The sequence below is a fragment of the Microbacterium soli genome (assembly GCF_039539005.1).
GTDB classification, from domain to species: domain Bacteria; phylum Actinomycetota; class Actinomycetes; order Actinomycetales; family Microbacteriaceae; genus Microbacterium; species Microbacterium soli.
The window spans coordinates 1880090-2330237 of the sequence record NZ_BAABCP010000001.1; the positions used below are offsets into that span (position 1 = coordinate 1880090).

443 protein-coding genes, 9 tRNA genes, 3 rRNA genes, 1 other RNA gene and 3 pseudogenes (2 of these 459 cut by a window edge) are annotated in these 450148 nt (G+C 68.9%); 285 read left to right on the plus strand and 174 right to left on the minus strand.

The annotated features are described in order from the left end of the window. The 4 genes in view from ABD770_RS08700 to ABD770_RS08715 are tightly spaced (at most 1 nt apart) and all read right to left on the minus strand, a layout consistent with a single transcriptional unit that may run on beyond the window. Positions 1 to 544: the 5' portion of a PaaX family transcriptional regulator gene (locus ABD770_RS08700; protein ID WP_344819153.1), read on the minus strand. It extends 329 nt beyond the left edge of the window; the window shows 544 of its 873 coding nt (coding positions 1-544); the start codon lies at positions 542 to 544; the stop codon falls past the left edge of the window. Then, entirely contained in the window at positions 541 to 1761 is a 1221-nt protein-coding gene (locus ABD770_RS08705; RefSeq protein ID WP_344819154.1) for a kynureninase, read from the minus strand. Before ABD770_RS08705 ends, ABD770_RS08700 begins: the two co-directional genes overlap by 4 nt. A gap of 1 nt (position 1762) precedes the next feature. Then, complete coding sequence (locus ABD770_RS08710) at positions 1763 to 2608, minus strand: hydrolase (RefSeq protein WP_344819155.1); 846 nt, start codon at positions 2606 to 2608, stop codon at positions 1763 to 1765. After that, positions 2605 to 3459 (minus strand): tryptophan 2,3-dioxygenase, encoded by an 855-nt coding sequence (locus tag ABD770_RS08715; RefSeq protein WP_344819156.1) that lies wholly within the window; start codon positions 3457 to 3459, stop codon positions 2605 to 2607. Before ABD770_RS08715 ends, ABD770_RS08710 begins: the two co-directional genes overlap by 4 nt. A 198-nt stretch (positions 3460 to 3657) precedes the next feature. Here ABD770_RS08715 and ABD770_RS08720 point away from each other — a divergent pair, with 198 nt between their 5' ends. The 6 genes from ABD770_RS08720 (at position 3658) to ABD770_RS08745 (ending at position 10072) form a co-directional block, all read left to right on the plus strand. Beyond that, a complete protein-coding gene (locus ABD770_RS08720) occupies positions 3658 to 5934 on the plus strand; it encodes a carbon starvation CstA family protein (RefSeq protein ID WP_344819157.1) in 2277 nt (758 codons plus the stop codon). Beyond that, positions 5934 to 6179, plus strand: coding sequence for a YbdD/YjiX family protein (locus ABD770_RS08725; protein ID WP_344819158.1), 246 nt, complete (start codon positions 5934 to 5936; stop codon positions 6177 to 6179). Before ABD770_RS08720 ends, ABD770_RS08725 begins: the two co-directional genes overlap by 1 nt. 68 nt (positions 6180 to 6247) lie before the next feature. Next, entirely contained in the window at positions 6248 to 7444 is a 1197-nt protein-coding gene (locus ABD770_RS08730; protein WP_344819159.1) for a sensor histidine kinase, read from the plus strand. Next, positions 7444 to 8169, plus strand: a complete 726-nt coding sequence (locus tag ABD770_RS08735) for a LytR/AlgR family response regulator transcription factor (protein WP_344819897.1) — start codon at positions 7444 to 7446, stop codon at positions 8167 to 8169. The genes ABD770_RS08730 and ABD770_RS08735 overlap by 1 nt, the downstream gene beginning before the upstream one ends. Further along, positions 8166 to 8591 (plus strand): heavy metal transporter, encoded by a 426-nt coding sequence (locus tag ABD770_RS08740; RefSeq protein WP_344819160.1) that lies wholly within the window; start codon positions 8166 to 8168, stop codon positions 8589 to 8591. The genes ABD770_RS08735 and ABD770_RS08740 overlap by 4 nt, the downstream gene beginning before the upstream one ends. Beyond that, positions 8588 to 10072: a sodium/solute symporter gene (locus ABD770_RS08745; protein WP_344819161.1), complete on the plus strand. Its 1485-nt coding sequence runs from the start codon at positions 8588 to 8590 to the stop codon at positions 10070 to 10072. Before ABD770_RS08740 ends, ABD770_RS08745 begins: the two co-directional genes overlap by 4 nt. 34 nt (positions 10073 to 10106) lie before the next feature. On the opposite strand, the gene ABD770_RS08750 is transcribed toward ABD770_RS08745, so the two are convergent. From ABD770_RS08750 to ABD770_RS08770, 5 genes are all read right to left on the minus strand, one after another. Next, on the minus strand, positions 10107 to 10676 hold the full coding sequence (locus ABD770_RS08750; RefSeq protein ID WP_344819162.1) for a cysteine hydrolase family protein: 570 nt from the start codon (positions 10674 to 10676) through the stop codon (positions 10107 to 10109). Further along, the gene (locus ABD770_RS08755; RefSeq protein ID WP_344819163.1) at positions 10673 to 12133 is read right to left on the minus strand and encodes a purine-cytosine permease family protein; all 1461 of its coding nucleotides are present in this window, start codon (positions 12131 to 12133) and stop codon (positions 10673 to 10675) included. The genes ABD770_RS08750 and ABD770_RS08755 overlap by 4 nt, the downstream gene beginning before the upstream one ends. 162 nt (positions 12134 to 12295) lie before the next feature. Further along, positions 12296 to 12700, minus strand: coding sequence for an arsenate reductase ArsC (locus ABD770_RS08760; RefSeq protein ID WP_344819164.1), 405 nt, complete (start codon positions 12698 to 12700; stop codon positions 12296 to 12298). Between the two features lie 61 nt (positions 12701 to 12761). Continuing rightward, positions 12762 to 14048, minus strand: coding sequence for a M18 family aminopeptidase (locus tag ABD770_RS08765; RefSeq protein WP_344819165.1), 1287 nt, complete (start codon positions 14046 to 14048; stop codon positions 12762 to 12764). A gap of 46 nt (positions 14049 to 14094) precedes the next feature. Continuing rightward, the gene (locus ABD770_RS08770) at positions 14095 to 14751 is read right to left on the minus strand and encodes a response regulator (RefSeq protein WP_344819166.1); all 657 of its coding nucleotides are present in this window, start codon (positions 14749 to 14751) and stop codon (positions 14095 to 14097) included. A gap of 233 nt (positions 14752 to 14984) precedes the next feature. Between ABD770_RS08770 and ABD770_RS08775 the strand changes: the two genes are divergently transcribed. Further along, positions 14985 to 16127, plus strand: coding sequence for a sensor histidine kinase (locus tag ABD770_RS08775; RefSeq protein ID WP_344819167.1), 1143 nt, complete (start codon positions 14985 to 14987; stop codon positions 16125 to 16127). A 233-nt stretch (positions 16128 to 16360) separates the two neighbouring features. Here ABD770_RS08775 and ABD770_RS08780 read toward each other — a convergent pair whose 3' ends face one another. After that, entirely contained in the window at positions 16361 to 16834 is a 474-nt protein-coding gene (locus ABD770_RS08780) for an FHA domain-containing protein (protein ID WP_344819168.1), read from the minus strand. 155 nt (positions 16835 to 16989) lie between these two features. Between ABD770_RS08780 and ABD770_RS08785 the strand changes: the two genes are divergently transcribed. Next, positions 16990 to 18060 (plus strand): NAD(P)H-dependent flavin oxidoreductase, encoded by a 1071-nt coding sequence (locus tag ABD770_RS08785; RefSeq protein WP_344819169.1) that lies wholly within the window; start codon positions 16990 to 16992, stop codon positions 18058 to 18060. Here the strand turns inward: ABD770_RS08785 and purU are convergent. Continuing rightward, positions 18050 to 18913 carry a formyltetrahydrofolate deformylase gene (gene purU, locus ABD770_RS08790; RefSeq protein WP_344819170.1) on the minus strand — a complete coding sequence of 288 codons (864 nt, stop codon included), beginning with the start codon at positions 18911 to 18913 and terminating at the stop codon, positions 18050 to 18052. The genes ABD770_RS08785 and purU overlap by 11 nt on opposite strands. Before the next feature lie 92 nt (positions 18914 to 19005). Here purU and ABD770_RS08795 point away from each other — a divergent pair, with 92 nt between their 5' ends. Then, the gene (locus ABD770_RS08795) at positions 19006 to 19467 is read left to right on the plus strand and encodes a glutaminase (RefSeq protein ID WP_344819171.1); all 462 of its coding nucleotides are present in this window, start codon (positions 19006 to 19008) and stop codon (positions 19465 to 19467) included. 287 nt (positions 19468 to 19754) lie between these two features. Next, a complete protein-coding gene (locus tag ABD770_RS08800; protein ID WP_344819172.1) occupies positions 19755 to 22289 on the plus strand; it encodes an ATP-dependent Clp protease ATP-binding subunit in 2535 nt (844 codons plus the stop codon). 178 nt (positions 22290 to 22467) lie between these two features. On the opposite strand, the gene ABD770_RS08805 is transcribed toward ABD770_RS08800, so the two are convergent. Then, positions 22468 to 23184 carry a LysR family substrate-binding domain-containing protein gene (locus ABD770_RS08805; protein ID WP_344819173.1) on the minus strand — a complete coding sequence of 239 codons (717 nt, stop codon included), beginning with the start codon at positions 23182 to 23184 and terminating at the stop codon, positions 22468 to 22470. Positions 23185 to 23340: 156 nt separating this feature from the next. Then, positions 23341 to 24021, minus strand: a complete 681-nt coding sequence (locus ABD770_RS08810; protein ID WP_344819174.1) for a helix-turn-helix transcriptional regulator — start codon at positions 24019 to 24021, stop codon at positions 23341 to 23343. An 85-nt stretch (positions 24022 to 24106) separates the two neighbouring features. Between ABD770_RS08810 and ABD770_RS08815 the strand changes: the two genes are divergently transcribed. Continuing rightward, positions 24107 to 24538: a hypothetical protein gene (locus ABD770_RS08815; protein WP_344819175.1), complete on the plus strand. Its 432-nt coding sequence runs from the start codon at positions 24107 to 24109 to the stop codon at positions 24536 to 24538. A 91-nt stretch (positions 24539 to 24629) separates the two neighbouring features. Here the strand turns inward: ABD770_RS08815 and ABD770_RS08820 are convergent, their stop codons facing one another. Continuing rightward, complete coding sequence (locus ABD770_RS08820; protein WP_344819177.1) at positions 24630 to 24980, minus strand: hypothetical protein; 351 nt, start codon at positions 24978 to 24980, stop codon at positions 24630 to 24632. After that, positions 24977 to 26566: a PspC domain-containing protein gene (locus ABD770_RS08825; RefSeq protein WP_344819179.1), complete on the minus strand. Its 1590-nt coding sequence runs from the start codon at positions 26564 to 26566 to the stop codon at positions 24977 to 24979. The genes ABD770_RS08820 and ABD770_RS08825 overlap by 4 nt, the downstream gene beginning before the upstream one ends. 114 nt (positions 26567 to 26680) lie before the next feature. On the opposite strand from ABD770_RS08825, the gene ABD770_RS08830 reads away from it, so the two are divergent. Together ABD770_RS08830 and ABD770_RS08835 are read left to right on the plus strand one after the other, a co-directional pair. Then, positions 26681 to 27922, plus strand: coding sequence for an ATP-binding protein (locus ABD770_RS08830; RefSeq protein ID WP_344819180.1), 1242 nt, complete (start codon positions 26681 to 26683; stop codon positions 27920 to 27922). Beyond that, positions 27919 to 28575, plus strand: a complete 657-nt coding sequence (locus tag ABD770_RS08835) for a LuxR C-terminal-related transcriptional regulator (RefSeq protein WP_344819181.1) — start codon at positions 27919 to 27921, stop codon at positions 28573 to 28575. Before ABD770_RS08830 ends, ABD770_RS08835 begins: the two co-directional genes overlap by 4 nt. A 118-nt stretch (positions 28576 to 28693) precedes the next feature. Here ABD770_RS08835 and ABD770_RS08840 read toward each other — a convergent pair whose 3' ends face one another. The 3 genes from ABD770_RS08840 to ABD770_RS08850 form a co-directional block, all read right to left on the minus strand. Then, a complete protein-coding gene (locus ABD770_RS08840) occupies positions 28694 to 29101 on the minus strand; it encodes a transferase (protein ID WP_344819182.1) in 408 nt (135 codons plus the stop codon). 107 nt (positions 29102 to 29208) lie between these two features. Continuing rightward, positions 29209 to 29979, minus strand: a complete 771-nt coding sequence (locus tag ABD770_RS08845; RefSeq protein WP_344819183.1) for an EI24 domain-containing protein — start codon at positions 29977 to 29979, stop codon at positions 29209 to 29211. Between the two features lie 38 nt (positions 29980 to 30017). Beyond that, the gene (locus ABD770_RS08850; RefSeq protein ID WP_344819898.1) at positions 30018 to 34640 is read right to left on the minus strand and encodes an ATP-dependent helicase; all 4623 of its coding nucleotides are present in this window, start codon (positions 34638 to 34640) and stop codon (positions 30018 to 30020) included. 199 nt (positions 34641 to 34839) lie between these two features. Here ABD770_RS08850 and ABD770_RS08855 point away from each other — a divergent pair, with 199 nt between their 5' ends. The 3 genes from ABD770_RS08855 to ABD770_RS08865 are packed head-to-tail and all read left to right on the plus strand — an operon-like array spanning position 34840 to position 36629. Further along, positions 34840 to 35250 (plus strand): DUF6157 family protein, encoded by a 411-nt coding sequence (locus ABD770_RS08855; protein WP_344819184.1) that lies wholly within the window; start codon positions 34840 to 34842, stop codon positions 35248 to 35250. 30 nt (positions 35251 to 35280) lie between these two features. After that, positions 35281 to 35874, plus strand: a complete 594-nt coding sequence (locus tag ABD770_RS08860; protein WP_344819185.1) for an RNA polymerase sigma factor — start codon at positions 35281 to 35283, stop codon at positions 35872 to 35874. After that, positions 35871 to 36629 carry a hypothetical protein gene (locus ABD770_RS08865; RefSeq protein ID WP_344819186.1) on the plus strand — a complete coding sequence of 253 codons (759 nt, stop codon included), beginning with the start codon at positions 35871 to 35873 and terminating at the stop codon, positions 36627 to 36629. Before ABD770_RS08860 ends, ABD770_RS08865 begins: the two co-directional genes overlap by 4 nt. Positions 36630 to 36682: 53 nt before the next feature. Here ABD770_RS08865 and ABD770_RS08870 read toward each other — a convergent pair whose 3' ends face one another. After that, positions 36683 to 38419, minus strand: a complete 1737-nt coding sequence (locus tag ABD770_RS08870; RefSeq protein ID WP_344819187.1) for an ABC-F family ATP-binding cassette domain-containing protein — start codon at positions 38417 to 38419, stop codon at positions 36683 to 36685. Positions 38420 to 38769: 350 nt separating this feature from the next. Between ABD770_RS08870 and ABD770_RS08875 the strand changes: the two genes are divergently transcribed. Continuing rightward, positions 38770 to 39042 (plus strand): hypothetical protein, encoded by a 273-nt coding sequence (locus ABD770_RS08875; protein WP_344819188.1) that lies wholly within the window; start codon positions 38770 to 38772, stop codon positions 39040 to 39042. A gap of 3 nt (positions 39043 to 39045) precedes the next feature. Here ABD770_RS08875 and ABD770_RS08880 read toward each other — a convergent pair whose 3' ends face one another. Beyond that, positions 39046 to 39699: an alpha/beta hydrolase gene (locus ABD770_RS08880; protein ID WP_344819189.1), complete on the minus strand. Its 654-nt coding sequence runs from the start codon at positions 39697 to 39699 to the stop codon at positions 39046 to 39048. 51 nt (positions 39700 to 39750) lie between these two features. On the opposite strand from ABD770_RS08880, the gene ABD770_RS08885 reads away from it, so the two are divergent. The 8 genes from ABD770_RS08885 (at position 39751) to ABD770_RS08920 (ending at position 47927) form a co-directional block, all read left to right on the plus strand. Continuing rightward, a complete protein-coding gene (locus ABD770_RS08885) occupies positions 39751 to 40338 on the plus strand; it encodes an NUDIX hydrolase family protein (RefSeq protein WP_344819190.1) in 588 nt (195 codons plus the stop codon). 239 nt (positions 40339 to 40577) lie between these two features. Continuing rightward, positions 40578 to 42299: a dihydroxyacetone kinase family protein gene (locus tag ABD770_RS08890; RefSeq protein ID WP_344819191.1), complete on the plus strand. Its 1722-nt coding sequence runs from the start codon at positions 40578 to 40580 to the stop codon at positions 42297 to 42299. A 1-nt stretch (position 42300) separates the two neighbouring features. Continuing rightward, the gene (locus ABD770_RS08895) at positions 42301 to 42756 is read left to right on the plus strand and encodes a ribose-5-phosphate isomerase (protein ID WP_344819192.1); all 456 of its coding nucleotides are present in this window, start codon (positions 42301 to 42303) and stop codon (positions 42754 to 42756) included. Beyond that, positions 42743 to 43528: a triose-phosphate isomerase family protein gene (locus tag ABD770_RS08900; RefSeq protein WP_344819193.1), complete on the plus strand. Its 786-nt coding sequence runs from the start codon at positions 42743 to 42745 to the stop codon at positions 43526 to 43528. The genes ABD770_RS08895 and ABD770_RS08900 overlap by 14 nt, the downstream gene beginning before the upstream one ends. Before the next feature lie 39 nt (positions 43529 to 43567). Continuing rightward, complete coding sequence (locus tag ABD770_RS08905; protein ID WP_344819194.1) at positions 43568 to 44287, plus strand: GntR family transcriptional regulator; 720 nt, start codon at positions 43568 to 43570, stop codon at positions 44285 to 44287. Between the two features lie 215 nt (positions 44288 to 44502). Beyond that, positions 44503 to 45504, plus strand: a complete 1002-nt coding sequence (locus ABD770_RS08910) for a sugar phosphate isomerase/epimerase family protein (RefSeq protein WP_344819196.1) — start codon at positions 44503 to 44505, stop codon at positions 45502 to 45504. A 23-nt stretch (positions 45505 to 45527) separates the two neighbouring features. Further along, positions 45528 to 46499 (plus strand): 3-hydroxyacyl-CoA dehydrogenase family protein, encoded by a 972-nt coding sequence (locus tag ABD770_RS08915; RefSeq protein WP_344819197.1) that lies wholly within the window; start codon positions 45528 to 45530, stop codon positions 46497 to 46499. 174 nt (positions 46500 to 46673) lie between these two features. Beyond that, a complete protein-coding gene (locus ABD770_RS08920; protein ID WP_344819198.1) occupies positions 46674 to 47927 on the plus strand; it encodes a M24 family metallopeptidase in 1254 nt (417 codons plus the stop codon). On the opposite strand, the gene ABD770_RS08925 is transcribed toward ABD770_RS08920, so the two are convergent. The 3 genes from ABD770_RS08925 to ABD770_RS08935 form a co-directional block, all read right to left on the minus strand. Continuing rightward, a complete protein-coding gene (locus tag ABD770_RS08925; RefSeq protein ID WP_344819199.1) occupies positions 47914 to 48981 on the minus strand; it encodes a threonine aldolase family protein in 1068 nt (355 codons plus the stop codon). The two genes, ABD770_RS08920 and ABD770_RS08925, sit on opposite strands and share 14 nt — an antisense overlap. A gap of 53 nt (positions 48982 to 49034) precedes the next feature. Next, the gene (locus ABD770_RS08930) at positions 49035 to 49676 is read right to left on the minus strand and encodes an SDR family NAD(P)-dependent oxidoreductase (protein ID WP_344819200.1); all 642 of its coding nucleotides are present in this window, start codon (positions 49674 to 49676) and stop codon (positions 49035 to 49037) included. Positions 49677 to 49819: 143 nt separating this feature from the next. After that, positions 49820 to 51238, minus strand: coding sequence for a DUF6421 family protein (locus ABD770_RS08935; RefSeq protein ID WP_344819201.1), 1419 nt, complete (start codon positions 51236 to 51238; stop codon positions 49820 to 49822). Positions 51239 to 51310: 72 nt separating this feature from the next. On the opposite strand from ABD770_RS08935, the gene ABD770_RS08940 reads away from it, so the two are divergent. Then, a complete protein-coding gene (locus ABD770_RS08940) occupies positions 51311 to 51766 on the plus strand; it encodes an Lrp/AsnC family transcriptional regulator (protein ID WP_344819202.1) in 456 nt (151 codons plus the stop codon). Positions 51767 to 51799: 33 nt separating this feature from the next. Here the strand turns inward: ABD770_RS08940 and ABD770_RS08945 are convergent, their stop codons facing one another. Both ABD770_RS08945 and ABD770_RS08950 read right to left on the minus strand, forming a co-directional pair. Beyond that, positions 51800 to 52609, minus strand: a complete 810-nt coding sequence (locus tag ABD770_RS08945) for a PfkB family carbohydrate kinase (RefSeq protein WP_344819203.1) — start codon at positions 52607 to 52609, stop codon at positions 51800 to 51802. After that, on the minus strand, positions 52606 to 53373 hold the full coding sequence (locus ABD770_RS08950) for a YggS family pyridoxal phosphate-dependent enzyme (protein WP_344819204.1): 768 nt from the start codon (positions 53371 to 53373) through the stop codon (positions 52606 to 52608). The genes ABD770_RS08945 and ABD770_RS08950 overlap by 4 nt, the downstream gene beginning before the upstream one ends. 83 nt (positions 53374 to 53456) lie before the next feature. On the opposite strand from ABD770_RS08950, the gene ABD770_RS08955 reads away from it, so the two are divergent. Further along, positions 53457 to 54431 carry a 1,4-dihydroxy-2-naphthoate polyprenyltransferase gene (locus ABD770_RS08955; protein WP_425562747.1) on the plus strand — a complete coding sequence of 325 codons (975 nt, stop codon included), beginning with the start codon at positions 53457 to 53459 and terminating at the stop codon, positions 54429 to 54431. 54 nt (positions 54432 to 54485) lie between these two features. On the opposite strand, the gene ABD770_RS08960 is transcribed toward ABD770_RS08955, so the two are convergent. Then, a complete protein-coding gene (locus ABD770_RS08960; protein ID WP_344819206.1) occupies positions 54486 to 54746 on the minus strand; it encodes a DUF4229 domain-containing protein in 261 nt (86 codons plus the stop codon). Positions 54747 to 54838: 92 nt separating this feature from the next. On the opposite strand from ABD770_RS08960, the gene ABD770_RS08965 reads away from it, so the two are divergent. Together ABD770_RS08965 and menD are read left to right on the plus strand one after the other, a co-directional pair. After that, positions 54839 to 55180, plus strand: a complete 342-nt coding sequence (locus ABD770_RS08965; protein ID WP_344819207.1) for a PLD nuclease N-terminal domain-containing protein — start codon at positions 54839 to 54841, stop codon at positions 55178 to 55180. Further along, entirely contained in the window at positions 55177 to 56862 is a 1686-nt protein-coding gene (menD, locus tag ABD770_RS08970; RefSeq protein WP_344819208.1) for a 2-succinyl-5-enolpyruvyl-6-hydroxy-3-cyclohexene-1-carboxylic-acid synthase, read from the plus strand. The genes ABD770_RS08965 and menD overlap by 4 nt, the downstream gene beginning before the upstream one ends. Positions 56863 to 56878: 16 nt before the next feature. Here the strand turns inward: menD and ABD770_RS08975 are convergent, their stop codons facing one another. Further along, on the minus strand, positions 56879 to 58411 hold the full coding sequence (locus ABD770_RS08975) for a DNA recombination protein RmuC (RefSeq protein WP_344819209.1): 1533 nt from the start codon (positions 58409 to 58411) through the stop codon (positions 56879 to 56881). 87 nt (positions 58412 to 58498) lie between these two features. Here ABD770_RS08975 and ABD770_RS08980 point away from each other — a divergent pair, with 87 nt between their 5' ends. Next, positions 58499 to 59353 (plus strand): polyphosphate kinase 2 family protein, encoded by an 855-nt coding sequence (locus ABD770_RS08980; protein WP_344819210.1) that lies wholly within the window; start codon positions 58499 to 58501, stop codon positions 59351 to 59353. Positions 59354 to 59392: 39 nt separating this feature from the next. Here ABD770_RS08980 and ABD770_RS08985 read toward each other — a convergent pair whose 3' ends face one another. Continuing rightward, complete coding sequence (locus tag ABD770_RS08985; protein WP_344819211.1) at positions 59393 to 60106, minus strand: demethylmenaquinone methyltransferase; 714 nt, start codon at positions 60104 to 60106, stop codon at positions 59393 to 59395. A gap of 43 nt (positions 60107 to 60149) precedes the next feature. On the opposite strand from ABD770_RS08985, the gene ABD770_RS08990 reads away from it, so the two are divergent. The 5 genes from ABD770_RS08990 to ABD770_RS09010 all read left to right on the plus strand — a co-directional run bounded on the left by ABD770_RS08990 (position 60150) and on the right by ABD770_RS09010 (position 65762). Beyond that, positions 60150 to 60740, plus strand: a complete 591-nt coding sequence (locus ABD770_RS08990) for a DUF402 domain-containing protein (protein WP_344819212.1) — start codon at positions 60150 to 60152, stop codon at positions 60738 to 60740. A 142-nt stretch (positions 60741 to 60882) separates the two neighbouring features. Beyond that, on the plus strand, positions 60883 to 62151 hold the full coding sequence (locus ABD770_RS08995; protein WP_344819213.1) for an isochorismate synthase: 1269 nt from the start codon (positions 60883 to 60885) through the stop codon (positions 62149 to 62151). Between the two features lie 83 nt (positions 62152 to 62234). After that, positions 62235 to 63296 (plus strand): polyprenyl synthetase family protein, encoded by a 1062-nt coding sequence (locus ABD770_RS09000; RefSeq protein WP_344819214.1) that lies wholly within the window; start codon positions 62235 to 62237, stop codon positions 63294 to 63296. A 14-nt stretch (positions 63297 to 63310) separates the two neighbouring features. Further along, positions 63311 to 64690, plus strand: coding sequence for an FAD-dependent oxidoreductase (locus ABD770_RS09005; protein ID WP_344819215.1), 1380 nt, complete (start codon positions 63311 to 63313; stop codon positions 64688 to 64690). Positions 64691 to 64718: 28 nt separating this feature from the next. Continuing rightward, on the plus strand, positions 64719 to 65762 hold the full coding sequence (locus ABD770_RS09010) for an alpha/beta hydrolase (RefSeq protein WP_344819216.1): 1044 nt from the start codon (positions 64719 to 64721) through the stop codon (positions 65760 to 65762). Here the strand turns inward: ABD770_RS09010 and ABD770_RS09015 are convergent. Continuing rightward, on the minus strand, positions 65747 to 66421 hold the full coding sequence (locus ABD770_RS09015) for a GntR family transcriptional regulator (protein WP_344819217.1): 675 nt from the start codon (positions 66419 to 66421) through the stop codon (positions 65747 to 65749). The two genes, ABD770_RS09010 and ABD770_RS09015, sit on opposite strands and share 16 nt — an antisense overlap. Before the next feature lie 93 nt (positions 66422 to 66514). Then, positions 66515 to 67003 carry a YajQ family cyclic di-GMP-binding protein gene (locus tag ABD770_RS09020; RefSeq protein WP_344819218.1) on the minus strand — a complete coding sequence of 163 codons (489 nt, stop codon included), beginning with the start codon at positions 67001 to 67003 and terminating at the stop codon, positions 66515 to 66517. A 69-nt stretch (positions 67004 to 67072) separates the two neighbouring features. Between ABD770_RS09020 and ABD770_RS09025 the strand changes: the two genes are divergently transcribed. The 41 genes from ABD770_RS09025 to rplQ all read left to right on the plus strand — a co-directional run bounded on the left by ABD770_RS09025 (position 67073) and on the right by rplQ (position 92732). After that, entirely contained in the window at positions 67073 to 67405 is a 333-nt protein-coding gene (locus ABD770_RS09025) for a PadR family transcriptional regulator (protein ID WP_344819219.1), read from the plus strand. Further along, positions 67402 to 68046, plus strand: coding sequence for an HAAS signaling domain-containing protein (locus ABD770_RS09030; protein ID WP_344819220.1), 645 nt, complete (start codon positions 67402 to 67404; stop codon positions 68044 to 68046). The genes ABD770_RS09025 and ABD770_RS09030 overlap by 4 nt, the downstream gene beginning before the upstream one ends. A gap of 84 nt (positions 68047 to 68130) precedes the next feature. Next, positions 68131 to 68289 (plus strand): hypothetical protein, encoded by a 159-nt coding sequence (locus tag ABD770_RS09035; protein WP_344819221.1) that lies wholly within the window; start codon positions 68131 to 68133, stop codon positions 68287 to 68289. 121 nt (positions 68290 to 68410) lie between these two features. Continuing rightward, positions 68411 to 69412: an ABC transporter gene (locus ABD770_RS09040; protein ID WP_344819222.1), complete on the plus strand. Its 1002-nt coding sequence runs from the start codon at positions 68411 to 68413 to the stop codon at positions 69410 to 69412. 22 nt (positions 69413 to 69434) lie between these two features. Further along, entirely contained in the window at positions 69435 to 69929 is a 495-nt protein-coding gene (locus ABD770_RS09045; RefSeq protein ID WP_344819223.1) for a hypothetical protein, read from the plus strand. 49 nt (positions 69930 to 69978) lie between these two features. Then, on the plus strand, positions 69979 to 70626 hold the full coding sequence (locus tag ABD770_RS09050; RefSeq protein ID WP_344819224.1) for a spermidine/putrescine ABC transporter substrate-binding protein: 648 nt from the start codon (positions 69979 to 69981) through the stop codon (positions 70624 to 70626). A gap of 274 nt (positions 70627 to 70900) precedes the next feature. Then, positions 70901 to 71269, plus strand: a complete 369-nt coding sequence (gene rpsL / locus ABD770_RS09055; protein WP_071044913.1) for a 30S ribosomal protein S12 — start codon at positions 70901 to 70903, stop codon at positions 71267 to 71269. 5 nt (positions 71270 to 71274) lie between these two features. Then, complete coding sequence (rpsG, locus tag ABD770_RS09060) at positions 71275 to 71745, plus strand: 30S ribosomal protein S7 (RefSeq protein ID WP_017201608.1); 471 nt, start codon at positions 71275 to 71277, stop codon at positions 71743 to 71745. Between the two features lie 78 nt (positions 71746 to 71823). Further along, positions 71824 to 73938 carry an elongation factor G gene (fusA, locus tag ABD770_RS09065; RefSeq protein ID WP_344819225.1) on the plus strand — a complete coding sequence of 705 codons (2115 nt, stop codon included), beginning with the start codon at positions 71824 to 71826 and terminating at the stop codon, positions 73936 to 73938. A 163-nt stretch (positions 73939 to 74101) separates the two neighbouring features. Further along, positions 74102 to 75295 carry an elongation factor Tu gene (gene tuf / locus ABD770_RS09070; protein WP_344819226.1) on the plus strand — a complete coding sequence of 398 codons (1194 nt, stop codon included), beginning with the start codon at positions 74102 to 74104 and terminating at the stop codon, positions 75293 to 75295. Positions 75296 to 75450: 155 nt separating this feature from the next. After that, the gene (locus tag ABD770_RS09075) at positions 75451 to 75663 is read left to right on the plus strand and encodes a hypothetical protein (RefSeq protein ID WP_344819227.1); all 213 of its coding nucleotides are present in this window, start codon (positions 75451 to 75453) and stop codon (positions 75661 to 75663) included. A 521-nt stretch (positions 75664 to 76184) separates the two neighbouring features. After that, a complete protein-coding gene (rpsJ, locus tag ABD770_RS09080; protein ID WP_092547990.1) occupies positions 76185 to 76493 on the plus strand; it encodes a 30S ribosomal protein S10 in 309 nt (102 codons plus the stop codon). Between the two features lie 8 nt (positions 76494 to 76501). Then, complete coding sequence (gene rplC, locus ABD770_RS09085) at positions 76502 to 77161, plus strand: 50S ribosomal protein L3 (RefSeq protein ID WP_344819228.1); 660 nt, start codon at positions 76502 to 76504, stop codon at positions 77159 to 77161. Between the two features lie 2 nt (positions 77162 to 77163). Then, positions 77164 to 77826 (plus strand): 50S ribosomal protein L4, encoded by a 663-nt coding sequence (gene rplD / locus ABD770_RS09090; protein ID WP_344819229.1) that lies wholly within the window; start codon positions 77164 to 77166, stop codon positions 77824 to 77826. After that, positions 77823 to 78143, plus strand: a complete 321-nt coding sequence (rplW, locus tag ABD770_RS09095) for a 50S ribosomal protein L23 (protein ID WP_344819230.1) — start codon at positions 77823 to 77825, stop codon at positions 78141 to 78143. Before rplD ends, rplW begins: the two co-directional genes overlap by 4 nt. A 20-nt stretch (positions 78144 to 78163) precedes the next feature. Beyond that, on the plus strand, positions 78164 to 79003 hold the full coding sequence (gene rplB, locus ABD770_RS09100) for a 50S ribosomal protein L2 (RefSeq protein ID WP_344819231.1): 840 nt from the start codon (positions 78164 to 78166) through the stop codon (positions 79001 to 79003). Positions 79004 to 79015: 12 nt separating this feature from the next. Continuing rightward, positions 79016 to 79297, plus strand: coding sequence for a 30S ribosomal protein S19 (gene rpsS / locus ABD770_RS09105; protein WP_344819232.1), 282 nt, complete (start codon positions 79016 to 79018; stop codon positions 79295 to 79297). Between the two features lie 38 nt (positions 79298 to 79335). Continuing rightward, positions 79336 to 79734, plus strand: a complete 399-nt coding sequence (gene rplV / locus ABD770_RS09110; RefSeq protein WP_344819234.1) for a 50S ribosomal protein L22 — start codon at positions 79336 to 79338, stop codon at positions 79732 to 79734. After that, positions 79734 to 80480 (plus strand): 30S ribosomal protein S3, encoded by a 747-nt coding sequence (rpsC, locus tag ABD770_RS09115; protein WP_344819235.1) that lies wholly within the window; start codon positions 79734 to 79736, stop codon positions 80478 to 80480. The genes rplV and rpsC overlap by 1 nt, the downstream gene beginning before the upstream one ends. Beyond that, the gene (rplP, locus tag ABD770_RS09120; RefSeq protein WP_344819236.1) at positions 80480 to 80899 is read left to right on the plus strand and encodes a 50S ribosomal protein L16; all 420 of its coding nucleotides are present in this window, start codon (positions 80480 to 80482) and stop codon (positions 80897 to 80899) included. Before rpsC ends, rplP begins: the two co-directional genes overlap by 1 nt. Next, positions 80899 to 81213, plus strand: a complete 315-nt coding sequence (rpmC, locus tag ABD770_RS09125; protein WP_344819238.1) for a 50S ribosomal protein L29 — start codon at positions 80899 to 80901, stop codon at positions 81211 to 81213. Before rplP ends, rpmC begins: the two co-directional genes overlap by 1 nt. Then, positions 81213 to 81527, plus strand: a complete 315-nt coding sequence (rpsQ, locus tag ABD770_RS09130) for a 30S ribosomal protein S17 (protein WP_344819239.1) — start codon at positions 81213 to 81215, stop codon at positions 81525 to 81527. The genes rpmC and rpsQ overlap by 1 nt, the downstream gene beginning before the upstream one ends. Beyond that, positions 81524 to 81892 (plus strand): 50S ribosomal protein L14, encoded by a 369-nt coding sequence (gene rplN, locus ABD770_RS09135; RefSeq protein ID WP_344819240.1) that lies wholly within the window; start codon positions 81524 to 81526, stop codon positions 81890 to 81892. Before rpsQ ends, rplN begins: the two co-directional genes overlap by 4 nt. Positions 81893 to 81894: 2 nt before the next feature. Beyond that, positions 81895 to 82254 (plus strand): 50S ribosomal protein L24, encoded by a 360-nt coding sequence (gene rplX / locus ABD770_RS09140; protein WP_344819241.1) that lies wholly within the window; start codon positions 81895 to 81897, stop codon positions 82252 to 82254. Further along, positions 82254 to 82844: a 50S ribosomal protein L5 gene (gene rplE, locus ABD770_RS09145; protein ID WP_344819242.1), complete on the plus strand. Its 591-nt coding sequence runs from the start codon at positions 82254 to 82256 to the stop codon at positions 82842 to 82844. Before rplX ends, rplE begins: the two co-directional genes overlap by 1 nt. 154 nt (positions 82845 to 82998) lie before the next feature. Then, positions 82999 to 83397: a 30S ribosomal protein S8 gene (gene rpsH / locus ABD770_RS09150; RefSeq protein ID WP_344819243.1), complete on the plus strand. Its 399-nt coding sequence runs from the start codon at positions 82999 to 83001 to the stop codon at positions 83395 to 83397. Positions 83398 to 83403: 6 nt separating this feature from the next. Then, on the plus strand, positions 83404 to 83940 hold the full coding sequence (gene rplF / locus ABD770_RS09155) for a 50S ribosomal protein L6 (protein WP_344819244.1): 537 nt from the start codon (positions 83404 to 83406) through the stop codon (positions 83938 to 83940). 3 nt (positions 83941 to 83943) lie between these two features. Beyond that, complete coding sequence (rplR, locus tag ABD770_RS09160; protein ID WP_344819245.1) at positions 83944 to 84303, plus strand: 50S ribosomal protein L18; 360 nt, start codon at positions 83944 to 83946, stop codon at positions 84301 to 84303. Continuing rightward, entirely contained in the window at positions 84300 to 84986 is a 687-nt protein-coding gene (gene rpsE / locus ABD770_RS09165; protein WP_344819246.1) for a 30S ribosomal protein S5, read from the plus strand. The genes rplR and rpsE overlap by 4 nt, the downstream gene beginning before the upstream one ends. Continuing rightward, positions 84986 to 85171: a 50S ribosomal protein L30 gene (rpmD, locus tag ABD770_RS09170; protein WP_071640253.1), complete on the plus strand. Its 186-nt coding sequence runs from the start codon at positions 84986 to 84988 to the stop codon at positions 85169 to 85171. The genes rpsE and rpmD overlap by 1 nt, the downstream gene beginning before the upstream one ends. Next, entirely contained in the window at positions 85171 to 85797 is a 627-nt protein-coding gene (gene rplO / locus ABD770_RS09175; protein WP_344819247.1) for a 50S ribosomal protein L15, read from the plus strand. The genes rpmD and rplO overlap by 1 nt, the downstream gene beginning before the upstream one ends. Positions 85798 to 85910: 113 nt before the next feature. Next, positions 85911 to 87233: a preprotein translocase subunit SecY gene (gene secY / locus ABD770_RS09180; protein ID WP_344819248.1), complete on the plus strand. Its 1323-nt coding sequence runs from the start codon at positions 85911 to 85913 to the stop codon at positions 87231 to 87233. Continuing rightward, positions 87230 to 87826 carry an adenylate kinase gene (locus ABD770_RS09185; protein WP_344819249.1) on the plus strand — a complete coding sequence of 199 codons (597 nt, stop codon included), beginning with the start codon at positions 87230 to 87232 and terminating at the stop codon, positions 87824 to 87826. Before secY ends, ABD770_RS09185 begins: the two co-directional genes overlap by 4 nt. A gap of 13 nt (positions 87827 to 87839) precedes the next feature. Further along, on the plus strand, positions 87840 to 88688 hold the full coding sequence (map, locus tag ABD770_RS09190) for a type I methionyl aminopeptidase (protein ID WP_344819250.1): 849 nt from the start codon (positions 87840 to 87842) through the stop codon (positions 88686 to 88688). Positions 88689 to 88804: 116 nt separating this feature from the next. Continuing rightward, positions 88805 to 89473 carry a DsbA family protein gene (locus ABD770_RS09195; protein ID WP_344819251.1) on the plus strand — a complete coding sequence of 223 codons (669 nt, stop codon included), beginning with the start codon at positions 88805 to 88807 and terminating at the stop codon, positions 89471 to 89473. 141 nt (positions 89474 to 89614) lie between these two features. Further along, positions 89615 to 89836 carry a translation initiation factor IF-1 gene (gene infA, locus ABD770_RS09200; protein ID WP_017201569.1) on the plus strand — a complete coding sequence of 74 codons (222 nt, stop codon included), beginning with the start codon at positions 89615 to 89617 and terminating at the stop codon, positions 89834 to 89836. Positions 89837 to 89918: 82 nt separating this feature from the next. Further along, complete coding sequence (gene rpmJ / locus ABD770_RS09205; protein ID WP_071644008.1) at positions 89919 to 90035, plus strand: 50S ribosomal protein L36; 117 nt, start codon at positions 89919 to 89921, stop codon at positions 90033 to 90035. 198 nt (positions 90036 to 90233) lie between these two features. After that, a complete protein-coding gene (gene rpsM, locus ABD770_RS09210; protein ID WP_344819252.1) occupies positions 90234 to 90608 on the plus strand; it encodes a 30S ribosomal protein S13 in 375 nt (124 codons plus the stop codon). 27 nt (positions 90609 to 90635) lie between these two features. Beyond that, entirely contained in the window at positions 90636 to 91034 is a 399-nt protein-coding gene (gene rpsK, locus ABD770_RS09215; RefSeq protein WP_344819253.1) for a 30S ribosomal protein S11, read from the plus strand. A 133-nt stretch (positions 91035 to 91167) separates the two neighbouring features. Next, a complete protein-coding gene (locus ABD770_RS09220; RefSeq protein ID WP_344819255.1) occupies positions 91168 to 92157 on the plus strand; it encodes a DNA-directed RNA polymerase subunit alpha in 990 nt (329 codons plus the stop codon). A 32-nt stretch (positions 92158 to 92189) separates the two neighbouring features. Continuing rightward, positions 92190 to 92732, plus strand: coding sequence for a 50S ribosomal protein L17 (gene rplQ, locus ABD770_RS09225; RefSeq protein ID WP_344819256.1), 543 nt, complete (start codon positions 92190 to 92192; stop codon positions 92730 to 92732). 102 nt (positions 92733 to 92834) lie between these two features. On the opposite strand, the gene ABD770_RS09230 is transcribed toward rplQ, so the two are convergent. Together ABD770_RS09230 and ABD770_RS09235 are read right to left on the minus strand one after the other, a co-directional pair. Continuing rightward, a complete protein-coding gene (locus ABD770_RS09230) occupies positions 92835 to 94418 on the minus strand; it encodes an AMP-binding protein (protein ID WP_344819257.1) in 1584 nt (527 codons plus the stop codon). A 51-nt stretch (positions 94419 to 94469) separates the two neighbouring features. Next, entirely contained in the window at positions 94470 to 95777 is a 1308-nt protein-coding gene (locus tag ABD770_RS09235) for a PAS domain-containing protein (RefSeq protein WP_344819258.1), read from the minus strand. A 156-nt stretch (positions 95778 to 95933) separates the two neighbouring features. Here ABD770_RS09235 and ABD770_RS09240 point away from each other — a divergent pair, with 156 nt between their 5' ends. The 7 genes from ABD770_RS09240 (at position 95934) to ABD770_RS09270 (ending at position 101955) form a co-directional block, all read left to right on the plus strand. Then, entirely contained in the window at positions 95934 to 96950 is a 1017-nt protein-coding gene (locus tag ABD770_RS09240; protein ID WP_344819259.1) for a Bug family tripartite tricarboxylate transporter substrate binding protein, read from the plus strand. Between the two features lies 1 nt (position 96951). Next, positions 96952 to 97497 carry a tripartite tricarboxylate transporter TctB family protein gene (locus tag ABD770_RS09245; RefSeq protein WP_344819260.1) on the plus strand — a complete coding sequence of 182 codons (546 nt, stop codon included), beginning with the start codon at positions 96952 to 96954 and terminating at the stop codon, positions 97495 to 97497. Continuing rightward, positions 97497 to 99044 (plus strand): tripartite tricarboxylate transporter permease, encoded by a 1548-nt coding sequence (locus ABD770_RS09250; RefSeq protein ID WP_344819261.1) that lies wholly within the window; start codon positions 97497 to 97499, stop codon positions 99042 to 99044. Before ABD770_RS09245 ends, ABD770_RS09250 begins: the two co-directional genes overlap by 1 nt. 43 nt (positions 99045 to 99087) lie before the next feature. Continuing rightward, complete coding sequence (locus ABD770_RS09255; protein WP_344819262.1) at positions 99088 to 99882, plus strand: sulfite exporter TauE/SafE family protein; 795 nt, start codon at positions 99088 to 99090, stop codon at positions 99880 to 99882. A 66-nt stretch (positions 99883 to 99948) separates the two neighbouring features. Further along, positions 99949 to 100410, plus strand: coding sequence for an FAS1-like dehydratase domain-containing protein (locus ABD770_RS09260; RefSeq protein ID WP_344819264.1), 462 nt, complete (start codon positions 99949 to 99951; stop codon positions 100408 to 100410). After that, the gene (locus ABD770_RS09265) at positions 100410 to 100811 is read left to right on the plus strand and encodes a MaoC/PaaZ C-terminal domain-containing protein (protein WP_344819265.1); all 402 of its coding nucleotides are present in this window, start codon (positions 100410 to 100412) and stop codon (positions 100809 to 100811) included. The genes ABD770_RS09260 and ABD770_RS09265 overlap by 1 nt, the downstream gene beginning before the upstream one ends. A 1-nt stretch (position 100812) precedes the next feature. Continuing rightward, positions 100813 to 101955: a UDP-N-acetylmuramate dehydrogenase gene (locus tag ABD770_RS09270; RefSeq protein WP_344819266.1), complete on the plus strand. Its 1143-nt coding sequence runs from the start codon at positions 100813 to 100815 to the stop codon at positions 101953 to 101955. Positions 101956 to 101970: 15 nt separating this feature from the next. Here ABD770_RS09270 and ABD770_RS09275 read toward each other — a convergent pair whose 3' ends face one another. The 5 genes from ABD770_RS09275 to ABD770_RS09295 all read right to left on the minus strand — a co-directional run bounded on the left by ABD770_RS09275 (position 101971) and on the right by ABD770_RS09295 (position 107136). Further along, positions 101971 to 103173, minus strand: coding sequence for a pyridoxal phosphate-dependent aminotransferase (locus ABD770_RS09275; protein ID WP_344819267.1), 1203 nt, complete (start codon positions 103171 to 103173; stop codon positions 101971 to 101973). Positions 103174 to 103244: 71 nt separating this feature from the next. Next, complete coding sequence (locus ABD770_RS09280) at positions 103245 to 103685, minus strand: hypothetical protein (RefSeq protein WP_344819268.1); 441 nt, start codon at positions 103683 to 103685, stop codon at positions 103245 to 103247. 18 nt (positions 103686 to 103703) lie between these two features. Further along, positions 103704 to 105032 (minus strand): dihydrolipoamide acetyltransferase family protein, encoded by a 1329-nt coding sequence (locus ABD770_RS09285; protein ID WP_344819269.1) that lies wholly within the window; start codon positions 105030 to 105032, stop codon positions 103704 to 103706. Further along, positions 105029 to 106036: an alpha-ketoacid dehydrogenase subunit beta gene (locus ABD770_RS09290; RefSeq protein WP_344819270.1), complete on the minus strand. Its 1008-nt coding sequence runs from the start codon at positions 106034 to 106036 to the stop codon at positions 105029 to 105031. Before ABD770_RS09290 ends, ABD770_RS09285 begins: the two co-directional genes overlap by 4 nt. Next, complete coding sequence (locus ABD770_RS09295) at positions 106033 to 107136, minus strand: thiamine pyrophosphate-dependent dehydrogenase E1 component subunit alpha (protein ID WP_344819271.1); 1104 nt, start codon at positions 107134 to 107136, stop codon at positions 106033 to 106035. Before ABD770_RS09295 ends, ABD770_RS09290 begins: the two co-directional genes overlap by 4 nt. 422 nt (positions 107137 to 107558) lie before the next feature. Here ABD770_RS09295 and ABD770_RS09300 point away from each other — a divergent pair, with 422 nt between their 5' ends. The 5 genes from ABD770_RS09300 (at position 107559) to ABD770_RS09320 (ending at position 112120) form a co-directional block, all read left to right on the plus strand. Then, on the plus strand, positions 107559 to 108494 hold the full coding sequence (locus tag ABD770_RS09300) for a dihydrodipicolinate synthase family protein (protein WP_344819272.1): 936 nt from the start codon (positions 107559 to 107561) through the stop codon (positions 108492 to 108494). Positions 108495 to 108590: 96 nt separating this feature from the next. Next, the gene (locus ABD770_RS09305; protein WP_344819273.1) at positions 108591 to 109616 is read left to right on the plus strand and encodes a TRAP transporter substrate-binding protein; all 1026 of its coding nucleotides are present in this window, start codon (positions 108591 to 108593) and stop codon (positions 109614 to 109616) included. Positions 109617 to 109621: 5 nt separating this feature from the next. Next, positions 109622 to 110200 carry a TRAP transporter small permease gene (locus ABD770_RS09310; RefSeq protein WP_344819275.1) on the plus strand — a complete coding sequence of 193 codons (579 nt, stop codon included), beginning with the start codon at positions 109622 to 109624 and terminating at the stop codon, positions 110198 to 110200. Next, positions 110197 to 111477, plus strand: coding sequence for a TRAP transporter large permease (locus tag ABD770_RS09315; RefSeq protein ID WP_344819276.1), 1281 nt, complete (start codon positions 110197 to 110199; stop codon positions 111475 to 111477). Before ABD770_RS09310 ends, ABD770_RS09315 begins: the two co-directional genes overlap by 4 nt. Positions 111478 to 111514: 37 nt before the next feature. Beyond that, positions 111515 to 112120 carry an Lrp/AsnC family transcriptional regulator gene (locus tag ABD770_RS09320; RefSeq protein ID WP_344819277.1) on the plus strand — a complete coding sequence of 202 codons (606 nt, stop codon included), beginning with the start codon at positions 111515 to 111517 and terminating at the stop codon, positions 112118 to 112120. Here the strand turns inward: ABD770_RS09320 and ABD770_RS09325 are convergent. After that, positions 112069 to 113094: a LacI family DNA-binding transcriptional regulator gene (locus ABD770_RS09325; RefSeq protein WP_344819278.1), complete on the minus strand. Its 1026-nt coding sequence runs from the start codon at positions 113092 to 113094 to the stop codon at positions 112069 to 112071. The two genes, ABD770_RS09320 and ABD770_RS09325, sit on opposite strands and share 52 nt — an antisense overlap. Before the next feature lie 132 nt (positions 113095 to 113226). Here ABD770_RS09325 and ABD770_RS09330 point away from each other — a divergent pair, with 132 nt between their 5' ends. Genes ABD770_RS09330 through ABD770_RS09345 form a run of 4 tightly spaced genes read left to right on the plus strand, consistent with a single transcriptional unit; the run spans position 113227 to position 118995 of the window. Beyond that, positions 113227 to 115320: a hydantoinase/oxoprolinase family protein gene (locus tag ABD770_RS09330; protein ID WP_344819279.1), complete on the plus strand. Its 2094-nt coding sequence runs from the start codon at positions 113227 to 113229 to the stop codon at positions 115318 to 115320. Between the two features lie 3 nt (positions 115321 to 115323). Then, positions 115324 to 117534 carry a hydantoinase B/oxoprolinase family protein gene (locus ABD770_RS09335; RefSeq protein ID WP_344819280.1) on the plus strand — a complete coding sequence of 737 codons (2211 nt, stop codon included), beginning with the start codon at positions 115324 to 115326 and terminating at the stop codon, positions 117532 to 117534. Then, complete coding sequence (locus ABD770_RS09340) at positions 117527 to 118135, plus strand: RraA family protein (protein ID WP_344819281.1); 609 nt, start codon at positions 117527 to 117529, stop codon at positions 118133 to 118135. Before ABD770_RS09335 ends, ABD770_RS09340 begins: the two co-directional genes overlap by 8 nt. Then, entirely contained in the window at positions 118135 to 118995 is an 861-nt protein-coding gene (locus ABD770_RS09345; RefSeq protein WP_344819282.1) for a fumarylacetoacetate hydrolase family protein, read from the plus strand. Before ABD770_RS09340 ends, ABD770_RS09345 begins: the two co-directional genes overlap by 1 nt. Positions 118996 to 119093: 98 nt before the next feature. Here the strand turns inward: ABD770_RS09345 and rraA are convergent, their stop codons facing one another. The 3 genes from rraA to aceB all read right to left on the minus strand — a co-directional run bounded on the left by rraA (position 119094) and on the right by aceB (position 122872). After that, positions 119094 to 119558: a ribonuclease E activity regulator RraA gene (gene rraA / locus ABD770_RS09350; protein ID WP_344819283.1), complete on the minus strand. Its 465-nt coding sequence runs from the start codon at positions 119556 to 119558 to the stop codon at positions 119094 to 119096. 88 nt (positions 119559 to 119646) lie between these two features. After that, positions 119647 to 121242 (minus strand): isocitrate lyase, encoded by a 1596-nt coding sequence (locus ABD770_RS09355; RefSeq protein WP_344819285.1) that lies wholly within the window; start codon positions 121240 to 121242, stop codon positions 119647 to 119649. 28 nt (positions 121243 to 121270) lie between these two features. After that, positions 121271 to 122872, minus strand: coding sequence for a malate synthase A (gene aceB, locus ABD770_RS09360; RefSeq protein ID WP_344819899.1), 1602 nt, complete (start codon positions 122870 to 122872; stop codon positions 121271 to 121273). Positions 122873 to 123089: 217 nt separating this feature from the next. Here aceB and ABD770_RS09365 point away from each other — a divergent pair, with 217 nt between their 5' ends. Next, a complete protein-coding gene (locus tag ABD770_RS09365) occupies positions 123090 to 124541 on the plus strand; it encodes a helix-turn-helix domain-containing protein (protein ID WP_344819286.1) in 1452 nt (483 codons plus the stop codon). 28 nt (positions 124542 to 124569) lie between these two features. On the opposite strand, the gene ABD770_RS09370 is transcribed toward ABD770_RS09365, so the two are convergent. Further along, on the minus strand, positions 124570 to 126072 hold the full coding sequence (locus ABD770_RS09370) for a PucR family transcriptional regulator (RefSeq protein WP_344819287.1): 1503 nt from the start codon (positions 126070 to 126072) through the stop codon (positions 124570 to 124572). A gap of 99 nt (positions 126073 to 126171) precedes the next feature. Between ABD770_RS09370 and gabT the strand changes: the two genes are divergently transcribed. The 13 genes from gabT (at position 126172) to ABD770_RS09435 (ending at position 139494) form a co-directional block, all read left to right on the plus strand. Beyond that, positions 126172 to 127539, plus strand: coding sequence for a 4-aminobutyrate--2-oxoglutarate transaminase (gene gabT / locus ABD770_RS09375; protein WP_344819288.1), 1368 nt, complete (start codon positions 126172 to 126174; stop codon positions 127537 to 127539). Between the two features lie 82 nt (positions 127540 to 127621). Continuing rightward, positions 127622 to 129001, plus strand: coding sequence for a flavin monoamine oxidase family protein (locus ABD770_RS09380; RefSeq protein WP_344819289.1), 1380 nt, complete (start codon positions 127622 to 127624; stop codon positions 128999 to 129001). 72 nt (positions 129002 to 129073) lie between these two features. After that, the gene (locus ABD770_RS09385) at positions 129074 to 130546 is read left to right on the plus strand and encodes an NAD-dependent succinate-semialdehyde dehydrogenase (protein WP_344819290.1); all 1473 of its coding nucleotides are present in this window, start codon (positions 129074 to 129076) and stop codon (positions 130544 to 130546) included. Positions 130547 to 130566: 20 nt separating this feature from the next. Then, on the plus strand, positions 130567 to 131928 hold the full coding sequence (locus tag ABD770_RS09390) for an NAD-dependent succinate-semialdehyde dehydrogenase (RefSeq protein ID WP_344819291.1): 1362 nt from the start codon (positions 130567 to 130569) through the stop codon (positions 131926 to 131928). Between the two features lie 201 nt (positions 131929 to 132129). After that, on the plus strand, positions 132130 to 133854 hold the full coding sequence (gene poxB / locus ABD770_RS09395) for a ubiquinone-dependent pyruvate dehydrogenase (RefSeq protein WP_344819292.1): 1725 nt from the start codon (positions 132130 to 132132) through the stop codon (positions 133852 to 133854). 291 nt (positions 133855 to 134145) lie between these two features. Next, positions 134146 to 134218 (plus strand) — tRNA-Trp (locus ABD770_RS09400). A 41-nt stretch (positions 134219 to 134259) separates the two neighbouring features. Then, positions 134260 to 134529 carry a preprotein translocase subunit SecE gene (secE, locus tag ABD770_RS09405; protein ID WP_344819294.1) on the plus strand — a complete coding sequence of 90 codons (270 nt, stop codon included), beginning with the start codon at positions 134260 to 134262 and terminating at the stop codon, positions 134527 to 134529. Between the two features lie 62 nt (positions 134530 to 134591). Beyond that, positions 134592 to 135644, plus strand: a complete 1053-nt coding sequence (gene nusG, locus ABD770_RS09410) for a transcription termination/antitermination protein NusG (RefSeq protein WP_344819295.1) — start codon at positions 134592 to 134594, stop codon at positions 135642 to 135644. Between the two features lie 251 nt (positions 135645 to 135895). Beyond that, the gene (gene rplK / locus ABD770_RS09415) at positions 135896 to 136327 is read left to right on the plus strand and encodes a 50S ribosomal protein L11 (RefSeq protein ID WP_344819296.1); all 432 of its coding nucleotides are present in this window, start codon (positions 135896 to 135898) and stop codon (positions 136325 to 136327) included. An 11-nt stretch (positions 136328 to 136338) separates the two neighbouring features. Next, positions 136339 to 137028 (plus strand): 50S ribosomal protein L1, encoded by a 690-nt coding sequence (gene rplA, locus ABD770_RS09420; protein ID WP_344819297.1) that lies wholly within the window; start codon positions 136339 to 136341, stop codon positions 137026 to 137028. Positions 137029 to 137234: 206 nt separating this feature from the next. Beyond that, positions 137235 to 138053: an amino acid ABC transporter substrate-binding protein gene (locus ABD770_RS09425; RefSeq protein ID WP_344819298.1), complete on the plus strand. Its 819-nt coding sequence runs from the start codon at positions 137235 to 137237 to the stop codon at positions 138051 to 138053. A gap of 12 nt (positions 138054 to 138065) precedes the next feature. Beyond that, positions 138066 to 138728, plus strand: a complete 663-nt coding sequence (locus ABD770_RS09430; protein WP_344819299.1) for an amino acid ABC transporter permease — start codon at positions 138066 to 138068, stop codon at positions 138726 to 138728. Next, positions 138715 to 139494: an amino acid ABC transporter ATP-binding protein gene (locus ABD770_RS09435; RefSeq protein WP_344819301.1), complete on the plus strand. Its 780-nt coding sequence runs from the start codon at positions 138715 to 138717 to the stop codon at positions 139492 to 139494. The genes ABD770_RS09430 and ABD770_RS09435 overlap by 14 nt, the downstream gene beginning before the upstream one ends. 7 nt (positions 139495 to 139501) lie before the next feature. On the opposite strand, the gene ABD770_RS09440 is transcribed toward ABD770_RS09435, so the two are convergent. After that, the gene (locus tag ABD770_RS09440; RefSeq protein ID WP_344819302.1) at positions 139502 to 140200 is read right to left on the minus strand and encodes a LysE/ArgO family amino acid transporter; all 699 of its coding nucleotides are present in this window, start codon (positions 140198 to 140200) and stop codon (positions 139502 to 139504) included. 70 nt (positions 140201 to 140270) lie between these two features. Between ABD770_RS09440 and ABD770_RS09445 the strand changes: the two genes are divergently transcribed. Continuing rightward, on the plus strand, positions 140271 to 141155 hold the full coding sequence (locus tag ABD770_RS09445) for a LysR family transcriptional regulator ArgP (RefSeq protein ID WP_425562762.1): 885 nt from the start codon (positions 140271 to 140273) through the stop codon (positions 141153 to 141155). Between the two features lie 18 nt (positions 141156 to 141173). Here ABD770_RS09445 and ABD770_RS09450 read toward each other — a convergent pair whose 3' ends face one another. Next, positions 141174 to 141854, minus strand: coding sequence for a YqaJ viral recombinase family protein (locus tag ABD770_RS09450; RefSeq protein ID WP_344819304.1), 681 nt, complete (start codon positions 141852 to 141854; stop codon positions 141174 to 141176). Between the two features lie 341 nt (positions 141855 to 142195). Between ABD770_RS09450 and rplJ the strand changes: the two genes are divergently transcribed. Both rplJ and rplL read left to right on the plus strand, forming a co-directional pair. Next, positions 142196 to 142684: a 50S ribosomal protein L10 gene (rplJ, locus tag ABD770_RS09455; RefSeq protein WP_344819305.1), complete on the plus strand. Its 489-nt coding sequence runs from the start codon at positions 142196 to 142198 to the stop codon at positions 142682 to 142684. Between the two features lie 48 nt (positions 142685 to 142732). Then, a complete protein-coding gene (gene rplL, locus ABD770_RS09460) occupies positions 142733 to 143116 on the plus strand; it encodes a 50S ribosomal protein L7/L12 (protein ID WP_344819306.1) in 384 nt (127 codons plus the stop codon). Between the two features lie 98 nt (positions 143117 to 143214). On the opposite strand, the gene ABD770_RS09465 is transcribed toward rplL, so the two are convergent. Continuing rightward, the gene (locus tag ABD770_RS09465) at positions 143215 to 144222 is read right to left on the minus strand and encodes a LacI family DNA-binding transcriptional regulator (protein WP_344819307.1); all 1008 of its coding nucleotides are present in this window, start codon (positions 144220 to 144222) and stop codon (positions 143215 to 143217) included. A 246-nt stretch (positions 144223 to 144468) separates the two neighbouring features. Between ABD770_RS09465 and ABD770_RS09470 the strand changes: the two genes are divergently transcribed. The 5 genes from ABD770_RS09470 (at position 144469) to ABD770_RS09490 (ending at position 151085) form a co-directional block, all read left to right on the plus strand. Continuing rightward, on the plus strand, positions 144469 to 145800 hold the full coding sequence (locus ABD770_RS09470) for an ABC transporter substrate-binding protein (RefSeq protein ID WP_344819308.1): 1332 nt from the start codon (positions 144469 to 144471) through the stop codon (positions 145798 to 145800). Between the two features lie 148 nt (positions 145801 to 145948). Further along, positions 145949 to 147289 (plus strand): ABC transporter permease subunit, encoded by a 1341-nt coding sequence (locus ABD770_RS09475; protein ID WP_344819309.1) that lies wholly within the window; start codon positions 145949 to 145951, stop codon positions 147287 to 147289. Continuing rightward, a complete protein-coding gene (locus ABD770_RS09480; RefSeq protein WP_344819310.1) occupies positions 147289 to 148257 on the plus strand; it encodes a carbohydrate ABC transporter permease in 969 nt (322 codons plus the stop codon). Before ABD770_RS09475 ends, ABD770_RS09480 begins: the two co-directional genes overlap by 1 nt. Positions 148258 to 148381: 124 nt before the next feature. Further along, positions 148382 to 149776 carry a cystathionine beta-synthase gene (locus tag ABD770_RS09485; protein ID WP_344819311.1) on the plus strand — a complete coding sequence of 465 codons (1395 nt, stop codon included), beginning with the start codon at positions 148382 to 148384 and terminating at the stop codon, positions 149774 to 149776. A gap of 151 nt (positions 149777 to 149927) precedes the next feature. Then, positions 149928 to 151085 (plus strand): cystathionine gamma-synthase, encoded by a 1158-nt coding sequence (locus tag ABD770_RS09490; RefSeq protein ID WP_344819312.1) that lies wholly within the window; start codon positions 149928 to 149930, stop codon positions 151083 to 151085. 51 nt (positions 151086 to 151136) lie between these two features. Here the strand turns inward: ABD770_RS09490 and ABD770_RS09495 are convergent, their stop codons facing one another. Next, positions 151137 to 151472, minus strand: coding sequence for a cupin domain-containing protein (locus ABD770_RS09495; RefSeq protein ID WP_344819313.1), 336 nt, complete (start codon positions 151470 to 151472; stop codon positions 151137 to 151139). Positions 151473 to 151543: 71 nt separating this feature from the next. Here ABD770_RS09495 and ABD770_RS09500 point away from each other — a divergent pair, with 71 nt between their 5' ends. Then, positions 151544 to 152797 carry a GNAT family N-acetyltransferase gene (locus ABD770_RS09500; protein ID WP_344819314.1) on the plus strand — a complete coding sequence of 418 codons (1254 nt, stop codon included), beginning with the start codon at positions 151544 to 151546 and terminating at the stop codon, positions 152795 to 152797. Positions 152798 to 152869: 72 nt separating this feature from the next. On the opposite strand, the gene ABD770_RS09505 is transcribed toward ABD770_RS09500, so the two are convergent. Continuing rightward, positions 152870 to 152957, minus strand: a tRNA-Ser gene (locus ABD770_RS09505). Between the two features lie 119 nt (positions 152958 to 153076). Here ABD770_RS09505 and trhO point away from each other — a divergent pair. After that, positions 153077 to 153976 carry an oxygen-dependent tRNA uridine(34) hydroxylase TrhO gene (gene trhO, locus ABD770_RS09510; RefSeq protein ID WP_344819315.1) on the plus strand — a complete coding sequence of 300 codons (900 nt, stop codon included), beginning with the start codon at positions 153077 to 153079 and terminating at the stop codon, positions 153974 to 153976. Positions 153977 to 154008: 32 nt separating this feature from the next. Here trhO and ABD770_RS09515 read toward each other — a convergent pair whose 3' ends face one another. The 4 genes from ABD770_RS09515 to ABD770_RS09530 form a co-directional block, all read right to left on the minus strand. Beyond that, positions 154009 to 156201, minus strand: a complete 2193-nt coding sequence (locus ABD770_RS09515; RefSeq protein ID WP_344819316.1) for a transglutaminase TgpA family protein — start codon at positions 156199 to 156201, stop codon at positions 154009 to 154011. Beyond that, entirely contained in the window at positions 156194 to 157375 is a 1182-nt protein-coding gene (locus ABD770_RS09520; protein ID WP_344819317.1) for a DUF58 domain-containing protein, read from the minus strand. The genes ABD770_RS09515 and ABD770_RS09520 overlap by 8 nt, the downstream gene beginning before the upstream one ends. Before the next feature lie 7 nt (positions 157376 to 157382). Next, the gene (locus tag ABD770_RS09525) at positions 157383 to 158378 is read right to left on the minus strand and encodes an AAA family ATPase (protein WP_344819318.1); all 996 of its coding nucleotides are present in this window, start codon (positions 158376 to 158378) and stop codon (positions 157383 to 157385) included. Between the two features lie 69 nt (positions 158379 to 158447). Further along, positions 158448 to 161327, minus strand: a complete 2880-nt coding sequence (locus ABD770_RS09530; protein ID WP_344819319.1) for a DEAD/DEAH box helicase — start codon at positions 161325 to 161327, stop codon at positions 158448 to 158450. Positions 161328 to 161412: 85 nt separating this feature from the next. Between ABD770_RS09530 and ffs the strand changes: the two genes are divergently transcribed. From ffs to ABD770_RS09610, 16 genes are all read left to right on the plus strand, one after another. Beyond that, an RNA gene (gene ffs, locus ABD770_RS09535) (signal recognition particle sRNA small type) lies at positions 161413 to 161509 on the plus strand. A gap of 65 nt (positions 161510 to 161574) precedes the next feature. Next, positions 161575 to 162174: a rhomboid family intramembrane serine protease gene (locus ABD770_RS09540; RefSeq protein WP_344819320.1), complete on the plus strand. Its 600-nt coding sequence runs from the start codon at positions 161575 to 161577 to the stop codon at positions 162172 to 162174. Continuing rightward, positions 162171 to 162803 (plus strand): hypothetical protein, encoded by a 633-nt coding sequence (locus ABD770_RS09545; RefSeq protein WP_344819321.1) that lies wholly within the window; start codon positions 162171 to 162173, stop codon positions 162801 to 162803. Before ABD770_RS09540 ends, ABD770_RS09545 begins: the two co-directional genes overlap by 4 nt. Positions 162804 to 162843: 40 nt before the next feature. Further along, on the plus strand, positions 162844 to 164958 hold the full coding sequence (pta, locus tag ABD770_RS09550) for a phosphate acetyltransferase (RefSeq protein ID WP_344819322.1): 2115 nt from the start codon (positions 162844 to 162846) through the stop codon (positions 164956 to 164958). Next, on the plus strand, positions 164955 to 166178 hold the full coding sequence (locus ABD770_RS09555; RefSeq protein WP_344819324.1) for an acetate/propionate family kinase: 1224 nt from the start codon (positions 164955 to 164957) through the stop codon (positions 166176 to 166178). Before pta ends, ABD770_RS09555 begins: the two co-directional genes overlap by 4 nt. Before the next feature lie 87 nt (positions 166179 to 166265). After that, positions 166266 to 167006: an HAD family hydrolase gene (locus ABD770_RS09560; RefSeq protein ID WP_344819325.1), complete on the plus strand. Its 741-nt coding sequence runs from the start codon at positions 166266 to 166268 to the stop codon at positions 167004 to 167006. A 33-nt stretch (positions 167007 to 167039) separates the two neighbouring features. Next, the gene (locus ABD770_RS09565; RefSeq protein WP_344819326.1) at positions 167040 to 169532 is read left to right on the plus strand and encodes a glycoside hydrolase family 65 protein; all 2493 of its coding nucleotides are present in this window, start codon (positions 167040 to 167042) and stop codon (positions 169530 to 169532) included. Between the two features lie 43 nt (positions 169533 to 169575). Continuing rightward, a complete protein-coding gene (locus ABD770_RS09570) occupies positions 169576 to 171843 on the plus strand; it encodes a DNA polymerase III subunit gamma and tau (protein ID WP_344819327.1) in 2268 nt (755 codons plus the stop codon). Continuing rightward, positions 171843 to 172436, plus strand: coding sequence for a recombination mediator RecR (gene recR / locus ABD770_RS09575; RefSeq protein WP_344819328.1), 594 nt, complete (start codon positions 171843 to 171845; stop codon positions 172434 to 172436). The genes ABD770_RS09570 and recR overlap by 1 nt, the downstream gene beginning before the upstream one ends. Next, the gene (locus ABD770_RS09580) at positions 172433 to 173362 is read left to right on the plus strand and encodes a DMT family transporter (RefSeq protein WP_344819329.1); all 930 of its coding nucleotides are present in this window, start codon (positions 172433 to 172435) and stop codon (positions 173360 to 173362) included. The genes recR and ABD770_RS09580 overlap by 4 nt, the downstream gene beginning before the upstream one ends. Before the next feature lie 105 nt (positions 173363 to 173467). Continuing rightward, positions 173468 to 174754, plus strand: a complete 1287-nt coding sequence (locus ABD770_RS09585; RefSeq protein WP_344819330.1) for an aspartate kinase — start codon at positions 173468 to 173470, stop codon at positions 174752 to 174754. 256 nt (positions 174755 to 175010) lie between these two features. Continuing rightward, a complete protein-coding gene (locus ABD770_RS09590) occupies positions 175011 to 176084 on the plus strand; it encodes an aspartate-semialdehyde dehydrogenase (protein WP_344819331.1) in 1074 nt (357 codons plus the stop codon). A 140-nt stretch (positions 176085 to 176224) separates the two neighbouring features. After that, positions 176225 to 177643: a malate dehydrogenase (quinone) gene (gene mqo / locus ABD770_RS09595; RefSeq protein ID WP_344819900.1), complete on the plus strand. Its 1419-nt coding sequence runs from the start codon at positions 176225 to 176227 to the stop codon at positions 177641 to 177643. 10 nt (positions 177644 to 177653) lie between these two features. Next, on the plus strand, positions 177654 to 178283 hold the full coding sequence (locus ABD770_RS09600) for a thymidine kinase (protein ID WP_344819332.1): 630 nt from the start codon (positions 177654 to 177656) through the stop codon (positions 178281 to 178283). A 99-nt stretch (positions 178284 to 178382) separates the two neighbouring features. Beyond that, positions 178383 to 179117 (plus strand): FadR/GntR family transcriptional regulator, encoded by a 735-nt coding sequence (locus tag ABD770_RS09605; RefSeq protein WP_344819333.1) that lies wholly within the window; start codon positions 178383 to 178385, stop codon positions 179115 to 179117. Between the two features lie 31 nt (positions 179118 to 179148). Further along, positions 179149 to 180408 carry an alpha-hydroxy acid oxidase gene (locus ABD770_RS09610; RefSeq protein WP_344819334.1) on the plus strand — a complete coding sequence of 420 codons (1260 nt, stop codon included), beginning with the start codon at positions 179149 to 179151 and terminating at the stop codon, positions 180406 to 180408. Between the two features lie 105 nt (positions 180409 to 180513). Here ABD770_RS09610 and ABD770_RS09615 read toward each other — a convergent pair whose 3' ends face one another. The 4 genes from ABD770_RS09615 to ABD770_RS09630 form a co-directional block, all read right to left on the minus strand. After that, on the minus strand, positions 180514 to 181284 hold the full coding sequence (locus tag ABD770_RS09615) for an HAD-IIB family hydrolase (RefSeq protein WP_344819335.1): 771 nt from the start codon (positions 181282 to 181284) through the stop codon (positions 180514 to 180516). A 190-nt stretch (positions 181285 to 181474) separates the two neighbouring features. Beyond that, a tRNA-Pro gene (locus ABD770_RS09620) sits at positions 181475 to 181551 on the minus strand. Between the two features lie 55 nt (positions 181552 to 181606). Beyond that, positions 181607 to 182545 (minus strand): metallophosphoesterase, encoded by a 939-nt coding sequence (locus ABD770_RS09625; RefSeq protein WP_344819336.1) that lies wholly within the window; start codon positions 182543 to 182545, stop codon positions 181607 to 181609. Then, entirely contained in the window at positions 182542 to 185133 is a 2592-nt protein-coding gene (locus ABD770_RS09630) for a transglycosylase domain-containing protein (protein ID WP_344819337.1), read from the minus strand. Before ABD770_RS09630 ends, ABD770_RS09625 begins: the two co-directional genes overlap by 4 nt. A gap of 81 nt (positions 185134 to 185214) precedes the next feature. Between ABD770_RS09630 and sp36 the strand changes: the two genes are divergently transcribed. After that, positions 185215 to 185439: a Sp36 family protein gene (sp36, locus tag ABD770_RS09635; protein WP_344819338.1), complete on the plus strand. Its 225-nt coding sequence runs from the start codon at positions 185215 to 185217 to the stop codon at positions 185437 to 185439. Continuing rightward, positions 185436 to 185894 (plus strand): RidA family protein, encoded by a 459-nt coding sequence (locus ABD770_RS09640; RefSeq protein ID WP_344819339.1) that lies wholly within the window; start codon positions 185436 to 185438, stop codon positions 185892 to 185894. The genes sp36 and ABD770_RS09640 overlap by 4 nt, the downstream gene beginning before the upstream one ends. Positions 185895 to 185959: 65 nt before the next feature. Here ABD770_RS09640 and acs read toward each other — a convergent pair whose 3' ends face one another. Further along, on the minus strand, positions 185960 to 187930 hold the full coding sequence (gene acs, locus ABD770_RS09645; RefSeq protein ID WP_344819341.1) for an acetate--CoA ligase: 1971 nt from the start codon (positions 187928 to 187930) through the stop codon (positions 185960 to 185962). Between the two features lie 391 nt (positions 187931 to 188321). Between acs and ABD770_RS09650 the strand changes: the two genes are divergently transcribed. From ABD770_RS09650 to ABD770_RS09715, 14 genes are all read left to right on the plus strand, one after another. Continuing rightward, complete coding sequence (locus ABD770_RS09650; protein WP_344819342.1) at positions 188322 to 189320, plus strand: TadA family conjugal transfer-associated ATPase; 999 nt, start codon at positions 188322 to 188324, stop codon at positions 189318 to 189320. Continuing rightward, positions 189317 to 190213 carry a type II secretion system F family protein gene (locus ABD770_RS09655; protein ID WP_344819343.1) on the plus strand — a complete coding sequence of 299 codons (897 nt, stop codon included), beginning with the start codon at positions 189317 to 189319 and terminating at the stop codon, positions 190211 to 190213. Before ABD770_RS09650 ends, ABD770_RS09655 begins: the two co-directional genes overlap by 4 nt. 52 nt (positions 190214 to 190265) lie before the next feature. Then, positions 190266 to 190469, plus strand: a complete 204-nt coding sequence (locus ABD770_RS09660; RefSeq protein WP_344819344.1) for a DUF4244 domain-containing protein — start codon at positions 190266 to 190268, stop codon at positions 190467 to 190469. Then, entirely contained in the window at positions 190466 to 190840 is a 375-nt protein-coding gene (locus ABD770_RS09665) for a TadE family type IV pilus minor pilin (protein WP_344819345.1), read from the plus strand. The genes ABD770_RS09660 and ABD770_RS09665 overlap by 4 nt, the downstream gene beginning before the upstream one ends. A 52-nt stretch (positions 190841 to 190892) precedes the next feature. Next, positions 190893 to 191219: a helicase gene (locus ABD770_RS09670; protein ID WP_344819346.1), complete on the plus strand. Its 327-nt coding sequence runs from the start codon at positions 190893 to 190895 to the stop codon at positions 191217 to 191219. Positions 191220 to 191428: 209 nt separating this feature from the next. Then, positions 191429 to 194254 (plus strand): type I DNA topoisomerase, encoded by a 2826-nt coding sequence (topA, locus tag ABD770_RS09675; protein WP_344819347.1) that lies wholly within the window; start codon positions 191429 to 191431, stop codon positions 194252 to 194254. Further along, a complete protein-coding gene (gene tmk, locus ABD770_RS09680) occupies positions 194251 to 194877 on the plus strand; it encodes a dTMP kinase (RefSeq protein WP_344819348.1) in 627 nt (208 codons plus the stop codon). The genes topA and tmk overlap by 4 nt, the downstream gene beginning before the upstream one ends. 63 nt (positions 194878 to 194940) lie before the next feature. Further along, the gene (locus ABD770_RS09685; RefSeq protein ID WP_344819349.1) at positions 194941 to 196098 is read left to right on the plus strand and encodes a DNA polymerase III subunit delta'; all 1158 of its coding nucleotides are present in this window, start codon (positions 194941 to 194943) and stop codon (positions 196096 to 196098) included. Positions 196099 to 196130: 32 nt separating this feature from the next. Then, positions 196131 to 197645 (plus strand): alpha/beta hydrolase, encoded by a 1515-nt coding sequence (locus tag ABD770_RS09690; RefSeq protein WP_344819901.1) that lies wholly within the window; start codon positions 196131 to 196133, stop codon positions 197643 to 197645. Positions 197646 to 197727: 82 nt separating this feature from the next. Beyond that, a tRNA-Thr gene (locus ABD770_RS09695) sits at positions 197728 to 197799 on the plus strand. A gap of 74 nt (positions 197800 to 197873) precedes the next feature. Beyond that, positions 197874 to 198488, plus strand: a complete 615-nt coding sequence (locus ABD770_RS09700; protein ID WP_344819350.1) for an isochorismatase family protein — start codon at positions 197874 to 197876, stop codon at positions 198486 to 198488. 2 nt (positions 198489 to 198490) lie between these two features. Beyond that, entirely contained in the window at positions 198491 to 199027 is a 537-nt protein-coding gene (locus tag ABD770_RS09705; protein ID WP_344819903.1) for a DUF1697 domain-containing protein, read from the plus strand. 28 nt (positions 199028 to 199055) lie between these two features. Further along, positions 199056 to 199709, plus strand: a complete 654-nt coding sequence (locus ABD770_RS09710; protein WP_344819351.1) for an IMPACT family protein — start codon at positions 199056 to 199058, stop codon at positions 199707 to 199709. 53 nt (positions 199710 to 199762) lie between these two features. Further along, the gene (locus ABD770_RS09715) at positions 199763 to 200542 is read left to right on the plus strand and encodes an SDR family oxidoreductase (RefSeq protein ID WP_344819352.1); all 780 of its coding nucleotides are present in this window, start codon (positions 199763 to 199765) and stop codon (positions 200540 to 200542) included. A 37-nt stretch (positions 200543 to 200579) separates the two neighbouring features. On the opposite strand, the gene ABD770_RS09720 is transcribed toward ABD770_RS09715, so the two are convergent. Then, positions 200580 to 201407 carry a serine hydrolase domain-containing protein gene (locus tag ABD770_RS09720; RefSeq protein WP_344819353.1) on the minus strand — a complete coding sequence of 276 codons (828 nt, stop codon included), beginning with the start codon at positions 201405 to 201407 and terminating at the stop codon, positions 200580 to 200582. Between the two features lie 120 nt (positions 201408 to 201527). After that, positions 201528 to 201600 (minus strand) — tRNA-Lys (locus ABD770_RS09725). Between the two features lie 65 nt (positions 201601 to 201665). Between ABD770_RS09725 and ABD770_RS09730 the strand changes: the two genes are divergently transcribed. Both ABD770_RS09730 and ABD770_RS09735 read left to right on the plus strand, forming a co-directional pair. Continuing rightward, positions 201666 to 202295: a DNA-directed RNA polymerase subunit beta gene (locus ABD770_RS09730; RefSeq protein ID WP_344819354.1), complete on the plus strand. Its 630-nt coding sequence runs from the start codon at positions 201666 to 201668 to the stop codon at positions 202293 to 202295. Positions 202296 to 202451: 156 nt separating this feature from the next. After that, positions 202452 to 203333 carry an aminodeoxychorismate lyase gene (locus ABD770_RS09735; RefSeq protein WP_344819355.1) on the plus strand — a complete coding sequence of 294 codons (882 nt, stop codon included), beginning with the start codon at positions 202452 to 202454 and terminating at the stop codon, positions 203331 to 203333. A 154-nt stretch (positions 203334 to 203487) separates the two neighbouring features. Here ABD770_RS09735 and ABD770_RS09740 read toward each other — a convergent pair whose 3' ends face one another. The 8 genes from ABD770_RS09740 to ABD770_RS09775 all read right to left on the minus strand — a co-directional run bounded on the left by ABD770_RS09740 (position 203488) and on the right by ABD770_RS09775 (position 212581). Next, positions 203488 to 204315 carry a type IV toxin-antitoxin system AbiEi family antitoxin domain-containing protein gene (locus ABD770_RS09740; RefSeq protein WP_344819356.1) on the minus strand — a complete coding sequence of 276 codons (828 nt, stop codon included), beginning with the start codon at positions 204313 to 204315 and terminating at the stop codon, positions 203488 to 203490. A gap of 236 nt (positions 204316 to 204551) precedes the next feature. Beyond that, positions 204552 to 205331 carry a phosphate ABC transporter ATP-binding protein PstB gene (gene pstB / locus ABD770_RS09745; RefSeq protein WP_344819357.1) on the minus strand — a complete coding sequence of 260 codons (780 nt, stop codon included), beginning with the start codon at positions 205329 to 205331 and terminating at the stop codon, positions 204552 to 204554. A 32-nt stretch (positions 205332 to 205363) separates the two neighbouring features. Beyond that, complete coding sequence (pstA, locus tag ABD770_RS09750; RefSeq protein WP_344819358.1) at positions 205364 to 206449, minus strand: phosphate ABC transporter permease PstA; 1086 nt, start codon at positions 206447 to 206449, stop codon at positions 205364 to 205366. Between the two features lies 1 nt (position 206450). Continuing rightward, entirely contained in the window at positions 206451 to 207407 is a 957-nt protein-coding gene (gene pstC, locus ABD770_RS09755; protein WP_344819359.1) for a phosphate ABC transporter permease subunit PstC, read from the minus strand. A 119-nt stretch (positions 207408 to 207526) separates the two neighbouring features. Then, positions 207527 to 208633, minus strand: a complete 1107-nt coding sequence (locus ABD770_RS09760) for a phosphate ABC transporter substrate-binding protein PstS (RefSeq protein WP_344819360.1) — start codon at positions 208631 to 208633, stop codon at positions 207527 to 207529. A gap of 132 nt (positions 208634 to 208765) precedes the next feature. Further along, positions 208766 to 209704, minus strand: a complete 939-nt coding sequence (locus ABD770_RS09765; protein ID WP_344819361.1) for an NUDIX hydrolase — start codon at positions 209702 to 209704, stop codon at positions 208766 to 208768. Beyond that, positions 209701 to 211863: an RNA degradosome polyphosphate kinase gene (locus ABD770_RS09770; RefSeq protein ID WP_344819362.1), complete on the minus strand. Its 2163-nt coding sequence runs from the start codon at positions 211861 to 211863 to the stop codon at positions 209701 to 209703. Before ABD770_RS09770 ends, ABD770_RS09765 begins: the two co-directional genes overlap by 4 nt. 40 nt (positions 211864 to 211903) lie before the next feature. Continuing rightward, a complete protein-coding gene (locus ABD770_RS09775) occupies positions 211904 to 212581 on the minus strand; it encodes a response regulator transcription factor (RefSeq protein ID WP_344819363.1) in 678 nt (225 codons plus the stop codon). Positions 212582 to 212652: 71 nt separating this feature from the next. Between ABD770_RS09775 and ABD770_RS09780 the strand changes: the two genes are divergently transcribed. The 3 genes from ABD770_RS09780 to ygfZ all read left to right on the plus strand — a co-directional run bounded on the left by ABD770_RS09780 (position 212653) and on the right by ygfZ (position 214847). Then, positions 212653 to 212946, plus strand: a complete 294-nt coding sequence (locus tag ABD770_RS09780; protein ID WP_344819364.1) for a hypothetical protein — start codon at positions 212653 to 212655, stop codon at positions 212944 to 212946. A gap of 186 nt (positions 212947 to 213132) precedes the next feature. Beyond that, positions 213133 to 213735 (plus strand): nitrobindin family protein, encoded by a 603-nt coding sequence (locus ABD770_RS09785; protein ID WP_344819365.1) that lies wholly within the window; start codon positions 213133 to 213135, stop codon positions 213733 to 213735. Positions 213736 to 213737: 2 nt separating this feature from the next. Next, entirely contained in the window at positions 213738 to 214847 is a 1110-nt protein-coding gene (gene ygfZ, locus ABD770_RS09790) for a CAF17-like 4Fe-4S cluster assembly/insertion protein YgfZ (protein WP_344819366.1), read from the plus strand. Positions 214848 to 214878: 31 nt separating this feature from the next. Here the strand turns inward: ygfZ and ABD770_RS09795 are convergent, their stop codons facing one another. Continuing rightward, positions 214879 to 215700, minus strand: a complete 822-nt coding sequence (locus tag ABD770_RS09795; protein WP_344819367.1) for a class I SAM-dependent methyltransferase — start codon at positions 215698 to 215700, stop codon at positions 214879 to 214881. A 70-nt stretch (positions 215701 to 215770) separates the two neighbouring features. Between ABD770_RS09795 and ABD770_RS09800 the strand changes: the two genes are divergently transcribed. After that, complete coding sequence (locus ABD770_RS09800; RefSeq protein WP_344819368.1) at positions 215771 to 216514, plus strand: phosphoglyceromutase; 744 nt, start codon at positions 215771 to 215773, stop codon at positions 216512 to 216514. Between the two features lie 61 nt (positions 216515 to 216575). Here the strand turns inward: ABD770_RS09800 and phoU are convergent, their stop codons facing one another. Further along, complete coding sequence (gene phoU, locus ABD770_RS09805; protein ID WP_344819904.1) at positions 216576 to 217298, minus strand: phosphate signaling complex protein PhoU; 723 nt, start codon at positions 217296 to 217298, stop codon at positions 216576 to 216578. Positions 217299 to 217484: 186 nt separating this feature from the next. Between phoU and ABD770_RS09810 the strand changes: the two genes are divergently transcribed. Both ABD770_RS09810 and ABD770_RS09815 read left to right on the plus strand, forming a co-directional pair. Next, positions 217485 to 218753 carry a sensor histidine kinase gene (locus tag ABD770_RS09810; RefSeq protein WP_344819369.1) on the plus strand — a complete coding sequence of 423 codons (1269 nt, stop codon included), beginning with the start codon at positions 217485 to 217487 and terminating at the stop codon, positions 218751 to 218753. Further along, entirely contained in the window at positions 218750 to 219433 is a 684-nt protein-coding gene (locus ABD770_RS09815; protein ID WP_344819371.1) for a response regulator, read from the plus strand. Before ABD770_RS09810 ends, ABD770_RS09815 begins: the two co-directional genes overlap by 4 nt. Before the next feature lie 57 nt (positions 219434 to 219490). Here the strand turns inward: ABD770_RS09815 and ABD770_RS09820 are convergent, their stop codons facing one another. Beyond that, the gene (locus tag ABD770_RS09820) at positions 219491 to 219985 is read right to left on the minus strand and encodes a DNA modification methylase (protein WP_344819372.1); all 495 of its coding nucleotides are present in this window, start codon (positions 219983 to 219985) and stop codon (positions 219491 to 219493) included. 154 nt (positions 219986 to 220139) lie between these two features. On the opposite strand from ABD770_RS09820, the gene ABD770_RS09825 reads away from it, so the two are divergent. The 4 genes from ABD770_RS09825 (at position 220140) to rlmB (ending at position 224472) form a co-directional block, all read left to right on the plus strand. Further along, the gene (locus tag ABD770_RS09825) at positions 220140 to 220622 is read left to right on the plus strand and encodes a CarD family transcriptional regulator (RefSeq protein ID WP_298865585.1); all 483 of its coding nucleotides are present in this window, start codon (positions 220140 to 220142) and stop codon (positions 220620 to 220622) included. 82 nt (positions 220623 to 220704) lie between these two features. Next, positions 220705 to 221889 carry a 2-C-methyl-D-erythritol 4-phosphate cytidylyltransferase gene (gene ispD, locus ABD770_RS09830; protein WP_344819373.1) on the plus strand — a complete coding sequence of 395 codons (1185 nt, stop codon included), beginning with the start codon at positions 220705 to 220707 and terminating at the stop codon, positions 221887 to 221889. A 128-nt stretch (positions 221890 to 222017) separates the two neighbouring features. Next, complete coding sequence (gene cysS, locus ABD770_RS09835) at positions 222018 to 223457, plus strand: cysteine--tRNA ligase (protein WP_344819374.1); 1440 nt, start codon at positions 222018 to 222020, stop codon at positions 223455 to 223457. After that, positions 223450 to 224472 (plus strand): 23S rRNA (guanosine(2251)-2'-O)-methyltransferase RlmB, encoded by a 1023-nt coding sequence (rlmB, locus tag ABD770_RS09840; RefSeq protein WP_344819375.1) that lies wholly within the window; start codon positions 223450 to 223452, stop codon positions 224470 to 224472. Before cysS ends, rlmB begins: the two co-directional genes overlap by 8 nt. 225 nt (positions 224473 to 224697) lie before the next feature. On the opposite strand, the gene ABD770_RS09845 is transcribed toward rlmB, so the two are convergent. After that, positions 224698 to 226005, minus strand: a complete 1308-nt coding sequence (locus tag ABD770_RS09845) for a DUF4032 domain-containing protein (protein ID WP_344819376.1) — start codon at positions 226003 to 226005, stop codon at positions 224698 to 224700. A 72-nt stretch (positions 226006 to 226077) separates the two neighbouring features. Next, a complete protein-coding gene (locus ABD770_RS09850) occupies positions 226078 to 227181 on the minus strand; it encodes an ABC transporter ATP-binding protein (RefSeq protein ID WP_344819377.1) in 1104 nt (367 codons plus the stop codon). A 212-nt stretch (positions 227182 to 227393) separates the two neighbouring features. On the opposite strand from ABD770_RS09850, the gene ABD770_RS09855 reads away from it, so the two are divergent. Further along, complete coding sequence (locus tag ABD770_RS09855; protein WP_344819378.1) at positions 227394 to 228365, plus strand: DsbA family protein; 972 nt, start codon at positions 227394 to 227396, stop codon at positions 228363 to 228365. 489 nt (positions 228366 to 228854) lie between these two features. Further along, on the plus strand, positions 228855 to 229400 hold the full coding sequence (locus ABD770_RS09860; protein WP_344819379.1) for a hypothetical protein: 546 nt from the start codon (positions 228855 to 228857) through the stop codon (positions 229398 to 229400). A 72-nt stretch (positions 229401 to 229472) separates the two neighbouring features. Here the strand turns inward: ABD770_RS09860 and ABD770_RS09865 are convergent, their stop codons facing one another. The 14 genes from ABD770_RS09865 to ABD770_RS09930 all read right to left on the minus strand — a co-directional run bounded on the left by ABD770_RS09865 (position 229473) and on the right by ABD770_RS09930 (position 235768). Beyond that, complete coding sequence (locus tag ABD770_RS09865) at positions 229473 to 229646, minus strand: hypothetical protein (RefSeq protein WP_344819380.1); 174 nt, start codon at positions 229644 to 229646, stop codon at positions 229473 to 229475. A 44-nt stretch (positions 229647 to 229690) separates the two neighbouring features. Next, positions 229691 to 230023: a hypothetical protein gene (locus tag ABD770_RS09870; RefSeq protein WP_344819382.1), complete on the minus strand. Its 333-nt coding sequence runs from the start codon at positions 230021 to 230023 to the stop codon at positions 229691 to 229693. 4 nt (positions 230024 to 230027) lie between these two features. Further along, on the minus strand, positions 230028 to 230618 hold the full coding sequence (locus ABD770_RS09875) for a hypothetical protein (protein WP_344819383.1): 591 nt from the start codon (positions 230616 to 230618) through the stop codon (positions 230028 to 230030). Positions 230619 to 230883: 265 nt separating this feature from the next. Continuing rightward, positions 230884 to 231663, minus strand: a complete 780-nt coding sequence (locus ABD770_RS09880; protein ID WP_344819384.1) for a hypothetical protein — start codon at positions 231661 to 231663, stop codon at positions 230884 to 230886. Between the two features lie 11 nt (positions 231664 to 231674). Continuing rightward, positions 231675 to 231833 carry a hypothetical protein gene (locus tag ABD770_RS09885; RefSeq protein ID WP_344819385.1) on the minus strand — a complete coding sequence of 53 codons (159 nt, stop codon included), beginning with the start codon at positions 231831 to 231833 and terminating at the stop codon, positions 231675 to 231677. Between the two features lie 11 nt (positions 231834 to 231844). Next, positions 231845 to 232081: a hypothetical protein gene (locus ABD770_RS09890; protein WP_344819386.1), complete on the minus strand. Its 237-nt coding sequence runs from the start codon at positions 232079 to 232081 to the stop codon at positions 231845 to 231847. A 1-nt stretch (position 232082) separates the two neighbouring features. After that, positions 232083 to 232253: a hypothetical protein gene (locus tag ABD770_RS09895; protein WP_344819387.1), complete on the minus strand. Its 171-nt coding sequence runs from the start codon at positions 232251 to 232253 to the stop codon at positions 232083 to 232085. Beyond that, the gene (locus ABD770_RS09900; RefSeq protein WP_344819388.1) at positions 232250 to 232399 is read right to left on the minus strand and encodes a hypothetical protein; all 150 of its coding nucleotides are present in this window, start codon (positions 232397 to 232399) and stop codon (positions 232250 to 232252) included. The genes ABD770_RS09895 and ABD770_RS09900 overlap by 4 nt, the downstream gene beginning before the upstream one ends. Beyond that, complete coding sequence (locus tag ABD770_RS09905; RefSeq protein WP_344819389.1) at positions 232396 to 233715, minus strand: AAA family ATPase; 1320 nt, start codon at positions 233713 to 233715, stop codon at positions 232396 to 232398. The genes ABD770_RS09900 and ABD770_RS09905 overlap by 4 nt, the downstream gene beginning before the upstream one ends. Continuing rightward, the gene (locus ABD770_RS09910; protein WP_344819390.1) at positions 233715 to 234041 is read right to left on the minus strand and encodes a hypothetical protein; all 327 of its coding nucleotides are present in this window, start codon (positions 234039 to 234041) and stop codon (positions 233715 to 233717) included. Before ABD770_RS09910 ends, ABD770_RS09905 begins: the two co-directional genes overlap by 1 nt. A gap of 92 nt (positions 234042 to 234133) precedes the next feature. Further along, positions 234134 to 234643, minus strand: a complete 510-nt coding sequence (locus ABD770_RS09915; RefSeq protein WP_344819391.1) for a hypothetical protein — start codon at positions 234641 to 234643, stop codon at positions 234134 to 234136. Then, positions 234640 to 234900: a hypothetical protein gene (locus tag ABD770_RS09920; protein ID WP_344819392.1), complete on the minus strand. Its 261-nt coding sequence runs from the start codon at positions 234898 to 234900 to the stop codon at positions 234640 to 234642. The genes ABD770_RS09915 and ABD770_RS09920 overlap by 4 nt, the downstream gene beginning before the upstream one ends. Further along, positions 234897 to 235448 carry a hypothetical protein gene (locus ABD770_RS09925; protein ID WP_344819393.1) on the minus strand — a complete coding sequence of 184 codons (552 nt, stop codon included), beginning with the start codon at positions 235446 to 235448 and terminating at the stop codon, positions 234897 to 234899. Before ABD770_RS09925 ends, ABD770_RS09920 begins: the two co-directional genes overlap by 4 nt. A gap of 116 nt (positions 235449 to 235564) precedes the next feature. Then, positions 235565 to 235768, minus strand: coding sequence for a helix-turn-helix transcriptional regulator (locus ABD770_RS09930; RefSeq protein ID WP_344819394.1), 204 nt, complete (start codon positions 235766 to 235768; stop codon positions 235565 to 235567). Positions 235769 to 235877: 109 nt separating this feature from the next. Between ABD770_RS09930 and ABD770_RS09935 the strand changes: the two genes are divergently transcribed. From ABD770_RS09935 to ABD770_RS09945, 3 genes are all read left to right on the plus strand, one after another. Then, a complete protein-coding gene (locus tag ABD770_RS09935; protein ID WP_344819395.1) occupies positions 235878 to 236447 on the plus strand; it encodes a helix-turn-helix domain-containing protein in 570 nt (189 codons plus the stop codon). Then, positions 236419 to 237525 carry a site-specific integrase gene (locus ABD770_RS09940; RefSeq protein ID WP_344819396.1) on the plus strand — a complete coding sequence of 369 codons (1107 nt, stop codon included), beginning with the start codon at positions 236419 to 236421 and terminating at the stop codon, positions 237523 to 237525. Before ABD770_RS09935 ends, ABD770_RS09940 begins: the two co-directional genes overlap by 29 nt. Positions 237526 to 237601: 76 nt before the next feature. Beyond that, a tRNA-Thr gene (locus ABD770_RS09945) sits at positions 237602 to 237674 on the plus strand. 144 nt (positions 237675 to 237818) lie between these two features. Here ABD770_RS09945 and ABD770_RS09950 read toward each other — a convergent pair. Both ABD770_RS09950 and msrB read right to left on the minus strand, forming a co-directional pair. Beyond that, a complete protein-coding gene (locus ABD770_RS09950) occupies positions 237819 to 238337 on the minus strand; it encodes a nitroreductase family protein (RefSeq protein WP_344819905.1) in 519 nt (172 codons plus the stop codon). Between the two features lie 14 nt (positions 238338 to 238351). Beyond that, positions 238352 to 238756, minus strand: coding sequence for a peptide-methionine (R)-S-oxide reductase MsrB (gene msrB / locus ABD770_RS09955; RefSeq protein WP_344819397.1), 405 nt, complete (start codon positions 238754 to 238756; stop codon positions 238352 to 238354). A gap of 50 nt (positions 238757 to 238806) precedes the next feature. Between msrB and ABD770_RS09960 the strand changes: the two genes are divergently transcribed. Both ABD770_RS09960 and ABD770_RS09965 read left to right on the plus strand, forming a co-directional pair. After that, positions 238807 to 239787, plus strand: coding sequence for a DUF2332 family protein (locus ABD770_RS09960; RefSeq protein ID WP_344819398.1), 981 nt, complete (start codon positions 238807 to 238809; stop codon positions 239785 to 239787). A 9-nt stretch (positions 239788 to 239796) separates the two neighbouring features. Then, positions 239797 to 240054 carry a DUF3263 domain-containing protein gene (locus ABD770_RS09965; RefSeq protein ID WP_344819399.1) on the plus strand — a complete coding sequence of 86 codons (258 nt, stop codon included), beginning with the start codon at positions 239797 to 239799 and terminating at the stop codon, positions 240052 to 240054. A gap of 95 nt (positions 240055 to 240149) precedes the next feature. Here the strand turns inward: ABD770_RS09965 and ABD770_RS09970 are convergent, their stop codons facing one another. Continuing rightward, complete coding sequence (locus tag ABD770_RS09970; RefSeq protein ID WP_344819400.1) at positions 240150 to 240755, minus strand: TetR/AcrR family transcriptional regulator; 606 nt, start codon at positions 240753 to 240755, stop codon at positions 240150 to 240152. 86 nt (positions 240756 to 240841) lie between these two features. Between ABD770_RS09970 and ABD770_RS09975 the strand changes: the two genes are divergently transcribed. The 3 genes from ABD770_RS09975 (at position 240842) to groL (ending at position 244760) form a co-directional block, all read left to right on the plus strand. Continuing rightward, positions 240842 to 242356 (plus strand): FAD-dependent oxidoreductase, encoded by a 1515-nt coding sequence (locus tag ABD770_RS09975; RefSeq protein ID WP_344819401.1) that lies wholly within the window; start codon positions 240842 to 240844, stop codon positions 242354 to 242356. A 65-nt stretch (positions 242357 to 242421) separates the two neighbouring features. Further along, the gene (locus ABD770_RS09980) at positions 242422 to 243012 is read left to right on the plus strand and encodes a LytR C-terminal domain-containing protein (protein ID WP_344819403.1); all 591 of its coding nucleotides are present in this window, start codon (positions 242422 to 242424) and stop codon (positions 243010 to 243012) included. A 128-nt stretch (positions 243013 to 243140) separates the two neighbouring features. Further along, positions 243141 to 244760, plus strand: coding sequence for a chaperonin GroEL (gene groL, locus ABD770_RS09985; RefSeq protein ID WP_344819404.1), 1620 nt, complete (start codon positions 243141 to 243143; stop codon positions 244758 to 244760). Between the two features lie 82 nt (positions 244761 to 244842). Here groL and ABD770_RS09990 read toward each other — a convergent pair whose 3' ends face one another. The 3 genes from ABD770_RS09990 to ABD770_RS10000 all read right to left on the minus strand — a co-directional run bounded on the left by ABD770_RS09990 (position 244843) and on the right by ABD770_RS10000 (position 247668). Beyond that, positions 244843 to 245130: a WXG100 family type VII secretion target gene (locus ABD770_RS09990; RefSeq protein WP_344819405.1), complete on the minus strand. Its 288-nt coding sequence runs from the start codon at positions 245128 to 245130 to the stop codon at positions 244843 to 244845. 115 nt (positions 245131 to 245245) lie between these two features. Further along, on the minus strand, positions 245246 to 246961 hold the full coding sequence (locus ABD770_RS09995) for a sensor histidine kinase (RefSeq protein ID WP_344819406.1): 1716 nt from the start codon (positions 246959 to 246961) through the stop codon (positions 245246 to 245248). 14 nt (positions 246962 to 246975) lie between these two features. Then, the gene (locus ABD770_RS10000) at positions 246976 to 247668 is read right to left on the minus strand and encodes a response regulator transcription factor (protein ID WP_344819408.1); all 693 of its coding nucleotides are present in this window, start codon (positions 247666 to 247668) and stop codon (positions 246976 to 246978) included. 114 nt (positions 247669 to 247782) lie between these two features. Here ABD770_RS10000 and ABD770_RS10005 point away from each other — a divergent pair, with 114 nt between their 5' ends. Beyond that, positions 247783 to 247938: a hypothetical protein gene (locus tag ABD770_RS10005; protein WP_344819409.1), complete on the plus strand. Its 156-nt coding sequence runs from the start codon at positions 247783 to 247785 to the stop codon at positions 247936 to 247938. A gap of 8 nt (positions 247939 to 247946) precedes the next feature. Here the strand turns inward: ABD770_RS10005 and ABD770_RS10010 are convergent, their stop codons facing one another. The 4 genes from ABD770_RS10010 to ABD770_RS10025 all read right to left on the minus strand — a co-directional run bounded on the left by ABD770_RS10010 (position 247947) and on the right by ABD770_RS10025 (position 252598). Continuing rightward, positions 247947 to 248822, minus strand: coding sequence for a hypothetical protein (locus ABD770_RS10010; protein ID WP_344819411.1), 876 nt, complete (start codon positions 248820 to 248822; stop codon positions 247947 to 247949). 108 nt (positions 248823 to 248930) lie between these two features. Further along, positions 248931 to 250571 (minus strand): DNA repair helicase XPB, encoded by a 1641-nt coding sequence (locus ABD770_RS10015; RefSeq protein WP_344819412.1) that lies wholly within the window; start codon positions 250569 to 250571, stop codon positions 248931 to 248933. A gap of 61 nt (positions 250572 to 250632) precedes the next feature. Then, complete coding sequence (locus tag ABD770_RS10020; protein WP_344819413.1) at positions 250633 to 252318, minus strand: helicase-associated domain-containing protein; 1686 nt, start codon at positions 252316 to 252318, stop codon at positions 250633 to 250635. 4 nt (positions 252319 to 252322) lie between these two features. Further along, a complete protein-coding gene (locus tag ABD770_RS10025; protein ID WP_344819415.1) occupies positions 252323 to 252598 on the minus strand; it encodes a multidrug ABC transporter ATPase in 276 nt (91 codons plus the stop codon). Between the two features lie 125 nt (positions 252599 to 252723). Between ABD770_RS10025 and ABD770_RS10030 the strand changes: the two genes are divergently transcribed. Together ABD770_RS10030 and ABD770_RS10035 are read left to right on the plus strand one after the other, a co-directional pair. Continuing rightward, entirely contained in the window at positions 252724 to 253104 is a 381-nt protein-coding gene (locus ABD770_RS10030; protein WP_344819416.1) for a cold-shock protein, read from the plus strand. After that, positions 253088 to 253621 carry a DUF3027 domain-containing protein gene (locus ABD770_RS10035; protein WP_344819417.1) on the plus strand — a complete coding sequence of 178 codons (534 nt, stop codon included), beginning with the start codon at positions 253088 to 253090 and terminating at the stop codon, positions 253619 to 253621. Before ABD770_RS10030 ends, ABD770_RS10035 begins: the two co-directional genes overlap by 17 nt. 43 nt (positions 253622 to 253664) lie before the next feature. On the opposite strand, the gene serC is transcribed toward ABD770_RS10035, so the two are convergent. Next, positions 253665 to 254771: a phosphoserine transaminase gene (gene serC, locus ABD770_RS10040; RefSeq protein WP_344819418.1), complete on the minus strand. Its 1107-nt coding sequence runs from the start codon at positions 254769 to 254771 to the stop codon at positions 253665 to 253667. 110 nt (positions 254772 to 254881) lie between these two features. Between serC and ABD770_RS10045 the strand changes: the two genes are divergently transcribed. From ABD770_RS10045 to ABD770_RS10060, 4 genes are all read left to right on the plus strand, one after another. Continuing rightward, positions 254882 to 255583 (plus strand): iron-dependent transcriptional repressor DtxR, encoded by a 702-nt coding sequence (locus tag ABD770_RS10045; protein WP_344819419.1) that lies wholly within the window; start codon positions 254882 to 254884, stop codon positions 255581 to 255583. A 345-nt stretch (positions 255584 to 255928) separates the two neighbouring features. Next, positions 255929 to 256645, plus strand: a complete 717-nt coding sequence (locus ABD770_RS10050) for a M23 family metallopeptidase (protein ID WP_344819420.1) — start codon at positions 255929 to 255931, stop codon at positions 256643 to 256645. A gap of 301 nt (positions 256646 to 256946) precedes the next feature. Then, a complete protein-coding gene (locus ABD770_RS10055; protein WP_344819421.1) occupies positions 256947 to 257444 on the plus strand; it encodes an HNH endonuclease in 498 nt (165 codons plus the stop codon). Positions 257445 to 257477: 33 nt separating this feature from the next. After that, positions 257478 to 257551 (plus strand) — tRNA-Arg (locus ABD770_RS10060). Between the two features lie 136 nt (positions 257552 to 257687). On the opposite strand, the gene ABD770_RS10065 is transcribed toward ABD770_RS10060, so the two are convergent. Together ABD770_RS10065 and ABD770_RS10070 are read right to left on the minus strand one after the other, a co-directional pair. Next, positions 257688 to 258029, minus strand: coding sequence for a histone-like nucleoid-structuring protein Lsr2 (locus ABD770_RS10065; protein ID WP_344819422.1), 342 nt, complete (start codon positions 258027 to 258029; stop codon positions 257688 to 257690). Between the two features lie 84 nt (positions 258030 to 258113). Beyond that, positions 258114 to 258965: a LuxR C-terminal-related transcriptional regulator gene (locus ABD770_RS10070; RefSeq protein ID WP_344819423.1), complete on the minus strand. Its 852-nt coding sequence runs from the start codon at positions 258963 to 258965 to the stop codon at positions 258114 to 258116. A 332-nt stretch (positions 258966 to 259297) separates the two neighbouring features. Between ABD770_RS10070 and ABD770_RS10075 the strand changes: the two genes are divergently transcribed. Both ABD770_RS10075 and ABD770_RS10080 read left to right on the plus strand, forming a co-directional pair. Continuing rightward, complete coding sequence (locus tag ABD770_RS10075; protein ID WP_425562763.1) at positions 259298 to 259399, plus strand: DUF485 domain-containing protein; 102 nt, start codon at positions 259298 to 259300, stop codon at positions 259397 to 259399. 207 nt (positions 259400 to 259606) lie between these two features. Then, a complete protein-coding gene (locus tag ABD770_RS10080; protein WP_344819925.1) occupies positions 259607 to 259783 on the plus strand; it encodes a hypothetical protein in 177 nt (58 codons plus the stop codon). Between the two features lie 121 nt (positions 259784 to 259904). Here ABD770_RS10080 and ABD770_RS10085 read toward each other — a convergent pair whose 3' ends face one another. Further along, the gene (locus ABD770_RS10085) at positions 259905 to 260444 is read right to left on the minus strand and encodes a methylated-DNA--[protein]-cysteine S-methyltransferase (RefSeq protein ID WP_344819424.1); all 540 of its coding nucleotides are present in this window, start codon (positions 260442 to 260444) and stop codon (positions 259905 to 259907) included. Positions 260445 to 260683: 239 nt separating this feature from the next. On the opposite strand from ABD770_RS10085, the gene ABD770_RS10090 reads away from it, so the two are divergent. Together ABD770_RS10090 and ABD770_RS10095 are read left to right on the plus strand one after the other, a co-directional pair. Further along, positions 260684 to 264340, plus strand: a complete 3657-nt coding sequence (locus ABD770_RS10090; protein ID WP_344819425.1) for an AAA family ATPase — start codon at positions 260684 to 260686, stop codon at positions 264338 to 264340. Beyond that, complete coding sequence (locus ABD770_RS10095; RefSeq protein WP_344819426.1) at positions 264333 to 264521, plus strand: hypothetical protein; 189 nt, start codon at positions 264333 to 264335, stop codon at positions 264519 to 264521. The genes ABD770_RS10090 and ABD770_RS10095 overlap by 8 nt, the downstream gene beginning before the upstream one ends. A 67-nt stretch (positions 264522 to 264588) precedes the next feature. Here ABD770_RS10095 and mscL read toward each other — a convergent pair whose 3' ends face one another. Genes mscL through ABD770_RS10110 form a run of 3 tightly spaced genes read right to left on the minus strand, consistent with a single transcriptional unit; the run spans position 264589 to position 265896 of the window. Continuing rightward, on the minus strand, positions 264589 to 264981 hold the full coding sequence (mscL, locus tag ABD770_RS10100) for a large conductance mechanosensitive channel protein MscL (protein ID WP_344819427.1): 393 nt from the start codon (positions 264979 to 264981) through the stop codon (positions 264589 to 264591). 26 nt (positions 264982 to 265007) lie between these two features. Continuing rightward, positions 265008 to 265280: an FmdB family zinc ribbon protein gene (locus ABD770_RS10105; RefSeq protein ID WP_344819428.1), complete on the minus strand. Its 273-nt coding sequence runs from the start codon at positions 265278 to 265280 to the stop codon at positions 265008 to 265010. Positions 265281 to 265296: 16 nt separating this feature from the next. Next, the gene (locus tag ABD770_RS10110; protein ID WP_344819429.1) at positions 265297 to 265896 is read right to left on the minus strand and encodes a 5-formyltetrahydrofolate cyclo-ligase; all 600 of its coding nucleotides are present in this window, start codon (positions 265894 to 265896) and stop codon (positions 265297 to 265299) included. Between the two features lie 62 nt (positions 265897 to 265958). Here ABD770_RS10110 and galU point away from each other — a divergent pair, with 62 nt between their 5' ends. The 12 genes from galU to ABD770_RS10170 all read left to right on the plus strand — a co-directional run bounded on the left by galU (position 265959) and on the right by ABD770_RS10170 (position 279383). Next, positions 265959 to 266840 carry a UTP--glucose-1-phosphate uridylyltransferase GalU gene (gene galU, locus ABD770_RS10115; protein WP_344819430.1) on the plus strand — a complete coding sequence of 294 codons (882 nt, stop codon included), beginning with the start codon at positions 265959 to 265961 and terminating at the stop codon, positions 266838 to 266840. A 36-nt stretch (positions 266841 to 266876) separates the two neighbouring features. Continuing rightward, complete coding sequence (locus ABD770_RS10120) at positions 266877 to 267482, plus strand: GNAT family N-acetyltransferase (protein ID WP_344819907.1); 606 nt, start codon at positions 266877 to 266879, stop codon at positions 267480 to 267482. 72 nt (positions 267483 to 267554) lie between these two features. Beyond that, positions 267555 to 268424 carry a hypothetical protein gene (locus ABD770_RS10125; protein ID WP_344819431.1) on the plus strand — a complete coding sequence of 290 codons (870 nt, stop codon included), beginning with the start codon at positions 267555 to 267557 and terminating at the stop codon, positions 268422 to 268424. Between the two features lie 28 nt (positions 268425 to 268452). Next, positions 268453 to 268528 (plus strand) — tRNA-Ala (locus tag ABD770_RS10130). A 170-nt stretch (positions 268529 to 268698) separates the two neighbouring features. Further along, positions 268699 to 269142, plus strand: a complete 444-nt coding sequence (locus ABD770_RS10135; RefSeq protein WP_344819432.1) for a hypothetical protein — start codon at positions 268699 to 268701, stop codon at positions 269140 to 269142. Further along, complete coding sequence (locus ABD770_RS10140; protein ID WP_344819433.1) at positions 269135 to 269437, plus strand: transcriptional regulator; 303 nt, start codon at positions 269135 to 269137, stop codon at positions 269435 to 269437. The genes ABD770_RS10135 and ABD770_RS10140 overlap by 8 nt, the downstream gene beginning before the upstream one ends. A gap of 91 nt (positions 269438 to 269528) precedes the next feature. Continuing rightward, a complete protein-coding gene (locus ABD770_RS10145) occupies positions 269529 to 269684 on the plus strand; it encodes a hypothetical protein (RefSeq protein ID WP_344819434.1) in 156 nt (51 codons plus the stop codon). A 147-nt stretch (positions 269685 to 269831) separates the two neighbouring features. After that, complete coding sequence (locus tag ABD770_RS10150) at positions 269832 to 273314, plus strand: choice-of-anchor I family protein (protein ID WP_344819435.1); 3483 nt, start codon at positions 269832 to 269834, stop codon at positions 273312 to 273314. 588 nt (positions 273315 to 273902) lie between these two features. Next, positions 273903 to 275429 (plus strand): 16S ribosomal RNA (locus ABD770_RS10155). A 357-nt stretch (positions 275430 to 275786) separates the two neighbouring features. Continuing rightward, positions 275787 to 278893: ribosomal RNA gene (locus tag ABD770_RS10160) — 23S ribosomal RNA — on the plus strand. Positions 278894 to 279002: 109 nt separating this feature from the next. Then, positions 279003 to 279119, plus strand: a 5S ribosomal RNA gene (rrf, locus tag ABD770_RS10165). The 16S, 23S and 5S rRNA genes sit together here, the layout of an rRNA operon. 129 nt (positions 279120 to 279248) lie before the next feature. Next, positions 279249 to 279383, plus strand: coding sequence for a hypothetical protein (locus ABD770_RS10170; protein WP_344819436.1), 135 nt, complete (start codon positions 279249 to 279251; stop codon positions 279381 to 279383). Positions 279384 to 279468: 85 nt separating this feature from the next. Here the strand turns inward: ABD770_RS10170 and ABD770_RS10175 are convergent, their stop codons facing one another. Then, positions 279469 to 280263 (minus strand): IclR family transcriptional regulator, encoded by a 795-nt coding sequence (locus ABD770_RS10175; protein WP_344819437.1) that lies wholly within the window; start codon positions 280261 to 280263, stop codon positions 279469 to 279471. Positions 280264 to 280315: 52 nt separating this feature from the next. On the opposite strand from ABD770_RS10175, the gene hutH reads away from it, so the two are divergent. From hutH to ABD770_RS10200, 5 genes are read left to right on the plus strand one after another with little or no spacing between them, the layout of a single operon-like run. Then, entirely contained in the window at positions 280316 to 281854 is a 1539-nt protein-coding gene (hutH, locus tag ABD770_RS10180) for a histidine ammonia-lyase (RefSeq protein ID WP_344819438.1), read from the plus strand. Next, entirely contained in the window at positions 281847 to 283526 is a 1680-nt protein-coding gene (hutU, locus tag ABD770_RS10185) for a urocanate hydratase (RefSeq protein WP_344819439.1), read from the plus strand. Before hutH ends, hutU begins: the two co-directional genes overlap by 8 nt. Then, a complete protein-coding gene (gene hutI, locus ABD770_RS10190; protein WP_344819440.1) occupies positions 283523 to 284698 on the plus strand; it encodes an imidazolonepropionase in 1176 nt (391 codons plus the stop codon). Before hutU ends, hutI begins: the two co-directional genes overlap by 4 nt. A gap of 19 nt (positions 284699 to 284717) precedes the next feature. Further along, positions 284718 to 285617 carry an agmatinase family protein gene (locus ABD770_RS10195; RefSeq protein ID WP_344819441.1) on the plus strand — a complete coding sequence of 300 codons (900 nt, stop codon included), beginning with the start codon at positions 284718 to 284720 and terminating at the stop codon, positions 285615 to 285617. Positions 285618 to 285674: 57 nt separating this feature from the next. Beyond that, positions 285675 to 286319, plus strand: coding sequence for an SDR family oxidoreductase (locus ABD770_RS10200; protein WP_344819442.1), 645 nt, complete (start codon positions 285675 to 285677; stop codon positions 286317 to 286319). A gap of 33 nt (positions 286320 to 286352) precedes the next feature. Here ABD770_RS10200 and ABD770_RS10205 read toward each other — a convergent pair whose 3' ends face one another. Beyond that, positions 286353 to 287636 (minus strand): DUF445 domain-containing protein, encoded by a 1284-nt coding sequence (locus tag ABD770_RS10205; protein WP_344819443.1) that lies wholly within the window; start codon positions 287634 to 287636, stop codon positions 286353 to 286355. A gap of 113 nt (positions 287637 to 287749) precedes the next feature. Between ABD770_RS10205 and ABD770_RS10210 the strand changes: the two genes are divergently transcribed. After that, complete coding sequence (locus ABD770_RS10210) at positions 287750 to 288022, plus strand: metal-sensitive transcriptional regulator (protein ID WP_344819444.1); 273 nt, start codon at positions 287750 to 287752, stop codon at positions 288020 to 288022. Here the strand turns inward: ABD770_RS10210 and ABD770_RS10215 are convergent, their stop codons facing one another. Together ABD770_RS10215 and ABD770_RS10220 are read right to left on the minus strand one after the other, a co-directional pair. Continuing rightward, positions 288023 to 289192: an acyl-CoA dehydrogenase family protein gene (locus ABD770_RS10215; protein WP_344819445.1), complete on the minus strand. Its 1170-nt coding sequence runs from the start codon at positions 289190 to 289192 to the stop codon at positions 288023 to 288025. 186 nt (positions 289193 to 289378) lie between these two features. Beyond that, positions 289379 to 289570, minus strand: a pseudogene (locus ABD770_RS10220) (MFS transporter); the annotation flags it as partial. Between the two features lie 376 nt (positions 289571 to 289946). Here ABD770_RS10220 and nrdH point away from each other — a divergent pair. The 6 genes from nrdH to ABD770_RS10250 all read left to right on the plus strand — a co-directional run bounded on the left by nrdH (position 289947) and on the right by ABD770_RS10250 (position 295070). Then, on the plus strand, positions 289947 to 290180 hold the full coding sequence (gene nrdH / locus ABD770_RS10225; protein WP_344819447.1) for a glutaredoxin-like protein NrdH: 234 nt from the start codon (positions 289947 to 289949) through the stop codon (positions 290178 to 290180). A gap of 11 nt (positions 290181 to 290191) precedes the next feature. Beyond that, the gene (nrdI, locus tag ABD770_RS10230) at positions 290192 to 290641 is read left to right on the plus strand and encodes a class Ib ribonucleoside-diphosphate reductase assembly flavoprotein NrdI (protein WP_344819448.1); all 450 of its coding nucleotides are present in this window, start codon (positions 290192 to 290194) and stop codon (positions 290639 to 290641) included. Beyond that, complete coding sequence (gene nrdE / locus ABD770_RS10235) at positions 290608 to 292782, plus strand: class 1b ribonucleoside-diphosphate reductase subunit alpha (protein ID WP_344819449.1); 2175 nt, start codon at positions 290608 to 290610, stop codon at positions 292780 to 292782. The genes nrdI and nrdE overlap by 34 nt, the downstream gene beginning before the upstream one ends. Before the next feature lie 40 nt (positions 292783 to 292822). After that, positions 292823 to 293803: a class 1b ribonucleoside-diphosphate reductase subunit beta gene (gene nrdF / locus ABD770_RS10240; protein WP_344819450.1), complete on the plus strand. Its 981-nt coding sequence runs from the start codon at positions 292823 to 292825 to the stop codon at positions 293801 to 293803. A 488-nt stretch (positions 293804 to 294291) separates the two neighbouring features. Then, complete coding sequence (locus ABD770_RS10245) at positions 294292 to 294627, plus strand: ArsR/SmtB family transcription factor (protein WP_344819451.1); 336 nt, start codon at positions 294292 to 294294, stop codon at positions 294625 to 294627. Further along, positions 294624 to 295070, plus strand: a complete 447-nt coding sequence (locus tag ABD770_RS10250) for an SRPBCC family protein (protein ID WP_344819452.1) — start codon at positions 294624 to 294626, stop codon at positions 295068 to 295070. Before ABD770_RS10245 ends, ABD770_RS10250 begins: the two co-directional genes overlap by 4 nt. 239 nt (positions 295071 to 295309) lie before the next feature. Here the strand turns inward: ABD770_RS10250 and sigJ are convergent, their stop codons facing one another. Continuing rightward, positions 295310 to 296236 (minus strand): RNA polymerase sigma factor SigJ, encoded by a 927-nt coding sequence (gene sigJ / locus ABD770_RS10255; protein WP_344819453.1) that lies wholly within the window; start codon positions 296234 to 296236, stop codon positions 295310 to 295312. Between the two features lie 122 nt (positions 296237 to 296358). Continuing rightward, positions 296359 to 297960 carry a cytochrome bc1 complex cytochrome b subunit gene (gene qcrB, locus ABD770_RS10260; RefSeq protein ID WP_425562748.1) on the minus strand — a complete coding sequence of 534 codons (1602 nt, stop codon included), beginning with the start codon at positions 297958 to 297960 and terminating at the stop codon, positions 296359 to 296361. A gap of 254 nt (positions 297961 to 298214) precedes the next feature. Between qcrB and ABD770_RS10265 the strand changes: the two genes are divergently transcribed. From ABD770_RS10265 to ABD770_RS10275, 3 genes are all read left to right on the plus strand, one after another. Further along, a complete protein-coding gene (locus ABD770_RS10265) occupies positions 298215 to 298517 on the plus strand; it encodes an antibiotic biosynthesis monooxygenase family protein (RefSeq protein ID WP_344819455.1) in 303 nt (100 codons plus the stop codon). Between the two features lie 77 nt (positions 298518 to 298594). Beyond that, entirely contained in the window at positions 298595 to 299536 is a 942-nt protein-coding gene (locus ABD770_RS10270) for an RNA polymerase subunit sigma-70 (RefSeq protein ID WP_344819456.1), read from the plus strand. Positions 299537 to 299593: 57 nt separating this feature from the next. Further along, positions 299594 to 300205: a dihydrofolate reductase family protein gene (locus ABD770_RS10275; protein WP_344819457.1), complete on the plus strand. Its 612-nt coding sequence runs from the start codon at positions 299594 to 299596 to the stop codon at positions 300203 to 300205. 132 nt (positions 300206 to 300337) lie between these two features. Here the strand turns inward: ABD770_RS10275 and ABD770_RS10280 are convergent, their stop codons facing one another. The 3 genes from ABD770_RS10280 to ABD770_RS10290 all read right to left on the minus strand — a co-directional run bounded on the left by ABD770_RS10280 (position 300338) and on the right by ABD770_RS10290 (position 304194). After that, a complete protein-coding gene (locus ABD770_RS10280; protein WP_344819458.1) occupies positions 300338 to 301153 on the minus strand; it encodes a VOC family protein in 816 nt (271 codons plus the stop codon). 269 nt (positions 301154 to 301422) lie between these two features. Continuing rightward, positions 301423 to 302382: a cyclase family protein gene (locus tag ABD770_RS10285; protein WP_344819459.1), complete on the minus strand. Its 960-nt coding sequence runs from the start codon at positions 302380 to 302382 to the stop codon at positions 301423 to 301425. Positions 302383 to 302391: 9 nt separating this feature from the next. Continuing rightward, positions 302392 to 304194 carry a 2-isopropylmalate synthase gene (locus ABD770_RS10290; protein ID WP_344819460.1) on the minus strand — a complete coding sequence of 601 codons (1803 nt, stop codon included), beginning with the start codon at positions 304192 to 304194 and terminating at the stop codon, positions 302392 to 302394. Positions 304195 to 304370: 176 nt separating this feature from the next. Between ABD770_RS10290 and ABD770_RS10295 the strand changes: the two genes are divergently transcribed. Then, positions 304371 to 305039: a FadR/GntR family transcriptional regulator gene (locus ABD770_RS10295; RefSeq protein WP_344819461.1), complete on the plus strand. Its 669-nt coding sequence runs from the start codon at positions 304371 to 304373 to the stop codon at positions 305037 to 305039. Between the two features lie 36 nt (positions 305040 to 305075). On the opposite strand, the gene ABD770_RS10300 is transcribed toward ABD770_RS10295, so the two are convergent. Beyond that, on the minus strand, positions 305076 to 305702 hold the full coding sequence (locus tag ABD770_RS10300) for a transposase (protein WP_344819462.1): 627 nt from the start codon (positions 305700 to 305702) through the stop codon (positions 305076 to 305078). Positions 305703 to 305768: 66 nt separating this feature from the next. Here ABD770_RS10300 and ABD770_RS10305 point away from each other — a divergent pair. The 9 genes and pseudogenes from ABD770_RS10305 to ABD770_RS10345 form a co-directional block, all read left to right on the plus strand. Further along, positions 305769 to 305876, plus strand: a pseudogene (locus tag ABD770_RS10305) (IS481 family transposase); the annotation flags it as partial. A 367-nt stretch (positions 305877 to 306243) separates the two neighbouring features. Further along, positions 306244 to 307275 (plus strand): ABC transporter substrate-binding protein, encoded by a 1032-nt coding sequence (locus tag ABD770_RS10310; RefSeq protein WP_344819463.1) that lies wholly within the window; start codon positions 306244 to 306246, stop codon positions 307273 to 307275. Positions 307276 to 307317: 42 nt separating this feature from the next. Further along, positions 307318 to 308109: an ABC transporter permease gene (locus ABD770_RS10315; RefSeq protein ID WP_344819464.1), complete on the plus strand. Its 792-nt coding sequence runs from the start codon at positions 307318 to 307320 to the stop codon at positions 308107 to 308109. A gap of 5 nt (positions 308110 to 308114) precedes the next feature. Continuing rightward, entirely contained in the window at positions 308115 to 308867 is a 753-nt protein-coding gene (locus ABD770_RS10320; RefSeq protein WP_344819465.1) for an ABC transporter ATP-binding protein, read from the plus strand. Continuing rightward, positions 308860 to 311025 (plus strand): arylsulfatase, encoded by a 2166-nt coding sequence (locus ABD770_RS10325; protein ID WP_344819466.1) that lies wholly within the window; start codon positions 308860 to 308862, stop codon positions 311023 to 311025. The genes ABD770_RS10320 and ABD770_RS10325 overlap by 8 nt, the downstream gene beginning before the upstream one ends. 180 nt (positions 311026 to 311205) lie before the next feature. Next, positions 311206 to 312597, plus strand: a complete 1392-nt coding sequence (locus tag ABD770_RS10330; RefSeq protein WP_344819467.1) for an amidase — start codon at positions 311206 to 311208, stop codon at positions 312595 to 312597. 42 nt (positions 312598 to 312639) lie between these two features. Beyond that, complete coding sequence (locus ABD770_RS10335) at positions 312640 to 313395, plus strand: SDR family NAD(P)-dependent oxidoreductase (protein WP_344819468.1); 756 nt, start codon at positions 312640 to 312642, stop codon at positions 313393 to 313395. Further along, positions 313367 to 314653 (plus strand): four-carbon acid sugar kinase family protein, encoded by a 1287-nt coding sequence (locus ABD770_RS10340; protein WP_344819469.1) that lies wholly within the window; start codon positions 313367 to 313369, stop codon positions 314651 to 314653. Before ABD770_RS10335 ends, ABD770_RS10340 begins: the two co-directional genes overlap by 29 nt. A gap of 58 nt (positions 314654 to 314711) precedes the next feature. After that, positions 314712 to 315707, plus strand: a complete 996-nt coding sequence (locus ABD770_RS10345) for a LacI family DNA-binding transcriptional regulator (RefSeq protein ID WP_344819470.1) — start codon at positions 314712 to 314714, stop codon at positions 315705 to 315707. 166 nt (positions 315708 to 315873) lie between these two features. Here ABD770_RS10345 and ABD770_RS10350 read toward each other — a convergent pair whose 3' ends face one another. After that, positions 315874 to 316896 (minus strand): LacI family DNA-binding transcriptional regulator, encoded by a 1023-nt coding sequence (locus ABD770_RS10350; protein WP_344819472.1) that lies wholly within the window; start codon positions 316894 to 316896, stop codon positions 315874 to 315876. Between the two features lie 78 nt (positions 316897 to 316974). Here ABD770_RS10350 and hisD point away from each other — a divergent pair, with 78 nt between their 5' ends. The 3 genes from hisD to ABD770_RS10365 all read left to right on the plus strand — a co-directional run bounded on the left by hisD (position 316975) and on the right by ABD770_RS10365 (position 319816). Next, complete coding sequence (gene hisD / locus ABD770_RS10355) at positions 316975 to 318294, plus strand: histidinol dehydrogenase (RefSeq protein ID WP_344819474.1); 1320 nt, start codon at positions 316975 to 316977, stop codon at positions 318292 to 318294. Next, positions 318278 to 319051 (plus strand): SDR family NAD(P)-dependent oxidoreductase, encoded by a 774-nt coding sequence (locus ABD770_RS10360; protein WP_344819475.1) that lies wholly within the window; start codon positions 318278 to 318280, stop codon positions 319049 to 319051. The genes hisD and ABD770_RS10360 overlap by 17 nt, the downstream gene beginning before the upstream one ends. Before the next feature lie 300 nt (positions 319052 to 319351). Continuing rightward, positions 319352 to 319816: a molybdopterin-dependent oxidoreductase gene (locus tag ABD770_RS10365; protein ID WP_344819476.1), complete on the plus strand. Its 465-nt coding sequence runs from the start codon at positions 319352 to 319354 to the stop codon at positions 319814 to 319816. On the opposite strand, the gene ABD770_RS10370 is transcribed toward ABD770_RS10365, so the two are convergent. Together ABD770_RS10370 and ABD770_RS10375 are read right to left on the minus strand one after the other, a co-directional pair. Then, the gene (locus tag ABD770_RS10370) at positions 319773 to 321143 is read right to left on the minus strand and encodes an aspartate aminotransferase family protein (RefSeq protein WP_344819477.1); all 1371 of its coding nucleotides are present in this window, start codon (positions 321141 to 321143) and stop codon (positions 319773 to 319775) included. The two genes, ABD770_RS10365 and ABD770_RS10370, sit on opposite strands and share 44 nt — an antisense overlap. A gap of 16 nt (positions 321144 to 321159) precedes the next feature. Then, on the minus strand, positions 321160 to 322710 hold the full coding sequence (locus ABD770_RS10375) for a CoA-acylating methylmalonate-semialdehyde dehydrogenase (protein ID WP_344819479.1): 1551 nt from the start codon (positions 322708 to 322710) through the stop codon (positions 321160 to 321162). Positions 322711 to 322901: 191 nt separating this feature from the next. On the opposite strand from ABD770_RS10375, the gene ABD770_RS10380 reads away from it, so the two are divergent. Beyond that, on the plus strand, positions 322902 to 324536 hold the full coding sequence (locus ABD770_RS10380) for a PucR family transcriptional regulator (RefSeq protein WP_344819480.1): 1635 nt from the start codon (positions 322902 to 322904) through the stop codon (positions 324534 to 324536). An 86-nt stretch (positions 324537 to 324622) separates the two neighbouring features. Here the strand turns inward: ABD770_RS10380 and ABD770_RS10385 are convergent, their stop codons facing one another. After that, positions 324623 to 325609, minus strand: coding sequence for an NADPH:quinone reductase (locus tag ABD770_RS10385; RefSeq protein WP_344819481.1), 987 nt, complete (start codon positions 325607 to 325609; stop codon positions 324623 to 324625). A gap of 28 nt (positions 325610 to 325637) precedes the next feature. Next, positions 325638 to 327320: a glucose-6-phosphate isomerase gene (gene pgi / locus ABD770_RS10390; protein WP_344819482.1), complete on the minus strand. Its 1683-nt coding sequence runs from the start codon at positions 327318 to 327320 to the stop codon at positions 325638 to 325640. A 253-nt stretch (positions 327321 to 327573) separates the two neighbouring features. Between pgi and ABD770_RS10395 the strand changes: the two genes are divergently transcribed. Genes ABD770_RS10395 through ABD770_RS10405 form a run of 3 tightly spaced genes read left to right on the plus strand, consistent with a single transcriptional unit; the run spans position 327574 to position 329716 of the window. Further along, positions 327574 to 328452 carry an aldo/keto reductase gene (locus ABD770_RS10395; RefSeq protein ID WP_344819908.1) on the plus strand — a complete coding sequence of 293 codons (879 nt, stop codon included), beginning with the start codon at positions 327574 to 327576 and terminating at the stop codon, positions 328450 to 328452. Positions 328453 to 328466: 14 nt separating this feature from the next. After that, entirely contained in the window at positions 328467 to 329303 is an 837-nt protein-coding gene (locus ABD770_RS10400; RefSeq protein ID WP_344819484.1) for a sulfurtransferase, read from the plus strand. 41 nt (positions 329304 to 329344) lie between these two features. Further along, positions 329345 to 329716, plus strand: coding sequence for a PLD nuclease N-terminal domain-containing protein (locus ABD770_RS10405; RefSeq protein ID WP_344819485.1), 372 nt, complete (start codon positions 329345 to 329347; stop codon positions 329714 to 329716). Here the strand turns inward: ABD770_RS10405 and ABD770_RS10410 are convergent. From ABD770_RS10410 to hrpA, 6 genes are read right to left on the minus strand one after another with little or no spacing between them, the layout of a single operon-like run. Beyond that, on the minus strand, positions 329699 to 330679 hold the full coding sequence (locus ABD770_RS10410; RefSeq protein WP_344819486.1) for an epimerase: 981 nt from the start codon (positions 330677 to 330679) through the stop codon (positions 329699 to 329701). The two genes, ABD770_RS10405 and ABD770_RS10410, sit on opposite strands and share 18 nt — an antisense overlap. Continuing rightward, positions 330676 to 331296, minus strand: coding sequence for a DUF4166 domain-containing protein (locus ABD770_RS10415; protein WP_344819487.1), 621 nt, complete (start codon positions 331294 to 331296; stop codon positions 330676 to 330678). Before ABD770_RS10415 ends, ABD770_RS10410 begins: the two co-directional genes overlap by 4 nt. Before the next feature lie 29 nt (positions 331297 to 331325). Then, positions 331326 to 332228, minus strand: a complete 903-nt coding sequence (locus tag ABD770_RS10420) for an NYN domain-containing protein (RefSeq protein ID WP_344819489.1) — start codon at positions 332226 to 332228, stop codon at positions 331326 to 331328. Positions 332229 to 332230: 2 nt separating this feature from the next. After that, entirely contained in the window at positions 332231 to 333220 is a 990-nt protein-coding gene (locus tag ABD770_RS10425; protein WP_344819490.1) for a Gfo/Idh/MocA family protein, read from the minus strand. 43 nt (positions 333221 to 333263) lie between these two features. Beyond that, on the minus strand, positions 333264 to 334208 hold the full coding sequence (locus ABD770_RS10430) for a quinone oxidoreductase family protein (protein WP_344819491.1): 945 nt from the start codon (positions 334206 to 334208) through the stop codon (positions 333264 to 333266). Between the two features lie 17 nt (positions 334209 to 334225). Continuing rightward, complete coding sequence (hrpA, locus tag ABD770_RS10435; protein ID WP_425562749.1) at positions 334226 to 338176, minus strand: ATP-dependent RNA helicase HrpA; 3951 nt, start codon at positions 338174 to 338176, stop codon at positions 334226 to 334228. Between the two features lie 106 nt (positions 338177 to 338282). Between hrpA and ABD770_RS10440 the strand changes: the two genes are divergently transcribed. The 6 genes from ABD770_RS10440 to ABD770_RS10465 all read left to right on the plus strand — a co-directional run bounded on the left by ABD770_RS10440 (position 338283) and on the right by ABD770_RS10465 (position 343465). Continuing rightward, positions 338283 to 339065: a CPBP family intramembrane glutamic endopeptidase gene (locus tag ABD770_RS10440; protein ID WP_344819492.1), complete on the plus strand. Its 783-nt coding sequence runs from the start codon at positions 338283 to 338285 to the stop codon at positions 339063 to 339065. Continuing rightward, on the plus strand, positions 339062 to 339802 hold the full coding sequence (locus ABD770_RS10445; RefSeq protein WP_344819493.1) for a hypothetical protein: 741 nt from the start codon (positions 339062 to 339064) through the stop codon (positions 339800 to 339802). The genes ABD770_RS10440 and ABD770_RS10445 overlap by 4 nt, the downstream gene beginning before the upstream one ends. Then, positions 339799 to 340113, plus strand: a complete 315-nt coding sequence (locus tag ABD770_RS10450; RefSeq protein ID WP_344819494.1) for a transcriptional regulator — start codon at positions 339799 to 339801, stop codon at positions 340111 to 340113. Before ABD770_RS10445 ends, ABD770_RS10450 begins: the two co-directional genes overlap by 4 nt. Before the next feature lie 4 nt (positions 340114 to 340117). Beyond that, the gene (locus tag ABD770_RS10455; RefSeq protein ID WP_344819495.1) at positions 340118 to 340954 is read left to right on the plus strand and encodes an aldo/keto reductase; all 837 of its coding nucleotides are present in this window, start codon (positions 340118 to 340120) and stop codon (positions 340952 to 340954) included. 98 nt (positions 340955 to 341052) lie between these two features. Further along, positions 341053 to 341625 carry an FMN reductase gene (msuE, locus tag ABD770_RS10460; protein ID WP_344819496.1) on the plus strand — a complete coding sequence of 191 codons (573 nt, stop codon included), beginning with the start codon at positions 341053 to 341055 and terminating at the stop codon, positions 341623 to 341625. A gap of 64 nt (positions 341626 to 341689) precedes the next feature. After that, positions 341690 to 343465 (plus strand): thioredoxin domain-containing protein, encoded by a 1776-nt coding sequence (locus tag ABD770_RS10465; RefSeq protein WP_344819497.1) that lies wholly within the window; start codon positions 341690 to 341692, stop codon positions 343463 to 343465. Between the two features lie 93 nt (positions 343466 to 343558). Here the strand turns inward: ABD770_RS10465 and ABD770_RS10470 are convergent, their stop codons facing one another. Further along, positions 343559 to 345139 carry a dolichyl-phosphate-mannose--protein mannosyltransferase gene (locus ABD770_RS10470; RefSeq protein WP_344819498.1) on the minus strand — a complete coding sequence of 527 codons (1581 nt, stop codon included), beginning with the start codon at positions 345137 to 345139 and terminating at the stop codon, positions 343559 to 343561. Between the two features lie 48 nt (positions 345140 to 345187). Here ABD770_RS10470 and rsmI point away from each other — a divergent pair, with 48 nt between their 5' ends. The 3 genes from rsmI (at position 345188) to ABD770_RS10485 (ending at position 348575) form a co-directional block, all read left to right on the plus strand. Further along, entirely contained in the window at positions 345188 to 346003 is an 816-nt protein-coding gene (gene rsmI, locus ABD770_RS10475; protein ID WP_344819499.1) for a 16S rRNA (cytidine(1402)-2'-O)-methyltransferase, read from the plus strand. 84 nt (positions 346004 to 346087) lie between these two features. After that, positions 346088 to 347680 (plus strand): methionine--tRNA ligase, encoded by a 1593-nt coding sequence (metG, locus tag ABD770_RS10480; RefSeq protein WP_344819500.1) that lies wholly within the window; start codon positions 346088 to 346090, stop codon positions 347678 to 347680. Between the two features lie 19 nt (positions 347681 to 347699). After that, entirely contained in the window at positions 347700 to 348575 is an 876-nt protein-coding gene (locus ABD770_RS10485) for a TatD family hydrolase (protein ID WP_344819501.1), read from the plus strand. On the opposite strand, the gene ABD770_RS10490 is transcribed toward ABD770_RS10485, so the two are convergent. Next, on the minus strand, positions 348557 to 349840 hold the full coding sequence (locus ABD770_RS10490) for an MFS transporter (protein WP_344819502.1): 1284 nt from the start codon (positions 349838 to 349840) through the stop codon (positions 348557 to 348559). The two genes, ABD770_RS10485 and ABD770_RS10490, sit on opposite strands and share 19 nt — an antisense overlap. 46 nt (positions 349841 to 349886) lie before the next feature. Between ABD770_RS10490 and rsmA the strand changes: the two genes are divergently transcribed. The 5 genes from rsmA to ABD770_RS10515 all read left to right on the plus strand — a co-directional run bounded on the left by rsmA (position 349887) and on the right by ABD770_RS10515 (position 353760). Next, positions 349887 to 350741 carry a 16S rRNA (adenine(1518)-N(6)/adenine(1519)-N(6))-dimethyltransferase RsmA gene (gene rsmA, locus ABD770_RS10495; RefSeq protein WP_344819503.1) on the plus strand — a complete coding sequence of 285 codons (855 nt, stop codon included), beginning with the start codon at positions 349887 to 349889 and terminating at the stop codon, positions 350739 to 350741. Positions 350742 to 350771: 30 nt separating this feature from the next. After that, the gene (locus ABD770_RS10500) at positions 350772 to 350900 is read left to right on the plus strand and encodes a hypothetical protein (protein WP_344819504.1); all 129 of its coding nucleotides are present in this window, start codon (positions 350772 to 350774) and stop codon (positions 350898 to 350900) included. A gap of 19 nt (positions 350901 to 350919) precedes the next feature. Next, positions 350920 to 351852, plus strand: a complete 933-nt coding sequence (locus ABD770_RS10505; protein WP_344819505.1) for a 4-(cytidine 5'-diphospho)-2-C-methyl-D-erythritol kinase — start codon at positions 350920 to 350922, stop codon at positions 351850 to 351852. Between the two features lie 115 nt (positions 351853 to 351967). Then, positions 351968 to 352966 (plus strand): acetamidase/formamidase family protein, encoded by a 999-nt coding sequence (locus ABD770_RS10510; RefSeq protein WP_344819506.1) that lies wholly within the window; start codon positions 351968 to 351970, stop codon positions 352964 to 352966. A 32-nt stretch (positions 352967 to 352998) separates the two neighbouring features. Continuing rightward, positions 352999 to 353760, plus strand: a complete 762-nt coding sequence (locus ABD770_RS10515; protein ID WP_344819507.1) for an SDR family NAD(P)-dependent oxidoreductase — start codon at positions 352999 to 353001, stop codon at positions 353758 to 353760. Between the two features lie 19 nt (positions 353761 to 353779). Here the strand turns inward: ABD770_RS10515 and ABD770_RS10520 are convergent, their stop codons facing one another. From ABD770_RS10520 to ABD770_RS10530, 3 genes are all read right to left on the minus strand, one after another. Beyond that, positions 353780 to 355195, minus strand: coding sequence for a dihydrolipoyl dehydrogenase family protein (locus tag ABD770_RS10520; RefSeq protein ID WP_344819508.1), 1416 nt, complete (start codon positions 355193 to 355195; stop codon positions 353780 to 353782). Between the two features lie 32 nt (positions 355196 to 355227). Then, the gene (locus ABD770_RS10525; protein WP_344819509.1) at positions 355228 to 355671 is read right to left on the minus strand and encodes a VOC family protein; all 444 of its coding nucleotides are present in this window, start codon (positions 355669 to 355671) and stop codon (positions 355228 to 355230) included. Positions 355672 to 355788: 117 nt separating this feature from the next. Continuing rightward, positions 355789 to 356331 (minus strand): CGNR zinc finger domain-containing protein, encoded by a 543-nt coding sequence (locus ABD770_RS10530; protein ID WP_344819510.1) that lies wholly within the window; start codon positions 356329 to 356331, stop codon positions 355789 to 355791. 59 nt (positions 356332 to 356390) lie between these two features. On the opposite strand from ABD770_RS10530, the gene ABD770_RS10535 reads away from it, so the two are divergent. The 12 genes from ABD770_RS10535 (at position 356391) to ABD770_RS10590 (ending at position 370235) form a co-directional block, all read left to right on the plus strand. Continuing rightward, positions 356391 to 358199, plus strand: a complete 1809-nt coding sequence (locus ABD770_RS10535; RefSeq protein WP_344819511.1) for an ABC-F family ATP-binding cassette domain-containing protein — start codon at positions 356391 to 356393, stop codon at positions 358197 to 358199. Positions 358200 to 358415: 216 nt separating this feature from the next. Continuing rightward, a complete protein-coding gene (locus ABD770_RS10540; protein WP_344819512.1) occupies positions 358416 to 360104 on the plus strand; it encodes a thiamine pyrophosphate-binding protein in 1689 nt (562 codons plus the stop codon). 107 nt (positions 360105 to 360211) lie between these two features. Then, positions 360212 to 361285, plus strand: a complete 1074-nt coding sequence (locus ABD770_RS10545) for a ketopantoate reductase family protein (protein ID WP_344819513.1) — start codon at positions 360212 to 360214, stop codon at positions 361283 to 361285. Between the two features lie 342 nt (positions 361286 to 361627). Next, positions 361628 to 362626 carry a Bug family tripartite tricarboxylate transporter substrate binding protein gene (locus ABD770_RS10550; protein ID WP_344819514.1) on the plus strand — a complete coding sequence of 333 codons (999 nt, stop codon included), beginning with the start codon at positions 361628 to 361630 and terminating at the stop codon, positions 362624 to 362626. A gap of 214 nt (positions 362627 to 362840) precedes the next feature. Next, positions 362841 to 363836 (plus strand): NAD-dependent epimerase/dehydratase family protein, encoded by a 996-nt coding sequence (locus tag ABD770_RS10555; RefSeq protein WP_344819515.1) that lies wholly within the window; start codon positions 362841 to 362843, stop codon positions 363834 to 363836. 30 nt (positions 363837 to 363866) lie between these two features. Then, positions 363867 to 364235, plus strand: coding sequence for a carboxymuconolactone decarboxylase family protein (locus tag ABD770_RS10560; protein WP_344819516.1), 369 nt, complete (start codon positions 363867 to 363869; stop codon positions 364233 to 364235). Between the two features lie 45 nt (positions 364236 to 364280). After that, the gene (locus ABD770_RS10565) at positions 364281 to 365279 is read left to right on the plus strand and encodes an NAD-dependent epimerase/dehydratase family protein (RefSeq protein WP_344819517.1); all 999 of its coding nucleotides are present in this window, start codon (positions 364281 to 364283) and stop codon (positions 365277 to 365279) included. A gap of 39 nt (positions 365280 to 365318) precedes the next feature. Then, the gene (locus ABD770_RS10570) at positions 365319 to 365996 is read left to right on the plus strand and encodes a cyclase family protein (protein ID WP_344819518.1); all 678 of its coding nucleotides are present in this window, start codon (positions 365319 to 365321) and stop codon (positions 365994 to 365996) included. A 148-nt stretch (positions 365997 to 366144) separates the two neighbouring features. After that, positions 366145 to 367122 (plus strand): fumarylacetoacetate hydrolase family protein, encoded by a 978-nt coding sequence (locus ABD770_RS10575; protein WP_344819519.1) that lies wholly within the window; start codon positions 366145 to 366147, stop codon positions 367120 to 367122. Beyond that, complete coding sequence (locus ABD770_RS10580) at positions 367119 to 367778, plus strand: cyclase family protein (RefSeq protein WP_344819520.1); 660 nt, start codon at positions 367119 to 367121, stop codon at positions 367776 to 367778. Before ABD770_RS10575 ends, ABD770_RS10580 begins: the two co-directional genes overlap by 4 nt. Positions 367779 to 367812: 34 nt before the next feature. After that, positions 367813 to 368751: an alpha/beta hydrolase gene (locus tag ABD770_RS10585; RefSeq protein WP_344819521.1), complete on the plus strand. Its 939-nt coding sequence runs from the start codon at positions 367813 to 367815 to the stop codon at positions 368749 to 368751. After that, on the plus strand, positions 368748 to 370235 hold the full coding sequence (locus ABD770_RS10590; RefSeq protein WP_344819522.1) for an aldehyde dehydrogenase family protein: 1488 nt from the start codon (positions 368748 to 368750) through the stop codon (positions 370233 to 370235). The genes ABD770_RS10585 and ABD770_RS10590 overlap by 4 nt, the downstream gene beginning before the upstream one ends. Positions 370236 to 370295: 60 nt before the next feature. Here ABD770_RS10590 and ABD770_RS10595 read toward each other — a convergent pair whose 3' ends face one another. The 3 genes from ABD770_RS10595 to ABD770_RS10605 form a co-directional block, all read right to left on the minus strand. Further along, positions 370296 to 371048: an IclR family transcriptional regulator gene (locus ABD770_RS10595; protein WP_344819523.1), complete on the minus strand. Its 753-nt coding sequence runs from the start codon at positions 371046 to 371048 to the stop codon at positions 370296 to 370298. A gap of 77 nt (positions 371049 to 371125) precedes the next feature. Beyond that, on the minus strand, positions 371126 to 372631 hold the full coding sequence (locus ABD770_RS10600) for a tripartite tricarboxylate transporter permease (RefSeq protein ID WP_344819524.1): 1506 nt from the start codon (positions 372629 to 372631) through the stop codon (positions 371126 to 371128). 55 nt (positions 372632 to 372686) lie between these two features. Then, positions 372687 to 373226, minus strand: coding sequence for a tripartite tricarboxylate transporter TctB family protein (locus tag ABD770_RS10605; RefSeq protein WP_344819525.1), 540 nt, complete (start codon positions 373224 to 373226; stop codon positions 372687 to 372689). 352 nt (positions 373227 to 373578) lie between these two features. On the opposite strand from ABD770_RS10605, the gene ABD770_RS10610 reads away from it, so the two are divergent. From ABD770_RS10610 to ABD770_RS10620, 3 genes are read left to right on the plus strand one after another with little or no spacing between them, the layout of a single operon-like run. After that, on the plus strand, positions 373579 to 374487 hold the full coding sequence (locus ABD770_RS10610) for a MetQ/NlpA family ABC transporter substrate-binding protein (RefSeq protein ID WP_344819526.1): 909 nt from the start codon (positions 373579 to 373581) through the stop codon (positions 374485 to 374487). Positions 374488 to 374513: 26 nt separating this feature from the next. Next, positions 374514 to 375554, plus strand: a complete 1041-nt coding sequence (locus ABD770_RS10615; protein ID WP_344819527.1) for a methionine ABC transporter ATP-binding protein — start codon at positions 374514 to 374516, stop codon at positions 375552 to 375554. Then, positions 375554 to 376213, plus strand: coding sequence for a methionine ABC transporter permease (locus tag ABD770_RS10620; protein ID WP_344819528.1), 660 nt, complete (start codon positions 375554 to 375556; stop codon positions 376211 to 376213). Before ABD770_RS10615 ends, ABD770_RS10620 begins: the two co-directional genes overlap by 1 nt. A gap of 8 nt (positions 376214 to 376221) precedes the next feature. Here the strand turns inward: ABD770_RS10620 and ABD770_RS10625 are convergent, their stop codons facing one another. Both ABD770_RS10625 and ABD770_RS10630 read right to left on the minus strand, forming a co-directional pair. Further along, the gene (locus tag ABD770_RS10625) at positions 376222 to 377163 is read right to left on the minus strand and encodes a pseudouridine synthase (protein WP_344819909.1); all 942 of its coding nucleotides are present in this window, start codon (positions 377161 to 377163) and stop codon (positions 376222 to 376224) included. Between the two features lie 40 nt (positions 377164 to 377203). Beyond that, positions 377204 to 377698, minus strand: a complete 495-nt coding sequence (locus ABD770_RS10630; protein WP_344819529.1) for a MarR family winged helix-turn-helix transcriptional regulator — start codon at positions 377696 to 377698, stop codon at positions 377204 to 377206. A 57-nt stretch (positions 377699 to 377755) separates the two neighbouring features. Between ABD770_RS10630 and ABD770_RS10635 the strand changes: the two genes are divergently transcribed. The 4 genes from ABD770_RS10635 to ABD770_RS10650 all read left to right on the plus strand — a co-directional run bounded on the left by ABD770_RS10635 (position 377756) and on the right by ABD770_RS10650 (position 381873). Continuing rightward, positions 377756 to 377827: transfer RNA gene (locus ABD770_RS10635), tRNA-Gln, on the plus strand. Between the two features lies 1 nt (position 377828). Further along, a complete protein-coding gene (glmU, locus tag ABD770_RS10640; protein WP_344819530.1) occupies positions 377829 to 379259 on the plus strand; it encodes a bifunctional UDP-N-acetylglucosamine diphosphorylase/glucosamine-1-phosphate N-acetyltransferase GlmU in 1431 nt (476 codons plus the stop codon). Between the two features lie 9 nt (positions 379260 to 379268). Beyond that, complete coding sequence (locus ABD770_RS10645; RefSeq protein WP_344819531.1) at positions 379269 to 380303, plus strand: ribose-phosphate diphosphokinase; 1035 nt, start codon at positions 379269 to 379271, stop codon at positions 380301 to 380303. A gap of 19 nt (positions 380304 to 380322) precedes the next feature. Then, entirely contained in the window at positions 380323 to 381873 is a 1551-nt protein-coding gene (locus ABD770_RS10650) for an FAD-dependent oxidoreductase (RefSeq protein ID WP_344819532.1), read from the plus strand. Here the strand turns inward: ABD770_RS10650 and ABD770_RS10655 are convergent. From ABD770_RS10655 to ABD770_RS10665, 3 genes are all read right to left on the minus strand, one after another. After that, positions 381867 to 383318, minus strand: coding sequence for a sensor histidine kinase (locus ABD770_RS10655; RefSeq protein ID WP_425562764.1), 1452 nt, complete (start codon positions 383316 to 383318; stop codon positions 381867 to 381869). The two genes, ABD770_RS10650 and ABD770_RS10655, sit on opposite strands and share 7 nt — an antisense overlap. A 46-nt stretch (positions 383319 to 383364) precedes the next feature. Next, complete coding sequence (locus tag ABD770_RS10660; protein ID WP_344819534.1) at positions 383365 to 384093, minus strand: response regulator transcription factor; 729 nt, start codon at positions 384091 to 384093, stop codon at positions 383365 to 383367. Between the two features lie 64 nt (positions 384094 to 384157). Continuing rightward, positions 384158 to 384886 carry a FadR/GntR family transcriptional regulator gene (locus ABD770_RS10665; RefSeq protein WP_344819535.1) on the minus strand — a complete coding sequence of 243 codons (729 nt, stop codon included), beginning with the start codon at positions 384884 to 384886 and terminating at the stop codon, positions 384158 to 384160. A 135-nt stretch (positions 384887 to 385021) separates the two neighbouring features. Between ABD770_RS10665 and ABD770_RS10670 the strand changes: the two genes are divergently transcribed. From ABD770_RS10670 to manD, 5 genes are all read left to right on the plus strand, one after another. Further along, positions 385022 to 386329, plus strand: coding sequence for an ABC transporter substrate-binding protein (locus ABD770_RS10670; protein ID WP_344819536.1), 1308 nt, complete (start codon positions 385022 to 385024; stop codon positions 386327 to 386329). Between the two features lie 68 nt (positions 386330 to 386397). Next, positions 386398 to 387324 carry a carbohydrate ABC transporter permease gene (locus ABD770_RS10675; protein WP_344819537.1) on the plus strand — a complete coding sequence of 309 codons (927 nt, stop codon included), beginning with the start codon at positions 386398 to 386400 and terminating at the stop codon, positions 387322 to 387324. Next, positions 387321 to 388202 (plus strand): carbohydrate ABC transporter permease, encoded by an 882-nt coding sequence (locus tag ABD770_RS10680; protein WP_344819538.1) that lies wholly within the window; start codon positions 387321 to 387323, stop codon positions 388200 to 388202. The genes ABD770_RS10675 and ABD770_RS10680 overlap by 4 nt, the downstream gene beginning before the upstream one ends. A 45-nt stretch (positions 388203 to 388247) precedes the next feature. Then, positions 388248 to 389399, plus strand: coding sequence for a galactonate dehydratase (gene dgoD, locus ABD770_RS10685; protein WP_344819539.1), 1152 nt, complete (start codon positions 388248 to 388250; stop codon positions 389397 to 389399). A gap of 64 nt (positions 389400 to 389463) precedes the next feature. Continuing rightward, positions 389464 to 390702 carry a D-mannonate dehydratase ManD gene (gene manD, locus ABD770_RS10690; protein WP_344819540.1) on the plus strand — a complete coding sequence of 413 codons (1239 nt, stop codon included), beginning with the start codon at positions 389464 to 389466 and terminating at the stop codon, positions 390700 to 390702. Between the two features lie 77 nt (positions 390703 to 390779). Here manD and gndA read toward each other — a convergent pair whose 3' ends face one another. Further along, positions 390780 to 392234: an NADP-dependent phosphogluconate dehydrogenase gene (gndA, locus tag ABD770_RS10695; RefSeq protein ID WP_344819541.1), complete on the minus strand. Its 1455-nt coding sequence runs from the start codon at positions 392232 to 392234 to the stop codon at positions 390780 to 390782. A 102-nt stretch (positions 392235 to 392336) separates the two neighbouring features. Further along, on the minus strand, positions 392337 to 392462 hold the full coding sequence (locus tag ABD770_RS10700) for a hypothetical protein (protein WP_344819542.1): 126 nt from the start codon (positions 392460 to 392462) through the stop codon (positions 392337 to 392339). Positions 392463 to 392652: 190 nt separating this feature from the next. Between ABD770_RS10700 and ABD770_RS10705 the strand changes: the two genes are divergently transcribed. Further along, positions 392653 to 393264 (plus strand): 50S ribosomal protein L25/general stress protein Ctc, encoded by a 612-nt coding sequence (locus ABD770_RS10705; RefSeq protein WP_344819543.1) that lies wholly within the window; start codon positions 392653 to 392655, stop codon positions 393262 to 393264. An 85-nt stretch (positions 393265 to 393349) separates the two neighbouring features. After that, on the plus strand, positions 393350 to 393931 hold the full coding sequence (gene pth / locus ABD770_RS10710; RefSeq protein ID WP_344819544.1) for an aminoacyl-tRNA hydrolase: 582 nt from the start codon (positions 393350 to 393352) through the stop codon (positions 393929 to 393931). A 30-nt stretch (positions 393932 to 393961) separates the two neighbouring features. On the opposite strand, the gene ABD770_RS10715 is transcribed toward pth, so the two are convergent. The 8 genes from ABD770_RS10715 to sdhC are packed head-to-tail and all read right to left on the minus strand — an operon-like array spanning position 393962 to position 400836. After that, positions 393962 to 394459, minus strand: a complete 498-nt coding sequence (locus tag ABD770_RS10715; RefSeq protein ID WP_344819545.1) for a hypothetical protein — start codon at positions 394457 to 394459, stop codon at positions 393962 to 393964. Positions 394460 to 394490: 31 nt separating this feature from the next. Continuing rightward, entirely contained in the window at positions 394491 to 395495 is a 1005-nt protein-coding gene (gene trpS, locus ABD770_RS10720; RefSeq protein WP_344819547.1) for a tryptophan--tRNA ligase, read from the minus strand. Positions 395496 to 395504: 9 nt separating this feature from the next. Further along, entirely contained in the window at positions 395505 to 396419 is a 915-nt protein-coding gene (locus tag ABD770_RS10725) for an exodeoxyribonuclease III (RefSeq protein ID WP_344819548.1), read from the minus strand. A gap of 9 nt (positions 396420 to 396428) precedes the next feature. Further along, positions 396429 to 397367 (minus strand): YihY/virulence factor BrkB family protein, encoded by a 939-nt coding sequence (locus ABD770_RS10730; protein WP_344819549.1) that lies wholly within the window; start codon positions 397365 to 397367, stop codon positions 396429 to 396431. 12 nt (positions 397368 to 397379) lie between these two features. Then, on the minus strand, positions 397380 to 398138 hold the full coding sequence (locus ABD770_RS10735) for a succinate dehydrogenase iron-sulfur subunit (protein WP_344819550.1): 759 nt from the start codon (positions 398136 to 398138) through the stop codon (positions 397380 to 397382). A 2-nt stretch (positions 398139 to 398140) separates the two neighbouring features. Beyond that, positions 398141 to 399946, minus strand: a complete 1806-nt coding sequence (gene sdhA / locus ABD770_RS10740) for a succinate dehydrogenase flavoprotein subunit (RefSeq protein ID WP_344819552.1) — start codon at positions 399944 to 399946, stop codon at positions 398141 to 398143. Between the two features lie 21 nt (positions 399947 to 399967). Continuing rightward, positions 399968 to 400411, minus strand: coding sequence for a succinate dehydrogenase hydrophobic membrane anchor subunit (locus tag ABD770_RS10745; protein ID WP_344819553.1), 444 nt, complete (start codon positions 400409 to 400411; stop codon positions 399968 to 399970). After that, a complete protein-coding gene (sdhC, locus tag ABD770_RS10750; protein WP_344819554.1) occupies positions 400411 to 400836 on the minus strand; it encodes a succinate dehydrogenase, cytochrome b556 subunit in 426 nt (141 codons plus the stop codon). Before sdhC ends, ABD770_RS10745 begins: the two co-directional genes overlap by 1 nt. Before the next feature lie 154 nt (positions 400837 to 400990). Here sdhC and ABD770_RS10755 point away from each other — a divergent pair, with 154 nt between their 5' ends. From ABD770_RS10755 to ABD770_RS10790, 8 genes are all read left to right on the plus strand, one after another. Further along, positions 400991 to 402103, plus strand: a complete 1113-nt coding sequence (locus tag ABD770_RS10755) for a mannose-1-phosphate guanylyltransferase (protein ID WP_344819555.1) — start codon at positions 400991 to 400993, stop codon at positions 402101 to 402103. A gap of 163 nt (positions 402104 to 402266) precedes the next feature. Then, positions 402267 to 403388, plus strand: coding sequence for a BMP family lipoprotein (locus tag ABD770_RS10760; RefSeq protein ID WP_344819556.1), 1122 nt, complete (start codon positions 402267 to 402269; stop codon positions 403386 to 403388). A 73-nt stretch (positions 403389 to 403461) separates the two neighbouring features. Further along, entirely contained in the window at positions 403462 to 404976 is a 1515-nt protein-coding gene (locus ABD770_RS10765; protein WP_344819557.1) for an ABC transporter ATP-binding protein, read from the plus strand. Then, positions 404973 to 406250, plus strand: coding sequence for an ABC transporter permease (locus ABD770_RS10770; RefSeq protein ID WP_344819559.1), 1278 nt, complete (start codon positions 404973 to 404975; stop codon positions 406248 to 406250). The genes ABD770_RS10765 and ABD770_RS10770 overlap by 4 nt, the downstream gene beginning before the upstream one ends. Continuing rightward, a complete protein-coding gene (locus ABD770_RS10775; protein WP_344819560.1) occupies positions 406247 to 407521 on the plus strand; it encodes an ABC transporter permease in 1275 nt (424 codons plus the stop codon). The genes ABD770_RS10770 and ABD770_RS10775 overlap by 4 nt, the downstream gene beginning before the upstream one ends. Before the next feature lie 15 nt (positions 407522 to 407536). Further along, a complete protein-coding gene (locus ABD770_RS10780) occupies positions 407537 to 407935 on the plus strand; it encodes a cytidine deaminase (protein ID WP_344819561.1) in 399 nt (132 codons plus the stop codon). Further along, positions 407932 to 409224 (plus strand): thymidine phosphorylase, encoded by a 1293-nt coding sequence (locus ABD770_RS10785; RefSeq protein WP_344819562.1) that lies wholly within the window; start codon positions 407932 to 407934, stop codon positions 409222 to 409224. Before ABD770_RS10780 ends, ABD770_RS10785 begins: the two co-directional genes overlap by 4 nt. Positions 409225 to 409256: 32 nt before the next feature. Further along, positions 409257 to 410372 carry an adenosine deaminase gene (locus tag ABD770_RS10790; protein WP_344819563.1) on the plus strand — a complete coding sequence of 372 codons (1116 nt, stop codon included), beginning with the start codon at positions 409257 to 409259 and terminating at the stop codon, positions 410370 to 410372. Between the two features lie 20 nt (positions 410373 to 410392). Here the strand turns inward: ABD770_RS10790 and ABD770_RS10795 are convergent, their stop codons facing one another. Genes ABD770_RS10795 through ABD770_RS10820 form a run of 6 tightly spaced genes read right to left on the minus strand, consistent with a single transcriptional unit; the run spans position 410393 to position 415863 of the window. Beyond that, positions 410393 to 411550, minus strand: a complete 1158-nt coding sequence (locus ABD770_RS10795; protein ID WP_344819564.1) for a mannitol-1-phosphate 5-dehydrogenase — start codon at positions 411548 to 411550, stop codon at positions 410393 to 410395. After that, on the minus strand, positions 411547 to 411981 hold the full coding sequence (locus ABD770_RS10800; RefSeq protein ID WP_344819565.1) for a PTS mannitol transporter subunit IIA: 435 nt from the start codon (positions 411979 to 411981) through the stop codon (positions 411547 to 411549). Before ABD770_RS10800 ends, ABD770_RS10795 begins: the two co-directional genes overlap by 4 nt. A 56-nt stretch (positions 411982 to 412037) precedes the next feature. Next, positions 412038 to 413576 carry a PTS mannitol transporter subunit IIBC gene (locus ABD770_RS10805; RefSeq protein WP_344819566.1) on the minus strand — a complete coding sequence of 513 codons (1539 nt, stop codon included), beginning with the start codon at positions 413574 to 413576 and terminating at the stop codon, positions 412038 to 412040. A gap of 36 nt (positions 413577 to 413612) precedes the next feature. Further along, positions 413613 to 415268 (minus strand): phosphoenolpyruvate--protein phosphotransferase, encoded by a 1656-nt coding sequence (ptsP, locus tag ABD770_RS10810; RefSeq protein WP_344819567.1) that lies wholly within the window; start codon positions 415266 to 415268, stop codon positions 413613 to 413615. Continuing rightward, a complete protein-coding gene (locus tag ABD770_RS10815; RefSeq protein WP_344819568.1) occupies positions 415265 to 415543 on the minus strand; it encodes an HPr family phosphocarrier protein in 279 nt (92 codons plus the stop codon). The genes ptsP and ABD770_RS10815 overlap by 4 nt, the downstream gene beginning before the upstream one ends. Continuing rightward, on the minus strand, positions 415540 to 415863 hold the full coding sequence (locus tag ABD770_RS10820; RefSeq protein ID WP_344819569.1) for a PTS sugar transporter subunit IIB: 324 nt from the start codon (positions 415861 to 415863) through the stop codon (positions 415540 to 415542). The genes ABD770_RS10815 and ABD770_RS10820 overlap by 4 nt, the downstream gene beginning before the upstream one ends. A gap of 152 nt (positions 415864 to 416015) precedes the next feature. Here ABD770_RS10820 and ABD770_RS10825 point away from each other — a divergent pair, with 152 nt between their 5' ends. Next, positions 416016 to 417932, plus strand: coding sequence for a BglG family transcription antiterminator (locus tag ABD770_RS10825; protein ID WP_344819570.1), 1917 nt, complete (start codon positions 416016 to 416018; stop codon positions 417930 to 417932). Positions 417933 to 417936: 4 nt separating this feature from the next. On the opposite strand, the gene ABD770_RS10830 is transcribed toward ABD770_RS10825, so the two are convergent. The 3 genes from ABD770_RS10830 to ABD770_RS10840 are packed head-to-tail and all read right to left on the minus strand — an operon-like array spanning position 417937 to position 420709. Beyond that, positions 417937 to 418200 carry an HPr family phosphocarrier protein gene (locus ABD770_RS10830; RefSeq protein WP_344819571.1) on the minus strand — a complete coding sequence of 88 codons (264 nt, stop codon included), beginning with the start codon at positions 418198 to 418200 and terminating at the stop codon, positions 417937 to 417939. 2 nt (positions 418201 to 418202) lie between these two features. Further along, positions 418203 to 419879 carry a phospho-sugar mutase gene (locus ABD770_RS10835; protein WP_344819572.1) on the minus strand — a complete coding sequence of 559 codons (1677 nt, stop codon included), beginning with the start codon at positions 419877 to 419879 and terminating at the stop codon, positions 418203 to 418205. Continuing rightward, the gene (locus tag ABD770_RS10840) at positions 419876 to 420709 is read right to left on the minus strand and encodes a purine-nucleoside phosphorylase (RefSeq protein WP_344819573.1); all 834 of its coding nucleotides are present in this window, start codon (positions 420707 to 420709) and stop codon (positions 419876 to 419878) included. The genes ABD770_RS10835 and ABD770_RS10840 overlap by 4 nt, the downstream gene beginning before the upstream one ends. Positions 420710 to 420754: 45 nt before the next feature. Between ABD770_RS10840 and ABD770_RS10845 the strand changes: the two genes are divergently transcribed. Beyond that, a complete protein-coding gene (locus ABD770_RS10845; protein WP_344819574.1) occupies positions 420755 to 422203 on the plus strand; it encodes an NAD(P)H-quinone dehydrogenase in 1449 nt (482 codons plus the stop codon). Positions 422204 to 422231: 28 nt separating this feature from the next. Here ABD770_RS10845 and ABD770_RS10850 read toward each other — a convergent pair whose 3' ends face one another. Together ABD770_RS10850 and ABD770_RS10855 are read right to left on the minus strand one after the other, a co-directional pair. Then, positions 422232 to 424001, minus strand: coding sequence for an acetyl/propionyl/methylcrotonyl-CoA carboxylase subunit alpha (locus tag ABD770_RS10850; protein WP_344819575.1), 1770 nt, complete (start codon positions 423999 to 424001; stop codon positions 422232 to 422234). Positions 424002 to 424108: 107 nt separating this feature from the next. Further along, positions 424109 to 424759: a Maf family protein gene (locus tag ABD770_RS10855; RefSeq protein WP_344819576.1), complete on the minus strand. Its 651-nt coding sequence runs from the start codon at positions 424757 to 424759 to the stop codon at positions 424109 to 424111. Between the two features lie 34 nt (positions 424760 to 424793). On the opposite strand from ABD770_RS10855, the gene ABD770_RS10860 reads away from it, so the two are divergent. Genes ABD770_RS10860 through ABD770_RS10875 form a run of 4 tightly spaced genes read left to right on the plus strand, consistent with a single transcriptional unit; the run spans position 424794 to position 428954 of the window. After that, positions 424794 to 426038, plus strand: coding sequence for a class I SAM-dependent RNA methyltransferase (locus tag ABD770_RS10860; RefSeq protein WP_344819577.1), 1245 nt, complete (start codon positions 424794 to 424796; stop codon positions 426036 to 426038). A gap of 30 nt (positions 426039 to 426068) precedes the next feature. Further along, positions 426069 to 426731: a response regulator gene (locus ABD770_RS10865; protein ID WP_344819578.1), complete on the plus strand. Its 663-nt coding sequence runs from the start codon at positions 426069 to 426071 to the stop codon at positions 426729 to 426731. Continuing rightward, positions 426721 to 427956, plus strand: coding sequence for a sensor histidine kinase (locus ABD770_RS10870; protein ID WP_344819579.1), 1236 nt, complete (start codon positions 426721 to 426723; stop codon positions 427954 to 427956). The genes ABD770_RS10865 and ABD770_RS10870 overlap by 11 nt, the downstream gene beginning before the upstream one ends. Then, entirely contained in the window at positions 427953 to 428954 is a 1002-nt protein-coding gene (locus ABD770_RS10875) for a hypothetical protein (RefSeq protein WP_344819580.1), read from the plus strand. The genes ABD770_RS10870 and ABD770_RS10875 overlap by 4 nt, the downstream gene beginning before the upstream one ends. Positions 428955 to 429197: 243 nt before the next feature. Here ABD770_RS10875 and ABD770_RS10880 read toward each other — a convergent pair whose 3' ends face one another. The 12 genes and pseudogenes from ABD770_RS10880 to ABD770_RS10935 form a co-directional block, all read right to left on the minus strand. Next, on the minus strand, positions 429198 to 429416 hold the full coding sequence (locus ABD770_RS10880) for an acyl-CoA carboxylase subunit epsilon (protein WP_344819581.1): 219 nt from the start codon (positions 429414 to 429416) through the stop codon (positions 429198 to 429200). A 13-nt stretch (positions 429417 to 429429) separates the two neighbouring features. Continuing rightward, positions 429430 to 431019, minus strand: a complete 1590-nt coding sequence (locus tag ABD770_RS10885; RefSeq protein ID WP_425562750.1) for an acyl-CoA carboxylase subunit beta — start codon at positions 431017 to 431019, stop codon at positions 429430 to 429432. Positions 431020 to 431132: 113 nt separating this feature from the next. Further along, entirely contained in the window at positions 431133 to 431975 is an 843-nt protein-coding gene (locus ABD770_RS10890) for a hypothetical protein (RefSeq protein ID WP_344819582.1), read from the minus strand. Next, the gene (locus tag ABD770_RS10895; RefSeq protein WP_344819583.1) at positions 431969 to 432514 is read right to left on the minus strand and encodes a hypothetical protein; all 546 of its coding nucleotides are present in this window, start codon (positions 432512 to 432514) and stop codon (positions 431969 to 431971) included. The genes ABD770_RS10890 and ABD770_RS10895 overlap by 7 nt, the downstream gene beginning before the upstream one ends. A gap of 113 nt (positions 432515 to 432627) precedes the next feature. Continuing rightward, positions 432628 to 433644, minus strand: coding sequence for an SDR family NAD(P)-dependent oxidoreductase (locus ABD770_RS10900; protein ID WP_344819584.1), 1017 nt, complete (start codon positions 433642 to 433644; stop codon positions 432628 to 432630). Continuing rightward, on the minus strand, positions 433641 to 434072 hold the full coding sequence (locus ABD770_RS10905; RefSeq protein ID WP_344819585.1) for a PaaI family thioesterase: 432 nt from the start codon (positions 434070 to 434072) through the stop codon (positions 433641 to 433643). Before ABD770_RS10905 ends, ABD770_RS10900 begins: the two co-directional genes overlap by 4 nt. Next, positions 434073 to 435605 (minus strand): class I adenylate-forming enzyme family protein, encoded by a 1533-nt coding sequence (locus ABD770_RS10910; RefSeq protein WP_344819586.1) that lies wholly within the window; start codon positions 435603 to 435605, stop codon positions 434073 to 434075. It lies immediately after the preceding gene. Positions 435606 to 435631: 26 nt separating this feature from the next. Then, entirely contained in the window at positions 435632 to 436432 is an 801-nt protein-coding gene (locus tag ABD770_RS10915; protein WP_344819587.1) for an ABC transporter ATP-binding protein, read from the minus strand. Beyond that, on the minus strand, positions 436425 to 437210 hold the full coding sequence (locus ABD770_RS10920) for an ABC transporter ATP-binding protein (protein WP_344819588.1): 786 nt from the start codon (positions 437208 to 437210) through the stop codon (positions 436425 to 436427). Before ABD770_RS10920 ends, ABD770_RS10915 begins: the two co-directional genes overlap by 8 nt. After that, the gene (locus tag ABD770_RS10925; protein WP_425562751.1) at positions 437203 to 437595 is read right to left on the minus strand and encodes an ABC transporter permease subunit; all 393 of its coding nucleotides are present in this window, start codon (positions 437593 to 437595) and stop codon (positions 437203 to 437205) included. The genes ABD770_RS10920 and ABD770_RS10925 overlap by 8 nt, the downstream gene beginning before the upstream one ends. Beyond that, positions 437585 to 438148, minus strand: a pseudogene (locus tag ABD770_RS14955) (branched-chain amino acid ABC transporter permease); the annotation flags it as partial. The gene ABD770_RS10925 and the pseudogene ABD770_RS14955, both read right to left, overlap by 11 nt. Next, a complete protein-coding gene (locus ABD770_RS10935; RefSeq protein ID WP_344819591.1) occupies positions 438145 to 439086 on the minus strand; it encodes a branched-chain amino acid ABC transporter permease in 942 nt (313 codons plus the stop codon). The pseudogene ABD770_RS14955 and the gene ABD770_RS10935, both read right to left, overlap by 4 nt. A gap of 270 nt (positions 439087 to 439356) precedes the next feature. Between ABD770_RS10935 and ABD770_RS10940 the strand changes: the two genes are divergently transcribed. Then, a complete protein-coding gene (locus tag ABD770_RS10940; RefSeq protein ID WP_344819592.1) occupies positions 439357 to 440055 on the plus strand; it encodes a GntR family transcriptional regulator in 699 nt (232 codons plus the stop codon). Here ABD770_RS10940 and ABD770_RS10945 read toward each other — a convergent pair. Next, the gene (locus ABD770_RS10945) at positions 440052 to 441338 is read right to left on the minus strand and encodes an amidohydrolase family protein (RefSeq protein ID WP_344819593.1); all 1287 of its coding nucleotides are present in this window, start codon (positions 441336 to 441338) and stop codon (positions 440052 to 440054) included. The genes ABD770_RS10940 and ABD770_RS10945 overlap by 4 nt on opposite strands. 4 nt (positions 441339 to 441342) lie before the next feature. Then, a complete protein-coding gene (locus ABD770_RS10950; protein WP_344819594.1) occupies positions 441343 to 442581 on the minus strand; it encodes an ABC transporter substrate-binding protein in 1239 nt (412 codons plus the stop codon). Positions 442582 to 442759: 178 nt separating this feature from the next. On the opposite strand from ABD770_RS10950, the gene ABD770_RS10955 reads away from it, so the two are divergent. Next, positions 442760 to 443902 (plus strand): M24 family metallopeptidase, encoded by a 1143-nt coding sequence (locus ABD770_RS10955; protein ID WP_344819595.1) that lies wholly within the window; start codon positions 442760 to 442762, stop codon positions 443900 to 443902. 212 nt (positions 443903 to 444114) lie between these two features. Here the strand turns inward: ABD770_RS10955 and ABD770_RS10960 are convergent, their stop codons facing one another. Further along, the gene (locus tag ABD770_RS10960) at positions 444115 to 444807 is read right to left on the minus strand and encodes a phosphocholine cytidylyltransferase family protein (protein ID WP_344819596.1); all 693 of its coding nucleotides are present in this window, start codon (positions 444805 to 444807) and stop codon (positions 444115 to 444117) included. Positions 444808 to 444831: 24 nt separating this feature from the next. Then, complete coding sequence (locus ABD770_RS10965; protein ID WP_344819597.1) at positions 444832 to 445806, minus strand: hypothetical protein; 975 nt, start codon at positions 445804 to 445806, stop codon at positions 444832 to 444834. Here ABD770_RS10965 and ABD770_RS10970 point away from each other — a divergent pair. Genes ABD770_RS10970 through ABD770_RS10980 form a run of 3 tightly spaced genes read left to right on the plus strand, consistent with a single transcriptional unit; the run spans position 445745 to position 448656 of the window. Further along, positions 445745 to 446812 carry an ABC transporter ATP-binding protein gene (locus tag ABD770_RS10970; RefSeq protein WP_344819598.1) on the plus strand — a complete coding sequence of 356 codons (1068 nt, stop codon included), beginning with the start codon at positions 445745 to 445747 and terminating at the stop codon, positions 446810 to 446812. The two genes, ABD770_RS10965 and ABD770_RS10970, sit on opposite strands and share 62 nt — an antisense overlap. Next, positions 446788 to 448356 (plus strand): hypothetical protein, encoded by a 1569-nt coding sequence (locus tag ABD770_RS10975; protein ID WP_344819599.1) that lies wholly within the window; start codon positions 446788 to 446790, stop codon positions 448354 to 448356. The genes ABD770_RS10970 and ABD770_RS10975 overlap by 25 nt, the downstream gene beginning before the upstream one ends. Before the next feature lie 33 nt (positions 448357 to 448389). After that, on the plus strand, positions 448390 to 448656 hold the full coding sequence (locus tag ABD770_RS10980) for a DUF3039 domain-containing protein (protein WP_344819600.1): 267 nt from the start codon (positions 448390 to 448392) through the stop codon (positions 448654 to 448656). A gap of 14 nt (positions 448657 to 448670) precedes the next feature. Here the strand turns inward: ABD770_RS10980 and ABD770_RS10985 are convergent, their stop codons facing one another. Next, entirely contained in the window at positions 448671 to 449990 is a 1320-nt protein-coding gene (locus ABD770_RS10985) for a nicotinate phosphoribosyltransferase (RefSeq protein WP_425562752.1), read from the minus strand. An 82-nt stretch (positions 449991 to 450072) separates the two neighbouring features. Here ABD770_RS10985 and ABD770_RS10990 point away from each other — a divergent pair, with 82 nt between their 5' ends. Then, positions 450073 to 450148: the beginning of a glycoside hydrolase family 3 protein gene (locus ABD770_RS10990; protein WP_344819602.1), read on the plus strand. 1427 nt of this gene lie beyond the right edge of the window; only the first 76 of its 1503 coding nucleotides appear in the window; it begins with the start codon at positions 450073 to 450075; its stop codon lies beyond the right edge, outside the window.

The following is a 450148-nucleotide window of genomic DNA, read 5'->3' on the forward strand; positions in this document are numbered from 1 at the left end:
GGAAGAGTGTGGCGAACGCCCGTGCACCGATCTCGTCGAGCAGCTCCTCGACCTCCGCGTCGAGGTGCCCGGGCAGGATCCACAGCCCGGGGGAGACCGCGCCCGCGCCGATGAACTGCAGTCTGCGCCGCAGCCGGTGCCGCAGGTCGCGCCGCGTCTCGGGGATGGTCGCCGACACGAGCAGCCATTCGTCGCCTGCGCGCATCGTGCGCACCGTGAAGATGCGCTTGTCTCCGCGCTCGAGCATCCCGACGGCCGCCGGGTTCAGCGCGAGCGATCCGGGGCCCGCGCCGTGCAGCAGGCCGTGCTGCTTGAGCCGGGTGATGGCGGTGCGGGCGCGGGCGGCGGGGATGCCGAGGTCGCCCGCGAGGGCGACCAGCGCGGCCGAGGTGATCGACCCGCCCAGTCTGCGCAGGTACAGGCCGATGACCGTGCGCAGCAGGGACGTGGTGCTGCCGGGCCGGGCGTCGATGTCGTCGAGCACTGGGCCGGTCGGGTCCGGTCGGGCGGGCCCCGGTGCTGCGGGGCGTTCGGGGCCGGTCATGCCAGCGCGTCGCGCACGGCGAGGACGCCGCGCAGCGTCTCCTCGTGGGAGGTGCTCAGCGGCGACAGCCCGAGCCGGATGCCGTCGGGGAAGCGGAAGTCGGGGATGACGCCGCCCGCCCACAGCGTCTTGGTGATCTCCTGGAACGTGTCGTGCCCGATCGTGATGTGCCCACCGCGGTGCGCGGCGTCCCTGGGGCTCAGCAGCCGCACCCCGTGCGGCGCGAGGAGCTCGTCGTACGCCTGCACGGCGAAGTCCGTCAGCGAGACCGACTTGGCGCGCACGGCGTCGATCCCGGCATCCGCGATGCGATCGAGCATGGGCTGCATGGCCAGCATCGACATCACCGGCGGCGTTCCGCTGAGCAGCTGACGGATGCCGCCCACGGGCGCGTACTCCGGCCCCATCGCGAAGATGTCCGCCGCGCCCCACCAGCCGTGGATGGGCTGGGTGAGCCGGCCCTGGTGCTCGGCGCGCAGGTACGCGAAGGCGGGCGAGCCCGGCCCGCCGTTGAGGTACTTGTACGTGCAGCCCACCGCGATGTCCACGCCCCACTCGTCGAGCCGCATCGGCACGACGCCCACGGAGTGGCACAGGTCCCACAGCATCAGGGCCCCGGCGTCGTGGACGAGCTCCGTGATGGCGGGCATGTCCGCGAGGGCGCCGGAGCGGTAGTCGACGTGACTGAGCACGACCAGCGCGGTGCGCTCGGAGACGACGGCCGCCACGTCCGCGCCCGTCACGCCCGTGACGGCGTCCGGCTCCACCCAGCGCAGCGTCGCACCGGTCTCCTGCGCGACGCCCGCGGCGATGAACCTGTCGGTGGGGAAGTTCCCGGCCTCGATCACGATCTCGTCCCGCCCCGGACGCGCGGCGACGGCGGCGCGCATGAGCTTGTACAGCAGCACGCTCGTGGAGTCGGCGACGACGGTCTGGCCGGCGGCGGCGCCGAGTGCGACCTCGGCGATGCGGTCGCCGAGCACCATCGGCAGCTCCATCCACTGCTCGTCCCAGGAGCGGATCAGCCGGGTCCCCCAGTCGTCGCGGATGAACGCGCCGACGGTCTCCGGAAGCTCCCGCAGCGGCCGGCCCAGCGAGTTGCCGTCGAGGTAGGCGATGACGCCGGGCGCGTCGGCGAAGGCCGGCAGGTGGTGGGCGAGGGGGTCGGCCTCGTCGAGCAGGCGGGCGCGGTCCATCAGGTCGGCGGTCGCGGTCATGTCATGTCTCCAGGTCGGCGCCGGTCAGCAGCCGGGCGCGTGCGGGGTCCCCTCCGGGCAGGAGGAGTCGGGTGTCATCATGGGGGAGCGGGGTCAGCGCGCGCAGCAGACGGTCGCCGTCGACGCCGGCCTCGCGGAGGGCGTCGAGCTCGCGGGCGCTGAGGTCGACGGGGGTGTCGCCGTTGCCCATGTCGGTGCCGTACAGCACGGTGCCGCCGGCGTCGGCGAAGCGGCGGACGTTGTCGACGGCGATCGCCCGCTGCGTAGGGTCGTGCACGGCGAGCGTGGAGATCCACTGCACGGATGCCGCCTGCACGGCGATCTCGTCGTCGGTAAGCCGCTCGGTGAACGGGGCATGCGCGAGGCGTGCGGCGCCCAGGCGCGCTGCGCGCTGCGCCTGGCCCGTGCCCTCGGCGTGCGCGATGACGGGGAGCCCGTGCGCGGCGGCGGCCGAGACGACGGCGCGCACGGCGTCGTCGTCGAGCACGGGACCCGCCTCACTGTGCAGGGCGACTTTGATCCACGAGGCCCCGGCTGCGGCGAGGCCGTCCACCGCGGCGGCCGCGGCCTCGGCATCCGCGATCTCCTGCACCGCCCCGGGCGGCGCCCACGCGCGGTCGGACGGGTACCCGCCGGGCGCCGTGAGGAATGCCCCCGCGTACTCGACTCGCACGCCCGCCGTGCCGCCGGCGAGGGCGGCGAGCACCGCGGGGTCGCCGCCGAGATCGATCACCCGTCCGAGCAGCGAGCCCGCCGGCAGCGTGTGGTCGACGAGCTGCAGGTGCACGTGATGGTCGGTGAAGCGGCCGGTGACGATTCCGCCGTCTTCGCGACGGATGCCGGTCATCGCCCGATCTCGGTGCGGACGCTGTACAGCTCGGGGAAGAAGGTCAGGCTCAGCGCGCGCTGCAGGAAGTCCACGCCCGTGGATCCGCCGGTGCCCTTCTTCATGCCGATCGTGCGCGACACGGTGCGCAGGTGGCGGAACCGCCAGAACTGGAAGTTGTCCTCCACGTCGACGAGCTCCTCGCAGGCCTCGTACAGCTCCCAGTGCTCGTGGGGGTTCTCGTACACCTCGCGGATGACTGGGATCAGCTCGGGCGTCTCGCGGTACGGCAGGCGCACGTCCCGCTCCAGGACGGATGCCGGCACCGGCAGCCCCCGGCGGGCGACCAGCCGCAGGAACTCGTCGTACAGCGTCGGGCGCTCCCATTCCGCGGTCAGCAGCGCGAGGTTCTCGGGATGGCTGCGGAACAGGCTCAGCATCTTCTCGTTCTTGTTGCCCAGTGCGAACTCGACGCCGCGGTACTGCACGGACTGGAACCCGGAGGCGTTGCCGAGGAACCCGCGGAACTGCGCGTACTCGGTGGGGGTGAGGGTCGCCAGCACCGACCACTGCCGGGTGATGACGTCCTGGATGTGCTTGACGCGGGCGATGGGCTTGAGCGCCTCGCGCAGGTCGTCGGCGGCCAGCAGGTCGCGGGCCCTGCCCAGCTCGTGCAGCATGAGCTTGAGCCACAGCTCCGTGGTCTGGTGCTGGATGATGAACAGCATCTCGTCGTGGTGCTCGGGGACGGAGACCGGATGCTGTGCGCCGAGCAGCCGGTCCAGATCGAGGTAGGACCCGTAGGTCATCCTGCCCCGCAGGTCGGTGACGATGCCCTCTTCGAGTGCGCGCTCGTTCGCTTCGTTGCTCATGATCGCGACGATATCACTCTCGTGTCGAGCGTCACAATAATGAAATTGAACGGTGTCGTACCGTCCGTCCGACACCGTTCGTCGCCGATCCGCCGCCGTTCGTCGCACAGTCGGACCGGTCGTCTCCGCCCGCCACCCGAGTCTGCGACGGATTCCTATCCTGACCACACGCAATGTCGCGCGTCGAAGGAGATACCCATGACAGCTCTCTCCCCGAGAGGAAGGGGTGCCGACAGCATCCCCGCGCAGGATCCCGCCCTGCCACCCGTCGCCCTATCCGAGGCCGAGCGCACCCGCGAATCCCGCTGGAGCCTGCCGAAGATCCTGCTGTGGACGGCCATCGCCCTGCTGGGGGCGGTCGCCTGGACCATGCTGGCCATCGTGCGCGGCGAGACCGTCAACGCGATCTGGTTCGTGTTCGCCGCCGTGTGCACCTACCTGATCGGCTACCGGTTCTACGCCGAGGTCATCGAGAAGCACCTGCTGCGCCCGAATGACAGGCGGGCCACGCCCGCCGAGGTCCTCGAGGACGGCAAGGACTTCGTCCCCACCGACCGTCGCGTGCTGTACGGACACCACTTCGCCGCGATCGCCGGCGCCGGTCCGCTCGTGGGCCCGGTGCTGGCCGCCCAGATGGGGTTCCTGCCCGGCACCATCTGGATCATCGTCGGCGTCGTGCTGGCCGGGGCCGTGCAGGACTACACCGTGCTGTTCTTCTCCATGCGCCGCAGCGGGCGCTCCATCGGCCAGATGGCCCGCGACGTGCTGGGCAGGTTCGGCGGCACCGCCGCCATCATCGCCTCGCTGCTGATCATGGTCATCATCATCGCGATCCTCGCGCTGGTCGTCGTCAACGCGCTGGGGGAGAGCCCCTGGGGCGTGTTCAGCGTCGGCATGACGCTGCCGATCGCCCTGTTCATGGGCGTGTACCTGCGCTACCTGCGGCCCGGGCGGGTCACCGAGGTCTCCCTCATCGGCTTCGTGCTGCTGATCGCCGCCATCATCGGCGGCGGCGCCGTCGCCGGCACCGAGTGGGGCCAGGCCGTCTTCACCCTGGACCGCACGACCATCGCCTGGGCCATCATCGTGTACGGCTTCGTCGCCGCGATCCTGCCCGTCTGGCTGCTGCTGGCCCCGCGCGACTACCTGTCCACGTTCATGAAGGTCGGCGTGATCGTCATGCTCGCCGGCGCCATCGTCCTCGTGCGCCCGGAGATCTCCGTCCCCGCGTTCACGGAGTTCGCCGAGACCGGGCTCGGCCCGGTGTTCTCCGGAGCGCTGTTCCCGTTCCTGTTCGTGACGATCGCCTGCGGGGCGCTCTCCGGCTTCCACGCGCTGATCTCCTCCGGCACCACGCCCAAGCTCATCGAGAAGGAGCGGCAGACCAAGTTCATCGGCTACGGCGGCATGCTCATGGAGTCGTTCGTCGCCATCATGGCGCTGGTCGCCGCGATCTCCATCGACCAGGGCATCTACTTCGCCATGAACGCGCCGGCGGCGCTGACCGGCGGCACGGTGGAGAACGCCGCGGCGTTCGTGAACTCGCTCGGGCTCATGGGTGTCGACGTCACGCCGGACATGCTCAGCTCCACGGCCGCCGCCGTCGGCGAGGAGAGCATCGTCTCGCGCACCGGCGGCGCGCCCACGCTGGCACTGGGCCTCGCGCACATCATGCACCAGCTCATCGGCGGTCCGGCCATCATGGGCTTCTGGTACCACTTCGCCATCATGTTCGAGGCGCTGTTCATCCTCACCGCCGTCGACGCAGGCACCCGCGTGGCGCGCTTCATGCTGCAGGACTCCATCGGCGCCTTCCTGCCGCGCTTCCGTGACGTCAGCTGGCGTCCGGGCGTGTGGATCTGCACGGCCATCATGGTCGCGGGATGGGGATACATCCTCATTCTCGGGGTGACGGACCCGCTGGGCGGGATCAACACCTTCTTCCCGCTGTTCGGCATCGCCAACCAGCTGCTGGCCGGCATCGCCCTGGCGGTGGTGTTCGCCATCGTCGCCAAGCGCGGGCGCTCGTACGTGCGCTGGCTGTGGATCATCGGCCTGCCGCTGGCGTTCACGGCCGTGATCACCATCACCGCGTCGCTGTACAAGATCTTCTCGCCGGTCCCTGGCATCGGCTACTGGGCCAACAACGCCAAGTACCGTGCCGCGCAGGCCGCCGGCGACGGGAGCCTCGGCAGCCCGGAGGTGGTGGATGCGGTCATCCGCAACACGGCCGTGCAGGGCACGCTGTCGATCGTGTTCGTGGCGCTCACCATCATCGTCATGGCGATCGCCGTCGGCGTCGCGATCAAGGCCATCCGCACGGGAGCCGTCGACGACGCGGGCGAGGACCCGGCGTCGCCGTCGCGGCGCTTCGCCCCCGCCGGGCTCGTCACCACGCGCGCCGAGCGCGAGCTGGAGAAGCGGTGGCGCGACCACGACCTCGCGCAGGACGCCCCGAAGGCGGCGAGGCGCTGATGGTCCTCGCCGCCGCGAGCACGGCATCCGCCGTCCGCCCCGCACGCGCTGTCTGGCAGCGCGTGCGGGGCGCCGCCGCAGCCGTGCGCTGGTACGTCACGACGCTCATGGGCGATCGGGACTACGAGGTGTTCGTCGCCCACCAGCGCGCGCATCATCCGGATGCCGAGATCCCCACCGAACGCCAGTTCTGGCGCGACCGGATGGCCGACCAGGACCGCAATCCCGGTGCGCGGTGCTGCTGACCCCGCCGCGGATCTGATCCCGTCGTGCGGGCGGAGGCGGGTCCCGTGTGCCGCCGTATCATGAGCGCATGACGGAGCAGACGGTGCTCGCCGGTGCGATCGGCGTTGTGGCGGGAGTGCTGCTGGCCCTCACCCTCGTCCTCGTGCGCAGCCTGGCCAAGGGTTCGCGGGATCTCGGCGGGGAGGTGGAGCGGGCCACCTCGCGCACGCTGCACATCGCCGGTCTCGCCGCCGCCGAGCTGCGCGGCGGCGAGACCCCCGACTCCGCCCGCGCCGCCCGCCACCTGCGGACCCTGCTGGGCGCGCAGGCCGTGGCCGTCCTGCTCGGCGGGGACGGTGATGCGGAGGTCGCCACCGACGGCACCATCGCAGGGCTGGAGACCTCGGCCCGGCGGATCGCGGAGCAGGTGCGCAGCACCGGCCGCAGGCAGGTGTTCCCCCGCCGCGGCTCCCGCGACGGCACGCCGGGCGAGGCGGTCGGTGCGCCCATGATCGTCGACGGCGAGGTGCGCGGCGTGCTCGTCGCCTTCGCCGAGACTGTGCGCGGGCCCCTGGTGCGCGCGACGGGGGAGGTCGCGGAGTGGTGCGCCACGCAGATCGTGCTGACCGAGCTGGAGGCATCCCGCGCGGGCCTCGCCGAGGCGGAGCTGCGCGCGCTGCGCGCGCAGATCAGCCCGCATTTCATCTACAACTCGCTCGCGGCCATCGCCTCCTTCATCACCACGGACCCCGAGCGGGCCCGCACGCTCGTGCTGGACTTCGCGGACTTCACCCGGTACTCGTTCCGGCAAGAGGGCGAGTTCACCACCCTCGCGCAGGAGCTCGTCGGCATCCGGCACTACCTCGAGCTGGAGCGCGCCCGCTTCGGCGACCGTCTCGACGTGCGGCTGCGGATCGCACCGGAGACGCTGTCGACGGTGATCCCGTTCCTGTCCGTGCAGCCGCTCGTCGAGAACGCCGTGCGGCACGGGCTGGAGCCGCTCGCCGAGGGCGGGCGGATCGTCATCGCCGCGGACGACGAGGTCACCCACACCGAGATCTCGGTGGAGGACGACGGAGCGGGCATGGACCCGGAGCAGGTGCGTCAGGCGCTCTCCGGCCCTCTCCTCACGACGCACGTGGGCCTGCGCAACGTCGACACCCGGCTGCGCCGCGTGTACGGCCCGGGCGGGGGACTGACCGTGGAGACGAACATCGGCGCGGGTACCATGATCCGGATGCGGATACCGAAGTCGCAGCCGCTGCATGAGACGGACGCGCCGTGATCCTGGACGTGCTGGTCGCCGACGACGAGCCGCCCGCCCTGGCGGAGCTGGCCGCGTTCCTGGAGGCGGATGCGAGGATCGGGGCGATCCACCGGGCATCCGGCGGCGCCGACGCCCTGCGGACGCTGTCGACGACGGCCGTCGACGCCGTGTTCCTCGACATCCACATGCCGGGCCTGAGCGGCTTCGACCTCGCCCGCGCACTGGACAGGTTCGCGCAGCGGCCCGTGATCGTGTTCGTCACCGCCGACGATGCCGGTGCGCTGGAGGCGTTCGACGTGCGCGCTGTCGACTACGTGCTCAAGCCCATCCGCCCCGAGCGGCTGCGCCGCGCCGTCGACCGGGTGCTCGCCGTGCGTCAGGGCGCGGAGGCGGGCGAGACCGAGGACGCCGAGACCGTGCCGGTCACGGTCGGTCAGAGCGTGCGGCTGATCCGGCGCGGAGACGTGCGCTGGGTGAAGGCCGAGGGCGACTACTCCCGGCTGTGGACGGCAGCAGGGCACAGCCATCTCGTTCGGATGCCGATCTCCGAGCTCGAGGAGCGCTGGGAGCACGCGGGGTTCGTGCGCGTGCACCGCTCATACCTCGTGCACGTGGACGCGGTCACCGAGGTGCGCCTGGCTGGATCCTCGCCGGCGGTGATCCTGGCGGAGGTCGAGCTGCCGGTGAGCAGGCGGCTCATCCCCGCCGTGCGCAGCCGGCTGGTGCGGACGGAGCGACGGTGAGCCCCGACGACGGCAGCACCCGGCTGTCGGCCGCGGATCGGGCGCGGCGCGTGCGGGTGACCGCCGAGCAGCAGGCCGCACCGGCCGACGACGTCGTCACATCGGGGATCGCCCTGCCGGGGTCGCCGGTGAGCGAGGCCGGCACGGTGTTCCTGAACGGACTGATCCGGGCGCAGCTGCGCCTGGCGGCCGGATGCCTGGCGGGGTTCCTGCTGGTGGGCGTCGTGCTGACGCTCATGGTGATGATCATCGCGCGCACGGCCGACCCCGTCCTGTTCGGGGTTCCGCTGTCGTGGCTGCTGCAGGCGTACGCGTTCTACCCTGTCATCCTCGTCTTCGCCGTCATCTACGCGCGCGGCGCGGCCCGCAACGAGCGCCGCTACCGCGCACTCGCCGACGACGGACGGGGGACGACGCCATGAACGCCGCCTGGGATCTCGCCGCCGTCGTGCTCGTGGTGGTCATGACGGTCGTGCTGGGCGTCATGGGCGTGCGCCTGAGCCGCACGACGAGCGACTTCTTCGTGGCCTCCCGCAGCGTGCGGTCGGTGTGGAACGCCTCCGCGATCAGCGGCGAGTACCTCTCCGCCGGCACGTTCCTGGGGCTGTCCGGCCTGGTGCTGCTGGTGGGGGCGGACGGGTTCTGGTTCCCGATCGGGTACGCGGCGGGCTACCTGCTGCTCCTGCTGTTCGTCGCCGCGCCGCTGCGGCGCAGCGGCGCGTACACGCTGCCGGACTTCATCGAGGCGCGACTGGAGTCGCGCGGCGCCCGTCGGCTGTCCAGCCTGCTCGTGCTGGTGATCGGCTGGCTGTACATCGTGCCGCAGCTGCACGGCGCCTCGCTGACGCTGCGGGTCGTCGCCGACCTGCCGCCGTGGGTGGGGGCGGTCATCGTGGCGGCCGTGGTCAGCGGCATCGTCGCCGCCGGCGGCATGCGGGCCATCACCGTGGTGCAGGCCATGCAGTACTGGCTGAAGCTCACGGCGCTGCTGGTGCCGGCAGTGGTGCTGCTGATCGTGCTCTCGGGCCGCGAGCCCTCCCTGGAGCCGGTGCTCGCCTTCCCGATCGAGGTGGGGCCGTCGGCAACGGATGCGTACTCCACGACCTCGCTCATGATCGCGCTGCTGCTGGGGACGATCGGGCTGCCGCACGTGCTGGTGCGCTTCTACACGAGCCCCGACGGCGGTTCGGCCCGCCGCACGACCGTGCTCGTGGTGGGCATGATCGGCGCGTTCTACGCGGTCTCGGGGACCCTGGGCCTGATCGCCCGGGTGGCGGCACCGGATCTGGCGCAGCCGGGCCTCGCGGACACGGTCGTGCTCGCGCTGCCCTCCCGCATCCTCCCCGGCCCGGTCGGGATGGTGCTGACGGCCCTCGTCGTGGCGGGGGCGTTCGCGGCGTTCCTGTCGACCTCGTCGGGGCTGGTGGTCTCGCTCGCGGGCGTGATCAGCCAGGACGTCTTCGACGGCTCGGTGCGCTCGTTCCGCCTCTCGGCGGTGCTGTGCGCGGCGGTGCCGCTGGGGGTCGCGCTGCTGACGGGGCCCGAGGCACTGGTCTCCAGCGTCGGGACGGTGTTCCTCGTCGCGGCGACCAGCCTCACACCGGTGATCCTGCTGGGCGTGTGGTGGCGAGGGCTCACGGCGCGCGGCGCGGCGACGGGGATGGCGGTGGGCGCGCTGACCTGCGGGCTGTCCCTGCTGGGCTCCAGCATGCTCGGCGCGGATGCGGGGTTCGTCTCCGCCGCCCTCGCCCAGCCCGCCGCCTGGGCGATCCCGCTGACCACCGCCGTGGTGATCCTCGTGTCGCGTCTGGACCGGCGACGCGCCCCGGCCCGGGCGGACCGCTACCTGGCGCGCCTGCACCTGCCCGAGCGGCACGTGCCCGAGCCTCCCGCCGCACGCTGACTGCGGCGCCTCTGCGGAGCGCCGACGGCGCCTCTCAGCGCGCCTCCGCGAGGACGCCCGCCGTGTCGGCCAGCGCGATCTGCGGCGGGTACAGGCCCATCACGTGCAGCGCCGCCGCATGGTTCTCCGCCGTCGATCCCGCGCACGCGTCGGTCGCGACGGTCAGGCGCGCCCCGGCATCCGCTGCGGCCAGAGCCGTGGAGAGCACGCAGCAGTCGGTGGACACCCCGGTGAGCACGACGTGCGCACCCCGTCCGACGACGGCCTCGAGCTCGGGGCCCCACTTGCCGAAGGTCGGCAGGTCCAGGGTCGGATGCGGGGACAGCCCCTCGGCATCCGGGACCAGGTCGTACAGGGCGTCGGATGCCGGCCTGTCGGCGAACGGCCACGCGGCGAAGTACTCGCCCCAGGACGTGGTGCGGTCGGCGGTGGGCAGCCAGCGCGTGACCAGCACGCGCTCGCCGTGCGCGTCGGCGAGCCGCCGGATGTTCACCATGGCGCCCGCGAAGAACGGCGATCCCCATTCCGAGTCGGGGGAGGCGAAGATGTGCTGCGGGTCGATGACGACCAGCCAACCGCCGGGTCCGGCCGCCGCATCCGTCATGCGTCGGCCTCCTGCCTGCGGATCCGCCCGGCGCGGGCGAACCAGGTCACGACGAACGACAGCACCAGCGCGAACAGCACGCCGAGGTTCGCGTAGCCCCAGTCGTCGCGCCACCCGAACAGGTCGAGGAAGTAGCCCTGCCAGTCGTTCCACGGCGTGTCCGGGATCTGGTTCATCACGAATCCCCAGCCGATCACCGTCGCGACGACCATGGTGATGATCGAGGTCCAGTCGACCGCGCCGTAGCGGCCGCGCGAATCGAAGAGCGCCTCCTCGTCGTAGTCGCGGCGGCGGCGCAGGATGTCGGCGATGAGGATGCCCGCCCATGACGCCATCGGCACGCCGAGCGTGATGAGGAAGGACTGGAACGGCCCGATGAAGCTCGTCGCGAAGAACACCACGAAGATCGTCCCGGCCGTGAGGATCACGCCGTCGATGCCGGCGGCGGCCGGGCGCGGGATGCGGATGCCGAGGCTCAGCAGCGTGAGACCCGAGGAGTAGATGCCCAGCACGGCGCCGGAGACGAGGGTGAGGATCGCGACGATGAGGAAGGGCACGAGCACCCACGCCGGCAGCAGTGTGGCCAGAGCCCCGATGGGGTCGTTGCCCACGGCATCCGACAGCTCCTGATCGGAGCCCGCCAGCAGCAGGCCGAAGAAGACGAGGATGACGGGCGCGACCGCACCGCCGATGGTGTTCCAGGCGACGATCTGCCCGTCCGAGGCCGTGCGCTTCTGGTACCGGGACCAGTCCGCGGCGATGTTGATCCAGCCCAGACCGAACCCGGTCATCACCATCACCAGGGCGCCGATGGTCTGCGCGAAGGTGCCGTCGGGGCGCGAGAACGCCGCCGCCCAGTCGATGCTCCCGAAGGTGAGCACGAGGAACAGCACCGTCATCGCACCGGTGAGCCAGGTGAGCACCGACTGCAGCCTCATGATCGTGTGATAGCCGAGCACGGATGCCGCGACGATGAGGGCGGCGACGGCGACGGTCGCCACGATCTTCAGCCCCACCGCCTCGTCGTCCTCGCTGAGCCAGCCCAGGCTGCGGAACACCGTGGTCGTGGCGAGCACGGCGGTGATCGCCAGCGACGTCTCCCAGCCGATCGAGGTGAGCCAGGAGACGATGCCGGGCAGCTTCTGACCCTGCACGCCGAACGCCGTGCGGGAGAGGATCATGGTCGGCGTCGACCCGCGCTTGCCGGCGATCGCGATGAGACCGCACAGCAGGAACGACACGATGATCCCGATGACCGAGACGACCGTCGCCTGCCACAGCGAGATGCCGAAGCCCAGCACGAACGACCCGTAGCTCATCCCGAACACCGAGACGTTGGCCGCGAACCACGGCCAGAACAGGTCCCGGGGCCGGGCGGTGCGCTCGGACTCGGGGATGATCTCGATGCCGGTGCGCTCGATCAGCGCCGAACTCGTGGTCTCGGATGCCGTGGACATGGCCGCCTCCGTGTTGTCGGGATGGTGCTCATCCTGGCACCGACGGCCGCCGCGCGCGAGAGGGGCGCGCGGGTCGCGCGGGCGGGTCGTGCGCGCTCCTGTCGCGCCTGCTGCCGCGTCATCGTGCGAGAAGCGGCGGTCTGCGCCACCTGAGCAGCGGGATCACGGCAGGAGCTCGGCGATGAGGGCCTCCACGCGCGCGCGGATCTCGTCGCGGATCGGGCGCACGTGCTCGATGTCGAGGCCCGCCGGGTCATCGAGCCGCCAGTCCTCGTAGCGCTTGCCGGGGAAGATCGGGCAGGCATCCCCGCATCCCATCGTGATGACGACATCCGCCTGCTCGACGGCGTCCACGGTGAGCAGCTTCGGCTCGCCCGCGGTGATGTCGATCCCGACCTCCGCCATCGCCCGGATCGCGACCGGATTGATCGCGTCCTTCGGCTCGGAGCCCGCCGAGCGCACGTCGACGCGGTCGCCGACGAGCTCCTGCAGGAAGCCGGCGGCCATCCGGGAGCGTCCGGCGTTGTGCACGCAGACGAACAGCACGGTGAGGGCGGATGCGGTCATGGCGTCTCCTGGATGACGGGCGGGCGGGAGAGGAGGACGGGGACCAGCTCACGAGGATGCTTCAGCCGGCGAAGAATGCGCGGGCGACGCGGGACAGGTCGTGCAGATCGCTCACCCCCGCCAGTTCGCGCGCGGAGTGCATCGACAGGATGGGGATGCCGATGTCGACCGTGCGGATGCCCAGACGCGTCGCGGTGATCGGACCGATCGTCGACCCGCACGGCACGGCGTTGTTCGAGACGAACTCCTGCGAGGAGACTCCGGCCTGCTCGCACCAGCCGGCCCAGGCCGCCGCGCCCACGGCATCCGTCGCATAGCGCTGGTTGGCATTCATCTTCAGGATCGGGCCGGAGCCCAGCAGCGGCTGCACGACGGGGTCGTGCCTGTGCGCGAAGTTCGGATGCACGGAGTGCCCCACGTCGCTGGACAGGTGCCAGGATGCCGCGAACGCGCGGCGCTGATCGACGGCATCCGCTCCGAGGGAGGCGTACAGCCGCACCAGCACGTCCTCCAGGAAGGGGCCCGCGGCGCCCGAGCGGGAGGCGGATCCGAGCTCCTCGTGGTCGAACGCGGCGAGCATCGGGATCGCCCCTGTCCGCTCCCGCGAGGCGGCGTCGAGCAGGGCGACCACGCCGGCGTGCACGGAAGCGAGGTCGTCGAGCCTGCCGGAGGCGAAGAAGGCATCGTCCCTGCCGAAGACCGCACCGCGGGCGGCATCGGTCACGACGACGTCGTAGCCGCGGATCTCGGCCGGATCCACGGCGGCATCCGCCGCCAGTTCGGCGAGGATGTCGGCGGATGCCGCGTCGCCGAGCCCCCACACCGGCTGCGTGCCGGTCTGCCTGTCCAGCGTCAGCCCGTCGTTGACCCCGCGATCCAGGTGGATCGCCAGCTGCGGCAGGCGCAGCAGCGGGCCGGTCGCGGCGAGCACCACACGTCCGTCGGCCAGCGCGAGGCGGCCGGCCAGGCGCAGCTCGCGGTCGAGCCACGAGTTCAGCAGCGGCCCGCCGTAGACCTCCACGGCCGCCTGCAGCCAGCCGTGCGAGGCCGTGGTGGGCTCGGGCTTGAGCTTGAAGCCCGGGGAGTCGGTGTGCGCGCCCAGCACGTGCACGGGCGTCGTCGACGTGGCGCCCTCGGGGACGGCCCAGGCGATCACGGCCCCGTCTCGCACTACCACGAACCGCCCGCCGGGCTGCGTGGGCCAGGCGTCGGCCTCGTCGAGCCGTGTGAATCCGGCATCCTGCAGCCGTCGCGCGACCTCCGCCGCCGCGTGGTAGCTGGAGGGCGAGGCGCTGACGAAGTCGGCGAGATCGACGGCGTGGGCCAGGGCGGCAGGGCTGACGGACATGCCTACGATGGTAGCCGTGGCGCCCGACACCGCGCCGAGCGCCGGGTCAGTGGAAGTCGACGAGACCCGCGTGAGCGGCGGTCACGAGGATCTGCACGCGGTCGCGCACGTGCCACTTCGACATGATGCGTCCCAGATGGGCTTTGACGGTGCCCTCCGAGACGATGAGGGACTGGGCGATCTCGGCGTTGGACATGCCCTCGGCGAGGCGCTGGAGGACCTGGGACTCGCGCTCGGTCAGTTCCTCGAGGGCATCCGCCGGGCCGGTGGTGGGCTCCGTGCTGCGCACGTGCTTGACCAGCAGCGAGGCGATGCGGGGCGACAGCGAGCTCGCTCCGCTGTAGACCTCTCGCACTCCCTGGAGGATGCTCTCCGCACTGGAGTCCTTGAGAAGGTATCCCGACGCCCCCGCACTGAGCATGGGCAGCACCGTGTCACTTCCATCCAGCGTGGTCACGGCGAGGATGCGGATCTCCGGCCAGCGCTCGGCGATGACGGCGGTGGCCTCGATGCCGTTCATCTGCGGCATCTGCACGTCCATCATGACGACGTCGGGGCGGTGCTGCTCCACGAAGGCGATCGCCTCGACACCGTTGTCGGCCTGGCCGATCACCTCGACATCGGGGCCGCGGGAGACGAAGTGCGCGAGTGCGGAGCGAACCAGAGGGTCGTCATCGACGATGAGCACACGGATTTCCGGCATGAGCACAGCCTATCGGCGGTCCGTCAGAGGAACTTTCACAAACACTAGACGAAAGTCTATGCAGGTCTGAACTTAAGACAGATGTGCGCATCGTCCGTAACCGAGAAGATCAATATGTACCTGGACAAATGACCAATCAGCGGGGGTGAACACGATGCCTTTCTGGGAGCAGCTTGCACGTCTCTTCGGCGCTATCCGCTGATTCTACTCGGCAAATAGGACATACTGGGCCTATGCCGTTCGGCCGATCGATTCCGGATGACGCCGGCATTCTCCGCCTCGGTCGTGGGCAGCGGTTGAATGCCGTCGAGCGCATCGTCATGCTCGCCTTCCTCGCGGTCGTCCTGACCGTCGATGTCGTGAGCCTCATCACGACGGGCGGCATCACCCTCGTCGGGTCCCTCTTCAGCATCTCGTCCACCGCCATCTTCGTGCTCTACCTGTGGTGGCCATCGGTGGCCACGGGCCTGCTCGCGCTGGCGTTCACCCTGTCGTTCTTCGCGGGGCAGGACTCCTCCGTGCTCTTCGCCGCCGCGCTGGCGGCGGGCATGGTGATGCGGCTGGGCTCGAGCGCCCTGGTGCTCATCTACGCGGGGTTCTTCCTCGTCGCCACGGCCGTCGTCGCCTATGGCGACGACACGGTCCCCGTCAACGTCGGCATCTACCTCGTCGTCGCGACCGTCGCCGGGGCGGTCGGATACGCACTCCGCCTGGCCGCTGCACGGGGTCGAAGCCTGGAGCGGCGCCTCGCCGAGAGTGCGGAGCAGGAGCGACAGGCGGTCCTCGCCGAGCGCCGCTGGATCGCCGGCGAACTGCACGACAGCATCGCGCACCATCTCACCGTGGTGGCGCTGCACGTGCAGATGCTCGACGACCCCGGCGTCAGCGCAGACGCACAGGAGGCCATTCGCGTGGCGGCGCGCAAGGCCATGGCCGACCTCCGCTTCGTCATCGAACTCGCCGACGACGGGCCGCGCTCGGAGGGTCCGCAGACCGGGAACCTCGCCGAGGCCGTCGTCGAGGCCAGATCCGAGATCGAGGCGGCGGGGCACGAGGTGCAGGTGGGCGGCGACCCGCACGACGAGCGGATCCCCCGCATCGCGGACATCGTGTTCGCCCGCATCCTCCGCGAGTCGGCGACCAACATCCTCAAGCACGCCGGGCCCGGTACGGTCGCGGTGCGGCTCGAGGTCGATGACGAGCACGCGACGCTTACCATCCGCAGTCCACTCCCCGCGACACCGCGCAGGGACCTCCCCTCCAGCGGCACCGGACTGAACCGGATGGCCGAGCGGGTCATCGGGGCGAGCGGCGAGTTCACCGCGGGCGAGGACGCGGGCGACTGGCAGGTGCAGGCGCGCCTGCCGATGTCCTGATCATCCCCGACCGCGTCCGAAACTGGACGAAAGTGCACACAGGTGTCGCCTTTCGTCGCTGGATGTCGTCTCCTCGGCGGTTCTAAACTGGGATTTCCCCCGATAGGCGTCCCCAGCGCCTATACATAGCGTCCCCAGCGCTGTGATCGCGAGCGCGATCTTCAAGGCTTCTGTACCCCGCGCTCGCGATCACTCATGTTCGGGCCGGCCTGCGCCTCCGTCATCTCGACACCTCAGCCGAGCCGGGTCGGTATCGCGCCCGTGGCGGGGTAGTCCGGCCGCTCGGGCTGCCTGCTCTGGTGACCGCCCTCGCCGCCCTGCCTCCCGCCGTAGGGGCGGCCGTGGTCGGCGAACTCGGCGCGACTGAACACCAGCATCCACTCGCCGACGGTGAACCGGGCCCCCGTGCGCAGCGTCTCCGTGCGTGCGCCGTGCTGGTCCACAGGGCAGTACGCGTTCATCAGCCCCGGCCCGTGCATGGTCAGCACGTACTCATCGCGGTCGTCGTGCACGACCGTCGCGTGCAACGGCGCCGCGCCCTCCAGACACACCGTGCAGCCCCCGTCGGAGCCGATCGTGACCGTGTCCCGGGTGAGATGCACCACAGTGCGGTCCTGGTCGTCGCGCGAGATCAGCAGGCGAGGATCACCCGCGCCCCACTCGGCATGCGTCGTCGTCGGCGCATATCCCTGCATCCGCTCAGACATTTCCCTTCCTCCTATCCGTAGAAGTCCATCGGGACGGCGGGAGGAAGCTCTCGTCGCCCATCCAGAAGTCAGAGGGTCGCGCAAGCCTTGCCTCAGACCATACTCACACGGAGCCGCCCGCGGTAGGGGATGGGCGGCGGGCGTAGCCTCGGAGGATGCATGATCTGACCGCGCTGCTCGGCATCCGGCACCCGATCGTCCTCGCCCCGTTCGGCGGGCTCTCCTCCGTCGCCCTGACCGCCGCGGTCAGCGCCGGCGGCGGGCTGGGATCCTACGGTCTGTACGGGTACGACGGGGAGCGGATCCGGGCGACGGCCGCCGCCCTGCGCCGGGCGACGTCGGCGCCGTTCTCGCTGAACATCTGGCTGCCCACCGGAGACGAGGTGCGCCCGGGGCCGGAGCACGACGGCTACGCCCGGGGGCTCGCGGCGCTGTTCGCCGAAGTCGGCATCCAGCCGCCGCCCGCGCCCGAGCAGTACCTGCCGACGGTCGAGGAGCAGCTCGACGCCATCTGGGAGGCCGCTCCCGCCGTGCTCAGCGTGGTGTTCGGCGTCCCGCCGGTGTCCGCGGTGGACGAGGCGCACCGGCGCGGCATCCGCGTGCTGGGCACGGCGACGACGGTCGCGGAGGCCGTCGCGCTGGCGGACGGCGGGGTGGATGCGATCGTCGCGACCGGTGCGGAGGCCGCCGGCCACCGGGCGTCGTTCCTGCGCTCCGCGGAGGAGTCGCTGGTGGGGCTGGTCTCGCTGGTGCCGCAGGTGGTGGATGCCGTGGATGTGCCCGTGATCGCCGCCGGCGGCATCGGTGATCGGCGCGGCGTCGCGGCGGCGTTCGCATTGGGGGCATCCGGTGTGCAGGTGGGCACCTCGTTCCTCGTCACGCGCGAATCGGCGGCGAACGACGCGCATCGTGCGGCGATCCGCTCCACGGCTGCGGACGGGAGCGTGCTGACCCGGGCGATGAGCGGCAGGCCGGCCCGCGGCGTGCCCAATCGCGCCGTGCGCGAGATCGAGGCATCCGGGGCGATCGCGCCGTTCCCCGCGCAGAACTGGTTGACCGGGCGCTTCCGTTCCATCGCCGGGCAACGGGGTCTGGGCGAGCTGCAGTCGCTGTGGCTGGGCCAGTCCGCACCGCTGGCCCGGTGGGATGCCGCCGCCGAGGTGCTCGCGGAGCTGCGCGCCGGCATCCCCGGCTCCGGGCCTCGCGACGTCCGGGTCAGAGGATGACGGTGGAGCGGCCGTGCACGATCACGCGGTCCTCCGCGTGCCACCTCACGGCGCGCGCCAGCACGGAGCGCTCGACATCCGCGCCACGACGCTGCAGCTCGGCGGCCGACTCGGCGTGCGTGACGCGCGTGACGTCCTGCTCGATGATCGGGCCCTCGTCGAGGTCGGCCGTGGCATAGTGCGCCGTCGCCCCGATCAGTTTGACGCCGCGCTCCTTCGCCCGCGCGTACGGGTTCGCGCCGATGAAGGCGGGCAGGAAGGAGTGGTGGATGTTGATGACCGGTGCGCCGATGCGCGCGATGAAGTCGTCGCTGAGGATCTGCATGTAGCGCGCGAGGACGACGAGGTCGACGTTGCCCTGCAGCAGCTCCAGCTGCCGCCGCTCCATCTCGGCCTTGGCATCCGGACCCTCGCCGCGCGGGATGTGCACGAACGGCACGCCGAATGAGCGCACGGACTCCGCCAGATCGGGATGGTTGGACACCACCATGGTGACGTCGATGTCGAGCTGGCCGCGCTGCGTGCGCCACAGCAGCTCCAGCAGACAGTGGTCGTACTTCGACACGAAGATCGCCACGCGCTTGCGCTTGGCGGCGTCGTGCAGCGACCACTCCATGCCGAACCGTGCGGCGATCTCGGAGATCGACGCCTCCAGCGCGGGGCGCTTGGCGGCGAGGCCGTCGAGGTGGATGACCGTCCGCTGGAAGAACCTGCCGCCCACCTCGTCGGTCGAGTGCTGGTCGAGCGAGATGATGTTGGCTCCGTGCGACGCCAGCACTCCGGCGACGGCCGCCACGATGCCTGGCTGGTCGTCGCAGGCGATGAGAAGACGTGCGGTGTCGGTCTGCGGCATGGATGCTCCTGAACTGGTGTCCCCGGTCGAGGCGGGCGTGTCTCGATTCTGCCCGCATGAGCGGCGTGCCCGCGAATCGTTACCCTGTCAGGGTGAGCGTCACGACCGTCGAACTGCTGGATGACGCCAGGCGGCGTCTCGCCGATGCGCCGCGAGAGGGCCTCGGCGTGCTGCGCTCGTCCCGCTGGCGGAAGGACCGCATCGTCCGGGCCGGCAGCGCCTGGCATCTGGGCGTGCTGCTGCTCACGGACGACGCCGTGCTGGCGACGGGGGAGATCCTGCGCGCGGCCGAGGAGGTGCGGCGCGGGTACACGGCGCAGTCGGCCCGGGCGAGGGCGGAGCGGCGGGCGCAGGCGCGGCGCGGCGGCTTCGCGGAGGGCGAGGTGGTGCACCTGGGATGGCGCGTGCTGGATCCTGCCGCGGTGGATGCCGGCACGGCATCCGGCCCGCTCGCGCTGCGCGACGGCGAACCGGGCGTGCGCTGGTCCCCGGCGGGCGAGCTGGTGCCGCTGGCGGGCTACCTGGAGGAGAAGATCGCCCTGCTGCGGGTCTGACCGCCGCAGCACGGGGCTTGACCCGGGGCGGTCGCGTCAGACCGTTTCCGCCGGACCTGCAGAGCGGCGAACCCGTCGCAGGAGGCTCGCGCCATCGACGGATGCCGAGACCGCGCGCGAACGAGCGGTGCTCGGCATCCGTCGTGCTGTGCTTCGGGCGCACGCGCACGTGGCGCACGGACGAGGTGCGGCGCGCTCGAGCACAGGATTTGCTGTTCTCGGGGAATAACGGGCATCATGTGTCGTTGAAGTTGATATAGGTACGCTCAAGTTTGAGAGGAAGCGACATGCCCAACGACTTCAACCAGGCGGGCTCCGGCTCTTTCGACGAGTTCCTGGCCCGTTACCTCGCCGGTGAGCAGGCACGGCAGGGCCGTTCGATCGACCTCAGCCGCTTCCTCACCGCGCGCACCCAGCAGATCCTGCAGGCAGCAGGGCGCTTCGCGCTCGAACGCGGTCAGACCGAGCTCGACGCGCTGCACATCCTGCGCGCGATCGTCGAGGATGACAGCGTGTCCGCGGCCATCGAGCGCATCGGCGTCTCGCCCGCCGCGATCACGGCCGCCGTCGAGGCACGGCTCCCGCAGAGCCGCGGCATGGCGGATGCGGATGCCACCACGCTGACGCCCAGCGCATCGCGGGCGCTGTTCCACTCCTACCAGGTCGCCCGCTCCTCGGGGTCGACCTATATCGACCCCGACCATCTGTTCTTCGCGCTCGTGCTCGGGCAGGATGTGCCGGCCGGACAGATCCTCGCCCGGGAGGGCGTCACCGCGGAGGCGCTCACCCAGGGGATGCGCGAGCCCGTGCGCACCGGTGCGCCGTCGCGGCAGGATGCCGCCCGGCAGTCCTCCAAGACCCCCATGCTGGACCAGTACGGACTGGACCTCACCGCCCGCGCCCGTGCCGGCGAGCTCGATCCGGTGATCGGGCGCGCCGTGGAGATCGAGCAGACGATCGAGATCCTCAGCCGCCGCACCAAGAACAACCCGGTGCTCATCGGCGAGGCCGGGGTCGGCAAGACCGCCATCGTCGAAGGCCTCGCGCAGGCGATCGTCGACGGCTCCGTGCCCGCGCAGCTGAAGGACCGCCGCGTGGTCGCGCTCGACCTGCCCGCCATGCTCTCCGGTGCCCGTTACCGCGGCGACTTCGAGGAGCGCCTGACCAAGACCATGGATGAGATCGCCGCCCACAAGGGCGAGATCATCGTCTTCATCGACGAGGTGCACACCGTCGTCGGGGCCGGCGGATCCGGTGAGAGCGGTGGCATGGACGCCGGGAACATCCTCAAGCCGCGGCTCTCCCGCGGTGAGCTGCACATGGTGGGGGCCACGACGCTCAGCGAGTACCGTCGCATCGAGAAGGACCCGGCGCTGGAGCGTCGCTTCCAGCCCGTGAAGGTGTCCGAGCCCTCGATCGAGGATGCCGTCCGCATCCTCGACGGACTCAAGCCCGCGTACCAGGAGCATCACGCCGTCGCCTACACGGATGACGCCATCCGCGCAGCCGTGGAGCTGAGCGCCCGCTACCTGCCCGACCGTGTGCTGCCGGACAAGGCCATCGATCTGATCGATCAGGCCGGCGCACGGCTCCGCCTGCAGCTGGGACTGACCGCTGACGTCGACGCGCTCGGCGAGCAGCTCGCAGACCTGGAGACGAAGAAGGACGCGGCTGTGAGCGCCGAGCGCTACGAGGAGGCCTCGCGCATCCGCGATGAGATCGCCGCCGTGCAGGCGCGGATCGACGAGGCCGCCACGGCATCCGGGGCCGAGGCCGTGGTCGATGAGGCGCAGATCGCCGCGGTGATCTCGCGCGCGACCGGCATCCCCGTCAGCCGCCTCACCGAGACGGAGCGGGAACGGCTGGGCGACCTCGAGGCCGACCTGCATGCGCGTGTCATCGGGCAGGACGACGCCGTGGCCGCAGTGGCACGGGCCGTGCGGCGCAGCCGGACGGGCATGGGCGACGCGAATCGCCCGGTCGGGTCGTTCCTGTTCCTCGGGCCGACCGGCGTGGGCAAGACCGAGCTGGCCAAGGCCCTCGCCGAGCGGCTGTTCGACGACGAGACGGCGGTGATCCGCTTCGACATGAGCGAGTTCGGCGAGCGGCACACCGCATCGCGCCTGGTCGGCGCCCCTCCGGGATACGTCGGCTACGACGAGGCCGGGCAGTTGACGGAGCGCGTGCGTCGCAACCCCTACTCGATCGTGCTGTTCGACGAGATCGAGAAGGCGCACCCCGACATCTTCAACCTGCTGCTGCAGGTGCTCGATGACGGTCGCCTCACCGACGGGCAGGGCCGCACGGTCGACTTCCGCAACACGGTGATCGTGATGACCTCGAACATCGGGTCGGAGTTCCTCGCCTCGCGGTCGGGTGCGATGGGCTTCGTGGCATCTCAGGATGCCTCGGGCTTCGCCTCCCGGGAGGACCTGAGGGCGCGCGTCATGGGCAGGCTGCGCGAGGTCATGCGGCCGGAGTTCCTCAACCGGATCGATGAGATCGTGATCTTCCAGAAGCTCTCGCGCGAGGAGCTCGACCGGATCGTGCGGCTCATGCTGCAGGCGACGACGAAGCGGCTGGCGGGCCGCGAGATCGACGTCGAGGTGACGGATGCCGCGGTCGCATGGCTCGGCGAGCACGGCTACGAGCCGGAGTACGGCGCCCGGCCGTTGCGGCGCCTCATCCAGCGGGAGGTCGACGACCGCATCGCCGATCTGCTCGTCTCCGGCGACCTGGGCGACGGCGGATCGGTGCGGGTGGACGCCGACGGCGACGGCATCCGGGTCGAAGCCCGCATGATCCGGCCCTCCGCGGCCTGAGGGTGAGGGGCGCCCGCGGACGCCCCTCACCCTCGTCATGGCCGTGGCCGGTCCGACCGCTCCTGCAGACCCACCAGACCCTGTCCGCTCCCGCCCGGGCGGCGAACCCCGCCGACCATGCTGTTCGACACCGTCAGCGCGACGTGCCGGTCGGCTCCGACGCCTCACCTCGATCCGCTCAGCGCGAGGAGTTCGCGGTCCTGCCGCGGACGACGCCGACGAACGTCTCGACGTCGGGCGTGGTGGCATCGCGCGGCCACGCCAGCGCGACGGTGGATGTCGGGCCGCCGCGGAGGATGCGGTGGTCGGCGTCCTTGCGCTGGTGCAGGCGCGCGAGGGACATCGGGATGACGAGGATGCCGACGCCCGTGGCGACGGTCGCCACGGCATCCGCCGTCGTCGTGATCGTCGGGAATCGCGGCGCCACGGTCGCCAGGCCCAACGGCCCCAGCACATCATCGGCCGGGGTGATCAGCACTTCGCCGGCGAGGTCGTCGGCGGAGAGCTCGTCCGCCGCCATCAGGTGCGAGTCGGCGGATGCCACGACCACCGGCAGCTCGTCGTAGAGCGGGATCACATGCAGGTCCTCCGTGCGCCGCAGCGGAAGCCGCACGAACGCGAGGTCGACGTCGGCGAGCTGTTCGCGCTGCTCGGCGAAGGACATCGGCACGAGCTCGAGCTCGACGTGCGGCATCCGCTCCTTCCAGGTGTCGATCCACCGCCCCGGGTTCGTTCCCGGGATCAGGCCGAGCCGCAGCGTCCGCGGCTCTTCGGGAGCCGTGCGCGGCGGAGACGTCTTCGCCGCGGCCTTGTGCGGTGCGCGCTTCTGCCGTGCCTTCTTCGGCGCCGACCTGCCGGGGCGCGGTCGTGCGTGGCGGCGCCGGTCGTTCCTCATCGCATCAGCGTAGCGGCGCCGGCGGGTGCGGTCGTCGAGAACAGGAGATTCGCCGAGAACAGGACCGGATGCGCGGTGATCGTCCTGTTCCGGGAGAATCTCCTGTCCTCGGTCACTGTGCGACGCGCGGTGCGTGACGGGTGCGTCTCGGACGCCTCAGTCGGCGGGGCGCACCGCCACGCAGCACTGGCCGGCGTGCGGTTCGCCATGCGCGCGCAGATGCGGGCATCCCATGCCCTCGAGGATGCCGCCGACGAGCGCGAGGTTCGCCGAGCACACCAGATCGGTGTGCTCGCGGGCCAGCGAGTCGAACGGGCAGTTGGCCAGCGTGAGGGCGCCGTCGTCCTCCCGGGGCTCGAAGCCCTGCCCCGCGAGCACATCGGAGACGCGCTCCAGATCGTCGGCGGGATCATCCCCGGCGGGAGCGGATGCCGCGATCGCGCGTCCCTCGTCGCGGGCGACCTCTGCGACGGCGTCCTCGAGGCTCGTGCCGTTCGCCGCGCGTTCGATGGCACTGGCCAGCAGATGCCCGACGAGGTCGTAGCGACGCTCGGGGAGCGACACGGCGATGGTCTCGCTCGCGCGCCGATACAGCTTGGACGGGCGTCCGGCACCCGGGCCGCTGCGTCCGGAGAGTCTGCGGAACTCCGTCTCCAGCAGCCCCGCCTCGACGAGCTTGTCGAGATGGAACCGCGCCGTGGTGGGGGAGATGCCGATGGCTGCGGCCGCGGCCTCGCGGCTGACGGGTTCGGGCTGTGCGCGGACGTGCTCGTAGAGCGCGCGGCGGGTGTCGTCGGCGAGCGTGCCGATGCTCGAGGCTCGAGCGGTGATGTCCATGATGACCTCTAAAAGAAGTTGTTCTTGCAGTTAGAACGGATTGCTTCTATGTTCGATAGTAACCTCTTTTAGAAAGGACGGCCCGATGATGAGCGGTCGAAGCGAGGCGCGATCCTCGGTGATGCAGAACGGCGACCATCTCGCGTTCCTGCTGTTGCGCACGGTGTTCGTCGTGGCGCCGATCCTGTTCGGACTGGACAAGTTCGCCAGGATCCTCACCGCGGATTGGGAACGGTATCTCGCTCCGTGGATGGATGCCATCATCCCGGGCGACGCCTACACGGCGATGGCCATCGTCGGTGTCGTCGAGATCGTGGCCGGGGTCCTCGTCGCCTTCCTGCCCCGTCTGGGCGGGCTGGTCGTGGCGGTGTGGCTGCTGGGGATCATCGTCAGTCTGGTGAGCGTCGGCGGGTATCTCGACATCGCGCTGCGCGATTTCGGTCTGCTCGTCGCGGCCCTCGCCCTGTCGCTGCTGGCGGCCGGGCAGGGCTACGGGATGCTGCGGCGCCGCAGCTGACCGGACCGCGTGGGGACGCGGGCTCCGCGTGGGGACGCGGAGGCAGGAGGGCGGCAGGCCGGTTCGAACGATCGGCCGCCCTCCCGCGCGTTCAGAGGCGCGAGCGCTGAGCGCGCCGGATCAGGCCGACCGCGCCGCTGACGAGGACCAGGGCGCCGACGGTCAGGAGTGCCAAGGCCGTCACGGTCCCCGGGGTCAGGGAGGCGAACCAGTCGGAGACGTCGTCCCGGCGGTCGCCGCTGCCGAGCATCCAGATCGCGTACCCTGCCAGCACGGCGAAGCACACGCCCCAGACGATGGCGGCCCAGCGGGTTCGGGGCTGCGCAGCGGACACCGGCGCGGGGCCCTCGGGCTCAATCGGCTCGTTCTGCTCCACCCGACCCGTGCAATCTGCGAGCACGGCGTCCGGCTCGGGAAGGGGAACGGTCGGGTCGGTGCTCATCTCGCGGCCTCCTTCTCGGCGTGGGTCGAGTACACGACGACGATGCGTCCGGACTGCTGGTCGATCGTCACGGGAGCGATGGTGGTGCTCGGCGGTGCGCCGGGGTCATCGGGATTCGGCGACGACGCGATGGTCTCGCTGTACAGGGTGCGTCCGTCGGAGAGACGGGTGCCGGTGAAGAGGCCCGCCGTGCTCGTGCTGTCGCCGTTCTGCGGGTACTCGATCCGATGCCATTCGACGGTGGCGTCGCCGACGGTGGCCGTGAGCCGCAGCTCGACGCCCTCGTCCACGAAGATCTCCGTGTACCCGGTTCCCTTGTGCAGCACCACCGGATGGGGAACCGGGTCGTCGAGGGCCACCAGGATGATCCCCGTGTTGCCGAACGGCTGCCGGGACTCGGTGACGCCGGCGCTCCGATTGGACAGCCCCGCGTCCCCGAAGCGCACGTTCCCGATCGTGGCCGCGCCCGCGGTGATCAGCCCCGCCACCAGCGTGCTCGCGGTCAGGAACGCCAGGAAGCCGCTGCGGCGCCTGGCGACCCCGGCGACGATCATGCTGAGGGCCAGCACCAGCGCAGCGGTGAGCACGGCCAGGGCGGCCGTCGTCAGCCCCGGGTCGGAGGACAGCAGCCGCACCGCGGCGGCGCTCACCAGTGCCACGCCCGCCGTCGTGGCGACGTATGCGACGCTCGCCCGCGGGTTCGAGGCGCGGCGGATGCGGCGGCGCTCCGCGGCCTCGGCGGCGAAGGCCGCAGCGGTCGCCTGCCGCTCCGCACGAGCGCGATCTCGGGCCGCCCTCTCCGCATCCTGCTGCTGCGCACGCCACGCCTGGTCCTGCTGCTGCCAGGCGGCGTGCTGCGCCCGCCAGATCGCCAGAGCCTCGGCATCCGCATCCCCATCCGCCGACGGGGTGGGCGACTCGGGGGGGAGAGGGGATGCCGACGACGCGCCCTCCGGCCCGGCACCCCCCTCCCGGAACTCCACATCGACGGCCGCGTCCGAGAAACCGGCCGGAGCGGAGGGGAAAGGGGGAGTCGCCGTCGCGGAAGCCGTTCGCGGATGCGGCGCGTCACCCCCGGGTGTGCGGCGCGCGGCGCGCACGATCAGGGCGAGCAGGATGCCGACCAGCACCAGCCCGACGATGAAGAGGAAGACGCCGAACGGGCTGGGCCCGGACATCTGCTGCGAGTACGGGTTGAGGATGCGTTCGACGAGCAGCAGACCGGCCGCGGGGGTGATCGAGGCCATCCCGAGCAGGATTCCGGCGAGGATTCCCAGCTGGGCGGGCTCGAACCGTCCCCGGGTCAGCTCTCGCAGGTGGATGCGCCCCTCGGGGTCGGGGAGCAGGGCCCAGGCGACGGCGTAGAGGAAGATCATCGGTAGGCCGGACAGCGCCGCCACGACGAACACGCCGCGGACGATGAGCGGATCGATGCGCAGCCGTGAGGCGATGCCGGCGCAGACGCCACCGATCCAGCCGTCGGAGCGCGCGACGCCGAACCCGGAGACCCAGGAGAAGAACCGGTCGGATCGAGGGGGCGGCGCAGGTCGCTCCGGGGCAGGAGGCGGGGCAGTCGGAAAGGTCATGCTCCGATCCTTGCGGTGCGCGGTCGGATGCCGCCATGGGGGGATCCCCTGACCGGCCCCTGATCCTGGCCTCCGGGCTCCAGTCCGTGGCCCGTCGAGTGGTTGGATGGCGTCATGTCCTCTTCCGCGCAGCATCCGTCGTCGACGCCCCTGGTGCGGCCGCCGCGTGCCGCAGCGCCGCCGCGCCCGGAGTTGACACGCGTGCGCGAGTGCCTGATCTCGGGCACGACGGCGGGGCTCGCACGGCACCTGGGCGTGTCGGTCCTCCTCGTGCGGGGCCTGTTCGTCGCGCTCACGATGCTCGCCGGCGCCGGGATCCTGCTCTACATCTGGTGCTGGGCGTTCACACCGTGGGAGCACGGCGCGTCGGCGCCGTCGCGGAGGGCGCCGGTCGCGTGGGTGCTGCTGGTCGTCGCGGCGGCTCTCGAGCTGATCGTGCTGCTGACTCTGCGCGGTGGAGGCATGTTCAGCGTGTCGCCGGTGGACATGGGGGTCCATTCCCCCGTATACGCGGATCTGGGCGCCCTCTTCGGTCTGGTGCTGCTGCTGGTCGTGTCGGCACTGTGGGCCGATCTGATCGACAGGCATGACCCCGCCCGTGGGCCGCGGCATGCGGCGATCGTGCGCGGTATTGCGATCGTCCTGATGATGCTTCTGCTGATCGGAACATTGACGAACCCGGTCGACCCGGCCTACCTGCTCGCACCGTTCGCCGGACTGCTGGCGATGTTCGCCTCGTCGCTCATGCACCGCTGGCGCGAGCTGTCGGGGGAGCGCATCCGGCGCATCCGCGAGGAGCAGCGCAGCGAGATGGCTGCCCACCTGCATGACTCGGTGCTGCAGACCCTGGCGCTCATCCAGAACCGTGCGGGGGCCTCCAGCGAGGCGGCCCGTCTCGCGCGAGCCCAGGAGCGCGAGCTGCGGGCGTGGCTGTACGACGGGGACGCTCCCGCCGACAGTGATCTGGCCACCGACCTGCGCGACTACGCGGGCGCCCTGGAGCTGGACTTCCCCGTGCGCATCGACGTCGTCTCCGCCGGGCTCTCCGCCGAGCGCGCCAGTGGGGAGGTGGCGGCCGCCGCACGGGAGGCCATGCTCAACGCGGCGCGGCATGCCGGCGGCGAGGTGTCGGTGTACATCGAGGGCTCCGCGAGCGGTGTGGACGTGTTCATCCGCGACCGCGGGACGGGGTTCGCGCTCGATGAGGTTCCCGGCGACCGGCTCGGGGTCCGGCAGTCGATCATCGGCCGCATGAGGCGGAACGGGGGCTCGGCGACGGTGCGCAGCGACGAGGGCGGCACGGAGGTGCACCTGCGGACCGCGGGGGCGCAGACGAGGGCCGGGGAGGACGCATGAGCGGCATCCGCGTGGTGATCGTCGACGATCACTCGATCTTCCGCTCCGGTCTGCGCGCCGACCTCGACGACACCGTGGAGGTGGTCGGCGAGGCCGCGGACGTGCCTTCGGCGATCGCCGTGATCGCCGAGACGGCGCCCGACGTCGTGCTGCTGGACGTGCATCTGCCCGGCGGAGCGGGAGCGGATGCCGCCGGCGGCGAGTCCGTGATCCGCGGTTCGGCGCCGACGACGGCGCGCTTCCTCGCGCTGAGCGTGTCGGATGCCGCGGAGGATGTCGTGCGGGTGATCCGCGCCGGCGCGCGCGGGTACATCACCAAGGGGTCGTCCGGGGTGGAGGTCTCGCGCGCCGTGCACGCGGTGGCCGACGGCGACGCGGTGTTCTCGCCGCGGCTGGCGGGCTTCGTGCTGGATGCGTTCGGTGCGGTGGCCGGGGAGACGGCGTCGGTGGACGACGAGCTGGACCGCCTCTCGGCCCGCGAGCAGGAGGTGATGCGTCTCATCGCCCGCGGCTATGCGTACAAGGAGGTCGCGGCCGAACTCTTCATCTCGATCAAAACCGTCGAGACCCATGTGTCTGCGGTGCTGCGCAAACTCCAGCTGTCGTCCCGGCATGAGCTGACCGTCTGGGCCTCGGCGCGCCGACTGTTGTAGCGGCGGCCTGTCTCGGCCGACGACGGCTGGTCCCGGAACAGCCCGAGCGAGCGCGACGGCCGCGCATGGGGTGGCGGCATCCGCCGCAGGGGGCGGCGACGGATGCCGGGAGCGGGCGTCAGGCGGCGAGCCAGAGACCCTTCTGGTCCGTGGCGATGTGCATGCCGGCGGCGACGGTCTCATCGTCGCCGATGCGCGCGCCCCGCGCGATGCGGGCCCCCGCGCCGATGTCGGTGCGCACGCCGACATGGGCGCCTGCGCCGATCACCGCGCCCTGTCCGATGTATGCGTGCGCGTCGATGTACGCGTTCTCGCCGATCACGGCATCCGCGTCAACCCACGCCCCGCGGACGATCGTCGCACCTGCGCCGATCCGCGCACCGGGTTCGACATAGGCCCCGGCCTCGATGAGCGCCAGACGGTTGACCTTCGCGCCGTGCGCGACGAGCCCACGACCGTTGACGTGCTTGCGATACCGCAGCGTCGCGCCCTGGTCGTCTTCGATGTCGATGTAGTTCTTGCCCACGATTCCTCCCGTGTCCGGAGACCTCCGGATATACCTACAACCACGGCCGGGGAAAAATCATTCCCCGGTGCGGGAGGCGGTTGCGACGCAGGGGCGGCACCGCGGTCTCAGCGCGGTGAAGCGCTTCCGGGCGCAGTGCGGGCCGGCCCGGGCGAGGAGAGGAGGTCGCGGGCGAGGAGGGTCGCCCCCGCGACGGCGGTCGGCATGATGAGGACGGCTCCGAGCGGGATCGTGAAGCACAGCTGCGTGGCCACGCCGAAGCCCAGCAGCCGCGAGCGCCGGGATGCGAACAGTCGGGAGCGCTCGGAGCCGGGCACGTCACGGGCGTTCAACGCCCGCCCGGTGAGCTCACGGGCGATCAGCCGACCGGTCAGCAGCATGCCGGCCACGGCGGCGGCCGGCGCGCCGACCGCCGGGATCAGCCCCAGCGCCAGTGCGAGGACGGCGACGAGGACGCCCAGCAGGACCAGGCGGATGCTCTCGCCGATCGCCACCCGCATCCCGCCGTCACCCTCCGGGACCTCGCCGCCGAGATCGTTCTCGACGGCCCGCCAGATGCGCTGATAGAACGGATCGCCGATCAGCAGCGCCAGCGCCGTGAACACCACGCCGGCCAGCACGAGCGAGCCGATCACGACCACGGCGCCGATCGCCACGCGCAGAGCGGTCGTCCACCCAGGACTCCAGGAATCGGCGAACGGCGTGAACCAACGGGTGATCGCCCCCAGCGACGCCCACAGCGGGATGATCGCCGCAGCCAGCACGAGCAGTGCGATGAGTCCGGGGACCAGCCCGAGCAGCATGAGGGCGGGCATCCGTCTCCAATACCCGAACCCGCGACCCAGGAACCGGACCCCGGTGAGCAGCTCGCTGATCATGACAGCAACACTAGGGCAGCCCGTCGGCCGCGCATCGGCTACACCACCCTGCGAAGCGCGCAGCCGCGCGGCGTCACGACGAACCCGGCCTCCTGCAGGAGCAGCGCGAACGACGTGCCGTGAACCGCCGAGCCGTTGATCTTCTCGACCGTGAGCGTCTCCAGTCGACGCGCACGGGACGTCGCGACGAGGTCGGTCACCGCGCGGCGAAGCACCTCGGGGTCGTCGTCGAAGGCCAGCACGGTGCGGCCGCCACGCTCCAGGTACAGCACGAGAGCGCCGTCGACGAGCACGACCAGACCGCCGGCCTTGCGGCCGGGGCGGTGGGAGACCGCATCCAGACGCGGCCAGGCCAGGGCGGCGCCGTAGGGGTTGGCGGGGTCGGTCGCCGCGAGGGTCACGGCATTGCGCGGTGGAGGGTCGGCGAGGGTCGAGAAGGTGCGCAGCCGGTCGACGGTGGCGGATGCCGCGAACTGCGCCGCCCCGAGCTTCTCGATCAGGTAGCCGCGGCGGCAGTGCCCCGCCTCCTCGAACCCCGCCAGCACCCGGTACGCCTGGGCGAAGCCGCCCGGGACGTCCTCCGCCTGCACGGCGCCGCGGGTGACGACGCCGTAGCGATCGAGAAGCAGCCCCGCGGTCACCGTCGCGCGTCGAGCGGCATCCGGGTCGGTGTCCGGGAGATGCGCCCAGCGCCCTCCGACGCCGACCGAGGGCGGGCGGGGAGTCGGCCGCGCCGGCGAGATGCCCCGGTATGTGCGGGTGCGCGGTGCACGCCGGGCGGTCCGGTGCGCCTGCGTGCCGCCGGCGAGCAGGGCCCGCACGGGAGCGAACGTGTCGTTCGTGACATGCCCCTGCCAGGTGAGCGCCCACAGTGCGTCGAGGACGCTCTGCTCGTTCTCCGCGCTGATCATCGCGCGCAGCGCACCCGTGAACGAGGCGCCGCTGAGGCGCAGTGCGTCGAGGATCTTCTCCTCCAACGACCCGGCTGCCGGAGCCTCCTCGGGGATCGGCAGCGTGAACGGCATGAGATCGGCGGGATGCAGCGACACCCAGCCGTCGCGTCCGGGCAGCGCGCCATGGCCGGCCCACACGACCTCGCCCGCGGTGGTGAGCTCGTCCAGCAGGGCGGGCGCATAATCGCGCACGCGACCGGGCAGCACGAGCGACTCCCAGGCGCTGGCGGGGATGGGTACGCCGGCGAACTGCTCGATCACGGTCAAGACGCCGTCGACACCCTCGAGCGGACGGGTCAGGTGCTGCCAGTCCGGCAGGAACCGCGCATAGGCCTGCGGGTCGACCGGCTCCACACTGCCGCGGATCGCGGCGAGCGAGCGCATCCGCAGTCGGCGCAGCACCTCGGCATCGCACCACTCCTTCGCACCGCTCGGATCCGCGTCGACGGCAGGCAGGAAGTAGCCGCTGCTCAGCCGTCCCGCCGATCCCAGCCGCTGGAGGGCGTGCCGGGCGACAGCCGTTCCGATCCCGAACCGCCCGGCGACGGCATCCGTCGTGAACGGACCGTGGGTACGGGCGTACCGCGACACGAGATCGCCGAGCGGGTCTGCGACGGGCTCCAGGAATGCGACGGGGATGCCGGTGGGCAGCGCCGCGCCGAGCGCATCCCGCAGCCTTCCGGCATCCTCGATCACGGCGAAACGGGCATGCCCGGCGATCGTGACGGGGATCGCGCGTCGGGCGGCCACGAGCTCACCGAGGAGAGCGGATGCGTGTTCCGGCGTCGTAGGGCCGGCGGCATGCACCTCGGCCGTGTCGTCGGTGTCCCCACGGGGCGCCGCGCCCGTCATGGCGTCGCCCTCCAGCCGTGCCGCCACCTCCTCGGCATCCAGCGGGCCCAGCATTCGCAGCAGGTCGGCGACGCCCTCTCGTCCTCGGGCCCGGCGCCGTGGATCCAGCCGCTGCGCCTCGAGCTCGAACTGCGCGATCACGTCGGGATCGAGCAGCTCGCGCATCTCCACCGTGCCCAGCAGCTCGCCCAGCAGGGCGGGATCGACCGAGAGAGCGGCCGCCCTCCGCTCGGCCAGGGGCGAGTCGCCCTCGTACATGAACGCGCCGACGTACCCGAACAGCAGATCGCGCGCATACGGAGACGGCTGGGCGGGCGCGGTCTCGACGAGGCGGATGCGGCGCTCGGCGATGTCGGTGACGAGCCGGCGCAGCGAGGGCAGATCGTAGACATCCTGCAGCACCTCGCGCAGGGTCTCCAGGATCACGGGGAAGGTCGGATGCCTCCTCGCGACCTCCAGCAGCTGCGCCGACCGCTGGCGCTGCTGCCACAGCGGCGTGCGCCTGCCGGGATTCCTGCGCGGCAAGAGCAGCGCGCGGGCTGCGCACTCCCGGAACCGCGAGGCGAACAGGGCCGACCCGCCGACCTCGGCGGTGACGATCTGCTCGAGCTCGTCCGCGTCGAACACGAACAGCTCGGCGCCGGGCGGTTCGGCATCGGCATCCGGGATGCGCACGATGATGCCGTCGTCGCTCGCGACGGCGGATCCCTCCACGCCGAGCCGCTCGCGCACGCGCGCGTTGATCGCGAGCGCCCAGGGCGCGTGCACCTTCATGCCGTACGGGGAATGCAGGATCACCCGCCAGTCGCCGACCTCGTCGTGCCCGCGCTCGACGGTGAGGGCGCGGTCGGTCGGCAGGGTGCCGGTGGTCTCCCGCTGCTCGGCGAGATAGCTCATCAGGTTGGCGCGCGCCCGTTCGTCCAGACCCGCGTCGATCAGGCGCTGCTGCGCTACGGCGGGTTCGGCGGTGGACACCTCGCGGGAGAAGCGGCCGAGGGCCTCGCCGAGCTCGAAGGGGCGGCCGATGCCGTCGCCGTGCCAGAACGGCACTTTGCCCGGCTGACCGTACGCGGGGATGACGTTGACGCGGTCGTGCGTGATCTCGGCGATCCGCCAGCTGGTGGTGCCGAGCGTGAACACATCCCCCACGCGCGACTCGTAGACCATCTCCTCGTCGAGCTCGCCCACCCGGGCGCCCGTCGTCTCACCCGCGACGAAGACCCCGAACAGGCCGCGGTCGGGGATCGTGCCGCCGCTGGTCACGGCGATGCGCTGTGCACCGGGGCGCCCGGTCAACGTCCCGGCATCCCGATCCCACACCAGTCGCGGACGCAGCTCGGCGAACTCGTCGGACGGATACCTGCCCGCGAGCAGGTCGAGCGTGGCCTCGTAGGCGGATCGGGGGAGCGTCTGGAACGGAGCGCTGCGCCGCACGGTCTCGAACCACTCCTCGACCGAGACCGTGTCGAGCGCGCAGGCCGCCACGGTCTGCTGCGCGAGGATGTCGAGCGGATTGCGCGGCACGGCGATCGCCTCGATCTGGCCCTTCAGCATCCGCTCGGTGACGACCGCCGTGTGCAGCACGTCGCCGCGATGCTTGGGGAAGAGGGACGCCCGGCTGATCTCGCCGACCTGATGCCCGGCCCGGCCGACGCGCTGCAGTCCGGACGCCGCGGACGGCGGCGCCTCCACCTGGATCACCAGGTCGACGGCGCCCATGTCGATGCCGAGCTCCAGGCTGCTCGTCGCGACGACGCAGCGCAGCGCGCCGGACTTCAACTCCTCCTCGACGATCGCGCGCTGCTCCTTCGACACCGAACCATGATGGGCCTTCGCGAGCACGTGCTCGGCGCCTGCCGCGGAACCGGTCGAATCGGGGACGGCGCCGCCCATCCGCTCCGCGTGGATCTCGTTGAGTCGCCCGGTGAGCCGCTCGGCCAGCCGGCGCGAGTTCGCGAACACGATCGTCGACCGGTTCTCCAGCACCCTGTCGACGATCGCCTCCTCGACGTGCGGCCAGACCGAGCCCGTGACCTCCGTGTACTCGGCATCCGCGGCATCCGCAGGCGACGGCGCACCGGGCGGCGGGGGAGGGTTGCGCATGTCCTCCATCGGGACGACCACGCCCAGTTCGAAGGTCTTCACGGCGCGAGGCGCCACGATGTCGACGGGAGCGGAACCGCCGAGGAACCGTGCGACCTCGTCGATGGGGCGGACGGTGGCGGACAGCCCGATGCGCTGCGCGGGCCGCCCGGCGCCGCGCGCCCCGCGCAGGGCGTCCAGCCTCTCCAGGCTCACCGCGAGATGCGCGCCGCGTTTGGTGGCCGCCACCGCGTGCACCTCGTCGATGATCACCGTGTGCACGCCGCGCAGCGTCTCCCCGGCACGGCTGGTGAGCATGAGGTACAGCGACTCGGGCGTCGTGATGAGGATGTCGGGCGGGGCGCTGACCAGCTTGCGCCGATCGCTCGAGGTCGTGTCGCCCGAGCGCACCCCGACCGTGACCTCCGGCACCGGCAGGCCGAGCCGACGGGCCGACTGCCCGATGCCGATGAGGGGCGAGCGCAGGTTGCGCTCGACGTCGACGCCCAGCGCCTTCAGCGGGGAGATGTAGAGGATGCGCGTGCGCGGCCCGCCCTCGGCATCCGTCCCTCCCGCTCTCTCGCGGAAGACACTGTCTATCGCCCAGAGGAACGCGGACAGCGTCTTGCCCGACCCGGTCGGGGCGACGATGAGGGCGTTGCGCCCGGCTGAGATGGCCTTCCATGCCCCCGCCTGCGCGGGTGTGGGTGCGTCGAACGCCCCGCGGAACCAGTCCTGGGTGGCGGGGGCGAAGCGGTCGAGCACATCGCTCATCCCTCCATCATGCGGCAGGCCGCCGACACCGGGCTCCTCGGCCTTGGACACCGCAGCACTATTCCGCAGATCGGCATGGTCTCGCCCGCTTTCGGGCGCAGCGCTGCGAAGTTGTGCTTTTCTGCGGAGTTGTGACATCGCCCGGGATCACCGACACCCGGCCCTCGACAATGTCGGCGGGGTGGGGGATGCTGGCGGCATGGCGCACACGACGAACTACACGAGCACGTTCATCGAGGTCTCGGAGGACTGCCGTGCCGAGCACGGCGAGGAGCCGCCGATCGCGGAGAACGTGTCGATCGCCGCGCTGCACTACCGGCTGATCTCCGAGCACCCCTACGAGCTCACCTCGGACGACGTGCTGTTCCGGACGCATGCGCTGCGCAAGGGCATCGACCCGGACGATGCCGCGGCCAGGGCCGAGTTCTTCTCGAAGGGCCAGGCATGCCTGCGCTCCTCACCACTGGGCAAGCGATACGGCTGGGGGACGCACCACGACGCGAAGGGGCGCGTGGCGCTGGTGTCCCGTGATTCGGAGGAGTACGCGGCTCTGGCCGCCGATCCGGCGCTCGCGCACACCAGGGCCATGAGGTCCAGTCGGGCGGTGTGACACTTCCGCGCCTGCCGGACATGACAGGGCATGAGCGAGAAGAACGACGAGACCGAGATCTGGGCACGAGCCCGTTCGGACAGCGGTGAGGCGTTCGCCGAGCTCTTCCGTCGGCACCGTGACGCCGTGTTCCGCCGTGCGCTGGCACTGGTGGATCGGGCGCACGATGCCGAGGACGCCACGGCCGTCGCCTTCTTCGAGCTCTGGCGCAGGCGGCGATCGGTCGTGCTCGTCGACGGCACGGTGCTGCCGTGGCTGCTGGTGACCGTCGGCAACACGGCACGGAATCAGCGTCGCGGAGGCGTGCGGTACCGACGACTGCTGGCAGCGCTGCCGCGCTCCGAGCCCCGCGACGCCGAGCAGGAGGCGGTGGACTCACTGGAGGCCGAGGTGCTCGGCATCCGGCTGCGCGACGCGCTGTCCGAACTGGATCCGAAGGACGCCGCACTCCTGACCCTCACCGTGCTGGACGGACTCACCGTGGCGGACGCCGCACCCCTGGTCGGATTGAAAGCAGGAGCCGCGCGCACCCGCCTGATGCGGGTCAGACGTCGCCTCCAGAACGATCTGGCGCCGAACCCGCCGCATGTCACCTGGTTCCTCTCGGAAGGAGAACGCGCATGAACAGCACACTGGACCCCGTCTTCGCGGCGGGCATCGAACGCGAGCTGAGGGCCATCGGCACGTCTCGCAGCGGGTTGCGTCGCCGGCAGCGCAGGGCGCGCGTCGCGGTCATCGTCGGCGGATCGCTTGCAGTGGCGGGGGCGCTCACGGGCGCCGCCCTCCTCAGCGGGCTCCCCGGACAGACCACGGTCGCCCCGTTCGGCGACACCGTGAGCGGCTCCTACACGGGAACCGCGGTCGTGGACCTCGGACCGGTGCCGGCGGGCGCCGACCGGGTGATCCTCGACATCACGTGCACCGAGGGCGGAGGCATCGAGGTGCAGACCCTGCCCGGGGCGGGGGCCACCGCCGCCGGAGCGAGCTGGAACTGCTCCGACCCGATCCGTGAGAACAAGACGATCCACATCGACGACGGCCTCCTCCCGGCCAACGGGAGCACGGAGGTCACCGTCACCGCGGACCCAGGCACCTCGTGGACCGTGGTCGCCCGCTACGGCTCGTCGACCACTCGGCCCTGGGGCGTCAACGCGCGGGGCGAGACGTACGGCGTTCCCAACGGCAACGGCACTCCCGACCTCGTCGCATCCCGGACCACCGACGGCGAGGTCGGCTACATTCGGATGACCGAGCAGTTCGCGTTCGAGGGCGAGGGGTACATCAAGGTGTACGAGTCCGACGGCGTGACGCAGATCGGATGGTTCCCGATCGGCGACCCGGCGACGCTCGGCGATCCGCCCGCCGTCGAGAAGCAGTAGGCGCGAGCCGAGGGCCGTCCGGGATCGCCCGGGCGGCCCTCGTCGTGCGAGGGTCACCCCGCCTGCGCCAGTGACCCTTCGGCATCCAGTTCCAGCATCAGATCGAGGCCGAGCCGTTGCAGGAACACGTCGTCGTGGCTGACGACGAGCACCGCGCCGCGGTAGGCGTGCAGCGCCTCGACCAGCTGATCAACCGTGTCGATGTCGAGGTTGTTGGTCGGCTCGTCGAGCACCACGAGGTGCGGTGGGGGATCGGCCAGCAGCAGCTTCGCCAGCGCCGCCCGGAACCTCTCACCGCCCGACAGGGCGCGGACCGGGCGGTCCATCGCCGCCCCGCGGATGAGGAATCTCGCGAGCCGGTTCCGCAGCTCCTTCTCCGGGACGTGCGGAGCCGCCGCCGCGATGTTCTCCACCACGGACGCCGACTCGTCGAGCCCGTCCACACGCTGGGACAGGTAGCCGATGCGGTCGGTGTGCGCCTCCGCGACCAGCTCCGAGTCGATCGGGGACTCGGATGCCGCGGCATCCGCACCCTCGACGCGGGAATGTGCGCCAGCAGCGGATGCATCCTCCGGATCCGTCCGCGCGAGGTGCGCATTCCCGCTCGAAGCGCTCGCGTCTCCGCCGATGAGAGCGGCATCCGCCACCAACCTCCGCAGCAGTGTGGTCTTCCCGACCCCGTTGCGGCCGATCAGCGCCGCACGCTCCGGCCCCTGCAGCACCCACGATCGCGTCCCGTCGCTGAGCGTCGCGATGCGCCGCGAGCTCGAGATCCCCGGATCGGGCAGCTCGATCTTCATGGTCGCGTCGTCGCGGATGCGGCGCCCGGCCTCGTCCCGCGCCCGCCGGGCCTCCTCCTCCCGCGCCTGCTTCTCGCCGCGCAGCTTCCCGGCCGACACCTGCGCCTCCGCCTTGCGCCCGTTCATGATGATCTTCGGCTGCCGCTTCTCCGCGAACGCCTTCTTCGCGAAACTCGCCCGATGCGCGAGCTTGGTCTCCGTCTCGATGCGCTGCCGCTTCTCCTTCCGCAGCGCCTGCGCGGCGTCGCGTTCGGCCTGCTTCGCGGCCTCCTGCTCGGCATCCAGCCAGGTCCGCCACTCGGAGTACGGCCCGCCGAACACGCTCAGCTGATTGCCGTACAGCTCGGCCGTGTCGTCCATGAGCTCCAGCAGCGCGATGTCGTGACTCACCACGATCAGCGTGCCCTTCCAGCCGCGGACCATGTCCGCGAGCCGTCCCCGCGCCTCGCGGTCGAGGTTGTTGGTCGGCTCGTCGAGCAGGGTGATCGGCGCGCGCCGCAGACGGATGCCGGCGATCGCGACGAGCACCGCCTCGCCGCCCGAGAGCTCTCCGACCGTGCGATCGAGGAACGACGGGTCGAGCCCGGCTTCGGCGAGGGATGCCTCGGCCCGCGCCTCGATGTCCCAGTCGTCGCCGACGGCGTCGAAGCGCGCCGGGTCGACGTCACCCGCGGCGATGGCCCGCACGGCATCGAACGGCACGGCGATGCCGAGCAGATCGGCGACGCGACGGTCGGTGTCGAGAGTGAGGCGCTGCGGCAGGTGGGCGACCGCGGCGGTGCGGACGATCTGCCCCGAGGTGGGATGGAGGTCGCCCGCGATGAGGCGGAGCAGGGTGGACTTGCCTGCGCCGTTGCGCCCGACCAGGCCGGTCCGGCCAGCGCCGAACGAGCCCGACACGGCGTCGAGGGCGACGGATCCGTCCGCCCAGGTGAAGGTCAGCCGGTCGAGGGTGACGGCGGCTGCGGTGGATGAGATCGGTGCTGACATGAGCGACTCCCGGGATGTGGGGTGCGCGGATGCCGACGGTCGCGGTGACGCGAGGAGCGCGGTGCCTCGGAGGGCGGGTCTGCGGTCGGAAGGATCGTCGGATCGGCGCGTGGATAATTCACGCGGAGAGGCGACGATTCAGATCAATGGACTTCCAGACACGGCGGACAGGACTCTGTGACGATACCCAGTCCCGGGCCGACCCGCAACCCGGGCGTGTCGCGGTGTCGGGTGTCCGTCGTGGCGGTGCGCCACACGCGGGGATGCGCACCACGAGCGGGGAGAGATTGCGGCATCCGTCCGTGCGGAGCGCACCATCCCGCTCGAAGCGCACGGGTACCGTGGACGGCATGGACGACAGACAGCCGAGTTCGCACGAGATGCGGGCCCGGATGGGCTTCGCGGGGAGCACCATCATCGGCCTCGGCGTCGCCGCTGCGCTCGCCGCCGCCACCGACAGCATGCCGGTCTCGCTCGGTATCGGCCTCGCCGTCACGCTCGCCCTCATGGTCGCGTTCACCCGCGGAGGATCGCGGACACGGCATCCGGATGCCGATGATCCCGCCGACCCGGATGCCGACGGCGATCCGGATGAGGACGACGGGACCTCGCCGACGATCTGACGATCAGGACCTGATCGCGTCCTTCCACTGCGAGAGGAACACGCACACGTCGGCGAGCTCCTGCTCGGAGATGGAGTGCGTGAGCCCGGGGTAGATCCGTCCGGACAGCTCGGAATGCCCGGGAAGCCACTGGGCGGTGTGGTCGACGAGGTTCTGCGGGATCACCTCGTCGCGACTGCCCCGGCCCCAGAAGACGGGCGGCTTCCGCTCTCGCAGCACGGCATCCCCGGGCAGGTCGCCGGGTGCCGCGTAGCCGCTGAGCGCCACCACGGCGGCGATGCGGTCGTGCGCCAGCCGGAGTGCCTGCAGCGCCACGGCCGCGCCCTGCGAGAAGCCCAGCAGGGCGACGGAGGACGAATCGCCTGTCTCGGCGTCCAGCCAGCGCAGCAGCGCCTCCGCGGCCGCGGTGATGCCCGCCGAGTCCCGCGAGTTCAGCGAGTCGATCCGGTACCAGGCCCTCCCGGGCATCGGCCATGGCGGCGTGAGGGGAGCGGCGACGGATGCCACCGCCACTCCGTCCGGAAGGTGGGGGACGAGACCGAACAGGTCGTTCTCGTCAGCGCCGTAGCCGTGCAGCAGCACGAGCAGCGGCGTCCCCGCACGCGGGGTCGGTGACCAGCGCGTCAGGTCGTCGTCGATCCTCAGCTCCTCGATCATGACTCCATCTTGCCTGCTTCGCGCCCTGCATTCGGCTGGTAGAAAGGACTCATGGCGGTGCGCACACCTGACCCTGACCCGGACGGCGGCTTCGGGTTCGACGACGTGCCCTCGGCGAACGACAACCCGGGCTGGCTGAGCGACATCGAACTCGAGGAGGCGCGCCGCCGACTGCCGATGCTGTACGTCGAGGCCGTACCCGTGGTCACCGACGGCGCTGGCCAGGTCACCTCCATCGGCGTGCTGCTGCGCTCCACCCCGCTCGGCGAGATCACCCGCACACTGGTCTCGGGGCGGGTGCGATACGGGGAGACCGTGCGGGACGCCCTCTTCCGGCACATCGAGAACGACCTCGGCCCGATGGCGTTCCCGCTGCTGCCCGTGTCACCGACGCCCTTCACGGTGGCGGAGTACTTCCCGATCCCCGGAGTCAGCGCGTTCCACGATGATCGTCAGCACGCCGTCTCGCTCGTGTTCATCGTGCCGGTCACCGGCACGTGCGAGCCCCGCCAGGATGCCCTCGAGGTCACCTGGTTCTCCCCGGAGGAGGCGGCCACCGATGCCGTGTCCGCGGAGATGGAGGGCGGCCGGGGATCGCTGATCCGCCAGGCGCTCGCCCACCTCGGCCTCCTGCGCTGACGCGGCGGCGCCGCGTCCTGCGTCCGTCCCGGCGCCCGCTCTCGCGTCACCCTGTCGCGCCCCGGTGCGCCTTCGCGGGGGAGTGATCGCGGATCCGGAGTCCGACCACCCGTGTTCGGCTCCCACGCGCGGTGTTCAGCCACCTCACAGTGAGGCTATCTGGCATCCTTTATCCAATTTCCTATAGGATAGGTCGTTACAGGATTGAGCCGCGCCGGGAGCGCATGAAGGAGACCGCGATGACGCGCTTGTTCAATGACCCAGACGACTTCGCTGAGGAGGCCGCCGCGGGCCTCGCCCTGGCCTCCGCGAGGTGGGTGCGCCCGGTGTCCGGCGGTGTGGTCCGCTCGACCCGTGGCCCGGAGCCCACCGTCGCCGTCGTGATCGGCGGCGGCAGCGGACACTACCCGACCTTCGCGGGGCTGGTGGGGCCGGGGCTCGCCCACGGCGCCGCGATGGGCAATCTCTTCGCCTCGCCGTCCGCGCACCAGGTGCACTCGGTCGCCACCGCCGCGAACGAGGGCCGCGGTGTGCTGCTGAGCTACGGCAACTACGCGGGTGACGTGCTGCACTTCACGCAGGCGCAGGAGCGGATGCGCGCGGCCGGCATCGACTGCCGCACCGTGACCGTCACCGACGACATCTCCAGCGCGCCCAGAAGCGAGATCGAGAAGCGCCGCGGCATCGCGGGCGACCTCGTGGTGTTCAAGATCGCCGGTGCCGCATCCGAGGCGGGCGCCGATCTCGACGAGGTCGAGCGGCTGGCCCGACGAGCCAACGACCGCACGCGCAGCCTGGGCGTGGCCTTCAGCGGCTGCACGCTACCCGGCGCGGACGAGCCGCTGTTCACCGTTCCCGAGGGCCGCATGGCCGTGGGACTCGGCATCCACGGGGAGCCCGGCATCGACGAGGTCGACGTGCCCTCGGCGGAGGGCCTCGCCGACCTGTTGGTCTCCTCGCTTCTGGATGAGATCCCCGATGGCGCATCTCTCGACGGCGCGCGCGTCGTTCCAATCCTCAACGGCCTGGGCGGCGTCAAGTACGAGGAGCTGTACGTCGTGTACGCGAGCGTCCATCGGCTGCTCGAGCAGGCAGGCGTCACGATCGTCTCGCCCGAGGTCGGGGAGTTCTGCACGAGCTTCGACATGGCGGGTGCGTCGCTGACGCTGCTGTGGCTCGACGACGAGCTCGAGCGGCTCTGGCTCGCGCCAAGCGACACTCCTGCGTTCCGCAGGGGATCGATCGAGGGGCGCGTCGAGGTGGGGGTCACCGAGTCCGCCGAGGAACAGCGCGTGGTCGGCGAGGCGACGGCGCCGTCGCGGGAGGCGGCGGCCACGGTCACCAGGTCGTTCCGGGCCATCGCCGAGATGCTCGACGCCGAGGCGGACGAGCTCGGCCGCATCGACAGGATCGCCGGCGACGGCGATCACGGCATCGGCATGCATCGCGGAAGCCGGGCGGCAGCGGATGCCGCGCAGCGGGCGGCCGATCGCGGTGCCGGCGCGCGCACCGTGCTGCAGTGGGCCGCCGACGCCTGGTCGGATGCCGGCGGCGGCACCTCCGGAGCCATCTGGGGCGAGATGCTCGTCGCGCTGGGCGACTCGCTCGGAGACGACAGGGCCGTCGACGCCGGGACCGTGGCGGACGGCGTGCTGCGCATGAAGGACGCCGTGATGTCGTTCGGCAAGGCGCAGCGGGGGGACAAGACGATGGTCGACGCGATCGTCCCGTTCGCGGATCGTCTGGCCCAGCGCGTGCAGGCCGGCGATCGTCTGCTGGACGCCTGGACGGATGCCGCGGAGGAGGCGACCCGTGCCGCTGAGGCGACGGCGTCGATGACCGCGCGGCTCGGCCGCGCCCGATCGCACGGGGACAGGAGCCTCGGCACCCCGGACCCGGGCGCGGTCTCCTTCGCGCTCGTCACTCGGACCGTGCTGGACATCCTGAAAGGGGATCACTGATATGGCACTTCGACTCGTCATCGGCTCGGACGACGCGGGCTTCGACTACAAGGAGCGCATCAAGGCCGACCTGCTGAGGAACCCGCTCGTCGCGGACGTCGTCGACGTCGGCGTCGATGCCGACGGCCACACCAACTACCCGACCGTGGCGACCACGGCCGCGGAGAAGGTGGCGGCAGGGGAGGCCGACCGCGCCATCCTCGTCTGCGGCACGGGACTCGGGGTCGCGATCTCCGCGAACAAGGTCGCCGGGATCCGCGCGGTCACCGCGCACGACTCGTACAGCGTGGAGCGCTCCGTGCTCTCCAACAACGCACAGGTGCTGTGCATGGGGCAGCGCGTGGTCGGTATCGAGCTCGCGCGGCGGCTGGCCGCCGAATGGCTCACGTACACGTTCGACCCGGGCAGCGCATCCGCGGAGAAGGTGCGCGAGATCTGCGCGTATGAAGGGGTCTGAGGAGGGCGCCCGCCCCGTGCGCCGGCGGATGCTGATCGGGGCGAGCCTGAAGATGTACTTCTCGCACGCCAGGACCGTCGCGTGGACCGCGGCCGTCGCGGAGGTGCTGGCGGAGCATCCGGCGCGCGGGCGCACCGAGATGTTCGTCATCCCGCAGTACCCGTCGATACCGGCTTGCCTGGAAGTCGCCGCGGGCGCCCTCGCCGTCGGTGCGCAGGACGTCGCCGAGCACGATGCGGGTGCGTTCACCGGTGAGGTGTCCGGGTCGGTGCTCGCCGAGCTCGGCTGTCGCTTCGTCGAGGTGGGGCACGCCGAGCGGCGCGGGATGTTCGGCGACACCGACGAGGTCGTCGCGGCGAAGACCGCCGCGGCGATGCGCAGCGGACTCGTCCCGATCCTGTGCGTGGGAGAGGCCGAGAGCACGGATGCCGAGCAGGCCGCGCACGCGTGCATCGCGCAGGTGGACTCCGCGTTGACGACGGCCCGTGCCGCGGGGCGGCTGGGCGAGATCGTGATCGCGTACGAGCCGCTGTGGGCGATCGGTGCGCCGGAGCCCGCCCCCGCCGCCCACATCCGCGGGGTGTGCGACCGGCTGCGCGACGGACTCGATCGGCGCGGTCTGGACGCCCGCGTGATCTACGGTGGAAGTGCGGGTCCGGGGATGCTGATCGAGGTCTCGGACAGTGTCGACGGGCTGTTCCTGGGGCGCTTCGTGCATGACCCGGAAGCAGTGCGGATGATTCTCGACGAGGTCGCCGCGATCACCGGATGACCGGCGGCAGGACGCACGAACGACGAAGGAGAGCAGGGCATGGCGACTGAACGGCGCGGAGCACGGGAGTGGGACTCGACGATAGAGCGTCGGGGTCTGCGCGATCGTGTCTACGAGCGCATCCTGCAGCTGCTCCTGAGCGGCGAGGTCGAGCCCGGGGCCCGGCTCTCCATCGACACGATCGCGCGGCAGCTGGACGTCTCGCCGACACCGGTGCGCGAGGCCATGGTGCATCTGGAGCGCACGGGCCTGGTCACCAGAGAGGCGCTGAAGGGCTATCGCATGGCGCCACCGCTGGGCGCCGCGCAGCTGCGTGAACTGTTCGACGCACGCCTCATGCTCGAGGTCGAGGCCGTTCGCCTCGCGGCGGCGGCGGGAGACGACATGCTCACCGAGCTCCGCGAGGCGGAGGAGCATCACCGCAGCGCCGGCGAGCGGGTGATCGAAGCGTTCCACGCCGGCCGCAACGACGTGGATCTGGCCACCGCCTACTATGCGGCGGATGCGGCGTTCCACGAGGTGCTGTTCCGGTACTGCGGGAACAGGTACCTGCGTCAGATGTCGGAGTCGCTCGGCGCGCAGCTGCACCGGATGCGGCAGATCATGCGGCACGGTGCGACCGACGTCCGAGAGGCGATCGCCGAGCACGAGGCGATCTGCGACGCCTTCGCGAGCGAGGACCCGGATGCCCCTGCGCGCATGATGCGGCTGCACATCGAGCATGTGCGCGCCAGGTCCCTGGATCTCGCACGGGACTGATCCGCGTCGCCGCTCCGGGTACATCGACGACGCTGTGTCCCACTGCGGACGTCGTGCGGCGACGCATCCGTCCCGCACGACGCGGGAGAGCGCAGCCTGTCGCGGTGCGGGAGCGCGTCCTGTCCTGACATCATTTTTTTGCATTAATCTATATTTCCTATAGGATCTAGGAATAGCCGAGATCTCCCGGAGTCCTTCCCGTCGATGGAGCCGCAATGAGCACTACGCCGCACACCCTCACCGCCGACAACTGGCCTATCGCCATCTGCATGCACGGGTTCTCCCCGGTCGCGTCGGACGGCACGCGCATGCACGATGCGGCATCGGAGCGGTGGGACGGCGTCTTCCGGCAGGTCGCCCGCCTCGGCTTCACCGCCATCGAGATCGCCGACAGTCACATCCGTCCGTCCGATCTCACGCCCGCGCGCCGCGCGGAGCTGAAATCGATCGCGGACAGCCACGGCGTCAGCCTGACCTCCGTGCACGTGCAGCGCCAGAGCATCATCGAGCCGGGCAGGGGCGAGCAGAACCTCGCCTACGCACACCAGGCGATCGATGCTGCCGCCGAGCTGGGTATGCAGGTGTTCTCCACGGGGCTGCACCAGCCCTTCAACGAGGCGCAGCGCAAGGCCCTCTGGTTCTGGACCGTGCAGGGGCCCGTCGACCCCGACGACGCCGAGACCCGCGCACTCGCCGTCCGCCGTCTGCGCGAGCTCGGCGAGCACGCGGCATCCGTGGGCCTGCCGATGGCGCTGGAGATGTACGAGGACACCTACCTCGGCACCGCGGACAGCGCCGTGCGACTGATCGAGGAGATCGGGCTCGACAACGTCGGACTCAACCCCGACATCGCCAACCTCATCCGCCTGCACCGTCCCGTCGAGGACTGGCGCGAGCTGCACGAGAAGACCCTGCCGTACGCCAACTACTGGCACGTCAAGAACTACACGCGCGACGAGGCCGGCGACGGCAGCTGGTGGACATCCGTCCCCACCTCGCTCGAACTGGGGATCATCGACTACCGCGCGATGGTCGCCAGGGCCGTCGAGGTCGGCTTCCGCGGCCCGTTCCTCATGGAGCAGTATGGCGGCGACAGCCTCGGCATCTGCGCCACCAACCGTGACTACCTGCGCACGCTGCTGCCGGAGGGCGGCGTATCCGCCACCGACGGCAATCGCAGCGCCATCCCCGCAGCATCCGAGACCGTCAGCGCCTGAGCGCGCAGAATCAGGAGAACACCATGACAGATCAGGAACGCCCCGTCTACGCTGTCGTGGGCAGCGGGTACATGGGTGGCGGCATCGCGCAGTCCCTGGCGCTCTCGGGTGCCGCCGTGCGCATCGCCGACGTCGACATCGAGGTTGCTCGGCGCAACCGAGACCGCCTCATCGCCGAAGCCGAGCAGTTCGCCGCCGAGGGCCTGTTCCCTCAGGAGGCCGCGACGATCATCGCCGAGCGGCTCACCGCGGCGACCATCGAGGACGCGGTGGCGGGAGCGGAGTTCATCGAGGAGGCCGTCCCCGAGAAGATCGAGATCAAGCACGCGACGCTGAATCGCATCAGCGTCGCGGCATCGCCGGAGGCGGTCATCGGCAGCAACACCTCCACGATCCTCATCGCCCGACTCGCCGAGGCCGTCACCGGCCCCAGCCGGTTCCTCGGCGTGCACTTCTCCAACCCGGCGCCGTTCATCCCCGGTGTCGAGCTCATCCCGCACGCGGGCACCGGCGAGGCCGCGCTGAAGACCGTCGAGGGCATCGTCGCGGCCGCCGGGAAGGAGACCGCGCGCGTCAAGGACACCACCGGCTTCGTCCTCAACCGTCTGCAGTACGCGCTGTTCCACGAGGCCACTCAGCTGGTGGAGGACGGCATCGCGACCGCCGAGGACATCGACACGATCGTTCGTACCACCTTCGGATTCCGACTGCCGTTCTTCGGCCCGTTCGCCATCGCCGACATGGCGGGGCTCGATGTGTACGCCTTCTGCTACGCGTCCCTGCAGACGGAGTTCCCCGAGCGCTTCGCGACCCCGAGGGTCCTCGACGAACTCGTCTCCGCCGGCAAGCTCGGCACCAAGACCGGTGCGGGCTTCCTCGACGTCCCCTCCGACCGGACCCCCGAGCTGGTCGCCTACCGCAACAAGGCCTATGTCGAGATGAAGAAGCTCATCGACGAGCTCGGGCCCGCACCCATCCATCCCGCCGAGAGCTGACGGGTCGGCCACCGGGCTCCCGGCGGGCGGACCGCCGTCCCGAGAGCCCGGCAGCGAGACTCCCGGTGCGCAGACGCACACGAGACCGAACAAGGAGGATCCCCGTGACGGAGATTCCGAGCACTGCACAGCGGCAGACACTCCGCACCGTCGACCGGACGGGGCGCTGATCGGATGCCCATCTCGGATGAGCGCACCGCGCGCGTGGCGGGCATGGTCGCGGAGCAGAACGCGCACGCAGCCCTGCTGACCGGATACGACTCGATCGCGTACGCCGCGGGCCTGCGGGTCTCGCAGGAGCTCGGCGCGCCCTTCGTCGCCGGCGGACCGGATGCGCTCGTCGTCAGCCCCGCCGGCGAGATGTGGCTGCTCGTCCCGCGGATGCGGGGGAGCTCGGCGCGGGAGAGTCGTGCCGATCATGTGATCGAGTACGGCACCGACTCCCTCATCGACGTTCCGCTGTGGCAGCACTACCGCGAGGGTCTGGGTCGCCTGCTGGACGCGGCGGGTCTGCGGGCGGGAACGCTGCTGGTCGAGCCCGACACCCTCTCCGCCACCGCGGCGGAGCTCATCGCGCTGCGGGACCTGGAGCGTCTCGACGCGACGGCCGCGCTGCAGCAGGTGCGCAAGACCAAGACCGCGGTGGAGCTCGAGGTCATCCGTCGAGGCGCGGCGCTCACCTCGACCGCGCAGCGGCGGGCCGCGGAGGCCGTCCGCCCCGGACGCACGGAGCTGGAGTGCTTCGCCGAGGTCCGTGCCGTCTGGGACGACGCGATCGGCGGTCGGTGCGAGGTCACCGGCGACTTCATCTCCGGCATCGATCGCACTGCGGGCGTCGTGGGCTGGGCGAGTGACCGTGTCATCCGCGAAGGCGATCCAGTGATCGTGGATCTGGCGCCTCGGATGGACCTCTACTGGGGCGACAGCGCGAACACGCTGTTCGTCGGTGAACCCGGCGCGGAGTTCCTCCGCATGCATCGCGCGGTCTCCTCCGCGCTGCAGGCCGGTGTCGACGCGACCCGGCCCGGACTCAGCGTCGGTGAGCTCGATCGCATCGTCCGCAGCACCGTCGAACGCGCGGGCTACACGTATCCGCACCACACCGGCCACAGCGTCGGCACCGCCAGCCACGAGTTCCCCTCCATCGTGCCGGGGGCCGGCGAGCCTCTGGAGCCCGACATGGTCATCCTGCTGGAGCCCGGGGCGTATGTCCCCGGCATCGGAGGGGTGCGGCTGGAGTGGATGCTCGCCGTCACCGGCACCGGTGCCGAGGTGCTGAGCGCCTTCCCCCTCGACCCCACCCTCGGCCTTCATCACGGCGCTCATGATGTGGGCCAGGCGGTTCTTCAGCCCCGAGGCCGACGCCCGCCGTCGGCATCCGTCGAGGCGGGCGCGGTCCGCGTCGGGCGGGATATCAGCCCCGAGTGAGCCTGCCCAGCTCGGCGACGAAGGCGTCGACATCCGACTCCTGCGTGTCGAAGCTGCACATCCAGCGCACCTCGTTGCGGGAGGCGTCCCAGTCGTAGAACCGGAAACTCTCCCGCAGCCGGTCGGCGACGCCGTCGGGGAGGGTCGCGAAGACGCCGTTGGCCTGCGTGGGCTGCGTGAATCCGACGCCGCGGATGCTGCCGTCGGCCAGCCCCTGCTCGATGGCGGACCGCAGCCGGGCAGCCATGGCGTTGGAGTGGCGCGCGTTGCGCAGCCACAGATCGCCCTCCAGCAGGGCGATCAGCTGCGCGGAGACGAACCGCATCTTCGAGGCCAGCTGCATGTTGAACTTGCGCGCGTAGACCAGGCCATCGGCCGCCGCGGGGTCGAGCACGACGACGGCCTCGCCCAGCATGGCGCCGTTCTTCGTGCCGCCGAAGCTGAGCACATCCACGCCGGCGTCGCGGGTGAAGGCGCGCAGGGGAAGGTCGAGGGCGGCCGCGGCATTGGCGAGTCGGGCACCGTCGACGTGCAGCCGCATGCCGCGCTCGTGGGCGTGGTCGGCGAGGGCTCTGATCTCCTCCGCCGTGTACAGGGTCCCCAGCTCGGTGGACTGTGTGATCGAGACCACCAGCGGTTGGGCGCGGTGCTGGTCCCCCCAGCCCCATGCCTCGCGATCGACGAGCTCGGGGGTGAGCTTGCCGTCCTCGGTGGGCACGGTCAGCAGCTTGATGCCGCCGATGCGCTCGGGCGCACCGCCCTCGTCGACGTTGATGTGCGCCGTGGATGCCGAGATCACAGCACCCCAGCGCGGCAGCATCGATTGCAGAGCGGTGACGTTCGCGCCCGTGCCGTTGAAGACCGGGAAGGCCACGACGCCGTCACCGAAGTGCGTCGCGAACACCTCCTGCAGACGGGCCGTGTACGCGTCCGCGCCGTAGGCGCCCTGGTGGCCGTCGTTGGCCGCGGCGATGGCGGAGAGCACCTCAGGGTGGATGCCGGAGTAGTTGTCGGACGCGAAGCCGCGCACAGCGGTATCATGCAGAACGCTCACAGGACAAGCCTACGGCCTTCGCATTCGTCGTGAGCCGTGCCCCGGCCACCGGCTCACAGCAGGCGGATCGTGCCGTTCGACTCCGTCGCATCCGCATCCCACAGCCCGATGACCGCACGGGCGAGAGCGTCAGGATCGAGGGCGCCCTCCGCGCGGAGGATGACGGATGCCGCGCGCAGCGGCCGGTCGGAATCCCGTGCCGCCTTGGCGTACCCCTGTGCGACGGCGAGCGTCCACGCCTCGCCGGCGGCCTTGATGCTCGTGTAGTTCGCCCCTCCCGCCAGCGGACGCTCCACGGCGGTGGAGGACACCATGGCGAAGCGACCGGCATCCGACGCCCTGATGGACGCGTCGAAGGCGCGGCTGGTCGCCCGCACGGCCTGGAAAGACGGCAGCAGGGCGTCGAGGTCCTCGTCGCTCTGCCCGGCCAGCCCGCCGCCGCCGCGCCAGCCTCCCACGAGCGGCAGTACGAGGTCGACGGCGCCGATGCGCCGGGCGAGGGCGGACATGTCGGTGAAGGAGGTCGCGTCGGCGACCTCGATCCGCGCGCCGACGTCGGCGAGGGGCTTCAGTCGCTCGGCCGACCTGCCGGTCGTGATGACCCGTGCGCCGGCATCGACGAGTGCTGCCGCCGCAGCCAGACCTGCGGCGCTGGTCGCGCCGGCGAGAAGCGCCGTCCGTCCTGACATGCTCATGTCTCCACTCTCTCATCCCTCGCCCGCTCGAGGTTCCGCCCGCCCCGTGCAGCGCCCGCCTCCCCCTCGTTCCGGTCGCAGAAGACGTCGGCTCAGAACCCTTCGGAGCGACAGCCCCTGCGACGGGAACGGAAGGGACGGCGTCAGTCGTCGGTGCCTCGGATGCCCACGGTCGACTCGATGACGGGCCTCATCTTCTTGCTCAGGGCCTCGAAGAACATCGACAGCGGGAACTCGTCGTCCAGCACCTGGTCGGTGTACCCCTTGGGCGCGCCGGCGAGGATCTCGTCCGACAGCCCACGCGCCCAGACGGATGCCGGGTTCGGGGTCAGCACACTGCGGACGAGGTCGTAGGCGGCCAGCCAGTGCGCGGTCTTGGGGCGGTCGATGGAACGCCAGTACAGCTCGTCGATCGCGTCGCCGAGCGCCACGACGGCATCCGGGACGCCCTCCCAGTCGAAGGTCAGCCGCGTGTCGGTCCAGTGCAGCACACCCCGCTGATGCAGCCAGGCGAACAGCAGCTGCCCGCCCAGACCGTCGTAGTTGCGCACCCGGGAGCCGGTGATCGCGAACCGGAAGATCCGGTCGAAGATCACCGCGTACTGCACGAGCCCGGCGTGCTCGAGCATCTCCTGCTCGGCATCCGAGAGCTCGTCGGCGGCGGTGAGGCGCTTCTGGATCCTCACCGACTCGCGGAACGCGGTCAGGTCGCACCGCAGCTCCTCCAGCGAGTAGAGGAAGAACGGCATCCGCTGCTTGATCATGAACGGGTCGAACGGCAGGTCGCCGCGCATGTGGGTGCGGTCGTGGATGATGTCCCACATCACGAAGGTCTTCTCGGCGAGGGACTGGTCGTCGAGCATCCGTGCGGCCGCCTCGGGCAGGTCGAGCTTGGTGATCTCGGAGGCCGCGCGCACCACCCGGCGGTAGCGGGCGGCCTCGCGGTCCTGGAAGATCGCCCCCCACGTGAACGAGGGGATCTCCCGCATCGCGACGGTCTCGGGGAACAGCACGGCCGAGTTCGTGTCATAGCCCGGGGTGAAGTCGATCAGGCGCAGCGAGACGAACAGTTCGTTGCCGTAGTCGCCGGCCTCGAGCTCGGCGATGAAATCCGGCCAGATGGTCTCGACGATGAGGGCCTCGACGAGCCGGTCCGTCGACCCGTTCTGGGTGTACATCGGGAAGATGACGAGGTGGCGGATGCCGTCGACGCGATGCTGCTGGGGCTGGAACGCCACGAGCGAGTCGAGGAAGTCCGGCACGCCGAACCCGCCGTCCGCCCACCGTCGGAAGTCGGCGACGGCGGCGTCGAGGTACTCGGCGTCGTGCGGGAAGGCGGGGGAGAGGGCGCGGATGCCGGCGATGATCGCGGACACGTGCTCGGATGCCGCGGCGTGATCGGCGGCATCCGGAATGGAACCGTCCTTGATCTGCAGCGGACGGATGGCGATCGCCGCCTCCTTGAGCAGGTGCCAGGCGGTGCTGTGCTCGGCGGTCGCGGCGTCCTCGACGACCTCGGGCTCGCCGATGATGGCGTTGATGCGGGGGGTGAGAGTGGACATCGGGACCTCCGATCGCGTGAATCGCCGGAAATTTTCCGGTCTATGTCGAATGTGGGTACTATTCTTCCATGTATGGATGACCCTGTCGACCATGCGATCCTCGCCGCCCTCTCCCGGGACGGGCGGGCGACCCTGGCGCAGCTCTCGGAGACCGTCGGCCTGTCGACCTCCGCCGTGCAGTCGCGGCTGAAACGGCTGGAGAGCCGTGGCGTGATCGCCGGCTACCAGGCCGTCCTCGATCCCGAGGCGGTCGGCGTGCCGCTGTCGGCGTTCATCGAGATCACGCCCATCGACCCCGGCCAGCCCGACAACGCCCCCGAGCTGCTGGAGCCGCTGACCGAGATCGAGGCGTGCCACTCCATCGCCGGCGACGCCAGCTACATGCTGTTCGTCCGCGTGACGGGACCGCGCGCCCTGGAGAAGCTCGTCAACGACATCCGCGCCATCGCGAACGTCCGCACCAGGGCCACGATCGTGCTGCAGACCTACTACGAGCGCCGTCCGGTCCTCGCCGCCGCGGCCGACTGAGCAGTCGTCGGCTCGGCTCGAACGGCCGTCGGTTCAGCCCAGGAGCGCCCGAACCGCGGCGGCGGCGTCGGAGACAGCGGCCGTGATCCCGCTGCCGCGACGCAGAGCCGCCAGCAGCGCGCCGGCGAACGCGTCGCCCGTGCCCTTGACCGTGGTGGGGATGAGCGGATGCTCGAGCCGCTGCGCGTCGTCGCGGGTGACGACGAGATCCGTGAGCGTCCGGCCGCCTGCGGCGGATCCGCCGCTGACCACCGCCCACTGCGCCCGGGGTCCGAGCAGCGCACGCGCGGCGGACTCGGCATCCGTCTGCGTGGCGTCCTGCGCACCCAGCAGGCCGAGTTCGAACCCGTTGGGGATGATGCCGGTGGCGATCGGGAGCATCCGGTCGCGCAGCGCCGGGGCGACCGCAGGATCCGTGTACAGCCCCACATCCGAGTCGCCCAGCGTCGGGTCCACGAGCACGCGCAGGTCCGCACGCCGCTCCAGCAGCGGCGCGAGCGCGTCCGCCACGGCCGTCACCTGATCCGGTGAGGCGAAATACCCGGTGCACACGCTGTCGATCTCGTCCAGCAGACCCAGCGCATCGAGATCGCGGATGCTGTCGGCCAGCCACTGCGCGGGCATCGGGGCCGCGTGAACGCTCGGGTAGTGCGGCAGATTGCTCAGCACGATGGTCGGCAGCGGCACGACCCTCGCCGTCCCCAGCTGGGGGAGCACGCCGTTCATGCCCACCGAGCCGAAGGCGACCTGCGATCCGATCAGCAGCACCTCCGCAGGGCGCCGATCCAGCTCCCAGCGCTCCCGCCCCTGCGCCCAGGCGGACGGATCGGCGTGCGCGGTCACTTCGCGAAGCCCGGCCAGTACTCGGAATCGGGGGTCTTCCGGGCGCCGAAGATGGCCTGGCCGATGCGCACGACCGTCGCACCCTCCTCGATGGCGGCCTGGTAGTCGCCGGACATGCCCATGGACAGCCCGCCCGGCCCGACCAGGTCGCGCTCGCGGGCCCGATCACGCAGATCGCGCAGGATGCGGAAGCACTCCCGCACGCGCTCGGTGTCGCTCGTGAACAGCGCGAGGGTCATCAGCCCCTGCACGCGCAGGCTGTCGCGGTGGCGCAACTCCTCGAGGAACGCGAGCGCATCGCCGGGCTCGAGGCCGAACTTGGACTCCTCCGCGGAGGTGTTCACCTGCACGTAGACGTCGAGGCCGCGGCCCGCCGCCTGCAGGCGCCTGTCGAGCGCATCGGCGAGGCGGATGCTGTCCAGCGCCTGGAACTCGTCGGCGAAGGCCACGACGTCCTTGGCCTTGTTGGTCTGCAGGTGCCCGATGACCGACCAGCGCACGTGCTGGTCGGCGAGGTTCCCGGCCTTGCGCTTGGCCTCCTGGACCTTGTTCTCGCCCAGATCCACGGCACCGGCCTCGATCGCCAGCAGCAGCCGCTCCTCGGGCACCGTCTTGCTCACCGACAGCAACCGGATCTCGGACGCGTCGCGTCCTGCGCGCTCGGCGGCGGCGGCGATGTTCGCTCGCACGTCGGCGAGGTTGTGGGCGAAGTCCTCCACGGAGTTCGCCTGCGGATACAGCGGGCGTGCGGGCAGATCTGTCACGCCTCCGAGGGTACCGTCTCCCGTGCTCACGCCGTGGGCCCCGCGCAACGCGCGGAGGCGGGGGCGCGCCGTGGGCCAGTAGGATGCCGACCGTGGCGTCCTCGACCAAGAAGAAGCGCTCCGGCACGAAGCCGCGGCGCACCAGCGGCAATCCGGCGAAGCGTCCTGTCATCGAGGCAGGACCGGTCACGTTCGGCGAGTGGGTCGGCGCGGCGCGCCTGCGGACCCTGCCGCTCGCCGTCGCACCCGTCGTGCTCGGCACGGCGGCCGCGCAGGTGACCGATCACGCGCTGCACTGGGTCCTCGCCCTGGCGTGCCTGGCGGTGGCGGTGCTGCTGCAGATCGGCGTGAACTTCGCCAACGACTACAGCGACGGCGTCCGCGGCACGGACGCCCGGAGGGTGGGGCCGGCCCGGCTCACGGCATCCGGTCGGGTTCCGGCGAAGCACGTCCTGATCACGGCTCTGGTCTTCTTCGCGCTCGCCGCCGTCGCAGGACTCGCGATCGTGGTTCGCACGCAGCAGTGGTGGATGCTGCTGGTCGGCGCCGCCTGCATCGTCGCCGCCTGGTTCTACACCGGGGGCAGACGCCCGTACGGCTACAACGCGATGGGCGAGCTGTTCGTCTTCGTGTTCTTCGGGCTGGTCGCCGTGCTGGGCACCACGTGGGTGCAGTCCTTCGCACTGCCGCTGGAGGCCTGGCTGGCGGCGGTGGCTGCGGGACTGTTCGCCTGCGCGGTGCTGCTGGCCAACAACCTGCGCGACATCAACCAGGATCGCGAGGCGGGCAAGCGCACGCTCACGGTGCTGATCGGCAGGCGGGCGACGCAGTCGCTGTACACGGTGCTCGTGATCGTGCCGTTCCTGATCGCGGCGGTCTTCGCGCTGCTGCTGTACCCGGTGGCCTGGATGTCGCTGCTGGTGCTGCTGGCGATCATCCCGGCGATCCTCATCGTCTGGACCTACCGCGCACCCGGGGAGCTCGTCATCGTGCTGAGCCTGACCTCGCTGTCATCGGTCGGGTATGCGGCGCTGATCTACTGGGCGCTCGTCGCCTGAGACCATCCATGAGGCACCTTCCGGTGCGGTCGGGCGCGTCCTGGCGAAGCGGGATCATTCCTCGGTCGCGCTGTCCTCCACGTCCTCATCGGTGCCCTGCCGATTGCGCTTGGCGTAGATGGCGCGGGAGGCGTCCGACAGCGGCGTGCGCAGGAACATCAGCGAGATGCTCATGCCGATCAGCGCCGCGAACAGCGCCGCCAGCCACCAGAACTCGCGGAAGATGGGGAAGAAGAGCCACATGATCGCGAGCGGCACGAGGAAGGCCAGCAGCCGCAGCACGGTGTAGACGAGGAGGGGTGGCAGCTTCTTCACGGGGCAAGTCTAGGAGCGCTCGCTAGGCGGAGGCTGTGCGCCGCCGATGACACGTCGGGTCCCGCCGTTGCGGCCATGCCTACACTGGAGGCATGGCACGTCTCCTGATCATCGGCGGGTTTCTCGCCGTGGTGTTCTGGGTGTTCAGCATCGTGGACTGCACTGTGCAGCCGGCGGAGCGGCACCGCGGCGTCTCCAAGGCCGCGTGGGTGCTGATCGTTCTGCTGCTCCCGGTGATCGGCGGCATCCTGTGGTTCACGCTCGGTCGGCTGGCCGCCGGCGAGGTCGACACCGGCTACGTGGTTCCTCCGGATGATGACCCGCAGGTGCTGCGGCGGATGGGCAACGCCGAGCAGGACGCCCGCATCCGCGAGCTGGAGGCGGAGCTGTCCCGCTTGGACGACGAAGCAGACGGCGCGGATCCGCGCTCGTGACGGCGTCTCCTGCCGCCGAGGCGGCGGCCGGGCTCCTCGCCGAGCTCGTCGGGAGCGGACTGCGCGATCTCGTGCTCTCTCCCGGATCGCGGTCCCAGGCGCTCGCCCTGGCGGCGATGGACCTGTCCCGGCGGGGGGTGCTGCGCGTGCACGTCCGAGTGGACGAGCGGGTGGCCGCGTTCACGGCCCTGGGTCTGGCTCGTGAGTCCGGTCTGCCCGTCGCGGTGCTGTGCACGTCGGGCACCGCCGCGGGCAACCTGCTTCCGGCGGCCATGGAGGCCTTCCACGCCGGGGTGCCGCTGCTGCTGCTGACAGCCGATCGCCCGCCGGAGCTGCGCGGCGTCGGAGCGAACCAGGCCACCATTCAGCCCGGCCTGTTCGGGTCGTTCGTGCGGCTGGCGGTGGACGCACCCGTACCCGGTCCCGCCGCTCCCGGCGCGGCGGCAGCCGTGTGGTCGGGGCTCGCCGCGCAGGTGGTCGCCGCGGCGACGGGGGTCGAGGGCTCCGGACTGCCGGGCATCGCGGGGCCGGTGCAGCTGAACCTCCCCACCCGCGAGCCGCTGTCGGGCGATCCCGGCGCCGATGTCGCGGTGGAGCCCGGTGCCGCGCCCGTCGTGCCCGTGCCGGAGCCCGTCGCATTGGAACGCGGTCCGCGTACGATCGTGATCGCGGGCGCGGATGCCGGGCCGGATGCCGAGGAGCTGTCCCACCGGGGCGGCTGGCCGATGATCGCGGAGATCGTCAGCGGTGCGCGCTATGGCCGACTCGTGGTGCACGGTTACCGTCGTCTGCTGGGCGACGATGCGCTGGGCGGCCGCATCGAGCGGGTGGTCGTGTTCGGACATCCCACGCTCAGCCGCGAGGTGGCGGCTCTGCTGGCTCGCAGCGACCTCGAGGTCGTCGCGGTGCGTCGTGGTGGCCAGGACCTGAATCTCAACGGACGCACGCGGGCGGTCGGCTCTGTGACGGTCGCCGCGGGGCCTGTGGACCGGCAGTGGCTCGGCGCCTGGATGAACGCGTCGGCGGCGGCCGTGGTCGATCTCAGCGCGCCGGCGCCCGATCACGACGGACTGTCCTCGGAGGACAAGGCGGCCCGGCTGAGCGCTGTGCGCGCCGAGCTGGACGCGGTGCGGCGGCGGGTGGACCGGGAGATCCTCGTGGATGCCGTGTGGCGGGCTACCTGGCCGCATGACCGCCTCGTGTTCGGGTCCTCCCGGCTCGTGCGCGTCGCCGACGAGGTGCTCGGGGGGAAGAAGGTGCCCGTGCACGCCAACCGCGGTCTGGCCGGAATCGACGGCACTGTGGCGACGGCGATCGGCGTCGCCCTGGCCAGTCAGGCGGCGGGCGCCGCCGGTGTGACCCGGGCGCTTCTCGGCGACCTCGCCCTCCTGCATGACGTGGGGGCTCTGCTGCTGCCGGCCGACGAGCCGCCGCCGCGCATCCAGGTCGTCGTGGGCAACGACGGTGGCGGGACGATCTTCGACGGGCTCGAGGTCGCGGCATCCGCTCCGACGGCGGATCTGGACCGCGCGTTCTACACGCCGCAGGCGGTGGACCTCGCGCAGGTGGCCGCGGCCTACGGCTGGGAGTTCACCCGGGTCACCACCCGGTCCGCGCTCGAGCAGGCACTGACGTCGCCGCCGGCGAAGCCGCAGATCATCGAGGTGCCGCTGGAGCGCTGACCGCGGCCCCGGCGACTCAGTCCAGGCGCTGCGTGATCTCGCCGAGGTCGGCACCCGCATACCGTCCGCCCTCGATGGCGTCGTGGCTCTCGATGGCGTCCCGGCCCTCGGAGTCATCCGCGTCCTCGTACAGGTCGGACTTCTGCGGGGGCACGGCTTGCGCCTCGACGGGGGAGGTGTCGGTGAGCACGTCCTCGAGCCCCTGCAGGGCGCTGAACCTGCGTGCCTGCGTGACGACATTGCGGTCCAGGGACCCGGCGAAGCGGTTGTAGGCGTCGACCGTCGAGTTCAAGCTCCTGCCGAGCTTGGCCAGATGCGCCCCGAGGGTGCCCAGACGCTTGTGCAGCTCCTTGCCCACCGTGAAGATCTGCTGCGCCTCGTGTGCGAGCTGATCCTGCCGCCACGCGTGCCCCACGGTGCGCAGCAGGGCGATGAGGGTCGAGGGGGTGGCGATCACGACGTTCCGCTCGAAGGCGTACTCGTACAGCGTCGAGTCCTGGTCGAGCGCCGCGGCGAGGAAGGGCTCGGCGGGCACGAACATCACCACGAACTCGGGGGAGCCCGCCACGGCGTCCCAGTACTCCTTGGCGCTCAGGTCGTCGATGTGCTTGCGCAGGTGGCGCGCGTGCGCCTGCAACCGCTGCGCCCGCACGGTGTCGTCGGTGGCCTCCATGGCCTCCAGGTAGCCGTTGAACGCCACCTTGGAGTCCACCACGACGCGCTTGTCGCCCGCCAGGTGCACGACCATGTCCGGACGCAGCGCGCCGTCGTCGGTCACGTGATGCAGCTGCTCGTCGAAGTCGACGTGGTTGACCATGCCCGCGGCCTCCACGACGCGCCGCAGCTGCAGCTCGCCCCAGCGACCGCGCACCTGCGGCGCGCGTAGGGCGTTCACGAGGTTTCGAGTCTCCGCGCCCAGCGTCTCGGATGTCCGGCGCATGGACAGCAGCTGCTCGGTGAGCGCCGCGTTGGCCTCCAGGCGCGTTTTCTCCGCCGTCGTCATCTCGGTCTTCACCGTCTCGAGGGTCTTCTGCAGCGGCTCGATGAGCTGCCGCACGGCGTCCTGCCGCTTCTGCAACTCGGCCGCGCCCTCGCTCTGGCTGCGCTTGAGGCGCTCCTCCGCCTGCTGCAGGAACGCCTTCGAATTGGCCTCGAGTGCACGTCTGCTCAGCGCGTCGAACTCGTCGGCGAGCCGCTTCTGATCTGCTCGGAGCTCCTCCAGCCGCTCGGCGTGCTGCGCGCGCTCCTGCTCCAACCGCGCCTGCGCCTGTGCGCGGGCGTCCGCGACGGCGGCCTCGCCGAGTCTGCGGGCCTCTGCGATCCGCTCGTCCCCGAGCATCCGCTCCTCCTGAACGCGCGCGGCGGTCTCCGCGCGCGCCGCCGCCACGTCCTGCTCCAGCGCCGTGACGCGCAGCCGCGCCGCCGTCGTCTCCGCACGGACCTCGGCATCCGCCCCACGGCCGCGCTGCACGCCGAGCACGAAGCCGAGCGCGCCGGCGAGAGCCGCGACGAGAGCCGCGACGACGATCACGAGAAGCGAGGTGTCCATGCTCCGATTGTGCACGGGGCCTCCGACACTCCGAACCGCCGATTCGCCCGGGCGCGCCCTGTCGGCCCCGGACGGCATGATGTGTGCATGGGAAAGCACGCATGGACGACCGACCCCGGTGAGACGCTGCGAGTGGGCGACGGCTTCCGCCTGAGCGGCGTGGATCCGGACGCCACTCCCGGCTTCGACGGCGGGAAGAAGGCCGGAGAGCGGCTTCTGGCCGCACGGCGGGAGGAGCTCGGCGACCTGCAGGAGCGACTGTTCGCCGGCTCCCGTGCGGGTGAAGCCGAGGGGTCCGTGCTGCTGGTGCTGCAGGCCATGGACTCCGCGGGCAAGGGCGGCATCGTCCGCCACGTCGTCGGCGGCGTCGATCCGCAGGGCGTGGAGCTCGCGTCCTTCGGCGCGCCGACGACGGAGGAGCTCGAGCACGACTTCCTCTGGCGCGTCCGCAAGAGGCTCCCGCGGCCCGGTTTCATCGGCGTGTTCGACCGGTCGCACTACGAGGACGTGCTCATCGGCCGTGTGCGCGAACTGGCTCCGGAGGACGAGATCGAGCGCCGCTACGGCGCCATCAACGACTTCGAGCGCGGCATCGCCGCATCCGGCACCCGCATCGTCAAGGTCATGCTGCACATCTCGCGCGACGAGCAGAAGCAGCGGCTGATGGAGCGGCTGGACCGCCCCGACAAGCGCTGGAAGTACAACCCCGGGGACGTCGACGAGCGGAGGCTGTGGGATCAGTACATGGCCGCGTACCAGACGGTGTTCGACCGGACCTCCGTGCCGGACGCGCCGTGGCACGTCGTGCCGGCGGACCGCAAGTGGTACGCGCGGCTGGCCGTGCAGGAGTTGCTGATCGACGCGCTCGAGAACCTCGATCCGCGGTGGCCGGCCGCCGATTTCGACGTCGAGGAGGAGAAGCGGCGCCTCGCTGACAGCTGACGGCGACGCACCGGACAGGCCTGACAGCGACCGGCGCCCTCAGGACAGCGGCTTGCGCCCTCGGTGCAGTGCGACGATGCCGAATGTGAGGTTGCGGTGCGCGACCTCGGTCCACCCCGCTTCGCGGATCCAGCCCGCGAGCGTCCTCTGGTCCGGCCAGTCCCGAATCGACTCGTTGAGGTAGTCGTAGGCGTCGCCGTTGGTCCCGGCCAGGCGCGCCACCCGCGGCAGCACCTGCGCGTTGTAGAACCTGTACACCCTGCGGAACAGGCGGTTCGGGGGTGTGGAGAACTCGTTGATCACCAGACGCCCACCCGGCCTGGTCACCCGGAGAAGCTCGGTGAGGGCCTTCTTCGGCTGCTGCACGTTGCGAAGACCGTACGACATCGTGACGGCGTCGAACTCGTCATCGCCGAAGGGCAGCGCCGTGGCATCCGCCTCCACGAACGAGATGTTGGGCAGGTGCCCGTGCCGCCGCCTGCCCTCGGCCAGCATTCCGGGGGAGAAGTCGGCGGCCACGACCTGCGCGCCCGAGGCCGCCAGGGACGCCGAGGAGGACGCCGTGCCCGCCGCGAGGTCGAGGATGCGCTCGCCGCGCCGCGGCGCCACGGCGCGCGTCGTCGCCGCACGCCACAGCGCGTCGTTGCCGAAGGTCATGACGGTGTTGGTGCGGTCGTAGCCGGCGGCGACCTGGTCGAACATGCTGCTGACGTGCGAGGGGTCTCTGTCGAGGTCGGCGCGGTTCGGCTCCATCCCTCGATCCTAGAGCGGAGCCGTGCGGTCGTAGACTCGGCGCGTGAGCGCGAAGCGTCCCGAGCCGGGAACCCTGATGATCTTCCGATGGCGCAAATGGGACGGATCACCGCACTGGGCCAACGAGGAGGTGTACCTCGGCTCCGACCGGTGGGGCGACTGGCTGGGCCAGCCGAGCGGGTGGCGCAGTGTCCGTCCGGGGCGGGAGTTCATCGCCGTCTCCCCGGATGTCACGCTCATCCCGCATGCGGATGCCGCGCACGGCGCCGACCATGCCGTGACCGTGCACCGCGACCACCCGAAGGGCATGCGCGTCTACATCGACCTCGCCTGGAACGTGCGCTGGACGGACGGCGGCACGGATGCGGCGACGGGCTGGCCGGTCCTGGCCACCGGGATCGACATGGACCTCGACGTCGTTCGCGTGGCGGGGGAGCGCGGAACCTGGGTCGACGATCGGGACGAGTGGGCCGAGCACAGCATCCGCTACGGCTACCCGCCCGAGACGGTCGCCCATCTGGAGTCCCTCGCCGTGGACCTGGAGCGGCGCGTGCGCGCACAGGTGCCGCCCTTCGACGACGTGACGGCGGATGCCTGGCTGGACCGGCTCGAGGCACTGCGCCCGGCTCGCTGAGAGTCTCCGTTCGGAGCCCTGAGCGCGCCCGCGGCCTGTCTCATGCGGAAGGCGCCGCGACACGCCGCAGGCCGGACGGATGCTCCGAACGGCGGCACACGCGTCCACCTCACACCTCCGCACCGAACAGTAGGCTGGAGGCGTGAGCAGCATCCGCCTGGTCGCGCAGACCCGCGAGATCCCACCCGTCGATGATCTGCTGGCACACACCTCCGCCTCCGCACCGATCGCCTGGCTGCGTCGTGGCGAGGGCATCGTGGCGGCCGGCGACGGGACCGCCGCGACCCTTCGCGTGGAAGCGGGCGACGGCGGGCCGCGCTCGGGCGTCGTCGCGGCAGCCTGGCGTGAGGCCATGGCGGCGTCCGAGATCGACGACCCCCTGGCTCTGCCCGGCACGGGGCCGGTGGGTTTCGGGGCGCTCCCCTTCGACGAGGACTCGGTTTCCGCCGGGGTCCTCATCGTGCCGCGCACCGTGATCGGATGGCGGGACGGACGCAGCTGGATCACCCGCATCCGCCGGGCCGAGGAGGACGACTTCGCGCCCGTGCCCGAGCCTGCGGGCTTCGCCCCGCACTGGGCCGGCCGCGTCGGCCCCGGTGCGCAGACCCCGCAGGCGTATCAGGACGCCGTGCGCGCGGCGTTGGACGAGATCGCCGCAGGCGCGTACAGCAAGGTCGTGCTCGCGCGCGACGTGACCGGCACCGTTCCCGGCGATGCGGATCTGCGCCGTCTCGTGCGCGCACTGTCCACCGACTACCCCGACACATGGACGTTCGCCGTCGACGGGCTCATCGGCGCGAGTCCGGAGACGCTCGTCACCACGCACACCCGCACGGTCACAGCGCGGGTGCTGGCGGGCACCACCGGACGCGGCGCGGATCCGGATGCCGACGCCGCGGCGTCCTCGGCGCTGGCCGTCAGCGCCAAGGACCTCGACGAGCACAGCTACGCCGTCCGCAGCGTGCTCGCCGCCCTGCGCCCGCACACCCGCACGCTCACGGCCAGTGATGAGCCGTTCGTGCTGGAGCTCCCCAACCTCTTCCATCTCGCCACGGACGTGCGCGGCGAGCTCCTCGACGGGGAGTCCTCCCTCGACCTCGTCGGCGCCATGCATCCGACCGCGGCCGTCGCGGGGTCGCCCACGGACGCCGCCGTCGCGGCGATCCGGCGACTGGAGCCCTTCGACCGGGGTCGCTACGCGGGGCCGGTCGGCTGGATCGATGCGTCCGGCGACGGCGAGTGGGCGATCGCGCTGCGGTGCGCGCAGTTCGGCGACGTCCCCGACGACGAGTCCGGCGTGCGCCGGGTGACGGCGTACGCGGGAGCCGGCATCGTGGCGGGCAGCGACCCCGAGTCCGAGCTGCTGGAGACCCGAGTGAAGTTCCGCCCGCTCATCGACGCGCTCGCCTGAGGCATCCGCCTCGTCTGTGCACGACACCGGGCACCCCGTGGTGACGGGCGTGGACTCCGCGCTGCGCAGGTAGGCTGGAGGGCGTGACTTCGAGCCCAGAATCCCCGGGCCCGCGACTGGCGAGCCGTCTCGGCTTCAGCGACCGCGTCTTCCTCGGCACCGCAGGACGCCGCATCGCCGCACATGTCGAAGAGGGCCTCGACCTCGTGGAGACGGGCCTCGCGGAGGAGCTGAGGATCGCGGATCCTGTGGCGGACGCCGCCGCCCGCTACCTGTACGAGGCCGGTGGAAAGCGCATCCGGCCCGTCCTCACGCTGCTGACCGCGCAGCTGGGGCAGGGCAATGTGCCCGCCGTCATAGACGTCGCCAAGGCGCTGGAGTTGACCCACCTCGGCTCCCTGTACCACGACGATGTCATGGACGGCGCCGACACCCGTCGGGGCGTGCCGGCCGCGCACGGCGTGTGGGGCAACAACGTCGCCATCCTCACCGGCGACATCCTGTTCTCGCGGGCCAGTCAGATCATGTCCCGTTATGGCGAGCGCGCCATGCGTCTGCAGGCCGACACGTTCGAGCGCCTGGTGCTCGGGCAGATGCACGAGACCGTGGGCGTCCAGGCGGGAGACGACCCCATCGAGTTCTACATCCAGGTGCTCGCGGACAAGACCGGCTCGCTCATCGCCGCCGCGACGCAGGGCGGCGTGATCTTCTCCGACGCTCCGGCCGAGTACGAAGAGCCGCTGCGCGACTACGGTGAGAAGGTCGGGGTGGCGTTCCAGCTGCTCGACGACGTCATCGACCTCTCCGCGGACGCCGCCGAGACCGGGAAGGTCCCCGGCACCGACCTGCGCGCAGGCGTGCCGACGATGCCATCCCTGCTGCTGAACACCGGCACGGAGCCCGCCGACATCGACCTGTCCGTGCGCATCGACGAGGGCGTCGCGCGCATCGCGGAGGGAGCCGATCCCGCGGTCCTCGACGGCCCGCTCGCCGAGCTCCGCGACCACGACGCCACCCGCCGCACCATGGAGCTGGCCCGTGCCTGGACGGCCGACGCCGTCGCCGCACTGGCGCCGCTGCCCCGCGGCCCGGTGCGCGAATCGCTCACGCGGTTCGCGCAGACTCTCGCTGACCGCAGCAGCTGACGGAAGGAACCCCATTGACGAAGCTCAAGCTGGCCATCGTCGGGGCGGGACCGGCGGGCATCTACGCCGCCGACATCCTGCTCAAGGCGGAGCGCAAGTTCGATGTCGCCATCGACCTGTTCGAACAGCTCCCCGCACCCTACGGGCTGGTCCGCTACGGGGTGGCTCCCGATCACCCGCGCATCAAGGGCATCATCAATGCACTGCGCAACGTGATCGACCACGGCGACATGCGTCTGTTCGGCAACGTGCGCTTCGGCACCGACATCACTCTCGACGACCTCAAGCGGCATTACAACGCGGTGATCTTCGCCACCGGAGCCGCGCGCGACTCCAGCCTGGACATCCCCGGCATCGACGCCGACCACTCCTTCGGCGCCGCGGAGTACGTCAGCTGGTTCGACGGGCATCCCGACGTGCCGACGGAATGGAATCTTGACGCGGAGTCCGTGGGCGTGATCGGCAACGGGAATGTCGCGCTGGACGTGTCGCGCATGCTGGCCAAGCATGCCGACGACCTGCTGGAGACCGAGATCCCCGACAACGTCTACCAGGGGCTGAAGGCGAGCAGGATCACGGATGTGCACGTGTTCGGCCGACGCGGGCCCGCGCAGGTGAAGTTCACCCCGCTCGAACTGCGCGAGCTCGGTGAGCTGCGCGACGTCGACATGGTGGTCTACGACGAGGACTTCGACTACGACGAGGCGTCGAAGCAGGCCGTGGCCAGCAACAAGCAGGTGATGGTCATCGACCGGATCATGCAGTCGTGGCGGAAGCTCGATTCGGTCAACAACACCGGCGGCACGGCATCCCGTCGACTGCACCTGCACTTCTGGGCTCGCCCTGTCGAGGTGAAGAAGGACGGGAACGGCCGTGTCGCGGCCCTCGTGTACGAGCGCACGAAATCCGACGGCGCGGGCGGCGCGGTCGGGACGGGAGAGCTGCGGGAAGTCCCCATCCAGGGTCTCTACCGCGCGATCGGCTACTTCGGATCCCCCCTGCCCGGCGTCCCCTTCGACAAGAAGCACGGCGTCATCCCCAACCGTGAGGGCCAGGTGCTGGAGGCGAAGTCGAACCAGCGCGTGCCGGGCATCTACACGACCGGCTGGATCAAACGGGGTCCGGTGGGACTGATCGGCCACACCAAGTCGGATGCCATGGAGACCGTGCAGCATCTCATCAATGACCAGGGCTCCTGGTGGCAGCCCGAGGACCCCTCCGACGACGCGATCCTCACGCTGCTGACCGAGCGCGGCGTGAAGTGGACGGACCTGGAGGGCTGGCACCGGCTGGATGCGCACGAGATCGCGCTGGGTACGGTGCACGAGCATGAGCGCGAGCGCGTGAAGCTCGTGCCGCGCGACGAGATGGTGCGCGTCTCGCGCGGGGAGTGAACGGCACCGCGCAGGCGGGACCGAGGGCATGGACGCAGCAGGCGGGTGGATTCCGGACGTCCTGGGCGAGGAGTTCGAGCGGCTGACGCTTCCGCTGGGATCGGACGCCGAGGGCGAGGTCGTGGCGACGCTCGTGCGTGCGCTCCCGGATGCCGTGCCCTGGTGGCGCATTCGTCGTCGGGCCGCTTCGTTGGCGGACGTCGACGTGCTGTACGTGCATGGGTGGTCGGACTACTTCTTCCAGAAGCGTCTCGCCCGGTTCTGGACCTCGCGCGGTGCCCGGTTCTTCGCGCTGGACCTGCGCAAGTACGGTCGAAGTCTGCGGCCGGGCCAGACGCCCGGCTTCATCACGGACCTCGCCGAGTACGACACGGACATCGCCGCGGCGCTGGATGCCAGGGGAGCGGCCGACGGGCGTCGGCTCGTGCTGCTGGGGCATTCGACGGGCGGTCTGGTGCTCAGCCTGTGGGCGGCACGGCACCCGGGCCGGGCGGCCGCTGTGATCCTCAATTCGCCGTGGCTGGAGTTCCAGCTCGGCGCCGCACGCCCGGCGATCGCGCCGGTGGTCGAGCTGCAGGCGAGATGGTGGCCGATGGACGCGGCACCGCAGGTCGATCTGGGCTTCTACACGCGCGCGCAGAACGAAGTCGCCGATCCGTTGGATCCGATGGAGATCGACCTGGCCTGGCGGCCCGTGCAGTCCATGACCGTGCACGCGGCGTGGCTGCACGCCGTGCTGCAGGGCCATCGTGCGGTCGCGGCGGGGCTGGACATCGAGGCGCCGGTGTGCGTGCTCCTCTCCGCCCGGACGGCCGTGCCCCGGCGCTGGTCCGATGAGCTGACGCGCGCGGACAGCGTGCTGGTCGTCGACGAGATCGCCCGCGCGGCGCTGAAGCTCGGCTCGTCGGTGACGATCGAGCGCATCGACGGAGCGCTGCACGACGTGTTCCTCTCCCGGCATGAGGCGAGGGAGGAGGCCTACGCACGGCTGGACCGCTGGGTCGCCGGATGGGCGCTCTCGCGCCGACGCCCTGGGACCTCCCGCGGCGGGCGGAGTCAGGCGACGTCGTAGACCGCTCGGAAAGCGCGCTCCGCGGCATCCGCGTTCCGGCCGCGCAGGGCGTCCTCGAGTCGTCCGTACGCGGTCAGCACCCGCGGCCGCTGCTCCGGCGTGAGGGGGAGAGCGCGCAGGGCTCTGGCCAGGGCGGGGGTCGCGTCGTCGATCAGGGTCTGCTGCAGCGGGTTGCCCGCGTGCGCGGCGAGGTGGTCGATGACCCGATGCCGCGCCTGCGAGCACGCCACAGGGTCGTCGATGTGCTGTGAGACCTCGGAGATCAGCTCCGACAGCGTCTCCAGATCATCCTCGGTCAGCCGGGGGCAGGCAAGGCGTGCGATGATGCCCGCCTGGTACCCGGCGAACTCCCTCGCGGCGTGCACCGAGTCGTCTGTGACGCTGCTGACCTCGGTGTACCGACTGGGATACATCACGACCAGTCCGATGCGCTCGAGCCGCTGCAGCGCCTCGCGCACGGGTGTGCGCGAGACGGAGAGCTCCGCGGCCAGGTCGGCGTCCCTGATCCGGGCGCCCGGGGCGAGGTCGCCGTCGATGATGCGCTCGGCGATGAGCTGGAACACTCCTTCGGCCAGCAGATGCTTCTTGACCTCGTTGTCGCGGATCCCCGTCCGCGGTCGCTCGACACCCGCCATCATCCCCACTCCCCAGACAGCCATATCTGGGACGCCCCACACGCCCCGTACCGTGCACTCTAGCGCGTCACGCGACAGCGGACACCCGGCGGCTCGGCGAGGCGAGAGGCGGCGATGCTACCGGTAGTTGATGAACTGCAGGTCGATGTCGAGGTCGCTGCCCTTCAGCAGCGCGATCACGGACTGCAGGGCGTCGCGGCTCTTGGACTGCACGCGAAGCTCGTCGCCCTGGATCTGGCTCTTCACGCCCTTGGGACCCTCATCGCGGATGATCCGGCTGATCTTCTTGGCGTTCTCGCTGGAGATCCCGTTCTTGAGGGAGGAGACGATGCGGTACTCCTTGCCGCTCGCGAAGGGCTCGCCGGAGTCGAGGCTCTTCAGCGAGATGCCGCGCTTGATGAGCTTGGACTGCAGGACATCCAGCACAGCCCTGGCGCGCTCCTCGGTGTTGGCCTTGATGAGGATCTGCTCGCCGCTCCACGCCACGGAGGCGTCGGTGCCCTTGAAGTCGTAGCGCTGCTCGACCTCTTTGCGAGCCTGGTTCACTGCGTTTTCCGCCTCCTGATGGTCGACCTTGGAGACGATGTCGAACGATGAGTCAGCCATGTCGGCAGTCTAGCGAGCGGGTGGGACGGGTGATTGTGGTGACTTGCCATGCATGCTAGCTTGTGATGCATGACAGTGGACGTGGGGGCGCAGATGCGCAAGGGGGTGGTCGAGTACTGCGTGCTGGGCCTGCTCTCCCGCGAGCCGATGTACGGCTGGCAGCTGGCCGACGCGCTCACCGCACCGGGGCTCATCGCCAGCATCGGCACCCTGTATCCGCTGCTGGGCCGCCTGCGCGACAACGGCTGGGTGACGACCTTCGAGCGCCCTTCCGGCACCGGGCCCGTGCGCAGGTACTACCGGCTCACGGATGCCGGCGTCGGCCAGCTCGCGCTGTTCCGCACGCAGTGGCGTCCCTTCGCGCAGACCGTTTCGCACCTCGTGGGAGAGGAAACCTCATGATGACAGCCGTCTCCGACTACCTCGCCCGGCTCGACGTCGCGCTGCGGGATGTGCCGCACGGCGTCGCCGCGGAGATCCGCGCGGGCATCGCCGAAGAACTCTCCAGCCTGGATGCGGAGGCCGCCGAGGCCCGCATCGCGCAACTGGGTGATCCCGGCGTGATCGCCCGGGAGGCGATGGATGCAGGCGCGTACGCGGCTTCGATGGCACCGCCGCCCGCGGCATCCGCACCGCCGTCCTCAGCCGGCCGAGGCCCTGCGAGCCGCACGCGCGGCTTCGCGATCGTCGCCGCGCTGGTGCTGAGCTTCGGCGGCTACATCGTGCCGCTGGTGGGTTGGTTCGTGGGTGTGGCGCTCGTGCTCATGAGCACCATGTGGCGTGCGTGGGAGAAGACGGTGGCGATCCTCGCCCCCGTGGTGTTCTTCGCGATCCTCCTGCTCTTCTCGCTGCCGGCATCCGTGACCGTCAGTTCGGGAGAGGTGCACGAGGTGTCGGGGGACGGCGCGGCGGAGGTGGCGACTCCGCTGATCCCGACCGCCTATGACTTCTCCTGGTCATCCCTCGTCCTGCTGCTGGTGCTGGTCATCCCGGCATCCGGCCTGTGGCTGCTGTGGCGGATGCGGGGGCGCACGGCGTCCTGAGCATCCGCCGCCCGTGCCCGGTCGCGGAGGCGACACGGGTCATGGATGCCGCCGGAGGGCCGCCGCCGGGCGTACGGTGTCGTCATGACGGCACGAGTGGGAGGGCGCAGTACGGCGGCGAGCTGGATCGTCGGCATCCTGTGCGCGGCCGTGATCGCCGGTCTCATCTGGCTGTCCCTGCCCGCCGGCCCGGGCATGCTCGCGATCCTCGGCGACCTCCTCGACGGCGGCGCACGAGGCTGAGCACCGGGCGCCGATCGGAGCCCGGCGTCGGGCAGACCACCGACACGTCGGCACGCCTCCGACCCCGGGGAATCCGCGGGCGTTACCCTCACTGTGCACCATCTTCAGGAGAGGCGAGGCCATGAGCGACCCCGAGGTCCCCCAGAACGACAAGCCGAACGAGATCGACGACGTCATCGGCAGCGCCAACGAGGGTCTCGACGCCGCCGCGGCGGCGCGCGGGGACGAACCCACCGGCACCGCTCCCGCCGTCGATCCCGACGAGGCGGCCTTCGCGGCGGCCGAGCGCGACTTCCCCGGCACCTTCAGCGCACCCGCCGCGGCGCAGACGGATGCCGAGCAGGCCGGGGCCCCGGCACCGGCCACAGCCGATCAGAGCGGCTCCGCCGTCACTCCCACCGCATCAGAGCCGGTCGCCACCGCATCGGCATCCGAGGCTCCTGTCCCGGTGATCGTCGAGGAGGCCTCCGCGACCGGTGCCGGAGCTGCGTCCGCTGCGGCCGCTGCGGCGGAGACGCAGGTCGTGCCCGCCGAGCCGATCGCCCCGCCGGCGGCCCCTCAGCCGATCTTCGTGCAGGCGCCCGAACCGCCGCGGGAACTGGGCAACCGCGGCGCCGCAGGCGGGATCGGACTCGTCGCCGCCGTGGCGTTCGGGATCCTGTACCTCGGGGCCGTCCTCGGCCTCGGTGCCCTGGCGGGAGACGTCACGGGTGCGAACGTCGGCACAGCGGCCGTCGTGGCGCTGGGCACCTGGTCGTTCTGGGTTCCCGTCGTCGTGTTCTTCCTGGCCTTCTGGCTGCTGGGCGCCTTCGTGAACCGCGCCCGCTGGGGCGTGTGGGTGATCCTCGGCATCCTCGTCGCTGCGGCCTCCTACGGCGGCCACATCCTGGGGCAGCTCTTCCAGGCGCCGTTCTGGAGCCTGACCCCCAGCGCGGCAGCCGAGCTGATGAACGAGCAGATGCTCGCCCCCCTCGCCGTCGCCGCGTTCGTGTTCGCCCGCGAACTGACCATCTGGTTCGGCGCCTGGGTGGCGCGCAGCGGCGCGCACAAGAAGGAGCTGAACGCCGAGGCGCAGGCCGAGTACGAGCGCACCCTCGAGGCCGGCCCCGCGGCTCTGCGCTGACCGTGCGGCGTAGGGTGGCGCCATGACCACCACGGACGATCCCCACGGCACGGCGCCGGCGGGGGTCTCCGCGCTCCTGGCGCTGGTCATCGGCTTCGTGCTGTTCGCGGCGCTGGACATCCTCGGCCTCGGGATGCTGAGCTACTTCGCCGAGATGGACATCCTGGCCGTCCCCGGGCTGGACTGGTGGCCGGGCATCGTCGGCATGATCGCGGCCGTCGCGGTCTTCGCCTGGATGCTGTGGCCGTCGCTGGTCCGTGAGCGCGCGTCGTTCCTGTCCGCCGTGCCGGTCGGCCTCGTCGCTGCCGTCGCGCATCTGGTCGTGGTATGGCTGGCGGCGCTCGTGAGCGGAGCGGGCACGGCGGCCGCGTTCGCGGCCTTCGCCCAGCTGGTGACCCGCGGGCCGAGCCTGGTGATCGCGGCGGCCGCGCTCGTGGCGGCATGGTCCGCCATCGCCCTGCGCCGTACGAGGGCGAGTGCGCCGCACTGGCCCTGGGAGGGCGACGAGGAGGAGTGACACGCGCGGGCACCGCCCGGTTGCGCGCCACGGGCCGTACCCTGTAACCGTGGAGCGGTCATTGGAAACCCAGGTGAGCCAGGCAGTCGATGCCTGGCTGCGCTGGGTGCCGCGCTGGGCGCCCGCCACGCATCGGGGGCGGGTCGCACCGTGCCGCCGCTGCCTGGGATCGCCGATCCTCTCCGCTGCGGGAATCGGGTCGAACGTGCCGCACGGGGTGCAGCACGGTCTGTCGATCCGCATCAAGGCCATCGTCGACCACGCGGTGGCCGAGTACACCGCCCGGAATCTCCCGATGCTGCAGGCGGAGCTGGATGATCAGGCCGCCCGGAACCGTGCGCGCAGCTACCGCCCCTCGGAGGGGCTCGACCCGGAGTACGAGGGGCTGCCGCTGGACCCGGATCCGGTGCCGGGTGCGCCGTTCCTGTTCACCGTCGCGGGCCTCGCCGACGAGGCGTCCGCCGAGCTGCCGCCGCTGCCGCCGCTGAGCGAGGAGGCCAAGGCTGCGCTGCGCCAGGAGGTCGGCCTGGCCGACGAGTACGCGAACATGGTCGGTCGGGAGATCTGCGGGATACTGCTGCGGCACCGGCTGAGCGTGCAGGCCGCGATCTCGCAGTACGTGGAGCCGCAGATCGAGGCGATGCTGGCAGAGCTCAGCGAGGCACTGGATTCGCCGTTCGACCCCGACACGCCGTAGCCCGCGGTGGCCGACGAGCGCCGAGAGAGGGCCGAACGAGAAGTGGTGGCGTGCGTGCGGAACCTGTGATGACGGGCATTTGACCGGTGCGGCCGTGCAGGATTAGACTTGACCGGGTGTGCGCACGGCTGTGCGCGCACGCAGGGCGCAGGCAGACGCCGATTCGCCCCCACGGCATACCCATCACACCAAAAGCTGCGCGGCTCCGCGCTGCCGGTGGGTCATGATGTGAAACCCATCACGCTGTCACCGTGCAGCACTACGAGGAGAGAACGTGCCAACCATTCAGCAGTTGGTTCGCAAGGGCCGCTCGCCCAAGGTCGCGAAGACCAAGGCGCCCGCCCTGAAGGCGAATCCGCAGCAGGCCGGCGTGTGCACCCGCGTGTACACCACCACCCCGAAGAAGCCGAACTCGGCGATGCGCAAGGTCGCTCGTGTGAAGCTCCGCAACGGCACCGAGGTGACCGCCTACATCCCCGGCGAGGGGCACAACCTGCAGGAGCACTCGCTGGTACTCGTCCGCGGCGGTCGTGTCAAGGACCTCCCCGGCGTCCGCTACAAGATCGTCCGTGGTGCGCTCGACACCCAGGCCGTCAAGAACCGCAAGCAGGCTCGGTCCCGCTACGGCGCGAAGAAGGGTTGAGACAGATGCCTCGTAAGGGCCCCGCTCCCAAGCGCCCGGTCGTCAACGACCCGGTATACGGCGCTCCGATCGTCACCTCGCTGGTGAACAAGATCCTCGTTGACGGCAAGAAGTCCCTCGCCGAGTCGATCGTCTACGGCGCTCTCCGCGGCGTCGAGGCGAAGAACGGCCAGGACGCCGTCGCCACGCTCAAGAAGGCGCTCGACAACGTGCGCCCCACCCTCGAGGTCCGCAGCCGCCGCGTCGGCGGCTCGACCTACCAGGTCCCCGTCGAGGTCAAGCCGCACCGCGCGAACACGCTCGCGCTGCGCTGGCTGGTCAGCTACGCGAAGGGTCGTCGTGAGAAGACGATGACCGAGCGCCTGCAGAACGAGATCCTCGACGCGTCGAACGGCCTGGGTGCCGCGGTCAAGCGCCGTGAGGACACCCACAAGATGGCCGAGTCGAACCGCGCCTTCGCTCACTACCGCTGGTAATGGGCCGAGCGGATGCCGCGACAGGCGGCATCCGCTCCCATTCTCTGATCGTTCCTGAACCATCCCGGAGGAACCCCCGTGGCACAAGAAGTGCTCACCGACCTGAGCAAGGTCCGCAACATCGGCATCATGGCGCACATCGATGCCGGCAAGACCACCACCACCGAGCGCATCCTGTTCTACACGGGTGTCAACCACAAGCTCGGCGAGACCCACGACGGCGCGTCGACGACGGACTGGATGGAGCAGGAGAAGGAGCGCGGCATCACGATCACGTCGGCCGCCGTGACCTGCTTCTGGAACAAGAACCAGATCAACATCATCGACACCCCCGGTCACGTGGACTTCACCGTCGAGGTGGAGCGCTCGCTGCGCGTGCTCGACGGCGCGGTCGCCGTCTTCGACGGCAAGGAGGGCGTCGAGCCCCAGTCCGAGACCGTGTGGCGTCAGGCCGACAAGTACAGCGTCCCCCGCATCTGCTTCGTCAACAAGATGGACAAGCTGGGCGCCGACTTCTACTACACCGTCGACACCATCGTGAACCGCCTCGGCGCCAAGCCCCTCGTGCTGCAGCTGCCGATCGGCGCGGAGAACGACTTCATCGGCGTCGTCGACCTCATCGAGATGCGCGCACTGGTGTGGCCCGGCGACTCCAAGGGCGACGTGACCATGGGCGCCCACTACGAGGTGGAGGAGATCCCCGCTGACCTCAAGGCCAAGGCCGAGGAGTACCGTCAGCAGCTGCTGGAGACCGTCGCCGAGACCGACGACGCGCTGCTCGAGAAGTTCTTCGGCGGCGAGGAGCTCACGGTCGCCGAGATCAAGGGCGCGATCCGCAAGCTCGTGGTCGCCAACGAGATCTATCCGGTGCTGTGCGGCTCGGCGTTCAAGAACCGCGGCGTGCAGCCGATGCTGGACGCCGTCGTCGACTACCTGCCGAACCCGCTGGACGTGGGCGCCATCGAGGCGCACGACCCGAAGGACGAGGAGAAGGTCGTCGAGCGCCACCCGGATGCCAACGACCCGTTCTCGGCCCTCGCGTTCAAGGTCGCCGTGCACCCGTTCTTCGGTCGTCTGACCTACGTGCGCGTGTACTCGGGTCACCTCGACTCCGGCTCCGCGGTCATCAACTCGACCAAGGGCAAGAAGGAGCGCATCGGGAAGATCTTCCAGATGCACGCCAACAAGGAGAACCCCGTCGACGCGCTGACCGCGGGCAACATCTACGCGGTCATCGGCCTCAAGGACACCACCACCGGCGACACCCTCGCCGACCCGGCCGCGCCCGTCGTGCTCGAGTCGATGACGTTCCCGGAGCCGGTGATCGAGGTCGCCATCGAGCCGAAGACCAAGGCCGACCAGGAGAAGCTGGGCATGGCGATCCAGAAGCTCGCCGAGGAGGACCCGACCTTCCGCACCGAGCTGAACCCCGAGACCGGTCAGACGACCATCAAGGGCATGGGCGAGCTGCACCTGGACATCCTCGTGGACCGCATGAAGCGCGAGTTCAAGGTCGAGGCCAACGTCGGAAAGCCGCAGGTCGCGTACCGCGAGACGATCAAGAAGACCGTCGAGAAGCACGACTACACGCACAAGAAGCAGACCGGTGGCTCGGGCCAGTTCGCGAAGATCCAGTTCACGATCGAGCCGCTCGAGGTCACGGGAGACCAGACCTACGAGTTCGTCAACGCCGTCACCGGCGGTCGCGTCCCGCGCGAGTACATCCCGTCGGTGGACCACGGCTTCCAGGACGCGATGAACGTCGGCGTGCTGGCCGGCTACCCGATGGTGGGCGTGAAGGCGACCCTCGTCGACGGCGCCGCGCACGACGTGGACTCCTCGGAGATGGCGTTCAAGATCGCCGGTTCCATGGGCTTCAAGGAGGCGGCACGCCGCGCCAACCCCGTGCTCCTCGAACCGCTGATGGCCGTCGAGGTCCGCACCCCGGAGGAGTACATGGGCGACGTCATCGGCGACCTGAACTCGCGTCGCGGGTCCATCCAGTCGATGGAGGATGCACAGGGCGTGAAGGTCGTCCGTGCTCAGGTGCCGCTGTCCGAGATGTTCGGCTACATCGGCGACCTGCGTTCGAAGACCTCGGGCCGTGCCGTGTACTCGATGGAGTTCGACAGCTACGCGGAGGTTCCGCGTGCCGTCGCCGACGAGATCATCCAGAAGACCAAGGGCGAGTGAGCCCTGCCGCTCCTCCCGGTGCCTGAACGTGTGAGAAGGCCCGGGAGGAGCACCCCACAACTTCACATTCACTCTCCACTAAACTGAGAAACCGAAATCAGTAGGGAGCCGGCCGCAATCCAGTGCCCGGCCATCTCTACACGAACGTCCTGAGGAGGACCAAGTGGCCAAGGCCAAGTTCGAGCGGACCAAGCCGCACGTCAACATCGGAACGATCGGTCACGTCGACCACGGCAAGACCACGCTGTCTGCCGCGATCTCGAAGGTGCTTGCCGACAAGTACCCGTCGGACGTCAACGTTCAGCGCGACTTCAACACCATCGACTCCGCTCCCGAGGAGCGTCAGCGCGGTATCACGATCAACATCTCGCACATCGAGTACGAGACCCCGAAGCGCCACTACGCGCACGTCGACGCCCCCGGCCACGCCGACTACGTCAAGAACATGATCACCGGCGCCGCTCAGATGGACGGTGCGATCCTCGTGGTCGCCGCCACCGACGGCCCGATGGCCCAGACCCGCGAGCACGTGCTGCTGGCCAAGCAGGTCGGCGTGCCGTACCTGCTCGTCGCGCTGAACAAGGCCGACATGGTCGACGACGAGGAGATCCTGGAGCTCGTCGAGCTCGAGGTCCGCGAGCTGCTCTCGTCGCAGGGCTTCCCCGGCGACGACGCTCCCGTCATCAAGGTGTCCGCTCTGGGCGCCCTCAACGGCGAGCAGAAGTGGGTCGACTCGATCCTCGAGCTCATGCAGGCCGTCGACGACAACGTTCCCGACCCGGAGCGCGACCGCGACAAGCCGTTCCTGATGCCCATCGAGGATGTCTTCACCATCACCGGTCGCGGCACCGTCGTCACCGGCCGTGCCGAGCGCGGCACGCTGAAGCTCAACTCCGAGGTCGAGATCGTCGGCATTCGCCCGACCCAGAAGACCACCGTCACCGGTATCGAGATGTTCCACAAGCAGCTCGACGAGGCCTGGGCCGGCGAGAACTGCGGTCTGCTGCTTCGCGGCACCAAGCGTGAGGACGTCGAGCGCGGGCAGGTCGTCGTCCAGCCGGGCTCGATCACCCCGCACACCAACTTCGAGGGCACGGCCTACATCCTCTCGAAGGACGAGGGCGGTCGTCACAACCCCTTCTACACGAACTACCGTCCGCAGTTCTACTTCCGCACCACGGACGTCACCGGCGTCATCACGCTGCCCGAGGGCACCGAGATGGTCATGCCCGGCGACACCACCGACATGGCCGTCGAGCTGATCCAGCCCATCGCCATGGAGGAGGGCCTCGGCTTCGCCATCCGCGAGGGCGGTCGCACCGTCGGCGCCGGAACGGTGACCAAGGTCGTCAAGTAAGCATCTGCTTCTCGAGGAGGGGCCGGGCCCGCGGGCGCGGCCCCTTCGTCGTGTCCGGGGATGGTGTTCCTGCGCGAACCCGTTGCGTCCGACGGCGGTCGCGTAGGAACATGAAGAGCGCGGACAACGGCGCGAATCGACAGGGGAGGACAACCATGGGCATCGAAGATCTCGTGAACCGGGGCAAGGAAGTGTTCGAGCAGAACAAGGACAAGATCGGCGAGGCACTGGGGAGCGAGCAGGCCGAGAGCATCAGCGACAAGATCCTCGACGGCGTCGCCGACTTCGCCAAGAAGGTCGCTCCGGGCGCCGCCGATCAGATCGACGACATCCGCGACAACGTGGACAAGTCGATCGGCAACGAGTAAGCACACCGCGTGCAGCGGAGGAGGGCGGCGGGCCACGGGCTCGTCGCCCTCCGTCGTGGCGGTGGCGGGGGATGCTCCGCAGGGCGCGGGGCGGCGTGCGGAGCAGCGCCGCGAAGAGTGCCGGGACACGCCGGACGAGCCGCGACACGCCCGGGTTTGCAGTACCTGAATCCGGCATGGCAGAATAGACAGGTTCCACATTCCCGTGCTCTTGGCAGCACTGGATCACTGTCACGAGAGTGCATAGACGGCGAGCCCCTCCCGGGCGTCCGCAGGGTTCTAGGCCGCGGGCAGCAGAACGACACAATCCGACACCTCCTCACGGAGGTCCTGGTGCGCCTGCATGGCAGGAGGTCGGGACCCGCACGCTCCGGCGCGTGGGATGACAGCAGAACAGTGGTGCGCAGAGAGGCTCTTCGGAGCCGATCGAGTGCCGAGGCGCGAGCAGCGCCGAGGTGCGTCCAATGCCCCGGGGCCGCCCGGCCCCGGACGGTACGACGCTTATAGAGAGAGAGCAGACAATGGCGGGACAGAAGATCCGCATTCGCCTGAAGTCGTATGACCATGAGGTCATCGACACGTCGGCGCGCAAGATCGTCGACACCGTGACCCGTGCAGGCGCGACTGTCGTCGGCCCGGTGCCGCTTCCGACGGAGAAGAACGTGATCGCCGTGATCCGTTCTCCCCACAAGTACAAGGACAGCCGCGAGCACTTCGAGATGCGCACCCACAAGCGCCTGATCGACATCATCGACCCGACGCCCAAGGCCGTCGACTCGCTGATGCGCCTCGACCTCCCGGCCGATGTCAACATCGAGATCAAGCTGTAAGGATCGACATGACTGACATCAACGCGAAGATCTCCAAGGGCATGCTCGGCACCAAGCTCGGCATGACCCAGGTCTGGGACGAGAACGGCAAGGTCGTCCCCGTCACCGTCATCGAGCTGGCTCCCAACGTGGTCACCCAGATCCGCACCCCCGAGAAGGACGGCTACAGCGCCGTTCAGATCGCCTACGGCCAGATCGACCCCCGCAAGGTCAACAAGCCGCTCACCGCTCACTTCGAGGCCGCCGGCGTCACACCGCGTCGTCACGTCACTGAGATCCGCACGGCGGATGCCGGTGAGTACTCTCTCGGCCAGGAGCTGACCGCCGAGGGCACCTTCGAGGCCGGCCAGCTGGTCGACGTCGTCGGCACCAGCAAGGGCAAGGGCACCGCGGGTGTCATGAAGCGCCACAACTTCAAGGGCGTCTCGGCTTCGCACGGTGCGCACCGCAACCATCGCAAGCCCGGTTCGATCGGCGCCTCGTCGACCCCGAGCCGTGTCTTCAAGGGCATGCGCATGGCCGGCCGCATGGGCGGCGAGCGCGTGACCGTCCTCAACCTCACGGTGCACGCCGTCGACGCCGAGAAGGGCCTGCTGCTCGTCAAGGGCGCCGTCCCCGGCGCACGTGGTCGCATCGTCTTCGTCCGCAACGCAGTGAAGGGTGCCTGACCATGGCTGACTCGACTCTCGCGCTCGACGTCATCGCGGTCGACGGCAAGAAGGCCGGCTCCATCGAGCTGCCCGCCGCGATCTTCGACGTCAAGACCAACGTCCCTCTGATCCACCAGGTCGTCGTCGCGCAGCTCGCCGCGGCCCGCCAGGGCACGCACTCGACCAAGCGTCGTGGCGAAGTCTCCGGCGCCGGCCGCAAGCCCTTCAAGCAGAAGGGCACGGGCAACGCCCGCCAGGGCTCGATCCGCGCGCCGCATATGACCGGCGGTGGCATCGTCCACGGCCCCAAGCCCCGCGACTACTCGCAGCGCACCCCCAAGAAGATGATCGCCGCCGCCCTGCTGGGCGCGCTCAGCGACCGCTTCCGCGGTGAGCGCCTGCACGCCGTCGAGGCCTTCGTGGCCGGCACCGTTCCTTCGACCAAGACCGCTGCGGGTCTGCTCGCCGCCGTCGCCGGTCCGAAGAACGTGCTGGTCGTCATCGAGCGCAGCGACGAGCTGACCGTGAAGAGCGTCCGCAACCTGCCGAACGTGCACGTGCTCAGCTTCGATCAGCTCAACGCCTACGACGTGGTCGTCTCCGACGACATCGTCTTCACCAAGGCCGCCCTCGAGGCCTTCATCGCCTCGAAGACCGGCGCAACCGAGGAGGTCTCGGCATGACTGAGCAGAACATTCTCGCCACGGCCCTGAACAAGGACCCGCGCGACATCATCCTGGGCCCGGTCGTCTCCGAGAAGAGCTACGGGCTGATCGACGAGGGCAAGTACACCTTCCTCGTGGACCCCCGCGCCTCCAAGACCGAGATCAAGCTCGCCATCGAGAAGATCTTCGGCGTCAAGGTGGCCTCGGTCAACACGATCAACCGCGTCGGCAAGGCCCGTCGCACCCGCTTCGGCACAGGCAAGCGCAAGGACACCAAGCGCGCCATCGTCGCGCTGAAGTCGGGCTCCATCGACATCTTCACGGCAGTCAGCTGACCGGGGGACAAGGACAGACTATGGCTATTCGCAAGTACAAGCCCACGACCCCGGGTCGCCGCGGTTCGTCGGTGGCCGACTTCGCCGAGATCACCCGATCGACGCCGGAGAAGTCGCTGCTGCGTCCGCTGGCGAAGACCGGCGGCCGCAACAACCAGGGCCGCATCACGACCCGTCACATCGGCGGTGGACACAAGCGCCAGTACCGCGTCGTCGACTTCCGTCGCAACGACAAGGACGGCATCGACGCCAAGGTCGCTCACATCGAGTACGACCCCAACCGCACCGCGCGCATCGCGCTGCTGCACTACGTCGACGGCGAGAAGCGCTACATCCTCGCGCCGGACGGGCTCAAGCAGGGCGCCGTCGTCGAGTCGGGCGCGAGCGCCGACATCAAGCCGGGCAACAACCTGCCGCTGAAGAACATCCCCACCGGCACCGTGGTCCACGCGATCGAGCTGCGTCCCGGCGGCGGGGCGAAGCTGGCTCGGTCGGCCGGCGCCTCCGTGCGCCTGGTCGCGAAGGACGGCCCCTACGCCCAGTTGCGTCTGCCCTCCGGCGAGATCCGCAACGTCGATGCGCGCTGCCGCGCGACCATCGGCGAGGTCGGCAACGCCGAGCAGTCGAACATCAGCTGGGGCAAGGCGGGCCGCAACCGCTGGAAGGGCGTCCGCCCGACCGTCCGCGGTGTCGTCATGAACCCGGTCGACCACCCGCACGGTGGTGGTGAGGGCAAGACCTCCGGTGGTCGCCATCCGGTCTCCCCGTGGGGTCAGGCCGAGGGCCGTACCCGCCACGCCAACAAGGAAAGCGACAAGTACATCGTGCGTCGCCGCAGCACCGGCAAGAAGCGCAAGTAGGAGTAGAGGACGATGCCACGCAGTCTTAAGAAGGGCCCCTTCGTCGACGAGCACCTGCTTCGCAAGGTGGTCGTGCAGAACGAGGCCGGCTCCAAGAACGTCATCAAGACCTGGTCCCGCCGTTCGATGATCGTCCCGGCCATGCTGGGCCACACGATCGCGGTGCACGATGGGCGCAAGCACATCCCGGTGTTCGTGACGGAGTCCATGGTCGGCCACAAGCTGGGCGAGTTCGCGCCCACCCGCACCTTCCGCGGCCATGAGAAGGACGACAAGAAGGGCCGTCGCCGCTGACGCGGCGACGCTCCGGAGAGAAGCAGAGGAGGAGAGAAATGGTGGATTCCATCGCACGCGTCAAGCACATCCGCGTGACCCCTCAGAAGGCTCGTCGTGTCGTCGCGCTCATCAAGGGCAAGCAGGCGCAGGAAGCACTGGCCATTCTGAAGTTCGCCCCGCAGGGCGCCAGCGAGCCGATCTACAAGCTCGTGCACGCCGCCATGGCGAACGCACAGGTCAAGGCCGATCGCGACGGCGAGTTCCTGGACGAGCAGGATCTGTACGTGAAGAACGCGTACGTCGACGAGGGCACCACGCTCAAGCGGTTCCAGCCCCGTGCTCAGGGACGCGCGTCCCAGATCAAGAAGCGCACGAGCCACATCACGGTCGTGCTGGCCACGCCCGAGGTCGCTGACAGCGACTCGGCGGCCACGACGAAGAAGGCGAGCAAGTAATGGGCCAGAAGGTCAACCCGTACGGCTTCCGCCTCGGCATCACCACGGATCACGTGTCTCGCTGGTTCTCGGACTCGACCAAGCCCGGGCAGCGTTACGCCGACTACGTCGCCGAGGACATCAAGATCCGTCGCCTGCTGCAGACGCAGCTCGACCGCGCCGGCGTCTCGAACATCGAGATCGAGCGCACCCGCGACCGCGTGCGCGTGGACATCCACACCGCGCGCCCGGGCATCGTCATCGGTCGCCGCGGCGCCGAGGCCGAGCGCATCCGCGGCGACCTCGAGAAGCTCACCGGCAAGCAGATCCAGCTGAACATCCTCGAGGTCAAGAACCCCGAGGCCGACGCTCAGCTGGTCGCCCAGGGCATCGCCGAGCAGCTGAGCGCCCGTGTGGCGTTCCGTCGCGCGATGCGTAAGGGTCTGCAGGGCGCGCAGCGCGCCGGCGCCAAGGGCGTCCGCATCCAGGTCTCCGGCCGCCTCGGCGGCGCCGAGATGAGCCGCTCGGAGTTCTACCGCGAGGGTCGGGTGCCGCTGCACACGCTGCGCGCGAACATCGATTACGGTTTCTACGAGGCTCGGACCACGTTCGGCCGCATCGGCGTGAAGGTGTGGATCTACAAGGGCGACCTCACCAACAAGGAGCTCGCCCGCGAGCAGGCCAACATGAAGCCGCAGCGCGAGCGCGGCGATCGTCGTCGCGCGCCCCGCAACGAGGCGCCTGTCGCAGAAGGAGCGTCGGCATAATGCTCATCCCTCGCAAGGTCAAGTTCCGTAAGCAGCACCACCCGGGACGCACCGGCCAGGCATCCGGCGGCACGAAGGTCTCCTTCGGCGACTACGGCATCCAGGCCCTCACCCCCGCGTACGTGACCAACCGTCAGATCGAGTCCGCTCGTATCGCGATGACCCGTCACATCAAGCGCGGCGGCAAGGTGTGGATCAACATCTACCCCGACCGTCCCCTCACCAAGAAGCCCGCCGAGACCCGCATGGGCTCCGGTAAGGGCTCCCCCGAGTGGTGGGTCGCCAACGTCAAGCCGGGCCGTGTCCTCTTCGAGGTCGCGGGAGTGAACGAGGAGCTCGCTCGCGAGGCCCTCACCCGGGCCATTCACAAGCTGCCTCTCAAGGCACGCATCATCAAGCGCGAGGAGGGCGACGCGTAATGGCGATCGGCACCAAGGAGCTCGCACCCGCAGAGCTCGACACGTTCGAAGACCAGCGCCTCGTCGAGGAGCTGCGCAAGGCCAAGGAGGAGCTGTTCAACCTCCGCTTCCAGTCGGCCACCGGCCAGCTGGAGAGCCATGGCCGCATTCGCGCCGTCAAGCGCGACATCGCGCGCCTCTACACCGTGATCCGCGAGCGCGAGCTGGGCATCCGTGCGACGCCCGCTCCCGCCGAGGCTCCGGTCAAGAAGGCGTCCAAGGCGAAGGCGAAGAAGGCCGCGGAGGCCGACGCGCCGAAGGAGGAGGCCGAGTAATGGCTGAGAAGAAGGCAGCTGAGGCCGCCGAGCACTCCGCGCACGACGTGCGCGAGGAACGGGCCCGCGGTTACCGCAAGGCCCGCCGCGGCTACGTCGTCAGCGACAAGATGGACAAGACCATCGTCGTCGAGGTCGAGGACCGCGTGAAGCACCCGCTGTACGGCAAGGTCATCCGCCGGACCTCGAAGGTCAAGGCGCACGATGAGGGCAACACCGCCGGCATCGGCGACCTCGTCCTCATCAACGAGACCCGCCCGCTGAGCGCCACCAAGCGCTGGCGTCTGGTGGAGATCCTGGAGAAGGCAAAGTGATCCAGAACGAGTCCCGCCTCAAGGTCGCCGACAACACCGGCGCGAAGGAGCTGCTCACGATCCGCATCCTCGGCGGCTCCAGCCGCCGCTACGCGGGTCTGGGCGACACCGTGGTCGCGACGGTCAAGGACGCGATCCCCGGTGGCAACGTCAAGAAGGGCGATGTCGTCAAGGCCGTCATCGTCCGCACAGTGAAGTCCACGCGCCGTGCAGACGGCTCGTACATCAAGTTCGACGAGAACGCCGCCGTGATCCTGAAGAACGACGGGGAGCCCCGCGGCACCCGCATCTTCGGACCGGTCGGTCGTGAGCTCCGTGACAAGAAGTTCATGAAGATCGTCTCGCTCGCCCCGGAGGTCATCTGATCATGGCGAAGATCAAGAAGGGCGACCTGGTTCAGGTCATCACCGGTCGCAGGCAGTCCAAGGGCGGCGACCGCGGCAAGCAGGGCAAGGTCCTCGACGTCCTCGTCGAGCAGAACCGCGTCGTGGTGGAGGGCGTGAACTACGTCACCAAGCACACGCGCGTCGGACAGTCCCAGCGCGGCACCAAGACGGGTGGGATCGAGACCGTCGAGGCCCCGATCCACATCTCCAATGTCGCCGTCGTGGACCCCTCGACGAAGAAGCCGACCCGTGTCGGCCACCGCGTCGAGGAGCAGGTCAAGGACGGCGTGAAGCGCACGGTCCGCGTGCGCTACGCGAAGAAGTCAGGTAAGGACCTCTGATGGCAGCTGCTGAGGCTGCGGAGGCTGTCAAGGTGCAGCCCCGCCTGAAGGCCAAGTACAACACTGAGATCAAGAAGGCTCTGCAGGAGCAGTTCGGCTACGCCAACGTCATGCAGATCCCGGGTGTGGTGAAGGTCGTCGTCAACACCGGCGTCGGCGAAGCCGCTCGCGACAGCAAGGTGATCGAGGGCGCCATCGACGACCTGTCCAGGATCACCGGTCAGAAGCCGGTCGTCACGAGGGCCCGCAAATCCATCGCGCAGTTCAAGCTGCGCGAGGGTCAGGCCATCGGCGCGCACGTCACCCTCCGCGGCGATCGTGCGTGGGAGTTCCTGGACCGGCTCGTGAACCTCGCGCTGCCCCGCATCCGGGACTTCCGCGGCCTGTCCGGCGATCAGTTCGACGGCAACGGCAATTACACCTTCGGTCTCCAGGAGCAGAGCGTGTTCCACGAGATCGATCAGGACAAGATCGACCGCGTGCGCGGCTTCGACATCACCGTCGTCACCACGGCCAAGACGGATGACGAGGGTCGCGCGCTCCTGCGCGCGCTCGGCTTCCCGTTCAAGGCCGCCGACGCGGCGGCATGACCGGCTCGACGGGCTCGGCGATCCACGCGGTCGACGAGCCCGTCGGACGGCCCGTACAATTGAAGATCGTGCGTCCACTCGGACGCGTCCCATTCATTGCAGGCCGTCTGTCGTGTAACGGCAGCCGGAACCTCATGATCGAAGGAATCACACTATGACGATGACAGACCCGGTCGCAGACATGCTGACCCGTCTGCGCAACGCGAACTCGGCGCACCACGATTCCGTGTCGATGCCGTCGAGCAAGCTCAAGAAGAACATCGCGGAGATCCTCCAGCAGGAGGGCTACATCGCCGGCTTCGAGGTCACCGACGCGCGCGTCGGCAGCAGCCTCACCCTGTCGCTCAAGTACGGTCCCAACCGCGAGCGCTCCATCGCCGGCATCAAGCGCGTGTCGAAGCCCGGTCTCCGCGTCTACGCGAAGTCGACCGAGCTGCCCAAGGTCCTCGGCGGTCTGGGCGTCGCCATCCTGTCCACCTCCTCCGGTCTCCTCACCGACCGCCAGGCCGAGCAGAAGGGCGTGGGCGGAGAAGTTCTCGCCTACGTGTGGTGATCTGACATGTCGCGCATCGGACGACTTCCCATCGAGATCCCCGCGGGTGTGACCGTCTCGGTCGACGGCCGCGAGGTCGCGGTGAAGGGCCCCAAGGGCGAGCTCACCCTGACGGTCGCATCCCCCATCCAGGTCGAGGTCCAGGAGGGCCAGGTCCTGGTCACCCGCCCCGACGACGAGCGCGAGTCCCGGTCGCTCCACGGTCTGACCCGTACGCTCATCCAGAACGACATCATCGGCGTGACCCAGGGCTACTCCAAGGGCCTCGAGGTCGTCGGCACCGGTTACCGTGTGCAGCAGAAGGGCAGCTCGGTCGAGTTCGCCCTCGGCTTCTCGCACCCGGTCCTCGTCGACCCGCCGGCCGGCATCACGCTGACGGTCGAGGGCACGAACAAGCTCACCGTCAGCGGCATCAGCAAGCAGGCTGTCGGTGAGGCGGCCGCCAACATCCGCAAGATCCGCAAGCCCGAGCCGTACAAGGGCAAGGGTGTGCGCTACGCCGGCGAGGTCGTGCGTCGCAAGGCCGGAAAGGCTGGTAAGTAACCAATGGCTCTCAAGTCCAAGTCCGCCGCCCGCGCTCGTCGCCACGCCCGTCTTCGCAAGAAGATCATCGGCAGCGAGGCGCGTCCGCGCCTGGTCGTCACCCGCTCCGCACGCCACGTGTTCGTGCAGCTGGTGGATGACAGCAGGGGCCACACCGTGGCATCCGCTTCCACGCTCGAGACCGACCTGCGCTCCTTCGACGGTGACAAGACCGCCAAGGCCCGCAAGGTGGGCGAGCTTCTCGCCGCGCGCGCCAAGGCCGCCGGCTTTTCCGAGGCCGTCTTCGACCGCGGCGGCAACCGCTACGCCGGTCGTGTCGCGGCGATCGCCGAGGGCGCCCGTGAAGGGGGTCTGGCACTGTGAGTGACAACAAGGAGAACGAAGTGACCGAAACCGCTCCTGCCGAGGCTGCGGCTCAGGCCGAGCCGCAGCGCGAGCAGCGTGACGGCCGTCGCGGTGGCCGCGACCGCGGTCAGGGCCGCGACCGCAACTCGCGCGACCGTGGCGACAACCAGTTCCTGGAGCGCGTGGTCACCATCAACCGCGTCTCGAAGGTCGTCAAGGGCGGCCGTCGGTTCAGCTTCACCGCCCTCGTGGTCGTCGGCGACGGCAACGGGCTGGTCGGCGTCGGCTATGGCAAGGCGCGCGAGGTCCCGCTCGCCATCTCGAAGGGCGTCGAAGAGGCCAAGCGCAACTTCTTCCGCGTGCCGCGCGTCGGCTCGACCATCCCGCACCCCGTGCAGGGCGAGTCCGCCGCGGGTGTCGTGCTGCTGCGTCCGGCCGCCGCCGGTACCGGTGTCATCGCGGGTGGTCCGGTCCGTGCTGTGCTGGAGTGCGCGGGCATCCACGACGTGCTCTCGAAGTCGCTGGGCTCGTCGAACACGATCAACATCGTGCACGCCACCGTCGAGGCGCTGCAGGGTCTCGAGGAGCCGCGCGCCGTCGCGGCCCGCCGTGGCCTGGACTACGACGCCGTCGTGCCGGAGATCATCATCCGCAACGAGGCGAAGGCCGCTGCCGCCGCCGCGCAGAAGGTAGGTGCCTGATGGCCGAGCGCCTCAAGGTCACGCAGATCAAGTCCAAGGTGAGTGAGAAGCAGAACCAGCGTGACACGCTGCGTTCGCTCGGGCTCAAGCGGATCGGCGACTCGGTCGTCCGTCCGGACGACGCGCAGACGCGCGGCTACGTCCGCGCCGTCGCTCACCTCGTCAAGGTTGAGGAGATCGACTAATGGCTGAGAAGAACGAGGCCGAGAAGGCCGAGAAGGCCGAGGCTCCCAAGGCGGCCGAGAAGAAGGCCGCGGCTCCCAAGGCCGCCGCCAAGAAGCCGGCATCCGCCGCCAAGAGCACGGCCAAGGCCACGCCGGCGAAGGCCGCGGGCAAGAAGTCGGCGGCCGAGAAGGAAGCCGTCGCCGACCGCCCCGCCGTGCTGAAGGTGCACCACCTGCGTCCGGTCCCCGGCGCCAATACCGCGAAGACCCGTGTCGGTCGCGGTGAGGCCTCGAAGGGCAAGACCGCCGGCCGCGGCACCAAGGGCACCAAGGCCCGCAACACCGTGCGGCTGGGCTTCGAGGGCGGGCAGATGCCGCTGCACATGCGCGCCCCGAAGCTGCGCGGGTTCAAGAACCCGTTCCGCGTCGAGTACCAGGTCGTGAACCTGGCCAAGCTCGCCGAGCTGTACCCGGAGGGCGGAGACGTCACCGTGGGCGACCTGGTCGCCAAGGGCGCCGTGCGCAAGAACGAGAAGGTCAAGGTCCTGGGCGACGGCGACATCTCGGTCAAGCTCTCCGTGTCCGTGGACAAGGTGTCCGGCAGCGCCGAGCAGAAGATCCTGGCGGCCGGTGGCTCGGTCGACTGATCGCACAGCCGTGAGCGTACGAAGGGGTCGGAGATTCTCCGGCCCCTTCCGTGCGCTACGCTGGACTTTCGGCCGTCCTTCGATGTTCGGCAAGCCCTTCAGGAGGAACGCCCTTGTTTAGCGCCATCGCGCGAATCTTCCGCACCCCCGACCTTCGTGCGAAGATCCTTTTCACCATCGGAATCATCGCCGTGTACCGCCTCGGCTCGAACGTGCCGTCGCCGTTCGTGCACTTCCCGAACGTCGAGGAGTGCCTTGCCGCGAACTCCGGCACCGATGGTCTGCTCGGCCTCGTGAACCTCTTCTCCGGTGGAGCGCTGCTGCAGCTGTCCATCTTCGCGCTGGGTGTGATGCCCTACATCACCGCGACGATCATCGTGCAGCTGCTGCGCGTCGTCATCCCGCACTTCGAGGCCCTCCACCAGGAAGGGCAGTCGGGCCAGACCAAGCTCACGCAGTACACCCGTTACCTCACCATCGCTCTCGCCCTGCTGCAGTCCAGCACCCTGGTGACCGTGGCACGAAGCGGTCAGCTGTTCGGTCAGACGAGCGTCTCCGCCTGCCAGAATCTGCTCACCAACGACGTGTGGTGGGCGCAGCTGCTGGTCATCATGGCGATGACCGCCGGCACGGGCCTCATCATGTGGATGGCCGAGCTGGTGACCGAGCGGGGCATCGGCAACGGCATGTCGCTGCTGATCTTCGTCTCCATCGCCGCGACCTTCCCGTCGGCCATGTGGGGGATCGAGGAGGCCAGGGGCTTCGACGTCTTCCTGCTCGTGCTCATCATCGGTCTGATCGTGATGACGCTGATCGTGTACGTGGAGCAGTCCCAGCGCCGGGTGCCCGTGCAGTACGCCAAGCGCATGGTGGGGCGCCGCACCTACGGCGGCACGAACACGTACATTCCGATCAAGGTCAACATGGCCGGTGTGATCCCGATCATCTTCGCCTCGTCGCTGCTGTACCTGCCCATGCTCGTGGCGCAGTTCAACACGCCCACCGACGGCTCCGAGCCCCCGGCCTGGGTGGCCTGGGTGTCGACCTACCTCGTCTCCGGCGACCAGCCGCTGTACATGCTGGTGTACTTCCTGCTGAACATCGGCTTCACGTTCTTCTACGTCGCGATCACCTTCAACCCGGTCGAGATCGCCGACAACATGAAGAAGTACGGCGGGTTCATCCCCGGCATCCGTGCGGGACGTCCGACGGCGGAGTACCTCGACTACGTGATCACCCGCATCACGTTCCCCGGCTCGCTGTACCTCGGCATCGTCGCGCTGATCCCGCTGATCGCGCTGGCGACGGTGCAGGCCAACCAGAACTTCCCGTTCGGCGGCGCCTCCATCCTCATCATCGTGGGTGTCGGGCTCGAGACCGTCAAGCAGATCGACGCGCAGCTCCAGCAGCGCCATTACGAAGGGCTCCTCCGATGACCGCATCCGCTCGTCTGCTGATCGTCGGTCCGCAGGGCTCGGGCAAGGGCACGCAGGGCGTGCGCGTGGCAGGGGCGCTGGACATCCCCGTCGTCTCCACCGGCGACATCTTCCGCGCCAACATCAAGGAGGGCACCCAGCTCGGCCGACGGGTGACCGCCATCCTCGATGCGGGTGACCTCGTGCCGGACGAGCTGACCAGTGAGATCGTGCGTGACCGGCTCTCCCAGGCCGATGCGGCGGCGGGCTTCCTCCTCGATGGATACCCCCGCAACACCGCGCAGGTCGATCATCTCGACGAGTTCCTCGCCGGTGCGGGTGCGGCGCTGGACGCGGTGATCCTGCTCGATGTGCCGCGCGAGGAGAGCATCGCCAGGCTTCGCCTGCGCGCGGTCGAGCAGGGGCGCTCGGACGACACCGACGACGCCATCGCGCGTCGTCTGGACATCTATCAGAACGAGACGGCGCCCATCATCTCGGTGTACGAGCCGCGGGGCGTCGTCGACCGCATCGATGGGGTCGGCACGCTCGACGAGATCACCGCGCGCATCTCTGCGGCGCTGGGCGCTCGCGGTATCGTGATGTCGGCCTGAGCGCACGCACCCGATGTTCCGCAAGTCGATCTACAAGACCCCCGCACAGCTGCGCTCGATGGTCGAGCCCGGACTGATCACGGCCGCCGCCCTGGACGCGGTGCGTCCGCTGATGCGCGCCGGCGTGACCACGGCGGAGCTGGACGCCGCCGCGGAGCGCGTGATCCTCCAGCGCGGCGCGGAGTCGAACTTCAAACTCGTGCGCGGGTATCGCCACACCACCTGCGTGTCGGTCAACGAGCAGGTGGTGCACGGCATCCCCGGCGAGCTGATGCTGCAGCCCGGCGACATCGTGTCCGTCGACTGCGGTGCGCAGTATCAGGGCTGGAACGGCGACAGCGCGCGTACCTTCGTCGTACCCGATCCCGCGCGCCCGGAGCTCGTCGCCCGCAGGCAGGAGCTCTCCCGTGTGACGGAGGGGTCGATGTGGGCGGGGATCGCCGCGATGGCATCCGCGACGCACGTCGGTCAGGTCGGCGCGGCCATCCAGGACCACATCGAGGCACAGGGCCCCTCCGCGGTCTCGGGGGCGACCTACGGCATCCTGCGCGAGTACGTCGGGCACGGCATCGGACGGAAGATGCATGAAGCGCCGAGCGTGTTCAACTACCGGACGCCGGACGCGGGCGCCGAGATCCGCGACGGACTGGTCCTGGCCATCGAACCGATGGTCACCGCCGGCGGAGAGGCGACGCTCGTCGAGGACGACGACTGGACGGTCTCGACCGTCGACGGGACCGACGGGGCGCACTGGGAGCACAGCGTCGCCCGGCACGCCGGCGGCATCTGGGTGCTGACCGCGGCGGACGGCGGAGCTGCGGGCCTCGCCCCCTTCGGCGTGACGCCCGTGCCGATCCCGTAGCCCGGTCGCCGTCGGACCGTGCGCGCAGCCATCCGGGTACGGGAGAGGGTCACAGGGGAGGCATAGCGTGCCCACGGCAGAATGGGGGGACCATTTCTGCAGAGGATCGGACTGTCATGGCTCAGGCCCAGAGCAAGCGCAATTGGTTCGCCATCGTGATCTCCATCGTCGTCGTCGTCGCACTCATCGCGCTCGGCGCCGTCGTGGTGTGGATGAACAACATGGCCACGGATGCCGGCCCTGCACCCGTCAGCAGCCAGGAGTTCGACGCCGAGAGCGGCGCGATCACCTTCGGCGAGGGCAAGGACGTCATCGACGTGTTCGTGGACTTCCAGTGCCCGATCTGCCGGGATTTCGAGGAGCAGTTCGGCGCGCAGCTGATGGAGGCCGCCGAAGGCGACAGGATCACGCTGGCGTATCACCCCGTCGCGATCCTCGACCGGTACTCCCAGGGCACCGATTACTCGTCGCGTTCCGCCGGCGCGGCGGTGTGCGTCGCCGAGACCCACCCGGATGCGTACCTCGACTTCGCCCAGCTGCTCTTCGACAACCAGCCGGCCGAGAACACCCCGGGACTGGAGACCAGCCGACTGGCCGACTACGCCGCGCAGGTCGGCGCTGACGACGCGGTGTCCTGCATCACGGACGAGACCTACCGGAAGTTCGGCGCCGCGCAGGCGAAGAAGCACGAAGTCGCGGGAACCCCCACCGTGGACATCAACGGCACGCGACTGAACATGCAGGACAGCGCCGACTTCCAGAAGTTCGTCGACCTCATCAGCTGACCCGAGTTGCCCGACAGGCGTGGACGGTCTATTATGGACCCTTGGTGCTGTGCGCCTTTTCTCGGCGTGTCCGCGTGAGGTGGCACCGATCATCACCCATCCACCGCAGATCGGCCGATCTGCAGAAGCGTCAGCGAGGCTATGGCTAAGAAAGACGGTGTCATCGAGATCGAGGGCGTGATCTCCGAGGCTCTTCCCAACGCGATGTTCCGCGTCGAGCTCAGCAACGGTCACAAGGTCCTGGCGACGATCTCCGGAAAGATGCGGCAGAACTACATCCGCATCATCCCCGAGGACCGCGTGGTCGTGGAGCTCTCCCCCTACGATCTCACCCGCGGCCGCATCGTCTACCGCTACCGCTGATCGGCCGAGAAGTAACGGCGATCCCGGCCGCTCCGTTCGTCGGAGGGTCAGGAGCGCACGAAGACAGCGAACAGGAAACAACATGAAGGTCAACCCCAGCGTCAAGCCCATCTGCGACCACTGCCGCGTGATCCGTCGTCACGGTCGCGTCATGGTGATCTGCAAGAGCAACCCGCGCCACAAGCAGCGCCAGGGTTGATGTGAGTGGTGTCGAGGCGGCGAAGCCGCGCCGGCACGCGAACGTCAAGGTCGAGCGAGCGCAAGCGAGTCGAAACCCACCCACAACTCAATATCGAACACAGGCAGCATCGGATGCCGCGCACGCGGCGGACACCCCGGGGCGGAGGCCCGGGAACGGATGCTGCTCCACACCTCCACAACATTCCAGGAGAACCGCATGGCACGTCTTGCCGGCGTCGACATCCCGCGCGACAAGCGCGTGGTGATCGCCCTCACCTACATCTACGGCATCGGCCGCACCCGCTCCGCCGAGATCCTCAAGGCCACCGGGATCGACGAGTCGATCCGCGTCAAGGACCTCACCGACGAGCAGCTCGTGGCCCTCCGCGACCACATCGAAGGCAACTACAAGGTGGAGGGCGACCTGCGCCGCGAGGTCGCTGCAGACATCCGCCGCAAGGTGGAGATCGGCTCGTACGAGGGCATCCGCCACCGTCGCGGTCTTCCCGTCCGCGGACAGCGCACCAAGACCAACGCCCGCACCCGCAAGGGCCCGAAGCGCACCGTCGCCGGCAAGAAGAAGGCCCGCTAAGCGGCCAGGGAATAGGAGAACACTTTCATGGCTGCACCCAAGACCGCCGCGCGCAAGCCGCGCCGCAAGGAGAAGAAGAACATCGCACTGGGCCAGGCCCACATCAAGTCGACGTTCAACAACACCATCGTCTCGATCACCGACCCCTCAGGCGCCGTCGTCAGCTGGGCGTCGTCGGGCGGCGTGGGCTTCAAGGGCTCGCGCAAGTCGACCCCGTACGCCGCCGGCATGGCGGCGGAATCCGCCGCCCGTCAGGCGGCCGAGCACGGCGTCAAGAAGGTCGATGTGTTCGTGAAGGGTCCGGGTTCGGGCCGCGAGACCGCGATCCGCTCGCTGCAGGCCGCCGGCCTCGAGGTGGGGTCCATCCAGGACGTCACCCCGCAGGCGCACAACGGCTGCCGCCCGCCGAAGCGCCGCCGCGTCTGATCGCGCGACGTCAGCCCTGCAGGGCCCTCGACCAGTCGGGGCCCGCAGGGCTCAGTCGCCCGCAGATCCCCACAACTCAAGACCTCACCAAACACATGTCATATAGCGGGCATGTGATCGAAAGGAACACATAGTGCTCATCGCACAGCGTCCCACTCTCACCGAGGAAAAGATCTCCGAGAACCGCAGTCGGTTCGTCATCGAGCCGCTGGAGCCCGGCTTCGGATACACGATCGGCAATGCGCTGCGTCGCAGCCTGCTCTCCTCGATCCCCGGTGCGTCCGTCACCACCATTCGCATCGACGGCGTGCTGCACGAGTTCAGCACGATCCCCGGTGTGAAGGAGGACGTGACCGAGATCATCCTCAACATCAAGCAGCTGGTCGTCTCCAGCGAGCGCGACGAGCCCATCACCGCCTACCTGCGCAAGACGGGCGCCGGCGAGGTCACCGCAGCCGACATCTCCGCTCCGGCGGGCGTCGAGGTGCACAACCCCGACCTGGTCATCGCGACGCTCAACGACACCGCCCGCTTCGAGCTCGAGCTCACGATCGAGCGCGGCCGCGGCTACGTGTCCGCCTCGCAGAACCGCAACGAGTACGCCGAGGCCGGTCAGATCCCCGTCGACTCGATCTACTCCCCGGTTCTCAAGGTCGCCTACCGCGTCGACGCGACCCGCGCCGGTGAGCGGACGGACTTCGACAAGCTCGTCCTCGATGTGGAGACGAAGTCGTCCATCAGCCCGCGCGACGCCGTCGCCTCGGCGGCCAAGACCCTCACCGAGCTGTTCGGCCTCGCCCGCGAGCTGAATGTCGAGGCCGAGGGCATCGAGATCGGCCCCGCGCCTGTCGAGGCCGTGCTCTCCAGCGAGCTGTCCATGCCGATCGAAGACCTCGATCTGTCGGTGCGCTCCTACAACTGCCTCAAGCGCGAGGGCATCAACACCGTCTCGGAGCTGGTCGCCCTTTCCGAGACGCAGCTGATGAACATCCGCAATTTCGGTCAGAAGTCGGTCGACGAGGTGCGCGACAAGCTCGTCTCGCTCGGTCTGTCGCTGAAGGATTCGGTGCCCGGTTTCGACGGCGCCCACTTCTACAGCGGCACCGAGGACGAGTCCTTCTGATACCCGACATCTTTCCGACCAGGAGTTAGATTATGCCCAAGCCCACCAAGGGTCCCCGCCTCGGAGGCGGTCCTGCCCACGAGCGCCTTCTTCTCGCGAACCTCGCAGGAGCGCTCTTCATCCACAAGTCGATCAAGACCACGGAGACCAAGGCGAAGCGGCTCCGTCCGCTGGCGGAGCGTCTCATCACGCTCGGCAAGCGCGGCGACCTGCACGCCCGCCGTCGCGCACTGACCGTGCTGCGCTCCAACAAGGAGGCCGCGCACGTCCTGTTCAGCGAGATCGCACCGCTGGTCGCCGAGCGCGAGGGCGGATACACCCGGATCACCAAGATCGGCAACCGCAAGGGCGACAACGCCCCCATGGCCGTCATCGAGCTGGTGCTCGATCCCGTCACCCCGAAGGTGAAGAAGGCCGCGAAGCCCGCTGCCAAGGCTGAGAAGACCGAGGACGCCCCCGCCGAGGAGACCGTCGAGGAGACCACGGCCGATGCTCCCGCCGAGGAGACCACGGCCGATGCCCCCGTCGAGGAGACCACGGCCGAGGACGCTCCCGCCGAGGAGAAGGCCGAGTAGGACTGCAGACTGCTCGACACGGAGCCCGCCGCCCCGCAGGGGACGGCGGGCTCCGTCGTCCGGTCCGCCTGCTGAGGCTCGCACTCCGCAGACGGACGGCGCTCAGGCCTGCTGCCTGGCGCGCAGGTCCTTGCGGAGGATCTTGCCGGAGCTGGACTTCGGGATGACGTCGATGAACTCGACGATGCGCACCTTCTCGTGCGGGGCGACATGCGCCGCGACGAACTCCATCACATCGTCCGCCGACAGATCGGCACCGGTCTGCCGCACCACGAAGGCCTTCGGAACCTCCTGGCCGTCGGCGTCGTTCGCGCCGATCACCGCGGCATCCGCGATCCCCGGATGCTCGAGCAGCACGGCCTCGAGGATCGCCGGAGCGACCTGGTAGCCCTTGTACTTGATGAGCTCCTTGAGGCGGTCCACGATCCGGAAGATGCCGTCGGCGGTGACGGTGGCCATGTCGCCGGTGCGCAGCCAGCCGTCGGCATCCAGCATCTCGGCCGTGGCATCCGGGCGCTTCAGGTACCCGACCATCACCTGCGGGCCGCGCACCCACAGCTCGCCGGGAGTGCTCGCTCCGGACTCGGGCACCTCCACGTCGTTCCCCGTGTCCGGGTCCACCAGTCGCGCCTGGGTGTTGGGCACCAGCGGCCCGATCGAGGATTTGTCGATGTCGGGCCGCTCGGCGGGGATGAGGTTGACGGCCGGGCTCGTCTCGGTCATCCCATAGCCCTGGACCACCTCGCAGCCCAGGCGCTTCTGCACGGCGGACGCCAGGGCTCCATCCAGCGGAGCGGCGCCGGAGAAGACGACCCTCACGGCGGAGAGGTCGTACTCGTCCACGATGGGGTGCTTCGCGAGCGCCACGGCGATCGGCGGGGCGACGAACACCCAGCTCGTGCGATGCTCCTGGATGATGCGCAGGAACTCGACCAGATCGAACTTCGGCATCGTCACCAGGCCCGCGCGCTGGATGAGGGCGAAGTTCAGCAGCACCGTCATCCCGTAGATGTGGAAGAACGGCAGCACGGCCAGGATCCTGTCCTCGGCGCCGACGCTCAGCAGCGCCCGTGCCTGGGCGACGTTGGCGACGAGGTTGCGATGCGTGAGCATCACGCCCTTGGGGCGGCCGGTGGTGCCCGACGAGTACGGCAGCACGGCGAGGTGCGTCGCCGGGTCGAAGGAGACCTCCGGGGCGGAGTGCCCCTCGCCGAGCAGGCCGCGCAGGTTCGGGTGGCCCTCGGCGCCGTCCAGCACGATCAGGTGGTCGTCGGGCATCCCCGCTCGGGCGGCGGCGGCCTTCGCCCCGGGCAGCAGCGGGGAGACGGTGATGAGCCATTCGGCCTCAGCATCCTGCAGCTGGTTCAGGATCTCGTCGGGCGTGTACAGCGAGTTGATCGTGGTGGCCGTCGCCCCCGCCCGGAGGATGCCGTGGAAGACCGTGGCGAACGCGGGCACGTTGGGGCACAGTACGGCGATCGTGTCCCCGGTTCCGATGCCGCGGGCGGCCAGGGCTCCGGCGAACAGGTCGATCTGGGCGACGAGCTGACGGTAGGTCGTCTCGGCGCCCGTCGACCCGTCGATGATCGCCACGCGCTCGAGGGTCTGATCGTCGAGCCCGCCGAAGAGGAAGTCGTGGATCGAGGCGTTCGGGATCTCGACGTCAGGGTAGGTGCTGTGCAGCATGTGATCTCCTTCGATCGTTCGTCCCGCTTCTGCCGTGTGGGGCGGTGGCAGTCAGTCTCGCACAGCGGGAGATGACGCGGCTCCCGGTATCGCCAAGGACTCGGTGACGAGAGACTCCGTGACGCGATACCGCGTGCCGGGCCGCCCCCTGGTCGAGTAGTCCAGCGAGCGCAGCGCACGGCCAGTGCTGGCCAGGTGCTCCAGGTATCTTCGGGCGCTCACCCGCGAGATGGACAGCACAGTGCCGAGCTCGGAGGCGGAGGAATCCGGATGCGCGGCCAGCGCCGTCGACACCCTTTCCAGCGTCTCCGCGCTCAGCCCCTTCGGAAGTCCCGCGCGACGACGGAACGCGATGATCGCATCCGCCTCCTCGACCCGTCGCACCACATCGTGCAGTTCGGTGTGATCGCGCAGCAGCAGGGTCGCCTCGACGGATGCCGTGCCGTCGTGGGCACCGGTGCTGCGGGCGACCAGCACCCGGTCGCCGACGATCACCGGACGTCCGGCGTCCTCGCCGTCCCGCAGCACCGCCAGGAGCTCCGGTCCGAGCACGTCCTCCGCCGCCGCGTCGGCGATCTCGTCCCGCTCCCGGCCCAGGAGCCGTGCGGCGGCATCGTTGACGAGCGTGATCCGGCCGTGCGCATCCACGCTGATGACGCCCTCGCTGAGCCCGTGCAAGGTGGTTTCCTGGTTGCGCACGAGCGCCGTGATCTCATGGGGTTCCAGTCTGTGGATCCGGCGCCGGATCACCGACGTCGCCCAGGCCGAGCCCAGCATCCCCAGCACGGCGGCGGCGAGCATCGCGCCGATGATCCAGGCGAGATTCGCGGCGAACTCGCCGTCACCCTGAGACTCGAGGATGCCGACCGACACGGTGCCGATCACGTCGGCGCCGTCGAAGATGGGCACCTTCACGCGCCACGAGGTGCCCAGTGTCCCCGTCTCGGTGCCCATGAAGATCCGGCCGGACAACGGCACCGATGGGTCCGTGGACACCGGCTCCCCGATGCGCTCGGGGTGCGGGTGCGAGTAGCGGATGCCGTCGGCGTTGGCGACGACGACGTAGGTGAGGTCGGATGCCTTGCGGATCGTCTCCGCGAGGGGCTGGATGGTCGATGACGGGTCCGCGTCGTCGAACGCGTCGTGGATCACCGGCATGGAGGCGATCGACTGCGCGACCGCGAGCATCCGATCCTCATAGGCGTCGCGCACCGTGTGCGCCTGGATGATCCCGGCCGTCAGACCGGCGATGAGAGTGACCACGGCGACGATGAGCGCCTGCAGCAGGATCAGCTGCACCCGCAGCGTCATCCGGCCGTCACCGGGCTGCGGCGAGATGTGCTTCGTCGTCGAGGTCACACCTCATTGTCTCCCCGGACGCCGCCGCACGGAACGAGCAGAGCACGGCATCCGCGACCAATACTTTCCTAACCCCGACCAATGATTTCGTAACCGGAGCGATCGGCGCGTGCGTGGCTAACGTGGCGTCATCCCACACCGCTCGAGGAGGAGCGCATGAAGAGATCACGCACTGCACTGATGGCGATCGCGGCGGCAGCCGCTCTCGCCCTGACCGGATGCTCCACGGCGGCGGACGGCGGTGACGGCTCCGCCTCCGCAGGCGACGCGGAGCCGACCTTCACCGATGTCTCCGTCATCGTCCCCGCCGACCCCGGCGGGGGATGGGATCAGACCGGCCGGACCATCGCGAAGGTGCTCACCGAGCAGGACATCGTCGGCAGCGCCCCCGTCACCAACGTGGGCGGCGCGGGCGGCACGATCGGCCTGGCGCAACTCGCCAACGTGAAGGACCCGGCGACGCTCATGGTCGACGGACTGGTCATGGTGGGTGCCATCGAGACCAACGGCTCCCAGGTGCGCCTGGAGGACACCACGCCCATCGCCCGTCTCACCGACGAGGCGCTCGTGGTGGTCGTCCCCGCCGACTCCCCGTACAAAGACCTGAAGGGCCTCGTCGAGGACATCGTCGAGCGGGGCCAGGAGGTCACGGTCACGGGAGGGTCGGCGGGCGGCGCCGACCACATCCTCGCCGGACTCATGCTCGAGGCCGCCGGTCTGAAGGGCGCGGAGATCCCCGCGAAGCTGAACTACACGCCCAACGCCGGCGGTGGCGAGGCCGTGTCGCTGATCCTGGGCGGCAAGGTCGCCGCCGGCATCTCCGGAGTCGCCGAGTTCCAGCAGCACATCGAGGCCGGCACCATGCGCGCCCTGGCCGTGTCCGGCGAGGAGGAGGTCCCGCAGCTGCCGGGCGTGCCCACCATCACCGAGGCGGGCTACGACGTGGTGCTCACCAACTGGCGCGGGGTGATCGCCCCCGGCGACATCACCGACGCCGACCGTGCCGAGCTCGAGCGCATCATGACCGAGATGCACGACACGGACGCCTGGACGCAGGAGTTGAAGACGAAGGGGTGGGCGGACGCCTTCCTCATCGGCCCCGAGCTGGATGCGTTCGTCACGCAGAACATCTCCGATGTGACCGGCACGCTCAAGAACATCGGGCTGATCTGACATGACCGCCCCGATCACAGGGGCGAACGGGCGGGCCGAGGACTCTCGGCCCGCCCTGCGGGTTCCGCTCGGAGAGCTCGCCTTCGCCCTGCTCATGCTCGTCCTCGGCGTGCTCGCGCTGATCGGCGCCTTCCGGATCCACGTGCCGGTGGGCATCCAGGTCGGTCCGCGGGTGTTCCCCATCGCCGTCTCGGCGCTGCTGATCGCCACAGCCGGGGCCGTCGTCATCGGCGCACTGCGCGGTCAGCGCGCGGAACCGGAGGACGGCGAGGACGTCGACCCGGACGCGAGCACCGACTGGCTCACGCTCGCGAAGATCGTCGGCGCGCTCATCGCGCACCTGCTGCTGATCGATCCCCTCGGCTGGGCGCCCGCGGCGGCCGTGCTGTTCGGCGCCGTGGCCTGGACTCTCGGTGCCAGGCGCTGGTGGCTCGGCTTCGTGATCGGACTGGTCGTGGCGCTCGCCGTGCAGGTGGTGTTCGGCGGACTGCTCGGGCTGTCGCTGCCCTGGGGACCCGTCTTCGGATGGCTGGGAGGGATGTTCTGATGGACAGCTGGAGTCTGCTCCTGGAGGGGTTCGCGACCGCATTGCAGCCGCAGTACCTCCTGTGGGCGTTCGTCGGGGTCTTCATCGGCACCGCCGTCGGCGTGCTGCCGGGCATCGGGCCCGCCATGACCGTCGCACTTCTGCTGCCGCTGACCTACACGCTGGATGCCACGGCGGCCATCATCACCTTCGCGGGCATCTACTACGGCGGCATGTACGGCGGATCCACCACCAGCATCCTGCTGAACACCCCCGGCGAATCGGCATCGATCGTCACGGCCATAGAGGGGAACAGGATGGCCAAGCTCGGCCGTGGCGCCGCGGCGCTCGCGACGGCCGCCATCGGCTCGTTCGTCGCGGGCACCATCGCCACGGTCGGGCTCACGCTCCTGGCGCCCGTCCTGGCGGACTTCGCGGTGTCGCTCGGCCCCGCCGACAAGCTCGCGCTCATCGTCGTCGCCTTCATCACCGTCGGCGCGCTGATGGGCAGATCGGTCTCGCGCGGGGTGCTGTCGCTCGCGATCGGGCTGTTCATCGGGCTCATCGGCACCGATGTTCTCTCGGGTCAGCAGCGGTACACCCTCGGCATGCCGGTGCTGGGCGAGGGGATCAGCGTCGTGCTCGTGGCCGTCGGCCTCTTCGCGGTCGGCGAGACGCTGTACGTCGCGGCGAGGCTCCGACACGGCGGCGTGGACGTCATCCCCGTGACGAAGGGGTGGCGCAGCTGGATGACGAAGGACGACTGGAAGCGCTCATGGAAGCCGTGGCTGCGCGGCACCGCGATCGGGTTCCCGATCGGCACGATCCCCGCGGGCGGCGCGGACGTGGCCACCTTCCTCTCCTACGCCGCCGAGCGCAGGCTCTCCAAGCGCAAGGACGAGTTCGGCCGTGGCGCGATCGAGGGCGTGGCCGGCCCGGAGGCCGCGAACAACGCGGCGGCCGCGGGGGTGCTCGTCCCGCTGCTGACCCTGGGGCTGCCGACGACGGCGACCGCGGCGATCATCCTGTTCGCGTTCCAGTCCTACGGCATCCAGCCCGGCCCCCAGCTGTTCGCCAACCAGCCGGCGCTGGTGTGGGCGCTGGTGGCGAGCCTGTACCTGGGCAACCTCATCCTCATCGTGCTGAACCTGCCGCTGGTGGGCATGTGGGTCAAGCTGCTGCAGATCCCGCGTCCGTACCTGTACGCCGGCATCCTCATGTTCGCCGCGTTCGGGGCGTACGCGATCCGGTTCGCCGTGGCGGACGTGGTCATCCTGCTCATCATCGGCGTGCTCGGGTACTTCATGCGCCGCTTCGCGGTCCCCGTCGCCCCTCTGGTGGTCGGCATGATCCTCGGGCCGATGGGCGAGGCGGAGATGCGCAAGGCGCTGCAGCTGAGCCAGGGCGATCCCAGCACACTGGTCATGCAGCCGTTCGCCGCGGCGGCGTACGGAGTGCTCGTGGTGCTCATCCTCGGCGCGCTGTGGCTGCGGCGGCGGCAGACCCGTTACGAGCAGCGCCTGACCGAGACCATCGCCGTCCCGATCACGGCTGATCAGGAGGTGTGACCGTCGGCGAAGGGCGCGGGGCTTCCGGGATAGTCTGGTTCCCGTGCATGAGGACCAGGCGATCACCCGGGGGCCTCGCGCCTATGTCGCGTTCGTCGTCATCGGCCTGACCGCAGGTCTGCTGTCAGGGTTGTTCGGCGTCGGCGGGGGAACGGTCATCGTCCCGCTGCTGGTGCTGATGCTGCGCTTCGATCAGCGCAGGGCGGCCGGCACGTCCCTGGCGGCCATCGTGCCGACGGCGAGCGTCGGAGTGGTCTCCTACGCCCTGTCCGGGTCGGTGGCCTGGATCGCGGCCCTCGTCCTCGCCGCCGCGTCCGTCATCGGCGCGCAGATCGGAACCCGCCTGCTGCCGAGGATCTCGCAGGCGGCGCTGCGATGGGGATTCGTCGCCTTCCTCGTGGTCGTCATCGTGAACCTGTTCATCGTCATCCCCTCCAGGGACGCCGAGTTCGTCCTCGGCTGGGGCAGCGGGGCGGGGCTTGTGACGCTCGGTCTGATCACCGGGATCATCGCGGGGCTCATCGGCGTCGGCGGCGGGGCGGTCATCGTCCCCGCGCTCATGATCGTCTTCGGCACCAGCGACCTCGTCGCCAAGGGGACCTCGCTCATGATGATGATCCCCACGGCGATCTCCGGCACGGTGGGCAACATCCGGCACCGCAACGTCGAGATCGCCGGGGCGCTGATCATCGGGGTCGCGGCGTGCACGATGACCGCGTTCGGAGCCTGGCTCGCCACGCTCATCGACCCCTTCACCGGCAACGTCCTGTTCGCCGCCTACCTGTTGGCGGTCGCCGTGCAGATGGGGCTGAGGGCCCTCCGACTGCGCGGTCGGTGAGCGGTTCGACCCGCGCGGGCACGGATCACCGACGGTCCCTCGTCCGAGCCCGGATAGGATCGAGGGGTGCCCGTGAACAACGATCTGGTCGGCCGGGAGTTCCCGCCGACGGCCCCCTACCTCGTCGGCCGCGAGAAGGTGCGCGAGTTCGCCCGCGCGGTCTTCGCCGACGCCCCGCAGCACACCGATGTCGCGGCCGCGCAGAGAGCCGGTTACGCCGACGTGGTCGCGCCGCCGACCTTCGCGATGGTCATCCAGGACCTCACCCTGCAGCAGCTGCTGGCCGAGCCGGACTCCGGCATCGTGCTGGCGCGCACCATCCACGCCGAGCAGCGCTTCACCTACTCGCGCCCCATCGTCGCGGGCGATGAGCTCACCGCGCAGCTGGCCGTCACCGGCATCCGCGCCCTCGGCGGCAATGCGATGATCACGAGTGACGCGACCATCACCGACGCATCGGGCGAGCACGTCGTGACCGCGACGAGCGTGCTGCTGGTCGGCTCGGATGACGAGGGGGAGGACGCCTGATGTCCGAGCTCGTCGTGGGCGACGTGATCGCCGAGCGCACCGTGCACCTGACCCGCGAGTCGCTCGTGCGCTACGCCGGCGCATCCGGTGACTTCAACCCCATCCACTACCGCGACGACGTCGCGGTCTCGGTCGGTCTGCCCGGAGTGCTCGCGCACGGGATGCTGACGATGGGCCTGGCCTCCTCGGTCGCGCTGGCGGCGCTCCCCGCCGATGTGCGGCTGATCGACTACGGCGTGCGCTTCACCAAGCCCGTCCTCGTCGATGCGGAGTCCGGTGCGGACGTGCACGTCCTCGCGAAGGTCGGCGCCGTGGACGAGACCTCGGCCCGCATCGACCTGACCGTGAAGGCCGCGGAGACGACCGTGCTCGTCAAGGCGCAGCTTCGGATCGCCCGCTGAGATGACATCGCTCGAGGTGCCCGCGATCCCGCTGCGCGAACTGACCACCCTGCGGACGGGGGCGGCACCGGCACGGATGCTGGACGCGACCACCTCCGCTGAGCTGGTCGCCGCACTGCAGGAGGTGTGGGCTCGAGGCGAGGACTGGTTCGTGCTGGGCGGCGGTTCGAACCTGTTCGTCGGCGATGAGCCGTTCGACGGTGCCGTGGTCCGGATCCTCAGCACCGGCGTGGAGGAGCTCCCCTCGCCGCACGAGGGACGCATCCGGCTGCGGGTGCAGGCGGGGCACGGCTGGGACGACCTGGTCGCTTACACGGTGGCCCGGGGCTATGCCGGCATCGAGGCGATGAGCGGCATCCCCGGCACCGTCGGCGCCGCCCCCGTGCAGAACGTCGGCGCCTACGGGCAGGAGATCCAGGAGACCCTCGTCGAGGTCGAGCTCGTCGACGAGGAATCCGACGGGCCGGTCGTCGTGCCGGCCGCCGAGTTGGGCCTGGGCTTTCGCACCTCAGTGCTCAAGCATCACTACGGCGCGTCCCCGCAGCGGCGGGCGGTCATCGTGTCGGTCACCCTCGATCTCGCCGTCACGGGCGATGCCGGACGGGTCATCCACGGGGACCAGCTGCGGCGCGCACTGGGACTGGAGGGCTTCGAGCCGGTGCCGCTGGAGTGGGTGCGTTCGCGCATCCTGCAGACGCGGGCGGCGAAGGGCATGCTGCTGGACGAGGACGACGCCGACACGCACAGCGCCGGGTCGTTCTTCCAGAACGCGATCGTCTCCGAGCACTTCGCACGGACTCTGCCGCCGGAGTGCCCGCGGTGGCCGGTCGAGCCCGACCTCGACACCGTCACCGTCATCCCGCTGGACTCGTACGTCGGGCTGGCCCCTCGCGCCGAGCGCCCGGACGGGATGGTCAAGGTCAGCTCCGCATGGCTGATCGAGAACTCCGGCATCCGCAAGGGATTCCGGCTGCCCCGGTCGCGTGCCGCCATCTCCACCAAGCACGCCCTGGCACTGACCAACCGCGGCGGGGCGAGCGCGGCCGAACTGAGCGAACTGGCACGGTTCATCCAGGGTCGTGTACACGCCGAGTTCGGGCTGCTGCTGCAGCCCGAGCCCGTGCTGGTGGGCGTGGAGCTGTAACCCGAACTCGGGGGCTCAGGACGCGAACAGCCTCTGCAGTCGCTGCACGCCCTCCAGCAGCTGGTCATCGCCCAGGGCGTACGCCATGCGGATGTAACCGGACGGGCCGAAGGCCTCACCGGGGACGACCGCGACCTCCGCCTGGTCCAGGATCAGGTCCGCCAGCTCCAGCGAGGTGGTGGGTGTCACACCGCCCCAGCTGCGGCCCAGCAGGCCCTGCACGTCGGGGTACACGTAGAACGCGCCGGTCGAATTCGGGACCACGAGGCCCTCGATCTTCGAGAGTTCGGAGACGATCAGGCGGCGACGGCGGTCGAAGGCCTCGCGCATCGCCTCGGCCTCGTCCTGCGGGCCGTTGAGGGCGGCGATCGCACCGCGCTGCGCGACGTTGTTGACGTTGCTGCTCAAGTGCGACTGCAGGTTGCCGGCGATCTTGATGGCATCCGCGGGTCCCACCATCCAGCCCACCCGCCAGCCGGTCATCGCGTACGTCTTGGCGACGCCGTTGACGAGGATGGTCTGGTTCGCGATCTCCGGCAGTGCCTGCACGATCGAGGTGGCCTGCACACCGTCGTACGTGAGGTTCTGGTAGATCTCGTCCGAGACGATCCAGATGCCGTGTTCCAGCGCCCACTCCGCGATGGCCCGCGTCTCCTCGGCGGTGTACACCGAACCGGTGGGGTTCGAGGGCGAGACGAACACCAGCACGGTCGTGCGGTCGGTACGGGCGGCCTCCAACTGCTCCACGGTGACCTTGTAATCCTGGTCGGCACCGGCGAACACCTCGACCGGGGTGCCGTCCGCCAGGCGGATCGCCTCCGGATAGGTGGTCCAGTAGGGGGTGGGCAGCAGCACCTCGTCGCCCGGGTTGATGACGGCCTGGAACGCCTGGTAGACCGACTGCTTGCCGCCGTTGGTGACGATGATCTGGCCGGGGGAGACCGCAAGACCCGAATCGCGCAGCGTCTTCGCGGCGATGGCCTCGCGCAGTGCGGGAAGGCCGGTGGCGGGGGTGTAGCGATAATTCGCGGGGTCGGTGAGGGCTTCGGCCGCGGCGTCCACGATGAACTGCGGAGTGGGGAAGTCGGGTTCACCGGCCGCATAGGAGATGACGGGCCTGCCGTCGGCCTTGAGCGCCTTCGCCTTGGCATCCACCTTCAAGGTGGCGGACTCGGCGATGGCGGAGAGCTTGCGGGAGAGGGGTGCGCGTTCAGTCACGTCTTGAATGGTACCCGGACGCGTGCGTCCTCACGCGGCGACCGGTACCCTGTGCCCGCCGCCGGAGCCCGTCAGCTGCGGAAGGCGGACGGCACGGCGCAGTAGTCGGCGAACCGGCGGGACGGATGCTCCGGGTCGGTCACCTCGACCAGGGCGGTGGCGGCGGTGTGCGGCGCCTCGTCGCCGACCATCAGCCACACGCTGAAGTGCCACATGCCGCGACGGGCGGAGTCCAGCAGGTCGGCATCACCGGCGACCACGAGCACGGCGTCCTCACGCGTGCTGCGGAAGGGGGTGATGAGCTCGGCTCGCAGCACGTCGGCATCCACGGCATCCGGCGTCCGCGCCCGCGCGGCGATCCCCCTGGCCGTCAACGCGTCGGCCAGCCGCGCGGCGAACGCGGTGGAGCGGTCGCGATCCGGACTGGAGACGGCGATCATCCGCGAACCCCGAGGGTAGGAGCGCAGGAACTCGTCGATGACGCTGTCGAGCAGGGGAACCGTGTCGGCCATGGGCCCCAGGGTACGCCTCTACGGGGTGCGCGGGGCCGGTGGTTGCGATCCGCCTGCTCGGGCGGCCTGGAGCACGGATCGTGCCGGATCGGTGAGCAGGGCACCGATATCCGTGAGGAACCGGGCGGCATCCGCGCCGTCGATGAGTCGATGATCGAACGAGAGACTCAGCGTGAGCACATCGCGCAGGGCGATCTCATCCCTGTGATTCCATGGCAGGCGACGGACCGCGCCCACTCCGAGGATCGCCGCTTCTCCGGGGTTGATGATCGGGGTTCCCGCGTCGATGCCGAGGCTTCCGATATTCGTGATGGTGATGGTACCCGCCCGCAGATCGTCCGTACTCGCTCTGCCCTCGCGTGCGACGCCGACCAGTTCCCGGATCCGCTCTGCCAGGGGGAGCAGGCCGAGTTCCTGCGCATTCTTGATGTTCGGCACGATGAGGCCGCGATCCGTCGCCGTGGCGATGCCCAGGTTGACGGCCGCGAATTGGACGATGTGACCGGATTCCTCGTCCCAGCGCGAGTTCATCATCGGGTGGGCGTCGATGACCAGGAGCAGTGCCTGCGAGACCATCGCCAGCATGTTCACTCGTGCGCCCTCGGAACGGAGTCTGGACAGCAGCGCCTCGGACTCGGTCACGTCGACGGTGAGGAACTCGGTCACATGCGGGGCGGTGAATGCGCTCTCGACCATCGCGCGCGCTGTTGCTCGGCGCACGCCGGTGATCGGAATCCGGGTTCTGACGGGGAGGGGATCCTGTGGCGCGGACGAGACGTGCGACGGCGCCGGGCTCACATCGCGCGCCCCCGCGATCGCCGTCATCACATCGACGCGCTCGACACGGCCGTGGGGGCCGGTGCCGACGATGGCGGCGATGTCCACCCCGGCATCCGCGGCGAGTTTGCGCACGGGGGGAGTGGAGCGCGGCCTCCGAGGCGATGCCGACGTGGGTGACAGCGGACCACTCGCATCCGACGACCGCTCTGCGCTGGCGGATCGTCGTCGCCGGCGCACCGGCTGCTCCCGGGCCGCGCCATAGCCGACGAGAAGGCCCGGATCGGATGAGAGTGTGGTCTCGGGCCGAGGTTGGGAGACATCGGTCGACGTCGTCTGTACCGACAGCAGGGGTGCGCCCACTTCCACCGTTGACCCGACCGGGGCGTGCAGGGCGCTGACGGTGCCGTCGAACGGAGAGGGCAACTCGACCACGGCCTTGGCCGTCTCGACGTCGGCGATGATCTGATTGAGCGCCACGTGATCGCCCACGTCCACGTGCCAGGCGAGAACCTCAGCGTCGGTGAGTCCCTCGCCGAGGTCCGGAAGGTGGAAGTCACGGGTGCTCATGGCTTCTCCACGCCTGCATGGGGGCGCCCGAGCACGCGGTCGACGCCGTCGAGGATGCGGTCGAGGTCCGGGACGTAATGCCGTTCGAGCTTCGCAGGCGGATACGGCGTGTCGAATCCGGCGATTATGGTGGGTGGCGCTTCCAGGAACTCGAAGCAGCGGTCGGTGACGGCGGCGACGATGCTCGCGCCCACACCGCCCTGGAGCGGAGCTTCATGCGCCACGACGAGGCGTCCGGTGCGCACGACCGAGTCCTCGATCAGTCGGTCATCCACGGGTGAGAGCGATCGCAGGTCGATGACCTCGAGTGAGACGCCTTCCGCGGCGGCTGCCTCGGCGGCGTCCAGCGCGGTCTGGACGAGTGCTCCGTACACGACGAGAGTGACGTCCGACCCGGCTCGGAGAACTCTGCCCTCGTGCAAGGGGTGAAGCACCCGACCGGAGACGGACTCGTCGAGCTCCCCCCTGGTGTGGTAGCGCCGTTTCGGTTCCAGGAAGATGACGGGGTCGTCGTCGGAGATCGACTGCCTCAGCATGTCGTAGGCGTCCTGCGGTGTCGCGCACGTGACGACTCGGAGTCCTGGGGTGTGGGCGAAGTACGCCTCCGGCGACTCCGAATGATGCTCGACCGCTCCCACTCCGCCACCGAACGGCATGCGGATCGTGACGGGGAACCGCACCTGACCGCGCGTCCGATAGTGGAGCTTGGCGAGCTGCGTGACGATCTGGTCCATGGCGGGGTAGATGAACCCGTCGAACTGTATCTCCACGACGGGGCGGAAACCTCGATAGGCGAGTCCGATCGCCGTGCCGACGATCGCGCCCTCTGCGAGTGGGGCATCGACGACTCGTCGGGGGCCGAACTCGTCCTGGAGTCCGTCGGTGACGCGGAAGACACCGCCGAGCCGGCCGATGTCCTCGCCGATCAGCACGACGTCGCCGTCCTCGGAGAGCGCGCGTCGCAGGCCCGCGTTCAGCGCGGACCTCATCGTGGCGACGGTCATGATCCCTCCTCCTCGAACATTCCGAGGTAGGCGGAGAGGAAAGATCTCTGACGGTCGATCACGCGGTGCTCGGTGGAGTACACATGCGCGAAGATCTCCTCGGGGTCGGGGTCTGACAGCGCGAGACACTCTTCTCTCAGCACCCGTGCGATCTCGTCCGACTCCGAGTCGGCGAGATCCCGCAGCCCGGTGGACTCGTCTGCGGCGGCCAGCAGCCTCTCGAGCCGCAGCAGAGGGTCTCGTGTGCGCCAGTCCTCCAGCTCCTGCTCCGGCCGGTACCTGGAAGGGTCGTCCGAGGTGGTGTGCGGGCCCATCCGATAGGTGATGGCCTCGATGAACACCGGGGCGCCATGCTCACGGATGTGCGCCAGCGCGAAGCGTGTGGCGGCGAGTGCCGCGAGCACGTCGTTGCCGTCGATACGGATGGCGGGGATTCCGAAGCCCAGTGCTCTCTGCGCCAGCGGTGCTCGTGACTGCAGGCCGACGGGCTCGGAGATCGCGTACTGGTTGTTCTGGCAGAAGAACAGCACGGGGAGATTGAAGCTGGCGGCGAACACCATCGCCTCGCTCACACTGCCCTGACTCGTCGCGCCGTCGCCGAAGTACGTCACAGCGACGTCATCCGACTCCTGGTTGCGGATTCCCATGCCGTAACCGACGGCGTGCAGGGTCTGCGCTCCGATGATGATCTGCATCGGAGCCATGCGGATCTCGAGGGGGTCCCAACCGGAATGAGCGGTGCCGCGGCACATTCTGAGCAGCTCGACCGGCTTCGCGCCGCGAAGATGGGCGACGGCGTGCTCTCGGTAGCTGGAGAAGACGAAGTCGTCAGTCCGCAACGCCCGGGCAGAGCCGACCTGAGCCGCTTCCTGTCCCAGCAGCGGCGCCCACAGTCCGAGTTCCCCCTGGCGCTGCAGTGCCGTCGCCTCGGTGTCGATGCGTCGTACGACGGCCATGTCCCTGTAGAGGCCGCGCAGATCGTCGATGGTGAGGTCGGTGATCATCGTGTCGAGCTCGGGATGCGGGATGCGCTCGCCGTCTTCGCTCACGAGTGCTATCGTCTCGTCACCATCTGTCCACCACGGTGATGTCCGCGTCATCGAGAACTCCTCCCGTCCAGAGCATGAGGCCGTGCTCCCGCCGCAGGTGAGATGGGCGGGGTGTCATGGGGGATTATGACCGTGGCTGACAGGATGTTCAACTGTCCGTCATCGAACTGCTCCGGATGTCCGGCAGAGCGCTCCGCAATCTCGCTCGACTGAGCGTTCCGATCAGCAGGGCACGGAACCCCTCGCACGGATCCTCCGCAGATCGCCGTGGGTGGACGGACATCGGACCCACGAACCGGGGCGGAGAAAGCCGGCGCCTCCAGAGCGGCATGCAGGCGGGTCGTGCGACCGCTGGCCGGGGCCGATGACCGGCTTGGCGCATTGCTTGACAAGCCGATTACGGCCGATTACGGTAAGCGGACAATCGATTGTATTCAGAGCTAGTGCATCCAATGAGGGGTGGGCGAGTGGACATGACAGAACTGCGACTCGGTGGGGTTGTCGTCGCGATGGTGACGCCGTTCCAGGAGGACGAGTCTCTCGACATCGGCGCGATCGAGGCGTACGCCGACCGACTCGCCTCTGAGGACGGTGTGACCGGACTGCTCGCGTGCGGGTACTCGGGTGAGCTGCAGAGCCTCTCTGAAGAAGAGCACGTCGCGGTGGTGCGTGCGGTGGCTGAGGGGAATGCGGGCAGACTCCCCATCATCGCGGGACTGTTTCCGACCTCCACCCGGCACACGATCGCCGTCGGTGAGCGTCTGCGGGATGCCGGTGCCGACGTGCTTCAGATCAACTCGCCGTTCTATAACCAGTTGAGGCGGGGCTATTTCGCGGAGGAGAGCATCGGAGTCCAGTTCTTCACCGATCTCGCCGATGCGCTCGACATGCCGATGTCCGTGTTCCAGTACTCGGATGGGTCGGGCCTCAGATGGCCGGTCTCGACGATCGCCCGCCTGGCGGAGATCCCGCAGGTGATCGCGATCAAGGAGGCGGGACAGATGGAGACCTACGCCGCCGATTATGAGGCCGTTCAGGGCCGAGTCGGGCTCTTCGCGGACAACAACACGTACTCGTTGCTGGGAATGCTCCAGTACGGCACCGCCGGGACGATGATCGGTCTCGGGCAGGTGTGCCTGCCGCTGTGGCTCGAACTCTATGAGCTCACCAGCACTGGTCGGTTCACGGAGGCGGTGGCGCACACCAACGAGAAACTCGTCCCGCTGATCAACATCTTCACGGCCGAGCTCGGGACATCGACATACTCGGCACTCGGGCGGATCAAGGAAGCGCTCGTGCAGCTTCAGCGGATTCCGGGCAACACGGTTCGACGGCCTGAGCCTGCGGTGACCGAAGCGGAGAAGGCACTCATCGCACGGGTCCTGCGCTCCGTCGGCGCACTCGACTGACCCGTCCAGCACTTCGGGGGGAGAAGATCGGGCGTCCTGGCGTCCGAGGCATTGCAAGCAGAGGAACCACTGAAGGATTGAAATGGGAGGCCGACCATGGCGACCAAGAAGAGATGGCTGATCGTGGCGGCTGCCGCCGCCGTTCTCGTCACGATGACGGGATGCACGCGAGGAGCGGCGCCTGCGCCGGCCGCAGACGACGGAGAACTCGCCGAACGGACGATCATCTTCGCGCACATCGCGCCGGAGAACCACCCGTATCACGCAGCTGCGGAGAAGTTCAAGGAACTCGTCGAGGAGCAGAGCGAGGGCGCGATCACCGTCGAGCTCTATCCGGGGGCGCAGCTGGGGGGTGAGCGCGATATCAACGAGTCGATCCTCGAGGGCTCCGTCCACGTCGGCATCGGCGCCGGGGCGCTGTCATCGCTGTCTCCGATCGTGAATCTCTTCGAACTCCCGTTCCTAATCAATGGACAGGAGCATCTTGCCGACATCATCGGCAGTGACGCGCTGGACCCCGTGGAGGACAAGCTGGGGGAGACCGGCTTCCAGGTGCTCGACTGGCTGAGTACCGGTGACAGCGCTATTCAGACGGTCGACAGAGCGGTGACCACTCCCGAAGATCTGCAGGGGCTGAAGCTGCGAGTGATCGAGAACCCGGCGCTGATCGACGCGATGCAGGCATTGGGTGCGAGCCCGACTCCGCTCCCGCTCACGGAGGTCTTCACGTCGATCCAGACGGGTGTCGTCGACGGGACGACCATGGATTGGACATCCATCGTGTCGTTGAGCCTGCACGAGCTGTTCACCCACTCGACGTCACCGGACATCCCGTTCCTCGCGGAGCCCCGCCCGGTCATCGTGTCCGCGGACTTCTGGGAAGGTCTCAATGACTCTGAACGCGACGTGATCTCGTCGGCGATGGAGGAGGCCGCGGCGGCGGAGCGGGCGGAGTTCGTGGCCGCGCAGGAGAAGGCCGTCACCGCCACTCGCGACTCCGGCGTGACGTTCGCGGACATCGACGAGGCGGCGTTCATGGCCGCGCTGGAGCCGGTCTGGCAGAAGTGGGCCGACGAGCTCGACGCCCAGGACGTCCTCAACAGGATCAACGAACTCCGGTAAGAGTCATGGAGACCCGAGTGACGCACCGGCCCGCCGATCGGCGGAGCGTGTGGACGATCCTCGTCGACGGGCTGGTGCGTGCGACGGGTGTCATCGACCGCGTGCAGGTGGCGCTGTGCGCTGTACTGCTGTTCGCGCTCTTCGTCGTGATCATCAACGGAGTCATGTTCCGTTATGTGCTCAACAGCTCGCTGGTCTGGTCGGACGAACTGGCGCGCATCGTCGGGATCTGGGTGGTGTTCCTCGGTATCGCGTGCGCACATCGCCGGAATGAGCACGTCTCGGTCTCGTCCGTGCTGCGATTCATCCCGGGTATTCGTGCGCGCAACGCGTCGCGCATCGGCGAGATGATCACTCTGGGGCTGTGCGTCGTGATCACGATCGTCGGCACGATGGCGACCGTCAACAACTTCACGGTCGGCCAGATCACACCGGCACTGCAGCTCCCGATCGGTATCGCCTATGCAGCGATACCCGTCGGGTTCGGCACGATGGCGCTGCAGAGCGTCGTGCGTCTGCTCGCACCGGGAGTGCTCGGCATGGCGTCCGATTCCATCGGACCGGACGCAGAAGGAGGTGCATGATGCCCACGCTCCTCATCGGGAGCTTCGCCGGGTTGATGGTGGTCGGGGTGCCGCTGGCGCTCGTGCTGGCCGGCGCAGGCATCATCTACATCTGGTTCGTCACGGAATTGCCGATGACGATCATCGCGCAGCGCCTGTACAGCGGCATGGACGAGACCACGATGCTCGCCATCCCGCTGTTCATCGTCGCGGGCTTCCTGATGAACGAGACCGGGCTGACCAGGCGGATGGTGATCGTCGCCCGGATCCTTCTGCGGCGCGTCTACGCAGGCCTGGCCCAGGTGGCGGTGCTCGTGTCGATGGTCTTCGGGGGAGTGACCGGTGCGGCGGCGGCGGACATCGCCGCGGTGGGCATCACGATGATCCCCGAGATGGAGAAGCAGGGTTACAAGCGGGAGTTCAGCACCGCGACGATCACCGCGGCATCGCTGATGGGCGCGGTGCTCCCACCCAGCATCCCCTTCATCATCTACGGCGTCCAGAGCGGAACGTCGATCAGTGATCTGTTCCTGGCCGGGATCATCCCCGGGGTGCTGATCGGGGTCTCGGTGATGATCGCGAATGCTGTCGTCCTCAAGCGAGCGGGGTTCGTGGAGCCAGGGCGCACCGTCGCAGAGATCCTCGGTGAGGAGAAACTGCTGCCCGCGCTGCGGGACGCCCTGGTCGCATTGATGATGCCGGTCGTGATCATCGGAGGCATCCTGATCGGGGTGTTCACCCCCACGGAGGCCGCTGCGGTCGCCGTCCTGTACGCCCTGGTCGTGGGCCTGTTCGTGATCCGCACGCTGTCGGTGAAGTCCCTCACACAGGTGCTCGTACGATCGGTGACGATGACTGCTTCGATCATGCTGATCGTGATCTGCTCGTTCGTGCTGAACTGGGCGCTCTCGTACTCGCAGCTGCCGCAGCTGATCGCTCGTGCGCTGCTCGAGGTCACGGACAGCAGAGTGATGTTCCTGCTCATCGTGCTGGCACTGCTGCTGGTGGTCGGCATGCCTCTCGATCCGGTTCCGGCATTGATCATCGTCACGCCGATCCTGTTCCCCGCGGCGCTCAGCTTCGGCGTCGATCCTGTACATTTCGGCGTCGTGTGCGTGCTCTCGCTGACCCTTGGGCTTGCGACACCACCCGTGGGGGCCAGCCTGTTCGTGGGCATGTCGATCGCCAAGCTGTCGTTGCATCGGCTTTCCGTCGCGATCATCCCGTTCCTCGTGGCATTGGGCGTTCTGACCGTCTTCATCACTTTCGTGCCGCAGGTGTACTCGTGGCTGTTGTGATGTCCGCAGGAGGCCGGACGCGGCAGGGAGAGCATCGATGAGCGCGATCGACGGCCTCGATGCCCGCATCATCGCGCTGCTCACGCAGGATGCGCGTGTCGGCGTCGTGGAGTTGGCGCGGAGATTGGGCGTGTCCAGGAACACCGTCCAGAGCCGCATGAGGTGGCTGGAGGAGCATCAGGTGATCCGCGGGTACCGACCGTGGGTGGATCTGGAGTCCGTCGGCCTGCACGTGCAGGCCTTCATCGCACTCAAGCTCGTGCAGGGTCGACTCCGTACGGTCGCCGCGGAGCTGGCGCGATTGCCCGAAGTGCTGGAGATGCACGTCACGACCGGGGAGAAGGATCTGCTGCTGCGGGTCGCGACCACGAACCACGCCATGCTGCAGCAGCTTCTCGAGCGCGTGTACAGCGTGCCGGGTGTCTCGGACAGCAGCACTTCGCTGTCGATGACCACTCCGCTCCATTTCCGGCTGAGTCCGCTGCTGGACACCATCACGGAGGGGGCGGGGTTCGGGCGTGCGAAGCCCTCGGCCGCCGAAGGCGGCTCCGTGCGGCCGGATTCCGGTCCCCCGGTGGCAGGGTTCGCGGGTCACGCCCGCCAGGAATCGCTGGACGCCCGGACGACGAGTCGGGGTTCGTAGACGTCGGAGCGCGGAGCCTCACCCTCGATCTGACCGATCACGGCCCTGATGGCCTCTTCCCCCATGCGACGCAGCGGGACGGACACCGAGGACAGGGGTATGGGCAGCGCGGCCCCTGCTTCGGTGTCGTTGTATCCGACCAGGGCGAGGTCGTCGGGGACCCGCCTCCCGAGGTCACGTGCCGCCGACATCACTCCGAGCGCGACGAAGTCATTCGCAGCGAAGATCGCCGTCGGCGGCTCGTCGAGCTGGAGCAGTCGTCGGCCGAGCTCGATTCCGCTCCCGATCCCCAGACCCGACCACTGGATCAGCTGTGGATCGAGACTGATCGTGGCTTCACGGAAGGCGCGGGTGAACCCGTCGCGTCTCAGCTCCGCGCTCGAAGCCCCTGCCACACCGGAGAGCAGGGCGACGCGCCGGTGGCCGCGTTCGATGAGGTGCGAAGCGGCGAGGTACGCACCGAGCTCATCGTCGGCTCGGATGCAGGGGTCGTCCCGGTGCACGCGGTTGAGGAGCATATAGGGGATGCCCTGATCCCTCAGCTCATCCAGGGCCGGGTCCTCGAGGTGCGCACTGGCGATGACGAGCCCGTCGACGCGCCTTCTCACGAGCGCTCTGATCGCCTGACTGCTGCGACCGGGGTCGTCCCCGGTGCTTACCGTGATCGACTGGTAGCCGGAGTCGAATGCGGTTCGCGTCGCCGCCTCGAACACCTCTCCCATCGTGAAGTCCTCGAAATGCGGCAAGACGAGGCCGATCGTCTGGGTCCGCTGCGTTCGCAGACTCTGCGCCCATGGGTTGGCCTCATAGCCGAGCTCATCTGCGATGCTCTTGATCTTCGCGACCGTCTCCGCCGTGACCCGACGCGTGGGGGTGGTCGACAGCGCCCGCGAGACCGTCGAGGGATGCACGCCTGCGAGAGCCGCGATGTCGTAGATGGTCACCCGATCGCGGCTTCGTGACTGGTCGGCCATGGGGCTGCTCCTCTCCAGCGCAGTCTATGGTGCCGGGACGGTCACCACCACAAGGGTTGCCGAGACCGGGAACCAACTGTATTGTATGTGCAATCGATTGGTGACCAATCGATTGCACATAGGAGGAAACCAGTGAGCTACATCGTTGGGGTTGACATCGGCGGAACCTTCACCGACGTGTGTGCGGTCGATGTCGAGTCGGGAGAGGTCTTCGCCTCCAAAGCACGATCCACACCGTGGGACCTCATCGAGGGTCTCATCGAGGCGCTGACTCTGACAGCGGGCGATGCAGGCCTGTCGATCGAGGAACTGCTCGCGCAGACCGAGAAGTTCGCACACGGAACGACGCAGACGTCGAACGTCATGCTGACCTGGGTCGGTGCGAAGACCGGATTGATCACGACCAGAGGTTTCGCCGACGAGCTGCTCATCATGCGCGCTCGCGGTCGTGTGGCCGGGCTCGGGCTGTCCGACAGGCGGCACCTGCGGACCACGCAGAAGCCCACGCAGATCGTGCCGCGGGACCTCATCGTCGAGGTATCCGAACGCATCGACTACCGCGGGCGCGCGATCGTCGAGCTCACTCGGGAGGAGGCCGAGCACGCGGTGCGTCGGCTTCTCGATCAGGGTGTCGAATCGATCGCCGTGTCACTGCTCTGGGCCCATGAGAACCCTCAGCACGAGCTTCTCATCGCCGACGTCGCGCGTGAACTCGCCCCTGACGTCCACGTCAGCCTCGGACACCGCCTCTCGAACAGCATCGGAGAGTACGAGCGGACGTCCACAGCGGTGGTGAACGCCTTCGTGGCCCCGACCCTGGAGGACTATCTCGCACGGCTCAGCCAGCGTGTACGCGATCACGATCTCGACGTCCCCGTTCTCGTGCAGCAGGCCAGCGGCGGCGTCGCGAGCATCGAGCAGACCGTGCCGATCCGAACGATCGAGAGCGGGCCGGCGGCGGGAATGGTTGCGGTGAGGTCCCTCATGGAATCGACCGGCCACCATAACGTGATCGCAACAGACGTCGGCGGGACGACGTTCAAGGTCGGGCTCCTCGTCGACGACCAGTGGTCCGTGGCCAACGAGACGATCATCAATCAATACAGTCTGTCGATGCCGATGATCGACATCGTGTCGATCGGTGCCGGTGGTGGCAGCATCGCGTGGGTCGACGACACCCGACTGCGGATCGGCCCGCTCAGCGCGGGGGGAGACCCCGGGCCCGCGTGCTACGGCTGGGGCGGCACGCTGCCCACCGTGACCGATGCGGATGCCGTTCTCGGCTTCCTGAACCCCCAGCGCTTCCTCGGTGGACGGCTGGAACTGCGTCGGGAGCTTGCGGAGGAGGCGATCAGGGAGCACATCGCCGAACCGCTGTTCGGTGGCGATGTCGTGCTCGCGGCAGCCGGAATCCGGAAGATCATCGACTCTCAGATGGGGGATCTCGTCCGGAAGGCGACGATCGAACGCGGACACGACCCGCGCGACTTCATGATGGTGTCCTACGGCGGTGCGGGGCCCCTGCATGCATCGGGATACTCCCGCGGGATCGGGGTCCGGGGTGTGCTGGTGCCTCGTGCGGCGACGGGATACTCGGCCTACGGAGCGGCTTCCAGCCACCTGCGTCACTCCGTCCAGAGGTCGGTGAGCGGAAACCTGCTCGAGGACGATTCCGAGCTACGCCGACGGTACGGGAGTCTCGAGGACGAGGCCACGGCTTTCGTCCTCGACCAGCGGATCCGTGTGGAAGCGGTTCGGGTGACCAGATGGGCGGAGATGCGGTACGCGCAGCAGCTCCACGCGGTCAGGGTGGAGATTCCCGCGGCATCCGCGCGCGTCGGCAGGGACCTGACGGAGGCGTTCGCCGAGCGCTACGTCTCCCTGTACGGTGCGGCCGCGGTGCTCGATGGGGCGACGCCGGTGCTGCTGCGGATCGGGGTCGATGTCGTGGGAGAGATCGCGGAACCCGCAATGCAGGAGATGCCCGATGACGGACCGTCCGCCGAGGCCGCGCTGGAGGGCACACGGGACGTGTTCTGGCCGGAGCTGATGGCCTGGCATCCGACTCCCATCTACGACGGAGTCAAACTTCGCAGGGGGAACAGGATCCCGGGCTGCGCAGTGATCGAGCAGCCCGGCACGACCATCGCCGTTCCCCCGGGAGCGGAATGCGTGATCGACCGATTCGGGAACTGCGTCATCGAGTTCCTGACCGAGGAGGGATAGGAAATGATCGTGGATCCGGTGACCTTCGAGGTCGTCTGGCACCGTCTACTCGACACCACCGAGGAGATGGGCATCAAGTACATGCGCACGTCGGGGTCCCCCGTGCTGGTGGGGGCATATGACGCGAGCACGGGCATCTGCCTTCCTGATGGGCAGCTCGTGGCGATGGGACCCTACATCACCACCCAGGCGCATGTGCTCGCATTGATCGTACAGGCCACGTTGCAGAAGAGATCTCATCGGCGAGGCATTCGCAAGGGCGACATGTTCATCTGCAACGATCCGTATCTCGGGGCCACCCATCAGCCCGATGTCGCGACCGTCGCACCGTTCCACCATGGCGACCGGCTGCATGCCTGGGTGGGGTCGTCCGGGCACTGGCTCGACATCGGAGGCAGCGAACCCGGCGGATTCAACATGAACGCCACGAGCGTGTTCGACGAGGGCCTCCGGCTTCCGCCGACACTTCTCGTCGAGGACGGCGTCCTCCGCGACGACATCGCCGACCTGATCATGAGCCAGGTGCGGGAGCCGTTGGTGGAGCTGGACCTGCGGGGTCAGGTCACCTCGAATCAGGCGGGTCTGCTTCGTCTTGCCGAACTCTACGACGCCTACGGCGCAGACACCGTCGACGCCGTTATGCGCGAGGGGCTGGATCACGTGGAACGACGCTTCCGGCAACGGCTGCGGACTCTGCCGGACGGCGTGTGGAGAGAGGTGCAGTACCTCGATCATGACGGACATCAGCGCAACCTCCGCAGGATCGTGTGCACGGTGACCAAGAGCGGTGAACAGCTGACGATCGACTTCGACGGCAGCGATCCGCAGGTCGCCGGATTCGCCAACTCCGCGTATGGGGGGTTGAGAGCCTCCACGCTCAGTGCCGTGTGCATCATGCTCGGCTACGACCTGACCTGGAATGACGGGATGGCGCGCTGCGTGACGATCAATGCGCCGCGTCGGACGATCGTCACGGCCGAGTACCCCATGCCCGTATCGATGGCGACGATCTCCGCCATCGTCGTGAACCTCAACCTGGTGTTCAGCGCGCTGTCCAAGATGCTCCTGTCCAGCCCGGCGCATCATGAGGAGGCGATGGCCACCTGGTGCGGCACCTCACTCGGCGTCTCCATCCTCGGGCAGAATGCGGACGGGCAAATGACCGTAGCTCCCGAGGGCAGTCACTTCGCGGCCGGCGGCGGTGCGCGGACATACGCAGACGGCGTCGACACCGGCGGGATCATCATCAACACCACGGCGAACATCCCCTCGATCGAGCAGACGGAGGCCGACTACCCGCTGATGTACATGTTCCGCGAGCAGCTCACGGACTCGGGCGGTCCGGGGAAGTTCCGCGGTGGTATGTCCGGTGGTGTCGCGCTCGTGCCCTACGATCACTCCGGTCCGGTGCAGACGACGTTCGCCGGGGTGGGGGCCGACACGCCCAACGGATTCGGGCTCGGAGGCGGTCTTCCCGGTGCGGCTGTCCGCTTCGTCCGTTACAGGAACGCGGGCCTGCCGGCGGCGCTGGAAGCCGCTCAGGGGCTGCCGGGGACGGAAGCGGAGATACTCGGTGACCGCGAGATGACCATGATCAACCGGTCTCTCGCTCCCTTCGAGGATGACACCGTCGAATATCACAACTGGCAAGGTGGCGGTGGATTCGGCGACCCGATCGAACGGGCGACGTCTGCAGTCGAGGACGATGTGCGACGACGAGCCGTCTCGCGAGCCGTCGCGCATGACGTCTACGGCGTCGTCGTCGACGAGAGCGGGCACGTCGATGAGGACGCGACGGCCCGACGACGCGACGACATCCGTCGCCGTCGTCTGGCCGATGGTGTGCCGGCGGAACGGCCTTCCGATCTGCCGCTCCCGACAGCGGCGGAGGGGACGGTGACAGGCACGACATCATACGGAGACATCGTCAGGTTCGACTTCGACGAGGACACTGCCACGTGCATGGCGTGCGGACATCGTCTCTCCGCGGCGCGGGAGGACTTCCGCGCCGGATGCCTGGTCGAGACGGTGAGTGTGGCGGCCGCCGGACCGAATCGGGGGCAGGACTACGGAGCGGATGCCGTCAGGCTGCAGACCTACTGCTGTCCCGGGTGCGCCCGGCAGCTGGAGGTCTCCGTGGTGGCGCGTTCCGGACCGCAGCCCGGGTTCGTGCTGTCTGCACCGGGGCAGGGGACGAGGACCGCCGGTGATTGAACGGTGGGATCAGGTGCCGTCGTCCGCTGCGTCGGACTGTCAGGCGCGCTTCGGGGCGATGCGCGCGGAGATCCGGAATCTGACGGGCTTCTCCGTGACCGGTCCTGCGCACACCATCCGGATACAGCCGGGGGACAGCCTGTCGCTGCACCGTGAGCTGGAGCACGTCGGGGCGGGGTCCGTTCTGATCATCGACGCGGGAGGGGTGGAGTCGCGCGCCGTGTGGGGTGAGCTGCTCACTGAGGCGGCGATCGCGCAGGGAATCGCCGGAGTGGTGATCGATGGGGCGGTGCGCGACATCGCACGGATTCAGGAGCGGGGCTTCCCACTGTTCGCGCGGGCCGTCACGCCGTCGGGGCCGGTGAAGAGCGGGGGTGGCAACGCCCGCGTTCCCATCAGCTGCGGCGGAGTGACGGTTGCGCAGGGGGATCGCGTGGTCGGTGACCGGGACGGTGTCACGGTCGTGCCCGCAGCGCAGGAGTCCCAGGTGTTCGAATGCGTTAAGCGCGTCGTCGAACAGGAGCGGCAGTGGGCCGAGGCGATCCGGCAGGGTCGCCGGACAACGGACCTTCTGGGTCTCGATGATGGAAGGAGTAAATGATGCATCTGGCGCTGGTGCGTGTCGATGACGGCGAGCAGTTCGCTGTGCGCGAGGACGGAGAGGCTGGGTGGTGCCTGCTCCGGTCACTCGGCGCGGAGCCGCGGGATCTGCCGGAGGCGGTCCGAGCCGCCGCGGAGGTATCGGCGACGGCGCTGGCTTCGGCGCCGCGCGAGCGGTCGGTGACGCTGGGAGCGGTGGCGCGAAGTGCGCGGAAGATCCTCGCAGTCGGTCTGAACTACCGTTCGCATGTCGAGGAGACCGGGATGGTGAGACCCGATGCTCCCATCATCTTCGTGAAGTACTCCAGCTCCGTGATCGGCCCCACCGATGCCATCCGCGTCGATCCTTCGATCACCACTCAGGTGGATTACGAAGCCGAACTCGCGGTCGTCATCGGCAGGAGCGCCCGACGGGTGAGCGAGGCGGACGCGCTGGCGCACGTCTTCGGGTACGCCGTCGCGAACGACGTGTCCGCGCGAGACCTCCAGGCGGCCGACTCTCAGATCTCCCGGTCCAAGAGTCTGGACACCTTCGGGCCGATCGGTCCGTGGATCACGACCGCGGATGCGGTGCCGGACCCGCAGTCGCTCACGATCCGCTCCTTCGTCGACGACGAGCCGCGTCAGGACTCCACGACTTCGCTCATGCTGTACTCGGTGGCGGAGTTGATCTCGTACCTCAGCCGGACGACGACCCTGGAGCCCGGTGACGTGATTCTGACGGGAACGCCGAAGGGTGTCGGGCTCGGATTCACCCCACCACGGTTCCTCTCGCCGGGTTCGACGGTTCGCTGCGAGGTGTCCTCGTTGGGGGAGATCTCGAACCCGGTGCTGCTGGACCCCTCGGACGAACTGTCCTGATCTGACGAACGCGGCAAGGAGACCGACGGCACCGAACAGTGCGGGCCCTGCCGGTCGGATAACGGAAATCCGGGTTCTGCTCCGGTGCACTGACGGGCTCAGCGTTCGACGAGCACGCCGTCCTCGTCGGCGTGCAGGCGCGCGCCGGGGCGGAAGGAGACACCGCCGAATTCCACGACGACGTCGATCTCACCCGTGCCCTCCTTCGCGCTCTTGCGCGGATTGGTGCCGAGCGCCTTGACGCCCAGGGGCATCCTGGCCAGAGCGACGCTGTCGCGCACGCATCCGTGGATCACGACGCCGGCCCAGCCGGCGTCCACGGCGCTCTGCGCGATCATGTCGCCCATCAGAGCGGTCTGGAGGGATCCCGATCCGTCGACGACGAGCACCGCGCCGTCGCCCGGTGTCTGCAGGATCCGCTTGACGAGGGCGTTGTCCTGGAAGCATCGCACGGTGCGGATCGGGCCCTCGAACCGCGGAACACCGCCGAAGGAGCGCAGTTGCAGCGGGAGGGACTGCAGGGCCTCGCCGTGCAGGTCGTAGAGGTCGGCGGTGGACATCATGGGGTCTCCTTCGGAGAGCGGGGTGCTTCGACGGGCTCAGCGGCCCACTGCTGGGCCCCTGAGCCCGTCGAAGGGATCGAGGAGTCGATCAGCTGAACTGGTTCATGGTGTTGTGCTTTCCGCCGGCCTTCAGCGCGGCCTCGCCGGCGAAGTACTCCTTGTGGTTGTCGCCGATGTCGCTGCCCGCCATGTTCTGGTGCTTGACGGTGGCGATGCCCTGGCGGATCTCCTGGCGCTGCACGTCACGGACGTAGGTCAGCATGCCCTCGTCGCCGAAGTAGCCCTTGGCGAGGCTGTCGGTCGACAGGGCCGCCGTGTGGTAGGTCGGCAGGGTGATGAGGTGGTGGAAGATGCCGGCGCGGGCGGACCCGTCGCGCTGGAACGTGCGGATCTTCTCGTCGGCGATCCGGGCGAGCTCGGTGTCGTCGTAGTCCACGCTCATGAGCTTGTCGCGGTCGTAGGCGGAGACGTCCCGGCCCTGCTCGACCAGCTGGTCGTAGGCCTGCTGGCGGAAGTTGAGCGTCCAGTTGAACGACGGGCTGTTGTTGTACACCAGCTTGGCGTCGGGCATGACCTCGCGGATGCGGTCGACCATGCCGGCGATCTGCTCGACGTGCGGCTTCTCGGTCTCGATCCACAGCAGGTCGGCGCCGTGCTGCAGGGCCGTGATGCAGTCCAGCACCACGCGGTCCTCTCCGGTTCCCGGACGGAACTGGTACAGGTTGCTGGCCAGGCGCTTCGGCCGCAGCAGCCTCCCCTCGCGCTGGATGACCACATCGCCGTCGCGCAGTTCGGCCTCGCTGATCTCCTCCACGTCGAGGAAGGAGTTGTACTGGTCGCCGAGGTCGCCCGGCTCCCGGCTGACGGCGAGTTTCTGGGTGAGGCCGGCGCCCAGCGAGTCGGTGCGGGCGACGATGACGCCGTTGTCGACGCCGAGTTCGAGGAACGCGTAGCGGACCGCATTGAGCTTCGCGATGAAGTCCTCGTGCGGCACCGTGACCTTGCCGTCCTGGTGTCCGCACTGCTTCTCGTCGGAGACCTGGTTCTCGATCTGGATGGCGCAGGCGCCCGCCTCGATCATCTTCTTGGCGAGCAGGTACGTCGCCTCCGGGTTCCCGAACCCGGCGTCGATGTCGGCGATGATGGGGACGATGTGCGTCTGGAACCCGTCGATCTGGGACTGGATGAACTCGGCGGCGGTCTCGTCGCCGGCCGCGCGGGCGGCGTCCAGCCGGGTGAACAGCAGGTCCAGCTCACGGGCATCCGCCTGACGCAGGAACGAGTACAGCTCCCGGATGAGCGCGGGGACCACGGTCTTCTCGTGCATGGACTGGTCGGGCAGCGGCCCGAACTCGGAGCGGAGGGCGGCGACCATCCACCCGGACAGGTACAGGTAGCGCTTGTTCGTCGACTTCAGGTGCTTCTTGATGGAGATGAGCTTCTGCTGCCCGATGAAGCCGTGCCAGACACCGAGCGACTGGGTGTAGGCCGACGAGTCGGCGTCGTACTCGGCCATGTCGCGGCGCATGATGTCGGCGGTGTGGCGGGCGATGTCCAGTCCCGTGCGGAACCGGTTCTGCGCCCGCATGCGGGCGGCCGACTCGGGGTCGATGGCGTTCCAGCCCGAGCCGTTGGCGTCCTTCAGCTCCTGGATGGCGGCGATGTCGTCCTGATAGTGGGTCATGTCAAGTCCTTCGTGAGCGGGCGGGTCGTCAGGCGGTCTCGGTCAGGAAGCGAGACGCCGTCAGTGTCAGGAATGCGGGGAACTCGGGCTGGAGAGCGACTTCGCGGAACACGTCGGCGGCGTCGTCGAAGCGATCGCCCTCGGTGCGCGCGGTCTGCGCGATCACCTCTCCGATGTGGCGTTCGACGTACTCGGCGGTGATGAGGTCGCCTTCCTCCGTGCGGCGGTCCTGGTTGATCCACTGCCAGATCTGCGACCGGCTGATCTCGGCGGTGGCGGCGTCCTCCATGAGCCCGTCGATGGCCACCGCGCCCTGACCGCGCAGCCAGGCCTCGATGTAGCGGATGGCGACGGACACGTTCTCCCGCACGCCGGCGCGGGTGATCGCGCGGCCGATGCGCAGGTCGAGGAGATGGGATGCCGTCACCTCGACGTCGTCGCGCAGACGGTCCAGCTGGTGCGGACGGGCGCCGAGGACGGCGTCGAACTCGGCCAGCGCGGCGGGGATGAGGTCGGGATGCGCGACCCACGTCCCGTCGAAGCCGTCTCCGGCCTCGCGCCTCTTGTCGGCCGATACCTTCTCCAGCGCGCGTGCGGTGGCCTCGGCGTCGCGACGGTCGGGGATGAACGCGCTCATGCCGCCGATCGCGTGCGCCCCGCGCCGGTGGCAGGTCTGCACCAGCAGCTCGGTGTACGCCCGCATGAACGGCACGGTCATCGTCACCTCGCTGCGGTCGGGGAGGACGAAGCGCGCACCGCGGCCACGGTAGTTCTTGATGATCGAGAAGATGTAGTCCCAGCGGCCGGCGTTGAGCCCCGCGCAGTGCTCGCGCAGCTCGTACAGGATCTCGTCCATCTCGAACGCGGCCGGCAGGGTCTCGATCAGCACGGTCGCGCGGATCGTGCCGTGCGGGATGCCGAGGTACTCCTCGCTGAAGGAGAACACGTCGTCCCACAGCCGCGCCTCCTCGCTGGACTCCAGCTTGGCGAGGTAGAAGTAGGGGCCGCGGCCCGCATCGATGAGCGCTCGCGCGTTGTGGAAGAAGTACAGCCCGAAGTCGATCAGGGATCCGGATGCCGACAGGGTGCGGCCCGTGCGGTCCGTGAAGTCGATGTGCCTGTCTCCGAGGTGCCAGCCGCGCGGGCGCATCACGATCGTCGGAGTCCGCTCGGTCGTGACGCGGTATTCCCTGCCGTCGGCGCTGGTGTGCGCGAGCTCGCCGCGGATCGCATCCCGCAGCGTCAGCTGACCGCCGATGAGGTTGCGCCAGGTCGGGCTGGTGGCATCCTCCAGGTCCGCCAGCCACACGCGAGCACCGGAGTTGAGCGCGTTGACGGTCATCTTCGGGTCGGTCGGGCCGGTGATCTCCACCCGGCGGTCCTCCAGCCCGGGGCCGGCGCCGGCGACGCGCCAGTCGGGGTCGTCGCGGATGTGCGCGGTGTCATCGCGGAAGCGCGGGTCGTGGCCGTTCCCGATCTCGAAGCGGCGACGCATCCGGTCGGCGAGACGGTCGTGACGGCGGCCCGCGAACCGGTGGTGCAGCTCCGTGAGGAAGGCCAGCGCCGCGGGCGTGAGGATCTCCTCGAACCTCTCGTGCAGGGGGCCGGTGATGCGCAGCTCAGGACCCATGCTGCCGACGACGGCGGTGCCGACGGTCCGGATCGGGGCGGCCTGAGACGCAGTGGGGATGCTCATGATCTTCTCCTCCGTGAGATGTCGGTCGGCACGGGATGTGTCGGGGGCCCGGTTGGCTTGACATCCACAATGCGTGAAGAACCAGACGATCCGTGGCCAGGATCGAGGTGAAGATTGCTTGAAATTCTGTTCCTGTGACACAATCACGGACATGACCACCGCAGAAGTCGCAGAAGACTCCGATGCCCTGACCATCGGCCGCCGCATCCGTCAGCTGCGCACGGCCCGGGGGATGACGCTCGACGACCTCGCCGGACTCGTCGGCCGCGCGCCCAGCCAGCTGTCGATGTTCGAGACGGGCAAGCGCGAGCCCAAGCTCACCCTGCTGCAGAGCATCGCGCGCGCGCTGGGCACCACGATCGACGCTCTGCTGGAGGGCGAGCCGCTCGATGAGCGCAGCACCATGGAGATCGCTCTGGAGCGCGCCATGAAGGGGCAGACGTTCCAGGCGCTGGGGATCTCGCCCTTCCGCATCGGCAAGTCCGTGCCCTCCGAGGTCCTGGGCGCGATGCTCGCCCTGCACGGCGAGATCGAGCGGCTCCGCGATGAGCGCGCGGCCACGCCGGAGGAGGCGCGCCGCGCCAACGTCGAGCTGCGTCACCTCATGCGGGCGCAGGACAACTACTTCGCCGATCTCGAGTCCGAGGCCGCCGACATCCTCGCCGCTGTGGGGCACTCCGGCGGCCCTGTCACGCAGCGCACGGCCTCCGAGATCGCCGCGCATCTCGGCTTCACCCTGCACTACGCCGCCGATCTGCCGCAGAGCACCCGCAGCGTCGCCGACCTCGCCAACGGCAGGCTGTACCTCTCCAGCAGCATCCCCGCCAAGGGCGACGCGCGCACGGCGGTGCTGCAGGCGCTGTCCAGTCGCATCCTCGGGCACAGCGAACCCCGCAGCTATGCCGAGTTCCTGCGACAGCGGGTGGAGACCAACTACCTCACGGGCGCCATCCTCGTGCCGGAGGCGCATGTCGTCCCGGTGCTGCAGGAGGCGAAGTCGCGACGCGCCCTGTCCATCGAGGATCTCCGCGACGCCTACGCGGTCTCGTACGAGACCGCCGCGCACCGGTTCACGAACCTCGCCACCCGGCATCTGGGGATCGCCGTGCACTTCCTCAAGGTGCACGAGTCGGGCACGATCACCAAGGCGTACGAGAACGACGACGTGAACTTCCCCACCGACAGGCTGGGCTCCATCGAGGGGCAGATGTGCTGTCGTCGTTGGACGAGCCGCGAGGTGTTCGAGGTCGAGGACCGCTTCAACCCCTACTACCAGTACACCGACACCGGAAACGGCACCTACTGGTGCACGGCCCGCGTGGAGCCCTCCAGTGAGGGCCTGCACTCGGTGAGCGTGGGGGTGCGCTTCGACGACACGAAGTGGTTCGTGGGGCGCGACACCCCGAATCGCGGCGTCTCCAAGCACTCCGTCGAGGTGTGCTGCCGTCGCGCGCCGGCCGAGCTCGAGGAGCGCTGGCGCGAGCGGTCCTGGCCGAACGTGCGCACCCCGCGCACGCTGCTCGCGACGCTGCCCACCGGCGCCTTCCCGGGCGTGGACACCACGGACGTGTACGAGTTCCTGGAGGCGCACGCCCCGACGTGAGGTGGGAAGGACACGAGGGCGGATGCGGTCACGCGGCGCGCAGCGCCGCCCACACCTCCGCACGGGCGGGGAACCCGGACAGGTCGGTGCCCAGGAGCTTCGCGGCCCGGGCGATGCGCGTGCGCAGGGTGTGCCGGTGGATGCCGAGAGCCGTCGCGCTGCGCTCGCTGTGCGCGTCGTGCTCCAGCCACACTCGCAGGGTGCGCTCGAGCTCGGACCCGGTTTCCGCGTCGTGGCGGCGCAGCGGCGCCAGCAGGGTGCGGGCGACGAGCCGTGCTTCCTCGCCGCCGAGCGCATCCAGCACGCCCCCGGTCAGCGTGCTCCGGTAGCGCACGACACCGTCGGCATCGCCGTGGCGCAGCGCCGCGAGGGCCTGGGCGTGCGCCTGCGAGAAGGCGGTGTAGTCGGCCGGTTCGGAGACGCCGATCCGGAGGTCGAAGGCGCGGGCGGGTCCGTCGAGGACGTCGGCGTCCTCCGCGGCCACGCACATCGTGACGCCGTCGGCGTCGTCCGCGATGAACGACGCGGTGCCGGCATCCGTTCGTCTGCGGTCCCACCAGTCCATGATCATCTCGACGCGGGAGGTCGCGGCGACCGCCACCACGACCGGCGCCGTCGGGAGCGAGCCCAGCACGCGCCGGGCCAGGCCCGGGTCGTCCGCCCGCAGCGACGCCAGCAGCTGGCCGTGCAGTCGGCGCCGCTCCCTGGCCATGCGGCGGTTCTGCTCCAGCGCCAGCGCCGCCATCGCGATGACCGAGGTGATGACCGCCCGGGTTTCGGGGTCCAGCCCCGCAGCCGCCAGCGCGATCACGCCGCGCAGCCTGCCCGAGCGCCCCAGCGTGAACAGCGTGAACGCCGCAGCGCCGTCCTCGATCGTCCTGCTGGCCGCGCCGCCGCGGGACAGCAGATCGGCGGCACCGGCGGCCACCGCCGGCATCCCCGCCACGGCTTCGGACGGATGCGCGTGCACCAGCGCCCCCGTCGCGTCGAACATCCCCACCCAGCATCCCAGGCGCCGGGACAGCTCGGAGAGCGTGGAGTCCAGCCCGTGCGGCCGGAGGGCGGCGACGGCCAGTGCCCGCTGCGCGTCGAGGGCCCACGTGCGGCGTGCGTACGCCTCCGCGGCGATGACCTCGGCATGCGCGCGGGCGATGGCGAGGAACGGGATGTCGTAGGGGACCTCGAACAGCGCCAGGCCCGCCCGCGCGCAGGCGGACACCAGCTCGTCCGGCACGCGGCTGCGGTGCACGCCCGAACCGAAGCCGAGGCCCAGCACGCCGCGATGCACGAGGCGCGAGACGTACTCCTCGGTCCCGTGCGGATCCTGCTCGGCGAGTTGCACGCCGGTGGTGAGCAGCACGAGATCCTCCGTGAGGAACGGTGTGGGGTCGAGGAGGTCGGAGCTGTGCACCCAGCGCACCCGCTGCTCCAGCGCATCGGCCCCGAGGGCGCTCTCCTCGGAGAGCAGGCGCAGCCGCAGGTCCGGGCGGCCGAGCAGCGCACGCAGTGTCGACGCGGCGGTCAGCTCCATGGCATCCGACTCCTCGGCTTGTACAAACGGGCGAAAATATGCTTCCGATTGTACGACGCGGCGGATGCGGAGTGTGCGGCGGCGACATAGCCTCGCCTCATGACCCTCATCGACGAGACCATCACAATCCCCGCCGGCGGACCCACCCTCGAGCAGGTCCGTCGCGTCGTCACCGAGCTGCCCGGGCCGCGCTCGGCCGCCATCCTCTCCCGCAAGACGGATGCCGTCGCCGCGGGCATCGCGCATTCCGTGCCCGTCGCGGTCGTCGCCGCCGGCGGCGGAGTCGTCCTCGACGCCGACGGCAACTCGCTCATCGACCTCGGCAGCGGCATCGCCGTGACCAGCGTCGGCAACGCCCACCCCGCGGTCGCCGCCGCCATCGCCGCGCAGGCGGCGCAGTTCACCCACACCTGCTTCATGGTCTCGCCGTACGAGTCGTACGTCGAGGTCGCCGAGGCGCTGAACCGCCTCACCCCCGGCGCTCACGCCAAGAAGACCGCCCTGTTCAACTCCGGCGCCGAAGCCGTCGAGAACGCGATCAAGATCGCCCGCAAGCACACCGGCCGCCAGGCCGTCGTCGCCTTCGACCACGGGTACCACGGGCGCACCAACCTGACCATGGCGCTCACCGCCAAGGCCATGCCCTACAAGGCCGGTTTCGGACCGTTCGCCCCCGAGGTCTACCGCGTGCCCGGGTCCTATCCGTACCGCGACGGGCTCACCGGGCCCGAGGCCGCGCAGCGCGCCATCACGCTCATCGAGAAGCAGATCGGCGCCGACGGCCTCGCCGCCGTCATCATCGAGCCGATCCAGGGGGAGGGCGGCTTCATCGTCCCCGCCGACGGCTTCCTCGACGCCATCGTCGCCTGGTGCCGAGCCCACGGCGTGGTCTTCATCGCCGACGAGGTGCAGACCGGCTTCGCCCGCACCGGCGCCATGTTCGCGAGCGAGATCTTCGGCATCGAACCGGACCTCGTCACCACCGCCAAGGGCATCGCCGCAGGGCTCCCGCTGGCCGGAGTCACCGGTCGCGCGGAGATCATGGATGCCGCGCACCCGGGCGGTCTGGGCGGCACCTACGGCGGCAACCCGGTCGCCTGCGCGGCCGCCATCGCCGCCATCTCCGCCTTCGAGAACGAGGGCCTCGTCGAGCGCGCGCAGCAGATCGGCACCATCCTGCAGGAGAGGCTGCGGGCCATCGCCGCCGCCGATCCCCGCATCGGCGACGTCCGCGGGCACGGGGCGATGGTCGCCGCCGAGTTCGTCGACCCGGCCACCGGGGAGCCGGACGCCGCGCTCACCGGCGCCGTCGCGAAGGCCTGCATCGCCCAGGGCGTGATCGTCCTCACCTGCGGCACCTTCGGCAACGTCATCCGCTTCCTGCCGCCGCTGTCCATCGGTGACGACCTGCTCCGCGACGGCCTCGACGTCGTCGCCGCCGCGCTCGCCGGCATCCGGCAGGACTGAGACCGTCGGTCGCGATCCCGGTCGGGGGATCACGGATCGCGACCGACGCAGCACATTCCGCATCGAATCGAAGGAGACCAGCATGACTGACCAGGAGATCAGCCGCGACGTCGTCGTCGTCGGCGCCGGGGCCGCCGGACTGACCGCGGCCAACGAGCTGCGCAGGGCGGGGCTGTCCGTCGCCGTCCTCGAGGCCCGCGACCGCGTGGGCGGCCGGCTGTGGACCGACGTCATCGACGGCGCCATGCTCGAGCTGGGCGGTCAGTGGATCTCGCCCGACCAGCACGCGCTGCAGGAGACCGTCGAGGACCTCGGTCTGGAGACCTTCAGCCGCCACCGCGACGGCGACAGCGTCTACATCGGCCCGGACGGCGCCGTGCACCGCTTCACGGGGGAGATGTTCCCCGTGTCGCCCGCGACGGAGAAGGTCATCGCGGAGGTCACCGAGCGCCTCGACGCGATGGCCGCCGAGGTCGACCCCGACCGCCCCTGGGCGCACCCGAAGGCCGCCGAATGGGATCGGATCACGTGGGACGCCTGGTTGCACGAGCAGACCGATGACGACGAGGCGATCCGCAACCTCGCCTTCGCGACAGGGACCGCCATGCTCACCAAGCCCACGCACGCCTTCTCCCTGCTGCAGTCGCTGCTGATGGCGGCATCCGCCGGCTCCTACTCGAACCTCGTCGACGCCGATTTCATCCTCGACAAGCGCGTCGTGGGCGGACTGCAGCAGGTTCCGCTCCTGCTGGCCGAGCGCCTGGGCGACGACGTGCTGCTCGGGCAGCCGGTGCGCAGCCTGGAGTGGTCCGAGGCGGGAGTCGTCGCCACGACGGACCGCACCGTGATCAAGGCCCGCTACGCGATCCTCGCGCACGCTCCCGTGCTCTACAGCCGCATCTCGTTCACGCCGCCGCTGCCGCGCCGTCAGCATCAGCTGCACCAGCACCTGTCGATGGGCTTCGTCATCAAGGTGCACGCCGTGTACGACCGGCCGTTCTGGCGCGAGCAGGGCCTGAGCGGCACGGCGTTCAGCCCGTACGAGCTCTCCCACGAGGCGTACGACAACACCAACCACGGCGACGAGCGGGGAACCCTCGTCGGGTTCGTCAGCGATCGCAACGCCGACGACCTGTTCGAGCTCTCCGCCGACGAGCGCAGGGAGCGCATCCTCGAATCGCTGTCGCACTACTACGGTCCCGAGGCGAAGAACCCCCTCGTCTACTACGAGAGCGACTGGGGTTCCGAGGAGTGGACCCGCGGCGCCTATGCGGCCAGCTTCGACATGGGCGGCCTGCACCGCTACGGCGCCGATCTGCGCACCGCCGTCGGGCCCATCCACTTCGCCTGCAGCGACCTCGCCGGCGCCGGCTACCAGCACGTCGACGGCGCGATCCGGATGGGCAGGCTGGTCGCTTCGCAGATCGTCGACAAGGCGCGCACCGCAGCATCCCAGGAGTGAGACGCTGGGCGGGAACAGCCCGCCCAGCCGCCGATCCGCAATCCTCGCACTCGCAAAGAATTGAGACGAACCATGAGCACACTCGCACCCGCCGAGCAGGACCTCCTCGCCCGCGTCCCGCACGGCCTCTTCATCGGCGGACAGTGGACGGATGCCGAGGAGGGGCGCACCTTCGACGTGCGCGACCCCTCCACCGACCAGGTGATCGCGTCCATCGCCGACGCGACGCCGGCCGACGGCATCCTGGCGCTGGATGCGGCCGTCGCCGCGCAGGATGCGTGGGCCGCCACCGCCCCACGCACCCGCAGCGACATTCTGCGCCGGGCATGGGAGCTCGTGCAGGAGCACAAGGAGGATCTCGCGCTGCTGATGACGCTCGAGATGGGCAAGCCGCTCGCGGAGTCGCGCGGCGAGGTCGTCTACGGCGGCGAGTTCCTGCGCTGGTTCAGCGAGGAGGCCGTGCGCATCAGCGGTCGCTACGGCTCCAACCCGGAGGGCACCGGCCGCATGATCGTGTCGCAGCGCCCGGTCGGCCCGTCGTTCTTCATCACGCCGTGGAACTTCCCGTTCGCGATGGCCACACGCAAGATCGCTCCCGCGCTGGCGGCCGGCTGCACCGTCGTCGTCAAGCCCGCGGCGCTCACGCCGCTGACCACGATCTTCTTCGCGAAGCTGCTGGAGGAGGCCGGGCTGCCCGCCGGTGTCGTCAACATCGTGCAGACCTCGCGGTCCGGTGCGCTGTCGGCGCCGATCATCGCCGACCCCCGGCTGCGGAAGCTCTCGTTCACGGGCTCGACGCCGGTGGGCCAGAAGCTCATCGCGCAGGCGGCCCAGGGCGTGCTGCGGGTGTCGATGGAGCTGGGCGGCAACGCGCCGTTCGTCGTGTTCGAGGACGCGGACCTGGACAAGGCCGTGGACGGCGCGATCGCGGCGAAGTTCCGCAACATCGGCCAGGCCTGCACGGCCGCCAACCGCTTCATCGTGCACGAGTCCGTCGCGGAGGAGTTCGCGCGCCGGGTGGCCGAGCGCGTGCGGGCGATGAAGATCGGTCGCGGCACCGAGGACGGCGTCGTGATCGGCCCGCTGATCGACGCGGATGCCGTCGCCAAGGCGACGGAGCTGGTGGGGGATGCCGTGCAGCGCGGCGCCCGCGTGCTGGTCGGCGGCGGCGCGATCGAGGGGGAGGGCACGTTCTACGAGCCGACCGTCCTCGCCGACGTGGTCGCGGGCAGCGACATCCTGCGCGAGGAGATCTTCGGGCCGGTGCTCGCGATCGCGCGGTTCTCGGACGAGGCCGAAGCCGTGCGCCTGGCCAACGACACCGAGTACGGGCTGGTCGGCTACGTGTTCACCGAGGACCTCGCCCGCGGTCACCGGATGATCGATGCGCTCGAGACCGGCATGATGGGCCTGAACGTGGGAGTGATCTCCAACGCCGCAGCCCCCTTCGGCGGTGTCAAGCAGTCGGGCATCGGCCGCGAGGGCGGTGCCGAGGGCATCCACGAGTACCTGTCCACCAAGTACACCCTCCTCCCCAACAGCTGACCCCGACGAGAGGAACCGACATGACCGACTACGCCGTCGTCAATCCGGCCACGGGTGAGACCGTCGCCACGTACGACACTTTCACGGACGCGCAGATCGACGACGCCGTCGGGCGTGCGGCATCCGCCGCCACGACCTGGGCGGCGGTCCCGCCCGCCGAGCGCGCGACCGTCATCCGTCACATCGCCGAGCTGCACCGCGAGCGCAAGGACGAGCTCGGCGCGATCATCGTGCGCGAGATGGGCAAGCCCATCGCCGCCGCGGTCGGCGAGGTGGAGTTCGCCGCGGACATCATCGAGTTCTACGCCGACAACATCGAGAAGATCACCGCCGACCGTCCGCTCGACATCCTCGGCGACGGGACGGCGGTGGTGCGCCGTGCCCCACTGGGGGCGCTGCTGGGCATCATGCCGTGGAACTTCCCGGCGTATCAGGTGGCGCGCTTCGCGGCCCCCAACCTCGCGATCGGCAACACCATCATCCTCAAGCACGCCCCGCAGTGCCCGGAGTCGGCGGCCGCCCTCGAGGCGATCTACGGGGACGCGGGTCTGCCCGACGGCGGCTACGTGAACGTGTACGCCACCAACGAGCAGGCGGCGGACATCATCGCCGACCCGCGCGTGCACGGCGTCTCGGTGACGGGCTCCGAGCGCGCCGGCGCCGCCGTGGCCGAGGTGGCCGGACGCAACCTCAAGAAGGTCGCGCTGGAGCTGGGCGGGTCCGACCCGTTCATCGTGCTGTCCACGTCCGACCTGGACGCGGTCGTGCAGAACGCCGTCGACGCGCGACTGGACAACAACGGCCAGTCCTGCAACGGCGCCAAGCGCTTCATCGTCGTGGACGGCTTGTACGAGGAGTTCACGGAGAAGTTCGTGGCCGCGCTCGCCGCCGTCTCGGCGGAGGACCCCACGCAGGAGGACACCGTGCTCGGGCCGCTGTCGTCGGAGGCGGCGGCCGAGCGGCTGCAGGAGCAGATCGACACCGCGGTGGCGCAGGGCGCGACGCTGCTGACCGGCGGCACGAGAGAGGGCACGTTCTTCGCACCGACCGTGCTGGCCGATGTGACGCCGGAGATGGACGTGTACCGCGAGGAGTTGTTCGGGCCCGCGGCGGTCGTGTACCGCGTCGCCGACGAGGACGCCGCCGTGGCGCTCGCCAACGACACCTCCTTCGGGCTGGGATCGTACGTCTTCACGACCGACGCCGAGCAGGCCGAGCGCGTGGCCGATCGCATCGAGGCGGGGATGGTGTACGTCAATCTTGTGCTCGCCGACAGCCCCGAGCTGCCCTTCGGCGGCGTCAAGCGCAGCGGCACCTCCCGCGAGTTGGGCCTGCTGGCCGCCGACGAGTTCGTCAACAGGAAGCTCATCCGCAAGGCCTGACGGCTGCCGCGGCCGTGCGGTCGGCGGACCGCCCGCTGCTCTGCCGAGCCACCACCCTGTTCGCGAGCCACCATCGAGATCACCGCGATCCGCATGGTGGCTCGCGGGTCGGATGGTGGTTCGGTGACCGTGCGGGGCGGACGGGGGAGAGAGAGGATGGATCTGGCCCGCGGGGGCCTCGGCGCGGCATAGGCTCGGACCATGACCACCGTCGCAGAGAATATGGTCCGCACACTCCGCGCCAATGGCATCGACCGGGTCTACGGCATCCCGGGCGATTCGCTCAACGGATTCACGGACGCCCTCCGCAAGGACGGCACGATCCGCTGGGTGCACGTGCGCCATGAGGAGTCCGCGGCGTTCGCGGCCGCCGCCGACGCCGCCCTCACCGGTGATCTCGCCGTGGTCGCCGGCTCCTGCGGGCCCGGAAACCTGCACCTGATCAACGGGCTGTACGACGCCAACCGCTCCCGCGTCCCCGTGCTCGCGATCGCCGCCCACATCCCGACGGTCGAGATCGGCACGGGTTACTTCCAGGAGACCCATCCGCAGGAGCTCTTCCGCGAGTGCAGCGTGTACGTCGAGTACGTCGCCGACCCGTCCCAGATGCCGCGCCTGATGGAGGTCGCCATGCGCGCGGCCGTCGAGCAGCGCGGCGTGGCGGTGCTGGTCATCCCCGGCGACGTCGCCCTCGCCGACATCGCCGACGACCGCGCGGTCGAGATCCCGCGCGCGAACCCCGTCGTCACCCCGAGCCCGGCGGAGCTGGATCGGGCGGCGCAGCTGCTCAACGACTGCCGGCGGGTGACGATCCTCGCCGGCGCCGGAGTCGAGGGCGCGCACGACGAGGTCATCGCACTGGCGGACCGCCTGGCGGCGCCCATCGTCCACGCGCTGCGCGGCAAGGAGCACATCGAGTACGACAATCCCTTCGACGTCGGGATGACCGGTCTGCTGGGATTCGCCTCGGGCTATCGCGCGATGGAGGATGCCGAGACCCTCCTGATCCTGGGGTCCGATTTCCCGTACGCGCAGTTCTATCCTGAGGGCGCGACGACCATCCAGGTGGACATCCGCGGCGAGCAGCTGGGCAGACGGCATCCGCTCGACCTGGGCCTGGTGGGCGATGTCCAGGCGACGGTCCAGGCGCTGATGCCGCGCCTGACGGCGAAGACCGACCGCGCACACCTCGATGACGCTCTCGCACACTACCGCAGGACTCGCGCGAAGCTCGACGACCTGGCGGTGCCCGCCCGGGGCAGCGCGCCGATCCACCCGCAGTACCTCGCCCGCCTCCTCGATGAGGCGGCCGCATCGGACGCGATCCTCACCGCGGATGTGGGCTCTCCGACGGTGTGGGCCGCACGCTACTTCACCATGACGCCGAAGCGCCGTCTGATCGGATCGTTCACTCACGGCTCGATGGCCAACGCCCTCCTGCACGCGATCGGCGCGCAGACCGCGCGCCCCGGTCAGCAGGTGATCGCGCTCGCCGGGGACGGCGGACTGGCGATGATGCTGGGCGAGCTCATCACCCTCACTCAGAACCGGCTGCCGGTGAAGACCATCGTGGTCAACAACTCCTCGCTCAACTTCGTCGAGCTGGAGATGAAGGCCGCCGGCTTCGTCACCTACGGCACCGACCTGGACAACCCCGACTTCGCGGCCGTCGCGCAGGCGCTGGGAATCTTCGCCAGGCGCGTCGAGCGCTCCGAGGACCTGCCCGCCGCCGTCGCCGAGGTGCTCGCTCACGACGGGCCGGCACTGCTGGACGTCGTGACCGAGCGGCAGGAGCTGTCGATGCCGCCGTCGATCACCGCCGAACAGGTGAAGGGCTTCGCGCTCTACGCGATCCGTACCGTGATGTCCGGGCGCGGCGATGAGCTGCTCGACCTCGCGAAGGCCAATTGGCGCCAGCTGTTCTGAGACGGACCGTCCCCGAGCCACCACCCTGTTCGCGAGCCACCATCGAGATCACTGCGATCCGTATGGTGGCTCGCTGGTTGCGTGGTGGCTCGGCGGCGGGGTCGGCGGACGGTTCGGTGACTCGGCGGCTCGCGGCGGAACGGGGACGACAGGCCGTGCGACTCACGCGGGATGTCGGCCCGGTTCGGCCGAGGGGATCGGATGCCGTACACTTGGAGGGCAGTTGTCTGCATCCTTCACCGTGCCCTCCCGGCATGCGGAGGGCGCGGACCCAGGGGCCATTCGGTCTCTAGGGCGGTAGCTCAATTGGCAGAGCAGCGGTCTCCAAAACCGCAGGTTGCAGGTTCGATTCCTGTCCGCCCTGCGCGTCAGCGCACACGCTGACTCACGAAAGGTACAGGCAGGATGGATCAGGACGACGTTCGCGGCGACAGCGTCGCAGCAGGCCCGTATTCCCTGCGTGACAAGCAGCTGGGCTTCTTCGGGCGGATAGCGCTGTTCTTCCGCCAGGTGATCAGCGAGCTGCGCAAGGTCGTCACCCCGACTCGCAAGGAGCTCATCAAGTTCACCGTCGTGGTGCTCGTGTTCGTCCTGATCGTGATGGGTCTGGTCTACGGCTTCGACTCGCTGTTCGGCTACGTGACTCATCTCGTGTTCGGGGTCCCCGGCAGTTGACGCACCCTTCGACGGGCGTGGGAACCACCTGCCGGACCGTCGAGTGAACGGAAAGAAGCAACGTGTCTGAACGATATTCCGACGATGCCGACTGGGCCACCGCCGCTGAGCAGTCCAGCGAGGAGGACGAGTCCCAGGAGGGTAACATCCTCGCCGAGCAGCAGGAGGCGTCCTCGTCGGCGGAGACGGTCGCCCTGCACGTCGAGGGTGGGACCGGCTCCGATGAGGAGTACGACGATGACACGGACGACATCGAAATCGAAGACCCGGAGGCGGACGCGATCGTGAACGACGCTCTCAACCTGGACCAAGCGGCTGAGTCTGAAGCGGCCGCCGAGGTCCTCAATGACGCTGTGGCGGAGGAAATCGCTGAAGAGGAGGCATCCGCGGCCGAGGCGGTGACGCCGTACGACGGGCCCGAGCCCGACGCTCAGCAGGCCGACGAGACCGAGGGCTCCGACGAGACGGATGCCGAGGATGCGCCGGTCGAGGAGGACCCGTATGAGGCCTTCAAGATGGACCTGCGGATGCTGCCGGGCAAGTGGTATGTCATCCACTCCTACGCGGGCTTCGAGCGCAAGGTGAAGGCCAACCTCGAGCAGCGCAAGTCGACCCTCGAGGTCGAGGACGACATCTACCAGATCGAGGTCCCCATGGAGGACGTCGTCGAGATCAAGAACGGCCAGCGCAAGATGGTCACCCGCGTGCGCATCCCCGGCTACGTGCTGGTGCGCATGGAGCTCAACGAGGACACCTGGTCGGTCGTGCGCCACACCCCGGGTGTGACCGGCTTCGTGGGCAACGCCCACAACCCGACCCCGCTGCGCTTCGACGAGGCGTTCAACATGCTCAAGCCGCTGGTCGAGGTCAAGGACGTCCCCACGGCGAAGTCCATCGCCGCGAAGGGCGGTGTCGCCGTGGCTCGTCCCATGGCCGCGGAGGTCGACTTCGAGGTCGGCGAGACCATCACGATCAAGGAGGGCTCGTTCGCGGGCCTTCCCGGCACGATCAGCGAGATCAACGCCGCCGCGGGCAAGCTCACCGTACTCGTGTCGCTGTTCGAGCGCGAGACTCCGGTGGAGCTCGCCTTCGAGCAGGTCACCAAGATGCTGTGACGCGCGCGGGCCGCTGAGCCCGTCGACGCGCGGAGGCCGTCTGGCCGCACGAGCTGTGCGACGAGCTGCGCCGGATCGGGGAGTGGATCGCGGCGACGCATCCGGATGCATGACCATCCGAGCCGCGCCGATCGGGTAGACTCCTATGGTTTGTGCGTCGCTTCGGTGCGCACGAACGGCACCGCGGTCCGGAGATGCCGGATCTGCGGGAGAGGGATGCCCACGGCATCCGCTCGATGAAAGGAAAGAGAATGGCACCCAAGAAGAAGGTGACCGGCCTGATCAAGCTTCAGATCAACGCCGGTGCGGCCAACCCGGCGCCGCCGATCGGACCCGCCCTGGGTCAGCACGGCGTCAACATCATGGAGTTCTGCAAGGCGTACAACGCCGCGACGGAGTCGCAGCGCGGCAACGTCATCCCCGTGGAGATCACCGTCTACGAGGACCGCAGCTTCACCTTCATCCTGAAGACCCCGCCGGCGGCTGAACTGATCAAGAAGGCGGCAGGCGTGGCCAAGGGCTCGGCCACCCCGCACACCGTCAAGGTGGCGAAGATCACGGCGGAGCAGGTCCGTCAGATCGCCGAGCAGAAGCAGGCCGACCTGAATGCGAACGACATCGACGCCGCGTCGAAGATCGTCGCCGGAACCGCCCGCTCGATGGGCATCACGGTCGAGGGCTGAGGGAGATAACGATGGCTACCAAGTCCAAGGCATACCGCAACGCAGTCGCGAAGATCGAGGCCGACCGCTTCTACACTCCGACCGAGGCCGTCGCGCTCGCGAAGGAGACCGGCTCGGCGAAGTTCGACTCGACCGTCGAGGTCGCCCTCAAGCTCGCCGTCGACCCGCGCAAGGCCGACCAGATGGTGCGCGGCACCGTCATGCTCCCGCACGGCACCGGTAAGACCGCCCGCGTCATCGTGTTCGCGAACGGTCCGGCCGCCGAGGCCGCCATCGCCGCGGGCGCCGACGAGGTCGGCAGCACCGAGCTCATCGAGAAGGTCGCCGGTGGGTGGACCGACTTCGACGCCGCCGTCGCGACCCCTGAGCTCATGGGCCAGGTCGGACGTCTCGGCAAGGTGCTCGGCCCGCGCGGTCTGATGCCCAACCCGAAGACCGGCACCGTGACCCCCAACCCGGCCAAGGCCGTCGAGGAGATCAAGGGCGGCAAGATCGAGTTCCGCGTCGACAAGCACGCCAACGTGCACTTCATCGTGGGCAAGGCCTCCTTCACCGCCGAGCAGCTGAACGAGAACATCTCGGTCGCCCTCGACGAGATCGTGCGTCTGAAGCCCGCGAGCGCGAAGGGCCGCTACATCCAGAAGGGCGCCGTGTCGACCACGTTCGGCCCCGGCATCCCGCTGGACGTCAACGCCATCTGAGTCGAGTCGCAGAGAGGCCCTCGCCGCAGGCGGGGGCCTCTCCGCGTTCGGCGGAGAGCCACCGCAGTCGTCCGGGCGTCACCCGGCGTCATGAGACGCCGGGTGATGGACCACGGTGCGTACTGTGGCTGGATACCACCCCCATCATCGCGCCCATCGCTCGCAGCCCGAGCCCGCGCATCGTCACCCCAGGAGGGCAACCACCCATGTCCCGTCGCCTCGTCTCCGTCGCCGCCGTCGTCATCGCGACCGTCACGGCATTGACCGGCTGCTCCACGACCGCAGCGCCCGCCGGCCCCGCGTCGGTCGGCGCCTCCGGCGGCGACTACGGGCTCGTCAGGGCCGGTGTGCTGACGGTCGCCACAGAGGGGACCTATCGGCCGTTCAGCTTCCACGCGGACGGCGGGGCGGGCGAACTCACCGGCTTCGACGTGGAGATCATCACGGCGGTGGCCGAGAAGCTCGACCTGAAGGTCGATTTCCAGGAGACGCAGTGGGATGCCATCTTCGCAGGGTTGGACGCCGGGCGGTTCGACGTCATCGCCAACCAGGTCACGATCAACGACGAGCGCGAGGCCAAGTATCTCTTCAGCGAGCCGTACACCGTCTCGCCGGGCGTCATCGTCGTCGCCGATGACGACGATTCGATCAGCTCCTTCTCCGACCTCGCGGGCAGAACCGCAGCGCAGTCGCTCACGAGCAACTGGAACGATCTGGCGATCGAATCCGGGGCGAAGGTCGAGGCCGTCGACGGGTGGGCGCAGGCCGTCGCGCTGCTGCGCCAGGGGCGCGTGGATGCGACCATCAACGACAAGCTCACCTTCCTCGACTATGAGACCACCGACGGGCCGACCGGCCTGAAGATCGCCGCGGAGACCGAGGATGCCGGTGAGCAGGCGTTCGCGTTCCTGAAGGATCGCACCGCGCTGGCCACGGCGGTCGACGGTGCACTGGACGAGCTGCGCGCGGACGGCACCCTCGCGAAGATCAGCGAGCGGTACTTCGGCGCGGACGTCACGGAATGAGGTGAGCCGTCGATGGACGCCTGGCAGCTCTTCCTGAACTCCCTGGGGCCGATCGCCCTGGGCGGACTGTTGGGCACCATCCCGCTCGCCCTGGCGTCCTTCGCGGCGGGGCTGGTCATCGCGGTGCTCGTCGCGCTGATGCGGATCTCCGTCCGGCCCGTCGTCGCGGGCATCGCCAGGTTCTACATCTCCGTCATCCGCGGCACGCCGCTGCTCGTGCAGCTGTTCGTGATCTTCTACGGGATGCCGGCGCTGGGCATCCTCATCGACCCGTGGCCGAGCGCCATCATCGCGCTGTCACTGAACGTCGGCGGGTACGGGGCGGAGATCGTGCGAGCGGCCATCCTCTCGGTGCCGAAGGGGCAGTGGGAGGCGGCGTACACGGTCGGGATGAATCGCACCCGCACGCTGACGCGCGTCATCCTGCCGCAGGCGGCGAGAGTATCCGTGCCGCCGCTGTCGAACACCTTCATCTCGCTGGTGAAGGACACCTCCCTGGCCTCGACGATCCTCGTCACCGAGCTGTTCCGGCGGGCGGAGCAGATCGCGGCGTCGTCGTATCAGGTCATGGTCGTGTATCTGACCGCCGCGCTGGTCTACTGGGTGATCTGTCTCGTGCTGGCCGCGGGGCAGAGCGCGTTGGAGAGGAGGCTGGACCGCCATGTCTCCCACTGAGCGGATGCCGCTGCTGAGAGCCGCAGGACTGCACAAGAGCTTCGGCGACAACGAGGTGCTGCGGGGGATCGACCTGACGCTGCATCGCGGTGAGGTGGTCGTGCTGATCGGTCCGAGCGGGTCGGGCAAGACCACCGTGCTGCGCTCGCTGAACGGCCTGGAGACGCCGGACGGCGGATCGCTCGTGGTCGACGGCGGGGTCGACATCGACTTCTCCGTCCCGGTGACGCAGCGGCAGCGCTTCGCGTTGCGCGACCGCTCCGCGATGGTGTTCCAGAATCACAACCTGTTCCCGCACTTCACCGTCCTTCAGAACGTCATCGAGGGGCCCTGGCGGGTGCAGGGGCGGCCGAAGGACGAGGTGGTCGCCGAGGCCAGATCGCTGCTGGCGCGGGTGGGACTGGCGGATCGCGAGGACGCGCGCCCGCACGAGCTCTCCGGTGGTCAGCAGCAGCGCGTCGGCATCGTCCGCGCCCTCGCGCTGCACCCCGATCTGCTGCTGTTCGACGAGCCGACCAGTGCGCTGGACCCCGAGCTCGTCGGCGAGGTGCTGCGGGTCATCAAGGAGCTGGCCGACGAGGGATGGAGCATGGTGGTCGTCACCCACGAACTGAGCTTCGCGAAGGAGGCCGCCGACCGCGTGGTCTTCATGGACGGCGGTGTCGTCGTGGAGGAGGGCGCTCCTGCGCAGCTGTTCGGCGCCCCCGTCCAGGAGCGCACCCGGCGGTTCCTCGCGAGGATCATGCGCCCCCTCGACGGCGCCTGAGCCCGGGCTATCCCGTGACGGCCGGCAGGATCAGCGCGATCGCCAGCACGGCCATGATGACTGCGATGCCGCCATCGAGCATCCGCCATGCCCTGGGCGTGCGCAGCCAACGGCCGAGGTGACGGGCGCCGAAGCCCAGCCCGGTGAACCACAGGCAACTGGCGAGCACCGCCCCGGCGGCGAAGAGCCAGCGCGCGTCGCCGTGCGTGGCGGCGACGGACCCCAGCATGAGCACCGTGTCGAGGTACACGTGCGGGTTGAGCCAGGTCAGCGCGATGACCGTGGCGACGACGGGCATCAGCCGTGTGGTTGTCGCCGCCGCACGGGGTCGCGTCGTGGTGCGCACCGGTGCGGGGACGGATGCCGCGGACCCGGCCGGCACCGCCTCATGCGCGCCCGCATCGCCCTCGGCGTGCAGGCTGTCCTGCCCCCGCCAGGAGCGCAGCGCCGCCAGCAGGGCGTACGCGAGCAGGAACAGCGCACCGGCCCATCGTGCTGCGGCCAGGAGCCAGGGCGCCTGCTCCACGAGGAAGCCGAGCCCGGCGACGCCGGCGACGATGAGGACGGCATCGGAGGCCGTGCAGATCGCCACGACCGCCGGCACGTGCTCCCGCCGCAGGCCCTGCCGCAGCACGAACACGTTCTGCGCGCCGATCGCGACGATGAGTGAGAGGCCGAGACCGAGGCCGGCGAGGAAGCTGAGCACGCATCCACGCTAGGTGCAGGAGAACATGAAGTCCAGTGAAGATCACTGCATCAGCATTATCATGGCTTATGTGAGAATCGACGCGCAGCTCGCCGGCACTGTCGCGGCCGTCATCGATGAGGGCAGCTTCGACGCCGCCGCGCAGCGACTGCACATCACGCCGTCCGCCGTGAGTCAGCGCATCAAGGCCGTCGAGCAGCAGTTGGGTCGTGTGGTGGTCGTGCGCTCCCGTCCGGTGCGCGCCACCGAGGCCGGAGAGGCGCTGGTTCGACTGGCCCGGCAGGTGGAACTGCTCGAGCACGACGTGGTCGCCGCCTTCGGCCTCGGGGACACCGGTGACGGCGCGCGGCGCATCCGGGTCCCGGTCGCCGTGAACGCGGACTCGATGGCCACCTGGTTCCTGGCGCCGATCGCACGCATCGCGGCACGGCATCCGATCGACGTCGACCTGCATCGCGACGACCAGAACTACACCGCCCGCCTCCTCGAGTCCGGTGAGGTGATGGCCGCGGTCACCAGTGAGTCGGCTCCGGTGGGCGGGTGCCTCGTCACGCCGCTGGGCATGCTCGAGTACCGCCCGATGGCCTCCGCGGCATACATCCGGCGCTGGTTCCCGCAGGGTGCCACCGACGATGCGCTGCGAGAGGCGCCCTTCGTCGACTTCGATCGCCGGGATACCCTGCAGCATGACTGGCTGCGGGGCAGGGGGGTGGACCCGTGGCACGTGCCGCGGCACTACGTGCCGGCATCCCACGACTTCTCGCAGGCCGTGCGGCTGGGCCTGGGCTGGGGGCTCATCCCGATGCCGCAGGCCGGCGACGACCTCATCGACCTCGGCGGTCCCGCCACGAGGGTTCCGCTGCACTGGCAGCAGTGGAATCTGCGCTCCCCGCTGCTGGACGCCATCGCCGCCGAGGTGTCCGAGGAGGCGCGGCGGGTGCTCGCCCCGATGTGAGCGGCGCGGCCCGCGGGCTCAGTCCGTCAGCGCCAGCGCGCGGAACATGTCGCGCTCCCGCAGCGAGGTGCGGCTGCGAGGGGCGACTGGGCCGCGGTGGGGCGGTTCCTTGCCCGTCGTACGGTGGTACAGCTCGTCGATCAGTCGATCGGCCAGGCCCACCAGCCGCCGGATCTGCTTCTCGTCGCGGTCGATCCACACGCACCTGGGCTCGTCGTGCACGGGCTGGAAGTCGACGTGCTCCTCCCACACGAACAGCGTCCGTTCGGCGCCGAGGACGTACTGCTGCCACCAGACCTGGCGCAGATAGGTGCGGGGGATGGTGCGCCACGACTTGTTGGTCGTCTTGATCTCGGCGAGCAGCACGCGCCCCTCGCCGTCGAGACGGACGCCGTCGGGAGTGGCGAGGTGACGGGGCTCATGCTCGGAGCGGAACAGCGCCGACGACGGCAGGATGCCATGCGTGGCCGCGACCCAGGCGGCGATCTCCGGTTCGCGCCGCCTGCCGTGGTCGGTGTAGGCGTTGCCCCGGAAGTGCGGGCCCCGGCCGAGCTTGGCATCCGCCGCCCTGGCTATCGACGACTCCCCGGAGAGCCCGGCGACGTCCGTGGCGGTGATTCCGCGTGCCCGGGCGCGGAGCCAGTCGACCCGATCGCGCGAGTCCGCGATGATGCGGGCATCGAGTTCTTGCGGGGTCACCCCATGAGGCTACCCCGCGCGTCCGGCGCGGCCGGCCCGCACACGCCGCGTGCCGGTCCCGACGTCGGCTCCCGGCCGTGCCCGGGATGACCGGCAGTGCGGATTTGGGAGCGGTGGGCGGATGCCGTAGAATCGATGCCAACCGAAGACCGCCGGTCATCCTCGTGTGCGAGCACGAGGATCGAAGCACTGCTCAGCAGGGGCCCGCGCAGGTGTCATAGAGATTCTCTCCCGAGGAACATGCTCCGTGCGCTTGCGCCGGAGCTTTTCTGCTTTTCAGGCGGGGTGGTCGAGGTCGATGTCACGCAGCCGCGCGGCATCCGTACACGTTAGGAGTGACCATGGCGCAGAAGGATGCAACGGTTGCCGAGCTCACGAAGAACTTCGAGAACTCGAACGCCGTCCTGCTGACCGAGTACCGCGGTCTGACGGTCGCCCAGCTCAAGCAGCTGCGCGACAGCATCCGTCAGAACGCGGAGTACGCCGTGGTGAAGAACACGCTGACCAAGATCGCCGCCAACAACGCGGGGATCACGACGCTGGACGAGGACCTCACCGGTCCCTCGGCCGTCGCGTTCGTGCACGGTGACTTCGTCGCCACCGCCAAGGCCATGCGTGACTTCGCCAAGGACAACCCGCTTCTCGTGATCAAGGGCGGCATCTTCGAGGGCAAGACCCTCGACGCCGCCGAGGTCAGCAAGTACGCCTCCCTGGAGAGCCGCGAGGTTCTGCTGGCGAAGGCGGCGGGCATGATGAAGGCGACGATGGGCAAGGCCGCCGCCACCATCGACGCGCTTCGCGCAAAGCTGGAGACCGCAGAGGCCGCGTGAGCGACCGGCGACTCCCTCATACCACCCCCATCTGTTAGGAGAAACATCATGGCGAAGCTCACCACTGAGGAGCTGCTGGAGCAGTTTGCCGGTCTCACCCTCGTCGAGCTCAGCGAGTTCGTGAAGGCGTTCGAGGAGAAGTTCGAGGTCACCGCGGCCGCGCCCGTCGCCGTCGCCGGTGCCGCCGGCGGTGCCGGCGAGGCCGCCGCCGAGGAGGAGAAGGACTCGTTCGACGTCATCCTCGAGTCGGTCGGCGACAAGAAGATCCAGGTCATCAAGGCCGTCCGCGAGCTCACCTCGCTGGGCCTGGGCGAGGCCAAGGCCGTCGTCGACGGTGCGCCGAAGGCCGTCCTGGAGGGCGCCAACAAGGAGACCGCCGACAAGGCGAAGGAGACCCTCGAGGCCGCCGGCGCGACGGTCACCCTGAAGTAATCCCGTCGCACCGCGACGATTCGGCCGGAGGGCCCCGGGATCCGTCCCGGGGCCCTCCGCCGCACCTGCCGGACGGCCCGTGGCAGGCCCCCGAGAGCTCAGGCGCGCGGGACGGCGGTGGAGGAGCGCACGACGAGCTCGAAGGGCAGCAGCTGTTGGACGGGATCGGCATCCGGATCCTCGATGCGTCGCAGCAGCAGCGCGACGGCGGCGGCACCCTGTCCACGCGGATGCTGTCGCACGGTCGTCAGGGAGAACATCTCCGCATGCGCATGGTCGTCGATGCCCACCGCGCTCAGCTCCGCGGGGATGGAGAGGCCCAGCCGGCGGGCGGCGATGATCCCACCCACCGCGGCCTCGTCGCAGACGGCGACGAAGGCCGTCGGCCGCCGCCGCCGGTCGCCCAGCATCCGCACCCCCGCCTCGTAGCCGCCCGGCATGGTGGGGGCGCTGTCGATGTGGCGGATGTGCGCGGCGAGCCCCGCTGAGGTCATCGCCGCACGATACCCGGCGAGCCGTCGGTCATCGCCGAACGCATGCGTCGAGGCATCCGTCGTCCCGCCGAGGAAGGCGATCTCGCGGTGACCGAGGTCGATGAGATGCTCGGTCACCATGCGCGCGGCGGCGACGTCGTCGATCGCGACCGCGCTGCTGCCCGGACTGTATGCACCGATGCTCACCAGCGGCGAGTCGACCATGAGCAGCCGCTCGAGCTCGTGCGCACTGGGCTGGATGCCCACGGCGATGATGCCGTCCAGGCGTCGGTGGGGGAGCACCTCCTCGAACAGGCGCGCGCGCTCGGCGGTTCCCTCCCGGATCCCGTAGAGGACCAGATCGAGCCCCGAGCCCAGCAGCTCCTCCTGGATGCCGGCGAGGAGCTCGGCGAAGAACCAGCGGTCCAGAGCGGGCATGATCACCCCCACCGACATCGATCTGCCGGTGGCCAGGCTCGTCGCGGAGGAGTGCCCGATGTAGTCGAGCTCGGCGGCGGCGGCCCGCACCTTCGCGCGGGTGCGCTCGGAGGCGTAGCCGCGCCCGCTGAGGGCCCGACTCGCCGTCGCCTTGGACACGCCGGCGCGAGCTGCGACGTCGGCGATCGTGCTCATGACTCCTCCGTGGTGGGCTCCCGACAGCGTATCCGCATCTTCGAGTCGATGGAAACCGGTTCCACAGGTTAGTATTTGGGAGCGCTCCCAAACCCTGCATCACGTCTCCACAACGGTTGTGGCCAAGTCCTGGCGTGGCGTTGTGATGGGGCGTCGGGGCAAGTATGTTGTCCTGGAATCGGTTCCTCAATGGCAGTGGAGATCGCTGCCTCTGGGTCCGTGATCCATCCGAAGAGGAGAAAACACATGGCACTGTCACAGCGATACCGCCTGCTCGCTCCCCTCGCCCTGGTCGGAGCGGCGGCGATCGCCCTGACCGGATGCGCGGAGGCCGCACCCGGTGGCGGAGACGGCGGTTCCGACGGCAAGTCGACGATCCGCATCGCGGGCGGCATCACCGGCGGCGAGGCCGATGCTCTCAACGAGTCGTTCGCGCAGTTCACGAAGGACACCGGCATCGAGGTCGAGTACATCGGCGACAAGAGCTTCGAGGGCAACATCGTCACGAAGGTGACCGGTGGCGACGCCCCCGACATCGCGATCGTCCCGCAGCCGGGTCTCCTGAAGACCCTGGTCGACACGGGCAAGGTCCTGGAGGCGCCCGAGAGCGTCTCGAAGGCCGTCGATGAGAACTGGTCCGCCGACTGGAAGAACTACGGCACCTTCGACGGCACCTTCTACGCCGCGCCGATGCTGGCCAACCTCAAGGGCTACGTCTGGTACTCGCCGGCGAGCTTCGAGGAGTGGGGCGTCGAGGCCCCGAAGACGTGGGATGAGCTGATCACGCTCACCGACACCATCCGCGAGAAGACCGGGAACGCACCGTGGTGCGCGGGCTTCGCCTCCGATGCGGCATCCGGCTGGCCGGGAACCGACTGGATCGAGGACCTCGTGCTCCGCCAGTCCGGCGCGGACACCTACGACAAGTGGGTCGCCGGAGACGTGAAGTTCACCGATCCCGAGATCAAGGAGGCGTTCGACGCCGTCGGGGAGATCCTGCTCAACCCGGACTACGTCAACGCCGGATTCGGCGACGTCAAGAGCATCAACTCCACCGCGTTCGGCGACGTGGCGGCCAAGGTCGCCGACGGCAGCTGCGCGCTGACCCACCAGGCGTCGTTCCTGTCGGCCAACTTCCTCGACGTGACCAACGCCGACGGTGAGACCCCGACGGTCGCCCCCGACGGCGACGTCTACGCGTTCCTCCTCCCCGGCATCAACGAGGGCGACCTGAACGTCGAGGGCGGCGGCGAGTTCGTGGCGGCCTTCAACGACGACCCGTCCACCGTGAAGGTGCTCGAGTTCATGGCGTCCCCCGAGTTCGCGGACGCGCGCGTCAAGCTGGGCGGCGTGATCTCCGCCAACAAGAACGCCGACCCGAGCCTGGCCTCGAGCGAGTTCCTGCAGGAGGCCATGAAGACGCTCCAGGACGACAGCACGGTGTTCCGCTTCGACGCATCCGACCTGATGCCGTCGACCGTGGGCTCCGGCTCGTTCTGGAAGGGCCTGATCGACTGGGTGGACGGCAAGTCCACCGACGAGGTCCTCAGCGACATCCAGGCCGGTTACGAGAACTGACGCTGCGCGCTAGTCTGAGCGCTACCTGCTGACAGGTGCGGGGTCGGGCCATGGCGTCCGACCCCGCACCCGCATCATCTCCCGGGCCGTGCCTGGCGCGACCCCGTGGCACCGGAGCGAAACGGTGCAGTACCCAGAAGGGGAATCCATGTCGCAAGTGATCATCGACGAGACAGAGACGAGCGAGCCGCCGCAGACCACGCACGGCGCCGACCCGAAGGGCCGTGCGATCACCCGCACGCTCGTCGTGGTCGGCTTCGCACTGATCGCCGCGCTGTTCTTCCTGCTGATCTTCTCGGCGCCCGCCGAGGATCCCGCCCGCATCGCGCTCGGGCCGGTCTCGCTCAACACCTTCTTCATGTGGCTCGGCGATCTGCATCCGCTGATCCAGATCCCGATCATCCTCATCGCCTTCGGCGCCGTCGTCGCCGCCATCCTGGTGCTCATCGAGTACGCGCCGCGTCCGGGCAGGGGCTACTTCATCCTCCGGCTCGTGGCGTGCCTGGCCGTCCCCGTGCTGGCCTTCATGATGCTGCGTCCGTATTCGAACGCCGTGCTGTACGTGGTGGGCATCGCTCTGCTCAGCGGTGCGCTGCTGTTCTTCGCCGACTACCGCTCCAGGCAGGGCGCCGGCTACCTGTTCCAGCTCATCCTCTTCCTCGCCCCGGCCGCGATCATGCTCCTGATCGGATTGATCTACCCGGCCATCGCGACGTTCTTCAAATCCTTCTTCGACAAGACCGGCACCGACTTTGTGGGCCTGGAGAACTACATCTGGGTGTTCACCAACCCCGTCGGCACCTGGTCCGTGATCAACACCCTCATCTGGGCGCTGGTGGCGCCCACCCTCTCGGTCGCCTTCGGCCTCGCCTACGCCGTGTTCATCGACCGGGCGCGCGGCGAGAAGGTGCTGAAGGTGCTCGTCTTCATGCCCGTCGCGATCTCGTTCGTCGGCGCGGGCATCATCTGGAAGTTCATGTACGACTACCGGCAGGGCGAGCAGCTCGGTCTGCTCAACGCCATCGTGACGCTGTTCGGCGGCGACCCGGTGAGCTGGCTGGCGGTGAAGCCGCTGGTGAACACCGTCATGCTGCTGATCGTGTTCATCTGGACCCAGACCGGCTTCGCGATGGTGATCCTGTCCGCGTCCATCAAGGCCGTCCCCGTCGAGCAGATGGAGGCCGCGGAGCTGGACGGCACCAACGCCTGGCAGCGGTTCTGGAACGTCACGGTCCCCGGCATCCGCTCCTCCCTGATCGTCGTGCTGACCACCATCGCGATCATGTCGCTGAAGGTGTACGACATCGTCGCCGTCATGACCGGTGGCCGCGATGACACCACCGTCCTCGGCTTCGAGATGGTCAACCAGCAGCAGCGTTTCCAGAGCTACGGGCACTCCTCCGCGCTGGCGGTGGTGCTGTTCCTCTTCGTGCTGCCCCTGATCATCTACAACGCCCGATCGCTGAGCAAGCAGAGGGAGATCCGCTGATGACCACCACCGAAGCCGTCGTGAGGGACACCCGCACCAAGCGCCAGGTCGCCCGCGACACCCGCCGCACAGAGGCCATCGCCCACAAGAAGCTCACCTCGAAGGGGGCGACGATCGCCGCGGTGATCATCGCGTTCTTCTGGACGATTCCCACCTTCGGCCTGTTCGTGACCTCGTTCCGTCCCGGGGCCGACACCCAGTCCACCGGGTGGTGGACCGTCTTCGTCGACCCGAAGTTCACCCTGGACAACTACTTCGAGGCGCTCACCGCCGGAGGCACATCCACGACGCTGTCCGTCGCGTTCGTGAACTCGCTGGCGATCACCATCCCCGCGACGTTCCTCCCGATCGCGCTGGCCTCGCTCGCCGCGTACGCGTTCGCGTGGATCGACTTCAAAGGCCGGAACCTGCTGTTCGTGTTCGTGTTCGCCCTGCAGATCGTGCCGCTGCAGATGTCGCTCGTGCCGCTGCTGAGCCTGTTCTCCAACGGTCTGACGATCGGCGACGTGCCGGTGTTCCCCGGGTTCACGCTCGGCGACATGGAGTACAGCTTCGCCCGGGTGTGGATCGCGCACGCGATCTTCGCACTGCCGCTGGCGACGTTCATGCTGCACAACTTCATCGCCGAGATCCCCGGCGACGTCATCGAGGCGGCACGCGTGGACGGCGCGGGCCACGGCCAGGTGTTCTTCCGCATCATCCTGCCGCTGGCGATGCCCGCCATCGCCTCGTTCGGCATTTTCCAGTTCCTGTGGGTATGGAACGATCTGCTCGTCGCGACGATCTTCGCCTCGCCGGGCGCGCTGCCCATCACCCAGGCGCTGAACTCGCTGTCGGGCACATGGGGCAACCGCTGGTTCCTGCAGTCGGCGGGTACCTTCATCTCGATCATCGTCCCGCTCATCGTGTTCTTCGCCCTGCAGCGCTTCTTCGTGCGCGGTCTGCTGGCCGGCGCGACGAAGGGCTGATCCGCAGGACGGGTCCGCACACGACCGCCGCCCCGAATCCACGATTCGGGGCGGCGGTCGTTCCTGTGCACGGGCCGGGGTAACACTCTCAGCGGTGGGCGGGCATCCGTCTAGCCTGAAGACCATGCGCTATGCCGAGAACATCGTCGACCTCGTCGGCGACACGCCCCTTGTCAGGCTCAACAGGGTCACTGACGGCATCGCGTGCACCGTGCTGGTCAAGCTCGAGTACCTGAACCCCGGCGGGTCGGCGAAGGACCGCATCGCGACGCGCATCATCGACGCGGCCGAGGCGGCAGGCGACCTGCGCCCCGGCGGGACGATCGTCGAGCCCACCAGCGGCAACACGGGCGTCGGACTGGCACTGGTCGCCCAGCAGCGCGGATACCGCTGCGTCTTCGTCGTGCCCGACAAGGTCGGCGAGGACAAGATCGACGTGCTGCGCGCCTACGGAGCGGAGGTGGTCGTCACCCCGACCTCGGTCCCCGCCGACAGCCCGGAGTCGTACTACAGCGTCAGCGACCGGCTCGCGCGGGAGATCCCCGGGGCCTTCAAGCCCAACCAGTACGAGAACCTCAACGGTCCGCGCAGCCACTACGAGACCACCGGTCCGGAGATCTGGCGTGACACCGACGGCGGTGTCACGCACTTCGTCGCCGGCGTCGGGACGGGTGGCACGATCACCGGCACGGGACGGTACCTGCGCGAGGTGTCCGAGGGACGGGTCCGCATCATCGGCGTCGACCCCGAGGGCAGCGTCTACAGCGGCGGCTCGGGTCGGCCCTACCTTGTGGAGGGCGTCGGCGAGGACATCTGGCCGGGAGCGTACGACCCGCAGGTGCCGCACGAGATCGTCGCCGTGACGGATGCTGAGGCCTTCGCGATGACGCGCAGGCTCGCCCGCGAGGAGGGGATCCTCGTCGGCGGCTCCAGCGGCATGGCGGTGGTGGGCGCCCTGCGCGTGGCGCGCGGGCTTCCCGCGGAGGCGGTCATGGTGGTGCTTCTCCCCGATGGCGGTCGCGGGTACCTCGGCAAGATCTTCAACGATTCCTGGATGCGCTCCTACGGCTTCAGTGACGTGGAGGCGGAGGAGACCGTCGCCGATGTGCTGACGGCCCGCGACACCATCGTCCGGCAGAAGCAGGAGACCGGTCGCAGCATTCCGGCGCTCGTGCACACGCATCCGGATGAGACGGTGCTCGAGGCCATCGGCATCATGACGGAGTACGGGGTCTCGCAGCTGCCGGTGCTCAGCGCCGAGCCCCCCGTGATGATGGGGGAGGTGACGGGCGCCGTCGACGAGAAGGGGCTGCTGGACCTGCTGTTCCGCGGGGAGGCGAAGCCCGGCGACCGCGTGGGCGCGCACACCGGTGAACAGCTGCCGCTCATCGGCATCCACGACTCGGTTGCGCAGGCGCGCGCGGCCCTGGCGGGCGCCGACGCGCTGCTGGTCACCGTGGACGGCCGGCCGCACACCGTGCTCACCCGGCAGGATCTGCTGGGGTACCTCGCGCGCTGACACGGTGCGGCCGCGTCGCCGATGTGCGCGGATATCCGGATGCCGGGACGCGGCCCGGCCCGACGTCCGGCGTAACAGGAGGCCCTCTCGTCGCCGCGCACGGCGTACCGTGTGATGACCCCCTGAACCGATCGATCCTCTGAGGAGCGTCATGACCGACCACGCCTTCGCCACCCGCGCCATCCATGCGGGTCAGGCACCCGACCCGCTCACCGGTGCGATCATCCCGCCCATCTACCAGGCGTCCACGCATGTGCAGGACGGCATCGGCGGCTTCCGGGAGGGATACGAGTACAACCGGGCGGGCAATCCGACCAGGTCTTCACTGGAGACCCAGCTGGCCGCGCTGGAGGGCGGCGCGGCGGCGCTGTCCTTCTCCTCCGGACTCGCCGCTGAGGACGCCCTGCTGCGCGGCATCCTGCGCCCCGGCGACCACGTGCTGCTGGGCAACGACGTGTACGGCGGCACGTACCGTCTGCTGACGAGGGTCTTCGCGCCATGGGGGATCGAGACCACGACGGCCGACCTGCGGGACGCCGACGCCGTCCGTGCCGCACTGCGCCCGCAGACCAGGGTGGTGTGGGTGGAGACGCCCAGCAACCCGCTGCTGAAGATCGTCGACATCACGGCGCTCGCCGAGATCGCCCACGCGGCCGAGGCCGTGCTGGTCGTCGACAACACGTTCGCCTCGCCCGCCCTCCAGCAGCCGCTGGCACGGGGCGCCGACGTGGTCGTGCACTCCACCACGAAGTATCTGGGCGGCCATTCCGACGTGCTCGGCGGCGCCGTGGTGCTGCGCGATGACCGCTTCACCGAGGCGGTGAGGTTCCAGCAGTTCGCCGTCGGCGCGGTCTCCGCGCCTCTGGACGCCTGGCTCACCACCCGCGGCATCAAGACGCTCCCGGTGCGCGTCCGCCAGCACTGCGCGAACGCGCAGGCCATCGCGGAATGGGCGTCGAGCCGTCCGGAGTTCTCCGAGGTCTACTACCCCGGACTGCCCTCGCACCCCGGGCACGACATCGCCGCGCACCAGATGAGCGGCTTCGGCGGGATGCTGTCTCTGGGCCTGGCGGCAGGCCCTGCGGTCGCGCGCAGGTTGGCGGAGTCCACCTCGCTGTTCCAACTGGCGGAGTCGCTGGGCGGAGTGGAGTCGCTCATCGGGTACCCGCCGGACATGACTCACGCCTCCGTGCGCGGCACCGAGCTCGCCGTTCCGGAGAACCTCGTGCGCCTGTCCGTGGGCATCGAGGAGGTCGCCGATCTCATCGCCGACCTCGAGGAGGGCCTCGACCGCGCGGTCTCGGTCTGACCCGCGTGCGCAGCCGGCGCGCGTGCGTGTCCGACTGATCCGGCCGGCTGCTCAGCCCATCAGGGTGAGCAGCGCATGCGAGGGCTCCAGCGCCTCCAACTCATGCGGTTCGGAGGCCGTGACCTGGATGGCGCCTCCGGCGGTGAGGTCGTATTCGACGCCGGCGACGCGGAACAGGATGCGGCCGGAGACGACGTTGACGAGGATCGGCACCGGTGCACGGTGCTCGCGCAGCACGGCCCCGGAATCCATCACGAGCGTGCGGATCTTGAACCCGTCGCCGTCGAGGGTGCGGTGCGGGCGCACGCGCCCCGCTTCGACGGGGTGGGCGGCGACGACGTCGGCGGCGGAGGCGGCCAGCAGCTGGTGAGAGGTGACGAAGCTCATGATCCGAGCGTAGCCCCGTCCGCGGACCTCCGGCTGCGGCGGCCACCCGGGCCTGCGGGCAGAATGAGACGATGACCCGATCTCGGATGCTGACCGCCGGAGGCGCGCTGCTGGCAGCGGGCCTCGTGCTGGCCGTGGCGGTGATGGCCGTCCCCGATGGGGCGCCCGGTGCCGTGGATGCGGACTGGAACCGTCTGATGGTCCGCGTCCGGCAGCCGTGGATGGTGGATGCCGCCCGCGTGCTGGACGTCATCGGCGGTGGTTGGGCGGCCGCGCTCCTCGGGCCGGTGCTCATCATCGGCGTGCTGCTGATGCGGCGTCGGGCCCGGTCCGCGGTGTATGCGGCCGCGGCTCTGGCGATCAGCGCGGGGCTCGTGCAGTCGATCAAGGGGATCCTGGGGCGGGCACGGCCGGAGGACCTCCTGGTGTCCTCGGACTTCGGCTCCTTCCCGTCCGGGCACACTGCCAATGCGGCGACGGTGGCAGTGGTGCTGGCGCTGCTGTTCCCCCGGCGCTGGGTCGTGGCGGTGGGGGTCTGCGGGACGGCGATGATGGCGCTGTCGCGCACGATTCTCAGTGTCCACTGGCTGACCGACACCATCGGCGGGATGCTGCTGGGGGCGGCGGCGGCGCTGCTCGTTGCGGCGGCTGTCGGCGGATGGGCGTCGATAGGGTGGACGCGTGGCCCCGCATCCGAGCAGGCGGAGGCCGGGGAGGGCCCTGTGCCGAGCATCCGTCCGTACCGTCCGTCGGATCTGGAGGCCGTGTACGACGTGTGCGTGCGCACGGCGGACGGCGGGGCCGATGCGCGGGGGATCCTCGCCGACGACAGGCTGTGGGGCGACGTCTTCGCTGTGCCGTACGTGCAGCGGCATCCGGATCTGGCCTGGGTCGTCGAGTCCGGAGACGGACGCGCTGTCGGCTATCTCGTGGCGACGGACGACACCGAGGCCTTCGAGACCTGGTTCCGTGACGAGTGGTGGCCCGGCGTCGCAGCCCGGTACCCGACGTCGGGGTCGACCCGGCCGACCAGGCAGGACGAGCTGATCGGCTATGCGGGCAGGCGCGGCCCCGGGCGCGAACCGCACGCCGCACGGTACCCCGCGCACCTGCACATCGACCTGCTTCCGGAGACTCAGGGACAGGGCCTCGGGCGCGAGCTGATGCAGACGCTGCTGACCGAGCTGCGCCGCCGCGGCGTCGCCGGTGTGCACCTGGGCATGAACCCCGACAACACCGGTGCGGGCGCCTTCTACGAGAGACTCGGGATGAGCAGACTGGAATCCGGCCCCGACAGCACGATGTACGGGCTGCGGCTGGATTGAGGCTCACCGACACCTCGGATCGAGGTGGGGACCGCCAGTGCCTCTGAGCGGGGCTTCACGACTGCGGACAGATGGCGGTGATGGAGGGATTCGAACCCTCGGTTGCTTGCACAACACACGCTTTCCAAGCGTGCTCCTTCGGCCGCTCGGACACATCACCAAGGAACAACTTGTCCATCCTAACCGATCCTCGGAGCGCTTCACGCCGTGCGCGCGATGCTCCTGACGCGGGTTCCGGCGTGCGGCCGGAGCGAGACGCGGCGCGCCTAGAATCGCAGGGTGCCCACCCCGAAGATCGTGCTGTTCTACGCGTTCGCCCCACTGGCGGATCCGGAGGCGATCCGGCTGTGGCAGCGCGACCTCTGCGAGGGGCTGAGGCTGCGCGGACGCATCCTCATCTCGAAGGACGGCATCAACGGCACCCTGGGCGGTGACCTCCCGGCGGTGAAGACCTGGCTGCGGAGCTTCCGCGAGTATCCGGCCTTCAAGAATGCCGACGTGAAGTGGAGTGAGGGCACGGGGGTGGACGCCCACGGGCGCAGCCTGGACTTCCCCCGGCTGAGCGTCAAGGTGCGGGAGGAGATCGTCTCCTTCGGTGCGCCGGACGAGCTGAGGGTCGATGAGCGCGGCGTCGTCGGCGGGGGAGAGCGACTGACTCCCGAGCAGCTGCACGAGCTCATGGCCGAGCGCGGTGACGAGGTGGTCCTCTTCGACGGGCGCAACGCGCTGGAGGCGGAGATCGGGCGCTTCCGAAACGCGATCGTGCCGGACGCGGAGACCACCCGGGACTTCGTACGGCTGCTGGATTCGGGTCGCTACGACGATCTGAAGGACAGGCCCGTCGTCACCTATTGCACGGGTGGCATCCGCTGCGAGGTGCTCTCCAGCCTCATGGTCTCGCGCGGTTTCGGCGAGGTCTACCAGCTCGACGGCGGCATCGTGCGCTACGGCGAGACCTACGGCGACGACGGGCTGTGGGAGGGGTCGCTGTACGTGTTCGACGGACGGGGATCGGTCGACTTCTCCGATCACGCGGCCGTGATCGGCCAGTGCGCCGGGTGCGGCGCGGCGACCAGCCGGACCGCGAACTGCCCGGACGCCTCCTGCCGCCGGCAGTTCGTCGTGTGCGCCGACTGCGGTGCGGTGCCCTGCGACCAGCACGCCCCCGCCGGAGGCTGACGGAGCGGACGGTCCGCAGCAGGGGGCGTCCGTCAGCGACGGCGGTTGAACAGGGACGCCGGGAGGAGCCGCGCCCGCAGGCGCTGACGTGCATCGACGCTCGCGCCGAGCTGCGCGATCACGATCTGCAACGGGGCGGAGAGGTCGCCGGCATCGGGAGCGGTGCGCGCGTAGCTGCGGTGCTCCACGGCCCGCACCAGACGCTCGAGCGCGGCGGTATCCACACCGCGGGACGTCGCCAGGACATCGGCCCGCACACGCGCGGTCTGCGCCTCGGGCACGGCCAGCCCCAGATCGACCAGGGTGTCCGTCAGCTCCCGCCAGGCGGCCATCGCATCGCCGGAGTGCGCCCGGCCCCGTCGCACCGCCCGGCGCAGCTCGCGCACCAGGGCGGGCAGCGCCAGCACGAGGAGGACACCCAGCGCGGTCAGCATCACCGGTGTCGGGTCCAGCCGCTGGAGCGGGGTGCTCTCGCCGGCGCTCGGCTCTTCCTCGAGCCCGTCCGACCGTGTGGGCGCAGTGGAGGGGCCGGTGGAGGGGTCCGCACTCGCCTCCGGTGCGTCCCCGCCGCCTCCGTCGGCGTCCGCGGAGGCGGCGGCGAACGCGGTGGGAACGCCGAGGGTGGCCGTCGGCTCGAACGGCACCCAGCCGATGCCGGCGAAGTGCACCTCGGGCCAGGAGTGCAGCTGGTCGCTGGAGACCGAGTACACCCTGCCGTCGTCGCGCAGTTGATCGGTCGGAGTGCCGGGCAGGTAGCCGACGACGATCCGCACCGGCATGTCCAGCGTCGAGGCCATCAGTGCGAACGCCCCGGCGAAGTGGATGCAGTAGCCGGTGCGCGCCTGGAGGAACGTCGCCACCGCATCTGCGCCGGTGCCGTCGAACCCTTCCTCCACCGGAGCATCCAGCGAGTAATCGAATTCGGTGCGGAACCAGTCCTGCAGTGCGACGAGCCGGTCGTAGTCGGTATCCGCGTCCGCCGTCACCTCCGTCGCGAGCTCGCCGATGATCGGGGACAGCCCCTCCGGAAGATCCGGGACCCGGACACCCGAGGCCGATGATGCGCGGATCTGCTCGAGGGTGGGCTTCGCGGTGGCCGCTTCGACCGTGTAGTCGGCTCCGGCGGCATCCGCGGTGAGGCTGGTCGCCGTCCGGTTCGCCGGCATCGCCGACCAGCCGGGGTCGGCGTCGATCACCCTCTCGGGCGCATAGGGAAGCGGGAGGCGGTCGCTGGAGACGCCGGTGACGCGGATCGACACCTCGGTCTCGACGGTCGTGATCTCCTCGGACCAGTCCCGCTCGCCGAATCCCTCACTCAGCGGCACGCGATCGGCACGGTCGGGCCGCCACACCTCGCCGTCGAAGCTCGACAGCGTCGCCATCCGCAGGTAGGGCGCGGAGGAGGCCGAGGTCACCAGCGTCAGTGCTTCGATGCCCTCCGGGCGGCGCAGGTCATCGCCCAGGCGCAGGTCGGCGCTGACGGTGAGCATCGGTCCCGTGCCGCTCAGAGCGGATGCCAGCGGCGCGGCGGGCGCGACCATGAGCGCCGTGACGACAGCGAGAGCGCCGACGAGGATCGCGCTCGGGAAGGAGGCGCTCCGCGGTGCCCGCGGATCGTGCCGGGCACCGAACCGCAGCAGCAGGAGGATCGTCACCGACTGCAGGAGGAACCAGGCGATGTCGACGGCGCCGAACGAGACGAGCATGGGCATCGCGCCCAGGAGCGACGTCAGCAGCACGGCGAGGATCACCAGCCGGTGCACGATCAGCTGGTCGATGAGGATGGTGGCGGCGGCGAAGACCAGCCCCAGCAGCGCGGCCATCGCGAGAGTCGCGGCGACGGGCGCGACGCCGGTCAGGATCTCGTCGACGCTCTGCACCAGCAGCAGCCCCATCAACCGCAGGGAGGCGCCGGTGGGCACCATGCCGAACCGTGCGGTGTCGCCCACGAGCACGGCCGTGCAGACGAGGACGGCCGCCGTCGCCTGCACGAGCAGCACCAGCGGATGCCGGATGCCGGAGCGCACGCTCGCGAGCGCCGCGCGTGCGAGCATCCCCGCGACCACGACGACGATGATGATCGCGCTGCAGCTGAACGTCCACGGACCCGGCAGCACGACACCGGTGTACGGCCAGAGCGCGACGAAGGCCGCGAAGGCCGTGAGCAGGCCGGGGCCGACCGCGCCGATCCTGACGCGGTCGGGGGACGGGGACGGCTCAGCCATGCGTCACCGCCGACAGCGGGAGAGCGGACGCCCACGCCGCGGGCAGCTCCCCGGCGGAACCGGGCTGCACGCTCGGATGCCAGCCGTGCAGCCGCAGCCGGCTCAGCGCGGCCTCGCTCGCCGCGGCGGCGAACAGCAGCGGCACCGCGGCTCCCGCGGTGCCCAGCTTCTCGGCATCCGTGTCCTCGAGTGCTCCGGTGATCAGCACGAGCGGTCCGGGAGGGGAGCTGCCGACGACGGTGCGCAGGTCGCGCGCGCCGCCGCGCGGCGCGACCTGCGCGAGCGCGATCATGAGGTCCTCGCGGTCCTCCTCGAAGCCGCGCAGCGCACCCAGCAGCACGCCGGTGCTGTCGAGCACATCGACGCTGTATCCGTCCTGCGCGAGTCGCAGGGCGGCGGACGCGCACAGCGTCACGGCGCACTCGAACGCCGGGTCGGGCTCTTCGCCGGGGCGCGCCCAGCGGTCCGCCGCGCGGTCGAGGACGACCAGCGCGTCCGGGCTGGACTCCGCCTCCTCCTGACGCACCATGAGGTCGCCGCGATGCGCGGTCGCGCGCCAGTGGATGCGTCGACGGGAATCCCCGGACGAGTACGGTCGGGGGATGAGGTCGTCGGCACCCTGGCCGAGGCGCGTCGAGCGGGTCTGCGCCGAACCGCCGGCCGCCCCGATCCTCGTCGGCAGCGGGGCGAGGGCGACCGTCTGCGGGATGACGGTGATCGTGCGGGTGCCGCCGAACTCCTGCCGGCGCCGGGCGAGCCCGAACGGGTCGGTGGTGTGCAGCAGCAGCGGTCCGAGAGTGGAGATGCCGCGGTGCACCCCCTCCAGGTCGTAGCGCAGTGCATCCTCGGGGTAGTCGCCGGTGGCGCTCCCGCGCACGGCGGACGGGAGGGTGTCGCTCCAGATCCCCGTCGGGATGCCGAACGCGTACAGGTCGAAGCGCACCGTGACGCGGGACGTCTCGCCCACCGTGAGCAGGTCGGTGGAGATCTGCCTGGTGACGGTGCCGCGCCGTCGTGGCAGACGCACCGTCACGAGGGACAGCAGCGGCAGGGCGATGAGCAGCACGCCGAGGTGCACCAGCGGTCGCGCCGACACGAGGTTGGCGACCACGATCAGGAGGAGGCCGGAGAGCAGGCTCGCCCAGCCGCGTGCGGTCAGCGGGCGGGTCTTCATGCGGGGCTCAGCGGCGGGCGCCGGCGAAGGGGACCGGCACACGGGAGATGATCTGAGCGAGCGCGGCCTCGACAGGCTGGGCGCCGGCGCGGTGCAGTCCGCGCGCGGCCAGCAGGCGGTGTGCGAAGACGGGGATCACGAGCCCGGTGATGTCGTCGGGGATGACGAAGTCGCGCCCGTCGAGCGCTGCACTGACCTTCGCCGCGCGCAGCAGCTGCAGCGTCGCACGGGGGCTGGCGCCGAGGTGCAGCCCGGGGTCCTGTCTGGTGGCCTGGGCGAGCGTGACCGTGTACTCCTCGAGGGATTCCGCGACATGCACGCGCCGCGCCCAGGCGATGAGCATCCGCACGGTCCGCGCATCCACCACGGGGGTGACCGCCGACAGCGGGTCGACCGACTCGCGCCTGCGCAGCATGAGCGTCTCTGCAGCGGCATCCGGATATCCCATCGAGATGCGCATCATGAACCGATCCCGCTGCGCCTCCGGCAGAGGGTAGGTGCCCTCCATCTCCAGCGGATTCTGCGTGGCGACGACGAGGAACGGATCGGGGAGTCGGTGCGTGGCGCCATCGACGGTCACCTGCTGCTCCTCCATCGCCTCCAGCAGGGCGGACTGCGTCTTCGGCGAGGCGCGGTTGATCTCGTCGGCGATGACGATGTGCGCGAACACGGCTCCGCGCTTGAACTCGAACTCGCGCCGAACGGGGTCGTACACGGCGACGCCCGTGACGTCGCCGGGGAGCAGATCGGGGGTGAACTGGATGCGGCGCACGTCGGCGTCGATGCTGGCGGCGAGTCCACGGGCGAGCATGGTCTTGCCCACACCCGGCACGTCCTCGATGAGCAGATGGCCTTCGGCGAGGAGGCAGATCAGCGCGCTGCGCACGGCCTCGGGCTTGCCGTCGATGACGGCGGACACCGAGGCGATGATGCGAGAGGTGTGCTCGGCGAACCGCGCGGCGGTGAGCTGCTCAGTGCTCGGCTCGGTCAGCTGCTCTGGCATGCGGTGCCTCCCCTGCGCGACGGTGCGGACTCCGATCGTAACCCGGCGAGGTGTGCGTCGGCGCCGCCCTCACCCCCACAGAGTGGTGCGCGGGGCGGAGCCGTCCAGATATCCGGTGTGCGCCCGGGCCGCACGCAGCACCGACAGGCCCTCCTCGCCCTGCGGCTCGACGAGGGCGCAGGGGGTCACGGTCTCCCGCCACAGCTGCGCGAAGCGCTGGGCATCCGCTCGTCGCCTGCCGATCTGCTGCGGGACCGGGAGCCAGGCGCCCGGGCCGCGGGAGCCGACGCTGCGCAGGAGGAAGCGCGGGGTGCGCACCGGGCCGAACAGCTCCTGCACGGCATCCGTCAGTGTCGTCCGGGCACGGGAGGGACCCTGGAACATCATCCGCAGACGCGAGGATCCGTCCGGCAGGTGCAGCAGGTCGACCTCGATCGCGTCATCGGAGAGCACCGGGATGCGTTCCGCCTCCGTCAGCGCCCTCGCAACCGCCTGCACGGCCGCGAGGTGGATGAGGGCCGGATCGTGGTGTCGACGGATGATGCGGGCGATCGCCCGGGTACGCGAGGCGAGTGCGGTGACGACGCCTCCCGCCGCGGCGATGCCGATCCCGGCGAGCAGCGGCATCGCCTGGCCGGCGGACGCGCAGACGGTGATGGTCAGGCCTCCGGTGACAGCGGCTCCGGCGATGAACGGCCAGGTCGTGCCTGCGGCGACCGTGGGAACGATGCGCGTGAGCTCACTGCGGCGGACGGCCCGCACTGCGACCACCTCGCGCTCCCTGCTGCGGTACGGCTCGCCGATGCGCCAATCGTCCCGGGTCTGCGCCCGTGGGCGCAGGCTCGCGAGCGCAGCGCGATTGAGCTCGTCGATCGACGTGGATGCGTCCTTCGCGACCACGCGGTCGAGCAGGTTCCGGGTCCGCTCATCCAGGGCGGCATCGAGCCCGGTGATCACCCGGGTGCGGTCGTCGGCACTCAGCCCCCACAGATGGCTGTGCCTCCGGCGGAGCCGGTCGAGCTCCGCCGAGTCGTCGAGATCGACATGCGGCGGGATGAGGCAGGTCACCGACCAGTTGTGCGCGACCTTCTGCGGCCACTGCGGATCCAGGCGGAGGGTCCTCCCGCGCAGCTGCTGGGTGCCGGTGCTGGTGGCCACAGTGGTCAGGTCGATGAGGGTGTTCACCGCCGGGCAGTCCCAGCCCTCGCCGAGGAGCCCACGGGTTCCCACCAGCAGGCGCACCGAGCCGGCGCTCACCAGTTGCGATACCGCCGCGACGAGCCTTCCCCCGCCGTAGCCGGGCACACGCAGCACGCGGGTGGCGCCGACGCCGTCGACGACCTCGGCCTGGACGCCGAGCGCCTCCTGAAGCGCATCCGCGATCTGCTCCGCGGCGGTGTCGGTGGTGCGCAGATGCTGCGCGGTCAGCAGCACCGGGGTGAGCGCGGCGGTCACCGGATCAGCGGCCAGCAGGTCGAACACGCGCAGGGCTCCGGGTGCCGCATCGCCGGTCAGACCGCGATTGTCGCCCGATTCGACGACATCCGTCACCACGACCGCGCGGATGCGCTCGCCGTCGGGCTCGGCCAGCTCCCGGCGCAGGATGTCGACGGCGGCGTGATCCTTGGCGACCGAGGTCGCCAGCGTCGTCTCCAGCGGGTTGCGGCCCCGGCGGATGCCGCGGTCGGTCAGGTGCAGCCCGAAGTCGGCCAGCGCGCCCTTCACATAGCGCCACTGATCGCGGGCGGCCGGATCCGGGAGCAGCCGGCCCAGTGAGAACCTCGCCAGCACCAGCAGCAGATCATCGGTGCCGGCCCGTCCGAACAGCTTCGGGTCCAGCAGGGCGCACAGCGGATGCCGGGGTGCGACGGCCCGGAGCACCGCGCCGCACGAGGCGGCGAAGGCGAAGTCCTCGCTGAGCGCGCGGTCGATCCCCAGACGGCGCATCGTCTCCGTCGGAGGAGAATCGGATTCGGCGACGTCGGGCTGCAGCTGCTCCTGCAGGTAGGAGAGCCCGTCGGGGGTGGAGAGCACCTGCACCATCAGCTCGTGCAGCTGGGCCTCGCTGCGACGGATGAAATGCGCCTCCTGCGGAACAGGCTCGGTGAACCAGACGTGCGCGCGGTAGGGCGCGAGATGGCCCGACTTCACCACGGCGGGCGTGGGAACCTCGTAGTCCACGTCCCCCAGAAGCTGCGTGTAGTTGTCGAAGCCCGTGCCGTCGTCCGGTGACGGCAGGGTCGCGGTCAACCCGATCAGCAGCCCGGTGCCACCGCGCTCGCGGATCCTGGCCCGGAGATAGGCCACCACGATCGCCCAGTGGTCGAGCAGGTGATGACATTCGTCGAGCACGATCGTGTCGATGCCGGCCTCGACGATCCGCTCCATCAGTTCGAGGGCGTTCGGATGCAGCACGCGGCTCAGCGAGTCGGGGCGGGCCTGGGCGAAGCGGCGGCGCAGCCGTGCGGCGCGCTTGCGGATGCCGCGGCGGTACTGCGAGCGGTTGTCCACCGCGAGGGCGGCGAGCCATGTGGCGGCGTCCGCCTCGGTGCGCCCGGCCTCGGTCAGCTCGTCCGTCCACTGCGCGCGGGCCAGATCGTCGAAGGGCGAGCTGTCGCCGGTCACGCTGAGGACCTGGTAGGTCAGAGCCGTCAGATCCGCGAGCGACTCCGGATCGTCGGACACGCTGTCGGGTGCGGCCGTGAGGGTGCGTGCCGTGCGGACCCACTGCTGACGGATCGTGAGCGTGGGGGAGAGCACGAGCGTGCGCCGCCCCTCGCGGACTGCCAGCAGGAGCCCGAGCAGGGTCTTGCCCGAGCCCGGTGGGGCGACGATGTGCATCGCCGCGTCTGCGGGAGCGGCGGGGATCTGCGCGAGCACCTCCGCCTGGTAGGGCCGGAGCTCGCCGTCGAACCGCCAGTCGGCGAGAGGGCGGGGCTGTGCATCCATCGACACCGAGCGTAGCGGCCGGGGTGGGCGACCGGTGCCGGTGCCGACCCGTCCGACGGGACTCCCGCGGTCGGGTAGACTCGTGGGCGGCTCTCCGCGTGACGGCATCCAGGCCAATTCCCCCAGGGCGGAAACGCAGCAAGGGTAACCGGGCTCTGTCGGGTGCGCGGAGGGTCTTCTTCATCTCCGGCGTGATCCGGTGACCGCCGTCCAGGCTCCTCCTGACCTGACCTGTCAAGATCGTCGTGTGACCGCATCCGCTCCTCCCGCCGCGCGCTCGTCGCGGGCCTCCCGCTTCCTCGCGCCGGTCGGACTGCTCGCGCTGATGTGGGCGATCCAGACGGCGGATGCGGTGCTGCCGGGCTCGTTCACGGGCTGGGGCCTGCGCTCGTGGGACCTCGGCAGTCTGCCGGGTCTCGTGCTGGGGCCGCTGCTGCACGCGGGCTGGGCGCATCTGATCGCCAACTCCGGGCCGTTCCTCGTGCTGGGGTGCCTGGTCGCGGTCGAAGGGGCGAGACGGTTCTGGTTCGTGACGGCGGTGGTCGCGCTGGTGGGCGGGGCCGGGACCTGGCTGCTGAACGTGCCGGGAACCCTCACGGTGGGGGCGTCCGTGCTGGTGTTCGGGTATTTCGGATACGTCGTGCTGCGGGTGTTCTCGCCGCACCGGCTCGCGCATCGCTTCGCATACGCGACGATCGCGGTGATCGTCGTCGTGCTGTACGGGGCGACGATGCTCGCCGGCATCCTCGGCGCCGCGCCGGGGGTGTCCTGGCAGGCGCACCTGTTCGGCGCGGTCGGTGGTGGGATCGTCGCGGTCGTGGGACGTCGTAGGAGACACGAGGCGTGAGCGGACGCCGCTCCCGGGCGACGGTCCTGCGGCGACGTGCACGGCGCCGCAGGGAGCGACGACGGATGCGGAGGGTGGCCGTGGTCACCGCATCCGTCACCCTGGTCGCGGCGGCCCTCCTCGCCGTGCTGGGGCTGCTGACCGCCCCACGCCCGCAGGCGCCGTGCCCGGATGGACCCGGGGCGCTCCCGGCGGCGGGCGTGGCAGGATGGCGCGGGGACCAGCTCGTCAACGCGGCCATCATCGTCCGCACCGCCCAGGAGCTGGGCTTCGACCGGGACGGGCAGATCATCGGGGTGATGGCGGCGATGGGGGAGAGCTCGCTGCACAACATCGACCACGGGGACTGGGAGACCTCCGGCGTCACCAATCCCGACGGCAGCCGCACCTCGAGCGTCGGGCTGTTCCAGCAGCAGTCCTGGTGGGGCAGCGTCCAGGAGCGGATGGATCCCGCGACCGCCGCGACGATGTTCTTCACCCGGCTGGGACGGATCCCGCAGTGGCAGAGCCTGCCGCCCTCGCACGCGGTGAACCGGGTGCAGATCAACTCCGATCGCGAGCACTATGCGCGGTTCCACGACGACGCGGCCGAGGTCGTGGATGCACTGGCGGCGACGTGCGGGGAATGAGCGCGGAGCCGGACCGTGCGCGGATCACTAGGCTCTCAGTGTGGCGCGCAGCATCTACATCACCTCCGCCGAAGGGCACACCGGCAAGTCCACGATCGCCCTGGGGGTGCTGGACACGCTGATGCGCGTGTCGCCTCGCGTGGGGGTGTTCCGGCCCATCGCGCGCTCCTCCGCCGAGTGCGACGATGTGCTGGAGCTCATGCTCGCCCACGACGGGGTGAGCCTCGAGTACGAGGAGTGCATCGGCGTCACCTACGACGACGTCCGCCGCGACCCCGAGGGCGCGCTGGCGACCATCGTCTCCCGCTTCAAGGCCGTCGAGGCGCAGTGCGACGCCGTCGTCGTCCTCGGCAGCGACTACACCGCCGTCGCCAGCCCGGCCGAGCTCGGCTACAACGCCCGCATCGCCGCCAACCTGGGCGCCCCCGTGCTGCTGGTGCTCTCCGGCCGCGACCAGCAGCATCAGGCCGAGCAGCTGGGCACCACCACTGCACGCACGCCCGAGCAGGTGGGGCAGATGGCCTCGCTGGCGTTCTCGGAGCTCGCCACCGAGCGCGCGGAGCTGTTCGCCGTGGTGGTCAACCGCGCGGACCCGGATGCCCTGGACGAGACGATCCGGGAGGTGCGCGCTGCGCAGTCCCGGCCGACACCGGTGTGGGCGGTCCCCGAGGACCGCGTCCTCGTCGCGCCGTCCATGCGCGGCATCCTGCGCGCCGTCGAGGGGCGCCTGGTCAAGGGCGACCCCGCGATGCTGGACCGCGAGGCCTTCGACGTCATCATCTCGGGGATGTCGATGGTCAACGTGCTGCCGCGGCTGACCGACGGCGCCGTCGTCGTGATCGCCGCAGACCGCACCGAGGTGCTGCTCGCGGCGCTGCTGGCCTCGGCATCCGGCACCTTCCCGCAGATCGCCGGCATCGTGCTCAACGGTCCGTTCGCGCTTCCCGACTCCATCGAACGGCTGCTGGAGGGCATGTCCGTGGGCGTCCCCATCATCGCCACCGATCTCGGCACCTTCGACACCGCCACACGCATCATGAACTCCCGCGGGCGGATGAGCACCGAGTCCGTGCAGCGCTACGAGCGGGCACTGGCGGCCTTCCAGACGCACATCGACGTCACCGAGCTGACCGTCGAGCTGGGGCTGGCGCGCTCCTCCGTGGTCACGCCCCTCATGTTCGCCTACGGGCTCATGGAGCGCGCGAGCTCCGACCGCAGGCGCATCGTGCTGCCGGAGGGCGATGACGATCGCATCCTGCGGGCCGCGGCGATCCTGCTCGCCCGCGGCGTCGCCGACCTGACCATCCTGGGTGATGAGGCCGAGGTGCGCTCCCGCGCCGCCTCGCTGGGGCTCGACATCGCGCAGGCGCAGGTGCTCAGCCCCACCGACCCCGAGCTGGTCGCCCGGTTCGCCCAGGAGTACGCCCGGCTGCGCGCTCACCGGGGGATCACGCTGCAGCAGGCGGCGGACACCGTCACCGACGTGTCGTACTTCGGCACCATGATGGTGCATCTGGGGCTCGCCGACGGCATGGTCTCCGGCGCCGCGCACACCACCGCGCACACCATCCGGCCCTCGTTCGAGATCATCAGGACCAGGCCCGGCGTGGACGTCGTCTCGAGCGTCTTCCTCATGGCGCTCGCCGACCGTGTGCTGGTGTACGGGGACTGCGCGGTGATCCCCGACCCGACCAGCGCCCAGCTCGCCGACATCGCCGTCTCCTCCGCGGCGACGGCCCGGCAGTTCGGCATCGACCCGAGGGTCGCGATGCTCTCCTACTCGACGGGGGAGTCGGGATCCGGTGCCGACGTCGACAAGGTGCGCGAGGCCACCGCCCTCGTGCGCTCCCGCGACCCCGAGCTGCCGGTGGAGGGGCCGATCCAGTACGATGCCGCGGCCGATGCGGCCGTCGCCGCCGCGAAGCTTCCCGGCTCGACGGTCGCCGGCAGGGCGACGGTGTTCGTCTTCCCCGACCTGAACACCGGCAACAACACGTACAAGGCCGTGCAGCGGTCCGCCGGCGCCGTGGCGATCGGACCCGTGCTGCAGGGGCTGAACAAGCCGATCAACGATCTCTCTCGCGGCGCCCTCGTCGACGACATCGTCAACACCGTCGCGATCACGGCGATCCAGGCGCAGGAGGCCCGCGCATGAGCGTCGTGCTCGTGATCAACAGCGGGTCCTCGTCACTGAAGTACAGCCTCATCGATCCGGCGCGCGAGGCCGTGCCGGCCTCCGGCCTCATCGAGCGCATCGGCCAGGCCACGGGCGCGGTCGGGCACACCGTGCGGACGCTCGCCGAGCCGGGGCGGGCGGCGCCGGCCGTGCTGGACGCCACCTTCTCCGCCGAGCGGCGCGTCGCCGACCACGACGAGGCGTTCGCCGTCATGCTCGAGCAGTTCGCCGAGCACGGACCGCTGCTCTGGGAGCATCCGCCGGTCGCCGTCGGGCATCGCGTCGTGCACGGCGGGGCGCGCTTCGTCGAGCCGACGGTGATCACCGCGCAGGTGGAGGAGGCCATCGAGGACCTCATCGAGCTGGCGCCGCTGCACAACCCGGCCAATCTCGCCGGCATCCGCGCCGCGCGCTCCGCGTTCTCCGACGTGCCGCACGTCGCCGTCTTCGACACGGCGTTCCACCAGACCCTGTCGCCGGCCGCGTACACGTACGCGATCGACGCGGCGACGGCGCGCGAGCACCGCATCCGCCGCTACGGCTTCCACGGCACCAGCCACAAGCACGTCTCCGAGGCGGCGGCGAGGTTCCTCGGCGCCCCCGTGGGGGCGCTGCGGCAGATCGTCTTCCATCTCGGCAACGGCGCCTCGGTCACCGCCGTGGACGGCGGACGGTCCGTGGAGACCTCGATGGGGTTCACCCCTCTGGAGGGCCTGGTCATGGGCACGCGGTCGGGTGACATCGACCCGGCCGTCCTGTTCCACCTCGCCCGCCGGGCGGGGATGGACGCCGACGAACTGGACACCCTGCTCAACAAGCGCAGCGGGCTGCTGGGCATGGCGGGTCGCCTCGACATGCGCGACATCCTCGCCGGTCGCGCGGCGGGGGAGGAGGAGGCGACGCTGGCCTATGACGTCTACATCCACCGGCTGCGCGCCTACGCGGGTGCGTACATCGCGCAGCTGGGCGGTGTGGATGCGATCGTCTTCACCGCCGGAGTCGGGGAGAACGCCGCCGACGTGCGGGCGGATGCTCTGGCCACACTGGGCTTCCTGGGAGTGCGGGTCGATCCCGAGCGGAACACGGCGCGGGCCCGCGGCATCCGCCGCATCTCCGCCGACGACTCGGGAGTCGAGGTCCTCGTCGTCCCCACCGATGAGGAGCTGGAGATCGCCCGGCAGACGCTCGGCGCGATCTGACCTCCACCGCGGCGCGCACCGTTCACGTGGCGTGCGGCGGTCCTGCGCTCATTAGGCTGGAATCGCATCATCCCGATCGGAGGCACCGTGTCCGCAGCACCGCCCGACCTGCACCGCTCCGCAGGCGTGCTCTTCGACCTCGACGGGGTGCTCACCCCCACCGCCGAGGTGCACATGCGGGCGTGGAAGCGCGTGTTCGACGACGTGCTGACGCAGTGGGGAGTCGCCGAGCCGTACACGGATGCCGACTACTTCGCCCACGTCGACGGAAAGAAGCGGTACGACGGCGTGGCGAGCCTGCTGCACAGCCGCAGCATCGAGATCCCATGGGGTCGGGTCGACGATCCGCCCGAGGCCGAGACGATCTGCGGCATCGGCAACCGCAAGAACGCCGCCTTCGCGCTCGCGCTGCGCAGCGAGGGCATCGCCGCGTACCCCGGTTCGCTGTCCCTGCTGCAGAGTCTGCGCCGGGCGCAGGTCCCGATGGGCGTGGTGTCCAGCTCGAAGAACGCGGAGGAGGTGCTGGCATCCGCCGGCATCCGCGACTTCTTCCGCGTCGTCGTCGACGGCGTCGTGGCCGAGCGCGACCACCTGGCCTCCAAGCCCGCGCCCGACATGTTCCGGGAGGGCGCCCGGATGCTGGGCGTCGACCCCTCCTCCGCCGTCGCCGTGGAGGACGCCGTCTCGGGGGTCGGATCCGCGGCATCCGCCGGCTACGGCACCATCGTCGGCGTCGATCGCGGCGCCGGATCCGACGCGCTGCGCGAAGCCGGCGCGACCTGTATCGTCGATGATCTTGCGCGGTTGCTGCCCGACGGCACGCGCTGACAGCCCCACCACCTCTCACCCGGAGAACGCAGCATGATCGACCGCGACCGCCGCCCCGTAGATCCCTGGCGCCTCATCGAGACCTGCTATGACGAGGACGGCGTCTCCGAGACCCTGTTCTCGGTCGGCAACGGCTATCTCGGCCTGCGCGGGAACCACATCGAGGGGCGTGGCGCTCATGAGCACGGCACGTTCATCAACGGCCTGCATGAGACCTGGCCCATCCGGCACGCCGAGCAGGCGTACGGATTCGCGGAGGTCGGCCAGACCATCGTCAACGCGCCGGATGCCAAGGTCATGCGGGTCTACATCGACGACGAGCCGCTGTCCTTCGACGAGACCGAGCTCCACGAGTACTCGCGCGTACTGGACATGCGCACCGGGGTGCTCTCCCGCGACGTCGTCTGGGTCACTCCCTCCGGCAAGCGCGTGCGCATGCGCGATGAGCGCATCGTCAGCTTCGACGAGCGCCACCTGGCCGTGCTGAGGCTGGAGCTGGTGGTGGAGAATTCCGACGCCCCCGTGACCATCAGCTGCCAGCTGCTGAACAGGCAGGACGGCGCGGGCATCTACGCGGGCGACCCGATGGCCTCCAAATCCGAGAACAAGGCGGGATTCGACCCGCGCAGGGCCGAGCGGATCACCGCACGGGTGCTGCAGCCGGTGGAGTACTGGCAGGACGGTCTGCGTTCGGCGCTGTCCTATCGGGTGACGGAATCCGGCATGACCGTCGCCGTGGTCGCCGATCACATCGTCGACACCGAGAACGAGTTCAGCGCGCGCACGCTCATCGAGCCCGACATCGCCAAGAACGTGTTCCGCGTGCAGGCGAAGGCGGGCGTGCCGATCCGCATCAGCAAGATCGTCAGCTATCACAGCTCGCGGGGTGTGCCGCCTCGTGAGCTCGTGGACCGCTGCCGCCGTTCGCTGGATCGTGTGGGCGTGGAGGGCGTGGATGCGCTGTTCCGCGCCCAGGAGGCCTGGCTCGCCGCGTTCTGGGATCGCTCGGATGTGCGCATCGCGGGGCACGACGACCTGCAGCAGGCCATCCGCTGGTGCCTGTTCCAGCTGGCGCAGGCCGCCTCGCGTGCGGACGGGGCGGGCGTGCCGGCGAAGGGGCTGACGGGCTCCGGGTACAGCGGGCACTACTTCTGGGACACGGAGATCTACGTGCTGCCGTTCCTGTCGTACACGACCCCGCAGTGGGCGAAGAACGCGCTGCGCGCGCGGGTGCTCATGCTGCCGGCGGCACGGCGCAGGGCGAGCCAGCTCAATGAGGCCGGCGCCCTGTTCCCGTGGCGCACGATCAACGGCGAGGAGGCGTCCGCGTATTACGCAGCAGGCACCGCGCAGTACCACATCAACGCCGACATCAGCTATGCACTGGGGAAGTACGTGCGCGCCACCGGTGACGAGGAGTTCCTGCGACGGGAGGGCGCGGACATCGCCGTGGAGACCGCGCGGCTGTGGTCCACGCTGGGGTTCTGGCGGGGCGCCGCCGACGAGGCGACGTTCCACATCCACGGCGTCACGGGCCCCGACGAGTACACGACGGTCGTCAACGACAACCTGTTCACCAACGTGATGGCGCGCTACAACCTGCGTTTCGCCGCGCGCATCGTGCGCGAGATGGCGCAGCAGGACCCGGCCGCGTACGCGGGACTGGTGGAGCGCACGGGGCTGGAGGACGGGGAGCGGATCGCGTGGGAGCTGGCGGCGGAGGCGATGCACATCCCCTTCAGCGAGGGCCTCGGCATCCACCCGCAGGACTCGATGTTCCTCGAGCGCGAGGTGTGGGATCTGGAGGGCACGTCCCCGGATCAGCGACCGCTGCTGCTGCACTACCACCCGCTGGTGATCTACCGGTTCCAGGTGCTCAAGCAGGCGGATGTCGTGCTGGCGCTTTTCCTGCAGGGCAACCACTTCACCGCCGAGGAGAAGCTGGCCGACTTCGACTACTACGATCCGCTGACCACGGGGGACTCCACGCTGTCGGCCGTCGTGCAGTCGATCATGGCGGCCGAGGTCGGCTACCAGGATCTCGCGCGGGAGTACTTCGAACAGGCGCTCTACGTGGACCTGGGCGACCTGCACCACAATGCCGCGGACGGCGTGCACGTGGCATCCGCGGGCGGCGTGTGGACGGCTCTGGTGAGCGGTTTCGGGGGGATGCGCGACCATGACGGCGTGCTGAGCTTCGACCCCCGGCTGCCGGCGGACTGGCCGGAGCTGTCCTACCCGCTGCAGTGGCAGGGCAGCCGCCTGCTGATCACGCTCACCGCGGACGCCCTGCGCGTCGAGGTGCGCTCGGGCGAGCCGGTGGACTTCTGGGTGCGCGGCGAGCGGCACCGGGCCTCGGTCGCGGAGCCGGCGGTGGTCGCGCTGGCCGATCAGGGGCCGCGGCGCCCCGGCCGACCGACGCTGCGGCAGTTCGAGGACGCCCGCCGTGAGGACGGCACGCTCATGTCGCCGACGATTCCCGTCACGACGACATCGATCCCGGTGATCGGCGTGTTCGAGGACTGATCAGGGCACGGACGATGTCGCCGGTACACCGTAGGCTGGACGGGTGACGACAGCCCTCTACCGCCGATACCGGCCTGAGACCTTCGGGGAGATGATCGGCCAGTCCCAGGTGACCGAGCCGCTCATGACCGCACTGCGCGGTGACCGCGTCGGTCACGCCTATCTGTTCTCCGGCCCGCGCGGCTGCGGGAAGACCACGTCGGCGCGGATTCTCGCGCGCTGCCTGAACTGCGCGGAGGGCCCGACAGACACGCCGTGCGGTGCGTGCCCGAGCTGCGTGGAGCTGTCCCGAGACGGCGGCGGTTCGCTCGATGTCGTCGAGATCGACGCGGCCAGTCACAACGGCGTCGACGATGCCCGCGACCTGCGCGAGCGCGCCACCTTCGCGCCGAGCCGCGACAGGTACAAGATCTTCATCCTCGATGAGGCGCACATGGTCACGCCGCAGGGCTTCAACGCGCTGCTGAAGCTGGTCGAGGAGCCCCCCGCGCACGTCAAGTTCATCTTCGCGACCACCGAGCCGGAGAAGGTGCTCGGCACGATCCGATCGCGCACGCACCACTATCCGTTCCGCCTCGTGCCGCCCGCGGCGATGATCGAGTACGTCGAGAAGCTGTGCGCTCAGGAGGGCGTCCGGGTCGCGCCGGGCGTGCTGGGCCTGGTGGTGCGGGCGGGCGGCGGATCGCCCCGCGACACCCTGTCGCTCATGGATCAGCTCATCGCCGGCTCCGACGAGGACGGGGTCGGCTATGACCGCGCGGTGGCCCTGCTCGGCTACACGCACGCCGCCCTGCTCGATGAGATCGTCGAAGCGCTCGCCGCCGGTGACGCGGCGGCGGCCTTCCCCGCCGTGGACCGTGTCGTGCAGTCCGGGCAGGACCCGCGCCGCTTCGTCGACGACCTGCTCGAGCGACTGCGGGATCTGATCGTCATCGCCGCGGTCGGCGCCGGCGCGTCGGCAGTGCTGCGCGGCCTGCCCGCGGACGAGATGGAGCGGATGGCGGCGCAGGCGGCGAGCTTCGGCGCCGCTCGTCTGTCCCGCACGGCGGACCTCGTCAGCCGGGCGCTCGATGACATGACGGGTGCGACCTCGCCGCGACTGCACCTGGAGCTCATGGTCGCGCGCGTGCTCGCGGCCGTGCCGACGGATGCCGGACAGCAGGGTGCTCCGAGCGCCGCCGCACTGGCGGCGGCCGCGGCGCAGGTTCCCGTCGCCTCACCGGCTCCCGCAGCGCCGGCTGCGGCGCCCGCTTCCGAGCCTGCGCCCGCTTCCGAGCCGGAGGCCGCTGCGGAGCCCGCTCCGGAACCGGCGCCTGTTCCCGCACGGGCGTCTGCACCCGACCCCGCGCCCGCTCCGGAACCGACACCCGCTCCCGAACCCGCACCCGCCGCCGGACCGGTGACGTTCGACCGCATCGTCGCCGCGTGGCCCGCTGTGCTGGCCCGTCTGGAGAGCATGAGTCGCACATCCTGGATCATGGCCACGGGTACGCAGCCTCTCGCGTACGACGGCGAGAACAGCGTGTTGACCCTCGGGTTCGCCAGCGCCGCCGACGTGCCGAGGTTCAAGGGCGCTGTTCCCGGACAGGGGCCGTCCGATCACCTGCGTGCCGCGATCGAGCAGGAGCTCGGCGTCACGGTGAAGTACCGTCCGGCACCGCTGCCGCCCTCCGGTGGTGGATCGGCTCGCCGACCCGACCCCGCGCCTCCTGCACCGCCGGCTCCGGCATCCGGCGCTCCTGCGGGCGATGATGCGCCGGCCGCGGGCTGGGCCAACCCCATGAGCAGCCCCGAGCAGCTCGGACGACAGGCTCCCCCCGACCGGCGGAGCGCCGCGCCCTCCGCATCCGCTCCCGTCGCCGTGACGGAGTGGGCCGTGGCAGCCATTCCCACCTCCGCGACGGAGGGGGATCCGTCGGCCGCCGCACCGCGGGCTCCCGCCGCGACCCCGGCCGTCGCACGGCAGCAGCAGTTCGCCGTCGACGAGGAGCCCGGTGAGGTCGAGGCGGCGGCCTCGGCCGCTGCGCGGCCCGTCGACGGCGCTGTCGATCAGACGCCGCTGGACGACGACCCCCCGTACGACGATGAGCCGCCGTACGACGAGCCGTCCTACGAGCCGGCCCCACCCGCGTCCGCCCCGGCGGGACCGGCCGCGACGATGCGGGAGCCGAGGCGCACCGCGCCTGTCGTCTCCTCCCATTCGGCGGCGCCCCAGGGCGTGGAGCGCCGGGGTGAGGCCGTGATCCGACAGGTGCTCGGCGCGAGATTCCTGCGTGAAGAGCCGTACCAGCCCCCGACGAGGTTCCACTGATGTACGACGGCATCGTCCAGGACCTCATCGACGAGTTCGGCCGGCTCCCCGGGATCGGTCCGAAATCCGCTCAGCGGATCACGTTCCACATCCTGCAGACGCCGTCGTTCGACGTCGCCAGGCTCGCGGAGCTGCTGACCGAGGTCCGCGCGCGCGTGCGATTCTGCGAGGTGTGCGGGAACGTGTCCGAGCAGGATCGGTGCGCGATCTGCCGTGACCCGCGTCGCAACCCCGAGCTGATCTGCGTGGTCGAGGACGCCAAGGACGTCGCGGCCATCGAACGCACCAGGGAGTTCCACGGGCTGTACCACGTGCTCGGCGGCGCCATCAGCCCCATCGCCGGTGTCGGCCCCGACGACCTGCGCATCGCGCAGCTGATGACGCGTCTCGCCGACGGGACGGTGCAGGAGGTCATCCTCGCCACCAACCCCAATCTCGAGGGGGAGGCGACCGCCAGCTACCTGAGTCGGCTGCTGACCAGCATGGACATCACGGTCTCGCGCCTCGCCTCCGGCCTGCCGGTGGGCGGTGATCTGGAGTACGCCGACGAGGTGACACTGGGGCGGGCGTTCGAGGGGCGCCGCAGACTGTGAGCGCGCAGCACACCGGATTCAGCCGCAGGGGCTGGGTCCTCTTCGCGATCATGTCGGTCGTGTGGGGCATCACCTACCTGTTCATCAAGGAGGCCGTCGCCACCTTCGGTCCACCCGCCGTCGTGTCGGCACGCACGATCCTGGGCGGACTGATCCTGCTGCCCTTCGCGATCCGCAGCGGCGCACTGAGGGCCGCGTGGCGCCACTGGCCGTGGGTGCTCGCCTTCGGGCTCGTGGAGATGGGTGGGCCGTTCCTGCTGCTCAGCCACGCCGAGACGCGGCTGCCGTCCGGGCTGACCGGGCTGCTGGTCGCCACCGTTCCGCTGTTCTCGGTCGTCATCGCCCTGCTGCGCGGCGATCGCACGGCGCTCGCGCCGGCCCGGCTGGGCGGGCTGCTGGTGGGCTTCGCCGGGGTCGCCATCGTCGTCGCGGGGCCCGGGCTGTTCCCGCAGGGGCAGGGGAGCATGATCGCGATCGGCGAGATCATGCTGACCGCTGTGATGTACGCGATCGCGCCGTTCATCATCGCCCACAAGCTCGCCGACGTGCCCTCGATCGGGACCATCACCCTCGCGCTGCTCGCCATCGGCATCGGGTATCTTCCGGCCGCACTGCTCTCGCCGCACGAGCCGCCCACGGTGCGCTCGGTCGCGTCTCTCGTGCTGCTGGGCGTGATCTGCACGGCCATCGCGTTCGTCGCCTTCTTCGCGCTCATCCGCGAGGTGGGCCCGGTGCGCGCGCCGCTGTTCACCTACATCAACCCGATCGTGGCCATCGCCCTGGGGACCGTGCTCGTGAACGAGCCCCTCACACTCGGCCTGCTGGTGGGCTTCCCCGTCATCCTCATCGGATGCTGGTTCGCGGCCACCGGCGGCCGTCTCGCCCCCCGGCCGCCGAGTGCGGCGCAGCCCGGCCGCAGACCCTGAGCCGCCGCGATGCGGCCCGCCGACCCCGTCACATGCCCGCGGCGGCATGGGAGGGATCCGTAGAATATCCCCGGGCGGGACAGGTCACCGCCTCCGGGAGTGATCGTGGCACTGATCGTGCAGAAGTACGGCGGATCGTCCGTCGCCGACGCCGAGGGCATCAAGCGCGTCGCCAAGCGCATCGTCGACACCCGCCGCGCCGGGCACGACGTCGTCGTGGCGGTCAGTGCCATGGGGGACACCACCGACGAGCTGCTGGATCTCGCACACGAGGTGGCGCCGATCCCCGCGCCGCGCGAGCTCGACATGCTGCTCAGCAGCGGCGAGCGCATCTCGATGGCGCTGCTGGCGATGACCATCCATTCGATGGGCTTCGAGGCGCGCTCGTTCACCGGCAGCCAGGCCGGTATGATCACCGACTCGCATCACGGCAAGGCGCGGATCGTCGACGTCACACCGATCCGGCTGCGCGAGGCGCTCGATGAGGGCGCCATCGTCATCGTCGCGGGATTCCAGGGCTTCAACCGCGACACCCGCGACATCACCACGCTCGGCCGCGGCGGCTCGGACACCACCGCCGTCGCACTGGCCGCCGCGCTGAAGGCCGATGTCTGCGAGATCTACAGCGACGTCGACGGCATCTACTCCGCCGATCCGCGCGTGATCCCGGCCGCGCGCAAGCTCGACCACATCTCCAGCGAGGAGATGCTCGAACTGGCCGCGAACGGTGCGAAGGTGCTCTACATCCGCGCCGTCGAGTACGCCCGCCGTCAGGGCGTGCTTATCCACGCTCGGTCGACGTTCTCGTCGGCCGAGGGAACCTACGTTCTGGGCGAGGGCATGGACAACCCTCGTGAATCCGAGGGAGCAGTCATGGAAGAACCCATCGTCGCGGGCGTGACGACAGACCTCAGCCAGGCCAAGATCACGATCGTCGGCGTGCCCGACGTGCCGGGCAAGGCCGCGGAGATCTTCAGGATCGTCTCCAAGTCCGGCGCCAACGTCGACATGATCGTGCAGAACGTGTCGGCCGCCTCGACGGGGCGCACCGACATCTCCTTCACCCTCTCCAAGGCCGACGCCGCCGCGACCCTCAAGGCGCTGGCGGCCGAGAAGTCCGACATCGGGTTCGAGAACCTGCTGCACGACGATCAGATCGGCAAGCTGTCCGTCGTCGGTGCGGGCATGCGCACGCACTCGGGAGTCTCGGAGATCCTGTTCGACGCGCTGAGCACCACGGGCATCAACATCGAGATGATCTCCACCTCCGAGATCCGCATCTCCGTCGTGCTGCGCGGATCGGACCTCACCGAGGCAGCCCTCGCCGTGCACACCGCATACGGTCTGGACAGCGAGATCGAAGCCGTCGTGCACGCCGGCACCGGTCGCTGAACGCTCCCGCGTCGACGGCCGGCCACGGGGAGGCCGCGCGGATCCGGGCGGTCCGGCCCGCTGGTCGCGCAGCCCGGGCGGCGCTGTTCCGCGGATCCCCGGCATCCGCCGTCCGCCGCCGCGACGGGTTCTGTCACCGCGCGCCCGAACGTCCCGGTGACCGGGTAGACTCGCCGCAACCCTGACACCGGCGCCGGGCGCAGCGACCGCACCGCGGGGCTGAGCCTGACGCATCGTCTCCCTGCCGAGGACTCTCATGACCACACTCTCCGATTCAGGATTCTCGATCGCCATCGTCGGCGCGACCGGACAGGTCGGCACCGTCATGCGCGAGATTCTCGCCGAGCGCGCCTTCCCGATCCGTGAGCTGCGGCTGTTCGCCTCCGCGCGGTCGGCGGGCCGGAGCGTCGAGTTCGCCGGTCGGAGCGTCATCGTCGAGGACGTCGCGACGGCCGACGCCTCGGGCATCGACATCGCGCTGTTCTCCGCTGGAGCCACGGCCAGCCGCGCCTACGCCCCGGTCTTCGCCGCGGCCGGCGCCGTGGTGGTCGACAACTCCAGCGCCTGGCGCAACGATCCGGAGGTCCCGCTGGTGGTCAGCGAGGTCAACCCGGATGCCATGGCGGACCGCCCCCGGGGCATCATCGCCAACCCCAACTGCACGACGATGGCCGCGATGCCCGTGCTGAAGGCGCTGCACGCCGAGGCGGGCCTGGAGCGGCTCATCGTCAGCACGTACCAGGCGGTCTCCGGCTCCGGACTCGCGGGCGCGCAGGAGCTGCTCGGACAGGTGGAGGGCGCGCTCGCGCAGGGGGACGCGCTGCGGCTCGTGCACGACGGCTCGGCCGTCGACTTCCCCGAGCCGGAGAAGTACGTCGCGCCCATCGCGTTCGACGTGATCCCGTTCGCCGGCAACCTCGTCGACGACGGCGACAACGAGACCGACGAGGAGAAGAAGCTCCGCAACGAGAGCCGCAAGATCCTCGGGCTGCCCGATCTGCGCGTCGCGGGGACGTGCGTGCGCGTGCCCGTGTTCACCGGTCACTCGCTGGCGATCCACGCCGAGTTCGCCGATGACATCACCCCCGCCCGGGCCTACGAGGTGCTGGCCTCGGCGCCCGGGGTCGCCGTGCGCGAGGTGCCCACGCCGCTTCACGCCGCGGGCAAGGACCCGAGCTTCGTCGGTCGGATCCGTGCCGACCAGTCCGCGCCGGAGGGCAAGGGGCTCGTGCTGTTCATCAGCAACGACAACCTGCGCAAGGGCGCAGCTCTGAACGCCGTGCAGATCGCGGAGGAGCTCACGCGGACCCTGGTTCCGGCATCCGTCTGAGACGCCGCGTCCGAACCCTGCGCGGGAGCCTCGCGCCCGACGGCCCGCGCAGGTCACGGGGCGGAAGGGGAGCGGATGCCGACGGCTAGACTTGTCGGGTGACCGAAACCGTCGATGTCGTTCTGATCGGTGGGGGCATCATGTCCGCCACCCTGGGTACGCTGCTGCACGAGCTGCAGCCGGACTGGAAGATCGTTGCCTACGAGCGCCTCAGCGAGGTGGCGCAGGAGAGTTCCAACGCGTGGAACAACGCGGGCACGGGCCACGCCGCGCTGTGCGAGCTGAACTACACGCCGCAGGCCGCGGACGGCAGCGTCGACGTCGCCAAGGCCGTCGCGATCAACGAGCAGTTCCAGCTCAGCCGTCAGCTGTGGTCGAGTCTCGTCGACCGCGGGGTGCTCAGCGAGCCGGACACGTTCATCAACCCCACCCCGCACATGACCTTCGTGCGCGGTGAGAAGAACGTCTCGTTCCTGAAGGCGCGGTTCGAGGAGCTGTCGAAGCAGACCCTCTTCGCCGACATGGAGTACAGCGAGGACTCCCGCGTCATCAACAGCTGGGCGCCGCTGCTCATGCAGAAGAGGCTGAAGGCCGACCAGCCGTTCGCGGCGACCCGTGTGACCGGCGGAACCGACGTCGACTTCGGCTCGTTGACCCGTCAGCTCTTCGCGCACCTGTCCGCGTCCGGTGTGCAGGTGCAGACCAATCAGGAGGTCCGCTCGCTCAAACGGCAGGCCGATGGCACCTGGCTGGTCGGGTACCGTCGTGCGCTGGGCCGCACCCCGGGGGAGATCAAGGCCCGCTTCGTGTTCGTCGGCGCCGGCGGATGGGCGCTCAAACTGCTGCAGCGCAGCGGCATCCCCGAGATCAAGGGCTACGGGTGCTTCCCGATCGGCGGCCAGTGGCTGATGAGCAGCAACCCCGAGATCGTCGCCCGGCACCACGCCAAGGTGTACTCGAAGGCCACTGTGGGCGCGCCGCCGATGTCGGTCCCGCACCTGGACACGCGCGTGGTCGACGGCAAGACCTCGGTGCTGTTCGGCCCGTTCGCCACCTTCAGCCCGAAGTTCCTCAAGAACGGATCGAACTGGGACATCGTCAGGCAGGTGCGCCCGACCAACCTCGGCAGCATGCTCAAGGTCGCCGTCACGAATTTCGATCTCATCCGGTACCTGGTCGGGGAGCTGCTGAAGACGCACCGCCGCAAGGTCGCCGACCTGCGTGAGCTCATGCCGTCCGCGAAGGACGAGGACTGGACGCTGCTCCAGGCCGGCCAGAGGGCCCAGGTCATGCACAACGGCACCCTGCAGTTCGGCACCGAGGTGGTCGCGTCCGCCGATGGGTCGATCGCGGGCCTTCTGGGCGCCTCGCCGGGAGCATCCACGGCCGTGCCGATCATGCTGGGCCTGTTGGAGCGCTGCTTCCCGGAGCAGTATCAGGGCTGGAAGCCCGCGCTGCGCGAGCTGATCCCCACCCTGGGGGAGAAGCTCAACGATCAGCCGGACCTCGCGAGGACGACGATGGCGAAGACGGCGGGCGCGCTGTCGCTGCAGGGCTGAGGGCCCGACCGTGGCGAAGCTCTACTTCCGCTACGGCGCGATGAACTCCGGCAAGTCGACGGCCCTGCTGCAGGCCGCCTACAACTACGAGGAGCGCGGGCAGCGGGTGCTGCTGGCCAAGCCCGCGATAGACACGAAGGGCGCCTCCCAGATCGAGAGCCGGCTCGGCATGACCCGCGAGGTCGACTTCCTCATCGCCGCGCAGGACGACGCGCGTGGCCTGTTCGCCGCGCACCGGGCGCGGGTGCGCTCCGAGACGCAGGAGGAGCTGCTGCCGGCGGCGCCCGCGGATGTCGCCTGCCTGCTCGTCGACGAGGCGCAGTTCCTCACGGCGGACCAGGTGGACGACCTGTTCCGCATCGCGGTGCTAGACGGCATCCCCGTGCTGGCCTACGGCATCCGCAACGACTTCCGCACTCGGGTGTTCCCCGGCTCCGCGCGCCTGCTGGCCGTCGCGCACACGCTCGAGGAGTTGAAGACGATCTGCCGCTGCGGGCGCAAGGCCGTCTTCAACGGCCGGAAGGTCGACGGCGAGTTCGTCTTCGACGGCGACCAGGTGGCCATCGACGGCGTCGCCGTCACCTACGAGTCGCTGTGCGGTACCTGCTATCTGGAGGAGTCCGGCGGCCTGCTGGGCTGACGGGCACCCGGCCGCGACCCTTCGCGTCAGCGTTCCGCCCCGTGCGCTTGCGTGGTCTGACCACAGTGCGTATCCTGTGGTCAGACCACAGGAGGACGGATGCCGGGGATCGATGCGTCCATCGCGACCCAGCGCGCCTGGCGTACGGTGCTGGAGCGCATCGAGGGCGACCTGCTCGACGGCACCCTCGGACCGGGGGATCGGCTGCCCTCCGAACGCGATCTCGCCGCGGACCTCGGCGTCGGACGCTCCAGTGTGCGCGAGGCGCTGCGGGTGCTCGAGGTGATGGGGCTCATCCGCACGGCGACCGGGTCGGGCCCGCAGGCGGGGGCCATCGTCATCGCGACACCCACCGGCGGCATGTCCGCTCTGCTGCGCCTGCAGGTGGCGGCGCAGGGCTTCCCGCTCGCCGACGTCGTGGACACCCGACTGGTGCTGGAGTCCGCCGTCGCCGCCGCGCTCGCCGCCGACGGCGGGCGGGAGGTGGGGGGCGCCCGTCGGCTGCTGGAGGCGATGGATGCCGAGGGGCTGTCGACCGCGGAGTTCCTCGCCCTCGACCAGAGGTTCCACCTGGCACTGGCGGAGGCGTCCGGCAACACCGTCATCACCGCGACGATGGCCGGCCTGCGCACCGCGATCGAGTCGTATGTCCTGGACGGAGCCGCGCGCATCGCCGACTGGCCCGCCATGGTCGACCGCCTGCGCGGCGAGCATCACGCGATCCTGAACGCCGTCGACGCAGGACGCGTCGACCTCGCCGGCGACCTCGTCCGCCGGCACATCACCGGCTACTACGCAGCCACGGGGCTCACCCGTGGCATCCGAACCCCCTGACCCGCTGCAGCGCATCAAGACAGGAGACACCATGGTCCAGCGTCAGTTCCCCAGACCTTCCGAGCTGCTCGAGCTCATGAAGTTCAAGAAGCCCGAGCTGAACGCCCGCAAGCGCCGGCTCGACGCGGCGCTCACGATCCACGACCTGCGCACGATCGCCAAGCGCCGCACCCCGAAGGCCGCCTTCGACTACACCGACGGCGCCGCCGAGGGCGAGCTGTCGCTGGCCCGTGCCCGCCAGGCCTTCGAGGACGTCGAGTTCCATCCCGGCATCCTCACACCCGCTCCCACCGTCGACACGACCGTGGAGATCCTCGGCGGGCCGTCGGCCCTGCCGTTCGGCATCGCACCGACGGGATTCACCCGCCTCATGCAGACCGAGGGGGAGACGGCCGGGGCCGGCGCGGCCGCTGCCGCGGGCATCCCGTTCACGCTGTCCACGCTCGGCACCACGTCGATCGAGGGCGTGAAGGCAGCCAACCCCACCGGGCGCAACTGGTTCCAGCTGTACGTCATGCGCGACCGCGAGATCTCCTATGACCTCACGCGTCGCGCGGCCGCAGCAGGCTTCGACACCCTGCACTTCACGGTGGACACCCCCGTCGCCGGCGCCCGTCTGCGCGACAAGCGCAACGGCTTCAGCATTCCGCCGCAGCTCACGCTCGGGACGATCATCAACGCGATCCCGCGGCCCTGGTGGTGGTATGACTTCCTCACCACGCCCAAGCTGGAGTTCGCCTCGCTGTCCTCGACCGGAGGGACTGTCGGCGAGCTGCTGGACGCCGCGATGGACCCGACCATCAGCTACGACGACCTCGCCGTCATCCGCGACCTGTGGCCCGGGAAGATCGTCATCAAGGGTGTGCAGACCGTCGAGGACTCCCTGAAACTGAAGGATGCCGGCGTCGACGGCATCGTCCTCTCCAACCACGGCGGTCGCCAGCTCGACCGCGCCCCCATCCCGTTCCACCTGCTGCCGCATGTGCGCAAGGCCGTGGGGGACGACTTCACGGTCATGATCGACACCGGGATCATGAACGGCGCCGACATCGTGGCATCCGTCGCCCTGGGGGCCGACTTCACCCTCGTCGGACGGGCGTACCTGTACGGCCTCATGGCCGGTGGCCGCGCGGGCGTGGACCGCACGATCGCGATCCTGCGCTCGGAGATCGAGCGCACCATGCGCCTGCTGGGAGTCGCCTCGCTCGCAGAGCTCACCCCCGCGCACGTCACGCAGCTCGCGCGCCTGGTGCCCGTCGCCGGTGCGGCGTCGGAGGCCGCGGTCCGCTGAACCGTCGGCCGGGCCGCCGGTGCGCACGGCCGGGCCGCCGGGAGTGCGACACACCCCGACGGAACGGCCCAGGGCGGGCGGACGGATGCCGAGGGCCGGCCATGGTCAGCCGACGCGCGCCGACATCCGGGTGAGGAGGTCGTCCAGCCGGTCGGCGGTGTCCTCCCAGCCCTCCACCGCCACGCAGGGAACGCCGATCGCGAGGACCGGGTAGTCATTGCCGCCCTCGTCGAGGCGGTCGCCGTAGAAGAGCATGTCGGCGAGGGGGATGCCCGTGCGCTCGGCGAGCTCACGCATCCCGTATGCCTTGTCGATCCCCGCGCGGGTGATGTCGATGCTCGTGGAGCCGCCGGAGCGCACCTCCAGCCCCGGCAGGCGCGCCGCCACGGCATCCCGCAGTCGGGCGCGCTTGGCGCCGTCCGGGTCCCACGCGTGCTTCGCCTCGCGCGGGGCCAGCTGGCCGAGCGCGGAGAAGGTGATCTGCGAGCCGCGGTCCTCGAGGATCTCCCCCCACGGCTTCGCCTCCCACAGGCCCAGCCGTCCGGCCTCCTCGCGCAGCGCCGTGAGCGCCGCCGACTTCTCGTCGTCGGCGAGGTCATGGGCGTAGACGGGCGAGAAGTCCTCGCCGTCATGGCGCAGGTAGCGCGTGCCGCAGGTGGGCAGCAGATGCAGGCGGACCAGATCGGATGCCGGGGTGCCGACCAGCTGCGCGATGACCTGCACGCGGAACTGCTCCTCGTTGCCACCGGAGATGATCGCCACGTCCACACGATGCAGCAGTGCGCGCAGCAGATCGGCAATGCGGGAGTCGATGCGCCCCTTGGACGGCGCGAGCGTGTCATCGAGGTCGAAGGCGACCAGGCGGGGCGAGATCATGATGCTCCCAGGGTATCGGAGGGGGCTGGGTGCGTCCCCACCGTGCCCTCCACCCGCCGCTCGTCATCGAGAGGTCGTTTCGTCGGGGAGGTCGGGCGGCGGGTGGAGCCTCCTGCGCGGCGGGGCCCCGCTGGCGTCCCGGACGGAAATGCCGCTGATCCCCGCCCTCCGGGCGGGGATCAGCGGCATTTGGTCGGGGTGACAGGATTTGAACCTGCGGCCTCTTCGTCCCGAACGAAGCGCGCTACCAAGCTGCGCCACACCCCGTTGTTGCAACCGTTCAAGTCTACATGAGCACGGCCGCGGCGCCGAATCCGCGGGGTCAGGCGGAGCGCGCCGTCAGCGTCAGCAGCGTCGCCTCGGGTCGGCACGCGAAGCGCACCGGGGCGTAGATGGAGTGGCCGCACCCGGCGCTCACGTTCAGCGGCACGGTGCGCCCGTCATGCGTCCACGTGCTCAGGCCGCCGGCCTGCTTCAGCGGGATGTCGCAGTTGGCCACCAGGGCCCCGTAGCCGGGCAGGCGCACCTGCCCGCCATGGGTGTGACCGCCGAACACGGCATCCGCTCCCAGCTCCAGGAAGCCGTTCAGCACGCGCTGGTAGGGCGCGTGCGTGACCCCGAAGACGGATGCCCGCTCCGGGCGGGCCCCGAGCGCCTCCAGCGCGGCGGGGAGCGCCTCCGGCCGATCCCAGTCGCGATGCGCGTCGTCCACGCCCATGAGGTCGATGGTGTGTCCTGCGACCTCCAGCCGTGCGGCGGCGTTGTTCAGCCCATGCCAGCCCAGCTCATCCGTGAAGAACGCGTCCAGGGCATCCGTGTCCAGCGATGGCACCGTGCGGCGGTGTGTGGACGGGCCGGCGAAGTACTTCAGCGGGTTGCGCGGCGAGGGCGCCTGCACGTCATTGGAGCCGTGCACGAAGACGCCGGGGATCCCGGCCAGGGGAGCGAAGGCTCGACGGACGCCGTCGAGCCCGTCGACGTGCCCGAGGTTGTCGCCGGTGTTCACGATCAGATCCGGTTCGAGCGCAGCCAGTGACGCCAGCCAGCGCTGCTTGCGATGCTGCCAGGGCGCCATGTGCGCATCCGACAGATGCAGTACACGGATCGGGGCGCTGCCGGGGGCCAGTGCCGGGGCGACGGCCTCGCGGACGGTGAACAGGTAGCGCTCGACGCCCACGCCCCAGGTGATGGCTGCGACGCCGACGGCCCCCACCGCGCCGAGTGCGATGAGGGCCGGGTGCCTGCGGCGCGGAGGGGTCAATCCCCGCCCTCGCACGTGAGCGTGATGGTGGCACCGGGATGGAGGGATGTCCCCGCGCCGGGGTCCTGGCCCGTCACAGGGTCATTGCCGTGGCAGCCGTCGTCGTTGACGTGGAATCCGGCGTCCTCCAGGGTCTTCCTCGCCTGGTTGAACTTCGCTCCCACCACTCCGGGCACGTCCGCGGCGGGTGGATTCCCGGTGCTCGGGCTCAGCGTGACAGTCGTGCCGCTGGGCACACTGCCCGCACCCGGGGTCTGCGCGGCCACAAGGCCCGCGCCGACCGTGCTGTCGACGGGATCGCCCACCTGGACGGTGAAGCCCGCGTCCTCGATGATCGAGGTCGCCTCCTCGATCGACCTGCCGATGACATCGGGCAGATCCTTCATGACGCGACGCGTGAGGTTCCGGTCCGGTGCGGGGAACGAGGTCCCGGGGTAGAACCGGTCGGCGGCGCGCTGCAGCGCCTTCGACACCGTGTAGCGCACCGTGTTCAGGGCTCTGCCGTTGAAGTATTCGCGGTTGAGCTTGTAATCCTCGCCCTGGACCTTCCCGGCGTACACGAACGTGGCGGCCTTGGTGCTGGACATCGCCATCGCGGTACCGGCGTCCTGGTGGGTTCCCGTCTTGCCGATCAGCGGTGTGCCGTCGTACGGGTTGGCCGGACCACCCGTACCGCCGTTCATCACGCCCTGCAGCGCGTACGCGGCCGTGGCGGCGACCTCGGGGGAGATCACCTGGGTGCAGGATGAATCGGGCAGCGGCATCTCCTCGCCGTCGGGCCCCACGACCTTGTCGATCGCCTTCGGAGTGCAGTGCACACCCTTGTTGCCGATCGTCGCGTAGGCGCCGGCCATCTGGATCGGCGCGATCTGCTTCGAGCCGAGCACGGAGGGGTACGGGTCGTTCGGGGACTTGTCGCTGGAGTTCGGCTCGGTGACCGGCGACATGTTCCCGTAGTGCACGCCCAGGGATGCGGCGGTCTTGTTGATGTCGCAGAGATCCAGCTGCTCCGCCATCGCCAGGAAGCCCGTGTTCAGCGACGCGGCGGTGAAGCGCATGGGCGTGCCGACGTACCCCGGGTTGCTGGCGAAGTTCTTGCTCAGCGGCCAGGTGCCCTGCCGACCGCAGGTGGTGAAGGTCTCCTTGCCCGAATGCCAGCGGCCGTCGAGGAGCTCGTTGACCGAGTGCCCCTGCTTGAGCCATTCCAGCAGCGTGAAGATCTTGTACGTCGAACCGCCCGGGAAGCCGATGGACTGACCGTGGTCCTTGTCGGCGGCGTACACGATGCTGGTCTCGCCCTTCGCCGTGTTCGCGTCGGCGGTCTCCTTGAACGTCGTGTTCTGCACCATCGCGAGGATGCGCCCGGTGTCGGCCTCGATGGTCACCCCGGTGGCGCCGAAGCTCTTGCCCTCGAGGTAGACCGGGGCGTACTGCTTCATGGCCTCGTTGCCGGGGTTCTGGATGCGCATGTCCAGCGTCGTGTAGATCTGCATTCCGCCGCGGCGCAGCGTGTCCCTGCGCTCGGCTTCCGTCGCTCCGAAGGCCTCGTCCTGCTCGATGACCGATTTGACGTACTGACAGAAGTACGCCTGCTTGCCGGCCGCCATGCAGCCCTGGGTGGTGGCGTGGATGCTCGGCGTGATGGGGAGCGCGGTGGTCTCCTCATGCTGCGCCTTGGTGATCTTGCCGTCCTCCCACATGCGGTCCAGCACGTAGTTGCGCCGGAGCTTGGCATCCGCCCAGCCGTCCTCCTCGCTGTTGCGCGCCGTGCCCGTGCTGTCGGTCCAGGAGCCGCCCGGCTTGTCGATGCGGAAGCGGTTGGGGTTCTGCACGATACCGGCAAGGGTCGCCGCCTGGTCGAGGGTGAGATTCTTCGCCGTGGTCCCGAAGTAGTAGTTCGCGGCGGCCTCGATGCCGTAGGTCTGGCCGCCGAAGTTCGCGATGTTCAGGTAGCCGAGAAGGATGTCGTTCTTCGAGTAGTCCTTCTCGATCTGGATGGCGTAGCGCATCTCCTTCAGTTTGCGCTCGACGCCCTCCGCGCCCTCGGGGTTGGTGGCGTCCTTCCAGCACTGGTTGAGCCGCTCCTGGTAGCCGTCCTCGCCCGGCGACACGTCCTGCTCGCACTGCTGGATCAGCACGTTCTTGACGAACTGCTGGCTGATCGTCGAGGCGCCGCGTGACGACGTGCCCCGGACGTTGTCGTACACGGCCTTGACTGTGGCCCCCAGGTTGATGCCGCCGTGGGAGTAGAAGTTCTTGTCCTCGCTGGACAGGATCGCATCGTACAGGACGGGCGAGACCTCATCGAAGGTCACCGGCACGCGGTTCTGGTCGAAGAACTTCGCCAGCTCGAACCACTTGCCGTCCTCGTTCTTCGCGTAGAAGACGGTCGGCTCCATGGGGACGCCGGGAGTGAGGCTGTTGGGGAGGTCCTCGAAGATGCTGAGGGCCTGCGATCCGCTGACGCCGGCGATGGCGATGGCGGGGGTGACGGCGGCCGTCGCCAGCACCCCGGCGACCGCGCTCAGACCGACCAGGCCCAGCAGACCACCGAGCACACCCTTCAGCGTGCGATTCGTTTGGGGCATACGCTTGATGGTAGGGGAGTTCCCTGAATAGAAGCCTCGACTGCCGTCCCGAGCCGTCGGTCGACCATACGCAGGAGCGATATGACTACGTGGGAGTATCTGACCACACCGCTGGTGATCCACAACACCGCCGCGATCCTCAACAACTGGGGCAGGCAGGGCTGGGAGCTCGTGCAGGTCGTGCAGGGGCCCGAGGGCGGACTCGTCGCCTATTTCAAGCGCCCCGTCGAGCAGGATCAGGAGGCCAACGCGGGCCTCGCCGCCGCTGCGGAAGCCGCACGTCAGTTCGAGGAGGAGAGCAAGTGAGCGTATCGGAGCGTCTCGAGGAGCTCGGCATCGATCTTCCCCCCGTCGCCGCACCCGTCGCGGCCTACGTCCCCGCCGTCGTGCACGGCGGCCTGGTGTACACGTCCGGTCAGCTGCCGTTCACGGACGGCGCGCTGCCGGCCACGGGGAAGGTGGGCGCGGAGGTCGACGCGGAGGCCGCCAAGGGGTACGCGCGCACGTGCGCGCTCAACGCGCTCGCCGCGGCCGCGGATGCCGCCGGCGGTGTCGACCGGATCGCCGGCGTGCTGCGGGTGGGCGGCTTCGTGGCCTCCGACCCGTCGTTCACCGACCAGTCCGGGGTGATCAACGGCGCCAGCGAGGTGCTCGGCGAGATCTTCGGCGACGCGGGCAGGCACGCGCGTGCGGCGGTCGGCATGTCGTCGCTGCCGCTGGACTCGCCCGTCGAGGTCGAGGTCGCGTTCATCCTCGCCTGACGCTCCGTGCACACGGCCGAGGCCCCGCCCGGATCTCAGGATCCGAGCGGGGCCTCGGTGTCGGGCTACTTGACCTGGTCGGAGATGGTGCTCATCACCATGGTGTCGGCCAGCGTCGTGGTGTCGCCGACCTCACGGCCCTCCGCGACGTCCCGCAGCAGCCGACGCATGATCTTCCCGGAGCGGGTCTTCGGCAGCTCGTTCACGATGTACACATCACGCGGACGGGCGATCGGGCCGATCTGCTCGCCGACCCAGGCGCGCAGCTGCGACACCAGACCTTCCGGCGAGTGCTGGTCGAGGTAACTCTGCTTGATGATCACGAATGCGACCACGGCCTGGCCGGTGGTCTCGTCGTTCGCGCCCACCACCGCGGCTTCGGCGGTGGCCTCATGGGCGACCAGCGAGGACTCGATCTCCGTCGTGGAGAGCCGGTGGCCGGAGACGTTCATCACATCGTCGACACGGCCCAGCAGCCACAGGTCGCCGTCCTCGTCGAGGCGGGCGCCGTCGCCGGCGAAGTAGTACCCGCGGTCCTGGAACTTGTTCCAGTATGTCTCCTTGAAGCGCTCCGGGTCGCCCCAGATGCCGCGCAGCATGGCCGGCCACGGCCGGGTGATCACCAGTAGCCCGCCCTTGCCGTTGCCCACCTCGTTGCCGTCGTCATCGGCGACGTCGACGGAGATCCCCGGCAAGGGGACCTGGGCCGATCCGGGCTTCGTGGCCGTCACGCCCGGCAGCGGCGAGACCATGATGGCGCCCGTCTCGGTCTGCCACCACGTGTCGACGATGGGCGCGGTGCCGGCTCCGATCACCTCGCGATACCACATCCACGCCTCGGGGTTGATGGGCTCGCCCACCGACCCGAGCACACGGATGCTGGACAGGTCGAACTGCTGGGGGATGTGCCGACCGGTCTTCATGAAGGAGCGGATGGCGGTCGGCGCGGTGTAGAAGATCGTCACGCCGTACTTCTGGATCAGCTCCCACCAGCGGCCCGGATGCGGGGAGTCCGGGGTGCCCTCGTACATGAGCTGCGTGGCGCCGTTGGCCAGCGGGCCGTAGGTGACGTAGGAGTGGCCGGTGACCCAGCCGATGTCGGCCGTGCACCAGAACACGTCGGTGTCCGGATGCAGGTCGAAGACGTACTTGTGCGTGTACGCCGACTGGACGAGGTAGCCGCCGGTGGTGTGCAGGATGCCCTTGGGTCTGCCGGTCGTGCCGGAGGTGTAGAGGATGAACAGCGGGTTCTCGGCGGGGAAGGCCTGCGCCTCGTGCTCGGCGGAGGCCTGCGGCACCACGTCGTGCCACCAGATGTCGCGGCCCTCGGTCCAGTCGACGTCGTTGCCGCCGCGCTTGACGACGAGGACGTGCTCGACGGTGGCCTGCTCGCCCTCGCCGTGCCGGTCGCCGAGCGCCTGGTCGACGGCGGGCTTGAGCGCCGAGACCCTGCCCTTGCGCCAGCCCCCGTCGGCGGTGATGACGAGCTTCGCCCCGGCGTCGTCGATGCGCGAGCGCAGACTGTCGGCGCTGAATCCGCCGAACACGACCGAGTGGATGGCGCCCAGACGGGTGACGGCCAGCATCGAGATGACGGCTTCGGGGATCATCGGCAGATAGATGGCGACCCGGTCGCCGTGGCCGACGCCGAGCCCTGCGAGCACGTTGGCGGTGCGCTTGACCTCGTCGGTCAGCTCGGCGTAGGTGATGCTGCGGGAGTCGCCGGGCTCGCCCTCCCAGTGGATCGCGACGCGGTCGCCGTTGCCGGCCTCCACATGGCGGTCCAGACAGTTGTACGCGACGTTGAGCTCGCCGTCGTCGAACCATTTCGCGAACGGGGCGTTCGACCAGTCGAGGACCTTGGTGAACGGCTTGCTCCACGTCAGCAACTCGCGGGCCTGCTCGCCCCAGAACGCCTCGCGGTCGGCGGCGGCACGGTCGTACATCGTCGGATCGTCGATCGACTGGGCGACGAACTCCGGAGAGGGCGGGAATCTCCGTGGCTCGTCGAGGAGATGGTCGATCTGGCTGCTCATGGCTCTTCGCTCCTTTGCGCTGACTGATTGGTCGTGACGGGACTCGTCGCGGAACAGGGCGAATCTAGCCGGACCCCCGGCGGGGGCCTACTGCCGAAAGTCGGTAGTGCGCGGCGTTTGCGTCGACGTTCCCGCCTGCATAAGCTGACTTCAGCCGAATCTCATTCCGGCTTCAGCGCGCCCGACACCCTCGAACGCGGGTCGCGCGTGGGCGGCACCTCATTCCCCCCGTGAGGTGCCGCCCTTCGGCGTCTTCGGGGCGGGTGTTCGGCCTCTCCGGCGTCGTCCGGATGCGGGCGTTCTCCCTGCACAGTCGGCGGATCCCGCGGGTTGTGCACAGCCGCCGGGATTCCGCGGTCGGCGGGTCCGTTCGCCGATCTAGCGTCGTGGCATGCCAGATCCGTTCGTGCTCCGACCCCGCGGCGCGGCGCGCGCAGGCGTTGTCGCCCCCGCGCTGTCCGTCGATCCCGTCTTCGGCGCCCTGGCCGAGCACGTGCAGGACCCGCGGGCCACCGACATCTTCGTCAACGGGCCCGGCGGGCTCTTCGTCGACCGCGGCTCGGGGGCGGAGCGGATCGCCGGGTGGGAGGCGTCCGAGCGGGAGGTGCGCGACCTCGCCGTCGCCCTCGTCGGCGCGGGCGGCAGGCACCTCGACGACCAGTCGCCGTGCGTGGACGTGCGCCTGGAGGGCGGCATCCGCGTGCACGCCGTGCTCGCACCCGTCTCGGTGTCCGGCACGGCGCTGTCGATACGCGTGCCGCGCGTGCTCGGTGCCGACCTGGACGCGCTGGCGGCATCCGGCACCTTCTCCGCGCGGCAGGGGGAGTGGCTGCGCTCGCTCGTCGCGGAGCGCGCGAACATCCTCATCACCGGGGGCACCGGCACGGGCAAGACCACGCTGCTGACCGCCGTGCTGTCGGAAGTGGGCGAGCGGGAGCGCATCGTCACCATCGAGGACGTCGCGGAGCTGCGGCCGCGGCATCCGCATCACATCTCCCTCGAAGTACGACAGCCGAATCTGGAGGGCGCCGGGCGGATCACGCTCGCGATGCTGGTGCGCGAGTCACTGCGGATGCGGCCGGACCGTCTCGTCGTCGGCGAATGCCGCGGCGAGGAGGTGCGCGAACTGCTGACCGCGCTGAACACCGGGCACGACGGCGGCGCCGGCACGATGCACGCCAGCGGTCTGGCGGACGTGCCCGCCCGGCTGGAGGCGCTGGGGGCGCTCGCGGGGATGGACGCGATCGCGCTGGCGCGACAGGCGGTGAGCGCCTTCACGATCGTGCTGCACCTGGAGCGCGGCTCCGACGGCCGGCGGCGCCTCGCCCACGCGGGAAGGTTCACCGTCGACGGGGACCGGCTGGGGATCGTCGAGGTGGAGCCGTGGTGAGGCTGAGACGGCCCGTTCGACGGGATCCGGATGCGTCCGCGGCGGCGGCCGCCGTGCGGACCCTGGCGGTGCTGCTGCAGGCCGGTGCCAGGCCCATGACCGCGTGGCGTCATCTGGCCGACACCGGCGACCCCGTCGCCGTCCGGGTCGTGGACAGGTGCGCCGCCGGAGCGGAACTCGCGGGCGCGATCGATGCGGAGGGCGGGACGTGGTCGGACGTGGCGTCGGCCTGGGAGATCGCCACGATCGTGGGCGCGCCGCTCGCGGACGTGCTGCGCTCGCTCGCGGAGTCGCTGCAGGACGCGGCCTCCGCCGCCGACGACGTGCGCATCGCGCTCGCCGAGCCGGCCGGGACCGCACGGCTGCTGCTGTGGCTGCCGCTGGCCGGCCTGCTGCTGGGATTCGCGCTGGGATTCGACACGGTCGGCGTGCTGCTGACCAACCCGTTCGGCATCGTCTGCGCGGCGGCCGGCCTGGCGCTGGTGGGTCTGGCGAGGCTGTGGACCGCGCGCATGGTGCGCCGTGCCGCACCGGACCCGGGTACGCCCGGCATGCACGCCGAGCTCGTGGCCGTCGCGCTCTCCGGCGGAGCGGGGATCCCGCGGGCGCTGCGGCTGGTCGAGCACAGCACGGCCGAGTCCGTCGAGGGTCGGGCCGCCACGGATGCTGTGCTCGAGCTGTCCCGCAGCGCGGGTGTGCCCGCGGGGGCGCTGCTGCGCGCCGCGGCCGCGCAGCAGCGCCAGCAGGCGCGGGTGCAGGGCCGGGTCCGCGCGGCCCGGCTGTCCTCCGCACTGCTCCTGCCGCTGGGGGCGTGCACGCTGCCGGCCTTCCTGCTGCTGGGCGTGGCGCCCTTGATGCTCAGCGTGCTGGGCTCCACGCCGCTGCCGGTGTGACCCCGGCCCATCCGGGCGAGAGACGCCTCGGACGAGAGAGAGAAGGAATGACATGACGAACGACGAATTGCCCGAACTGACCCGGCGTCGCGCCGCCCGCCTGTTCACGGACGAGTCCGGAGCCGCGACCGCGGAGTACGCCATCACGACGATGGCGGCGGTGGCGTTCGCGGGGCTGCTGGTGGTGATCATGCGCAGTGATGAGGTGCGGGGCATCCTCACCGACCTCGTGCGGCGGGCGCTGACGGTGTCATGACCGGCGCGGTGCGGGGGAGGGGATCCGCCGCAGACCATGACGCCCGGGAGCGGGGCTCGGTCGTCGCGGAGCTCGCCATCGCGCTGCCGGCCGTGCTGCTGACGCTGCTGCTGGGCGTCGGAGCGCTGCACACCGCCGCCACCCAGGTGGCGCTGCAGGACGCCGCGGCCGACGCCGCGCGACTGCTGGGGCGCGGCGAGGGCGCCGATCGCGCCGCGGGCGTGGTGCGCGCGTCGGTCGACGGCGCCCGGATGTCGGCGAGCGATGCGGATGACCTGGTCTGCGTCACCGCGTCCGCGCGGGTCGGCGTCGGCAGGCTGATCAGCATCCCGCTGCGCATGCGCAGCTGTGCGCTGCGCGGTGGTCTGTGAATGCGCGGCCGGGCCACCACGACAGGAGGATCCTCGGCAGAAGGAGGGGAGCATGGCCGGCACCGCCTTGGCGGCAGGCGTGCTGACCGTCGCCGCCACGCTGTCGGTCGGGCTGGCGGGCGTCGGCGGCGCGGCGGTCACCGCTCAGCGCGCGGCGGGGGCGGCGGATGCGGCGGCGGTCGCCGCAGCGGATGCCGCATCCGGGGCGATCGTGACCGACGAGGACCCCTGCGTGCTGGCCGCCAGGGTCGCGTCCGCGTCGGGGACAGCGCTGACCGCCTGCACGGTCGAGGGGCTCACGGCGACCGTGCAGGTCGCGGCCCCCTTCGCGGGGCTGGTGGCGGCATCCCGTGCCAGGGCGGGTCCGCCCGGCGGATGACGCGATGGCTCGTATGCCGCCGGTGCGGCGCTGTTCCGCGTACTCTGGTCTGGTCGCCGCATCCCGTATCCGCTCCGGATGCACGAGGGCTGCCGGCGGCCCAGACCCCTCGTCTCCGCCTTCGGCACCGGCGGCATCGTGCCCGTGCGATGCTGTGCCCGCCCCAGAAGAGCGGTGTGTATGGTGTGCTTCGGAGAAAGGACGCACTCTTGGCACAAGGCAAGAAGCTCGTCATCGTCGAGTCCCCGACGAAGATGCGATCGATTCAGGGCTACCTCGGCGACGGCTACGAGGTGCTCAGCTCGGTCGGCCACATCCGCGACCTGGCCGACAAGCGCGACATCCCCGCCGCCGACAAGAAGGCCTACGGGAAGTACTCGATCGACGTCGACAACGACTTCGACCCCTACTACGTCGTCTCCGATCGCAAGGCCAAGACCGTCGCCGAGCTCAAGCGAGCGCTGAAGACCGCCGACGAGCTCCTGCTCGCCACCGATGAGGACCGCGAGGGCGAGGCCATCGCCTGGCACCTGCTGGAGACCCTCAAGCCCAAGGTGCCCGTCAAGCGCATGGTGTTCCACGAGATCACCAAGGACGCGATCCAGGCGGCCGTCGGGCGCACCCGCGACCTGGACCTCGCGCTCGTGGACGCGCAGGAGACGCGCCGCATCCTCGACCGGCTGTACGGCTGGGACGTCTCCCCGGTGCTGTGGTACAAGGTCAAGTCCGGCCTGTCGGCGGGGCGCGTGCAGTCCGCCGCCACACGCATGATCGTCGACCGCGAGCGCGAGCGGATGGCGTTCGTCTCCGCCGAGTACTGGGACGTCGAGGCGACCGCCTCCGGCCAGGGGCAGGGCTTCGGGGTGCGGCTCGTGCGCGTCGACGGCGGGCAGCTCGCCCGCGGCACCGACTTCGACGACACCGGGAAGCTCAAGAAGGCCGTCGTCGTGCTGTCCGAGGCGGAGGCGGCGGCCCTCGCCGCGGCCGTCGATGCATCCGGTGCGGCCACGGTCAGCAGGGTCGAGGCCAAGCCCGGCACGCGCAGCCCCTACGCCCCCTTCACCACCTCCACGATGCAGCAGGAGGCCGGTCGCAAGCTCTCGATGAGCGCCAAGCAGGCGATGAGCGTCGCCCAGCGCCTGTACGAGAAGGGGTACATCACCTATATGCGCACCGACTCGACGGCGCTGTCCACGCAGGCCGTCCAGGCCGCCCGCAGTCAGGCCGTCGCGCTGTACGGCGACGGCGCGGTGCCGCTCAAACCCCGCGTGTACAAGTCCAAGAGCAAGAACGCGCAGGAGGCGCACGAGGCCATCCGCCCCTCCGGAGAGACGTTCCGCACTCCGGCATCCGTCTCCTCCCAGCTGGACCGTGAGGAGAGCCGCCTCTACGAGCTGATCTGGAAGCGCACCGTCGCCAGCCAGATGTCGGATGCCAAGTACGAGACCACCACGGTCACCCTCGAGACGGAGGCCGACGGCAAGCGACTCGAGTTCACGGCATCCGGCACCGTGTACACCTTCAAGGGGTTCCTGGAGGCGTACGAGGAGGGACGCGACGAGAAGCGCAACGCGCAGGACTCGGCCGCGAACCAGTCGCTGCCCGCCGTCGCCGTCGGCGACGAGCTGGTGATGGCGGATGCCGAGGCCAAGGGCCATCGCACCACCCCCAAGCCCCGCTACACGGAGGCGTCGCTGGTCAAGGCGCTCGAGGAGCACGGCATCGGGCGTCCGTCCACGTTCGCGAGCATCATCGGCACCGTCCTCGATCGCGGCTACGCCACCAAGCGCGGGCAGGCGCTCGTGCCCACCTGGCTGGCGTTCAGCGTCGTGCGCCTGCTCGAGGAGCACTTCGCCGAGCTGATCGACTACGACTTCACGGCCGCCCTCGAGGACGACCTCGACGCCATCGCCCGCGGTGAGCAGAACCGCAACGAGTGGCTGCGCTCCTTCTACTTCGGCTCGGACGCGCACGTCGGGCTGCGGCAGATCGTCGACAACCTCGGCGAGATCGACGCCCGCGCCCTGAACTCCACACGCATCACCGACACCGTCACGCTGCGGTTCGGCAAATACGGCCCATATCTCGAGGTGATCGACCCGGCGAACCCGGACGCCAAGCCGAGGATCGTCAACGTGCCGGAGGATCTCGCCCCCGACGAGCTGACCGCGGCGAAGGCGCAGGAGCTCGTCGACGCACCGGTCGCGGGCGACCGCGTGCTGGGCGTGAACCCCGACAACGGCAAGGTCATCGTCGTCAAGGACGGCCGGTTCGGGCCCTACGTGCAGGAGAACGAGCCCGTCGCCGAGGACGCCGCGGTGGATGAGAGCACCGGCGAGGTCGTGGACGCCCCGCCCGCCAAGAAGAAGCGCACCAAGAAGGAGGCTGCGCCCAAGCCGCGTACGGCCTCGCTGTTCCGGTCCATGTCGGTGGACACCATCGACCTGGACACGGCGCTGTCGCTGCTCAGCCTGCCTCGTGTGGTGGGGCAGGACCCGGAGTCCGGTGAGGACATCACCGCGCAGAACGGTCGCTTCGGACCGTATCTGAAGAAGGGCACCGACTCCCGCTCGCTGGAGAACGAGGCGCAGATCTTCGAGATCACCCTCGAGAAGGCGCTGGAGCTGTACGCGCAGCCGAAGTACGGGGCGCGTCGAGCCAGCAGCGCGCTCAAGGAGTTCGACGCCGATCCCGTCAGCGGCAAGCCCATCCGCATCCGTGACGGGCGCTTCGGCGCGTACGTCACCGACGGCGAGACCAACGTCACGATCCCGCGCGGGCAGACCCCCGACGACATCACCTTCGAGATCGCCGTGCAGATGCTCGCCGACAAGCGGGCCAAGGGCCCTGCGCCCAAGCGCGGCCGGACCGCCGCGAAGAAGGCTCCCGCGAAGAAGACGGCGGCGAAGTCCTCCACCAAGGCACCGGCCAGGACGGATGCCGAGAAGGCGGCCGCACGATCCGCTGCGGCGAAGAAGGCCGCGGCCACGCGGGCGGCGAACGCGGCGGCGAAGAAGCAGACGGCGGGATCGTGAGCCCCGCACCGGGACTGTGGATCACCTTCGAGGGCGGTGACGGCTCGGGCAAGAGCACGCAGGCCGAGCGGCTGGCGCGATGGATCGGTGAGCGCGGGCGCACGGTGCTGCAGACCCGCGAGCCCGGCGGAACGGAGGTCGGCGGGCTGATCCGCCGGATCGTGCTGCATCATCGCGGTGACATCGCCCCGCGGGCGGAGGCACTGCTGTACGCCGCCGATCGCGCGCATCATGTGGCGACGCTCGTGCGTCCGGCGCTCGCGCGCGGCGAGGTCGTCATCCAGGACCGCTACCTGGACTCCTCGGTCGCCTACCAGGGGGCGGGCCGGGTGCTGGACGCCGCGCAGGTCCGCGACCTGTCGCTGTGGGCCGCGGAGGACGCGCTGCCCGACGTGACGGTGCTGCTGGACATCGACCCCGCCGACGCGCGCAGGCGGCTGGACGCCGCCGACAAGCCCTTCGACCGGCTCGAGGCCGAGCAGGCGGAGTTCCACGGCCGCGTGCGGGACGCGTACCTGCGGCTGGCGGAGGCGGAGCCGGAGCGCTTCCTCGTCGTGGACGCCGCGCAGGACCCGGATGACATCGCCGCCGTGATCCGCGCCCGCATCGCCGTCCATCTCTGACGGCACCCAGCCCTGCTCGGCGGGAGCACGGGGATGTCGGGTGCGCCGGTTAGGCTGGAGACCATGACCGCCGCCGGAATCGCCCCCTTACCGTGGAGCGAGGTGTGGGGTCAGGACGGCGCGGTGCAGACGCTGCAGCAGGCGGCATCCGACCCCGCTGCCCTCTCTCACGCGTGGCTCATCACCGGTCCGCCGGGTTCAGGACGCTCCACCCTGGCGTATGCGTTCGCCGCGGCGCTCATCGCCGAGCACCCGGACGACGAGAACACCATGCGGCAGGTCCTCGCCGGCACGCACCCGGATCTCACGGCGCTGCGCACCGACAAGATCATCATCACGATCAAGGAGGCGCGCGAACTCGTCGAGCGCTCCTACTTCGCCCCCTCCGCGGGGCGCTACCGAGTGATCGTCGTCGAGGACGCCGATCGCATGGTGGAACGCACCTCGAACGTGCTGCTGAAGGCGCTCGAGGAGCCGCCGGAGCGGACGATCTGGGTGCTGTGCGCCCCCAGCGAAGCCGACCTGCTTCCCACGATCCGCTCTCGAGTGCGCGCCCTGCGCCTGCGCGAGCCCGAGGTCGCCGACGTCGCACGCCTCATCACGCTGCGCACCGGAGCCGACCCCGCCACAGCCGAGCAGGCCGCCCGACACGCGCAGCGCCACATCGGCATGGCGCAGCGGCTCGCCACAGACGAGGGCGCCCGCCGCAGGCGGGAGGAGACCCTGCGCGCCGTGCTGAACGTGCGCGGCGTCGGCACGGCCGTCGAGGTGGCCGGGCGCATCATCCAGGCCGCGACCGACGACGCCAAGGCGCTCACCGCCGAGCGCGACGCCGCCGAGCGCGCCGCCCTGCTGCGCACCGTGGGCGTCGCCGAGGGGCAGGCGGTGCCGCCCGCGGTGCGCCCGCAGATCTCCGCGCTCGAGGACGACCAGCGCAAGCGCGCCTCGCGCAGCCTCCGCGACGGCATCGACCGGGTGCTCACCGACCTGCAGTCGATGTACCGCGATGTCGTGATGCTGCAGTTCGGCCGCACCGACGGCCTCATCAACAGCGAGCTGAGGGCCGAGCTCGACGCCCTCGCCGCCGCCTGGCCGGTCGAGCGCTCCCTCATCGCCCTCGACGCCATCGCCGACACCCGGGAGTCGCTGGAGCGCAACGTCTCGCCTCTGCTGGCAGCGGAGAGCCTCCTGGTGACCATCTCCAGCGGAAGGACCCCGTGACCGCACGCGCACGGCGCGCACTGCGCCGCCTCATGACCGCCCTGGCAGGCGTGGCCGTCGCGTCCGTCGCGCTCTCCGGATGCCTGTACGCGCAGATCCCCGAGCCCGCGCCCTCGGAAACCCGTTCGCCCGATGTCACCGGAGTGCCTGCCGAACTCCTGCCCTACTACTCCCAGCAGCCGGCTTGGACGGCCTGCGGAGCGGGCATGGACTGCACCGACATCACCGCCCCGCTGGACTGGGACGACCCGGGGAACGGTGACATCTCCCTCGCGATCGTTCGGCACCGCGCCTCCGGACAGGCGCAGGGATCCCTGCTGGTCAACCCCGGAGGGCCCGGCGGCAGTGGCTACGACTTCGTCGCCGACAGCCTCGGCTTCGCCGTCGGCGCGGCCCTGATCGAGAGGTTCGACGTGATCGGGTTCGACCCGCGCGGCGTCGGGCGCTCCACGGCGGTGTCCTGCCTGGATGCGACGTCCATGGACGACTACCTGTACGGTGTCGTGGACGAACCGCGCAACACGCCGCAGTGGGAGGCGGCGCTGACCGCACGGGATGCGAGCTTCGCCGACGCCTGCGAGGCCAACAGCCACGGCATCCTGCCGTACATCACCACCGTGAACTCCGCTCGCGACATGGACCTCATCCGGGGCGTGCTGGGGGACCGGACCCTGAACTATCTCGGATACTCCTACGGAACCTTCCTCGGCGCCACCTACGCCAAGCTGTACCCGGAGCGCGCGCAGCGGCTGGTGCTGGACGGGGCGATCGACCCGACCGTGTCCGGACTCGAGGTGGGTGTGACCCAGGCTGCGGGCTTCGAGTCGGCGCTGCGGGCGTACCTCGCCGACTGCCTGACCACGAGGGAGTGCCCCTTCAACGGCGCACTCGACGAGGCCCTCACCGACTTCCGCGCCCTGCTGGCGAGCGTGTCCCGCGCCCCGATGCGCAACGGCGACGGGCGCATGCTCACCGCCGACACCATGGTCACCGGTGTGATCGCCGCGCTGTACAGCGCCGACAGCTGGCCGTACCTCACGCAGGCGCTCACGGCCGTGCTCCAGGGCGATTCCTCGGTGATGTTCGCTCTCGCCGACTCCTACAACGCCCGCAATCCGGACGGCGGCTACGCCGACAACTCCGCCGAGGCGTTCCGGGCGTACAACTGCATGGACTATCCCGTCGAGGACGGTCAGGCCGAGCTCGACGCCGCCCAGGCGCAGCTCGAGGCGCACGCCCCGACCTTCGCCCCGTACTGGCAGGCACCGGACCCCTGCGAGGTCTGGCCGTACCCGCCGGTCGGCGTGCGCGAGGCGATCACGGCGCCCGGCTCGGGGCCGATCGTCGTGGTCGGCACCACGAACGACCCGGCCACGCCCTACGAGTGGTCGGCGTCGCTTGCGGATCAGCTCGAGGACGGCGTGCTGGTGACCCGTGTCGGTGAGGGCCACACGGGCTACAACAAGGGCAGCGGATGCGTGGACTCGGCCGTCGAGGGATTCCTCATCGACGGGACGGTGCCCCAGGACGGGCTGCGCTGCGAGTGAGGAGAGCGAGGGGTTCGCTCGGTTTCGCGGTGACAGCCTCGCCGTAGTAAGATCTTTGCCTGTGCCGCAGTGCGCTGCGCACGCCACCTTAGCTCAGTGGTAGAGCATCCCACTCGTAATGGGAAGGCCGTCAGTTCAATCCTGACAGGTGGCTCGGACAAGGGCCCGGGACGACGTCCCGGGCCCTTCGGCGTTCCCGTTGTCAGTCGCGCCGCGTACCCTCGAAGCATGAGCAGAGCACTTCTCATCGTCGACGTGCAGAACGACTTCACCGAGGGCGGGGCGCTGGCCGTCGCCGGTGGGGACGCGGTGGCATCCGGAGTGAGCGCCCTCCTCGCCGAGCGATCGGGCGACTACACGGTGATCATCGCCTCCCGCGACTGGCACGACCCCGTCGGCGACAACGGCGGGCACTTCTCCGCCGAGCCCGACTACGTGGACTCCTGGCCGGCGCACTGCGTGGCGGGCACCGAGGGGGCGGAGTACGACCCGCTGCTGGCGACGGATGCCATCACCCATCACGTCCGCAAGGGGCAGGGGATCCCTGCGTACTCCCTGTTCGAGGGCACCGCCGAGGACGGCCGCACCGTCGGTGGCATCCTCGCCGCGCACGGCATCACCGACGCGGACGTCGTGGGCATCGCCACCGACCACTGCGTGCGCGCATCGAGCCTGGACGCCATCGCGCACGGCGTGCACGTGCGCGTGCTCACCGACCTCGTCGCCGGCGTCGGAGCGGACAGCAGCGAGGCCGCGCTCGCCGAGCTCGTCCACGCCGGGGCGGAGCTCGTCGATGCCCGGCCGGAGGTCGGGCAGAGCCCGCACACGGCATCCGGCGCGTGACGATGCGGCGCTGCGCACTGCTGCTGCGGGCGGTCAACGTCTCCGGGCGCAACCGCGTCCCGATGGCCGAGCTGCGCACGCTGCTGGCCGAGCGGACCGCCCTGGAGCGCATCACCACGTACATCGCCAGCGGCAATGTGATCGCCGACGTGACCGGCGACCCGGCGGCGACGGCCGAGCAGGTGCGCGGACTGATCCGCGAGGCGTTCGACGTCGACACGCCCGTCATCGTCCGATCCCATGATGCGCTGGAGCGCGCTCTGGCGGAGAATCCGTTCCCGGACGTGCAGGTCGACTCCGCCCTGCACGTCATGTTCCTGGCCGGTGAGCCCGCGCCGGGTGCCACGGACGCGCTGCGCACGCGCCTGCGACCCGGCGAGCGGATCGCGCTCATCGGGCACGACCTGTGGATCGACTACGGCGACGGCGGCGTCGCCGGCACGAAACTGACCCGTGCGGTGCTGGACCGGGCGCTGGGCGTCGCCGGCACCGCCAGGAACCTCCTGACGCTGCGCAGGCTCGTCGAGCTCACGGCGTGAGGAGGCACGGGTCGCGTAGCCTGGGAGGGTGACCTCGCCGCTGCATCCCGCCACGATCGCGGCACCCGTCGAGCACGAGCTGGTGATCAGGAAATCCCGGTTCATCGCGCACGTCGCACCCGCGTCCTCCCCTGACGCGGCCGACGAGATCATCGCCCAGGTCAAGAAGCGGCACTGGGATGCCCGGCACAACTGCAGCGCGCAGGTGACCGGGCTCATCGGTGACCGGGCGCGGTCCTCGGATGACGGCGAGCCGTCCGGCACAGCGGGCACCCCCATGCTCGGGGTGCTGCGCAGACGTGAGCTGACCGACATCGTCGCCATCGTCACCCGCTACTTCGGCGGGATCAAACTGGGCGCAGGCGGTCTGGTGCGGGCATATTCCTCTGCGGTGTCGGAGGCGCTGGATCTGGCGGATCTCGTTGATCGGCGGTTGCTCGCTCAGGTGACGGTCGCCGTGCCGCATGCCGACGCCGGACGGTTCGACAGCGTGCTGCGGGACTGGACGCGCCGGCACGGCGCGGTGCTCGGCGAGCCGCAGTACGCGCAGCAGGCGGTGTTCGAGGTGTGGTCCCCGGCCGACGGCATCGAGCCGCTGAGCGCCGAGGTCGCGGCGGTCTCGGGCGGCTCGGTGACGGCGTCCGTCACCGGCGTGGAACGCGTGGTGGATGTGCCGCGCTGAGCCCACCGGGCGTCGGTGAGCGACGGCCCGGGAAGCAGGAGGAGAATCGGATCATGGATCTCGGACTTCGCGGGCGATTCGCCCTGGTCGCCGCATCGAGCGCCGGACTCGGGTACGCATGCGCTTCGGCCCTCGCGCGGGACGGCGCCGTCGTCGTGCTCAACGGCAGGGACGAGGCCGCACTGCAGCAGGCGGCGCAGCGCCTCCGCGACGAGACGGGCGCCGACGTGCGGACCGTCGCGGGGGACGTCGCGGACCCGGCCGTCCAGCAGGACCTCGTCGACGCCGTGCCCCAGGTCGACATCCTCGTGAACAACAACGGCGGCCCGCCGTTCCGCGATTTCCGCGAGGTGGACCGGGACGCGCTGCTCGCGGGCGTCACGGCGAACATGGCGGCGCCCGTCGAACTCGTCCAGCGCGTCATCGACGGCATGATCGAGCGACGGTTCGGGCGGATCGTGAGCATCACCTCGTTCTCCGTGAAGATGCCGATCGCGGGGCTCGACCTCTCCAGCGGGGCGCGGGCGGGCCTGACCGGGTTCCTCGCCGGTGTCGCGAGAGACGTGGCGTCGGCGAATGTGACGATCAACTTCATGATGCCCGGCTACTTCGCCACCGACCGGCTGCGGTCCCTGCATGCGAGGGAGGCGGCCGAGCGAGGCGTTCCGGTCGAGACCGTTGCGGCCGAGGGTGCCGGACGGGTGCCCGCGGGGCGCTTCGGCGACCCTGATGAGTTCGGCGCGGCCTGCGCGTTCCTCTGCTCGCAGCACGCCGGGTACATCACCGGTCAGAGCCTGCTCATCGACGGCGGGGCGTACCCCGGCATCCTCTGACCCGGGCGTCCACCGGGCTTCCGCATGTCGGAGCCCGTCAGCCCCGCAGTGCGGCCAGCACGGCGTCGGACAGGGGCGGCCAGGCCTCGATCGCCCAGGGGCCGAAGTCGCGGTCGGCCAGGGCGACCACGGCGGCTCCGGCGACCGGGTCGACCCACAGGAACGTGCCGCTCTGCCCGAAATGGCCGAAGGTGGCGGGAGAGTTCGCGGCGGAGGTCCAGTGCGGCGACTTGTGGTCGCGCAGCTCGAAGCCCAGACCCCAGTCGTTGGGGCGCTGGATGCCGTACCCCGGCAGCACGCCGATCAGGCCGGGGAAGGCCACGGAGGCGGCCAGGGCGAGCATCCCCTCCGACAGCAGGGCGGGGCGCAGCAGCTCGGCGGCGAAGCGGGAGAGGTCGGCCGCCGTGGAGACCCCGGCCGCGGCGGCGGAGCCCGCGAGTCGGGAGGACGTCATGCCCAGTGGGCGGAGCACGGCCTCGTCGAGGTACTCGGGGAACGTGATGCCGGAGTGCTCGGTCACGGCTTCCGCCAGCACTTCGAAGCCCCGGTTGGAGTAGATGCGGCGGGTGCCGGGTTCGGCGCGCACCCTGTTCTCGCTCATGTCGAGACCGGAGGCGTGCGCGAGCAGGTGCCGCACGGTGGATCCGGCCGGACCGGCCGGGGTGTCGAGCGAGAACACGCCCTCCTCCACGGCGATGAGCACCGCGTAGGCCGTCAGCGGCTTGGTGACCGATGCCAGCCGGTAAGGGCGGTCGACGTCCCCGTGGGCCGCCCGCACGGTCCCGTCCGCAGTGACCACCGCTGCGGCGGCGGTGTCGACCGGCCAGGCGTCGATGACGGCGAGGGCGTCGTCGAGAGCGGTCATGGGGCCTCCTCCGGCCGGTTCCTCGAACCCCGTGATCAGGGCGCGTGTTCCATCTTCGCAGCCTGCCGCCCGCTGCGCGGGAGGCAGGGGCCACCGCATGCACGGCACGACTGCCGATAGTGGGCCCCGTGGGGCTCGAACCCACGACCCGCGGATTAAAAGTCCGATGCTCTGCCGACTGAGCTAGAGGCCCGCACCGTCCAGTCTATTCGTCCTGACCGGGTGCTGTCGCCCGCGGGGACGCGTACCCTGGATCGGGTGCCACAGCAGTTCCACCGTCCCGTCCGGCGTCCGCCCGCGGCCTTCGACAATCTCGTCGGAGCCGCCGACCCCGCCGAGAAGTCCCGTGTCGCGCATGCCACGGCATCCGCTCTGCTCGAGCGGACCCGGACGGATGCCACCGGCGAGGCCACCGAACGACTGATCGCCTTCACCGCGGAACACGGCATCGACGACCTCGCCGAGCTGTGGGCGCAGGCCCCCGCGCGCTCGCTGCCCGGCGCACTGTGGCGTCTGCACCTGCTCCAGGTCGCGATCCGCAGCGACCCCTCGACGACGGCGCTGCTGTACGAGCGGGGCCGCATCGAACTGCGATCGGCGGATGCCGTGATCGCCGGTGCACCGACACCGGCGAGCCCCGACGAGCTGGTCGCCCTGGTCGACACCATCCTGCGCGGCGCGTTCCGCGGAGACTTCGCCGTCGCGCTGGAGCGCGCGGCGGCGTACTGCCGGGTGCAGGCGTCCGGCGCCACGCACACGGCGGACGACTACGAGCCCACCGAGCCGGGCCGGGCCGGCGACCTCACGACGCGTGCGCTGCGGCTCAGCGACTACGCCGAGGACCTGTCGGCGTCCGCCCGGGCCTGGCGTCGCGGCGCGCTCGGCTGATCGGGCCCCGAACGGAGGAAGACCGGGCCGCAAGAACGCCTCTCGGCGGAAGGCCGCTCGAAGCGGCAGAAGTTGGAGCCCGGGGTTATGCGGCCCGGCCGTTCAAGTGTAACGCGTCCACAGGCACGGTATTCCCACCCCCTCTATGCTGTGCTCATGCCCCAGCGCTTCGCCCTGATGATCGATCCCGTGGACGCCTCGGACACCCGTGGCGACTACAGCGGCACGTTCACCGAGGTGGATGTCGCCTCGCCCGTGCTGAGCGTCGGCGAGTTCAGCACGCAGCGCGGCGATGGCGTCTTCGAGTCGATCGGCGTGATCGACGGGCACGCCAACGAGGTCGAGGCGCACCTGCAGCGGCTGGCGCATTCGGCCCGACTGTGCGACCTGCCCGCCCCGAACCTCGCGCAGTGGCGACAGGCTGTGAGCGCCGCGGCGGGGCTCATCCCGGAGGGCGAGGCGGTCGTCAAGCTCATCCTCAGCCGAGGCGTCGAGCACGGCCCCGCCCCGACCGCGTGGGTGACGGCGTCCCCCGCCGCCGACTTCTCGGCCGTGCGCCGTGACGGGGTCCGGGTGGTCACGCTCGACCGCGGCTACGACCTGGGGGCCGGGGAGCGGGCGCCGTGGCTGCTGCTGGGAGCGAAGACGCTCTCCTACGCCGTGAACATGGCCGCACTGCGGGAAGCACGTCGCAGGGGCGCCGACGACGCCGTCTTCGTCACGAGGGACGGGTACGTGCTGGAGGCGCCCACGGCGTCGCTCATCCTGCGCAGGGGCGACGAGTTCGTCACGCCCGCGCCGTCCGGCGGCATCCTGCACGGCACGACCCAGCTGAGCGTCTACGAGCATCTGGAATCGTGTGGCTTCCGCACCGGCTACGCCACGGTGACGGCGTCCGACCTGGCGAACGCGGATGCCGCATGGCTGGTCTCCAGCATCCGTCTGGCCGTCGCCGTCACCGCCGTGGACGGCGAGCCGCTCCCGTCCGACCCCGCTTTCACCGCCGACCTGAACGCGTACCTGCTGTCCCCGCGCTGACCCCCTTCCTCTTCCACACCTGGTTCTCTTCCCTCCTGCGCCGCCGTTCGGAGGCCCCGGCGTGTCGCCCCACCTGAGAGGGCCGACACGCCGCATGGCGGGCGGATGCTCCGACCGGCGGCCCGTGCCCGGGGGAGCGGATACCGTGGGCGGGTCATGCTCGGCGACGGTGTGCGCCGTCGGCGAGGCGAGCGAGGATGGCCGCTTCGACGTGCGGCCAGTCGTGCACGATCATCGCGTAGTCGAAGCGCAGCGTCTCATATCCACGGGCAGCGGCGGCGGCATCCCGGAGCAGATCCTTGTGCCGCTCCGCCTCGCGCGCATGGTTCTCTCTGCCGTCGCACTCGATCAGCAGCCTGTCGCCGATGAGGATGTCGACCTCCCCGACGCCGCGGACACGCACCTGCGTGCGTACCGGGATGCCCAGCAGATGCATGCGAAGGCGCACAAGGGACTCCAGGCCGCTGTCGGCATCCGACCGCGCGATGTCCATCAGCCATCGCGAGTCCGTCGGCATCCGCCTGCGCAGCCAGGCGATCGCCGCGGGGGAGATGAGCATCAGTCTCAGGGCGGACTCGTAGGCGGCGAAGAACGTCTCCTCGTCACCGCACTCGGCCAGCTGCAGGAGCACGATCTCGACCGGTGGCGGATGACCGAAGACGACGGTCCCGTCCGTCCAGTGCAGGCGGCACGCCGTGCATCCGGGGTGGGCCTTGGCGGCTCTGCCCAGCCACACGCAGTGGCACGGGGTCTGCAGCACCCACAGCCCGAGCTGCCGTGCGGCATCCGCGCAGCCCGGCACGCCGCCGTGCTCTGCCGCGTGCCGTACGAGGGCCGGTGCGTCGGACGAGACGTACAGCCCTCGTCGGATCCTGACCAGCTCTCCCGCGGACACCGCGGCGCTGATCTCGCGCGAGGTCATGCCGTGCGCGCGCAGCGCGGCGGTGGTCGCCACCTGGCCGAGCCGCTGGATGGTCCGCATGCTGCGAGTGTCGTGCACGTGCCCGGATCGGATCGCCCGAGAACCCGGGAGCTGTGCACAACACTCTCAGAACCGTCATAGTGCAGGGCGAACGACCCGTGTCGCCACTCGGAGCAGGAGAGACGCATGCGGCGTGTCGGCTCACGTATGAGGGCCGACACGCCGCATGGCGGGCGGACGCTCCGACCGGCGGCGCACCGAGCGGCACGAGGCCGACCGCCGATCGGGGGCCGGACTCAGCCGAAGCGGCCGGAGACGTAGTCCTCGGTGGCCTGCACGGACGGCGTGGTGAAGATCGTGGCCGTGTCGTCGTACTCGATGAGCCTGCCGGGCTTGCCGGTGCCGGCGATGTTGAAGAATGCGGTGCGGTCCGACACGCGGCTGGCCTGCTGCATGTTGTGCGTGACGATGACGACCGTGTAGTCGTTCTTCAGCTCCCCGATGAGCTCCTCGATCGCGTACGTGGAGATGGGGTCCAGCGCCGAACACGGCTCGTCCATGAGGATCACCTCGGGGGAGACGGCGATCGCCCGCGCGATGCACAGGCGCTGCTGCTGCCCGCCGGACAGGCCCGAACCGGGCTTGTCGAGACGGTCTTTGACCTCGTTCCACAGGTTGGCACCGGTCAGGGATCGCTCGACCAGGTCGTCCTGATCGCTCTTGGACATCTTCTTGTTGTTGAGCTTGACGCCCGCGAGCACGTTCTCCTTGATGGACATGGTGGGGAACGGGTTGGGGCGCTGGAAGACCATGCCGACCTGACGGCGCACCAGCACCGGGTCGACGTTCGGGGCGTAGAGGTTCCGGCCGTCGACGAGCACCTCGCCCTCGACGCGGGCGCCGGGGATGACCTCGTGCATGCGGTTGAGCGTGCGCAGGAAGGTCGACTTCCCGCATCCGGACGGGCCGATGAAGGCGGTGACGGTGTTGGGTCTGATATCGATGCTGACGCCCTCCACGGCGAGGAAATCGCCGTAGTAGACGTTGAGGTCGTTGACTTCGATGCTCTTGGACATCTGAGGATCCTTCGTGATCGGGTTGAGGCGGCTCAGCGGCCGGCCGTCTTGGGGGCGAAGACCTTCGCGACCCATCGGGCGATGAGGTTGAGCACCATGACGATGAGGATGAGCGCCAGCGCGGCCGCCCAGGCACGGTCGAGGTAGGCGTCCGGAGGGACGCCGGGGTACTTCGACTGCATGTACGAGAACACCGGGAGGGTGGCCATCTGCCCGCTGAACATGTTCAGGTTCATGCCCTGCACCATGCCGACGGTCAGCAGCAACGGCGCGGTCTCGCCGATCACGCGGGCGACGGCGAGCATGACGCTCGTCGTGATCCCCGCGATCGAGGTCGGCAGCACGACCCGCAGGATCGTCAGCCACTTCGGCACGCCCAGCGCGTAGGCCGCCTCCCGGAGCTCGTTGGGGACGATGCGCAGCAGCTCCTCCGAGCCGCGGACGACCACCGGGATCATCAGCACGGACAGCGACAGGGAGCCCATCACGCCGATGCGCGTGCCGGGGGCGACGAGCAGGGCGAAGACCGAGTAGATGAACAGTCCGGCCACGATCGAGGGGATGCCCGTCATCACGTCGACGAGGAAGGTGATGCCGCGGGCGAGCTTGCGGCCCTGGCCGTACTCCACGAGGTAGATGGAGGTCATCAGACCGATCGGCACCGAGATGACCGTCGCGCCGAGGGTGATGAGCACCGTCCCCCACAGCGCATGGATCGCACCGCCGCCCGCGCCGACGATGTTGCGCATCGAGAAGGTGAAGAACTCGGTGTCGAAGCGGGCCAGTCCGTTGATGACGACCGTGTACAGCAGCGAGATCAGCGGCAGCAGCGCGAGGACGAAGGCGGCCGAGACGAGGGCCGTCATGAGCCGGTCGACCGCGCGGCGCCTGCTCTCGGCGATCGAGGAGATCGCGAAGATGAGCACCATGTAGATGAGCATCCCGACGACGACGGCCAGGGCGATGTTGAAGTCCGCCGGGTCCGCGCCGAGGTTGGCGACGGCGAAGACCACGGCCGAGATCGCGAAGCTGGCGATCAGCAGCATCCACGGCATCCGGCGCGGGAGGCGCCCGGAGCCGGTGGTGGCGGAAGCGGAGGGGGCGGCGATGGCGGTCATGTCAGTTGGCTCCGGAGAACTCGGCGCGGCGGGAGACGATCCAGCGGGCGAGGAAGTTGACGGCGAAGGTCACGATGAACAGGACGAGTCCCGCGGCGATGAGCGTGTTGACGCCGTTGCCGTGCGCCTCGGGGAAGCGCAGGGCGATGATGGCGGGGATCGTCGTCGGGTTCTCCGGGTTGAGCAGGTTGAAGGTCACCAGTCCGAGGGGTGAGAGCACGAGGGTGACGGCCATCGTCTCGCCGAGCGCGCGGCCCAGCCCCAGCATCGCCCCGGAGACGATGCCGCTGCGCGCGAACGGCAGCACGGCCATGCGGATCATCTCCCAGCGGGTGGCGCCCAGGGCGAGAGCGGCCTCCTCGTGCAGCTTGGGCGTCTGCAGGAACACCTCGCGGCAGATGGCGGTCATGATCGGCAGGATCATCACCGCGAGCACGAGGGCGGCGGTGAGGATGGTCTTGCCCGTGCCGGAGGGCGTGCCGGAGAACATCGGGATCCAGCCGAGGTTCTCGTTCAGCCACTTGTAGAAGGGCACGAGCATGGGGGCGAAGGTCAGCGCGCCCCACATGCCGAAGACGACGGAGGGGACCGCCGCCAGAAGATCGATGATGTAGCCCAGCACGCCGGCGAGACGTCGAGGAGCGTAGTGCGAGATGAACAGCGCGATGCCGATGGCGATCGGCGCCGCCACGACCAGGGCGATGGCACTGGACCACAGCGTGCCGAAGACGAACGGCCAGACCCAGCTGAGGAACGACTCGCCCTTCAGGATCTGGTTCTGCGCGGGGTCCTCGGTGAGCACGGGGATCGACTGGACGAACAGGAACACCGCGACCGCGGCGAGGGTGACGAGGATGATGATTCCCGCCCCCAGTGCGGTGCCGGAGAAGATGCGGTCTCCGGGGCGCTGCACGGCCTTGGCGTGCGTGCGGCCGGTGCCGGTCGTGGTGGTGGTCATCGGGGCGGCTCCACGGGTACTGGTCTCTGACAGGTCTTCATGCGGGTGCCCCCGCGGCGCTGATCGTCGTGCTGAACAGCGCCACGGGGGCGGGATCTCAGCGGAGGCTGAGACGGATGCTACTCGGCGACCATGGCGTCGATCGCGGCGTTGACCTTCGTGCGCAGGTCCTCGGAGATGGGGGCGTTGCCCGCGGCAGCGGCCGCGTCATCCTGGCCCTGGGCGGAGGCGACGTACTGGAAGTACGCCTTCACGAGCGAGCCGACCTCGGCGTCGTCGTACTCGACGCAGCCGATCAGGTACGAGACCAGGGCGATCGGGTAGGAGCCGGCCGGTGCGGCAGCCGGGTCGACGGCGAACGCCAGGTCGTGGGCCGACCGGCCCTCCTCCAGCGGGGAGGCCGCCACGAGGGCCGATGCGGCCTCCGCGGAATACGGCACGTACTCGTCGCCGACCTTGATCGAGACCTGTCCGAGGCCCTCGGCCTGCGAGGCGTCCGCGAAGCCGATGTAGCCGACGCCCTCCGAGATGGCGGCGACCACGCCCGAGGTGCCCTCCGCGGCCTCGCCGGACTCGAGCGGCCAGACGTCGCTGGGCTCCTCGGTCCACGCGTCGGGGGCGACGGCGTTCAGGTAGGTGGTGAAGGTCTCCTGCGTGCCGGAGGCCTCAGCGCGGTGGACCGGGACGATGGCCTGGTCGGGCAGCGCGACGCCGTCGTTCTGAGAGGCGATGGCCGGGTCGTTCCAGTTGGTGATGTCACCGGCGAAGATCTTCGCGATGGTCTCCCCATCGAGGTTCAGGCTGTCGATGCCGTCGAGGTTGAACGCCACGGCGACCGGGGAGATGTACACGGGGATCTCGACGATGTCGTCGGAGACGCAGGCGCCGAACCCGCCGGCGGCGAGCTCGTCGGCGGTGTACGCACGGTCCGAGCCGATGAAGTTCGAGGCGCCCGAGATGAAGTTCTCCCGTCCCGGGCCGGAACCGGTGGAGGTGTAGTTGACGGTGGTGCCGGTGTTCGCCTGCTGGAACGCGGCGACCCAGGCGGCCTGCGCGGCCTCCTGAGAGGAGGCGCCGGTGGCCTCGATGGTGCCCGTCAGGGCGGTCTCCGCCGGAGCGGAGCCTTCGGAGTCGGAGGGAGCCGGCTCGTTCGCGGCGCAGCCCGCGAGGGCGAGAGCGGCGATCGCGCTGATGGCGCTGAGTCGAGCGATGTGGGAGATCTTCACTGTGGATCCGTTCGATCGGGGAATCATGTCATGCCGGTGCAGGCACACAGTGACGCTAAGTGCGGCGGTTAACGAGACTGGACCCTGCTGGTGAACGGGAGGTGAACGGAATCGGGCGTTTCCCGCACGGGATCAGGCCTTGGGCGTGTGCGTCTCGATCGAGATGATCCCCGAACCGGGGTTGGTTGCCGAGAGGTGAACGACGGAGAAACCCGCGACCTCCAGGTTTCCCGCACTGTCGACGTAGGAGCCGTGCATGGTCCCGGTCGCCAGAGCCAGCTCCGAGATGATCGCAGGGAGGACGGGCCTGTGGCTGCACAGCACGGCGGGCTTCCGGGCGCGCACCCGACGTCCGATCACGGAGCGGATGTCCGCCGCGCCGCTCTCCCAGGCGTCCTGGCTGATCTTCGCCGTGACGCGGGCGGATCGCCCGAGCCGGCGCTCCAGCGGTGCGATCGTCTGCCGGCATCGCGCCGCGTCGCTGCTGACGATGCGGCGCACGCCGAACGCCTTCAGCGGGGCGACGATGGCATCGGCCTGGTGCCGGCCGCGCTCCGTCAGCGGGCGCTCGGCGTCCGTGCCGTCCCATCCGGACCGGCCGACGGCCTTGGCGTGCCGCAGCACGATGACGGGGAAGGTGTGCAGCACCCCGTCGTCCACCAGACGGGCGAAGTTGTCGAGGATCTCCACGTCCACCGGGTAGCTCAGCCGGGCACGCGCCTTCTTCAGGCTCATCCACTCGATGCCGGAGATCTCACTGTTGGGCAGGAAGCTGGATGCGCGGATCGCCGCGTCCGTCGCCTCCGCCGCCCAGTAGTGCACGACCTTCTGCCGCTTGGGGCGCATCCAGTACTTGCTGACGCCGACGGGCACGCCGAGGGCGACCTTGATGCCGGTCTCCTCGTGCACCTCCCGCACAGCCGTCTGGGCGAGCATCTCCCCGGGGTCCACCTTGCCCTTGGGGAGGGTGACGTCGCGGTACTTGGTGCGGTGGATGAGCAGGACGCGCAGCTTGCCCTCGACCAGGCGCCACACGACGGCCCCGGCCGCGAACACGGCGGTGTCGCTCATCGGACCGTTCGCTTGCGACGGCGACTCTGCACCGCGAGCATCCGGCTGTCCTGCAGATCGAGGCGCGGATGCTCGGGGTCGTCCACGGGGCGCGTCCAGGCGCCGCCTTCCCCCAGATGCCACGAGCTGGTGCCCTCGTCCATGGCCAGGTCGAACAGGTCGTGCAGTTCCTGGATGTGCTCGGGATCGGCGAGGCGCACGAGCGCCTCCACACGACGGTCGAGGTTGCGGTGCATCATGTCGGCGCTGCCGATGTACACGATGGGGGCGCCGTCGTTCTCGAAGGCGAAGATGCGGGAGTGCTCCAGGTAGCGGCCCAGGATGCTGCGCACGGTGATGTTGTCGCTCACGCCGGGCAGGTCCACACGCAGGCTGCAGATGCCGCGGACCCACACCTCCACCTCCACGCCCGCCATGCTCGCGCGGTACAGCGCGTCGATGACCTGCTCGTCGACCATCGAGTTGACCTTGATCCGCACGCGGGCGCGCTTTCCTGCCTCGGCGTTGCGGCGCTCACGGTCGATGTGCCGCAGCAGGCCCTTCCGCAGGTGCAGCGGTGCCACCAGCAGACGTTTGAACTTCTTCTCGATCGCGTAGCCGCTCAGCTCGTTGAACAGCCGCGTGAGGTCCTTGCCGACCTGCGGATCGGCGGTGAACAGCCCGAAGTCCTCGTACATGCGGCTGGTCTTCGGGTTGTAGTTGCCGGTGCCCACGTGCGAGTAGTGCCGCAGCTCCCCGTCCTCCTCGCGGATCACCAGCGCGAGCTTGCAGTGCGTCTTCAGTCCCACCAGGCCATACACGACGTGCACGCCGGCCTTCTCGAGCTTGCGCGCCCAGACGATGTTGTTGGCCTCGTCGAACCGGGCCTTGACCTCCACGAGCGCGAGCACCGACTTGCCGGCCTCGGCGGCATCGATGAGGGCCTGCACGACAGGGCTGTCGCCCGAGGTGCGGTACAGGGTCTGCTTGATGGCCAGCACATGCGGGTCACGGGCGGCCTGATCCAGGAACGCCTGCACACTGGTGGCGAAGGACTCGTACGGGTGGTGCACGAGGACGTCGGCCCGGCCGATGGCCTTGAAGATGTCGGGGCGCTCGTTGCTGTCGCCCGGCTGGAATGCCACCGCAGTGGTCGGCAGATGCGGGGGATAGCGCAGATCGGGCCGGTCGATGCGGGCGAGGTCGAACAGGCCTCGCAGGTCCAGCGGGCCCGGGAGCCGGTAGACCTCCTGATCGGTGATGTCGAGCTCCTTGATGAGCAGCTCGAGGGTCACATCATCCATGTCGTCGGTGATCTCGAGACGGATCGGCGGACCGAAGCGGCGGCGCAGCAGCTCGGCCTCCAGCGCCTGGATGAGGTTCTCGCTCTCGTCCTCCTCCACGTCGAAGTCCTCGTTGCGGGTGAGGCGGAAGGCGTGATGGTCGAGCACCTCCATCCCGGGGAAGAGGTCGTCGAGGTGGTTGGCGATGAGCTCCTCGAGGCGGATGAAGCGCAGGATCTCCCCGGCGCTGGGCACTTCGATGAAGCGGGGCAGCATGGGCGGCACCTTCAGCCGGGCGAAGTCCTGTCTGCCGGTGCGGGCGTTGCGGATGCGGATGGCGAGGTTCAGCGACAGCCCGGAGATGTACGGGAACGGGTGCGCGGGGTCGACCGCGAGCGGCATGAGCACGGGGAACACCTGGGCCTGGAAGTACTCGCCCAGCGAGTCCCGCTCGGCGTCGGTCAGGTCGGCCCACTCGGTGATCTCGATCCCCGCATCGGCCAGCGCGGGCCTGACCCGGTGGGTCCACGCGTCCGCGTGGCGCAGCTGCAGCGCGTGCGCCTCGGCGGAGATGTCCGCGAGGGCGTCCGACGGCGCGCGGCCGACGTTCGTCGGCATGGCCAGGCCGGTCAGGATGCGGCGCTTGAGACCCGCGACGCGCACCATGAAGAACTCGTCGAGATTGCTCGCGAAGATCGCCAGGAAGTTCGCCCGCTCCAGCTCCGGCAGCGACGCGTCCTCCGCCAGTTCCAGCACGCGCCGGTTGAACGCCAGCCAGCTCAGCTCCCTGTCGTGGTAGCGGTGCGCGGGAAGCTCGGCATCAGGCAGCTCGTGCGCATCGAAGTCATCGTCCTCGGCGTCTCCGAGTCCGGCGTCGGCAGGTGCGGGTTCCCTCATGGGGTACATCTTCGCACCCACCGGTGACGGTTTCGTGAACTCAGTCATCGGGGTCGTCGTCCTCGTCGTGAAGATTGAAGCGGTAGCCGACGTTGCGGACGGTGCCGATGATCTGCTCGGCCTCGCCGAGCTTGGCGCGCAGCCGTCGCACGTGCACGTCGACCGTGCGGGTGCCGCCGAAGTAGTCGTAGCCCCACACGTCGCTCAGCAGCTGCTCCCGGGTGAACACTCGCGCGGGGTGGGTGGCGAGGAAGTGCAGCAGTTGGAACTCCTTGTAGGTCAGATCCAGCGGACGGCCGTGGAGCTTCGCGGAGTAGGACTGCTCGTCGATCGTGATCCCGGATGCCTGCACGCGCGCCGGCTCGTCCGTCCGGGGGCGGGAGAGAGCCAGACGCAGCCGTGCATCGACCTCGGCGGGACCCGCGTCGCGCAGCATGACGTCGTCGAAGCCCCAGTCCGCCGACACCGCGCTGAGCCCGCCCTCGGTCACCACCAGCAGCACCGGCGCCTCGACCGCCGCGGCGCGCAGCACGCGGCAGGCCGCCCGTGCGGCGATGAGATCCGCGGTGGCGTCGACGAGGATGGCATCCGCCTCCGGCAGGGTGACCAGGTGGGCGGGATCCAGCGGGTGATGGCGGAGGCTGTGCGAGAGCAGCCCGAGCGCGGGCAGCAGCGCCTCCGCGTCGGAGGCGGGGCTGAGCGCGAGCAGCAGGGCCACGCGACGATCTTAGTTCGCGACGTGGCCGCGGCCGACGGGAAGTCCCCGCCCGTCCCCAGTACGATGGCGGCATGGCTGAACCGGCTCTCGCGCCACGCAACGCGATCCACGGCGTCATCGCCGTGTGGGTCGTCGCGCTGGCCGTCGCAGTCGCCCTGGGGGTCCTCGTCTCCGAACCGGAGCGCGACAGGTGGCTGCTGATCGCCTTCGGCGGGATCGTGCTGCTGGCCTTCGCCGTGCAGCTGGCCTACGGGCGGGCGCGGGGATTCATCGTGCGCGCGGCGGGGAGCGCGATGGGCGCACTGGTGATCATGGCGCTGGTCTCGGCGGGATTCGGGCTGTCCGCCCTCGTTTCCGCTCTGTGACGCCAGGGCAGGACTCCGGCATCCGCACCGCCGATGCCGGGAGCGACTAGACTGCTGACATGGATCCCGTCGCCCTCGAATTCTTCTTCCTCGGTCTGCTGGGACTGGCGAGCCTCGCGATCGCCTTCGTCGCCGGCGCCGTGCTCGTCAACCTGTTCCGCGGCCAGCGCTGATCCGACGCGCGTCGTGATCGAGCTGCCCACGGATCTCCCCGCCGAACTGGTCCCGTTCTCCTGGCTGCTGGGCGTCTGGGAGGGGACCGGCGTCATCGAGTACACGGCGGGTGGGACCCGCTTCCAGGGCGAGTTCTCGCACCGCGTTAGCTTCAGCCATGACGGCGGTCCGTTCCTGAACTACTCCGCCACGGCGTCCTTCCTCGGTGCGGACGGCACGGACGAGCCCGTGCGGCTGCTGGCGGAGACGGGGTTCTGGCGGCTGTCGCGGCCGCGTACGGATGCCGATCCCGGCCCCGCCCTGCTGCCGCCGGTGTCCCCGGGGCGGGTGCGCACCGTCGACGACGTGGAGAGTCTGCGCACCGAGGACGGCTTCCCCATCGAGGTGTCGGTCGTGCACTCCGACGGCACACTCGAACTGTACCTGGGGCGCATCGCCGGTCCCCGGATCGACATCGCCACGGATGCCGTGGTGCGCTCGGCCGGCGCCAAGGCGTACACGGCGGCCACCCGCATGTACGGGCTGGTGGATTCGCACCTGCTGTGGGCGTGGGACATCACCGCGCTGGGCGAGCAGCTGAAGTCGCACGCGTCCGCCCGCCTCGCGAAGGTGTGATCATGTCCGTCTTCGATGAGCTCGCGGGCGCGGTGCGCGATGGCGATGTCATCGCGCATTTCGGCAACCCGATCATCGAGCAGCGGGAGCTCGCGCACGGCGAGGCGCTCGTGCCGCTGACCGATCGCGTGCTGGTCGAGGTCGCGGGCGAGGACCGGCTCGGCTGGCTGGACTCGTTCACCTCGCAGTCCGTGGCGGGCCTGGCCCCGGGGGAGAGCACGGAGCTGCTGATCCTGGACCCGCAGGGGCGCGTGGAGCACGCGGCCGGGGTGCTCGAGGACGGTTCGTCGGTGTGGCTGATCGCCGACGCCGGTGACGCCGAGAAGCTCGTCGCGTGGCTCCAGCGCATGGTGTTCCGCGCGCGCGTCACCGTGACGATGCGGGCGGATGCCGCGCTGGTCGGCCTCTTCACCGGCGGGGACGCGGAGGCGCGGATCACGGCATCCGCCCCGCATGGTGTCCCCCTCCTCTGGCGCGATCCGTGGCGCGAGGTGCAGCCCGGCGGGCACCAGTACGCCGTCACAGCCGGGCATCCCGCCGCCGACTACACGTGGAGCGTGGCCGTCGTCGACGAGGCGTCCACCCTGACGGGGCCCTTCGCGGGGGCGCTGGCCGCCGAGGCGCTGCGCGTCGCGGCCTGGCGTCCGCGCTGGTCTCACGAGGTCGACGAGCGCACGATCCCGCACGAATCGGACTGGATCCGCAGCGCCGTGCACCTGAACAAGGGCTGCTACCGCGGGCAGGAGACCGTCGCCAAGGTGCACAATCTCGGGCATCCGCCGCGGCGCCTCGCGGCCCTGCACCTGGACGGCAGCGACGTCGTGCTGCCTGTGCCCGGTGATCCCGTGCTCTCCGGCGAGAACGAGGTCGGGCGCATCACCTCCGCCGCGCTGCACCACGAGGACGGTCCGATCGCCCTGGCGATCCTGTCCCGCCGTGCACCGGTGGGTGATCTCGTCGTGCGCTCGGAGGGCGTCGACATCGCCGCCGCCCAGCAGGTGATCGTGCCGGCCGATGCGGGGGCCACGGCCGACGTGCCGCGACTGACAAGGCTCTCCCGGCGACCCGTCGCGGAGGACCCGCGCACGCGCACCGACGACGGCGCGCGCTGAAGGATCGGGCCCGCCCGCACCGCGGCTCGACTCACCGGGCGGGAGCGACCGTCGCCCAGGGCACTGTCAGCTCTCCGAGGCGCCAGCGACGGCGGTCGCCCTGCACGGGCACACCGTGCGCCTTGACGGCCGTCACGGTGGCCAGCCAGCGCTGCACCGGGCCGAACGCCGACAGCGCCGCCGCGCGCTCCCACTCCCGGTCCAGCTCGGCGAGGAGAGCATGGATGCGCTCACCGGGGACGTTGTGGTGGATGAGCGCCTTCGGCAGCCGCGCGGCGACCGCACCCGGGTGGTCGAGACCCTTCAGGCGCAGCGAGATCGTGAAGCGCACGGGCACGCCGTCCGCGGGGATGTCGATCCAGCTGCCGATGCGCCCGATCTCCCCGCAGGTCCCCTCCACGAGCACACCGTCCGGGGCGAGGCGCTCGGCCACGCGGTGCCAGGCATCCGGCACATCGCGCTCGTCGTACTGGCGCAGCACGTTCATCGCGCGGATGACGGCCGGCCGGCGTCGGCCCGGCAGGGGCACCTCGAAGCCGCCGCGGGCGAAGGAGACGGGGACGTCGGCGGCGAAGTGCGTGCGCCCGGCCCGGACGTCCTCCAGCTGGCCGCGCGCGGTCGCCACCCGCCCCGGATCCAGTTCGAGGCCGATCACCTCGGCATCCGTGCGCTCGGCGCGCAGCCGCTGCGCGAGCTCCAGCGCGGTCACGCCGCTGGCACCGAACCCCAGGTCGACCACGAGGGGATCGACGGCCCTGCGGAACGAGGCGGACGCCGCGATCCACCGGTCGCTGCGCCGCAGCCGATTCGTCCCCGTCGTGCCTCGGGTGGGCAGCCCGATCGGTGACGTCACCGATCGATTCTTCCGCACCGCACGCGTCACCGGATCCGATGTGTCGGAACCGGCCGGATAAGCTGGATGCATGACGCGCACCCTCATCCTGCTCCGCCATGGCCAGAGCGAATGGAACCAGCTCAACCTCTTCACGGGCTGGGTCGACGTCCGTCTCACCGAGCAGGGCAGGGCCGAGGCCCGCCGTGGCGGTGAGCTGCTGGCCGAGTCCGGAATCCTGCCCGACGTGCTGCACACCTCGCTGCTGAGCCGTGCCATCCAGACCGCCGACATCGCGCTGGACGCGGCCGACCGGCTGTGGATCCCCGTGACACGCTCCTGGCGGCTCAACGAGCGCCACTACGGTGCGCTGCAGGGCAAGGACAAGGCCCAGACGCTGGAGGAGTTCGGCCAGGAGCAGTTCATGCTGTGGCGCCGCTCGTTCGACGTGCCGCCGCCCCCGCTCGACGACGCGAGCGAGTTCAGCCAGGTGAACGACCCGCGCTACGCCGGCATCGATGGGGACATGCCGCGCACCGAGTCGCTCAAGCTCGTCATCGACCGGCTGCTGCCGTACTGGGAGTCCGCGATCATCCCCGACCTCGAGGCGGGGAAGACCGTGCTGGTCACCGCCCACGGCAACTCGCTGCGCGGCCTCGTCAAGCACCTGGAGGGCATCAGCGACGACGACATCGCGGCCCTCAACATCCCCACCGGCATCCCGCTGGTGTACGAGCTCGACGAGAACAACGTCCCCACCGGCCCCGGCAGGTACCTGGACCCCGAGGCGGCTGCTGCCGGCGCCGCCGCCGTCGCCGCGCAGGGCGCGAAGTAGCATCAGAACACGGGAGGGGCGGATGCCGATCGGCATCCGCCCCTCCCGTGTCAGCGGCCGGTCAGGACTCCGGGGTCTCCTCGGTCTCGGTCGGGGTCTCGGACTCCTGCGCCTCCGCCGCCAAGGCGATGTCCTCCTCGTCCACAGCCCAATCGCCGGTGGCGAGGTAGACGACCTTCTTCGCGACGGCGACGGCATGGTCGGCGAAGCGCTCGTGGTAGCGGCTGGCCAGGGTGGCGTCGACGGTCGCGGTGGCCTCGCCCTTCCAGTTGTCGCTGAGCACCTTCTCGAACACGTTGGCGTGCAGCTCATCGACATCGTCGTCGGCGTTGCGGATGGCATCCGCATGCCGCAGGTCCTGCGTGCGGAGGAGCTCGGCGAGGGTGCGGGAGATCTCCACGTCCAGCTCGCCCATCCGGCGGAACGTGCCCTTGAGGCCCTTCGGGATGGCCCGCTCGGGGAAGCGCAGGCGCGCCAGCTGGGCGATGTGCTCGGCCATGTCGCCCATCCGCTCCAGCGACGCACTCACCCGCAGCGCCGTGATCACGATGCGCAGGTCGCGGGCGACCGGCTGCTGGCGGGCGAGGATCTCGATGGCCTGCTCGTCGAGCATGACGGCCAGCTCGTCGATCTTCGCGTCGTCCGCGATGACCTCCTCCGCCAGCGAGACATCGCTCTCGGCGAATGCCGTGGTGGCCTTCTCGATGGCGACCGTGACGAGGTCGGCGATCTCCGCCAGCCGTGACTGGAGCTCTTCGAGGGACTGGTGGAAGACTTCGCGCATGGCGATGGAACCTCTCGTCGTGGGGTCGGCGCGGATGCCGAACGGGCGCACGCGGGCGCGGGCCGACATCGATCATCTCCATGGAAGGTTAACGAATGGTGCCCGAATCGTGAACAGTGCCCCGTGTGCCGCGTGACGACGGGTTGAACGTCGGGGAGCAGTGCCGGATGCCCCTACGCTGGGTGCATGCCATCGCCCCAGCTCGCGCTGTTCGCGCTCGCCGTCGGCGCCATCATCGGCGCGGGAACGGTGCTGCTGGTGACGTGGGCCTATCGCGTGCGACTCCAGGCGATCCAGGAGACCTCTCCGTCCGTCCCGACGGGGATCTCCGAGGTCCTGGCGGGCATGGACGATGCCGCCTGCATCCTGGACGCCTCCGGGCTCGTGGCCGCCACGAGCGCGAGCGCCGCGCGTTTCGACATCCGCACCGGTACGGTACTGGAGAACGGCGAGCTGCGTGCGCTCGTGCGCGGTGTGCGCAGCAGCGGCGTCAGCGAGACGGAGACGCTGCGGATATCCGCGGGCTCGACGCTGGATCCGCGGCTGGTGTCCGCGCGTGCGAGCGTCGTGGGCACACGGCTGACGCTGCTGATCATCCGGGATGTCACCGAGCGTGAGCGGCTGGACCGGATGCGCACCGACTTCGTCGCCAACACCGGTCACGAGCTGAAGACGCCGGTCGCCTCGGTGAGCCTGCTGGCGGAGGCCATCGACTCCGCCGCGGACGATCCCGCACAGGTGCGTGTGTTCGCGACGCGGATCATGGCGGAGGCGGACAGGCTCAGCCGGCTCACGGGGCGCATCATGAGCCTGTCCCGGCTGCAGGCAGACGAGAGCCTGGCCCAGGTCGAGCCGGTCTCGATCGACGAGGTCGTGCTGGCCTCCATCGAGGCGCATGCCGTGCAGGCGGACTCCGCCGGTGTGGAGCTGATGCGCGGCGGCGATCGCGGTGCGTGGGTGCGCGGTGATGCGCAGGTGCTGGTCGAGGCCGTCGGCAACCTGCTGGCGAACGCCATCGCCTACTCGCCGCGGGGCTCCCATGTCGGGATCGGGGTCAAGATCGACGGCGATGTCGTCGAGATCGCCGTGACCGATCAGGGCATCGGGATCTCCGAGGACGACCGCGAGCGCATCTTCGAGCGCTTCTACCGCGCCGATGATGCGCGTTCACGGCGCACCGGCGGGACGGGACTGGGCCTGTCGATCGTGAAGCACGCCACGCAGCGGCACGGCGGCGAGGTCCGGGTGTGGTCGCGTCCGGGGAAGGGCTCGACCTTCACCATGCGACTGCCGCGCATCGACGCGCCGGGGCTCGCCGAGGGGAAGAAGTCCCGCAAGAAGCACCGCAAGAAGATCGGCAGGAAGACCGTCGAGAAGATCGAGAAGAAGGCGACCGGTCGGCGAGGGCACGACAGTGCCCCTGCCGCGGCCGCGGGAGAGGGAGACTCCGCATGACCAGGATCCTGCTCGTGGAGGACGAGCCCGATCTCGCCGACCCGCTGGCCTACCTGCTGCGCAGGGAGGGCTACGAGGTCGAGATCTGTGAGGACGGCCCGGGTGCACTGAGCGCATTCGAGGAGCACGGCGCCGACGTCATCCTGCTCGACCTCATGCTCCCCGGCATGCCGGGCACCGAGGTGTGCCGTCGGGTGCGCAGGAGATCCGCAGTGCCCATCATCATGCTCACCGCGAAGGACTCGGAGGTGGACATCGTCGTGGGCCTGGAGCTGGGCGCGGACGATTACATCACCAAGCCGTACTCGTCGCGGGAGCTGCTGGCGCGGATGCGCGCGGTGCTGCGCAGGGTCGCTCAGGCGACCGACGACGTCGACGAACGGGTGCTCGAGGGCGGGCGCGTCACCCTGGACATCGATCGGCACACGGTGGCCGTCGACGGCCACGAGATCAACATGCCGCTCAAGGAGTTCGAGCTCCTCGAGCTGCTCATGCGCAACGCCGGCCGGGTGCTCACCCGAGGGCAGCTCATCGATCGGGTGTGGGGCAGCGACTACTTCGGCGACACCAAGACGCTCGACGTGCACATCAAGCGCATCCGCTCCCGCATCGAGCAGAACCCCGCATCCCCCGTCATGCTCGTGACGGTGCGCGGTCTGGGCTATCGGTTCGAGGGCTGAGCGCGCCGGAGGCCGGCCCCGCCGGGGCCGGCCTCCCGCGCCTGACGTGCGATGCGGTCACTCCGCGTCAGGGGCGAGATCCGCGTACGACGGGAGCGAGGCGTCGAGGACGGGGACGCTCACCGGGTCGGCCTCCTCGCCGCCGGAGCGGAACAGCATCTCGACCGTCGCGCCGGGTTCGACGCCGAGGCCCTCGATCAGCAGCGGATCCTCGTCGGCGCCGAGGCTCACGGCATCCTTCGCGGGGACGCGGACGGTGAACCGCCTGCCCTCCACATCGATGCTCACGGACGCGGTCTCGTCGCCCTCGTTGACGAAGGCCGCGACGAGGTTGCCCGCCGAGCCGTCGTCGGTCGCGATGATCAGCGCGTTGCGCACCACGACGGGACCGCCCGTGGCGTCGACGTTCACGCCGTCCGAGGCCGGGTATTCGATGGTCGTGGCCTGATGGGTGAGGAAAGTGCAGCCGGAGGCTCCGAGCACGATCGTCGTGCCGAGCGCGACGGCGGCGGTCAGGCGCGCGGCGATGGACGCAGCAGAGCGCGAGTTCACGGAACCTCCTGGGATGCAACGGGTGGACCCGTCCATTCTAGTGGGTCGACGACCTGTCTCCGAGACGTTTCGAGAGGGCCCGGAGGCCTGTGGGCGCAAACCTTAGTGCATAACCGCTGTGGTATGCTGGAGATTGCCGAAAGGACACGTTTTTATGCTTTTTGAGGTAGGCGAAACCGTCGTGTATCCGCACCACGGGGCTGCGACGATCATCGAGGTCAAGGACCGCGTGATCAAGGGGGAGACGAAGAAGTATCTGAAGCTCAACGTCACTCAGGGCGATCTCATCATCGAGGTTCCCGCCGAGAACGTCGACCTCGTCGGCGTGCGCGACGTCATCGGTCAGGAGGGCCTGGACCACGTCTTCGAGGTGCTGCGCGCACCCTTCACCGAGGAGCCGACCAACTGGTCGCGTCGCTACAAGGCGAACCTCGAGAAGCTGGCATCGGGCGATGTCATCAAGGTGAGCGAGGTCGTCCGCGACCTGTGGCGCCGCGACCAGGACCGCGGCCTGTCCGCGGGGGAGAAGCGGATGCTGGCCAAAGCCCGTCAGATCCTCGTCTCCGAGCTCGCGCTCGCCGAGAAGATCGACGAGGAGAAGGCCGGGGAGCTGCTCGACGAGGTGCTCGCCTCCTGAGCGCGACCCGCTGAACGTCCGAGGAGGGCGGATGCCGTGGCATCCGCCCTCCTCGTGTCTGCGCGGACGGTAGCGTGAGAGCGTGACTGCGCACTCCGCCCCCACGACCGCGATCATCATCGTCGCCGCCGGCTCCGGCACGCGCCTGGGACTCGGCGTTCCGAAGGCCTTCGCCGACATCGACGGCCGCACCGTGCTCGCACACGCGCTGGACGGCGTGCTCGCCGCGCGGCCCATGCACGTTGTCCTCGTCGTGCCGCACGGGCACGAGCAGACGGCGGCCGCCGACCTGGCGCGGATCGGCGAGGAGCGGCCGGTGACGGTCGTCGTCGGCGGGAGCACGCGCCAGCAGTCCGTCGCCGCGGGCCTGGCCGCGCTGTCCGAGGACGTCGAGGTCGTGCTCGTGCATGACGCGGCCCGCGCCCTGACGCCGTCCGCGCAGATCGATGCGGTCGCCGCGGCGGTGACCGCCGACACCGGCGCGATCCCCGCGCTCGCCGTGATCGACACGCTCAAGAGAGTCGACGGGGATGCCGTGGTCGAGGCCGTGGACCGGTCGGTGCTGGTGGCCGCGCAGACGCCGCAGGGCTTCCCCCGTGCGGCGCTGGAGGCCGCGTACGCCCGCGCTGCGGCCGAGGGGGAGGACCACACCGACGACGCGGCGCTGTTCGCCGCGGCGGGCGGTGCGGTGCTCCGCGTCCCCGGCGATGAGCGGGCGTTCAAGATCACCACGCCCGCCGATCTGCACAGGGCGCGGATGCTGCTGCATCCGGCGCAGGGGCTCACCGCCGCGATGCCGAAGATCGGCGTGGGCACCGACGTGCACGCCTTCGGGGGCGAGGGCGCGCTGTGGCTGGCGGGGCTGGAATGGCCCGGCGAGCAGGCGCTGTCCGGGCACTCCGACGGGGACGTCGTCGCGCACGCCGTCGTCGACGCGCTGCTGAGCGCGGCAGGGCTCGGCGACATCGGCGAGCACTTCGGGACCGCGCAGCCGGAGTACGCCGGCGCCCACGCCGACGTCTTCCTCGCACGCACGGCGCGGATGCTCGCGGAGGCCGGCTGCGCGATCGGCAGCGTCTCCGTGCAGTTCCAGGGGAACCGTCCGCGCTTCAGCGCGCGCAGGGCCGAGGCGGAGGCCGTTCTCTCCCGGGCCCTGGGCGGGGCATCCGTCTCGGTCTCGGCGACGACGACCGACGGTCTCGGATTCCCGGGACGGGGCGAGGGCATCGCCGCGACGGCTGTGGCGCTCGTGGTGCCGTTGCCCTGACGTCCGGCGGTTCTTCGCAGATCTGCGCGAATCCGCAGAGAATCCGGGGTTGCGGTGCAGGGGCTGCGGATCTGCGACGTTGTATCGGCTGGAGGGCGCGTGGGGCACCGCCCCGGTAGTCTTGTGCGGTGACGATCCGCCTGTATGACACCCGTGCGCAGCAGTTGCGCGAGTTCGTGCCGCTCGATGACTCGAACGTGACGATGTACGTGTGCGGGGCGACGGTGCAGTCCGGTCCGCACGTCGGACACGTGCGGGCCGCGCTGAGCTTCGACGTCCTGCGGCGCTGGCTGGAGCACCGGTTCGGACGCGTGACGTTCGTCCGCAACGTCACCGACATCGACGACAAGACACTGGCGAACGCGACGGACGCCGAGCCCTGGTGGGCGCTCGCGTACCGCGTGGAGCAGGAGTTCAGCCGGGCGTATGCCGCGATCGGCATCCTTCCGCCCACCTACGAGCCGCGCGCGACGGGGTTCATCCCGCAGATGCAGGAGCTCATCACGAGGCTCATCGAGCGCGGCCACGCGTATCCGGCACCGGACGGCTCCGGCGACGTGTACTTCGACGTGCGCTCCTGGCCGGCGTACGGCGGACTGACGCATCAGTCCGTGGATGCCATGGAGGCCGCGGCCGATGCGGACCCGCGCGGCAAGCGCAACCCGCAGGACTTCGCGCTGTGGAAGGGCGCGAAGGCCGATGAGCCGGAGGATGCCGTCTGGGCGTCCCCGTGGGGTGCGGGGCGCCCGGGATGGCACGTCGAGTGCTCCGCCATGTCGCGGCGCTTCCTCGGCGCGGAGTTCGACATCCACGGCGGCGGCCTCGATCTGCGCTTCCCGCATCATGAGAACGAGCTGGCGCAGTCCGCGGCCGCCGGCGACGGGTTCGCCCGCTACTGGGTGCACAACGGTCTGATCACCGTGAACGGCCAGAAGATGTCGAAGTCGCTGGGCAACTTCACCCTCGCGAAGGACTTCCTCGACGGCGTGGATCCGATGGTGGCGCGGTACGCGCTGCTGGCCGCCCACTACCGGTCGAGCCTCGACCTCGGCAGCTCGACCGTGCAGGAGGCGGAGTCGGCGCTGGGGCGGATCCGCTCCTTCCTCGACCGCGCCGAACGCGCCGCCGAGCGGAACAGGGCACGGCGCGAAGGGCAGGACCTCGCGCAGCAGGAGATCGAGTACATCCCCCTCATCCCCACGGAGTTCGGCGCGGCCATGGACGACGACCTCGGCGTGCCGCAGGCGCTGGCCGTGCTGCACGAACGTGTGCGGCACGGGAACCAGGCGATCGACGACGGCGATGACGTCGCGGCCGAGCGCGCGCTGCACGAGGTGCGCGCGATGACGGGTGTGCTGGGGCTCGACGGCGCACAGGGAGCCTCCGGAGGCGACGATGCCTCGGCCTCCGCTCTCGACTCCCTCGTGCGCACGATGATCGCCCAGCGCGCGCAGGCGCGGGCGGACAAGGACTGGGCCGCGGCGGACCGCATCCGAGATGCGATCGCCGCGGCGGGGATCACTCTGGAGGACACTCCGGACGGAACGCATTGGAGCACAGATGGCTAAGCCAGGGCGCCCGGGAGCGAGCGGCGGCAGGAAGAAGGGCGCATCCAAGGGGACCGGCGGGCACGGCCGCAAGTCCCTCGAGGGGCGAGGGCCGACGCCGAAGGCCGAGGACCGCAGCTGGCATGTGGCCGGTAAACGCAAGGCGGCGCAGGAACGCTACGCGGCCGCCGGCGGGAAGGGGCGCATCGGACAGAGGCCGCAACCCGGAGCGAGCGGCGGCCGTGGATCGCGCGGCGGTTCGAGACCAGCCGACGACACCGAGACGGTGACCGGCCGCAACTCCGTCCTCGAGGCGTTGCGCACGAGGATCCCCGCCACGGCGTTCTACATCGCGCAGCGCGTGGAGATGGACGACCGCATCCGGGAGATGCTGGCGATCGCCCGGCATCGGGAGATCCCCGTGATGGAGGTCACCAGACAGGAGCTCGATCGGATGTCGGGCTTCGACGGGGTGCATCAGGGCGTGGCGCTGAAGGTGCCGCCGTACGAGTACTCCCATCCCCAGGACCTGCTCGAGCGGGTGATCGATCGGAATCAGACACCGCTGTTCGTCGCGCTGGACGGCATCACCGATCCCCGCAACCTCGGTGCCATCATCCGCTCCACCGCCGCGTTCGGCGGGCACGGGGTGATCCTGCCGCAGCGACGCTCCGCCGGCGTGAACTCCGCGGCCTGGAAGACCAGCGCCGGAGCCGCCGCGCGCATCCCCGTTGCTCTCGCCTCGAACCTCACCGCCATGCTCAAGGAGTTCAAGAAGCAGGGCGTGTTCGTGCTGGGCCTGGACGGTGGGGGAGACGTGGCCCTGCCGTCGCTCGAACTCGCCGATCGTCCGGTCGTGATCGTCGTGGGCTCCGAGGGCAAGGGCCTCTCGCGCCTGGTCACCGAGACCTGCGACCAGATCGTGTCCATCCCGATCTCGGCGGCCACGGAGTCGCTGAACGCCGGCATCGCGGCATCCGTCGCGCTGTATCAGATCTCCACGGTGCGCGCCGCGGGCCGAGAAGGCGACGCATGATCTGATCACCGCGCATCCGGAACCGGACCTTGAACCGGGTCGCAGAGCCGTTGCGCGTCCGCCACGGCCGCAGCCTCCCGTCCGGTCGGAGCTGTCCGAGGACAGCCCTTCTCGATCGCTGCGGTAGAGGGGGAGCACACCGGCAGACATCGTGACGGCGGCGACGTGCTGATGAGTGCCGCCGACGGCACTTCCACGACCTCCGGCGTCGACGTCCCGATCGGTTCAGACCAGGTCGCGCCAGTCGATGGCGTCGGTGTCGTCGGAGACCGCGACGGACCCCGTGACGACCGGCAGGCTCATCGTCTCCGTCGGCGGGCCCATGATGGTCGCCTCGTCGCGGCGATGCCGCAGGACGTCGTTGATGTAGCTGGTGAGCACCTCCGCCAGTGGCACGGATCTGCCCTGGGCCTGGGAGAGGTACCAGCGATGCTCGAGCACCTGGTGGTACACCTCGGCGGGCTCCAGCTTGGCGCGCAGATCGAACGGGATGGCCCGCACCACGGGCTCGAAAGCACGGGTGAGCCATTCGTGTGCGTAGATCTCCTCATCGCCGAGATCCTTGTTGGAGCGCACCCGGAACTCGTCCAGGTCGTTCAGCAGGCGCCGGGCCTGGTTCTCCTCCACATCCAGACCGGTCAGCCGCAGGAGCCGGCGCTGATGATGACCGGCATCGACGACCTTCGGCTGGATGCGCACGGCTGTGCCGTCCGGGGTCGTCTCCATCGACATCTCGTCGATGTCGAAGCCCAACTCGTTCAGCTTCTGCACGCGCTCGGTGATCCGCCAGGCCTCGTCGACGCCGAACGACTCCTCGTCGGTGAGCGCGTTCCACAGCGAGCGGTACGAGGAGACGATGCCGTCCGCGATCTCCAGCGCGTTGACGCCGCGCTCCAGACGGCCTCCCGCGGCGAGGTCCATGATCTCGCCGGCGATGTTCGTGCGCGCCAGCTCCAGGTCGTACTCTCGCTGCCCGTCGCTGAGGCCCTCGTCGTGCAGTTCACCGGTCTCCGCGTCCACCAGGTAGGCGGCGAAAGCCCCGGCATCCCGGCGGAACAGAGTGTTCGACAGCGACACGTCGCCCCAATAGAAGCCGACGTTGTGCAGCCTCACCATCAGCAGCGCCAGCGCGTCCACGAGCCGGTCGGCGGTGTCCGGTCGCAGCACCTGCGTGAACAGAGCGCGATAGGGCATGGAGAACTTCAGGTGCGAGGTCACCAGGGCCGCGGGCAGCGGCCTGCCATCGGCATCCGTCCGCCCGGCGATGACGGCCACGCGACTCACGCACGGCACGTCGTGCCCTGCGAGGCTGCCGAGCATCTCGTACTCGCGCTGGGCCATCTGCTCGGTGGTCTCCTTGACGGCCACCACGCGGCCGGAGAGATCGGCGAAGCGCACCAGGTGCCGCGAGAGGCCCTTCGGCAGTGAGACGATGTTCTCCGAAGGCCATCTGCTCAGCGGCGTCCGCCAGGGCAGTGCCAGCAGCCCGGGGTCGGTGCTGCGGGCACTGATCCGCAGCGACTGCTTCTTCATGATTCCTCCGGGCGGGAGACGACGCGGCGCGGGCGACCTCGTGAGGTCGGCCCGCGCCGCGCTGCTGGAATGTCAGGCCGAGACGACCGGCTGCTCGTTCAGGCGCTCGCCCGACTCGATGTCGAACAGGTGCACGTGGCCGGTGACCGGTGCCAGCACGACGCTGTCGCCCGAGTTGGGGTGACGACGGCCGTCGACGCGCGCGACGATGTCGGTGCGCTTGCCGTTGATGTCCGCGTGACCGTAGAGGTAGCCGTCAGCGCCGAGCTCCTCGACGAGGTCGACCGTGACCGTGAGTCCCTGGCCGTCCTCGGGGGCGACGACGATGTCCTCCGGGCGGATGCCGACCGTGACCGAGGCGCCCTTGGCCTTGGCGATGGCCGCGCTCTCGGCCGGGACGGTCTTGGAGCCGAACTGCACCCCGCCCTCGGCGAGGGGCAGCTCGATGAGGTTCATGGCGGGAGAGCCGATGAACCCGGCGACGAAGACGTTGCTGGGGGTCTCATACAGCTCCCGAGGCGAGCCGACCTGCTGCAGGACGCCGTCCTTGAGCACGGCGATCCGGTCGCCCATGGTCAGAGCCTCCGTCTGGTCGTGCGTGACGTAGACGGTGGTGACGCCCAGGCGGCGCTGCAGCGACGCGATCTGGGTGCGGGTCTGCACGCGCAGCTTGGCGTCGAGGTTCGACAGCGGCTCGTCCATGAGGAACACCTGCGGCTGGCGGACGATGGCGCGGCCCATCGCGACGCGCTGGCGCTGACCACCCGAGAGGGCCTTCGGCTTGCGGTTGAGGTACTCCTCGAGGTCGAGGAGCTTGGCCGCCTCGAGCACGCGCGCTGCGCGCTCCTCCTTGTTGACGCCGGCGATCTTCAGGGCGAAGCCCATGTTCTCGGCGACGGTCATGTGCGGGTACAGCGCGTAGTTCTGGAACACCATCGCGATGTCGCGGTCCTTCGGCGGCACGTCGGTGACGTCGCGATCACCGATGAGGATGCGGCCGGCGTTGACCTCTTCGAGGCCGGCGAGCATGCGCAGGGACGTGGACTTTCCGCAACCGGAGGGGCCGACCAGAACGAGGAACTCGCCGTCGGCGATCTCGATGTTCAGCTTGTCGACCGCGGGGCGGGTGCCGCCCGGGTAGATGCGGGTGGCTTCGTCGAACGTAACGGTTGCCATTGCTTTCTCCTTCACCGGCAGGTACGTGCCGGACGATCCGTTGTGATGGAAGCGGCAGGATCTCACCCGCCGTGACCCGCCGTCGGGTCCAGACCAGTATGGCACGCTCCCGGGCGTCTGGGTATTTCCCAGACTGCCTGATTAACATCGGAACCGGCGCCGCACCCGTAGCGGCCATGGGAACACCCGCCCCCGATCTTTCAAGAGGAACGATGTCGAGCGACGAAACGCCGAACCTCCCTGCTGCGCGCAACACGCGGGACGCGGTCAGGGAGAAGGCCCAGCGCGTGCGCGCGCAGCAGTCGCGTGCGCGTCTGATGCGCAGACTGATCATCGGCACGGTCGCCGTCGTGGCCGTCGGCTCGATCGGCGCAGCCGTCGCGTTCGCGGTCGGCTCGTCGATCTCGAAGCCGATGATGGACCCGAGCGGCATGATCGACGACGGCGTCACCGTGAACGACATCACGCTGGCCTCGGGCGACGCCGCCGCCACCTCTCCGGACGCGGTGCCGACGCCCAGCGAGGCTGCCGCGACCCCCACGCCGAAGACGACGGAGACCGCGGTGGATCCCACCGAGATCCACATCTACGTCGACTACCTCTCCGCGGGCGCCTCTGAGTTCGAGAAGGCCAATGCCCGCCAGCTCGCCGGCTGGATCAAGGAGGGCGCGGTCACCGTGACCTACCATCCCATCGCGCTGCTGACGGCCAGCTCCAACGGCACGAAGTACTCGCTGCGCGCGGCCTCCGCCGCGGCGTGCGTGGTGACGTACTCACCGGACCAGTTCTTCGACTTCAACCACGAGCTGCTCACCGACCAGCCCGAGATCGACAGCGACGGCCGCAGCGACGAGGACCTCGCGAACCTCGCGGTCGCGGTCGGTGCGGAGAACGTCAAGAAGGTGCGTTCGTGCATCGAGGACCAGGACTTCGTCGGCTGGGCGAAGGACGCCACGGCGCGCGCCCTGGAGGGTCCGCTGCCCGGGTCGAAGGATCTCAAGCTCACGAACGAGGCGCTGATCATCGTCGGCGGCGAGGCGTACGTCGGCGCGCTCGACGATCCTGCGGAGTTCTCGCAGTTCGTGCTCACGACGGCCAGCGACCAGTACTACGGGGCGACGGAGCCGACGCCCACACCGACTCCGCCCGCGACGCCCGTGCCGACGGAGTCGCCGGAATCCTGAGCCGTGTGCGGCAGGAGCCGCCGCCGTCGCTATGCTTGTGACGGTTCGCCGACTTAGCTCAGCTGGTAGAGCACCTGTCTTGTAATTCTGTTTGTGCTCGAATCAGGTGTTACTGCGGGGTATCGTGTCTTCCGCTCGCCTTACTCCCGACTGTTCAGGCGCGATCACAGAGGCTCATCCCGAATCGTTGAATCTGCGGGGTAAATGCGGGATTTTGCGGACTCATGATCTCGGCAACCTCTTCATCGGTGAATGGGCGAGACTCACCGAATGGATGCGGCTCAGGTGAGTCAAATGACTCACGTACATCTCGGTCAACAGTCTTCTGACTCACGCCGACGATGGGGCGATTGCGGAGTGCTTGTCGACACAACGGGCCGGGACGTCCTCTGTGCGGCCTTGTAGAGCCGTACGACGCGACAGAAAAGAGCATCAGTTTTCGCAAAATCGGCCTCGTGCTGTGTCCGTTCGGAACGCTATGTTGACTCCGTGGCCGGAATCGACATCCCGACGTTGCTCACTAGCGTCGGTGGGAGCTTGATCGTCTCCTATATCGGCGTCCGTTACTTCACCGGGGCGAAGATCCAAGCCGAACGATCGGATGCCGCGCGCCGGGGGCTGCGCGCCGTCGTTGGTCCGTGGCTCAAGTCCGCGTCGTCGTACGTGCAGCGACGGAAGCGCACGCCCGCGCGCGAGCTTGGCGTAGCTCATACGCAGGACGCTGTAGACGCATTGACTGTGTTGCGTTTGGCGGAGGACCTGCCGATCTGGCGTCGCGCCTTTGTCCGCCGTCGCTGCCGACGAGTGTTCGGGAAAGAGTGGGTTGATATCGCTGACAGAGAGCTGCTGTCTGCGGGCGAGGCACCTGAGAGCAGCTGGCAGATCACAGGCAGTGCCCTGTTTGCGAACTTCGACGGCGATAAACCGCCCGTGACGTTCACAGACGGGTTGATGCACCGTGCTTATGCGACGACCGATCAGCAGGTTGCGAAGAAGCTTGTCCGCGAACTCCGAAAACTTCGAGAGGCGTACTAACATCATCGCAGCGAAGTGCAAAAAAGGCGGGGCCAGTAGTCCGAAGACCACCAGCCCCGCCATGCTTCTGGATCATGCCGCCCCTGTCTGCGCCCAGCCGCCGTCAGCATCGACCCGGTACATGAAACGGCGATCGAACTCGTGCCAGTGCTCACGCGGCACGTATCGGAGAATGGTGCCGCCCCAGATCTCGAAATCGGGTCCGTTGCGCCAGTGCCAGTCCGGTAGAACATCGCGGAGATCCAACCGTGCCGGCTCCACCTCGACTGATGACTCCAATCGCCTAGCCATCACGCCTCCCTTCCCCAACGGCGCATCGCCGCCCGCTGATGACGAACACTCTTACTGGAAGATTCGCCATCGACATCCGGCAGGCGGATCGCCTCAGCCGTCCGAGACATCGCCGCGTACTGCAACCGCAGCTCAGCAACCAGTGGGTTCACCTTCGGCTCGCCCTTTGCCGTCTTCGTCAGATAATCGGCACCAGCGAGCGCGACCTCCAGCTGCTCGATGTGCTTCGCCTGACGCTCGAGGATGCCGAGCAGAACAGTCTCACGTTCATCCCACGCCCAGCCCTCGGGCAGTGCCTTCTGGATCGTCCCAGCCGGGTCGAACCTCTCCATGTTCCTAGCCATGATTCCCCAATCTGCGGCCCGTGACCGTGACGTATCGGCCCTTCGAATACCGCTCCACCTTGAGCCCGTTCTCGAGCCGCCTGGACCCCTTTCCAGCCGCCCCGTGATGCCAGATGTGCACCCCGTTACCGGACGGTGAGATCTCGACCATGAACACGCCCTCGGTCGCGTCGATCAGATCCCACACTCGATCGTCAACCGCGCCATCAGTGATGCAGTCGTCGACATCGATGCACGCGATGCCGTCACCGTTCAGCACGAACCCAACACCGACACCAGCAGCGGATGCCTTCGCGTTCTCGTACGTGGTCCACGTGCTCGCATCGTTCGCCTTCGCCGGATCGCCGTCGACCGTGAGCGGCACCTTCGCCGCGCTCCATCGCACCCAGCGTGCGCGTGAGGTCAGCTCGCCCGGCAGCAGGTTGCGGTGAGCAGCGACCCGGCACCGCGGCGAGCAGAACCGGCCCTTCGCAGACTTCGGCACAAACGATGAACCGCACCATTCGCAGCGACGAGACAGAGCGCGCCGGCGCAACTCGACCGCGACGTCGGCGGCGAGCTTCTGCAGCTCAGCAGTGCTCATGCTCTCGATCCTCATGCAACGATTCTATCAGGTAAAGCGTTACGGCACATGACTAGGAAAGCCGTTCTCAGCGCCTCAGATGCCGTTCTCGACCGGCTGGCCGAAAGTGATATCTAAGTGGCTGAGAACGGCTCCTGCGGCCTCTCAGGGCGGGGTAACGCGAAGGTCCATCGCAATGCACGCGGGATCTTCTACAGCACCTCCCCGCGCTACTGAGGGGGCGGGACGGGGTGCCCCACCCCCTCCGTTGTGGGGTTGCGGCGGGTTAGGCGGGCACGGTGCGTCGGTATCCGCCATCGCTGATGAAAGCTGCTTGACGGAATCGTGCGTATCTGGCTTTCACTTCGGCGGGGGTTGTTGCGATGGTGATGTTCCAGTTGTGTCGTGCGGCTGTGAGCAGCTGCATGTAGAACGTGTTTTCGCGGCTGACTTGCACGGCCTGTGTGATGAGTGCCAGTTCGTGTTCGGTGTGATCGTCAGCGAGTTTCAGGTTGCCGTCGATTCGTGCTTCAGGCAGGTCGTGTGGCGGGTTGACGATGACGAACAGGCGGGGGGTGTGCCGGTCGATGTCGGGGAGCCCCGCGATCTGTTCGAGGGTGTCCGCGATGGTGTGCGCCCGGGTGTAGTCGTCGGGTGCGCCGTGTTTGATCGCGGTGCCCGGGTCGGTGAGCACGTCGAGTCGGAGTTTGTTGAACTCGCGGCCGAGTTTGGTGACGTGTTTGTCGAGGAGGGTGAGCGCTGTTTCGATCATGTTCTTTTCGGCGCGTTCGTGGCGGCGTGACAGTGCGAGGTACGCGGCTTCGTGGATCGCGTCGTTCGCGGTGGCGGATAGGACGGCGGATTGTGCTGCGTCCCACGCCTGCGGGAACTCGTCCGGGGTGCCGCTGACGGCCTTCACTGCGAGGGACCGGGCGTGATCCAGGTCCTCTTGCTTGCGGACGCGCAACAGTTTCGACAGAGTGGCGAGATCTTCGGCGGGTTGCATGGCGGTGGACAGGTCCACCCCGGTCAGGTCCGCGATCTCCTCGATGGTTGTGATGCTCATGGTTGGTCCTCTCAGATGTGGATCGCCGCGGCGATCTCGGTAGCGGTGGGTTCTTCCCACTTCTTCTCGACCGCGTACTTGTGCAACGCGGTTTGTAGTGCGGTGTCGCCTTCTTCGGCTGCGTGTTGTGCGAGCAGGTCGTGTGCTGCCCGGAGTCGGTTGTCGGTCATGGTGTTTCTCCTTATCGGGTGATTCGCACGATGATGGTGCGCTGAGCTCCTGCGCGGACGCTCACGGCCCAGCCTTCGGTGATGAGGAATGCGACGTCTCTTAGGGCAGTGGAGTTCATCCACTTGGTGTTGATTTCCCAGTGCGGGCGTCCCTCGATTTCGAAACTGCGGCCGGGGTGTCGCGTCCATTCGCCGGGTGCAACCCCGAGCCGGCGCAACGTCTCCATCGGTGTTTCAGTCGTGGCCATGTCAGTTATCCGTTTCTGCCGCGTGCGCGGCGGTTGTCCAGTCGTGAGCGGGCAGGCGATGACCTGACGCTTCGAGCTGGCTGTAGTAGTGGTGCAGCTCGCGGGCGAATGCGACGGGGTCATCCCATGCCTCGGACATGGCAGTCAGATTGGACGGGGCTGGTGCGGTCATGACCGGGTCTCCTGTTCTGCCAGCCAGGGGCAGGTGTCGTCGTGGAGGACTGCTGCGGTGTAGACGTTGGGTGCGATCTCGATGAGCCGCGTCTCGCTGTTGCAGTCGGGGCAGGAGACGGATGCCTCGAACTGGGTGGTCTTCACAGCAGCACCTGCGCGTCGGCGCGGTGGTTGGCGTGTGCGGTGTCGGTGATGTCGCAGTAGCCCGGGATGGTCATGCCGACCGGTTGCCCGCACACCGGGCATAACATGTCGGCGCGAGCGACGATCTCGGGGCGGTGGTCAAGGTACGACACTGGCGCGGCCTCCTTGTCGTCGGGCTCAGCGGGTGTCAAAGGTGGCGTGAAGGTGGCAAAGGTGGCAGGGCTTGAGAACGTGCCACCTTCGCCACCTTTGGTGCCACCTTCATCTGACACGGCCCATACCCATCCGGCTCCGCGTCCGCCTGACTTCTGCGAGACAACACGCGGGTTACGGCACCGACGCCGTGCATCCTTGATCTCCTGTTCACTGAATCCGGCTGACCGTCCAGCCTTGATCACGTCTCCGGCTGGTGCTTCGTAGGCGTCTCGCTCACCGAGGTAATCGAGGATGAACGCCTGGGCCGCGTTGCGGTCGTCGACACTCTCGGCGTCGCCACTTACTCCCCGGTTGATGATGTCGTTGACGCTGACATCGGTGTCCCCGAGGTACTGCACGACGCCAACGTCAGTGGCGGCTCCATCGTCGGTGTATACGGGCATGCTGGTCAGGTTGAATGCGAACGATGCGCCTCGCTCCTGGGAATAGTTCGACTTGTCCACGGTGACGATCCGCTGCCCGCTCTCCTCGTCGGTGGCGAACAACAGCACCGACCGCACCGCGTCACGGAACCCGTGCGAGCCTGAGAGCTTGTCCGAGGCGTTACCGGCGCCCTTGTTGAAGTGCATGATCCCGATCACCGCGAGATCCAGTTCTTGGGCGAGTTGGGTGAGCGGGTCGAGCGCACGACGCACGTCCGTCACCTTGTGCAGGTCGCCGCTGATCGTGGACGTGATCGGGTCGACGATGATCATCCGCGCCCCGGTCTGCTCCACGGCATCTCGGATCAGCTGCAGGTCGATCGGGAACGCGGGCACCGTCTCCGAGGTGATCTCGTCCACGGTCATCCGCACCTTCACCTGATAGACGTGGTCCAGGTCGGCTCCGGCACCCATCAGGCGGGGGTTCATCACCGTCGACCAGTCGTCCTCGTGGCTGATGATCAGCACCGGGTAGCGGGTGCCGTGCAAGTCGCCGTCGAGCTCACCTTTGTTGATGAGCGCCGCGAGGTACAGCGCGAACGTCGACTTTCCTTCCCCACCTCGGCCGGCGAAGATCGTCGTCGTGCCGAGCGGGATACGGCCCGACCACAGCCATGCTTGGCGGCGGGTCGGGATCTGGCTCGCGGGGGTGAGTAGCAAGTCACGTTGATCAGGCATCAGGCGACCTTCCTTCCATGTTCAGTTGGGTGCAGCATGATCGGCTGCCGAATGTTGTCGAGGCTGTTGAGGTAGATATGCCATGCCTCATCGAGGACGTCGTCGACGTCGGGTCGGTTGGCAAGCCGAGCGGCCTCGTCGAGCCGGTCCAGCAGGTAGTCGCGGCGCTCGGTCTGCGGCATCGCCAGCAGCCACAACCTGTCCGCTTCTACGCGCAGCCGGTGCACGTCCTCGTCGCGGGAGGAGCGGCCCTGCTCGTAGGCGACGGTCCAGAATGTGAAGAGGGCGTCCGGGATCTCCACCAGGTGGATTGATCCGTCAGCCAAGCCCCACGCCCAGGAGGTGATCGTCTCCGACGCCTCAGGAGTGATCCTGTAATGGCGAAGGGCCACACCCGTAGGTGCGACCCTCCCCGCCTTCACAGCGTGACCTCGACGGCCTGGTCGGTTCCATCCGGGCGCAGAACCCACTCCGCCTCATTCCGCGCACTGTGGAACTTGGCGAGCACATCGACGGGATCGGGATTGTCGAGCCGCAGGAGCTTCGACGGGAACCCGAAGTAGTCGACGTTGCGACGATAGAACCACTCCGCCTGCTCGTAATCCTCTGTCCACGACAGGCCGTAGGCATAGGGGTCTGCTGCCGACCTGTAGAGCGGAGGCACGGACTTCGGGTGCGGTGCGACTCGCCCGTTCTCAATGAACCCGGCCTCGTTGAAGAACTCGATCCAGCAGTCAGCGTCGACAAGACGCTGCGGGAATTCGCTCGCCGTCCAGGCGTCCTCGATCGCTTCAGCGAGCAGGTCGATATCGTCACCGAAACCGCCCGAGTAGAACAGGTCGAAGACAACGGCGGGCATGTCGTTGCGCGCGGGGACCATCTGGAACATGCTGCGCAGCTTTGCTTCCCAACGCCCCATCTCGCTCACAGTCCGTCCACCTCCCTCAGGCCGTCGTCGATGTCCGACGCTCGCCGTAGGATTCGTGGCGGCTCAGGGAGCAGCTCAGCGAGCTCCACGAGTCGCACAGCGACCGCTCGGGCGAGGTGCTTGTCGAAGGAGATCTCGACGACGCCTGAGTCGCCGACAATGCCGACGAGTTCCGGCCTGCTCGTATCGACGTTCTTCATCGCCACGACGATGTCTGCTGCTGACTCCGTGTTCCACTGCTCCTCGGTGATGGTCACTTGGACACCTCCTCGACGAACTGCTCGAACGCGGCCTTACCGACGATGATGTCGGCGGCGAGCGTGTTGAGGTCGTCGAGGTTGTCGGGCGTGAACTCCATCTCGAACATGTCGGTCCAGTTGATGTAGGTGCGGGCCTTCGCGTCGGGATGCTCGTCGAGAACGAAGTCGAAGCGGACCGCGCCCCGGACGAACTCCTTAGTGTGCGTCTCTGTGCCGAAAACCCGGTCGTGCATGTTCTCGCACCAGTCGTACGGGCAGGAGTGCCCAGCGCACTTGAACAACTGGCCACGGGGGCCGAAACCGGCGGGGATCATCGGCAAGGCGTGGTTACCGCAGCGGATGCATGCGAGGCCGTCGAGCTGCTTGTCGGTCAGGTCCTCGACCTCGGCATGCTGCGACACCAGTTCACGCTTGGCACGCCAGAGCCGTGCAAGCAGCCCAATCAGGTCACTCGGATCGACTGCCAGGGTGTCGGCACAGTCGAGGACGTCTTCAAGGGTCGGACCCTCACTGGTGGCGGTGACGACATTGCCCTCGATTTCCACGGGGGTGTTGGTAACATCAGACATAGATCCTTCTCCTTCTCGAGTGTTGGTGTTGCGGTCTTCGGCTCCTGGCATTGCGGCTGCAACCGCGTCAGGAGCCATTTCCTTGTTGGGGGTCATGCTGCGTCCCCGCCGAGCGAGTCGATCCACGCGATGACGTTGTCGCGCTTGTAGCGGACCGCGCCACCGAGGCGGACGAACTTGGGTCCCTTCCCTTCAGCTGCCCATCGGGCGAGTGTCGGAATGGACGTCTGGGTGTACTCCGCGACCTGGCGCCGAGTGGCGAGATCCGGGAGTTCCCCGAATGCGGTGCGTGTCATTGCTAATCCCTTCATAAGATCTTTCGTGGTGGACTGCGATTAATCTGATAGTACACGACATATCAGGAATGTCTAGCGGGGATTGGAAATTTCTTATACGGTGGCTCTGATGGATGACTACGAGGAACTGATCGGTGCGAACATCCGACGCCTGCGTGAGGCCAGTGGGCTCTCTCAGGCTGCGCTCGCGAAACTGATGAACGAGCGCGGATGGACCAAATGGTCGCAACCCACTGTTGCTGCGATCGAGAAGGGTGAGCGGTCGCTGAAGTTTGCTGAAGCGATGACATTGGTGAACACAGAGATATTTGATGTTCCGCGCGTCGAAGAGTTGCTACGAGTGCCGCGCGTGGACATCTGGTGGGCGACGATGGCGAACCTTGCAACGTCTGTAGATGCCGTCAAGGGTGCGGTTCGGGACTTTTGGAGTGCACAGCTGCGAGCGGCCCGGGCCTCAGACGAGCTCTTGGCTGCCGGGGAAGAGATTCCCGAGCCGGACGAGATGTGGTTGGCGGGATGCGACATCGCGGAGATCATCGCGGAGCTTGACATACGTCTCGGGTGGGAGCTGTCCCGGGGGATACACGAAACCGCGCTGATCGAAGGTCCCCTTCGTCCGCACCTTAGGAGCGATCTCGGAAAGCGCCAAGATGGCACGCCCGCGGACTCCGCTGAGTAGCTACGGCCGGATCTCGACGGTCGAGGTCGAGCCGGGGAAGTGGCGCGCCCGCACCCGCTACCGCTTCCCGTCGGGTAACCTGCGCCAGGTAGAAAGGTTCGCCCCGTCGCGGGCGAAGGCGGAGATGGCGCTCAAGAAGGCGCTGACGACGCTGCAGGAGAGCTCGCAGTCGGATGTGAAGCGCGAGACCCGGATGAAGGATCTCGGGGTGAAGTTCCTCGCATCGAAAGCGAACCGTGCTCCGCGGACGGTCGACGGATACCGAGACCTCATCCAGCGGGTGATCGACCCGAAGATTGGGCAGCTCGCAATCTCGGAGATCACGACGGAGCGGCTGCAGCGCTTCCTGAACGGCGTCATCGAGGAGCACGGGACCGGCACGGCGAAGAACACCCGGGCCGTCCTGTCGGGCATCATGGGCCTCGCTGTCCGCAACGACGCACTCGAACGCAACCCGGTGCGGGACCTCGCCCAGATCGAGGGCAAGCGTGTCGGTGCGAAGGCGATCCCGCTCGCCGACCTCCCCGGCATCCTCGAAGCCGTGCGCGGCGACAAACAGTTGAAGGCGCAGGGCATGGTCGACCTGATCGAGTTCATCGCCGGGACGGGTGTCCGTATCAGCGAGGCGATCAGCATCGACGGGGGAGACGTGACGATCGTCGCGCCCGGGGGAGTTCCCACTATTGGCGCTGTCGTGACCGTGCGGAAATCGAAGACCGACGCCGGCGTCAGGCGGCTCACCGTGCCCGTGGGTGTCGCCGTGATGCTCGCCGGTCGACCTCTCGGCGACGGGCCGCTGTTCCCGACGCCGCTCGGCAAGAGGCGTGACCGGACGAACACGTCTGCGGACTGGCAGGCGGCGCGGGAACGGCTCGGGCTCGCCGACTATACGTTCCACTCATTCAGGAAGACCGTGGCGACGGCCCTCGACCAGGCAGGGCTATCGGCCCGTGACGTCGCCGAATACCTCGGCCATGCCGACCCGCACGTCACGATGCGGACGTACATGTCGAAGGCTGTTGGCGGCAGCAGGGCTGCGGACGCTCTAGACTCGTTCATGCACGTTCGGCACGATTGAATGTGCGGGGTTTGTGCGGGATCGGGTACCACCTGAGAGCGCTAGATCCTCAGAAATCCGCGTGATTACGCGGTTCGCCGACTTAGCTCAGCTGGTAGAGCACCTGTCTTGTAAACAGGCGGTCGCGGGTTCGAGTCCCGCAGTCGGCTCGACAGGGCCGTCCGGCCTCCGACAGCAGCTCCGCGTCGGTGAACCGGGGATCAAGCCCATGGCTCGCGCACAGGGGCGCAGAACAGCGACCCGCGCCGAGGGAGGTCAGCCCCTCGTGGCGGCCCCGCTTCGCGGCATCCGCATCAGCCGGGCATCCGCGTCAGGAGACCATCGGCGTCGACGCTCCGGCGACGCCCGGCCTGCCTGCCCTCGGGTCGGCCGCCGACGTACAGCCAGCCCAGCAGCTCCTCGTCCTCGCCGAGCCCGTGCGCCCTGGCGACGGGTTCGCTGCGCGTGTACCAGCCGGTGCGCCACATCACGCCCCAGCCGGCCTCGTCCAGCAGCAGGCTCAGCGCGTGCCCGACGCCGGCGGCCACCGCCTGCTGCTCCCAGCGCGGCACCTTCGCGCTCGGGCGGTACGACGCCACGATCGCGACCAGCAGGGGAGCGCGCAACGGCTTCGTCGACGGCTCATCATCGCCGCCCGCCTCCGCGATCGCGGCTCCCAGCACTCGTCTGTCGTCACCGCGCAGCTCGATCAACCGCCACGGCCGCAACGACGAGTGGTCGGCGACACGGCCCGCCGCCTCGATGAGGGTCAGCAGCTGCTCACGGGTCGGGGCCGCGTCGGCGACCTTCGACCAGGAGGTGCGCCGCCGCATCGCCTCGAGTGCGGTCACGAACCCTCGGGAGTGAAGGTCAACGCGAGGGAGTTCATGCAGTACCGGTCTCCGGTGGGCGTGCCGAACCCGTCCGGGAAGACATGACCCAGGTGCGATCCGCAGCTCGCGCAGCGCACCTCGGTGCGCACCATCCCCAGCGAGCGGTCCTCGATGAGAGTGACGGCCTCCGGCCGCACCGACTCGTAGAAGCTCGGCCACCCGCATCCGGACTCGAACTTGGTCCCGCTGTGGAACAGCTCCGCGCCGCAGGCACCGCAATGGTACAGGCCGTCGCGCTTCTCATCCAGCAGCTCGCCCGTCCACGGTCGTTCGGTGGCGGCGTTGCGCAGCACGGCATACTCTTCTTCGCCGAGCTGTTCGCGCCACTCGGCCTCGGTCTTGTTCACGCTGTACGACATGCCTCCATTCTTCCCTGTTCCCGACCGGCCGGGGTCATGAGAATGGAGGCATGACGGATGCCGTGCGCGATCGCTACGACGCCTTCGCCCGACGGGAGGCGCCCGGGCGCAGCGAGGTGTACCGCGAGTGGGCGGCGGGTGTCGCGGCGGATGCGGGGATGCGTGCCGTGCTGGCACGGATCTGTCCGCAGCACAGGCAGCCTCCGCTGGTGTTCGCGGTTACTCGTCTGCTGGGCGCACCGGTCGAGGGCTACCGCGCCTGGCGCGCGTTCGTGATGACGCACCCCGACGAGATCGTCGCCGAATGCGAGCGCCGGACCGTGCAGACCAACGAACCGCTGCGACTGGCCGCACTGCTCCCCGCGCTCAGTCTGATCGACGGTCCGATAGCGCTGCTCGAGCTCGGTGCCGCCGCGGGGTTCTGCCTGTACCCCGACCGCTTCTCCTACCGACTCATCGGCGCGGACGGCGCGGAACGGCTGCGTCTGGACCCGAAGGAGGCGCCCTCGGGCACGGTGCTGACCAGTGTCGTGCGCGGCGAGCTGCCGCGGCTGCGGATGCCGGAGATCGTCTGGCGCGCCGGCATCGACCTCGCCCCCGTCGACGTGCGCACCCCGGAGGGCCGGGCCTGGATGACGGCGCTGATCTGGCCGGGGGAGCACGAGCGCGCCGCACGCATCGCCGCGGCGACGGACATCGTCGTGGCGGACCCACCGCTGCTCGTCGCGGGGGACGCCGCGGAGAAGCTGGACGAGCTGGTGGCATCCGCCCCACCGAGGGCCACCCTCGTCATCACCACGCCGGGGATGCTCGTGTACCTGCCGCGTGAAGCGCGCGCGGCGCTCATGCGCAGCATCCGTCGCACCCGCGCCCGCTGGATCACCATCGACCCGGCGCGTCTGCACGACGGGTGGGACGCGGCCGCGGAGGACGGCTTCGTGCTCGGTGTGGACGGTGCGGCGGTCGCGGATGCCGATCCGCTCGGGCGCTGGTGGGAGTGGCGCACCGGCGGCGACCCGTCCGCCGCGTAGCCTGGCCCCATGCTTGGTGAACTCTCCGATCGCGATCGGGCGATCCTCGCGCTGGAGGCGGCATGGCCGCGGCACGGCGGGATGAAGGAGGAGACCATCCGCGCGCAGCTGGGAATGAGCCCGGCGCGCTACTACCAGCTGCTGGGGCGTCTCATCGACACGGAGGAGGCCCTTCAGTTCGACCCGCTGCTCGTGCGTCGCCTGCGTCGTCTTCGCGAGGCCCGGGGCAGGAGCCGTGCGGCCCGGACGCGGGGATTCGTCGGCTGAACCGACCACATCGCCGTCACGGGGCACGGTCGCAGGTGCGCTTCCCCGCGGCGTGCCGAACGTCGCGCGCTGAACGCGTTCCGGGTGGATGAATCTCAGTGCGCGGCGATCAGCGGCAGGAACAGGTCGTCGACGATCGAACGGATGCGCTCCGGCGGGAGCGGCTTCAGATCCATGAGCAGGTCGTGGCGCACGAGGTCGAAGGGCATGGCGAGCACTGCGGAGGGAACCCGCGCGAGGTCGAGTTCGCCGCGGTCGTGCGCGCGCTGGTAGATGGTGCGCACGCGAGCGAGCCGTTGCTCTCCGAAGACGCGGTCGCGCACCTGCGCCGGCGTGAGCCCGCCCGTGGTGATCAGACCGGTGAACATGGTCGCGGCCGCGATCGCGAAGAAGGTGGAGCCGGATGCCGACATCCCGGTGAGTGCGTCGATGAGGTCGTCGCGCAGTGTGCCGTTGTCGGGCAGCTCGAAGGTATGGGTGCTGCGGTAGCGCTCGAGAGCGGCCAGCACCAGCTCATCCTTGTTCGCCCAGCGGCGGTACAGCACGGCGACCCCGGTGTTCGCGCGCGCCGCGATGGATTCCATCGTGAGCCTCGCGAATCCGGTCGCGACGAGCTCATCCCATGCCGCATCCAGCAGTGCGGCTTCAAGCGCGGCGCCACGCCGGCGCCGGCGTGGCGCCGCGTCCGCAGAATCCGTCATCCCTCCAATTTAAGATATGTTTGCTTTTCTTAGCAAGTCGTCTTACTCTCTTAAGAGAAGTATTCAACTCTTAAGAAGGATATGAAATGACCACTGCTCTGATCGTCGGCGCCGGGCCGACCGGCTTGACCCTCGCCATCGAACTCGCCCGTCGCGGCGTGTCATTCCGCCTGATCGAGGCAGCAGAAGGGCCGCAGCGCGGCTCCCGCGGCAAGGGCGTCCAGCCGCGCACGATCGAGGTGTTCGAGGATCTCGGGATCGCCGACCGCGTGATCGCGCACGGCCGCTTCGCGATGCCGATGCGCTCCACCGGACCGGATGGTGCGGTGAAGGTCGGCGGTGGTGAGCCCGCCGAGCTCAGGAACCGCCCCGACATCCCGTACACGACCAGTCTGACCATCCCGGAGTGGCGCGTCGAAGAGGCGCTGCGCGCTCGGCTCGTCGAACTCGGCGGCGTGGTCGAGTTCGGCACCGCGCTGACCGCGTTCGAGCAGACGGATGCCGGGGTGACGGCCACGGTCGCCGTGGGCGGCACGACCGAGACCATCACGGCGCACTGGCTGGTCGGCGCCGACGGCGGCCACAGCATCGTCCGCAAGCAGTCCGGCATCGCCTTCGTGGGCGAGACGCGTGACGAGATCCGGATGATCGTCGCCGACATCGCGGTCGATGGGCTCGACCGGGACGCCTGGCACATGTGGCGGCATCCGGAGGGCATGGTGACCCTGTGCCCCCTGCCGTCCACCGAGTTGTTCCAGTATCAGGCGAGCATCGCTCCCGGGCAGGATCCCGGGCTCGGCCTGGTGAACCTCCAGACCATCCTCGAGCAGCGCACCGGCCGCGGCGACCTCCGGTTGCACGAGCCGGAGTGGGCGACACTCTGGCGCGCCAATGCGCGCCTCGCCGAGCACTACCGCGACGGTCGCGTCCTCCTCGCCGGTGATGCCGCGCACATCCACTCACCGGCCGGCGGGCAGGGGATGAACACCGGCATCCAGGACGCCCACAACCTCGGCTGGAAGCTCGCGGCGGTCGCGCGAGGCGCTGCGCCGGAGCTGCTGGACAGCTACGAGGCCGAGCGTCGGCCGATCGCCGCCGGAGTGCTCGCGGCCTCCGACGCGCGGCTGGCGCGGACGATCGCGCGCGGCGGCATGTCGACCGGACGCACTGCGGGCACGCTGCAGCTGGATGTCGGCTATCGCGGCTCATGGCTCTCGCGCGACGACCGTGGCGGCGACGCTCTGCTGCGCGCCGGAGACCGTGCGCCCGACGCCACCGGGCTGCGCGGCGTCGACGGCATGCATCGCCTCTTCGATCTCACCGCCGGCGGCCGGTTCACGCTGCTGAGCTTCGGCCCGGTCGCGGGGGTCGCCGCGCCGTCCCTCGGACTGGACACGCTGGAGGTCGTGGCAGAGCCCACCCGGATCGGCGAGATCGCTGATGCCGCGGGCCAGCTCGCCGCTGCGTACGGCGCACGCGAGGGCGCCCTCGTCCTGATCCGTCCCGACGGCCATATCGGCATGATCTCCGACGGCGGCGATCTGCGGATGATCTCCGACCACCTCGCGGCGATCGACCGAGGGGAGCCATCGGCTCGTTGAGATCGGCGGTCCTCCCTCGCCTGTCCGTTCGCGATCCGCCGGGGAAGAACGGTTAGCATCGAGGGGTGCCCCAGCCTCCCCGCGACCGATTCGACGACGTCCCCCGCACCGGAGGGCGCGTCGGTGCGCACCGCGCCGAGCAGCCGGGCATCAACGGCCCGGTCACCCTGCTGTGGTCCGCAGCGATCGCGCTGGTGCTCATCGCCGCGGGCATCTTCATCTCCCTCGTGCTGATGGGCAGGATCGACCCGTTCGGCACAGCCGCGCCCGCCGAGCCCCAGCAGACGCAGGGCGTGCTGGCCGAGGTCGACACCTCCTATCGGGTGCTCATCCTCAACGCCACGCCCCAGGCCGGTGCCGTCGCCACCGTCCGGAAGACGCTCATCGACCACGGATGGCAGGAGTCGGACGTGCTCGGCAACGGAGGGTCGACGTCGGAGTTCCCCGAGACGACGGTGTTCTACGTGGAGAAGGCGGACGAGGCGGCGGCACTGGGCGTGGCCGAGCTGCTGGGCGGTGTGAAGGCCGAGCAGAGCGACCACTACGCGCCGCTCAATGTCAGCGGGTCCCCCCAGCTGACCGTCGTGATCGGCATGGACCGGGTGGAGACCGCGGAGCCCTCGCCGGGCGGCGGGGAGGAGACTCCGGCGGGCTGATCCGCGCTGGGCGAACTCCGACTGCCGACGGCTTGCACTCTCATGGGTCGAGTGCCAGACTGAGTATTAGCACTCGATCACCCTGAGTGCTAAATTCATCGCCTACGTCCGGGAGGGACGAAAGACTCATGGCAAAGATCATCGCTTTCGATGAGGAGGCCCGTCGCGGCCTCGAGCGCGGCCTGAACACCCTGGCCGACGCCGTCAAGGTGACCCTCGGCCCGCGCGGTCGCAACGTCGTGCTGGAGAAGAAGTGGGGCGCCCCCACCATCACGAACGACGGTGTGTCGATCGCCAAGGAGATCGAGCTCGACGACCCGTACGAGAAGATCGGCGCGGAACTCGTCAAGGAGGTCGCCAAGAAGACCGACGACGTCGCCGGTGACGGAACGACCACCGCCACCGTCCTCGCTCAGGCTCTGGTCCGCGAGGGTCTGCGCAACGTCGCAGCCGGCGCCGACCCGATCGCCCTCAAGCGCGGTATCGAGAAGGCCGTCGCGGCCATCACCACCGACCTGCTCGCCAGCGCCAAGGAGATCGAGTCGAAGGAGGAGATCGCCGCCACCGCGTCCATCTCCGCCGCCGACTCCGAGATCGGCGAGCTCATCGCCGAGGCGATCGACAAGGTCGGCAAGGAGGGCGTGGTCACCGTCGAGGAGGCGCAGCAGTTCGGCACCGAGCTCGAGCTCACCGAGGGAATGCGCTTCGACAAGGGCTACCTGAACCCGTACTTCGTCACGGACGCGGAGCGCCAGGAGGCCGTCTTCGAGGACCCGTACATCCTCATCGCCAACCAGAAGATCGGCAACATCAAGGACCTGCTGCCCGTCGTCGACAAGGTGATCCAGGACGGCAAGGAGCTCGTCATCATCGCCGAGGACGTCGAGGGCGAGGCCCTCGCGACGCTCGTGCTCAACAAGATCCGCGGCATCTTCAAGTCGGCCGCCGTCAAGGCCCCCGGCTTCGGTGACCGCCGCAAGGCTCAGCTGCAGGACATCGCGATCCTCACCGGTGGCCAGGTCATCACCGAAGAGGTCGGTCTCAAGCTCGAGAACACCACGCTCGACCTTCTGGGGCGTGCGCGCAAGGTCATCATCACCAAGGATGAGACCACCATCGTCGAGGGCGCCGGAGAGGCGTCTGCGATCGAGGGCCGCGTGACGCAGATCCGACGCGAGATCGACAACACCGACAGCGACTACGACCGCGAGAAGCTCCAGGAGCGCCTCGCCAAGCTCGCCGGCGGCGTGGCCGTCATCAAGGCGGGTGCGGCCACCGAGGTCGAGCTCAAGGAGCGCAAGCACCGCATCGAGGACGCCGTCCGCAACGCGAAGGCCGCCGTCGAGGAGGGCATCGTCGCGGGTGGTGGCGTCGCGCTGATCCAGGCGGCCAAGGCGCTCGAGGGTCTCGAGCTCTCCGGCGACGAGGCCACCGGTGCGTCGATCGTCAAGGTCGCCATCGAGGCTCCGCTCAAGCAGATCGCCCTCAACGCCGGTCTCGAGCCGGGTGTCGTCTCGAACAAGGTGTCCGAGCTCCCGGCCGGCCAGGGCCTGAACGCGGCCACCGGCGAGTACGGCGACATGTTCGCACAGGGGATCATCGACCCGGCCAAGGTCACCCGCTCGGCGCTGCAGAACGCGGCGTCCATCGCCGGCCTGTTCCTCACCACCGAGGCGGTCGTCGCCGACAAGCCCGAGAAGGCTCCGGCCGCTCCGGCCGCAGACCCCAGCGGCGGCATGGACTTCTGAGTCCGGCTGATCGACAGACGGAACGCCCCCTGCTCCGACAGGGGGCGTTCCGCGTCCTACGGGCGCTGAACCCGGTGGCACATCAGTGGAACAGGCTCGCGGAGTACTGGTCCGCGTCGGCGTACTGACTCGCCGCCGAACCCAGCGCGGTGCTGATGGATGCCAGCACCTGCTCGACGTGCATCTGCGCACCGCGCCACTGCTCGCTGCACTGCTGGAAAGCCAGCGATGCCGAACCGGTCCAGGACGACTGCAGCTGGGTCAACTGCGTCATCAGCGCGGCCGACTCGCTCTGCAGCCGCTCCATGGTGCCGCGGGCGGCGCCATGCGCCGCAAGGACCGCGTCGGTGTCGACGGTGAAGACGGACATGGGATCTCCTCTCGATGGGCTTCCGACACTAGAAGCTCACGATCGCTCGGGAGGCGGGGATCCCGGCATCCGTGCACAACCGGCGCGCATCGCCGATTGTGCAGGGCCAACGGGCTCAGAGATCCAGCTTGTCCAGCGGCTGCGTCTCCTCGAGAAGATGCGCGGGCGTCGCCTGCGGCGGGGCGAGCGGCAGCGACACGATGAACGTCGCCCCGCCGCCCGGGGTCTCCTCCACGCGCACCGAACCCCGCAGCGACTCCACGATCGACGCCACGATCGCCAGCCCCAGTCCGGCACCGCCGGTCTCCCTCGCGCGGGACGTGTCGGCGCGCCAGAAGCGCTCGAAGATGTGCTCGCGGATCTGCGGGGGGATGCCCTCGCCGTGGTCGACGATCGCGATCGTGCCGATGCCGCGGCGACGGTCCGCACCCACGACGATCTCGATCGGCCCGTTCTGGGGGGAGAACCGGCGGGCATTGCCCAGCAGGTTGGTGACCACCTGGCGCACCTTGTTCTCCTCGCCCAGCACGATCGGAGGCGTGCGCACGGGAGCATCCGTCGCCTCAGTGAAGTCGATCGACGGCACGACGGGCGCGGGGGCGGTCCTGGCCCGTCGCCGCAGCCGGCCCAGTGGGCGCGCGGCGCGGCCGGGGGGCGATGGCGGGGGAGTCGTGGCGGGCGGGCCCGCGGGGCGGGTGGGTGCGGGTTCCCCGGCATCGGCGGTGGTGTCGATCACGGTGATGGTGCGCCCGGGCGACGCGACCCGGAGGTCCAGCGCCGCATCGCGCGCCACCGGCCGCAGATCGATGGGGGTGATCTGAAGCTCCTTCTCGCGCTCCTCGTCCAGGCGTGCGAGGGCGAGAAGGTCCTCGACGAGCACGCCCATCCGGATCGCCTCCTTCTCGATGCGCTCCATGGCCCTGGCGGTGTCCTCATCGCCCCTGATGGCACCCATCCGGTACAACTCGGCGTACCCGCGCACGCTCACCAGGGGCGTGCGCAGCTCATGGCTGGCATCGCCGATGAACCGGCGCATGTTCTGCACGGTGCGGTCGCGCTGCGCGAGGGAGCGGTCCACGCGGTCCAGCATGGTGTTGATGGCGGAGTTCAGTCGCCCCACCTCGGTGGTCGGCTCCAGGTCCGTCAGCCGCTGGCTGAAGTCCCCGGCGGCGATGGCCATGGCCGTGGATTCCACGTGACCCAGCCGCCGGAACGTCAGGGTCACCAGCCCGCGGATGAGCAGCGCCGCCAGCAGCACGATGATGAGCGCGACCGTCGTGTACACCGCCACATAGGTGCCGACGATGCGGTCGGCCTCCTCCAGAGGCAGCGCGACGACCTGCACGTACAGCAGGCTCTGCGAGGTCTGGGCCGGCTGCGGCGACACCGCCGCGTGGAACTCCAGTCCGTCCGGCCCGCTCAGCGGGATGATCTGGTCCTCCCTGGCTTTCGCGCGCTGCAGGGTGAAGGTCTCGGGGAAGTCCGGCCGGCGCTCGGCGGACTGGCCTCCCGCCTGCGCGATCGGCGTGCCGTCGGCCTGGTAGAACGCGACGACGACGTCGGTCGATCGCGGGGCGTCCGACGCGGGATCGAACCGCAGCTGCCCGTCGACGGGGGAGACGTCGAAGAACCGATCGGCCTGTCCGCTCGTGGCCAGCGCGGGCAGCTGCGCGTCGATGTTGTTGATCATGGCGCTGCGCAGGATGGGGACGGTTCCGATGCCCGCGACCATGAGGCCGAGCACGAGCACGGCGACGGTGACGCCGGTCACCTTCGCGCGCAGGCTGATCCGCCGCCACCACCGGGTGACGGAGTCGGATCCGTTCGTCATCCCCGCCCTCGTGCTCAGGCGGACTTGCCGACCTTGAGCATGTATCCGAATCCGCGCTTGGTCTGGATGACGGACTCCTCGGTGTGCGGGTCGATCTTGCGCCGCAGATAGGAGATGTAGCTCTCCACGATGCCGGCGTCGCCGTTGAAGTCGTATTCCCAGACGTGGTCGAGGATCTGCGCCTTCGACAGCACCCGGTTCGGGTTGAGCATGAGGTACTTCAGCAGCTTGAACTCCGTCGGGCTCAGCTCGATGGCGGTGCTGCCGACGAACACGTCGTGGGTATCCTGATCCATCGACAGCTCGCCGGCGCGGATGAGCGACTCCTCGTCGGTCTGCATCGTCCTGCGCAGGATCGCCTGCGCGCGTGCGACGATCTCGTCGAGCGCGAACGGCTTGGTGACGTAGTCATCGCCGCCGGCGTTGAGGCCCTCGATCTTGTCCTGCGTGTCATCCTTGGCGGTGAGGAAGAGGATGGGGGCGGTGAAACCCGCGCCGCGCAGACGCTTGGTCACGCTGAAGCCGTTCATGTCGGGAAGCATCACGTCGAGGATGATGAGATCCGGCTCCTCCTCGAGGACGGCGGAGATGGTGGCCGCGCCGTTGGCGACTGTCCTCACCTTGAATCCGGCGAAGCTGAGACCCCTGGAGAGCAGGTCGCGGATGTTCGGCTCGTCATCGACGACCAGGATGCGCGCATCAGTCATGCCCCCATTATGGTGACTTCACCCCTGCATGGGCTGATTGCCTTCGGAGGTGCGGGAGAGCCCGATGCGCCGGGACCTACCGTTCCCGGGCTCCGCAGGGGTAGCATCCGAGCCATGGATGACGACGAGGGCGGCGACAGCGCCTGCTGGCTCTCGCAGGTGTGCCCGGAGTGCGGCGCCCTGCTCGACGACCTGGCGGCGCCGTGCTGGCGCTGCGGTCTGCGACCGGGTGAGGAGCCACGACCCCCTGAACGGCCCGCGACCGTCTGAGACGCGGATCAGCGCAGCGGGACGTCGAAGACCAGCGGCACCGCGACCTCCTGCGGCGGGGCGTCGTCCGGGTACGTCCCGGTGCCGATGTGCGTCCGCCCGTCGATCGTCAGCTCCACGCGATAGTCGAAGGGGAACCCGCCCAACTCCGCCGCTCGCCTGCCCTCCTCGGCCGATGCCTGGAACAGCAGCGCCCCCTCGCCCGTGCACTCGGTGCTGCGCGCCGGGGCGACCACGTGCGACGCCCCGTCCGCGGTCGTGACCGTGATCCTCGCGCCGGCCTCGTCAGGGGCATCCGCGAGGTTCTGCACCATGAGCTCCACGCCGTACGAGTCCGGCACCCCGTCATGGTCGGCGATGAGCGCGAGGGAGGCTGTGGCGTCCGGGAGCGGACGGTCCTCCGGGGTCGTCCACAGCAGATCCGCCGCGGCATCGCCGGCGCTGCCGCGCGCGAACAGCGACAGCCGGTAGTCTCCGGCGGGCCCGGCCGGCCGCACCCGCCACCAGCCGTCGCCGGTGTCGCTCACCTCCGCCACGACCGTCCGTCCCGTGCAGATGTCGCCGTCGGAGATCTGCGTGGCGATCAGCTCGTCGAAGCCTTCGTCGGGGAAGGCCACGAGGAGCTCTGCGGGGGCGCCGATCGACGGCGGATCGGGGTCGACCCCATCCACGCATCCGCCCTTCGAGCAGAAGGTGTGCGGCATCAGCCGCAGTTCGGCGCCGTCGTGCCGGATGATGAACGGGCCCGGCCCTGCGCCGTGGACGGGCCCGGCCTGCGTCGTGGAGGTCGGCGCGGGACCGGGGGCGTGCCCGGGGTCCGCCGCGCAGCCGGCGAGCAGCGCCAGTGCCGCCAGCAGCACGGGCAGGGCTGTTCGAGTCCGCATGATCCTCCTTCGGGCGCCATCGCCGTCGTCGGCAGGGTGTCTCACCAGCAGAGTGTCACATCCCCGCCGGAGGTCTCACGGCGTTGCGAACTCGTGATGATCGGCCGGTCAGGCCGCCAGATCCGTCGCATCCATGATGGTGTAGCTGTACCCCTGCTCGGCGAGGAAACGCTGCCGGTTCTGCGCGTAGTCCTGATCGATCGTGTCCCGTGCGATGAGGGTGTAGAAGCTCGCCGTGTGGTTCGACTGCTTGGGCCGCAGCAGTCGGCCCAGCCGCTGGGCCTCCTCCTGGCGTGATCCGAAGGATCCGGACACCTGGATGGCGACGGATGCCTCGGGAAGGTCTACCGAGAAGTTCGCCACCTTCGAGACCACGAGCAGCGAGATCTCCCCCTCGCGGAACTGCCGGTACAGCTCCTCGCGCTCGTCCACGGGCGTGGAGCCGGTGATCTGCGGCGCGTTCAGCGCCTCGGACAGCTCGTCGAGCTGATCCAGGTACTGTCCGATCACGAGGATGCGCTCGTCGGGATGCTGGGCGATCAGCTCGCGCACGGCTCGGATCTTCGCCGGTGCGGATGCCGCGAGCCGGTAGCGCTCGTCGTCGCTCGCAGCCGCGTACTCCAGGCGGGTGCTGGGCGGCAGATCCACGCGCACCTCGTAGCACGCGGCGGGGGAGATGAAGCCCTGCGCCTCGATCTGCTTCCACGGGGCGTCGAACCGCTTGGGGCCGATGAGGCTGAACACGTCGCCCTCGCGGCCGTCCTCGCGTACCAGCGTCGCGGTCAGGCCGATGCGCCGTCGCGCCTGCAGGTCGGCGGTCAGCTTGAACACCGGAGCGGGCAGCAGATGCACCTCGTCGTACACGATGAGCCCCCAGTCCAGGGCATCCAGCAGCGCCAGGTGGGCGTACTGCCCCTTCCGCTTCGCAGTGAGGATCTGGTAGGTGGCGATCGTGACCGGCTTGACCTCCTTGACCTGGCCGGAGTACTCGCCGATGTCGTCGGGGGAGAGCGTGGTGCGCTTGAGCAGCTCGTCGCGCCACTGCCGTGCCGAGACCGTGTTGGTCACGAGGATCAGGGTCGTCGCTCCGGTGGCGGCCATGGCGGCAGCACCGACGATGGTCTTGCCCGCGCCGCACGGCAGCACCACCACGCCCGAGCCCTCCTGGGCGAAAGCAGCCACGGCCGCGCTCTGGTAGGGGCGCATCGACCAGCCGTTCTCGTCCAGGTTGATCTCGAGCGGGGTGCCGGGCGTGTAGCCGGCGAGGTCCTCGGCGGGCCAGCCGAGCTTCAGCAGCTCCTGCTTGATCTGTCCGCGCGCCCACGCGTCGATGACGTACCTGTCGGGCGCGGGATGGCCGATCAGCAGCGGCTGGATGCGCTTTCCGCCCGCCACCTGGGCCAGGACGGCGTCGTCGTCGGAGCGCAGGATCAGCGCGCCCTCAGCATCCCGCTCGATCACCAGACGTCCATAGCGGTTCACGGTCTCGCGCAGGTCGACGGCGACGGACGACGGCACGGGGAAGCGGGAGAATCGCTCGAGGGTGCCGAGCATCTCCTCGGCCGTATGACCGGCCGCCCGCGCGTTCCACAGCCCGAGCCGGGTGATCCGGTACGTGTGGATGTGCTCGGGGGCCCGCTCCAACTCGGCGAAGATCGCCAGCTCGTGACGCGCGGACTCGGCGTCGGCGTGCGCGACCTCCAGCAGCACGGTGTGATCGCTCTGGACGATCAGGGGGCCATCAGACATAGCTGATCAGTCTACCGCCGCTCTCCCTGGTGCCGCTCCGGCCCGGCGCCGCTCCGCTCGGTCAGCTCTCCAGCACGCGCACCGAGCGGATGCTGCGCACCGGAAGCGTGCGCTCGACATCGGCCGTGCGATCACGCCCTCGCAGCCGGCCGCCGCCGATGCCGGCGGCCTCCAGCGTCAGCCGCCTCGTCGAGCCGTCGGGCATCGCCACCTCGACGAGCACATGCGCTCGCGCTCGCACGGCGGCCTCCAGCTCGCGCCCCAGCCAGGCGGCGTCCGAATCCGGTCCCTGCCGCAGTCTCAGCCGGGCGATCAGCTCGGCGTAGTCCTCGGGATCCGCCGGCGCCGCGGGCGCGACGCGGCGCCGCCGCGAGGCGACGGTCGTCCCGTACCGGTCGACCAGTGTGGCCGGATAGCGGGCGTCCGACAGCGCCCATGCGACGGTCTCCGCGCTGACTCGGGAGACCAGGTGGTCGCCGGATCGGACCAGGCCCATCGGGCGCAGATTGCGGTCCACCTCGATGGCCTCGAGCAGGTGGGCGTCGACGCTGGCCACGATCGTGCCGCCGGTGGGATCGGGGCCCACGCGCACGAGGCCGTGCCGGGCTGCCGTCTGCGAGACGAGGTACTCCAGCGGCTGGGGCAGACCGGTCAGCGACAGCTCGCGCAGGAACGAGAGGATGCTCTGCTCGTCCTCACCATCCACGAGCGCGCGTGCGATGGAGTCGGGGGTGAACCGGTAGGAGGACACCTGAGCCGTCGACTCGTGCTCGGTCATCTTGCGCAGCCTGGTGTCGAGGGCGGGCTGCAGTGGACCGGGAGCGATGGCCGTGAGATCGTTCTGCAGGAAGATCCGATCGACCTCCGTCGGCAGCAGGGCTTCCAGGGCGGCGGTCTCGACACGGTCGCCCTGGCGCGCGGGTCTCGCCCAGGACGGCTCCGCATCGTCCTCGGTGCGCAGGCCCAGAAGCACGAGGAGGCGCTGGAGCCCACGCGCCCGGTCGGGCCAGGCGTCGTCCCACGGATGCGCGCCCTCCCAGGCGTCCGGCGGGAGCCAGCCCGCGCCCGATCGGACACCGGCCGGCAGGGCGTCCCGCAGGGCGGTCACCAGCAGGCTCCACCGGGTGCCGAACGAGGCCGCCAACCACGCTTCAGCAGTCCCGGTCACGCGCAACTCGCGGTCCACGGGCTGTGCGAGCCCGGTGAGCTCGGCGAGAACGCGCAGGTCGTCGACGTCGTCCTGCACGGCGAGGCGACGCTTCTCTGTGGCGCTCAGCGCCCCGGTCGCGACGAGCGCCAGCGGCGTCGCCTGTGCGACCAGCAGCAGGTCGGCGAGGGCTCCGACGGTCGTGAAGGCGAGCTCGGCGGCCCGTGCCTCCTCCGCGTCGGAGGCGGATCGCTCCTCGGTCCGCACGGCGCCGGAGACCTCCGGGTGCGCGGCCACGGCCGCTGCCACCGGAGCCGGGACGCGGCCCTGCGCATCGAGGAGGCCGGTGCCGACGAGCAGGGCCCGGTCCCCGGCATCCGCACCGCCCCGCGTCGCGGCGACCAGAGCACGCGCCTGGTCGCGGGTGAGCGCCGCCAGCCCCCGTTCGATCGAGGCGGGCTCCAGCAGCGCCTCGGCGGCGTCGAAGAAGTCGTTCCAGTCCGCATCGGGGCGCACGCCGCGCACTCGCAGCAGCGCGGCGAGCTCCGCATCGCTCGCCGCGGCCAGTCCATCGGCCAGCGGGCGGGCGTGCGTGCTCATCGGATCAGCCCCGCCTGTTCGCGCGTCCCCTGCGCACGAAGGTGATCACGAGCAGCGCGATGATCAGCAGGAAGGCCAGCGGGAGGCCGAACAGCGGGACAGCGGCCAGGAAGGGCCACACGCCGGTGCCGAACGCAGCCTGGTCCATGCCCGTCGCCGTGCCGATGATGATGGCGAAGAAGCAGATGATGGATGCCGCGGCCAGGGCCAGCGCCGTGTACGCGAGGTAGCGGTCCAGTCGGCCGATCGCCGCTTCGGGACTGTCGTCTTGCTTTCTCATCCCCCTCAGCGTATCTCGCCGTGCAGGGTCACGAGGCATCGCTGTGTCCCCGCGGGAGGCGGGTAGGCTGGTGGAGTCGCGCCGCCGCGCGTCATCAGTACGGTCGATTTCAGCGAGGTTCTCCCATGCCCACCGGCAAGGTCAGGTTCTACGACGACGAGAAGGGTTTCGGCTTCATCGCATCCGATGACGGCCGGGACGTCTTCCTGCACGCCTCTGCCCTTCCCGCAGGCGTCTCCGTGCGCAAGAACACGAGGGTGGAGTTCGGGCTCGCCGACGGTCGACGCGGTCCGCAGGCGCTCTCGGTCCGCGTGCTCGATGCGCCGCCGAGCATCGTGAAGGCGACCCGCAAGCCCGCCGACGACATGGCGATCATCGTCGAGGACCTGGTGCGCCTGCTCGATGAGGTGGGCGGGGACCTGCGTCGCGGCCGTTATCCGTCCTCGGGGCAGAGCCGCAAGGTCGCCGCCGTCCTGCGCAGGGTAGCCGATGACCTCGACGCCTGAGGACCTGGCCGTCGCGGCGCGCGAGCTCGCGCTGGCCGCGCTGCACGAGATCACGCCCGCGTCCACGGTGGGTCCTCCGGCCGGGTACGTCGTCGAGGAGAGCGGTGCGCTCTCGCTGCGTTTCGAGAACCGACTCCCCGGGTACCCCGGGTGGTACTGGACGGTGTCCGTCGCGCAGCTGGACGGTGCCGAGCCGACCGTGCTCGAGGTCGAGCTCATGCCGGGAGACGGCGCGCTGCTGGCTCCGGACTGGGTGCCGTGGGCGGAGCGGCTGGCAGAGTATCGCGCGCATCAGGCCGAGCTCGCGGCCCAGGCCGCCGCAGCGGGCGACGACGCGCCCGAGGGCGATGAGGCCGCGGACGGCGATGAGGATGACGACGATGACGACGATCACGACGTGAGCGATCTGCTGCACGCGGGTGACCTCGACGGTGTGGACATCGACGAACTCGACGAGGACGCCCGCAGCGATGATGAGGGCGACGATGATCAGGGCGGTGCGGACGAGGAGGAGTGACCTCCTCGTCCGCACCGCGGCGCCGAGATCGGGCGCCGCGGCGTCAGCCGAGGTGCTCGAGCACGAAGTCGATGGAGCGGATCAGTTGACGCACATCGTCCGGATCGATCGAGACGAACGTGGCGATGCGCAACTGGTTGCGGCCGAGCTTGCGGTACGGCTCCGTGTCGACGATGCCGTTGGCGCGCAGCGCCGTCGCGATGGCGGCCGCGTCGACGCCGTCGAAGTCGATCGTCGCCACGACGGGGGAACGATGGGCGGGCTCCGAGACGAACGGCGTGGTCACCGAGGTGGCCTCGGCCCAGTCGTACAGCAGACCCGATGAGACGGCGGTCCGGCGGGCGGCCCACTCGAGCCCGCCGTTGCCGAGGATCCAGTCCAACTGGCTGTCCAGCAGGTGCAGCGTCGTGATGGCGGGGGTGTTCAGCGTCTGGCTGAGCCGGGAGTTGGTGAGCGCGTTGTTCAGGCTCAGGAACTCGGGGATGTACCGGTCGGATGCGGCGATCCGCTCGATCCTCTCGACAGCGGCCGGCGACACGGCGGCGAACCACAGTCCGCCGTCGGAGCCGAGGTTCTTCTGCGGAGCGAAGTAGTAGACGTCTGCCTGGGCGATGTCGACATCGATGCCTCCCGCGGCGCTCGTGGCGTCGACGACGGTGAGAGCCCCGTCGGCGGCGATCCGCTGCACGGGGGCGGCAACGCCTGTGGAGGTCTCGTTGTGCGGCCAGGCGTACACGTCGACGCCCTCCACGACCTCGGCGGCGGCGAGGGACCCGGGCTCCGCATGGCGCACGTCCGGGGCCTCGAGCCAGGGGGCGGCCGCGGCCTTGGCGAACTTGCCGCCGAACTCACCGAAGACGAGGTTCTGGCTGCGGCGCTCGATCAGGCCGAACGCGGCGGCGTCCCAGAAGGCCGTCGAGCCGCCGTTGCCGAGGATGATCTCATAGCCCTCGGGAAGGCCGAACAGCGTCGACAGGCGCTCGCGGACGCTGGCGACGAGATTCTTGACCGGGGTCTTCCGATGCGACGTGCCCAGCAGGCTCGCACCGACCGAGGCGAGCGCCTCGATCTGCGCAGGGCGCACTTTGGACGGGCCGCAGCCGAAGCGTCCGTCGACGGGCAGGAGTTCGCGGGGGATCTCGATCGCCATGGGTCGATTGTAGGGTGGCGGCCGATGCCGCGCCGACCGCATGACGCCCGGATCGGCGATCGGGCCGGGGGAAAAGGTAGGCTTGCCTGACGAGACTCGAAGGACCCGGTATGGCTGATCTGATCGACACGACGGAGATGTATCTTCGCACCATCCTCGAACTCGAGGAGGAGAACATCGTCCCCCTGCGGGCGCGCATCTCCGAGCGTCTGGGACACTCCGGTCCCACCGTGTCGCAGACCGTGGGCCGTATGGAGCGCGACGGCCTCGTCGTGGTCTCGGAGGACCGGCGGCTCGAGCTGACCGACGCGGGGCGCCGCAAGGCCGTCGACGTGATGCGCAAGCACCGGCTCGCCGAGCGCCTGCTCTCGGACGTGATCGGTCTGGACTGGGCGTACGTGCATGAAGAGGCGTGCCGGTGGGAGCATGTGATGAGCGAGCAGGTGGAGCTGCGCCTGGTGGAGCTGCTGGGGCATCCGACCGAGTCGCCCTACGGAAACCCCATCCCCGGCCTCGATCAGCTCGGCGACATCCCGACGCGCTCGTTCGAGGACGGCGTGATCGGTCTCGTGAAGAAGCTGGATGCCACGGGCGGGCCGATCCAGGGCACTGTCCGTCGTCTCGCCGAGCCCGCGCAGGTCGACCCGGAGCTGCTCGAGCAGCTCCGGGACGCAGGCGTCGTTCCCGGCGCGCGGGGCGAGTACCGCTACAACGAGGGGTACGTGCTGATCCTGATGGAGGGTCGGGACGAGGGGCTGGAGCTGCCGGTCGAGCTGGCGTCTCACATCTTCCTCGTGGGAGAGAAGGACTGATCGCCCGTCGTTCCGGAGTCGCCGGCACGGACCGTCGAATCGTGAAGGTGACAGAAACGTTATCTTCCGGTAACCTCGTTGGGGTCATCGACGAAGAAGCCCGTCGGTGGTGATCATGGAGAACGCCTCCCTGGCTCGTCATCTCCGTGAGAAAGTTCGCACAACGTGCCGTGTGACATACGTGCCCGAGAAACGACTATTGCCGACGAGCCGGCGCCCACCCGAATGAGCGCGGAGGCGCAGGAGGAATTCCTTTTGGCCGCAGACATCGCCACGAACGAGACCCCCGACGCTCCGAAGCGGCGGACGCCCCGCACTCCACGATCTCGCTCGAGCGTCAAGCCCATGCGCACTGTGGCGATCTTCGCCGCCGTCGGCGCCCTCGTCGCCGCCGTCGCACTTCCCGCCTATGCGGCCACCAGCTCGGTGCAGCCCGAGGCTGCGACGCTGCAGCAGATGGCCGTCGATGAGGCGCAGTCGCTCGTGGTCGCCTCCGAGGCCACCACCGCGCCGATCGAGCGCAGCACGTACTCCGCCACCACCCCGGAGGAGATCGCGAAGAAGAAGGCCGAGGAAGCGGCGAAGAAGCGCGCCGCAGCGGCCGCGCGGCTGGCCTCCAGCGGCAGCCGTCTCAGCGACGCCGACCTGCGCCTGGTCGCGGCGGGGTCGGGCGAGGTCCGTTACCCGCTTCCGCAGGGTTCGTACTACGTCAGCCGCACGCTGGGCAGCGGCCACAACGGCGCGGACATGGTCGCCCCCGCGGGCACCCCGATCTTCGCCGCCGCCGGTGGTGTGGTGCGCGTCTCCACGGAGAGCTATTACGGCTACGGCGTCGGGATCGTCATCGACTCCGTCGTCGGCGGGCAGCGCGTCTCCACGCTGTACGGCCACATGACCAACGGCACACGCGCCGTGCAGGTCGGACAGGTCGTCCAGCCCGGGCAGTTCATCGGTAAGGTCGGCAACACCGGCCGCTCCTACGGTGCGCACCTGCATTTCGAGGTCAGGGTCAACGGGTCGCTCGTCGAGCCCATCGCCTGGCTGCGCGCGAACGCCGGTTGATCCGATCCTCGACACGGCCGCGGTTCCCGCGCTGTTCACCTGGATGGGCTAGCCTGTAGCCGTCGTCGTACGGGCGGGAGAAGCCGATGGAACAGCTGCCGGGCATCCGAACCATGGATGCGCTCGGTCGTCTCGTTCTCCGGCATCGCCCGCAGGGACGGCTCGACTCCGTCGAGCGCGGCAGGCGCTGTCTCTGAGACAGCGCCTTTTCTCGCCCCTGTGATCATCTGCCATCCGCACGGCGTCGTGTGAGTCGACAGCGCCGGGAAGCCATCCTGGCCGGATCGAGAGGATGACGACGATGCGCACACTGGTCCTGAACGCCGGATACGAGCCACTCACGGTGGTCTCGTTCAAGAGAGCCATGGTGCTCGTGATGAACGAGAAAGCGAGCGTCATCGAGCACGTGGAGGGCGATCCGGTCCGCGCGGGCCGCCGATCCTACGACCGGCCTGTCGTGATACTCCTCAGTCGCTACGTGCGCATCCCCTCGGGCAGGCGGGTGCCGGTCACGCGACGCGGCGTGCTGCGCCGTGACGATCATCGCTGCGGGTACTGCGGCAGGAGCGCCGCCACGATCGACCACATCCTGCCGAGGTCGCGTGGCGGAGTCGACAGCTGGGAGAACCTCGTCGCCTGCTGCCTGCGCTGCAACAACCTCAAGAGCGATCGCACCCCGCAGGAGATGGGCTGGGAGCTGAGGCTGACGCCCAGGCCGCCCCGGGGGAGCGCCTGGACGGTGCGCGGCGCCGAGCGCGGAGACCCGCGATGGGAGCCGTACTTGGCGCTCGCGGCGTGAGCACGTCACTGTCGCACACTAGACTTGTCCTGCGCCTTCGTAGCTCAGTCGGATAGAGCGGCCCTCTCCTAAAGGGCAGGTCGCAGGTTCGAATCCTGTCGAGGGCACGACGGCGAAGGACGCCACCCTCAGGGTGGCGTCCTTCGCCGTCCAGTCTCCTCGACAGAGGGCCCCGCCGGGCGGGGCGCAGGAGGCGGTCATGGCCGGCCGTCCACGGAGGAGACCTGTCATCACCGCGATCTGTCAGTGCGCGGCGCGGTAGGCGTCCATCACCTCGGCGGAGATGCGCCCGCGCTCGGAGACGTTCAATCCCTGCGACTTCGCCCATTCCCGGATCTCGCTGACCTCGGAATTGCGGGCGGCTCGGCGTCGGGGTGCAGCGGCACGGACATTTCCGGCGGAGGCGCGCCGCCCGGCCCTGATATAGGGTGCGAGAGATTCCCGCAACTCCTCCGCATGGGAATTCGTCAGATCGATCTCGTATGCGGCGCCGTTCAGAGAGAAACGGATGGTCTCCCCTTCTCCGGCCTCCAGCAGAGTCCCATCGATATCATCAACAAGCTGATGCACAATTCGTCGAGCCATGCCGATAAGGGTATGTCACGAATACGTGCGGAACAAGCACGGACACGAATATCGAATGATCTCGCAGAGAGTGAATTCCGGGAATCAGGGCAGGAGGCCCGCGCGTCGTGCATGCGCGACGGCCGCGAGCCGTGTGGAAGCGTCCAATTTCCCCATCGCCGAACCCAGATACGCCTTGACCGTTCCCTCGCGGAGACCCAATTGGGCGGCGATCTCGGAATTGGTCGAACCCACGGCCACGCACGCGAGCACGTCCAGCTCCCGGGGCGAGAGGTGCACCGCCGGCTCGACGGCGGACGCCGGACGCGGAGCGGGCGAGGTGAATTCCATCAATCGCTGCTCCACAGCCGCGATGCGCGCGCGCAGCGACTCGTCGGCGAGACCGGAGGCGATGCTCCGCAGCTCCGCGAAGCTCTCCCGGAGCTCCTCCCTCTGCCGAGTGTTCAGTGCGGGCGGGGGAGGAGCGGCTTCGCGAAGACGCCGCTCGACCTCGTCGCGGACGCGCAACTCGGTCGCGATGCGGTCGGCGACCGCCATCGCGGGGGCCGCCGTCACCCCGCCGATCCGAGACTGCTCCCAGGCGCCGCCGTACAGCACGCCGCGCGGGCGTCCGTCCACGACGATCGGCAGCGCCAGCAGCGTGCGCAGGCCCTCGCCCAGCACGAATACATCATAATCGTGCGTGATCTGCTGGGAGGTGCGGTAGTCGTTGGTCATGCGTGGGCGCAGCTCGATCATCGCCCGCCCGCCCAGTCCGCGCTCGGGACGCACGTGCAGACCGTCCAGGTGATGCGTGCGATTGCCCACGATGGTCGTCACCGACACCTCGCCGTCCTCGATGAGGCCGCCGAAGGCGACGGGGAAGCGGGTGCGTCTGGATAATTCGCGCACGCCGTCGGCGACGAGCTCGCCGACGGATGCGAACTGCGTGCTCATGCTCAGCCAATACCAACTTTCGGAGGCGACGACCTCGTCGCCCCGTTCGTAGCGTCGACGATATCACCCCGCGTGACGCGGTCACATGGTCCCGATGTGCGGCAAGGAGGTCTCACGACGGATCGGACAGATGACGGACCCCGTGGAGAGAACGACGACATCTCGGTTCAGGAATCGGACAGGTTCCAGGCTCTGAAGCGGATGCAGCGCTCATTCGTCTTCCCTCTCGCGGTGTTCTTCCTGATCTGATCTTTCGCCTCTGTGCGGCTCGTGGCATTCGCCCCGGATTTCAAGATCCAGAGATTTCCGATGACATCACCGGCGGACTTCTCCTGGGGATCGGCCAATTCGTGACCACGTTCGCGATCGCCATGCGGTATGTGTCGTTCGCGAACAGGAAACTGAACCCTGTGGCGGAGGAGATCCGCGCATAACTCGAGAACGTCGAGGCGAATTCGTGAACGCGACCATCCCGGCGGGGGAGGCCGTCGAGAATGATCCCATCCTCGATATATCGCGGTCTTCGCCGGATTCATGGCGGTGACGCTGTTCATCGTCATCCGCGCCGGTCGCAACAACAAGACGCCGCGGACTATTACGCGACGGATCGCTCTTTCGGGGGCACGCAGAACGGTTTCGCGATGGGATTCATCTCCGCAGGCGCCTTCGCCACGATCCTCGCGGTCGCCGTCGGTCTCCCCATCACCGCGGCGGCCTCGTTCGCGCACGACATCCGCTCGAACACGATCAAGAGCGACAAGCACGGCACGGGGCACGATCACGGCGAAGACGAAGGAGTCGCGTGCGCTCGCCGCTGAGATGGTCGAGATGGGGGTGCGCTCGCTGGATTCGGGGCGGAGAAGGCGGTGCGCCACCAGGCTGCCGGCGGGCAGCGGAGTCGGAGTCCGGTGGCCTGCACACCGGACTCCGACTCCGTCATCACAGGGCGCCCGCCGCAGCGGCGGATGCCTCCCGCTCCAGGTCGAGCAGGTAGCGCTTCCGCTCGGGGTGCGCCCCGTAATGTCCGGGGGTGCCGTCGGAACGGATCACGCGGTGCACGGGGACGATCACCGAGAACGGCGTGAGACGGCACGCCGTGCCCACCGCCCGCGCGGCGCCGGGACTCCCGGCGACGACGGCCACCTCCCCGTAGCTCATCGTCTCCGCCCAGCCGATCTCGCACACGGCCTGCAGAGCGGTTCGTGTGAAGCCCGTCGTCAGCCGCCAGTCGAAGCTCACGTGCTCATCGAATCGGATCGGCTCGCCCTCGAAGTACGCGGCCAACAGGTCCGCCAGCTCGTCACCGGTGCCCGGCTCCTCGTCGGGAACGGCACCGAGCCGTCGGCTGACACTCTCCAGCAGCCACGGCACATGCGGATCCTCCGACTCGGACAGATCGAAACTGACGATGCCGACATCCGAGAACACCGCCAGAGCGTCGCCGAACGGCGTGGGAACGAAGTCGTGTCGAAAGCTCATGCCCCCATCATCCGCTCCGGCGGGTCCGTTCCGTCGGCCGCCGCCGGGAGAAGTGGACAACTCGACGGGATGCCCCGGCTGTGCAGAACGGATGAGTGTCCGGGTCCTTCTCGCCGCAGGCGGCGTCAATCCGCATGAATCGGCCCGGGATACCGGGCCTGGGGCGTGTCGCGCTTAGGCTTTGAGTTGTGTGGCGACGAGAGGCGAAGGGCGCCGGGGACGCGGGAGAGGAAGCCGCGATGAATCTCGGTGAGCTCAGCGACTCCTCGACGGGTGTGGGCATCGCCCACGCCGCCGAGGCCGCGCGGACGGTGCTGCGTGCGGAGGCCGCCGACCTGGGCGGTCCGTCTCCGCTCATCACGTTCACGGATGCACCCGATGCGGGCATCGACATCTCCAAGGCGCATCCGGGCAGTCTGCCGCAGTTCATCACAGGACGTTCGACGCTGCTGTCGAACCTGTTCCGCGATGAGGTCGGCCTGCGCACGGCGCGCCTGGCGGCCGAGCGCATCGTCTCCCGCAACACGGAGCTGCGCACCGTCCGGGGGATCGACGCCGTCCGGCTGGCCGTGGGCATCGCGCGCTGGCGCATCGGCGGGGCGGATTTCTCCGCGCCCGTGCTGCTGCGCCCGCTGGGCATCCGGCGGCATCACGCCGACTTCGAACTCAAGCTCCACGGCGCGTTCGTCGTGAACCCGGAGCTCGTCCGCGTGGTGCGCGACCACTTCGGACTGACGCTGGATCCGACGGATCTCGCCGCGCTCGCCTATGACGGCGGGATCTTCAAGCCGCAGCCCGTCATCGACCAGCTGCGTGCGCTCACGCACTCCATCGACACTTTCGCCGTGCATCCGAGACTCGTGGTCTCCACCTTCGCCGACGTCTCCGGGGCGATGGTCCGCGACATGGTGGATCTGGACCACCCGGTCCTCAATGCGCTCGGCGGTCATGTCGGCGACCGCGAGCGCGTCTCGGCGCGCGGCGAGGCGCCGATCGTGCCCGGTCCGGATGACCGCGCGCCCGCGGCGGAGACGCTGCTGCTGGATGCGGACGCCGAACAGGAGGAGGTGCTCGCGCGCATCGCCGCCGGGAGCTCCCTCGTCGTCGCCACGCTGCCGGGAACCGGCGGCACGCAGACCGTCATCAACGCCATCGGCGCGTTCGTCCGAGCGGGCAGACGCGTGCTCGTGGTCTCGACCAGGCGCTCGACGCTGGACGGCGTCAGACATCGGCTGGCGGGGATCGGGCTGGACGGGCTCGCCGTGTCCCCGACCGGTGTCAGACGCGATCTGATCCGCGCCATCGCCCGCAGCGAGAAGGCCACCCAGCCCAAGGCCACCGAGATCGACGAGGCCCTGGTGCGGCTGCGCACCGTGCTGCGGGACTATCGGGCGGCCCTGACCGGGCAGGTCGGCCGCACGGGGGCATCCGTGCTGGACGCGACCAGGCAGCTCACCAGGCTCGCCTCGCTCCCCGTGCCGCCGTCGACCGGTGCGCGGCTGTCGATGCAGACGCTGGAGGGCCTCGCCGGCGACCGCGATCAGGCCGCACGGGCGCTCACCCGCGCGGCACGGCTCGGTGAGTTCCGCTTCGGCCCCGGCGACTCGCCGTGGTACGGCGTGAGCTTCGAGAGCACCGAGGCCGCTCAGCAGGCGCACGCGCTCGCCGAGAAGCTGCACGACGCCGATGTGCCGTCGCTGCTCGAGCGCGGCTACGAGCTGATCGCCCAGACCAGCATGCGCCCGTTCGGCACCATCGACGAGCTCGGCGAGTATCTGCGGCTGCTGGGCGGCATCCGGGAATCGCTGGACCGGTTCAGCCCCACGGTGTTCGAGCGCCCGCTGGGCGAGCTGATCCAGGCGCACGGTCCGCGCCGTGACGCCCCCGGCATGTCGTCGGCGAACCGTCGCCGTCTCAAACGACTCGCTCGCGAGTACGTGCGCCCCGGCGCGCAGGTCGTGGACATGCACGCCGCGCTGCTGCGCATCCAGCAGCAGCGTTCGCAGTGGCAGGACCGCGTCGACGCCGGCGTCGCGCCTCAGGTTCCGCTGGGGCTCTCCGATGTGCACGTCGCGTGGCAGCGGGTCTCCGCGGAGCTGGCCGAGCTCGACGCCGCACTGGGGCGGCGGGAGCCGCTGGCGGCGCTGCCCGTGGCACGACTGGTGCGGACCCTGTCCGGACTGGCGGCGCGCAGCGCGGTCTTCGACAACCTCGTCGAGCGCGCCGAAATCCGCGACACGCTCTCCGGTCTGGGCCTGCGGCCGCTGCTGGCCGACCTGTCGGTGCGGCACGTGCCGGAGGAGCGCGTGGCCGACGAGCTGGAGTTCGCGTGGTGGCAGTCGCTGCTCGAGCGCGCGTTGCAGGACAACCGCTCGCTGCTGGGCGCGAACACGTCCGTGGTCGATCGGTTGGAGCGCGATTTCCGCCTCGTGGACGAGGCGCACACGGCGATGGCCGGCCCCCTGCTGGCGTGGAGTCTGGCGAACCAGTGGCGGATCGCGCTCGTGGACGAGCCGGAGCAGGCGGTGAACCTGCGGCGCGCGCTCAAGCAGGGGGAGGCGAGCGCGGCCGAGATCGCCGCGCTCGCTCCCGACCTGCTGCGCGTGCTGGCGCCGGTGTGGATCGCCTCGCCCTACCAGGTCCCCGAGATTCCCGAGTCCGTGGAGTTCGACGCCGTTCTGCTCGCGGACGCCGCGGCCGTCAACCTCGCCGAAGCCGCCCCGGCCATCCGCCGCGCTCGGCAGATCGTCGCCTTCGGGGATCCGGTCACGCAGCGGCCGACGCCGTTCACCGTGGCGACGTTGCCGGATGCCGACTGGGAGCCGGAGGTGCCCTTTGACGACGTCTCGGTGTTCGAGCGACTTGCCGACCTGTTCGAGGTGATGACCCTGACCCGCAGCTACCGGGCGGGAGGCGAGGATCTCGCGGAGCTCATCAACGACGCCTTCTACGGCGGTGAGATCTCCTCGCTGCCGTGGGCGGGCTCCTATCTCGGGCGTGGCAGCCTGACGGTCGATTACGTCGAGGGCGGTGTGGGCAACCCCGATCCGGTCTCCGGAGCGGTGGAGAGTCCGGATGCCGAGGTGGCGCGTGTGGTGACCCTCGTCGTCGAGCACGCCGTCAACCGCCCGACCGAGTCGCTCATGGTCGTCACAGCCAGCAGGAGGCACGCCGAGCGGGTGCGTGCGGCGGTGGCATCCGCGTTCACGGCTCGTGCGGACGTCGCCGACTTCGTCGGACGTGACACGGCGGAGCCCTTCGCCGTGCTGACGCTCGAGGAATCCGTGGCGGAGAGTCGCGACAGGGTGATCTTCTCCCTCGGTTTCGGGTTGACGAGGCATGGCAGAGTGCTCAGCGACTTCGGCGACCTGTCGCAGGAGGACGGTGAGCGGCTGCTGACGGTGGGGATGACCCGGGCCCGGCGATCGATGGTGATCGTCTCCTGCATCCGCCCCTCCGCCTTCGACGAGGGCCGTCTCGAGCACGGCGCCGCGACTCTCATGTCGATTCTCGGAAGTCTGGCGGCGCGGGGCAGGGATGCCCGCCTGGAGGACCTCGCCGACCCTCTCACGCTGGCACTCGCGCGGGAGCTGCGCAGGCTCGGCGCATCCGTGGATGTGGACTACCGGGGCCTGCTGCCGCTGGTGGCTCAGCACGACGGGCGCGCGGTCGTCATCGAATCCGACCCGGAGTCGCAGGGGGAATCGCTGCGGGAGAGTCTCCGGCTGCGGCCGCAGGTGCTGCGGCGCCTGGGGTGGCATTATGTGCGTGTGCACGCCTTCGATCTCTACAGCGACCCGGCGACGGTCGCGCGACGCATCGCCACGGTCCTCGGCATCGAGGAGGATGCGGTCCGCGCCGAGCAGGACACCCAGCCGCTCGATATCGATGAGTGAGCACGACGGGAGCGACCGCCAGCACGTCGAGCGGGTGCCGGGCGCCCGCCGCGCACGGCTCACGCGGGTGCCCGGAACGACGTCGGAGCCGCACGTGCGCGAGGAGCGCAGGGCGGGTGTGAAGGGCGACCACGGACCCAATGACGAGCGGATGCTGCGCGAAGTCCCCCCGCACTACTGAGCCGGGCCGGGACGAAGAGCGCCCCGCCCGGAGGGACGAGGCGCTCGACGGTGCGAAGGGGCGGGAATCAGCGGGCGTTGCCGGCGCGCAGCGCGTCGCGGATCTCGACGAGCAACTCCTGTTCGGTGGGCAGGGCCTCTTCGGCGACGGGGTTCTTCGCCGCCTGGTGCTCCTTGTACTTGTTCATCGGCAGGACGAAGACGAAGTAGACGACGGCCGCCACGGCGAGGAAGCTGATGACGGCGGCGATGATGGCGCCGAATCCGAACTTCGCGGAGCCGACCTCGAGCACGAACGCCGAGTCGAGGTTCTCCGTGTTGAAGAGCAGCCCGATGAGCGGGTTGATCAGCTGCTCGACGATCGTGTTGACGATCGCCGTGAACGCCGCGCCGATGACCACCGCGACGGCGAGGTCGATGACGTTGCCCTGTGCGATGAAGTCTCTGAACCCCTTGATCATGGAATCCCCCTGGGTCGTGTTCAGCCTCAGGCCGAGGCCGGGGTCTTCGCAGGCGCCGGGTTGGAGCTCGTCGAAGAATCCGACTTCGATGATGCCCGATCCTTCTTCGCGTCACCAGCACCTGCGCGCGAGTCGGTGCGATAGAAGCCCGACCCGTTGAAGGTCACTCCGACCGTTCCGTACTGCTTGCGCAGTGCGCCGCCGCATTCGGGGCAGATGGTGAGGGAGTCTTCCGAGAAGCTCTGCACGGCGTCGAAGCGGTGGTCGCAGGCGGTGCAGGCGTAGGCGTAGGTGGGCATGGACGAGAGCTCCTGTTCAATTGCGTGAGGATGCCAGCGTGATGGTCCGGGTCGGGGTGACGATGCCATCCACGGGCTGGTCATGGACCTCGCGCGGCAGAGAATCGAATACCTCGGAATCATAGATCACGGCGTAGACGGGTGGGCGGCTCTGCATGGAGCCGATGGTCTTGTCGAAGTACCCCCGTCCCCATCCCAGGCGGGTTCCCGAGCGGTCGACGGCCGCGGCGGGGATGATCATCAGGTCGACCTCGTCGACGGCGATCGGCCCGAGCACATCGCCGGTCGGCTCGGGCAGGCCGAACATCCCCTCGGTGATCTCGCCGGATGCGGTCGCGACGGCCCAGTCGAGAAGCCCGTCCGTGCGGGTGACGGGCAGCAGCACGCGGATGCCGCGGTCGACGGCCGCCGCGACGAACTGCCGCGTTCCGGGCTCGGTGACCGTGGACAGGAAGCAGGAGACCGAGCGCGCGTCGAGCGCGGACACCAGCGCGCCGAGCTGCGTGGCGATCCCGTCGGCGGCGGCTTCGCGCTGCGCCGGGGAGAGCAGCTGACGCCGCTCGCGGATCTCCGCGCGCAGCGCACGCTTCTGCTGCAGCTGCTCGTCGTCGGCCATGCTCCGATGATACGGCGGCGCACGCGGAGGCCGGGCGACGGCGCCGCCGGTATGCTGACCGGATGAGCAGCGTGAAGGCGGTCATCCCCGCCGCGGGCCTCGGCACCCGGTTCCTCCCGGCCACGAAGGCCATGCCGAAGGAGATGCTGCCCGTCGTCGACAAACCCGCCATCCAGTACGTCGTCGAGGAGGCGGTCAGTGCGGGCATCGACGACATCCTCGTCATCATCGGGCGCAACAAGAACGCCATCTCCGATCATTTCGACGCCGTGCCGGAGCTGGAGGGCAGGCTGGCGCAGAAGGGCGATCGCGGACGCCTCGAGCGCGTCATGCGGTCCAGTGACCTCGCGGACATCCACTTCGTCAGGCAGGGCGAGCCCAAGGGGCTCGGACACGCGGTCCTGCGGGCGAGGACGCATGTCGGCGACAGCTCCTTCGCCGTGCTGCTCGGTGACGACCTGATCGACGAGCGCGACCCGCTGCTGCCCGAGATGATCGCCATGCACGAGCGCACGGGTGCGGCGGTCGTGGCTCTCATGGAGGTCGATTCCGCGAGCATCCACCAGTACGGCGCGGCCGCCGTCGAACCCGTCGACGGGGACGGAGTGCTGAAGGTGACGGGGCTGGTCGAGAAGCCGGCTCCGGGAGAGGCGCCGTCGAACCTCGCGGTCATCGGACGGTACGTGCTCCCGGCATCCGTCTTCGGCGTCCTCGAGCGCACGCCGCCGGGCAGGGGTGGCGAGATCCAGCTCACCGACGCCCTGCAGGAGCTCGCCGCCGACCCGAGCGGACCGGGCGTGGTGGGCGTCGTGTTCGGCGGGCGCAGGTACGACACCGGAGACCGGGTGGACTACATCAAGGCGATCGTCCAGCTCGCGGTGGATCGTGCCGATCTCGGCGCGGAGCTGCGACCGTGGCTGAAGCAATTCGCGGAAGGCCTGTGACCGGCGGCCATCATGCCCTTCGAGACTCTGGAGCACATGCAGCACGGCCCCGTCGGGCTGAGACTCATCCGCAGCCGCGACGCGCGCATCCTGCAACGCGAACTGCTTTCCAACCGCGGCTGGTTGCAGCCGTGGGAGGCGACCATCCCGGGAGCGGCGGTCGGCTTCGACATGCGTGTGAGCATCCGGCGCCTGCTCCAGCAGCACCGTGACGGTGCCGGCTACCCGTTCGTCATGGAATACGACGGGCAGGTCGCCGGGCAGCTGAACGTCTGGGGCGTGGCGCGCGGGTCGCTGTGCTCGGCGACCATCGGGTACTGGGTGAGCGAGCGCTTCGCGGGGCGCGGCATCACGCCGACGGCTGTGGCGATGGCCACCGACGCGAGCTTCGACCGACTCGGTCTGCACAGGATGGAGATCTGCATCCGCCCGGAGAATCGGGCCAGCCTGCGCGTCGTGGAGAAGCTCGGCTTCCGCTACGAGGGTCTGCGCCGCCGATACATCCACATCGACGGAGACTGGCGCGATCATCACGCTTTCGCACTGGTGCGGGAGGACGTCCCGGAGGGCGTGCTCTCGCGATGGGTGCAGGGACGGGTCCCTCCGGGCGCCGGCTCGGTGCCCCCGGGCCCGACGGACTGACTCGGCGGGGCTGCGGCGACACGCTCGCGGTGTGTCCCGGTGACGACTGCCGGTTCCCTTACCGTGGTCTCTATGGACGGGCCGGTGTTGAGTGGGGGAGTGATCGTGCTCGTCGCCGTGCTGCTGTGGGCCCTGTACTTCCTGCCCACGTGGCTCGGCAGGCGCCAGTACGACTCCGCCGAGCGCAACGCCGTTCGGCTGAATCAGGCGTTGCGCGTGCTCGCCGAGACCAGCGAGACGCCCGATGAGGTCAGACTCGAGTTGAATGCCCGCACCGCCCTGCAGCAGCAACGGCTCGCCAGGCGCGTGCAGGCTGAGCAGGAGAGCAGGCGGCTCGAGGAGCTCCGGCAGGAGCTCGCGGCGACACGCCGTGACCCGATCGTCCGACGGGCTCGGGCGCGGCGTCGACTCCGGCTGACCGCCGGTGTCGTGCTCGCCGCTGCTGTCGTCGTCGTCGGATTCGGTGTCTGGCGGTTCGTCACCTTCGGCGGCTGGCTGCTGGGAGCCTGGGGCCTGGCGGCCGCGGCGGTGAGCGCCCTGCTCCTGGGACGCATGGCGCAGGTGTCGCGACACGCGGGCAGACGCGCGTCCCCGGAGACGGTGTTCCCGGCGGTGCCCCGGGTGTCCCCGCCGCTGCACGATCAGGGCCCGGCGTCGTGGACGCCCCGCCCTCTGCCGCAGCCCATGGTGGATGTGCGGGGGTCGCGCGCGCAGCAGGCCCGCGCGCAGCTCGACGTCCAGGAGGAGCGGCGACGCGCAGCGCGTCGTGAGGAGCTGCGACGCCGTGCCGAGGAGCTTGCTCCGCCCGCTCCGACCCCGTTGCCGGCCCGTACCGCGCAGACGGATGCCGTGGAGTCCCCATACGCGCGGATGGGCGTCATCGACGACGCGGAGATCGAGGCTCATGTGCGAAAGCTCCTCGCGCGTCGAGCGACGGGCTGAACGCGTGATAACGTAGATCCCGGTTCACGGGCCTATGGCGCAGTTGGTAGCGCGCCTCGTTCGCATCGAGGAGGTCAGGGGTTCGAATCCCCTTAGGTCCACCATTGTTCTGAATCGCGACGTCATCGACGTGGCTCGGGCGTCCTTTCCCGCTCGTATGGGAGCCGAACTGCGCTCGCCGAGCGTTGTGACCCGACTTTCCGTCCCATGGCGGGCTCCGCCGATGCACGCGCAGTGTTGCCATCGAGGAAACTCAGCTGGTAGTGTTTCCGATATGGAAACAGAAGAGTCGTTCAACTCGCCTTCGGCGGAGGAGGCGCGGCGCATGCTGGACGCCGCGAACCGGGAGGAGCAGGAGACGAGGAATCCACCTCTGCCCCGGTGGTTCTTCGTCGTCCAAGCGCTCGCGCTGGCGGTGGCGCTCGCCGGTCAGGCTCTTCCCCTGCCGTGGTCGGCGGTGGTCACCGCGCTCGGCATCGTGACGGTCGTCGCGGTCGGGGTGCGGCAGGTGTTCCACCGTCGCGGTTATGGGCTTGTGGGCCTCGACGGTCCCGGCTCCTTCCCCTACATGATCTCCCTGCTGATCGGGGTCGGCGTGCTCGTGATCCTCGCGATCAGCCTGGAACTGCCGTGGCTGTGGCTGATCGCTGGCGCGGATGCCGCTGTCACGACACTGGAGATGGGGCGCCGCTATCGCAAGGCGACCGGCCGTGGCTGAGCCGCGCTTCGACGAGCTGATCCACGCCCCGCTCCGGCTGCGGATCTGCGCGATCGCCGCATCCGCGTCGTCGGTGGAGTTCGGGGAGCTCCTGTCGCGGCTGGAGGTCTCCAAGTCCGCACTGAGCAAGCACGTGTCCCAGCTCGTCCACGTCGGCTATCTGGAGGAGACCCCGGTCACCCGCGATGGGCGCGCCCGGCTCAGCCTCTCGCTCACCCCGGCCGGACGCACCGCCTACCGCGGCCACATTCAGGCACTGGAGCAGATCACCGGACTGCATCCACAGGCCTCATGACGAGCGCCCCCTCGCCCGGCGAGGTCCGCGGCGCGGGATCAGCTCACTGCTCGCCTCACCTCTGCGGCGCTCCCGCCTCCGCCTGCTCCTGGTGTCCTCACCCGCTCACCAGAACGGCTGCCGCCTGGTCGAGATCGTGCTCGCACCGGCGCACCTGCGCGCGCAGCTGAGGATGCCACTGGATCCGGCGACGGATGCCCAGTGGAACGTCGAGACGCCGATGGCGGTCGTCGAACATGGGCGGTGATGCCGGGGCGAACCCGCGAGCCCGCGCACCGTCTCGTCGCTTCTCGTTCACCCCGTCGACACTCTGCTCGGGTAGATCAGGAGCAGCCGCTCCGCGGCTCGGTGCGCATCCGCGCCGGCTCATCCACCGACGAAGCTTGAGGAACCGATGCCCTTTCCACACTCCCGACGCGCAGCGCGGGCGGTCTCCGCGACCGCGCTGACCTGCGCCGTCGTCCTGGCACCGCTGACAGCGGTCTCCGTCGCCGCCGCGGCGGTCGTCCCGGAGCCGATCAGCCATTCCGCCGACGGGGCGGCGCTCGCGCTGACCCCGATCGGCACGTTCGAGACCGGACAGTTCGACAAGGCCGGCGCGGAGATCGTGCACGCCTACAAGGACCGCCTGTTCGTCGTCGACGCGGAAGCCGGCGCGGTGACCGTGCTCGACTTCTCCGACCCGACCGCACCCGTCGAGGTGGCGACGCTCGCCGTCTCCGGCCACGTGGCCAACTCCGTCGCGATCCGCCCGAGCGACGGGCTCGGAGTCGTCGCCCTGGAAGCCCCCGTGAAGACCGACCCGGGGATCCTGGTGTTCTTCGACGCGAACGCCGAGGAGCCCGCCGAGATCGGACGGGTGAGCGTCGGCGCCCTTCCCGACAACGTCGTCATCTCCGAGGACGGCCGCTACGCCGTCTCCGCGGACGAGGGCGAGCCCGCCGACGACTTCTCGATCGACCCCGAGGGCTCGATCAGTGTCGTCGCGCTCCCCTCGACAGTGTCCGCTCCCGCTCAGTCGGACGTGCGCACGGCCGACTTCCACGCGTTCGAGGAGGGCGGATCCAAGACCCTCCGAGAGGGCGTGCGCGTCTTCGGGCCCACGCCGCACGATGACCTGCCTGTCTCGCGCAACCTCGAGCCGGAGTTCATCGCGATCGACGGCGGCACGGCCTACGCCGCGCTGCAGGAGGCCAATGCGATCGCCACGGTGGATCTCGCCACGGCATCCGTCACCGACATCCTCCCGCTGGGATACAAGGACAACGGACTCGACGGGAACGGATTCGACGCGTCCGACGAGGACGGCGTGATCGACATCCGAACCCATCCCGGTGTGCGGAGTCTGTACATGCCCGACGGGCTGGAGGCGTATCGCACCGGCGGTGCGACGTATCTCGTCTCCGCGAACGAGGGGGACGCTCGCGAGTGGGGCGACTACGCCGATGTCGAGCGCATCAAGAACTTCGGCGACGCCGAGGACAGGCCCGATCTCGCCCCCGTGTGCGACACGAGCACGGTCGCCACGAGCGATCCCGATTTCGCCGAGGACGAGCACCTCGGCAGGCTGAACGCGCTCACCGACGTCGGGCTGAACGACGACGGCACCTGCTATGAGAGCCTCTACGTCGGCGGCACCCGGTCCTTCTCGATCTGGAGCACGAACGGAGACCTCGTATACGACTCCGGCGACGACTTCGAGCGCATCACCGCCGCGGCGGCTCCGGAGTACTTCAACTCGAACCACAGCGAGTCGGGTCTCGACGGACGCAGCGACGACAAGGGTCCGGAGCCGGAGAACCTCACCATCGGCGCGATCGGCGACCGCACGTACGCGTTCATCGGACTCGAGCGCGTCGGCGGGATCATGGTCTACGACATCACCGACCCGGCATCGTCGGAGTACGTGACCTACGTCAACAACCGCGACTTCTCGATCTCGGTCGAGGACGCCGACGACCCGGAGGCCGTGCTCTCGGGTGCCGGAGACCTGGGGCCGGAGGGTCTGGAGTTCATCCCGGCGGAGTCCTCGCCCACCGGCGAGCCCCTGCTGGCCGTGGCCAACGAGGTGTCCGGCACCACGACGCTCTTCCGCATCGCGGATGCCGCAGCATCGGCCACCACGGACATCCAGGTGCTGACGATCAACGACTTCCACGGCCGCATCGAGCAGAACCTCGGCGGCGGCGAGGCCGGCGCCGCGGTGCTGGCCGGCGCGGTCGATGCCCTTGAGTCGGAGAACCCGAACACGCTGTTCGTGTCCGCCGGCGACAACATCGGCGCATCGACCTTCACATCCTTCATCGCGGAGGACCAGCCGACCATCGACGCGCTCGCCGCAGCGGGCCTCGATGTCAGCACGGTGGGCAACCACGAGTTCGACCGTGGTTTCGACGACCTCACCGATCGTGTGCTGCCCGGGTACGGCGGCACGCAGTTCGGGCTGGGGGCGAACGTGTACCTCAAGGGCACCGACGAGCCCGCGCTCGACGAGTACCGGATCGAGACGATCGACGGCGTGCGGGTGGCCTTCATCGGCACCGTGACCGCCTCGACGGCGGCGATGGTGACCCCGACGGGGATCGCCGACATCGAGTTCGGCGATCAGCTCGAGGCGGCCAACCGCGTGGCGGACGAGCTCACCGCATCCGACGCCGCCGACGTCATCATCCTGCTCGCGCACACCGGTGCGGCGGAGTCGTCCTGCGACGCCGTCCTCGCCGACGACACCGACTTCGGCGCGCTGGTGCACCAGGCGTCCGCCGAGATCGATGCGATCGTGTCCGCTCACACGCACCAGAAGTACGACTGCATGGTGGCGGGGCCGACCGGTGTCGAGCGCCCGGTCATCCAGGCCTTCCAGTACGGCACGAACCTCGGCAGGCTCGACATCTCCGTGGACCGTGCGACGGGAGACCTCGTGTCCATCGAGGGCGACGTGATCCCGCTCGTCGTCGACGGCCGGCCCGCGTTCCCCGCCGACCCGGCCGTGGAGCAGATCGTCGCCGCGGCGACGGATGCCGCGGACGAGGCGGGAAACGTCGAGGTCGGCAGCATCAGCGCCGACATCCTGCGCGGAGGGACGCCCGCCGGCGCCGACCGCGGCGTGGAGTCCACGCTCGGCAACACCGTCGCGGACGTCTACCTGTGGGCCACCTCGAACGAGAACTACGCGGGCACTCCCGCGCAGATCGCGATCATGAACCCCGGGGGACTGCGCGACGACCTGCTGTACGGCCAGGACGGCACGCTGACCTACCGTCAGGTCGCCAACGTGCAACCCTTCGCCAACACGCTCGTGACGGTGGAGCTCACGGGGACGCAGCTGAAGAGCATCCTGGAGGAGCAGTGGCAGCCCGAGGGTTCGGAGCGGCCCAAGCTGCACCTGGGCATCTCGGAGGGCTTCTCCTACGAGTACGACCCGGATGCCGCGAAGGGGTCCCACATCCTGTCGATGTCGTACCAGGGGGAGGAGATCGCAGCGGATGACGTGTTCACCGTGGCCACGAACTCGTTCCTCGCGGCAGGCGGAGACAACTTCGTCGCCTTCGCCGAGGGCACGCAGCGCACCGACACCGGCCAGGTCGACCTGATCGCCACCGTGGACTACTTCGCCGCGCACGCCGTGGTCGACCCCGCCCCGCTGGGTCGAGCGGTGGTCGCAACCGAGGCCGGTCAGCCCGGTGGCGGTCAAGGCGGCGAGGGCGAGCCCGGTCAGGGCGAGGGCGGTGAGGCCGGCTCCGGCGACGGACAGGGCGACGGGCTCGCCCTCACCGGCGCCGAACTGCCCTGGGGCATCGCCCTGCTGGCGGCGATCCTGCTGGTGGTCGGCGGTGGCCTGTACGCGACCCGCCGACGCGGGACCGGCACGGTCTGAGTCGAACTCTCCGAGGCCGTCCTGTGCAGGGCGCAGGACGGCCTCGGACACGCCCGGGGTGTGGGGCTGATTTGCCGGATGCCCGGGATCCCCGTAGATTATCTGTTGTTCGCCCCAAGCGGTTGAGCGAAAGGCCCAAGGGCCTGGCTCCCCTCCAAGCAGCGAACAGCCATCGCAGGTCCGACAGGATCTGTCCGGGTCTTCGACCCGGTTCGGTGGTCGTCCCGCCGGGAACGTCGATTTGACAGTCTCGTCGAGATGGTTAAGATGGAACGGTTGCCTCGTTGCGAGGCAGCGGATCCGATCCTGACCTTCACGACGCGTCGTCTTGACGGTCTGGTCGGGACGGATGAGGTTGCCCTGTGCGTCCTGCTTTGGTGGGTGTGTGGGTGCGTCCGATCCTTGAGAACTCAACAGCGTGCACTTGTCAAATGCCAAATTATTCTCGTCGGCCTCTTTTGTGGGGTTGGTTGAGTATTCCTTTGGATCAAATTTTGTGTGAATGTCAGTAATGATGTTCGTTTTTTGGTCATGGTTGAACTCGCTGCTTTCTGGTCGTTTTCCCGGCTGGTTGGTCAGCATCGTTTTTTTACGGAGAGTTTGATCCTGGCTCAGGATGAACGCTGGCGGCGTGCTTAACACATGCAAGTCGAACGATGAACCTGGGGCTTGCCCTGGGGGATTAGTGGCGAACGGGTGAGTAACACGTGAGCAACCTGCCCCTGACTCTGGGATAAGCGCTGGAAACGGTGTCTAATACTGGATATGTCCTATCACCGCATGGTGTGTGGGTGGAAAGATTTTTCGGTTGGGGATGGGCTCGCGGCCTATCAGCTTGTTGGTGAGGTAATGGCTTACCAAGGCGTCGACGGGTAGCCGGCCTGAGAGGGTGACCGGCCACACTGGGACTGAGACACGGCCCAGACTCCTACGGGAGGCAGCAGTGGGGAATATTGCACAATGGGCGGAAGCCTGATGCAGCAACGCCGCGTGAGGGATGACGGCCTTCGGGTTGTAAACCTCTTTTGTCGGGGAAGAAGCCTTCGGGTGACGGTACCTGGAGAAAAAGCACCGGCTAACTACGTGCCAGCAGCCGCGGTAATACGTAGGGTGCAAGCGTTATCCGGAATTATTGGGCGTAAAGAGCTCGTAGGCGGTTTGTCGCGTCTGTCGTGAAATCCTCAGGCTCAACCTGAGGCTTGCGGTGGGTACGGGCAGACTAGAGTGCGGTAGGGGAGATTGGAATTCCTGGTGTAGCGGTGGAATGCGCAGATATCAGGAGGAACACCGATGGCGAAGGCAGATCTCTGGGCCGTAACTGACGCTGAGGAGCGAAAGGGTGGGGAGCAAACAGGCTTAGATACCCTGGTAGTCCACCCCGTAAACGTTGGGAACTAGTTGTGGGGTCCTTTCCACGGATTCCGTGACGCAGCTAACGCATTAAGTTCCCCGCCTGGGGAGTACGGCCGCAAGGCTAAAACTCAAAGGAATTGACGGGGACCCGCACAAGCGGCGGAGCATGCGGATTAATTCGATGCAACGCGAAGAACCTTACCAAGGCTTGACATACACCAGAAGACCCTGGAAACAGGGGGCTCTTTGGACACTGGTGAACAGGTGGTGCATGGTTGTCGTCAGCTCGTGTCGTGAGATGTTGGGTTAAGTCCCGCAACGAGCGCAACCCTCGTTCTATGTTGCCAGCACGTTATGGTGGGAACTCATGGGATACTGCCGGGGTCAACTCGGAGGAAGGTGGGGATGACGTCAAATCATCATGCCCCTTATGTCTTGGGCTTCACGCATGCTACAATGGCCGGTACAATGGGCGGCGATACCGTGAGGTGGAGCGAATCCCAAAAAGCCGGTCCCAGTTCGGATTGAGGTCTGCAACTCGACCTCATGAAGTCGGAGTCGCTAGTAATCGCAGATCAGCAACGCTGCGGTGAATACGTTCCCGGGTCTTGTACACACCGCCCGTCAAGTCATGAAAGTCGGTAACACCTGAAGCCGGTGGCCTAACCCTTGTGGAGGGAGCCGTCGAAGGTGGGATTGGTAATTAGGACTAAGTCGTAACAAGGTAGCCGTACCGGAAGGTGCGGCTGGATCACCTCCTTTCTAAGGAGCATCTGTGCCTGGTCTTTCGGGGCTGGGTTCCAGAACCTCGGTCAGGGCCGGTTGTGCTCTGCGGGGGCTCATGGGTGGAACGTTTGACATGGCATTCGAGCTGCGAGCTTGGGTCAGTACGGCCTTCGGGTCTGGAACGCTGGGGTTCGGGGGTTGGGTGCGTGCACGCTGTTGGGTCCTGAGGGACCGGGCCGGCTCGGTGGAGTCGTGCTGGACCTCGTGGCCCTTTTTGTCGTCTCCGGTCGGGGATGGTGAGGGGGGTCCGCCCGTACTTTGAGAACTACACAGTGGACGCGAGCATCTTAAAGAAAACGATCATCAGTCTTTGTGACTGGTGTGCTCATGTGATGTCAAGTCTTTAAGAGCAAACGGTGGATGCCTGGGCATCTGGAGCCGAAGAAGGACGTAGCAATCTGCGATAAGCCTCGGGGAGCTGATAAGCGAGTTTTGATCCGAGGATCTCCGAATGGGGAAACCCCGCCGGGCGTTTGTGCGACCCGGTGACTCCCGTCTGAATGTATAGGGCGGGTAGAGGGAACGTGGGGAAGTGAAACATCTCAGTACCCACAGGAAGAGAAAACAATAGTGATTCCGTGAGTAGTGGCGAGCGAAAGCGGAGGAGGCTAAACCGTTTCTGTGTGATACCCGGCAGGGGTTGCAGGGACGGGGTTGTGGGACTTTTCTGATCATTCTGCCGGATGGTCGACGTGATGTGGCGATATAGACGAACCGTTTTGAAAAGCGGGCCGTAGTGGGTGCCAGCCCCGTAGTCGAAATGTCGTGCGCAGCGTGAAGAGTATCCCAAGTAGCACGGGGCCCGAGAAATCCCGTGTGAATCTGTCAGGACCACCTGATAAGCCTGAATACTCCCAGATGACCGATAGCGGACAAGTACCGTGAGGGAAAGGTGAAAAGTACCCCGGGAGGGGAGTGAAATAGTACCTGAAACCGTTTGCTTACAAACCGTTGGAGCCTCCTTGGTAGGGGTGACAGCGTGCCTTTTGAAGAATGAGCCTGCGAGTTAGTGATATGTGGCGAGGTTAACCCGTGTGGGGGAGCCGTAGCGAAAGCGAGTCTGAAGAGGGCGTCGTAGTCGCATGTTCTAGACCCGAAGCGAAGTGATCTATCCATGGCCAGGCTGAAGCACGTGTAAGAGCGTGTGGAGGGCCGAACCCACTTAGGTTGAAAACTGAGGGGATGAGCTGTGGATAGGGGTGAAAGGCCAATCAAACTTCGTGATAGCTGGTTCTCTCCGAAATGCATTTAGGTGCAGCGTTGCGTGTTTCTTGCCGGAGGTAGAGCTACTGGATGGCCGATGGGCCTCACCAGGTTACTGACGTCAGCCAAACTCCGAATGCCGGTAAGTGAGAGCGCAGCAGTGAGACTGTGGGGGATAAGCTTCATAGTCGAGAGGGAAACAACCCAGACCACCATCTAAGGTCCCAAAGCGCGTGCTAAGTGGAAAAGGATGTGGAGTTGCTTAGACAACCAGGAGGTTGGCTTAGAAGCAGCCATCCTTGAAAGAGTGCGTAATAGCTCACTGGTCAAGTGATTCCGCGCCGACAATGTAACGGGGCTCAAGCACGCCACCGAAGTTGTGGCATTGACATTTTTGGTAGGCCTTCGTGGTCCAGCCGTGTTGATGGGTAGGAGAGCGTCGTGTGGCGAGTGAAGCGGCGGGGTGACCCAGTCGTGGACGCCACACGAGTGAGAATGCAGGCATGAGTAGCGAAAGACGTGTGAGAAACACGTCCTCCGGAAGACCAAGGGTTCCAGGGTCAAGCTAATCTTCCCTGGGTAAGTCGGGACCTAAGGCGAGGCCGACAGGCGTAGTCGATGGACAACGGGTTGATATTCCCGTACCGGCGAAGAACCGCCCAAGCTAATCCAGTGATGCTAAGTGTCCGAAGCTTCCCATCGTCACCTTCGGGTGGCACCGGGGGGTGGAGCACACGACCCTATGCTGGTGCGGTTAGCGTGTTAACAGGTGTGACGCAGGAAGGTAGCCCATGCCAGGCGATGGTTGTCCTGGTGCAAGCGTGTAGGCCGGTCCCTAGGCAAATCCGGGGGCCATGCGGCTGAGACGCGATGCGGATGAAAAGTGGGTGATCCTCTGCTGCCGAGAAAAGCATCGACGCGAGGTTCCAGCCGCCCGTACCCCAAACCGACTCAGGTGGTCAGGTAGAGAATACCGAGGAGATCGAGAGAATCGTGGTTAAGGAACTCGGCAAAATGCCCCCGTAACTTCGGGAGAAGGGGGGCCATCCGCTTATACCCACTTGCTGGGGAAAGGGCGTGGTGGCCGCAGAGACCAGTGGGTAGCGACTGTTTACTAAAAACACAGGTCCGTGCGAAGACGCAAGTCGATGTATACGGACTGACGCCTGCCCGGTGCTGGAAGGTTAAGAGGACCGGTCAGCCAGTAATGGCGAAGCTGAGAATTTAAGCCCCAGTAAACGGCGGTGGTAACTATAACCATCCTAAGGTAGCGAAATTCCTTGTCGGGTAAGTTCCGACCTGCACGAATGGCGTAACGACTTCCCAACTGTCTCAACCACGAACTCGGCGAAATTGCATTACGAGTAAAGATGCTCGTTACGCGCAGCAGGACGGAAAGACCCCGTGACCTTTACTACAGCTTGGTATTGGTGTTCGGTGTGGCTTGTGTAGGATAGGTGGGAGACGGTGAAGCGGGCACGCCAGTGTTCGTGGAGTCATTGTTGAAATACCACTCTGGTCACTCTGGATATCTAACTTCGGACCGTGATCCGGTTCAGGGACAGTGCCTGGTGGGTAGTTTAACTGGGGCGGTTGCCTCCTAAAGAGTAACGGAGGCGCCCAAAGGTTCCCTCAGCCTGGTTGGCAATCAGGTGGCGAGTGTAAGTGCACAAGGGAGCTTGACTGTGAGACTGACAGGTCGAGCAGGGACGAAAGTCGGGACTAGTGATCCGGCAGTGGCTTGTGGAAGCGCTGTCGCTCAACGGATAAAAGGTACCTCGGGGATAACAGGCTGATCTTGCCCAAGAGTCCATATCGACGGCATGGTTTGGCACCTCGATGTCGGCTCGTCGCATCCTGGGGCTGGAGTAGGTCCCAAGGGTTGGGCTGTTCGCCCATTAAAGCGGTACGCGAGCTGGGTTTAGAACGTCGTGAGACAGTTCGGTCCCTATCCGCTGCGCGCGGAGGAAGTTTGAGAGGATCTGACCCTAGTACGAGAGGACCGGGTTGGACGAACCTCTGGTGTGCCAGTTGTTCCGCCAGGAGCACCGCTGGTTAGCTACGTTCGGGATGGATAACCGCTGAAAGCATCTAAGCGGGAAGCCGGCCTCAAGATGAGACTTCCATCACCTTCGGGTGGAGAGGCTCCCAGCCAGACGACTGGGTTGATAGGCCAGATGTGGAAGCACGGCAACGTGTGGAGCTGACTGGTACTAATAAGCCGATGACTTGATAACACCCCCTGTTTTCTGCGGGTGCTCGCGTCCACTTTGTGGTTCTCGACGTACGGTCGGGAACCGACAACACACACTCATTTGTTGTGTGTTGCTGAAACGTCAATAGTGTTTCGGCGGCCATAGCGTGAGGGAAACGCCCGGACACATTCCGAACCCGGAAGCTAAGCCTCACAGCGCCGATGGTACTGCAGGGGAGACCCTGTGGGAGAGTAGGACACCGCCGGACTTCTTCTGTGAAAGAGCCGCCCATCGCCGGGCGGCTCTTTTGCGTTAACGCGATGACGAGTTGACTTCGTGCGGTTCTCGGCTATGGTCAGTGGCATCCGCCCGCCAGCCGAAAGGGGAAGCGAGTCAGATGGCAGGGAAGACGCCGCAGTCACGATCAGGGAAGAAGGCACCGAAGCTCTCCCTCAAGGAGAAGCGCGCACAGAAGCGCGCGAAGCGTGAACCGGAGGCCTTCCTCAAGCCGCGCAAGGGCGCGGACAGCTGATTCCGAGCGGCGACGCCGCTCGGACGGGCGGCATCGTCACTCCCGACAGCGGGGCGCTCCGATCGATGATGCTCGGAGCGCCCGTTCACCTCCGCTCCACGCCCAGCCGCCGTTCCAACTGACGCGCCACGTCGCGCACGGCCGCTGTCGGATCATCGGCGGGCGCTGTCTCCCACGTCACCGCGACGGCGGCAGCAGGCCAGTCCGTGTGATCACGCACGACGACGGCGACGGATCGGAATCCGGGCGTGACCTCGCCATCCTCCCGGGCGAAGCCCTCGGCACGGACCTCCCGCAGCGCCTCTCGGAGTTCTGCGGGGCGGGCCGGCCCGCGTCCCGTGCGGTCCGTGAAGGACGCCACGTCAGGGTACAGTGCCCGCACCTGGCTGCGCGGCAGCGCGGCCAGCATCGCCCGGCCTGTTGCAGTCAAGTGCGCGGGCAGGCGCACGCCGACATCCGTCACGAGGGCCGGCCGGCGTGCCGCCCGCTCCTCCACGATGTACAGCACATCGCGTCCGCTCATGACCGCGAGGTGGGCGCTCTCGCCGACTCGGTCGGCGAGAGCGGCGATCAGCGGACGACCGAGTCTGGCCAGCGGCTGCTGCCTGGCGTATCCGCCGGCGAGCTCGAAGGCACTCGTCCCCAGTCCCCAGCGCCGCTGCTCCGGAAGGTGCACGACGAAACCGTGCTCCTGCAGCGTCGCCAGCAGGTGGTAGACGGTCGACCGAGGGATCTCCAGGTCGCGTGCCAGGGCGGATGCGGCGATCGGCGCGGCCCTGCGTGCCAGATGCCGGAGGATCCGCAGCGTCTGATCCGCCGCCGGGACCTGCGGACGCTCACCACCGGCATCCGCAGCCGTATTGTCTGGTATCACAGACACAGTCTGTCACAACGGCCTCCCGCGGATGCGCTGCGCGGTGTGGAATCAGAGCATGCAGCATTCCTCATCCGTCATCGTCGGCGCGGCTCCCCTCACCACCGCCGATGTCGTCGCCGTCGCCCGACGGTCCGCAAGAGTCGAGATCGCGGAGAGCGCACGCGAGCGCGTGACCTCCGCACGCGCCGTCATCGACGGCCTCGCCGCCGACCCCCACCCCCACTACGGCGTCTCCACGGGCTTCGGCGCCCTGGCGACGACGTTCATCGCACCGGAGCGGCGCCGTCAGCTGCAGGCCAGCCTCATCCGCTCCCACGCCGCCGGCACGGGCGCCGAGGTCGAGACGGAGGTCGTGCGCGCCCTGCAGCTGCTCCGACTGCAGACCCTGGCATCCGGACACACCGGCGTGCGACCCGTCGTCGTCGACACCTACGCGGCCATGCTCAACGCGGGCATCACCCCCGTCGTGCGGGAGTACGGGTCCCTGGGCTGCTCCGGCGACCTGGCGCCTCTCGCACACGTCGCCCTCGCGGCGATGGGGGAGGGCGAGGTGCGCGTGTCGGGCGCGCTGATGCCCGCTGCCGAGGCACTGGCGGCAGCAGGGATCGAACCGCTCGTGCTCGTGGAGAAGGAGGGCCTCGCCCTCGTCAACGGCACGGACGGGATGCTCGGGATGCTGCTGCTCGCGCTGCACGACCTGGACGAGCTGCTGTGCACGGCGGATCTCGCCGCGGCCATGTCCGTAGAGTCCCAGCTCGGCACCGACGCCGTGTTCGCCGCAGACCTCATGGCCCTGAGGCCGCAGGCCGGGCAGGCGGAGTCCGCGGCGAACCTCCGCGCGTTCCTCGCCGGATCCCCCATCGTCGCCAGCCACAAGGGGCCCGAGGACGGCCGTGTGCAGGACGCCTACTCGCTGCGCTGCTCCCCGCAGGTGCACGGCGCCGCGCGCGACACTCTCGCGCACGCCGCCACCATCGCCGGGCGGGAGCTGGCATCCGTCGTCGACAACCCGATCATCACCTCCGATGGACGCATCGAGTCCAACGGGAACTTCCACGGGGCGCCCGTGGCCGTCGTGCTGGACTTCCTCGCGATCTCCGTCGCCGATGTGGCATCCGTCTCCGAGCGCCGTACCGACCGCGCGCTGGACCCCGCGCGCAATCGCGGGCTGCCGCCGTTCCTCGCCCACGAGGTCGGCGTCGACTCGGGTCTGATGATCGCGCAGTACGCCGCAGCGGGGATCGTCTCGGAGCTCAAGCGGCTCGCGGTCCCCGCATCCGTCGACTCCATTCCCTCCTCCGCCATGCAGGAGGACCATGTGTCGATGGGCTGGGCGGGCGCGCGCAAGTTGCGCCGCGGCATCGACGGACTCGCCCGGGTCCTGGCCATCGAGATCCTCACCGCCGCCCGCGCGCTCGACCTGCGCGCGCCGCTCGCGGCGGGACCCGTCACCGGCGCCGTCCGGGACCTCGTCCGCACGGCGGCCGAGGGTCCGGGACCCGACCACTTCCTCTCACCCGACCTGGAGGCCGTCACCGAGCTCGTCCGCTCCGGTGCCGTCCTGCGCACCGCGAAGGAGCACGCGAATGTCTGAGCCCACCCTGCACGACCCGAACCGCACCGTCCGCGCCGCGCGCGGCGATCAGCGCACCGCCAAGAGCTGGGGCGCCGAGGCGGCCAAACGGATGCTGATGAACAACCTCGACCCGGAGGTCGCCGAGCATCCCGAGGACCTCGTCGTCTACGGCGGCACCGGTCGTGCCGCACGCAGCTGGGAGGCCTACGACGCCATCGTCCGCACCCTCGACGAGCTCGAGCCCGACGAGACACTGCTCGTGCAGTCCGGGAAGCCGGTGGGTGTGTTCCGCACCCACGAGTGGGCACCGCGCGTGCTCATCGCGAACTCGAACCTGGTGGGCGACTGGGCCACCTGGCCCGAGTTCCGCAGGCTCGAGGCGCAGGGCCTGATCATGTACGGGCAGATGACCGCCGGATCGTGGATCTACATCGGCACCCAGGGCATCCTGCAGGGCACCTATGAGACCTTCGCCGCCGTCGCCCGGTCGCTCGGCCGGGACTCGCTGAAGGGCACTCTGTCGCTCACCGGCGGTGCCGGCGGCATGGGCGGCGCCCAGCCGCTCGCGGTCACCCTCAACGAGGGTGCGGTGCTCATCGTCGACGTCGACGAGTCCCGGCTGGCGCGCCGTGTCGAGCACGGCTACCTCGACGAGTACCACACCGACCTCGACACCGCCGTGGCGCGGGCCGTGGCCGCGAAGGAGGCCGGTGAGGCGCTCTCCGTCGGCATCGTGGGCAATGCTGCGGAGGTCTTCCCCGAGCTGCACCGCCGGCAGCGGGCCGGTGAGATCTCGATCGACGTCGTCACGGATCAGACCAGTGCGCACGACCCGCTGGCCTACCTGCCGGTCGGGATCGCGTTCGAGGACTGGAAGGCCGAGGCGCAGCGCGACCCCGCCGGGTTCACCGAGCGGTCGAGGGCGTCGATGGCCGCTCACGTGAACGCCATGGTGGCGTTCCAGGACGACGGCGCCGCGGTGTTCGACTACGGGAACTCGCTGCGCGCCGAGGCGAAGCTGGGCGGCGCCGATCGGGCGTTCGAGTTCCCCGGCTTCGTGCCGGCGTACATCCGCCCGCAGTTCGAGGAGGGCCGCGGACCGTTCCGCTGGGCCGCGCTCTCCGGCGACCCGGAGGACATCTACCGGACCGACCGCGCCATCGCCGAACTGTTCCCCGAGGACAAGGCGCTGCACCGCTGGCTGGAGAAGGCCGCGGACACCGTGCACTTCGAGGGCCTGCCCGCCCGGATCTGCTGGTTGGGCTACAAGGAGCGCCACCTCGCCGGACTGAAGTTCAACGAGATGGTCGCCTCGGGCGAACTGTCCGCGCCGATCGTCATCGGCCGCGACCACCTGGACTCGGGTTCGGTGGCGTCGCCGTACCGGGAGACCGAGGCCATGAAGGACGGCTCGGACGCCATCGCCGACTGGCCGCTGCTGAACGCCCTGCTGAACACCTCATCGGGCGCCAGCTGGGTGTCACTGCACCACGGCGGCGGCGTGGGCATCGGCCGCAGCATCCACGCCGGTCAGGTCACCGTCGCCGACGGCTCGGAGCTGGCCGCGCAGAAGCTCGAACGCGTGCTCACCAATGACCCCGGCACGGGAGTCATGCGCCATGTGGACGCCGGGTACGAGCACGCGAAGGACGTCGCCCGCGAGCGCGGTCTGAAGGTGCCGATGCTGTGACTGCCACGCTCATCACGAACATCGGGGAGTTGACGACGAACGCCGGCTCCCCGGAGGACCGGTCCGGCACGCTGCACGACGCGGCCGTCCTCCTCGAGGACGGCAGGATCGCGTGGGTCGGCCCGGCATCGGACATTCCCGCACTGCCCGGCGGATACCTCGACGTGGACGCTGCGGGCCGGGCCGTCATCCCCGGATTCGTGGACAGTCACAGTCACATCGTGTTCGGCGGCGACCGCGCGGCGGAGTTCGAGGCCCGTATGGGCGGGCAGCAGTACGCCGCCGGCGGCATCCGCTCCACCGTCGCCGCCACCCGCGCGGCATCCGACGACGAGCTGCGCACCCGCATGAACGGGCTCGTGGCGGAGATGCTCGCGCAGGGGACCACCACCCTCGAGATCAAGAGCGGGTACGGACTGGACGTCGCCACGGAGGAGAGGCTCGTGCGTCTGGCCGCCGAGGTCACCCCCGAGGTCACCTTCCTCGGCGCACACGTCGTCCCGGAGGAGTACGCGAAGCGCGCAGACGCCTACGTCGACCTCGTCGTCGGCGACATGCTCGACGCCTGCGCGCCGCATGCGAAGTGGATCGACGTGTTCTGCGAGACCGGGGCCTTCACCGTCGCGCAGTCCCGACGGGTGCTCGAAGCCGGCATCGCGCGCGGTCTGCAGCCGCGTCTGCATGCGAGTCAGCTCGGCCCCGGCGACGGCGTGCGGCTGGCGATCGAGCTGGGTGCGGCATCCGTCGACCACGGCACCTACCTCACGGATGAGGACGTGGCCGCGCTCTCGGCATCCGACACCGTGCTCACCGTGCTGCCGGGCGTGGAGTTCTCCACCCGGCATCCGTACCCCGACGCACGGCGGCTCATCGACGCGGGCGTGACCGTCGCGATCGCCTGCGACACCAACCCCGGCTCGAGCTTCACCTCGTCGATGCCGTTCTGCATCGCGCTGGCCGTGCGGGAGATGGGCATGACGACCGCCGAGGCGGTGTGGGCCGCGACCGCGGGAGGCGCCGCGGCGCTGCGCCGCGATGACATCGGGGTGATCGCGCCCGGAAAGCGCGCCGACCTCGTGCTGCTGGACGCCCCCACGCGCGTGCACCTGGCCTACCGGCCCGGGGTGCCGCTCGTGAAACAGGTATGGAAGGACGGCGTCGCGGTCCGCTGACGCCGGAGAGGACGAAGACATGGCGCTTCCGCACGACGAGCTCTGGCCCCGGGCCGGATCCTGGCCCGCCCCGGCGCCGGGAGAGAAGTCGGATGCCGTGCTGCTGGGCGTCCCCACCTGGCGCACGTCGATCTCGGCCACCGGCGCGCACGCGACGCCCGCGGCCATCCGCGCCGCGCTCCCGCGGTACAGCGCCACGCTCCTGGGCGCGCCCGCGGTCGACGTGAACGAGGTGCTGCGGATCGCGGATGCCGGTGACGTGCACGAGCCCGACGGCGACGAGGGCGTGCAGCGCACGGTCGACCGTGTGCGGGAGCTCTCCGCCGACGCGCGGCTGGTGATCGCGCTGGGCGGCGACAACTCCCTCACCTATCCCGTCGCCCGTGGTGCCGGCGCCGGGGGCCTGGTCACCATCGACGCGCACTACGACCTGCGCGACGGCGTCTCCAACGGATCTCCGGTGCGCAGGCTCGTGCAGGACGCCCCCGAGGGAGAGCGCATCGACCCGAAGCGGATCGTGCAGATCGGGATCGCCGACTTCGCCAACTCGGCGGCCTACGCCCGGCGCGCGGCCGACTGGGGGATCCGCGTCATCACCCTCGACGAGGTGCGCCGCCGCGGCATCGATGAGGTCGCAGCGGAGGCACGGGAGGTCGCGGGTGCGGCATCCCGCATCCATCTGGACGTCGACGTCGACTCCGCCGACCGGGCCGCCGTGCCGGGGTGCCCGGCGAGCGTCCCCGGCGGCTTCGCCGCATGGGAGCTGCGTGCGCTCGTGCGCGCGCTCGCCGCGGATCCGCGCGTGGTCAGCGCCGACATCGCCGAGGTCGATGCCGAGGCGGATGCCGAGGACGGCCGCACGGTGCGTCTGGCCGCGCTGTGCGTGCTGGAGCTGCTGGCCGGCCTCGCGTCCCGCTAGGGCCCTGCTCCCGCGGGGAATCGCGTGTTCCGGTCGCGATCCCGGTACCGTGGGGGCATGGCTCGGATACTCGTCATCGGCGGCCATGGCAAGGTCGCCCTGCTGCTCTCTCCCGTCCTCGTCGCCCGCGGCGACGAGGTGACCGCGTTGATCCGCAATCCCGCTCACGCCGAGGAGGTGCGCGCCACCGGGGCGGCCCCCGTCGTGTTCGACGTCGAACGGGAGGACCGCCCGTCGCTGGCGGGCGTCATCAGCGGCCACGACGCGGTGGTGTGGTCGGCCGGTGCGGGCGGCGGCGACCCGGCCCGCACCCACGCGGTGGACTTCGCCGCGGCCGTGCGCTCGATGGACGCGGCCAAGGATGCCGGGGTGCGGCGGTACATCATGGTGTCGTACTTCGGCTCGTCCCCGCAGCACGGCATCCCCGCCTCGAACTCGTTCCACGCCTACGCCGAGGCCAAGGCCGCCGCCGACGAGTACCTGCGCGCGACGTCGCTGGAGTGGACCGTCCTGGGACCGAGCTCGCTGACGCTCGACGAGGGCACCGGTCTCATCGACGTCGAAGCGGATGCCTCAGGGCGGGTGTCCCGGGCGAACGTGGCGCAGGTCATCGCGCAGGCGCTCGTCGAACCCGCGACCACGCGGAGGACGATCCGCTTCAACGACGGCACGGTGCCCATCGCCCGGGCGCTGGCGGGCTGAGCAGGCGCCCCGTCTCGTGGCTGCTGCGCCGCCTCAGCCGATCGGCGCCGGGATGAGCGCGTGCGCGACGGCGAAGATCGCGGCGCCCGCCAGTGCACCCACGACCGTGCCGTTGAGACGGATGTACTGCAGATCGCGGCCGACCATCAGCTCGATCTTCTCGGTCGTCTCCGCCGCGTCCCACCTCTCGACGGTGTCCGTGATGATCGAGGCGATGTCGTGCCGGTACCGGTCGACGAGGAAGACCGCGGCGTCGGTCACCCAGCCGTCCACGCGGCCCTGGAGAACGGGGTCGGTCGCGAGTCTGTGCCCGATATCGGCGACGGCGGACGCCGCGCGGCGCCGCAGCCCGCTGTCGGAGTCGGCGAGGGCCGCGAGAAGGCCCGCCTTCGCGGTGTTCCAGACCTCGGCGGCGAGGCCGGTGACGCGCGGGCTGTCGAACACGGCGGCCTTGGCGCCCTCGAACCGCTCGCGCATGGCGGGGTCGTGCTGCAGACGCTCGGCGAGCCGGGCGAGGTAGCCGTCGAGAGCCAGCCGTGCGGGATGCCGAGGGTCGGCCTGCACGGCCTGCACGAAGCGCACGGCCTCGTGATGCACCGTCTCGTCGACGAAGCGGTGCGCGAGGCGCGGCACCCAGGCGGGCAGACGCCGAGACACGAGGCCGCGGAAGGCCTGCGCGTTGGCGTCCAGCCAGGCGGCGATGCTGTCCGCGGCCAGGTCCACGGCACCCCGGTGAGCGTCGGCCCGGACGATGCGCTCGAGCCAGTTCCCGGCCGACGGCGCCCAGTCCGGGGCGATGAGGTGACGGCGGGCGAGGTCGGCGATGAGGCTCTGCACGTCGTCGTCACTGAGCGCGCGCAGCACGGCGGATGCCGCGGTCGAGGCCTCGGCGGCGACCCGCTCGGCGTGCACGGGCTCGCGCGCCCATTCGCCGAGCCGACGCGACAGGGCGGTGCGGGAGAGCTTGTCGCGCACGACGGGGCCGGAGAGGAAATTCGTCTCGACGAACTCCCCGAGGGTGCGGCCGATCTCGTCCTTGCGGTTGGGGATGATCGCCGTGTGCGGGATGGGCACGCCCAGCGGATGCCGGAACAGCGCCGTCACGGCGAACCAGTCCGCCAGCGCGCCGACCATGCCGCCCTCAGCGGCCGCGCGCACGTAGCCGAGCCAGGGGATGCGGTGCTCGAACCAGAACGCGAACACGAACACCACGGCCATGAGGATCAGTGCGCCCAGCGCCACCGCCTTCATCCGGCGCAGGCTCCGCAGCCGTTCCTGATCGGCCGGGGACAGCAGCGCCATCGGGGTGCGGGACATGTAGGTCAGTCTGCCACGGGGCGCGCCGCGCACCGCGTGCGGGGGAGGGACTTCGACGTCCCGGGGTGAGGGCGTTCAATCCGTTCTCGCCGTGATCCGGTTACCCTCAAAGGGTGATCGACGACATCAAGAAGCGTGCCCTGCACCGTACCAGCATCCTCGAGGGGCAGCTGCGCGGCATCGCACGGATGATCGAGAACGAGGAGTACTGCATGGACATCATCACGCAGTCGCGTGCCGTGCAGCGCTCGCTGGAATCACTGAACCGCCTGCTGCTGGAGAACCACCTGCGCACGCACGTCACCGACATGTTCGAACGGGGCGGTGACGAGCGCGAGACCGCGGTCGCGGAGCTGCTGAAGGCGTTCGACTTCGACCGGCGCTGATCAGGCGTCCGGCGTCTCCAGCGGCCCGAGCCAGGCGCTGGCCGCCGTGGCATGCGCGGACTCCGGGTCGGAGGGGTGGAACATCCCCGCCAGCACGTCGCGGTACAGCCGGGACAGCTCGTCGGAGGTGAAGTACGAGCCGCCGCCGGCGACGAGCATCGCCTCGTCGACGACCTGCTTGGCCATCACCACGGCGCGGTGCTTCACGCCCGACAGCAGCGTGAACCAGCGCGGGCCGTGGTCGCCCCGCGCATCCACGTCGTGCGCGAGCGACGCGATCTGCGGCGGCAGGGCATCGTAGGCCAGACCCATGTCGGCGATCCGCCAGCGGATGTCGGGATCCTGACTGTACGTCGTGCCGCTCTTCTTCGATCGCCGTCGTTTGGCGGTGTCGACCGCGAGATCCAGCGCCCGCCGCGCGATGCCGGTGTACACCGACGCCAGCAGCAGCTCGAAGACGCTGAAGATGCCGAACACGATCGGATCGGGGTTGGGGCCCGGATCGATGCGCCGCACCACGTGCTCCGGCGTCGCGATCGCTCCGTTCAGCCGCGTCGTCCTGCTCTGCGTCGCCCGCATGCCGAGGGTGTCCCAGTCGTCGCTGGTGACCACGGCATCCGTCCTGTCGATGAACGCGAATACCAGCTTCGGGGCATCCGCGCTGGTCGTGTCCAGGCCGTGCAGGCCGAGCTTGGTCCACACCGGGGCGAGCGAGGTGAAGATCTTCGTGCCGGTGAACGAGTATCCCCCGTCCGGCCGTGGTTCGGCATCCGTGTCGCTGCCGAACAGCACCAGGTCGTTGCCGCCCTCGCTGATGCCGAACGCGAACACCTCACCGGCAGCCGCGCCGCGCTGCACGAACTCGAGACCCGGCACGCCGCGGTCGCTGAACACCTTCGCGACGCCGGTCCAGACCAGATGCATGTTCACCGACAGCGCCGTGGCGGAGGATGCCGTGGCCAGGCGCTGCTGCAGCAGCGCCGCCTGCTCGAGGCCCAGACCGGCCCCGCCCAGCTCGGTCGGCACGAGGATCGACAGGTACCCGGCGGCGCGGAGCTCGTCGAGATCCTGCTGCGGGAACGTGTTCTCGCGGTCGTGCACGACCGCTCGCTCGCGGATGCGCTCGAGCAGGTCGTCGGGGAGGAAAGCCGCGGCGTCGAAGGTGCTCACGCGCCCAGCCTATGCCTCGTGCGGGTGTCGGGGCAGGGTCAGTCGTCCACGATAGGGATGCTGAGGGTCTCGGTGTCCGGATACGGGCTGGGGCCCCGGCCCCCGGATCCGGGAACGCGCGGACGAACACGACGGAGACGACGAGGCCGGTCAGGCGAACAGCATGGCCGCCGGATAGGCGCCGGTGGGACCGCCGAGGTCGATGAGGATGCCGGCGGCGGCCAGCACGACGCCTGCCGCGCCGTACGAACGGGTCTGCCGTTCGACGTGCAGGAGGATCGCGAGGCTCATCATGCCGTTGGGCAGACGGGCCACCAGCTGCGCGGCGATGATGCGCCCGACTCCCGGTGTGCGCAGGAGGTCCCGATGACCCGCCATCCGAGAACACCATCCGCCGCTCACGACGGCGCGTGAGGGACCCAGGTGCGACACGCCGCGACACGCCGAAGGAGGTTCTCCACAGGAAATCGGATGTCGGTGGTGGGGCGTAGCGTGCGGCCTGTGGATGGATCCCGCAGAAGTCCTCGGGAGCCGCGGGAACACGCGGTTCCCGGGTCTTCGACGCCGGTGCGCGGCTGTGGAAGGATCCGTGGACAAGCTGTGTTGAAACAGGGGAGAGCGGTGGAAAACTACACAGATGTAACTACTACCCCTAGTGGTCGGCCGCAATGTCCGTACCTATATGTAGTATTGAAGTCCCGGCGGGGGGTCTGCCGGGGAAAAGCTGAGATCTGAGGGGAAGAAGACAGAAATCATGTCGATCACGGTCTATACGAAGCCTTCGTGCGTGCAGTGCAACGCCACCTACCGTGCCCTTGATGCGAAGGGCATCGAGTACGAGGTTCACGACCTCTCCGAGGATGCGACGGCGCTCGAGCAGGTCAAGGCCCTCGGATACATGCAGGCACCGGTCGTGGTCACCGACGAGGACCACTGGTCGGGCTTCCGCCCCGACAAGATCGACGAGCTCGCGGCTCGTCTGGCGTGAGGTGAGAGGCCATGAGCGCCGTCGCGACCTCCGCGCCGCTCCTGGTCTACTTCTCGAGCGTCTCGGGTAACACCGCACGCTTCATCGAGAAGCTCGGGCTTCCCGCTCTCCGCATCCCCCTGCACCGAGGCGACGAGCAGATCGTCGTCGACGAGCCGTACGTGCTCGTGACCCCCACCTACGGGGGCGGTCAGGGGCGCGGGGAGGAGAGGGGAGCCGTTCCCAAACAGGTCATCCGCTTCCTCAACGACGAGCACAACCGGAGCCTGATCCGTGGAGTCATCTCCGCGGGGAACACCAATTTCGGCGAGTCGTTCTGCCTCGCCGGCGAGATAGTGAGCCGCAAGTGTCATGTGCCGCACTTGTACCGGCTTGAGGTATTCGGCACGCCCGACGATGTCGATCGCGTGAGCGACGGATTGGAACGATGGTGGACACCGCAGTTGACGAGCAGGCAGTGACGAGCCAGGTGGAGTTCAAGGTCAACCCCGCGTACGAGGGGCTGGACTACCACGCGCTGAACGCGATGCTGAACCTGTACGACGCGAACGGGAAGATCCAGTTCGACGCCGACAAGCGCGCCGCACGCGAGTACTTCCTGCAGCATGTGAACCAGAACACCGTGTTCTTCCACTCCCTCAAGGAGCGCCTGGATTACCTGGTGGAGAAGCAGTACTACGAGCCCGCCGTCCTGGACCAGTACTCGTTCGAGTTCATCCAGAAGCTCAACGACTTCGCGTACTCGAAGAAGTTCCGTTTCGAGACGTTCCTCGGCGCGTTCAAGTACTACACCAGCTACACGCTGAAGACCTTCGACGGCAAGCGCTACCTGGAGCGGTTCGAGGACCGCGTCGTGATGACCGCTCTCGCGCTCGCCGAGGGGAACGAACAGATGGCGACGGACCTGGTCGACGAGATCATCTCCGGCCGCTTCCAGCCGGCGACCCCGACCTTCCTCAACGCGGGCAAGGCGCAGCGCGGTGAGCTGGTCAGCTGCTTCCTGCTGCGCATCGAGGACAACATGGAGTCCATCGCCCGCGGCATCAACTCGTCGCTGCAGCTCTCCAAGCGCGGCGGCGGCGTGGCGCTGCTGCTGTCGAACATCCGCGAGTCGGGGGCGCCCATCAAGCAGATCGAGAATCAGTCCTCCGGCATCATCCCCGTCATGAAGCTCCTCGAGGACAGCTTCAGCTACGCCAACCAGCTCGGCGCGCGCCAGGGAGCCGGAGCCGTGTACCTGTCGGCGCACCACCCCGACATCCTGCGGTTCCTGGACACCAAGCGCGAGAACGCCGACGAGAAGATCCGCATCAAGACGCTGTCGCTGGGCGTGGTCGTTCCCGACATCACCTTCGAGCTGGCGAAGAAGGGCGAGGACATGTACCTGTTCTCCCCGTACGACGTCGAGAGGGTCTACGGTGTACCCTTCGGGGACATCTCGGTCACCGAGAAGTATTACGAGATGGTCGATGACGCGCGCATCAAGAAGACCAAGATCAACGCCCGCGAGTTCTTCCAGACCCTCGCCGAGATCCAGTTCGAGTCGGGTTACCCGTACATCATGTTCGAGGACACGGTGAACAAGGCCAACCCGATCAAGGGCCGCATCAACATGTCCAACCTGTGCAGCGAGATCCTGCAGGTGAACACGCCCACCACGTACAACACCGACCTGTCGTACGACCAGATCGGCAAGGACATCTCCTGCAACCTCGGCTCGATGAACATCGCACTCGCGATGGACGCCGACGACCTCGGCAAGACCGTCGAGACGGCGATCCGTGCGCTGACCGCGGTGAGCACGCAGAGCCACATCAGTTCGGTGCGATCGATCGAGGACGGCAATGACCGCTCGCATGCGATCGGGCTGGGGCAGATGAACCTGCACGGATACCTCGCCCGTGAGCACGTGCACTACGGTTCGGAGGAGGGCATCGACTTCACGAACATCTACTTCTACACGGTGCTCTTCCACGCGCTGCGCGCTTCGAACCGCTTGGCGATCGAGCGCGGTGAGGCCTTCGACGGCTTCGAGGACTCGACGTACGCGTCGGGGGCGTTCTTCGACAAGTACATCGAGCGCGCCTGGGCACCGGAGACCGAGAAGGTCAAGGAGCTGTTCGCGGGCAAGTTCATCCCGACTCAGCAGGATTGGGCGGAGCTGCGTGACAGCATCCGCGAGCACGGCATCTACAACCAGAACCTGCAGGCCGTGCCGCCGACCGGGTCGATCTCCTACATCAACAACTCGACCTCGTCGATCCACCCGATCGCCTCGAAGATCGAGATCCGCAAGGAGGGCAAGCTCGGACGCGTGTACTACCCGGCGCCGTTCATGACGAACGAGAACCTGGAGTACTACCAGGACGCGTACGAGATCGGCTACGAGAAGGTCATCGACACCTACGCGGCCGCCACCCAGCACGTGGACCAGGGTCTGTCGCTGACGCTGTTCTTCAAGGACACCGCCACCACTCGCGACATCAACAAGGCGCAGATCTACGCCTGGCGCAAGGGCATCAAGACCATCTACTACATCCGTCTGCGTCAGCTGGCACTCGAGGGGACGGACATGTCCGAGTGCGTCAGCTGCATGCTGTGATGCGTCGGCACGGACACTTTCAGAACAGGAACGAAGAACGATGACTCCCTCCCCGAAGCTGCAGCTGGTCAGCCATGTCGATGCGATCAACTGGAACCGCATCGAGGATGACAAGGACCTCGAGGTCTGGAACCGACTCACGGGCAACTTCTGGCTGCCCGAGAAGGTGCCGCTGTCGAACGACGTGCAGTCGTGGAACACGCTCACCGAGCAGGAGCAGCTCCTGACGATGCGCGTGTTCACGGGGCTGACGCTGCTCGACACGATCCAGGGCACCGTCGGCGCCGTCTCGCTGATCCCCGACGCGATCACCCCGCACGAGGAGGCGGTGTACACGAACATCGCGTTCATGGAGTCCGTGCACGCCAAGAGCTACTCCTCGATCTTCTCGACGCTCGCGTCGACGAAGGAGATCGACGAGGCCTTCCGCTGGTCGACCGAGAACCAGAACCTGCAGAAGAAGGCGCGGATCATCATCGACTACTACCGTGGCGATGACCCGCTCAAGCGCAAAGTCGCCTCCACTCTGCTGGAGTCGTTCCTGTTCTACTCGGGCTTCTACCTGCCGATGTACTTCTCGTCGCACGCCAAGCTGACCAACACCGCCGACCTGATCCGCCTCATCATCCGCGACGAGGCTGTGCACGGGTACTACATCGGCTACAAGTACCAGCGCGGGCTGGAGACCGAGACGCCGGAGCGCCGCGACGAGCTGAAGGACTACACGTTCTCGCTCATGTACGAGCTGTACGAGAACGAGGTGCAGTACACGCAGGACCTTTACGACGGCGTCGGCCTGACCGAGGACGTCAAGAAGTTCCTGCACTACAACGCGAACAAGGCGCTCATGAACCTCGGCTACGAGGCGATGTTCCCCTCGACGGTCACCAACGTGAACCCGGCGATCCTGTCGGCCCTGTCGCCGAACGCTGACGAGAACCACGATTTCTTCTCGGGGTCCGGTTCGTCGTACGTCATCGGCAAGGCCGAGGCCACCGAGGACGACGATTGGGACTTCTAGGAGCCCCGGATTCCCTGTGAAGCCCGCGAAGGCTTCCAAGAGGCCGGGACCTGCAGATTTCTGCGGGTCCCGGCCTCTTTTGCGCCCTCTGTGCCGAGTACGAGGAGGTACGGGCTCACCTGAGAGTCAGGCGATGGGGCGGCACGTGACCTGAATCCGGGTCGCGCGCACTCCTGAAGCCGTGCCCCGTGGCACGTCGCAGAAAGGCCGGACGATTCACGGGTCACAACCGGACGGAGCACCAACTCCAAATCCGCCCGCCGACCTCAGGCCGGCCACGACGAGCCCTTGCAGGCAGCTCACGGTGACGTCGTTCAACTACTTGACAATCCGTGATCGGTCTGGGGGTCGAGGAGGATGGCGGTGATCGACGATCGCTCAGCGCGGCGCGTTCCGGGGACCGGGCCGGCTTGACGGGAGAGGATCCTCTGATCTAATTTAACCATTAGGTATAGAACAGTTTGGTTGAGTATTTGAGAGCGGTTCGCATGGCGACAGATGAGTTGAGTCGTATCTTCGCGGCGCTGGGTGATCCCACGCGACGTGCTCTCCTGGCCCGGTTGTCCCGCGGCCCTGCGGGGGTGGGTGAACTGGCCGAACCGTTCGAGATGTCGTTCGCGGCGGTTTCCAAGCACCTGCGTGTTCTTGAAGTCGCGGGCCTGGTGAGTCGAGGGCGCACGGCGCAATACCGTCCTGCGTTTCTCAACGCGAGGCCGCTGAGGGAGGCGGCCGAATGGATCGACGACTACCGGCAGTTCTGGACCGACAGCTTTGACGCCCTCGACGAGCACCTGAGCTCACTGACGGACAAGGAGAAACCATGACCGGAACTACCCCTGATGGAATCGTCATCGACCGTGACTTCTCTGCGGATCTTCCTACGGTGTTCACCGCATGGACTGCTCCAGAGCACTTCGCGCGCTGGTTCGGAGGCAAAGACGTCCAGGTGCCGCTCGACAGCCTGAACTTCGTCGCCGAACCGGGGAGGACGTGGACCGCGCAGATGGTGCTGCCGGACGGCAACACCATCGACTGGACTGGCGAGTTCGTCGAAGTCGTCCCGCACACGCGACTGGTTCTCACCATCACCGACAAGCCTTCCGAAGAAGGCCGAGCGCGGATCGTCGTGGAGCTGACGCCCATCGGCGGCGGCACTCACATGCACTTCACCCAAGAGACCCCCGGCTTCACACCCGAGCAACAAGTTGGTGTCCTCCACGGCTGGCAGGGCTTCTTGGACGAGCTCGAACAGATTGTGGTGGGCTGAAGCCACGCGCCGACCGGCTGTGGCGGGTGGGTGATCCACGTCGAGATCGACGCCGGTGATCGCCCGAGAGAAGCAGCCCCGTCGCCTGCGGTTGACGCATCCACCGGCGCAATGACTCGGCCTCGACCCGCAACCGTTTCGAGATCTTCTCGCACGCGGTCGTCACGTTCGGATACTCGTCGAGGATGCGGCTTCAAGCAGAGCACGGTGCAGAACGAGACACGGTGACGAATGAGGCTTCATCCGCCCCAAGCCGCGAGCTTCTCCGGATTGCGAACTGCCCAGATGTGAGCGATCTTGCCGTGGTGATGGCCGAGGCAGATGACCGCAAGAGTCTGTCCGCCTCCGGTGACGACGAGGCCGGGCTCGCCATTGACGAGTTCTTCGCGGATCGTGAGATCAGGCTGCCGGTTCTTGACGTTCAGAAAGAACCGGGCGACCTCGTCAGCACCGAGCAGAGGCTCGATGGCTGCGGAGACCAGCCCGCCACCATCGGTGATGGCGGTCGCGTCGGGGTCGAGCAGGCCGATGAGCGAGACAAGGTCGCCTGTTTCCCACGCGACCTTGAACGATCGCACGACGGCGGCGTGCTCGGTGGGAGCGGTCATGGAGCGACGCGCGTTCCGTACTCGACGACGCGCGGAAGAGGCAAGTTGACGGCAGGCCTCGGTGCTGCGCCCGACGATCTCTCCGATCTCGGGAAATGTGTATCGGAACACATCGTGGAGGACGAATGCGACCCGCTCTGCTGGAGTCATGGATTCCAGGACGATCAGCAGCGCCATCGACACCGATTCGTCCATGCTCACCCGGTCGGCGGGATCTAGGGGACTCGTGTCGTGATGACTCGTCCAGGCGCCGGCTGTGGGGATGGGCTCGGGGAGCCATTCGCCCACGTACTGCTCCCGGCGTGCGCGGGCGGTTGTGAGCATATCGAGGCCGATGCGGCTGGCGGTCTTGATGAGCCAGCCTCGTGGCGAGGTGATCTGTCGCCGGTCGGTGTCGCTGAGTCGGTACCAGCGCATGTAGGTCTCCTGCACGGCATCTTCGGCATCAGCGATGGAGCCGAGGATCCGGTAGCACAACCCGAGAAGGACGCCACGCTCTCCGATCGCGTCGCCGAGCTCGGGGGATTCGGCTCGGCGGAAGTGACCTGGAGTGGTCATGAGTTCCTCCTTCCGTCGAACGGATGCGCCGACGCTCTGGCTCTATCGGATCACATGCTTCTGCGAATAGGACGAGACAGCCTGCAGAAGCGTGAGGTCCGCCACCCGACCGATGAGTCCGGTCAGGACGCGGCGGACGCCTCGGGACCTGCGCGTCCGGCCACTGATGCCGGTGTGTGGTCGTCTGGCACGTGACGTTCCGGGCGCATGACCGGGGCGAAGCGGTCGCGGAAGAACCATTGCGAGAGAGCGACGCGGATACGGTCGCTCAAATGGATGCGTCCCTCCTGATCGGGGCGGAGCATCAAGGGCTCGTTCCTTTCGTGGCTCAGGAGCATCCACTGTTCGGAGGGTGTGACGGGCTGGTGCACCTCGGCGTACCCGCCGCCTGGCATCCGGACGATCCGCCCGGACTCGTGCCCGTGCACCGCGATCTCGCGGTCTTTGCGTTGCAGTCCCAGACAGACGCGCTTGGCGATGGTGAACCCGATGACGGGGCCGAGGACGAGCAGGCACTGGAGCACGAGGACCACCTGCTCCACACTGAGAGAGAAATGCCAGGCGATCAGGTCACTGGCGGCGCAGAGCCAGAGCACTGCGTAGAACACGACCCCAGCGATTCCGATGCCCGTGCGGGTGGGAGCATTGCGCGGTCGGGTCAGGAGACGCCGCTCCTGCCGGTCGTCCGTGATCCACGCTTCGATGAACGGGTAGATCATCGCGGTCAGCAGGAAGAGGGCACACACCGCGAGCGGTACCAGGATCGCGAGTGCCCATGTGCATCCTGCCCAGTGGACCTCCCATCCGGGCGGTACGAGGCGCTGCGCGCCGTCGAGGAACGCGAGATACCAGAGCGCGCCGCCGCCTGCGGAGGCGTTGCCCGGATCAGCAGGGCCGTAGAGCCAAACCGGGTTCACCGTCACGGTCGCTGCGATCCCGGTCAATGCGCCGGTGACGATGAAGAACAGGCCGACGCTCTTCACGGCGGTGGCGCGTGCAGGCTTGCCGACGACGTTGCGTTCCGTGCGACCCGGTCCGGTGCGCTGTTCGGGGCCGTGCACGGTGTTCAGCAAGCCGATCACGACGACAAGAGCGACCAGCACGGCAGGAAGGAGGATCACATGCAATGGGTAGAACGTCGTCACCGCGGCGGTGGGATAGCCGCCCTGGAAGACCAAGAACGAAAGCCGGGCGCCCACGGCCGGGAGGGCTTTGAGCAGGCCGTCCAGTACGGCGAGACTTGAGCCGGAGAGCATGTCATCAGGAAGGATGTGCCCGGTGAACCCCTCCGCCATGCCGAGGATCAGGACACCGAAAAGCAGCACCCACGTCAACTCCCGCGGCTTGCGGAAGCCGCCGGTGAAGAACACTCGCAGGATGTGCAGCATCAGCGCCGCGATCATCAACGACGAACTCCACGCGTGGAGCTGCCGCGTCAGCAGTCCACCACGGGTGTCGAGTGAGAGCCGCAACGTCGAATCGAAGGCGCGCGACATCTCCACACCCCGCATCGGTTCGTACGCGCCGTCGTAGACGACCGTGCCGGTCGATGAGTCGTAGAAGAACGCGAGAAACACCCCGGTCAGTAGACACACGATGAGACTCGCGACCGCGATCTGCCCGAGCAGTGACGACCAGTGGTCGGGAGCCGCACGATCACGCCATGACCGAAGCGTGGTCATGATGTTCGTTCGCTCGCCGAACCATTGCTCGACTCGTTCCATGACCTGAGTGCTTTGACGCCGTGTGTGAGCCAACCACGCATCCTTCCCTCGGCAAGACCGGGCACACGCCCGATCCGCAATGAGGACGAGATGGTCGAGCTGAACGTGAGGTCAGAGCCTGACTCGCCGCATGTCCTCACGTTTCACGGCGCTGCGTCGTCTTCCTCTCGGAGCGGGCGATCGTCTGCTCTTCGTCCGGGCGGGGCCGTTTCGCGTCGAGTCTGGATGCCGACCGCAAGTTGAGGAGGCCGAGCATGGCACGTCCTGTCACGTTCATCAACGTCATCGACGTCGACCCGTCCAGACAGCAGGAGGTGATCGACATTCTGAACGAGGGCACCACCGAGGTCATCTCGAAGCGACCCGGATTCATCTCGGTCACGATCCTCGCCAGCCCGGACAAGTCCCGAGTCGTGAACATCGCGCGCTGGGAGAGCATGGATGATGTGAAAGCGACCCAAGCCGATCCCGCTGCAGCGAAGTTCGTCCAGCGCACCGCCGACATCGCGACAGCGAGCCCTGGCGTCTACATGGTCGTCTCCGAGTTCACCGCCTGAGTCCTCTGAGTCCGCCGGGTGTCTTCCGCCCGGCGGACTCGGCAGCGGGACCTCACCCGGTAAAGCTAAGATCGAGTATGGCAGCGGTCGATGCGGATGAGTTCGCCAGGCTTGTCGCTCCTTACCGGCGTGAGCTCTTCCTCCACGCTTACCGGCTCACCGCAGGGACTGCAGACGCCGAAGACGCCGTACAGGAAGGCCTGCTTGCTGCATGGCGTGGCTACTCGAGGCTCCGTGATCAGCTCGCACTTCGTGCGTGGCTCTATCGCATCGTCACGAATACGGCGCTCCGCCTCATCGAACGTCGGGGACCGCGACTACTGTCCTGGGACCACCTTGCCGCCAGCGACCCTGCTTCAGAGCTCGCCGCACCACGTGAAGATGCGCGCTGGGTGGAACCGTTCCGTGACATCACAAGCCCAGAACACGCGGTCGAACGGCGAGAACATATCGAGCTCGCATGGATCGCAGCACTGCAGCACTTGCCCGCGACTCAACGCGCGGTGCTGATTCTGAGGGAGGTGCTGGAGTTCTCGGCTGCCGAAGTCGCAGATATCCTCGACACTTCGTCGGTTTCAGTCAACAGCGCACTGCAGCGTGCACGCAAGACGTTGGCTCGGCGAAAGCCGCAGGCCCAGCAGAGTAAGAACCCCGAGCTTGACCAGGCAGCCGTGCGCGCCTTCGTCTCGGCCTTCACTTCAGGGGATGTCGAAGGCGTGATCGCGTTGCTCACCGAGCAGGCGAAGTTCACAATGCCTCCGCTGCCTGCCTGGTTCGAGGGGCGCACCGACATCGCCACATTTTTGCGCGGGAGCGTGTTCGCCACGCCTTGGAGGGTGCACAAGGTGGATGAGGTGAACGGTCATCCAGCGGTGTTTGGTGAACAGTTCTGGGAAGGCGAGTGGCGACCTGGGGCACTGATGATCCTGCACCTGCGTGACGGACAACTCGAATGGCTGGCATCGTTCGTCGGCCCGATGTGCGTCGAATGGGCGAAAGAACTTCCGGGTAAGCGATGAATCTTTGCGGCAGGGTGCATCTGATGTGTTGACGCTCGCAGACGGAAGGAGCACATTGTGCGCAAGATCGTCGTCAACAACATCGTCTCACTCGACGGCTTCTACGCCGACAGTACCGGTAACCCGCTGGTGTTGAATATGGATGGGGCTTTCGATGAATCCAATCTCGACAGCATCAATGCCGCGAGTACGGTGTTGCTGGGGCGAGAATCCTTCGACGGGTTCAGCGCCTACTGGCCGTTTATCGCCGACGCCCCAGCTGCCGATGGACCCGACGCTCGCCGTTTCAGCCAGGTGAACCGGGCCATCAGTCGCCGCTACAACATACTCCCGAAAGTCGTCGTCAGCGATGGCGGCCCGATCGCTTCGGACAACCCTTGGGTCCAAACCACCACACTCCTGCCTCGCGGCCAGGCCCTCGATTGGCTTCGTGATGCAAAACTGTCCAGTGGCGAGGACATCCTGATCTTCGCGAGCCGGCGAACATGGAACTGGCTTCTCGGCCATGACCTGATCGACGAGCTGCACTTGCTGGTCAGCCCAGTCTCGCTTGGCACTGGGGTGAGGCTTTTCGATGCACCCGTCGACCTCGAGTTGCTCGAGAGCCGCCGGTACGACCGGTCGTCGAACGTGCAGCTTCGCTACAGGGTATGCAGGAGGTGGCCGTGAGGCGCGAACCAGTGGAACCTCGCGCTCGATGAGCTCAGGCACGCGAGGAGGCGTCCTGTTGGGGAGCCGTCGAGCTTCAGGTTCGCTTGCGGCGGATACACAGCAGTACGGGGGCGTTCCTTGCATTCGTGGTCATGGGAGAGGACTGTGGAAGTACCACAGGTGGCCTTCAAGGTCCCGTGCGCCGTATTCGCGAACACCATAGGGCTGATCGACGGGAGCCTCGACGATGTCAGCATTGTGTTCGATGGCAAGGCGATAATGATCATCGACGCTGTTGACGAGGATCACAGTCATCCCGCTGACTGCCCCCAGTTCGCGGGGTGAGCGATATCCCTCGCCGACCGGATGAAGCCATATGGCTTGGTCCCCTGCGTAGAGTTCGGCGTGAACGGCTCGCCCGTCGGAATCGCGTTCGAGAGGCCCGGCCAGAAGTCCAAAAGTCTGGCTCAGGTACGCGTGTGCTGCTGCAAGATCCTCGTACACGAGCAGGGTGGTTGTTCTACGGACGGGAGTGTCCAACATCGTCATCTCCTCGATAAGCGTGAACAACTCCTCAGGTGGCGTCTCGCTGGAACGATCGAGTTCCCCGTCAAGCGCACGCAGCCGAGTGGCGAGCCTGGTGACGACCTCTGCGGTGCGCTCTGTGTCCGCGAGATGGCGGGAAACCATTGCTCGTAGATCCCACTGCGGGTCGTCGAGCAATGACTTGATATCGGCCAACCCGAACCCGAGCCCACGCAATGCCAGTATGCGATACAGTCTCGTCACGTTGTCCCGATCGTAGACGCGGTGCTGCCCGCTCGTAGTCGCCGACGGTTGCAGAAGTCCGATCTGATCGTAGTGTCGAAGTGTTCGCACTGTTATTCCTGTGAGTTCAGCGAGCCTGCCCACTTTCCATGTTCCGGCGTCAGCCCGCGGGTCGTCCGGCGATTCCTGCCATTCCATGCCCCGACTATAGAAGCTCACGTTACGTCACCTGCAAGCAGCCAGAGGCGATGGCCTGAATGAGCCCATCTCTTCAGACAGTTCGGGTGCAGACGTATGAAAGAGCTGTCGCATGACCGCGGAAAGATCGAGAAGGCTTCCTGCAGCGACAACCGATCTTCGATGGCTCGTTGGTCGTTGTCCGTGCGACGCCATAGTCACCGCTCGGGGCAGAACGTCTCCGGGAGTGGATCTTCCGAACTGGTCGCGTGCTCGGTCTGCCTCGCTGCTCACCCGGCACCGGGTCGTGATGCCGCCCCGTGTGTTCTCGACACTCTCGGCGGCAGTATTGCGTGCGCTCGAACGGGGAAGCTCCCCATGCTCTCGACTTTCAGAGGAGCGGCTGTGAAGTCGAAATCCTCCGTGGGTGCTGCCTCGAGGTTGCAGAGGTGTTCGACGATGGGGATGCCTGCCTCCAGAAGCGCGGAGTGCACGGGGCGGGTGCCGCCGTCCGTGTCGTCGATGTTCAGCGAGTCGATGCCCACGAGGGCTGCGCCCTGATCGCGAAGATATTCTGCAGCCCGTTCAGTGAGGTACGGGTGCCTGGAGAAGTAGTCGTCGGTTCCCCAATGCTCATCCCACCCGGTGTGCACGAGTATCGCGCGGCCTCGGCAGTCGACAGGGGCGAAGTGATGCCAGTCGATTGCCCGTTCCATCGCTCCGGAGACTCTGACAACCACGCCGGGGAGGTTCGTGAGTCGGCTCAGCGGTGCTTCTGCGAGGTCGTCACCGTCGTGGTAGCGGTGGAAGGGCACGTCGATGTAGGTGCCGGTGTTGCCGACCATGTCGATGCGATCGATCTGAAACTCGGTGCCCCTCGTGTAATGCGCTCTCGACTCCATCCGCGAACGATGCGGGAAGATCATCGGAGAGGGCAGTCCCGCATACGTCACCATGCCGTCGGCGATCGTGTGACTCAAATCGATCGATGCTCGATGCGACTCGTCGTCTGAGAAGCGGGTGCGTTCGATGGGCGATCGTTTGTGCGACTCGACGATGATGCTCTTGCTGCGAATCCGAACCTCACTGACCATCAGAAGACGCAGATCGCGAATGATGTACTCGGCCAGCGTCACGTCGTCGATATCATCTCCGTCGATATCCAACCGGAAGCCCTGCCCCTGGATTCCGCCGCCGTTCGCGAACTCGACCTCGAAATCGCAACTGACTCGTTTGTCTCCTGCGTTCATCAGCCCTCCCTATCTCGTGGCTGTTCCTGAAGGAGCACGCTCGACTGCCGTCGCGGCGGTGATCACGGCGTCCATGCTCGCAGCAAGGACGGATCGTTCGCGTCCTGCAGACCAAGCCGTGCCGTTCTCGGTGCGGTACTCCAGCAGCGTCAGTGCATCGCTGTCGTCGCCCGTGCCGATGCTGGTCTGGTGGAAGCTGAGTATCTCGACCCGGTAGCCGTGAGCATCGAGCGCTGCCGTGAGGGCCTCCACCGGGCCGACACCGGAGTGCGTGCTGCTCTGTTCTTGGCCGTCGACGCGGAGCACGATCGTCGTCTGCGCGTGCTGGTCCGTTTCCGAGGCCTCGAAACCGACCAGGTCGATCGGAGCCCTGTCGCCCGAACCGTCTGACAGGTAGACACGTTGGAAGATCGACCACAACTCGGCCGCGGTGACTTCGCCGCCGGTGACGTCAGTGTGCTGCTGGATGTGCCGGGCGAAGTCGATCTGCAGCCGCCGAGGCAGTTCGATGCCGTATCCGGTCTCGAGCAGGTAGGCGATGCCGCCCTTGCCGGACTGCGAGTTGACGCGGATCACGGCGTCGTAGCTGCGCCCGATGTCGGCAGGGTCTATTGGCAGGTACGGTACCCGCCACTCAATCTCGCTCTCGGGCCGACCTTCAGCGGCGGCGCGGGCGTGGTGCTCTGCGAAGCCCTTCCTGATCGCGTCCTGGTGCGTGCCGCTGAAGGCCGTGTGCACGAGGTCGCCGACGTAGGGGTGACGGGCGTGCACATCAAGCCTGTTGCAGTACTCGACGGTGCGTCGGATCTCGTCGATGTCGGAGAAGTCGATCATCGGGTCGATGCCCTGTGCGTGCAGGTTGAGCGCGAGGGTGGCGATGTCGACGTTGCCGGTGCGCTCGCCGTTGCCGAAGATGCATCCCTCGACGCGCTGCGCGCCGGCCAGTACCGCGAGTTCCGCACAGGCGATCGCGGTGCCCCGGTCGTTGTGCGGGTGCACGGAGAGGATCACCGAGTCGCGGCGGGCGAGGTTCTTGTGCATGTACTCGATCTGGTCGGCGTACACGTTCGGGGTCGCGATCTCGACGGTGGCGGGCAGGTTCAGGACCACCGGACGCTGCGGGGTCGCGTCCCAGAGCTCGGTCATGGCGTCGCAGATGTCGATCACGTAGTCGGGCTCGGTGAGGTTGAACACCTCGGGACTGAACTCGAACCGCACGTTCGGCATGTCGCCGGCGAACTCCAGCACGTCGCGGCCACCGGCCAGGATCAGCTCTCTGAGGTCGTCCTGCGAGTAGCCGAGCACCGTGTCGCGCCAGGTCGGTGCGGTGGCGGTGTACATGTGGATCACGATCGGGTTGGTGATTCCCTGAATCGAGGCGACGGTGCGCTCGATCAGATCGCGGCGGGCCGGAGTGAACACCACGATCGTCACGTCGTCCGGGGCGATGCCGGTGTCGGCGATCAGGCGGACGAAGTCGTAGTCGGTCTGCGACGCGGACGGGTAGCCGACCTCGATCTCCTTGTAGCCCATCGTGACCATCAACTCGAAGAAGCGACGCTTGCGGGCAGGGTCCATCGGCTCGGCCAGCGCCTGATTCCCGTCGCGCAGGTCGACAGGCACCCACAACGGCGCGACGGTGAGGCGCCTGTTCGGCCAGTCACGTTCGGTCAGTGGCACTTCGACGCGCGAGTACACGTCGGTGTAGCGGTGGGACGGCATCTGCGAGTGCCGCTGGCGGTTCCACGCGGGAGCCTGATCAGGTACAGCGCCAGCGGGGGAGCTGATGCGCGGGAACGAGGTCGTCGTCATGTCAAGGGTTCCTTCAACTATTCCGTCGGCTGACCGGCACAGGCATCGGCTCCACGACGAGGAGCCGATCTGACTAGACCCCGCCGTGGCAGCGAAGGAGAAGGAGGAACTCGAAAGAGGACATGCCGCAAATTTAGCATAAGTCCTCAGACAAGTTGAGCAGTTAAAATGAAATCATGGCGCAAGTGGTACGCACGCCCCTCGCAGATCAGGCCGCTGATCTGCTGTTGGAGCGCATCAAGGCCGGCGAGTGGGGACTCGGCGAGAAACTGCCTGGAGAGACGACTCTCGCCCCGCAGCTCGGTGTGGGCCGGTCGACGGTGCGTGAGGCGATCCGGCAACTCGCCGGACGCGGCGTGCTCGCCTCGAGGCAAGGCTCAGGAGTGTTCGTCACCGCTCTCGACGTCCCTGTTGAGTGGGAGAGCGTGCTGCGGCGCGCGGACATCATCGCGGTGATCGAAGCTCGTGTGGCCATCGAGACTGAGGCTGCGGCCTTGGCCGCCGAACATCGCACTCCGGCAGACCTCCGCGCAATCCGCAAAGCGCTCACCTCCCGCAGCGAGCACCGAGCAGAGATCGAATCGCACGTCGATACGGACACAGCGGTGCACCGGGCGATCATCGCCGCGGCGCACAACCCGATCCTGCTGGAACTGTTCGACAGCTTCACCCCGAGACTGCGGCAGACCATGATCGAGATGCTCCGCATCAGGACGCACTTCGGAAGTGATGACGATCACCAGGTTCATGTCGACATCGTTGACGCGATCGCGAACCATGACGCCACCGCGGCGGCAGGCCTCAGTCGTGCACACCTCCTGTCGCTGAAAGACGCTCTCTCGTGACTTCGGGCATGGCGCGGGAACAGACGACAGTTCTGGTTAGGCTGCGAGAGTCAGGTTCTTGCCCATGCTGATCGCGAACTCGATTGGCGTCAAATATCCTGGGTCGCGTTGCCAAATCCATTGGAATGCTGCGGAGAGGCAAACCCCTGCCGCGTATGAGCAGGCCATCTTGTCGTATCTGGACGCGAGTCCCCGCCACTGATTGACGAAGCTGAAGCACCGCTCGACGACGTTGCGACCCTTGTGGCGCTTCTTCTGCTCGTCGCCGAAGTCGATCGGCCTGCCCCGATGCTTGTGCCGGTTCGCGATCTGGTCGGCGCGTTCGGGGACCGTGGCCTTGGTGCTCCGCTCGCGCAGCCAAGTCCGGTCCTTCTTCGGTGGATAGCCCTTATCCGCGAGCACCCGCTCCGGCCTCGTGCGCGCAGGCCCCTTCCCAGGGACACGGATCTCGTCGAGCACGTCGGTGAACATGCTCGTGTCCGCGACCCGCCCACCTGTGAGAACGAACGCGAGCGGCCGCGCCAAACCTCCCCGGGATCGACCGATTGCGTGGTCAGGCGGCGCTGGCCCGGATTTCTTGAGGTTCGATGGAACCCCCTGCGTCCCGCGTGAGGGTCGCGCCGTGCTGGTGAACGCGCGCGATCGAGGAAACCACCGACACAACCCGGTCGATCTCGCCCTGAAGCGACGCCCGCTGCTGGACGTATGTGAGCACGTCCTCGCAGGCAGGCGCTACCCGGCTGGTTGCACTTCTACGATCATCACAGGCACCACTCCGCAATCGGAGCCCCACCCATCAGCAGGATCGAAAACAACCTGCCTGGACATCACACCTAGGTGCTCTTGCCAGGATCAAGCAGAGCCCCGAGCCTGCATTCAGTTGCAGGATCGGGGCCCTTCCTCTGCGTGGAACTTGATGAACGGGCATCCCTAGGTGCCGGAAGTGCCACGCCCTGAAAGAAGCTGATTGGCGTGCATCGCGGAGACTGATCGGATCCTGCGATGAGGATGCTGGCGCCGCGCTCGATTCCCTGTCCACGGTGCTCAGTCCCGGATCAGGAGATGAGCACCATCGGGATACCTGCTACGCAGCGGATTGTGGAGCGAAAGTTGACATGCATACGTATGCATGATGGACTGCACTCACTATTCGAGCAGCTGACGGTTGTAAGGGCGACCGACGGCACGAGGTGAAGGAGCCGAGATGACGTCATCACTACTGGTCCGAGCGGGAGCAATCCTGGGAGCGTTCGCACTCGCACTCAGCGCTGCTGCGTGCTCGTCCCCCTCCCCTTCAGGGTCGGCCCCCGCGGATGACTCGGAGACTTATGAAACGGTCCGCATCGGTTGGCACACCGGAACTGAACTTCGCTTTTACGCCGCACAAGCGCTCGGTACCTTCGACGACATCGGCCTCCCCGTTGAGTTCGTGCGTTTCAACGATGGCCCGTCGAAGAACCTGGCGCTGCAGGCGGGTGAGATCGACGTCGCGTTCTCCGGAACGCCCGGTTTCCTTGTGGCGCTTCAGGCCGGGGTCGATGCGAAGGTGATCGCGTTGGAGGGGGCCTCGGACCTTGCCAACAAGATCGTCGTGAATTCCGAGACGATCGGGAGTGTCGAGGATCTCCGAGGCAAGACGATCGGCGTCTCTCTGGGCACGACCGGCTGGTTGACCGTGAAGGCCGCGCTTGAGCAGGTGGGGCTCAGCCTCGCTGATGTGGAGCTGAAGAACCTCACGACTTCGCAGATGGTGCCCGCCTTCACCCGTGGTGAGGTGGATGCGGTCTCCACATGGGCGCCGATCACATACCTGCTGGAAGAAGCCGGCGCCGAGGAGCTCATCACCGAGAAGCAGGCAGGAATGCCGGATCCGGAACTCTGGTTCGCCCGCAGCGAGTGGCTCACCGATCATCCGGAGGAGGCGACCAAGTTCATCGAGGCCCTCGATCACGGCACGGATCTCCTGGAATCCGAGCGGAGCCAGGTCGCCCGTGAGATCGCGTCGATCATGGCCGTCTCCGAGCCGCACGCGCTGCGGATCCTCGATGAGGTTCCGACCCCCGCACTCGCGGACACCGTGGACTACATGGAGTCGGACGAGCTCGAGGCGGACATCCTCTTCATTCATGGCGAGCTCGTCGAGGGTGAGTTCATCGATGCGACGGCTCTTCCGGAGAGCGCTGTGGCCGGTCGAGTGGATTCAAGCCTCCTCCGGTCGTACCTCGATGCGAAGTGAGCGTTAAGGATTGCGTCCGTACAGGTATAGGGAAGGGGCGAGATGACACAGTCAATCTCTCGAGCCAAGCGACTGCTCTCTGACAGATCCCTGCAATTCCTCGGGCCGCTTGCGCTGGTGGCGGTGTGGTGCGTCGTCACATACGGCGGCCTCGTGGACACCTCCAAGCTTCCCAGTCCGACTCAGCTGTTCGAGGTGGCGGCCGGCCTGATCACGGAGGGCTTCCATGCAGTGACCCTGCAGGAACACATCGTCGCGTCGCTGACGAGGGCGCTCAGCGGGTTTGTGCTCGCTGCGATCGCCGGCATCCTGGTCGGGCTGCTGATGGGGTACTACCGGTGGGCGGACAATCTGCTCACTCTCACGTTCTCGTTCTTCCGTCCGATCCCTCCCATCGCGTTCATCCCGCTCGTCGTGATCTACTTCGGAATCGGCCAGATGAGCAAGATCGTGTTGATCTTCTACGCTGCGTTCCTCTACATGGTCTTGAGTGCTCATTCGGGCGTCAGAACCGTGCCCGATATCTTGATCCGCGCGGGAAAGAACGTCGGGATGTCGTCGAGTCAGCTCTTCATGCGTGTGTTGGTCCCCGGTGCTATGCCGCACATCATTTCGGGGTTGCGCACGTCGATCTCCATCGCCTGGGCGCTCATCGTCGCGGCCGAACTCGTCGCGGCGGACAGGGGTCTCGGCTACATGATCATGGAAGCGGGGAACTTCTATAACCTGCCCGTGGTCTACGTCGGCATCATCGCGATCGGCGTGATCGGTGTGCTGCTGGATGGGGCTCTGCTGCTTCTCAAGAAGCGTGTTCTGCATTGGGAAGGCCGGTGAAAGCCATGAACAAGATCACGATCGACCGATTGGTCAAGCGTTTCGGTGATGTGACGGCACTGGAAGACACCAGTTTCACCGTCGCGCCTGCAGAAGTCGTCTGTCTGCTCGGTCCGAGCGGATGCGGCAAGAGCACGGTGCTCAACATCCTCGCCGGATTCATCGACAAGACCTCTGGCTCGGTGCTCGTCGATGGGGAGGAGGTGCGAGACATCGGTCCGTCCCGAAGCGTCGTCTTCCAGAGCGCCGCGTTGTTCCCGTGGATGACGGTGTGGGACAACGCGACAGTGGGCCCGCGGACACGCCGTCTTCCCTATCGTGAACGCGCAGAAGAACTTCTCGCGGCGGTCGGGCTCTCCGGTTTCGAGAAGCGTTATCCCTATGAGCTGTCGGGAGGCATGCAGCAGCGTGTGTCGATCGCTCGAGCGCTGCTGAACGAGCCGGATGTCCTTCTCATGGACGAACCTTTCGGAGCCCTTGACTCGCAGACGAGGCTGGCGATGCAGGAGCTCCTGATGGAGATCTCAGCCAAGTTCCGCCCAACCGTCATCTTCGTCACACACGATGTGGACGAAGCTCTCTATCTGGGAGATCGGATCCTCCTGATGTCTCCGCGACCGGGGAGGGTCGCTCGGGAGATCACGGTGACCACGGCCAAACCACGCGGCTATGGGTTCTTCACGGCGGACGAGTTCACCGGTCTCAAGCAGGAGATTCTTGAGTTTGCACATAACGGATGGGGAGTTCACGATGACTGACCTCAACAAGCCCAACGTCCTGTTCGTCGTCCTCGACGACCTGGGGTTCGCGGATCTGCACTGTTATGGATCTGAGATCCGGACACCGAACATCGACTCGTTGGCGGACGGCGGGCTGCGACTGCAGAATTTCAACGTGACGGCGATGTGTTCTCCGACGCGGGCCTCGTTGCTCACCGGCCGTGACTGCCATGAGGTCGGAATGGGCATCATTGCCGAGTGGGCGACGGAGCATCCCGGTTACCAAGGCAGGATCTCGCGCTCATCGGGACTCGTCTCGGAGATTCTTCGTCACGAGGGCTATCGGACGATGGCCGTCGGCAAGTGGCACTTGATGCCGCAGTCGGATGTGACACCAGTTGGACCTTTCGATGACTGGCCACTGGGACGTGGGTTCGATCGCTGGTTCGGGTTCCACGGCGCGATCGCCGATGAGTGGAACCCGGAGCTGTTCGCGGATAACCACGCCGTGGAAGAACCCGCTGGCGGGCATCTGACGGAAGTTCTCGCTGATCGGGCGATTCGTATGCTCAGCGACCACGTGACCGCTGGGGTGGAGACTCCCTTCTTCATGTATCTCGCAACGGGAGCGGTTCACTGGCCGCATCAGGCACCCCAGGAGTACGTGGATCGCTATCGCGGCAGATACGACTGCGGTTGGGACGAGATCCGCAGACAGCGTTTCGAACGACAACTTGAACTGGGTATCGTCCCGGAGGGCACGGACCTTCCCGAGGCCAACCCTGGGGTTGCGAGTTGGGATTCTCTGTCCGATGAGGAGAAGCGCGTTTACGCGCGCATGCAGGAGGTCTATGCGGCGTACGTCGAGCACACGGATGCGCAACTCGGGCGTGTGTTCGATCACTTGAAGGCGGTCGGGTTGATGGAGTCGACCATCGTCGTCGTACTGTCTGACAACGGCGCGTCGCCCGAAGGCGGGCCGCAGGGTGCTTTCAATGGGAGGAAGCATCTCGTGTACGAGCCGGAAGAGTTCGGCGTCAAGACCCGGAACTTCGAGGCTCTGGGCACGGCGTCGAGCTACGGCCACTATCCGCATGGCTGGGCTCAAGCCAGTAACACACCGCTGAAGTGGTACAAGAAGGATGTCCACGGTGGCGGGGTGAGAGCACCGTTCATTCTGCACGCACCGGGTCTGATTCCCGACTCGGAGAACGGTTCTGTGAGGAGCCAATATCATCACGTGAGTGACGTCGTCCCGACAGTCTTGGAACTGGCCGGAATCGAGGCTCCCACGAATCTCGCAGGCATTGAGCAGACCCCGATCTCGGGGGTAAGCATGGCGTACTGCTTGACGGACCCGGACGCGCCGGAGAGAAAATCCGCGCAGTATTACGAGATGCTGGGTGACCGTGCGCTGTGGAAGGAGGGCTGGAAAGCCGTGACTCGCCACACCCGTGGTGACGACTTCAGCGCAGATGTCTGGGAACTCTATGACCTCGCGAACGACTTCTCGGAGACGCACGATCTCAGCGGAGAACACGAGGCGCTTCTTCGCACGATGCAGGCGGACTGGCTGGATATCGCAGAGCAGAAGTCGGTATTGCCGCTTGATGACCGCGAGTATGAGCGGCAAGCCGCGTCGATCGCTTTACGCGTGCGGCCGCACACGCGGCTCTTCTCCACGGGAACGCGTTTGGACCGCTACCATGTCCCGGACGTCTCCGGTCGGCGCTATTCGATAGGCGTCGAGTTCGCCGATGTCCGGCCGGACCATGCGGCTCCGCTGCTGACGATCGGATCCCGATTCGGTGGTCTGGCGCTTTCCGTCGGCCCGGACGGCGTCCTGTTCGAGTACCTCTATGACCACGAGCACATCTGGGAGCTGCACGGCTCACTGAGTCGATCAGACTCTCACACCCTGACGCTCTCGCATGAACCGGTCGGTGAAGGCCGGGGTGGATTTGAGCTGACGTTGGATGGTGCTGTGGTCGGAGTCCTGGACTCGGTTCCGCTCTGGCCGGTGGCAGGCCTGGCTGGAGGGATGTACTGCGGCCGGTCGGGCGGCTCGGTGCCGAGCACGGTCATCGCGCCGCATGCGGTGTTCGACGCGCCCGGGTTCGAGGCATCGATCAGCATTCTCGACTTGGAACCGGGCGATGCGGGAAGTGAGCTTCGTGGCAGTCTCGCAGAACAGTAAGGGCGCAGGGATGTCGACATCGACTCGAGCTGGGAGCCTTGACAGTCCGGTGCCGACTGCTACTGGAGCTGGTTGGCTGGCGAACCACCGATCGGTGTTCGCAGAGATGCACGCATGTATCCGGGCGTACGCATCGACCGACATCGGCCCGATCATGCTGTCGAAAGGGGATCGCGCGCAATGATCCTTGACCTTGGTGTTTCCGCGACCGCGCATGCCGTGGCGTCGGGGCGGCTCTCTGCGGAAGATGTCGTGGCCGCGTACACTGCTCAGCGCGAGGCGACTTCCGATATAGGGGCCTGGGTGGATGTTTTCGCGGAGCCTCTCACGGTGCCGACAGGTCCGGTGACCGCGCAGACTCCAGATGCTGAAGAACCGCGAGGTGCACATGATCTCCCGCTCCGGGGAGTGACCGTCGCACTCAAGGACAACATGGCAGTGGCGGGCCGAACGTACGCGGCTGGTACGAGCGTGCGCGTGAGCGATGTCGCGACGAGCGACGCGGACGCTGTGAGCGCACTGCGGACGGCAGGTGCGACGATCCTGGGCATGACCAACATGCACGAGCTCGCGCTCGGCCCCTGGGCGGACAATCCGCACTTCGGCCGTACACACAACCCCTGGAATCGAGAATGCAGTCCGGGCGGCTCGAGCGGTGGTTCCGCGGCCGCGGTGGCGGCGCGACAGGCATTGGCTGCGCTCGGTACGGATACGGGCGGCTCAGTGCGGCTCCCTGCTGCGATGTGCGGGGTGGTGGGTCTCAGACCCACCTACGGAGCAGTCTCCACTCGAGGCGTTCTTCCTGCGGCATGGAGCGCCGACACCGTCGGGCCGTTCACACGCACGGTTGCAGACAACCGGGAGATCTTCTCCGCGATCGCATCCCCGTCGCGCAGCACGGCGGTGCGATCGGACGCTCCGTGGCGGGTGGCGGTACTGTCGGGACCGGCGTTCGAGCGGCTGGAGCCGGCGGTCCGTGAGCACTTTTCACGTGCCATCGAGCAACTGCGGCGCCGTGGTCATGCTGTCCGAGAGTTTCGTCCGCGGTTCATGGAGCACGCGGTCGCAGCCTGGCGGACCACTTCAGCGGTCGAGGCGGCAACGGCATTCGGCGGTCTCGGAGCCTCGGAGCGAGCTGACCTCGGTGACGATGTTCGTGCGCAGCTGGAGGCCGGTGCGCAGATCGCGGCGACGAGTTACGTCGACGCTCAGCGGATGCGAACCCTGATCAGAGGTGAATACGAAGAGTTGCTCGGACAGGTGGATCTGGTGTTGACGCCCACCGTCGCCTTCACCGCGCCAAAGGTCGGCGCCGACAGTTACACGGATGACCGAGGGCGGACTCACTCCCTCGCCATGGAGATAACACGATTCGTCGCGCCTGCGAGTTGCGCCGGCCTCCCGTCGTTGAGCGTTCCTGTGGGACTCGACGACGATGGCTTGCCGACTGCTGTGCTTCTCACCGGTGCCGCCAACTCGGAGCAGCTGCTCTATCAATGTGCGGAGGAGATCGAAGAGATGCAGTGCGGTCGGTTGAGACGGGGTCCCGTGGCTTGTGTACCGGGGCAATGAGCGCATGGTCAGCATGCGACGGGTTTGAGTGAAAGGAAAACTGTGAATCGACGGACGGTGATTGTCACCGGGGCAGGATCTCTGCGCGGCATCGGACGGGTGATCTCTGCTGATCTGGCACGAGCGGGCTACGAGATCGCCATCTACGATCGGGACGAACAGGGCGCGCGTTCGTGCGCGGAGCACCTCAGTTCAGCCTACGGGGTCAAAGTCACGGCACAGGCGGTGGACGTGAGCGACGAGCACCAGGTCGCCGACGCCGTCGCTGCCACGGAGAAGGCGCATGGGGGCGTATACGGTCTGGTCAACAACGCGGGTATCTCCGCGCCGACTCCGGTCGAGGAGATCTCCGTCACGGAGTGGGAACGCATCTTCGCAGTGAACGTGCGAGGGGTGTTCTTGATGTCGCAGGCCGTCCTGCCCATCATGCGCGCAAAGCGGGCGGGTCGAATCGTGAACATGTCCTCGGTGTCCGCCCAACGCGGTGGTGGGATCTTCGGGGCCTCGCACTATTCGGCTGCCAAGGCGGCCGTACTCGGGTTCACGAAGGCAGTCGCCCGGGAGGTGGGAAAGGATGGAGTTCGTGTGAACGCGGTCGCCCCGAGCATGGTCGACACCGATATCGACGGTGGCTTGTTGACGCCGGAGCGTAAGGCGCAACTCGCAGAGGACACTCTTCTCGGACGCCTCGCCACGCCCAGCGATGTCTCAGCTGCCGTGATGTTCCTGATGAGTCCGGAGTCGGACTACATCACGGGCGCGACGATTGATGTTAACGGCGGGGGGCACCTCCATTAAAGAGCACAGAACAGTCGTCTTCGACGACGATCCGACCGGAACTCAGTCTGCGCGTGGTGTCCGAGTTCTGATGAGCTGGACGGCCGCGTCTCTGGCGACGGCGCTCAGGGAACACCGCACGGTCTATCTCCAGACCAATGCGCGTGCGCTGGAGCGCGACCGGGCGGTGGCGCTCCTCCGTGAGACGAAGCAGGCGCTTGCGGCGGTGTCGGCCCGCGAGAGCTTCGAAATACAGATCGTGTTGCGAGGAGACTCGACTCTGCGCGGCCATATTTTCGCTGAGATCGACGCCCTCGACGAGCCGGAGAAGCCCATCCTGCTGGTGCCCGCGTTCCCTGCGGGAGGGCGTATCACGCGCGGGTCCATGCACTATGCGCGCCAGGAGGATGAGTGGATCCCTGTGGCGGAGACGGAGTACGCGCGGGACCCCGTGTTTCCCGTCCCGACTTCGCATCTGGCGGACCTCGTGCGCAACGCGAACCGTATTGTCGCCGCCACCTGCTCCGCGCATGAGTTGCGCGCGAGTGGAGGAGACGTGGTGCGTGAAGCACTGACGAACTCTCCAGGGGGGTCGTTCGTCATTCCCGACATCGAGACGGATGACGATCTCCGGCTCGTCCAGCGCGCGTTCGACGCAGCGAGAGTCGAGGGGCGCCAGAGCATCGTCAGATGCGCAGCACCCCTGGCGGCCATGATCGGCGGCGTGTATGCGTCTGAGCTTCTCCACCCGAGTGACGTGGAGTTCTCGGGCCCTACTCTGATCGTCTGCGGATCCCATACGGAGTTGGCCGACCGACAGATGGCGGCGATCAGTGCCCGGCTTGGACTCGCTGCGCGTGTCGTGCCCGTTCACGCCGCCCTCGCCGATGACGAGCGCGAGCGCCGGAACATCGTGACCGCGGTCCGTGCTGACCTTCGGGAGCGCGGCATTGCGCTGCTCATCACCGAGCGCGGCCGCAAGGAAACTCATAACACTCTGCGACACGGTGAGTTGGTCATGTCGTTTCTGACGAGCATCGTGTCTCGTGTGGCATCGCATGCCGCCAGTATCGTCACGAAGGGTGGTATAACTGCCTCTGAGGTCATTCGTGTCGGGCTGGGAGCAGCCGAAGCCACTGTCGAGGGACAGGTGATTCCTGGCGTGTCCGTATGGCGTGTCGAGACGTCGAGCCGAGCGTGGATGACGACCATCGTGCCCGGGAACGTGGGAGAGACGGACACTGTCGCGACCATTCTCCGGTCGCTCGGGGTGCGGTGATTCTGGACGTGATCGTGTTGCGCAGAGTCGATGGGCGTATCTGATGTCAAGCAGGCGAATGCCGACGAGTCTTGACGTCGCACGTCTGGCGGGCGTCTCCCAATCGACCGTCTCGAGAGCACTGCGCGACTCACCGCGAGTCTCGCCCGAGACCAGGCAAAGAGTGCGCCAGGCAGCGGAGGAGCTGGAATACGTCCTTCAGGAGTCCGGGCGCTCCCTGTCCACGCGTACCAGTCATCGAGTAGCGATCATCTCTGAAGCACTCTCGAACCCGTACTTCGCGGAGCTCGTCGACTATCTGCGTCGGCTACTTGCTGCTAGGGGCTATAAGTCCGTCTTTCTCGCGGACAGTTCGGATGAGATCCTGACGAGCAACATGCTGACGGACGGATCGTACGATGGGGCCGTGATCACCACGGCCGCGAGGGATTCACGACTGGCCGCGGATCTCCGCCACAGGGAGTTTCCGCATGTCTTCGTGAACAGGTCCGTTGACGACCCGCTGAGCGTGACGTGTGAGTTCGACAACGAGAAGGGCGCTCAACTGGTCGCCGAGCTCTTGGTCAAGAACGGTCACAAGGACATCCGAATGATCTCGGGGCCAAGCCGTTTCTCAACCGCGTATCAGCGCTCGTCCGGCCTGGTCGTCGGCTTACAGCGGCTGGGCGTGGACGTGGGACCCGACGCGATTGTGGAATGCGATTACACGATCGAGGGTGCCGGTCGCGCAGCCGCCCTTGACATACTCGGCGGACCGAATCGTCCGACCGCGCTGGTGTGTGTGAACGACTTCTTGGCCATCGGCGCTCTCAATGCTGCTCGGCGGCTCGGCATCGGAGTGCCGGACGAACTCACGATCATCGGGTTCGATGACATCTCGTACGCATCGTGGGATCTTGTCGCCCTGACGACTGTGCGAGGGGACCAGCAGGAACTCGCCTCCGCGGGAGTCGCACAGCTCGTCGAGATGATGGAGGGGAGCACGACGCCTCGTCGCATGGTTCTCGACGTCGATATGGTCCTCAGATCTACACACGGCCCCGCCACCGCGTGACGAGCATCGACCGCCAGGCGCTCGCGGGTCGTCATCGCCTCGGCACGGTCAGTCGCTCCGACTTCGAACGATGAGGGAACGGGCCACTGCGTCAGCGACATCCCGAAGCGGACGAAGAATGCGACTGTGAATGGGGCGAGGCCCGATGCGGCCGCGTCGCTTCCGATCAGCGAGCCATCGGGGAGCAGGTCCCGCGCGGAGCGCCGTGACTCGTGCGGTGTACGAGCTGAACGCCAAGGCGATGGTGCATCGGCTGCTCTTCTCCGTCGATCGCCTTCTTGAGCGTCTGCACGCTCACGCGCGCGAGCGTCGGCAGATCGCAGTGCACGGTCGTCAGCGAGATGACCGACCAGCCGGCCGCGGGGATGTCGTCAAAAGCGACGACGGTGATGTCCTCCGGAACGTTCCAACCGAGATCCCTGGCCGCGTTGAGGGCGCCGATCGCGACGATGTCGTTTCCGCAGACGATGGCCGTCGGCGGCTGCGGGCCGCGCAGGATCCTGACGGTTGCCGCATAGCCAGCATCGACCGTGTAGTCGATATGGTGGACATCGCGGTCGGAGAGCCGTACGGAGCGCTCGCGAAGCGCCGTGCGCAACCCCGTTTCGCGCTCGTGCGCTGTGGAGAACCGCGGATGGCCGGCGAGGAAGACGATGTGCTCGTGTCCGGCATCGGTCAGCAGTTCGGCGATGAGTCGGGTGCCTTCGTCTTCGGCGAAGCCGCACGTGTGACTGTTGTGATCATCGACGGTGCGGTTGACGAAGACATGCGGGATCCCGCGCGAGCGCAGATCGGCGGCAAGTCGTGAGTCGCGTGCCGCGGTGGTGACGAGGATGCCGTCGTAGGAGCCGTCGCTGAGCGCGTCGGCGGTGAGGACGTCATCGGAGGAGTCGGCCACCAGAACGGCGCGGTGGCCGATGCGCGCGAGTTCCTGTCTCAGCGGTTCGACGAGCTCGGCATAGTAGGGATTCGTCAGCGCGTCGGACACCACGGCGATACGCCGGGTGGTGGGAGTCGAGAGCGAGCGGCCAGCCTCACGCGGCACGTAGTCGAGTTCGCGCGCGGCGCGCAGCACGCGCTCCTTCGTCGCAGCCGTGATGTTCGGCAGGTCGCGGAGCGCACGGGACACGGTCGGCTGCGAGACGCCCGCCCGGCGGGCGACATCGATGCTGGTGGCGGCTCTGGCCATGTTGCTCCTCGGCGTCGCCTTGACATGCATACGTATGCAAATCAGGCTAGTCCCATCAGTCGAAGAAGGGCAAGCCTCATGGTCCAGTATCTGAAGTCCAGCAATGCCGACGGCGCAGGCACCGGCGTCAACGCCACGGTCACCGAGACCGTCACGCAGATCCTCGACGATGTGCGCGCGCGTGGCGACGCCGCCGTGCGCGAATACTCCGAGCGCTTCGACAAGTGGGCGCCGGATGACTTCCTCCTCGCCCCTCAACAGATCGACGACATCATCGCGACGGTCCCGCAGCAAGTCATTGACGACATCAAGGCCGTGCAAGCACGGGTGCGCGACTTCGCCGAGCGTCAGCTCGCCTCGCTCAGCGACTTTGAAGCCGAGGTCGAACCCGGTGTCTTCCTTGGCCAGAAGAACATCCCGGTCTCATCCGTCGGCGCTTACGTGCCAGGAGGCCGCTACCCGCTCCTCGCCTCGGCGCACATGACCGTGCTCACCGCCAAGGTCGCAGGCGTGCCTCGCGTCACTGCCTGCACCCCGCCGATCCGCGGCGAGATCCCCGCGGCGACCGTCGCCGCGCTGCACCTCGCCGGCGCTGATGAGATCCGACTTCTTGGAGGCACCCAGGCGATCGCCGCGATGGCGCTCGGTACCGAGAGCATCGGCCGGGTCGATATGCTCGCCGGTCCGGGTAATGCCTTCGTCGCCGAGGCCAAGCGCCAGCTGTTCGGATCCGTCGGCATCGACCTGTTCGCCGGTCCGACCGAGGTACTGATCGTCGCCGACGAGCAGGCTGACCCGTTCATCGTGGCAGTCGACCTGCTCAGCCAGGCCGAGCACGGTCCTGATTCCCCCGCGGTACTGATCACCGACTCGGTCGTTCTCGGACAGAAGGTGCTCGGCCACATCGACGAGATCCTCCCCGGAATGCCCACGAAGGACTTCGCCGAGGTCTCGTGGCGCGAGCACGGACAGGTCATTGTGGTTGACGACATCGACGAGGCCTACGCTCTCGCCGACGAGTTCGCGTTCGAGCACGTGCAGATCCTCACTGCCGAGCCTCGTCGGGCCCTAGAGACCATGAGCAACTACGGTGCGCTTTTCCTCGGTGAAGGCACCTGCGTGTCATACGGCGACAAGGTCATCGGTACCAACCACACCCTCCCCACTCGCAAGGCCGCGCACTACACCGGCGGACTCTGGGTCGGGAAGTTCATCAAGACGGTGACCTACCAGGAGGTCACTTCGACCTCGGCCAGCGCCGCGCTCGGCGAGTTGCTCGGCCGCGCTGCACGCGTCGAGATGTTTGAGGGCCACGCCCGTTCAGGCGACGTCCGGGTCGCCAAGTACGCGGGGCGGTCATTCGACTGGATGGGCGTGCGCGATGGCGAGGCTTCCTGACGCGATCACCGGGCGCACCGCGCTGGTGACCGGGGCCGGTAACGGTCTCGGCCGCTCGATCAGCATCGCGCTCGCAGAGGCTGGCTGCCGGGTGATCCTCGTCGGCCGCATACGCAAGAAGCTCGAGACCGTCGCCGCCGAGTGCCGCGGCGAGAGTCGCATCGCTACGTGCGATGTGGCATCGCCCGCTTCGGTCGACGCACTACGCGAGGAACTGGCGGACGAAGAGATCTCGATCCTCGTCAACAATGCCGGCGTCAGTGGTCCCGTGGCCGATCTCGTCGACGTCACGCCCGAGGACTGGGATGATGTCTTCGCCACCAACGTTCGGGGCACATACCTCATGTGCCGCGCATTGCTCCCCGCAATGATCGAACGCGGCACCGGAGACGTGATCAACCTCGCCTCGGTCAGCGGCAAGCGACCCCTTGCCCGTCGCACGCCGTACGCGGCCTCGAAGATGGCGGTGATCGGTCTCACGGCGACGCTCGCCTGGGAGGTCGGTCCGCTCGGTGTGTCGGTGAACTCGCTCTCGCCGGGCCCGGTCGACGGAGAGCGCATGACCCGGAACTTCACCCGTGATGCGATGGTGACCGGCACCACGTATGACCAAGCCAAGGATGCGTTCGTCTCGCGAGCGGCTTTGCACAGGATGGTGACCGAGCAAGAAGTCGGCCGCGCGGTGATCGGGATGCTCGGAATGCAGGGCCTCTGTGGAGCGGACATCGACCTCTCGGCGGGGATGATCGCTCGGTAGATCGTCCAGGACAGATCGCCCGGTTCAAGACCTCGTCCGGCACAACGACGAGGGGAGGGAGTGGAGGTTCCATTCTCGGCGTTCCGAGCCTGGCGGATGACTCGTCCGGCAGAGGGGAGGGACTTCTGAGAACCCGGCACCTGCCAGCGGCGCAGGGACCGCCAGGCGACCTCGGGGAGCTCGCGCAGCGCCCAGTCCCTTCGACGTCGCCGCCCGCCAGGAGATGGCGGCGGAAGTCGTGGCTGGGGTCGAGTGCGACGACCATGATCGCCGGGCCAGCACCTGGCAGAGTCCTTCCCGGTGCTCTCAGCGGGCCCGACACCGTCGGTTGACACGGACGTCTGGGAATCGTCCATCCATGCAGGGGCCGGGAGCACGCGGAGATGGTCCTGGTCCGAGTTCCTCGAGCTTCCGTCAGAGGAGATCACGACAGACATCCACCGCGTCACCAGCTGGACTAAGCTCGGCACCAGCTGGCGCGGCGTGTCGCTGGACACGCTGTTCGCGGACGTGGAGACCGACTTCCGCTTTCTGATGGCCCACTCGTACGGCGGGTACACGACGAATCTCCCCTTGAGGCTGTGCTGGGAGGCAAGGCGTGGATCTCCTATGAGTACGACGGACTGCAATGGACGCGGGTCGTCGAGAGTGAGGTTAGCGCATATGCGTATCCGGCCTTCCGGACGTGGCGTTCACGAGCTCGCGCTGCTGAGCGCTTCGGTCAGGACGCGTGCTCGTCTGCGACCCGGAGTGCGTGGTCGATGACATCCAGCCCGCGGATCAGATCGTCCTCGGAGATCACCAGCGGCGGCGCGACGTGCACGCGGTTGAAGTGCGTGAAGGGCCACAGCCCGCTCTTCCGGCACTCCGCCGCGACGGCGGCGACGGGGGCGGCATCCGGACCCGACGCGTTGAACGGCACCAGCGGTTCCCGGGTCTCCTGATCCCGCACCAGCTCGATGGCCCAGAACAGTCCACGACCCCGCACGTCTCCCACCGACGGATGCCGCCGCGCGATCTCCTGCAGCCTCGGCTCGACGACGCGCGAACCGAGGTCGCGGACGCGGTCCAGGATGCCGTCGCGCTCGAACACCTCGAACGTCGCGACACCAGCCGCGCAGGCGAGCGGATGCCCGGAGTACGTCAGCCCGCCCGGGAACGGCACGGTGTCGAAGTGCGCAGCGATGGGATCGGAGATCACGACACCGCCCAGCGGTACGTAGCCCGAGTTGACGCCCTTCGCGAAGGTGATCAGGTCGGGCACCGCGTTGAAGGCGTCGATCGCGAACCATTCGCCGATGCGGCCGAAGCCGACCATGACCTCGTCGGCGATGTAGACGATGCCGTAGCGGTCGCACAGCTCGCGCACGCCGGGCAGGTACCCGGGCGGCGGGACGAGAACCCCGTTGGTGCCGACGACCGTCTCGATGATCACCGCGGCGATCGTCGAGGCGCCTTCGAGCACGATGGTCTGCTCGAGGTGCTCGAGCGCCCTGGCCGTCTCCTCCTCGGGGGTGGTGGAGTGGAATGGCGAGCGGTACGGATACGGACCGAAGAAGTGCGCCACGGAGCCGTCGGAGGGCTCGTTGGCCCAGCGTCTTGGGTCGCCCGTCAGAGAGATCGCTGTCGAGGTGCTGCCGTGGTAGCTGCGGTACATCGCGAGCACCTTCCGGCGGCCGGTGCACGCGCGGGCCATCCTGACGGCGTTCTCGTTCGCGTCGGCGCCGCCGTTTGTGAAGAACACCTTCTCGAAGCCATCAGGGGCGACCTGGCTGATGCGGCGCGCGAGTTCGCCGCGCACATCATTGGCCAGCGACGGCTGGATCGTCGTGAGACGGCTTGCCTGACGCCGGATGGCCTCGACGAGGTCGGAATGCTGGTGCCCGAGGTTCAGGTTCACCAGCTGACTGGAGAAGTCGAGGTAGCTGTTGCCCGCATAGTCCCAGAACGTCGCTCCCTTCCCTCCGGCGACCGGCAGCGGGTCGATGAGCGCCTGCGCGCTCCAGGAGTGGAAGACGTGGCCCCGGTCGTCGGCGCGCACGGCGGCATCGGCGGACGGATCCGCGGCTGCATGGGCGGGGGTAACGTTCATGATCGTCTCCAGGGTCTCAGGCGTTCTGGGGGAAGCCGAGGTCGATGCCGCCGTGTGTGGCAGGGTCGAGCCACCGCGCGGTGACGGCCTTCTCACGGGTGAAGAAGTCGAAGCCGTGCGCGCCGTAGGCCTTCGCGCTCCCGAACAGCGAGCTCTTCCAGCCGCCGAAGGAGTGGTACGCCACCGGTACGGGGATCGGCACGTTGATGCCGATCATGCCGACCTGGACCTCGGATTGGAACCGGCGGGCGGCGCCGCCGTCATTGGTGAAGATCGCGGTGCCGTTGCCGAATCGTCCGGAGTTGATGAGGTCGACGCCCTCCTGGTACGAGCGCACCCGTACGATGGACAGCACGGGCCCGAAGATCTCGTCGGTGTAGGCCTGCGAGTCCGTCGGCACGCGATCGAGCAGGGTCGGTCCGAACCAGAAGCCGTCCTCGAGGCCGTCGACGCTCAGTCCGCGGCCGTCGACGACGACGTCGGCGCCGTCGGCTTCGGCGATGTCGACGTACCCTGACACCTTTTCGCGGTGTGCGGCGGAGATGAGCGGCCCCATGTCGGGCTCCCCGGCGTCCGTGCCCGCACCATCGCCGACGCGCAGACGCGCGATGCGATCCTGGATCTTCTCCGAGAGCGCATCGGCGATCGTATCGACCGCGAGCACCACGGAGACGGCCATGCAGCGTTCACCGGCCGCGCCGTAGCCGGCGTTGATGGCCTGGTCCGCCACGAGGTCGAGGTCGGCGTCCGGCAGCACCAGCATGTGGTTCTTCGCTCCGCCGAGCGCCTGCACGCGCTTTCCGGTGCGCGACGCCTCCTCGTAGATGTACTGCGCGATGGGCGTCGACCCGACGAACGACACCGACTGCACGGCAGCCGCCTGCAGCAGACCGTCGACGGCGGTCTTGTCGCCCTGCAGGACGGTGAACGCCCCGTCGGGCAGTCCGGCCTCCTGCCACAGTCGTGCCATCCACAGCGCCGCCGACGGGTCCTTCTCGCTGGGCTTGAGGATGACGGAGTTCCCCACCGCGAGGGCGATCGGGAAGAACCACAGCGGAACCATCGCGGGGAAGTTGAACGGCGAGATGATCGCCGTCACGCCCAGCGGCTGCCTGATCGTGTACACGTCCACCCCGGTGGAGGCGTTCTCGCTGTAGCCGCCCTTGGTCAGGGTGGGGAACCCGCACGCGAGGTCGACCACCTCCAGCCCGCGGGCGATCTCTCCCGCGGCATCCGAGAGCACCTTGCCGTGTTCCGCCGTGATGATGGCCGCGAGCTCCTGTCGCCGGCTGCTCAGCAGCTCGCGGAAGGCGAACAGCACCTGCTGGCGCTTGGCGATCGAGTGGCCGCTCCACACCTCGAAACCGCGCTGCGCGGACGCCAGGGCAGCGGCGACGTCGTCCCCGTCGGCGAGGGCGACCTCCGCGGTCGCACGGCCCGTGGCGGGATTGAACACGGGGGCGGTGCGTCCGCCGGCCACGGCGCGTGGCGCGCCGTCGATCCAGTGGCCGACGAGGGGGAGTGCGCCGACGGCCTCGTCGGCGGACGCTGTCTGCGCGTTGGTCATGAGGTTCCTTTCGGAGAACACGGCGCGATCGTCAAGGCGGACAGATCGACCGGATGGTGAAGGAGTGTGCCCTCCCCAGTGTTGCAGGGGGAGGTCGACGGCCGAAGAGTCTGATCGTCGTGAAGTCGCTTCAGTTCCGGACACAATGTCCGGATAGGATGGAGCATCCGCTGGGCGAGAGGGGAACCGAAATGGTCGCGACGGCGACGGAGGGTGGCGCAGGAGACCTGCGCAGGACCGCCGCTCACGGAGCACTGCCGACGGTACGGGAGATCCTGCGCCTGGACGTCGTCGTCGAAGGCGTGCCCGAGGTCCTCAGCGGGTCGGATGCCCTGGACGAGCCGGTCCGTTGGGTGCACGTCTCCGACAGTGCCGGCGTCGCCAGACTGCTCGACGGAGGAGAGCTGCTGCTGTCCACGGGGTCGGGATGGCCGCAGGATCCGGATGCGCTGCGTGCGTTCATCACGGAGCTCGTCGCCGTCGGCGTGGCGGGTCTCATCGTCGAGCTCGGCAGCCACTACCGCTGGGTCCCCGCCGTCATCATCGACGCTGCGCGCGCACACGGACTCGTGCTGGTGGTGCTGCATCACGAGGTGAAGTACGTCACGATCACCGAGGCGGTCCACCGGCTCATCATCGACCGTCAGACCGCCGCGCTGCGCGCCCGCGACGAGGTGCGGGAGCGCTTCACGACGCTCATCCTGCGCGGCTCCCCGGCGGACTTCGTCGTCCGGCAGCTCGCCTCCACTCTCGGCGCGCCGGTCGTTCTCGAGAACCTCGCGCACGAGGTGGTCGCCGACGACGTGCCCCCGGCGAGGGAGGAGGAGCTGCTCTCGGATTGGGAGCGCCTCTCCAGGGCCGCGCACCGCGGCGGACTGTCGTGCGAGCCGATGGTGAAGGACTGGCTGGTCGTGCCCGTCGAGGCGCGCGGCTCGCGTTGGGGGCATCTGGTCGCCCTGCCGGGACCCGAGCATCCGGCCGGCCGGCTGGCGGTGCTGCAGCAGGGAGCGATCGCGCTCGCCCTCGGCAGACTCGCGGACGGGCAGGTCGACGAGTGGGAGAGACAGGCCCGCGGCCGCCTCCTGGACAGGCTGCTCGCGGGGCGCTACACCGGGGCAGCCGGTGCGGCGGCGCGACTGGACGCGGCGGGGTTCCCCATCCGGGGACGGCGTCTGTTCGGGCTCGTCATCTCCCGCGCCGAGGTCTCGACAGCGGCGGCTGATGCGGCGGCGCAGGCCATCCGCGGGAGAGTGATCGTCGGCGCCGCCCCTGCTCGAACCGGGGGCAGGTCCGCCGCCCTGCTGATGTCCCTGCCTCCCGAGGAGGATCTCCTCGACGAGACCGTGATCACCTTCGCTCGCGCGGCGGCGGGAGACGGCGCGGTGGTGTCGGTCGGGTTCCCCGCGACGGGACTCGATGAGGCGCTGCTCTCGCTGAGGGAGGCGATCGAGCTGTCCCGGGGTGGCTCGGTCGGTGGTCCTCGCACGATGTCGGTGCGGCGCACGGACGCGCGGCCGCTCGTGCGACTGGTGACGAGCCTGCGGGAGGACCACCGGTTGCTGGAGCACGGGGATCGGATGCTGGCACCGCTGGTCGAGCACGATCTCCGGCGCGGGGGCGACCTGCTCGACGTGCTGGAGGCCATGCTCGCCCATCCCACCAACCGCACCGCGGCGGCGGCGGCCTCGCACCTGTCCCGTTCGGTGTTCTATCAGCGCATCGCGCTCATCGAGCAGCTTCTGGGGCTGGATCTCGACGATGGTGAGACGCAGACCGCGCTGCACTTGGCCCTGCTGGTGCGCCGCGGCGGGGTGATGCCGCGCTGATGCGCTCGTGCGCGGGGCGACACGACCGATTCCACCTCCACGGCACCCGCATTCGCCGGCACTGGCGCACTCCCGGACGGATGCCGTCAGGGGACGATCACGATCCTCCCGGTGACGTCACCGGATTCCATCGCGCGGTGCGCCGCGGCTGTCTCGTCGAGGTGGAACGTCGCACCCACCCGAGCTCGCAGCCGGCCCGCGGCCAGCAGACTGTTGACGACGCGGGCGCTGTCGGCCAGGTCCGTCACGGAGGCGTTGCTGATGGCGAAGCCGAGCAGGCTGATGTCGCGCGTGTAGACGGCGCCGATGGGAAGAACCGGACGAGCGGTCATCCCGGCCATGAGGATGACCCGGCCGCCCTGCCGCATCCTCGGCAGAAGCGCGGAGAAGTCGTGCCGGCCGCTGTTGTCCCACCAGACGTCGATGCCGTCCGGCGCGGCCCGGGCGATCTGCTCGTCCACGTCGTCGGCCGCGTAGTCGATCACGACGCGCGCACCCAGCGACAGGCACCAGTCCGCGTCCCGCGCGGATGCGGATGCGATGACCGTCGCGCCCCGGTGCGCGGCGAGCTGGATCACCGCGCTGCCGACACCGCCGCCGCCCCCGGCGACGAACAGCACTTCTCCCGGCTGGAGGCGGGCATGACGCGACAGCCCGAGATGGGCGGTGGAGGCCGTGTGCAGGAGCGGTGCGGCATCGAGTGCGGAGACGCCGTCCGGGAGACGGTAGAGCCGGTCGATCCCCACGACGACGAGTTCGCTCAGCGCGCCCTGGCGCCCGCCGTGCCCCAGACTGCTGGTCCACACCCGTGTGCCGGGGGCGAGCCCGGGCACGCCGAAGCCGACGGCGTCGACGATCCCGACCAGGTCCCTGCCGAGGACGAACGGGAACGGCGTCGGGGTGTCGTAGGCGCCGGATCGGACGAACAGGTCGACGTGGTCGACGGCGCTCGCCTCCATGCGCACGAGCACGTCCGTCGGGCCGAGATCGGGCACGGGGACGGGCCCGATCTGGATCCGGTCCACCCCACCGCGCTCGCGGATGAAGGCCGCCTTCGTCGTTCGCCGCTGCATGATGTCTCCGGGGCGCCGCAGCCGCCGCTCAGCCCTTGCGGTGCTCCCGGTAGTACGCCAGCAGTGCCTGGGTGGATGCGTCCTGCGCGGCCAGCGCAGCCGCGTCGCCCTCGATGGCGGGAGCGATCTGCAGCGCCAGCTGCTTGCCGAGCTCCACGCCCCACTGGTCGAAGGAGTTGATGCCCCAGATCACACCCTGCGTGAAGGTGATGTGCTCGTACAGGGCGATCAGCTGACCGAGCACCGACGGGGTCAGCGACGGTGCGAAGATCGACGTGGTGGGGCGGTTGCCGCTGAACGTGCGCGCGGCGACGAGGGGACCCGTGGTGCCCTCGGCCTCGACCTCCTCGGCCGTCTTGCCGAAGGCGAGCGCCCTGGTCTGGGCGAGGAAGTTCGCCAGGAACAGCCCGTGCACGTCGCGGCCGCCGTCCTGCAGGGGGTAGGCGGGGTTGACGAAGGCGATGAAGTCGGCGGGGATCAGGCGGGTGCCCTGGTGGATCAGCTGGTAGAACGCGTGCTGGCCGTTGGTACCGGGCTCGCCCCAGAACACCTCGCCGGTGCTCGTGGTGACCGGCGAGCCGTCCCACCGCACCGACTTGCCGTTGGACTCCATGGTCAGCTGCTGCAGGTATGCGGCGAAGCGGCTCAGCTGCTGCGCGTAGGGCAGCACGGCGTGCGACTGCGCGCCCAGGAAGTTCGAGTACCAGACGTTCAGGAGCCCCATCAGCACGGGCACGTTCTGCGCGAGGGGAGTGGTGCGCACATGCTCGTCGACGGCGTGGAAGCCCGAAAGCAGCTCGCGGAACCGCTCCGGGCCGAAGACCACGGCCAGCGACAGGCCGATCGCCGAGTCGACCGAGTAGCGGCCACCGACCCAGTCCCAGAAGCCGAAGGCGTTGGAGGGGTCGATGCCGAAGGCCGCCACCTTGTCGAGCGCGGTGGAGACGGCCACGAAATGGTGCGCGACGGCATCCGTCCGGCTCTGCTCGTCGTCGCCGATGGCGCCGGATGCCGCGAGGCCCGCCCACATCCAGTCACGGGCCAGGCGCGCATTGGTGAGCGTCTCCAGCGTCGTGAAGGTCTTGGACGCGACGATGAACAGCGTGGTCTCGGGATCGAGATCCGCGGTCTTCTGCGCGAGGTCGGTGGGGTCGATGTTCGACACGAACCGGGCCTGGATCCCGGCATCCGCGTAGGGCTTGAGCGCCTCATACACCATGACGGGCCCGAGGTCCGAGCCGCCGATGCCGATGTTCACGACGTGCGTGACCTTCTTGCCCGTCACTCCCAGCCAGCCTCCCGAGCGCACCCGGTCGGCGAAGGCGGACAGCGCGTCGAGCACGGACTGCACGTCGGCGTCGACATCCTGGCCGTCCACGACCAGGGCGGGGGAGGCGCCGGCGGGGCGGCGCAGGGCGGTGTGCAGCACCGCGCGGTCCTCGGTGGTGTTGATGTGGGCGCCGGACAGCATCGCCGCGAAGCGCTCGGCCACGCCGGTCTGCTCGGCCAGACGCACGAGGGATGCGAGGATCTCGTCGGTGACGAGGTTCTTCGACAGGTCCACATGCAGGTCCGCCAGCGGGAGGCTCAGGCGCCGCACTCGGTCGGGATCGGTCGCGAACCAGTCGCGCAGATCGGGGGAGAAGCCCTCGCTCGCGGCGGTGAGCTCTGCCCAGGCAGGGGTGGTGGTCGCATCGATCGGAGCGGTCATGACAGCTACGTTAGTGCCAGTGGGAGCACTCGGACGCGAGATTGCCGGCCGGCTCGCCCAGGGCTCCCTCACAGGATCGCGGACCAGCATCCCGGCGGGCCGGTGAAGGCGCCGGGAGACGGGGTCGCGCGGGCCCTGCGCACGGTAGCGTTGACGCTGAGCGACGTCGTGCGGTGACGCCGAACGTGATCCAGGAGGAACAGTGAAGACAGTCCCGTTCGCAGGCGCGGCCGCCCCTGCCGTCATCGCGGGGATGATGCGCATCCCCGACAAGACCGATGCCGAGGTCCGAGAGCTGTACGACACCGCGCGCGCGGCGGGCATCGACTTCTTCGACCACGCCGACATCTACGGCGGCGCCATGCACGTGTGCGAGGACCGCTTCGCGTCGGCGCTGCAGCTGACGCCCTCCGAGCGCGACGAGATCACCCTGCAGACCAAGTGCGGTATCGTGCCGGCCGAGCAGATGTTCGACTTCTCCTACGAGCACATCATCACTCAGGTCGAGGGGTCGCTGAAGGCCCTGCGGACCGACCGCATCGACGTGCTGCTGCTGCACCGCCCGGACGCGCTCGTGGAGCCCGAGGAGGTCGCCCGCGCCTTCGACGAGCTGGAGTCCTCCGGCAAGGTGCGCGCCTTCGGCGTCTCCAATCACACGCCCCGTCAGATCGACCTGCTGCGCACGGCGGTGCGTCAGCCGCTGGTGGCCGACCAGCTGCAGCTGTCCATCACGCACTCGCCGATCATCGCGCAGGGGGTGGCGGCGAACATGTCCGGCGAGGACCAGAGCATCGTCCGCGATGGGGGCGGGATCGTCGAGTACTGCCGCATCAACGGCATCACCATCCAGGCATGGTCGCCGTTCCAGGCCGGGTTCTTCGACGGCGTGTTCCTCGGCAGTCCGAAGCACGCCGAGCTGAACGCCGTGATCGACCGGCTGGCGGCGAAGCACTCCGTGGAGCCGATCGCCATCGCGACCGCCTGGATCACCCGCCACCCGGCGCACATGCAGGTCGTGCTGGGCACCACCACCCCGCAGCGGGTGACGGATGCCGCCGCCGGCGCCGACGTCGAACTCAGCCGCGCCGAGTGGTACGAGCTGTTCCGCGCGGCCGGGCACCTCCTTCCCTGAGATCGGAGCCCGCCATGACCGCACGCGATCCGCTCATCGACGTCGTCGAGCTCCAGGAGCGGCTGAACGACGTGCACGTGCTCGACGCGCGCTGGCGACTCGGCCACGACGACGGGCACGAACGGTATCTGGCCGGACACATCCCCGGGGCCGTGTTCGTCGACGTCGACCGGGAGCTGTCCCGCCACGGCCGGCCGGCCGAGGGACGGCATCCGCTTCCGGATGACGCGGCGCTCGCCGAAGCCGCGCGACGCTGGGGCATCCGCGCCGGACGGACCGTCGTCGTCTACGACGATGCGCGCATGCTGCCCGCGTCCCGCGCCTGGTGGGCGCTGCGGCGGGCGGGGCTCGCCGACGTCCGGGTGCTGGACGGGGGCTGGCGGGCCTGGCTGGCAGCCGACGGCCCGATCGAGACCGGTCAGGTGCGCGTCGCGGAGGGCGACGCGGTGCTCGGCTCTCCGGGATCGTCCGGCACCGTCGACACCGCCGGCGCGGCGGCCTGGCCGCGGACCGGCGTGCTGCTGGATGCCCGCGCACCGGAACGCTATCGCGGGGAGACCGAGCCGGTCGATCCGATCCCCGGCCACATCCCCGGCGCGATGAACCTGCCCATCGGCCGGATGCTCACGGCCGACGGGCGGTTCCGACCCGCGTCCGAGATCTCGGCCGCCTTCGATGAGGTCGGCGCCGACGGCAGCATGCCGATCGCGGCATACTGCGGGTCGGGGATCACCGCGGCCCAGCTGGCCCTGGCCGGCGCCGTCATCGGCCGGGACGTGACGGTGTACCCGGGATCGTGGAGCGCCTGGTCGAACACGCCGGGCCTGCCGATCGCCACGGGTGAGGGATGACCGGGTGTCACAACGAGGCGCGGTTCGTCTAATCTGAGAGCATGGCGGTGCTGATCTGGCTGATGGTCATGGCGCTGATGGTGTTCGCGCTCGTGGACATCATCCGTCGTGACGATGCGCAGGTGAAGTACATGCCGAAGTTCGTCTGGCTGCTGCTGGTGATCCTGCTGCCGTTCATCGGCAGTGTGCTGTGGTTCGGGATCGGGCGCGAGTACCCCGAGGGTGGGGCGCGGTTCGAGCGCCCCGTGCGGTGGACGAGGACGGCTCCGCCGGTCGTGCCCTCCGTTCCGGTCGACACCCGCACGACGGAGGAGCAGATCGCCGACCTCGACCGGGAGATCCAGGAGTGGCGGTTGCGTGAGGAGATCGCCAAGCGCAAGCGTGAGCGCGGCGAGTCAGCGGGCGGCGACTGAGCGCAGCGACGCCCGCACGGCCTCATCCAGATCGGGGTGCTGGAAGACGTACCCCGCCTCGACGAGTCTGGCCGGCAGCACCCATCGGCTCTTGAGGATCAGCTCGGTCTCGGTGCGGATGCCCATGGCGCCGATCTCCAGCATCCATCGCGGCTGCGGCGGGCCGAAGCGCACGCCGAGAGCGCGGCGCACGGATGCCATGAACGCGACGTTGTCGACGGGGTTCGGCGCGGACGCGTTCACCGCGCCGTCGAGCTCGGGGTGCTGCTCGAGGAAGTCGATGATGCCGACCACGTCGTCGATGTGGATCCAGCTGAAGCGCTGGCGTCCGCCTCGCGCCCCCGGCAGATGCGCGGTGCCCGCCGCGCGCCGGGCCCTCGTGACTGGCCATCGGCCGTCGAGCTGCGTGCCGCCGAGCCCCAGTCGGGCGAGCCTGCGCAGCGGACCCAGCACGCCGCCGTCCCCCAGCACGATGGCGGTGCGCAGCGCCACGCGCCGCGTGGCGGGCAGCTCCTCGGCGAATAGCGCGTGCTCCCAGGCCCTGGCCACGTCCACGGAGAAACCGGTGCCCAGTTCGCCCTCGGCCTCGGTCATGGGACGGTCCTCGGCGTGGCGGTAGATCGTCGCCGTCGAGGAGTTGATCCACAGCGGGGGAGGCGCGGTGGCCCGAGCGATCGCACCGCTCAACGCGGCGGTGGTGTCCAGCCGGGAGTTGAGGATCTCCGCGCGGTTCGCCGGTGTGTACCGGCAGCTCACGCTCCGACCGGCCAGCCCGATCACCAGGGCTGCACCGTCGACGGCGGCGTCGATGCCGCGCTGATCCGACCAGGTGAGATCGGCACCGGAGCGGGAGACCGTGACGAGCTCGCGCCCCCGCGCACGATAGGCGTCCTGCAGGTGCCGCCCGACGAACCCCGTCGAACCGCCGAGCACGACCCGGCCCGGCTGCGCCGCCTCGGTCATCGCACGTCCTCCTCGATGCGGTACGTGAAGGTGCCCTCGTACTCGTACAGTCTGCCGAGGAGCGGCATGTCGACGGTCAGTGCGACGCGTTGGCGGCCGGCGGGCTTCTCGGCGCTCTCCCGCAGCCGCACGATCGGGGCGATGAACCACGGGAGCGTCACGCGCATCCAGCCGAGCCGGATGCCCACGGCCGAGCTGCGCAGCGTGAGCGCGCCGCCGTCCGTGGACGCCTCGAACGAGACGGCCAGCGTGGTGGGCTCACCCAGCTGATCCAGCACTCGCCCGCGCGGACGGGCGCTCACGGCGTCCTTCATGGTCCAGTCGCCGTCAGGCAGGTGCAGGATGCGCACCCCCACGGCCTTGCCCGCCACCGTGCGGTTGTACACGGTGAAGGGGACGTCGTGATGCCAGCCGGCGTGCACGACGCCGTGCCTCTGCAGCATCCGCAGCAGTGGCCACAGCCAGCGGCGCGGGGTGCCCACGCGCTCGAACACCCCTTCGCCGACGCCGATCCTGCCGCGGGGGATCGCGGAGAAGTACGTGCGCAGTGACGGATGCAGCTGCGCACGATGCTCGCCCAGTGCCCGCAGATACGGGGACTGCGGCACGTGTTCCATGCTTCGAGGTTAGCGTCAGGCCGACGGGGTCAGCGCTCACGCAGACGGACGAGCCGCTCGTGGCCGCTCTCCGAGAGCTCGGCGATGTCCTCCCGGGAGCGCAGGAAGTCGTTGAAGGACCGGAATCCGAGCGCTTTCTCGCTGAAAGACGGGTCCATGCGGCGCATCTGCGTCTTCACCGCCGAGGCGTGCAGCCACTCATCGGCATCCGACTTGTCGTGCCCGAGCTGCAGCGCCCGCTCCAGCAGGAGCGTGGCCTCGCCCTGCTCGTCGGCCTTGGCCGCGGCCTTGGCCTTGCGCGTGGCGGCGGGCTTCTGGGAGGCCCGGCTCTTGCCGTCCTTCTCCGCGCCGACGGCCTCCTTCTGCGGACGCTGCACACCCGGCAGCGAGTCGTAGCTGGCGAACTCGTCGCATGCGGCGGCCAGCGACTTCGCGGTGGACCCGGCCACACCGACGCCGATGACGTAGCGTCCCAGCCGCTTGCAGCGCTGTGCGAGCGGCACGTAGTCGCTGTCCCCGGCCACGACGACGACATGTGTGAGGTCGGGCAGGCGGAACATGTCCTCGACGGCGTCCACGGCCAATCGGATGTCGGCGCCGTTCTTCGCGTACGCCGCAGCGGGGAACAGCTGCACGAGATCGACGGCGCGCGCCACGAGCTGCGAGCGGTACTCGGCGTTGACCGGCGAGGACCAGTCGGCATAGGCACGCGTGAGCACGAGGGTGCCGTACGAGGAGGCGTAGTCGATGATCGCGCCGACTTCGATCATCGCCTGCTTCAACCGCTCGGCGACCTCCTTGTCATGCGGGTCCTCCGCGATCCGCTGACGGTCCTTGCCGTAGGCGTTACGACCGTGCACACGGTCGTACCAGGACAGGACGACGTTGTCGAAGTCGAGGTAGACCGCGACGCGTCCGGTGCTGTCGGCCATGTTCAACGCTCCTCCGGGTAGACGACGCCGACCTGACGGCGGATCTCATCGAGCGTTCCCATGATGGCGACGGACTCGGCGATCGGCAGTGCCAGCCCGCCTCCTGCCGGGTCGCCCCGGGTGACGGCGGCTTCGGCGGCGAGGGCCTGGTACTGCATGCCGCGGCCCTCGACCTGCGACCGGTACTCCTCCAGGACCGTGCCGTCCGAGGCGATGACGCGGAAGGACGTCGGCGTGTACCAGACCCGGTCGAGCTCGATCCTCGCCTCCGTGCCGATCACGGCCGCCGTGTTGGGGCCTGCCACGCGCGAGGAGGACAGACTCGTGGAGATCGCGCCGCCGGAGTGGGTCATGATCGTCGCGACCTCGGCATCCGCTCCTGTCTCGATGAGGCGGGCGGTCGCCGTGATCGTGGTCGGCTCGCCCAGCACGTCCCACATGAACGAGATCGGGTAGACCCCGAGGTCCAGCAGTGCGCCGCCGCCGAGCTCGATGGCGTTGAGCCGGTGCGCGGGGTCGGCGGAGATCCGCTGGGTGTGATCGGCGGTCACCGCGCGGATCTCCCCGAGCGTGCCGGCGGCGATGATCTCGCGCAGCCGCACCATGTGCGGCAGATACCTCGTCCACATCGCCTCCATGGCGAGCAGGCCCCTCTCCGCGGCGAGGTGCTGCAGATCCTCCGCCTGGGCGCGGTTGATCGTGAACGCCTTCTCGACGAGGACGTGCTTGCCGTGCTCCAGAGCCAGGCGCGCGTTCGCGTGGTGCATCGGGTGGGGTGTGGCGACGTAGACGATGTCGATGTCAGGGTCGGAGACCAGCGCCTCATACGAGGAGTGGACCCTGGAGATGTCGAACCGGGCGGCGAACGCGGCGGCCGATTCCTGACTGCGCGAGCCCACCGCCACCAGGTCCAGGCCCGCAGTGCGCAGGTCGGATGCGAAGGAGGCGGCGATGCCGCCGGTGGCGAGGATTCCCCAACGAAGACCGGTCATGCTTCCAGCGTATCGGCGTGGACGGCAGGAGAGGGGCAGGGTGTCAGGGGACCAGGATGATCTTGCCGGAGGAGGCGCGCTGCTCGATGAGCTCGTGCGCGCGTGCCGCCTCGGACAGCGGCAGCCGGGGGCCGAGCTCGATCTGGAAGTCCCCGGCGGCGATGAGGTTGATCGCCACGCCCACCGCCTCGCGACGCCAGGCCAGCTGCTGTGGGGAGAGCGGGGTCGGGCTGCCTCCGGAGTACGCCTGGATGCCGAAGTCAGCGGCATCCGGGCCGCGGACGATCGTCGCGATGCGCGCGCGGTCGGGGACCAGCTCGAGGGAGGTGCGGATGGCCTCGTCGGTGCCCGCGCAGTCCAGCGCGACCGTGACGCCGTTCGGCGCCGCCGCGCGCACGCGGTCGGCCAGTCCGTCGCCGTACGCGACGGGCACGGCGCCCAGTGCGCGCAGACGCTCGTGTCGCGCGGGGCCGGTCGTCGCGATGACCGTGGCGCCCCACAGCACCGCGAACTGCACGGCGGCCTGCCCGACCGCTCCGGAACCGGCGTGCACGAGCAGCGTGTCCCCGCTGCGGACGCCCAGTGAGCGCAGCGACTGGTACGCCGTGCCGACGGGGATGCTCAGGGCGGCGCCCTCCGCGGCGGTCACGCCATCCAGCAGCCGGGTGACGTCCTCGACCCGGGCGGCCAGCGCCGTCGCGTACGTGCCCCGGGTGTCGCCGATGGCGACGCGCTCGCCGACCGCGAACCCGCTTACACCCTCTCCGACGGCGGTGATCGTCCCCGCGCCGTCGAAGCCGACCCGGCGGGGCTCGGTGATCGGAGGCAGCGGACGGATGCCGGCGCGCTGCTTCACATCGATGGGGTTGACCCCGGCGGCCTCGATCCGGACGACCACCTCCCCGGGTCCTGCGACCGGGTCGGGGACCTCCACCAGGCGGAGGACGTCAGGGGCGCCGAGTTCTGAGTGGACGATCGCGCGAGCCATGGACTCAGGCTAACCGTTCACTGCGCGGCGAGCACCTTCATGATCCGCTGCGGCGACACCGGCTGCGCGGTGCCCAGGCGCTGTGCGAACAGGCTGATGCGGTACTCCTCGAGCATCCATCGCGCCTCGACGAGGGGCGCGGTGGCACCGGCGTCCAGCGGGACCGTGCCGCCCGCGTCGGCGAACGCCTTCGCCATCCGTTCGAACTCGGTCATCCTCGTGCGGTCCCTGCCGGGGTCGTTCGCGAGCGTCTTCAGCCTCTCCAGCATGCCGTCCAGGTATCGGGGCAGATGCGCCAGACGCTCCGCCCCCGTCGCGGAGATGAAACCGGGGCGGATGAGGGCGGACAGCTGGGAGCGGATGTCGTTCAGCGGGCCCAGCAGAGCGAGCGAGCTCTGCGACCTGATGCCGCGCTCCACGGCGCGGCCCTTCGTGAGGATGACGGCGATGAGCGAGACGCAGGAGAACAGCGCATCCACGAGAGCGGCGTTGACGGCGTCCCGCACGCGGCGGAACTCGGCCTCGCCGCGGATCGCTCCGCCGGGCGCCTCGGCCTCGATCAGACGCCGTGCCACGGCCATGCGGGCGTCCTCGATCAGCGTCGCGACATTCTGGTACGGCGAGGCCGCCAATGCCAGCTTCTCCGCCGCGGTGAGGTGGTTCTGCACATACGAGGCCGGGGAGGGCACGTTCAGCAGTACGAGGCGCAGCACCCCGTCACGGGTGGCGGACGCCGCGGCATCCGCCGTCGCCTCCAGCCGGATCGATACCGTCGCCCCACGGTCGACGATCGCCGGGTAGCCGCGCACCACGCCGCCGGCGACCTTCGTGTCGAGCACGTCGGGAAGATCACCGAAGCTCCACTCGGTCAGACCGTCGCGCTCGATCGGGCCGCGAGAGGATGCGGCGGCGACGGCTGCGGCGTCCGGCCGGCGGGCCCGTGCGGTGGGGGTGTTCGGGCGCGTGATCGTTCGCGCCACACTTCGCCGCGAACGGTCCGACAGGCGCTGCTGGAGCGCTGCGAGATCCCGGTCCGAGCCGACCACGCGCCCGCGCTCGTCGACGGCGCGGAAGTTCATCAGCAGATGGCCGGGGACTCGTGCGTCGTCGAAGTCGGCGGCGGAGACCGGCTGATTGGCCAGCGGCTGGATGAGGCGGGCCAAGGACTCCTTCAGGGTGTGCTCCGGGACGCCGGCATGCTTCTCCGGGCCGTCCTCGGCGAGCTGCTCCCCGAGCTTCGCGGCCCAGTCCGCTGCGGGGACGACGTGCCGGCGGATGGCCTTGGGGAGAGCGCGCAGCAGGGCCGTGATGAGTTCATCGCGCAGCCCGGGGACCTGCCAGTCGAAGCCGGTGTCGCGGATCTGCTGCAGCAGCGCCAGCGGGAGGACCGCGCTCACCCCGTCGTCCTCGGCCCCCGGTTCGAAGCGGTAGGCGAGGCCCAGCACCTGGTCGCCCTGCGTCCAGCGGGTGGGGAACTCCGACTGGTCGGCGCGGTCCTCATCGGCGACGAGGTCGCTCTCGCGCATGACCAGCAGCTTCGGCGTCTGCTGCAGCGCATCGCGCCACCACTTCTCGAACGATCGCACGTCGAACACCTCGTGCGGGATGCGCTCGTCGTAGAACGCGAAGACCGTCTCGTCGCCGGCGAGGATGTCGCGGCGGCGCTCGCGCTCCTCGAGCTTCTCCAGGCGGCGCCGCAGCTCGGCGTTGGCGCGCCAGAAGGCGCCGACCCTCTTGTCGATGCGCGACGGATCCCACTCGCCCTCGACCAGCGCGTGCCGCACGAACAGTTCACGCGCGCCCGCCCGGTCGATGCGGGCGAACTGCACGCGGCGGCGGGGGATGATCTCGACGCCGAACAGCGTCACCTTCTCGTAGGCGACTGCGGCGCCGGCGTCCTTCGACCAGTGCGGCTCGGCGACCTGTCGTTTGGCGAGGTCGCCCGCCAGCGCCTCCGCCCAGGCCGGGTCGATGGCCGCCACCGTGCGCGCGTAGGTGCGCGAGGTCTCGACGATCTCGGCGGCCATGACCGCCTGCGGCGCCTTCCTGCGCAGCCCGGACCCAGGGAAGATCGAGAAGCGGATGCCGCGGGCGCCGCGGTACTCGGCGATGCGGCGCTTCTCGCCCTTCTTCGGCGTGCCCCGGCTCGCCCCGGTTGCCGCGGTGCGCTCGTCGAGCACGCCGATCTGGGAGAGGAGTCCGGCCAGGATGGCGCGGTGGACGGCATCCGGGTCGGTCTCCGAGCCGGTCGCGTCACCGGCATCCGCCGCGCGCCGGGGCACGTGCACCAGCCGCTTGAGCTGGCGGTGCACGTCGAACCACTCGCGCACGCGCACGTAGTTCAGGTGCTCGCTGCGGCACAGCCGCCGGAACGCGCTGGAGCCCAGCTCCTTCTGCTTCTCGCGCAGGTGCCGCCACAGGTTCAGCAGTGTGAGGAAGTCGCTGGTCGGGTCGATGAAGCGCGCGTGCATGCGGTCGGCCTCATCGCGCACCGACGGCGGCGCATCGGCCGACGGGCGCTCGCGCACGTCCTGGATGGACAGGCCCGCGACGATCGCGAGCACGTCGCGCAGGACACCCGATCCGGTGTTCGTCCGGGCGGCCTCGACGAGCATCCGGGCGAACCGCGGATCCATCGGCATCCGTGAGATCTCGCGGCCGATGCGCGTGAGCCGTGGCTGCGCTCCGCGGGCGGTCTCGACCGCACCGATCTCGGTGAGCAGGTCGAGGGCGGCGCGCACGCCGCGCGAATCCGGCGGGGTGAGGAAGGGGTACTCGGAGATGTCGCCGAAGCCGAGGGAGAGCATCTGCAGCACGACGGATGCCAGCGACGTGCGCAGGATCTCGGGCTCGGTGAACTCCGGCCGCCGCTCGTAGTCGTCCTCGCCGTACAGCCGGATGGCGATGCCGTCGCTCGTGCGTCCGGCACGGCCCGAGCGCTGATTCGCGGAGGCCTGCGAGACGGCCTCGATGGGCAGGCGCTGCACCTTGGAGCGGGCGCTGTACCGCGAGATGCGCGCGGTGCCCGTGTCGATCACGTACTTGATGCCGGGCACGGTCAGGCTCGTCTCGGCGACGTTGGTGGCCAGCACCACGCGACGGCGCAGCCCTGCGACCTTCGAACGCTCGAACACCCGGTGCTGCTCGGCGGCCGACAGTCGCCCGTACAGCGGCAGGACCTCGACGGGCGAGGTCCGAGAGCGGTAGGCGGCGCGGACGGCCTCGGCCGCATCCCGGATCTCGGCCTCGCCGGGCAGGAAGACCAGCACGTCGCCGGGAGCCTCGCGGTCCAGCTCCCGCAGCGCCGCGACGATGGCGGTGACCTCGTCATCGGGTCCGGCGGCGGTGTCGGCATCGGCATCGTCCATCGGGGGTCGGTATCGGATCTCCACGGGATAGGTGCGACCGGACACCTCGATGATCGGCGCGGGCTCGCCGTCCGCCGAGGCGAAGTGCTTCGCGAAGCTGGCGGGGTCGATGGTCGCCGAGGTGATGATCACCTTCAGGTCGGGGCGCTCGGGGAGGATGCGGCGCAGGTAGCCCAGCAGGAAGTCGACGTTCAGCGAGCGCTCGTGGGCCTCGTCGATGATGATCGTGTCGTAGCGCGCCAGCTGCCGGTCGTGGTGGATCTCGTTGAGTAGGATGCCATCGGTCATGAGGGCGATGCGGGTGGCATCCGACACCTGGTCGGTGAAGCGCACCTTGTAGCCGACGAGGCCGCCGAGCTCCGCCCCCAGCTCCTCGGCGACGCGCTCGGCGATCGTGCGCGCGGCCAAGCGCCTCGGCTGCGTGTGCGCGATGCGCTCGCGACCCAGCTCCAGGCAGATCTTGGGCAGCTGGGTGGTCTTGCCCGACCCCGTGGCGCCGGCGACGATGACGACCTGGTGATCGCGGATGGCGTCGGCGATCTCATCCCGCGCCGCGCTGACGGGCAGCTCGGGAGGGTAGGAGATCACGGGCGATGACATAGCCCTCCAGTCTAGAACGTGCGCCGGAGCGCAGACCGCGTGCGACGCCTGCGGCGCGCAGGCGGTCTCATTGACTTACAAAGGACTTTGCATTACAAAGTTAACCATGATGACCATCGAACAGACCACCCGGACCCGTTTGGCCTGGGGGCTCCCGCTGCTGCGGGTGGGCCTGGTCGCCGCGGCATCCGCCCTCACCTGGCTGCTGGTCGTGCTCGTCGACCCCGGCGTCGTGTTCCCGCCGCCGTCGATGCTGTCGGCCGTGGCGATGCTGCCGGTCAACGTCGTGAGCCTCGTGCTCGTCGTGCGGCTGGTCCGCAGCGAGGGGGAGCGGGTCCGCGAGGTGCTCGGCTTCGAGCGCCGTCGAATCGGCCGGGACCTGCTGTGGGGTCTGCTGTGGCTCGCCGTGCTGTACCTGCCGTTCACCGGAGCGATCATGCTCGTGGTGTGGCTGCAGCACGGAGATCGGATGTTCGACGCGATGGAGACCGTGTTCTTCGACCCGGCGGCGATGCCGACGCTGAACCCGATCGCCTGGGGCGTGATCGGGGTCGTCGCCGCGCTGACCTTCGCCCCGCTGAACGCCCCCGCCGAGGAACTGGTGTACCGCGGCTGGTCGCAGCGCGTGCTGGCCCGCCGATGGCCCATCGCGCTCGCGATCGTCGTGCCGGCGGCCGTCTTCGCGCTGCAGCACGTCTGGTACGCCCCCACGCCCGATGCCGTCCTCGCGTTCCTCGCCGCCTTCTTCGTCTGGGGGCTGGGATCGGGGATCATCTACCTCCGGCAGCGCCGGCTCATGCCGATCCTGTTCGCGCACGGCTTCGTGAACCTGTTCTTCTCGCTGCCGGCGCTGGCGATGCCCTTCCTGCCCGCGGAGCTGCTTCCGTGATCCCCGCAGGCCACGACCGCACCGAGGACGGAGACGACATGCGCGATCGCGACGACCTGAACGACCACGATGACGCGTTCGATCAGGACGACCCAGCACTGGACCCGCGCGACATGCTCGCGCTCGTGGACGATCAGCAGCGCAGCATCGCAGGCCGCGTCGGCGCCTTCGTCCCCTATGTGCTGCTGGTGTGGGGTCTGGCCTGGCTGCTGGGCTTCGGCGCGCTGTGGCTGGCGTACGCGGACGACCCCGTCCTGCCCGTCTCAGTGGCCGCGCCGATCGTGATCGGGCTGTTCCTGACCGCCGGCGCGCTGTCCGCGGTCCTCGCCCTGCGCTCGGCCCGCGGTGTGCGCGGGGCCCCGAAGGACAAGACGTTCAGCGGCGTCGTCTACGGCCAGGCCTGGTGGGTGGGCGCCCTGGCGATCTTCGCGATCGGGCAGGCGCTCACCGTCGCCGGCATGGACCGTGAGCTGCTGGATCTGCTGTATCCGGCGATGTACATGTTCTTCGCCGGGGTCATGTTCGCCATGGCCGCGATCATCTGGCGCGCGGTGCCGATGCTCGTCCTCGGAGGCTGGGCGGTGCTGCTCAGCGCCGCGGCTGCCTTCGCCGGGACCGGCGGGCAGTACCTCGTCCACGCGCTCGGCGGCGGAGGGATGCTGCTGGCCCTCGGCGTGTGGACCTGGGCGTGGGGCAGGCGCGCCCGACGTCGCGTGTCCGCGGGGCCCGCGGCATGAACGAACTCGACCCCGTCATCCACGCCACGTCCCGGCTGCGGATCACGGCCGCTCTCGCGACGCTCGCGGACGGCGAGAGCATCGCCTTCCCGCGGCTGCAGGAGTTGTTGGAGATGACCTCCGGCAACCTCTCCACCCACCTGCGCAGGCTGGAGGATGCCGGTTACGTGCTCTCCGAGAAGGCCTTTCTCGGCGTCAAGCCCGTCACCTACCTGTCCTTGACGACAGCGGGTCGGCGCGCCTTCGAGGACTACACGACGCAGCTGCGCGCGCTGCTCGGCGACATCCGGCCGCCGGGACGAATACGCTGAGAGGATGACGATCCCCACTCTCGAGTTCAACGATGGAAACCACATCCCCCAGCTCGGCTACGGTGTCTTCCTCGTGCCGCCGGCTGAGGCGGAGCGCGCGGTCAGCGAGGCGCTGGAGGCCGGGTACCGGCACATCGACACCGCCGCGATCTACCGCAACGAGGAGGGGGTGGGTGCGGCGATCGCCCGCAGCGGCATCCCGCGCGAGGAGCTCTTCATCACGACGAAGCTGTGGAACGACCGCCACCACGGCGACGAGCCCGACAAGGCCATCGCGGAGAGTCTGGAGCGGCTCGGGCTGGAGCACGTCGACCTGTACCTCGTGCACTGGCCGACCCCGGCGAAGGACGACTACGTGCACGCGTGGGAGAAGATGATCGGCATCCGTGAGCGCGGCCTGGTCCGCTCCATCGGCGTCTCCAACCACCTCGTGCCGCACCTCGAGCGCATCGTCGCCGAGACCGGCGTCGTCCCCGCCGTGAACCAGATCGAGCTGCATCCCGCCCACCAGCAGCGCGAGATCACCGAATGGGCGGCCGCCCACGGCGTGCGCATCGAATCCTGGGGTCCGCTCGGACAGGGCAAGTACGACCTGTTCGGCACGGGCCCGGTGGCCGCCGCCGCGGAGGCCACCGGCCGCACCCCCGCGCAGGTCGTGCTGCGCTGGCACCTTCAGAAGGGCTTCATCGTCTTCCCGAAGTCCGTGCATGCCGAGCGGATGCGCGAGAACCTCGACGTGTTCGGCTTCGAGCTCGACGACGCGCAGATGGCCGCCATCGACGCCCTCGACCCGCTGGACGGGTCCGGCCGTGTGGGCTCGCATCCGAACGATGTGAACTGACCGCATCCGTCGGATCACAGGTTTCATCCGATTCCGCTGCATGACGCCCCGTGTCACCCGCCGTGACGCGGGGCGTCCTGCTCAGTACCGTCGGAGGCATGCCAGCCCCCTATAGCGTCGTCGTCGTGTCCGGATCCCTGCATGAGCCCAGCAAGACCACGGCTCTGCTGCGCGCCATCGCGGACGCCGTCGCCGCGCGGATCGAGGTCGACGTGCGGGTCATCGAGATCACCCGCATCGGGCCGGGACTGGCGGGCGCGCTGCGCCGCGACGATCTGCCCGCGGATGTGGAGGCGCAGCTGCGCGCCGTCGAGGAGGCCGACCTGCTCATCGTCGGCAGCCCCGTCTACCGCGCGTCCTTCACAGGGCTGTTCAAGCACCTGTTCGACTTCATCGGGCAGTACGCGCTGGTGGGCAAGCCCGTGCTGCTGGCGGCCACCGGCGGCGGGGAGCGGCACGCGCTGATCATCGAGCACCAGCTGCGACCGCTGTTCGCCTTCTTCCAGGCGCTGACCCTGCCGCTGGGCGTGTACGCCAGCAACACCGACTTCGACGGCTACGAGATCTCCTCGGCACCGATCCTGTCCCGCATCAACCTGGCGGCTGAGCGCGCCGTCCCGCTGATCGGCTTCTCATCGGTGGCGGACCCGCGGGCGCTCGCAGCCTTCTGACCCGCGCGCACCGGTCGCGGGTGATCCGCCCCTGCGGGCGGCTGCGCGGCGTACCGTGGGGGCCATGACGAACCGGCTCGCCGACACCCTCAGCCCCTATCTGCGCGCGCACGCCGACAACCCGGTGGACTGGCATCCCTGGGGCCAGGAGGCCTTCGACGAGGCGCGACGGCGCGATGTGCCGCTGCTGATCTCCATCGGGTACTCCACGTGTCACTGGTGTCATGTCATGGCCCGCGAGTCGTTCTCCGACGAGGCCACGGCCGCACAGATCAACGACGGGTTCGTGGCGGTCAAGATCGACCGCGAGGAGCATCCCGCCGTCGATGCGGCGTTCATGGCCTCGGCATCCGCCTTCACGCAGAACCTCGGCTGGCCGCTGACGGTGTTCACCACGCCGCAGGGCGCCGCGTTCTACGCCGGCACGTATTGGCCCTCCCGAGCGCGGGGCGGCACGCCGGCGTTCCGCGACGTCCTCACGGCGGTGCGGGAGGCGTGGACCGATCGGCATGCCGAGGTGGTGTCCTCGGCGGAGGCCGTCGTCGAGGCGCTGCGCGCCGCCGCGCACGCGCCCGAGTCCGGCGTCCCCGATGCACGGGCGCTGCGCGACGCGGCGACGTCGATCATCGAGCGCGAGGATCGAGAGTTCGGCGGGTTCGGCGGCGCGCCGAAGTTCCCGATGGCCACCGCGCTGCGGTTCCTGCAGCATCCGGCGGCGGGCGGGGCGGATGCCGTGGACCGCGCGCTGGAGGCGATGGCGGCATCCGAGCTGCGGGATGCGGTCGACGGCGGCTTCTTCCGCTATGCCACCGGACGGGACTGGACGGTGCCCCACTACGAGCGCATGCTGACCGACAACGCCCAGCTGCTGCAGGTGGCGCTGGATGCCGAGCGGGAGGACATCGTGCGCGGCATCGCGGACTTCCTGCTGAACGTCCTGCGACGCGACGGTGGGGCCTTCGGGGCCGCGCAGGACTCGGAGTCGTGGATCGGCGGCGAGCGCAGCGAGGGCGGGTACTACCGGCGGGATGCCGCAGGGCGTGCCGCGCTGGAGCCGCCGACGGTCGACGGCAAGGTGATCACCGGCTGGAACGGGCTCGCGATCGGTGCGCTGGCACGGGCCGGTGCCGTGCTGGACGAGCCGGGCTGGATCGATGCGGCCGCCTCCGCCGCGGAGCGCGTGCTCACGGTCAATCGCTCCGCGGGGGAGCTGGTGCGCTCGTCGCTGGACGGCCGGGCTGCGACAGCCGTCGCCACGGAAGCCGACCTGGGCCTGCTGGCGGACGGTCTGTTCTCACTGGCGCTCGCGACCGGCGACGCCTCCTGGGCGATGCGGGGCCTGGAGGTGCTGGGCGCCCAGGCGGACCCGGACCCCGTGCTCGCGGCGCAGGGGATCGTCCGCGGAGCCGACGACGGCGACGGTGATCTGCCGTCGGGGCCGGCGGCGCTGGCATCCGCCCATCTGACGGCCTGGCTGCTGGGGGCGGGCCAGGAGCATCGGGTGCGGGCGGACCGGCTCGTCGCGGGCGTCGCGGGGCGCGCGCTCCAGCACCCGATCGCCTACGGTGCGATCCTGCGCGTCGCGGCCGGGCTGGCTGTGCCGCCGCGGCAGGTCGTCGCCGTGATCTCCACCCGCGACGGCGCGCTGGCAGACCGGGCGCGGGAGGCCGACGCCGACGTGATCGCCGTGGTCACACCCGCGCAGGCGCGGGCGTTCGCGGATGCCGGGTTCGAGCTGTTCGAAGGTCGGGACGTCTCCGACGGCGTGGTCTACGACTGCCGTGATTTCGTGTGCAGGATGCCGGTCGCCGAGCCCCGGGAGCTGGCCCTCAGCCGCTGACCCCCTCCCTGCCCGCTCCCGTCGCAGGCTCTCCTGTCGTCAGTGAATCTCCTGTTCTCGGCGACGCCGCGGAGCACGCCGCCGCGACCGCTGTCAGATCCAGCCCGGCAGCCAATTGTGGATGAGCCAGAACTCGTACGGCACGCTCATCCCCGTCCACACCGGGTAGTAGAACGCCGAGACCAGCAGCACGACGCACAGGTACACGACGACCGTGCGCTGCCCCGCCTGCCGCCGATGCAGCGGGGCGTCCGCGGAGCCGGCCAGCGTGCGCAGCGCGACGGCCAGCCCGATCACGAGGAACGGCGCCATCGAGATCGTGTAGAACTGGAAGATCGTCCGGCTGCCGACCAGCAGCCATGGCACGTAGGTGGCGATCAGCCCCGCGAGAGGGAACGTGATCGCGGGCCCCGCCGGGGCGCGCTCGATGAGCCCCCGCACGAACCGCAGCAGCAGGTACACCGCAGCGGCGACGCTTGCGTACCAGATCAGCGGGTTCGGCACGGAGGAGACCACGGCGATGCAGTGGTCGACGCCGCATCCGGAGGGATCCTCTCCCACCCAGATCGCCGTGGGCCGCAGCAGCAGCGGCCACTGCCAGGCCGGGCTCGCATACGGATGCGGGCTGGCCAGCCCGACGTGGAAGCTCAGGATCGCCTCGTGATACTTCCACAGCGCGACCAGCGGGTTGGCATCCGCATCCCGGTCGTAGCCCCCGGCGGTGACGAGCCAGCCCGTCCAGGAGACGAGGTACGTCGCCAGGGCGGGGCCGACCAGCAGCAGGAAGGATGCCGGGCCCTGGCGGAGCACGGCATCCGTCGGCCACAGCACGACACCCGCGCGGCGGCGCGCGAGCGCGTCGACGACGACCGTGTACAGGCCGAACACCGCCAGCGCGTACACGCCCGACCACTTCACCGCGGAGGCCGCCCCGAACGCGACGCCCGCGGCGATCAGCCACGGCCGCGCCCACAGCACGGGACCCGTCATGCGGGTCCTGCCGTCCGCGTCGTGCTCCCCGCCGACAGCGGCGACCGCGCGGGCGGCCGGCACCGCCAGGGTGCGGCGACGATCCAGGAGCACGAACAGCGTGCCGAGCATGATGAAGAACGTGAGGATGCCGTCCAGCAGGGCGATGCGGCTGAGGACGATGCCGAGGCCGTCGACGGCCAGCAGCCCGGCGGCGATGCCGGCGACGGCGCGCGAACGGGTCAGCAGCAGGGCGACGAGGTAGACGAGCAGCACGGTCAGCGAGCCCAGCAGCGCCGTCGTCACCCGCCATCCGAAACTGGAGCCGGGACCGAACACGGCCATGCCGAGGGCGATGATCCACTTGCCGAGCGGGGGATGCACGACGAACGACGCGGCCGTCCGCATGGCGGAGACGTCGCCGTCCGGCAGCTGCGCGTCCGCGCCCTCGCCCCATTTCCCCTCATAGCCCAGATTCCACAGCGACCAGGCGTCCTTCACGTAGTACGTCTCGTCGAACATGATCTGGTGCGGATGCGCGAGGTGCACCAGCCGCAGCACCGCCGCGAGCACGGTGATCAGCACGGGGGCGAGCACCCCCCGCAGTCGCGCACGGGCGGGATCCCCCATCGTGCGGTCGCGCAGACGCTCCCACAGCGTCGCCCGCTCAGCGGTCGGCGGCAGCAGGGGGGCGGGCGAGCTCACCCGATCAGCCTAGGATGTCCGGTCGGCGTACCCGCATAGGCTGGAGCGGTGATCATCCTCGCGGCGACTCCGATCGGCAACCTCGCAGACGCCTCGCGGCGCCTGGTCGAGGTGCTGGAGAACGCCGAGATCGTCGTCGCCGAGGACACCCGCACCACGCAGAGCCTGCTGCGGGCGCTGGGGATCGCGAACCGTCCGCGGCTGATCGCCCTGCACGACCACAACGAGAAGGACAAGGCGGCGGAGATCGCCGAGCTCGCGGCGGAGCAGGACGTCGTCGTCGTCAGCGATGCCGGGATGCCCGCCGTGAGCGACCCCGGTTACGGGCTGGTGGCGGCCGCCGTCGAACGCGGCGTGGCGGTCACCGCGGTCCCCGGACCCAGCGCCGTGCTCATGGCGCTCGCCATCTCCGGGCTCCCCACGGACCGGTTCACGTTCGAGGGCTTCCTGCCGCGCAGGCCCGCCGAACGTCGGCGGGTGCTGGAGAGCGTCGCGGCGGAGCCGCGCACCATGGTGTTCTTCGAGTCGCCCTCGCGTCTGGCCGCGTCGCTGGCGGACATGGGCGCGGCGTTCGGCGCGGATCGCCGCATGGCCGTGTGCCGCGAGCTCACGAAGCTGTACGAACAGGTGCGCCGCGGCACGGCGTCCGAACTGGCCGAGTGGGCCGCGCAGGGCGTGAAGGGCGAGATCGTCGTGGTCGTCTCGGGCGCGGCGCCCGTGGAGGTGCCGCTGGCGGATGCCGTGGCGCAGGTGCTGGCGCTCGTCGCGTCCGGCACACGCCTGAAGGATGCCTGCGGCGAGGTCGCCGCCGCGACGGGCCGCTCCTCCCGCGACCTCTACCAGGCCGCGCTCGCCGCGCGATGACGGCATCCAGCCCACATCATCCCCCTCGCCGTGCCCGAGGTCATGGAGCAAACCGGCATCCGCATCCCGCCTAGAATCGATGCCATGCCCGCAGGCGAATCGTTCTACATCACCACGCCGATCTACTATCCCAGCGACGTGCCGCACATCGGCCACGGCTACACGTCCGTCGCCGTGGACACGCTCGCGCGCTGGCACCGCCAGTCCGGCGACGACACCTGGATGCTCACCGGCACCGACGAGCACGGCCAGAAGATGCTGCGCGCCGCCGCCGCCAATGACGTGACCCCGCAGGAGTGGGTCGACAAGCTCGTCGGCGAGAGCTGGTTCCCCCTGCTGGAGACCCTCGACGTCGCCAACGACGACTTCATCCGCACCACGCAGGAGCGGCACGAGAAGAACGTGCAGGTCTTCTTCCAGAAGCTGTACGACGCCGGCTACATCTACGCGGGCGAGTACGAGGCGCTGTACTGCGTGGGCTGCGAGGAGTTCAAGCCCGAGTCCGAGATCGTCGACGGCACGGGCCCCTTCGAGGGGCTAAAGGTCTGCGCCATCCACTCGAAGCCGCTGGAACTGCTGCAGGAGAAGAACTACTTCTTCAAGCTCAGCGAATTCCAGGGGCGGCTGCTGGAGCTGTACCGGACCGAGCCGGACTTCGTGCGCCCCGACTCGGCGCGCAATGAGGTCGTCTCCTTCGTCAGCCAGGGGCTGAAGGACCTGTCGATCTCCCGCTCCACGTTCGACTGGGGCATCCCGCTGCCGTGGGACGAGTCGCACGTCATCTACGTGTGGGTCGACGCCCTGCTCAACTACGTCACCGCGGTCGGCTACGGTGCGGACGAGGAGCAGTTCGCCCGGCGCTGGCCGGCGTACCACGTGGTCGGCAAGGACATCCTGCGCTTCCACGCCGTGATCTGGCCGGCGCTGCTGATGGCGGCCGGGCTCGATGTGCCCAAGGGCGTGTTCGCGCACGGCTGGCTGCTGGTGGGCGGCGAGAAGATGTCGAAGTCGAAGCTCACCGGCATCGCCCCGACCGAGATCACCGACGTGTTCGGCTCGGACGCCTACCGGTTCTACTTCCTCTCGGCGATCGCGTTCGGCCAGGACGGTTCGTTCTCCTGGGAGGACCTGTCGGCCCGCTACCAGGCCGAGCTCGCCAACGGGTTCGGCAACCTCGCCTCCCGCACCATCGCGATGATCGAGAAGTACTTCGGCGGCGCCGTGCCGGAGCCGTCCGACTACGCCGAGCGCGACCTGGAGATCCAGAAGACGCTGACGGATGCCGTGGCCGCGGCGGATGCCGCGATCGAGCACTTCCGCATCGACGAGGCCATCCACGCGATCTGGACGCTCGTGGACGAGCTCAACCACTACATCACCGAGAACGAGCCGTGGACCCTCGCCAAGCGGGCGGACGGCGGAGACGAGGCGCAGCGCGACCGCCTGCGCACCGTGCTCTACACCTGCGCCGAGGGCCTGCGGGCCCTGGCTGTGCTGCTGTCCCCGGTGATGCCGGAGTCCACCGGCAGGCTGTGGGACGCGCTGGGTGTGGAGGAGTCGCTGGGGGCGCTCACCGCGCAGCCCATCCGGGAGGCCGGTTCCTGGGGCGTGCTGAGACCCGGCACGACGGTCACGACCCTCGCGCCGCTGTTCCCGCGCGTGGAGCAGACCGCGTAGCGCCGGCCGGGCGAGCAGCATGGCGGAGACCTATGTGCGCGAGCGCTCCACGAAGGGGCGCAGGGATCTGAGCTACCCGGCCTCGCCGGAGCCCCTCACGATCCCGGTGTACGACAACCACTGCCACCTGGAGATCACCGATGGCGTGGAGCCGCTGAGCTTGCGCGAGCAGCTCGACCGCGCCGGGGCCGTCGGGATCGCCGGCGTCGTGCAGGCGTCCGGCGACGTCGAGTCCTCCCGCTGGGCGGTGGAGGCGGCGGCCTCCGACCCGCGCGTGCTCGCGGCCGTCGCGATCCACCCCAACGACGCTCCGATCTACAAGCAGGAGGGCCGCCTGGACGAGGCGATCGCGGTGATCGACGCGCTCGCCGCGCACCCGCGCACCCGGGCGATCGGCGAGACCGGACTGGACTACTTCCGCACCGGAGAAGCCGGCCGCCCCGCCCAGCACGAGTCCTTCGAGGCGCACATCGCGCTGGCGAAGAAGCACGGCATCGCGATGCAGATCCACGATCGCGATGCGCACGACGACGTGCTGGAGACCCTCGCCCGCGTCGGCGCGCCCGAGCGCACCGTGTTCCACTGCTTCTCCGGCGACGACGCCATGGCGCGAGTGGCGGCGGATGCCGGATACTGGCTGTCCTTCGCCGGCAACGTCACGTTCAAGAACGCGCAGAACCTGCGTGACGCCCTGCACGTGGCGCCGCTGGAGCGCATCCTCGTCGAGACGGATGCGCCGTTCCTCACGCCCGTCCCGCTGCGCGGCCGGCCCAACGCGCCCTACCTCGTGCCGTTGACGGTGCGGTTCATGGCCGCTGAGCTCGGCTTGGACGTCGACGAGCTGTGCGCGCGGCTGGCGGCCAACACCGTCGCCGTCTACGGCTCGTTCGACTGAGGCTCCTCCTCGAGCACCGGCTTCGCCGCGGCGATGTGCGAGATCTGCCGCCACATCAGCAGCAGCGTGAGCGCGGCGCCGGCGAAGGCGAACCACCACGGCGCCGTCAGTCCCCACACCTGCGCGATCACGCCGCCGAGCGCCTGCCCGATGACCATGCCGCCGAACACCCCGACCATGTTGACCGACCCGACCCGGCCCTGCAGCTCGTGGGGGACGAGTCGCTGCCGCACGGTCGTGGAGATCGTGCCCCACACGAACGAGTAGGCGCCGAACCCGACCATGATCCCCAGGGCGACGGCGCCGTCGGTGGTCAGGGCGAAGGCGAGATGCATGAGCACCTCCAGCGACAGGCACACCTTCATGAGTGTTGCGAACGACACGTGCCGCTCGAGCCACCCGAAGCACATCGTCGCGGCGAGGCCGCCCAGAGCGGATGCCGTGGTGAGCGCGCCGAAGCCCACCGGCCCCATCTGCAGATGCTCGGTGGCGTAGAGGACGAGGATGCCCCAGGGTGCGGCCCATGTGACGTTGAACGCCAGGATGATGATGATCAGTGTGCGCACCGGCTTGTTGTGCCAGGCCCAGCGCACGCCCTCCGCGATGTCGTGCCGGACGTGCGTGCGCCCCGGGCCCTCCGACCGCGACGCGTCGTCTCCCCGCGAGGGCACCGGCTGTCGTGCGATCCGCGACACCAGCACCAGGGCAACCGACACCGCCAGCACCTGGGCGAGGAACGGCCAGAACGTCCCGATCGCGAAGAGGAACGCCCCCAGCGGCGGCCCCGCCAGCTGGTTGGCGACGAGGAACCCCGCCTGAAGTCGGGCGTTGCCCACGCCCAGGTCCGTGGGCCTGACCATCATCGGCAGCAGCGTGCTGCTGGTGGTGTCGGCGAACACCTCCGCCGTGCCGTAGAGGAAGGACACGACCAGCACGATGACGATGTTCGCCGTGCCCGTCATGAGGAACGCCACGAGCGCCAGCACGATCACCGCGCGGATGCCGTGCGCGAGCATCACCAGCATCCGCCGCTCCACGCGATCCGCGATCGCGCCGGCGTGCAGGCCGAACAGCAGCCACGGCAGGAACTGCAGCATGGCTCCGGAGGCCACCAGCACCGGCGACGAGGTCATCGAGGCGATCAGCAGGGGAGAGGCCGCCAGGGCGATGCCGTCGCCGATGTTGCTCGTCCACGCCGCCGACATGAGCCAGCGGAAGTCGCGCCCGAGCCGGCGCGGTGCGATGAGCTCTCCCAGTCCGGTCACTCGCTCGATCCTAAGGGCGAGTGCCGACGTGCGCGAGAATGGACGCATGACCGTCACCCTGCTCGGCGCCACCGAGATCCGCCGCCTCGCCGCCGAGCTCGATGTGACCCCCACGAAGAAGCTCGGGCAGAACTTCGTCGTCGACGCCAACACGGTCCGCAAGATCGTGCAGGCCGCCGACGTGCGGGCGGGCGAGCGAGTCGTGGAGATCGGTCCGGGCCTCGGATCGCTCACGCTCGCGATCCTGGAGGCCGCGGCCGCGGTGACGGCCGTGGAGATCGACCATCGCCTCGCCGCGAGGCTCGCGCGCACCGCCGCCGAGCGCGGCGCGCCCGACGGCGCGCTCACCGTCGTGGACGCCGACGCGCTGCGCATCACGGAACTCCCCGGCGACCCGACCGTGCTGGTGGCCAACCTGCCCTACAACGTCTCCGTTCCGGTGCTGCTGCACCTGCTGGAGACCTTCCCCCGGCTGCAGCGGGGCGTCGTGATGGTGCAGGCGGAGGTCGCCGAGCGCCTGGCGGCGGAGCCCGGATCCAAGGTGTACGGCGCGCCCAGCGTGAAGGCCGCCTGGTACGGACCCTGGCAGCTGCGCGGCACGGTGTCGCGCCAGGTGTTCTGGCCGGTGCCGAACGTCGACAGCCTGCTGGTCGGCTTCCACCGCGACCCCGAGCCGCGCGGTGGCGACGACGAGCGCCGGCGCACCTTCGAGATCGTGGACGCCGCGTTCAACCAGCGTCGCAAGATGCTCCGGCAGGCGCTGTCGGGCGTGTTCGGCGGCTCTGCCGCGGCATCCGTCGTCCTGGACTCCGCCGGCGTGGCGCCGACCGCCCGCGGAGAGGACCTCACGGTCGACGATTACCACAGGGTCGCCCTGGCTGCGTCCGAGCGGGTGGGCTGATCCGACGTCGAGCTGGACTAACCTGGCACGGTGACCGAACGCATCCGCCCTCCCGTTCCCGACACGCGCCGGCCGTATGTCGCCGCGGAGTCCACCGCCATCGACGCGATCGCGCGCGGAGTGGACGTCGACCTGCGGTCGGTCTGCTCCGAGCTGTGAGACGGACGAGGGGCAGCGCATGAGCATGGCACGCCGAACGGATGCCGTGCACGTGCGCGCGCCGGGGAAGATCAACGTCTACCTCGGTGTGGGGGCCCTCCGCGGCGACGGCTATCACTCCCTCGCCACGGTCTTCCAAGCCGTCTCGCTGTACGAGGACGTGCACGCGTCGCCGTCCGACGGGTTCTCGCTGGAGGTGTCGGGCGAGGTGGACGTGTCGGGCGTGCCGCTGGACGATCGGAATCTGGCCCTGCGCGCCGCGAAGCTGCTGGCGGCGGAGACCGGGGTTCGCGACGGCGTGCACCTGGACATCCGCAAGGGCGTTCCGGTGGCGGGCGGCATGGGCGGCGGCTCGGCCGACGCCGCTGCGGCCCTCGTGGCGTGCGACGCGCTGTGGGGCACGGGGATCGGTTCGCGCGGTCTGCATGAGCTGGCCGCGCGACTGGGAGCCGATGTGCCCTTCGCCCTGCACGGTGGAACCGCCGTCGGCACGGGACGCGGCGACGTGCTCACGCCCGCACTGGCCCGTGGACGCTTCGACTGGGTGCTCGTCCTGGGCGGTCGGGGGCTGTCGACCCCCGAGATGTACCGACGGCTCGACGGTCTCCGAGCGCACGGCGATTCCCTGGCCGATGATGCGCTGGAGCTGCTGGAGGTCCCCGTCGCGGTGCTGCAGGCGCTGCGGTCGGGGTCCGCGGAGGAGCTGGCGCCGGTCATGATGAACGACCTCGAGGCCGCCGCGGTGCTGGACCGCGCCGACATCGAGCTGGTGCTGGCCGACGGCGTGCGGATGGGGGCGCTCACCGGGATCGTTTCGGGGTCGGGTCCGACCACGGCGTTCCTGTGCGGCGGCCCGGAGGCCGCCGGTGCGCTGCGGGACGAGCTGCGGGCGTCCGGCCGTGACGCGCTGCACGTGCACGGCCCGGTGCCGGGCGCACGCGTGGTCGACTGAGCCCGGACCCCCGCGGGGTGGACAGGTCGCAGCGGGTTCGCGGCGGTGCTGTGGACAACCACCTGCCGGGCCCATAGAATCCGGATCACATGGCGTCTGCTCGAGGAGGCATCCCATGCAGGACATCCGGTTCAAGCCCGAGCGATCGCAGTACGTCTACACGTTCGGCGGGGCGGAGCCCGCCCTGCGCATCACCCCGGGAACCGTGCTGAGACTGTGGTCGGAGGACGCCTTCAACTTCGCGCTGCGGTCCACATCCGATCTGCCCGACAGGCTCGACATGAGGTACGTGAACCCGCAGACCGGGCCGTTCTACGTCGAGGGGGCCGAGCCGGGGGACACCCTCGCGCTGCACATCGTCGATCTCACCCCCGCGCGCGGCTTCGGCGCCTCCACGACCATCCCGTTCTTCGGAGGGCTGACCGGGACCGATCGCACGGCACTGCTGCAGGAGGCGCTCCCGTCCGCGACGTGGATCTACGAGGTGGACAGCGCGCGGCAGACCGTCGGGTTCCAGTCCCGATTCGGCGATCTGGAGATCGCGCTCCCCATCGAGTGCATGCTGGGCACGGTCGGTGTCGCCCCGGCAGCCGGGGAGGTGCGCACGAGCCTCGTCCCGGAGCGGTTCGGTGGGAACATGGACACCCCGGAGATGAAGGTCGGCACGACCGCGTACCTGGGTGTCAACGTCGAGGGCGCGATGTTCTCCATCGGCGACGGGCATTACCGTCAGGGCGAGGGGGAGGCCTGCGGCACGGCCGTGGAGGGCGCCATGGACTCCGTCATCATCGTCGAACTCATCAAGGGGTCGGCACCGGCCTGGCCGCGGCTGGAGACGGACGATCACTGGATGGTGGTGGGATCGTCCCGGCCCATGGAGGACTCCTGGCGGATCGCGCAGGTGGAGATGGTGGACTGGCTGGGCGAGATGTTCGGGCTGCATCGGATGGACGCCTACCAGCTGCTCACCCAGATCGCGCTGGCACCCATCGCCAACGTCGTGGACGCCAACTACAGCGTCGTCGTGAAGGTGCGCAAGTCGCTCCTGCCGTCGAGCGAGGCCTTCGACGGCATGCATCGGCGGCTTCGCGAAGCAGCAGCGGAGGCCCGCTAGCACGGCGGGATCCGGGACTCGAGGAGGAGCACATGGATCTGCAGCTCAAGGGGAAGACCGCCATGATCACCGGGGCGACCCGAGGCATCGGGCGCGCCACCGCGCAGCTGTTCGCGGAGGAAGGGGCGAACGTCGCCTTCTGCGCACGTGATGCCGAGAGCGTCGCGACAGTGGAGGCCGAGCTGCGCGAGACGGGCGTGAAGGCCGCGGGCACCGCCCTGGACGTGGCGGATGCCGCAGCCCTGCGCGCCTGGGTGGAGAGCACCGCGGCGGATTTCGGCGGGATCGACATGGCCGTGGCGAATGTCAGCGCTCTGGCCATCCCCGACACCGAGGAGAACTGGGAGACGTCCTTCCGGGTGGATCTGATGGGGACGGTGAATCTCGTCAAGGCGGTCCTCCCGCATCTGGAGCGCAGCACTGTGCGCTCCGTGGTCGCCATCTCCAGCGTGTCCGGGCGAGAGGCGGACTTCGCCTCTGGCCCATACGGGACCATGAAGACGGCCATCATCGGCTTCATGGCCGGGGTGGCGCTCCAGGTCGCCGACAAGAACATCCGGGTGAACACGGTCTCACCGGGCAACACCTACTTCCCCGGAGGCGTCTGGGAGGGCATCGAGGGAGGCGATCCCGCGCTCTTCGAGTTCGCGATGGGGCTCAACCCCACAGGGAGGATGGGCACCCCGGAGGAGATCGCCGCGGGGGTCGTGTTCGTCTCGAGTCCGCTGGCGAGCCGTGTGAGCGGCTCCAACTTCCTCATCGACGGCGCACTGACCCGCGGCATCCAGTTCTGAGTGCCCGATGTCCGTCTCCTCAGGGCCGACCGTACGCCTCGAGGAGACGCAGCCAGACCTCGCTCATCGTGGGGAAGGCGGGCACGGCGTGCCACAGCCGGTCCAGGGGGATCTCGCCCACCACGGCCATGGTCGCCGCCTGCACCAGCTCCGCGACGTCGGGTCCGACGAACGTCACTCCCACGATCACCCGCCTGGCCTCGTCGATCACCGCACGCGCCCGTCCTTGATATCCGGGGCGGTGCAGGAAGGACCCGGCGAGGAGCCCGAGGTCGTAGTCCACGACGCGGGTGCGCAGGCCGGACTGCTCGGCCTCGCGTGCGGTGAGGCCGACGGCGGCGATCTCCGGCGAGGTGAAGACCACCTGCGGCACGGCCGCGTGGTCGGCGGTGGCGACGTGCGTCCCCCATGCCTCGTCCGACACCGCGGAGCCGGCGGCACGCGCGGTGATCACGTCGCCCGCGGCCCTGGCCTGATACTTGCCCTGGTGGGTGAGCAGTGCCCGGTGGTTCACATCGCCCACGCCGTAGAGCCAGTCGAATCCGTGCACGCGCAGCGTGTCGTCGACGTCCAGCCAGGCGCCGGGTTCCAGCCCGATGTTCTCCAGCCCGAGGTCCTGCGTCGACGGCCCCCGCCCGGTGGCCACGAGCAGCTCCGCGGCGGTGATGACTCCCGTGCTGGTCGTGATCGAGACGCCGTGCTCGTCGCGATCCACGCGCTCGGTGGACGTGTCGGTGTGCACGGTGACGCCGTGCTCGCGCAGCCCCTCCACGAGGCGCTCCCCGGCGAACGGTTCCAGTCCGCCGAGCAGTCCGTGCCGGGCGATGACCGTCACCGCGCTGCCGAAGCTCGCGAACGCGGTGGCCATCTCGGCGGCGACCACGCCTCCGCCGATGATGGCGAGGCTGTCCGGCACCTCGTGCGCGCTCGTGGCCTCGCGGCTGGACCACGCGCGCGCCTCGGCCAGGCCGGGGATGTCGGGTCGGACGGCGACCGAGCCGGTCGCGACGGCCACGGCGTGGCGGGCCGTGATCACGGTCTGCTCGCCCTCGGCATCCGTCACCGTCACCTCGCGCACGCCGCTGAGGCGGCCGTGTCCGCGGATGAGCTCGATGCCCGCGCTGTCCAGCCAGGCGACCTGGCCGGCGTCGGACCAGCCGTCGGTGATGACATCGCGTCTCGCGAATGCCGCCGCGGCGTCGAGTCGCCCGGTCACGGCTTCCGCCGCGCCGGGCACGGCGAGGGCGGCCTCCAGGGCGTGGCCCGGACGCAGCAGGGCCTTGGACGGATCGCAGGCCCAGTACGAGCACTCGCCGCCGACCAGTTCGGCTTCGATGATGATGGTCTCCAGTCCGCCCTGCACGGTCCTGTCGGCGACGTTCTCGCCGACAGGACCCGCGCCGATGACGATGACGTCGGTCTCCCTGCTGTTCATGGGTTCTCCTGATGTCGGGGATCGGCGACGGTTCAGCGCCCGGGGGCGCGGGTGACGACCTGCTGGATCGTCCACTCGTTGCCGTCGGGGTCGGAGAACGACGCGAAGGTGCCGTAGCTGTCGACGTCGGGATGCGGGCCCGCGACGCGGTTGGTCTCGCCGGCCCAGTGGAAGACGCCGTCGGCGTCGTGCCACAGTTCACTCACCACGGCACCCGCGGCGATGAGTTCGCGACGGGTGGCGTCGAGGTCCGCTGTGACGAGGTGCAGGCCCGTCGAGGACCCGGGCTCGGCGTCGGTGAGCCCGTCGCCGAAGATGATCGATGCCTCGGAGCCCGGAGGAGTGACCTGCACCACGCGCAGTCCGCGGTCGGTCGAGAAGTCGGCGTCCAGGCGGAAGCCGAGTCCGGTGTAGAAGTCCTTCGCACGGTCGACGTCCGCGACGGGGATGACGGCGATCTCGAGCTTGAGGTCCATGATCTTCTTCTCTCTGTTCACGACCGGTACATCACCGGTTCGAATGGTGACAGAGTACGAGGAAAATACGTCACCTGTCAAGCTGGTGACGATACGGTCGAGACGATCCGCGCGGAGCTATCTGGCGGCCTTCTTGCGCTCGCGGTAGGCCTTCGCCTTCATCCGGCTCCCGCAGGTGGCCATGGAGCACCACTCGCGTCGGTGGCCGCGGGAATGATCCAGATACACCTGCGTGCACCCCGGGCGAGCGCATTCGCGCAGCAACGCGGCCTCGTTCCCGCCGGCGATCTCGATCGCCTCCCGGGCGAGTGCCGACAGGGCCTGTCGCGTGTCGCCCGTGCGGCGGATGCCGTTCTCGTGCAGCGTCATGGTCACGGAGGCGCTCGCGGCGGCCGTGTTGACGGTGTCGACGGCATCCGTCGGCGGTGTCTCGCCGTGCATGAGCGAACGCATGAGGGCGTAGATCGCCTCGCGCAGCTCGACGGCCACTGCGACCTCCGCGTCGGAGGGCCCGGCCGCTCGTGTGAGCAGGCCGGATTCGAGGAACCAGGCATCCAGGTCGTCGGGGGAGTTCAGTCTCTCGACGGTGCCGTCTCGGCGCGCCTCCAGCGTGCCGACGAAGTCGAGGACGCGGGTGCCGCAGGGGAAGTCATGAACCACGTCACCACTCTAAGCAGTGCCCATCGGGAGAGTGCGCAGCGACTACGCTGGAACCCGACATGGCACATCTTCTCGGCGCCGAAGCGCTCCATCTCGAGTACCCCACGCGCGTCGTCTTCGACTCGGTCACCCTCGGTGTGGAGGAGGGGGATCGCATCGGCATCGTCGGTCGCAACGGCGACGGCAAGTCGAGCCTGCTGGGGATGCTGGCGGGGCGCCGTGAGCCGGATGCCGGGCGGGTGACCGTGCGCGGCGGGACGACCATCGGCGTGCTCGACCAGGCCGACGCGCTCGACGACTCCCTCACCGTCGGCAGGGCGGTGGTCGGTGACGCCCCCGAGCACGAATGGGCGGGAGACGCGAGAGCGCGCGACGTCATCGCAGGGCTGGTCGCAGACCTCGACTGGGACGCATCCGTGGCAGCCCTGTCGGGAGGGCAGCGCCGCCGGGTGGCTCTCGCGAGTCTGCTCACCGGGGACTGGGACGTGCTGGTGCTGGATGAGCCGACCAACCATCTCGATGTCGAGGCCATCACCTGGCTGGCGGGCCATCTGAAGACGCGGTGGGCCCGCACCGCGGGCGCGCTGCTGGTCGTCACGCACGACCGCTGGTTCCTCGACGAGGTCTGCACCACGACCTGGGAGGTGCACGACAGGACCGTCGAACCCTTCGAGGGCGGCTACGCGGCATACATCCTCCAGCGCGTGGAGCGCGACAGGATGGCCGCGGCCGCGGAGGCCAAGCGGCAGAACCTCGCCCGCAAGGAGCTCGCGTGGCTGCGCCGTGGCGCGCCGGCCCGCACGAGCAAGCCCAAGTTCCGCATCGATGCGGCCAACGCGCTCATCGCGGATGTGCCGCCGATCCGCGACTCCGTCTCGCTGCGGTCCCTGGCGGTCTCCCGACTCGGCAAGGACGTCGTCGACCTGCTCGACGCCGGGGTCTCCTACGACGGGCGGGCCGTGCTCGAGGACGTCGAGTGGCGCATCGCGCCGGGGGAGCGCACCGGCATCCTGGGCGTCAACGGCGCGGGCAAGTCGACGCTGCTCGGGCTGGTCGCGGGGACCGTGCAGCCCACGGCAGGACGGGTCAAGCGCGGCAAGACCGTGCAGGTGCGCACGCTCACCCAGCGCATCGACGAGCTCGAGGCGCACTGGGACGACCCGGTGCGCACCGTCATCGGCGGATTGCGCACCTCGTACACGTTCGGGTCCGGCTCCACGGCGACCGAGCTCACCCCGGGACAGCTGCTGGAGCGGCTCGGGTTCAGCTCCGCCCAGCTGTCCACGCGCGTGAAGGAGCTCTCCGGCGGCCAGCAGCGCCGCCTGCAGCTGCTGCTCGTGCTGCTGGATCAGCCGAACGTGCTCATCCTCGACGAGCCGACCAATGACATGGACACCGACATGCTGGCTGCGATCGAGGACCTGCTGGACTCCTGGCCCGGCACGCTGCTGGTGGTGTCGCACGACCGGTACTTCCTGGAGCGCGTGACGGATCAGCAGTACGCGATCCTTCCGGGGCCCGGCGGTGCGGGCAGGCTGCGGCATCTGCCCGGCGGCGTGGACGAGTACCTGAAGCTGCGGGCGGTGCAGGATGCTGTGCCTGCACCATCCGTGCGAACTCCGGATCGGAAGCCGTCTTCCGTGTTCTCCGGGGCTGAACAGCGCGCGGCCGAGAAGGAGCTCGCCTCCCTCGAGCGGCGCGCGCATCGCCTGCGGCAGCAGGCGGCCGAAGCCCGCACGGGGCTCGCCGATCTGGATCAGTCCGACTATCAGCTGCTCGGAGACGAGATGGCGAAGATCGCCGCGATCGAGGACGAGGCCGCGAGCCTGGAGGAGCGCTGGCTGGAGCTTTCGGTGCTCCTGGAGTGAGCCGCTGAAGGTGCCGAGTCGTCCGCATGCCCCGGGATGCCCGTGGGGGTGACGGGCGTCTTCGACGAGTGCATCACGGGGTGTGAGGACGGCGTGCGACTCGACGCTCGTCATGTTCTGGTCTATTCTGAGGACATATGAGCAACTATGTTGCTCATATGGCAACCACATATGAAAGGTTGCTGATCCGCGGACTGGACACACGGAGGTGTTCTTATGCTTGTCGCCAAACTGCTCGCACGTGAACTTGCTGAGGCGGGTGCTGCTTTCGTCTTCGGCATCCCCGGCAAGGAGTCCTTGCGCTTCTGCGCCGAGCTCGCAGAGGTGGGCATCACTTTCGTCGGTGCACGGCACGAGACGCAGGCGGTCATGATGGCCGACGGGTATTGGCGGGCGACGGGCCGCATCGGCGTGGCTCTGGTCGCACAGGGCGCCGGGCTGTCGAACGCCATCGGGGGTATGGCGTGCGCCGCGCGAGCGCGGAGCGGCGTGGTGGTCGTCACCGGTGATCTGCTGAAGGCGGATGCGGCGACGGGGCCGAGCTCTGAGGCGTTGATGGAACTGAAGGGGATCAACACCAGGGTCGCCTGTGAGTCCGTGTTCGTGGACTACGTGCGACCCGCGTCGGGAGAGGCGGCGCACGCCGAGATCCGAGCTGCCTTGACTCGTGCGCGTGCCGGCCGGACGGTCGCGCTGGCCTTCCCCAGCGACATCTTCTCGGCGGAAGCGGTCGAGCAGCAGGAGCTGCCCGCGTACGACGCGCAGGCAGAGGCCGCCGCCCCGTCGCCCGACGATGTCGAGATGATCGCCGAGCTCTTGACGAGCGGGTTCACAGCGCGACGCCCCTTGGTCATCGCAGGAAAGGGCGCCGTTCGCTCGGGGGCCATTCCCGCCATCCGCCGATTCGCTGAGGCGACGGGAGCGCTGCTGGCGACCAGCCTGCCCGCCCGCTCCTCGTTCGCGGGCGACCCGTTCAACGTCGGCGTCTGCGGCACGCTGTCGACGTCCGTGGGCAGCGGACTGATCGCACGCGCTGACTGCGTCATCGCGTTCGGTGCGTCGTTGAACCCGTTCACGACTTACGGCCAGTCCGTGTTCGCCAAGGATGCCCAGATCGTGCATGTCGACATCAACGAGGCCGCGCTGGGCAAGTACCTCGTGCCCGCCATGGGGGTGGTCGGGGATGCGGGTCTGACTGCCGAGGCGCTCACCACCGCCGTCCTGTCGCGGGGTGGGCGTCGTGAGGGCTATCGCAGCGCTGAGATCGCCGCGCAGCTGGCGGAGTTCGACCCTGCCGCCGAGTTCACCGATCAGAGCACCGACGAGTTCATCGATCCGCGCACGCTGATGGTCGAACTGGACAGGGTTCTCCCCTCCGCCCGCACGCTCGTCGTCGACGCGGGACTGCACCTGCACAACGCGTGCTCGTTCCTGCAGGTCGAACGCCCGGAGGACTTCATCTTCCCCGTCGACTCGCTCGCGATCGGGCTCGGGATGGGCGCCGCCGTCGGAGCCGCGTTCGCCCGCGTCCGAGATCTCACCGTGCTCGAGGTCGGCGACGGCGGGCTGATGATGGCGCTGGGAGATCTCGACACCGCCATCCGGCATCGGCTTCCCATCGTCGTCGTCGTCAGCAACGACGAAGCATGGGGAGCCGAGGCCCAGCACCTCAACCTCCTCGGGGAATCCGATGACTTCGTCCGCCTTCCCACGCCGTCCCTGGCGGAGCTGGCGGTGGCGATGGGCGCGGAGGGATACACCATCCGTTCGCGTGGAGACATCGAGGTCGTCGCGGATCGGCTGCGCGAGCCGCTCTCCGGCCCCATCGTCCTGGATTGCCGGGTCCATCCGGACATACAGCCGGAGTCATTCGAGTTCGACTACGCCGGCGTGTTCGCCAAGTAGGCCGGGATGCGAGCGGTGGAGCATCCGACCCAGAGCGCCTGCGGTCCTCGATCCTGGTGCGCTCAGAGAATCGGAGCATGCGTCCCGGCCCCGGTGAAGGGAGGTTCATGATGACGATATGGGTTGTCGGAGCCGGTGCGATCGGCTGCATGGTCGGCGCGAGGCTCGCACAGTACGAGGACGTCGTGCTGGTGGACGGATGGAAGGAGCACGTCGACGCGATCAACGCTGACGGACTGCGGGTCGACTACCACGATGAGACGGTCACCGTGCGCAGCAGGGCCGTCGAGTTCGATGCCCTGGATGCCGTCGAGGAGACGCCGGACATCGTCCTGCTGAGTGTCAAGTCGACCGACACCGAAGGCGTCTTGCGAAAGATCGTGCACAGGCTGGGGCCGGAGTCCGCGGTGGTGTCCGTGCAGAACGGGATGAACGAGGAAGCCATCGCCGGCGTCGTCGGTGCGGAGCGCACGATCGGTGCGATGGTGACGGGCGACTCCGCGATCATCGCGCCCGGTCATGCAGCGGCACGGATGGCGAAGCGCCGACTCGTCATCGGAGAGCTCGACGGGCGTGACACCCCCCGCATCCGCGCACTCGCCGAGCGTCTTTCGCAGTCGCTGCCGACGACCTGGACGGACAACATCATGGGCCAGTTGTGGACGAAGCTGGTCCGCAACTGCATGTTCAACGCTCTGGGTGCGCTGACGGGCCTTGAGGCCAACCGCATCGCAGGGCATCCGGTCGCTCGCTCCGTCGCATTCGCGCTCGCGCGGGAGGCCATCCGGGTGGCTCTCGCCGAGGGCATGACCCTGGACCCCGTGCTCCTGGGATCCGACGTCGCCGGATTCCTCGCCGAACCCGGTTCGGAGGCGGCTGAACGGGCGGCGCAGGAGTTCGAGAGGCTGTTCACGGCGTTGCCGAGCGTCAAGTCGTCGATGCTCCAGGACGTTCTGCGCGGACGGAGGACCGAGGTCGATCATCTCAATGGATTCGTCGTCGCCAAGGGGCGGACCTCGGCCGTGAGCACTGCGGTGAACGAGAGGGTCGTGGCTCTCGTGCATCAGGTCGAGAACGGGTCGCTCGAGCGCGGCGTCGATGTGCTGGGCGGTCCGCTCGTGGAGGACGAGGGTCTGCTCGGCGAGCGTGCGATCCTCGACCGCTTGCCTGCGGCGGGCTGACGGACGGTCGCCGACCGGCCGTCCCGGGCGTCGGGTGCGGGCTCTTCCGCCGTGACCGCCGGGACGGCCGTTCGGCGACCCCTCACGTCCGATTCCGAGGGGTGGTCGCGCCTCTCAGGCACTTCCCATCCGCCGTGTCGGATGGTTGACAGACCGTTGATGGCCTGCATATCATTTTGTCGTGTACGCAAACCTGATGCGTATACGGCAACAAATAGAGAATGTGATCGGCGAGATGCTGAGCCCACAATTTCGAAACCGAGCAGTTCGTCGACGTCGATAGCTGAAGCCCGGTGCATCGCACTGAGCGAAGGATTTCGTTCGAATGAGGAGGAGTTCATCGTGAGATGGAAGAAGAGTAGGTTCGGACGCGGCCTGATGGCCGCAGCCATGCTCACCGTGGCCGGTGTCATCGCCGCCGGGTGCACGTCCGGGCCGAGCACGGGTGGGGGGACAGAGGGCGCGTCGGACTATCCGACTCGCAATATCGAGATCATGGTCGCCTTCGAGGGCGGGACCTCGGACACCGTGGCGCGGATGCTGGCGCAGTACGCGAGCGCGGAGTGGGGTGTCAACGTCGATGTCGTGAACAAGGCCGGAGGGAACACGGTGCCGGCGAACCTCGAGCTCCAGGGGGATGAGCCGGACGGGTATTCCCTGATGTTCCATGCGATCGGCAGTTCGTCGCTGCTTCCGAACCAGCTGGGGGACGACCTTCCGTTCGATGTGATGAACCAGACGTTCATCTCGCGCCTGAGCAGCAACACGATGCTCTTCCTCACGTCACCGGACTCGCCGTTCGAGACGCTGCAGGATGCCGCGGATGCCGCGAAGGCGGATCCGGAGCACTTCACCTGGTCGGCCACCGGTGTCGCCGAGATCCCCATGCTGCAGTTCTTCCGGTCCATCGGCGTCGACCCTCAGAAGACGAAGTCCCTGATCCAGGACGGCAGCGGTGATGCGATCGTCCTGGCGAACCAGGGTGATGCGGACCTGGTGATCGCCGCCGTGGGACCGTCGCTCGGTCCGGTGGAGGGCAATGTCGTCAAGCCGCTCGCGATCGCGGATGACCGCTGGCCGGGGCTCGATGTGCCCACCACGACGGAGGCCGGCTTCCCCGAGGTGCAGATCACCTCGTGGCTGGGGCTGGCGGGGCCGAAGGGGCTTCCGGACGACGTCGTGTCGGCCTGGGAGGAGCTCATCGAGAAGATGCTCGACGAGCCGGACATCCAGGAGCAGCTGGAGAACGTCGCGTCGCGGCCGGCGTTCATGAACTCCAAGGACTTCACTGCGCATGTCCAGAGCGAGATAGAGGAGTTCGGTTCCCTGTACGAGGACTGAGCGCGTTCGCTGTCGGAGGCGATCGGCCGGGTGTGCTCGAGCACACCCGGCCGATCGCCTCTTCTCTGCGCCGTCGCCTTGACAGAGCGAGGATACCTCGATAGCGTATTGACATCAGCGCAAACAGGTTGCAAATACGGCAACATATAATGCTCTGACGTGACGGATGCCGACGGCCCGTCGCAAGAACCGATCGACGAGGAGTGGAGTTCGCATGTCCGTGATGCTGACCGGAGTCGGTGCTGTCGGGTCCCATGTCGCGCGGGAACTGCAGGCACAGGGTCACGAGATCGTGATCTTCGACAAGTCGCCGAACCTTTCGTTCATCGGCTCGATCGCCGACATCACCGATGTTCCCGTCGTCGTGGGTGACGTGAACGACCAGGAAGCGCTGTCGGCGGCGGTTCGGGAGCACAAGGTCGACACGATCCTGCACCTCGCGGGCTTCCTGACCAAGACTCTTCGCGCCCACCCCTTCGCCGGTGTGAGCCTGAACATCGGAGGCACCGGTTCGGTGCTCGAGGTCGCGCGGAACACCGGTGTCCGGCGTGTGGTCCTCGCGAGCACTCGCGGCGTCAACCAGATCGCCGCCGCCCCCGAATCCGGCGATGTGCTGCCGGAGGACTTCCAGATGCGGGTGATCAGCGACCGGCCGCGGACGATGTACGAGCTCAGCAAGCTGACCTGCGAGCACCTGGGACTGCTGTACGCGGACACCTACGACATGGAGTTCGTCGCGCTGCGTCTGGGCGGCGGGTTCGGCCCGACGCCCGGGGAGCCGGCGGGCCTGACGGGAACCGTGGTGCGCCCGCTCGTGTACGGAGCGGTGGCAGGGGGGCCGGTCGAGATCACGGATCCGTCGCTGACCTACGCGGGAAACCACGAGTTCATCTACTTCAAGGATGACGCCGTCGCGTTCGCGCTGGCCTGCACGCGACCGAACCTGTCGCAGCGGGTCTACAACATCCGCATGGACCGGACGTACACCTATGACCAGGTCGTCGAGACCATGCAGAAGATCTTCCCGGACACGGAATTCAAGATCTCCGCGACGAATTCGGGCTCCATGACCCAAGGGCGTGCACCCCGCGATGACAATGCGTCGACGGAGGCCGCGTACAACGAATTGGGGTGGCGTCCGCAATACGATCTGGAATCCGGCGTGCGTGATTGGGTTCGCTGGATCGAGAAATACGACATTTCCCGATGATTCATGGACACGAGATTGAAAGGTGCGAAGATGAGTGACGTTTACGCCAAGGCGGAAGAAATCGTCCAAACCTACCGCGGAGAATCCGGAACCCTGGGAAAGGGGATCAGCGGGCAAATGGCGCCGGAAGTGGAGCGGCGCAAGGATGAACTGCTCTGGGGAACCATCTGGGCGGACCCCGCGATCGACATCAAGACGCGATCGTTGTGCACGATCAGCGCGCTGATGGCGTTGGGGATCGAGGAACAGCTGCTGAACCACTGCCGGTGGGCGCTGCACCTCGGCGTGTCCCGGGAGGCGCTCATCTCCCTCGCCAGCCAGATGATGGTGTACGCCGGGCTTCCGCGGGGGCACAACGCCATGCGCATCGTGAAGGAAGCGCTCGACAGCGCCGACTGAGCAGACACATCACATTCACTGCGGAAAGATCGAAGGAGTTCTGAAATGACCGTACTCATCACTGGTGGCGTCGGGGCCATCGGAAGCAACGTCGCGAGAATGCTCGTCCAGCGGGGCGAGAAGGTCGTGATCTTCGACAGGATCCTGCCGAAGCCCGACAACACCATCATCGGCGGCTTCGGAGACCAGGTGGTCGCGGAGACGGGCAACGTCTCCGATCTCGCGACCATGCTCAACGTCGTCACTCGGCACGAGGTCGACGGCATCATCCACTGCGCGGCCATGCTGCCACCGATCGAGAACGACCTCCACCCGCTCGAGGCGATCCAGACGAACATCGTCGGAACCGCCAACCTCCTCGAGCTCGCCCGTTCGCTCAAACTGCGGCGCATCCTCGTCGCGAGTGCGGCGGGTGTGATGGGCCGTCCGTCCGATCTGAAGAAGCCTCAGGGCGAGACCGACATCTCTCTCCCGCTGGGCGGCATCTACCCGCTCACGAAGCTCACCTGCGAGCAGCTCGTGTACGCGTACCGGTCGCTGCACGGTGTGAACGCGACGGCCTTCCGCCCGCGCAACGTCTATGGTCCAGGAGCCAACCCGCGCATCCAGCCGCTGTTCGAGGCCTTCTTCGAGGCGCTGAGCGGCAAGGACGTCATTCGTGAGCAGGGTGGCGACTCCGTCTTCGACTACACGTACGTCAAGGACATCGCGCTCGGCATCACCAACCTGTACCTGCATGACGGTGAGGGCCTCTACCACACCTATGGACTGTCCCGGGGCAGGAGCACGACGATGTCCGAGGCGTTCGAGGCGCTGCAGGCTGCGTTCCCCGAGCGCACCATTCGTATCGGCGACGGCCCCTGGAAGGGGGTCGTGGAGGGCGGCAAGGAGTTCCAGATCACAACCCACCCGGCCGAGATGCCGCCGCTGGACATCAGCCGTGCCGCGAAGGACTTCGGATTCGCGCCGGCGTGGGACATCCATCGTGGCCTGGCCGATTGGCGCCGTTGGTTCGACACCGGCGAGTGGGGCTCGGAGGCCTGAGCGAGGACGGTCCGTACGGATCCGAAGAGGAGCATGAACGTGAAGAAGGTTGTCAACATCAGTCTCGCGCTGGGCAGTGACTATCTGCACAATACGCCGGAGGGCGTGAAGAACGTGCAGATGTCATTCGAGATCATCAAGGATTATCCGGGAGGTGTGGGTCAGCAGGTGCGGGCCGTGACCATGCGGCTTCACCATGGAACGCATGTCGATGCGCCCATGCACTTCGTCCCGGGCGGCAAGGCGATCGATGATTTCCCCCTGGAGACTTTCGTCGGCGAAGCCGTGCTGGCCGACCTCACCCCGTACGTGGGGGAGAACGAGGCGGTGCAGCCCGAGCACCTCCAGGCGGCGCTGAAGGGGCGGTCCATCACCGGCAAGCGCCTGCTGATGCGAACGGACTGGAACGCGCACTACGGCGAGCCGGACTACCTCGAGCGGGCTCCGTACATCGGCCCGGCCGCGGTCGATTGGGTGGTCAGCCAGCGTCCGGTCCTCGTCGGCTACGACTACGCCCACTCCAAGGACGCGCCGGACACCCCCCGTGAGGTGTATGCGCTCAAGTCCTTCCTGGAGAACGACATCCTCACGATGGGATACATCCGAAACCTCGACCAGCTTCCTGCCGATGGCAAGCTGACGCTGGTTGCGGCGCCGTTGGCGTTCGAGCAGGTCGAGGCCAGCCCCATCCGCGCCGTCGTCATCGTCGAGGACTGACGGCGCCGGCCACCATCCGCTGCCGTCCGATCGGCCGCGGGAGCGCACCCGCCCGGCGGCCCGCTCCCGCGGCCGATCGCGATCCGCCGGGGACGGCCTCCGGCAGGGACATGCATCGCAGTTGTGAAGTCAATCGAAGGAGTTCCTCATGAAACTGGTCACCTATCATCCGGTCGTCCCGCAGTACGTGGGAACACGGCTCGGAGTGTATGTCGACGGCAGCATCGTGGACGCGAATTACGCATACGCTCTGAGCAGGCATCGTGCCGGAGAGGACGTCGCCGACCGGTCGCTCGTCGACGCGCAGGTCCCGACCTGCATGCGCCGTCTGCTGGCGGGCGGCGACATCGCGCTCGAGCGGGTTCGGGAGGCGGTGGATGAAGCCGTGCGGATCGGCGCGGAGTCGGGTGCGGCCGGAGAGCGGCTGCGTTTCGGCGAGAGCGAGGTTCGGCTCCGCGCGCCGATCTCCCGCCCCGGCAAGATCCTCGCAGCGGGGAAGAACTATGCGGATCATGCCGCTGAGACGGCCGGGTCCTCGCCGGCACCCGCCGAGGAGAACCCCATACCGCGGGGCTTCGTGAAGGTGAGCTCGTCGGTGGTCGGCCCAGGGGACGAAGTCGCCATCCCGTCGGTGACCTCGCAGCTGGACTACGAGGTCGAGCTCGCCGTGGTCATCGGCAAGCGCGGCCGGTACATCAAGCGCGAAGACGTCTACGACCACATCGCCGGATACACCATCCTGAACGACATCAGCGCCCGTGACATCCAGTTCCACGAGTCGGAGAAGGGCAACCATCTCATCGGCAAGAACATGGACGGACTCGCCCCGATGGGCCCGTGGCTGGTGACCCGGGACGAGATCAGCGATCCGATGAAGCTTCAGGTGAGCATGGCGGTCAACGGCGAGGTCCGCCAGAACGCGAACACGTCGACGATGATCTGGGACATCCCGGCGCTCGTCGAACGGTGGTCATGGGGCACCCTCGAACCGGGTGACGTCATCGCCACAGGGACGCCGGCCGGTGGTGCGCTGAGCGGGAAGTACCCGTATCTGCGTCCGGGCGACGTCATGTCGGCATCGGTCGACGGTCTCGGAACCCTCGTGACACCGCTGGTGGCGGAATGAACGCCGCGCACGGCGCCGGCGGCGTGGTGATCGACCTGTCGTTGCCCTTCGACCCCGACGTGTACCCGTCGTTGGATCTGACGGTGACGCACGAGGCCGACGGCACGCGCCCCGGGGGCATGGAGTTCCGCTTGGGGAACCACATCGGCACCCATCTGGATGCCCCCTCCCATCTCGTTCCCGGCGCCGCCACGATCGATCAGCTGCCGCTGGAGCTGTTCGTCGGCGAGGGGGTCGTGCTCGATCTCCCGCGTGGTGAGAACGAGGCCGTGACGGCCTCTGATCTGGAGGGGACCGACATGGTCCGTGCCGGCGGCGACATCGTCTTCGTCGGCACGGGCTGGGATGCTCGGGTCGGACAGCCCGAGTACGCCAGCCATCATCCGTACCTCAGCGAGGACGCAGCGCACTGGCTGGTCGAGCACGAGGTCCGCATGGTGGGGATGGACGTCCAGAGCGTGGATCTCGGGCACTCGCTGCGCGCCGAGGGATTCCGCTACACCTCGCTGAGGATCCTGCTGGAGGCGGGGATCCCCGTGCTGCACAGCATCGCCAGGCTGGGCGAGGTCGGGACCCGGCGATGCATGCTCGCGGCCGCGCCGATCGGGTTCCTCGGAGCCGACGGCGCACCCGCTCGTGCATACGCGCAGTATTGACCACATCGACCACGTTCCCAAGGAGGATGAAGACATGCTGACCAGAGAAGAGATCGTCGGACTATCGCCTGCCACGCCGCAGGATGTGCATTTCTACAGCGCCGGTCACAAGATCCGCGCATTCTGGTATCCACCGGCCAATGGGGACCAGAACGCTCCGGCGATCGTCTGCGGACATGGCTTCTCGGGGATGATCGGGCTCCAGATGGTCGGGGTGCCCGAAGCCCTGAGCCTCGCCGGGTACGGGGTGCTCACCTACTACAGCCGCGGTATCGGCGAGAGCGAGGGTCCCCGCGGTCGTGTCATCCCCCGGGAGCAGGTGGAGGACATGCGCAATGCCGTGACCTACGTGCAGAGCCGCGATGACGTCGATCCGGATCGGATCGGCGTGTTCGGCAGCGCATGGGGGTGCAGCATCGCGGTCGCCGCGGCCGCCGAGGACGAACGGATCAAGGCGCTGGTCGGCACGGTCGGGATCGGCGATTGCGAGCGCTGGCTTCGCAGTGAGCGTCCGCGCTGGGAGTGGAAGGCCTTCCTGGATCGGATCGCGGAGGATCGGCAACGGCGAGTGCTGACGGGGAAGTCGGAGGTCGTGAACCCCAACGAGATCCACATTCCGGATCGTGCCGCATCGGAAGCGAGGGACCGGCAGTGGCGGGAGTTCTGCGAGAAGTCCGGATACGACGGCTACCCGCTCGAGACGGCCGAAGCGGTCATCGAGTTCAAGCCCGAGGAGATGGTCGCGCGCATCGCGCCGCGAGCTGTGATGTTCGTGCATATGAGCGAGGACATGACGGTCCCTCCGGAAGAGTCGAAGAGCCTCTATGAGAAGGCCGGTGAGCCGAAGAAGCTGCTGATCCCGAAGGGACCGCACTATGACATCTTCTGGTTCCGCAATCCTGAGGTCTTCGCAGATTTCATGGTCGATGCCATCGACTGGCTCGACACGCATGTGAAAGGAATCGAATCATGACGACATCGACGGGTTCGACGATGCAGAGGTTCGAGTTGTGGATCGACGGCGAGTTCGTCCCTGCGAAGAGCGGGCGCACGTTCGAGCGGCACAACCCGTACGACGGCTCCCTGGCGGCCGTGTTCGCCAATGCGGGGGAGGACGACGCACAGCGGGCGATCGACGTCGCCCGCGAGGCGTTCGACAACGGACCCTGGCGTCGCACCAGCGCCAACGAGAGGTTCCAGATCCTCAGCCGTGCCGCGCAGATCCTCAGGGCTCGCGAGGATGAGTTCGCCCGGCGCATGGCGGTGGAGTCGGGAAAGGCGATGCAGGTCGGTCGCGGCGAGCTGCGCACCGCGGTGCGCACCTTCGAGTATTACGCCGGCGCGGCGCTCGACATCGAGGGGTCCTCCATCGTGGACCGCGTCGAGGACGGATTCGGGATGGTGCTCAAGGAGCCGGTCGGCGTCGTCGCCATCATGTCCTCCTGGAACTTCCCGATCGTCAACCCGACGGTGAAGATCGCCGCTGCCCTGGCAGTGGGATGCACGATCGTGTGCAAGCCCTCGCATCGGTGCTCGGGGCCCGTGATGCTTCTCGCCGAATGTCTCGCCGAGGCGGGGGTGCCCGCCGGGGTGTTCAACGCTCTCACGAGCGACATCGATCGCGGCGGCCTTGTCGGCTCCATCATGGCGACGTCGCCGAAGGTGGACAAAGTGGCGTTCACCGGCTCCTCGCGGACGGGTGCGACGGTCATGAAGGCGGCGGCCGACACCAACAAGCCCGTTGTCCTGGAACTGGGCGGAAAATCCGCGAACATCGTGTTCGCGGATGCCGACCTCGACCTGGCTGCGCGCGTGTCGGTGCGTGCCTTCACGAACAACTCCGGCCAGCAGTGCTCTGCGGGGACGCGTCTCCTCGTGGATTCCCGTGTGCACGATGAGTTCCTCCAGAAGCTCATCGAGTACGCGTCGAGCACTGAGACGGTCGGCGATCCGCTCTCGGAGGACACCACCATGGGCCCTCTCGTCGACCAGCAGCACTTCGACAGTGTGGTGGAGTACATCTCTCTGGCCGCGCAGGAGGGAACGGTCGTCGCCGGCGGCGTCCCCTCGGACGAGGACGCTTCCCGCCTGCTCGTGAGGCCCACGATCGTGGATGGCGTGGACAATTCCGCGCGGATCGCTCAGGAGGAGATCTTCGGCCCGGTGCTGTCCGTCATCTCCTTCGACTCCGAGGCGGATGCCATCCGCATCGCCAATGATTCGGACTACGGCCTTGCGGGCGGGGTGTGGACCCGCTCGATCGATCGGGCACTGCGTGTCGTGCGGGGAGTCCGCACCGGCAAGATGTTCGTCAATGGCTACAACAATGTGGGGATCGATGATCTTCCGCATGGCGGCTACAAGCGGAGCGGGATCGGCCGCGAGCAGGGGCGGATGGGCCTGGAGGAGTACCTGGAGGCGAAGACCGTACAGATCAAGCTGGCGCCGGAGAGCTGATCTCACGGCGGAGTTCGACACCGTGGCCCTCCCGAGCATCTCGGGAGGGCCACGAGTCGTTCAGCTGACGGTGTCGGACCAGATCCGTCGGGCGGCCGTGCTGGCGTCCTCGAGTTCCTTCACCAGTCGCGGGTGATCCTCGACCGAGAACCTCGTCGAGGGGTAGGAGAGGCTGAGCCCGAGTGGGAAACCGGTGACGTTCGTGGCTATGACCATGCCGATGCCGGAGATGGTCGTCTCCGTCTCCCCGGTTGACAGCGAGTAGCCGCGCTCCCGCGTCGCCTCCAGATGCCTCAGGAACGCCTCGGGATCCCGGATCGTCTCGGGGGCGGAAGCGGGAAGCAGCCCGCCGACCAGCATCGAGTTCACGATACGGCGGCGCTCCGTCTCCGGCAGCGCCGCCAGGAGGGCTTTGCCGATCGCCGATATATGGACGTAGCGGCGCTCCCCGGGGGACGCGACGACGCGCAGCATCCCACCGCCGACGCTCACCGCGAGGAAGCTCACGAAGGCACCCTGCAGGGTGCCCAGCTGGGCCGTGGCGTTCGTGCGCTCCGAGAGGTCCTGGAGGATCGGCTGGAGGGAGCTGCCGAGGTTCGCCGCTCCGAACCTCGTCCCGACCTCGAAGGCGACCGGGCCGATGAAGTAGCGGCGCGTGTCCGAGCGCAGCACGAGGAATCCCTCGGCGGCGAGAGTGGCCATCAGTCGTGAGATGACGGACTTGCTGACTCCGAGCTCATTGGCGACCTCGGTGACCGTCCAGCCGTTGTCGTGACCGACGAACATGCGGAGGACCTGGAGGGCCCTTTGCACCGAAGAGAGTTTTCGAACCCCTTCACCGACTGGAGAAAAGTCACCGTTCACCGAAAAACTCCTTTTTCTGGGAATGTCTAGCTGGCTTCTTCCAGCATCTCCTCCCGGTGCTCAGTCGGGATGACTCTTCTCAACCTCACGGACACGGCGATTATAGCAATGGTCAGAATAAGGATGATGAGCGGGACAGGCGTGCTGACCAGCGTTCCGAGACCATTGGGAAGGCTCAGAGTCTGAGCAAGTCTGGCTTCGATCATCGGCCCGATGATAAGTCCGAGAATAAGCGGGCTGAGCGGCCAATGTGCTTTTCTCATGAGGTAGCCGATCACACCGAAGACGATGGTCACCCAGACATCGAACATGCTGTTCCGGGTCGAGTACGAGGCGATGATGCAGACGGCGAGGATCGCGGGTCCCATGTACTTGATCGGGATGACGCTGATCTTCGCCCAGAGCCCCACGAGGGGCAGGTTGAGGACGAGGAGCATGACATTGCCGATGTACATGCTGCCGATGATCGCCCAGGCGATGCCCGCATTGTCTCCGGTGAACAGGAGAGGGCCCGGCTGCAGCCCGAACATCATGAAGGCGGCCATGAGGATCGCCAGCGATGAGGTCGTGGGGATGCCGAGGGACATCAGCGGGATGAAACCCGCCTGTGCGTTCGCGTTGTTCGCGGCCTCAGGAGCTGCGACGCCTTCTATGGCTCCCCGCCCGAATCGTTCCGGATGCCGGGAGACGCGCTTCTCGAGGTCGTAGGCCATGAACGAGGCGACGGCGGGGTTGGCGCCGGGCAGGAGGCCGAGCGGGAAGCCGAGCGCAGTGCCTCGCAGGATGCCCGCGAATCCGCGCTTGAGCTCCTTCCCGCGTGGCATCATCTTCCCCAGCGGGCCGCTGTGGAAGCTCTTGATGCCGCTCTCCGCGCTCATGAGCACTTCTGTGACTCCGAACAGGCCGACGATGATGGGGACCAGCTCGAGCCCTTCGCGCAGCACGCCGATGCCGAACGTCATCCGCAATTGACCGCCGGAGACCTCGTCGACGCCGACGCTGATGAGGACCATGCCGAAGGCCGCGGCGCCGATGGCCTTGATCACGGACCCCTCGTTGAGGCAGATGACCGCCACCAGGGCGAACACGAGCAGGGCGAGGTACGCCGCGGGGGTGAACGAGAGCGCGAAGCGGGCGAGGGTCGCACCGACGAGCGTCAGCAGGATGAGGCCGATTGTTCCGGCGAAGAAGGATCCCACGGCCGAGATCCACAGCGCCTGCCCCGCGCGTCCCTTCTTCGCCATGGGGAACCCGTCGTACGTGGTGGGGATGCTGGCCACCTCGCCGGGGATGTTCGCGACGATGGCGGTGGTCGATCCCCCGTACATCGCACCGTAGAAGACGCCCGCCAGCATCGCGATCGATGCACCCGGATCTCCGAACAGGAGGGTCACCGGCAGGAGCATTCCGATCGTGGCGGAGGGGCCGAGCCCGGGAAGGACGCCGACCAGTGTTCCGGCGAGGACGCCGATCAGCGCACTGATCAGATATGAGGGCTGGAGTGCGTCCAGAAGTCCGTTGATGATCTCCATGAATTCTGTCCTTCCCGCTTGGAGCGAACCGAGGCGTGCAGGTCGTGCCGGGCTTTCAGATGTTGAACAGGTCGAACAGTCCGGTGGGCATGCGCACGCGGAGCAGATAGATGAACACGAACACCAGGACCGCGGAGAGGCCGACGGTCATGATGACGAGAGGGAGGATCTTCCGGACTCCGAAGATGATGCTCGCGCTGAGGAAGAAGATCGGAGTGGCGAGGACGTAGCCGAGCACGGCGATGAGGACGCCGTAGCCCACGAGTGCTGCGATCAGCCAGAGAAGCCGAGACATGAGACCGTTTCGCACCGGAGGCGCGACGTCCTCGTCCCCGGTGCCGGCATCGTCCACGGCATCCGGCGCGGTCTTCGGGGCCTTGACGATCAGTGTGACCAGATAGCCCACCCCGCTGGCCAGCAGGAGCACGGCGATGAGGATCAGGTACCAGCCCGGTTTCAGGACCTGATTCATTCGGAAGGCGGGGGGATTCAGCGACAGCCGAATGCCCTCGAACAGCGAGATGACACTCACGACGATGAAGATCAACGCTGTCGTGACGTCCTTGCCATCAATCGTCCGGGATCCTATGCGCATGTCATCGTTCCCCTTGCTTCTCGTCGCTGAGTCGGTGATTCTCGGGTTGGTGATTGCTATCCGGCTTGGTGCCGTAGAAGAAATCGGGTTGTCGCAAAAGCAACGATATCAAGAGGGTCTCGTGTCGTCAACATGGCGATTCGACACTCGCAGGCGTGCGCCGTTTCGTCGCCGGCATCGCGAGGGGACCGGCTCGGCCGTGATGGAGCCAGTCGGCGTCGCCCGAGCCGCCGCGGAGTGCGGCGTCTGCTCGGCTGATCCGGCTCGTGACGTCCTATGACGACGTGATTGGATCGGACCGGGCATGGCCGAATACCGTTTCGGGACCCCCACGAGAGGAAGAACCCGAACCATGTCCCGCCGTATCATCACCTTCGCCTCCATCGCCACCGCGACCGCGTTGATCGCATCGCTCGCCGGCTGCTCATCCGGTCCTGCGTCCTCCGAGCCCACCGACGAGGCTGCGGCGGAGCAGACCGTCCGCATCGGGGTCGTCGGCAAGAGCGACGCACAGTGGCCGGCGTTCGTCGCGGCCGCGGCGGACGAGGGGATCGATGTCGAGCTCGTCGACTTCGCCTCCTACGAGCAGCCCAACCCGGCGCTGAGCGCGAAGGAGCTGGACATCAACCAGTTCCAGCACATCGTCTACCTCGCCGGCTACAACGTGGCTTCGGGCGATGACCTCGTCCCGATCGGGTCCACCGGCATCTACCCCCTGGGCCTGTACTCCCAGAAGGTCGACAGCGTCGAGGAGATCCGGCAGGGCGACACCGTCGCCGTCCCGGATGACGCCTCGAACCAGGCCCGGGCGCTGCTCGTGCTCCAGTCCGCGGGACTGATCGAGCTCTCCAGCGGCGGCACGATCTTCTCGGACCTGTCCGACATCGATGAGGAGCACTCGAAGGTCGAGGTCATCGCGCTGGAGGCCGCCCTCATCCCGAACTCGCTGCCGGATGTCGCTGCGGCCATCATCAACAACGACTTCGTCACCCAGGCGGGGCTGAGGTTCGAGGACGCCATCGCGCAGGACGACCCGTCGGATGCGAATGCGCTGCCGTATGTGAACATCTTCGCCACCCGTGCGGAGGACAAGGACAACGAGACGTACCTCAGACTCGTCGACATCTTCCAGAACGACCCCGCTGTGCAGGCGGGCCTCGCCGAGGCATCCGGAGACACCATCGTGCCGCTGAAGACGCCGATCGCCGATCTGGAGGCCTCGCTGGCGAAGGTGGAGAAGGACACCGAAGCGCAGGGGTGACACGGTCCGAGACACAGGGAGAACTCATGTCCATCGTGTCCCTCGTCGACGTCGTGAAGACGTACCCGCCCGCCTCCAGAGGCGGGCGGGCCGTCACCGCCGTCGACGGCGTGAGCCTCGAGATCGAGGCCGGTGACGTGCTCGGCATCATCGGGTACTCCGGGGCGGGCAAGTCGACCCTGGTGCGGTTGATCAACGCGCTCGAACCCGCCAGTTCGGGGACGATCACCGTCGACGGCGTCGACATCACCGGGCTGCGCGAACGCGAGCTGCGCCGGATGCGCGGCGGCATCGGCATGATCTTCCAGCAGTTCAACCTGTTCGCCTCCAAGACCGTGCACGCCAACATCGCCTATCCGCTCCGCCTGGCGGGGTGGTCGAAGCCGGACATCGATGCGCGCGTCGGCGAGCTGCTGAGCTTCGTCGGGCTCGCCGACCGGGGAAGGGCGTTCCCCGAGCAGCTGTCCGGCGGTCAGAAGCAGCGGGTCGGGATCGCGCGCGCACTGGCCACCAGGCCCGCCATCCTGCTCGCCGACGAGGCGACCAGCGCACTCGATCCGCAGACCACCCACGAGGTGCTGGATCTGCTCAGGCGGGCGAACGCCGAGCAGGGCGTCACGATCGTCGTCATCACCCACGAGATGGACGTCATCCAGTCCATCGCCACGAAGGTGGCCGTCATGGAGCGTGGCCGCGTCATCGAGCAGGGCGATGTGTTCGAGGTGTTCTCCGCGCCGCGCAATCCCGCCTCGCAGCGGTTCGTGCGCACCGTCGTCAAGGGCATCCCGACCCCGGCAGAGGCCGCCGCTCTGCGACGACGCCACACCGGACGACTGGTGACGTTCTCGTTCCGCGACGGCGACTCCTCGCAGGCGCGGGTGTTCCTCGATCTCGCGCGGTCCGGACTGGAGTTCGAGCTCGTGTACGGCGGCATCAACGACATCCGCGGGCGCGCCTTCGGCCATCTCACGCTCGCGATCCGCGGCGAGGGCGCCTCCGTCGACGCCGCGCTCGACCGCATCCGCACGCACGCGACCGTCACCGAGATCGGGGAGGGGGAACTCTGATGGACCGCCTCAATCAGCTGTGGCCGGAGTTCTGGGACGCCGCCCTGGAGACGCTGTACATGACGAGCTACGCGCTCGTGCTGGCCGGGGTCCTCGGCACGGTGATCGGGGTGGGACTGTACGTCACGCGGCCCGGCGGGCTCTTGCCGAATCGCCTGATCGCCGGGCTCCTCGAACTCCTGGTGAACTTCTTCCGGCCCATCCCGTTCGTCATCTTCATCGCTGTGCTGCAACCGGTCACCCGCGCGGTGATCGGCATCGGCATCGGCACCACGGCGGGGGCGTTCGCGATCGGCATCGCGGCGGCCTTCGCCATCGGCCGCATCGTCGAGCAGCATCTCGTCTCGGTCCCTTCGGGCGTCATCGAGGCGGCGCGGTCGATGGGGGCGGGGCCGTGGCGGATCCTGCTGACCGTGGCGATCCCGGAGTCCCTGGGACCGCTGATCCTGGGCTACACGTTCATCGTCGTGGCGCTGATCGACATGACGGCCATGGCCGGCATGGTCGGTGGCGGCGGTCTGGGAGCGTTCGCGCAGATCTACGGATTCCGTCGTTTCGAGCCGGTCGTGATGTGGGCGGCGATCGTCCTCATCGTCGTGTTCGTGCATCTCGTGCAGTTGCTGGGGACGAGGCTGGCACGGAAGACGATGCGGCGCTGAACTGCCGCTCAGCGCGTGCGGGGAGCCTCTTGGAGCACCCGGCGCGTCACGAACTCGCGCCGTCGGCCGCTGAGCGGGTCCACGAAGCGCAGTTCGCGCGCCAGCAGCTGCAGGGGCAGGGCGTGGTCGTCCGGGGCCTCGGGGAGCAGGTCGGGATAGAAGCTGTCGCCCAGGATGCCGGCGCCCAGCGCCGCGAGGTGCACGCGCAGCTGGTGCATCTTCCCCGAGCGCGGCCGCAGTCGGGTGTGGAGCACCCGCTCGTCGGCGGCCACCAGCTCGATGAGGGTCTCGGAGTTCGGGTCGCGATCGGCGTCCACCCGCACGCAGACGTGGCCGCGTCGCTTCTCGATGTGGTTGCGGTACACGAGTGGGAACGGATGCCCGTCCAGGGCGGGGGCGGCGGGATCCCATCCGTCGGGCAGCGCCGAGACCGCCTCGTAGACCTTCTCGACCTCGCGTCGCTCGAACATCAGCTGATAGGCGCCGCGCACCTCGGGTCGTACGGCGAACATCAGCAGTCCCGCCGTCGCGCGGTCCAGCCGATGGACCGGGGTGAGCTCGGGCAGACCCAGCAGGTTGCGCAGCCGGACCAGCGCGGAGTTCTGCACGTACTTGCCGCCAGGGGTGGTCGGCAGGAAGTGCGGCTTGTCCACGACGACCAGGTCATCGTCCCGATGCAGCACCTCGACCTCGAACGGGATGTGCCGTTCGACGGGAGGCTCGCGGTAATACCAGACGAACTCGTGCTCGCCCAGCGGTGTGAGACGCGTGAGGGGCGTGCCGTCGCGCGCGACGATCTCACCACGGTCGAAGCGCGCCAGCAGCCGCTCGGGCTCCAGATGGAAGAACCGCTCGGCCATGAACGCCCCGACGGTGGGCCAGGGGCCCGTCAGGGGCAGATGCAGACGCGTGGCGCCGACGCCGTCGCGCACGGGCAGGGGGGAGAGCATCGCCATCAGCGCCGCACCCCGATCATGCCTCGACGCGCGGTCATGGGTCGAAGCTCAGACTGAGCTTGCGCAGCAGCCCTGCCAGCCGGTCCCGCTCGGTGCGAGGGAGCGCATGCAACATCTCCGCCTCGGCGTCGACGAGGCGGGTGATGGCCGCATCCACCCGCACTCTGCCCTCGTCGGTGAGCAGGACGAGGATGCTGCGGCCGTCGCGGGGGTCGGCCTCGCGGCGCACGAACCGGCGGCTGACAAGTCTGTCGATCCGATTCGTCATGGTGCCGCTGGACACCAGCGTCTGCTGCAGGAGCTGCTTGGGGGACAGTTTGAACGGTGCGCCCGCGCGGCGCAGTGCCGAGAGCACGTCCCACTCCCACGGCTCGATGTCGCTGCGGTGGAACACCTCGCGGCGGGCCCGATCCAGCTGCCGCGAGAGTCGATCCATCCGGGAGAGCACCTCCAGGGGGGAGAAGTCCAGGTCGGGTCGCTGCACGTTCCACGCGCTGACGATCCGATCGACCTCATCCACCTCGCTCATGCTGTCCATTATCCCGTGGCAGACTTGTCAGGCGGCCGCGTTCCCTCTCGGCCGTGGTCCGCCGTGGTGTAATGGCAGCACGACAGCCTTTGGAGCTGTGAAGTCCAGGTTCGAGTCCTGGCGGCGGAGCATGTCGGAGAATCCACTCGCCATCATCGTCCTCGCCGCGGGTGCGGGCACCCGCATGAAATCGCGGCTGCCCAAGGTGCTGCATCAGATCGGCGGACGTCCGCTGGTCGGGCATGTGCTGAGCACGGCGCGCGCGCTGGGCGCGCAGCACATCGAGGTCGTCGTGCGGCATGAGCGGGATCAGGTCGTCGCGGCGCTGGCGGAGCAGTATCCGGATGCCGAGATCGTCGACCAGGACGAGATCCCCGGCACCGGCCGTGCGGTGCAGGTCGCCCTCGACGCCCTGCCGGAGGACTTCGACGGTGATGTGCTGGTGCTCTCCGGTGATGTGCCGCTGCTGCAGCCCGACACACTGCGGCGGCTGATCGACGGGCACCGCGCCGCCGCGGCCGCCGCGACCGTGCTCAGCGCCCACCTGCCCGATCCGACCGGCTACGGACGCGTCATCCGCAGCGCCGACGGCGTCGTCGAGCGCATCGTGGAGCAGAAGGACGCCACCGACGACGAGGCCGCCGTCACCGAGATCAACGCGGGCGTGTACGTGTTCCGTGCACGGCCGCTGCGCACCCACCTGGCACGGGTCGGCCGCAGCAACGCGCAGCAGGAGATGTACCTGACCGACGTGATAGGCCTCCTCCGCAGCGCCGCGGAGCCTGTCGCGGCAGAGGTGGCCGATGACGCGGCGGCCACGTTCGGCGTCAACGACCGTGCTCAGCTGGCCGAGGCGGGGCGCGTGCTGAACCAGCGCATCGTGCGCCGCTGGCAGCGCGAGGGCGTGACCATCGTGGACCCCGCGACCACCTGGATCGACGACGACGCGGTGCTCGCCCCGGACGTGACCATCCTGCCCCACACGCAGCTCCTGCGCGCCACGGTGATCGCCGCGGGCGCGACGATCGGCCCGGACACGACTCTCGTGGACACCGAGGTGGGTGAGGATGCCGTCGTCAAGCGCACCGACGCGAACCTCGCCGTCATCGGCGCCCGCGCGACCGTCGGGCCGTTCTCGTATCTGCGGCCCGGCACGGTGCTCGGTGCGGAGGGGAAGATCGGCGCGTACGTCGAGACGAAGAACTCCCGGATCGGGGAGGGGAGCAAGGTGCCGCACCTGTCCTACGTCGGGGACGCCACGGTGGGGCGTCATGTCAATCTCGGCGCCGGCACCATCACGGCCAACTACGATGACGTGCACAAACACCCCACCGAGATCGGCGACGAGGTGCACACCGGCTCCCACACCGTGCTCGTCGCGCCCGTTAAGCTGGGAGCAGGTGCGAAGACCGGTGCAGGCGCCGTCGTCCGCAAGGACGTCCCCGCGGGGTCGCTGGCCATGAGCGTCGCCCCTCAGCGGAACATCGAGGGGTGGGTCGAGAAGAACAGAGCAGGGACCGACGCGGCGGACGCCGCCGCGCGGGCACGATCGGCGGAATAGGCGGCAGGGATGGGCCACAAGAAGAAGGCGGCGGCACGGGATCGGGAGAACGGGGTCGCCCCCGGCCTGATCGCGAAGACCAAGAAGCGACTGGTGGTCGCCGGCGGCCGTTCCCACCCGGAGCTGACCGCCGCCGTCGCCGCGGCGCTGGGCCAGGAGATGGCTCCCGTCGAGCATCGCACCTTCGCCTCCGGCGAGATCTACGCGCGGTTCGAGGTGTCGATCCGGGGCTGCGACCTGTTCATCGTGCAGTCCTTCGGGGAACCGATCAACGAGTGGCTCATGGAGACGCTCATCATGCTGGACGCGGCCAAGCGGGCATCCGCCAAGCGCATCACCGTCGTCGCCCCGTACTACCCGTACTCCCGGCAGGACAAGAAGGGGCGCGGACGCGAGCCGATCAGCGCCCGCCTGGTCGCCGACATGCTCAAGGTCGCCGGCGCCGACCGGGTCATGAGCGTCGACCTGCACGCCGCGCAGATCCAGGGCTTCTTCGACGGCCCCGTCGACCATCTGTTCGCCAAGCCCGTGCTGCTGAAGCACTTCGAGGAGACCCTGACGCCCGAAGACCGTGAGACGCTCACGATCGTCTCGCCCGACATGGGCCGCGTGCGAGTGGCCGACACCTGGTCGGACAGCCTCGGCGCGCCGCTGGCGATCATCCACAAGCGCCGTGACCCGAAGGTCGCCAATCAGGTCTCGGTGCACGAGATCGTCGGAACCGTGAACGATCGCACCTGTCTGCTCGTGGACGACATGATCGACACCGGGGGCACGATCGTCAAGGCCGCGCAGGCGCTGAAGGACAACGGCGCGCGCAAGGTCATCGTCGCCGCCACGCACGCCATCTTCAGCGATCCGGCCGCCGGGCGCCTGCAGGACTCCTCGATCGACCAGGTGGTCGTCACCGACACCGTCCCGCTCGCCGAGTCCCGTCGCTGGGACGGGCTCATCGTGCTCCCCATCGCTCCGTTGCTGGCCCGTGCCATCAAGCAGGTGTTCGAGGACGGGTCCGTGACGAGCATGTTCAACGGAGCCGCTTGAACGGCGCCGCCCTTTCGCAGTGATCCCGTCCCCGACCGCGCTTCGTCAGCGCGTGCTCGCCGTCCTCGGCGCGATCTCGATGTACCGGCTGGTGCTCTGCGCCCTCGTCGCGCTGGCGGTCGTGGCGCTCGGGTTCTCCCTCACCGGTCTCGTCGGCCCCACGGCGGGGGAGATCCTGGCATCCTTCGTGGTGCTTGCCGTCGTCATCTCCGCCGTCGACGCCGCAGCGCAGCGCATCCTGCGGCTGCCGTGGCGGGTGGAGTCATCACTGGTGACCGCCCTGGTCCTGCTGTTCGTGCTGCAGCCGTCGCTGAGCGCGGCCGGACTGGCGGGCACCGCCCTCGCCGGCGCCCTGGCGAGTCTGTCGAAGTACCTGATCGCCTGGCGCGGCCGTCACGTGCTCAACCCGGCTGCCTTCGGCGCCGCGGTCGTGACGGTGTTCGGGCTGGGGTCGTTCTCGTCGTGGTGGGTGGGCACTCCGGTGCTGTCGGTGGCCGTCGCCGTGCTCGGCCTCCTCGTGCTGTGGCGCACCGAGAAGGTGCGCATCGTCCTGGTCTTCCTCGTGGTGGTGGTCGTCGTCTCCGTGGTGCGGCAGGCCGTCGGGCTGCACCGGTCCGGTGAGGGGTTCGACTCCGTGGATGCCGTCGTGTTCGCGATCTCGCACACCCCGTACCTGTTCCTCGGCGCCTTCATGCTGTCCGAGCCCCTGACGCTGCCTCCGCGGCGCTGGCAGCAGTTCATCGTCGCGGCCCTGGTGGGCGCGCTGGCAGGCTGGCCGATCCCCGTGGCGGGCCTGTTCACTCTGGGTCAGGAGCGCGCGCTGCTGCTGGGAAACGTGCTCGCCTTCGTCTTCGCCGTGCGCGGTTCGGTGCGCCTGGTGCTGGAGAAGCGCCGGATGGTCACCCCCACCGCGCAGGAGCTCACCTTCCGGGCGCGAGGGCGGCTGAGCTTCCTGCCCGGCCAGTACCTCGAGCTGGACGTTCCGCACCGGCATCCGGATGCCCGCGGTACGCGCCGCGAGTTCAGCATCGTCTCCGCTCCCGCCGACCTGCCGACCCTGCGCATCGCGTACAAGAACGGCGACCAGCGGCATCCGTCGAGCTACAAGAGGGCTCTCGCCGCCGCGCAGCCCGGTGCGGCACTGGCTGTCACCGGGACCTGGGGCGACTTCCTGCTGCCGCGCGGGCCCTCGCCGGTGCTCATGGTGGCGGCGGGGATCGGCGTCACGCCGTTCGTCTCGCAGCTGCGTCAGCTGCAGGCGACGGGTGTGCGACGCGACATCGTGCTCGTCTACGTCGCCTCCGAGGCGGCGGAGCTCGCGTTCCGCGACGAACTGGAGGCGACGGGCGTGCGTGCCGTGGTCTTCACACGCGACGAGCCGCAGGACCTGGGGCCGGGATGGAGCTGGGCGGGCGGTGCGCGGCTGGACGCTGAAGGGCTCGAGCGCGAGGTGGCCGACATCGCCGCACGTCATGCCTTCATCTCCGGGCCACCGCGGCTGATCGCCGACCTGGCGCCGGCCTTGCAGAAGGCACGCAGTCTCACAACCGACGCCTTCGCCGGCTACTGAGTGGAAGCCAGCGGCAGTCGCACGGTGAACGTCGTGTCGCCCGGGGTGCTGGCCACCTCGATCGTCCCGCCGTGCCCCTCCACGATGGCCTTCGCGATGGCCAGGCCCAGTCCCGTCCCGCCGGTGCGGCGGGCGCGGGAGGCGTCACCGCGGGCGAAGCGCGCGAACATCTCGTCGCGCACGTCGGGATCGATCCCGGGGCCGTCGTCGTGCACGCGCAGGACGGCGTCGCCGCCCTCGACGGCCAGGGACAGGGTGATGGTGGTGCCGGTCGGGGTGTGCGTTCGCGCGTTGGCGAGAAGGTTGGCCAGCACCTGGTGCAGCCTGCCGGCGTCTCCGGAGAGCAGCACCGGGTCGCCGGGCACGTCCAGCTCCCAGACGTGCTCGGGTGCGGTGGGCTGCGCATCCGTGAGCGCCTCGACGGCGAGCTGTGTGAGATCCACCTCGCTGCGCAAGAGCTCGCGCCCCTCATCCAGTCGCGCCAGCAGCAGCAGATCCTCGACGAGCCGAGTCATGCGCAGCGACTGCGCCTGGATGCGCTCCAGCGCCGAGGTGGTGTCCTGCATCGTCTGCGGGGACGGCGGCGCAGTGGCGTCGTCCTGCCTGAGCGCACGCAGGGACAGCTCGGAATACCCCCGGATGGAAGCCAGCGGGGTGCGCAGCTCGTGGCTGGCGTCCGCGACGAACCTGCGCATCCGCTCTTCGTTGCGCTGACGGGCGGCGAGCGACGAGTCGACGTGGTCGAGCAGGGTGTTCAGCGCCACGCCCACCCGGCCGACCTCCGTGCGGGGATCGGCCTCGTAGTCGGGCACGCGCTCGGTGATGCTCACCTCCCCGCGGTCCAGAGGCCTGCCCGCCACCCGCGTGGCCGTCGCCGCCACGGCCCTCAGCGGTCGCAGTCCCATGCTGATCGTCAGCGCCGTCGTCAGCGCCAGCAGCAGCAGGCCGCCGAGTGTGGCCAGGGCGATCACCGTGAACAGTGCACCCAGCGTCCGCTGGATCTCCGCGCGGGACAGTCCGGTGACGACGACCGTGCCGCTCTCGGTCTGCGCGATGCTCACGAGGTAGGAGCCGGCGGTGCGCAGCGACACGGTCGCGGTACCCGCACCGCGCAGCGCCTCCTTCAGGTCGAACAGATCGCGGTCGGTCAGCGCCTGCCCTCCCGAGGCTGTGACGATCACTCCGGACGCGGCCTGGGCCGCGGGCTGCACGGCCAGCAGGAGGCCTGCGGGCACCCGCTTGCCGGCGAGGGCCTGCTCTGCGGTGAGCGTCGTGCCGGTCACCGCGGTCACGGGCTCGGCATCCGTCACCCAGCGCGCGGCGACCGCCGAGTACCCCGCCAGCTGCTCCTGGAGGCGATCCTCGAGGGTCTTGCCCAGGGTGGCGCTGGTGATGATGGCGACGATGACGAGGATGAGGGACACGAACCCGATCACCGCGGCCATCAGCCGTGCCTGCAGGCTCACCGGACGGGCGAACACGAGGCGCCTACTACTGGGGGGACTTGATCATGTAGCCCACGCCGCGCACGGTGTGCAGCAGGGGAGTGCGGCCGGCGTCGATCTTCTTGCGCAGGTACGAGATGTACAGTTCCACGACCGAGGACTTCCCGCCGAAGTCGTAGCTCCACACCCGGTCGAGGATCTGCGCCTTCGACAGCACCCGGCGCTCATTGCGCATGAGGAACCGCAGCAGCTCGAACTCCGTGGCCGTCAGTTCGATCTCGTCGTCTCCGCGGGTCACCTCGTGGCTGTCCTCGTTGAGCGACAGGTCGGCGACCCGCAGCACGGACTGCTCGTCCTCCGCCTGCCCCTGACCGGAGCGGCGGATCACCGCGCGCAGTCGCGCGATGACCTCCTCGAGGCTGAACGGCTTGGTGACGTAGTCGTCCCCACCGGCGGTGAGCCCGGCGATGCGGTCGCTGACGGAGTCCTTGGCGGTCAGGAACACGACCGGGACGAGGTTGCCGGCCTCCCGCAGCCTGCGCAGCACGCTCATGCCGTCGAGGTCGGGCATCATCACATCCAGCACGAGCGCATCCGGCTCGAAGTCCCGCGCGACCTGCAGGGCCTCCAGGCCCGAACCCGCGGTGCGCACCTCCCAGCCCTCCATGCGCAGGGCCATGGCCAGCAGGTCGGTGAGCATCGGCTCATCGTCGACGGCGAGGATCCGCAACGGCGAACCGTCGGGGCGTCGCATATCAGGGTGCTCGTGGCTCATGCGTCCAGTCTGAGTAATCACCTATGAGATCTCTATGGAATCTGCTGTGCATCTGCTGTGGGAATCAGCTCCGAGTGATCTCATCCAGCTCCTGCTCCCAGATCCTGCGCATCTCGTCGAGTGCGCGATCGGCGATGGCGACGACCGAGCGCGCCGCCTTCGCCGCATCGCCGGTCTGGATGGCCATGGCGACGTCGACATGGAACTGCAGCGCCACGAGGGCGGGGAACTGCGGCTGCAGATCATACTGGGAGCGGCCGAGCAGCACCTCCTCGACGAGGGGCTGCAGCTTGGCGAGCATCTCGTTGCCGCTGAGTTCGAGGATGCGCCGATGGAACTGGATGTCCAGGTGGAGGAACTCCTCCGCGTCGCCGCTCTTGCCCGCCGCGTAGAGTCGCGCCGAGAGTCCCACGAGATCGCCGGCCTCATTCGCCGTCGCCCGCTGCGCGGCGAGCTGGGCGGCGGCCGGCTCGATGGCGCCGCGGAGCTCCGTGAGCGAGCGCAGCTGCGCCTCGCGACTGGGGCCGGCGAGGCGCCATCGGATGACATGGATGTCATACACGTTCCAGGAGGCGAGGGGGAGCACGCTGACGCCGACGCGGCGCTTCGCGGCGAGCAGACCCAGCGCCTGCAGTGCGCGCAGCGCTTCGCGCACGACGGGACGCGACACGCGGAAGCGCTCTTCGATGGACTCGGTCGTGAACGTGGCACCGGGCGGGATCGTGCCGTTGCAGATCTCGCGGCCGAGCGTGTCCAGCACGAGAAAGCGGAGATCGCCCAGGGGAAGGGTCATAGCCTGATCATATCTTTTTGATATCGCATCTTGATAAGGCATATTTATAACGATTAAATTCTCCACTAAGCAGACGTAAAGGCACGTCTGCGCCATGTTCCTGCAGCGAAGTCGCTCAGCACAGGAGGAATCACAGTGAAGTACGGATCGAAGACCGCGCGCGTTCTCGCCGTGGCATCCGCGGTGGCCCTCACCGGCGCCCTGGTCAGCTGCTCCGGCGGCTCGGACGTCGACGAGAACGCCGATGTCTCCGGCGAGACCATCCGGGTCACGCTGGTCAACCACGTCTGGACGGAGGCGTTCAAGGATCTCATCCCCGAGTTCGAGAAGGAGACCGGGGTCACGGTCGAGGTCACGCAGCTCGCGGAGGACCAGCTGTCAGACCAGTACAACGTCAAGCTCAACGCGGGCACCGACGAGATCGACGTGATGATGTACCGCCCGCTCCAGGAAGGGAAGCTCTTCGCGGACAACGGCTACCTCGCCGATCTCACCGATCTCGTCAACTCGGACGAGTTCGACTGGAGTGACTTCCAGGACGGCCCGGCCAGCCTGACGACGTATCAGGACGCCGTTTACGGCGTGCCGATCATCACCGAGCGCACCGTGCTCGCCTACCGCAAGGATCTCCTCGAGGCAGCAGGACTGGACGTTCCCCAGACACTCGAGGAGCTCGAGACGGCCGCAGCGACGATCCACGAGCAGAATCCGGACGTCGCCGGGTACATCGGACGGACGGGCAAGTCTGCGGCAGTGACCCAGTTCAGCGCCTTCCTGTTCAGCTCGGGCGGCAAGTGGATCAACGACGACGGCACCTCCGCCATCGGCAGTGACGAGGCACGGGGCGCCTACGAGCTCTACGGCCGCCTCATCCACGACTACACCGACGCGACCATCAACCCGGAGATGAGCTGGGCGGAGTCCTTCGCCGTCTTCCAGCAGGGCCAGGCGGCATTCATCGCCGACGCCGACAGCCTCTACAAGAACCTCATCGATCCCGAGCAGTCGACGGTCGCCGATCAGGTCGGCTTCGCGGCGTTCCCCGCGGGCTCCGCGGGTTCCAAGCCCTACAACGTCGCGTCATGGGCGCTCGCGATCAACGAGACCTCTGCGCACAAGGACGCCGCCTGGCAGTTCATCGACTGGGCTGCGTCCAAGGAGAAGACGATCCAGATGACCGAGCTCGGCGTGACCGGTGCCCGTACCTCCGCGTGGGCGGATGAGAGCGCGATCGCGGACTATCCCGCTGATCTGCTCGAGGCCATCAAGATCAACGGCGAGAACGGCGTCGGTCAGGACCGCCCGCTCGTCATCCAGGTCGCACAGGCCCGCGAGATCGTGGGAGACCCCATCACCACGGCGATCAGCGGTGGCGATGTCAACGCGTCCGTCGATGCCGCGGACGAGGCGTTCAACGCGTTCCTCGTCGAGGACGCGGAGTAAGGACCGCCGTTCAGTGACCGCCCCGGCTCGGGCCGGGGCGGTCATCGCCTCTCTCTACGGACGAATTCATGACTGCACTTCACACCGCCGACAGCGTCGGCCTCGGCGAGCGACTCAGCCGCTGGGCCGACAGACACCGCAAGTGGGTGTTCGCCGGGCCTGCGATCGGGTTCACCGTGCTGCTGCTCGCCGTCCCGCTGGGCTGGACGCTGTTCCTCAGCGTCACCGACTCCAAGCGCTCGGTGCGACGCGCTTTCGACTTCAACGGCATCGAGAACTATCTCGGAGCACTCACGGACTTCGAGCGTTTCTGGCCGTCCGTCGGCCGCACCGCGTACTTCACGGTCGCCGCGCTCGTCTTCGAGCTCATCTTCGGCATGATCATCGCGCTGCTGCTGTGGAAGCCCTTCCGCGGGCAGGGCTTCATCCGCACGGTGGTGCTGCTGCCGCTGGTGGCGACACCCGTCGCCGTCGGCATGATGTGGCGTCTGCTTTTCGAGCCGAACATCGGCTTCGTCAACGAGATGCTCTCGTGGGTCGGCATCCCGCCGCAGCCGTGGCTCGCGGACCCCGCCACATCGCTGACCACGCTCGTGTTCGTGGACATCTGGCAGTGGACGCCGATGGTCGCGCTGATCCTCCTCGCCGGTCTCACCAGCCTGTCCGACGAGCCGCAGGAGGCGGCAAGGGTCGATGGTGCGAACGACTGGCAGCGATTCTGGTATGTCACCGTCCCGCTCATGCGGCCCGTCATCGTCGCAGCCGTGCTGCTGCGGGGGATCGATGCGCTCAAGACCTTCGACATCCTGTACGCCACCAAGGGCAAGGGCGGCGGTTCGTCGCACGACGTGGAGACGCTCAACGTCTACGCGTACGGGCTGAGTTTCGACTACAACGAGTACGGCCTTGCGTCGGCGGTGCTCATCCTCTTCTTCCTGATCATCCTCGCGGTGATCTGGGTGCTGCAGATGCAGAGAAAGGGCAGGGACTCATGACCGTCCTCGACACGCGTGCCGTCGTCGCCGGGGCATCCGCGCCGCGGATTCGCCGGCGCAGGAGGTCCCGCTGGCTCCGGACGGGCCGTTTCGTCGGTCTCGCGCTCATCGTCCTGGCCTTCCTCGGTCCGATCGTCTGGATGCTGTTGGCGAGCTTCAAGCTCAACGTCCAGATCTACGACCCGAGTCAGGCGTTCATCTTCGAGCCCACGCTGGAGAACTACGGCACGGTCTTCGACCCGCGGCGCGGCAATTACCTCGTCTACATCTGGAACTCGTTCTACGTGGCGCTGATGGCGACGGTGCTGTCCCTCGTGCTGGCGGTTCCGGCCGCGTACGCGATGAGCCGCTACATGATGAACAAGTCGGCGCTCGTGGTGCTGCTCGCGCGCATCATCCCCGGTGTCAGCCTGCTGGTGCCGTGGTACTTCATCTTCGCCCAGCTGAGGATGACCGGGGGTTTCGCACCCCTGATCCTGTCGCACATGTTCGTCTCGCTGCCGCTGATCCTGTACATCATGATGTCGTTCTTCGATCAGCTCCCGGAGGAGCTGGAGGAGTCGGCCCAGGTCGATGGTCTCACGGCGATCGGCGCGTTCTTCAAGATCACGCTGCCGCTCTCCGTTCCGGGCATCGCGACGGCGACGATCCTGTCGTTCATCTTCTCCTGGAACAACTTCATGTTCGCACTCGTGCTCGCCGGGCAGTCGACCAAGACACTGCCCGTGGCGATCTTCGACTTCATCGGCTACGCCTCCATCGACTGGGGAGCGCTGATGGCGGCATCCGTCGTGGTGACCACGCCCATCATGCTCATCGCACTGTTCACGCAGCGGTACATCGTCTCGGGCCTCACGGCCGGAGCGACGAAGGGCTGACGGTGAGATGCTCTGCGAAGACGAGAGGAAGACGGAGGTGCGCGCATGAGCGCCGCCATCACGCGTGTCGAGACGTTCCCGGTCGCTCCGCGCTGGCTGTTCGTCCGGATCGAGACCGCCGATGGCCTCGTCGGGTGGGGGGAGGGATCGCTGGAGGGGTACGCCGATGTCGTGCGCACCGCCGTCGATCAGTTCTCCGGGTATCTCATCGGCAAGGATCCGGACCGCATCGAGGACCACTGGCAGGCGCTCACGAAGGGGCAGTTCTATCGTGGCGGACCCGTACTCGCCAGCGCGGTGTCCGGCGTCGACCAGGCATTGTGGGACATCAAGGGGAAGCGTCTGGGCGTGCCCGTGCACGACCTGCTCGGCGGTGCGGTGCGCGACAGCATCCGCGCCTACGGCTGGGTCGGGGGCGATGACCCGAACGAGGTCGCCGATCACATCTCGGCGCAGATCGAGGTCGGGCTCACGGCTGTGAAGATGAACGCCTCGGGCAGGATGAGCCGGAACGGCTCGGTCGCCGAACTCGACGGCGTCGTCGCTCGCGTCGCGAGCGCCCGTGAGGTGCTGGGGCCGCACCGAGACGTGGCCGTCGACCTGCACGGACGGTTCACTCTGGCCACGGCGCGCCGCCTGGCGCCTCTGCTCGAGCCGCTGCATCCGTTCTTCATCGAGGAGCCGATCATCCCCGAGAACTCCCACGTGATCGAGCGCATGGTGGAGGCCACCACGATCCCGATTGCGACCGGTGAGCGGCTGTACAGCCGCCAGGAGTTCCTGCCGGTGCTGCAGGCGGGTATCGCGATCGCCCAACCCGATCTGTCGCACGCCGGCGGCATCTCAGAGGTGCACCGCATCGCGGCGCTGGCCGACACCTTCGACGTGCTCATCGCCCCGCACTGCCCGCTGGGCCCGCTGGCGCTGGCCTCGTGCCTCCAGGTGGGCTTCGCGACACCGAACCATCTCATCCAGGAGCAGTCGATCGGCATCCACTACAACAAGGGCGCCGAGGTGCTCGACTACGTCGTGGACACCGAGCCGTTGAGGTTCGTCGACGGCTCGTTCGAGCGGCTGACCGGGCCCGGCCTCGGGATCGAGGTCGATGAGAGCGCCGTCCGGGATGCCGCCGCGAGATGGCGGACCTGGCAGAACCCGATCTGGCGCCATCCGGACGGTTCGGTGGCGGAGTGGTGAGCCCGCCGGTCGGCGTCATCCATCACCGCATTCGACTCCGTACTCAGAGAAAGGACACCCCGGCATGATCATCGACAAGGCCGAAGTGATCGTGACCAGCCCCAACCGGAACTTCGTGACGCTGAAGCTCACGACCGATGACGGGCTGGTCGGTCTCGGCGACGCGACGTTGAACGGACGCGAACTGGCGGTCGTGTCGTATCTGCGGGATCACGTCGTTCCCCTGATGATCGGGCGTGACGCGCATCGGATCGAGGACACGTGGCAGTTCCTGTATCGCTCGGCATACTGGCGTCGCGGTCCGGTGACGATGGCGGCGATCGGCGCGGTGGACATGGCGCTGTGGGACATCAAGGCGAAGGCCGCGGGGATGCCGCTGTATCAGCTGCTGGGCGGCGCATCGCGCACCGGGCTGCTGGCGTACGGGCACGCGTCGGGCAAGGAGCTGCCGGAGCTGTTCGACTCGATCCGCAAACATCAGGAGCTCGGGTTCCGGGCGATTCGCGTGCAGACCGGCGTTCCCGGGCTGCGGGCGATCTACGGCATCGCGTCCCAGGCCGAGGCCGCCGGCGGAGGCGCCGCCCGATACGATCATGAACCCGCCCGTCGCGGTGCCCGTCCGATGGAGGAGGACTGGGACACGCGCGCCTATCTGCGTCACGTTCCCGGTGTGTTCGAGGCGGTGCGCAACGAGTTCGGTGCGGAGGTCCCGCTGCTGCACGACGGGCATCATCGGATGACGCCGATCCAGGCCGCGAAGCTGGGCAAGGCGCTCGAGCCCTTCGACCTGTTCTGGCTGGAGGACTGCACTCCGGCGGAGAACCAGGAGGCGCTGCGTCTGGTGCGGCAGCACACCACCACGCCGCTCGCGATCGGCGAGGTGTTCAACACGGTCTGGGACTTCAAGGACCTGATCCGCGACCAGCTGATCGACTACGTGCGCGGTGCAGTCACCCACATGGGCGGCATCACTCCGCTGCGGAAGACGATCGAGTACGCCGCGCAATACCAGATCAAGTCCGGCTTCCACGGCCCCACCGACATCTCCCCCGTGGGCATGGCCGCACAGATGCACCTGGGGCTGGCGATCCACAACTTCGGCATCCAGGAGTACATGCAGCACGGGGAGAAGACGAACCAGGTCTTCGAGCAGTCCTTCACCTGGCAGGACGGCATGCTCCATCCTGGCGATCAGCCAGGGCTCGGCGTCGACCTGAACCAGGACGAAGCCGGCAGGTATCCGTATGAGCAGGCCTACCTGCCATACAACCGCCTCGCGGACGGCACCGTTCACGACTGGTGAGCAGCGTCCTCGGGACAGGAGAGGGGGCGAGGATCGATTCGGCTGGATCCTCGCCCCCTCTCTGACATCCGATCGGCTCAGTGGGTGTCTTCGGCCTCGACCTCGGAGCGGTCGCCCGACCACAGGGTGTGGAAGGTGCCCTCCTTGTCCACGCGCTTGTAGGTGTGGGCGCCGAAGAAGTCGCGCTGCCCCTGCACGAGCGCGGCCGGCAGCCGGTCGGCCCGCAGACCGTCGTAGTAGGACAGCGAGGAGCTGAATGCCGGAGCGGGGATGCCCGCCTGCGCGGCCGCGACGACCACGCGACGCCACGCCGCCTGGCCGCGGGCGAGCGCCTCGGCGAAGTAGGGCGCCGTCATCAGCACGGGGAGCTCGGGGCTCTCCGCGTACGCGTCGGCGATGCGGTTGAGGAACTGTGCGCGGATGATGCAGCCGCCCCGCCAGATCTTCGAGACTGCCCCGAGATCGATCGTCCAGTCGTACTCGGCGGCGCCGGCGCGGATCTCGTCGAAACCCTGCGAGTACGCGACGATCTTCGACGCGTACAGCGCGAGGCGCACATCCTCGATGAATGCGTCGACCTGGTCCTCCGGCACCTGGAAGGCCTCGGCGGGGCCGGGCAGCGACGCGGCGACGGCGCGCTGCTCGGGGTGCGAGGACAGCGAGCGGGCGAAGGTGGCCTCGGCGATCCCGGACACCGGTGTGCCCAGCGCGAGCGCGGTCTGCACGGTCCACGCACCGGTGCCCTTGGCGCCCGCCTGGTCGAGGATGACGTCCACGAGCGGCAGCGAGGTGGTGGCGTCGACCTGTCGGAGCACCTCGGCGGTGATCTCGATCAGGTACGACTCCAGTTCGCCGCGGTTCCACTCGGCGAAGATGTCCGCGATCTGCGCCGGGGTCTTCCCCGTACCGCGGCGGATGAGATCGTAGGCCTCGGCGATCAGCTGCATGTCGGCGTACTCGATGCCGTTGTGCACCATCTTCACGAAGTGGCCGGCGCCGTTGTGGCCGATGTGCGTCACGCACGGCTCGCCCTCGGCGACCGCGGCGATGGAGCGCAGGATCGGTCCGAGCGTCACCCAGGACTCGTCGGAGCCGCCCGGCATGATCGAGGGCCCCAGCAGGGCGCCCTCCTCGCCGCCGGAGATGCCGGCGCCGACGTAGTTGATGCCCGTGGAGCGGACCGCCTTCTCGCGGCGGATCGTGTCGGGGAAGTAGGCGTTCCCCCCGTCGACGATGATGTCGCCCGGCTCGAACACCTTCACGAGCTCGTCGATCACGGCATCCGTGGGGCCGCCGGCCTTGACCATGATGATGGCTGTGCGGGGCTTCTGCAGGCTCGCCGCGAACTCCTCGTACGAGAAGGCCGGGACGAACTGCGCCTCGGGGTGCGCGGCCACCAGCTCGTCGGTCTTGGCTCGGCTGCGGTTGAGCACCGCGACGGTGTTGCCCTCACGGCTTGCGAGGTTGCGGGCCAGGTTCGACCCCATGACAGCGAGTCCGACGACTCCGATGTTGGCTGATGCTTCAGGCACTGAAAGCTCCTCGAGATGAGTATGGAATCTCAGGGTATCGGCTGTCGGATGCACGGGGCTGACGGTTACAGCAGACCGCGGCGATCGTCAGGGCGCGCCCGGTCAGTCCTTGCGGTGCGTCGCGCGGCCCATCGACAGCATCGCGCCGATCGAGGAGACGGCACCGACCACGATGATCGCGCCGATCACCCAGAAGACGACATGAGAGAGGAAAGCGGCATCGAGCATGAGAAACAGCCTACCGGGGTTTCGGGTACCATTGAGGAGTTCCTCGGCGAGGGATGCGCTGTTCCCACGCGCATCCGTTATCGACGCGGCGATGTGAGTCCTGTGGTCTCCCTTCTTCGCGTCCGCGTTCGAGGCGCCGAAACCCACGACCACCGCACGGCCCGCCGTCGTGCGCATGAAGGAGAACATCATGTCAGACGACAACAAGGTCATCGCCGAGTTGCGCACGAGCTTCGGCAAGGGCTTCGCCCGTCGGCTGCGTGCCGAGGGCAGGATCCCCGCGGTCATCTACGGCCACGGCTCCGACCCCGTGCACGTGGCTCTGCCCGGCCACCAGGTCTCGCTCATCATCCGCCGCGCCAATGCGCTTCTCGACCTGGACATCGACGGGAAGTCGCAGCTCACGCTCGTCAAGGACGTGCAGCGCGACCCGGTGCGTCAGATCATCGAGCACATCGACCTGCTGGTCGTCAAGAAGGGTGAGAAGGTCCACGTCGAGGTTCCGCTGGTCGTCACCGGCGAGTCCTTCTCGGGCACCATCGTGACCGTGGACGTCGCGACCATCAAGCTCGAGGTCGAGGCCACCCGCATCCCGCAGCACGTCGAGGTCTCGGTCGAGGGCCTCGAGGACGGCACGCACATCACCGCGGGTGATGTCGCCCTGCCCGAGGGCGCCACACTGCTGGACGACGCCGACCTGCTGCTCATCGCCGTGTCCACCCCGGTCGCCGAGGCGGTCGAGGAGGAGGAGGCCGAGGCTCCGGCCGCGGCCGCGCCCGCAGCGGAGGCCGCTGCGGAGTGATCCGCTGACGACGTCTGAGGAGGGGGTGCGAGCGATCGCGCCCCCTCCTTCACACCGTGCGGGTCGCATGTCGAGAGGAAAGAGCATGGCATCCACCTGGCTGGTCGTGGGTCTGGGCAATCCCGGGCCCCGCTATGCGGCGACCAGGCACAACATCGGTCAGATGGTGGTGGACGAGCTCGCAGAGCGGCGCGGTGAGCGGTTCCGCGAGCACAAGGCCGGTGCCCGTGTCGCGGAGATCCGCCTGCGGTCGGGCGGTGACAGGCTCGTGCTGGCCAAGCTGAATTCGTTCATGAACGTCTCCGGCGCCCCGGCCGCCGCACTCGCCCGGTACTATTCGATCGATCCGGATCACATGGTCGTCGTGCATGATGAGCTCGATATCCCGTTCGACACGATCCGGCTCAAGATCGGTGGCGGGCACGGCGGCCACAACGGCGTCCGCGATATCGCGCGCGTCCTCGGCACACCCGACTTCCTGCGCGTGCGCGCCGGCATCGGACGCCCGCCCGGTCGGCAGGATCCGGCCGACTGGGTGCTCGGGGCGTTCGGTGCGGTCGAGAGGAAGACGCTGCCGGTGTTCGTCTCCGATGCCGCGGATGCCGTGGAGCAGCTCGTCGAAGAGGGGCTGACGGCGGCGCAGCAGACGCACCACTCCCGGGGCTGAACGACCGGCCCGGTCTCAGCGACCGGCGGGTCAGGGACCCGCTGTCGTTCCCAGGGCGGTGCCGACGGCGAACAGGATCCAGGCCGACAGCAGGAACCCGCCGGGGCCGATGGTCGCCAGCACGATGGCGGCGATGCCCGGCCCGCGTCCGCGTCTGCGCACGGCGGCGGTGATGCCGAGGACGAAAGCGAGGATGCCGATGACGGTGGCCGCCCAGAACAGGATCTCGATCCAGAGCACCTCGGTGCGCACCGGCGTCAGCGCCGACAGCGAGAGATCACCGGAAGCGGTGATCAGCATGTCGAAGGGCGTCCGCGTGCCGATGCCCAGGGCCAGCAGCCCGGCGAGGAGCGGCGAGACGACGGATGCCAGCAGCGCCGCGACCAGAGCGAGCGTCCCCGTCGCGCTCGACGCCCGGGGAGCCGTCGGCGGCATCTGATACGCGCCGACGGGCGCCCGGTACCCGCCGACGGGCACCGTGTAGGAACCGGGCGGTGGCGCCTGCGGCGGCGGGAACGCGTTGCTCACGGCATCCTCCTCTGGTCGACGCCGCAGGTGATCAGACGCGGCGGAGCAGGCCGACGCGGTCGTAGACGTCCGCGAGTGTGGCGTCGGCGACCTCGTCGGCTCTCGCCGCGTTCGCCGCGAGCACGCGGTCCAGCTCAGCGGGATCGTCCAGCAGCGCGTTGGCGCGCTCGCGGACCGGTCCGAACTCCTCGACGACCACCTCGGCGAGACCCTTCTTGAAGTCGCCGTAGCCGCGTCCGGCGTACTCGTCCTCGATGGAGGCGATCTGCCTGCCGGTGAGGGCGGCGTAGATGGTGAGCAGATTGGACACCCCGGGCTTGTTCTCGCGGTCGTAGTGGACCGAGCCCTCGGTGTCGGTCACGGCGCGCATGATCTTCTTCGCCGACTTCGCCGGATCGTCCAGCAGCCACAGCACTCCGGCGTCGCTCTCAGCCGATTTCGACATCTTCGCCGTGGGGTTCTGGAGATCGTAGATCCGGGCGGTGTCCTTCTGGATCACGGCTTCGGGGACGGTGAAGGTCTTCCCGAAGCGCTTGTTGAAGCGCTCAGCGAGGTCGCGTGTCAGCTCGACGTGCTGCTTCTGATCGTCGCCGACCGGCACCAGCTCGGACTGGTACAGCAGGATGTCCGCAGCCATCAGCACGGGATACGTGAACAGTCCCACCGAGGTGGAATCCGTGCCGTAACGGGCCGATTTGTCCTTGAACTGGGTCATCCGCCCCGCTTCGCCGAAGCCAGTGATGGTGCTGAGGATCCAGGCCAGCTCGGCGTGGGCGCGCACGTGCGACTGCACGTACAGGGTGGACTTGGACGGCTCGATCCCGGCGGCGATGTACTGTGCGGCCGTGCGGCGGGTCTTTTCGCGCAGCTCGGCCGGATCCTGCGGCACGGTGATGGCGTGCAGGTCGACGACCGAGAAGAACGCCTCGAAGGACGACTGCATCTCGCGCCACTGCAGGAGCGCCCCGATGTAGTTGCCGGCCTGGAGGGAGTCGGCGGAGGGCTGCATTCCGGAATAGAGGCGAGGTCTGGTCACAGCTCAATCCTATTTGTCGTAGGCGTAGTCGACGATCACGGGGGCGTGGTCGCTCCAGCGCTCCGCGTAGCTGTTCGCGCGGGCGACCGTGTATCCGGAGGCGCGGGCGGCGAGCGCCGGGGTGGCGAGGTGGTAGTCGATGCGCCACCCCGTGTCGTTGTCGAAGGCCTGGCCGCGCATCGACCACCAGGTGAACGGACCGTTGACCTCACCGTGCGCGGCGCGGCCCACGTCGATCCAGCCCAGACCCTCGCCGCCGTTCTCCGACGCGAACGGGCGCGTGTCGCTGAGCTTTCCGACCATGCCCCGTCCGATGCCCTCCTGCCCGACGACGGGCTCGCCCGCCGCCCCGAGGAAGCGGTCGAAGTAGGCGCGCTCACGCGCCAGGAAGCCGGACTTGCGGACGTTGCCCCGCCAGTTCAGGATGTCCAGCGGACGGTGCCCCACGTTGAGATCCCCCGTGACGAGGGCGAGCGCGTCGTCCGCGCCCAACTGCGCCATGCGCGGCCCCATCGCGTCGAGGAACTTCCACTTCTCGTCCTGCTTGGGCGTGTCGGCCTCGCCGGAGTGCACATAGGCGCTCACCACGGTAAGAAGGCGGTCGCCGAACTCGAAGTCGGCCTCCAGCCAGCGGCCCGCCGAGTCGAAGTCGTCCGGCCCCAGCGCCGTCCGCGAGGCGACGGCAGGGCGGCGGCTGAGCACCGCGACACCGGCGCGGCCCTTGGCCGTGGCGGGATCGTGCAGGATCGACCAGCCGGGGAACGCCTCCTCCACGTGCTCGTCCTGCGCGCGCACCTCCTGAAGCGTCAGGACGTCGACGTCGGCGTCGTCGAGCCAGGAGTGCATGCCCTTGCGCACGGCGGCGCGGATGCCGTTGACGTTGACGGTGGCGATGCGCAGACTGCGGTCGTGTCGATCGAGCATGCCACCAGCCTAACGAGGGCCCCCGACATCCGGCCGCACGAGGGGCTGACCTCGATCGTTCGCGCTCTGCGCGATCCACGAGGCCGCGACGAGGATCACGACGGCCACCGCGCGGCACCACAGCAGCAGCGCGACCATGACCGCGAACGTGGCCAGGAGGGGGTTACCGGGGGAGCGGGCGAACAGCAGACCCGCCCCGAGCTGCAGCACGGTCACCGCCGCACCGCCCAGCGCGGCACCCGGCCAGATGGTGCGCCAGGGCAGGGAGGTGCCGGTGAGGAACCGCACCAGCAGCGCGATGGCGGCCAGGTCGATGGCGACGACGACGATGACCGACGAACTGCGGACGATGACGTTGTACAGCGTGCTCGTGATGCCCAGCCCGAACAGGTCCAGCAGCTGCGTGAGAGCCCAGACGCCGCCCACGCTGACCGCCGCGCCCACGAGCAGCGCCAGCCCGAACGCGAGCGCGGCCGCGGCATCGGCCAGCTTCAGCAGCACGAAGCTGCGATCGTCGAACGGCAGGCCGAAGATGTCGCGCACCGCGCGTCGGGTGAACGTCACCGCGCTGATCGCCGTCCACAGCAGGACGACGGCGGCGATGAGCCCCGTCACGGTGAACGCACCCGTGACGGATCGGGCGATCTCGCTCATCTCGTCGGGGGTGGCGATGCCGCCCTCGCCGATGATGCCCGGCAGGTAGCTGTTGGCGATGCGGATGAGCGATTGCAGCGCGGCGTCATCTCCGCTGAGCCACACGCCCACGGCCGCGAAGGCGGCGTACACCAGCGCGAACAGCGCGAACAGCGCCTGGTAGGCCATTCCCGCCGACAGCAGGAAGCCGTTGCGCTGCAGGAAGCGCCGCCACACGCGCACGGGGAACAGGGCCGCCGTGCGACGCGCGAGGACAGCAGCGCGCCCGGCTGAGTCGATCAGTCGGGCGCGCATGCGTCGTGCGGGTCAGCGGCCGCGGCGCAGGACCGCCTGCTTGACCTCGGCGATGGCCTTGGTGACCTCGATACCGCGCGGGCAGGCCTCGGTGCAGTTGAAGGTCGTGCGACAGCGCCACACGCCCTCCTTGTCGTTGAGGATGTCCAGACGCACGTCGGCGGCGTCATCGCGGGAGTCGAAGATGAAGCGGTGCGCGTTGACGATCGCGGCGGGGCCGAAGTACTGCCCGTCGGTCCAGAACACCGGGCACGACGAGGTGCACGCCGCGCACAGGATGCACTTGGTGGTGTCGTCGAAGATCGCACGGTCGGCGACGGACTGGATGCGCTCCTTGCCCTTCTCCGGGGTGGAGTTGGCGATGAGGAACGGCTGGACCTCGCGGTAGGAGTCGAAGAACGGCTCCATGTCGACGATGAGGTCCTTCTCCAGCGGCAGGCCCTTGATGGCCTCGACGTAGATCGGCTTGGAGATGTCCAGATCCTTGATCAGGGTCTTGCAGGCCAGCCGGTTGCGACCGTTGATGCGCATGGCGTCCGAGCCGCAGATGCCGTGCGCGCAGGAGCGTCGGAAGCTCAGCGAGCCGTCGATCTCCCACTTGATCTTGTGCAGCGCGTCCAGCACGCGGTCCGTGGCGTACAGTTCCACGTCGTAGTCGACCCAGCGCGGCTCGGCGTCCTGCTCGGGGTCGAAGCGGCGGATGATGAAGGTGACGAGGAACGACTGCACACCGGAATCGTTGACCGGCACCTCTGCGACGGCGTTGGACATGCTCAGTACTTCCTCTCCATCGGCGGGTAATTCGTGATCACCACGGGTTTCCAGTCCAGCTTGATATGGTCGGTGGCATCCGAGGAATGCGGGTCGCCGACCAGGTACGCCATGGTGTGCTTCATGTAGTTCTCGTCGTCGCGGTTCGGATAGTCGTCGCGCATGTGGCCGCCGCGGCTCTCCTTGCGGTTGCGGGCGGCGTAGACGACGACCTCGGCGATGTCGAGCAGGAATCCCAGCTCGACGGCCTCGAGCAGGTCGGTGTTGAACCGCTTGCCCTTGTCATCGACGTGGACGTTCTTGTAGCGCTCGCGCAGCTCCTCGATGACGCCGAGGACGTGGGTGAGCGACTCCTCGGTGCGGAACACCTGCGCGCCCTTGTCCATCTCATCCTGCAGCTTCTTGCGGAGCGTTGCGACGCGCTCGGTGCCCTGGTTGGTGCGCAGGCCCTCCACCATGTCCCTCACGAAGGCCGCGGGGTCCTCCGGCAGCGGTACGAATTCGGCGTTCTTGACGTACTCGACGGCGTTGCGACCGGCGCGCTTTCCGAACACGTTGATGTCCAGCAGCGAGTTGGTCCCCAGGCGGTTCGAGCCGTGCACGGAGACGCAGGCGCACTCGCCGGCGGCGTACAGACCAGGCACGACGGTGTCGTTGTCGGCGAGCACCTGGGCGTCGTTGTTGGTCGGGATGCCGCCCATCGCGTAGTGCGCGGTGGGCATGACGGGCACGGGCTCGGTGACGGGGTCCACGCCGAGGTACGTGCGGGCGAACTCCGTGATGTCGGGGAGCTTGGTCTCCAGGACCTCCGCGCCCAGGTGCGTGCAGTCGAGGTAGACGTAGTCCTTGTGCGGGCCGGCACCGCGGCCCTCCTGGACCTCCTTGACCATGCTGCGGGCGACGATGTCGCGCGGGGCGAGGTCCTTGATGGTCGGTGCGTAGCGTTCCATGAAGCGCTCACCGGATGCGTTGCGCAGGATCGCGCCCTCGCCGCGTGCGCCCTCGGTGAGGAGGATGCCGAGACCGGCGAGACCGGTCGGGTGGAACTGGAAGAACTCCAGATCCTCCAGCGGCAGGCCCTTGCGCCACAGGATGCCGACGCCGTCGCCGGTCAGGGTGTGGGCGTTGGAGGTGGTCTTGAAGATCTTGCCGAAGCCGCCGGTGGCGAAGATGACGGACTTGGCGTGGAAGACGTGCAGCTCGGCCGTGGCGAGGTCGTACGCGACGACGCCGGCGACCTGCGTCGCGCCCTCGTCGTCCTTGACCGTGATGAGGTCGAGCACGTAGAACTCGTTGAAGAAGTTGATGCCCAGCTTCACGCAGTTCTGGAACAGCGTCTGCAGGATCATGTGGCCCGTGCGGTCCGCGGCGTAGCAGGCGCGGCGCACAGCGGCCTTGCCGTGCTCGGAGGTGTGGCCTCCGAACCGGCGCTGGTCGATCTTGCCCTCGGGCGTGCGGTTGAACGGCAGCCCCATGTTCTCCAGATCGATGACCGCGTCGATGGCCTCCTTGGCGAGGATCTCCGCGGCGTCCTGATCGACGAGGTAGTCCCCGCCCTTGACGGTGTCGTAGGTGTGCCATTCCCAGTTGTCGTCCTCGACGTTGGCGAGCGCGGCGGCCATGCCGCCCTGCGCCGCGCCGGTGTGGGAGCGGGTCGGGTACAGCTTGGAGATCACCGCGGTGCGGGCGTGCGGGCCCGCTTCGATCGCGGCGCGCATGCCCGCACCGCCTGCGCCGACGATGACGATGTCGAACTCGTGGTAGTGCACGCCGTCGCGCACGATGGAATCGGAGGTCTGAGTAGTCACTGTGTGTTCTGCCTTCTTCGTCTACTTGACCAGCGCCTGGCAGGTCTCCCACATGGCGCCGTCTTCGAGCACGCCGTTGCAGGGGTCGAATGTGAACACCACGAGGGTGCCGAGGATGATCAGGAGAGCGGCGGCCAGACCGAGCGCCCAGACCAGCACCTTGCGGACGCCTGCGTGGGTGACGTAGTCGTTCACGATGGTGCGCATGCCGTTCGCGCCGTGGATCAGGGCGAACCACAGCATCAGCACGTCCCACCACTGCCAGAACGGCGCGGCGTACTTGCCGGCGACGAAGCCGAAGTCGATGGCGTGTATGCCGCCGTCGAGCATGAGGTTGACGAACAGGTGCCCGAAGATGAGGACGATGAGGATGACGCCCGAGCCGCGCATGAACAGCCAGCCGATCTTCTCCAGGTTGGACTTGCGCGGGCGGCGCGCGACGGACGCGGCGACCTGAGCGGACATCAGTTTCCTCCTCCGAACGCGAACATGAGATGACGGGGCACGAAGCCCGCCATGATCACGACCCAGACGCCGATGACGATCCAGAACAGCTGGCGCTGGTACTTGGCGCCCTTGGACCAGAAGTCCACGAGGATGATGCGCAGCCCGTTGAACGCGTGGAAGGCGATGCCCGCCACGAGCACGACCTCCCCCAGCGCCATGATCGGGTTCTTGTAGGTGTTGATGACCGCGTTGTACGCCTCCGGCGAGACACGGATGAGAGCCGTGTCCAGCACATGCACCAGCAGGAAGAAGAAGATGGCGACTCCTGTGATGCGGTGCAGCACCCAGGACCACATCCCCTCACGTCCGCGGTACAGCGTCCCGCGCGGCGACTTCGAAGTGGTCTCGGATATCGATGGCGTCAAGCGTGTGCTCGTGGACACGTCGTTCTCCCTGTTCGATGCGACATCGGTCCGGTGCTCCTGCGCACGGCCGACTCCACCCATCCTATTCCCGTCACGCGGCCGGGGCGACGAAGGGCACCCTCAGTGCGCTCCGCCCGTGATCCGCGCCACATCGGCCGATAGGTTGGAGCGCATGGCGAGAATCGACGACTTCCACGCAGTGATCCCGGCGGGCGGGATCGGCAGCAGGCTCTGGCCGCTCTCTCGCGCGGACGCACCGAAGTTCCTGCACGACCTGACCGGGTCCGGGCATTCGCTGCTGCGCGACACCTGGGACAGACTGGAGCCCCTGACCGGTCCGGACCGGATCGCCGTGGTGACCGGCCGCGCCCACCGCGCGGCGGTGGAGGCCCAGCTGCCCGGCATCCCGGACGCCAACGTGTTCCTGGAATCCGAGCCGCGGGACTCGGCCGCGGCGATAGGTCTGGCCGCGGCGGTGCTGCACCGCCGCGATCCGGACGTGATCATCGGCTCCTTCAGCGCCGACCACGTCATCCGCGGCAGGCAGGTGTTCGAGTGGGCGGTGCAGCAGGCCGTGCAGGTCGCACGCGAGGGCTACATCGTCACGATCGGCATCCCGCCCACCGAGCCGTCCGTCGGATTCGGGTACATCAAGCGCGCCGGGGAGATCGTCGTGGACGGGGCGCCGGAGGCGACGCTCGTGGAGCGCTTCGTGGAGAAACCCGACCTCGCCACCGCGAAGGAGTACATCGCCGACCGGGACCACCTGTGGAACGCGGGCATGTTCATCGCGAGGGCGAGCGTGCTCCTGGAGGAACTGTCCGTCAACGAGCCCGAGCTGCACGCGGGACTCGTCGAGCTGGCCGCGGCGTGGGACGATCGCGACCTGCGCGGCCCGGCGGTGGACCGCATCTGGCCGCGGCTGAAGAAGATCGCGATCGACTACGCGGTGGCCGAGCCCGCCGCCGAGCGGGGCAGGCTCGCGGTGATCCCCGGCCACTTCGACTGGGACGATGTCGGTGATTTCGCCTCGCTCACCAAGCTCATCAACCACGGCCGCAAGAACGACCTGGCCGTGCTGGGGCCGCGGGCGCGGGTGCTCTCCGACGCGGCCAGCGGCATCCTCGTCAGCCAGACCTCGCGCGTGATCAGCCTGGTCGGGGTGAAGGACATCGTCGTCGTCGACACGGACGATGCGCTGCTGGTCACCACGGTCGAGAACGCGCAGCGCGTGAAGGGGGTCGTGGAGTCGCTCAAGCTCACGGGGCGCGGGGACGTGCTCTGAGCCGTCGATTCGTGCAGGCCGTCCCATCGGATCGACCACGATGTGTTGCGGGATTGTAACCATTTGCCAGCACAGATGCCCGGAAGATGCGCAGAAGCGTAACGGTGGGTAACTTGGAGCGACCCGCGATGTCCGCGGGACTGAACTCCTGGGGAGGCAAACAGTGCCCATCTCTATGACCAAGAGGATGCTCGGCGTGACCATCGCTGCCGGCGTCGCCCTCGCCCTGGCCGGCTGCGGCCAGGCCCCGACCACGGAGAAGACCGCGGACGCGGACGGCCAGTCGGTGGCGAACGACTTCAAGCCCTGCATCGTCTCCGACGACGGCGGTTGGAACGACAAGTCGTTCAACGAGTCCGCCAAGAACGGCATCGACAAAGCCGCATCCGAGCTCGGCGTGAAGGCGGTGGACGTGGAGTCCTCCTCCGAGAGTGACTACGCGCCCAACATCGACAACCTGCTGGGACAGAACTGCACCCTGATCATCTCGGTCGGGTTCAAGCTCTCCGCCGACACGATCAAGGCGGCCACCGCGAACCCCGACGTCGACTTCGCCATCATCGACGACGGTGCCGACGCCGACGAGGACGGTAAGCCGGATGCGCCGAACATCAAGCCCATCCTCTTCGATACCGTCCAGGCCGCCTACCTCGGCGGATACGCGGCGGCGGCGTGGTCGCACCAGAACGGCGTCGACAAGGTCGGCACCTTCGGCGGCCTGCAGATCCCGTCGGTGGCCATCTTCATGGACGGCTTCATCGAGGGCGTCCAGGGGTACAACATGGACAACAGCGTCGATGTGAAGACCTTCGGCTGGGACGTCGCCGCGCAGAAGGGTTCCTTCACCGGGGGCTTCGACGCCAACGACACCGCCAAGCAGACGGCCAAGGGCATCCTGGACCAGGGCGCGGACGTGATCCTTCCCGTCGGCGGCCCGATTTACAAGAGCGCCGCAGCGGCGATCAAGGACAGCGGCAAGGATACCCTGATGCTGGGCGTGGACTCCGATCTCGCGGTCGCAGACTCCTCGGTCGCCGACATCACGCTGGTGTCGGTCATGAAGCGCATCGACACGGCCGTGTACGACACCGTGAAGTCGGCTTCGACCGGCAACATGGACTTCACGCCATACATCGGCACCCTCGAGAACGACGGTGTCGGGCTGTCCGGCTTCCACGACTTCGAGTCCGAGCTCCCCGAGGGGCTGACCTCCAAGCTTGACGAGTTGAAGAAGCAGATCATCGCCGGCGACCTCAAGGTCGCGTCGGCGAACTCGCCGAAGTAGGACAGCAGTGCGATCGTTGAGCGGGGTCCGTTTCGGGCCCCGCTCAACGATCTTCTGCGGATAGGGTGCAAACATGAAGCTCGAACTGCGCTCGGTCACCAAGCGGTTCGGCAGCCTCGTCGCCAACGATCACATCGATCTCGAGCTGCGCAGCGGGGAGATCCACGCGCTGCTCGGCGAGAACGGCGCGGGGAAGTCGACGCTGATGAACGTGCTGTACGGCCTGTACCAGGCGGATGAGGGCGAGATCCTCATCGACGGGGTGCCTCAGCACTTCCGCGGACCCGGTGACGCCATCGGCGCCGGCATCGGGATGGTGCATCAGCACTTCATGCTGATCCCCGTCTTCACGGTGGCGGAGAACCTCATGCTCGGGCACGAGCAGACAAGGGGCCCCGGCATCCTGGATCTCGCGGCCGCCCGCCGTAAGGTGAAGGAGGTCGCCGACCGCTTCGGCTTCCGCATCGATCCGGATGCCAGGGTCGAGGACCTGCCGGTCGGCGTGCAGCAGCGGGTGGAGATCGTCAAGGCGCTCGTGCACAACGCGCGCATCCTGATCTTCGACGAGCCCACGGCCGTGCTGACCCCGCAGGAGACCGACGAGTTCATGGCCATCATGCGCCAGCTGCGTGACGAGGGCACGGCGATCGTGTTCATCACGCACAAGCTGCGCGAGGTCCGCGAGGTCGCCGACCGCATCACCGTCGTGCGGTTGGGAAAGGTCATCGGCGAAGCCAGTCCCTCGGCATCCAACTCCGAGCTGGCGTCTATGATGGTCGGCCGCTCGGTCGAGCTGACCGTGCACAAGGACCCGGCGACCCCGGGGGAGGGCGGCCTGACCGTCCGCGACCTGCAGGTGCTCGCCGAGGACGGCTCCGTCATGGTGGACCGCATCGGCTTCGACGTGCGTCCCGGCGAGGTCCTCGCCATCGCGGGGGTGCAGGGCAACGGGCAGACCGAGCTCGCCGAGGCGATCGTGGGCCTGCAGTCCCGGGTCAGCGGGTCGATCAGGCTCGACGGCATCGAGCTGGTGGGTCGCAGCGTGCGCGCGGTGCTCGACGAGGGTGTCGGCTTCGTGCCGGAGGATCGCCAGATCGACGGGCTGGTCGGCAGCTTCACGGTGGCGGAGAACCTCATGCTCGACCGCAGCTCCGACCGGGTCTTCCTCTCGCGCGGCACCATCCGCCGGCGTGTGCTGGATGCGTTCGCGAAGGAGAAGATCCGCGAGTTCGACATCCGCACTCAGGGCCCGGGCAGCCCCGCAGGCTCCCTCTCGGGCGGCAACCAGCAGAAGGTCGTCATCGCACGGGAGCTCAGCCGCGAACTCAGGCTCCTGCTGGCCTCACAGCCCACCCGTGGCGTGGACGTGGGGTCGATCGAGTTCATCCACAAGCGCATCATCGCCACACGAGACGCCGGCGTTCCGGTGATCGTCGTCTCCAGCGAGCTCGACGAGGTCGTCGCACTCGCCGACCGGATCGCGGTGATGTACCGCGGGGCCATCGTCGGCGTGGTTCCCGCCGACACGCCGCGTGATGTCCTGGGCCTGATGATGGCAGGAGTGAACCCGATGGAGGACGCCGCATGAGCGACCGAGTGCCAGGAGCGGACGGCATCGCCGAGGCGCCGCGCTCGAACCAGCTGATCCGTGAGATGCTGAGAAGCTCCGTGACGACCACCGTGCTCGCGATCGTCGTGTCGATGGTGGTCGGTGGGATCCTCATCGCCGCGACGAACGAGAACGTTCAGACCACCGCCGGCTACTTCTTCGCCCGTCCTGGCGACATGCTCGGGGCGAGCTGGGATGCCGTGTCCGGCGGCTACTACGCACTCTTCCAAGGCTCGATCGTCAACCCCGACGCGACGTCCTTCGTGCGCTTCATCAGGCCGCTGACCAACACTCTCGGTTTCGCGGCGCCGCTGATCGCCGCCGGGCTGGGGGTGGCGCTGGCGTTCCGCGCCGGCCTGTTCAACATCGGCGCCCGCGGCCAGATGCTCGTCGCCTGCGCGGCGGCGGCGCTGGCCACCTTCGGGCTGGAACTGCCGACGTGGATCCACCTCCCGCTGACTCTGGCCGCCGGAATCGCCGGCGGGGCGATCTGGGGCTGGATCGCCGGGCTGCTGAAGGCCCGCACGGGTGCGCATGAGGTGATCGTGACGATCATGCTCAACTTCGTCGCCCTGTATCTGGTGCGGTGGATGATCCGCACCCCCGACCTGCTGCAGAAGCCCGGCACCAACCAGCCGATCTCGGCGGCGACACCGGAGTCGGCGCAGTTCCCGCCGCTGTTCGGCGCGCAGTTCCCGCTGTTGAACTGGGGCTTTCCGACCGTGATCGTCGCTGCGGTGTTCGTCTGGTGGCTGATCGAGCACTCCAGTCTGGGCTTCCGCCTGCGCGCGGTCGGGGAGAACCCGAACGCGGCTCGGGCCGCCGGGATCAGCGTGCAGCGGATGTACGTGTACGCGATGCTCTTCGCCGGGGGACTGGCGGGGCTGGCCGGCATGAACCAGATCCTGGGCTCGGTCACCAGCGGTTTCGGCGACGGCATCGACGCGGGGATCGGATTCGATGCGATCACGGTCGCACTCCTGGGCCGCAGCCGTGCCTGGGGCACCGTGTGGGCCGGGCTGCTGTTCGGGGCGTTGAAAGCGGGGTCGTTCACCATGCAGGCCGCGCAGGGCATCCCCGTGGACATCGTGCTGGTGGTCGAGTCGATGATCGTGCTGTTCATCGCGGCGCCGCCGCTGGTGCGTACCATCTTCGGCCTGCCCAAGGACGACAGTGACCGTTCCGCCAAGGGCAGGGCCAGGGCCGCACGCCGGCGCGCGATCGTCGAGGAGAGCAAGGCGATGGTGTCATGATGGTCGTACTCGAGAGGGAGTCCCTCGAACCGGCGCTCGTGCGCACCCGGCACTTCAAGCTCCCGATCACACTGACCGCGGTGGTCGTGCTGCTGGGCCTGCTGTTCGCGCTGTCCCCGGTGACGGGTCAGAGCGTCTTCCGAATCGGCGACGGCACGTCTGTGGCGCTGGACGACGTGCGGTTGCCCTCCGCCGCGACGACGTGGGTCGTCTGGACGATCATCGTGCTGCTGACGGCATGGACCTGGGTGGATGCCGGGCTGTACCGCCGCCCCCGGCTGTGGCTGCCGATCGTCTACGCGCTGCTGGCCGTGTTCGCGTTCCTGACCTGGGCCGCGCAGGACGGCGGCGTCGTACCTGTCGCGGGCACGCTCGCGGGGGCGCTGTCGCTGTCGGTGCCGCTGGTCTACGGCGCGCTGGCCGGAGTGATCGGCGAGCGGGGTGGCGTGGTGAACATCGCCATCGAGGGCCAGCTGCTGCTCGGTGCGTTCGCCGCTGTGCTCCTCTCCAGCGTCACACACAGTCCGTTCGTCGGGCTGATCGGAGCCATGATCGGCGGCGTCCTGGTGGCGTTCGTGCTCGCGGCGTTCTCGATCCGGTACCTGGTCGACCAGATCATCGTCGGCGTCGTGCTCAACGTGCTCGTGTCGGGGCTGACCGGGTTCCTCTACGGTGCGCTGCTGGCGCCGAACGAGGCGGCGCTGAACTCCGCGGCGACCTTCGACAAGTGGCCGATCCCGCTACTGGCCGACATCCCCGTCCTCGGGCCGGTGCTGTTCAACCAGACCTTCATCGTCTACCTGATGTACGTCATCGTCGCACTCGTCTCCTGGGGCCTGTACCGCACCCGCTGGGGTCTGCGGCTGAGGTCGGTGGGCGAGCACCCACAGGCGGCCGACACCGTCGGCATCCGGGTGAACCCGACGCGGTTCTGGAACGTCCTTCTGGCCGGTGCGATCGCCGGGGCGGGCGGCGCGTACTTCACGCTGGTCTCCGTCCCGCAGTTCACCAAGGACATGACCGCGGGACTCGGCTTCATCGCCCTGGCCGCAGTCATCTTCGGAGGCTGGAACCCGATCAGGGCGACGCTGGCCGCGCTGCTGTTCGGTTTCGCGACCAACCTGCAGAACCTGCTCACCGTGCTCAAGACGCCGATTCCCAGCGAGTTCATGCTGATGCTGCCGTACGTGGTCACGATCCTCGCGGTCGCGGGCTTCGCCGGGCAGATCAAATCCCCCGCGGCCGACGGCAAGCCGTACATCAAGGCCTAGGAAGCAGGACCCGCCATGACCGACATCGACTGGGATGAGCTGCGGCAGGTCGCCGCGGAGGCGATGCAGAAGGCGTACGCGCCGTACTCGCGTTACCGGGTGGGCGCCGCCGCCCTCGTCGACGACGGGCGCATCGTCGCGGGATGCAACGTGGAGAACGCCTCCTACGGGGTGACACTGTGCGCGGAGTGCGCGCTGGTCGGGGATCTGTTCATGTCCGGCGGGGGCAGACTCGTCGCGTTCGTGTGCGTGAACGGCGAGGGGCGGACCGTCATGCCCTGCGGCCGCTGCCGTCAGCTGCTGTTCGAGCACTCCAGCCCCGACATGCTCCTGGAGACGGTCTCCGGCATCCGCACGATCGACGAGGTGCTCCCCGACGCGTTCGGGCCCCGCGATCTGGAGGAGGCGCGGTGAGTGTGGAACCGTTCGACGCCGTCGACGTCATCCGCATCAAGCGCGACGGCGGCGCGGTCGCCGACGCGCCGCTGCGCTGGATGATCGACGCGTACACCCGCGGGTACGTCTCGGACGCGCAGATGGCGTCCTTCGCGATGGCCGTGCTGCAGCGCGGCATGGATCGCGACGAGATCCGCGTGATGACGGATGCGATGATCGCGACGGGCGAGCGGATGAGCTTCGCCGCCCTCGGCAAGCGCACGGTGGACAAGCACTCCACGGGCGGTGTGGGCGACAAGATCACCCTGCCGCTGGCGCCGCTGGTGGCGTCGTTCGGGATCGCGGTGCCGCAGCTGAGCGGCCGGGGCCTCGGACACACCGGTGGCACGCTCGACAAGCTCGAGTCGATCCCCGGCTGGCGCGCGGCGCTGAGCAACGAGGAGATGTTCGCGCAGATGCAGGGCGAGGTCGGGGCGGTCATCTGCGCGGCGGGTTCGGGACTCGCCCCCGCCGACAAGAAGCTGTACGCGCTGCGTGACGTCACCGGCACGGTCGAGGCGATCCCGCTGATCGCATCGAGCATCATGTCGAAGAAGATCGCCGAGGGAACGGATGCCCTGGTGCTGGACGTGAAGTTCGGCAACGGCGCGTTCATGCAGGACATCGATCGGGCTCGCGAGCTCGCCCGCACCATGGTGGCGCTGGGCACGGACTCGGGGGTGGCGACGACGGCGCTGCTCACCGACATGAACACCCCGCTGGGGCTCGCGATCGGCAACGCCAACGAGGTGCGCGAATCGGTGGAGGTGCTCGCCGGCGGAGGGCCGACCGATGTGCGCGAACTGACCCTCGCCCTGGCGCGGGAGATGCTCGCCCTGGCCGGGCGGCCGGATGCCGATGTCGAGGCGGCACTCGACGACGGACGCGCCATGGACTCCTGGCGGGCCATGATCCGCGCCCAGGACGGCGATCCGGACGCCGCACTGCCCATGGCGCGGGAGACGCACGTCGTCACGGCTGAGCGCGATGGGATCGTGACCCGCATGGACGCCCTGTCCTTCGGCATCGCCGCCTGGCGCCTGGGCGCCGGGCGGGCGCGGGCGGAGGACCCCGTCATCCACGCGGCCGGCATCGACCTCGCCGTCAAGCCCGGCGACCGCGTGACCGCGGGACAGCCGCTGTTCACGCTGTCCGCGGATGATGACGCGCGCTTCGCGCGTGCGCTGGCCGCACTGGACGGCGCGTACGGGATCGGGCAGGATGCCCCGGCGCCCGCGCCCATCGTGCACGAGCGCATCACCGCGTGAGAAACCCGCCGCCCCATCATCACGGAGATCCCATGAGCATCGACCAGCACGACGACATGACGGTGCAGGGGGCGTCCCTGCGCGACCTGCCCAAGATCTCGCTGCACGACCATCTCGACGGCGCGCTGCGCCTGTCGACGATCCTCGACCTCGCCGCCGACGCGGGCGTCGACGTCCCCGCGACGGATGCGCCCGGGCTGCGACGCTGGTTCGCCGAGCGCAGCCGCTCCGGCTCTCTCGTGGAGTACCTGACGGCGTTCACCCTCACCACCGCCGTCATGCAGACCGAGGAGGCGCTCACGCGCATCGCGCGCGAGTACGTCCTGGACCTCGCCGAGGACGGCGTCATCCACGGCGAGGTGCGCTGGGCGCCCGAGCAGCATGTGCGCGGCGGACTCACCCCCGAGCAGGCCGTCGCCGCCGTCGGACGCGGCATCGCGGAGGGGGAGGACGAGGCCGAGGACACCGGGTACAGCATCCGCGTCACGCAGATCCTCTCCGCCATGCGGCAGGACGACCGCTCCCTGCAGATCGCCCGGCTGGCGGTGGCCAACCGCGAGCGCGGCGTGGTCGGGTTCGACATCGCCGGGCCCGAGGACGGGCATCCCGCCTCCGCGCATCGTGCGGCATTCGACTATCTGGCAGCCGAGTTCCTCCCGGTCACCGTGCACGCCGGCGAGGCGGCGGGCCCCGCATCCATCCGCTCCGCGCTCATCGACGGGCGCGCGCTGCGCCTGGGGCACGGCGTGCGCATCGCGGAGGATCTGCAGCTCGTGGGCCGGGAGGGGGACGAGGTGCAGGTGCAGTTCGGGGATCTCGCGCGCTGGGTGCGCGACAGGGAGATCCCGCTGGAGCTCTCGCCCACCTCGAACCTGCAGACCGGTGCGATCGCGCAGTGGGGCGACGAGTTCGCCGACCACCCCTTCGACCTGCTCCATCAACTGGGCTTCTCCGTCACCGTGAACACCGACAACCGCACGGTCAGCGGCACGACCCTCACCCGGGAGCTCGGGCTGCTCGTGGACGCGTTCGACTACGACCTCGACGACCTCGAGGAGTTCCAGTTCAACGCCGCCTCCGCCGCGTTCCTGCCCGTGGAGGAGCGCGAGGAGCTCGTGGAGATGATCGCCGACGGCTTCCGGCGCTGAGCCGAAGCCCAGCCGGCGACTCAGCCGGCGGCCACCTCGGCGGCCCGCGCGACGAACGCCTCACGGACGGCGGGGAACAACGGATGCCCGGCGTCGAGCCCCGTCACCTCGGAGGCCAGCGACTCGGCGTCCTCGGCGCGCAGCCGCGCCTGCAGCGTCGCCGACTCCTCATCCGTGGGCACGTCGAAGGCCAGCGCGGCCCGGACGGCCACCAGCAGTGCGTCGACGCTGAGCCCCCGCTCGACGGCCTCGGCGGCCGGCCCGATGAATCTCTCGTGGCGGGACAGCTTGCGCAGCGGCTGACGGCCCACGCGCTGCACGGTGTCGGGGAGCGCCGGGTTCGCGAAGCGGCGCAGGATGGTCGCCCGGTACTCGGCCAGCTCGGCGGGGTCCAGCCCGTGCTTGGCCGACAGCAGCGCGGAGGTCTCCTCCAGCGCGGCGGCGACCTGGGCGGTGATGCCGTCATCGGCGAGCGCATCGGAGATGCGCTCGATGCCCGCCTGTGCGCCGAGGTACGCGGTCGCGGCGTGACCGGTGTTGACCGTGAACAGCTTGCGCTCGATGTACGGCGCGAGGTCGTCCACGAAGTGCGCACCGGGGATGTGCGGGGGCGTGTCCCCGAAGGGCCCGCGCTCGATGGCCCACTCGTAGAACGGCTCCACGGTGACGTCGATGCCGGCGCCTTCGGGCTGGCCGGGGACGATGCGGTCCACGGCGGTGTTGGCGAACACGGCACGGGCCGACAGGACCCCCCATTCGTCGCCGGCGCGCTCGGTGATCTCCGCGCGGAGCAGGTCGGTCGCGCCGATCGCGTTCTCGCAGGCCATGACCTGCAGGGGCGCGGCGCCCGGGTCGCGACGACGCAGTGCGTCGAGGATCGGAGCCGCCACGAAGCGCAGCACGGTGGGCCCCACCGCGGTGGTCACGACATCGGCATCCGCGATCTCGGCGACGAGCCCGCCGGGATCGGCCGCGCTGTCGATGGCGCGGAAACCGGTGACCCGTGTGTCGGCGCCGCCCTCGCCCACTTCGTGCACGGTGTAGTCGTCCGCGGCGTTGATGGCGTCGACCAGCGCGGTGGCCACGTCCGAGAACACCAGCTCATAGCCGCCCTGATGCAGCAGCAGGCCGACGAAGCCGCGCCCGATGTTCCCTGCGCCGAAGTGGACGGCCTTCATGACTCGTTCACCGCCGAGAGCAGCTCGAACAGCTCCTCGGGCGTGGCGGCGGCGTTCAGCCGCGCGACGTCGTCCTCGTCGGAGAAGAGGATGGCGATCTGGGAGAGGATCTCCAGGTGGCCGCCGTCCTTGCCGGCGATCCCGATCACGAACGTCGCGTTCTCGCCGGCCCAGTCGACGCCGCCGTCATAGCGGGTCACACTGAGTGCGGAGGAGAGCATGGCGTCCTTGGCGTCGTTGGTCCCGTGCGGGATCGCCAGGCCGTTGCCCATGAAGGTCGAGGCGGTCAGCTCGCGCTGGCGCATCGCCTCCAGGTAGTCGTCGGTCACCGCACCGGCGGCGACGAGCTGTCCGGCGGCCTCGCGCAGGGCCTCGTCCTGCGTGGCGGAGCCGGGGTGGATGCGGACGCGATCCAGGGTGAGAACGCTCATGAGAAGTCCTTTCGTGGTGATGGCGGGCCGGGCGCGCGCCCGGCCCGCCGGTCTGTCTACGATTCCTTCTGGTCCCGGACCATGTCCACGACCTCGTCGTACTTCGGCGAGTTCATGAAGTTGTCCACGGACACATGCAGCGAGTCCGGCGACTGCGCCTTCGCGCGGTCGGTCAGCTGCTGCTGGGTGATGACCAGATCGGCCGTGCCGTCGAGGTTCGCGATCGCCTGGTTCGTGACCGAGACGCCCTCGATGCCCGCCTTCTTGATCTTGTTGCGCAGCACGCTCGCGCCCATCGCGGAGGAGCCCATGCCCGCATCGCAGGCGAACACGATGCTCTCGATGCGCCTGGTGGCCACGGCTGCCGGCGCGGCGGCGCTGGCAGCGAGGTTCGACAGGGTGCTGGAGGACTTGCCCTTGTTGCTCTCGGTCTGTGCGATGGCCGCGGCGAACGCGGCATCGCCGTCGGCGGCGAGGTCGCGCTTGCGGCTGGCGAGCAGGAACAGGGAGCAGACGATGAACGTGACCGCGGCGGCGAGGATCACCGACAGGATCACCCCCACGTGGCTGCCGGGTGCGATCTGGATGAGCACCGCGAAGATCGAGCCGGGAGCGGCGGGTGCGACCAGACCGGACTGGAAGATGACGTTGGTGAGCACGCCCGTCGCACCACCGGCGATGAGGCCGACGATGAGGGACGGCTTGGCCAGCACATACGGGAAGTACACCTCGTGGATGCCGCCGAGGAACTGGATGATGGCCGCTCCGGGGGCGGTGGCGCGGGCGGCGCCCACGCCGAACACGGTCAGCGCCATCAGCATGCCCAGGCCGGGTCCGGGGTTCGCCTCGATGAGGAACAGCAGGCTCTTGCCGGTCTCGGCGGACTGCTCGCTGCCCAGCGGTGTGAACACGCCGTGGTTGATGGCGTTGTTCAGGAACAGCACCTTGGCGGGCTCGACGATGATGCTCGCCAGCGGCAGCAGCTGGGTGTCCACCAGCCAGCCGACGGCGCTTCCGAGCAGGTCGGTGACCCACTTCATGACCGGTGCGAGCCAGAAGAAGGAGGCCAGCGCCGTGACGAAGGCGATGAAGCCGGCCGAGAAGTTGTTCACCAGCATCTCGAAGCCGGGCTTGATCTTGTCCTGCCAGGGCTTCTCGAACCACTTCAGGATGAGGGCGGAAAGGGGGCCGGCGATCATGGCACCGAGGAACATCACGGTGCCCTCGGCCCCCACGATCACGCCGAACGCCGCGACCGCGCCGGTGACGCCGCCGCGGACGTCGTAGACCATCCGACCGCCGGTGTAGGCGATCAGCAGCGGCAGGAGGTAGTTGATGATGGGGCCGACGAGGCCCGTGTAGTCCACGTCGCCGATGGTTCCGCCGCCGAGGACGGCGGAGTCCGCCCAGCGCCAGGCCTCGACGGGGCCGTCGTTGCCGACCCAGCCCTGGTCGATGAACAGGGCCGTGATGAGGCCCCAGGCGATGAAGGCGGCGATGTTCGGCATGATCATGCCGGAGAGGAATGTGCCGAACTTCTGTACGCGGACGCGGAATCCGCCCGGCTGCTGCACGGCAGGTGACGTCGTCGTCATGATGTCATCTCTTTCTGGTTGGGATTCGGGAATGGGTCAGATCTGCGCGGCGGCCTGCGCGGCCGCGCGCGCCGCGGCCGCATCGTCGGCGTCCGCCGCTGCGGCGGCGATGCGCCGGGCGTCGTCGAGACTGTGCTGGGAGAGGGACCGGCGCACGTCGGCCAACGCGGCGGGGGCCATGGACAGGCTCGTCGCGCCGAGACCGACGAGCACGACGGCCAGCAGCGGGTCGGCGGCGGCCTCGCCGCAGATGCCGACGGGCTTGCCCGTGCGCGCTCCGGCGTCACCCACCTCGCGCACCAGCCGGAGCACAGCGGGATGCCAGGGGTCCTGGAACGACGCCACCGATCCCAGCAGCCGGTCGGCGGCCATCGTGTACTGGGTGAGGTCGTTGGTGCCGATCGAGGCGAAGTCCGCGTGCGCGAGGACCCGATCGGCCAGCAGGGCGCTGGCGGGCACCTCGACCATGACCCCGGCGGTCTTCAGCCCGTACTCGCGGGCGAGGGCCGTGAAGTACGCGGTCTCCTCGACCGTGGTCACCATCGGGGCCATGACCCACAGGTCGGCCGCGGTGGCGGCATCCGCCTCGGCGAGGGCGGTGAGCTGCTCGCGCAGGATGTCCTCGCTGGCGCGCAGGGCGCGCAGCCCTCGCAGGCCCAGCGCCGGGTTCTCCTCGTGCGCGTCGTTGAGGAACGCCAGCGGCTTGTCCGCGCCGGCGTCCAGCATCCGCACGACGACCTTCCTGCCCTCGAAGGGCCGCAGCAGCTCGATGTAGGCCTCCCGCTGCTGCTGGATCGTCGGCGCCTGCGCGGAGGACAGGAACAGGAACTCGGTGCGGAACAGGCCCACGCCCTCCGCCCCGCGCGCCACGGCGTCGGCGGCGTCGCCCGGCTTGCCGAGATTGGCCAGCAGCGCGATCGCCGTGCCGTCGGCCAGGGCGCCGGGGGTGGCGGGCGCGGCGCCGGCGGCGGCCCGGGCGGCGATGCGCTCGGCAGCCACGGCGAGCTCGGCCTCCGTCGGGGAGTCGTTCACGGTGCCGGCGGCGGCGTCGACGATCACGGTCCGGCCGTCCTCGAGGGAGGACGCGTCGGCCGCGCCGACGACGGCGACGATGCCCTTCTCGCGGGCGAGGATGGCGGTGTGCGAGGTCGGCCCGCCGTCGGAGGTGATCAGCGCCAGCACCTGGTCCAGGTCCAGCAGCGCCGTGTCGGCGGGGGCGAGGTCGCGGGCGACGAGGACGAACGGATGCCCGGGGTCGGGCACGCCGGGAGCGGGGACGCCCTGCAGCCGGGCGAGCACGCGCTGGGCGATGTCCTCGAGATCCGCCGCGCGCTCGCCGAGATAACCCCCCACGGCCTCGAGGGTGGCGCGGAACCCGGCGAAGGCGTCGTGCACGGCCCACTCCGCCGTCGTGCCCTCATCGATGCGCGTGTCGATCTCATCCATCAGTGTGGGGTCCTCGGCGATCATCGCCTGGGCCTCGAGCACCTCCGCGGCAGCGCCCCCGGCGGAGTCCGCCCGCTGCTGGAGGTCTGCGGCGACGGCCGTCACGGCGCTGCGCACGCGCTCGCGCTCGGCCGCCGCACCCGCCGTGCTGTCGGTCCTCTCCGGGGCGGGCAGGGCCTCGGTCATGCGCACGACCGGGCCTGTGGCGATGCCCTGCCCGATGCCGACGCCGCGCAGGGTGCTCATGCCGCCTCATCGTGGTCGGTGGTGAGCACCTCGGCGAGCTCGTCCAGCACGGCCTCGGCGTTCTCGCCGTCGGCGGTCAGCACCACGTGATCGCCGAAGTCGATGCCGAGGGCGACGACGGCGAGGATGCTGGCCGCGTTGACGGGCTCGCCGGAGTCCTTGGCGATGGTCACCGGGATGCCCGACTCCTTCGCCTTCTGCGCGAAGAGCTTGGCGGGGCGCGCGTGCAGTCCGTGCGAGGATCCGACGCGGACGGTGCGGGAGATGGCGGTCATGGGGTGTCCTTCCGGTCGTGCGGCGCGGCCATCGCGTCGCGGAGGAGGCGCAGCGTGCGGCTGCCGTCGAAGTCGGTGAAGGAGTCCTCGGGGAGGACGATGACGCGGACGCGGGAGGCCAGCGACGCGCGGATGGTGTCGGCGTGATCGGCGATGTGCGGCCCCACCAGCACCGCATCGATCCCCACGGCCGAGCGCGCGGTGCGCTCGGTGCCCGCCTCGGCCGTCCAATCCAGCCCGGCCGCCGACGCCGCGCCGGACAGCCGCTGCGCGACGAACGTGCTGGACGCGCCGGCACCGCAGACGACGAGAATCCGCATCGATCCTCCTTTCACGATTCCATGACAGCGGAGTTCCCAGCGTTCTTCCAGCAACGTTCTTTCCGCCCCTCCGGAATGCGCGTCCGCGCCCGGGCCGGCCGTGCGGCTGGCATCATGGAGGCGCAGGGATCATCGGCGAGGAAGGCGGGCGGATGTCGCGTCAGCGTCAGGACCGGATGCTGGCCGTGCTGCGCCGGGAGGGCACGTGGGTGACCGCCGCGAGCCTCGCCGACCAGCTCGGGGTGACCCCGCGCAGCATCCGCTCCTACGTCGTCGCACTCAACGCGAGGACACCGGGGGGCGATGCCGTCGAGTCGGGGCCCGCCGGCTACCGCGCGGGCGCGAGTGCGGCGGACGCCGCCGAGACGCCCGGCGGGCAGGACACCCCGCGGGCGCGACTGCATCAGCTGATCCGGAAGCTCGTCGATGCGGCCGAGGGCATCGACGTGTACGACACCGCCCTGGAGATGCACGTCAGTGAGACCACGCTGGAGAACGATCTGGCGCGAGTGCGCGGCCTGCTCGACGGCGGGGAGGTGGTGCTGGAGCGCGACCACGACCGGGTGCGCCTGCGCGGCGACGAGCAGGCCCTGCGGCGTCTGCTCAGCAGGCTCGCGCAGGACGAGATGGACGCCGGCCCGCTGCGTCCCGACGCGCTGCAGCGCGCACTGGCGCCCTCCGCCGTCCCGGCGGCCGAGGTGGGGCCGTTCAAGGCCGCGCTGGTGCGGGAGCTGGGCGAGCTCGGCTACTACGTCAACGAGCTCGCCATCAGCGACGTGCTGCTGCACATCACGATCGCCGCCGAGCGGGTGGCCGCCGGTCGCGCACTGGGCGCGCGCGCCGACGATCCCGACGAGGCCGTGACGGCCGTCGGTGAGGCCATCGCCCGGCTCGCGCAGCGGCATTTCGGCGTGGCCCTGGGGGACGGCGATCGGGAGCACCTGGCCAATCTCGTCCTCACACGCGTGGTGACCCCGGGCGAGCAGCTCGGCCGGCGCGCCTCGCACATCGTCGACCCGGGTGTGGAGCAGGCCGTGCGCGCGGAGATCGAGCAGGCTGCGCGCGACTACCAGGTCGACCTCGTCGACGACGCGTTCATCGTGCGTCTCGCGCTGCACGTGCAGAACCTGCTCCGCCGCTCGCAGGAGCGCGCATGGACGCGCAACCCGCTCACCCAGTCGCTGAAGTCCTCCTATCCGATGATCTTCGACGTCGCGGTGTCGATCGCGAGCGGCCTGCACGACCGCCTGGGTGTTCCGCTCCAGGAGGACGAGATCGCCTACATCGCGATGCACGTCGGCGGACGACTGGAGCGCAGCAGGGCCGCCGACGCGATCCTCACCGCGACGATCGTGTGCCCCGGCTACCAGGAGCTGCAGGAGCTGCTGCGCTCCAGCGTGGACAGGTCGCTGGGCCGGCTCATCGAGGTGGTGCGACTGGACACCAGCATGGATCCGGACTGGGGCGCGCTGGACACCGATCTCGTGCTCAGCACGATCCCCGCCGCGGGCCCCGACGAGCGGGTGGTGCGCATCACGCCGTTCCTGGGCGAGGCCGACATCGAGCGCGTGCAGCAGGCCGCCGCCCGCATCCGCAGGGCCAGGAGGCTGAGCCGGCTGCGGGAGGAGCTGCAGCGCTACTTCTCCGCCGACGCGTTCCTCGCACCGGTGCCGGATGCCGGGGAGGAGGTCATCATCCGGAGGCTGGGCGGGATGCTCGTCGAATCCGGGTTGATCGGCGAGGACTACATCGAGAACAGCATCATGCGCGAGCGGATGTCGTCCACGGCGTTCACGGATGCCCTCGCCGTGCCGCACGCGCTGGCGATGACCGCACGACGTACGGCCATCGCCATCGGGATCGCCGACGGCTCGGTGGCGTGGGGGGAGGGACGCGTGCAGGTGGTGGCGCTCGCCGCCTTCAGCGAGGACGACCGCGACGCGTTCCAGACGGTGTTCGAGCAGCTCGTCGAGGTGTTCAGCGAGCGCGAGAGCGTGCAGCGCATCGTGCGCAGGGCGACGGACTTCGACGCGTTCCTGGACGAGCTCGTCGCCGTCATCGACGGCTGACCGGTCAGCTTCTCGCGCCCAGCACGGCTGCGAGGGCGTCCAGCAGGGTCGCGGCGCCGGGGGAGTCGGCGACCTCGAAGGTCACCTCGTCCCCGGCGGCGATGGCCAGATCCATGACCGCCAGCACGCTGGTCAGCTCGGCGGACCCTCCGGTCGCCGTCGACACGAGCACGGGGGAGCCGTGCGTCTGCGCCAGACGTGCCAGCTCGGCGACCGGGCGGGCGTGCGCTCCCTCGTCGACGCCGACCGTGACCCGTCTGCGCAGCATGCTCAGCCCCGTTCCGCGAGCAGGTCCCGCACGGCGGTCTCCAGGTCCGCCACCGCGGCGGCGGCCTCGGTCGCCGAGTCCGCTCTCGAGTCGATGTACGCCTTGAGCTTGGGCTCGGTGCCGCTGGGCCGGATGACCACCCGCGAGCCGTCGCCGAGCCGGTAGCGCAGCACATCGCCGACGGGCATGTCTCCGCTTCCGCGGGAGAGGTCGTCCGCGGCGGTGACGGCGCGTGCGCCGAAGGATGCGGGCGGGTCGGCGCGCAGCGAGAGCATGAGCCCGGAGATGATCGACAGATCCTCCACACGCACGGACACCTGACCGCTCGCGTAGTGCCCGATCTGCGCCCCCAGCTCCTCGAGGAGCCCGGCGATCGTCGTGCCGCGCACCCGGGCGTCGGAGGCGAGCCGCAGCATGGCGACGGCGGCGGAGATGCCGTCCTTGTCGCGCACGGTCTGCGGATTCACGAGGTACCCCAGCGCCTCCTCGAAGCCGTACACGAGGTGCGGCGCCCGGGAGATCCATTTGAAGCCGGTGAGGGTCTCGTGGAAGTCCAGTCCATGCCTGGCCGCGATCGCTCCCAGCCCCGGCGAGGACACCAGCGAGCAGGCGAGCGACGCCCCCGTCGCGTGCGGGGCGTCCTGCGCGGCCCGCCAGCCCAGCAGCAGACCCACCTCGTCGCCGGTCAGACGGCGCCACCCGCCCTCGGCGGCGGCGTCCGGGATCGCGACGGCCAGACGGTCGGCATCCGGGTCGTTGGCGATGATGAACTCGGCGTCGACCTCCCTGGCGCGTTCGAACGCGAGGTCCAGCGCGCCGGGCTCCTCCGGGTTGGGGAACGGCACGGTGCGGAAGGTCGGATCCGGGTCGCGCTGTGCGTCCACGACGCGCGGTGCGGGGTACCCCGCGCTCCGCACGACGCGGGAGAGGGTCTCCCAGCCCACGCCGTGCATGGCCGTGTACACCCAGCGCATCTCCTGGACCCCGTACGGCGCGTGCGCGACGGCCGCCGTCGCGGCGACGTACGCGTCCACGACCTCCTCCGCGGCGATCTCGTAGGACTCGGAGCGCGGCAGCAGGCCGATGTCTCCGACATCCGCGACGCGCTGGATGTGCGCGGCGATCTCGGCATCCGCCGGCGCGATGATCTGGGAGCCGGCATCGGCGCCGCCCAGGTACACCTTGTACCCGTTGTCGTCGGGCGGGTTGTGGCTCGCGGTCACCATGACCCCGGCATCGGCCTCCAGATGTCGGACGGCGAACGCCAGCACAGGGGTGGGCAGCAGCCTCGGCAGCAGGATCGCCCGCAGCCCGGCGCCCGCGAAGAGCTCGGCCGAGTCCAGCGCGAAGCGGCGCGAGCCGCGGCGCCCGTCGTAGCCGATCACGACCGTGGGGATGCGGCTGCCGCGCTGCAGGAGGTAGCCGGCGAGACCGGCGGCGGCCTGGGCGACGAGGACCCGGTTCATCCGGTTGCTGCCGGCGCCCAGCGCCCCGCGCAGACCCGCTGTGCCGAACGCCAGCCGGGTGGCGAACCTGTCGTCCAGATCCGCCGCCGCCGAGGCGTCGCCGGAGGCGGCCCGGGTGATGATTCCCGCCAGCTCGTCCCGGGTCTCCGGATCGGGATCCTGACGCAGCCAGGCGCGGGCCTGTGCGAGCCGCTCCGCGGCGAGGGCGTTCACAGCGCCTCGATCACGCGGGCGAGCAGCGAGGAGATGACGGGCTCGGCCCGCCGACCCGCCTCGATGACCTCCGCATGGCTGAGCGGAGTCCGCTGGATGCCTGCGGCGAGGTTCGTGATGAGCGAGAAGCCCAGCACCTCCATGCCCGCCTCGCGGGCGGCGATGGCCTCCAGTGCCGTGGACATGCCCACGATGTCCCCGCCGATCCGCTTGGCCATCTGCACCTCCGCCGGCGTCTCGTAGTGCGGACCGCGGAACTGGGTGTACACGCCCTCGTCGAGGGTCGGGTCGACCGACCGCGCGATGTCCCGCAGCCGCTTGGCATACAGATCGGTGAGATCGACGAAGGTCGCTCCCTCCAACGGCGAATCCGCCGTGAGGTTGATGTGATCGCTGATGAGCACGGGCTGGCCCGCGCGCCAGCTCTCCCTGATACCGCCCGCACCGTTGGTGAGCACCATGATCGTCGCGCCCGCGGCGGCGGCCGTGCGCACCGAGTGCACGACCCGGCGCACGCCGTGTCCTTCGTAGTAATGCGTGCGGGCGCCGATCACCAGCACACTGCGGCCGTCTGCGGTGCGGATGCTGCGCAGTGTGCCGACATGCCCCTCCAGCGCGGGACGGGAGAACCCGGTGACCCCGGTGGCGGGGACTGTCGCGACGGTCTCGCCGATGAGCTCGGCCGCCTTCCCCCAGCCCGACCCCAGTGTCACGGCGATGTCGTGATGGTCGACTCCGGTCAGCTGCGCGATGTCGTCGGCGGCCTGTGCGGCGATGTCGGACGGATCGATGTCCGGGTCATCGAGGGGATGCGTGAGAGTGTCGTGCATGAGACCACTCTAGGAATGTGCAGGGCGCACTGCCAGTACGGAAGAATGGAGAGCATGTCTCAGACTTCCTTCGCCAACCGGCAGAGCGTGGCCGTCCTCGGTGGCGGCCCCGGCGGGTATGAAGCAGCACTCGCCGCGGCCCAGCTGGGTGCCGAGGTGACCCTCGTCGAACGTGTCGGGGTGGGCGGATCCGCCGTGCTCACCGACGTCGTGCCGTCCAAGAGCCTGATCGCCACGGCCGATGCGGCGGTCGCCATCGCCGAGGCCAGCGACCTGGGCGTGCAGTTCTACGCCAAGGGGGCGAACGGCAAGCCGCTCAAGCCGGAGATCGCCATCAACCTCGCGGCCGTCAACAAGCGCCTGCTGGCCCTGGCCGGGCAGCAGTCCGAGGACATGCGCACGACTCTGCTCGACGCGGGCGTGCGCCTGTTGTCCGGTCACGGGAGGCTGGAGGGTCCGAACGCGATCGTCGTGTCCACCGGTCCCGGTGGGACGGACTTCGATCGCGTCGAGGCCGACACCGTCGTGGTGTCCGTGGGCGCGTCGCCTCGTGAGTTGGACTCCGCCCGGCCCGACGGGGAGCGGATCCTCACCTGGACCCAGCTGTACGACATGAAGGCGCTGCCCGAGCATCTGATCGTGGTGGGCTCCGGCGTCACGGGCGCGGAGTTCGCCTCGGCGTACATGAACCTCGGCGCGAAGGTCACGCTGGTCTCCAGTCGTGAGCAGGTGCTGCCCGGTGAGGACGGCGACGCGGCGAAGGTGCTGGAGAAGGTCTTCAAGCGCGGGGGCATGCAGGTGCTCTCGAAGTCGCGCGCGGAGAAGGTCGAGCGCACCGACGACGGCGTCATCGTCACGCTCTCGGACGGCCGCACCGTCGAGGGCAGCCACTGCCTGATGGCGGTGGGCTCGGTCCCCAACACCTCAAACATCGGCCTGGAGGAGGCCGGCGTCGAGCTGACCGAGTCCGGGCACGTCCGGGTCAACCGGGTGGCGCGCACCTCGGTGCCGAACGTGTACGCGGTCGGCGACTGCACGAACTTCTTCCCGCTGGCCTCCGTCGCCTCCATGCAGGGGCGCACGGCGGTCTTCCACGCGCTCGGCGACATCGTCATCCCGCTGGAGCAGCGCAAGATCACGGCGAACATCTTCACCGCGCCCGAGATCGCGACGGTCGGGTTCTCGGAGCAGGACATCGAGAACGGCGCCGCGGACGGCATCGCCTACAAACTGCCGCTGGCGGCCAACCCGCGGGCGAAGATGATGGGGATCAAGGACGGCTTCGTCAAGGTCATCGCGCGCAAGGGCTCGGGCACCGTCATCGGTGGCGTCATCGTCGCACCCAAGGCGTCGGAGCTCATCTACCCGCTGGCCATCGCCGTCGAGCGCAGGCTCAACGTCGACCAGGTCTCCCGGGTGTTCGCCGCCTACCCGTCGCTGTCCAGCAGCATCACCGACGCGACGCGCGCCATGCACCTGGTCAACATCGGCTGAACGAGGGCCCCGATCCGGGACCGGGGCATCAGCTGATGGTCAGCAGCCGATGCCCCGAGGAGACCGTGGTGCCGGGGGCGGCGTCGATGTTGCCGACCCGGCCGTCCTTGTGCGCCTGCAGCGGCTGCTCCATCTTCATGGCCTCCAGCACGACCACCAGGTCGCCCTTGACGACCTGCTGGCCGTCTTCGACGGCGACCTTGACGACGGTGGCCTGCATCGGCGACTTCACGGCGTCCCCGGAGGCGCCCGCGTTCGCCGTGCTGGCGTGCGTGCGGCGCGACGGCGGCACGGCCGCCGGGCGACCGGCGGTTCCCGCGACCGGTGCGGTCACGTGGTCGGGGAGGCTGACCTCGAGTCGGCGGCCCGCCACCTCGACGACGACGGTGTGCCTGCCGGGGGCGGCCGCCGGGTCCTCCGCCTCGCCGTCCCAGGCCGGGATGTCGCCCGAGAACTCCGTCTCGATCCAGCGGGTGTAGACGCCGAACCGGCCGTCCTCCGCGGTGAAGGCGGGGTCGCGCACCACCCTGCGGTGGAAGGGGATCACGGTGGGCAGACCCGCGACCTCGAACTCGTCGAGTGCGCGGCGGGCGCGCTCGAGCGCCTCGGCGCGATCGCGCCCGGTGATGATGATCTTCGCCAGCAGCGAGTCGAAGGCACCGGAGACCGCATCCCCGGCGGTGACTCCGGAGTCCAGACGCACACCGGGACCGCCGAAGGTCTTGAACACCTTGACGGGACCGGGCTGCGGGAGGAAGCCGCGCCCCGGGTCCTCGCCGTTGATGCGGAACTCGAAGGAGTGGCCCTGCGGGGTCGGGTCGTCGTAGTCGATGGTGCCGCCCGCGGCGATGCGGAACTGCTCGCGCACCAGGTCGATGCCGGTGACCTCCTCGGAGACGGGATGCTCCACCTGCAGGCGGGTGTTCACCTCGAGGAAGGAGACCGTGCCATCGGCGCCGATGAGGAACTCGCAGGTTCCGGCTCCCACGTAGCCGACCTCCTTGAGGATGGCCTTGGACGCGGCGTACAGCTGCGCGTTCTGGTCGTCGGTCAGGAACGGCGCGGGGGCCTCCTCGACGAGCTTCTGATGCCGACGCTGCAGCGAGCAGTCGCGCGTGGAGATGACGACGACGTTGCCGGCGGCATCCGCCAGACACTGCGTCTCCACGTGCCGGGGCCTGTCGAGGTACTTCTCCACGAAGCACTCCCCGCGACCGAAGGCCGCGATGGCCTCCCGCGTGGCGGACTCGAACCTCTCGGCGACCTCGCCCAGCTCGCGGGCGACCTTCAGACCGCGGCCGCCGCCGCCGTAGGCGGCCTTGATCGCGATGGGCAGACCGACCTGCTCCGCGAAGGCGACGACCTCCTCGGCCGTCTCGACCGGTCCGGGCGTGCCGGGCGCCAGCGGTGCGCCGACCTTCTCGGCGACGCGGCGGGCGGTCACCTTGTCCCCGAGGGACTCGATGGCCTCGGGGGACGGCCCCACCCAGATCAGACCCGCCCCGATGACGGCTCGGGCGAAGTCGGCGTTCTCGGCGAGGAAACCGTACCCGGGGTGCACCGCATCCGCACCGGCGCGGCGGGCGATGGAGAGGATCTTGTCGATCTGCAGATACGTCTCCGCGCTCGTGGATCCGTCGAGGGAGTACGCCTCGTCGGCGAGCCGCGCGTGCATGGCATCGCGGTCCTGGTCGGCGTAGACGGCGACGGAGGAGATCCCGGAGTCGCGAGCGGCGCGGATGATGCGTACGGCGATCTCGCCGCGGTTTGCGATGAGGACCTTGGCGATGTCAGGCATGGATTTCAGCCTAGCGAGTGCAGAACCAAACTCTTTGACGACTCCCCACAAGATATCGGTGGAAGTGCAGTCGAAACCGCCTAACCGCCGTCCGTGTCATATCCCGGTCAATGCGGCTCCCCCCACAGATCCGTCCAGGTCACACCGAGCCGGCCGGCGAGCTCCCGCAGCGTCGACAGCGACATTCCCACGACCGTCGAGGGATCGCCCTCGACCCGCGTGATGAACGCACCGCCGAGACTGTCCACGGTGAACGCCCCGGCCACCAGCAGCGGCTCGCCGGTGGCCACGTAGGCGTCGATCTCGGCATCCGTCACGTCGGCGGCGAAGGTGACCGACGCCTCGGCCACGGCGTGCGCCTCGACGGGCGGGACGCCCGGTCGCACGCGGAGCACGGAATGCCCCGAGTACAGCACGCCGGTCGCGCCCCGCATCCGCGCCCAGCGCTCCGCCGCAGCCGTGGCGGTGTACGGCTTGCCGTACACCCGCCCGTCGAGGGCGAACATCGAATCACCGCCGATGACCAGTCCGTCGAAATCCGGATGCCGTGCGGCCAGCCCGCCGACGACGTCCGCCGCCTTGGCGCGCGCCAGCAGCAGCACCAGCTCGTCGGGCCGCAGCGGGCCGCCGCGCTCGGCGACGGCGGCCTCCGTCACGGCATCCTCGTCCACCTCGGAGGGCACCACGAGCGGCTCGATGCCCGCCTGACGCAGCAGCATGAGTCGGGCGGGGGAGGTGGATGCCAGGCAGACGCGCATGGGTCCACGCTATCCGGTGTGGGATCCTGGCAGGATGACCGCTTCCCCACACGTGCTCGACCTCGACATCACCGGAATCGCGCACGGCGGCACATTCATCGCCCGGCATGAGGGACGCGTGGTGTTCGTGCCCGATGCGATCCCCGGCGAGCGGGTGCGCGTGCGCATCACGGATGCCGCGGAAGGTGCCGATTCGCGCCGCTTCTGGCGTGCGGAGACCCTCGAGGTGCTGGAGGCGTCGCCGCATCGTCGCACGCACGTGTGGGCCGAGGCCGATGTGTCCAGGCCCCCCGAGGAGCGGGTCGGCGGTGCCGACCTCGGCCACATCGACCTCGCCGAGCAGCGGGCGCTCAAGCGCCTGGTGCTGCAGGAGGCGCTGGACAAGTTCGCCGGTGCGGGCATCGACGCGCCGGCGGTGGAGGCCGTGGACGACGGGGACGGCACCGGATGGCGGACCCGCGTCTCGCTGCACGTGGACGACGACGGGCGGATCGGGCCGTATGCGGCGCGCAGTCATCGGGTGATCGACGTCGCGACCCTGCCGCTGGCGCGCCCCGCCGTGGCGGCGGCCGCCGCCGCACTGCGGGATCAGAAGCCCGGCAGGGTCGATCTCGTCGAGCCGGGCGACGGTGCCGTGCGCGTGCTGCCCCGGCCGCAGGCACCGCAGCACGGCCGGCGGCGGGGGGTGCGTCGCAGTGCGGGACGCGGCGCGCCGGAGACGGTGTTCGAGCTCGCCGGCGGTCGACGCTTCGCCGTGGACGCGGCCGGGTTCTGGCAGGTGCATCCGCGCGCCGCGGACGTCCTGTCGGAGGCCGTGGGCACGGTGCTGCAGGGGCGGGTCGACCCCGACACGACGCATTTCGATCTCTACGGGGGCGTCGGACTGTTCGCCGCGGCGCTCGGCGCGCACGGGGCCACCGACATCATCACCGTCGAGTCGGATCGGCGCGCCACCGAGCACGCGACGGAGAACCTCGCGGATCTCGGCGTGCAGGCCGTCACGGCACGGGTGGACCGCTTCCTCGCGGGCCTTCCGGAGCGCACGAGAGCCGGTGTCGTCGTGATGGATCCGCCGCGGGCCGGCGCGGGCCGGTCCGTCGTCGAGGGCGTCCAGGCACTGGATCCCGAGCACATCGTGTACGTCGCCTGCGATCCCGTCGCCCTCTCCCGCGACCTCGGCACGCTCCGCGGTCTGGGATGGTCGGTGGACTCGCTGCGGGCCTTCGACCTGTTCCCGCACTCGCATCACTTCGAAGCCGTCGCGCTGCTGACTCGATGACCGCATCCGCGCACTGAGTAGGCTGGCGGCATGAGCACCATCGCCCTCATCGACGACCACGAGTCGGTGCGTCTGGGGCTGGAGGCCGCCTGCCTGCGCGAAGGAGCCCAGACGGTGGTGTTCTCCGGGGCCACCGTGCGCGAGTACCTGCTGTGGCGCGCGTCGTCCGGTTCGCGTCCCGCGGACGTCGTCGTGCTGGATCTCACGCTCGGGGACGGCACCACCGTGACCGAGAACGTCGCCACGCTCGTCGCCGACGGATCCAGCGTCGTGATCCACAGTGTCGCCGACCGTCCCGCCGCGGTGCGGGAGGCACTGGTGGCCGGGGCCGCCGGCGTGGTCAGCAAGTCGTCGTCCCTGGACGACGTGCTCGACGCGATCGGCACCGTCGCCCGCGGGGAGGCGCTGAACAACGTCGAATGGGCGAGCGCCGTGGAGGGGGACCGCGAGTTCGCGGATGCGCAGCTGTCCACAAGGGAGCGCGAGGTGCTGCGGCTGTACGCGACGGGGCTGCCGCTGAAGGCCGTGGCCGAGCGGCTGGGCGTCGCGTACTCGACGGCGAAGGAGAACGTCACCCGCATCCGGGTCAAGTACGTCGAGGTCGGTCGGCCGGCACCGACGAAGGTCGATCTGCTCCGCCGTGCGGTGGAGGACGGCATCGTCGCGCCGGAGGGGCTGACGGGTGCCCGCTGAGGCGCGCAGCATCCGAGAGGCCTGGAGCAGTCTGCCCACTCCCGGCGAGGTGGGAATCGGTCTGGAACGGTTCACCGGTCAGCGGATGGAGCGGATCCTCGCCATCGTGGGGGCCATCGGATCTGCCGCGTTGGGGGTGCAGGCGGTCCTCGGCGCGGTGACCACTCTGACGCGGCTGGACGGGCCGCACCTGGCGATGCTGATCATCGTGTTCGGACCGTTGCTGTGGATGATCGTGGCCTGCGCGAGCGGGCGATGGACGAAGCCCGCCTGCGCGGGATTCGCCATCTCCTACCTGGTCGCGCTGCTGCTGTGGCCGGCTGTCGTCGACCCGGTCGCGGGCGAGCCCTCGGAGCAGCCGTGGATCTTCTTCCTCGTGAACATCGGCGTGGTGGCGGCCATGCTGGCGTTCCCCCCTCGCGTGCAGTTCGCCTGGGCGTTCGGCCTGCCGCTCGTGTACGGCTGGGTGCGCCTGGCGCAGGGTGACTTCCTGCAGAGCTTCTGGATCACCACGGGGTTCGACGTGTCGTTCACCATCATCCTCGGCACGGTCATCGTTTCGCTGGCGTGGATCTTCCGACAGGTGGCGGCCGGGGTGGACGATGCCAGGGCGGAGGCGGTGGAGTCCTATGCGGCGGCCGCCGCGGCTTCCGCCTCGGAAGAGGAGCGCGTGGCGATGTCGGCCCTCATGCACGACAGTGTGCTGGCCGCGCTCATCGCGAGCGAGCGCGCATCCAGCGAGCGGGAGCGGACGCTCGCGGTCGCGATGGCGCGGGAGGCGCTGACCCGGCTCGCCAACACGGAGGCGTCGATCGCACAGGAGGGCAGCGACGAGCCGGTCCGTCGCTCCCGTGTGGTCACGGAACTGCGCCGGACCCTGTCCGAGCATGGTGCGGATGCCGTCGTCGAGGAGCGGGGGGTGCCGTCGCAGCTGCCGGGCCGAGTGGCGCGGGCGATGGTGCTGGCCGCGCGACAGGCCATCACCAACGCTCTCGTGCACGCCTCCGGGCGCGGCCTGCACGTCGTCGTGGAGACGACTGAGCGCGGCCGGATGACGCTGACCGTGCTGGATGCCGGACCGGGCTTCGACCTCGACGGGATCGGAGAGGACAGGCTGGGCATCCGTGCCTCGATCCTCGCCCGGATGGCCGCGATCGCCGGCACCTCCCGGATCGAGTCGGATGCGCAGGGCACCACGGTCGAGCTGAGCTGGGAGCCGTCATGAGACGCACGGTTCGCAGCATGACCACGGCACTGGGCGTCGGGTTCTCGCTGTACTTCGCCGCCCGTGCCATCTGGTGGATCGAGCAGCCGGCCGTGCCGCTGCTGATCATCGCGGCGATCGTGCTGTACCTCGCGGCGACGCTCACGGCTGTGCTCGCCTCGTCCGCGGACGGTGTGCGGATGCCGGCGGGGGCGGCCGTCCTGGTGCTCGTGGCGGGCATCGCGGTGCCGACGCTGGTGAGTCTGGCGCTGGTCCCGCAGATGCGCGGCGCGCCCTTCGCGACCTGGTACATCGGCGCCATCGGCGTGCTGGCGGTGGTGTGCATCGTGCGGCGGCGACTGCTGCTGGGCTGGATCGTGCTGGCGATCCTCGTCGTCTCGGCCTCGGCGTACATGGGCGTGGGCAGGGCGTTCACGCTCGGCCTGGTGGGATCGATCACCTGGGTGGTCGTGGCGCACCTGCTGATCATCTTCTGGGATCGGGCGGTGCGGGACACCGAGCGGCTGGCGGACGTGCAGCGCGCGGTGTCGGCGTGGAACGCCACGCAGCTGGTGCGCCAGCGGGAGCGACGGGTGCGCGCACAGCGTGCGCTGGCCATCGCGGGGCCCGTGCTCTCCCGGGTGGTGGCCGCAAGCGGCGTGCTGACGGAGCAGGAGCGGCTGGACGCCCGGCTGGCGGAGGGGACCATGCGCGATGAACTGCGCGGCGCCGTGCTTCTCAACGATGCAGTGCGTCGCGCCATCGCCGATGCGCGGCGGCGCGGGGCTGTCGTCACCGTGTTCGACGAGGGCGGGCTCGAGGGCATGGAGCCGGCTCGCCTGTCGGAGATCCGTGATGAGCTGGCGACGGTGCTGGCCGGCGCCCGCTCGAATCGCGTGATCGTCCGCGCGGGGCGTGACGACCGGATCGCCGTCACCGTGGTCGGACGTGCGGCCGGCGGCGCGCATGACGACGACGCGGTAGACCTGTGGCATGAGATCCCGCGCGCGGCGCCCTGACCGCATCCGCAGGACGGACCACGGAGGAAGTGGGCGAGGGGCGGCGTATCCGCCTGCCCCTCGCCGGTGCGGAGCAGTTACCCGAAAACTGTCCGCTGGAGGGCGGTCCCGCGTCTGCCTACCCTGGAGCAGAGCAACCGCCTAACGCGAAGCGTCATGACCAGTCTGACGCGCTGTCGACGATCTGTCTGTAGGTATTTCGGGGGACAGATCCTGATGCGGCGGGTGCCGGTCGGGGACGCGTCAGCCGGAGAACCGACCCCAGGGGATGTCGCGGCGCAGGGGGGCGCGCAGGCCGCGCTGCGTGCGCTCCCACACGGAGACGTGCGGCGTCTCGGCGACGGCTTCGGCGCTCTCGCGCGCGTACGCATCGCTGACGACGGCCAGCAGCGCGGCGAGCTCCTCATCGGTCGGTGCGCCGCGCACGATCTCGATGCGCGGCGTCTCCTCGTGCTCGGTCATCGGGTCGCGCCGATCACAGCGGGATGTTCCCGTGCTTCTTGGGCGGCAGGTCCGCACGCTTGCCCTTGAGCGCTCGCAGGGCCTTCGCGATCGAGACGCGGGTGTTCGCCGGTTCGATGATCCCGTCGATCTCGCCGCGCTCGGCGGCGAGGAACGGCGAGGTGACGCTGTAGGTGTACTCGTTGGCGAGCCGGGTGCGCACGGCGGCGACGTCCTCGCCGTTCTCCTCGGCCTTCTTGATCTCCCCGCGGTACAGGATGTTGACGGCGCCCTGGCCGCCCATCACGGCGATCTCCGCGGTCGGCCAGGCGAGGTTCACGTCGGCGCCGAGCTGCTTGGAGCCCATCACGATGTAGGCGCCGCCGTAGGCCTTGCGCAGGATGACGGTCACCAGGGGCACGGTGGCCTCCGCGTAGGCGTAGATGAGCTTGGCGCCGCGGCGGATGACCCCCGTCCACTCCTGGTCGGTGCCGGGGAGGTAGCCGGGCACGTCGACGAGGGTGACGATCGGGATCGAGAAGGCGTCGCAGAAGCGCACGAAGCGGCTGGCCTTCTCACCGGCCTCGATGTTCAGGGTCCCCGCCATCTGGGAGGGCTGGTTGGCGATGATGCCCACCGAGCGCCCCTCGACGCGGCCGAAGCCGATGACGATGTTCGGAGCGAACAGCGGCTGCACCTCGAGGAAGTCGCCGGCGTCGACGATGTGCTCGATGACGGTGTGGATGTCGTAGGGCTGGTTGGGGGAGTCCGGGATGATCGTGTTCAGCTGCTGATCGGCATCCGTCGTCTCCCACTCGAAGTCGGAGGCGTACCCCGGAAGCTCCGCCATGTTGTTGTCGGGCAGGAAGCTGAGCAGGGTGCGCGCGTAGTCCAGCGCGTCGTCCTCGTCGGCCGCCAGGTAGTGCGCCACCCCGGAGCGCGTGTTGTGCGTGTAGGCACCGCCGAGCTCCTCCATGCCGACGTCCTCGCCGGTGACGGTCTTGATGACGTCGGGGCCGGTGACGAACATCTGACTGGTCTTGTCGACCATGATCACGAAATCGGTGAGGGCCGGGCCGTACACGGCGCCGCCGGCGGCCGGGCCCATGATGATGGAGATCTGCGGGATGACGCCGGAGGAGCGGGTGTTCATCGTGAAGATCTCGCCGTACTTGCTGAGCGCCAGCACGCCCTCCTGGATGCGCGCTCCGCCGGAGTCGAGGATGCCGATCACCGGCATCCCGCTGGTGAGGGCGAACTCCATGATCTTGATGATCTTGTCCCCGGAGACCTCGCCGAGGGACCCGCCGAAGGTGGTGAAGTCCTGCGAGTAGACGGCGACGGTGCGTCCGTTGATGGTGCCGATGCCCGTGACGACGGAGTCGCCGTACGGCCGGTTGCGGTCCATGCCGAACGCCGTGGTGCGGTGCCGCACGTACTCGTCGAACTCGACGAAGCTGCCGCTGTCGACGAGCAGCTCGATGCGCTCACGGGCTGTCATCTTGCCCTTGGCATGCTGCTTCTGCTGGGCGATCTTCTCCGGCTCGACGACGGCTTCGGCGAAGCGCGCGCGGAGATCCGCGATCTTCGCGGCGGTGGTCGAGAGGTCTGGCGTGTCCGTCACGGATTCCACCCTAGCGTCGGGCACAGCCGTCACGTTGGATGCCGCACACAACGGCTGGCGCGATCCTTTGGGGGATCACGCTGACCGGGACGGGTGCTCGTGGCGGCTCGGGATCAGCAGCCCGGAGCCGAGGGCGTCTCCGTGCACGTGTGGGCGACGAGGGCCGTGCGCGCCTCGTAGATGCGGATCTCCTGGGACATGCCGGGGATGGTGAGCGTGCCGGCGATGGGGAAGAACCCGGTGCCGAGATCGATCTCGGCGGTGTAGGCCGTGTCGACGTGCGCGGAGTAGGTGCCTCGCTCGGCGTAGGTGTGGCTCGTGTCCGTGGGGGTGAACTGCGCCAGGCCGAGGTCCTGCCAGCTCGCTCCGGCGCTCCCGGTGCGACGAGTGGACGAGTCGCCGTAGTGGAAGACGAAGGACGTCGGTGTGAACCGTGCGGTGATGGCGTAGCCGAACAGCGTGCCGGAGCGGGTGTGGTCGGCGGCATCGGCGATGAAGTTCGTGGCGAGCCCCGCGACGCCGAGGTTCTCGGGCTCGCCGGTGAGCGCGACGGGGGCCGGGGCGAAGCTGGCGAGGTCGGTGATGGTGAAGGTCGGAGTGGCGGGCTTCTCCGGGTCGTCGGGATCCGCATCGGGAGGAGTGAGGCGGATGCACTCATCGAGGCTCGTCCACTCCGCGCAGAGCCTGTTGAGCGCATGCGTCGGCGGCTCGGGCTTCGGTGCGAAGTCGACGTTGACAGCTGGAGAGTTGGTGCGGCGGCTATGTGTAGGGGCATGACCAAAGCGGTGGCGGGTACTGGAGACGTCAAGTCGCCGTCCTTGAGAATCGAGGTTCCATGAAGTTCCTCCGCCGCCGATCTCTTCGTCAAATGTGCCTGTTTCTGCAGGCCAACCACCCGCGGATGACAGCGAAGCGGTGAGCAGAAGAGTGATTCCGAGAGCGATTTTGTCTAGCAAGTGAACGTCTCGGGCTTGTGGTTGGACGAGATGCGTAGGCCCGTCGTTGTCATGCCTGGTACGAACGTGACCTTGAGTGCTCGACGAGTTGCCCGATCGGTTTGAAGGACGGATCCGCCGTCCTCATCAACAAGGTCGACTTCTGAAACGTCCAGACAGAGATTCGCCGTCACTTCGTCCTCCGTACGTGACAGCGGAGTGAATGTATCGAAGTCGGTGTTGCCTGACCGGCGGAGCTTTTCGGCGTGGTATGCGCTGAGGCTCTCCTTCTCGGCGCCTTGGGCTGTACCAGTGAGCCAGGCGTATACCGGCTCGAACGTCTCAGGGTCAGAGAGATCTGTGTCGTTAAGAGCTGCGATGTACCGTGAGTACGTCTCTTCCGCCGCGGCGAACGCCTCCTCATCCGTCGCGAACAGCGGGGTCTGCGTCGGCGCGGGAGCCGGCTGCGGTTCTGGGGTGCACGCGGCCAGCATCCCGAGCGCGAGCAGCCCGGCGGACAGCGCGCTGACGATGCGGAGCGGGGAGGTCGGGGGAGTCACCCGGTCACGGTAACCCGATCGGCACGGGGTGCGCAGAAGTTATCCACAGGAGCAGGGAGTGTCGCGCGGCGGCGATCCGGATGTCTCTGAGATCGTGATGCGCGCCGCCTTGCTCAGGCTGCTGTTGGACTCACGATGATCTTGCCGAAGACCTCGCGCGAATCGAGCAGCGTGAACGCCTCCTGCGCCTTCTCCAGTGGCAGGACGCGATCGATCATGGGGCGGAGCTTCTTCTGCCGCACGAGCTCGAGCAGTTCTTCCACGTCCTCGCGCGCCCATCCGTTGGATCCGAGGATGTTGAGCTCGAAGGTCCAGATGTAGCGGATGTCGGTCTTCGGATCGAACCCCGCAGTGGCACCGCATGTGAGCAGGCGTCCACCCTTGGTCAGAGTGCGCAGCGAGGGCGCCCAAGTGTCTCCACCGGTGAAGTTCACGATCACGTCGATACCGCCCCCGCCGAACATGCGAGGCTTGCCGTGTTTCGCGATGATGGCTTCCCGAAAGTCATGCTCCACGTAGTTGATCAGTTCATGCGCGCCGAGCTCCTCGAGCCGAGCGAGCTTCTCCGCCGTCGAGGCGGCGGCGATCACATGCGCGCCCTCCGCCGCGGCCAGCTGCACGCAGCAGGTCCCGACGCCGCCCGAGGCGCCGAGGACGAGGACCTTCTCGTCGCGAGCGACGCGTCCTCGACGCCGGATCATGCGATACGCGGTGCCGTATGCGGTGGGCAGCGCGGCCGCGTCCTCGAAGCTGATCGCGTCGTCCAAGGGCAGCAGAGTGTGCGCGCCGACCTCGCAGTACTCGGCGAGGCCGCCGTTCATCATCTCGCCGATGAGCTTGCCCGCAACGCGGTCGAAGGGGTCCACCAGGACGCGATCGCCGACGGTGAAGCCGGTGACGCCGGGGCCGACCTCGACGATCTCGCCGGCCATGTCGATCCCCGTGATGATCGGCATCGGAACCTTGATGCCCGGCATGCCGCGAAGGGTGAACAGATCATGGTAGTTCAGAGCGCAGGCCCGGACGGCGATCACGACGTTGCCCTCGCCGGCGACCGGATCCGGCCAGTCCGTGACGTACTCGAGTGCGCGTGGGCTGGGATCGTGGGCACGCAGCACGATGGCCTTCATGAGTTCTTCCCTTCCGATGAGGAGACGATGGCGAAGCATCCGCGGCCGACGGCGACGAGGCGCTGATCGTCGTCGAAGACGTCGACATCGGCGACGCCGATGGTCCTTCCGATCCGGCGGGCCGAGGCGGTGGCTGTGAGACGGGGACCGAACGCGGGGCGCAGGTAATCGACCCGCAGATCGATCGTCGGAACGCCGGCACCGCTGCCGGCGATGACGGCGAAATCGCCGGCGGTGTCGATGAGGGAGGCGATCGCGCCGCCGTGGAACTGGTTGCTCCCGCGTCCCCGCTCCAGGGCGGGAGCCATCGGCAGCTCCAGGGTCGTGGTCGCCGGGGATTCGCTGACCGCAGTGCAGCGGATGCCGAGGAAGGCGATGAACGGGGAATCATCGAGGAGCGCCTGGATCCTCTCGATCGAGAGAGCCATCTAATCGCTCTCCCAGGCGCGATCGCGCTCGAGCTGCTCGGCGCGGTCGATGAGCGTCGCGCGATCCACCTTGTTCGTCCCGGCGAAGGGCAGTTCCGGGACGAAGGCGATCCGTCGGGGGTGGAGGTGCGGCTGGGCGTTGTCGAGCACGAAGCGCTTGAGCTCTTCAGCGGTCGTCTCGGCGCCGACCTGCGGCACGATGAAGGCCACCGGCATCTGTCCGCGATCCTCGTCGTCGAGCGGGACGACGGAGGCCTGGTGGACGGCCGGATGCCTCTCGAGGATGCTCTCGACCTCGAGCGGGAAGATGTTCTCACCGCCGCATACGAACATGTCGTCCGAGCGGCCGTCGAAGAAGTAGAAGCCGTTCTCGTCTCGGCGCATCAGATCACCCGAGTGATACCAGCCGTCGGTGACCGATTCCGCGGTGCGCTCGGGGAGGTTCACGTACTCGCGCATGAGGGAGATGGAGCGCATCTCGAGCACCCCTCGATCGTTCTCCGCACTTCCGGAGAGGCGCACCTCGACGTCGGCGAGAGGGTATCCGAGTGAACCGAAGGGGCGCTCCAGCCCGTCCGGGTGCGGACCGAAGACCACGGGACCGGCTTCCGTGGTGCCGTAGGAGAGCGAGACGTTCGCCTGCGGGCAGGCCGAGGCCGTCTTCTTCAGGAGCTTGGACGACGTCGGTGCGGATCCGAGGACGAGATCGCGGATGCTCGACAGCGTGGCGCGCCCTTCATCCTTCTCGCGCAGCGCACGCGACCACATCGTGGGCACTGCACTGAGCTTCTCGATGCGGTACTCGTCCAGGGCGGCCGCATAGGCGCGGGCGTCGAAGCGGGGCTGCAGGTAGATCGTGTCTGCGGAGAGCAGCCCTCCGCTGACGCTGAAGATGCCGTTCATGTGGAACAGCGGCTGGGCGATGAGCTGTCGTTTCGGGGTGTCCTTCTTGATCTTGAGGAGACGCTCCAGAGCCCAGATCTGCCCGAGGTGGCTGAGTGAGACGCCTTTGGGTCGACCGGTGGAGCCGGATGTGTACAGCAGCTCGGCCTCGTCGTGGAGGGGGACCTCGACCGTGGCAGTGCCCTCGTGGCGCGGATGCCCGGCGAATCCTGCGGGGCCGTCATCGTCGAAGTTCACCGTGGGCACCGATGCTGCGGCTCGTGGAGCGCGATCCGCATCGGCGAAGATCAACTTCAGATCGGCGTCCTCGACGATGTGGTCGAATCCGTCCTGGGGGAGTTTCGTGCTGATCGGCACCACCGACATCCCCGCACGCATGATGCCGAAATAGGCTGCAAGATACTCGATGCGGTTCAACGACCAGATCCCGATGCGGTCGCCGCTGGAGAGCCCGAGATCGGCCAACAGCCCGATGACGCCGTCGGTGAGGGCCGCCAGTTCCCGGTAGGTGAACTCGTCTCCTGTGCTCAGATCGACGATCGCCAGAGCGTCGCTCAGCCTGTGGGCGATGGCGATGTCGCCCAGGTTGCGCAGCGTGGTCTCGGGTGCGGGGATGCGGGTCGTGCTCATACTCGGTGGGTTGTGGCCGATCTCGGTCACTTCTCCTCTCCCTCTCCGGTGCTCCGCGACGAGTCGTCGTTCCGATGCGTGGTGTTGGCCTCCTGGGGCCGCCCGCCGCCGGCGGAGCCGAGATAAGCGGCGACGATGTCCGGATCCGAGAGCAGCTCCGCTCCCGTTCCGGTCGCGCGATTGCGGCCCAGGTCGAAGACATATCCCCGATCCGAGATGTCCAGCGCACGACGTGCGTTCTGCTCGACCATGAGGATTGTCACGCCGCTGTCGCGGATCTGCTGCACCTGATGAAACAGGAGGTCGACATTCTGCGGAGAGAGGCCGGCTGTCGGCTCATCGAGGAGCAGGACACGGGGTTGCGCCATCAGTGCTCTGCCCATCGCCAGCATCTGCCGCTGGCCGCCCGAGAGGAGACCCGCGGGCTTGTTGCGCGCCTCGCGGAGCGCAGGGAAGAGCGCCTCCACCCGCGCCTTCCCCGCCAGGTATTCGTCCTTCTTCCTGCTGGGCACTCCGAGACGGAGATTCTCGTCGATCGAGAGGGACGGGAAGACGTTGGCCAGTTGCGGCGTGTAGCCGATGCCGGCCGCGGACATCTCGTAGGGGGCGATGGAGAGGGTGTCGTGTCCGTTGATCGTGATCGAACCGGACCGCACGGTGACCCAGCCCATGATCGACTTCAGGAGAGTGGACTTCCCCGCCCCGTTCGCTCCGACGATCGTGACGATCTCTCCCTCGTCGACATGGGCGGATATGCCGTGGAGGATGTCGATCTCGGGCTGGTACCCGGCGACGAGGTCGACGACCTCGATGACTCTGCTACTCATGGGTGCTACCGCCTAGATAGGCTTCGATGACGGCCGGGTCCTGTTGCACGGCCGAGGGGGATCCGGTGGCGATGACCTGTCCTCGCGCCATGACGACGATGGCGTCGGCCCGTGTCATGACCGTGTTCATATCGTGTTCGATGAACAGGAACGTGGTTCCCCGCTCGTCGCGCACTCGGTGCACCAGATCCATGATCTTCTCGCCGAGACTGGGGTTCACGCCGGCCAGCGGCTCATCGAGCAGGACCATCGTCGGTTCGGCCATCAGCAGGCGCGCGATCTCGAGCAGCTTGTGCTGTCCTCCGCTGAGCACGCCGCCGTACTCCGCTGCCTTCTCCGCCAGACCGACGGTCGAGAGCAGACTGGCGGCGCGCTCGCTGAGCATCTTCTCGTGCTGCTTCGTGCGTCGGCGGCTCAGCAGTGTGCCGCCGAGGGACTCTCCCGGATGGTCGACGCTGCCGAGCATCATGTTCTCCAGCACTGTCATGGCCGCCATGGTCCGCGGCAACTGGAACGTCCGCATCATGCCGGCACGGGCGACTTCGTGAGCCGGGCGGCCCTCGAGGTGCCGACCGTCGAAGACGACAGTGCCGGAGTCGGGGCGGATGGCTCCGGCGATGAGATTGAAAGTCGTGGTCTTGCCGGCGCCGTTGGGGCCGATGAGTGCGGTCACCGATCCTCTCTCGACCGAGAAGGATGCGTCCTCGACGGCGTGCACACCGCCGAAAGCTCGGGCGAGTCCGTCGACGACGAGGATCGGCTTGCGCGTGTCAGTCATCACGGAGCACCATCTCCCGTTTGTTGCCGAACAGACCTTGCGGGCGCAGCATGCCCGCAAGGATCAGGACGAGACCCACGATGATGATCCGCAGCGCCGCGACACGGTCGCTGCTGAGGGGGAGATCGACGAAGCGGGCGCCCTCGAGGACCACCCAGAGCACGACCGCGCCGTAGGCGAGGCCGTAGAAGCTGCCGAGACCGCAGAGCAGGAGCACCGCGGTGGCGTAGAAGATGATGTCGTGGTTGAAGGAGTTCGGATACACGACGCTGAGGTTCAACGCCATGAGCACACCCGCGATGCCGGCGAGGCCCCCCGGCGATCGCCATGGACTGCAGCTTGTAGGTGCGCGCGTTCTTGCCGAGCGCTTCGGCGGCGTTCTCATCCTCTCGCACCGCACGCAGGACACGTCCCCACGGCTGGTTCTTGAGCCAGTGCATGATTGTGGCGAGGATGAGGAACAGCAGCCACGCCAGGACGGCCAGCGGGGCTGCGTACAGGTCATGGAGACCGATGCTCGCGAGCATCTTGTTCACCATGATCGTCACATCCGTCCAGGCGCTGTCGTACCCGAAGATCCCGTCATTGCCGCCGGTGAGGTCGGTGAGGTTCTGCGCGACGATCACGATGATGCTGGCCGCGGCCAGGGTGACGATGGCGAAGTAATCGCTGGGGAGCCGGATCGCTGCGAGGCCCAGAGCCACGGCGAGGAGGACGGAGGCGGCGAGACCCGCGATGATCGCCGCCCACATCGGCCAGCCCAGATGCACGACGAAGAGGGCCGTTCCGTAGGCTCCCATGGCCATGCTCGCGGACTGCCCGAGGTTCAGCAGGCCGGTGAGCCCGATGTTGAGCTGCACGCCGAGTGCGAAGATGGCGTAGATCCCCGCGATGGTGAGTGTGCCCAGCCAGAAGTCCGGGGTGATGAGACCGCTCATGACAGCTTCGCCTTCCCGAGAAGACCGGTGGGGCGGACGATCAGCGTGAGGATGAGCACGCCGAATCCGACCGCGAGCTTCCAACTCGAGTCGAAGAACATCGTCGACCACTCTTGGACGAGGCCGATGACAAGACCACCGGCGATGGCGCCGAAGGCACTGCTGACGCCGCCGAGGATCGTTGCGGCGAACATCGCCAGCAGGAGCATGAATCCGAAGTTGGGTGTGATCGCACCGACGGAACCGGCGGTCAGAACTCCGGCGAGGCCGGCGGCCGCGCCTCCGATGATCCAGGTCGTCAGCATCCACCGTTTGGTGTTGATCCCCGTCGTCTCGGCCAGCATGTCGTTGTCGGCGATCGCGCGGAGCTCGCGGCCCGAGTGCGAGAACTTCAACCAGCAGGCGAGCGAGATGAGGATGATCAGCCCGATCACGAGGGACCAGAGTTGGATGTACCCGAGAGTCAGGCCTCCGGGCAGCGGCACCGAGCGGCTGACGTCGACATCGAGACGGCGGGGTTCAGCGCCGAAGACCACCTGAACCACCCCTCGGATGAGGAACGCCAGACCGATGCCGACGAGAAGCTTCTGCAGTACTCCTGCGCCGCGCTTGCGGAGCGGACGCCACACGGTGATCTCCATTGCGCCCGTGAGGGACGCGGTCACCACGATGGCGATGACCGCGGCGACGACCAGAGGGATCGAGGCTCCGGTCATCAGTGCGAGCGTGATGTATGCGGTGAGAGTGAGCAGATCTCCGTGGGCGAAGTTGACGACGCGCAGCACGGAGAAGATCAGTGCGAGACCGACCGCTCCCAGGGCGATCGCCACCCCGGAGGCGACCCCGTTGAGAGTCGTCTGAGCGACGCGGTGTCCGTCCGCCAGGATCACGAGTAGCACGATCGTCGCGGCGGCCGCCCCGAGAGTCCAGAGGGACATCTTGAGATGACGGTTCATACGAAGTCGAAGCTCCACTCGGATTTCAGTGTGCTGCACAGGACGGACTCCTCATCGAGCCTGGAGGAGGAGCCGGGCGAGAGGACGCGGGTTGCGGCTGACCCCGTGCAGATGGGGTCTCCTTCTTCGCGCATGAGGACTCCTTCTCCGGGCGAGGATTGGACAGCTTTGATCAGATTACTGATGTATTCAGTGATGGTCAATATGGCCATTCAGTGAGACGATAGGCGGAGGCAAGCGCGAAGGGACACGATGGATACGCAGGACAGACCAGAGGGGATCGGCGTCGCGCAGTGGGTCTTCGACTCGCTCAAGGACGAGATCATCCAAGGCCGGATAGCCCCGGGCGAGTTCCTCGTGGAAGGAACCCTCGCTTCGCGTTTCACGGTGAGCAGAGGCCCGGCACGCGAGGCCCTGCAGCGGTTGTCCCAGGCCGGGCTGGTGAAGGCCATGCCGCGTGTCGGGTACCAGGTGACGCATGTCAACGCGCGCGACTTCGAGGAAGTCTTCGTGATGCGGCTCCTCCTCGAGCCCGAGGCCACACGGCTGGCGACCCGGCGCATCGCCGCGAAGCAGTGCTCGATCGCACGCCTCGACGCCCTTGCGCAGGCCGGTTACGAGCTCCGGGACGCACCACCGGAGAACTTCGCGACCCGAGTGCTCGCACTCAACCACGAGTTCCACCTGCACATCGCCGAGCTGTCGAATGTGCGGCGCATCGAGTCCGCCGTGGACACACTGCTCGATGACCTCTCCCGGGTGATGCACCTGCTGGCGAGCAGTCCCGATCTGCTGGATCCGGTGTACGACGACCACCCGGACCTGGTGAAGGTGATGGCAGCCGGGGACGCCGATGGTGCGGCGGAGCTCATGACGCAGAGCCTGGAGCAGACCCGGGCGCAGATGCGCCCTCTGGTCGTCGGTGCCGAACTGGGGATCGCGGGAGACTAGTCGTCGGAGCGTCGGACGACGCCGTCCACGAGCAGCAGACGCAGATGCTCCGGTCGTAGGTGCTCCCGGGTGGGATCGACTCGCCATACGGCGAGATCCGCCCGCTTTCCGGCGGCGATCTCTCCGAGATCCTCCGCGCCCAGGGCATGAGCCGCCTGATGGGTGGCTGCTGCGAGCGCCTGAGTCCCGCTCAGCCCGGCTTCGCGCAGCAATGCGAGTTCGTGATGCACGGCGAATCCGGGCAGCAGGCGCCCGAGCCCGACGCCATCCGTTCCCGCCACGATGCGCACGCCCGCAGCGACGCATTTCTCGACGAAACGCCGCACGCGCATCCGCCCGGTGTCGTAGAGCCGTCGAGACTCGGGGTCGACCACCAGGCTGGTGACCATGGAGTCCGCCTCCCAGGCCAGTCGGACGTACTCGGGGAGGAAGGCGTTGTCGGGATGGTCGATGTCGATGGATCGATCACCGAAGACGACCTCGTCGATGAGCAGGGTGGGGTCGAGCGTGATGTCATGCTCGACGAGTTCGGCGATCAGGTCATCCACCCACGGGGCTTCGACGTCGAGACGAGACCACAGACGGGGTTCACGCTCGGTGACGGGGAGGGGATCGATGACTCGGGCTTCCTCCTCGGGGAGGAAATCACGAGCGGCGATGCGCACGTGCTCGAGATTGCGCAGTCCCGCGCGCACTGCTCTCGGCATCCCCATGGAGCGGGGGACGTGGCCGACGACGGGGATGCCGACCTTGGCCGCCTCGTCGAGGATGGCACGGAGCACCTCGTCGGTGATGTGGTTGTACACCTTGACGAAGTCGGCGCCTCGTGCAGCCTGATCGCGCACAGCGGCGCGCGCGGCATCCGGATCGTCGACGGCGCGGCTCGCTGAGGGCCAGACGACCGGCGAGCCATCGAAGATCTCGCCGGAGAGCCAGATCTTCGGGCCATCCAGCGTGCCTTCCGCCACGGACTGCCGGATGGCGCTCTGCACGGCGATCGGCCCACCGGGGTCCCGGATGCCGGTGACGCCGTTGTCGAGGAACAGCGAGACCGGAGGCGTCGGGCCGGTGATGAGGGCCAGGTGACAGTGCATGTCGATGAGTCCGGGCGTGACCCAGCAGCCATCGAGATCGATCGTCTCCAGATCCTCATCGGATGAGAAGGATCCGGGCGGCACCACTTCTGAGATCCGGTCGCCGGTCACGAGGATGTCGTAGCGGGAGACGCCGCCGTTCACCACGTCGACGACCTGTGCGCCGCGAAGGAGTCGTCTGGTCATCATCTCATCACTCCACGTTGATCTCGCGCTGGACGGTGAGCTCTCCGCTCTTGTAGACGAACTCCTCGTAGAGCCCGGAGGCGGAGTCACCGTTGTCGTCGAGCTCGATCGGCCCGGAGGCGCCCGTGTAGTCGATGTCCTCGCCGGCCTTCAGCGCGGCGATCGCCTCGGGCAGCTCGAGATAGGTGTACTCGGTACCGGGGGCGTTGGCGACATCCGCGATGTGGCTGTTGATGTCCGCGGGGTCGGTGGATCCGGCGGCGACGGCGGCCAGGAAGCAGAGCATCGCCGCATCGAAGCCCTGTGCGTCGAAGGCTCCGCGCTCGCCGTGCGCGCTGGCGAGCCCGTCGAAGTCCTTCGCGGCATCGGTGTCGGTGATGGTGCCGGGGCGCACGCCATGGGCACCCTCGAGGGCCTCGGGTGAGATCGCATCCGGGATGGGCGAGAGTCCGAGCGACGCGGTGACGTAGAGCTTGGAGGGGTCGTACTTGCCGGTGCGGAGCAGGGCATCGGCAAGTTTTCCGAAGGTCTCCGGGTAGTCGACGGCGACGAGGGCGTCATAGTCCTCGGCGGTGAGCTTCTGCGCTTCCGACTCGAATGTGGGCGCAGTGGGCGCGTAGCCCAGCGTGAGATCGATCGTGCCGCCGGCCGCCTCCCACGCACTGCTGAAGCTGTCGAGGAGGCCCTTCCCATAGGCGGAGTTCTGGTAGGCGAAGGCGATCTTCTTCCCGGCTGCGCCGCCGATGCCATCGCTGACCGCCTGCGCGAGGGCACGCCCCTGGAGGTTGTCGGGCGGCATCACCCGGAAGATCGTGCCGTCGTCGTCCTCGTCGCGCAACGAGACGGATCCCGCTTCGGGGAATATCGAGATCTTCCGGGCCTTGGTGACCCCGTTGAGCACAGCGAGGGCTTCGGGGGTCGTGAGCGGGCCGACGAGGCAGGCAGCGCCGGATCCGACGAGCTTGCGGGCTGCGGATACGGCGCCTTCAGCCCGGGATTCGGAATCAGCGTCCTCGAAACGGGCGGATATGCCGGCGTCCGCCTCGTTCATCTGCTGGATTGCGACCTCGATGCCGCGGTTGATCGGAGGGCCGTACGCGCCGAGGTCTCCGGTGAGGGCATTGATGCTCCCGATCACGAGTTCCTGGCTTGCGGGGTCACCACCGTCGCCCTGGCTGCCGCATCCTGTGAGGGCTGCGGTGACTGCAATCGCGGTGAATGCGGTGAGAGTGAGAGATGCGCGCATGGCTTCCTTCTGCTTACGTCCTCGTCGTGGCGCCGACATCCTTGTCTTTGATGCGGATTCTGGCTAGATTACTGATCAGATCAGTAGTTGTCAATGAAGCGGCGTCAGCCGCTCGGGAGGCTGACGAAGCCGTACCCGTGCGGGTCATGGTCCGCTCGGGACGAGGAGGTAATTCCGCATGGGCGCGCCGGTGGCTTTCGATGGACTCCCGGCGTTCGATGAGGCGCAGTGGCAGGTCGAACTCATTTCCCGGCGTGAAAGACTGCGTGAGATCGTGCATCGGGCCGGTTGCGCTGCCGTTGTCGTCTTCGCCTCTCCCGAGCATCGGCAGATGTTCCGGTACCTCACCGATTTCGTCCCGGTCATCGGCGACGCCTGGTTGATCGTCTCCGAGCAGCGCCAGTGGGCGGTCACTCAGTTCTCCTGGCAGATCGACGAGTCGCGTGCGGCCTCCGGGTTCGAGGAGTGGGAAGCCGCCTACGAGCCGGAGGATCTCGTGCTCGATCATGTGCGGGAGGCTCTGAACGGCGGGTCGCGCATCGGGGTCATCGGCATGCAGAGACTCCCTCATCGGATGCATGTCGAGCTGAGTGCACGTGCTGAGCTGGTCGATCTCGGTCCGGCGCTGGAGCGCGAGCGGCGCGTCAAGACACCCCTGGAGGTTGCTCTGCTGCAGCGCGCATGCGCGGTCACCGATCGGATGCTGGACCGTGCGCGCGAGCTCGCCGCGGAGCCTGTGACCGAGCTCGATATCGCCGCGGAGCTGTCGTCTGTCGCGCTGCGCGATGCCGAGGGCCTGAGCTTCGAGAGTGTCGTGATCAGCGGCTTCGAACAGGCGTCCGCGATCCGTCGCCCGACCTCTCGTCGTCTGCGCGAAGGGGACACCGTTCTGCTCGATATCGGCGCACAGTACCGCGGATATCAGGCGGATGCGGGGCGCAGCTTCGTCATCGGCGAACCGACGGCGGAGCAGGAGCGGTACTGGGCGATGGTCCTGGAAGTCGCAGAAGAGCTGACCGCCCTCGCGGTGCCGGGGACTCCGGCGCATCGCTTCCACGACATCTACGCGGAGCGCCTCCGCAAGGAGGGCTTCGACCTTCGTCACCGCATCGGTCACGGTATCGGACTCGCCACGTCCTTCGAGTGGCCGAGCTTCGAGGCCGGCGCACAGGACGAGCTCGTCGCCGGGATGACGATCGCCATCGAGCCCGGCGTCTATCGCGCGGGGATGGGCAATCTGAAGCTCGAGGAGAACCTGCTCGTGACCGAGGGCGCCCCGTTGCTGCTGAGCCACGCACCGCGCCATCTCGCAGTGGGATGACCACGTCTGCCGGGAGAGGCACCGGCGGGTCGTTCCCGCGTTTCTCGCGCGCGGAAGTCATCCACAGGCGCGTGGGTGGGGATCGGCTCGGAAGAGCTCTCCCGGCTCTTCGAAGGAGAAGTCATCACCGCCGCAAACCTGGTCGTCGAGCGCCTGCAGCGGCCAAACCCCTCAAGGACGGCGAGGGCGATGCCTCCGCGCGGGGCCCGGCATCACACGAACAGGTTCGCGCGCTCCAGATCCTCCGCGAAGTCGACCTCGACCGCGTACAGGTCGGAGACGTCCATCGGCTCGAGCAGCAGCCCGTCCTCGGCGATGGCCAGCTCGAGACCGCGCTCGAAATAGTCCTGGTCATCGACCCGCTGCAGCTGGCGGATGAAGGACTTCTTGTCGGCGGAGGAGATGTAGTTGATGCCGACGGCCTCGCCGAGACCGCCCTTGACGGTCTTGGAGAGCTCCTTGATGAAGCCCTCGGCGGTGACGGTGTACTTGACCTCTTCGTCGCTGACCTTGGACGTGTTGACGGTCACGAAGGACTGGTCGCGCTCGATGAACTCGATCGCCCGCCCGAGGATGCGCGGGTCGAAGACCACATCGCCGTTCATCCACAGCACGCCCGCGCGCCCCGTCGCGTTCAGCGCGCGGAGCAGGCTCTTGGAGGTGTTGGTGACGTCGTAGCGCTCGTTGTGGACGTACTTCGCCGTCGGGAACGCCTCGATGATCGTCTCGGCGCGGTAGCCGACGACGGCGGTGATGCGCGCCTCGCGGCCGAACACGGCGCGGATGTTGTCGTGCTGCTGCCGCATGATCGTGCGTCCGTCGCTGAGCTCGGTGAGCGGCTTCGGCAGCGCGCGACCGAGGCGCGAGCCCATGCCTGCGGCGAGGATGACGGTCTGAAGAGTCACGGCTTCTCCTAGAGGAAATGGTGTTCACTGTCGATTCATCGACATGACACCTCTTCGTGCCGATCTCATGTTAGTGAGCACACCTGGGAGACCCCGGGACGGGACGGTCGCCGTTGCCGTTTCGTGATCGTTCGCACATGCGATGCACAGACTCGGCGAGGGCGTGACGAGGCGGGTCGGAATGCGTCGGAACTCCCGGATCCGCTGATGCGCGCTTGATACCGTAGTACGCGTGACAGCTGCACCCGACTCCGAGGACGACCGCGACGACACCTCCTCCCAGCCGAGGAGCGCGGGCAGCGCAGCCGCGCCCTCCCCGAGCACGGAGTCGGATGCCCGTACGCCGGACGCCGTGGACGCCTCCGCGGCGAAGCCTGCCGCGCGGAAGACGGGCGCGGCCACGACCACCGCGTCGAAGGGCGCCTCGGCCAAGACGTCGAAGGCCCCGGCGTCGAAGACCAGGACCTCGAAGTCGGCCTCGTCCAAGACGACTGCAGCGAAGTCCGCCGCCGCCAGGGCCGCATCGTCGAAGACGTCCACGGCGAGGACGACGACGTCCAGGCCTGCGGCGTCGCGGACTGCTGCGACCAAGGCCGCTCCGTCGAAGACGGCTGCGGCGTCCAAGACCACTGCCGCGTCGAAGAAGACCGCAGCGTCCAAGTCCACTGCCGCGTCGAAGAAAACGGCAGCGTCCACGTCCACGGCGGCGTCCACGTCCACTGCGGCATCGAAGAAGACCGCGGCGTCCAAGACCACTGCCGCGTCCAAGACGACTGCGGCGAAGTCCACGGCATCCGCGTCCACCGCCGCCAAGGCCCCCGTCGCGAGGAAGACGACTGCCGGGTCCGCGGCCTCGAAGCCCTCCACGGCGAAGAAGGCGGCGTCGAGCGCCGCCGCCGCGAAGACCGCGGCTCCCCAGCGCACGGCGGAGGAGACCGTGGCGAGGACAACCGCGGCGAGGACGGACTCGGCGAAGACCTCGGCCGAGAAGAAGGGCACGACGACGGCATCCGCCGATGTCGCATCGAAGGTCTCCGCAGAGCGAGATGCGGCACCCCGTGACGTCACAGCACCGCTCGTGACCTTCGTCCCCGCGTCTGGGATCCCGGGATCGGAGCCCGGCACGGCTTCCACGTCACCCGGGCCCGCCGCGCCACCCGCGCCCGCCGCGCCGCCCGTCCCCGAGAGCCCACCGGCTCCTTCTCCCGCGGCGGAAGCCGCCGAGAGGACACCGGCCTTCGGGGGCGCGGACGCCGTCCGCATCCGCGGGCTCGTCAAGCGCTTCGGCGACGCGACCGCCGTGGGCGGCATCGACCTCACCGTGCCCGCCGGAACCTTCTACGGCCTGGTCGGGCCCAACGGCGCGGGCAAGACCACCACGTTGTCCATCATCGCCGGACTGCTGCGCCCCGATGCGGGGAGCGTGCACATCAGCGGCATCGATCAGCGGGCGAACCCGTTGGCGGCCAAGCGCGTCATGGGCGTGCTGCCGGACCGGCTGCGCACCTTCGATCGACTCACCGGACGGCAGCTGCTGCACTACTACGGGCAGCTGCGCGGCCTGAACCGCCCGGTCATCGAGAAGCGCGCCGCCGACCTGGCGCGCGCCTTCGACCTGACCGAGGCTCTCGGGCGCGTGGTCTCCGACTATTCGGCGGGGATGACGAAGAAGCTCATGCTGGCGGGAGCCCTCATCCACTCGCCGCGCGTGCTCGTGCTGGACGAGCCGTTCGAGGCCGTCGATCCGGTGTCGTCGGGCATCATCCTCGACGTCCTGCGCTCCTACGTCTCGCACGGCGGCGCGGTGATCCTCTCCAGCCATGGCATGGATCTCGTCGAGCAGGTCTGCTCCCGCGTCGCGGTGATCGTCGACGGCGAGGTGCTCGTGGAGGGGACGGTCGACGAGGTGCGGGCGGGACAGTCGCTCGCCGCGCGATTCGTCGAGCTCGCCGGCGTCGGAGGCGAAGTGGAGGGCCTCGAGTGGTTGCACACGTTCTCCGACTGAGGCTCGCTCTGCTCGCGGGAGCCGTGCGCGGGGAACGACCGGTGCGGGCGGTGCTCGCGCTGGTGGCCACCGTTGCCGTCACGGCCGCGATCTGCATCGCTGTGCTGGGACTGGGCAGCGCGCCCCTGCCCACCGCGCGCACCGTGATCGTGCTGAGCTCGGCGGCGGCGTTCGTCGCGTTCCTGCTCGGTCCCATGTTCACCGGCGTGCCCGACCAGCTCGACCCGCGCAGGTTCGGCCCCTTCGGCGTCGACGAGAAGCGGATGCCGTGGATCCTCGCACTCGCTTCCCTGGTCAGCGTCCCCAGTACGGCCCTCATCGTCGTGCACGCCTTCTTCATCATCACGGTGATCTCCTTCGACGGCGTCGCCTGGCCGCTCGCGGTCCTCGCGGGGGCGGTCAGCGTCATCTCCACGACCCTCGCGGCACGGATCGGCATGGCGGTCAGCGCCATCGCCCTGCCCGAGCGGCGCTCCCGCGAGCTGACGGTGCTGTTCACGATCCCGATCATCGTCATCGCCTTCCCCGTGGCCGCCTACTTCGCCTCCATGCGGTGGGACGGCCACGTTCCCCACGCGGTGGCCTCCGCGACGTCCGTCGTGGGCTTCACGCCGCTGGCCGCGCCGCAGGCGCTTCTGTTCCACATCGCCGCCGGTGAGGTCGGGGCGGCATGGGCGAGTGGTCTCATCGGTCTGGCGACCCTGGCGGGGCTCCTCGCCCTCTGGATCTATCTCGTGCGACGGATGCTCACCACGATCGAGCGCCCTTACACGGTGCGCGAGCGCACCGGCCTGGGTTGGTTCTCGGTGTTGCCGACGAACGCGTTCGGAGCCGTCGCGGCCCGCAGCCTCGTGTACTGGCTGCGCGACCGCCGTTACATCGTCAACGTCCTCATCGTGCCCATCGCGGGAGTGCTCACCGTGCTGCCGCTCATGGTCGCCGGTGTTCCGCCGTGGGCCGCCGCGCTGATCCCGGTGCCGCTGATGGCCCTGTTCTTCGGCTGGCTGCCGCACAACGACGTCGCCTACGACTCCACCGCCCTGTGGATCCACGTCGCCAGCGGCGTACGGGGCGTGCCCGACCGGCTCGGCAGGCTGGTCCCCGTTCTCCTGGTGGCCGTTCCCGTGCTCGCCGTGGCGATCTCCGTCACGCTGGCGTTCATCGGCGAGTGGCGGCTGCTGCTGCCGATGATCGGCCTGGCCGCGGCACTGCTGCTGACGGGATTCGGGATGTCCAGCATCTCCTCCGTCGTCGCGCCCTACGCCGTGTCCCGCCCCGGGGACAGCCCCTTCCAGCAACCGCAGCGCTCCTCGTCGCACGGATCCTTCGGCGCCGCCGGGACCTTCCTGGGCGCACTCGTGGCGAGCGCGCCCACCATATGGCTGTTCGTGCTCACCGTGGTCGACGGCGACGGGCACGCGCTGTCCGCGTTCTGGAGCGGGACCCTCACCGGCGTCGTCGTGCTCGTCGTCGGCGCCGGCATCGGCGGATCCATCTTCGAGCGCCGTGGCGCGCGCCTCATGGAGTTCGTCGAGACCACCTGATCCGCGGTACCCGGCGACGGCTAGAATCGCTGCATGAGTACTCCGCTGGACAGCCCCGATCAGGGTGGAGTGGCAACACTTGATCGCGAACTCGAAGAGCTCCTCCGCGAGGAGAACCTCGAGCCCGGCGACCACGAGCGCTTCTCCCACTATGTCAAGAAGGACAAGATCCTCGAGTCGGCCCTCACCGGCAAGCCCGTGCGGGCCCTGTGCGGCAAGAAGTGGACCCCTGGCCGCGACCCCGAGAAGTTCCCGATCTGCCCGACGTGCAAGGAGATCTACGAGAGCATGGTCGGCTAGCGCCGGGACCGGGTTCAGTCGACGTCGATGAAGACGGTCGGGATCGCCGGGTCGGACTTGCTGAGCGCCAGCGCCCGCACCGGGAGCTCCTCGCGCACCTGAAGGTGATGCTCGCGAGCCGCCAGTGTGCCCGCATGGCCCTCGTGCGAGCCGTCGATCTCACCATGATCGACGAGCACGACCTGCAGCGCCCGCGCATCGGGGTGGGCGGCGCCGTCATCGACCTGCTCGAAGCCGTCGGCGACGGAGATCGTCTCGGCGATGGCGGTGCCGTTGGCCAGAGTGCGGAACGCCGCCTTCCTGCCGCCCTTGGAGACCTTCTCCGCGGATGCCTTGGCGACCGCCACCCACGAGCCCGTGGCGTCCTGCCGCGCGACGAGCTTGTAGACCATGCCCGCCGTCGGATACCCGGAGCCGGTGACCACAGAGGTCCCCACGCCGTACGCGTCGACGGGCGATGCCGCCAGCGCGGCGATCGCGTACTCGTCGAGATCGCTCGTCACCGTGATCTTCGTGCTCGTCGCCCCCAGCTCGTCCAGCTGTTCCCGGACCTCCGCGGCGACGATCGGCAGGTCTCCGGAGTCCAGCCGTACCCCGCCGAGCCCCGTGCCCGCCACACGGATGGCCGTCTCGACGCCGCGGCGGATGTCATAGGTGTCCACGAGCAGGGTCGTGTCGATGCCGAGGCTGTCCACCTGGGCGCGGAAGGCCTCCTCCTCGCTGTCGTGCAGCAGCGTCCAGGAATGCGCGGCGGTACCCATCGTGGGAATGCCCCAGAGGCGTCCGGCCTCGAGGTTGCTCGTCGCACTGAAGCCGGCGATGTACGCGGCCCGGGCGGCCGCCACCGCCGACTGCTCGGCGGCGCGGCGCGAGCCCATCTCCGCGAGCGGGCGCTCCCCGGCGGCGATGCTCATGCGGGAGGCCGCGGTGGCGACGGCCGAGTCGTGGTTGAGCACGCTCAGCGCCAGGGTCTCCAGCACCACGGCGTCGGCGAACGAGCCTTCGACGGTGAGGATCGGCGATCCCGGGAAGTACAGCTCGCCCTCCCGGTAGCCGCGGATGCTGCCCGTGAACCGGTAGTGCTCCAGGTAGCGCAGCGCCTCGGCATCCACCACGGCCTCGTCGCGCAGGAACCGCAGCTCCTCCTCACCGAAGCGGAAGTCCCGCAGCAGCGCGAGCAGACGTCCGGTGCCGGCCACCACGCCGAAGCGCCGACCACCCGACAGCCGACGCGAGAACAGCTCGAAGACGGAGGGCCTGCTCGCCGTGCCGTCGCGGAGCGAGGCGGCGAGCATGGTCAGTTCGTAGCGGTCGGTGAGGAACGCAGAGCTCATCCGCACAGTGTATCGGCGCGGGATCGGCGATACTGATCACGGTTCCGGATACTCCGTGGGCCGAACGCGGAAGGAGCCGAGGATGGCGGAACCCGACGAGCTGGAACGACTGGCCAACAGTGTGCTGTGGCCGGGATTCCTGGGGCGGGAGGTGCCCG

Bases quoted from the DNA above. Each gene is read 5' to 3' on its own strand.
- ABD770_RS10370 (WP_344819477.1), bottom strand. From the start codon at position 321,143: ATGAACGTTACCCCCGCCCATGCAGCCGCGGATCCGTCCGCCGATGCC.
- ABD770_RS09975 (WP_344819401.1), top strand. From the start codon at position 240,842: ATGACCACTGCTCTGATCGTCGGCGCCGGGCCGACCGGCTTGACCCTC.
- ABD770_RS08820 (WP_344819177.1), bottom strand. From the start codon at position 24,980: ATGAGCACCGACCCGACCGTTCCCCTTCCCGAGCCGGACGCCGTGCTC.
- ABD770_RS09365 (WP_344819286.1), top strand. From the start codon at position 123,090: ATGACCACCGCAGAAGTCGCAGAAGACTCCGATGCCCTGACCATCGGC.
- rpsH (WP_344819243.1), top strand. From the start codon at position 82,999: ATGACGATGACAGACCCGGTCGCAGACATGCTGACCCGTCTGCGCAAC.
- ABD770_RS10905 (WP_344819585.1), bottom strand. From the start codon at position 434,072: ATGGCTCTCTCGATCGAGAGGATCCAGGCGCTCCTCGATGATTCCCCG.
- ABD770_RS08815 (WP_344819175.1), top strand. From the start codon at position 24,107: ATGATGAGCGGTCGAAGCGAGGCGCGATCCTCGGTGATGCAGAACGGC.
- ABD770_RS10400 (WP_344819484.1), top strand. From the start codon at position 328,467: ATGACCGCACGCGATCCGCTCATCGACGTCGTCGAGCTCCAGGAGCGG.
- ABD770_RS09300 (WP_344819272.1), top strand. From the start codon at position 107,559: ATGACAGAACTGCGACTCGGTGGGGTTGTCGTCGCGATGGTGACGCCG.
- map (WP_344819250.1), top strand. From the start codon at position 87,840: ATGTTCCGCAAGTCGATCTACAAGACCCCCGCACAGCTGCGCTCGATG.
- ABD770_RS10950 (WP_344819594.1), bottom strand. From the start codon at position 442,581: ATGCGCGCATCTCTCACTCTCACCGCATTCACCGCGATTGCAGTCACC.
- ABD770_RS10535 (WP_344819511.1), top strand. From the start codon at position 356,391: ATGGCACATCTTCTCGGCGCCGAAGCGCTCCATCTCGAGTACCCCACG.
- rplX (WP_344819241.1), top strand. From the start codon at position 81,895: ATGGCGAAGATCAAGAAGGGCGACCTGGTTCAGGTCATCACCGGTCGC.
- ABD770_RS10985 (WP_425562752.1), bottom strand. From the start codon at position 449,990: ATGAGCTCTGCGTTCCTCACCGACCGCTACGAACTGACCATGCTCGCC.
- ABD770_RS09590 (WP_344819331.1), top strand. From the start codon at position 175,011: ATGACCACACTCTCCGATTCAGGATTCTCGATCGCCATCGTCGGCGCG.
- ABD770_RS09475 (WP_344819309.1), top strand. From the start codon at position 145,949: ATGTCGCAAGTGATCATCGACGAGACAGAGACGAGCGAGCCGCCGCAG.
- ABD770_RS10340 (WP_344819469.1), top strand. From the start codon at position 313,367: ATGTTAACGGCGGGGGGCACCTCCATTAAAGAGCACAGAACAGTCGTC.
- ABD770_RS09960 (WP_344819398.1), top strand. From the start codon at position 238,807: ATGACGGATGCCGTGCGCGATCGCTACGACGCCTTCGCCCGACGGGAG.
- ABD770_RS09355 (WP_344819285.1), bottom strand. From the start codon at position 121,242: ATGACCCACTATCAGGACGACATCGCCGCCATCCAGGAGCTGAAGGAC.
- ABD770_RS10285 (WP_344819459.1), bottom strand. From the start codon at position 302,382: ATGAACGCAGGAGACAAACGAGTCAGTTGCGATTTCGAGGTCGAGTTC.
- serC (WP_344819418.1), bottom strand. From the start codon at position 254,771: ATGGCGATCGAGATCCCCCGCGAACTCCTGCCCGTCGACGGACGCTTC.
- ABD770_RS10425 (WP_344819490.1), bottom strand. From the start codon at position 333,220: ATGACCGGTCTTCGTTGGGGAATCCTCGCCACCGGCGGCATCGCCGCC.
- ABD770_RS10910 (WP_344819586.1), bottom strand. From the start codon at position 435,605: ATGAGCACGACCCGCATCCCCGCACCCGAGACCACGCTGCGCAACCTG.
- ABD770_RS10865 (WP_344819578.1), top strand. From the start codon at position 426,069: ATGAGCACCATCGCCCTCATCGACGACCACGAGTCGGTGCGTCTGGGG.
- ABD770_RS09500 (WP_344819314.1), top strand. From the start codon at position 151,544: ATGACCCGATCTCGGATGCTGACCGCCGGAGGCGCGCTGCTGGCAGCG.
- ABD770_RS09555 (WP_344819324.1), top strand. From the start codon at position 164,955: ATGAGCGTCGTGCTCGTGATCAACAGCGGGTCCTCGTCACTGAAGTAC.
- ABD770_RS08750 (WP_344819162.1), bottom strand. From the start codon at position 10,676: ATGACGGATGCGGCGGCCGGACCCGGCGGTTGGCTGGTCGTCATCGAC.
- ABD770_RS10980 (WP_344819600.1), top strand. From the start codon at position 448,390: ATGAGTACTCCGCTGGACAGCCCCGATCAGGGTGGAGTGGCAACACTT.
- ABD770_RS09390 (WP_344819291.1), top strand. From the start codon at position 130,567: ATGACCGACTACGCCGTCGTCAATCCGGCCACGGGTGAGACCGTCGCC.
- ABD770_RS10630 (WP_344819529.1), bottom strand. From the start codon at position 377,698: ATGAGCGAGGTGGATGAGGTCGATCGGATCGTCAGCGCGTGGAACGTG.
- ABD770_RS09020 (WP_344819218.1), bottom strand. From the start codon at position 67,003: ATGGCTGACTCATCGTTCGACATCGTCTCCAAGGTCGACCATCAGGAG.
- ABD770_RS10205 (WP_344819443.1), bottom strand. From the start codon at position 287,636: ATGTCCCGCACCCCGATGGCGCTGCTGTCCCCGGCCGATCAGGAACGG.
- ABD770_RS09370 (WP_344819287.1), bottom strand. From the start codon at position 126,072: ATGGAGCTGACCGCCGCGTCGACACTGCGTGCGCTGCTCGGCCGCCCG.
- ABD770_RS10380 (WP_344819480.1), top strand. From the start codon at position 322,902: ATGGTCGCGACGGCGACGGAGGGTGGCGCAGGAGACCTGCGCAGGACC.
- ABD770_RS10030 (WP_344819416.1), top strand. From the start codon at position 252,724: ATGCCCACCGGCAAGGTCAGGTTCTACGACGACGAGAAGGGTTTCGGC.
- ABD770_RS10825 (WP_344819570.1), top strand. From the start codon at position 416,016: ATGTCGCGTCAGCGTCAGGACCGGATGCTGGCCGTGCTGCGCCGGGAG.
- ABD770_RS09230 (WP_344819257.1), bottom strand. From the start codon at position 94,418: ATGCTGCACAGCACCTACCCTGACGTCGAGATCCCGAACGCCTCGATC.
- ABD770_RS10250 (WP_344819452.1), top strand. From the start codon at position 294,624: ATGACCGGAACTACCCCTGATGGAATCGTCATCGACCGTGACTTCTCT.
- rplO (WP_344819247.1), top strand. From the start codon at position 85,171: ATGGCTGAGAAGAACGAGGCCGAGAAGGCCGAGAAGGCCGAGGCTCCC.
- ABD770_RS10110 (WP_344819429.1), bottom strand. From the start codon at position 265,896: ATGGCCGACGACGAGCAGCTGCAGCAGAAGCGTGCGCTGCGCGCGGAG.
- ABD770_RS10150 (WP_344819435.1), top strand. From the start codon at position 269,832: ATGCCCTTTCCACACTCCCGACGCGCAGCGCGGGCGGTCTCCGCGACC.
- ABD770_RS10315 (WP_344819464.1), top strand. From the start codon at position 307,318: ATGACACAGTCAATCTCTCGAGCCAAGCGACTGCTCTCTGACAGATCC.
- phoU (WP_344819904.1), bottom strand. From the start codon at position 217,298: ATGCGCGAAGTCTTCCACCAGTCCCTCGAAGAGCTCCAGTCACGGCTG.
- ABD770_RS09435 (WP_344819301.1), top strand. From the start codon at position 138,715: ATGTCTCCCACTGAGCGGATGCCGCTGCTGAGAGCCGCAGGACTGCAC.
- sp36 (WP_344819338.1), top strand. From the start codon at position 185,215: ATGACTACGTGGGAGTATCTGACCACACCGCTGGTGATCCACAACACC.
- ABD770_RS10765 (WP_344819557.1), top strand. From the start codon at position 403,462: ATGAAGCTCGAACTGCGCTCGGTCACCAAGCGGTTCGGCAGCCTCGTC.
- ABD770_RS08850 (WP_344819898.1), bottom strand. From the start codon at position 34,640: ATGAGCGATGTGCTCGACCGCTTCGCCCCCGCCACCCAGGACTGGTTC.
- rplE (WP_344819242.1), top strand. From the start codon at position 82,254: ATGGCAGCTGCTGAGGCTGCGGAGGCTGTCAAGGTGCAGCCCCGCCTG.
- ABD770_RS09890 (WP_344819386.1), bottom strand. From the start codon at position 232,081: ATGGCCACGACTGAAACACCGATGGAGACGTTGCGCCGGCTCGGGGTT.
- ABD770_RS10420 (WP_344819489.1), bottom strand. From the start codon at position 332,228: ATGGCCGACAGCACCGGACGCGTCGCGGTCTACCTCGACTTCGACAAC.
- ABD770_RS08800 (WP_344819172.1), top strand. From the start codon at position 19,755: ATGCCCAACGACTTCAACCAGGCGGGCTCCGGCTCTTTCGACGAGTTC.
- ABD770_RS08940 (WP_344819202.1), top strand. From the start codon at position 51,311: ATGGATGACCCTGTCGACCATGCGATCCTCGCCGCCCTCTCCCGGGAC.
- ABD770_RS08825 (WP_344819179.1), bottom strand. From the start codon at position 26,566: ATGACCTTTCCGACTGCCCCGCCTCCTGCCCCGGAGCGACCTGCGCCG.
- ABD770_RS09325 (WP_344819278.1), bottom strand. From the start codon at position 113,094: ATGGCCGACCAGTCACGAAGCCGCGATCGGGTGACCATCTACGACATC.
- ABD770_RS10330 (WP_344819467.1), top strand. From the start codon at position 311,206: ATGATCCTTGACCTTGGTGTTTCCGCGACCGCGCATGCCGTGGCGTCG.
- ABD770_RS10485 (WP_344819501.1), top strand. From the start codon at position 347,700: ATGGCGGAGACCTATGTGCGCGAGCGCTCCACGAAGGGGCGCAGGGAT.
- ABD770_RS09250 (WP_344819261.1), top strand. From the start codon at position 97,497: ATGGACAGCTGGAGTCTGCTCCTGGAGGGGTTCGCGACCGCATTGCAG.
- rplR (WP_344819245.1), top strand. From the start codon at position 83,944: ATGGCTCTCAAGTCCAAGTCCGCCGCCCGCGCTCGTCGCCACGCCCGT.
- rpsS (WP_344819232.1), top strand. From the start codon at position 79,016: ATGCCACGCAGTCTTAAGAAGGGCCCCTTCGTCGACGAGCACCTGCTT.
- ABD770_RS10590 (WP_344819522.1), top strand. From the start codon at position 368,748: ATGACGACATCGACGGGTTCGACGATGCAGAGGTTCGAGTTGTGGATC.
- rpsK (WP_344819253.1), top strand. From the start codon at position 90,636: ATGGCTGCACCCAAGACCGCCGCGCGCAAGCCGCGCCGCAAGGAGAAG.
- ABD770_RS10045 (WP_344819419.1), top strand. From the start codon at position 254,882: ATGGCTGATCTGATCGACACGACGGAGATGTATCTTCGCACCATCCTC.
- rpsC (WP_344819235.1), top strand. From the start codon at position 79,734: ATGGGCCAGAAGGTCAACCCGTACGGCTTCCGCCTCGGCATCACCACG.
- ABD770_RS09380 (WP_344819289.1), top strand. From the start codon at position 127,622: ATGACTGACCAGGAGATCAGCCGCGACGTCGTCGTCGTCGGCGCCGGG.
- ABD770_RS10655 (WP_425562764.1), bottom strand. From the start codon at position 383,318: ATGGCCGCGGTGATCGGGTTCGTGTCCCTCATCCTCGTCATCGTCGCC.
- ABD770_RS09855 (WP_344819378.1), top strand. From the start codon at position 227,394: ATGTCGAGCGACGAAACGCCGAACCTCCCTGCTGCGCGCAACACGCGG.
- ABD770_RS08765 (WP_344819165.1), bottom strand. From the start codon at position 14,048: ATGTCCGTCAGCCCTGCCGCCCTGGCCCACGCCGTCGATCTCGCCGAC.
- rpsQ (WP_344819239.1), top strand. From the start codon at position 81,213: ATGGCTGAGAAGAAGGCAGCTGAGGCCGCCGAGCACTCCGCGCACGAC.
- ABD770_RS10455 (WP_344819495.1), top strand. From the start codon at position 340,118: ATGACGATCCCCACTCTCGAGTTCAACGATGGAAACCACATCCCCCAG.
- ABD770_RS10025 (WP_344819415.1), bottom strand. From the start codon at position 252,598: ATGAGAAAGCAAGACGACAGTCCCGAAGCGGCGATCGGCCGACTGGAC.
- qcrB (WP_425562748.1), bottom strand. From the start codon at position 297,960: ATGGAACGAGTCGAGCAATGGTTCGGCGAGCGAACGAACATCATGACC.
- ABD770_RS10450 (WP_344819494.1), top strand. From the start codon at position 339,799: ATGAACGAACTCGACCCCGTCATCCACGCCACGTCCCGGCTGCGGATC.
- ABD770_RS10845 (WP_344819574.1), top strand. From the start codon at position 420,755: ATGGAGAGCATGTCTCAGACTTCCTTCGCCAACCGGCAGAGCGTGGCC.
- ABD770_RS10325 (WP_344819466.1), top strand. From the start codon at position 308,860: ATGACTGACCTCAACAAGCCCAACGTCCTGTTCGTCGTCCTCGACGAC.
- pth (WP_344819544.1), top strand. From the start codon at position 393,350: ATGGCATCCACCTGGCTGGTCGTGGGTCTGGGCAATCCCGGGCCCCGC.
- ABD770_RS10680 (WP_344819538.1), top strand. From the start codon at position 387,321: ATGACCGTCCTCGACACGCGTGCCGTCGTCGCCGGGGCATCCGCGCCG.
- ABD770_RS10360 (WP_344819475.1), top strand. From the start codon at position 318,278: ATGGCGAGGCTTCCTGACGCGATCACCGGGCGCACCGCGCTGGTGACC.
- ABD770_RS09385 (WP_344819290.1), top strand. From the start codon at position 129,074: ATGAGCACACTCGCACCCGCCGAGCAGGACCTCCTCGCCCGCGTCCCG.
- ABD770_RS10665 (WP_344819535.1), bottom strand. From the start codon at position 384,886: ATGACCCTTCCCCTGGGCGATCTCCGCTTTCTCGTGCTGGACACGCTC.
- ABD770_RS10600 (WP_344819524.1), bottom strand. From the start codon at position 372,631: ATGGAGATCATCAACGGACTTCTGGACGCACTCCAGCCCTCATATCTG.
- ABD770_RS09290 (WP_344819270.1), bottom strand. From the start codon at position 106,036: ATGACCGTCGCCACGATGAGGTCCGCGCTGAACGCGGGCCTGCGACGC.
- ABD770_RS09605 (WP_344819333.1), top strand. From the start codon at position 178,383: ATGCCGGGGATCGATGCGTCCATCGCGACCCAGCGCGCCTGGCGTACG.
- ABD770_RS09495 (WP_344819313.1), bottom strand. From the start codon at position 151,472: ATGAGCTTCGTCACCTCTCACCAGCTGCTGGCCGCCTCCGCCGCCGAC.
- ABD770_RS10775 (WP_344819560.1), top strand. From the start codon at position 406,247: ATGATGGTCGTACTCGAGAGGGAGTCCCTCGAACCGGCGCTCGTGCGC.
- ABD770_RS10610 (WP_344819526.1), top strand. From the start codon at position 373,579: ATGTCCCGCCGTATCATCACCTTCGCCTCCATCGCCACCGCGACCGCG.
- gabT (WP_344819288.1), top strand. From the start codon at position 126,172: ATGACCCTCATCGACGAGACCATCACAATCCCCGCCGGCGGACCCACC.
- ABD770_RS10465 (WP_344819497.1), top strand. From the start codon at position 341,690: ATGACGAACCGGCTCGCCGACACCCTCAGCCCCTATCTGCGCGCGCAC.
- ABD770_RS10725 (WP_344819548.1), bottom strand. From the start codon at position 396,419: ATGCTCGATCGACACGACCGCAGTCTGCGCATCGCCACCGTCAACGTC.
- rpsJ (WP_092547990.1), top strand. From the start codon at position 76,185: ATGGCGGGACAGAAGATCCGCATTCGCCTGAAGTCGTATGACCATGAG.
- ABD770_RS10620 (WP_344819528.1), top strand. From the start codon at position 375,554: ATGGACCGCCTCAATCAGCTGTGGCCGGAGTTCTGGGACGCCGCCCTG.
- ABD770_RS10035 (WP_344819417.1), top strand. From the start codon at position 253,088: ATGACCTCGACGCCTGAGGACCTGGCCGTCGCGGCGCGCGAGCTCGCG.
- ABD770_RS10675 (WP_344819537.1), top strand. From the start codon at position 386,398: ATGACTGCACTTCACACCGCCGACAGCGTCGGCCTCGGCGAGCGACTC.
- ABD770_RS10780 (WP_344819561.1), top strand. From the start codon at position 407,537: ATGACCGACATCGACTGGGATGAGCTGCGGCAGGTCGCCGCGGAGGCG.
- hrpA (WP_425562749.1), bottom strand. From the start codon at position 338,176: ATGTCATCGCCCGTGATCTCCTACCCTCCCGAGCTGCCCGTCAGCGCG.
- ABD770_RS10940 (WP_344819592.1), top strand. From the start codon at position 439,357: ATGGATACGCAGGACAGACCAGAGGGGATCGGCGTCGCGCAGTGGGTC.
- groL (WP_344819404.1), top strand. From the start codon at position 243,141: ATGGCAAAGATCATCGCTTTCGATGAGGAGGCCCGTCGCGGCCTCGAG.
- ABD770_RS10245 (WP_344819451.1), top strand. From the start codon at position 294,292: ATGGCGACAGATGAGTTGAGTCGTATCTTCGCGGCGCTGGGTGATCCC.
- ABD770_RS10820 (WP_344819569.1), bottom strand. From the start codon at position 415,863: ATGCGGATTCTCGTCGTCTGCGGTGCCGGCGCGTCCAGCACGTTCGTC.
- pstC (WP_344819359.1), bottom strand. From the start codon at position 207,407: ATGACCACCACCACGACCGGCACCGGCCGCACGCACGCCAAGGCCGTG.
- ABD770_RS10915 (WP_344819587.1), bottom strand. From the start codon at position 436,432: ATGAGTAGCAGAGTCATCGAGGTCGTCGACCTCGTCGCCGGGTACCAG.
- ABD770_RS10020 (WP_344819413.1), bottom strand. From the start codon at position 252,318: ATGAGCACGCACGCCCGCCCGCTGGCCGATGGACTGGCCGCGGCGAGC.
- ABD770_RS08985 (WP_344819211.1), bottom strand. From the start codon at position 60,106: ATGGAGCCGAACCGCGCCGACCTCGACAGAGACCCCTCGCACGTCAGC.
- rplK (WP_344819296.1), top strand. From the start codon at position 135,896: ATGGCACCCAAGAAGAAGGTGACCGGCCTGATCAAGCTTCAGATCAAC.
- msuE (WP_344819496.1), top strand. From the start codon at position 341,053: ATGCCAGCCCCCTATAGCGTCGTCGTCGTGTCCGGATCCCTGCATGAG.
- ABD770_RS09740 (WP_344819356.1), bottom strand. From the start codon at position 204,315: ATGCGGACCATCCAGCGGCTCGGCCAGGTGGCGACCACCGCCGCGCTG.
- ABD770_RS10605 (WP_344819525.1), bottom strand. From the start codon at position 373,226: ATGCGCATAGGATCCCGGACGATTGATGGCAAGGACGTCACGACAGCG.
- ABD770_RS10880 (WP_344819581.1), bottom strand. From the start codon at position 429,416: ATGACCGAGCACGAGGAGACGCCGCGCATCGAGATCGTGCGCGGCGCA.
- ABD770_RS09195 (WP_344819251.1), top strand. From the start codon at position 88,805: ATGGCTCAGGCCCAGAGCAAGCGCAATTGGTTCGCCATCGTGATCTCC.
- rpmD (WP_071640253.1), top strand. From the start codon at position 84,986: ATGGCCGAGCGCCTCAAGGTCACGCAGATCAAGTCCAAGGTGAGTGAG.
- mscL (WP_344819427.1), bottom strand. From the start codon at position 264,981: ATGATCAAGGGGTTCAGAGACTTCATCGCACAGGGCAACGTCATCGAC.
- ABD770_RS08805 (WP_344819173.1), bottom strand. From the start codon at position 23,184: ATGAGGAACGACCGGCGCCGCCACGCACGACCGCGCCCCGGCAGGTCG.
- ABD770_RS08870 (WP_344819187.1), bottom strand. From the start codon at position 38,419: ATGTCAGCACCGATCTCATCCACCGCAGCCGCCGTCACCCTCGACCGG.
- ABD770_RS10200 (WP_344819442.1), top strand. From the start codon at position 285,675: ATGGCTCGGATACTCGTCATCGGCGGCCATGGCAAGGTCGCCCTGCTG.
- ABD770_RS10875 (WP_344819580.1), top strand. From the start codon at position 427,953: ATGAGACGCACGGTTCGCAGCATGACCACGGCACTGGGCGTCGGGTTC.
- ABD770_RS09320 (WP_344819277.1), top strand. From the start codon at position 111,515: ATGAGCGCGATCGACGGCCTCGATGCCCGCATCATCGCGCTGCTCACG.
- ABD770_RS10375 (WP_344819479.1), bottom strand. From the start codon at position 322,710: ATGACCAACGCGCAGACAGCGTCCGCCGACGAGGCCGTCGGCGCACTC.
- ABD770_RS09280 (WP_344819268.1), bottom strand. From the start codon at position 103,685: ATGGCCGACACGGTTCCCCTGCTCGACAGCGTCATCGACGAGTTCCTG.
- ABD770_RS10855 (WP_344819576.1), bottom strand. From the start codon at position 424,759: ATGCGCGTCTGCCTGGCATCCACCTCCCCCGCCCGACTCATGCTGCTG.
- ABD770_RS09700 (WP_344819350.1), top strand. From the start codon at position 197,874: ATGAGCAGAGCACTTCTCATCGTCGACGTGCAGAACGACTTCACCGAG.
- ABD770_RS10350 (WP_344819472.1), bottom strand. From the start codon at position 316,896: ATGGCCAGAGCCGCCACCAGCATCGATGTCGCCCGCCGGGCGGGCGTC.
- rplQ (WP_344819256.1), top strand. From the start codon at position 92,190: ATGCCCAAGCCCACCAAGGGTCCCCGCCTCGGAGGCGGTCCTGCCCAC.
- ABD770_RS09615 (WP_344819335.1), bottom strand. From the start codon at position 181,284: ATGATCTCGCCCCGCCTGGTCGCCTTCGACCTCGATGACACGCTCGCG.
- ABD770_RS09310 (WP_344819275.1), top strand. From the start codon at position 109,622: ATGGAGACCCGAGTGACGCACCGGCCCGCCGATCGGCGGAGCGTGTGG.
- ABD770_RS09030 (WP_344819220.1), top strand. From the start codon at position 67,402: ATGATGACAGCCGTCTCCGACTACCTCGCCCGGCTCGACGTCGCGCTG.
- ABD770_RS08720 (WP_344819157.1), top strand. From the start codon at position 3,658: ATGACAGCTCTCTCCCCGAGAGGAAGGGGTGCCGACAGCATCCCCGCG.
- ABD770_RS10415 (WP_344819487.1), bottom strand. From the start codon at position 331,296: ATGGAACACGTGCCGCAGTCCCCGTATCTGCGGGCACTGGGCGAGCAT.
- ABD770_RS09940 (WP_344819396.1), top strand. From the start codon at position 236,419: ATGGCACGCCCGCGGACTCCGCTGAGTAGCTACGGCCGGATCTCGACG.
- ABD770_RS10405 (WP_344819485.1), top strand. From the start codon at position 329,345: ATGGCGGTGCTGATCTGGCTGATGGTCATGGCGCTGATGGTGTTCGCG.
- ptsP (WP_344819567.1), bottom strand. From the start codon at position 415,268: ATGAGCACCCTGCGCGGCGTCGGCATCGGGCAGGGCATCGCCACAGGC.
- ABD770_RS10555 (WP_344819515.1), top strand. From the start codon at position 362,841: ATGTCCGTGATGCTGACCGGAGTCGGTGCTGTCGGGTCCCATGTCGCG.
- rplF (WP_344819244.1), top strand. From the start codon at position 83,404: ATGTCGCGCATCGGACGACTTCCCATCGAGATCCCCGCGGGTGTGACC.
- sigJ (WP_344819453.1), bottom strand. From the start codon at position 296,236: ATGACCACTCCAGGTCACTTCCGCCGAGCCGAATCCCCCGAGCTCGGC.
- ABD770_RS10860 (WP_344819577.1), top strand. From the start codon at position 424,794: ATGACCGCTTCCCCACACGTGCTCGACCTCGACATCACCGGAATCGCG.
- ABD770_RS10955 (WP_344819595.1), top strand. From the start codon at position 442,760: ATGGGCGCGCCGGTGGCTTTCGATGGACTCCCGGCGTTCGATGAGGCG.
- ABD770_RS09305 (WP_344819273.1), top strand. From the start codon at position 108,591: ATGGCGACCAAGAAGAGATGGCTGATCGTGGCGGCTGCCGCCGCCGTT.
- msrB (WP_344819397.1), bottom strand. From the start codon at position 238,756: ATGTCGTACAGCGTGAACAAGACCGAGGCCGAGTGGCGCGAACAGCTC.
- ABD770_RS10510 (WP_344819506.1), top strand. From the start codon at position 351,968: ATGCAGGACATCCGGTTCAAGCCCGAGCGATCGCAGTACGTCTACACG.
- ABD770_RS10085 (WP_344819424.1), bottom strand. From the start codon at position 260,444: ATGAGCTTTCGACACGACTTCGTTCCCACGCCGTTCGGCGACGCTCTG.
- ABD770_RS09845 (WP_344819376.1), bottom strand. From the start codon at position 226,005: ATGAAGAAGCAGTCGCTGCGGATCAGTGCCCGCAGCACCGACCCCGGG.
- ABD770_RS09990 (WP_344819405.1), bottom strand. From the start codon at position 245,130: ATGTCCGTCTTCACCGTCGACACCGACGCGGTCCTTGCGGCGCATGGC.
- ABD770_RS10290 (WP_344819460.1), bottom strand. From the start codon at position 304,194: ATGACGACGACCTCGTTCCCGCGCATCAGCTCCCCCGCTGGCGCTGTA.
- ABD770_RS10095 (WP_344819426.1), top strand. From the start codon at position 264,333: ATGAGTGAGCACGACGGGAGCGACCGCCAGCACGTCGAGCGGGTGCCG.
- ABD770_RS10900 (WP_344819584.1), bottom strand. From the start codon at position 433,644: ATGAAGGCCATCGTGCTGCGTGCCCACGATCCCAGCCCACGCGCACTC.
- ABD770_RS09240 (WP_344819259.1), top strand. From the start codon at position 95,934: ATGAAGAGATCACGCACTGCACTGATGGCGATCGCGGCGGCAGCCGCT.
- ABD770_RS10735 (WP_344819550.1), bottom strand. From the start codon at position 398,138: ATGTCCAACGCCGTCGCAGAGGTGCCGGTCAACGATTCCGGTGTGCAG.
- ABD770_RS10545 (WP_344819513.1), top strand. From the start codon at position 360,212: ATGATGACGATATGGGTTGTCGGAGCCGGTGCGATCGGCTGCATGGTC.
- ABD770_RS10395 (WP_344819908.1), top strand. From the start codon at position 327,574: ATGATGCGCATCCCCGACAAGACCGATGCCGAGGTCCGAGAGCTGTAC.
- nrdH (WP_344819447.1), top strand. From the start codon at position 289,947: ATGTCGATCACGGTCTATACGAAGCCTTCGTGCGTGCAGTGCAACGCC.
- rpmJ (WP_071644008.1), top strand. From the start codon at position 89,919: ATGAAGGTCAACCCCAGCGTCAAGCCCATCTGCGACCACTGCCGCGTG.
- ABD770_RS09465 (WP_344819307.1), bottom strand. From the start codon at position 144,222: ATGAGCACGATCGCCGACGTCGCAGCTCGCGCCGGCGTGTCCAAGGCG.
- ABD770_RS09850 (WP_344819377.1), bottom strand. From the start codon at position 227,181: ATGGCAACCGTTACGTTCGACGAAGCCACCCGCATCTACCCGGGCGGC.
- ABD770_RS10705 (WP_344819543.1), top strand. From the start codon at position 392,653: ATGTCAGACGACAACAAGGTCATCGCCGAGTTGCGCACGAGCTTCGGC.
- ABD770_RS10005 (WP_344819409.1), top strand. From the start codon at position 247,783: ATGGATGACGACGAGGGCGGCGACAGCGCCTGCTGGCTCTCGCAGGTG.
- ABD770_RS09015 (WP_344819217.1), bottom strand. From the start codon at position 66,421: ATGGCTGTCTGGGGAGTGGGGATGATGGCGGGTGTCGAGCGACCGCGG.
- ABD770_RS10560 (WP_344819516.1), top strand. From the start codon at position 363,867: ATGAGTGACGTTTACGCCAAGGCGGAAGAAATCGTCCAAACCTACCGC.
- rplW (WP_344819230.1), top strand. From the start codon at position 77,823: ATGACTGAGCAGAACATTCTCGCCACGGCCCTGAACAAGGACCCGCGC.
- ABD770_RS08835 (WP_344819181.1), top strand. From the start codon at position 27,919: ATGAGCGGCATCCGCGTGGTGATCGTCGACGATCACTCGATCTTCCGC.
- ABD770_RS08890 (WP_344819191.1), top strand. From the start codon at position 40,578: ATGACGCGCTTGTTCAATGACCCAGACGACTTCGCTGAGGAGGCCGCC.
- ABD770_RS09660 (WP_344819344.1), top strand. From the start codon at position 190,266: ATGACGAACGACGAATTGCCCGAACTGACCCGGCGTCGCGCCGCCCGC.
- ABD770_RS09525 (WP_344819318.1), bottom strand. From the start codon at position 158,378: ATGCCAGAGCAGCTGACCGAGCCGAGCACTGAGCAGCTCACCGCCGCG.
- ABD770_RS09765 (WP_344819361.1), bottom strand. From the start codon at position 209,704: ATGAGCGACACCGCCGTGTTCGCGGCCGGGGCCGTCGTGTGGCGCCTG.
- ABD770_RS09965 (WP_344819399.1), top strand. From the start codon at position 239,797: ATGCTTGGTGAACTCTCCGATCGCGATCGGGCGATCCTCGCGCTGGAG.
- ABD770_RS10840 (WP_344819573.1), bottom strand. From the start codon at position 420,709: ATGCACGACACTCTCACGCATCCCCTCGATGACCCGGACATCGATCCG.
- ABD770_RS10430 (WP_344819491.1), bottom strand. From the start codon at position 334,208: ATGGCTCGCGCGATCGTCCACTCAGAACTCGGCGCCCCTGACGTCCTC.
- ABD770_RS10540 (WP_344819512.1), top strand. From the start codon at position 358,416: ATGCTTGTCGCCAAACTGCTCGCACGTGAACTTGCTGAGGCGGGTGCT.
- rplL (WP_344819306.1), top strand. From the start codon at position 142,733: ATGGCGAAGCTCACCACTGAGGAGCTGCTGGAGCAGTTTGCCGGTCTC.
- ABD770_RS08715 (WP_344819156.1), bottom strand. From the start codon at position 3,459: ATGAGCAACGAAGCGAACGAGCGCGCACTCGAAGAGGGCATCGTCACC.
- ABD770_RS10105 (WP_344819428.1), bottom strand. From the start codon at position 265,280: ATGCCCACCTACGCCTACGCCTGCACCGCCTGCGACCACCGCTTCGAC.
- ABD770_RS10410 (WP_344819486.1), bottom strand. From the start codon at position 330,679: ATGACCGAGGCGGCGCAGCCGGGCCGGGTCGTGCTCGGCGGTTCGACG.
- ABD770_RS10345 (WP_344819470.1), top strand. From the start codon at position 314,712: ATGCCGACGAGTCTTGACGTCGCACGTCTGGCGGGCGTCTCCCAATCG.
- ABD770_RS10070 (WP_344819423.1), bottom strand. From the start codon at position 258,965: ATGAGCACGCAGTTCGCATCCGTCGGCGAGCTCGTCGCCGACGGCGTG.
- ABD770_RS08910 (WP_344819196.1), top strand. From the start codon at position 44,503: ATGAGCACTACGCCGCACACCCTCACCGCCGACAACTGGCCTATCGCC.
- ABD770_RS10645 (WP_344819531.1), top strand. From the start codon at position 379,269: ATGGGCCACAAGAAGAAGGCGGCGGCACGGGATCGGGAGAACGGGGTC.
- ABD770_RS09815 (WP_344819371.1), top strand. From the start codon at position 218,750: ATGACCAGGATCCTGCTCGTGGAGGACGAGCCCGATCTCGCCGACCCG.
- ABD770_RS10805 (WP_344819566.1), bottom strand. From the start codon at position 413,576: ATGACGACGACGTCACCTGCCGTGCAGCAGCCGGGCGGATTCCGCGTC.
- ABD770_RS08875 (WP_344819188.1), top strand. From the start codon at position 38,770: ATGGACGACAGACAGCCGAGTTCGCACGAGATGCGGGCCCGGATGGGC.
- ABD770_RS09930 (WP_344819394.1), bottom strand. From the start codon at position 235,768: ATGACACGCACCGCATTCGGGGAACTCCCGGATCTCGCCACTCGGCGC.
- ABD770_RS08780 (WP_344819168.1), bottom strand. From the start codon at position 16,834: ATGTCTGAGCGGATGCAGGGATATGCGCCGACGACGACGCATGCCGAG.
- ABD770_RS09705 (WP_344819903.1), top strand. From the start codon at position 198,491: ATGCGGCGCTGCGCACTGCTGCTGCGGGCGGTCAACGTCTCCGGGCGC.
- rplV (WP_344819234.1), top strand. From the start codon at position 79,336: ATGGTGGATTCCATCGCACGCGTCAAGCACATCCGCGTGACCCCTCAG.
- ABD770_RS10800 (WP_344819565.1), bottom strand. From the start codon at position 411,981: ATGAGCGTTCTCACCCTGGATCGCGTCCGCATCCACCCCGGCTCCGCC.
- ABD770_RS09970 (WP_344819400.1), bottom strand. From the start codon at position 240,755: ATGACGGATTCTGCGGACGCGGCGCCACGCCGGCGCCGGCGTGGCGCC.
- ABD770_RS10850 (WP_344819575.1), bottom strand. From the start codon at position 424,001: ATGCCTGACATCGCCAAGGTCCTCATCGCAAACCGCGGCGAGATCGCC.
- ABD770_RS09045 (WP_344819223.1), top strand. From the start codon at position 69,435: ATGACCACCACGGACGATCCCCACGGCACGGCGCCGGCGGGGGTCTCC.
- ABD770_RS10015 (WP_344819412.1), bottom strand. From the start codon at position 250,571: ATGTCTGATGGCCCCCTGATCGTCCAGAGCGATCACACCGTGCTGCTG.
- metG (WP_344819500.1), top strand. From the start codon at position 346,088: ATGCCCGCAGGCGAATCGTTCTACATCACCACGCCGATCTACTATCCC.
- ABD770_RS08980 (WP_344819210.1), top strand. From the start codon at position 58,499: ATGGGAAAGCACGCATGGACGACCGACCCCGGTGAGACGCTGCGAGTG.
- ABD770_RS09875 (WP_344819383.1), bottom strand. From the start codon at position 230,618: ATGAGCACTGCTGAGCTGCAGAAGCTCGCCGCCGACGTCGCGGTCGAG.
- ABD770_RS10830 (WP_344819571.1), bottom strand. From the start codon at position 418,200: ATGCTGCGCAGACGGGTCACGGTCGGCGTCGACGAGGGAGCGCACGCC.
- ABD770_RS09665 (WP_344819345.1), top strand. From the start codon at position 190,466: ATGACCGGCGCGGTGCGGGGGAGGGGATCCGCCGCAGACCATGACGCC.
- ABD770_RS09295 (WP_344819271.1), bottom strand. From the start codon at position 107,136: ATGACGCGGACATCACCGTGGTGGACAGATGGTGACGAGACGATAGCA.
- ABD770_RS09565 (WP_344819326.1), top strand. From the start codon at position 167,040: ATGATCGACCGCGACCGCCGCCCCGTAGATCCCTGGCGCCTCATCGAG.
- ABD770_RS10625 (WP_344819909.1), bottom strand. From the start codon at position 377,163: ATGCTCTCCCCCCTGCCCGTGCGCGACGGCGTCGGCGCCACGCGTCTG.
- ABD770_RS09040 (WP_344819222.1), top strand. From the start codon at position 68,411: ATGAGCGACCCCGAGGTCCCCCAGAACGACAAGCCGAACGAGATCGAC.
- ABD770_RS08785 (WP_344819169.1), top strand. From the start codon at position 16,990: ATGCATGATCTGACCGCGCTGCTCGGCATCCGGCACCCGATCGTCCTC.
- ABD770_RS09425 (WP_344819298.1), top strand. From the start codon at position 137,235: ATGTCCCGTCGCCTCGTCTCCGTCGCCGCCGTCGTCATCGCGACCGTC.
- ABD770_RS09650 (WP_344819342.1), top strand. From the start codon at position 188,322: ATGCCAGATCCGTTCGTGCTCCGACCCCGCGGCGCGGCGCGCGCAGGC.
- ABD770_RS09515 (WP_344819316.1), bottom strand. From the start codon at position 156,201: ATGGCTGAGCCGTCCCCGTCCCCCGACCGCGTCAGGATCGGCGCGGTC.
- ABD770_RS10925 (WP_425562751.1), bottom strand. From the start codon at position 437,595: ATGAGAACGCCGCCGAAGCGCTCGGCAAGAACGCGCGCACCTACAAGC.
- ABD770_RS08860 (WP_344819185.1), top strand. From the start codon at position 35,281: ATGAGCGAGAAGAACGACGAGACCGAGATCTGGGCACGAGCCCGTTCG.
- poxB (WP_344819292.1), top strand. From the start codon at position 132,130: ATGACCACCGTCGCAGAGAATATGGTCCGCACACTCCGCGCCAATGGC.
- ABD770_RS10505 (WP_344819505.1), top strand. From the start codon at position 350,920: ATGAGCATGGCACGCCGAACGGATGCCGTGCACGTGCGCGCGCCGGGG.
- nrdE (WP_344819449.1), top strand. From the start codon at position 290,608: ATGGTGGACACCGCAGTTGACGAGCAGGCAGTGACGAGCCAGGTGGAG.
- ABD770_RS09935 (WP_344819395.1), top strand. From the start codon at position 235,878: ATGGATGACTACGAGGAACTGATCGGTGCGAACATCCGACGCCTGCGT.
- pstB (WP_344819357.1), bottom strand. From the start codon at position 205,331: ATGTCCAAGAGCATCGAAGTCAACGACCTCAACGTCTACTACGGCGAT.
- nrdF (WP_344819450.1), top strand. From the start codon at position 292,823: ATGACTCCCTCCCCGAAGCTGCAGCTGGTCAGCCATGTCGATGCGATC.
- galU (WP_344819430.1), top strand. From the start codon at position 265,959: ATGAGCAGCGTGAAGGCGGTCATCCCCGCCGCGGGCCTCGGCACCCGG.
- ABD770_RS10385 (WP_344819481.1), bottom strand. From the start codon at position 325,609: ATGCAGCGGCGAACGACGAAGGCGGCCTTCATCCGCGAGCGCGGTGGG.
- rplB (WP_344819231.1), top strand. From the start codon at position 78,164: ATGGCTATTCGCAAGTACAAGCCCACGACCCCGGGTCGCCGCGGTTCG.
- ABD770_RS09895 (WP_344819387.1), bottom strand. From the start codon at position 232,253: ATGACCGCACCAGCCCCGTCCAATCTGACTGCCATGTCCGAGGCATGG.
- ABD770_RS08935 (WP_344819201.1), bottom strand. From the start codon at position 51,238: ATGTCCACTCTCACCCCCCGCATCAACGCCATCATCGGCGAGCCCGAG.
- ABD770_RS08705 (WP_344819154.1), bottom strand. From the start codon at position 1,761: ATGACCGCGACCGCCGACCTGATGGACCGCGCCCGCCTGCTCGACGAG.
- rlmB (WP_344819375.1), top strand. From the start codon at position 223,450: ATGGCTAAGCCAGGGCGCCCGGGAGCGAGCGGCGGCAGGAAGAAGGGC.
- ABD770_RS10770 (WP_344819559.1), top strand. From the start codon at position 404,973: ATGAGCGACCGAGTGCCAGGAGCGGACGGCATCGCCGAGGCGCCGCGC.
- ABD770_RS09715 (WP_344819352.1), top strand. From the start codon at position 199,763: ATGGATCTCGGACTTCGCGGGCGATTCGCCCTGGTCGCCGCATCGAGC.
- ABD770_RS10615 (WP_344819527.1), top strand. From the start codon at position 374,514: ATGTCCATCGTGTCCCTCGTCGACGTCGTGAAGACGTACCCGCCCGCC.
- ABD770_RS08905 (WP_344819194.1), top strand. From the start codon at position 43,568: ATGGCGACTGAACGGCGCGGAGCACGGGAGTGGGACTCGACGATAGAG.
- ABD770_RS10170 (WP_344819436.1), top strand. From the start codon at position 279,249: ATGGCAGGGAAGACGCCGCAGTCACGATCAGGGAAGAAGGCACCGAAG.
- ABD770_RS09010 (WP_344819216.1), top strand. From the start codon at position 64,719: ATGGACGCAGCAGGCGGGTGGATTCCGGACGTCCTGGGCGAGGAGTTC.
- ABD770_RS09735 (WP_344819355.1), top strand. From the start codon at position 202,452: ATGCCCCAGCGCTTCGCCCTGATGATCGATCCCGTGGACGCCTCGGAC.
- ABD770_RS10090 (WP_344819425.1), top strand. From the start codon at position 260,684: ATGAATCTCGGTGAGCTCAGCGACTCCTCGACGGGTGTGGGCATCGCC.
- ABD770_RS10440 (WP_344819492.1), top strand. From the start codon at position 338,283: ATGATGACCATCGAACAGACCACCCGGACCCGTTTGGCCTGGGGGCTC.
- ABD770_RS10135 (WP_344819432.1), top strand. From the start codon at position 268,699: ATGGAAACAGAAGAGTCGTTCAACTCGCCTTCGGCGGAGGAGGCGCGG.
- ABD770_RS08830 (WP_344819180.1), top strand. From the start codon at position 26,681: ATGTCCTCTTCCGCGCAGCATCCGTCGTCGACGCCCCTGGTGCGGCCG.
- ABD770_RS09490 (WP_344819312.1), top strand. From the start codon at position 149,928: ATGACCGACCACGCCTTCGCCACCCGCGCCATCCATGCGGGTCAGGCA.
- ABD770_RS10920 (WP_344819588.1), bottom strand. From the start codon at position 437,210: ATGACTGACACGCGCAAGCCGATCCTCGTCGTCGACGGACTCGCCCGA.
- rplD (WP_344819229.1), top strand. From the start codon at position 77,164: ATGGCTGACTCGACTCTCGCGCTCGACGTCATCGCGGTCGACGGCAAG.
- ABD770_RS09345 (WP_344819282.1), top strand. From the start codon at position 118,135: ATGCATCTGGCGCTGGTGCGTGTCGATGACGGCGAGCAGTTCGCTGTG.
- ABD770_RS08975 (WP_344819209.1), bottom strand. From the start codon at position 58,411: ATGGACACCTCGCTTCTCGTGATCGTCGTCGCGGCTCTCGTCGCGGCT.
- ABD770_RS09995 (WP_344819406.1), bottom strand. From the start codon at position 246,961: ATGACGAACGGATCCGACTCCGTCACCCGGTGGTGGCGGCGGATCAGC.
- ABD770_RS10815 (WP_344819568.1), bottom strand. From the start codon at position 415,543: ATGACCGCCATCTCCCGCACCGTCCGCGTCGGATCCTCGCACGGACTG.
- ABD770_RS09470 (WP_344819308.1), top strand. From the start codon at position 144,469: ATGGCACTGTCACAGCGATACCGCCTGCTCGCTCCCCTCGCCCTGGTC.
- aceB (WP_344819899.1), bottom strand. From the start codon at position 122,872: ATGGGTCCTGAGCTGCGCATCACCGGCCCCCTGCACGAGAGGTTCGAG.
- ABD770_RS09825 (WP_298865585.1), top strand. From the start codon at position 220,140: ATGCTTTTTGAGGTAGGCGAAACCGTCGTGTATCCGCACCACGGGGCT.
- secE (WP_344819294.1), top strand. From the start codon at position 134,260: ATGGATCAGGACGACGTTCGCGGCGACAGCGTCGCAGCAGGCCCGTAT.
- ABD770_RS08710 (WP_344819155.1), bottom strand. From the start codon at position 2,608: ATGACCGGCATCCGTCGCGAAGACGGCGGAATCGTCACCGGCCGCTTC.
- ABD770_RS10660 (WP_344819534.1), bottom strand. From the start codon at position 384,093: ATGAGCCACGAGCACCCTGATATGCGACGCCCCGACGGTTCGCCGTTG.
- ABD770_RS10010 (WP_344819411.1), bottom strand. From the start codon at position 248,822: ATGCGGACTCGAACAGCCCTGCCCGTGCTGCTGGCGGCACTGGCGCTG.
- nrdI (WP_344819448.1), top strand. From the start codon at position 290,192: ATGAGCGCCGTCGCGACCTCCGCGCCGCTCCTGGTCTACTTCTCGAGC.
- ABD770_RS10565 (WP_344819517.1), top strand. From the start codon at position 364,281: ATGACCGTACTCATCACTGGTGGCGTCGGGGCCATCGGAAGCAACGTC.
- ABD770_RS10730 (WP_344819549.1), bottom strand. From the start codon at position 397,367: ATGCGCGCCCGACTGATCGACTCAGCCGGGCGCGCTGCTGTCCTCGCG.
- dgoD (WP_344819539.1), top strand. From the start codon at position 388,248: ATGAGCGCCGCCATCACGCGTGTCGAGACGTTCCCGGTCGCTCCGCGC.
- ABD770_RS09880 (WP_344819384.1), bottom strand. From the start codon at position 231,663: ATGAGCATCACAACCATCGAGGAGATCGCGGACCTGACCGGGGTGGAC.
- ABD770_RS10945 (WP_344819593.1), bottom strand. From the start codon at position 441,338: ATGATGACCAGACGACTCCTTCGCGGCGCACAGGTCGTCGACGTGGTG.
- ABD770_RS08845 (WP_344819183.1), bottom strand. From the start codon at position 29,979: ATGATCAGCGAGCTGCTCACCGGGGTCCGGTTCCTGGGTCGCGGGTTC.
- ABD770_RS10120 (WP_344819907.1), top strand. From the start codon at position 266,877: ATGCAGCACGGCCCCGTCGGGCTGAGACTCATCCGCAGCCGCGACGCG.
- ABD770_RS09905 (WP_344819389.1), bottom strand. From the start codon at position 233,715: ATGCCTGATCAACGTGACTTGCTACTCACCCCCGCGAGCCAGATCCCG.
- ABD770_RS08755 (WP_344819163.1), bottom strand. From the start codon at position 12,133: ATGTCCACGGCATCCGAGACCACGAGTTCGGCGCTGATCGAGCGCACC.
- ABD770_RS09810 (WP_344819369.1), top strand. From the start codon at position 217,485: ATGCCATCGCCCCAGCTCGCGCTGTTCGCGCTCGCCGTCGGCGCCATC.
- ABD770_RS08760 (WP_344819164.1), bottom strand. From the start codon at position 12,700: ATGACCGCATCCGCCCTCACCGTGCTGTTCGTCTGCGTGCACAACGCC.
- ABD770_RS10795 (WP_344819564.1), bottom strand. From the start codon at position 411,550: ATGAAGGCCGTCCACTTCGGCGCAGGGAACATCGGGCGCGGCTTCGTC.
- rplJ (WP_344819305.1), top strand. From the start codon at position 142,196: ATGGCGCAGAAGGATGCAACGGTTGCCGAGCTCACGAAGAACTTCGAG.
- ABD770_RS10280 (WP_344819458.1), bottom strand. From the start codon at position 301,153: ATGGAATGGCAGGAATCGCCGGACGACCCGCGGGCTGACGCCGGAACA.
- hisD (WP_344819474.1), top strand. From the start codon at position 316,975: ATGGTCCAGTATCTGAAGTCCAGCAATGCCGACGGCGCAGGCACCGGC.
- ABD770_RS10580 (WP_344819520.1), top strand. From the start codon at position 367,119: ATGAACGCCGCGCACGGCGCCGGCGGCGTGGTGATCGACCTGTCGTTG.
- acs (WP_344819341.1), bottom strand. From the start codon at position 187,930: ATGAGCAGCCAGATCGACCATCTCCTCGACGAGCCACGGAGATTCCCG.
- ABD770_RS09670 (WP_344819346.1), top strand. From the start codon at position 190,893: ATGGCCGGCACCGCCTTGGCGGCAGGCGTGCTGACCGTCGCCGCCACG.
- ABD770_RS10575 (WP_344819519.1), top strand. From the start codon at position 366,145: ATGAAACTGGTCACCTATCATCCGGTCGTCCCGCAGTACGTGGGAACA.
- ABD770_RS09035 (WP_344819221.1), top strand. From the start codon at position 68,131: ATGACGGCACGAGTGGGAGGGCGCAGTACGGCGGCGAGCTGGATCGTC.
- rsmA (WP_344819503.1), top strand. From the start codon at position 349,887: ATGACCGTCACCCTGCTCGGCGCCACCGAGATCCGCCGCCTCGCCGCC.
- ABD770_RS08810 (WP_344819174.1), bottom strand. From the start codon at position 24,021: ATGGACATCACCGCTCGAGCCTCGAGCATCGGCACGCTCGCCGACGAC.
- ABD770_RS09685 (WP_344819349.1), top strand. From the start codon at position 194,941: ATGACCGCCGCCGGAATCGCCCCCTTACCGTGGAGCGAGGTGTGGGGT.
- mqo (WP_344819900.1), top strand. From the start codon at position 176,225: ATGTCCGCCACCCTGGGTACGCTGCTGCACGAGCTGCAGCCGGACTGG.
- hutH (WP_344819438.1), top strand. From the start codon at position 280,316: ATGCAGCATTCCTCATCCGTCATCGTCGGCGCGGCTCCCCTCACCACC.
- rpmC (WP_344819238.1), top strand. From the start codon at position 80,899: ATGGCGATCGGCACCAAGGAGCTCGCACCCGCAGAGCTCGACACGTTC.
- hutU (WP_344819439.1), top strand. From the start codon at position 281,847: ATGTCTGAGCCCACCCTGCACGACCCGAACCGCACCGTCCGCGCCGCG.
- ABD770_RS08730 (WP_344819159.1), top strand. From the start codon at position 6,248: ATGACGGAGCAGACGGTGCTCGCCGGTGCGATCGGCGTTGTGGCGGGA.
- ABD770_RS09480 (WP_344819310.1), top strand. From the start codon at position 147,289: ATGACCACCACCGAAGCCGTCGTGAGGGACACCCGCACCAAGCGCCAG.
- ABD770_RS10525 (WP_344819509.1), bottom strand. From the start codon at position 355,671: ATGGACCTCAAGCTCGAGATCGCCGTCATCCCCGTCGCGGACGTCGAC.
- ABD770_RS08915 (WP_344819197.1), top strand. From the start codon at position 45,528: ATGACAGATCAGGAACGCCCCGTCTACGCTGTCGTGGGCAGCGGGTAC.
- ABD770_RS10700 (WP_344819542.1), bottom strand. From the start codon at position 392,462: ATGCTCGATGCCGCTTTCCTCTCTCATGTCGTCTTCTGGGTGATCGGC.
- rpsM (WP_344819252.1), top strand. From the start codon at position 90,234: ATGGCACGTCTTGCCGGCGTCGACATCCCGCGCGACAAGCGCGTGGTG.
- ABD770_RS09885 (WP_344819385.1), bottom strand. From the start codon at position 231,833: ATGACCGACAACCGACTCCGGGCAGCACACGACCTGCTCGCACAACAC.
- pgi (WP_344819482.1), bottom strand. From the start codon at position 327,320: ATGACCGCTCCGATCGATGCGACCACCACCCCTGCCTGGGCAGAGCTC.
- manD (WP_344819540.1), top strand. From the start codon at position 389,464: ATGATCATCGACAAGGCCGAAGTGATCGTGACCAGCCCCAACCGGAAC.
- ABD770_RS08725 (WP_344819158.1), top strand. From the start codon at position 5,934: ATGGTCCTCGCCGCCGCGAGCACGGCATCCGCCGTCCGCCCCGCACGC.
- ABD770_RS10055 (WP_344819421.1), top strand. From the start codon at position 256,947: ATGCGCACACTGGTCCTGAACGCCGGATACGAGCCACTCACGGTGGTC.
- ABD770_RS08855 (WP_344819184.1), top strand. From the start codon at position 34,840: ATGGCGCACACGACGAACTACACGAGCACGTTCATCGAGGTCTCGGAG.
- rpsG (WP_017201608.1), top strand. From the start codon at position 71,275: ATGCCTCGTAAGGGCCCCGCTCCCAAGCGCCCGGTCGTCAACGACCCG.
- ABD770_RS08775 (WP_344819167.1), top strand. From the start codon at position 14,985: ATGCCGTTCGGCCGATCGATTCCGGATGACGCCGGCATTCTCCGCCTC.
- ABD770_RS10515 (WP_344819507.1), top strand. From the start codon at position 352,999: ATGGATCTGCAGCTCAAGGGGAAGACCGCCATGATCACCGGGGCGACC.
- purU (WP_344819170.1), bottom strand. From the start codon at position 18,913: ATGCCGCAGACCGACACCGCACGTCTTCTCATCGCCTGCGACGACCAG.
- ABD770_RS09610 (WP_344819334.1), top strand. From the start codon at position 179,149: ATGGTCCAGCGTCAGTTCCCCAGACCTTCCGAGCTGCTCGAGCTCATG.
- ABD770_RS08745 (WP_344819161.1), top strand. From the start codon at position 8,588: ATGAACGCCGCCTGGGATCTCGCCGCCGTCGTGCTCGTGGTGGTCATG.
- ABD770_RS09245 (WP_344819260.1), top strand. From the start codon at position 96,952: ATGACCGCCCCGATCACAGGGGCGAACGGGCGGGCCGAGGACTCTCGG.
- ABD770_RS09770 (WP_344819362.1), bottom strand. From the start codon at position 211,863: ATGAGGGAACCCGCACCTGCCGACGCCGGACTCGGAGACGCCGAGGAC.
- ABD770_RS09520 (WP_344819317.1), bottom strand. From the start codon at position 157,375: ATGAAGACCCGCCCGCTGACCGCACGCGGCTGGGCGAGCCTGCTCTCC.
- ABD770_RS09530 (WP_344819319.1), bottom strand. From the start codon at position 161,327: ATGGATGCACAGCCCCGCCCTCTCGCCGACTGGCGGTTCGACGGCGAG.
- rplC (WP_344819228.1), top strand. From the start codon at position 76,502: ATGACTGACATCAACGCGAAGATCTCCAAGGGCATGCTCGGCACCAAG.
- infA (WP_017201569.1), top strand. From the start codon at position 89,615: ATGGCTAAGAAAGACGGTGTCATCGAGATCGAGGGCGTGATCTCCGAG.
- ABD770_RS08770 (WP_344819166.1), bottom strand. From the start codon at position 14,751: ATGCCGGAAATCCGTGTGCTCATCGTCGATGACGACCCTCTGGTTCGC.
- ABD770_RS09075 (WP_344819227.1), top strand. From the start codon at position 75,451: ATGGGCATCGAAGATCTCGTGAACCGGGGCAAGGAAGTGTTCGAGCAG.
- ABD770_RS10935 (WP_344819591.1), bottom strand. From the start codon at position 439,086: ATGTCCCTCTGGACTCTCGGGGCGGCCGCCGCGACGATCGTGCTACTC.
- ABD770_RS10755 (WP_344819555.1), top strand. From the start codon at position 400,991: ATGGCGAGAATCGACGACTTCCACGCAGTGATCCCGGCGGGCGGGATC.
- ABD770_RS08920 (WP_344819198.1), top strand. From the start codon at position 46,674: ATGCCCATCTCGGATGAGCGCACCGCGCGCGTGGCGGGCATGGTCGCG.
- ABD770_RS09270 (WP_344819266.1), top strand. From the start codon at position 100,813: ATGACATCGCTCGAGGTGCCCGCGATCCCGCTGCGCGAACTGACCACC.
- ABD770_RS09690 (WP_344819901.1), top strand. From the start codon at position 196,131: ATGACCGCCCTGGCAGGCGTGGCCGTCGCGTCCGTCGCGCTCTCCGGA.
- ABD770_RS09800 (WP_344819368.1), top strand. From the start codon at position 215,771: ATGACGCGCACCCTCATCCTGCTCCGCCATGGCCAGAGCGAATGGAAC.
- ABD770_RS09285 (WP_344819269.1), bottom strand. From the start codon at position 105,032: ATGAGCACCCGTGACTTCCACCTTCCGGACCTCGGCGAGGGACTCACC.
- ABD770_RS10000 (WP_344819408.1), bottom strand. From the start codon at position 247,668: ATGACTGATGCGCGCATCCTGGTCGTCGATGACGAGCCGAACATCCGC.
- rraA (WP_344819283.1), bottom strand. From the start codon at position 119,558: ATGATGTCCACCGCCGACCTCTACGACCTGCACGGCGAGGCCCTGCAG.
- ABD770_RS09335 (WP_344819280.1), top strand. From the start codon at position 115,324: ATGATCGTGGATCCGGTGACCTTCGAGGTCGTCTGGCACCGTCTACTC.
- recR (WP_344819328.1), top strand. From the start codon at position 171,843: ATGTACGACGGCATCGTCCAGGACCTCATCGACGAGTTCGGCCGGCTC.
- ABD770_RS08900 (WP_344819193.1), top strand. From the start codon at position 42,743: ATGAAGGGGTCTGAGGAGGGCGCCCGCCCCGTGCGCCGGCGGATGCTG.
- ABD770_RS10270 (WP_344819456.1), top strand. From the start codon at position 298,595: ATGGCAGCGGTCGATGCGGATGAGTTCGCCAGGCTTGTCGCTCCTTAC.
- ABD770_RS09630 (WP_344819337.1), bottom strand. From the start codon at position 185,133: ATGCCCCAAACGAATCGCACGCTGAAGGGTGTGCTCGGTGGTCTGCTG.
- ABD770_RS09870 (WP_344819382.1), bottom strand. From the start codon at position 230,023: ATGGAGAGGTTCGACCCGGCTGGGACGATCCAGAAGGCACTGCCCGAG.
- ABD770_RS10790 (WP_344819563.1), top strand. From the start codon at position 409,257: ATGAGCATCGACCAGCACGACGACATGACGGTGCAGGGGGCGTCCCTG.
- ygfZ (WP_344819366.1), top strand. From the start codon at position 213,738: ATGTCCGTCTTCGATGAGCTCGCGGGCGCGGTGCGCGATGGCGATGTC.
- ABD770_RS10520 (WP_344819508.1), bottom strand. From the start codon at position 355,195: ATGAACAGCAGGGAGACCGACGTCATCGTCATCGGCGCGGGTCCTGTC.
- ABD770_RS08865 (WP_344819186.1), top strand. From the start codon at position 35,871: ATGAACAGCACACTGGACCCCGTCTTCGCGGCGGGCATCGAACGCGAG.
- ABD770_RS10080 (WP_344819925.1), top strand. From the start codon at position 259,607: ATGGGATTCATCTCCGCAGGCGCCTTCGCCACGATCCTCGCGGTCGCC.
- ABD770_RS09485 (WP_344819311.1), top strand. From the start codon at position 148,382: ATGCGCTATGCCGAGAACATCGTCGACCTCGTCGGCGACACGCCCCTT.
- ABD770_RS08895 (WP_344819192.1), top strand. From the start codon at position 42,301: ATGGCACTTCGACTCGTCATCGGCTCGGACGACGCGGGCTTCGACTAC.
- ABD770_RS08885 (WP_344819190.1), top strand. From the start codon at position 39,751: ATGGCGGTGCGCACACCTGACCCTGACCCGGACGGCGGCTTCGGGTTC.
- ABD770_RS08965 (WP_344819207.1), top strand. From the start codon at position 54,839: ATGGCACGTCTCCTGATCATCGGCGGGTTTCTCGCCGTGGTGTTCTGG.
- ABD770_RS09720 (WP_344819353.1), bottom strand. From the start codon at position 201,407: ATGACCGCTCTCGACGACGCCCTCGCCGTCATCGACGCCTGGCCGGTC.
- ABD770_RS10050 (WP_344819420.1), top strand. From the start codon at position 255,929: ATGCGCACTGTGGCGATCTTCGCCGCCGTCGGCGCCCTCGTCGCCGCC.
- ABD770_RS09430 (WP_344819299.1), top strand. From the start codon at position 138,066: ATGGACGCCTGGCAGCTCTTCCTGAACTCCCTGGGGCCGATCGCCCTG.
- ABD770_RS09315 (WP_344819276.1), top strand. From the start codon at position 110,197: ATGATGCCCACGCTCCTCATCGGGAGCTTCGCCGGGTTGATGGTGGTC.
- ABD770_RS09185 (WP_344819249.1), top strand. From the start codon at position 87,230: ATGACCGCATCCGCTCGTCTGCTGATCGTCGGTCCGCAGGGCTCGGGC.
- ABD770_RS09265 (WP_344819265.1), top strand. From the start codon at position 100,410: ATGTCCGAGCTCGTCGTGGGCGACGTGATCGCCGAGCGCACCGTGCAC.
- ABD770_RS10320 (WP_344819465.1), top strand. From the start codon at position 308,115: ATGAACAAGATCACGATCGACCGATTGGTCAAGCGTTTCGGTGATGTG.
- ABD770_RS08955 (WP_425562747.1), top strand. From the start codon at position 53,457: ATGCCGACCGTGGCGTCCTCGACCAAGAAGAAGCGCTCCGGCACGAAG.
- rplP (WP_344819236.1), top strand. From the start codon at position 80,480: ATGCTCATCCCTCGCAAGGTCAAGTTCCGTAAGCAGCACCACCCGGGA.
- ABD770_RS10065 (WP_344819422.1), bottom strand. From the start codon at position 258,029: ATGGCTCGACGAATTGTGCATCAGCTTGTTGATGATATCGATGGGACT.
- ABD770_RS08930 (WP_344819200.1), bottom strand. From the start codon at position 49,676: ATGAGCATGTCAGGACGGACGGCGCTTCTCGCCGGCGCGACCAGCGCC.
- ABD770_RS08880 (WP_344819189.1), bottom strand. From the start codon at position 39,699: ATGATCGAGGAGCTGAGGATCGACGACGACCTGACGCGCTGGTCACCG.
- ABD770_RS10745 (WP_344819553.1), bottom strand. From the start codon at position 400,411: ATGTCCGCTCAGGTCGCCGCGTCCGTCGCGCGCCGCCCGCGCAAGTCC.
- ABD770_RS10310 (WP_344819463.1), top strand. From the start codon at position 306,244: ATGACGTCATCACTACTGGTCCGAGCGGGAGCAATCCTGGGAGCGTTC.
- ABD770_RS10125 (WP_344819431.1), top strand. From the start codon at position 267,555: ATGGACGGGCCGGTGTTGAGTGGGGGAGTGATCGTGCTCGTCGCCGTG.
- glmU (WP_344819530.1), top strand. From the start codon at position 377,829: ATGTCGGAGAATCCACTCGCCATCATCGTCCTCGCCGCGGGTGCGGGC.
- ABD770_RS09025 (WP_344819219.1), top strand. From the start codon at position 67,073: ATGACAGTGGACGTGGGGGCGCAGATGCGCAAGGGGGTGGTCGAGTAC.
- ABD770_RS10265 (WP_344819455.1), top strand. From the start codon at position 298,215: ATGGCACGTCCTGTCACGTTCATCAACGTCATCGACGTCGACCCGTCC.
- ABD770_RS09780 (WP_344819364.1), top strand. From the start codon at position 212,653: ATGGCTGAACCGGCTCTCGCGCCACGCAACGCGATCCACGGCGTCATC.
- pstA (WP_344819358.1), bottom strand. From the start codon at position 206,449: ATGACCGCCATCGCCGCCCCCTCCGCTTCCGCCACCACCGGCTCCGGG.
- ABD770_RS10195 (WP_344819441.1), top strand. From the start codon at position 284,718: ATGGCGCTTCCGCACGACGAGCTCTGGCCCCGGGCCGGATCCTGGCCC.
- ABD770_RS10295 (WP_344819461.1), top strand. From the start codon at position 304,371: ATGGCGCAAGTGGTACGCACGCCCCTCGCAGATCAGGCCGCTGATCTG.
- rplA (WP_344819297.1), top strand. From the start codon at position 136,339: ATGGCTACCAAGTCCAAGGCATACCGCAACGCAGTCGCGAAGATCGAG.
- ABD770_RS10585 (WP_344819521.1), top strand. From the start codon at position 367,813: ATGCTGACCAGAGAAGAGATCGTCGGACTATCGCCTGCCACGCCGCAG.
- ABD770_RS09950 (WP_344819905.1), bottom strand. From the start codon at position 238,337: ATGCGGCGGCGCACCTCCTGGTCGAAGGTCGCCGACGCGGCCCCGACC.